Below are 442,209 nucleotides of genomic sequence, written 5' to 3' on the forward strand. Positions count from 1 at the left end.
AGGAATGTTCATTGCAGAGAAAGTAGAAAGCAGTGAGAAGAATGTAAACTGGAATGGCTTTAGTTGCAGCGCAGCGGTTGCAGCACCAGCGATCTTTGCAGTAAACAGTGTAAATACAGCTAAAGATCAAACGGAAGTAAGCTTTAAATTGATAGAAGAGCCATCAAAATTAGTGGCTTATCCAAATCCATTTGCAAGACAAACCACGGTAAGTTTCAGCATCCCTTACCAGGAAGACAATGCAGTATTAGATATTTACGATCTAAAAGGCACCAAAATCCAGAGCTTGTTTAAAGGGAATGCGAATGCACAAACCACTTACGAAGTACAGTTTAACGGACAGAACATCTCAGCCGGAACATATTTCTTTAGATTGATTACTTCAAAAGAAGTGAAAAACTTTAAAGTGATTATGAAAGACTAAGGTCAAAACAAATTCATTAATGCTTAAAGAGTCCCGAGAAATTGGGACTCTTTTTTTATGGGTAAAAATGGAGTGTTATTTTTTGCTGAATGTTGTGAAATGGTAGGAGCGTTAGGGGGTGAAGCGGCATCCTTTTTGTTTTTTTAACAAAAAGATACCTTGCCTGCGGCAGGTAGGTAGCGTAAAACCCGCCCGAACGCCCAAATAAAATAGTTATCCTGTAGCGCCTAAAAAATCAATAGTTTTTCCTTGTAAAGAGGCTTCAATTTCTGGTAAAATTTCACAGTTATCCCAAATACCGGTTTTTAGCGTTTCGGCGTAAGTTTGAGGGAGAGGTTTATTTTTCATTAAAACAGCTGCAGTTTCAAAATCATAATTTAAACTGCGAATTTCATAAGTGAAAGTTCCATTGGTATCATTTAATAAAGCATACCAAACTTTTGGAGTTCCATCATTTGCGGGCATTCCAATTACTCCAGCGTTTAGCCAAAGTTTGCCATTATTTTCGTCAGCAAAGGGTATTCCACAGTGTCCTGCTAAAATTACATCGGCTTTTAAAGCTTCAAAGTTTTTATGTTTTATATTCCAGGGGATCGATTTAAAAATAAACTCGGAGGTATTAAAAAAAGAACCATGCAAAACGGAAACCTTTTTACCTGAGTATTCAAAGAATAAAAACTCGGGTAAAGTGGCCATCCAATCTAAATCTTCTTGATTTAACTCTTGTTGAAGATAAGGATACCATTGTCTGGCGAAAGTATCGCATCTGCTTCCTTCAGAAAAATTACAGCCACAATCATTATCTCCTTCGCAAAGGTTAAGTTCTACATTACCAGCAATAGTATTTATTTTCCAATTTTTAATCAATTCTAAACATGCTTTAGGCTGAGCGCAATAAGCTACAATATCACCAGTACAAATGATATTTTCGGGAGCAATTCCTTCGGCTAAAGCCAAATTTTGAATGGCTTCTAAAGCTTGAAGATTAGAATAAACACCTCCAAAAACTAAAATCTTACCTTTTAAAGGCGAAAGATGCTTTAACTTTTCTGCCATAATTTATTGGTTTGAGGAATAAAAAACAGAATGAAACAAATTAAACTCCCCCATAAATTAACACCTAATAAGTCATTATATTTTCCGTCGGTAAATATCCAAGTTTTTGGTACCCATTCAAAAACGATGAGTAAACCCATCAATAATCCAAAAATTACAGGGGCATAAAAAGAGAATTTGGGCATATTTTTATTCCAGAATAAAAATATAGGCGCCAAACCAATTACCATGGTGCCACTAATTGTGGTGGCAGATAAAATTTCGGGTTTAAAAAAAATGGGAATGGTGCCTAAAATGGTTAAGGCAACCATAGAAAGTCTTCCTTTACTAATTTTTAATTCTTTATGAGGAAAAATATCAATATTATATAGTTTAGAAAAAGATGAAAAAGCCGAATCTAAAGTTGAAGCTGCAGAAGTAACCATAATAAAGTTCATGATGAGTAACATCACTGGTCCAAAAAATTTAGCCACTTCTACGGTTGCTTGCCCGCTCATTCCTTTGCTTTGTGCAAAAATTCCTACGATACCAAATAATGAAATACAAAGCACACCTATTACAGTTGCCCAAATAAAAGATTTTAAAGTCACTTTTGGAGAGGTGATAAAGCCTCTATCGGTTAAAACCGGATCGTGAAAAGGATAACTAAAACATTGTAATAATGCTACCAAAATTAAATTCCCACCTGTGGCCATGCTCCAAGTGCCCGATTGATAAATGGGTTTTAAATCGCCTTTCATTTCTGGGAGAATGAAGCTTAAAATAGAGGTAAGCAATACGCCAAATAAAAGCATTTGAATCACGTCGGTGAGTATAGAAGTGCTCATTCCGCCTTTTAAAGCATAAGCCAGCGTCAATAAAGTAAATACTACAATAGAAACATAATAAGGAGTAGAGCCAGCATCGCCAAAGTAAGTTCCAATCACCATGGTGTTAGACCAAACCTCGTTAAATAACCTAAAAGCAATCAAAATAGAGAAAAGATACAAAGCCCCTTTGCCATATTTAGAGCCAATAAAATGGTGGATACTTTTAAATCCACCATTTATTCTCATTTTATAAATTACTAAGCCAGCCACCAAAAAAGAAAGGTAATAAGCCGCATAAGAAAACACGCCAACCAAACCAAAACTCAAACCTAAATTAGCTACGTTGGTTATAGATTTGGCAAATATCCAGCTAATCACTAAACTACTGGTTAACAGCAGCGCATTGGGTTGTTTGTCGTTTTTAGTGCCGTAGAAAAAATCTTTGGTTGTTTTGGCTAACGGGGCTAGTGCAAATATCAAAACGCTTGATAATATAATAAAGCTCCATTGAAGAATGATTACCGTTGAATTTTCCATTAATTATCCCACCATACTTTAGCGTTGATACTGTTGTTGTTTGTTGCGGTTGCCGCAGTTTTGTAATTATCGACATTTAAAGTGGATTCTTCCTGAGGATAAGGCATACGAACCGGATAAATACCATTATTTCTGCTGGCTAAAACTGGTTTCAAAACTGGGAAACCTGTTCTTCTGTATTCAATCCATCCTTCATAACCATTAATAGTATTTGGAATCCATTTTTGGGTGATAATTTGTTTAATGGCATCTGCGGAAGCGGGATTAAAAACGGCTGTTCCTACAGTTAAATAGCTTGTTGGCATGGTTACATTCCAGTATTCAAAACCTTGGGTAACGCCTAAATCATATAAGGCTTTCGCCGATGCAGTAATCAATCCTTTTTGAGCGGCTTCTGCTAAAAAGAAGTTGGTTTCCCATGCTGTGCTGTAATTGTATTTTAAATTTACGCCATCTTCTCTGAAAATTCTCCCTGTTAAACTGTAATTAGCCAATGTTACCGGACTTGATGCTGCATCTGGTCCGTTTTGCAAACCTGTAAAGTTTACGGAATTGGTTGCAGTTGGGCGATAGAATAAAGAAATTCTGGGGTCATTATAATTCTTAAAAATCTCTTCAGCCGTTTTAGACATGATGTATAAATTATAATCACCAGCTCTAGCCGTAGTAATTCTAAAGTTATTTGGTGGCGAAGCCGAGAATTTAAAAACTGCATTTTGAGAATTTGCGCCAATGTATTTTCCGTTGGTATAAATGCTTTGTAATTGGGCAGCTACATTTACTTTATCAGAAATACGCATCAGGTATTTAATTCTTAAAGAATTTGCAAATCTTATCCAATTTTGAAGATTACCGCTATAAACAATATCGCCATCTAATTTTGCAGCGCCGTTATAACTTTCCATTGCGGTGATGGCATTTTCCAGGTTTTTTAAAATGCCATTTGGCCCATTATAAATATCTTCTTGCTTGTCATATTTAGGAGAAAATATTTCGAATTTTCCCTGCAAAGCTTCGCTATAAGGGACATCGCCATATAAATCTGTTAAGGCTGCTGTCATGTAGGCTTTCATCACCAAAGCGGGACCTTTATAAACTAAAAAGATGTTATTTTCATTTGCCTTTTGCAGGATAATCTCATTATCGCGAAGGTTTCTGAATAAAATTGGCCATGGATTGCCTGCATATAAAGGTTCTGCAAGGGCATGTCGGTCAAAATTATTAAAATCTATCATGGTGAAATATTGTCCCAAAAGATTCCCGGCATCAAAACCTTCAAAAGACATTTGCTCGCCATAATCAAACAATACTTTTCTGAATAAAAGTGAAGGTTGCGCATCAATGGGCGAATTTGGATTGGTATTGATCTCGCTTAGGTCTTTGTTGCAAGATGCAAAACCTAAAGTGGCTATTAATAAGATGATATATTTTTTCATCGTGATAAACTTAAAAATTAACATTTAAACTCAAACCAAAACTTCTGGTGCTTGGATAAGACATATCCTCTACACCATTTAAAAATTTGTTTCCTTGTAGCGCCATTTGTTCTGGATCAAAATGAGGGATTTCTGAAATGGCAAAAATGTTTCTACCAATAAAGGATAGTTTTAACTGTTGTACATTTTTTAGAAAGGTTTTGGCAAGCAAGGCTTTATCAAAAGTATAACCCACATTAAACTGACGCAGTTTTAGATAAGAAGCATCATAAGTATTGTTTTCCTCGTGGTTACGATCATAAAACTGACGGTAATAACTTTCGGCACTTACGGCTTTTGTATTTTGAACATAAACGGGGTTAGCGGTTGTGCCTGTATTTACCACTGCATCAAAAACTAAACCTTCAGTTGGGCGATTTTCTGTTTCTTTTAACTGACCAGCAACTCCGGCCAAAGCCAAAGTTCTGGATACTAAAATGCCACCTTGACGCCAATCAAATAAAAATCCAAAATCAAATTGTTTGTAGCTAAAAGTGTTGTTAAAGCCCAACATAAAATCGGGATTATAATTACCCAATTTTTTTAAAGTGTTATCTGCAATTAAATTTCCACTGCTGTTAACAATGAATTTTCCATCACTATTTTTTAAATATCCTGTTCCCCAAAGGTCTCCAATTCGTCCACCTTCTTCGGCTATATAATAAACAGATTGATTAGGGCTGTCATAAACTCGGGCGTAAGCCAAAGTCAAACGTTTTGCGCCATCAGGCAAGGACTCTACTTTAGCTACATTCTTGCTAAAATTTAAAGTAGTATTCCATCTAAAATTTTTAGATAAAACAGGTATTACATTCACCATCAACTCCACGCCTTTAGATCTTACCGAGCCACCGTTGGTTACTCTTTGCGTATAACCTGTAGATAATGAAACAGGTAAGGAAAGAATTTGATTCTCTGTTAAAGCGTTATAATAAGTGGCATCAATGCCTAATCTATCTCCAAAAAAGCGAATGTCAGCACCCAATTCTATAGATTTTGTTTGTTCGGGCAGTAAATTTGGGTTGGCAATAATGTTTTGATCAGAAAGGGTTGGTGCACTGTTGTAAGGTGTAGCTGGGATAAAGGCACCAGCCGTTTGGTAAGGATCGGTATCATTACCAATTTGCGCATAACTTACTCTCAACTTTGCGAAAGATACTTTAGGAATTTTCACCAATTCTGAAAACACAAAACTTGTAGAAACAGAAGGGTAGAAGAAAGAAGTATTGGCGGTACTTTGCGGTGTTGCCAATGCACTCGACCAATCATTTCTACCTGTAACATCCACAAATAAATAGTTTTTATAGCTGAATTTAGCAATGCCATAAACACTATTGATTCTCTTTTTTGTGGTATTTGTAAATATTTCTAAAGGATTTGCCGCATTAGCCAAAGTAAACAAAGCGGGTTGTGCTAAAGCTGATGTTTGGGTTTGTGAGCTTTTAAAATCCTGATTCATTTGGTTGCCACCAACAGAAAGGTCTAGGCCAAAATCATTAATTTTTTTACTGTAGTTTACCAATACATCGGTATTTATTTCTCTAAAAAACACATCTTGTTCGCCGTAAGCACCAGTTTTGAAACGATTGGTACTGTAATGTCTCAACAATCTGCGGGCATCATTGCTGAAATCCATTCCGGTTCTTAATTGCACAAAAAGATTAGGCAAAAAGTCATATTTTAAAGCAATATTTCCAAATACTCGGTCTCTATTTAGCTCATTTCGATTTTCTTTTAAAATGAAATAAGGATTATCAAAATATGCGTAATTGTAAGAATAGTTATTTAAGCCTTCTAGGCCTGTTTGCCAGTAGTTTTTTAAAGGCTCTAGGTCTAAAGATCTGGGTAACCAAGCCAGTAAACCGTACTGTAAATTCTCAGATCCGTAACCACTTGATGGTCTGTTATCACTTTTTGCATTTTGGTAAATAATGGTTGATTTAAAGCTCAGTTTTTCAACAGGTTTGAAATTCAAATTTGCCGATACATTTTTTCTTAAATAATTACTCCCCGGAATGATAGATTCGCTTCGTAAATCTGTATAAGATAAACGGTAATTTCCTTTATCATATTTACCGCTAAAAGCCAGGTTACTGGTAAAGGTTTTACCAGTTTCGAAGAAGTTTTTCAGATTATCAGGATGAGAAATAAATGGCGTTGGCGTAATTGGTAAATTATTGTATAAGGCTAAATCGCCACCTCTTACTATACGGCCATCAGGTAAAGTTACCGGACTATCATATTGCGCTACTAAAGTTCCTTGATCTAATCTAGGCCCGTAAGAATAGGTTAAAACATCATTAATGCCACCACCTAAGCCATCTTTAAAGGCAAATAAACCGCCATTTCCTTGTCCGTATAGATTTTGAAATTCGGGTAATTTAAACGCACTTTCTATGGTAGTAGAAGTATTAAAGCTTACACCAAAACCTTTACTGTCGCTTCCGTCTTTGGTATTGATAATGATGACGCCGTTTGCTGCTCTACTTCCATAAAGTGCAGCTGCGGCAGCTCCTTTTAAAATAGAAACAGAAGCAATATCATCTGGATTTACATCCATGGCGCCGTTTCCAAAATCTATGGCTTGAAAACTTGATGGCGTTTCTACCGTTCTGGGGATGATAGAATTATTGTTAATTGGGATTCCATCTACCACAAATAATGGATTGTTATTGGCAAAAGAACTTTCTCCTCTTATTACAATTTTAGAAGTAGAACCTACTCCGCTAGCGCCTTGTGTAATGGTTACTCCAGCTACTTTTGCAGTTAAATTATCTAAAAAGTTGACTGATTTTACAGCGGTAATTTCTTTAGCACTCACTTGTTGAACGTTATAACCTAATGATTTAGATTCCCGTTCTAAACCCAAGGCCGTCACCACGGTTTCATTCAGTAATAAACCTGGATTTAAGCTAATTACTAAATCAGCATTAGTAGTAACTGATACTTCTTTTGTGGCATAGCCAATATAACTGACAATTAGTTTAGCATTGGTATTAGAAACCAATAGCGTGAATTTTCCATCTTGATCTGATACTGTTCCGTTGCCAGCAATATTTTTTTCTTTAATGCTTACGCCGATGATTTTCTCACCGGTAACTTGGTCTGTAATAGTTCCCTTTATTCTGATATTTTGCTGAGCGACAGCAGAATTTAGGAGCAAAAAGGAGATAATAATCGTAAAGAATATTTTCATTCGATTTTAATTGATATAAAAGAAATTAATGAGTTGTTTATAAAATAATCTTAGGCTGCTAGGGGAGGAGCCCTATCTTTTATATAGCAAATAGGTTTTTCATCTATTAAAGTACTGATGAAAACCGCAAATTTTTGATGAATATATATATGCTTTAAAAGCTGAGCAAATTTTAAGGAAGTAAATTTATTTATAAAAAGATGAACAGCTAAAGAATCATCTAAATCTTGTAAAACAGGTAAAGTTTGATGGCTTAAGCTGCCGCTTTTAATATTACATAAAAGGCTTTGGTAAAATTGGTTTGTTTGCCAAGGTAAGTTTTCTAAAATTCCTTGGTAAAATTGCTGTTTGTTAAAAGCAATGAGGTAAGCACCACCATCTTCAGACTCACCGATAATAACTTCTTTATCAGCAATTTTTTTGGCGGCAAACAGTAAATTTTGAGCAGATAATTGGGGCGTATCATCGCCAACAATCACAATGTTTTGATAGCCTTTTAGGAAAACCTCTTCAACAGCACTTTTTATTCTACTTTCAAAATCATTTCCCTTTGCTTTCCCATCAGTAACCACATAATTAAGCTGGGTTTGCCTAATTTCTTTTAAAGTTTTTTTAAACAAAGCTTTTTGTATAGCCGTGTTCTTATTCTTTTGATTAGAAAAAGATTTGCTGCTGTTAGCTCCCGTAGTAAAATACAGAATGCAAGTTTGTTTAAAATGTGTGTTTAAAAGCTTCAAGTAATTAATTTATATTTCAGACTTACGAGTTATTTTAACAACAAGATTCGCTAGTTGAAGATGAATTTGCATTAAATGGCATTTTACCTCCGCAACCTTCAAAAATTCCGTAATGGGTGTCCCAAGTTCCATAAAAATCAAAAGCATCACGGTAACGGGTATCAAATAACATTTTATAAGTGTTGCCACAAACAGGCATTACTTTTCCTTTTGGGAAGTTATGATGATCATCTAAATCAAAAGCATTTGCAGATTCTAAGATGTTCCCTTTATATGCTACCGCTTGCCCATAATCTTCGCAATCACTTTCTAAGCCTTCAATTTTGAATAATCTATAAGTCACAGAAAAAACTTTGATATCGCCCATTAAGGCTTCAATTTCTTGATTGCTTACGCTGATGGGTTTGTTTTCAACCACTCTAGGGTCAGTAAAACCAGCGTTTTTGGTGTAGTTTAAAAAGTCGTTCCAGTATAAAGCACCACTTAAACATTCGCCCCAAAGAATTGGATTGTTTTGTAAAATTTTAGGAAAACGTCTATCGGCGTAAACATCAGAAAAATACATTTCTCCACCCTTTTTTAACAACTTAAAGGCATCACTTAATACTTTTTGTTTATCAGTAGCTAGGTTTATTACGCAATTAGAAATAATTAAATCGAAACTTTCTGGTTCAAAACCTAATTCATCTAAATGCTCAATGTTTCCTTTTATAAAAGTGACGTTAGATTTTTGATACCCAAAATTCTCTCTATGATATTCTAAATGTTTATTGGCAACAGCTAGTTGTTCATCCGTCATGTCAACTCCAACAACAGCGCCATTTTCGCCAACTAATTGTGCTGCAATGTAGCAATCTCTACCACTACCAGATCCTAAATCCAAAATGCGTAAACCTTCTAATTGGTTTGGTATGGTTAATCCGCAACCGTAATATTTAGCATGTACTTCATCATGAACATTTCTTAAAGCCTCCATAATATGCTTCGGAGGAGCAGTTAGGGTACAACAAGCATTAGTTTTTAAATCAGATGTTTGTTGTAATTCTTTACCGTAGTAATTCTGAACTTCTTTGTGAATGGTATTTGACATCTTTTTTTGTTTTAATTTTTTTTAACCACGGAGGGCACAGAGATTTAAAATGTGTTATCTGATTTTTCTTTCCACCCAGCTCCGTGTACTTTGCGCTCTCTGTGGTTTGAATTTTTTTACCACAGAGTTCTCAGAGGTCACAGAGATTTAAAATATGATCATCTTTGCGCTTTTCATAGTTTAATTATTCTACTTTCTTAGTGTTCTCTGTGGTTAATTATTAAATATCCAAAACTCCCTTAAGCTATCTCGCCTCCACAACTACTTCCAGCACCAGCCGTACAGCCATAGCAATGGTTATTTATAATAATTTTTCTGTTCATAATTTCTTCCACATCAAAATCATTGATATGTTTAGCCTTCCCAGTAAATTTTAGGTCTAGCATTTGGTTAAAATCACAATCATATAGATAACCATCCCAACTAATACTAATCGTGTTTTTACACATCAATCCTTCTAAAGTAGCCGGATTAAAAGCTTCTACCAGCTTGTGCATATATTCTAAGTACTTCCCAGTTTCCAACAAATAATCTAAAAACCTGCTGATAGGTAAATTGGTAATGGCATATAAACTGTTAAAAACAATGTCGAATTTTCTTTTCAATTGTCTTTTAAATTCACTTTCCAGCGATGCCTGATCTCCAGGTAAAAATGCTCCAGATGGATTGAAAACAAGATCAATAACTAATCCCGAACCTTCTTTACCATAACCAACCGCATTTAACATTTGCAATGCCGATATAGAATCTTCAAAAACGCCATCGCCACGTTGAGCATCAGTTCTTGCGGCCGAGAAGTGAGGTAAAGAAGAAACTACATATACTTTGTTGGCTGCAAAAAACTCAGGTAAATCAGCATATTTTTTGTTCGCTTTAATGATGGTCAGGTTACACCTTACAATCACTTTTACACCTGCTTGGGTGCATTCTTCAACAAACCATCTAAAATGAGCATTCATTTCTGGTGCACCACCTGTAATGTCTACGGTTTTAAAGCCATAGGTTTTGATGAGATACAAACATCTTTCTAAAGTTTCAAACGACATGTTTTCTTCTTTTCTATCCGGACCAGCATCTACATGGCAATGAGAGCAGGTTTGGTTACAAAGCTTGCCAATGTTGATTTGGAAAATTTCCAAATGAGTAGGCTTTATTTCTTTAACATCCAAAGACTTTAGTTTATGACTAAAATTTTCATAAACATCATCTTGTAAATCCTTTTGAGATAAAACTTTTAACTGGTAAAAAGTGCTGTCTAAAGCGTTTCCAGTTGCTTTTAATGATTTTGAAATTTGTTTAACACCCATAATTTACATGGTTTGATCTTTAACATGATTCATCATTTGTACCCCATAAACTAAAGTAGAACCGCTTTTTATTGCTGCGGCTACATGTATGGCTTCCATCATTTGCTCTTCATCAGCGCCTTTTTTTAAGCAATCTGAAGAGTAAGCATCAATACAATAAGGACATTGTACTGCATGAGAAACCGCTAAAGCAATCAAAGATTTTTCCCTAACAGTTAATGCACCTTCTTTAAAAACTTCGCCATAATAATCGAAGAATTTTTTGCCTAATACTTCTTGAAATTCTGTAATATTTCCGAATTTTTTGAGGTCTTCCGGATCGAAATAATTTTTAGCCATGATATTTTTTTAATCAAATCATTGTGATAATGAAACGAGAATTGAATGATTGTTGAAAGAATAAGTTGCTCTGTAAATGAATATCAGAGAGTTTAGCCAAACAGGGGCGGGCCTTTTAGAGATAAAGAACTGATAAAAAGTATATCAGCTTTCATGCAATATAAAACAGTATTAAATGCTGTTTTAAAGCTTTTTAGCGTTTGAAGTAATAATTTAATTAAGGGATTTTGATTGCTGTAATTGCGAATATCTTTTTCTCCATCAATATCATTCAGCAAATCAGTTTCAACTAAACTGTCATTTACATTTGCGAAAATTGCTTTTAAATCTAGATAGGTTTTTGAACTTTGCCAGCTAACTTTAGAAAAAGTAGCACTGTTAAAATACGATTTAGGAATGCCAATTAAGTAAGCTCCGCCATCAGAGGTTGGTCCTAAAACTACCTTTCCTTTTTCTGTTTGATTAATAGCGTTTTCTAGTTGATTTAAAGTTAAGGCAGGGCAATCATTACCAATACAAACTACATGGTCAAAACTTTCTGCATAAACATCAGCGAAAGCGTTAGAAATTCTTTCCCCAAAAGTTTTTCCTTTTTGCTGGTAAGTATCAATTAAAAATACTTGGGCGGTAGTTTTTTTTGCTAAGTTGTAAAAATGCTTAGTCAAAATACCTGAAAGCTTTTGTGTAGCTTTTAGAGCGGTAAACCCACTAAAACTTTTAGCCCGAGCTTCAAACTCTGGTAAGTTGGCAAAAAGTATAATAGCAGATTTAGACATATTTAATATAGTAACGTTGTTTAGTCGTAAACGGTTTCAATATACTTACATTATATGAAAAATAAATGTTGCTAAACTGTAAATAGCATTTCCACAATACATGAGAACATGTTCCTATATTTGTACGGACAAAGGTTGAAATTATTTTTAAAAGAAATTTTGATGAGTGTATTAGATGCAGATTATTGGAATAACAGGTATTTAAACGGTCAAGCCGGATGGGATTTAGGCGAAATATCTACGCCTTTAAAAGCCTACATCAACCAGTTGCAGAAAAAAGATTTTGCCATATTAATTCCGGGTGCGGGGAATGCCCATGAAGCCGTTTATTTGTTAGAAAATGGTTTTAAAAATGTCACTGTTATTGATTTTGCCCAAAAAGCATTAGATAATTTAAGACTAAAATTAACCAGTTTTGATTCACAACATTTCCATTTAATACAGGATGATTTTTTTAATCACCATGGAGAATATGATTTGATGATGGAGCAAACTTTCTTTTGCGCTATTGATCCTTTTAGGCGAACTGATTATGTAAAACATGCCCATCAATTGCTTGCTAAAGACGGAAAAATTGTAGGCTTAATGTTTAATAAAATTTTTCCTTTTGAAGGACCTCCTTTTGGCGGTTCTAAAGAAGAATATGAGCAATTGTTTCAAGCTCATTTTAAAATTGAGCTCATGGAAGAAGCGCATAACTCGGTTTTGCCAAGGCAAGGGTCTGAGTTGTTTGTAAAGCTGATTAAGAAATAGGGTAAGATTTAGACTAAAGGAAGACTTTTCAATTCAACTCTGTAAACTTTGCGCACTATGCTGTTAAATTTAAAAAACGTAATATCATCATAAAATTTGAAACCAACTAAATACTATATCTACCGCCACATCATCGCTTTAAGCTTACTCATTTTATTAGGGTTAAGATTTGGTAAAATTAAAGGAGTTTTAATTGTAATAGTAGTTTATTTGGCACTAAATATGGACGCTGTACAATGGTTTATATTAAAGTATATCAAGAATAAAGAATAAAGACCAAAGATTTTACAAGCAACCTAACCAACTAACGAACCAACTATCTAACCAACTAAATAAAATGGCAAATTTTAAAGAAATCATCAATCAAGATCAACCTGTATTGGTTGATTTTTTTGCAACTTGGTGCGGTCCATGTAAAACCATGTCGCCTATTTTAGAAGATTTGAAAAAAGAATTGGGAGATCAAATAACAATCCTTAAAATTGACGTAGATAAAAACCCTCAAGCAGCATCAGCTTATCAGGTGCAGGGCGTACCCACATTAATTCTTTTTAAAAAAGGAGAAATAAAATGGAGACAATCGGGTGTTTTTCCAAAGCAGCAATTACTTAATATCATTAAAACAAAAACATGAGGTTTAAACCTTCAGATCATGTCAAATTAGCTTTAATACTTTGCGTTACTATAGGTTTAACGCCATATTTTCCGGTACCACATTCTTTCGAAAAATTAAAATGGCTTTTACAAGGCGGCAATGACATGCAAGCTTTAGATTATGCCGATTTAGTTTTTCACAACATTCCGTGGTTGTATTTAATTGTAGCTACTATTTATTGGCTCAACACCAGAAAAAAAGAATCGCTGGTTTAAAACCAAGTTCCAACCCCTGCGCCAACAGATTTTATTTGAAGTTTACCATTAGACAATATAAAATCATTCACTTCCTGGTAATGGTAAATACCCTGTAAAAAGTAACGACTGCCTTTTTTGGTAGTTATAATTAAGCCTGTTGCCGCTTCATAAGTAAAGCCTTTATCATAGCCTCTAAAAATTCTAGGTGCATAGCCAGCACCACCTTTAATAAAAAAGTTGATGCCATCTTCTTCAATAGGCTTGGCTAAAAAATGAATATTTCCGGTAAAAGCAATGGTGTTAAAATTAGCGCCTCCATTGGTATTGGTAGATTTAAAAGAAGCGTTTTCTAAGCCTAAACCAAAGCCTACTTTAGGTAAAGTAAAGCCAAAAACAGATTTAACATGTAAAGCATTAGGTTTATCGCCCAGGAAAGGTTCGTTTATGCCAAAGGTATAACTCAATTCTGTGCGGTTAAAAAACCTAAGTTTTGTAGGTGTTTTTTGGTTTTCCTGAGCGTAAGAAATTAAGCTACAAGCAATTAATAAATAAATGGTGCTAATTAATGATTTCATATTCTATATTTATTCTTAATTTAATTACGGATAAAGGTGCTCATTCAGATGATTAAAGCGAAAAATCAGTGAAATTTAATCCGGTTTTTTACATTATGTTTGCAAACCGAAACAGAAAACGCTTGTTTCCACATCAATGCTGAAGCTCGACGATATTAAAAAACCCATAGAAAAAGAGATAGACGCTTTTGAAGAGAAGTTTAAAACTTCTATGCAAAGCTCTGTCCCCCTGCTAGATCGCATCACCCATTACATTGTTAAAAGAAAAGGGAAGCAAATGCGCCCCATGTTTGTGTTTTTTGCCGCAAATGTTTGTGGCGGAATTACCGAATCTACTTACCGTGGCGCAGCTTTAGTAGAACTTTTGCATACCGCCACTTTAGTGCATGATGATGTGGTAGACAACTCTTTTGAGCGAAGAGGTTTTTTCTCTATCAATGCCTTATGGAAAAACAAGATTGCCGTTTTAGTAGGCGATTATTTATTAGCTAAAGGTTTACAACTATCCGTAGATAACCAAGAGTTTAGGTTGCTTAAAATAGTTTCTGATGCGGTACAGCAAATGAGTGAGGGCGAATTACTGCAAATTGAAAAAGTACGTAGAATGGATATTAGCGAAGCCGTTTATTACGAAGTAATCAGACAAAAAACAGCTTCTTTAATTGCATCTTGTTGTGCTGCCGGAGCCGCTTCTGCCGGCGCAACCGAAGAAACCATACAATTGATGCATGCATTTGGCGAGAAAATTGGTATTGCTTTTCAAATAAAAGACGATCTTTTTGATTTTGGCGTAGATGATGTGGGTAAACCAAAAGGAATTGATATTAAAGAGAAAAAGGTAACGCTTCCGCTTATTTACGCCTTAAACAAAGCCACTAAATCAGATAAAAAGAAGATGATTAATTTAGTGAAGCATCATGAAGACGACCCTGTAAAGATCAATCAAATTATAGATTTTGTAAAAAATAGTGGTGGTTTGGCTTACGCCGAGGATCAAATGCTACAATACCAAAACAAGGCTTTTGAAATTTTAGCCACGTTTCCAGATAGTGAATCAAAATTGAGTTTAGAACAACTGGTAAAATTTACCACCCAAAGAAAAAAGTAAATGAGTAATGAGATCATATTTTTCGGTGCTTTTGCACTGTTCATTATTTTAATGTTAGCCATAGATTTAGGGCTTTTTCATAAAAAAGATCAACCGGTATCTTTAGTACAGGCGGGCATCATGAGTGCGGTTTGGGTAACTTTTGCATTGAGCTTTTATTTTTATTTAAAAGTAGAAGGGCAACAGCTCCATAACATTCAAAATCAAGAACAATTAACCACTATTGTTGCTCAATACCAACATAATGTTACGTTTACTTCTGACAATTTTCTAGAGAATCTTAACATTTACAAAGCCAATCTCAGTTTAGAATTTCTTACTGGTTATGTAATAGAATATGCACTTTCTGTAGATAATATTTTTGTAATGGTATTAATTTTTAGCGCTTTTAGTGTAAAAGAAAAGTACTATCACAGGGTATTATTTTGGGGTATTTTAGGCGCTGTAATTATGCGTTTCCTGTTTATTTTTGTTGGGGCAACCTTAATCAATCAGTTTGGATGGATTCTTTACCTTTTTGGTGCATTCCTTATTTATTCTGGAGTGATGATGTTTGTAAACAAAGAAGATGACGAGAAAATTGATACTCAAAACCATAAAGTAGTAAAACTAGCCTCCAGGTATTTTGCAGTATTTCCAGAATTTGTAGGTAATAAATTTTTCCATAAAGTTGATGGAAAACGTTTTATTACGCCACTATTTTTAGTCTTGTTAATTGTAGAGTTTACCGATGTAATTTTCGCGGTCGATTCTATTCCAGCAATTTTTGCCGTCACCAAAGACCCTTATATCGTCTTTTTTTCTAATATTTTTGCCATTTTGGGTTTACGTTCTATGTTTTTTCTTTTGGTAAATGTGATTCACAAATTCCATTATTTAAAAACCGGCTTAGCCGTTTTATTAGTTTTTATTGGAGTAAAAATGTTGGCTCACCATTGGTTAACCGAGTGGGGTTTTACAACGGTACATTCTCTTTTTGTAATTTTAGGAATATTAACCATTAGTGTGGTTGCTTCTTTGGTTTTTCCTCAAAAGAAAGCGCAGCACTAAAATTTATTGAGCTAAGTCTTTATATTTTTGACGCTTGGTCTCTTCAATAAATGAGGTTAATTCTTTAGCGAAAATATCTAAAGATTTTGTGGACTCTTTAATGTAACCTACCATTTTAATAATTTCATCTGGTGAATTCACCTGACTATCCAGTAATGATGCTATTCCTAAAATATTAGCAATAGGTTGTCTTACTTTATGCGAAATCATAAAAAGCATTTCTTCCATTAGCTTTGCTTGTTGTTGAATTTCCTCTTCTCTTTTTTTCTTTTCGTCTATTGGAAAACGTAATGAGAAAAATTGTGTGATATTTTTATCATCATCAAAAATGGGGATAATCACACTATGAAGCCAAAAAAACGAACCATCTTTTGCTTTGCTTTTTACTTCGCCTTGCCAAATTTCACCGCTTTTTATGGTTAGCCACATGGTTTCAAAAAGAGTAATAGGATGAAATCCAGAATTGATAATTCTGTGATTTTGCCCAATTAATTCCTCTTCAGAATATTGGCTTTTCTCGCAAAATTTTTCATTAACATAAGTGATATTCCCTTCAACATCTGTGATAGAGCAAATAATATTGAGGTTGATGGCATCCTGATAGGCGGCTAAAATTCTTTTTAGATCTTTTTTTAAAGGTTCTTTCATGATGACTATATTTAATATTCTATTTAAAAGATAAGATTTTATTTAAACTGGCTCTTAAATTAGAATAGAGTTAATTAGTCATTTTTTTATATCACTCTGATGGGTCTCAAAGTGTCCCATGTTCTCAAAACGTGTCCCTTTTTTAGATTTTTTTGCACATGTTTTAATAGGTAAGGTAACGTATAGATTACGAGGCTCTAACCCGTATTTAGTAGAATGGGGGAAGTTTATTTTTTTATAGATGCTAAATGGATGAGCAAAAGCCCATTAAAATAAACCCGTATTCTATGGAAAAAGCAGGACTAGCCCAAATAAATTGCACCAAGCCCTGCTTTTCAAAAAAAAATAATCTTAAAATTTAATAAATCTATCCATTTGTTGGTGGGTAAATTGGATGGTGTCTTCTTTAAATAAGTCGCCGTTTTCATCTAATTCTGTATGGATAGCTGGGATATGAATTTTTAAAGGCAACACATGTAAATTAATATAATTGCAAACGCCGGTAAAATGCTCTATTCCTCTAACGTTGCCATACTTTCCGGTGGCTAATCCTACTAAAGCCGCTTTTTTATCAAAGAAAGAATCGGGAAATTTACAAGCATCTATAAATAATTTTAAAATACCGGGAAAACTGCCATTATATTCGGGTATAATAAATAAGAATTTTTGCGCTGCGGTAACTTGGTCTTGTATTTTTTGAAATTCGGGACTTCTTTTGCCGTATAAGTCACTATGAATTAAAGTTTCGGGCAAATCTGTGAGGGCTAAAATATTGCTTTCTAAGCCTTTTTCTGCTAAAGTTTTTTGATAATATTTTGCTAGTTTATACGTATTGCTGTTTGGTCTATTGGTGCCAGATATAATTAATGTCATGTATGCGTTTTGTTTATAAATTGGTTTAACGTGTGGAAAGAGATATTGTTTAAATTTGTATCTTGCCGACTTGTGAAAAAGCGCTAAAACTTGTCTAAAGTACAAAAAATAGCATATTTAAGCTTAAAAATCACACAATATACAAGCTTCAAAAAAGGAAATGATTAGATGAGTAAAATCATAGCAATTGCCAATCAGAAAGGAGGAGTAGGTAAAACTACTACTTCTATAAATTTAGCTGCCAGTTTAGCCGTATTAGAGTTTAAAACTTTAATTGTTGATGCTGATCCGCAAGCAAACTCCACTTCTGGAATTGGTTTTGATCCACGAACTATTAAAACCAGCATTTACGAGTGTATTATTAATGATGTAGATCCCAGAGATGCGATTCAGAAAACAGATACGCCTCACCTAGATTTATTGCCGGCACATATAGATTTAGTGGGTGCAGAAATTGAAATGATTAACCTGCACAACCGCGAATTTAAAATGAAAGCGGTTTTAGAAAAGGTAAGGAATGATTATGATTTTATTATCATTGATTGTTCACCTTCGCTAGGTTTAATCACAATTAACGCTTTAACAGCAGCTGATACGGTGATTATTCCGGTACAATGCGAGTATTTTGCCTTAGAAGGTTTGGGTAAATTGCTTAATACCATTAAAATTGTTCAAAACAGGTTAAACCCCGAGCTGCAAATAGAAGGTATTTTATTAACCATGTATGATGTGCGTTTACGTTTATCTAACCAAGTGGTAGAAGAAGTTCGTTCGCATTTTGAAGATTTGGTTTTTAACACCATTATAGCTAGAAATACGCGTTTAAGCGAGGCTCCAAGTTTTGGAATATCGGTAATTATGCATGATGCCAATTCTAAAGGAGCAATTAATTATTTGAATTTAGCCAGAGAGATTATCAATAATAACGGTTTATCTAAAGAAAATCCTGTAGATAAAACAGAGGTGGTGTAAGAAGATGAGTAAAGAAAGAAAATTTGGATTAGGAAGAGGTTTAGACGCCTTATTAAATGATTCTTCGGAAGTAAACAGAGGAGGAGGGATAGAGCGAAATAATCGTAGTTCTATTACTGATAATCCTTCCGCAGCTTTTGGCTCAACCAGTCATATCAGAATTAATCAGATAGAGGTAAACCCTTTTCAACCAAGGTTTGAGTTTGATGAAGACGCTTTAAGAGAGTTATCATCATCTATCAAATTGCAAGGTTTAATACAGCCTATTACCGTGAGGCAAATGGGGCATAACAGCTACCAGTTAATATCTGGTGAGCGTAGGTTAAGAGCTTCTAAAATGGCCGGAATGGTAGAAATTCCTGCTTATATACGCACTGCTGATGATCAGCAAATGCTAGAAATGGCATTGATAGAGAATATTCAAAGAGAAAATTTAAACGCTATTGAAGTGGCTTTAAGTTTTCAAAGAATGATTGATGAATGTGCTATAAATCAGGAAGAATTGGGGGATCGCGTTTCTAAAAACAGGTCTACAGTTACTAATTATTTACGTTTATTAAAATTGCCACCAACTATTCAGGCTTCCATCAGAGATAATAAAATATCTATGGGTCATGCCCGAGCATTAATTAACGTTGCCGATACTGCCACTCAACTATTTATTTATCAAGAGATTTTAGATAAAGATCTTTCGGTAAGAAAAGTAGAAGATATGGTGAGGTCTATGAAACAAACTGGTTTACAACCTGCTGCCAAAGAAAAGAAAACCGAAGTTATTTCGTTTCAATATCAAAAAATTCAGGATGATCTTTCGTCTAAATTTGCAACTAGAATTAAAATGAAAGTACAAGATGGTGGAAAAGGAAGCATAGAAATTCCTTTTTTATCTGATGACGATTTAACCCGCATCTTAGAATTGCTAGACTGGTAATGCTTAAATACTGTTTTTTATTTTTATTCCTTTTTAGTGTTTTGCGGTTAAACGCTCAGCAGCAAGATTCTGTTGTTAAAAAAGACACCTCTGGAATAAGCATTAAAAAAGTAAGTCAAGAAGTATTCTCTTTATTTAAAGATTCTACCAAGCTACAACCCCCAAGAAAAGCCGTTTTAAGATCGGCCATTATACCAGGTTGGGGACAAGCCCGAAACGGAAAATGGTGGAAAGTACCCTTAGTTTATGGTGGTTTTGTAGGTTTGGGGATTGTGTACAACTTTAATAACCAACTTTTTAAAAAGTTTTTAGAAGAAAGTCAGTTTAGAAAAGCCAACCCCGGTACAGATCCAGCAACAGTGTTTTTATATCCCGAGTATAGAGGAATTTCTGCCGAACAAATTTACAGCGCCAAAGATTTTTACCGTAGAAACCGCGACCTTACTTTGTACAGTTCTATATTGTTTTACGGCGTTCAAATGATAGACGCCTACATTGATGCCCGCTTAGCTACCTTTGATGTAAGCGATGATTTATCGATAAAAATAAAACCTTCAATTTACATACCTTCGTATTCGTCTGTGGGTTACCCAAGTCCGGTGCCCATGTTAACTTTAAATATAAAATTATGAAGATTGCCCTAATAGGTTATGGTAAAATGGGTAAAATGATTGAGTCTATTGCTTTAGATAGAGGGCATGAAATTGTTTTAACCATAGATCAAAACAATGCGCAAGATCTAAATTCAGAAAACATAAGCAAAGCCGATGTGGCTATAGAGTTTAGTACGCCTAACTCTGTTTTACAAAATATTTCGGCTTGTATTCAAGCAAAAACACCTTTAATTGTAGGCACAACAGGTTGGTATGGTCATTTACAAAAAGTAAAAGACGAATGTTTGGCGGGGAATTCTTCCGTTATGTATGGCTCTAACTTTAGCGTTGGGGTAAATATATTTTTCCAAATTAACCAGCTAGTAGCTAAAATGATGGATAAATTTTCAGACCAATACGATGTAGGAATGGAAGAAATTCATCATATTCACAAATTAGATTCGCCAAGTGGCACAGCCATCACCATTGCCGAAGATATAATTGAAGAGTTCCATCAAAAGAAAGAATGGGTTGATGTAAAGGCTAATGAAGAAGCTGTAACAGTTCATCCACCTCAACATCTAATTATAGAATCTTACCGAGAAGGAGAAGTTCCTGGTACACACGCTGTGATTTATGATTCTGATGTAGATAGAATAGAATTAAAACACGTTGCCCACGGCAGACAAGGTTTTGCCTTAGGTGCTGTGTTGGCCGCCGAATGGATAAAGGGTAAAAATGGTTTTTACTCAGTAAAAGATATGTACGATTTTAAAGCCTAAAGCAATAAAAATGAATTGGAAATTCTGGAAGAAAAAACAAGAACAAAAAAAGAAAAAAAGTGCAAGTAGAGAATGGTTAGACGCCATTGTTTTTGCAGTAATTGCCGCAACCATAATCAGAGGCTTATTTATTGAAGCTTATACCATACCCACTGGTTCTATGGAAAGATCTTTGCTAATAGGCGATTTTCTATTTGTAAGTAAAGTGAATTATGGGGCTCGTACACCAATTACTCCGGTTGCTTTCCCTTTTGCGCACCACACTATGCCAATTTTAAACACCAAAGCGTATTGGGATGGCATTAAATTACCTTACTACCGTTTGCCCAGTTTAAGCGAAATTAAAAGAAATGATGTGGTAGTTTTTAACTATCCAATGGATGCGGATGCACCTTTAAGTCGCCCAATAGATAAGCGAGAGAATTATATCAAAAGATGTTTAGGCATTGCCGGTGATACGCTTAAAATTGTAGACGGAATGGTTTACATCAACGGAAAACCAGCTGATTTACCAGAAATGAGCCAGACGCAATATTACGTAAAAACAGATGGCTCTGATTTTAATCCAAAAGCATTAGAAGATATCAACGCTGATGTAGAACGTGTAAATACAGATGAATATGTAATTACCATGCCTAAAGCCGAAATTGAAAAAATCAAACTATTTTCTAACGTAAAAGCGGTATCTCCAATTATTGATGAGCAAGCTTCTTACCACCAAGAAGTTTTTCCAAATGACGCTCGTTTACAATGGAATCAAGATAATTTTGGTTCAATTATTATTCCTAAAACTGGTTGGAATGTGAAATTAGACAGCCTTTCTTTACCTGTTTATCGCAGAGCAATTGAGGTTTACGAAGGCAATAAATTAGAAATTAAAGGAAGCGAAATTTTTATTAACGGTAAAAAAGCAGATTCTTACACTTTCAAAATGAATTACTATTGGATGATGGGCGATAACCGTCATAACTCTGCCGATTCACGCTATTGGGGTTTTGTGCCCGAAGATCACATTGTAGGAAAAGCTTTATTTGTTTGGATGAGCTGGGATGATAATGCTTCCTTTTTCAATAAAATTAGATGGAGCAGATTGTTAATGGGTATTCATTAAAATTCAAAATATAATAAGAGAGGATGTTCAGATACAGATATGGACATCCTTTTTTTTTAAATTATTTTTTGAAAAGCAATGTTTGTGCTACTATCTAAACTTGTTCCCGCTTTCCGCTCATACGCCACAGGCATTATTCACAGGCCGGTAAAGGTTTAAGAACTCAGGCTTTTGCAATAAACCACTACTTATAACCTCTAACTTAAAACTTATAACCCACAACTTATAACCTAAAACTTACAACTTATCACTTTAAACTCTGCAACCCCAACTTCCCCGCCACCTCGTTCAAATCATTAACTACCGCATCAATTAGCGGAATTCCATTAATTTTCCGGTCTTTTTCCGCTTCTAGTTCAGGTTCTCCGGGTATAATTACTTTTTGGTTTTCATCAATTGGTTTGGCATTTTTAAAACGCTCAATCCAGTTGTCCATATTAGATTTAAAATCCTCAATCGGTCTAAAACCATCTACTCTCATAGCCCCTAAAAAATGACCTAAACCTTCGCCAGGTTGGTTAGGCAATGGATCCATAAAAGCCACAAATGGTGGTGCCCATGGTCCGTAACTTGCTCCAGATAACACTGCCGAAAGAATATCAACGGTTGCACTTAATCCAAAACCTTTATGGCTGCCATGTTCTCTATCAGAACCTAAAGGCAAAAGCGATCCTCCATTTTTTAAATCAGCAGGGTGTAAAGCGGCATTTCCATCTTTATCCTGAATCCAGCCTTCAGGTACGTTTTTTCCTTGTCTTTGTGCAATTTCTAATTTGCCATTGGCCGCAGTAGAAGTCGCCATATCTACAATTACAGGTGGGAATTTTCCAGCCGGAAAAGCATAGCAAATAGGATTAGTACCCAACATTCTCTCCGAAGAAAAAGTTGGTGCAACTAACGGACTAGCATTGGTTAAAGCATAGCCAATCATATCTTTTTCTACCGCCATTAAAGCGTGGTAACCTGCAATTCCAAAATGGTTAGAGTTTTTAACTGCCACCCATCCCGAGCCATATTTTTCTGCTTTTTCAATGGCAACTTTCATGGCAAAAGGAGCAACTACTAATCCTAAACCTGCATCTCCATCTACAGTTGCAGTGGTAGCTGTTTCATGTACAATTCTAATATTTGGCGTAGGATTTATTCTTTTCTTTTCCCATAGTCTTACATAACCAGTTAAACGGGCAACGCCATGAGAGTCTATACCACGTAAATCTGCTTTAATCAAAACATCGGCAGCTAGTTGAGCATGTTCATCAGAACAGCCCATTTTTTTAAATACGTTTTCAGTAAAATTTCTAAGAGTATCTTCAGAAAAGGTGATAAATTCCATTAGTATAAAATTGTAAATTGAAAAGCCAGCGGATCAAAGTTTTTAATCAATTCGGCAATAAAATTATCTCCATATTTTACATAAAATAAAGCGAAGTTTTCTTTTCTTTCTTGTAAACCACCGCCTGGAAAAAGCTGTTGCTTAACTTTGTCAATGTCTGAAATCGCTTCAGAAAAGTTTCTTTTTTCGGCTCGCATGAGCTTTTTTTCTAAACTGTCTATTGCCTTTTTTAACCTAATTTCTACCGCTTCTGTACTAGATTTTAAGGTAGGATCTATTTTACTGGCTCTATCTTTTAGTTGAGTAAATATCTCTGAAAGTTGTTCCCATTCATTTTGAAGACTTAATTCATGAGTAGAATTTAGCTTTACGTAAGCTTTCTTTAAGCTTTCTGTTCCCTCAAAAATATCGTTAAAAGTAAGTTTCAATTTTTGAAGTTTATTAGCGACTTTTTCATCCGCCAACATCGCCGAATTTCTAAGAATCAACAAAGGAAAATCTATATTATAAAAGTCGAAATTAGATTTCAATTGTAACCAATAGGCTAATTCGCCACCACCACCAACGTAAGCTAAATTGGGTAAAATAACTTCTTGGTATAAAGGTCGCATTACCACATTCGGACTAAATCTTTCGGGTTGTAGCTTTATCTCTTCTTTTAATTCCTGCTCTGAAAACGAGATTTCGGTATTCAGAATTTGGTACTTTTCTCCTTCAAAAACAATGCGTTCTCTTAAATCATCAGTCAAATAAAAGAAGTTAATTTCTCTTGGATTTACTTGCGCATGAATATCAATAGCGGTTAATTCATTGCTTTTGGAGGTGATATTTTTAAAGCTGTTTTGTTGAATAATATCTTTTTCGATAATACCTGCAAACTGATTTTTTAGTTTAGCATCATCAGCATCAATAATCACTAAACCATATTCGCCAAAAAGCTCATTCACTAAAAATCTGGTGGCGTTGGCTAGCGTATTAAAATCGGCGTAAGCCTTAGAAACTATGGAAGCCAGCTTTTCTGCATTTTGAGAAATACCTAAAACACCCTTATATTCATTTAAAGCTTGAGTAATGGTTTTTGTGTTTAACCTTCCAGTAGCACCTAGGGCATCTAATTTCCAACTTATTTTTTTCCCACCTACATAAGTGTGATTAATTTCTTCAAAATCATGGTCTTCTGTCGCCATCCAATAAACTGGCACAAAATTTTGCTCAGGAAATTCTTTTTTGAGTTGTTTCGCCAGATTAATGGCTGTCACTATTTTGAAAATAAAGTATAACGGACCTGTAAAAATATTAAGCTGATGCCCGGTAGTGATGGTGAAAGTTTGTTCAGCCTGAAGTGCAGAAATATTCGATTTTAAAATTTCTGGCTGATGGGATATGTTTTGATATTGTTGATTTAAAACTTCAAACAATTCAGCTCTGTTTCCTTCAAATTTTCTTTCTGCAATAATTTTTTTAAAGCTTTCAAGATCAGGAAATTGATTCACAAAAGGCTTGATAGATTCCTCTTGATTTAGATAGCGGATAACTGTTGAAGAGAAACATCGGGTTTCGTCGTAATCAATGTATTTTACTTTCATTAGCTCACTAAAATAGAGGAAATTCATCATTTCCTCTATTTCTATCAATTATTTGACAATTGTACCATAAAGGTCAAAATCTTCTGCTCTGTTGATGGCTACATTTACAAAACTGCCCGGTGTGGCGTAATTGTCTTTAGCTTCAATTAATACTTCATTATCTACCTCAGGAGAATCAAATTCTGTACGGCCAATAAAATATTCGCCTTCTTTTTTGTCAATTAAAACCTTGTAGGTTTTACCCACTTTTTGTTGGTTTAAATCAAAAGAAATTCCTTGTTGAATTTCCATAATATCTTCTACACGTTGCTCTTTTACTTCTTGTGGTACATCGTCAACTAAATCATGAGCATGAGTTTTTTCTTCGTGAGAATAGGTAAAGCAACCTAATCTGTCAAATCGGGTTTCTTCTACCCAATTTTTCATTTCTTCAACGTCACGCTCAGTTTCTCCGGGATAACCGCAAATTAAGGTCGTCCGCATGGCTATATTTGGAACTTTATCTCTTATTTTATTGACTAAATCAATGGTTTTTTGTTTGGTAGTTCCTCTACGCATAGATTTCAACATCGTATCTGTAATATGTTGTAAAGGCATATCCAAGTAATTGCAAATGTTAGAACGTTCGTTCATTACATCCAAAATATCCATCGGGAAACCAGTAGGGTAGGCGTATTGTAACCTAATCCATTCAATTCCGTCAACATCAGAAAGATGGCGCATTAAATCTGCTAGTTTTCTTTCGTTATAAAGATCTAAACCGTAATAGGTTAAATCTTGAGCTATCAGAATTAATTCTTTAGTCCCGTTTTTAGCTAAGTTTTTTGCGTTTTTAACCAGTTCTTCTATAGGTGTCGAAAGGTGTTTACCTCTCATTAAAGGAATGGCACAAAATGAACAAGGGCGATTGCAACCTTCTGCAATCTTAAAATAAGCAAAGTGAGATGGCGTAGTTAATAACCTTTCGCCTAATAATTCGTGTTTATAATCTGCACCAATAGAATTTAATAAATTTTGAAGATCATTGGTTCCAAACCATGAATCTACATTTTTAATTTCTGCTTCTAATTCTGGCTTATATCTTTCAGAAAGACAACCCGTAACCACTACTTTCCCTACTTTTCCTTCTGCTTTTAAATCACTAAACTGCAAAATGGTATCAATAGATTCTTGCTTTGCATTATCAATAAAGCCACAAGTATTAATGACAACAATATCGTTTTCACGAATATCATTAGCTTCATGCACCACATTAATTTGATTTCCCTTTAACTGCCCCATCAATATCTCTGAATCGTAGGTGTTTTTAGAGCATCCTAGGGTAATTACATTTACTCTGGGTTGTACTAAACTAGTAGATTTTTTTCTTTCCTTAACTTTCATGTATCTTTTTTACGGGAAGAACTTATAGATTTCTTTTCTGTGTAAGACTCTCTCAAAAGAAAATATATCGTTTTCAATCTTAATCCCAATTCTATAATTACCAACTCTAATTTTGAAGTAAGAGTTGTATCCTTTTAATTTTTCAACCTTTCCAAAGGTTTCGATATTTGTATCATCTGAAAAGTCCTTAAAAACGAGAGTTTCTATTTTTTCTCTAGATTTAGACGTAATAGCAGCTAAATCTTTAAGAAATTTTTCTGGTAGAGGATTTGCATTACTTAGCCTTATCCAACGATTTATAATAAGATATTGCTTCACTAAAACTTAAGGATTCAATTCCCTTATTTTCTTCAATAGCTTTTGCTAATCCTATATCCTCTTTATCCGAAATGGAAAGAATTTCGGCTTTAAATCCCATTTTTTTAGCTATCTCTTTTAATAGATTTATTTCGTCCCTATTTTCAGTATGAATTAGAATATTTTCCATCATTAAATTTAGTAATTATCCTTTAAATAAGGAATCAACAAATTCTTTCTTATTAAATAACTGTAAATCAGTCATTTTTTCTCCTACACCAATATATTTAACAGGGATTTTAAACTGATCTGAAATACCAATAACAACGCCGCCTTTTGCTGTTCCGTCTAATTTAGTTAACGCTAAAGCGTTCACATCTGTTGCCTGGGTAAATTGTTTACATTGTTCAATAGCATTTTGCCCAGTAGAGGCATCTAAAACTAATAATATTTCATGCGGAGCACCGGGAACAACCTTGTTCATCACATTTTTAATTTTGGTAAGCTCATTCATTAAGCCAACTTTATTGTGCAAACGTCCAGCAGTATCTATAATAGCAACATCTTCTTGGTTGGCTACCGCTGATTGTAAAGTATCAAAAGCTACAGAAGCGGGATCAGCATTCATTCCTTGCGAAACCACTCTTACATCTGCTCTTTGTCCCCATAATTGAATTTGCTCAACAGCTGCAGCTCTAAAAGTATCTGCTGCACCAATGACTACTTTTTGCCCGGCTTGTTTAAGTTGGTAAGCTAATTTTCCGATGGTGGTAGTTTTTCCAACACCATTAACACCTACTACCATAATCACGTAAGGTTTATGAGAACCGTAGTCGAAATTTTGAAAATCAGGGCTATTATTTTCTTCTAGTAAAGCTTGAACTTCTTCTCTTAATATATTGTTAAGTTCGGCAGTATTAACGTATTTGTCTTTGGCTACTCGTTTTTCTACCCGGTCAACTATTTTTAACGTGGTACTTACGCCAACATCAGAAGTAACTAATATTTCTTCCAGTTCATCTAATACTTCTTCATCAACAGTAGATTTTCCAATTACAGCTTTACTGATTTTGGAAAAGAAATTGTCTTTAGTTTTCTCAAGTCCTTTGTCTAATGCATCCTGCTCTTCGACAGTTTTTTCTTTCTTTTTAAAGAAATCAAATAATCCCATGGGTGATAAAATTAAACAAAAAAAGCCATCCTAAAATAATCAGGACGGCGTAAATATTTTCAAAATATTATTATCGTGGTATTCTATTTAACTTCTACAATTGCGTCTTTAATGTGATCATTATGAGCAATCATTTCTTTAAATGAATAAGCACCAGTTTTTGGTGATCTTACCATGGTAATTACCTTAGAATATTCTTTACCTTTTCCGGTTTTTAGGGTTGCAACTACTTTCTTTGCCATGTTAAATATTGTTTATGCTAATAAATTAGCCTTAAATTACTTGATTTCTTTGTGAACAGTAACCTTTCTAAGAACTGAGTTAAATTTCTTAACTTCTAATCTCTCAGGTGTGTTTTTACGGTTTTTAGTAGTAATGTATCTAGATGTTCCAGGCATTCCACTTTCTTTGTGTTCGGTACATTCTAAGATTACCTGAACTCTGTTTCCTTTCTTAGCCATTCTTAAACGGTTTTGAATTCTTTAAATTAAATAGATCCTTTTGAAACGAATCTGTTGATAGCTTCGGTTATACCGATTTTATTGATGGTTTTAATCGCTGAGGTAGAAACCTTTAACGTAATCCATCTATTTTCTTCAGGAATAAAAAAACGCTTCATTTGAAGGTTTGGGTAAAACTTACGCTTTGTTTTAGCGTTTGAGTGCGAAACTCTGTTACCAACTAAAGCTCCTTTTCCTGTTAAATCACAAATTCTTGACATGACTGTATATGTTGTTACCTATTAAAACTGAGTTTTATAAAGAGTTTGCAAATATCAGAAAATACTTTTGTAATCACAATACTACTTCAAAAAAATATTAAATTATATTTATGATGTTTATTGGAAGCTTATAATCAAGTTGTTAAGAATTTATTTTTTAGATAATTTAAAAAAATACCAGATGTTTCTTCGTCATCTTAGCAAAAACTTCTAATTTAACAGCCACAACCAGTAAAAACCACTTTAATGAATTTTCAAATTAAATCTATAGAAGATTACCAGTTAGCTTACAAAAAAAGTGTTGATGAACCAGAAGAATTTTGGGCAGAAATAGCCAGCCATTTTCACTGGAGAAAGAAGTGGGATAAAGTTTTGGAATGGAACTTTGAAGAGCCAAAGATCGAATGGTTTAAAGGTGCTAAGTTAAACATTACCGAAAACTGTCTTGATCGACACTTGGCAGATAAAGCAGACCAACCGGCTATTATTTGGGAGTCAAATGATCCTACGGAACACCACAGAGTCTTAACTTATAAACAACTTCATCAAAAGGTTTCACTTTTTGCAAATGTTTTGAAAAACAATGGCGTAAGAAAAGGTGATCGTGTTTGTATCTATATGCCAATGGTACCAGAATTAGCGGTAGCAGTTTTGGCTTGTGCAAGAATGGGTGCTATTCATTCAGTTGTTTTTGGAGGATTTTCTGCTCAATCTATTGCTGACAGAATTAAAGATGCGCAATGTGAAATGGTGATTACTGCCGATGGTGGTTTCAGAGGAGCTAAAGATATTCCTTTAAAAAATGTGATTGATGATGCTTTAGTCCAGTGTCCTTCAGTTAAAACCGTCATTGTGTTAACTCGTACCAGAACACCTATTTCTATGATTAAAGGAAGAGATGTTTGGTGGGAAGATGAAATTAGAAAGGTAGAAACTTTAGGTTTACTAGAGTGCGAGGCCGAAGAAATGGATGCCGAAGATGAGTTATTCATTTTGTATACATCTGGCTCAACTGGCAAACCTAAAGGAGTAGTGCATACCTGTGGTGGTTACATGGTTTACGCCGGCTATACGTTTCAAAATGTTTTTCAATACAACCCAGGCGATGTTTATTTTTGTACAGCAGATATTGGTTGGATTACCGGTCACTCTTACATCATTTATGGCCCTTTAGCTATGGGAGCTACCACTTTAATGTTTGAAGGAGTACCAACCTATCCTGATGCCGGAAGATTTTGGGATATTGTTGATAAATACAAAGTTAATACACTTTATACAGCACCAACAGCTATACGCTCCTTAATGCAATCAGGTTTAGATTTTGTGAAAGATAAGGATTTGAGCTCTTTAAAAGTTTTAGGCTCTGTTGGTGAACCTATTAATGAAGAAGCATGGCATTGGTACGATGAAAATATTGGTAAGAAAAACTGCCCTATAGTTGATACTTGGTGGCAAACAGAAACCGGAGGAATTATGATCACACCTTTAGCCGGAATCACCAAAACCAAGCCTTCATTTGCTACTTTACCTTTACCCGGAATTCAACCTGTTTTGGTGGATGAAAAAGGGGAGGAGATTTTAGGAAACAACGTATCAGGAAATTTATGTATTAAATTTCCATGGCCTGGTATGATAAGAACTACTTACGGAGATCATGAGCGTTGCCGTCAAAACTATTTTGCAACTTACCACAACATGTATTTTACTGGCGATGGTTGTTTAAGAGATGAAGATGGTTATTACAGAATTACTGGTAGGGTAGATGATGTGATTAATGTTTCTGGTCACAGAATAGGAACTGCCGAAGTAGAAAATGCCATTAACATGTTTTCTGATGTGATTGAATCGGCAGTTGTTGGCTATCCTCATGAAATTAAAGGACAAGGGATTTATGCTTTTGTGATCTTAAATCATCCATCTGATGACGAAGAACTTGCCCGTAAAGACATTGCAGTTACCGTAAGCAGGATTATAGGGCCTATTGCAAGACCAGATAAAATTCAGTTTGTAACCGGATTACCTAAAACACGTTCGGGTAAAATTATGAGAAGAATTTTAAGAAAAATTGCCGAAGGTGATTTAGAAAATCTAGGTGATATTTCTACATTATTAGATCCTTCTGTTGTTGAACAAATTAAAAACGAAAAATTATAATGACGATTTCCTTGGCATGATGCTTGGTTTGAGGTGAATAGTTAATCGAATTATTTCATCAAGAATTGAATAGTCATGGATAAGTTAGAAATCAAAGGAAAATGGAATGAAATCAAAGGAAAAGTGAAACAAGCTTACGCAGATCTTACCGATGATGATTTAAAATATGAAGAAGGCCAAGAGGATGAAACTCTAGGTAAGATTCAACAAAAAACTGGTAAAACCAGAGACGAAGTAGTCACTTGGTTGAAAAGTTTGTAGAGAATAAGAGACGATATTTCATCGTCTCTTTTCTTTTTAAGCTCTTTTTGGGTAAAAATGAAAAGGATTTAAATTTTGGTATGCACTTTGTAATACTAGCGTAACATCTTCAACTCATAAGAAGATTCATACGTTTAGGTTTAGGTTTAGTAAAAAAGGGAGGCGATCATCGTCTTCCTTTTTTTATTTTAGTACATCTCATTAAGGTTTAACTCTTAAGCTTTATTAACTTTGCAACGTTCCCTATCAATTTTAATTAATGTAAATTGAAATATTAATGATCAAAAATAAAAAATATAGAATTCTAGTGGTGAATGATGATGGCATTACTGCTCCAGGTATTAAAGCACTAATAGAAGCAATGCAAGAAATTGGTGACGTAACAGTTGTTGCGCCAGATAGTCCTCAATCTGGAATGGGACATGCCATTACCATCGGGAAACCATTACGCTTAGATAAAATTCATCTTTATGAAGGTGTAGAAATGTATAAATGCTCTGGCACACCAGTAGATTGTGTGAAACTAGCAGTAAATAAAATTTTTAAGGGTCAAAAGCCCGATTTATGTGTTTCAGGTGTCAATCATGGTTTAAATAATTCTATCAATGTAATTTACTCAGGCACCATGTCTGCTGCGGTAGAAGGCGCTATAGAAAGTATTCCCTCCGTTGGTTTTTCTTTAGATGATTACAATTGGGATGCAAATTTTGAGCCCTGCAAAAAATACATCAAAGAAATTTGTTTGCAGGTTTTAAAAAATGGATTGCAGCCGGGAGTTTTATTAAACGTAAACTTTCCAAATCAAAATCACCCAATAAAAGGCATTAAAATATGTAGGCAAGCCAATGCAAAATGGGCCGAAGAATTTGATGAAAGACAAGATCCTTACAAACGTAATTATTACTGGTTAACAGGTGTTTTTCAGAATAATGATAAAGGAGAAGACTCTGATGTTTGGGCTTTAAATAACCATTATGTATCTGTGGTGCCAGTTCAGTTTGATATGACAGCACATCACGCAATATCATCTTTAAATGGCTGGAATTTCGATATTTAAAAAAGACAACGTTTGGATTGGCTTAGGTTCTGGATTAATTTTACCGGGCATTGCCTATCTTTTGGTAGAAGTAATTAAAAAGAACCTTAGCTTTTTAGCAAAAGACGATTTACTATACATCGGTTGTGTGGCCATTAATCTTTTATTACTCAAATACGCTTATAAATACGATAGAGAACTAACCGCAAAAGGAATCATTTCGGCAACCTTTGTTTGTGCTTTTATTTTCTTCTTTTATAAATTTAATAAGTAGGGATAATATTTAATTTGGGCGTTTCCTGCCTGCCGCAGGCAAGGTAACACGCTTTCCGCTATATCTTTATCCCCGAAAAGGGGATAAAGGATGCCGCTTCAATCGTTAACGCAGTTTTTAAATAAAGTTTATTTGTTGTTTAAGGGTTCTCACCTCTCAATACTCAAATCTAATAGCTAAGAAAATGAAATATTACCTCATCGCAGGCGAAGCATCTGGAGATTTACATGGCGCTAACCTTATGAAAACATTAAAGGAAGTTGATGCAGTAGCTGATTTTAGGTTTTATGGAGGAGATTTAATGCAGGCTCAAGGTGGAACTTTAGTAAAGCATTATGCTGAGATGGCTTTTATGGGTTTTTTAGAAGTAGCCTTAAACATCAGAACGGTTTTAAAGAACATTAAAGAGTGTAAGGAAGATTTATTGGCTCATAAACCTGATGTTTTAATTCTTATTGATTTTCCTGGCTTCAATTTAAAAATTGCCAAATTTGCCAAAGAGCATAGAATAAAAGTTTGTTATTACATTTCTCCAAAAGTTTGGGCATGGAATCAGAAACGAGTCCTCAAAATTAAAAGAGATGTAGATAAAATGTTTTGCATTTTGCCGTTTGAGGTTGATTTTTATAAAAAATGGGGAATGGAAGTTGATTATGTGGGAAATCCATTATTAGATGCTATTGATGCTTTTACGCCCAATACAAATTTTAAAAATGATAATAATTTAAGCGATAAACCCATCATCGCTTTACTTCCCGGCAGCCGAAAGCAAGAATTGAAATACATTTTACCAGATATGTTATCAGTGGTTTCTTCATTTCCAAACTATCAATTTGTAATTGCAGGTGCGCCATCTTTCAATCTATCTTTTTATCAAGATTTTTTACAAGATTTAAAAATTCCAATAGTATTTAACGCTACTTATGATTTATTGACAGTTGCTGATGCAGCCTTAGTAACTTCAGGGACAGCAACTTTAGAAACTGCTTTATTTAAAATTCCGCAAGTGGTTTTATATAAGGGGAGTAGCATTTCTATCGGCATTGCCAGAATGTTGGTTAAAATAAGGTTCATTTCTTTGGTAAATCTTATTATGGATAGAAAAGTAGTAACCGAACTTATACAGGAAGATTGTAACCTCACTATGATTTCGAAAGAATTAAGCGATATCCTCTCTGAACCAAAAAGAAGCCAAATGCTGGCTAATTATGAAGCTTTAGCAAATATTATGGGTAAGCCTGGTGCATCAGAAAAAACTGCTAAACTCATTTATCAATATTTATCTCCCAAATTAGTTTGAATGGTTAAACCTGGATAGCTTGGGCTTGCCTAAGCTTACTTTTTACTGACTTTCTTCTGTGAATTTGATGACAGAATTGATCAGTTATTGTACTTATGTTTGTTCAAACATATAATTTAAGATGGCAAATCAACTGTTTGAAAAATACAATTTAGGAGACATCACTTTAACCAACAGAGTGGTGATGGCTCCAATGACTCGTTCAAGAGCAATAAACAATGTCCCAAATGATTTAATGGCAACCTACTATGCCCAAAGAGCAAGTGCAGGTTTAATTATTACAGAAGGAACTTCCCCTTCTCCAAATGGCTTGGGTTATGCTCGTATTCCAGGTATTTATTCAGCTGAGCAAATTGAAGGCTGGAAAAAAGTAACCGAAGCCGTTCATTTAAAAGGTGGAAAAATATTCATTCAATTTATGCATACAGGTAGAGTTTCTCATGAAACTAATTTACCTGAAGGAGCAACGGTTGTAGGTTCGTCAAATATTGCAGCAGCAGGAGATATGTGGACTGATGCCCAAGGAATGTTGCCTCATACTTCTCCTCTAGCATTAACAACAGAGGGAGTGAAATTAACCATTCAAGAGTATGTGCAAGCCGCTAAAAACGCAGTTGAAGCTGGTTTTGATGGTGTGGAACTTCACGCTGCAAATGGTTATATGATTGAGCAGTTTATCAATGGAGCAATCAATAACCGTACAGATGAGTATGGTGGTTCGGTTGAAAATCGTTCGAGATTTTTATTGGAAATTGCAGCGCAAACTGTTGCCGCAATCGGTAAAGAGAAGGTTGGCGTACGTATTTCTCCTTTCAGCACATTTAATGATATCCCTGCTTATGATGAGGTAGAGGAAACCTATATTTACATTGCGCAAAAATTAAACGACTTAAATATAGCTTACCTCCATTATTTAGATCATTCGCCAACAGGCTTAGATTTAGTTTCTCAAGATTTAAGAAATACGTTTAGAACAACTTTTAAAAATACACTAATTAGCTGCGGTGCTTTTACTAAAGATTCTGCCGAAGCCGCTTTAGAAAGTGGACAAGTTGATTTAATTGCTTTTGGAAAGCTTTACTTATCTAATCCAGATTTAGTAGAAAGATTAGCAGTTGATGCTGAATTGGCACAACCTAATTTTGATTTGCTTTATATGCCTGGTGCTGAAGGTTATACAGATTATCCGTCATTATCAAAATAATAAATTATTTTTAATTTCTTAAGGACGCAAATTTTTTCAATATTTGCGTCCTTATAAAAAAGGGGATTAGCTCATTTGGCTAGAGCGCTTCGCTAAGCTTGAAAGGGATGATCTGGTGAAAAAGTCAAAATTGAAATAAAAAAGGGGGGATTAGCTCATTTGGCTAGAGCGCTTCGCTGGCAGTGAAGAGGTGATCGGTTCGAATCCGATATTCTCCACCAAACAAAAGCTATCATTTAATGGTGGCTTTTGTTATTTAGTTTAAATGGATTTATCTTTCTGTTATTCAATCCTCAACCTAAATTTTAATATTATTTCTGTTTAGATACCTAGCCTTAGTGTAAGGTATTTAGGATTTTCATCATTGTTTAAATATTGTTGAAGTTAAAAATGAAAGATCTAATTTTCTTTAAAGCAATATTTTTAGATAAAAAAAATTAAACAAAAAAATTACATTGCTTTATTTGCTGTGGCACATACTTTGTCTTAGTCAACAAAATAAAGTATTTATGAGAGTGGTTTTAAATGTATTAGCTATCATATTTATGTTGGGTTGGATTTTAGGTTTTTTTGTATTTACTACAGGTTTTTTAATTCATATATTATTAATACTAGCAATATTCTCGTTAATTATTAACTTTTTAACGGAGCCCATATAAATAGGAACTAAAGGGAATTTTCTTTAAGATTATTCCCTTTTTTGTTTTTCTTACCATTCCAATTCATGATAATTTCTACGTCATAATTTAAAATTTCAGCATTTAATTATTGATTAGTACTTTTCCAATTTATCTTCGCATTTATTTTAAGTGTATGAAAAAAATATTCTTCAGGTTCTTACCTCTTTTAAGTTTGGTATTATATATTTCATCTTGCAGTACTTCAAAGCAAGTTTTAGCATTAAAACCTTTGCCAGATTATTCCTCCACAGAGGTGGTTTATGAAAAGCAATTGTCGTTTATAAGTATGCCGGTAGAAATTGCTGTAAAAGATTTACAAACTCAAACTAATAAATATTTAAACGGATTAATTTATGAGGATAATTCTTTAGACGATGATAACCTCATGATGAAGGTTTATAAAGAATCTCCTATCATTATAAGCGAGCAAAATGGTAAAATCATCATGGATTTACCATTAAAAATATCAGGTAAAGTAAAATATGGATTAACTCAATTTGGTTTAAACCTTTCAGATACTAAAGATTTTTACCTGAACGGAACCGTAAGGCTTAATTCAGTAGTTGGCTTAAAAGATTGGAAAATCATTACTAAGACAATAATTCAAGATGTTAAATGGAAAGAAAGTCCATCGGTTATGGTAGCAGGTAAAACCATACCTATAACTTACCTTATCAATCCTGCTTTAAATTTATTTAAAGGCAATCTTTCTAAATTAGTGGATAATGCAATTTCAGAATCATTAGATATTAAACCTTATGTACTTGATGCCTTACAAACTTTTAGCGAGCCTACAAAAGTAAACGAAGAGTATGAAAGTTGGTTTGCAATGCAACCTGTAGAGGTTTATTCTACCAAGGCAATCATAGCTAATCAAAAAATCACGGCTAATTTAGGGCTAAAAACTTATTTAGAAACTTCAATTGGTAGAAAGCCATCAGTAGTTTTTGATAGAAATGCAATCCTATTAAAAGCAGTAGATAAAATGCCCGATGAATTTAAAGCAAACGTAGCAGCTTTTGCGCCTTATAATTATGCTTCCGCAGTAGTGCAAAAGAATTTTGCTGGTCAAAAGTTCGAATCAGGCAGTCGCTCTGTAACCGTAAATAAAGTAGATCTTTGGGGAAAGGAAGGAAAAATGATTGTCGCCTTAAACCTAAGTGGTTCTGTTAATGGCGATTTTTATTTAACCGGTATTCCGGCTTATAACGCTCAAACAAAAGAGATTTACTTAGATCAGGTCGATTTTGTATTAGATTCAAAAAGTAAGTTGATAAAAATTGGCGATTGGCTAGCACATGGTATTATTCTTAAAAAGATGGGCGATGCTTGTAAATTTTCCATTGCAGATCAATTAGCTCAAGGCGAAAAAACCATGGCTTCTTATTTAAATAATTACCAACCCATGAAAGGGATAAGAGTAACAGGCTCTTTAGGTCAAATTACACCTAATAAAGTTATCTTAACGCCAAATGCAATAGTAGCAATGGTGGTGGCTACCGGTAAAGTAGCATTAAAAATAGACGGTTTAGAATAAGTAGATTTTAAACAATAAAAAAAGCCGCTTGAGTTTATCTTTAACGGCTTTTTTGTGATTTAGGGTGATTGATATAGTTACCTGATTTCGATTCATAATAATGGAAATAATAATCGTTTGGGCGTTTTAACACGCTGTCCGCTAAATCTTTTTGGCCTCAAAAGCCAAAAAGTATACCGCTTCCATCGTTAACGCAAGTGCTGTGGTAAAACAATAAACTTTAAAATAATTCAGAAATCAACTTTTTAAATAATTAAGTAGTTGTGATTTTTGTTAGTCTTATCCTAAGCTTCTAAAAAGAATACACGCTATAAGTATCTTTCTTTAGTCTCTTACTTTTCAGAAGCTCTTCAATTCTTTTTATTCAATTAAGCAAGCTTAAAAAAACTTATCGAGTAAATATAAAATCAATGTTAGCAATCAAATACATCATGTTTTTTGATGACTTCAAGCGCTGTGAAATGGATTATAAAAAAATATTAAAAAATAAATACATAAGTGTTTGATAATTAATAACAGTTTCCTATCTTTGCCCTCCCTTTTAGGGGAAATAATGGTCACCTTGAGCGAAGCCCTACTGCTTCGATGGGTGTTAAATAAATTAAGAAATGTCAGGAATTATTGGAAAAAAAGTAGGAATGACCAGCATTTTCGACGCAGATGGGAAAAATATTCCTTGTACTGTTATAGAAGCTGGCCCTTGTGTAGTAACACAAGTGAGAACCATCGAGAAAGATGGCTATGCTGCGGTGCAGTTAGCTTACGATGAGAAAAAAGAAAAAAACACTACTTCTTCATTAAAAGGTCACTTTGCAAAAGCCGGAACTACTCCAAAGCGTAAGCTTGTTGAGTTTAAGTATTTTACAGAAGAGAAAACTTTAGGTGAAGTTGTTGATGTAAATCTTTTTATAGAAGGAGACTACGTAGATGTAGTGGGTACTTCTAAAGGTAAAGGTTTTCAAGGTGTTGTAAAACGCCACGGATTTAGCGGTGTGGGTATGCAAACTCACGGTCAGCATAACCGTTTAAGAGCTCCAGGTTCATTGGGTGCGTCTTCATTTCCTTCAAGAGTATTTAAAGGAATGAGAATGGCAGGAAGAACTGGTGGTTCAAGAGTGAAAATTCAGAATCTTCAAATCGTAAAAGTATTTGCAGAACAAAACTTGCTAGTAGTTAGTGGTTCTATCCCAGGTGCAAAAGGTTCATACGTATTAATCGAGAAGTAAGATGGAAGTTAAAGTATTAAACGTCTCAGGTAAAGAAACAGGTGCCAAGGTGCAACTTTCTGAGGAAATCTTCGGTATAGAACCTAACGATCATGCTATTTACTTAGATGTAAAACAGTTTTTAGCAAATCAACGTCAGGGAACACACAAATCAAAGCAACGTAATGAGATTGCAGGTTCTACTAGAAAGCTATACAAGCAAAAAGGAACTGGTGGCGCAAGAGCAGGAAGTATTAAATCTCCATTATTTAATGGTGGTGGTAGAGTTTTTGGTCCTCAGCCTCGTGATTATAGTTTCAAGTTAAATAAGAAATTAAAATCTTTAGCTCGTAAATCAGCTTTATCATATAAAGCACAAGACAATAGTGTAGTAATATTAGAAGATTTTAGCTTCGATACTGCAAAAACTAAAAACTTTGTGACTTTGCTTAACGCATTAAATTTTTCTGGAGAAAGAACTTTAGTGGTATTACCAACTGCAAGTGACAATGTTTACTTGTCTAGTAGAAATATCCAAAAAACTAAAGTAATCACTGCTGATCAATTAAATACATATGATGTATTAAATGCTGGAAAATTAGTATTCACAACCGGTTCGGTAAAAACATTGGAGGAGGCATTAGCCAAGTAATATGGAAATTTTAAGAAAACCTGTATTAACAGAAAAAGCTACTTCATTAACTGAAAAATTGAACCGTTATACTTTTCAGTGTGATCATAGAGCAAATAAACTGCAGATAAAATCTGCCATTGAAACCATGTATGGCGTAAATGTAGAGTCAGTTAACACAATGGTAGTGGTTGGTAAAATGAAAACCAGATCTACTAAAGCTGGTTCAGTATCAGGTAGGGTTGCTAAACTTAAAAAAGCAATCATTACTTTAAAAGAAGGTGAAATTATTGACTTTTACAGCAATATTTAATTGAATTATGGGCTTAAGAAAATTTAAACCAGTAACCCCAGGAACTCGTTTTAGAGTAGGTGCTGATTTCTCTGAAATCACTACCAGAACTCCAGAAAAGACTCTTGTTGTGAAAAGCAACAAGTCTGGCGGTAGAAATAATACTGGTAAAATGACTATGCGTTATATCGGTGGGGGTCACAAGCAATTGTACCGATTAATAGATTTTAAACGCGATAAAAAAGATATCCCCGCAACAGTAGCAACTATTGAATACGATCCAAATCGTACTGCCCGTATTGCACTGTTACACTATGCTGATGGTGAAAAAAGATACATTATCGCTCCAGAAGGATTACAAGTTGGAAAAGTTGTAATTTCAGGAGATACTGTAGCACCAGAAGTTGGTAACACCATTAAATTGGCTAATATTCCTTTGGGTTCTATTATTCATAATATAGAAATTAACCCAGGTAGAGGAGCACAAATTGCAAGAAGTGCTGGTTCTTATGCTCAATTAGCAGCAAGAGACGGTAAATATGCAACTGTGAAAATGCCTTCTGGTGAAACTCGTATGATTTTAGTGACCTGTACCGCAACAATTGGTACTGTTTCTAATTCAGAACATGCTAACGAAGTATTGGGTAAAGCTGGTAGAAAACGTTGGTTAGGTCGTCGTCCTAGGGTTAGAGGTGTAGCAATGAACCCAGTAGATCACCCAATGGGTGGTGGTGAGGGAAGATCATCAGGTGGTCACCCACGCTCTAGAAAAGGTTTATTATCTAAAGGATTTAAAACCCGTGACAAAAAGAAATACTCAAATCGTTTCATCATTGAGAGGAGGAAGAAATAATGGCTCGTTCGATTAAAAAAGGACCTTATATTGATCATAATGTAGAGAGAAAAGTTTCTACACTAAATGATGCAGGTAAAAAGACTGTAATTAAAACATGGTCTAGAAGATCAATGATTTCTCCGGATTTCGTAGGTCACACATTCGCAGTACACAATGGGAATAAGTTTATTCCAGTTTATGTAACTGAAAACATGGTTGGTCACAAATTAGGTGAATTTGCTCCAACCAGAACATTTAGAGGACACGCTGAAAAGAAAAAATAATAAGCAATGGAAGCAGTAGCAAAACTTAATAATTGCCCCACTTCACCTCGTAAAATGAGACTGGTTGTTGATTTGATCAGAGGAGAACGTGTAGAAAAGGCACTTTATATACTAAAATATACCAACAAAGAAGCAGCAATAAGAGTTGAGAAACTATTATTATCTGCTATAAAAAATTGGGAATCTAAAAATGAGGGTTTACGCCCAGAAGATGCACACCTATTTGTTAAAACTATAATGGTTGATGGTGGTCGTCAGTTGAAGCGTTTAAGACCTGCACCTCAGGGTCGTGGATATAGAATTCGTAAGCGTTCTAACCATGTAACTTTGGTAGTAGATAGTAAGAATTTAGAACCTCAAACTAATTAAGCAGAAATGGGACAAAAAGCTAATCCAATAGGAAACAGATTAGGAATCATCAGAGGATGGGATTCTAACTGGTACGGTGGTAATCACTATGCAGATAAATTAGTTGAGGACGAAAAAATTCGTAAATACCTTTCAGCTCGTATTGCTAAAGGTGGGGTTTCTAAAGTTGTTATTGAAAGAACTTTAAAACGCATTACGGTAACTATTCACACTGCTCGTCCGGGTATTGTGATCGGTAAAGGAGGTCAAGAAGTTGATAAGATCAAAGAAGAGTTAAAAAAATTAACTAAGAAAGATGTTCAAATCAATATTTTTGAGATCAAACGTCCTGAACTTGATGCACAATTAGTTGCAGATGGAGTTGCAAAACAATTAGAAGCTAGAATCTCTTTCAGAAGAGCAATGAAAACTTCTATTGCAGCTACTATGAGAATGGGTGCAGAAGGAATAAAAATTATGTGTTCTGGTCGTTTAGGCGGAGCAGAGATGGCTCGTAGTGAGCAATATAAGGATGGAAGAACACCTTTACATACTTTTAGAGCTGATATAGATTACGCATTAGGCGAAGCATTAACTACTTATGGTAAAATAGGTATTAAAGTTTGGATCTGTAAAGGTGAAGTTTACGGTAAAAGAGATCTTTCTCCTAACATAGGTGCAAACACTGGTAAAGGTGGTAAACCAGAAGGCGGTTCTAATTTCCCTCCTCGCGGAGATCGTAATGATCGTGGCGGAGATAGAAAAGGTGGAAACCGTGGTCCAGGAGCCAACAGAGGCGGTGGCGCAGGTGCAGCTAAAGGAAAGAGATAATTAAGAAAACTATCGTTTAACGATTTAAGATTAAAGTAATGTTACAGCCAAAAAGAACGAAGTTCAGAAAAATGCAAAAAGGCAGAATGAAAGGGTTAGCCACTCGTGGTGCTGAGCTTTCATTCGGTTCATTCGGAATAAAATCATTGGAAGAATGCTGGATTACCAGTCGCCAGATTGAAGCTGCTCGTATTGCCGTAACCCGTTTTATGAAACGTGAAGGTCAGGTTTGGATTCGTATCTTCCCTGACAAGCCGGTCACTAAAAAACCAGCTGAAGTACGTATGGGTAAAGGTAAGGGAGCTCCAGAATATTGGGTAGCTGTTGTAAGACCAGGAAGAATCCTTTTCGAAGCAGAAGGTGTACCTTTTGAAGTAGCTAAAGAGGCCATGCGTCTTGCAGCACAAAAGTTACCAGTTCAAACAAAATTTGTGGTACGTAGAGATTACGTATTAGAAGCATAAAATAAGTTTTTAGTTTTTAGTTGTTGGCCGTTACCTAACAACTAACAACGGTTAACTATTAACTAACAATAAAATGAAATACTCAGAAGTAATAGACCTGTCTAACGAAGAAATCGTTACCAGAATTCAAGAGGAAAAAGCAACCTTAGTAAAATTAAAGTTTGCTCATGCAGTTTCTGCTATAGAAAATCCTACTAGAATTAGCAAAGCGAGAAAAGATTTAGCTCGCCTAAATACAGAATTAACTCAGCGCAAGGCTAAGGCAGTCTCTGAAAGTAATTCATAATTTTTTATAGTCGAAATGGAAAGAAAATTAAGAAAAACAAGAACTGGGTTGGTAGTAAGTAACAAAATGGAGAAATCTGTAGTTGTTGCGGTAGAGCGTAAAGTGAAGCACCCAATTTATGGTAAGTTCGTAAAGACGACTACCAAATTTATGGCTCATGACGAGAAGAATGATTGCGGTATCGGTGATACCGTCCTGATCATGGAGACACGTCCGCTGAGTAAGAATAAGAACTGGAGATTAGTTGAAATTTTAGAAAGGGCTAAATAAAATGGTACAACAGGAATCAAGATTGAATGTTGCCGATAACTCTGGAGCTAAAGAAGTTTTAGTGATAAGAGTATTAGGTGGTACCGGTAAAAGATATGCCTCTATTGGAGACAAGGTGGTTGTTACTGTAAAAAGTGCAATTCCATCAGGAAACATTAAGAAAGGTACTGTATCTAAAGCCGTAGTAGTTAGAACCAAAAAAGAAATCAGAAGAAAAGATGGTTCTTATATCCGTTTCGACGATAACGCAGCTGTATTGTTAAATGCACAAGATGAACCAAGAGGTACCCGTATATTCGGTCCTGTTGCAAGAGAGTTGCGTGAAAAACAATTCATGAAAATTGTATCATTAGCACCGGAGGTTTTGTAATATGGAAAAGAAGAAAAACGTAAAACTAAATATCCGTAAAGGTGATTTAGTAAAAGTGATGGCTGGTGACTCTAAAGGTCAGCAAGGAAAAGTTTTGCAAGTAATATTGAAAGATAGTAGAATCTTAGTAGAAGGTGCTAATATGGTTTCAAAGCATACAAAACCAAATGCAGCTAATCCAAACGGCGGTATAAACAAGCAAGAAGCCCCAATTCATGTATCTAATATAATGTTGATTGATCCTAAATCGGGAAATGCAACTCGCATTAGTAAAAAGAGAGATGAAAAAGGGAGAGTAATTAGAATAGCTAAAAAATCTGGGGAGGAAATTAAGTAATGGCTTACGCACCAAGATTAAAAGATAAATATAAAGAGGAAATTGTTTCCGCTCTTAAAGAGAAATTTCAATATAAGAGTGTAATGCAAGTTCCTAAGTTGCAGAAAATAGCAATCAACCAAGGTGTTGGTGCTGGTGTAACTGATAAAAAAATTGTTGAGTCTGCAATTACAGAATTAACAACCATAACCGGACAGCAAGCAGTTTCTGCAAAGTCTAAAAAAGATATCTCAAACTTTAAATTACGTAAGGGTATGCCAGTTGGTGTACGTGTAACTTTACGTGACAATCAGATGTATGAGTTTCTAGACCGCTTAATTTCTGTAGCCTTACCACGTATCCGTGATTTTAAAGGTATTAATGATAAAGGTTTTGATGGAAGAGGAAATTACACTTTAGGTGTTTCTGAGCAAATCATTTTTCCTGAAATCAATATCGACAAAATTAACAAGATTCAAGGTATGGATATCACTTTTGTAACTAGTGCAGGTACTGATGTTGAGGCACTTGAGTTATTAAAGCAATTTGGTTTACCATTTAAAAATCATAACATAGTTAACAATGGCTAAAGAAGGAGTAAAAGCTCGCGAAATTAAGCGTCAAAAGTTAGTAGCAAAGTTTGCTGCTAAGAGAGCAACATTAAAAGCTGAGGGAGATTTTGAAGGATTAGATAAATTACCAAAAAATTCTTCTCCTGTTCGTTTACATAACCGTTGTAAATTAACTGGTCGTCCAAGAGGTTACATGCGTCAATTTGGTATTTCACGTGTTACTTTCCGTGAAATGGCATTAGCAGGAAAAATACCAGGGGTTAGAAAAGCCAGTTGGTAATATAAAATGAAACAATAAGAATTTTTTGTACCTTTGCGGTCCGAAAAATTCTTTTTATTTATATCATAGTAAAATAAATGTATACAGATCCAATCGCAGATTATCTTACAAGAGTAAGGAATGCCATCAAGGCCAACCACAGGGTTGTTGAAATTCCTGCATCAAACCTAAAAAAGGAAATTACGAAAGTACTTTTTGATAAAGGTTTTATTACGAATTACAAGTTTGAGGATAATGAAGTTCAAGGCACTATTAAAGTGGCTTTAAAATATCATCCAATTACTAAAATTCCAGCTATTCGCAGCATTGCGAGAGCAAGTAAACCAGGTTTGAGAAAATATGCAGGTACGGGCAATATGCCTAGAGTATTAAATGGTTTAGGTATCGCCATATTGTCAACTTCTAAAGGTGTAATGACTGATAAAGAAGCTAAGCAATTAAATATTGGTGGTGAAGTTTTATGTTACGTATATTAATTGGAGGAAAGAGATGTCAAGAATAGGTAAAGCCCCAATTTCAATTCCTAACGGAGTTACATTATCAGTTTCTTCTGATAATTTAGTTACTGTTAAAGGCCCAAAAGGCGAATTGAGTCAGAAAGTAGATTCTGATATTACTGTTTCAGAAGAAGAAGGAAACATTATTGTTAGCCGTCCTTCAGAGCAAAAACGTCATAAAGCATTACATGGTTTATACAGATCGTTGATCAATAACATGGTTGTTGGTGTAACAGAAGGTTATAAATTAGAACAAGAATTAGTAGGTGTAGGTTACAGAGCAACAAACCAAGGAAATACTTTGGATTTAGTGTTAGGTTATTCTCACCATATTGTGTTTGCGCTTCCTCCAGAAATTAAGGTGGTTACAACAGCAGAGAAAGGAAAGAATCCAACAATCATTTTAGAATCTATAGATAAGCAATTGTTAGGTCAAGTTGCAGCTAAGATTCGTTCATTGAGAGCACCAGAACCTTACAAAGGTAAAGGTATCAAGTTCGTTGGAGAGCAGTTGAGAAGAAAAGCAGGTAAGTCAGCATCTAAAAAATAATTGTCATGGCAGGAAAAATTAAATTATCCCGCAGGGAAAGAATAAAAAAAGGAATTAGAAAAAGAATTACTGGTTCCCCAGAGCGTCCACGTTTATCTGTTTTCAGAAGTAACAAAGGAATATATGCTCAAATTATTGATGACAATGATGGCAAAACTTTGGTTGCTGCTTCGTCTTCAGAAAAAGATTTTAGTGCAAAAGGTACCAAAATAGATCAATCTAAAGAGGTAGGTAAAAAAGTTGCTGAGAAAGCAATTGCAGCTGGAATTAAGGAAGTTGTTTTTGATAGAAATGGTTACTTGTACCATGGTAGAGTGAAATCTCTTGCTGAAGGTGCTCGTGAAGCTGGTTTAATCTTTTAATTGAGGTAGAGAAATGTCAACTATAAATATAAAAAGAGTAAAAGCAAACGAGATTGAATTAAAAGATCGTTTGGTTAGCATCCAACGTGTTGCTAAAGTTACCAAAGGTGGTCGTACCTTCAGTTTTTCTGCTATCGTTGTGGTAGGAGATGAAAACGGAGTAGTAGGTTACGGTTTAGGTAAAGCAAAAGAGGTTACTGAGGCAATTGCTAAAGGAATTGATGATGCAAAAAAGAATTTGGTTAAAGTGCCTATTATCAATAACACTATACCACATGAGCAAATCGGTAAATTTTCAGGAGGTTTTGTTTTCTTGAAACCTGCTGCAAATGGTACTGGAGTTATTGCTGGTGGTGCAATGAGAGCGGTATTAGAATCTGCTGGTATTCACAATGTACTTGCTAAATCTAAAGGTTCTTCTAACCCACACAACGTGGTAAAGGCAACTATTTCTGCTTTATCTCAATTAAGAGATGCTCATGCAGTTGCTCAACAAAGAGGTGTTTCATTAAGTAAAGTTTTTAACGGTTAAGAAGATGGCTAAGATAAAAATAACCCAGATTAAGAGCGTTATCGACAGAAGTTTACGCCAAAAAAGAACTATGCAGGCTTTAGGTTTAACTAAAATCAGCCAAAGCGTAGAAGTAGAAGCTAATCCAGCAATTATTGGAATGGTGAAAAAAGTAAATCATTTGGTAGCCATAGAAAAAGTATAATTACCATGAATTTAAGTAACTTAAAACCTGCAGAAGGTTCAACAAAAAATAGAAAAAGAATTGGTCGTGGTACTGGTTCTGGACGTGGCGGTACATCCACACGTGGTCATAAAGGAGCGGGTTCTCGTTCTGGTTATAAATCAAAAGTTGGTTTTGAAGGTGGTCAAATGCCATTACAACGTCGTGTGCCTAAGGTTGGATTTAAAAATCCAAACAGAATAGAATACGTAGGTGTTAACCTTGACGTTCTACAAAACTTAGCTGAAAAATTTAATTTAAGCGTTATAGATTTCGAAATCATGAAAGAACATGGTTTGGTATCTAAAAATGATTTAATCAAAATCTTAGGACGAGGAGAAATCAAAGCAAAATTAGATATTAAGGCTCATGCTTTTACAGTTACAGCTCAAAAGGCTATTGAGGCTTTAGGTGGTTCTGTTGCTAAATTATAATTAATGAAGAAGCTGTTTACAACTTTATCCAATATTTGGAAAATCGAAGAATTAAGAGGGCGTATTTTATACACTCTCTTAATTCTTTTAGTATATAGAATTGGTTCTTTTATTGTTCTTCCAGGTGTTGATCCCAACTCTTTACAAGAGGGTGAAGCCAAAGAAGGATTATTAGGATTACTGAACATGTTTGCAGGAGGTTCTTTTTCTAGAGCTTCAATTTTTGCGCTAGGTGTTATGCCTTATATTTCTGCTTCTATTGTAGTGCAGTTGTTAGGTATAGCTGTTCCTTACTTTCAAAAAATGCAAAAGGAAGGTGAAAGTGGAAGAAAGAAAATCAATCAAATTACCAGATATTTAACGATTGGTATTACAGCTCTACAAGCTATTGGGTACGTAAAGTCTCAAATTGCACCTGATGCAAGATTGTTTGGCGATCCATTATTCACTATTTCTTCAATGGTTATTTTAACTGCCGGTACCATGTTTGTGATGTGGATGGGTGAAAAAATAACTGATAAAGGGATTGGAAATGGTATTTCTTTATTAATCATGGTAGGTATTATTGCTCAATTACCTTATGGTATTGGTGCTGAATTTGTGAGCAGACAAAATGGACAAGGGGGGTTAATCGCTTTCTTTATCGAGTTTGTAGCATTGTTTGCGGTAGTAATGTTTACGGTATTAATTATTCAGGGAACTAGAAAGATACCTGTTCAATATGCGAAGAAGATAGTTGGTAATAAACAATATGGTGGAGTTAGACAATATATTCCATTAAAATTGAACGCCGCTGGTGTAATGCCAATCATATTTGCTCAGGCAATTATGTTTATCCCATCTACAGTTGGACAGTTTTTTCCTAATGCACAGTCTTCATTATTAGCTTCATTTAGTGATTACACTTCAGTGGCTTACAATGTAACTTTTGCTGTATTAATCATTTTGTTTACTTTCTTTTATACTGCAATTACTATCAATCCAAATCAAATGTCTGATGACATGAAGAAGAATGGTGGATTTGTTCCAGGTATTAAGCCAGGTAAAACAACAGCTGATTTTATTGATGGAATCATCTCAAGGATTACTTTCCCTGGATCTATTTTTCTAGCGATTATTGCAATTTTACCATCGTTGGCTATTGTTGCAGGTGTTAACTCACAGTTTGCGCATTTCTTTGGAGGTACTTCTTTATTGATCTTAGTTGCTGTAGTCTTAGATACTTTACAACAAGTAGAAAGTTATTTGTTAATGCGTCATTATGATGGTTTAATGAAAACTGGAAGAATTAAAGGACGTACTCCAGCAGTTACAGCTGATTCAAGTACAGGTGCAGCATTTTAGTAGCTATGCCTAAGATAATTTATAAGTCTTCTGAAGAGATAGAATTAATAAGAATAAGTTCCTTATTAGTTTCTAAAACTCACGCAGAAGTAGCAAAGGTTCTTAAAGAAGGAGTAACTACAAATTATCTAAATAAAATTGCAGAGGAGTTTATTAGAGATAATAAAGCAATTCCTGCTTTTCTAAATTATAATGGATTTCCATATACACTATGTATTTCCTTAAATGATCAAGTAGTACATGGCTTTCCAAGTAAGTACGAATTAAGAGAAGGTGATATTGTTTCGATAGATTGTGGTGTAGTTAAGGATGGCTATTTTGGAGATTCGGCATATACATTCGCTATTGGTGATGTAAGTGAAGAGGCTAAGAAGTTGTTAGAAGTAACTAAAGAATGCCTTCAGTTAGGAATTGATAAAGCAATAGTGGGTAATAGAATTGGTGATATAGGTTATGCTGTTCAAGAGCATGCTGAAAAACACGGATACGGAGTAGTAAAAGAATTAGTTGGTCATGGAGTTGGTAAAAATCTACATGAAAAGCCAGAAGTTCCTAATTACGGAAAAAGAGGTTCAGGAATAAAATTAGAGGAGGGGATGGTCATAGCTATAGAGCCAATGATTAATGCTGGTAGAGCAGGAGTTAAATTTTGGGAAGATGGTTGGACAGTGTCTACAGTAGACAAAAAGCCATCTGCTCATTTTGAACACACTGTTGCAATTAAGAAAGGTAAGGCAGATATTCTCTCTACTTTTGAATACATTGAAGAAGTTTTAAATAAAGTATAATAATATAATTTTTTTTATTTAATTTTGCGACCCGCTTCAGTGGAGCTAATTAAGTAAAAATCAAACAAATATGGCCAAACAATCCTCTATAGAGCAAGACGGAATTATTAAAGAAGCGTTATCAAATGCAATGTTTCGTGTTGAATTAGAGAATGGTCACGAGATCATAGCACACATATCAGGTAAAATGAGAATGCATTACATTAAAATTTTACCAGGAGACCGTGTGAAACTGGAGATGTCTCCTTATGATCTCACCAAAGGCAGGATAACTTATAGGTATAAATAGAAATGAAAGTTAGAGCATCCATCAAAAAACGCAGTGCTGATTGTAAGGTGATTCGTAGAAAAGGTAAATTGTACGTAATCAACAAAAAAAATCCAAAGTATAAGCAGCGTCAAGGTTAATTAGTTAAACTATCAACAAAGAATAAATGGCAAGGATAGCAGGTATAGATTTACCAAAAAACAAAAGAGGAGAGATCGGCCTTACTTATATTTACGGTATTGGTAAAAGTACTGCTCAGTCTATTTTAGGACAGGCAGGTATCAATGTAGATAAAAAAGTTCAAGAATGGACCGATGAAGAGTTAACAGCGATCCGTAACATCATCAACGAATCTATCAAAGTAGAAGGTCAACTTCGCTCTGAAGTTCAATTAAACATCAAACGTTTGATGGATATAGGATGTTACAGAGGATTACGTCACAGAAAAGGCTTACCATTACGTGGACAGAGAACAAAAAACAATTCTCGTACTCGTAAAGGAAAGAGAAAAACTGTTGCGAACAAGAAAAAGGCTACTAAATAATAACTGATAGTAAAAAATGGCTAAGTCAAAAAAAGTTACTAAAAAGCGTATTGTAGTTGTTGAACCAGTTGGTCAGGCACACATTAACGCTACGTTTAATAACATTATCATCACTCTTACCAATAATCAGGGACAAACCATTTCATGGTCATCTGCTGGTAAGCAAGGATTCAAAGGTTCTAAAAAGAACACTCCATATGCTGCTTCTCAAGCTGCAATTGATTGCGGTAAAGTTGCACATGATTTAGGATTGCGTAAAGTTGAAGTTTTTGTGAAGGGGCCAGGTTCTGGTCGTGAATCAGCAATTCGTACTCTACAAAATTCAGGATTGGAAGTAACAACCATTAAGGATATTACTCCACTTCCACACAATGGATGTCGTCCTCCTAAAAGAAGAAGAGTTTAATAATTATTTTTTAAAGATAAGATTCTACAGCTTAAGGCTGCTTGATACTTTAATTACAAAACAATGGCAAGATATACAGGTCCAAAATCAAAGATAGCCCGTAAATTCAGAGAACCAATTTTTGGTCCTGATAAGGCATTAGATAGAAAAAATTATCCTCCTGGACAGCATGGTGCTTCTAAAAGAAGAGGAAAGCAGTCTGAATATGCAACTCAATTACAAGAGAAGCAAAAAGTAAAATACACTTATGGTGTATTAGAGAAGCAATTCTCTAACTTGTTCAAAAAAGCATCTTCAAAAGAAGGTATTACAGGAACAAATTTATTACAACTTTTAGAAGCAAGATTAGATAATGCAGTTTACCGTTTAGGTATTGCAACCACAAGATCTGGAGCTCGTCAGTTGGTATCTCACAGACACATCCTAGTTAACGGTGAAGTAGTTAACATCCCTTCTTATACTTTAAGAGCTGGTGATGTTGTAGAAGTTAGAGAGAAATCTAAAACTTTAGAATCTATTGCTCACTCAGTTGCTGGCCGAATGATAAATAAGTACAACTGGTTAGAATGGGATGCAAAGTCTCTTTCAGGTAAATTCTTACATTTTCCAGAGCGTGAAAGTATTCCTGAAAATATCAAGGAAAACTTAATCGTCGAATTGTACTCTAAATAATGATGAATTACTAATTGCTGGTTTATTAACCGGCAATTAGTTGTTTTATCCAAAAATTAACGATAAACATAAGGCAAAATAAATGGCAATCTTAGCATTTCAGAAACCCGATAAAGTTATTATGCAGAAATCAACAGATTTCGATGGTACGTTTGAATTTCGTCCCTTGGAACCTGGTTTTGGTGTTACTATAGGTAACTCATTAAGAAGAATTCTGCTTTCTTCATTAGAAGGTTACGCAATTACCTCAGTTCGTTTCTCAGGTGTTTCTCATGAATTCTCTACTATTAAAGGAGTGGCAGAAGACGTGGTAGACATTATTTTGAATCTAAAGCAAGTACGTTTCAAGAAAACTGGCGATTCTGGCGATTCAGAAAAAATATTTGTAATTATTAGCAACCAAGAATCTTTCAAGGCTGGTGATATTACTAAATTCTCTAACAACTTTGAGGTTTTAAATCCTGATTTTGTGATTTGTAACATGGAAGATTCTGTTACATTAGAAATAGAATTAACCATTAACAAAGGTAGAGGTTATGTTGCGGCAGAAGAGAACAAGAATGCAGATGCACCAGTAGGTGTTATTGCTATCGACTCTATTTACACGCCAATCAAAAATGTTAAATATACTATTGAGAACTTTAGGGTTGAGCAAAAAACTGATTACGAGAAATTGGTTTTAGACATCACTACTGACGGTTCTATTCATCCTGAAGAAGCATTAAAAGAAGCTGCTAAAATTTTAATTCAGCATTTTATGTTGTTCTCTGATGAAAATTTAGTATTAGAATCTCAAGCTAAAGAAGAAACTAAAGAAGTTGACGAAGAAGTTTTACACATGCGTAAAATCTTAAAAACCGAGTTAGTAGATCTTGATCTTTCTGTAAGAGCATTAAATTGCTTAAAAGCAGCTGATATCAGAACTTTAGCAGAATTAGTTTCTTATGATGTTGCTGATATGTTAAAATTCAGAAACTTCGGTAAGAAATCTTTAACTGAAATTCAAGAACTGGTAAAATCAAAAGGATTATCTTTTGGAATGAACCTGTCTAAATTTAAATTAGACGAAGAATAATTAAACTTTAAGTCCATTTTAGGGGATTTAGGGGTGAAACTGAAAATGCCGCATAATTCCCGGTTCGCCAATTCAGGCTAGAACTGACGGTATGCGCAAATAAATAAAGTAATGAGACACGGAAAAAAATTCAATCACTTAGGTCGTACAACTAGTCACAGAAAATCAATGTTGGCTAACATGGCTTCTTCTTTAATAGAGCATAAGCGTATTACAACAACCTTAGCAAAAGCAAAAGCATTACGTATGTATGTTGAGCCATTGTTAACTAAAGCAAAAAACGATACTACACACTCTCGTCGTACAGTGTTTGCTTACTTGCAAAATAAAGAAGTATTAACTACTTTGTTTCGTGAAGTTGCAGAGAAAATTGCTGGCAGACCAGGTGGTTACACTCGTATTGTGAAATTAGGAAATCGTTTAGGTGATAACGCCGAAATGGCCATCATTGAATTAGTAGATTTCAACTTAACTTACAATACTGAAGCTAAAGTAGAGAAAAAATCTACTCGTAGAAGAGGTTCTGGTTCTAAAGCTAAAACAGCAGAAACACCAGTAGCGGAAGCTAAAGTAGAAGCACCTGTAACTGAAGAAGCTCCAGCAGCTGAAGAAAATACAGATACTAAAGAAGAAAAATCAGCAGAATAATTCTGATTTAACAATTTAAGAAACCTTCAACATTAATTTGTTGGAGGTTTTTTGTTTTAGAAAGGGTGCTTTATTGCTAATTAATAAAGGTAGCCTTGCTTTCCGCTCATACTGCACAAGCCTTAAGCGCTAAGGCCTGTAACCGCTGCAATCAAGCTTATTTAACTCAGGCCTTTACAATAAATCTAAACTTTAAAGTCGTTTAACTACATATATGTCTTTAGGGGAGATGGGAATTGAAAGTAGAGTTTCGTTTTAATAAAGTAAAAATGATAGTCCGATTCTATTAACCTTATCGGGGTGAAATGTTGGTATTTTGCACCAATCCGAGTGAGGTAAACTGAGGAGGCTGCAATACCCCATAGCCCCATTTTTTAGTGGAGCGAGTAGTAATTCATCCCGATAGCTTAGGACAGGCTGGCATAATCTATGAAAAAGCTTTTCTAATCTCTTGTATTACAAATAAATATTCTCTACTTTTGCAGTCCCGCAAAAAGCGGTAAATTAAAAACAAATAGTAAGAAATGAATCAATACGAAACCACTATCATTCTTACCCCACTGTTATCAGAAGAAGTTGCTAAAGAAGTAATTGCAAAATTCTCTAAGTTACTTACTGATAATGGAGCCGAAATTGTTATGGAAGACAATTGGGGTTTGAAAAAACTGGCGTACCTGATTGAGAAAAAATCAACAGCGTACTTTCACTTAACTGAGTTTAAAGCTTCAGGAGAGGTTATCGGCAAATTAGAAATCGAATTAAAACGTGATGAGCGTGTAATGAGATTTTTAACAATTAGTTTAAATAAGCATGCTGTTGCGTACAATGACAAAAAACGTGGTGGTGCTTTTAACAAAAAGAAAACTGAGGTAGCAAACTAATGGCACAAGATCAAATCCAGTATGTTACTGCTCCCAAGGTGGAGGACAACAGAAAAAAGTATTGCCGTTTTAAGAAAAACGGAATTAAATACATTGACTATAAAGACGCAAATTTTTTATTGAAATTCATTAACGATCAAGGTAAGATTTTACCAAGAAGATTAACTGGTACTTCTTTAAAATACCAACGTAAAGTAGCGCAGGCGGTTAAAAGAGCTCGTCATATAGGCATATTGCCATTTGTAACTGATGGTTTAAAATAAGGGAGGCTACAAACATGCAAGTAATATTAACACAAGATGTAAAAAACCTGGGAGAGAAAGACGATGTTGTTTCTGTAAAACCTGGTTTTGGCCGTAATTATTTAATTCCTCAGGGTCATGCTATTTTAGCAACTGAGTCGGCAAGAAAAGTTTTAGCTGAGAACATTAAACAAGCTCAGTTTAAACAAGAAAAAATAAAGAAGGATGCTGATGCTATTGCAGCAAGATTAGTTGATGTTAAATTAACTATTGGTGCTAAAGCAGGTGAAAGCGGTAAAATATTTGGTGCTGTTAACACTATTCAAGTGTCTGACGCATTAAAGAAATTAGGCTTTGAAGTAGACAGAAGAAGAATTACTTTTGAAACTGATGTGAAGTTTGTTGGTGATTATATTGCTAACTTAAACCTACACAAAGAAGTGAAAGTACAAGTTCCTTTTGCTGTAGTTGCTGAGTAAGCTTTATCAAATTCTTAATAAAATTTAAATGCTTTCTGAATTTCAGAAAGCATTTTTTATTTTAGAGTATTATGTCATTAAAGAAACCGAGAAGAACTAGTTCTAAATTTTCCGTCAAAAAAATAGCTAGACTTTTGTTTAAGGCCATGCTATGGTTTTTTGGTGTCACTATTTTTTGGGTGTTGCTCTATAAATTTATCAATCCACCGATTACATTTTTAATGGTAGAAAGGGGTTTTGAAAGAAAAGCTGATGGAAAGGAGTGGAAGCTAGAGAGAAAATGGAGAGATTTTGATGAGCTATCTTTTAATTTAAAAAAAGCAGCTTTAGCCGGAGAAGACTCCAGATTTATGACTCATTACGGTTTTGATTTAGAAGCGATAGGAAAAGCATACGAGAAAAATAAGCAAGGAAAAAAGATAAGAGGGGGAAGTACCATTAGTCAGCAAACAGCTAAAAATGTGTTTTTATGGCCTCGACGATCTTACGTAAGAAAGGCATTTGAAGCGTACTTTACAATTTTAATAGAATTGCTGTGGAGCAAAGAAAGAATTTTAGAGGTTTATTTAAATGTGATTGAAACAGGCGACGGAATTTATGGAATGGAAAAAGCATGTCAAAAATATTATGGTAAATCGGCTGAAAATTTAACTAAAGGTGAAGCTGCTTTATTAATAGCTGTATTGCCTAATCCAATTAGATGGACACCAGCAAAGCCAACGGCCTACATTTATCACAAACAATCTCTCATACTTAGAAATATGAGGAATTTAAAGGGACTAAAGTTTAACTAGCTTCTTCTAATTTAAAAATTTTAGAGTGCCAGCTCTCTTTAAATGGAATTTCCCAGTTGTTTTGGTAGTCTTTATAATTAAGAACTAAATTGTTGAAAACTATGGTTTCGCTATTTATTTGTTTCTTTTCTATGAGTGCCTCAAATTCTGCTCTTGAAGCAGAGTAAACACTTTCTTTATCTTTCCAGGCAATATGAAATCTGTCAAATAAATTGATGTTGAATTTTTGCTCCATCTCTTTCATCAAATGAACCGATTTGTCTATTGAGCAACCACTAGCACCAGCCTGATTTTCATCTACAATTAAAACAATAAAACGATTATATTTTATTTCATAAGATGCTTTTAGCTGCTGATTATGAGCCGACCAAGTATTTGTGAAATCTAATAACAAAGTATCTAAAACATTTAATTCGCTATTATTAAATTCTTTATTAGATTGGTAAACCCAAACTCTTGAATTTTCGTTCATCATAATTCAAAATTAGGTAATTTTTAAATTTGTGGCAATCTGTAGAATGTCATTCTTGTAGATTTTAATTATTTTTATTCTGAAATTATGAGTACGTCAATAGAAAGTATAGATATTAAAGTGTTAGAAGAAAAGATTTTGTCTTTAGAAGAGCACTGCCGGTTTTTACAAGAAATTGTAGATTGCGTACCCGCTAACATATATATTACCGAATTAGATAAAGGCGTTGTTTGGTGTAATAAGACTAATGAAGAAACTTTAGGTTATACCATTGATGAAATTAAAAAGATGGGCGGTTTAAATTACTTGTACCAAGTGGTTCATCCTGATGATTATAATGTTCCTGATCAAAGTATTGAACATTTTAATCACCATGCTGATAAGCAATATGGAGGTGTTTTTAGATGTAAGCATAAAGATACCGGACTTTATAAATGGTTTATAGGCTGGGGAAAAGTAATAAGTAACACCAATCAAGGAGAACTGCCTATTAGGATATTGAACGTAGATGTTGATTTGAGCCCTCAGATGGATACAGATATTCAATTGAGGGCTATTCTTGCAGAAAACTTAAAGCTTCAGCATCAGCTTATTTTAGATGCTTTAAGTAAAAGAGAAATTGAGGTGCTGACAAAAATATGCAAAGGCTTATCTTCTAAAGAAATTGCAGAAGAACTTTTCTTAAGTAAGCATACTATTGAGACCCACCGTAAAAATGTTCAAAAAAAGTTAAAAATTAAGAATATGGCTGCTTTAGTTTTGTTTTGTAAAGAAACCGGACTGGTTTGATATAAAAGCAGCAGTTTTTTGAGTGAGTTTATAATAGGATAAATATGTTAGAGTTATTTTAAGGCATGAATTTTCTCTTTGGCTATATTTTTATAATTTATCTTTTAATAGGATTTAACATAAATTATGATGCCTCTTCTTTTGATTCTTCCAGAAAGATTTTTTTAGAGACTTACCAGCAATACCAAGCCGAGAAAGAGCTAGGTATAAAAAAGTTTAATTTAGATATAACTAATTCGGGCTTTGTAAGGTATAAGAGAACAGGAATAAATAATAAGGCTGAATATTTTGCTGTAAGGTTAGATAAAATTCAGGATGTTAATTATTTAGGAGATGAACTTGCTGGATGGTTGATTTTTAAGTGTGAAAGCGAATCGGTTATTTATCAAACCTACAACGATAAAAATGGGAATATTGATGAAATGACCAATGAGATTAGGTTTCCGGTAAAAATCATTAAAATTGAAAACATAAATAATTGGGTAAGAAATTTCAAGGAAATGAAAACAGACTTTATAAATACCGATAAATAGGTATTGGTATGCAAAAGTAAAATTCATAACTTAGAAATTCGAAAACGAGATGTTGCGGATGAAGAATAAAAAAGCAAATTATTTAATATTTATGCTCACTGTTTTGGTACTACATACTATTGTGTTGAGTTTCTGGCTTTCTAAGGAAGTAAATAAAACTTCTTTAAATGTTGGAAAAAGAAATAATTCAGTAAAATTATACCGTCAGGTTTTACCAGCAATGCAGCTTAGTACAGACAGCCTTCTACCAAAAGAAAATCCTCTTTTTACTAGTAAAACAACCCTTAAATAATAAAAAAACTGGCACACATTAAATCTTTAAAGATTTTTTTCAATAGAGATTTAATGTATGCCTTTCCATTATTTAATATTTTGTTCGAGAGCCATTTTCACCAATTCAGCTGTATTTTTTACTGATAGCTTTTGTAAAATGTTTTTCCGGTGAGTGTCTATAGTATAGGTGGATAGAAAAAGCTTATCGGCTATTTTTTGGTTGGTTAAGCCCTCCACAATTAAATTCACAACTTCAATTTCTCTTTTAGATAGTTTATGCTTGTTGATGAAATCATCTTTAAATAATTTATCTGAAATCGGCTTTTTAATATTTAAATGGTCGAAATTATAAACGCCATCATATACCTCTTTAATTGTACTAATTAATATTTCGGGTTCAGTATCTTTTAATAAATAAGCATCTATTCCAATATCAATACATTCTCTAAGTAAGCTATCTTCGGCGTACATAGAAAGTATCATTCGTTTGGTTTTTATCTGATCTTCTTTTAATTTTTGGAGTGTAGATTTGCCATCAAAAGAAGGCATATTGAGATCTATTAACACAATATCAGCACTGTTATTTTTAAGATAATCTATCATAGATCTACCATCATTAAAAACTGCTTTCACATTTAAATTCTCATCTTCAGAAAGAATACTGGCTAAACCTTGGGCAAAAAGTTTATGGTCGTCAACAATTACAATATCTATCATATTAAATTATACAACATAAATAAGATGTGTATTTTAACTGATGAAAGTAAACAATATTTATTAGAACCTAAATTATAGCCCATTTACCTTAGCAGATATTTCGGCAATGTCTAGCACTTCTATTTCTTGTTCTTTATTAAAATGCTTAACGCCATCGTTAATCATGGTCATGCAAAAAGGACAGCCTACAGCTACAACATCAGCTTTAGCTTGTAAAATATCATCCATTCTTTCAATGTTTACATCTTTTTTTCCTTTTTCTGGTTCTTTAAACATTTGACCACCACCGGCACCACAACATAAACCGTTAGATTTACAGCGTTTAAGTTCTACTAAATCAGCATCTAAAATTTCTAATGCTTTACGCGGAGCTTCATAAACGCCATTTCCTCTGCCTAAATAACAAGGATCATGAAAAGTGATTTTCTTTCCTTTAAAATCGCCTCCTTCTGCTTTTAATTTTCCAGATTCAATTAACTCTTGAATTAATTGGGTATGATGTATCACCTCATAATTACCGCCCAATTCTGGATATTCATTTTTTAAAGTATTGAAACAATGAGGACAAGCCGTTACAATTTTTTTGATTTCGTAAGCATCTAAAACCTGGATGTTTGACATGGCTTGCATTTGGAAAAGAAACTCGTTTCCAGCTCTTTTTGCAGGATCACCGGTACAACTTTCTTCGGTTCCTAAAACCGCAAATTTGATGCCCACATGGTGAAGTATTTTAGCGAAAGCTCTAGTAATACGTTGTGCTCTTTCATCATAACTTCCGGCACAACCCACCCAAAAAAGAATTTCGGGTTTCTCTCCAGCAGCCATCATTTCTGCCATTGTAGGGATTTTTATTGTGGTGTTCATTGGTTCAATAGTATTTGCGTTCATGTGTGTTCAATTTTTTGTTAGGTGCTGCGTTAACGATTGCAGCGGTATCCTTTTTTGTCCTTCGGCTTTGCGTAGGGTGACAAAAAAGATTTAGCGGAAAGCGTGTTAAAACGCCCTAATTTTAATCTTTGTTAGCCCAATTTAATCTATCAGCCGGAGAATATTTCCAAGGGGCACCATTGTTTTCTACGTTAGAAAACATGGCGTTTAAGCTACCTGTTACATTAGATTCTTCCATTACGGCATATCTTCTTAAATCAACGATAATAGAAAGAGGATCTATGTTTACCGGACAGGCCTCTGTACAAGCATTACAGGTGGTACAAGCCCAAATTTCCTCTCGGGTGATATAATCATCTAATAAAGATTTTCCGTCGTCATATCCTTTGCCATGTTTATCAGTGTTTTTTCCTACTTCTTCTAAACGATCTCGGGTATCCATCATTATTTTTCTGGGCGATAAAAGCTTACCAGTTTGGTTGGCCGGGCAAACTGAAGTACACCTGCCACATTCTGTACAGGTATAAGCATTCATTAATTGCACCCAGTTTAAATCTTGAACATCTTTTGCGCCAAATCTGCCAATTTCTGTAGCTGCAGGAGGGGTGAAAGATGGATCTAGCATTGCTTTTACCTCATTGGTTACGCTGGTCATGTTGTTAAATCTGCCTTTTGCGTTAAGGTTGCTATACCAGGTATTTGGAAAAGCTAATATGATGTGGAAATGCTTAGAGAAAGGTAAATAATTTAAGAAAGCCAATATGCCTAAAATATGAAACCACCAACAAGCTCTTTCAATGAATACTAAGCTTTCTGTGGAGTTGGGTAAAAGACCTAATAAGTATTGTGATACAGGGAAACTACCTGCTGTTAAGTAATGGCTATAGCCTGCCAATTGAAGCTTATAATCTGCTGCGTTCATGGTTAAAAATGCACTCATCAGCAAAACTTCAATCACTAAAATATAAATAGCATCTGATTTTGGCCAAGCTGTCATTTCTACGCCTGAAAATCTTTTTAAACCTAAAACTACTCTTCGGGCTAAAAAAACAATGACACCTACTAATACTAATAACGCTAATATTTCAAAGGAGGCGATTAAGAAACTGTAAAAACTGCCTAAAAAAGAAAATATACGGTGAGTACCAAAAACACCATCAATAATAATTTCTAAGACCTCTAAATTAATGATGACGAAGCCCAAATAAACAAAAATGTGCATGATACCAGCAACTGGCCTTACCACCATTTTTGATTGCCCTAAAGCTACTTTAGCCATGGTTAACCATCTTTCTTTCGGTCTGTCAGAGCGGTTGGTATCTTTACCTAAGTTGATATTTCTTATTATTTTTTTTACCTGAATACTAAAAAGTATTACGGCAGTCAAAAGAGCTATGGAGAAGATGATTTGCGCTATCATTCAATTTTAAATTGGTTTACAAGGCTAAGTTAAGGAATCCAACTAAATTAGCTTACTATGCTTGCATAATATTTTTATTTAGAATGATTTTATTAAAAATGATGATTTTAAGTTTCTGTAAATAAGCTTGATAGCTGTTTTGCATCAAAATACTTCATAATAATGCAAGGTTTTTTCAAAAAACATTTGTGTTTTAATAAAAAGAGGCTACATTTGCAATCCCTAACAATTACCAACAAGGGGAAAAAGAGCGGTGCCTTAGCTCAGTTGGTAGAGCAAAGGACTGAAAATCCTTGTGTCGCTGGTTCGATCCCAGCAGGCACCACCACTCAAAATTAAGCCTTACAGTAATGTGAGGCTTTTTTTTGCATCTAAATGTGGGTTGAAACCAGTATAAAGCGTTTTTAATCCTTTTCCGAGCGATTTCTATGAACAATGCACCAACTATTAATAATCTAGTTAATTACTCAAATTTATTTTATTAAATGCACTTGGTCTTCTGAAACAACAAAAATCTCTGTGTATTTTGTGGATGGTAGGTAAGCCAAGCCAGTTAATTTTCCAAAGGCGGGCATGATCAATGTATTTTTTTCTCGGTAAAAACAAGGTAATGATAGGCTTTGTCGGCCTTTTCCATATAGTTTATAACCTGGATGGATATGCCCGGAAATAGAAAATTGGCACTCATCTACTTTAATTTTCTCATGAGAAAAAACAATTCCACTTTCTGTTAAAGTATGCTCATGCAAACGGATGTTTAAATTATCGTAATGATGTGCTTTTAAAATATCGTGATTGCCACGAACGAGTTCAAATAAAATAGCAGCATATTTTCTTAATAAAGCTCCAAAGAGTAACCATTCCTGATTCCATTCACTATGAAATAAATCGCCTAATAAAAGAACTCTTAAAGGCTTATATTTTAGTAATAAAGCTTCTAGCATTCTTAAATCTTCTATACCGGATTCTAAAGGGATAGGCAAACCATTTTTTCTGAAATGAGAGGCTTTCCCAAGATGTATATCAGAGATGATGAGCGTTTGAGTTTCATGCCAGTAGATTGCTTTTTGAGGCAGCAATTCTAATTGCTGATTATTTACGATAATAAATTTTCTGTTCATGAATCTTTCTCAAACTGAGCTTTCATTTTTAATAAACGGTCTTGAATATTTTCGTTGGTGTAGGAACTTCGGGTACGGTCTACCATAATTGGAAATGCAAATGGCGTGGGCTTAATTGGCCGTTTTAATATAATAGATTGTTGATTAATTCTGTCATACGCCATTCTCATTCGTTCAATTTCTAATTGAAAATCTAATACTTCATCATAAGCCTGTTTCAAAAGTAAATTTTCAGCATCATATTTTTCAAACACACTAAAAAATAATTGAGAATTGGCTTGAAGATGTCGGGTTTTCATTGCTTTATTTGGATATCCTTGAAATACCAATCCGGCTATGGATGCGATTTCGCGAAACCTTCTTTTAGACATCTCCGTAGCATTTACACTCATTTGTATTTCAGCTTCCAGATTTTTAATGTTAAATAAATCCAATGATAAAGCTTCTTCAATATTAATCTCTTGATCAGACAAAAGTTCAAATCCATAATCATTCATTGCAATTGAAAATGTGATGGGTTGAATTTCTGAAATTTTTCTGGCTACAATCGCTGCCATTCCTTCATGTACAAACCTTCCTTCAAATGGGTACATAAAAACATGATAACCTTCCTTGGTTTGTACATATTCTATTAAAAACTCTTTACTTGTAGGCAGGTGAGATCGTTTTGCTTGCAACTCAAATAGTCCTTTTAGTTTATTGAGTTCGGGATCATCATTTACTTTATTAGCTAAATAATTGTCAATCTTATACCTAATCATTGCAGAAAGTTGAGATGATAAAGGCATTCTGCCTCCTTGCCAACTTGGAATTTTTCCGTTTTTAAGAGTGCTTTTCTTTACCACAACCTCCATGTGATGTACTTTTATAATTTCGAGATTCTTACCGCTAAACCAAAATACATCTCCTATATTCAGTTTAGATATAAAACTCTCCTCAATACTTCCTAAACGTTTGCCACTTAAAAATTTTACCTGCAAAGCCGAATCGCCTACTATAGTCCCCATGGAAAGTCTATGTCGCATGGCAACCCCTCTACTCAAAACTTTATAAATACCGTCTTCAATTTCTACTTTATAAAACTCATCATAAGCCTGAAGGGAGTTACCTCCATTTGTAATAAATTGTAAACACCATAAAAATTCATCTTTTGTAACTGTTGCAAAACAATGAGTTCTTATGATCTCCTTATAAATAACATCGGGCTCAAAACCATCAGAAACCGCAAGGGTGACTAAGTATTGCACTAAAACATCAAAACTTCTTATAAAGGGAACTCTGCTTTCAATAACATTTTGTTTGATGGCTTCTCGCATGGCGGCTCCTTCAATAATTTCTAAGGAATTTGTGGGTACAAAGTAAATTTTGCTTAAGGCACCGGGGCTGTGTCCACTTCTTCCGGCTCGTTGCATAAACCTGGCTACACCTTTAGGGCTTCCCACTTGTATAACGGTATCAACAGCACTAAAATCTACTCCTAAATCTAAACTAGATGTACAGATTACCGCTTTTAATTTGCCATCGTGAAGATTATCTTCTACCCAAGTTCTGGTATTTTGATCTAAAGAGCCATGATGTAATGCTATTAAACCTGCCAAATCTGGTTCTGTTTCTAGCAATTGTTGATACCAAATCTCAGCCTGTGAACGCGTATTTGTAAATATTAAAACCGATTGGCTTTTATGGATGATGGGGATTACTTTAGGGAGCAGTTGTGTGCCAATAAAGCCAGACCATGGAAAGTTTTCAATCACATCTGGAAAAATTGTTTCTATCTGAACATTTTTAACAATTTTAGCCCTTATCATTTTTGTAGGGCTCTCATATTTTCCTAGCAATACATCTTTAGCTTCCTCTAAATTGCCAATAGTTGCAGAAATACCCCAGATTTTTAAATCAGGATTTAAGCCTTTTAAACGGGATAATGCCAGTTCCATTTGAACACCTCTTTTGGAGCCAATGAGTTCATGCCATTCATCCACTACAACGGTAGATAGATTTTTAAAAATATCAGGATAACCTTTTTGAGCTAATAATAGGTGTAAACTTTCTGGAGTGGTGATTAATAACTCGGGCATTTGTTTTTTCTGCTTGGCTTTTTGCCCGGCTGTAGTATCACCACTGCGAATAGCGACTGAAAAGGAAATGCCTAAATCTGTACATGACCGTGAGGTGGAATACTCAATTTCTTTTGCCAAAGCCCTAATTGGAGTAATCCATATTGCCTGCAAACCGGGTTTTGTTTTCTTTTGATCAGGATATTTTTGAAGATATTCTAATAAGATTCCAAACCAGGCAGAATAGGTTTTGCCACTTCCGGTGGGTGCATTAATTAATCCAGAATATCCTGCTAGCATGGCTTTCCATGTCTCCATTTGGAAAACATGAGGCTTCCATTTCTGCTTTTTAAACCAGGCTAAAATATTTTTCTCTGTCATGCAGGATTGGATAGTTGCTGAATTAAATTCAATAAATCTTCTTTATGATTGGCATCTTCAATTTTTTTGTCCTTGCGCCAACGTAAAATTCTTGGAAAACGTAAAGCCACACCAGATTTATGGCGTGGAGATGGATTGATTCCTTCAAAAGCAATTTCAAAAACCAATTCAGGAGTTACACTTCTAACCGGCCCAAACTTTTCTTTGGTATGTTTTTTTATCCATGAATCTACTTCTACCAATTCTTTATCGGTTAAACCGGAATAAGCCTTTGTAAACGGGACTAATTCATTATGATGCCAAACAGCAAAAGTATAATCGGTGTATAAATCAGCTCGCCTGCCATGGCCTTTTTGAGCATAAATTAAAACTCCGTCGACAGTTAGCGGGTCAATTTTCCATTTCCACCATTTCCCTCTTCGCCTGCCTGCTTCATACAAACTATCTTTATGTTTTAACATCAAACCTTCGCACATTCTATCTCGGGAAACTAAGCGCAAATCAATTAATTGCTGTTCGGTATGGCATTCAAAAACGGGTGATAATTTTAAAACTGCTGCGGCAGCTAAATTATTGCTTTTTAAAGTTTCTATTAAAGTTTCAAGATGAGCCCGACGTTCGCTTAAAGGCAAAGGGCGAATATCTACACCATTATACTCTAACAAATCGTAACACATCATACATAGGGGCGCATCCGACAGACTTTTTTTAGATAAATTCTTTCTGCCAATTCTTGTTTGCATGATATGAAAAGGCATGGGCTCATCTCCATTAAAAGGAAGAATTTCGCCATCAATTACGGTGCCGTCTGGTAAAGTATTTTTTAGTACTTCAAATTCCGGAAACTTATCGGTCATTAATTCTTCTCCTCTAGACCAAATGAATAGTTCATTTTTTCTAACGATGATTTGCCCACGAATTCCGTCATATTTATACTCTATTTGCCAGTCTTGGATGTTATTTAATGAAGCAAAAGGAACATCTAATTGATAAGCTAAATAAAATGGGTAAGGTTTGGATAAATCTTCCTGAATATCTGGATTAAAGAGTAAATGTTGTAATGTTGTTGTTGCTGGAAGCCAGTTACCCATTAAACGATGAGTTACATTGCTTTCCACTAAATTATAATGCTTGGCAAGCGCTTTAATAATTAATTGTTGAGATACTCCTACTCTAAAACTTCCGGTGATGAGTTTATTAAAAACAAATCTTTCGGCAGTGTTGAGTTGCATCCATATTTCTTGGATGATGTTTTTTTTACTGGCTTCTGGTTCTTTATCAAGGGTTTTCAATAAAGCCATCATGCCGGTTAAAGAGTAATCTGTTTGTGATTCAGATGGTGGTAATAAAAGCGTAATGGTTTCGGCTAAATCGCCAACAACATGGTATGATTCTTCAAATAACCATTCGCTTACGCCAGATAATTCCATAGCCCAAAGTTTGAGTTCTGAAGTTTTAACCGTACGCTTTGGTTTTCTGCCAGTAAGTAAAGCGGTTGTCCATAATGCATCTGCAGCATCAGAAATGGCGAAATAATTAACCAATGCCTCTATTTTTTCATTGGTTTTTGTGGTTTGATCCAATACTGTAAACAGCTCAGCGAACTTCTTCATCCTTAGGAATCTATTTCGTTTTCCGGAGTGGTACTTTCATTTAAAGATTCTCCTTCATATAAAGTATCTACTTCTACCGCATTGATATGTAAATTTTCCCTTAGCCATTTTGCAAATGCAGATTTATAGCCATGGGTTACATAAACGTTTTCTGCCCCGGTTTCTTTTATAGCTTGATTTAAGCCTGCCCAATCTGCATGGTCTGATAATACAAAACCTCTATCAGCACTTTTTCTTCTTCGGGTTCCGCGAAGCTGCATCCAACCACTGCAAATGGCCACAGAATACGGGAGGAAACGTTTCATCCATGGGGAGCCGATGGCTGATGGGGGAGCAACAACAATATTACCTTTAAAAAGTGATTTATTGGTGTCAGAGATAATTCTTTTAGTTGGAGGAAGCTCTAAGCCTGTTTTTTCTAATATTCGATTCAAATTATCAACGGCGCCATGAGTATAAATTGTTCCGATAGCAGGATCTAAATGTTTAATAATCCGTTGTGCTTTACCTAAAGCATAACCAATAATTACACTTGTTTTTTCTTCTTCCTTATTTTTTAACCACCAATCATTCATATCTTGATGGACAGTTTGTGAATCGGGAAAACGATATATGGGTAAGCCAAATGTAGATTCAGTAACAAAATGATGGCAACGGACGGGTTCAAACGGTGTGGATATTCCATCTAATTGTAATTTATAATCTCCGGAAGCGCACCATATTTCGCCTTTATATTCTAGTCTAACTTGTGCAGAACCAGGAATATGTCCGGCTGGATGCAAACTAATTTTAACGCCATTAATTATAATTTCTTCGCCATATTCTACCCCCTGAACATTTATATCTCCTAAGCGGAATTTTAATATGGGAATACTAAGATGGTGGGATAAATAATTTTCATTCCCCCATTTGGCATGGTCAGCATGTGCATGAGTGATGATCGCATTTTTCACTGGCTTCCATGGGTCGATGTAAACATTGGCCTGTGGACAATAAATTCCGTAAGGATCAAACTTTAACAACATTTTTTAGGTAATGAAGATTTTTTTGTGCCTATAAAACTAATGCAAATCAGTAATAAAAGTTTTAGAGCTTACCATATAAATTTGATTTTTAATTTTAAAATCGACGTTATTTAAAGCTCCTCAATAGCTAATCACAATCAACATCTTTACTGACCACAATCATCAAACTGCCTTATCACAATTACTACATTTATTTCATCAATGAAATTCTAATCAATATATTGATTAGATCTCAAAAGCAATAAAGATAGAATGATTTTAAGAAAGCAATTTTAAGCCAAAATACATGAAAAAAATATTACCCTTAAGCGCAGTTATGGTATTGTTTTGTTTTTTTAGGCTGGCATTAGCGCAACAGCAAGAGATTCCATTTACGGGTGCAATTCCAAAGCTTCAGCAATATAAAGCCATTTATGTGCTTAATAGTGACGATAATCAAAAGATAATGGGTGTTTTGGGGAATATTAAGAATGCTATTAACGATCCTCGTTTAAAAGGAAAATTAGCTGTAGAACTCATTGTTTTTGGCGCCGGAGTAAAATTATATGATAAAGCCGGGCCTTTTGAAAGCGTGTTAAAGAGCTTAAAAGCTAGAGGTGTAATTCTTGCCGAATGTGAAAATACACTTGTAAAAAGACATATCGATAAAAAAACTTTATATCCATTTATTTCTTATGTGCCCAGCGCTACCGGTGAAATTATCATCAGGAGTTCAGAGGGTTGGGCAGTGGTGCATTTTTAAAATCAATTTCACCTCTATCATATATTTTACCAAAAAAGAGGCTCATTTTATTAAATGAGCCTCTTACTTTTAATAATTAAATGTTTTCTAAGAGTTTTTTAAAGACTTCATGTCAATTACAAAGCGGTAATGTACATCACCTTTTAAGGTACGCTCATAAGCTTCGTTTATTTGATCAATATTAATCATCTCTACATCAGAAACAATGTTATGTGCCGCACAATAGTCTAGCATTTCTTGAGTTTCTTTAATTCCACCCACTAAAGAGCCTACTAAACTTCTTCTTCCAAAAATTAAAGAAGCAGCATGTACTGCTTGTGGAATTGGCGGAACGCCTAGTAACACCATAACACCATCAGTTTTTAGCAGAGCTAAATATTCATTATAATCATGCTGACCAGAAACCGTATCAATAATTAAATCAAAAGAATTGGCTGCTTTACTCATGCCTTCTTCTTGGGTAGTTAATACAAAATGATGAGCGCCTAATTTCTCTGCATCTTTTGCTTTCTCAGGCGAGCGACTCAACATGGTTACCTCAGCACCCATAGAAGATGCTAATTTAACGGCCATGTGTCCTAATCCGCCTAAACCAACTACAGCAACTTTATCGCCTTTTTTAACATTCCAATGCTTTAATGGAGAGTAAGTAGTAATGCCGGCGCATAACAAAGGGGCAACCGCAGCTAAATCTAATTTATCAGAAACCTTTAAAACAAACTTTTCTGTTACTACAATGTGCGTAGAATAACCTCCATAAGTAATGGTTTTTTTATCCTGTAAAAGGGCATTGTAGGTTTGAGAATTTCCGTTTTCACAATATTGCTCTAAATCTTCTTCACAATTTGAACAATGGCCACATGAATCTACAAAACAACCCACGCCAACGGTGTCACCCACTTTATGGTTGGTTACGCCAGTTCCCACACGACTTACTTTTCCTACAATCTCATGTCCTGGTACTACTGGGTACATGGAACCTCCCCACTCATTACGGGCTGTATGAATATCTGAATGGCAAACGCCGCAAAAAAGAATTTCTATTTCTACATCATTAACACCTGGTTCTCTTCTTTCTAATTGGTATGGAGCCAAAGGTCCATCTGCTTTTTGCGCAGCATAAGCTTTTACTAATGTCATAATTATTATTTAATGTGATTATTTGTTGAACAGGAGAAAGGATAAATAGTTTGTGATCTCTCTGTTTTACTCTACCATTCAATATCAATACCAAAATGTGATTTATAAACTCAATAGCTTTTGCCACATCAGCTCATCTACCGGAATTCCTTTTGTGATATTCTCTTTTCTCACGTTTAAAGTGCGTTCTCCTGGATAATAAATCTCTTGACCTTCTATTTTTTCGGCGGCTTGGGTATAAGTTAAAATTTCTTGGATAATACTTTCGTGTTGAGTGTTTATAACGGCATCAAAGCAAATAAAAACTTGCGAAATGCCACGTTCTTGGCCGGTTTTAGTGATTGCAGCTGTAGAATTTCCATCGCTTAATAAGGTGGCTAACAAATCCAGCATTAGCGCCAAGCCAGATCCTTTCCACATTCCGGCAGGCAAAGGCCTTTGTGTTTCATAAATGGCTTTAGGATTTTTGGTTAGTTTCCCTTCTTCATCATATCCGCCATAAAAAGGTAAATCTTTTCCTTTCAACTGGTGTTCCTGCATTTTTCCGTAAGAAAACTGAGACATGGCCATATCTAAAACTATATGACCTTCTTTACGAGGTACAGAAATAATGAGGGGATTATTCCCAATTGCTGCTTCTTTTGCGCCCCAAGGAGGCATAATTGCAATGGTATTTGTGAAATTTATACCAATGCAACCCGCTTCGGCAGCCTGCCAACCATAAGTTCCGCCACGCATCCAATGGTTGGTGTTTTTTAAAGCTACACAAGCCATTCCTTTTTCTTTAGCCAAATCAATTGCTCTTTGCATACAGAATTGAGCATTCAACATTCCTGGTCCAAATTGCCCGTCCCATTGTTCAATTGCACCCAAACTTTTAATCAGTTTTGGTTCGGCAGTTTTATCAATCCAACCTTTTTTAAGGTAATCTATAAATACAGGGAAACGGTTTAAACCATGCGAATACACGCCGTCTTGGCTGTTATTGGTGAAAATAGTTGCACAAGCTTTTGCTTTAGTTGCAGAAAAACCCAAATTCAATAAAACGCGTTCAAGCTCCTGATATAATTCTTGATAGGTTTTTCTTAGCATGTGGTAAATTTAATCATTTTAATGTGAGGGCTAATAACTCAGGGTCAGCTAAAGCGAGATCCTGCTGAGACAGGATTTAATAATTTAAATGTTGAGGGCGTGTCCTTGCAGGTCAGGCTTTGCACTCATACTGCTACAGGCCTTAGGCTTTTGGCCGGTATCCCTGCCTGCGGCAGGCGTTTCAATCCTTCACGCAAAAACTTATCAAATTTCAAAACTTCGTTAATCAAAAGAATCCTTAAACAAATCTGATTTAAACGATTCATTTAAGGCCTTTTAAACGATTGCAAAATCTTACAAAATAGCTGTAATTTCTATTTCAATTAACATTTCTGGATCTATTAATTTAGATACTTCCACCATGGTAGTTACGGGCTTAATATCTTTAAAAAATAAACCATGTGCTTTTGCAGCTTCTTCCCATTGGCTAATATCAGTTAAAAACATGCGGGTACGCACCACGTTTTCTAAAGAAGCGCCAGCATCTTCCAAAACCTTGGTTAGTTTGTCTAAAATGGCTTTGGTTTGATCATACATGGTGGTTAAGCTATTTCCTTCTTCGTCTTTTGCGGCAGTAGTGCCTGCAATTTCTATGGTATTACCTACTTTTACAGCTCTGCAATAGCCAATAATATCTTCCCACGGAGAGCCTGAGGTGAAGTTTTGTCTGTTATTCATTTTTCTTAATATTTATTGGGCTAAATCTAAAAAATCAAATTTGAAATTGAATCAAAATGCGCAATAGATTTTATGTTAAACAAGGAGCGTAGTTTAATTTTTTTAACCACGGAGGACACGGAGTTCACAGAGATTTAAAATGTGTTATTTATTTTTCATCATCCAGCTCCGTGTTCTTTATGTAGGTGGTTTAATTTTTTTAACCACGGAGGACACGGAGTTCACAGAGATTTAAAATGTGTTATTTATTTTTTACCATCCAGCTCCGTGTTCTATGTGTAGGTGGTTTAATTTTTTTAACCACGGAGGACACGGAGTTCACAGAGATTTAAAATGTGTTATTTATTTTTCATCATCCAGCTCCGTGTTCTTTATGCAGGTGGTTTAATTTTTTTTAACCACGGAGGACACGGAGTTCACAGAGATTTAAAATGTGGTATTTATTTTTTACCATCCAGCTCCGTGTTCTATGTGTAGGTGGTTTAATTTTTTTAACCACGGAGGACACGGAGTTCACAGAGATTTAAAATGTGTTATTTATTTTTCATCATCCAGCTCCGTGTTCTTTGTGTACTCTGTGGTTTATCTTTTTTAACCACGGAGGACACGGAGTTCACAGAGGTTTAAAATGTGTTATTTGTTTTTTACCATCCAGCCCCGTGTTCTTTGTGTACTCTGTGGTTTATCTTTTTTAACCACGGAGGACACGGAGTTCACAGAGGTTTAAAATGTGTTATTTGTTTTTTACCATCCAGCTCCGTGTTCTTTGTGTACTCTGTGGTTTAATTTTTTTTACTACGTCGCAGAAGTTTGGCTCTTTGTTTTGAAAGCAAAAGCCTAAGTTAACTAAACAGGGGCGGCAGCGGTATCTTTTTGCTTGAAGGGAAAGGAGGAGAAGGGAAAGTAAAAAATTTAGCAGAGCACCAGACTGGCGGAAAATAGGAGCAGAGGATTTGCTTTTCAAAAAAATATTAGCCTAAAAAATAGGATAGTATTTATGGGTTTAATTTTCAAAAACCTCGAAAACCGGTTGCTCTTTTAATTTTTTTAATGATTTGAATTTAAGACCTGATTTTATAAGTATTAAAAACGCTACCACTACAAATAATAATTTGCAGAAAAGGATAAAAGCAAATGGATATTGGCTATAAAGAGTGGTTTCGCTGTTTTTAATTATGGTAATAGGCGTTGGTACAGAAGTATTTTGGTTGTTTATTAAATGGGTTTCGCCGTTTGAAGATGCTTTGCCTGTATAACCAAAATTACTTTTAATGGCAATGTCTCGTCTGTTTTCTACAGCCCTGAGGCTGTTGTAGTAGAAAAAAAGTCGGGTGATGTAAGCGTCTTTAAGCCAATTATCATTATTGATACTTACCAAAAATGGAGCACCAGCTTGTACAAGTTGTGCCGCTGTGGGTGCAATAATTGCTTCGTTAAAAATAAAAATTCCGTCTATGTCTTTGTTGGTTTCCGTTAAATTACTTTTATTCTCTGGCTTTACAATAAAACTGTGATTAGGTTGCTGATTTTTTATCTCTGATTGTGTTTCTTCTTCTTCTTCAATAATTTTTAGGTAAACGTTAACATTTATATCTGAAACCGTTTCAATTGGATTAACAATATAAGCGCTGTTGATTATTTTATAGTTGTTTTCTTGATGATTTAAAGCTTGGGTCCAATTTGTTAAGTCGGTAGGCATTAATTCAATAGTATTTCTAGTATTAACGGCTTGTTTTATGTTGGGCGTTAAGATATTTATTTTTACTTCAGTATTTGGGGTGGCTTTTACACTGCGTATGTTATACAAAAGGAAGTTAGCTGTAAAAAATAGTCCAATAACCATAGAGGCTACGCCAAGTTGTTTATGTTGCTTAATGCCGTAAGCCGCAAAGCCATTTATTAGTAAAACGGAAAAGGTAAGGATGTATATTCCTCCTATTTCGGCCAGTTGTATGGTGTAAATGCTGCCAATTAATGGGTTGCCAAAATGGAAACTATACCAAGGTAAGGTGTTAAATAATTGGTCGTAAATAAATTCGAAAAGGGTAAATAATGTAGCTAAAATGAGGATGCTTTTGCATGAAAATATAGATTTTGTAAGTCTGTTCCAAATTAGAAAAACAACTGTAATGGCTATTATAAAATAAGTTACTGATAAAAGCATTCCTAAAAAGCTATATAGCAGATTATCTACTGATGGAATGTTAGATAGGAGCATCCAACTCAATATAAATGAGCCTAAAACTGAGCTAAAGATACCGGCTGTTGCTAAGGTTTGTTTATGGTTGGTGTTTTCTAGAGCAAGTAATAGGGGTACAAATGCAATAAGTGCTAGCCATGGAAGAAAAAAGAAAATTGAAATAACGATTGCTATGGCTGATATAGCTGGGTAAATAAGAAAGCGTTGCTTCATGTATTATACTCATGAGATTTAGAATGCAAATCTAATGAGTTAGCCATTTATGAGGCTAAAAAAACAGGTGCTAACTTGTCCTGTTTTTAAAACGGGACAAGTTTTATGAGCGCATTAAATTGGCTTCATATTCTGTTGGGCTTATGCCTTCACTTTTCTTAAATGCTTTGTAAAAGCTGCTTCTGGATGAAAAGCCAGATTGAAGAGCTAAAGTTTCAATAGTAAAGCTTTGCATTTGTTCTTGCTTGTGCAATAGCTGTTTAAAGCAAATAATGCGGTATTTATTGATAAAATCTTTAAACACTAATTTATAATGAGTGCTTAGCGCTAAAGTGATTTTAGAGGCTGCAATACCCAGTTCTTTTGCTAAAATATTTACGGTAATTGCCTTGTTTTTGAAAGCTTGTGTTTGGGTAATAAAATCTTCTATTTGGGTAATAATAGCAGTAATTTCATTTTCATTTAAAAGGTTGTGTTGTTGTTTCTTTATCCTGATTAAGGTTTCGGGTTTCATATCAAGAAATGAGGCCACACAATCTACCGGTAAACGTTCTACAGCACTTGCTCTTGAGCTTACAAAATATTCATAACGTTCTTTTGCATTGCCTACACGTATAATATGAGATCGTTCTTGAGCATCGCGGTAATAACTTTCATAAACCTGTCGGATAATAAAGTTTAAATCAAAAAAATGTTGGTACCAGTTTAGTAAAACATCGGTATGTACGCCTAATAAATATGCGGGCTCTATAGCTACAATAGCCTCTCTGGAGGGTTGCTGACCGTATAAGCCAGAAAGAGAACTTACAAATTCATTTTCAATAGAAATATAGGTGGTTATTTCTTTGTGATTATGCTCTGAATATGCTTTTAACGCTCCTTCTTTAATAAAATACATATACTTACAAAGCTCTCCTTGATGTAAAATATGTTCTCCTTTTTCTAATTTTATAGCAATAGCATGTTTGTAAAACTCATCTGCAAGTTCTTTACTTACAGGATAATAGTGAGATAATAAGGTGATAATATGAGCTACATCTGAAGGATTAGCCTGAACATACTTTAAAGACATTAATATAAAAAGTTTATAATTTTAAGTGGTAAACAATATTAATTAAAATATACCAAAACTAGAAAATGTTCTAAAAGCGTTATTTTAATTAGAATATTGAACGAAAAAATCTAATGGGTAGATTTTAATGTTTAGAAATTAAGTTGATATCACTATCCATTCGGTATAAGTCGAATCCATCATCCCAAAAATCTTTTATAATTTCTTTAGTTTCTAAACCAAATTTTTCATAAAACTTATAAACCAACTGTGAGGTTCTTACCGAAATAGTTTTTACACTTTTAATTTCTTTTATTTTTTGAATTCTGAATTTAGTTAATTCGGTTCCAAAGCCTTTACCTTGATACTGTGGATGAAGAATGTCCCAAGATATTTTTGCGGTTTCTTTGTCATCGGTTAAATTAAAGCCGCCAGCTCCTACAATCAGTTGGTCAACTTCTAACACATAGTAATGGTGTGCATGGTGGTTTAAATAATAAATAAGGTCTTTTTCTTCGTTTGGCGAAAAGTATTTTGGCGTATTATATCGCAAGAGTTCTATAATTTCTTTTTGGTTGATACGCTGATATTCGCTAATTATCATTTGGTTTAATATAAAATGATGAAGATAAATTTATAATTTTTGGTTTACCGGGTGGGATAATTTTTTTTAAAAAGCTCAAATCTATCCCTTAGTTATCTCTTAGTTATCCCTTAGTTATCCTATAGTGGTGGTTTTACAAGCATTATGGGGTCATTTTACTTTTTGCTTCTATACACCAAAGCAATTCTTTAATAAAGTTTGCGGCTCTTTTATCTGTTGCGGCTTTATCTGTAGGATTCCCTTTTTTATCAAATGCATCTTGCACTTTAGGAACCGGAAACATAGCTGAAACTGTCCATGCTTTTATTTTCCAAAGAGAGAATTGTAAGGAAGTAATTACTTGTGAGCCGCCAAAAACACCATCAGATGCTGTTGAAATAGCAACAGGTTTGCGATGCCATTCATCATACAATAAATCAACTACATTTTTTAAACTGGCCGGATAGCCGCCATTATATTCGGGAGTAACAATGAGTACACCATCAGCAGATTTTATTTTTTCTGCAAATTCTATGGTTGCAGGAGTTGGATTTTTTTGTAAACGCAAACGTTCATCAAAAATTGGAAAGTTGTATTCGGCTAAGTCCAAAATCTCTGCTGTTGCAAGTTGGTTACTTTCTAAATAATTTTTGAAATACAAGGCAACTCGGCTGCTGTTTCTTTCTATTCTTACACTTGAAGATATAATGGCAATGTGTGGCATAATTGTTTACTCTAAAAGGGTTCAATTAAATAAAATGATCAAAAAAATCACTTCTAGTTGGCGTGTTTTTGAAAATTTCTATCAGCCAAATTTAACGTTAATTCTATAACTGAATAAAAAGAGGTAAAATTATACGCAGCCTGTAAGTATGGTGTTTAAAGTAAGGTTATTTTTTTAAATCGTTGTAATTGTAAACTTTTGAGTCGCCACCTAAAATTCTTTGAGGCGAACTTTCAAATGTTTTACTCGCAAGACTTTTGCTCCTATCCATATTTGGGTATTGAATACTGCTTAAATCTAACTGGGTATAAAAAATATTTTGAGAGCCAACTGGCTTGTCTTTATTAGTGTTAAGGTTATTAATTTTATCTTTAAAAGATGTTTGGTATGTTGTAGAAGACCACATAAAAAATGGAATACTTGCTACATATTCAGAAGGAACAGGTTCTATATGTTGAGATAATTTTCGTTCATCATCAAACATATCCTCGCCATGGTCTGATACATAGGTAAGGGTGCTCACCGCTTGGGTTGCTTTAATTAAATCAATCATTTTTGAAATCACCGCATCGGTATATAATATGGTATTATCATAGCTATTAATGATGATTTCTTTTTTAGCATCATCTGTTGGATTAACTTTTTCTGTTTTTAAAGAGGGTTTAAATTTATCATAAGCATTAGGATACCTAGCTGCATAATTATAATGGCTTCCTAAGGTATGCAATATGATGAAAACTTTTTCTTCGTTTTTACTTAAAATATTTTGGAGATATGGAATAAGTTCCATGTCTAGGTTTACGTTTTTACCAAATGTATAATTGGAAGGGAGATAAAACTCTTCATCAGATTCTCTGGCAAACATCCCAATTTTTTCAAAATCATTTTGGTTGCTTAACCAATAGGTTTTAAAGCCAGCTTCTTTGTATGCTGTGATGATACTTTTTTCTGTATATACCCGATCATAATCATCAGCAGAAGCTCTGGTAATTAACATGGGTACGGCTAAAGCAGTAATGTAACCGCCAGAAACAGTGTTAGAAAATTTAATTAATTCGTTTTGTTTTTTTGTAAGCTCAGGCGAGTTTTCTCTTTCATATCCAAAAATTTGCCAGTTTTTAGCCCTCGCACTTTCTCCAATAACCAATACGTAAATTTGTTTTTTAGCAAGAGAAACGTTTTGAGATGCATTAAATTTAAAGTCTTTAACTTGTTCTTCGTGTTGGTTAATTAGGTTTAATTGCTTGCGAAATAAATAGCTATTATAAATTAAAGAACCAGGAAAAGACGCCGTAAGGTTTTTCTTAAATTGATTTTTAAAGGTGATGTCTTGGGCTATTAAAAGAGTGATTAATACAAAAGTTAGAATAGCACCTAATGATATTTTTAATGAATTATTCCATGATATTTTTGAAGGTAATTTTTTTGTAAGGTAAATGTAAGCCCAATAATAACCTATTAACAGCGCAATAAAATAAAGAATATAACCATTGGCAAACTCAAGCGCTTCGGCTGTATTGGTATTATATATCACTACCATAATATCTAGATTTAAAGGTAGCTTGTATAATATCACACAAAATAAAGATATAGGTACAAAAACAATAATAGGTAAGAATAACCAAGTATAAAGTTTGATATAATTACGAAATAATGCAACGGGAGCAAGAATAAAACAGGTTGTGATTAAGAAAGCCAACAGCAGTTGAATATATTTGCCAGTTATAAGCGAGCCTATTACCGGAGCTATACTTAATAAAAAGACAATGGTTAAAACCAATGAAACGTTAAACCATAATTTTGATTTAGTTTTACTTTTTGGTTGATTTAAAGGAAGAGTGATGTGAGCATTCATAGAAAATTTTATCTAAGGGTTACCAACAAATATCTAACTAGATAAAATGTGCTTTCTTTTTAAAAATTGATTATTTTAAGTCTTGGTTTTGTTTACGACAGGTTACGCACAAAGTTTTAGAATTTTGATGTTTATTTAACTTAAAGAGATTTAGGCTTTATGGTTTTTGAAAAATATTAAGCTCATGATTATAAACATTGCAAGGTTGGTATAATATCACTAATTTTTTCTTATGCATTTGGTGCCGTTTTTTTTAATGGTTGGACTCATTTACTGAATTTTATTTTTGGGTATCTTCTAAAGTGTTTTGATCTAATCATCAATCTGTTTTTTACAGAAAGCATAGTAGTAAATTTTTAAATTTATCTTAGGCATTTAAATCAAGGTATTGTGTACAACATTCTTTTCGAACATTTAGAGGAAAAAATTAATTTATCTGCAGGCGACAAGGAAATTATAAAGTCATACTTCATCTCCAAAATACTAAAAAGAAAAAAATTGTTATTACAGGAGGGAAATGTTTGTCATTATATGGCATTTGTAGCTCAAGGGCTCTTAAAATCATATAATACAGATGAAAAAGGAAACGAGTATGTTAACCAATTTACCCCAGAAGGCTGGTGGGCTTCTGATATGAACAGCTTTTTTAGTATGCAACCCGCAAATTACACTATTGATGCTTTAGAAGATTCTGTTTTGTTATTAATTACTTCTCAAGATTTTGAAAATTTGACTTTACGGATACCTAAGATGGATAGATACTTTCGGCTTTTATTTCAAAATAGCCTCATAACAAAGGAACGTAGACTAGTAAATTCTTATATGCTTTCTGCGGAAGAAAAGTATAAGCAACTTATTGAAAGCAGCCTAAATTTAGTTAATAGAGTGCCGCAAAATTTGCTTGCTTCGTATTTAGGACTTTCACCCGCAACGGTGAGTCGTTTAAAAAAGAAAATAAGTTTAGATCACAAATAGTTGACTTAAATCAATTGAATTTAATGTTTTAAGTCATTTCTGAATAAGTATTGTCAAAGTACCTTTGGAAAACTTTAAATATGATCGAAAAAGAAATTTTAAATAATAAAAATGTAGCCTTGGTTGTAGGCTCTACAGGAATGGCTGGAAGCAATCTTGCTAACAAGTTAATAGAAAATGGCTGGGAGGTTTACGGACTTTCCCGTTCTTCAAAAAATAATAATGTAGCAATCAAACCCATCACTGCAGATTTGCTGAATCCATCACAATTGGCAAATGCCCTTAAAGATATTTTGCCGACTCACGTGTTTTTTACTACCTGGATGCGCAATGATACTGAAGATGAAAATATTAGAATAAATAGTGCCTTGGTACGTAATTTATTGAATGTATTGTCTCCTAAGAAGTCTGTAAAACACGTAGCGCTTGTTACTGGCTTAAAGCATTACCTTGGGCCATTTGAGTCTTATGCTAAAGAAGGAGTTTTGCCAGAAACGCCACTTAGAGAAGAACAACCGAGACTGGATCTGAAAAATTTTTATTACGCTCAAGAAGATGAAGTTTATGCGGCAGCCAAACGAGATGGTTTTACATGGAGTGTTCATCGTCCGCACACGCTTATCGGATATGCTGTTGGCAATCTAATGAACCTTGGAACAACATTAGCGGTGTATGCGAGTATCTGTAAAGAAGAAAAACTTCCTTTTATTTGGCCTGGTTCTGAAGCGCAATGGAATGGATTATCTGATGTTACAGACGCCAAAATACTTGCAGAGCAGTTGATTTGGGCCGCTGAAACACCAAGTGCTAAGAATCAAGCTTATAATATTGCAAATGGCGACATTTTTCGCTGGAAATGGTTATGGCAAAAGATTGCAGACTTCTTTGATTTAGAAGTGGATGGATTTGATGGCTCGATTAGACCATTAGAGCAAAGATTAGCTCAAAAAAAAGAAATTTGGCAGAAAATGGCAGTGCAGTACAATTTAATTGAAGCGGATTTAAATCGAATTTCTTCAGCGTGGCATACTGATCTCGACTTGGGGCGTCCGATTGAAGTAATGACCGATATGTCAAACAGTAGGAAATTAGGTTTCGTAGAATACACTAATACTAAAGATTCTTTTTTTGAATTATTTACACAACTTCAAAAAGATAAATTAATCCCATAAACCTCTAACTGATGATTGAGTTTTAAAATGGTGTGATGGGATCATTTAATTTCCAACACACCATTTCAATACCAGAAGTAATGATCACCGCATTTGCTTTTCAAAAAAAATCCTGCTTCAGTTAAGAAACAGGATTTTTTTATCAGTTATCAGTTATCAGTTCTGAGTTATCGGTTATACGTTGTCGGTTATCAGTTAACTCGCAACCGTAAACTGAATGATTACTTAAAACGAGCGGCCATTCCTGGTTTTTTGCAGCAGCTCATTCCTGCTTTTTTTGCAGCAGCCATTTTTTCTGGCGTACATTCTTCTCCGTTTTTGTGCATGGCGGCCATCATTTCTGGTGTACATTCTTTTCCATCTTTGTGCATAGCGGCCATTTTTTCTGGAGAGCATTCCATCCCTTGAACCATTTCTATACCATGGTGTTTTTTGTGCATGGCAGCCATATCTGATGAACCAGAAACGGCAATGTATGGGGCAATGACTAAAGAAACAATAGACATTAATTTTATAAGGATATTCATAGATGGGCCTGAAGTATCTTTAAATGGATCGCCAACGGTATCGCCAGTTACAGAAGCCTTATGTGGTTCAGATTTTTTGTAATACATTTCGCCGTTAATCAATACACCTTTTTCGAAAGATTTTTTAGCGTTATCCCAAGCTCCACCTGCATTAGATTGGAAAATTCCCATTAACACACCAGAAACAGTCACACCGGCTAATAAACCTCCTAATACTTCTGGTCCGAAAACGAAACCAACAATTAAAGGGGTAATTAAAGCAATAGCGCCGGGTAACATCATTTCTCTGATAGAGGCTTCGGTAGAAATGGCTACGCATTTTTCATACTCGGGTTTAGCGGTATAATCCATAATTCCTGGAATTTCTCTAAACTGGCGACGAACTTCGTTTACCATATCCATAGCTGCTTTACCCACCGCTTGAATACATAATGCCGAAAAGATGAAAGGAATCATCCCGCCTACAAACAGGCCGGCTAAAACTGGCGCTTTGTAAATATCAATGGCATCTATACCTGCAATACCCACAAAAGCTGCAAATAAAGCTAAGGAAGTTAATGCTGCTGAGGCGATGGCAAAACCTTTTCCGGTTGCGGCGGTGGTATTACCTACGGCGTCTAAATTATCTGTACGTTCTCTCACCTCGGGAGGTAACTGAGCCATTTCGGCAATTCCACCTGCGTTATCTGCAATAGGTCCGAAAGCATCAATTGCTAATTGCATAGCGGTAGTAGCCATCATGCCGGCTGCGGCAATGGCCACGCCGTATAAACCTGCAAAATAATAAGAAGCCATAATTCCACCGGCTAAAGTTAAAATTGGAATGACAGTAGATTTCATCCCTACAGATAAACCTGCAATAATATTGGTGGCATGGCCTGTAGAAGATTGCTGAACAATAGAATTTACCGGAGCTTTACCCATTGCGGTATAGTATTCTGTCACCACACTCATAATGGTTCCTACCACTAAGCCTACTAAAATAGCGTAGAAAACGTTGATGCTAGAAAACTCATAACCTCTTAAGCTCATGGTATCTGGCAACATCCACATCACAATAAAATAAGATGCAATACCTGTAATGGCAATTGATGACCAGTTGCCTAAGTTTAACGCCGTTTGTACGTTAGATTTTTCGTCTTTAATGGTGACAAACCATGTTCCTACAATAGAAAATAAAATACCTAAACCACAAATGACCATAGGCAATAGGATAGGAGACATTCCGCCAAAATTATCAGCCACTACAATTTCTTGTCCGAGTACCATGGTGGCTAAAATAGTGGCTACATAAGAACCAAAAAGATCGGCTCCCATACCTGCTACGTCACCTACGTTATCTCCCACGTTATCTGCAATAGTTGCGGGGTTACGTACATCATCTTCAGGAATTCCGGCTTCTACTTTACCCACTAAATCGGCGCCAACATCGGCAGCTTTAGTATAAATACCACCACCTACTCGGGCAAAAAGTGCAATAGACTCGGCTCCTAAAGAGAAACCGGTTAATACTTCAATAGCGGTTTTAACCGTGTTTTCGCCTAAATCGGCAAAAATAGAAAGGAAAGCAATAAATAAACCGCCTAAACCTAAAACAGCTAAACCTGCCACCCCTAAACCCATTACGGTTCCGCCAGTGAAAGACACTTTTAAGGCTTGTTTTAAACTTGTTCTTGCGGCTTGTGTGGTTCTTACGTTTGCTTTTGTAGCGGCTCTCATGCCAATGTATCCTGCCAAAGCAGAAAATACAGCGCCAATAATAAATGCGATAGAAATGATCCAGCTGGAGTGGATTTCTTTGCCGTTTACTTCATGTATTGTACCAGAGTAAGCTAATAATGCGGCTGCAAATACTACAAATATGCTCAGGACTTTCCACTCGGCTTTTAAAAATGCCATGGCACCATCGGCAATGTAGCCGGCCAATTCAGTCATTTTTGCATCTCCGGCATCTTGTTTGGCTACCCAAATAGACTTCGAAATCATCACCAGTATACCAATAATACCGAGAACGGGGATTAAATAAATAAGATTAGTTTGTAGAAATTCCATACATGTATAAAAAATTAAAATTGATATTCTGGTTTATAAGAGAATTTCCAAATTTAGCAGGCTAATTCATATTTCCAAACTTTAAATATGCAAAACAGAAATTAGAGGTTATTTGGGTTGAATTTTATACACGAATTTCACGAATTTTCACGAATGCTGGGTGGAGATTTTTAACACGGATTAAAATGGATTTTGAAGCACAGATTACATAGATTAAAAAGGATTTCACAGATTTTTGATTTCTTAGTGATCTCTGCGAAATTCTCTGGTTTCTTTGTGGTTATAATTTTTTGCCACGAATTTCACGAATCTTGGGTGGTGATTTTTAACACGGATTAAAAGGATTTTACAGATTTAGGAGAACAGATTACATAGATTAATTGGGATTTCACAGATTTTGAAGCACAGATTGCATTGATAAAAAGGGATTTCACTGATTATTGATTTCTTTGTTTTCTCTGTGGACTTTGTGCGCTCTGTGGTTAATAATTTTTGCCACGAATTTAGGGACACAGATTAAAAAGGATTTCACAGATTTGGGGCTATAGATTTTTGATTTCTTAGTGATCTCTGCGAAATTCTCTGTTTTCTCTGTGGTTTATAGTTTTTTCAACGAAATATTCTCGGTTTTCTCTGTGGTTATATAATTTTCACTTCAAAATTATCTGTTTACTCTGTGGTTATTTACCCCTAAAAATTGTGAATTTGAATTTTTTAAATAGCTTTAGGTTTAATCTTAAAAATGGATAAAACTTCTACACCAATTGCAATGAAGAGGGAGCTAGGGCTTCTAGATTCTACCATGATTGTTGCCGGCTCAATGATTGGGTCGGGTATTTTCTTAGTCAGCTCTGATATGGCCCGAACTGTGGGTTCGCCTGGCGTAATTTTAATGATATGGCTAGTTACCGGCATTATTACTTTAATTGCCGCTTTAAGTTATGGTGAGTTAGCGGGGATGATGCCAAAAGCAGGTGGTCAATACGTTTATTTGAAGGAAGCTTTTAACCCTGTGGTAGGATTTTTATTTGGATGGACAGTTTTTACCGTGATACAAACCGGCGTAATTGCTGCCGTAGCCATCGCTTTTGCAAAATATACGGCCGAGCTCATTCCTTTTTTTGATGAAAAAAATGTGATTTTCTCTTTAGGATTTTTTGATTTTAATGCCACACAAATGCTGGCCTTAATATTAATTGCTTTTTTAACTTACGTGAATTTACAAGGGGTTAAAAACGCTAAAATTTTACAAACCACCTTCACTATTGCTAAACTACTTTCTTTATTAGGATTAATTGTTTTAGGAATTTACATTGGTTTAAATAGCGAAGCTTTTAAAGCAAATCTGACTAATTTTTGGACGCCTTACAGCGTAAAGGTAAATCCAGATGGCAGTATCACCAAAGAATTATTAAGTGGCGTAGTGCTTTACGGAGCCATTGGTGCCGCTATGGTGGGCTCTTTATTTTCTTCCGATTCGTGGAATAACATTACTTACACTGCCGGCGAAGTAAAAGATCCTCAAAAAAATATTCCTTTGAGCTTGTTTTTAGGGACTTTAATTGTCACCATTCTATACATTTTAGCCAACGTAGCTTATTTAATGCTTTTACCTATTAGTGGCTCGCCAGATGGAGTTACCGTTTTAGAAAGAGGAATTATGTTTGCCTCTCAAGATAGGGTAGGTACTGCTGCGGCATCAATCATTTTTGGAAGTGCAGCCGTTACCATTATGGCATTATTAATTATGGTTTCTACATTTGGCTGTAATAATGGCTTAATATTATCTGGTGCCAGGTTGTATTATGCCATGGCAAAAGATGGTGTTTTCTTTAAGCGAGCTGCCGTTTTAAATAAAAATAACGTACCCGGTTTTGCTCTTATTTTACAAGCCATTTGGGCATCTGCTTTATGCTTATCAGGTTCTTATGGGCAATTGTTAGACTATTGCACCTTTTCTTCTCTGCTTTTTTACATTGTTACCATTGTGGGTTTATTTGTGTTAAGAAAGAAAAGACCAGATTGGGATCGTCCTTATAAAGCCTTTGGTTACCCAGTTCTACCTGCATTATACGTCATTATTGCTTCGGCAATTTGTGTGGTTTTATTAATTGTAAAACCCGAAACCTGCGGATGGGGATTAGCCATTGTATTGTTAGGTTTACCTGTTTATTATATTTGGAAGAGTTTTGGTGGGAAAACAGAAGCTATTGATTAAATCCGCATCTTTTAAATAATCAGTGAATAGAAGTTATTTGGGCGTTTTAACACGCTTTCCGCTGTATCTTTATCCCTGAAAAGGGGATAAAGGATGCCGCTTCAATCGTTAACGCAAACTCAGGTCTTTAAATTTTAACAAAAATCAGATTTTAAATCTCGGTTCAAAAGTTAATTTTGCACCTAAATAATAAAATAAGCATTGATGAAAAAGAATGTAAAGTTGGGTTTGGTACAAATGTCTTGCACCTCAAACAAAGAAGAAAACCTTCAGAAAGCCATTGTAAAAGTAAAAGAGGCAGCTGCAAAAGGCGCACAAATTATTTGTTTACAAGAGCTTTTTACTTCCTTATATTTTTGTGATGTAGAAGATTATGACAATTTTGCCTTAGCAGAATCTATTCCTGGTCCGTCTACAGATGCTTTACAAATAGTAGCTAAAGAATTAGGCGTAGTGATTATTGCTTCTCTTTTTGAGAAACGTACTCAAGGAATTTACCATAATACCACCGCAGTTTTAGATGCCGATGGCGCTTATTTAGGCAAATACCGTAAAATGCATATTCCTGATGATCCGGGTTTTTACGAGAAATTCTATTTCACTCCTGGAGATTTAGGCTACAAGGTCTTTAAAACCAAATTTGCCACCATAGGCGTTTTAATTTGCTGGGATCAATGGTATCCAGAAGCTGCAAGAATTACTTCTTTAATGGGTGCCGAAATTTTATTTTATCCAACAGCCATTGGTTGGGCAACCACACAAGACGAAGCCACCAACATAGAACAACATGATGCTTGGCAAACTATTCAGCGTTCTCATGCTATTGCAAACGGCGTTCACGTTGTAGGAATTAATAGAGTAGGGGAAGAAGCCGGAGTAAAATTCTGGGGAGGTTCTTTTATTTCTAACCCCATGGGAACTTTACTTTACAAAGCATCTGTAGATCAAGAAGAAATCATCGTTCAGGAAGTTGATTTAGCAAAATCGGATAGCTACCGCATTCACTGGCCTTTCTTAAGAGACCGTAGAATTGATTCTTACAGCCAAATTACTAAACGTTTTATCGACGAGGATTAAATTGGTAAGTTAGTTTATTTGATAATTAGTTTTAAATCTATTTTGGTTATATAATATGAGTTCTGAGTCTCTAAATTTAGAAACTACACCAGCTAAAGCTGGCTTCGTTTTCCCTCCCGAATGGGTAAAACATGAAGCTACATGGTTAAGTTGGCCGCATAAGGAAGAAAGTTGGCCCGGCAAAATAGATGCGATTTATCCTCGCTATGCCGAGTTTATCAAATATTTGGCGTTATCTGAAAAGGTGAGAATTAACGTGAGAGATGAGGAAATGAAAGCATTTGCACTAAAGCATATTGCCAAAGCAGGTGCTGATTTATCGCAAATAGAATTTTTCTTTCACCCAACAAATGATGCTTGGTGCAGGGATCATGGTCCGGCATTTTTGATGAACCCAAATGCAGTACAGAAAAAAGTAATTGTTGATTGGGGTTTTAACGCCTGGGGCGGAAAATATCCTCCTTTTGATTTAGATGATGTGATTCCGACAAAAATTGGCGCTCATTTTAATATTCCTGTTTTTCATCCATATATAATTATGGAAGGCGGTTCGGTAGAGTTTAACGGGAAAGGAACTATTTTAACATCAAGAAGTTGTTTGCTAAATGAAAACAGAAATCCACATTTAACACAAGAGCAAATAGAACAATACTTGAAAGATTATTACGGTCAGCAACAAGTGCTTTGGGTAAGTGATGGTATTGTAGGGGATGATACTGATGGTCATATTGACGATACCGTAAGATTTGTGAATGAAAACACGGTTTTAACAGTAGTTGAGGATAATCCAGAAGACGAAAATTACGAGTTGCTACAAACCAATTTGAGAGAACTTAAGGAAATGCGTTTATTAAACGGAGAGCCTCTAAATATCATTGAATTGCCAATGCCTGATGCCGTGATTTTTGAAGATACTCGTTTACCGGCTTCTTACGCTAATTTTTATATCAGTAATGGGCATGTTATCGTTCCTACTTATCGTTGTGAAAAGGATGCTATTGCTTTAGAGATTATTGCAGCTTGTTTTCCAGATAGAGAGACAGTGGGGATAGATTCTACGGATATTATTTGGGGATTGGGGAGTTTTCATTGTTTGAGTCAGCAGGAACCGGCGATATAAGAGTATAGATTTCACAGATTTAGGGGCACAGATTACATTGATTAAAAAATGATTTCACAGATTTTAAGTGATTTCACAGATTTTTTAGCCACGAATTTCACTAATTTTCACGAATGCTGGGTGGATATTTTTTAACACGGATTATACAGATTAAAAGGATTTCATAGATTTCTAAAATAGATTTCTCTTCTAACTTTGTGAATTTCTTTGTGCTCTCTGTGGTTAAATTATCATTTAAACCACTTCTGCCACTACAAAAGTACTGCCACCAATAAAGATTAAATCTTGTGGTTTGGCTTTGTATTTTGCGGCAATTAAAGCGCATTTTATACTTGCAAAGGCTTCGCCTTTAAGGTCAAAAGCTAAAGCTTCTTGCATTAATTCTTCAGCAGGTTTGGCTCTTGGCATATCTGGTGAACAGAAAAAGTACTCGGCATTTTTAGGTAATAAGGACAATACTTTACTAATGTCTTTATCTTTCACCATTCCAATCACCATTAGCAAATTTTGATGTGGGGTGGCTTCAATATTTTTTAAAACTTCTTTAATGCCATCTTCATTATGCCCGGTATCGCAAATAATTAGAGGTTCTTGATTTAGAATTTGCCATCTTCCCATTAAGCCGGTCAGTTTTTTAACTTGGCTTAAAGCCGATTCAATGTCCTCGTCATTAATCTCAAATCCTTTTAAACGAATTTGATCAATAGCAGTTAGAACCGTTTTGACGTTTTTTAATTGGTAAGATCCTGTTAAGTCGAGTTCTAAATTAAAAGTTCTATTTCCCTGTTGAAGAGTCGCTTTTCTGTGAAGATCAATCACTTCGTTTTCGCTGATTTCCCATTCGTTGGAAGCAAAAAAGATAGGCGCATTTTTTTCTTCCGCTTTAGCGATAAAAACTTTTGCTACTTCTTCTTGAAATTCGCCAATAATAACAGGCGTTTTTTCTTTAATAATTCCAGCTTTTTCACCGGCAATTTCTATCAAAGTATTTCCCAAAATGTTCATGTGGTCAAAACTGATGTTTGTAATCACCGATATTTCTGGAGAAATGATGTTTGTAGAATCTAATCTGCCGCCTAAACCCACTTCTATAATGGCAATATCAACTTGTTGCTTGGCAAAATAGTCAAAAGCTAAGGCTACCGTTACTTCAAAAAACGAAGGAGAAATCTCTTCTATTAAATGCTCATTTTCTGCTACAAAATTGATCACTTCTTGTTCAGCAATCATCTCCCCATTAATTTTAATGCGTTCTCTAAAATCTTTGAGATGTGGGGAGGTGTATAAGCCGGTTTTATAACCTGCCTTTTGTAAAATAGCAGCTAGCATGTGTGAGGTAGAACCTTTTCCATTGGTGCCACCAACATGTATTGTCTTAAATTTTTTCTCAGGATTTCCTAAATGATTGCAAAATAGAACGGTATTACCAATATCTGCTTTATAAGCCACAGCACCCACACGGGTAAACATGGGCAGTTTGGCGTAAAGATAGTTTAGGGTTTGTTGGTAGTTCATTATTTGAAAGTTTTAGGTTATAGGTTAAAGGTGATAGGTTTAAACTATCCAAGCAGGGAACTTATTACTTAAAAACTTATAACTTATAACATGAAATCACTTCACTTTAAAGTTGAACACAATGGTTCCGACTTGTGTTTCGGGAGCAGAGGCTAAGGTGTTAAACCTAGAACCTAATGCTGCGGCTTCACACTTCTCCCATAAATCAGCATCGGATAAGGTTGTACCTCTGGCGCCAGCTTTTGCTCTGGTGACTACTCCATATTGGTCTACTCTTATTTCTACTACAATTTTTCCTGATTTTTGTCCTTTATCACTTATGGAAGGCAAGCTTACAAATCTTCTGCTGGCTAAAGAAAGTGCAATTCCACCATTTCCAGAACCTGTACCATCATAACTATTACTCAATGGGTCGCCTTCGGGTTTACCTTGGTTCCCAGCTACAGTTCCAGTTCCATCACCTTTACCCGTACCTGCATTTTTATTGCCTTTGTATAAAGCATTTTGATTAATGGCTGGCGTACTTGGTTTAGTGTCTTTTGTGGTTGTTGGGGCGTTGTTGGTACTTTTTTCTTTGGTATTTATGCTCACCGCATCTTCGTTATCTTGCGTAACTATGTTATTATCGGCGGTTGCGGTATTGGTGTTTTGAGTAGGATTGGTATTAGGTATAATTTTATCAGGAGGGGTGAGGTTGGCATTAGGATCTACCGATGGCTCTTCCACACTCATATAATCATCACCCATTCCTTGGTCGGATGTGCCATAATTAACTATGATGCCGCCAATACCCACTTCTTCTTGAGGTTGCGCCCTGCTTACGATATAAAAAATGCTCAGCAATACAAGTCCAACCAAAATTGCGACAGAAATGGCAATGGCTTTTGGGTAGTTATTATCTGAGTTATTTTTAATTGTACCTATCATTTTTTTGGTTCGGTGGCCAACACTAATTTAATTTTTAACTTGTTGGCAATATCTGTTAAACTCACAATGTTTTGAATTGCAATGGTATTATCAGCATATAAAATGATGGTTAAATCTGGATTTGCTTGCTGATAAGGAATTATCTTTTGCTCCAACGTTTCCATTGTCACTTGCTCTTTCTCTACAAAATATTCTAAATTTTTAGTGATAGAAACGTTAATGGTTTTTTGAGGAGAGGCTTGCCCTGAACTAGAACGAGGTAAAAATAGTTTCACCACATTTGGATTTACCACGGCAGATGCCAGCAAAAAGAACAACAACAAGAAAAACATGATGTCGTTTAATGCCGAAGTATGAACTTCTACATGTGGTCTTTTTCTGTTTCTTAAATTCATCGTCCTGGTTCTTCTAACAAGTCTATAAATTCAATGGCATCTGTCTCCATTTTTAAAATCATTCTATCAACCATAATATTCAGGATATTATAGAAAACATAAGCTATAATACCAATGATTAAGCCAGTTGCTGAGGAAATCATCTTCACATATAAACCACCAGAAATGGTTCCAATTTCTATCACTCCTTTTACAGATACATCATGAAAAATGGTAATTACACCAATAATTGTTCCCACAAAACCTAACATGGGCGCAATACCGGCAATAATTCCTAAAATGCTGATGTTTTTCTCCAGCTTAGAAACCTCTAGTTTCCCAATGTTTTCTATAGCGCCTTCAATATCTTTTATTGGTCGGCCTATTCTTAATAAACCTTTTTGCAACATTCTGCCAATTGGCGTATTACTGCTTCTACAAATTGCAATGGCGGCGTCTAAATTCCCGGTTTTAATGCTTGATCTTACCTGTGTAATTAATTGCGACTCGTCTTTTGATGCTTTTCTGATGGTGATGTATCTTTCGAAGAAAATAACCAATCCTAATAAAGCCAAAGCAGCCAGCGGAATCATTACCCAGCCTCCTTTGGTGAGTAATTCAAATAGACTTAACTCTTCTCCTTGGGTAGCCTGTAAAGCATTAATGGTGTTGGTTACGGTATCAGTTAAAGGTTGTAAAGCACTGGTATCTTGTAAGAGCATATTTTTTATTTTAAAGGTTTTATAGGCTTAATAAAAGCCTCGGGATTTAGTTGTTCTCTAATTCTTTTTAGTTCTTGATTTGCTTCTGCTTCATTGTATAAAGTAGCGCCACTAATTTTAATCATTGGTCCATCAGCATCTTCTACAATATAGGCGTTAATTCCATTTGCTTTTAATTGAGTAACTCTTTTTAAAGCATCAGACTTTTTTAAATATAAACCAATGATAATTTCATAACGAATATCACTTTTCTTTGGTATCTGCTTTTGATTTACAGAAACCGCAGTGGAATCTTTTGCTTCTTCTACTTCAAAACCTTTTGCTTTTAATTTAGCTTCAATATCTGCGTTATTATACACAGAATCAGCTTTTTGAATAGCCTGAGCACTTGGAGTTTGATTTACCGTTACAGGTTTTTCACTAACGGTTTCTTTTTTTAATTGTTGATATAAGTTTTGGTAAAAATTGGGGTTTAAATAATAAACAGCAATTAAACTCCCTATTATCGCCGCAATAACAAAAACTAAAACAATTTTTAAGGTAATGCTTTTGTGTTCATCAAACTCATTGGGCATGGCTGTATTTAAGGCTTGTTGTGCAAGACTATAATTTTCAGCTTCGGCGTCTGATAAGTTGAGGGCTTTTGCATCTATCGGTGTTAAGCCAAAAAAATCTTTACTGTTTTCTGATTTGGTATCTGATTGTAAAGTTAACTTTTCACCATCTAAAGTAAGTTCGCCAATATTGTTGATATGAACTGTTTGGCTTTTTAAAATGGTTTTGAGGTCTTTTACATACTCGTCTAAAATCGCGTAAGCAGATGTTAATGAGGTATTGTTTCGTTGACTGATTAACTGAACCAATTTATCATCATGACGGTATTCTGTAGTAAAATCTATTTTGGTAGAAGGCGGATAAAAAGTTTCTGTTCCTTCATCGTAGTATCCTGCTGATCGCTTTTGATAAAACTTTCCTAAACTAGGCACAACCACGTGGTCTTTGGCGTTTATCAATTCGGCGAAATAAGGTGATATATCCATAAAGGCGTAAAAATACTTTTTTTAATAGCAGTACTGCAAAAAATCTACAAACTAAAATCCATAACTCACACCACCCAAAATATTTATTCCATAATTTGGGTAATAAGGTAATTTCTGATATTCGTTTCCGATGATATTATTCACTCTTAAAAATGCCGAAATTTGTTTGTTGTATTGATATTCTGCGCCAACGCTAATATCGGCGAAAGCCTTAATTGTTTTAATAGTGGTGATGACTTGAGGAGTTGGGCTGGTATCGTAACTTAAAATTTTAGCTTTAGAATCTCCCTGGAAAAGTAAATCACCTTCAATTTTTACTTTATCTACAATTTTAAAAGAAGCCGTTGAGTTTAATACAAAGCCAGGATACAACCAAGCATTTGGCTCGGTGCTGTTATCATATTGTTTTAAAGTCAACCTAGAATCTAGGTTGAAAGCATCAGAAAAGTTCATGTTCACTTCGCCTGTAAAACCTAAAACTTTGGTATTACCGGTAAAATACGCCACATCAAATTTTTGAGGTTGATCTATATTATTTACGAAGTAAGAAAAATCACTAAGTGTTTGATAAGATACCATGGCTTTATAGCCGATGTTGGCTGCAAAAGTCCCCCTAATTCCTCCTGCGGCATCAAACTTTGTAATGGTGTTTTTTAAATTGATGTTTTCATTTAAATAGGGGTTAAGTCCGATTAAGTCTTTAAGTCTTGTTTTAGCTACATCGCCACCAAAATTCCCAAAAATGGTAAGGTAATTTTTGATCAGCATAAAATCTAAACTTGCAGCCGGAAAGAAATGGATTCTTTGGTTGGAGCCAAATTCATTGACGTAATTGATACCGGCTGTTAATCTTAAAATTTCTGTATTGATTTTAATGTAGGGATTTACCTTAAAAAAGTGATTGTTTAAACTGTAAGTTACATCTTTACTGGAGGTAAAATCTACCAAACCATTAGCTCCAATTTGAAACTTACTTAGATTTTTGCTTACACCACCCGATAGAATCACCGTAGATTCTTTAGCAGAAAAAGCGTTGTTAAACAAAGAAGCATTTATTTTGCCGGCAAAATCTAAATTACTTTCATCATCTGCATCAGTACGGTTATAAACCACTCCTTCGCCTTCAAAAACGTTGAATTTTTGTTTTTCCGGAGAAATATCAATCATGTTATTGTCATCACCTATTCCATAAAAGAAAAGGCTACTTCTATTATAACCAAGTTTCCCTTCTAATACCAAGGCATCGCCAATGCTTCGGCCAAAGCCACTAAATTCTTGTTTGCTTATATTTTGCGAATTCAATTTCCCTTTCATTCCAAGGTGATTGAAATTGAAGCCAGCCTGTAAAGCTTCATCTTGGCCGGTAGCCAAGTTTAATTGGCCTAAGGTGGTTCCTAAATTTCCTAAACCAATTTTAGCAAAGTTGTTTTTATTTGCAGCTTGTTTTTCGACAATTAATTTTTGGGCTTCCAGTTCTCTAATGCCGCTATTGAGTTCTAATCTTTTATCCAACAAATCATAGCTCACCTTTGGGTTAAAGGGTTTATTATCGTTTAAATCTGGGCTACGTCTAATTTTAACGGCATCAGCAAGAACGGGTTTATAAGAACGTATCACTTCAATTTCTTCGGTAACAGACGTTCTTGTGGTGTCTTTTGTTGCTGCTTTTACAACTGGTTTGTCTTGTGCTTTAACGTTGCTGCTAAAACCAAAAAAACAGGCTAAGAAAATGGTATGGGCTATTTTATATCTATTGGTCATGTTCTTATTTGCTATTCAGTTGATCTAGTTTTTGTTGTGCTGTTTCCAGGATTTCATCTTTACCTTCATAATTGTCTAACACACTTTTTAAAGTGGCTATGGCCTGTACATTATCTTTTACAGCGGTATAGTTATCCGCTAAAAGAATAAAGCTTTTGGCTACCCAATAATCATAACTAGGCATGTTATTAATTAAATTAAAACAAGTTTTTTGAGAGGTTTTATAATCTTTGGTTTGATATTGAATTTCTGCCAAATTGTATAAGGCTTCGGCCCCTGCAACAGATTTAGTAGCTTTAATTACGCCTTCTAATTCTTTTTTAGCGGTAGTGGTGTCTCCATTTAAAAGGTAGGCTTTGCCGGCATATAAACCCGCTTTATTTCTATCTTCTTCTGATGATTTCTCGTAATTTTTTACCAACTCTACATATTTAAGTGTTTGCTCTGGCACTAAAATTCCGGCGTAGGCTATCATCAAATTATTGATGGCGAAAGTATAATTGGCCTTGTATTCTGAGGCAATTTCCAGTTTTTTAAGGTGAACAATAGCTTCATTGTATTGCTTATTGCCCATATAAATTTTAGAAATACTAATTAAAGCTTTCTCGGTATATTCACTGGTCCAATCGTTTAAAATGTATTCGTAATCTACAATAGCAGGTGCAAATTTCGCTAAGTTCTTATAGCTTTCGGCTCTTATAAATTTGGCTTGCTTATCTTGAATGGCTTTTGGGAATTTATCGAAATAGGCATTTACAGATTCTACCGTTCCTTCCCAATCGTTTCTTAAAAAGCGGGTGTTGGCAGCCTGAAACATGATATTATCCTGCTCAGAAATAGAATAGTTACCAATAGAGGTGGTGTTTGCATAATTAATAAAATCAGATGCATTGCCCATGTCTATATAAATTCTTTCAATCAGTTTTAATGATTGTTGTGCTTCATCTGTTGATTTATAATCGCTGATTACTTTTTTGAAAGTTTCTAATGCAGCCTGGTCATTTTTTTGATCGTAATAAACCAAACCAATAGTCACTAAGGCTCTTGGAATGTAAGAGCTTCTAGGATATTTTTGAATTAAGGTGGTTAAATCTGTTTGAGCTCTTTCGCCTTGTCCCATTAAAAAGTAGGTGTAAGCAATCTCAAATCCGGCATCATCAGCATAATTAGAATTTGGGAACTGACTTAATAAAGATTGTAGGGTAGCTATTTTTGCTTCCGATTGGCTTTGTAAACCTTGTATTACACCTCTCTGAAATAAGGCATAATCTTCGCTACTGCTATTTTGAGAAATAATCCTGTTGTAATAGCCCAGGGCACTTCCATAGTTTTTAGCACCAAAATAAGCATCGGCTAATCTTAATGTGGCATCAGAAACTGTTTTAGGATCTTTCTCACTTCCGTTTAAAAATTTAGCTAAATAAGTTGCTGCCTTAGGGTAGTTTTCTCCTTCTAGTGCTGCATAACCTAAAGCATAGTTGGCATAATTATAAAGATCGGTCTTTTTAGCAGCAGGCATTCCTAAAAACTCTTCAAAAAAGTTAACAGATTCGCCATATTTTTTTACTTCATACATGGCTTCGGCACACCAATAGGTTGCTAAAGCATGAATTTCGGCATCTACCGGGAAATTGTTTGATCTTAAAAACACACCAATAGCATTTTCAAAAGCTCGTTCGTTATAAAACTCTAAGGCTCTAAAATAGGTGACTTTTTGATAGGCTTCTTGTGCGTCTTCTGATTTGTTTGAGATGCTTTCTAATACATCAATAGCATCTCTGTAATTTTTTGTGCTAGATAAAACCTTCGCTAATAAAGTTTTTGCCTCATTTAATTTAGTAGAACGAGGATAGGTTTTTAAATATTCCTGAATGGCATCTAAAGCAATGTTATGGAACTCTAATTCATAAGAAAGCTTAGCGAAGTTATAAAGGGCGTCTTCTTTAATCTGCTTATCAAAATCTAATTTAGAACTTACCTGAAAAGAATTTCTGGCGCTTTGTTTGTTTTTTGTACTTAAATAAGCGTCTCCTAAATGGTATAATCCAAACTGACTGTAGGCACTTTTATCTTTAATTAGTTTACCTAATTGCTCAATAGATTGATTGTATTTTTGAAGTTTATAATAGGTGTAGCCAATTTGATAATCATCCTGATTGTTTTGAGTTTTGCCTAAATCTTTCTTCATAAAACGCTCATAATAAGTTAAAGCGTTTGGATAATCAGCTTTGGCGAAATAAGAAGCGCCAATAATTCTAAAAAGTTCTGTTTCGTTTAATTGCTTGGTATTTTGAACGATTGGAACTGCATAGCTAATCACATCATCGTATCTTTTATCTAAAAAGTAAATGGCAGAAATGTAATAGGGATAACTGGCTTCGTAATTTTTAGAGTTTTTTAATTTTTCAAAGTTTTGAAGTGCAATAGCGTATTCTTTATCGGCGTAAGCAATATAAGCGTAATAGTAAGTGGCTTGTTCTGTATATTCTGATGGGGCGTCTTTAACTAATCCAAAAAGAGGTTTTGCACTTGCAAAATCTTTGGTTTCAAAGTAAGAATAGGCAGTTTTAAATTTGTATTCGGTATCTTCTTTTCCGGTTAAATCAATAGAACTTACTTTGGTAAACCAATTTAAAGCTTCTTCATATTGCGCTTGTTTAAAATAATAGCGACCCACCTGAAAATAAGCTTGCTTGGTTTTTGGACTTTCTGGATGTTGTTTAATGAATTTTTTAAAAAGCTGTTCGGCATCAGAATTACTGAGTTCTAAAGCACATAAAGCCCGGTAGTATTCGCTGTTTACTTTTATTTCAGATAATGCAGCATTATTTTCTGTAAGCGTAGTGTGGGTGGTTTTGATATTTTCTACATCATAAAATATAGCAGAAGCTGCGGCAAATTTCCCTTTTTCTATGAGTTCTAAGCCGGTTTTATATTTGGAATTGATGTCAAAATAGGCAGGGATTTGTGCTGATGAAACTTTAATGAAACAAGATAAAGCAAGGAATACTGTCGTTTTTTTGAGCATAATAGATTTAAAATCGATATTTCTAAATTACAAGATAAGAAAGGGTTCAATTCACATATTTAACTAACACCTGTTGATAAACTGCTTTTGAAACGCATTTTTTGAATAAATAATATTTGAAGATGAGAGAAATGCTTCTTTTTATTTAGAAAGCAGAATAAGAATTATCCTTTTTGACTGGCCAATAAATAAAGCACTGCCATTCTTACGGCTACTCCATTTTCTACCTGGTCTAAAATGATAGATTGTTGGCTATCGGCAACATCACTGGTGATTTCTACTCCTCGGTTAATTGGCCCAGGGTGCATTACAATAATTTTTTTATCCAGAGAATCTAGTATTTGTTTGTTTAAACCATACATCATAGAATATTCTCTTAAAGAAGGGAAATATTTAATATCCTGCCTTTCTAGCTGTATGCGTAACATGTTGGCTACGTCGCACCAGTTTAAGGCTTTCATTAAATTGTGCTCTACTTTTACGCCTAAAGTGTGAATGTATTTTGGGATCAAGGTGGTTGGTCCGCAAACCATTACCTCGGCACCTAATTTTTGCAGGCAAAGAATGTTAGATAAAGCCACTCTAGAGTGTAAAACATCGCCCACTATTACCACTTTTTTACCGGCTACTTCGCCTAGTTTTTCTTTGATAGAAAAAGCATCTAATAAAGCTTGGGTAGGATGCTCATGTGCGCCATCTCCGGCATTTACTATTTGCGCATTAATATGCTTACTTAAAAATACGCCAGCGCCAGGGTAGGGATGTCTCATTACCACCATATCTACTTTCATAGATAAGATGTTGTTAACGGTATCAATTAAGGTTTCGCCTTTACTTACTGATGAACTGGAAGCTGCAAAATTTACGACATCGGCAGAAAGCCTTTTTTGAGCTAATTCAAAAGATAATTTGGTACGGGTAGAGTTTTCAAAAAATATATTGGCAATGGTAATGTCTCTTAATGAGGGTACTTTTTTAATGGGACGATTGATGACATCTTTAAAATTATTTGCAGTTTCTAGAATGAGTTCAATATCTTGTGTGTTAAGGTCTTTGATGCCTAAAAGATGTTTACTGCTTAATCTTTGTGATGCTGCCATAATATTTTTATACCTGCTCTGAAATCAAAATTACTTTATCCTCGTGGTCTGTTTCTTTCCAACTTACCACTACTTTTTGCGAAGAGATAGAATCTACTTTTATGCCAATATAATCTGGCTCAATAGGTAAATGTCTAGAGTATCTTCTATCTACCAATACTAAAAGCTCTACTTTTTCTGGTCGGCCAAAAGCCAACATTGCATCCATGGCAGCTCTAATGGTTCTGCCTGTCCACAATACATCATCTACTAAAATGACTTTTTTGCCCTCAATAATAAAATCTATTTGTGTGCTGTTGGGAACCAAAGGGCTATCGCCTCTTCTAAAATCGTCTCGGTAAAAGGTAATGTCTAAAATGCCATTATCAATTTTTGCATCAGGTAATATTTTACCTAATTCTTGAGCAATTCTTTTAGAGAGATAAATTCCACGTGGTTGAATTCCTAAAATTACGGAGTTAGAAAAGTCGTTATGATTTTCTATTAACTGATGACAAAGACGTTCTATCGTGATTTGAAATTTTTGACCATCAAGAAGGGTTAAATTTTGCATCAGCTCGGTTGGTTTGGGCAAAAATAGGAAAAATTAGATTTTCACAATAGCTTATTTCATAATAAATGAGAATTGTTAAGAAATAGGTTTACACCAGTTTAAAGTTAAAAGGATATTTTAAGTAAGCGAAGAGATCATAAAAGTCTTAGATCAATAAAAATCATAGCATTTTTTGCTGTTATTATTGTTTCTGTAATAGTTTCTATTGTAACCAGATGAGCCTGAAAAACTAGTTTCATAAATTAAGGCACCTTCTGTTGTGCCCGCAGTATTTCCATAACCCAATCTGCTTGATGTGGCATCATGACTAAATCCAAGGCGCACCTTGTCTTCATAATCTCTTTTAGAAAAAATGTCTAATATGAGCGAGAAAACAATGGCATCTTTTTGTTTGGCTTCTCCTCTATACCAAAGGCCAATATTTACCCCTCTTTTCTTAACTTGAAAGCCAGCACTTATAGACTGGATTTGCGCCTGTTGGTAATATAAAACTGATGGAGTAATAGAAGGGCTATCCTCATCATCAAAAGGGTCTAAAATTAATTTATAACTCATATAACCGTTTAACCTTAACGGAAGCGAAGATTTTGTACCAGTAAATGATTCATTTGGTTTGTTTAAATGTTGACCGGCTCCGCCAATCATAAAACTACCAATCACCATATTTATACCAGCGCCAGAATCAAAAAAGAATTTATTATTAAATTCTGGTGGAGTTGCAGATGAAATACCCCCAGCTATTACTCCTTCATTATCTAATTGGTCATAAAAAACGAGTTTATCATAGTCAATTTTTCTACTCGTTAGTCCACCTTGTATTCCAAAAGACAGGGTGCCGCTATTGCCAAATTCCACACTATAGGAGTAAATGCCTGAGAAATTTGTTTTATTTAAAAAAGCAGTTCCTTCACTTGATTTACTTATGATTGCTCCAAAACCACCTCCAAACTGGGGAACATTAATATCTGCAGATAAGGTATAATAGGTTAAAGGTCCGGCAACGTTTGACCATTGATTTCGATAAATCAAATTCATTCTTAAATCGCCATCAAACTGACCATTTAATGCTGGATTTAAATATTGTGGCGAGTTGTAAAATTGAGAATAAATATGATCTTGGCTATAAGCTCTATTTAAAGTGAGAATACCAATTACTAAAAATGATAAGATATTCTTCATCGTATTAAATGTATTGGGCCTGTTCTTATTTTTGTTCCTGTATTGTATTTCATGCCTTTCCACTCGCTTCCGTCTATAAATTTCGCATAAACATTCCAAATGTAAACGCCTTGTGGTGCAGGTTGGCCCATCATGCTTCCATCCCAGCTTTCAGTGGGAATTCCATCTTCATCTAATAAAGTGCTTTCCCAAATCATTACGCCCCACTTATTAAAGATTTTTATAGCATATTCTGCTATACCAGATCCTTTGACCTTAAAAGTTCTTAACTCTTGTTTCTCACTGCCAGGTTCAAAAGCATTTGGGATAAATAAATAGCCAGGTACTCCGTTAATTCTTAAGTTTTTAGAAATGGTATCGGCACAGTTTTCTTTGTTAAATACAATTAATTGTACTTTATAAGATCCTGTGTCTGCATAAGTATAAGAAGGATTTTCTTCTGTTGATTTTTTGCCATTACCAAAATCCCAAATAAATTTTACAGGAGTGCCAGTGCTCTTGTTTTTGAAAGCAAAAGTATAATCAGGGATTTTAATGATGCTATCTGGTAAAACTTCAAAATCTGATTTTGGCGGAGCGGTAATGGTGATATAGTTTACTTTAACAGTAGTGTCGCTACAACCATATAAACCATAAGTAATTAATTTTACACTAAAAGGAGAGTTTTGATAATTAAATGTATGAATTGGGTTTTTACTTGATGAAAAAGAGCCATCTCCAAAATCCCATAAATAGCTGTTAGCATTGACAGAAAGGTTTTCAAATGCGACTTCTATTTGAGTACAGCCTTGAGTTTTATTAGCTATAAAAGCCGCTTTGGTTACAGGTGCAATATTAATATTTACAAAGCTAGTGTCTTTGCAAAATCCGTTTGATGCAATTAATCTTAAAACGTAAGTGCCGGGTATGCCGTAGGTATGAGTAGGAGAGGCACTGTTACTTTCTGGAGTTGCATCACCAAAATTCCAAACATAAGAACTAGCACCAATGCTTTTGTTTAAAGTTTTAAGATCGAGTTTTCCATTGCAGCTAATGCTATCATTTACTGTAAAAATAGCAACAGGTTTAGGATGGGTGCTGATCACTCTTTCTAAGCTATCTATTTTACAGCCATAAATATTAGCAGCAACTAATTTCAAAGTGTAACTTTTGTTAGGTATGGATAATAATAGGGAAGAAGGTTCACGCTCTGTAGATACCAAAACATTATCTAAATACCATTTAAACTGATCTGCAAATGTAGATTGATTTGTTGTTTTAGCTATAAATGGAGAGCAATCAATAGTTTTAGATAAAACAAATTGAGCTTTAGGTAAAGGATTAAATTGGATAGTATGTTTTACCGTATCTGGGCAGCCAATAGTAGTTAGCGCTACTAATTTTACCTCATAAATGTAGGGTAAAATTACATTAGAAGGGGTGTTGAAAGTATAATCTAGGTCTTTTTGATTAGAGATTAAAGTATTATTAATATACCATTTATAACTAACTAATCCAAGCCCTGAGTAAGTGGTTTTGTTGCTGAAACTTAATTTGCCTGATGGGCCACAAATCAGAGTATCTGCAGTAGTAAATTCAGCTATTGGAGATTCGGTAATTGTGATGAATTGTTTGGTAGAATCTATACATCCAGTTTGATTATAAGCTATAGATTTAACAATATATAAACCAGGTTTGGTAAAAGTATGGCTACTAGAATAGCCTTGAGTAATATTATTTAGGCTTCCCTCATCACCAAAATACCATTCTACTCCACCAGATGCATTTGCGGGTGTAGCATTAACTTTTAGGGTGAAAGGTGCGCAATTTAACACATTGGCATTGGTGCTAAAAGTGGCAATGGGTTGGTTAAGAATGGAAACAGTTTGTGTTCCTGATACGCTGCAAATGGTGCCGTCAGGATACGTTTGTATAGCGGTTAGCTTCACAAGAAAATCTCCAGATTGTTTATAAGCATGTTTTGGAGAAATTTCATTACTGGTAAATCCATCTCCAAAATCCCATATAAAAGTGAAATTGGAGGGAGAACTGTTTGTGAAAATCACTTCATTTCCAACGCAATATTGTAATTTATCTGATTTAAATGAAACCGTGGGTTGATCATAAACCACAACGGTTTCTGTAGTTATAGCTGTGGAACATCCATTAGATGCCGTTAATTTAATCACGTAAGTACCTGGTTTTTTAAATGTATGCAACATAAAGCCAGGTACCTCACTACTTGTAGCCGTACTGCCGTCATTAAAATCCCATAGAAAACTGTTGGCTCCCTCAGAGTTATTAAAAAATTTAACTGAAAATGGAGCACAGCCATAACTGCTGCTTCCGTTTATGACCAATTCTGGTTTAATGGTATTTGGATAAACTACAATATCATAAAAAGAAGAATCTATACCGCATTCATTTTGTGCGTACAGTTTTACCGTAAATGTATCTGTTTTGGTAGTTAAGAAAGTGTAATCAAAAGATGAATTGTCTGTTTTTACTATTTTTTCTCCGTTACCAAAATCAAAAGTATAGGTGTTTGGAAACCCTTTAGATTGATTGCTGAAGTTTACAGTTAATGGCGAACAACCAATGGTGATATTGGGAGAAAATACGGCGACTGGTTTTGGTCTTACCGTAACTGAATCTGTAAAAATAGTTTCTCCACAATCTGTTTTAGCTTTTAAAGTGATAATATAGGTCGTATCTCTACTTAAGGGATGAGGTTGAAAAACTATTGCATTGGGTTGTGCTAAATTAGAAGTAGTTCCGTTGCCAAAATTCCACTCATAATTACCTCCATTTAATGGTAAGGAGGTATTTTTGAAATTAACAGTTAATGGTCCGCAGCCTTTTTGTTGGTCTTTTGTAAAGGACGCCACTACATTTTTAACAGTAGTAAAACTTATTTCTTTACTATCATTATTACACCCAAATTTGCTTTGAGCCACCAATTTAATAACAACTGTTTCCCCATCTGTAGTGATGGTATAACCTGGGAAAATAATACCTGTACCAATGCTTACTCCATTTGCAAACCATTCATAAGATGAATTTTTATCTGGATAAGGTGTTGAGGTAATTACATTTTTAAGGTTAAACGGAATACAAGCACTCACACTATTAGCGGTAAAATCTGCGATCGCATTTGGATAAATGATTATTTTAACTTCATTACTAATACTTTTTTGAGTATTAAAGCATTCTGCAGAAGTAACGGTTCTTCTAAAATAAGTATCTGTTAGGAGATTTAAAGGTTGATAATCTGGAGCAGTTGCGCCATTAATAACCACCCAATTAATATTGTCTGAGCTACTTTCCCATATAAAATTGTAAATGTTATTTCCGCCTGTAGGAGTAGAGCCTAATAGTTTTTCAATAGGTTTTCCAATACAAATTTCTTGATTTTGAGAAATGGTATTGTTTGCAATAGCAGGTAATACGGTAATTAAGATGGCATTACTTTTTTCTTCGCAAGGGCCAGAAGTAACCACTCTTCTCAAGTAAACTGTTTGTTGTGCAGTAAAAGTAAGGTCCTTACTAACAGCACCAATTACTGGCTGCCAGTTCGTGTTATCTGTACTTTCTTCCCATTTATAGGTATATGATAAATTTCCACCAGTGGGTGTGTCTCCTGTTACAGTAAATTGTTGGCCAAAGCAATAGGTAGCGGCATCATTAATTTTATTAATTACAGGGGCATAGTTAATTATACTCACCGTACTTTTAGATGGTGGACAAACACTGTTGCTAATTTCCCACTGAAAAACATAGGCGCCAATTTGACTGATGTTAACTTTGGTTTTTGGGTCGGCAGCATCTATAAAACTAATGGAAGGACCACTAACTTGAGTCCATCTACCAACGCCGTTTACACTACTATTTCCATCAAGAGTTATAGAGCCCGTATAATTACAAAAGGATTGATTTGCTCCAGCATTTGAAACTTCAACCGCAGGTATAATGGTGATTTTTGTGATGCTGGAGCTGGCGGTGTCACAAACACCACTTTTTACAATAGCTCTGAAATAGGTGGTCTCATTTAAATTACCCGAGGTATAAGTTTTTGATGCTGAATTAGGAATCGAAGTCCAGTTAATTTGATTTGTAGAAGATTGCCATTCAGTAACCAAACCTGTTTCTCCTATTAAAGATAAAGGTCCCGAATTATTTCCCACACATGTTGTGGTTGCTCCGCTACTTGTGCCTCCTATTGAACTTGGATTCACCGTGATTTTTACCGTTGCTGATGTTGATCCACAAGGAGCTAAACCAGAAATAGTCCATTTTAAATCATAAATCTGCCCATTTTGTAAACCAAATATCTTTGTATTAAATTTTGTATCATCATCAAACGTGATTCCGCTTTGCGATGATATTAATGTCCATTTACCTAAGGCTCCTAATGGGTCATTTCCTGATAAAGTAGTTTCACTTACATTACATAATTGCTGATTTGTTCCGGCATTTGCAGCAACAGCATTAGGGTTAATGGTAATTTTAACAGATGTTGAAGCAATTTCATTACAAGTACCGCTTTTTAAAATTGCTCTAAAGAAAGTGGTATTAATAACGTTATTATAAGAATATGTTGAAGTTGCTGAATTTGTTATTGAAGTAAAATTTACATTATCGCTACTTTTTTCCCATCTAACTACGTTACCTGTGCTGCCACTTAAACTCAGTAGGCCGTTATTGGTTGAAGAACAGTAAGTTTGTGTACCATTTGCAGTGCCCCCAACCGTTAAAGGATCTACAGTGACCGTTTTTACTGCGGAGTAAACAAGGTTGCTACAATCTATACCAGTACTAGCTACTTTTACCCGATAATATTTTGTAGAGGTTAAATTCGAATCTATAATAGTTGCCTTTTTACTATTAATAATGTCTGTCCAAGTAGAATTATTCGGAGATGATTGCCAAGCTATAATTTCCCCAGTAACACCTGTGCTAGTTAAAGTCACGTTACTGCCTATACATACTGAATTACTTCCTGTTATAGTTCCTCCAATAGGTTTTGGGTAAACCGTAATTTTTACATTATCCTCAGATTTTGTGCAATTAGCATCATTAGTTATGGTCCACTTTAATTCATATTCTCCTGCTATTAAACCACTAATAGTTGCATTTTTTGAATTTATGTTGGAAAAAGTTGGATTATTATTTGAGGATGGCTTACTAATAATTGTCCACGTTCCGGTTTCAAAAGACCTTGTATCGTTTGAATTTCCCTTAAGAAGATAACTGTTATTAGCTAACGGACTTGCTGTATAATCACAAACTATACCATCTGCACCAGCGTTTGCGATCGTAATTTCAGGTCTGTTAAAAACGGAAACGGTATCCGAAGTTGCAGGGCAAGGAGCGATGCCATCGATAGTCCATTTGAAAATATAGTTTTGGCTAACTGTTAAACCCGTAACTTGAGTATTGAATTTAGTGTCATCAACAATTGTATAACCAGTTTTTCCAGAAGTTTCTATCCATTTTCCTAAAAAAGTTCCAGGATTATTTCCTGCTAATGTAACCGAAGTTTGATTACATAAAGTTTGACTATCGCCAGCCGTAGCAGTTGGAGAAGATGGATTTACCGAAATTTTAAAGGTGATAGGAGTTCCTGCGCAACCGTTTAAGGTTGGTGTAACCGTAAATGTGGATGTTAGTACTGTATTGCCTGTATTGGCAGCTACAAAATTCGCAATAGATGTACTTGTGCCAGGTGTTTGAGTTAAACCAATGTTTCCCGTTGTTCTTGTCCAAGTATAAGTAACTCCAGAAACATTGCCCACATTAGCAAAACTAATGATGCCCGAATTTACACCTCTGCATAAGGTTTTATCTGAAACAGATTGCATTATGGGAATTGGATTTACCGTTATACTTTTTGTTTGTGTAGTTGTGCCACATTCATTAGTTACTTCCAATTTAACTGCATAGGTGCCTGCGGTAGGGTAGGAGATATTTGCTGGATTTGATACTGTAGATGTTGTAGTATTTGCACCAGTAAAAGTCCATAAATAGGTTGCCAATGTAGAAGAATAGCAATTTTTTGCTACTACGTTAAAACTGGCATTTGCTCCCACACATACCGATGAGGGCACAGTAAATGTACTAATTACTGGTTTTGCTTTTACTCTGACAGTTTGTGGCGGAGAAGTTGCAGAACAAGTACCATCAGAGTTTTTAGTTGTTAAACTGATACTATAATCTCCAGCATTATTAAACTGAAACTCTGGATTTGCTGAGTTGGCGTTAGTATTATTGAGGTAAGTAAAGTTACTCGTTCCTGCACATCCTTGCGAATCGGTATAAGTTACATTCCAAGTGTAATCATTGTTACCGCAAAGTGGTGTATTAGAATTATTGGTTGCTTTTACGGTTAAAGGACCGCAACCTGTTGTTTTGTCTAAATCGAAGGCGGCTGTAGGAGTGGGGTTTACACAGATGGTGTCTTTTTTTATATCTATTCCACAGTTATTATTGCCACTTATAAGTGAGATTTCATACTTAATGGATGTATTAAATTTAATTTTTATAACATTAGATGCATTATCCCAAAGCGAAGGATCGTTACTGTTGAAGTCATCACCTAAATTGCCACTAACAATTGTCCAACCATTAGATGGGCTTATTTTCCATACAGACTTACCTGTTGTACACTGCCCTGTTGTTGAAACATTATTACTTGTTAAACTTGTATTTACCAAAGTTACTTCTGTATTTATGCAGATTGTTTTTTTGGGAGAAATAGTGAAATTTGATTTAGGTTTTTGAGATACATAGATCGGAACAACTGATCCTCCAGAAGATCCACATGGATTTGTTGCAATTACAGATACTGAAAATGAATTATTAAAATTTGTTGAACCGTTATTACTTGCTACACCACATGACGTTTTATTAAATGTATGTTTGAATATGTAATCACCATTTGAATTTAAAAGAAGAGGGTGGGTTAGAGTTATTTCAGGAGTTTGATCATTAACTTTAATTTTATATAATGTACCCTCCGGATTTCCAGAGGTACCAGTAATTGGGAATTCTAAAGTTCCACCTGTACATACAGATGTATTTCCAGGGTTTCCAATCCCTACAGCTGGATTTCCACCAACAAAAACTTTATACTTTACTGAATCAACACATCCATTTTTTCCAGTTACTACGTATGTTAGAGTTTTAATTCCAACAGGGTAGGTATGCGTAATAATACTTGAAAAGGTATTAGAGTTGTAATCTTCGCTTCCATCACCCCATTTTATTTGATAGTTGGTGTTGTCTAATTTTGTTAATGATTGATTACTGAAAGAGAATAAAGAAGGATCAGTTGTGCATTTAACAAAGTAAGCAGATCCTTCGAAATTTTCGATATTTCCACCCAATGTCAAATCTGGTAATTGTTTGGTTGTTATTGTTTTAGTGATTACACTATTACAGCCTTCGTTATTGGTTATTGTAAGTTTGACTATAAAATTCTGATTGCCGTTACCAGTCGTTCCTATGAATATATGGTTAGGATTTTCAGAATTAGAAGTATTGCTCCCAGAATTAGTGTCTCCAAAATCCCAAAGGTAGCTAAGGTCAGTATCAGTAGAACTGTTTGTAAATTTAATAGGGATATTACTGCAAACACCATCTATAAATGTAAAATTAGCTATTAGTTGAGGTTCTTCTGTTACTGTTACTCTATTCGAGCTTGTTGTTTGTGTACCGCTTTTTACTTCTACAAAATACTCACCTATCGTTGTGGCTGTGTAGCTACTAGCTGTTTGTCCTGTGATTACTAAATTATTTTTAAACCATTTATAAGTATCTCCAATTTTTGGTGTTATTATCTCTAGTTTTTTAAAACCATTTTTGCCAATACAGGATTGCCCAATATAGATTATAGAATCTGAAACTGAAAAAACAGTAGCTGTTTTGGAGGCAAAACCTTCATTCACGCTAAATAGCGTAACCATCAAAAAGAATATAAAAAAAAGGCAGTTTTTCTTCATTCAAGCAATTAATAAATTCTATATGATCACTTGCATTTGTAAGTATTCGGTTGTAGGAATACTTATTTCATAGATAGCAATTTGTAACTTATAGTAGATGTCCTAAGGTAGTTTAATTTCTTAGAGTTCTTTAATTTATTAGCTAAAAAATAATAAGTGGGGATAGATTGTAAAATGATGAGCGTTTAATCGTTATTTTTTTATCGGGCAGGAAATTTATTTTTTTTGCAGGGTTAAATCTTAAATACCACTATCCCGCAGCCCGGATTGTAAGGGCAGCCGCCCAAGCGGCTGGTTAGCTTTTATTTCAAAAGCTAACGGCACCCCTGCAAAGCCGGAATTTGCCGCCCAAATTCTTAGAATCTGATGAATCAATAAGAAACTCAAAAGGGTTTTATAAGCGCCAACTTATTATGAATAGCACCTTCATTTTTTGAATGTAACCATTTAGCTCTGTGACCTCCGTGTGCTCTGTGGTTAAAATTTCACCATCACGCATAAAACACCTTATTTTATTATTTTTCAAAGCAATCACTGCATGTTTATTTATCACCACAGAGATCGCAGAGTTCACAGAGAAAAAAATAGAACCACAAAAAAAATCCCCTCAGTTTGCACCAAGGGGATTTAAATATTTAAAAGAATGAAAACTACTTAGTTTCTTTAGTTTCTGCTTTTTTCTTAGCAGCTTTTAAAGCGTCGCCTTCCATTTTATCTTTCAATTGTGATAGAACGTCTAAGTCTCCTAAAGTAGATTTCTCTACAGAATCCTTAACTTTTTTCACTGCTGTATTGGCCGATTTTGCATCTTTCTTTTTAGCAGCTCTTTCTTCAGCAACAGCTTCAGCTTTTTCTTCTTCCCAAATACGAGCGTGAGAAACAACTATACGCTTAGAATCTTTGTTAAATTCAATGATTTTGAATTCTGAAGTTTCTTCTGCTTTTAAAGTAGTACCGTCTTCTTTAGCTAAGTGCTTAGATGGAACAAATCCTTCTACGCCGTAAGGTAAAGCAATAATTGCACCTTTATCTGTTACTTTAGTTACTGTTCCTTCGTGAACTGAATCTAAAGTGAAGATGGTTTCAAAAGTCTCCCAAGGATTCTCTTCTAATTGCTTGTGACCTAAGCTTAATTTACGGTTATCAACGTCTAATTCTAAAACTACAACATCTAATTCTTCACCAACTTTAGTAAATTCATTAGGGTGGTTAATTTTCTTAGACCAAGATAAATCAGAAATATGGATTAAACCGTCAATTCCTTCTTCAATCTCTACAAACACACCAAAGTTAGTCATGTTCTTAACAATAGCTTTGTGCTTGCTGCCAATTGGGTAACGCTCAACTGCCTTCTCCCATGGATCTGGAGTTAATTGCTTAATACCTAATGACATTTTACGCTCTTCTCTGTCTAAAGTTAAAACTACAGCTTCAACTTCGTCACCAACTTTCATAAACTCTTGTGGGTTACGTAAGTTTTGAGACCAAGACATTTCAGAAACGTGAATTAAACCTTCTACTCCAGGGATAATTTCTAAGAAAGCACCGTAATCTGCTACAGTTACAATCTTACCTTTTACTTTAGAACCAATACCAAGTTCGGTATCTAAAGAAGCCCAAGGATGCTCAGAAAGTTGTTTTAAACCTAATGCGATACGTTTTTTCTCGTCATCAAAATCTAAAACTACTACGTTTACTTTCTCATCTAAAGATAAAACCTCTCTTGGATGCTCAATACGTCCCCAAGAAATATCAGTGATGTGTAATAAACCGTCAACACCACCTAAATCAATGAATACACCAAAATCAGTAATGTTTTTAACAGTTCCTTCAAGTACTTGTCCTTTTTCTAATTTAGAAACGATTTCAACTTTTTGGCTTTCCAAATCGTCTTCAATCAATACTTTGTGAGAAACTACTACGTTTTTAAATTCGTGGTTGATTTTAACAACCTTAAATTCCATTGTTTTACCAACGTAAACATCGTAATCTCTAATAGGCTTGATGTCAATTTGAGAACCTGGTAAAAAGGCTTCAACACCAATAATATCTACAATTAAACCACCTTTAGTTCTACTCTTAACAAAACCGTTAATAATAGTATCGTTTTCTAAAGCTGCATTAATCATTTCCCATGAACGTTGAGTTTTTGCTCTCTTACGAGATAAAACTAACTGTCCATTTTCATCTTCTCTTTGTTCTACAAAAACGTCAACTGTGTCGCCTTTTTTCAAATCGGGCATATCACGGAATTCGTTTACTGGTACTAAACCGTCAGATTTAAATCCGATGTTTAAAACCACATCTTTGCTGTTGATAGTAACTACCACACCAGAGATGATTTCTCCTTTGTTAACAGAATTGAAAGTACCAGAGTACATTTCTTCCATTTTTTCGCGTTCTGCTTTGCTGTAATGACCAAACATTTTATCGTCTGCATCCCAGTCAAAATCTTCAGAATTTGCCTGTAGGGCTGAGGATTTAATATCCTCAATAGATAAAGAATCAGCTTCTGACTCAAATACCTCTTTCACTTTAATTTCAGTGTCTTGAAGCTCAGCTTGTTTAGCTTGTAACTCCTTTTCTGCTACTTGTTTTTTTGCCATTAAATAATTTGTCTCCTTTTTTCCCGCTTTGGGGACTGCAAAGGTAAGAATATATATTTTGAATAAAAAGTTTTTAAATTGATTATTGTTGATTGTGAATAGGTTAGTAGTCAGTTATCGGTTATCCAATGTTGGTTAACAGTTATCAGTTATTGGTTGTCGGTAATCAATTTTGTCCGAGCAGGGTCTCTTGTAAAGGACCCTGCGTAAATTTAGGTAAACTTATTTTAGGACTATATCAGTAAACTTACTTTATGAAAAGGTGCTGTAGTGCTACTATTTCCCGCCAGTCCTGCTATTCGCTAAAGTTTTTGCAGGCCTGCCCTTTTACCCAAACGCAAAAAGCTACCGCTGCTATCAGGTTTATTTAACTTAGGGTTTTGCTACTATTAATGGTAATTGATGAAGTTACTTAGATTAAAAAAAAGAGATCTTGCTTAAGCAGATATTGATTTAATCAGTACAAAATTGCTTAAAAATAATAACGCAGAGTCCCTAAACGGAGACTCTGCTTGGACAGAGAAAGGATAACTTTCAATTACTCACAGCAGAGAACCCACAACCGAGAACTGATAACTCCCAACTGAACTCACTTCACCTCAAAAACAGCATTAGTAACTAGCGGAATGCCATTAAAAGTTAAGCCTTCTGCTGTAATGTTAACTTTAGATTTGGTGTCTGTATTGTAAAAAGTGACTTGGGCTTCTCCATTTTCATTAGTGAAAACACTTGGTTTCCAGTAAATAGTGGTGTTTTGGTTGGGATTGCTTGTGTTTCCAGAAATAGGATTGTAAAATAAGCGTGTTTCATAATAACCATCTACCTGTTCATTAAGGGTATGAACGTTTTTACGATCTATAGCGCCAGGTTTTAAAGTTAAATAGATGATAAATACATCTCTTTCTTTACTAATTTCAGACATTTCAGATTCTGCACCTAAAGACAATTTATTGCCGCCCACTAAATGTTTAATCACTACTTTTTCTACCTTATTCATTGGTATACTGTAATAAGTACTGTAATAATTATCCTTTACTTCTTGTGGGTCATCTGCGGTAAAGGGGAGCTCTTTTCCGTTTACAATAATTAAAGGCTGCAAGTTTTTACCAAAAAACGGAAAAACTATTCGGCTTTTGCCAGGGTCTTCTACATCTGTTTTTTCTACCGCTTGTTTAGATTTATACAAAAGGTAATGCCCTAAATTAGTGAAATCTAAATCTTTGGAGGTTACAGTAAAGCTTTCATCAGGATAACCAAAACCGCTAGCCACATCTCCAAATAAACGAGTGCTTTTATCTCCGTTTATTTTTACTTCGGCTAACTGAATGGTATCAGTAATGCTCACTTTTTTCTGATTCCTGATGGCCATTTCTTTAGCCATTTTTTGATCAAATAAAACGGTGTCTAATTGGTTTGTGACTTTATTTAAAAGGGGGATTCCTTTATACAAAGAATCTAATTGTAAAGAGCCATTCTTTTTTCCCTTATCATCTGCAGATGAAAGTTTAATAATTTGGTAGCCATAAATTTCTAATCCGTAAATATTAAAAACACCTGTAGAGTCTGTTCTGCCTGAGAATAATTTATCGCCTTTAGCATTGTTGGCAAACAAGGTGATGTTTGAATTTGGTATAGGTTTTCCAGAAAAAGTTTGGTTTACATTTCCTGATACTGTGATTCCTTTCTCGGCAACATTAGATATTTTAAGTTGCTCATCAACCAGTCGTCTCCATAAAAAATCACGCCAGCCTTGGGTCAATAAAAGTAAATTGAGTTGCTTAAATCTATCTGGGTTATTCTTATCAAAATACTGGGTAGGATTTTCTATTTTTCCTTTCAACTCAGATTCTAGTAATAAATAAGATAGGATATTCATTTGGTTTGCAGGAATTAGCCTAGCGTCTAAAGCGGCTAAAGAAATTACTGCCGGAATGGGATTATTTTTACTATCAACAGATTTAATATTTAAAGTAACTTTTTCTTTCGACTTATAAATTGCTTTATCTGTGGTGATGGTGATTTTTGGAGTTTCTTTTTTGTCTATATAAACCAATCGTTCACAATTTGGGCGGCCTTTGTTATCATATAATGTGATGGCCATAATGCCTTCGGGAAAATCCTTTTTAGGAATTTGTACTAAACTGAGTAAATCTTTAGCCATAAACTGAGTAGAGAAATAGGTTTTTCCTCTGGTTTTTCCAGTTAAAAGCACTTCTTTTTCACCTTCGTTAATTTGATTAATATATACATTAATTAAACTGTCTTTTTCTACTATTCTTATGCTGTAGCCGTTGCTTAAAACTTTTGGAAGCGTGGTACTAAATTTTTGACCATTGCTGTAAACGCCAGATGCAGTATAAATTTGTGTCGCTTCTGGCTGAATTAAAAACATCCCTGATCCATTTTGGCTTGATAATTTAGCAATAGTTTCGCCACTTTTATTGGTAATTATACCTTCCACACCAATATTGTTTCCATTAGCATTTACTGCTTTAAAGGCTACAATACTAGCAGTATTCTCTAGCATGGAGCCGCCTTCTGGAAAAAACTGAATATTTTCTTTGGAGGATAGGTTAGTTTCGCTTAGGGTGGAGGAGCTTGTTTTTATCGGATTCTTCTTTTTGGTGTTGCTATCATCAGCCTTAATTTCAAAACTGCTTAATATTTTAATTTCTTTTTCAAATATAAATTGGTCGCCAAAGTTTCGCATCCAATTGGTCCATGCTCTTAAAGTATAATTCCCAGCACCAATAGAGTCTTGTAATTTAAAATCTCCGGCACCTTTTCCTTGTTCAATCCTGATAATTTTTTTGTCTACAACTTCTGCATTTTTGTTTTGTGCGGTAGAAATTAGCTCTACATATAAGGTATTGCTTGAATTTGTGAAAGAATTGTTTTGTGCATTTACCAAGAAAGCGCTAAACCACAAAGTTTCGCCACCAATGTAAACCTCACGATCTGTGTGGAGATAGGCTTTTTCAAAAAAAAGTTTAACCCCAGCAGTATTATTCGGAGCACTTTGACTTTGAACTTTTAAGTTACAAAGCAGTACTAAAAAGATAAGCGTAAATAGTTTTTTCATTTAATTAGCAAGATAATATGTTGTTTTGGCTTATTCTTTAATAATTTTAGCACTGTATGTTTTTGATTGATCGCTTACAGTTAAAATATATAAACCGGTTTTTAAAGATTTAACATGTCCGTTTAAAAAGCTATTTAAGTAATCAATATCGCCATTTACCTCCATCATCATTTGTCCAAATGAATTGGCTAATGCGAGTTTGAGGTTTGGGTGAGTGCTTTTAATGTCTAAACGTATAAAATCTTTTATTGGGTTGGGGTAAAAATTTAGGGTTTCTACATTTTTCTTTAAAGGGATTAAAGAAGTGCTTACTGGGCCAGCATAAGTGATATTTGGAACTGGCGGTGTTGCCATTCCTGTACCTAAAAAGAAACTTGGATTAGGCGGTTGGTTGTATGCCGAGTTTTGCCATGCAATAGCGGTTCTGTATTGCGTATCATGCATTAATGTATAAATACGTTGCGAAGTAGGGTAGGTTGTTGTAAATAATACTAAGTTTTTACTGTCCGAACTTCTAAAAATCATTTCTTCTCTCCAATCTCCTAAAATATCGGCTGATAATCCGGGATTTGATTTTGTGGAGTTATTTGAAGAAACATTGCCAAAATTATAAATAGTTAATAAACGGTCGGAAGTTTTAGTAACAGTATTCCACTTATTCATGATGGTTCCATCTAATATCTCACGACTTAAATCTCCATCCCACCAAATACCAAAATTATATGCAGGTACTTTTGTGCTAATTGCAACTCCTTTATTAGTGTAAACATTTCCTCCTGTAGATCCCCATAATTCATAACCAGGATATTGCGGGTCTATATCTGCGGCCATGGCTCTACCTATATCTCCGGTAGCTTGCACTCCCCAAATTAATTCTCCGGTTTTAGCTTTTCTTAAGGTTAATCCGGTTCCGCCATAAGAACTTTGATCTTCATGGCACATCCATAATTCTTGGCCTGCAATATCAGTATCCATATCACTTAAATGGAGTGCGTCACCATGTCCTTTTCTATCGGTCCATAATCCACTTCCATTATCATTTATGGCGCTTGAACCGTTAAAAATTTCGTCTTTACCATCGCCATCAACATCACCTGTAGCCATTTGGTGGTTGCCTTGCCCAGCATAATTACTATTACCAGTAGCGTTGCTGTCAAAAATCCACCGTTGTGTTAATTGTCCGTTTCGCCAATCCCAGGCCACTCTTACCAGTCTGGTATAATAACCTCTTCCCATAATTAAGCTAGGTCTTGCTCCATCAACGTAAGCTACGGCAGCAATAAATCTATCTACTCGGTTTCCATAATTATCTCCCCAAGAAGAAACCGTTCCTCTAGCAGGTAAATAATTTGTGGTAGCCATAGCTTTACCAGTTTCGCCATTAAAAATGGTTAAAAACTCGGGGCCACTTAAAATATAGCCATTTGTAGTTCTGTAATCAGCCGTTGCATTACCAACAACTATACCTGTGCCGTCAATAGTTCCATCGGCTGTTTTACAGGCTATTTCGGCCTTGCCATCGCCATCTAAATCATACACCATAAATTGAGTGTAATGGGCACCTGCTCTTATGTTTTTACCTAAATCTATGCGCCATAATTTAGTTCCATTTAACTTATAGGCATCTAAATATACATTTCCGGTATAGCCGGCTAATGAATTGTCTTTGGAGTTAGAAGGGTCCCATTTTACAATAATTTCATATTCACCATCTCCATCAACATCGCCAACACTGCAATCATTGGCGTTGTAAGTATAAACTTCACCTGTTGGTGTGGTTCCACTTGCTGGAGCTTCAATAGGAATGTTTAAAAAAGTTTGTGCCCAAACCGTTACAGGTTTAGATTCTTGTTGCTCAATTCCATTTAATACTGCCCTAACGGTATAGGTGCTGTTTGTTGAGGTGAGATCCTCATAATTTGTGGAAGTAGATATTGGTGTAGTATTTAATTTAACACCGCCTTTATAGAGGTTAAAAGTAATTTCAGAAGGGTCGGTTCCAAATAATCGCCAACTTATAAAAACTTTATTGGTGGTAGCTCTTACCGCAACTAATCCTCTGTCTAATCTTTCAACTTGCTTAGGTGTGCTTACTACAGCATCTTGTGCGTAATTTAAATTTGGAAATAAAAAAAGTACAAGTATTAAAAATGCTTTAACGCTAACAGGTATTTTTTTATTCATAAAAAGAAAATATCAAGTTTATAATTGTGAGAAATGATCTCTGGTTTGGATAGCTATATTATAAATTTGAAGGGAAAGAAGCAACCTGTGCCATCCTGTTAAAGTTTAGCCATGTTTTTAATCTTGTTAGGTTAGGCAAAACAAGATTAAATCGTAATTATTTAAAAAAACAGGAAGGATTCTAATTGTGAGAAACTACAAATGGCTCAATTTTACCAATGGCAAATTTTAACTGCTCTTCTTCTGTTAAATTGGTGTTATCTAAAATAATAGCGTCTTCTGCTCTTGTAAGCGGACTTTCTTCTCTTGTAGTATCTTGATAATCTCTATGAGCCAGGTTTTCAAAAATTTCTTCTAAACTTACCTCTTCGCCTTTGGCTATCAATTCTTTATATCTTCTTTCTGCTCTAATTTTTGGGTCGGCAGTCATAAACAATTTAACTTGAGCGTGAGGGAAAACAACGGTGCCAATATCTCTGCCATCCATTACCATATTTTTAGACTTTCCCATTTTTTGCTGCTGCTTTACCATGGCTTGGCGCACTTCTTTAATAGCCGAAATTCTACTTACGTTTTCAGAAACGGGCATCTGACGAATTTCTTCAGAAACTTCTTCTCCGTTTAATAAAATATGCGATTGGTAATCTCTGGAATGGAAATTTAAATCAATATGTTGCAGCGCATCAATAATTAAGTCGTGATTGTTAAGATCGGTATCATTTCTTAAGAAATAGAGGGTAACCGCTCTATACATGGCGCCACTATCAACATAAATAAAGTGTAATTTTTTTGCTAATGCTTTGGCTAAAGTGCTCTTGCCACAAGAAGAGTAACCATCTATGGCTACTACAATATTTTTGCTCATTGGGTTCAAAGTTACATTAAAGCTTTAAATTGACTCTAAATTTTATTGATTTTTAGCTTTAAAAAGCTGGGTTGTAGTTGCACACTAAAGTAATTGTTGCTTCCGGCAGCATTTAATCTGGCGTTGGCATAGCCAATACTCAGTTTTTTTAATTTTAACATAAAGCCAAAAGAGAAGCCTGCTAAACCACCAGTTCCGCTCAAATTTAATTCTTTGTTTTTTTGCAGATTATATCCAGCCTGGATGTTAAACGATGGGGATAATAATAATTCGGCACCAAAAATAAAATGTCTGGAAAAGCGACTGGCAAAACCTACTTTATCTTTGATGGGTTCTCCGGTGAGTAAATCTAATTCTTCATCCTCATTATTTGGATCTTGATAGCTGAGGTTAAAGTTTTGTAAATTAGTATAGCTGATATGATACCTAAACGGAGCGTATTTTAGTTTTTGGGAAAAGGAAAGAGCAATTTCAAAAGGTAAACTTTCTCTTTTTTGGTCAAAAGGTTTGATTTGATAACCTATGTTTTTAAAAATAATGCCGGTAGCCATATTACTTGCCGAATCTTTATAAGTGATAGCCAAATCTGTAGCTAAAGCAAAAGACCGGTAAATATCATAAGCACCATAGATGATTTTTGCATTGGCACCATAATAAATTTTTTGTTTCCAGTTTTTGGCATAGCCGATATTTAAAAGATAATCTCCTGCCGAAAAAGTGTTTCCTGTAGCGTTTCCACTAGCATCAATCTCCTCAAAATCACCATAGTTGACAAACATTAATCCGGTTGAAATTACTGTTGTATTTTTTAATTTCAAACCATATTGGATAGATCCAAAGTTGATATCAGAAATATAATTACTGTAATTTAAAGCTAAAACGCCTGCGGCATCATCATTAATTAATGAAGGATTTTGAAAAGCTTGTGTAAAATCTGGTTGATTACTGACTGGAAAAGCATTTCCTAAAGCCGCTGTTTTTGATGCATTTGGTAGGTTTAAAAACCTAAAAACTCCTTTTCCACCAGTTTGAGCAAAGGTGGTTTTTGCGACAAACAAAAAAATGGTAAACAAAAAGAAGATCGTATTTTTACGCATTGGATGGCTAATTTAGCGTTTATTATGAAACATTTAAAAACCGAGTGGTTTAGCAAATCTAAAAGCAGTTTGTTTTGTTTTGTATAGAATAGAAAAATAGGATATGAATATTAATAGGGAAGCGTTAGAAAAGGAATTCTCTTTTAGAACTTCTAGAAGCGGCGGAAAGGGAGGCCAAAATGTTAACAAGGTGAGCACTAAAGTAGAATTGCTTTGGAATTTTAATGCTTCTACACTTTTTACTGAAGATGAGAAAAGCAAAATAGCTTTGCGTTTAGCAAATAGAATTTCTAACGATGAAATTTTTCATGTAGTAGCCGAAGAAGAACGTACGCAATTAAGAAATAAAGAAATTGCCATCAAAAAAACCATTAAGCTCATCGGCGAAAGCCTTAAAGAAGAGAAAAAAAGGAAACCATCAAAACCTACTTATTCCTCGGTTAAAAAACGATTAGACGATAAAAGAATTAAATCGCTAAAGAAAATAAATAGGGGCGGTGGATTGGATTCCTTTTAAAACCGATAATAAACATTTAAAGACCCATATTGGTTGGATTGCTGCATTTCTTTAAGTTCTTTAGTTTTAAAAACTGCCGAAAAATCAAAAGTCCATCTTTTGGTGGCATAAGCCAAGCCCACTTCTTGAGAAAAAACCAAAGGTTTGGTTTTAAAAGTCAGCGGACCTTTATCTTCATTAAATAATCCTCCTTTTATAGTGGCATCATATAAAACAACATCTAAAGATGGTTTTAAGAAGAGGTAAAATTCGTTTTTGTTTACACCATTTTCTTGATGAGTACTCACATTACTTTGCGTAGCTACAGAATGATAAAGTGGATTGATGTTGCCAGCTCTAAATAATATACCATATTTTAAACCAGAAAAAGTGTTGCCAATTCTAGCTTCTAAAGGCATAGAAAAATCGGTTTTTTTGTTTTTAGAACGATAAAGTAAAACGTGAGAATTTAGCTTTAAATTAACTCCAATTTCGTTATTCACCTGAAATTGCCATCCGTTTATATCGTAAAAACCAAAGGTTTCGTGAATAATTTCTTGGGTTTGCCTTCCAAAAGCTCGTGGCCCTATGGTTCCAATTTGCACACTTAATTTAGTGCTGTTTTCTTTTTTATCAAAATATTGGATAGAAGCACCAACGTATAAATAAGCTGCAAAAGGGCGGTCAACAAAGGTGATATTGGGTACAGCGCCAGTTTGGGCATTAAATAATTGCTGCCCAAAATCAATACTCCATATCTTTTTTCTGAATTTTAAGGTATCTACAACTAAAGCGCTTCTAAAATTAACAAACAAACCATTGGTATAATATCTATCCTGCCCGGTAGCTAAAAAAGAATCATTTTCACTGTTGAAGCCAATTTCGTTTTTATAAGTTTTTTGTTGAGCGTAACTCTTTAAACCAATAATGCCAAAAGAAATTGCAAAGACAAATTTTAAGTATTGTTTCATAAAAAAAGCCGGAAGTGTTTTCCGGCTTTTAAAATTACTATAAAAATCTATAAATGCTTTAAGCGATTTGTTTAGCTGGCTCTTCTTTGTAAACAATATTTAAAGCGTTTTTAACTTTTTTATCTAATAAAGCAAGCTTTACCACACTCAACATATCAGTTACATAATGAAAATTCATGTCTTTGATATAATCAGCTTTAATCTCTAAAATATCTTTCTCGTTAGATTTTGATAAAATTACATCTTTAATATTTGCTCTTTTAGCCGCAAGAATTTTCTCTTTAATACCGCCAACAGGTAAAACTTTTCCCCTCAAGGTAATTTCTCCTGTCATGGCTAAATGGTTTTTTACTTGTCTTTGGGTAAATACCGATGTTAAAGCCGTTAACATGGTAATTCCAGCTGATGGGCCATCTTTTGGAGTAGCACCCGCCGGAACGTGAATATGTAAATCCCATTGGTCAAAAACTCGATGATCTATTCCTAAATCATCAGCATGTGCTCTGATAAAAGCCATAGCAATTACTGCCGATTCTTTCATCACATCTCCTAAATTACCAGTCAAAGTCATTTTTCCTTTGCCTGGGCTTAAGCTGCTCTCTATAAAAAGGATATCGCCACCAACTTGTGTCCAGGCCAAACCTGTAACCACACCGGCAACTTCGTTATTTTCATAAATATCTTTATCGTAATAAGCTGGGCCTAAGGTTTTTTTAATATCCTCATAAGAGAAAGTAGGATTGTAAGTTTCTTCCATCGCAATTTTAGTAGCGGCACCACGCACCACAGATCCAATTGCTTTTTCTAAACCACGCACACCAGATTCACGAGTATAATCTTCAATAATTTTTTCTACTACGGTAGCTTTTAAATTAATGTCTTTGGTTTTTAAGCCGTGTTGTTCCCTTTGTTTTGGAATCAAATGTTTTTTAGAAATCTCTATTTTTTCTTCAATGGTGTAGCCATTTACTTCAATAATTTCCATCCTGTCTAATAAAGCAGGTTGTATGCTACTTAATGAATTTGCTGTTGCGATAAACATCACATTAGAAAGATCGTAATCTAATTCTAGGAAATGATCTGCGAAAGCATTATTTTGTTCTGGATCTAAAACTTCTAGCAAAGCTGATGATGGATCTCCTCTAAAATCGTTTCCAACTTTATCAATTTCATCTAAAACAAAAACCGGATTAGAAGAACCTGCCTTTTTAATAGATTGAATAATTCTACCTGGCATGGCACCAATATAGGTTTTACGATGACCACGAATTTCGGCTTCATCTCTAATGCCACCTAAAGCCATTCTCACGTATTTTCTTCCCAAAGCTTTGGCTATAGATTTACCTAAAGAGGTTTTTCCAACTCCCGGAGGGCCTACTAAACAAAGAATTGGCGCTTTCATATTGTGTTTTAATTTTAAAACAGCTAAATATTCTATGATACGCTTTTTAACTTTATCTAAACCATAATGGTCTTTATCTAAAATCTTCTCGGCTCTTTTTAAATCAAAATTATCTTTGGTAAAATGAGACCAAGGTAAATCTAACAGGACTTCTAAATAATTAATTTGTAAAGAGTAATCGGCCGCTGCCGGATTCATTCTCATTAATTTATCTAGTTCTTTGTTAAAATGAGTGGCAGTTTCCTTACTCCATTGTTTTTTCTTGCCTTTTAATCTTAAATCTTCAATTTCCATGTCTGGAGAGTTGCCACCTAGCTCTTCCTGAATGGTTTTTAATTGTTGATTTAAAAAATAATCTCGTTGCTGCTTGTCTAAATCTACCTTTACTCTACTTTGAATTTGGTTTTTAAGTTCTAACATTTGTAATTCAGTACTCAAATGTTCTAAAACCATGGTGGCTCGGTCTCTTAAATTAGCCACTTCCAACATCAGTTGCTTATCTGCAACGGCGGCATTCATGTTAGATGAAATAAAGTTGATTAAGAAAGGAATACTTTCTATGTTTTTTATCGCAATAGCAGCTTCGGAAGGAATATTTGGAGAAAACTGAATAATTTGCATGGCTAACTCCTTTACAGAAGCCACCATAGCTTTAAATTCTTTATCAACCTTTGGTCTAATTTCTTCAAATTTTTGAACAGAAGCTTTAAGGTAAGGCTCAGATTGAACTTCATCTACCAATTGAAACCTGTTTTTGCCTTGAATAATTACCGTGGTATTTCCATCGGGCATTTGAAGCATTTTTACAATAACGGCAACTGTACCTACCGTATTTAAGTCGCTAAAAGTTGGGTCTTCAATGCTTACATCTTTTTGGGCAACTACCCCTATAATTTTCTTTCCTTTATAGGCATCTTTTATCAGTTTGATAGATTTATCTCTGCCAACGGTAATAGGAATAACTACTCCCGGAAAAAGAACGGTGTTTCTTAAAGGCAGAATAGATAAAATCTCTGGAGTTTGCTCATTGTTCATCTCCTCCTCGTCTTCTTGAGACATGAGAGGAAAGAATTCTGTATCTTCATTAATTAATGGTAATGCGTGGTTAAAGTCGAAATTATCGAATTTGCTCATATATAATTTTCATGATTGAACGCCAAATTGACAGAAAACATCTGTTAAAACTGCGTATTGTGAATACACAAACAAATTTGCAACAGTTATGCCAATTCTATTTTAAGCATATAAAATCTGTTTTTTAGATTTAATTGGAGGGGTATTTGTTGGGTGTATGAAATAAAGTCAGTTTGTTTTCAGGAAATAATAGTAAAATAGCCACGTTATTGTAATTGAATATTAAATTTGAAATTCGGATTTTTCCATTTTATAAAATGAACAAGCAAATTTTATTAATTTTTTTTAGTGTAATTTCATTTAGTACAGTAATAGCTCAAACCCCGTTTGAGCGTTTGGGGCAAAAAGCAATGATGGGAGGCGAGTTTAGAACTGCCGCAAGTTACTTTGAAAAAGCGTACGCTACTGACAATAGTAACATGAATGCACTATGGTTAATGGGATATTCTAACTATCATGCTGCTGAGTATAGAAAATCTGTAGATGCCTTTAATAAATTAATTACCATGAAGCCTACCGAAACTGTAGCTTACTATTACAGGGGTAAGGCTAAAGTTTTGCTTTCTAATTCTATAAAAGATTATCGTTCTATAGAAAAAGAAAAGTTATTACTAAGTGCAATTAAAGATTTTTCTACTTCTATTGATTTGAATCCTAATGATATGAAAGTGTATCAAAATAGGGGTTTGGCTTATCAGGAGTATGGAATTTTTAAGAGTCAAAAAATTAATGATACCTACAACAAATCAGCAGTAATTAATTCTATGCATGCGTCAATTACAGATTTGCAAAGGGTTTTAGATGAAAATGGCACTAGAAAAGATATTCTAAATCAGATAGAAAAATCTAAACAGATATTGGCAGAAATAAGATAATTCTAATTGAGTTTAGCTTTTATCAAATAATTGTTTTCTCCTAATAAAATTACTTTTTGATATTTTTTGATGCTGTAAGCAGAATCTGGAATGAATTCTAAATCTTCTTTGGTTTGATAAAGCAGATTATCTACTTTAGAATTGATTTTAATTTTTGCTAAGATTCCGTTTTCAAAAAATAGTTCAATTTTTTGAGTTCTTAAATCCTCATCATTAGCCGTATAAGTAGTTTTTGTTGCGGTAGAATCTTTAATATAACTATCTTTCCAAGCTGCTTTATTAATATCAGATTCTATAAATAAAGCCAACTCCTGATTCCAATTTTTTATAGTCAGATTTTGAGTTTCCTCAATATTATTTTTTGATACCGATTTATTAATGGTGGGATTTATTTTGTTTAGCTGCAAGGCAGTTTTAGAGAAATAATCCTTTAAATCAAAATAATAAATTTGTTGGCGAGATTTTTCTGTTTCTTTAGAAAAACACCCGCTCAACAAAAAAACAATAATAATAGCTCTAAGTAAGTTCAACATTAGATTAAAACTGAACCCGTCATTTTTTCAGGAGCTTCTATATTTAATAATTTAAGGATAGTAGGTGCAATGTCTCCTAGTTTTCCATCTCTTATTGTTTTATAATCCTCATCAATTAAAATACAAGGGACAAGATTGGTGCTGTGAGCGGTATTAGGAGAACCGTCTTCATTAATCATATAGTCGGCATTACCATGATCTGCAATAATAATAAAGGAATAGCCATTTTTTTGACCAGCTTCTACAACAGCTTGTGTGCAGGCATCTACAGTTTCAACTGCTTTTACAACGGCACTAAAAACTCCGGTATGTCCCACCATATCTGGATTAGCAAAATTTAAGCAAATAAAATCAGCCCAACCTTTTTCTAACTCTGGAATAATAGCATCTCTAATTCCTTGGGCACTCATTTCTGGTTGTAAATCATAAGTGGCTACCTTTGGAGAGGGGATCATAATCCTTTTTTCATTTTCAAATTCTTTTTCTCTTCCGCCAGAGAAAAAGAAAGTTACGTGAGGATACTTCTCCGTTTCGGCAATTCTAATTTGGTTTTTATGGTGTTTTTCTAAAACTTCGCCTAAGGTTTGTGATAAATCATCTTTTGTGAAAACTACTTTTACGTTGTTAAATGTTTCGTCATAAGTTGTCATGGTTACATAATGAAGATTTAAAGGCTTCATATTGTAATCCGGAAATTCTTTTTGGGTTAAGGCAGTGGTAATTTCTCTTCCTCTATCTGTTCTAAAATTGAAACAAATTACCACATCGCCATCTTTAATTGTGGCAATAGGATTTCCAAAAGCATCAATTTTTACTAAAGGTTTAATAAATTCATCCGTTACTCCTTGTACATAAGATTGAGCTACACTATTTACTAAATCAGTGACTTTTTCCCCTTCGCCATGTACCAAAAGATCATAAGCTAGCTTAACTCTTTCCCATCTGTTGTCTCTATCCATGGCGTAATATCTGCCAATAACAGACGCTACCTTGCCTGTAGAATTTTCTAAAAAAGTATTTAGATTTTTGAGGTAATCTATTCCGGCGTTTGGATCAGTATCTCTACCATCTAAAAATGCATGGATAAAAACATTTTCAAGATTAAAATATTTTGCTGCATCACACAAACCTTTTAAATGAGAGGTATGAGCATGTACACCACCATCAGAAACCAAGCCTATAAAGTGGACGTCTTTATTATTTTCCTTAGCGTATTCAAAAGCCGTTTTTAAAACTTCATTGGTTTTAAATTCTCCATCTTTAACCGCTTTGTGTATTCTTCCTAATTCTTGGTAAACAATTCTGCCTGCACCAAGGTTCATGTGCCCAACTTCTGAATTTCCCATTTGTCCGGCTGGCAAACCCACGGCTTCACCAGAAGCTAACAATCTAGAGTTAGGATAGGTTTTTAAACAATTATCAAAAAACGGCGTATTTGCCGCGTAAACGGCGTTTGAAGAGTCGTTTTTGCCGTAACCCCAGCCATCTAAAATTAAGAGTGCAACTTTTTTATTTCTCACAATGCAAATATAAAAATTTTAAAATCAAGCAGTGTGAAAACATTTTGCTTTAATAAAACATTTTAATCACCTTTGGCACTGTTTATGTGCTTTTAAAGTATAAATCACTCAAATGAAAACCTCATTTACTTTAATATTTCTTTTATTTTTTAAAATTACTTTTGCTTCAGATGTTATCGATGAGGTTTCCTCAGCATTTAAAAGTGGTAACTCAAAAGAAATTTCAAAGTATTTTTCATCCACAGTAGAGCTTGCCATCTTAGATAATGAAGAAATATATTCCTCAAACCAAGCTGAGCTTATTTTAAAAGATTTTTTAGTAAAGCATCCTCCTCTAAGTATAAAGATTGTTCATAAAGTGGTTTCTAATCCCAATTACAAATTTGGAGTGATTATTTTAAATTCGTCGAAGGGTGTTTTTAGAGTAAGTTTCGAATTAAAAAATGCCGGTGGAAGTTTTAATATCACTCAAATAAGAATAGAAGAAAATAAAGAGTAACGAAACTTAGAAAAGTTTATATTTTTGAGATTCTAAAAAATATAAAATTGGATAAGGATATATTACAACAGTTTATTTATAATTCGTTAAAGGAAGATATTGGAGACGGCGACCATACTTCATTATCTACTATCCCTGAAACAGCCTCAGGCAAAGCCAAATTATTAATTAAAGAAGACGGTATTGTTGCCGGCGTTGCCTTGGCTTTAGATATTTTTAAAGCGGTGGATCCTAATTTACAAGTAGATGTTTTGATTGAAGACGGTGCTCCTGTAAAATACGGAGATATTGTTTTGATGGTGAATGGGAATACAAGATCTATTCTTGCTGCCGAAAGGTTGGTTTTAAATACCATGCAAAGAATGAGTGGTATTGCAACCACCACCAATAGTGTTGTTAAACAATTGGCTACTACTCAAACAAAAGTTTTAGACACCAGAAAAACTACTCCCAACCTTAGATTTCTCGAAAAATGGGCTGTTCGCATTGGCGGAGGCGTTAACCATAGATTTGGATTGTATGATATGATTTTAATAAAAGATAATCATGTAGACTACGCTGGTGGAATTTCTCAAGCAATTAAAGCCGCACAAGAGTATTTAAAGACAAATCAATTAAATTTACAGATAGAAATTGAAGTGAGAAATCTTAAAGAACTACAAGAAGTTATTAATTTAGGCGGAGTTGATAGAATATTGCTTGATAATTTTAATTTTGAAGAACTAAAAAAAGCAGTTGCTTTAGTTGATGGGAAGTTTATCACAGAAGCTTCTGGAGGAATTACTCAAGAAAACGCATTGCAATATGCAAAATGCGGAGTAGATTTTATTTCAATGGGTGCATTAACACATTCAGTAAAAAGTTTAGACATGAGCTTAAAAGCTGTGGTATAAAATTAAAATTTTGGTTTTTGAAAAATCTACAATTAATATAATTAACGCTTCATGATATCTCTTTACTCTATTGGAGCATTACTTTTGGCTTATTTATTTGGTTCTATACCGTCTGCTGTGTGGATTGGGCAGGCGTTTTATGGGATAGATGTGAGGGAGTACGGCAGTGGTAACGCTGGTGCTACCAATACTTTTAGGGTGTTAGGGAAAAAAGCAGGCATTCCTGTAATGTTGGTAGATATAGCAAAAGGTTGGACAGCTACCAACTTAGCCTATTTTATAGGGCTATCTGTTACCGGTCCAGAGCATTCTGTTCAATATGTTAATTATCAATTAGCTTTAGGCATAGTAGCGGTAATGGGACACTTGTTCCCAATATTTGCAGGTTTTAGAGGAGGCAAGGGTATTGCAACTTTGTTTGGTATGATTTTGGCAGTTCACTTGCCGGCATCTTTACTTTGCGTTCTTGTATTTACTGTTGTTTTACTTTTAACCAGGTATGTTTCTTTAAGCTCAATATCTGCTGGTTTTACATTTCCACTAAGTGTGATTTTTGTATACCAGGTTTCTGTAAAAGCAATTATTATTTATGGGATGTGCATTTGCATTTTAATTTTAGTAACGCATCAAAAAAACATTGAGCGTTTATTAAGAGGCAAAGAATCCAAAGTAAATTTGTTTAAAAAGAAACAAATCCAATAAAATGAAGATGATTAAAAATTTTAAAGTGTTAACCATTTTAGGGTTAGCAGTGTTTTTTACGGCCTGTTCTACAGTACCTTTAACAGGTAGAAGACAGGCAAGTTTGGTAAGTGAAACTGAAATGCAACAAATGGCATCTCAGAGTTACAGAGAATTTTTATCAGATTCAAAAACTAAAGTAGTAAACAATACTACTCAAAGTAGAAAAGTAAAAGAAATTGGTGCTCGCATACAATCAGCAGTTGTAAAGTACATGAATGCTAATGGATACGGAGATCAAATTGCAGGATACCAATGGGAATATAATTTAATAGAGAGCAGTGATGTAAATGCTTGGTGTATGCCCGGTGGAAAAGTAGCTGTTTATACTGGAATTTTACCTGTAACGCAAACCGATGCAGGTTTAGCAACAGTTATGGGACATGAAATAGCTCATGCTATTGCAAGACACTCTAGCGAAAGATATTCTAATGCTATGTTAGCGCAAGGCTTAGGTGCTTTAGCCGGAGCGGCTGTGACTAAAACAGATGCGGGAGCAAATGTTTTTCAACAAGTATTTGGCATAGGTGCACAAGCAGGTGTGTTATTACCAAACTCTAGAAAGCAAGAATCTGAAGCAGATAGATTAGGCTTAATTTTTATGGCAATGGCAGGATATAATCCAACAAGTGCGGTAGATTTTTGGCAAAGAATGGCATCACAAAAAAACGGACAAAGTCCACCTGAGTTTTTAAGCACTCACCCAAGTGATGCTACCAGAATTGCAGATATAAAAAGATATTTACCCGAAGCGCAAAAATATTATACGGTAAAATAATATAACCAGAAAAGATAAAAAAAGCTGCCTTAAACTAGTTTAAGGCAGCTTTTTTTTTATGTAAAAATTTCTAAAATAGCCTTCACTTTTAGTAAGCACTCTTCGTACTCTTTTTCTGGTTCGGCATAATAGGTAATAGCGCTTCCTACTTGAAAAGAAAGGTATTTTGTACGCTCGTTATAAAGAATAGATCTAATAATTACATTGAAATCAAAATCATCATCTGGCGAAAAATAACCAACAGCACCAGAATACATCCCTCTTTTGCTACGTTCGTATTTTTCCATTAATTGCATGGCTTTAATTTTTGGTGCACCCGTCATGCTGCCCATCGGGAAAGAGTTTTTTAAAACATAGGCATTAGAAATAGCATCATCTAACTCACAAACAACGGTAGAAATCATTTGATGCACTTGTTTAAAACTGTAAACTCCAAAAAGTTCTTCCACTTTAACGGTACCTTTTTTTGCAGATTTTGTAAGATCATTTCTCACCAAATCTACAATCATTACATTCTCTTGCTGTTCTTTTGGGTGGTTAACCAAATCTTTTTTTATTTGCTCATCTTCTAAAAGATTTAAACTTCTTTTGGCCGTTCCTTTTATGGGTTGCGAAATTAGTTTTCTACCTCTTTTAGATAAAAATCTTTCTGGCGTAGCCGATAAAATATATTGATCAAACCATTTAAAATAATTTGAAAATGGGGAAGGAGAAAGGGTGTTTAATTGATTAAAAGTGTGAGTAGGTTGTAGGTTGATCTGCTCTGCATAAAACTCTATACAAAAGTTGGTTTCATAAATGTTTCCTTGAGCAATCTCTTTTTTAATTTCGTTAACAGTATCTAAATAATCAGTTTTTGTAAATCTACAGTTGATATCAACTTTTGGCGCCAAAAACGATTGCTCAATATCTAAATCGTTGATGTTTTTCCAAATTTGTTTTGCATCATCGCTTATAATTTCTAAAACATCTCCTTTTAAGAGGAGTAAATGTTGAGGGGCAAAAAAGAATAGGTCAGGGAAGTTTAAGAAATCCGGGTTTTTAGAACTCAGGTCTTCAATCTCATTTTTAAGGTCGTAACCTAAACCGCCAAATATCCAACCAGCATGTTTTTTTCTAAATTCATTTAATTGATCAAAAGAAGTGGAAGATTCTTTACTTGAAATGAAATCTACTGTGCCAGCGGCAATTAATAAATCAAATTTGGAATAAGGATCTTGATATTGATTAGAATCTAAAAGACAACAAATTTCAAAAGAGTTTGCCCAGTTTAAAGCTTTTTTTTTGAAAATTTGGAGGTCTTTAATTTGTACAAACATGAACAACAAAAGTAACCAATGATTCTAATAAATGTTTAAAAAATGAAATAGCAAGTTTTAAGAATTAACCACGGAGATGTAGAGATTCATAGAGAGCTGGGCGCATATTTCTATCTTTCTTTGCGAGCTTTGCGGTTTAAACTTTGCGGCCTTTGCGTGAAATAAAATAGCAAGTTTTAAGAATTAACCACAGAGGCTCGGAGTTTCACAGAGAGCTGTGACGCATATTTCTATTTTTCTTTGCGAGCTTTGCGATTTAAACTTTGCGGTCTTTGCGTGAAAATAAAATAGCAAGTTTTAAGAATTAACCACAGAGGCTCGGAGATTCACAGAGAGCTGGACGCATATTTTATTTTTTTCTTTGCGAGCTTTGCGATTTAAACTTTGCGGCCTTTGCGTGAAATGGAATAGCAAGTTTTGAGAATTAACCACAGAGGCTCGGAGTTTCACAGAGAGCTGTGATGCATATTTCTATTTTTCTTTGCGAGCTTTGCGATTTAAACTTTGCGGCCTTTGCGTGAAAATAAAATAGCAAGTTTTAAGAATTAACGACAGAGGCTCGGAGATTCACAGAGAGCTGTGACGCATATTTCTATTTTTCTTTGCGAGCTTTGCGGTTTAAACTTTGCGGCCTTTGCGTGAAATGGAATAGCAGGTCTAAGAATAAACCACAGAGGCTCGGAGATTCACAGAGAGCTGGACGCATATTTTATTTTTTTCTTTGCGAGCTTTGCGATTTAAACTTTGCGGCCTTTGCGTGAAATGAAATAGCAAGTTTTAAAAATTAGCCATGAAGGCACATAAATCCTATAAAAAACTTCCAAATTTTTTACTGTTACTTTAATCTTTATTTGGAACAATTAATACCGGACAGCTTGCATGTCTGCTTACGCTCTCGGCAACAGAACCAGATATGAAATGGTCAAAACCAGTTCTGCCATGTGTGCCTAAAACAATCATAGAAGCACCAAATTCATTAGCAGTTTCTACTATTTGATTAGACGCCGAACCATCAATAATGTACTCATTGGTAATCAATTCGCTTCCAAATTCAGCTTTTAATTTATTAAAAAGTTCTTGAGAAGCTTTCTTTTGTAAATCCATGATGTCGGGTAAAATCATGCCCGGATCTCCTAACATAGGATCGCCGGTTACATTCATGGCTATTGGGATTTCGTTTACATGAATCAGAGCCACATCAGCTGATAATTTTTTAGCCAAGGCAAAGCCATAAGCTGCTGCTTGATGTGCATATTTAGAATCGTCAACGGCAATTAAAATTTTTTGAAAAGACTGTAAATTTTCCATGTTATAAATGATTTGTGTTAATTTACACAAAATTCAGACCATCAAAAAAAGATTATGCAAAATTCTTTTGGCATTTGTCAATTATCTGTTATCCCATTAAGGGTAAATCCTTTACATTCTTCAGAAATGATTTCTCAAATCTTATTTGGTGATACTTTTGAGATTACAGGCAAGGAAGGATATTGGCTTAAGGTTAAGCATACCGAAGATGCTTATGAAGGTTGGTTAGACGAAAAGCAGGTGACCCTTATTGAATACAGCATTATTGAAGAATTAAAAAGTGAGCCTCAGTTTTTAACCAATGAAGTAAGCACCATGATTTTGAAAGGGACTTTAAAGGAACCTTTTTACTTGGTAGCCGGCAGTACTTTGCCATTTTATACCGATGGTAAATTTTGGATTGGAAAAGAATTTTATCAGGTTACTTCTAACAATGTTTTTATACCAAATCACGAAGATTTTGAAGAAGACGTACAAGAAACGGCTAAAATGTTTTTAAATGCACCTTATTTATGGGGTGGAAAAACTCATTTTGGGTTAGACTGTTCGGGTTTTTCGCAAATTGTGTTTAAAATGCTGGGTATTCAATTACATAGAGATGCTTCGCAACAAGCCGAACAAGGTAAATTGGTTGATTTTTTAACCGAAGCCAAAGCTGGAGATTTAGCTTTTTTTGATAACGAGGAAGGAAAAATTACCCATGTTGGTATCATGCTTAATAATAGCCAAATTATTCATGCCTCAGGCAAAGTAAAAATTGATAGAATAGACAACCAAGGAATTTATTCTACAGAACTACAGAAGTATTCTCACAATTTGAGGATTGTGAAGAGGTATGTTTAGGTTTTAGTAGAAAAAATCCTAAAACACAATCTAATAAAGATTCCGTTTTAGGATTTTAAAATATTGGGTTTAAATTTATATTAAATTCAACACTTTCTTCATCACTTCCATTCCTTCATCAATATGTTCTTTTTGAATAATTAATGCTGGACGGAAACGGATGGTTTGGTTGCCGCAGCCTAAAAACATCACGCCTTGTTCCATTCCGGTTTTAACAAATTTATCTCTTAAATCTTTGGTCGGGAAATCAAAAGAAGTTAATAAGCCTCTGCCTCTTACGTTAGCCACTCTTTCATCTGTTTCGGCTATTTTTAATAATTGGCTTTGCAGGTATTCGCCAACTTCGGCAGCATGGTCACATAATTGGTCTTCTTCTACAATTTCCATAATTTTAGAAGAACGAACCATATCTACCAAATTGCCTCCCCAAGTAGAGTTAATTCTTGATGGAACATTGAAAACGTTAGTTTCTATTTCATCTAACTTTTTCCCTGCTAAAATACCGCAAACCTGCATTTTTTTACCAAAAGCAATAATATCTGGTCGGGCTTTTTCTCCAAAATGTTGGTGACACCAAAACTTACCTGTTAAACCTAAACCTGTTTGCACTTCATCATAAATTAAAAGGGCATCGTTTTCGTCACATATAGTTCTTAATTGTTCTAAAAACTCCTGACGGAAATGGTTATCTCCACCTTCTGATTGTACCGGCTCTATAATGATGGCGCAAATATCATCTTTGTTTATCTCAAAAGCTTTTTTGATTTGAGCAATTGAAAGTGCTTCTCTTTTTAACAGATCCTCGTAAGAATCATCAGTAAAAGGGAATTTAATTTTTGGATTTGATACCCTTGGCCAGTTAAATTGTGCAAACCACTTCGTTTTATCTGGTAAAGTATTGGTTAAACTTAGGGTATAACCTGTTCTACCATGAAAAGCCTGGTCAAAATGTAAAACTTGCAGTCCTTTTTCTTCGCGGTAGCCCTTAGCAAAATTCTTTTGAACCTTCCAATCCATTGCTGCTTTTAAAGCATTTTCTATGGCTAAACCGCCGCCTGCAATAAAAAAAGCATGAGGCAAATAATCAGGAATACCAACTCTAGAGAAGGTATCTACAAACTGAGCATATTGTGTGGTATAAATATCAGAGTTAGAAGGATTGGCCATTGCGGCTAAAAACAAATTCTTTTTAAACTCTTCATCCTCCATCATTTTTGGATGATTATAACCCAAAGGAACAGAAGCAAAACAGGTGAAAAAATCTAATAATGAGCGGTTGTATTTAGAATCGTAAATTCTAACACCGTTACTTTTTTCCATGTCGAAAATAAGATCGTAACCGTCGGTTAGTAAATGTTTGCCTAAGATATTTTGAACCTGATTGGGAGCTACTGATAATTTGTACATAATAATTTCGGTTTGTTCAAATTTATTAAAAATGCCTTAGAATGGCAAATATGGGCACTTTTTAACCTTTCAAAGTAAATATAGGTTTAAACAGTTTAAACCTATATTTTGAACTGTTTAGCAAGCAAGGTTTACACTAAGCAAATAATATATGGCAATATTTTGACTAATTTCTTCTCAATAAACTAAAATTTATCTAACATTCCTAAAATTCCAAACAGCCCTCCGGTGTGTATCATTAAAACGGAAGTATCTTTTTTAAAGTAATTTTTTGAGGCCAGATCCTTAATCGCAAAAAGTGTTTTTCCGGTATAAACCGGGTCTAATAAAATACCGGTTTTGCTAGTGAAATCTTTAATAAAATCAATTAACGGAGGTTGGGTTTTGGCATAGCCTCCAAAATGATATTCATCATGAATAGGATACATGCTATCGGCTATCAACAAAGGTTTAATGGCCTCTTGTAATAAAGCCCCACCTTTTAAGGCGGGCACTAAATGAAACTGAGTAGTCTGTTTTTTTAAATAGATTCCATTTAAAATTCCAGCGGCTGTGGCTCCTGTGCCAGCCGAGCAAAAAATGTGATCATATTCTTGCTGAAGTTCTGTGATAATTTCTCTGCATCCTTTTTCTGCATCGGTACCAAAGCCTCCCTCATCTAAAAAATAAGCTGAATCATCGTTGTTAAAATGCTGATGGTGTAAGTCTGCTTTATTTAGATAATCTTTTCGGCTTACAAAAATCAACTGCATTCCAAAGAGTTTACAAAAATCTAAAAGTGAGTTTTTAGCTTCTTCTCCACGAATAAAAGCGGTGGTTTTAAAACCAAATTTTGCGCCCGCAGCAGCCGTAGCTAAAACATGATTAGAATAGGCCCCACCAAAAGTAACCAAGTGATTTTTATGAGTTTCTTGAGCGGTAATGAGGTTATATTTGAGTTTCCGCCACTTATTGCCCGAGATAAAGGGGTGAATTAAATCGTCTCTTTTGATGAAAAGCCGGATATGATGATTGGTAATTGGAGCGTAAGTGATTTCTTCCTCCGGGCTGTAAAATTTTAAGTCGATCATCTAAATGCAAGACATTGTTCAATAAAAAATCCTTAAATCAGCTACCTGATTTAAGGATTAATAAGTTAGAAAAATAATTTTATTTGCCAATTCCTAAGCCAATTCCGGCGGTGTAAGCTTGGTATTCGCCAATGCTATAAGCTCCGTATAACCTAAAAATAGCTAAGTGTAAAGAGAAACCTATGCTTGATCTTACGCCGGCAATATCATCTTGTTTGAATTTTACAGGGTCAGTAAAGGTGGTGAATTTATCAGGAGAGTTTGGAAGTGGGCTAATCACAGTTGGCGCACTTGTTCTCACTATATAATTTCCTAATAAACCTAAATCAGTTTTAGCGGTGTTATATCCAATAGAAAAGAAAGGAGTGAATAAGGCTATTTTTTTAGATACAATAGCGTCAAAAGTATAGCCACTAAATTTACCTTCTACTCTTTGTTTAAGATCTTGGCCACTATTGCTATCATCAACTTGATCTGCTTGGGCAACCTGGTAGTTATACTTTATCTGGTTGTAGCCGGCTGCTATAGCAATGTCAATCGGGATAATTTTTTCGGTTTTACCCGGCATCAAAAGCTTGGTAATTTCGTGTTTAATTCCAAAGCCTAATACTTGTACGGTTCCATAATCCTCTGATTTCCCTATTTCTGGAGAATATCTGATAGATACATCAGTATTTTTAATAATTCCAATTGTAGCTTGTACCTGCGGGGAAGGAACAAATTTAATTCCAGAACCTGCAGGCATATTAAATGACCCTACTTCTGTACCGTTGTTATCATATAAAACCAATTCAGGGCCTTCATTATTAGCTCCAAATGCAGTTGGTGTAGAAAAATTAGCAGGGTTTCTTAATCTGGTTTTATTGGAAAGTCCAAGAGTTCTGATATCAAAAGATTGATCTGATGAGGGAACCATGGCGGCTGAAGCCTGAATTCTAAGATCAAATTTTCCTAAGTTTTTGGCTTTCGCCGAGTTGTACCAGCCACTATTCATTCCAAAACCTAAACCTTTAAAAAATGGATTTAAATAAGCTTTGGCGAGTTTTGCTGCATCTTCTGGTCCTGATTTAATAAGTTCAGAAACATCGCCTTGAGCAAATGTTTGATTACTAAAAAAACAAAATATTAATAAGAAGGTGATTTTTGAAAAGTAGTTTAACTTTTTCATTTTTAGAACTGTTTTTGTTAGTTCCTAAAGTATATTTTTTTAATCAGAAAAGGAAAGAAGTTCATTACAAATACAAATTTTTTAGAAAAATTTCTCATAATTATTGGTTCTAATTAAGGGTAATTACGTTGCTGATTCCAATTATGATACCAGTTTTTTAAATAAGAGTGAGAATAAGCGAAAAGGTTTAATTTTGTGTGATGGATAATGAGTTTGACCAGTTAGAACAAGAGGAAAGTGACTTATATGAGCATTTAAAAATTATTGTTGATAAAGGACAGTCTTTATTAAGAATAGACAAGTTTTTGATGCACCGTGTAGAAAATGCTTCACGAAGCAGAATTCAAAATGCAATAGATGCCGAAAATGTATTGGTAAATACCAAACCCATAAAGGCAAGCTATAAAGTAAAGCCTTTTGATGAAATTAGCATTGTATTGCCTCACCCACCCAGAGATACAGCCGTTTATCCAGAAGATATCCCTATTCAAATTATTTACGAAGATGAAGATGTGATTTTGGTGAACAAAGAAGCTGGAATGGTAGTGCACCCAGGTTATGGCAATTGGAATGGTACTTTGGTAAATGCCTTGGTATTTCATTTTAATTCTTTACCACAATTACCAGGAAATGATGGCCGACCAGGATTGGTGCATAGAATAGATAAAGATACTTCTGGCTTGTTGCTGATTAGTAAAAACGAAAGAGCAATGACTTATTTGGCTAAGCAGTTTTACGATCATTCTATTACCAGAAAATACATTGCCTTGGTTTGGGGAGATTTAAGTGAAGACGCAACCATTAGCGGCTATATTGGTAGAAGTGCAAAAGATAGAAAAGTGATGGATGTTTATGATGATCCTGAAAAAGGAAAATGGTCTGTTACACATTACAAAGTTTTAGAGCGTTTTAACTATGTTACTTTGGTAGAATGCGAATTAGAAACCGGCAGAACGCATCAGATTAGGGCACATTTTAAGCATATTGGTCATCCGCTTTTTAGTGATGCACCTTACGGCGGAGACAAAATTAGAAAAGGAACGCTGTTTGCAAAATACAAGCAATTTGTAGAAAACTGTTTCGAAATTATTCCAAGGCAGGCTCTACATGCTAAAACGTTAGGCTTTATTCATCCCACACAAAAAAAACTTGTTCACTTTGAAACCGAACTTCCGGCTGATTTTAAGCAGGTTATAGAAAAATGGAGAAATTACTTACAATAGCTTTGAAAGCTTTAGTTAAATACCACGTTCAAATCATAAATTTGTAGGGCTATGGCTAAAAAGTTTATCAATTATAATGGGGAGATTTTAGATGAAGAGGATAAGATTTTTAACATAGGTAACCGTGGTTTTAAATACGGTGATGGCTTGTTTGAATCTATGCGGATGGCTAAAGGGAAACTTAACTTTGCCGATTTACATGCCGACAGGTTACAAAAAGGGATGAAAATTTTAAAATTAGAAGGCTATTCGCAAATGGATGCCTACTTTTTAAAAGATAAAGCCGAAGAAATTTGCAAGCGTAATAAAATTAGTCAAAACGCCCGTTTAAGGTTAACGGTATTTAGAAATGCAGGTGGGTTTTATGCTCCAGATCAAAATAAACATGCTTACGCTTTAGAAGTGCAACCATCAGATTCTCCTTTTTATGAGATCAATGGGAAAGGCTTAATTATGGATATTTATAAAGAAATTCCTAAACCTATAAATAAGCTTTCTAACCTTAAAACCTGTAATTCTTTAACTTACGTAATGGCTGGGATTTATAAGGCGCAAATGCGTTTAGACGAGGCTTTTATTTTAAACCAGAATGGTTTTTTATGTGAAACCATAAGCGCAAACGTGTTTTTGGTTTATAAAGGACAGTTGTTTACGCCAGCTTTAAGTGAAGGTTGTATTGGTGGCGTAATGCGCCAAGTGGTGATGCAATTGGCGCAAAAGTTTGATTTACCAATGATAGAAGCCCAAATAAATTCGGATATTTTAAACGAAGCCGAAGAGGTTTTTATTACCAATGCCAGTAAAGGTATTCAATGGGTAATGGGTTTTAACCGCAAAAGATATTTTAATGAGGTTTCCCGATTTTTAATTGATAAATTAAATAAGGAAGTTAAATGATTTGAAGATTTGAAAATGAGATAATTTGAAGATTAATTTACAGTAGTTTACAAGGGTATCTTCAAATCGGCACATCTTCAAACTAATATATTTTCAAATTAAAGAAGATTACTAAAACGCTAGAAAAGCATCTTCAAATCTTCACATCTTCAAATTAACTTAACCTCATTCCTCGTAAAAATTCATCAATTTTCATTCTCTTTTTACCTTCTTGCTGAATTTCTTTTACACACACAAATCCGGTTTTAGAAGCAAACTTGAGGTAAGTTTTGCCATCTGTTAAAAAAGCCCCGGCAGAAATACCGGGTTCTTTATCTTCTTTTTCGGCAAGGTAAATTTTAAGTCCTTTTCCTAAAAATTCTGTAAAAGCGGCAGGGTACGGGCTTAATCCTCTGATATGGTCAAAAACCTCTTCGTTACCTTTATTCCAGTTGATTTTACAATCATCTTTAAAAATTTTAGGTGCATGTTTTAACTCCGCTAAACCAAAACTTTCCTGTGCTTTTTCTTGATAATCGCCGCTTTCTATGGCTTTTACTGTAGTAGTTAATAAAGTGGCACCTACTTCCATTAAAGCATCATGCAAATCTCCGGCGGTCATTTCCTCAGTAATTTGTACTTTTTCAGAAAACAAAATATCGCCTGTATCAATCTCGTGTTTCAGAAAAAATGTGGTGACACCACTTTCTTTTTCTCCGTTAATAATGGCCCAATTAATAGGCGCTGCACCGCGGTATTGGGGTAAAAGAGATCCATGTAAATTGATGGTTCCTTTTGGCGGCATATTCCACACTACTTCTGGTAGCATTCTAAACGCCACCACAACTTGTAAATCGGCTTTTAAAGCTGCTAATTCAGCTAAGAATTCTGGGTTTTTTAATTTTTCGGGTTGTAGTACTTTTAATTGATGTTCTACGGCAAATTTTTTAACCGCCGATTCGTTTAATTTTTGTCCTCTGCCAGCAGGTTTATCTGGAGCGGTAATTACGCCTACAATATCAAATCCAGCATTTAGCAACCCAGCTAAAGAAGCCACCGCAAAATCGGGGGTACCCATAAAAACTATTCTCATCTGTTTAATTCTTTTGAGTCTGTTTAAAACAAAAATATTTTCAACCTTAACGTGTTTGGCGTTTCAAGTATTTTAACAAAGATATAATAGGAGCTGAGGATTTAGAAAGTATAAATTTTTTAATTAAGCGCTCAAGGCTCTCCGTCCCTATGGCGGGACATGCCTAGTTACTTTTTTCGAGTTATTTATTGTTTTTTTAAGGCTCTCAAGAGTGCTACGCACTTTTTCCTTGATGAAAAATTAACCAAAAAATCAAGGCTTGATGAATATTTGATCGAAAACCCTCATTTGGCTTTGAAGCACAATTTTGAGCCGTGTGTATGTTTCTGCTTTACTAAAGTATCTACAACACTCTTTAAAATTGTTTAGCAATTGTGCTTTAAGAATGTTTCTGCAAAAGCCAAATGGGTTTTTCTTCCAAATCTTCAAAGGCCGTCTTTGCAACTTGGCTCTGCTTTGTCGCTATGCATATCGGTTTTGCAAAGGCATAAACTTAATTGGAATAGTAAATTTAACTCTAACCTACAGAAGTAGCCAGACAAACCAAAGTACACCGTATTATTCCGCCTTGGCGATTGCGGTTAGCATTGAAGAACAAATTGCAGAAGCTTTGTAGCAATCGGCGTAGCGGTGGCTTTTTTGAATACTTTTTCAGCTAAAGAAAAAAGTATTTGCCCTACCGGCGGCATGAGCCGGATGTGTAAGAATTGGAATACTAAATTTAATTGAAACACTAATTTCCTAAAAGCACAAACCTCTCCGTCCCTATGGCGGGACATGCCTAGTTACTTTTTTCTTGATAAGAAAGTAACCAAAAAATCAAGGCTTGATGAATATTTGTTCAGTAAGCCTCAATAAATCTTAAAACGCAAACCGAAGCCGTGGGAATGGCAGTGAATTAACAAAGTCTATGCAACACTCGTCGGTTTGCTGAGGGTACTGCTTTCATAAAGTTTCTGCAAAAGATTTATCGGTCTTCCTTTCCAAATCTTCATAGGCCATCCTTGCTATGTGGCTCTGCGTTGTAGATCTACTAAATGGCTCTGCACAATGAATTTACAAAGGCACAATCTCAATTGGAATAGTAAATTTAACTCAAGCCAAAGAAGTAACTAGACAAACCGAAGTACACCGTTTTATTCCGCCTTGGCATTAGCGGTTGTGATGAAGAAGTTAAAGCACAAACTTTGTAGCTAATGGCGTAGCGGCGGCGTTTTGGTCCTTTTGCGCTGAAGCAAAAGGACTAGGCCTCTGCGGCTATGAGCGGCGAGATTATGAATTAAAATAACAAATTCAATAAAAAAAACCTATGCTTTTATCGCCCACCTCAATTTTGCAGAACGAGCTCTTGGGTTGGTGTTAGATTCTTGTGCCGAGGCTCGAATTGGGTCGGGAGCAATTTCATTGTAAATGCCCGCTCTAAATAATCCTTGAAAAGATTTTTTAACCCTGCGGTCTTCGCCCGAATGAAAAGAAAGTATCGCTACTCGGCCACCCGGAGCTAAAGCATAAGGCAATTTTTCTAGAAATTTATCTAATACATCAAACTCATTATTTACCTCAATGCGTAAGGCCTGAAAGCAACGTTGACAAGCTTTTTTTACTTCTTCGCTACGCTCTGCCGGCGGAAGAAACTCTAAAGCATTTTTAATCACTTCTTTTAGCTGTGTAGTGGTACTAATGGGATTTCCCTTTTTAATTTCATCTATAATATCTTCGGCAATGTAAGCCGCATTGGGCTCGTCAGAATGTTCTATTAATATGGCTTCTAAGTATTCTCTAGAAATGGTTTTTAATAAAGCTGCAGCAGATTTTCCACTGTTAGGATTCAATCTTAAATCTAAAGGGCCTTCTACTTTAAATGAAAATCCTCTATCCGGGTTGTCTATTTGCATAGAAGAAACGCCTAAATCGGCCAAAACAAAATTCAGCGGACCTGCTTCTTCGGCAATTAAATCAATACCCGAAAAATTCATTTTTTTGATGGTAAGCACTTCTGGTCCGAAACCCAAAGCCGCTAAACGATCTCTGGTTTTAGGTAACTCAAAAGGATCAACATCTGTAGCGTATAAATGCCCACCCGGCACCAAACATTTTAACATTTCTAAACTATGCCCGCCGTAGCCTAAAGTGGCATCCATCCCCACCTGACCAGGAACAATTTGAAGAAATTCCAAAATTTCGTTCACACAAATAGAACGGTGCATTCCGGCTGGCGTACGCCCTTGCTGTTCAATTTTTGCGATGTCTTCAGAAAAACGCTCAGGCTGTAATTCTTTGTATTTTTCTTTAAAAGATTTTGGGTGTGTACCCTTATAACGTACCCTGCGTGAACTTTTTGGCTCCTGATCTTCCATGCTGTAAAACTAACATTTTGACGCTTGCCTCACAAGCAAAGATTTCCCATCTAAAATGTGCTCATTCAAAAGCATTTATCAATACCTCACCTTTAAAGCAATATCACCCAAGGGTTTTATTTCTTCCTGATGGGTAAATACCACTCTACCGTTTTTAGAAAAAACATCCCAGGCAATTTCATTGGTAATATCATCTATTACACCTGTTTGTTTACTATCGTTCACCAAATCAAAAGCCCATTCGCCGTTCATTTTTACAGCCTGATGAAAGTCTTCGTTCACAATCAACAAATCGCCTTTTCCTTCCTTTGCAGCCCTAAAAATATCAGACAAATCTGTAAAAACTAAACCATGTCCAACCGCTTCCCGCATCTCTTTAATTTCATCGGCTATACGTTGTTCATGCACCTCATCAACCACTTTCCAAGCCGCATCCGCTAATGCTTGCAGTGTAGTGTAATTATAATCTACAGCCGTATATCCTAGGTAAATAGCGGGTACGTCAGCTATTTTTTTTAAACGACTGTAATTATGTTCGGTGCAAACCAATACACAAGGCAAACCTGTTTCTCTATGCATTTTAATCATTGCCTTGTCTATCACATTCAGGTATTCCAAAATAATGTTCTCCACTCGGCCTGGGTCGGTAAGCTCTTGTGGGTCTTTATAATGGTGTTCTTTGTTTATTTTTTGATCTTTTAAAGTCTGGTCAAAAGGGAAATCATCGTTACTAATTTCGCCTAAAATTGTATTGTTAAGGGCGTGGTATAGTTGGGCTCCCGCTTGTGAAATCAATAAAATATAATATTCCTCGGTTTGGTTAAAATCTTTTATCAATGGCTTAAGCGCAAATCTATCACCAACTTGTACCGTATTTTCCAGCAATTTAAACATAGATTTACTTACCTCTTTTGTGCGGTTAGACAGAAAAATATGTAAACTGTTTAGGCTATAGTTTAAATAATTCACATCAATTTCCTCCTCAATTTCGGCTATATTTTTTAACAAATCACTTACATCTTCTTCTGCAAATTCGTTTAATACTCGGGTTTTAGCCTCTTTTAAAAGGGCTTCCAAAGTCAACAAATCTGGTGCATTTTCTGGATGAGTTTGATGTGTAATCATTGAAATAGTCACACAAGGGTTGCTTCTCTCAGTCGCAAGGCCTTCTAATTTTTTGTTTCGCATCTTGTTTTATCTAACAGTTGGTAGGATAAATAATTAAAGAATGGGTAGATTCTTTTTTTTAATGAAAAGCATTTTTACAGATGATTGCTTTTACTGAATACAAGATAAAATTTTTTTTTTTTATAGCAGCTGATTTTGGTTGGTATTAGGTTTAATAAATAAATATTTTGGGCGTTCCCTTCCCAAAAAAGGGAAGGGCAGGCTTTCCGCTGTATTTTTTTATTTGTCGTTCTTCGACTCCGCTCAGAATGACAAATAAAAAAGATGCCGCTTCAATCCTTAACGCGACCTAAAAACGGAATAAAAAATCAGATTATTTTAAAGTTAAAGCCTCGCCTTCAAAAGCTATTCCTTGCCATCCATTGGCCATAAACTGCCTGATATTTTGATGGTCTGTAGCATCAGGAGTCGCCAAAACTGCTTGGTAATGTTCTGCAAATAAGTATAGGGTATCTTCGGCACTTAAATTATTCTGTTGGGCAAAAGTAAAAACCTTTGCACTTCCCTGGTTTTGTGAGGCTTCGTTATAAGCATCTCCATTTTTAAAAGCGGTTGGCGTATGCTGGTAATAACTTTCTATAAAAGTAATTACATCATTAAACTTGGTGGTTTGAGCTTTTAAATTGCTAAGCAAAGTAATTAGTTGATCTCTCATTAATTCTTATTTTGAAATTGTTGTTGGTTTAAATAAAAACGCAATGTAGTTAAAATAGGGTTTTGTAGGGACAAGTGAAAAGCGGATTTGTAAATCCTTTTTATTTGTTAGTTCGAGATGCGCAAAAAGCTAACATCACGAACAGCGTGTTTGATTATGAGGAAGGAACATTTAAACTAGAAAGGTTTTTTAGGTATGTTATTCTACCATAAGTTTCTGCTGCTGCACAATAAAGTCGAATGAAAGTTCTGCTAATGTTTTTCCATTTACAATGGCATCCCAAGCACCGTGTCCTTGGTTTATAAGCGGGTATAATTTGTAATTCACGCCTGTTGAGGTGTATATATCTCGCAAATTAATGGCATTGATATATGCTACAGTAGCATCTTCAGTACCATGAGTAATCATCATTGGCGCATCTGAAGAATCAAAACGTTGATATCCATAAATGCTATTTAATGCAGTAACAGCGATACCGCTACCCCAGAAATCTAAAATCGTTTTTATGGTATAAGTCTGATTCAAATTGGTAGTGGATAGCGTAGGGTCTGTATTTAAAGAGATTTCGTTAGTAAAATCTGTTGGGTTGCTAATCCCCATGCTAACAGCAATAAAAGCACCAGCTGATCCTCCTCCAACTGTGATGTAATTTGGGTCTATATTATAATTAGCTGCATTTGCCATCACCCATCTCATCGCCGCTTTGGCGTCTCTATGTGCCGGATACATAGCCATAAATTGAGATTGTTCAACAGGTGAAACACTATTTTGTGCATATTGAATCCATTGCGTAGGTATCGTACCTTTATCTCCCAGTAATCGGTAGTTTATAGAAAAAGCTACCCAACCTCTTGAAGCAAAGTAATTTGCAAGATTTACAATGTTAACATCACTTTTATCACCGCCAGAAAATCCTCCTCCATGAATTAATAATATGGCAGGTTGTTTTTTAGTATTATTTGCAGGTTTATAAACGTCTAATTTTAAATCTATAGTGGAAGAAGAAGTACTGTTTAAGGTTTGATGGCTGAGTCCCTGACCATATTTGATATTTTGTTCAACGACAACAGTATAGGTTGATGCTGATTTAACAGACACAGTATTCGAAACTAGAGTGTCTGTACTTTCCTCTTTTTTACAAGAAGAAAAAACGATGAGTAACAGCAATATTTTAAAAAATTGGTTCATTGGTTTTTTTAAATATTTGGTGTGACTGTTTGAGGGTTAAAAGGTTTAATAAATGATAATGATTGGCGGGCTTGGTGAAGGTGTTTTATGATATCATCAGTGTTTGAAAAATCTTTATACCTGGTATTTCTGGTAAAGAGATATTTTCTTTTTTAATTGCCGGAGAAAGTCCTCTATATTCATAATAAGATTTCAGTGATCCTTAAAAAGGAACACTGAAACATGAATGGGGGATTTGTAAATCCTTATTATTTATGAGTCATTAGTAAGGACTTTTGTCTGTTTTTATACCAGCTGGCAATTCAAATTCTTTGTCGTCAAGTTTCAATGATTTTATTTCAGTTGCAACACTCTCCAAGGTAAATTGTGCGTTATCTATAATTGATTTTAAAGGCAAAGAATTTGACTTTGAAAGATAATCGAACCAGTTACCAAATTTATGGTTCGCAAATAGTTTGGCGTCAACAGCAAGTTTGGAGTTGAAGTAGTATTTCTGAACTCCACTTATGCATGTTAGAATGACTTCGTCACATTTATAACCTAATACTTCTGTTACGTTTTTGTTGAGTTCAACTTTTAAAACTTCATCACCTTGAAGGCTACCGTCATTCCAAAATGCTGTTTCGGAATTTGATATTTTGTTATAAAGTTTATTGTCACCGTTAATGTATAATTGCCATTGAACCAAAGTCCCATTAGCAATTGATTTATAGTTGCCACCTTTAATTAAATACTCTTGTTTCGAGCCCATTATAGATGTCCATTGTTGGTCGGTCATTTGTGGGTTTTTACTTTTGTAGGTGTTTGAGTAAAAGATTTTTCCTTCAAAATTTTGTCCAAAGGTTGTTATAATCGCTAATAGCGAAAATGCAATTGATAATACTGTTTTTTTCATTGTCGTTTGTTTTTTATTCTACGAAATACCAAGGTATATTAAAAAGACCTTCTTTGTAATCTATGGAAACAGTTTGTCCTATTTCTGTTTTGTTATATTATTTTTTTTAGCCGGGTCTCTCACAGAGGACCCTGCGTTTTTATTTGCCGCTCAAGGCACTTTTTCCATTACGGATAAGCGGAGAGAATGGGAAAAGCGGATTTGTAAATCCTTATTATTTATGAGTTCGAGATGCGCAAAAGCTAACATCTCGAACAGCTCGAGTGATCCGGAAAAAGGAACACTGAAACATGAATGGGAATAAGGTGATTAGTTGATCTCTTATTTGAATATTAATTTGTAAAAGGGCGCTTTAGCTTATTTAAAAACGCAATTTATACAAAAACAAAGTATTTTAGCCACTTTAATTATATTCATCCCTAAATTAGACTCGAATATTTATTTCCAATTGATGACCCTAAAAAATGTAATTTTTACTGTTTGCTTTTCAATGATTGCAAGCTTAGGCTTTAGCCAAACCAAATCTATAATGATGTTTGACGGAAAAACGCTCAAAGGTTGGGAAGGCGATTTAACTTATTGGAGGGTGGAGAATGGAAAAATTATAGGAGAAATTACTCCCGAAACCATCATCAAAACAAACACTTTCTTGATATGGAAAGGTAAGGCCCCAAAGGATTTTGATTTTTCGGTTGATTATAAAATATCGGCTAGAGGAAATAGTGGAGTAAACTACCGCAGTACCAGAGTAGATAGCCTGCCATTTGCTTTAAAAGGTTATCAAGCAGATATTGACGGAAAAGACAAATATAACTTGGGCTACCCAAGGCATACCGGGCAAAATTATGAAGAACGTGGTCGCCAGTTTTTAGCTACCCGAGGGCAAAGAACCTTAATTGAAACCGGTAAAGCACCATTATTTATAGATAGCACTGGTACTCGCACCAAATTACTTCAGCATATTCATTTCGATGGATGGAACACCTTACGTATTATTGCTAAAGGAAATGTTTTAAAACACTACATTAATGGAATGTTGATGAGCGAGGTGACAGATGATGATGAGTTAAACAGCAGAGGCAAAGGTTTGATTGGCGTACAGGTTCATGTTGGGCCACCCATGACTATTGAATACAAAAATTTTATACTCAAAAAGTTGTAATTAGAGGTGATATATAAAGAGTTTTTAAATCCTTGTTATTTATAAGTTAGAGATGCGTAAAAAGCTAATGTCAAGAACAGCGGGTTTTATTTGCTTTAGCGTCATATTTCTAAAATCATTAAAGTGAGGTTAACAGATGCGGCTAAAGCCAATTGCGTAAATTAATTGTTTTATCAGTTGCTTAAAAGCAACGGTAATAAATGTATGGTGGTTGAAAATATTGCTAATTGTACAATCAAATATTTATTTCAGTTGGCTTTAGCCAACTGACTAGGTTATGAATTTCATGTGCTTTAGCACCATTTATAGGGGCTATGTTTTTTGTCTCGTCTCTCGCAGAGAACCCTACGTTTTATTTGACGATTAGCCATTCTCCATTGCTGAGAAACGGACGGAATGGAAAAAGCGGATTTTTAAATCCTTCTTCCGAGGAGACTACGGGCAGAATGGTTTTTTATTCTTCAAGTAGTTTTTCGTTTAACTGATTCTCCACAAACTCTTGTTGTCGTTTGTTTTTGTAATCAAACCATTGATCTCTAAAGTCACTTGAATTATCAATGACGAACTTAAATTCTCTGAATGGCTTTTTCTTATCCAATGCTTCAAGGAGTTTGTTCTGAAGGAATTTGTTTTCTGTTAACTGTTCGGCAAAGTCCTCCATAAATTCAAATGCTTCGTTTGAAGTCCATTTTTTTATTTGGCAATAGTCAGTAGCGTTATTTTCTAAAATTTCCATTTCACTTTCCCATCCTTCATTATCAATGTCGGATAAAGCTTCCTCGTCTGGGATAAAAAGAAGGTGACCAGTTTTTTTGTGAAAATAGGCGCAAAGACCGCAGTCAAGCTCTTCAGCAATTTCTTTTATGTTTTTAGATGTAAAAGAGACCATATTTTTTTCTTGTTTATCAAAATTAGAAAAAAAATATTTTTTTGTAAAACGGTGTTGTAATTTGATTCGGGGTATTTTTTTGATGTTAAAACAAAAGCTGTTGAGGTTAACTTGTTTTTTAAAACCCTCGAATTTGAGGAGGTTAAAATTTGAATTGTAAATGGGTTACCAAAAGCTTAGTAGTTCTATTGTGTTTTTTTGTCGGGTCTCTTGCTTGGGATGATGAAATGGGGAGGAATCTCAACAAAGGGTTTCCGAGAAAACAGGGGAATGCTTGTTGAGATTTCTCCTTTTTTTGATGAAGGTGAAGGGATGATTTACACTTCTACTTCTTCTTTTTTCTTGTTTCTATCTAAATAGGTGGTCATTAAATCGGGAATTTTTTCAAAAACGGCGCTCATTCCTTTGTTTGCATGGGAGGTGATGAATTGGATTTCGTCGCCACGGGTGACTAAGAACCCAACTGGGCTGATGCCCATACCAGCTCCGGCACCTGCGCCACCGCCTTCGCCCTCGGCATTTGATTTGTCCATGGCTTTTCCTTTTCCTTCGCCGCCACCACCACCAAAGCCTAAACCTACCGACATCACGGGTACGCAACTGAATTCGCCCAATTTAAATTCGGTGCCAATGATGGTTTCTATTTTTGTTTCTGACTTTAAAAATTCAGTAATTTTTTCCATTGTTTCATTTAAGTAGTTCATGATTTTTGTTTTTAAAGATTAATTGATTGTGTTATTTATTAAAAAGATAGGCCCAAATAATACGAGCCATAGTGTTTTCTATTTGGAGATTGATTTGGTTTTGCCCAACAAAATTGATGTGGAATTGCTTTTTAGAGACTCGGCTTAAGCCATAAAACACCGGAAAAAGAGCGGCATTCCACCTTACGTTTTCAAAATCGAGATTGATGTAGCAGGTATTAATTTTAAAGCTGTTAATGATAGATTTTAGCTTGCTGAAAGAGAAATATTTGCTTTTGCTTGTTTTTCGTTTTTTGACTTCCGTTTTTTCTTTTTTAGTTGTTGGAGCTAATAAATCGATTTTCTTTTTCCATCCGGCAACTTTAATTTTTAAGAATAAGGTACGGTTGGCCATTTGTATTTCTGCGGTAGCTATTTTATGAAATCTTAGTCTTAGCCTGTTTACAGTGCTGTTGGCTTCTAAATAAAAGGGCGCAAAAAGTAAATAGCTGAAAATGATCGTAAATATTGAAAGTAGGAGAAGCAGCCACATCATTTCGTTTCTTTTTGGTGCAGCAAAATTAGGTTGGAAATTGTGGGGAGAAGATGACGGTGGTTAGGTGAGGGAGTGAAGTTTGTTTTGTTTAGATGCTTTTGCACATGGTAATCCCCAAACGCTCAAGGCTTTCCGTCCCTAATGGCGGGACAAGCCTAGTTCTTTTTTCTTGATAAAAAAGTAACCAAAAAATCAAGGCTGATGAATATTTGATCAGTAAGGCTCAATAAATCTTAAAGCGCAAACCGAAGCCGTGGGAATGGCAGTGAATTAACAAAGTTTTATGCACCACTCGTCGGAGTGCTGAGTGTACTGCTTAAATCAAGTTTCTACAAAAGATTTATTGGACTTCCTTTCCAAATCTTCATAGGCCATCCTTGCGACGTCGCTCTGCAAAATGGCCTTGCGACGTTGCTCTGCATAAATACTTTGCAAAGGCACAATCTTAATAGGAATAGTAAATTTCAAAATTAACATCAGAACACCTAGCACTAACCATTCATAACCGACTAAATTCCGCATTGGCGATTGCGGGTAGCATTGAAGAAATATTTGCAGAACCTTTCGTAGCAATCGGCGCCTGCCTGCCGGCAGGTAGCGGTGGCTTTTTGGTCCTTTTCAGCTAAAGGAAAAGGACTAGGCCTCCGCGGCTAATGAGCGGCAAGAATATAAATTATAATAGTAAATTTCAATTAAACTATTAAAGCACAAACGCTCAAGGCTTTACATCCCTCATTATGGTGGCTAACTTTCTAAAGCACTTTTCTCTTTCACTAACAAATAATAATCATGCTCTAATTTAAGATAACCAAATTCGTAACAAAACTTATAAACGTCGCCTTTTTGGTTGGTATAGGTGTGGGTGAAATATTTAAAGTTGAAACTCAGTTGCGTAAATTTTACACCCGAAACTTTTGTCTTTCCATCGGGATTAAGTTTTTCTAATACTTTACGATTTTTAAGTAAAATGGTGTTGATGGTTTTAATTTGGGTAGGATGATCGGTCTTAATCTTATTGTTATAATTACTTCGACATTGATCATCGCAAAACTTTTTATCAGCCCGTCCTTTTATTGCTGATTTACAATCTAAACATGTTTTATTCATAAGGTGCTGTTTTAAAGGGTTTAATGATAGATAAATCTAATGATAATTTGTTGATATCCGTATATATCCGTTTATATACGGATATACACGATTAATATCCGACTAATTTTTTCGACTCTTCACACCTTTGTATCGTCGGTTGGCAATGAAGTCAACTGGTCGTTAATCAAGTGTTTACATTTTAATTTTTAAGATCATGAGTAATTTAAGAAACAGCGTAAAATTGATAGGCTTTTTAGGCAGCGCACCAGAAGTAAAAGAATTATCAAAAACTAAAAAAGTAGCAAGAATGAATATTGCTACTAATGACAGCTACAAAAACGATAAAGGCGAAAAAGTAGAAGAAACGCAATGGCATTCTTTAGTATTATGGGATAAACAGGCAGATATTGCAGCTAAATATTTAACTAAAGGAAGCGAAGTGGCGGTTGAGGGTAAACTAACCAGCAGAAGTTACACAGATAAAGAAGGAGTGAAGCGTTACATTACCGAAATTGTGGTAAGTGAGTTTTTAATGTTAGGAAAAAAGGCTTAGTAATTTAACCCTGATAGGAATAAAAAATGTCTGGAATTCTGGATTTGCCTAGGGCATGATCTTCTAAAAATTCCAGACATTTTTTTATCTACTCTTTAGTTTTTTGGTGGGGGAGGAGGTCCTTTCTTACCATCACGTGGCATCATTTTTTTATCGCCAAGTTTAGGGTGAGATTTTAAGAATTTCTCGTATTGATCTTTAGTTAAAATGGATTTGAGTTGCTCGTTTTTCTGATTTTTCATTTTCTCCATTTCAGCTTGATGTTTTTCATGCATCGCTTCCATTTCGGCCATGTGTTTTTCATGCATTTTATCCATTTCTGGTTTCATGCTTTCTTCCATTTTTTTCCAATCGGCAACTTGTTTATCGGTTAAACCTAAATCAGTTTTAAGCTTATCAAAATTAGGTTGATGCATTTTCATCATTCCTCCCATTTTCATGCTATCTTTTTGATGCATCATCATCTTTTTGTGCTTCATGCTGTCTTGCTGTGCATAACTCCCAAAGCCTAGCCCCAGAAATAAAATCATTCCAATTATTTTTTTCATGCTTTCTGTTTTTTTTAATTTCTTTTTGTTTTTACTACTTTTTGTTAGATGCTTTTAGACAACAAAACTTGTGCTAAAGAGTAAGTATTTTTTATTTAAGATTATTTTTAATGATTTTTAAGATGCGATACATTTTTGATAAATGAAAAATAATTTTTTTTACCACAGCTTTGCCTAACAAAAAATGTTAAATGCTTAATTGATAAATAATTACTTAGAAAAGGAGAAGTTCGAACGATCGTATGTGCCAGGAGAAGCGTGATCGCCTTCTTTAAAAGAGAAATTAACAAAATTAATTCCGGGAATTTGGGTGTAAGAATAGGTGACTTCGGCCATAAATATTTGGCCACCCATACTTCCGCTGCTTTGGGTTAGGAATTCTGCATCCAAAATTTTCACAAAAGCAGTATCGTTTTGTTGTTTGATCCAAACAATTTTTATTTCTGGATATTTTCTTACTAAAGCCTCGGTTACGTTGCTTGAATCTAACTCTTGAGTAGTGACCTCTTCATTTTGAACCAATTTCATTTTTTGAGAAGTAGAATCTGTAACCACCGACCATGGCACATCGGCAATTTGAGTAGGTTTTTCTGTGCTAATTAAGTTGTCAGTGGTGGTTGTTGACGAAGAAGTTTTTGGGTCTTGATTACAAGCCATTAATACTGTTAACACTAAAATTAAACCGCTAAATTTCTTCATCATATTAAGGAGTTGTAACCGCAACAGGTAAAATTTTCCCGTTAAAAAATTGGTGACCTGTTAAAGCAAAATCAGCTACATATTTTCCCATTTCATAGGCTTGTACCGGAGATTCATAACCAGGAAAAGCTTTTTCTAACATTTCTGTTTGTGCAGATCCTAGCGCTAAACAGTTTACACTTATTTTATCTTCAATCAATTCCTGAGCCAAACATTCGGTTAAATTATGTAGTGCTGCTTTACTTGCCGAATAAGCCACTAAACCCGGAAATTTAGAACTCCCCTGAAAACCACCCATAGAACCAATGTTTAAAATGTGCGATTTCTTGTCCAAATGTGGGAGTAAAGCTTGTATCATTCTAAAATGCCCCAAAACATTACTTTGAAACATTTCGGCCATATCAAATTCTGTTAATTCTTTAAATGGTTTATTAATTAAAGCACCCGCATTGTTAATTAATATGTTAAAAGTGCCCCAACGTTGTTGTATAAAGGTTATTAAACCAGCAGGCTCGTCACTTAAAATATCAAAAACTATTGGATACAACTTAGCTTCAGGATTTAAGCTCAATACAATTTTTTGTAAGTTTTGAAGCTTTTCTTTATTTCTGGCTAATGCAATTACTTCATGTCCTTTTAAAGCTAATTCTATTACGGCTTCAAAGCCTATTCCGCTGCTGGCGCCTGTAATTACAATTTTTTGTGAAATAGTTTGATCGTCTAAAGAAGTAGTTTGCATGTTTTATTCTTGTATAATTAATTGCGTAACCGGATTTTTTATCAACCCAATACCATCATGAATGAGTTTTTTTAACTCAGGCTCATTAGATGCTTTTAAGTTGAGGTAATTGTTAATTTCTACCGTTAATTCTTTTTGTAAATGATGTTGTTCTAATATCTCTAAAATTTCTAAAGCACACAACCAATCTTCTCTAAAATTACTTTTTAATTCTTTAAAAATACCCAACAGCTCCTCAAAACCTTTATCATTGATTCTAATATCTCTCACTTTTTGGTAAAGCTGATGCAAGGTTTTTACCTCCTTTGGATATTCTATTTTCTTGGTTTGCATTGCAGATACATGAGAAATTTCTTCAAAAGCATCTTTATCAGCGGCACCACAAAATACCGAAACTACTTTTTCGCCCACGGCCATGTCGTAAGTTCCCCATTCGGGTTTAAATAAAATATTTTCATTTTCATCTTTAACCGTACAATCCTCAAAACTAATGAGGATTATTTTTTGGTCTTTGATTAAGATATTTTTCACTAAACCCGAAACGTTTATGCCGCTCTCAAAAATTAAATTGGTTTTTTCGCCAACAATAATTTGATGATGGTTTAGCTCATCTTCTTCAAAATTTTCTAAGGCTTTCGCCGATGTTTTTAACTTTCCAACCGGAGAACTAAATCCGTCTTTATGGTAGTTTTTATCATGCCCATTGAGTTGTTTGTTTTGGTTGCTTAAAGCTGATGGTCCGCTGGTTCTGATGAAAAGTAATTCGTCTTTTTTACTTAAGCCAACATCGGTAAAAACCCCGGTAATCTGTAAGCCCGATGAATAAACCGCAGTACAAACATTTTTAGATTCTATAGCTTTCAGCACACTTTCAGCACCGCCTTTTCTAAACGACATGGTATCGGCGAAAGCCTCTAAAACATCTATTAAATTTTGAAAAGTAGGCGTTACAAAAAGTTGAGGTTGAGGTTTTGTAATATCATAAGAATAATTTACGGTGTCTAAATTGTACCACAATTTTTTCACATCGGGCTGCATACAGGTGGAGCTTTCGCCGATAGAAGAAAGCAAACCTGCGCCATAAATTTTGGGGTTTTCTAAAGACCCAATTAAGCCATATTCTACGGTCCACCAATGTAGCCTGCTTAATAAAGCCATTTCAGAGGGGTCGCCTAAATTATCCTGACAGAAAGCTACTTTTTGTTCGACTTTTTTAATATCAGCAGGGTGTGCGTTGGCATCTTCTTTTAAAATAGATAAGGTTCTAATGGCTTCATAAAGATCATGATCTTTTGAAGAAAACATGGCTTTAGCACCTATGGAGCCAAAATAACTTAAATAATTGTTATAATCTGTATCTGCAATTATGGGTGCATGGCCTGCCGATTCGTGGATGATATCTGGTGCCGGTGTGTATTCTATGTGTTTAATTTGGCGAATATCTGCTGCAATCACTAAAACATGGTATGATTGATATTCCATAAAAGCCACCGGAGGTATAAAACCGTCGACTGTTACTGCGCCCCAACCAATTTTACCTAAATGATCATTCATGGTTTGCAAATCAGGAATGTATTCAATATTTAATCCTGCTCGGTTTAAGCCTTTAATGTATGGGTAATAAGCTACATCTTTTAAATAGCTATAATTTTGGCGCATTACATAGCGCCAAACCGCATGATCTACAGGCGTATAATGTTCATAATGTTGAGCTACAATATATTGCTTAAGGTGCTTAGGTAAATTTTTTACCTGAGCGTTATTAAAATCATTAAAAGCATCCATAAGGTTATAAGGGTTAATCAATTCAAACTAAAATAAATAAAGAATGAATTGCGAAATTAAGCAAAATATCAGAAGTATATTCTGATATTTTGCTTAATCCCTTTTAAAGATATTAAAAATGCTATGTTTCACCTTCTGAATAGTTTGTAAACCTATTGATAAAGATTCGGCTCGCATGTCATCATATTCTTCATAAAGATGACCACTCTTTTTGGTTTGAGGATAGACTAATATTTTGTTTTGATCAGGATAAAACTTGTCTAATTTTTTTTCTATTCCATCTAAACTATTGGCATAAGATACAGAGCCTTTTCTGGCGCTTACAATGTATAAAAGGTCAGTTTCTTTAATGGTTTCTTTTAATGGGAAAAGATGATCCCAGTCTACCTCATTAATATAGGTTGCAGACATACTTAATCTGCTTTTTTTAATGATATTTTGAATGGTGACTTGAGTTTTCTCGTTACAATAAAAAACCACAGGAATAGTCAATTCTTTAGAGAGGATACTAATTTTTGAGAACCATACTTTAAAGCCATATTCATATTCTGAAAGTGGAGGACATGTTACCACAATTCTGCTGTGTAATACCAAGGCCTTATTTAATTGACAAGCAAAAAAGTCTTTATTTAACGATTCTACAATGCCTTCGGTATGTTTATCGCCTAAAAATTTATCAATAAAAGTGCTTTTATGCGGCCAGCCCGAAAGGATGATATTAGCTGATTTTTCACGAGATGTTCTAATAATTCCACCAATAATATTGTAATCTATGGTGGCCACAATATCTACTTTTGTTTCACTGGCAGAAGCGTATTTTATAGAATCACTTAGTTTTTTTCTGGCGTTAATAAGGTTAAATTCTGCAGTATCATTATCGGGCACAACAGAGAGTAGTGTAATTGGATTTATTGATTTTTTGTTTCTGAAAATGGAGGCCAAATCTAGCATCATTTCCAAATAATCATAATTAGCTAAGGGAATTAAAATGTTTTCTTGCTTTAATTCTTCTTCTTTTTCTTGGTTTCCGTTGTTTTCTTTATCCTCAGACAATACAATTTTTTTGGCGGCACCTTCTGTCGCAAAAGAAGCGATTAGGCAAGTCACTAAAATTAAAATAATGGTTCCGTTTAGAATATATTCATCAATAATTTTTTCTTGGAAACCTACCAATATAATAGCCAATGTAGCAGCGGCATGCGCACTACTTAAACCAAAAATAACTTGCCTTTGGGGGGCTGTATATTTGAAAATTAACTGGGCAACAGCCGATGCTAACCATTTACCTAGCAAAGCCACAACGGTAAGTGCTGCCGCAACAATAAGGGTGTTAGTGCCTTTGAAAATCACACTTACATCAACCAGCATCCCCACGCTTATTAAAAAGAAAGGAATAAAAATGGCATTCCCTACAAACTCTATTCGGTTCATTAAAGCAGAAGAATGTGGAATGAGTTTGTTTAGTGCTAAACCAGCCATAAAAGCACCTATAATAGGTTCTACACCGGCAACTTCGGCTAAGAATGCAGCAAAAAACACCACCGAAAGCACAAAAATGTAATGAGAAGTTTTCTCGCTTTCTAATTTGCTAAAAAACCATTTGGCTACTCGTGGAATAATCACAAACATAATGGCCGAAAAGATAATTAAGGAAGTGATTAACCTGACCCAAAATTCGGTATTGAGATTACCTTGTTCTGAACCCATAATTACTGCCAAAATAATTAATACGGCAGTATCGGTTAAAATAGTTCCGCCAACAACAACGGCTACAGCCTCATTTTTGGCTATTCCAAATTTACTGATGATGGGATAGGCAATTAAGGTGTGCGTGGCAAACATACTAGCAGTTAAAATACTGGTATTCATTTGATAACCTAAAATATAATAACAAAGTGGAAAGCCAATAGAGATAGGGATAATGAAAGTGAGGAAACCAAAAATCAGACTTTTATTCCTGGTTTTTTTAAAGTCGCTCATGTCTAATTCTAAGCCTGCAATAAACATGATATACAACAAACCGATAGTCGAAAACAATTCTACAGCTGAGCTTTTAGCTAAAATATTTAAGCCATGAGGACCTATAATTGTCCCTGAAACTATTAAGCCAATAATACCCGGAATTTTGATTTTACGGAGTAGTATAGGAGAAAGTAAAATGATAAAAAGTATGGTGGAAAATATAAGGACAGGGTTTTTTAATGGTAAATCAAATTCTTTTAAAAGGTGATCGAAAAAACTGGTGTCCATTTTAAATCAAATATGAAAGGCTAAAAAAAATCTTTGCAACTATTTCTAAATTATTACGATTTTGCTCCCAAATATATCATCAATTTTATAATAATTTGTAACCAAAACAGTGTGTTTATGTGAATAAATCGTGAAATAAGGCATATTTTAGTCGGTTATACCGTAAAACATCAATCTTTTACATCGCTATGATTTTAGTTTTTAGCTAAAACTTAAAATTAAGAAGATGTCCCTTTATCAAAATTATCTATCTTTGATTTTAATGGGTTTTCTCTATCCTGAGTTTCTGTTTGCATGGTTACTGATGGCCGTTCCGGTCATCATTCATTTATTTAATTTTAGGAAGTTTAAAAAGGTTTATTTTACCAATGTTCAGTTTTTAAAGGATATTGAGATACAAACTTTATCTACACAAAAATTAAAAGAACGGTTAATTTTAGCAGCCAGAATGTTGGCTATTTTCTTTTTGGTGTTAGCCTTTGCACAACCTTTTATAAAATCTAACGAGCAAGAAACTTCCTTCCAAAAATCAATTATCAGTATTTATTTAGATAATTCTTATTCTATGGAAGCGGTGAATAAAAACGGTAGCTTGTTAGATGAAGGAAAAAGAAAAATTAAGGAATTGGTAGAAGCTTACCAATTGAATGATCGCTTTCAATTGCTAACCAATGATTTTGATGGCAAGCAACAGCGTTTGCTAAATAAAGACGAATTGCTAGAGGAGTTAAACAACATAAAAGTTTCTCCAATTACCAGAAACTACCAAATGGTAGTTAACCGGCAGCAAGAAATTTTAATGAATGAAAAGCAAGTGAAAAGAGTAGCTTATTTGATTTCTGATTTTCAAAAGCAAGTTGATTGGAAAGCACAAATAAATATAGATTCTACCATAAAGTTGAATGCTATTCCGCTTTTAGCGAATGAATTACCCAATATTTCTATAGATTCTGTATATTTTTTATCGCCCATTCATCAGCCAGAAGGCAAAGAGAAATTGGTTTTTACGGTTAGCAATCATTCTAATGAGAAAGTAGAAAATATACCTTACAAGCTCACTATTAATGGTGTTCAAAAATCATTGGGTAGTTTAAGTATAAAACCAAATGCCAGCAGTTTAGATACGTTAGAATTTTCTGGTTTACAAGCAGGTTGGCAAAGTGCCGAAATTAGCCTTAAAGATTTTCCTATTACTTTTGATGATCAACTGAAATTTACATTTGAGGTAAAGCAAAAGCTTCCGGTTTTAGCAGTTTATCAAAACAGCCCGGTAAAAAATATAGCTTATGCATACCAAACAGATGTTTTTTTTGATTTCCAGCAAGTAAACGAATCGCAAATCAATTACTCGGCCTTAGCCAAGCAACAGCTTATTGTTTTAGGGAACTTAAAAATGGTTTCTTCGGGTTTAGCCCAACAGCTTAAACAATATGTGGTGAATGGAGGAAATTTGAGCGTCTTTATCCCTTTAGATGCTGATTTGCAAAGTTACCAGCAGTTTTTACAAGGTTTAGGAACTGATTATCCTGTAGAGCTAAAAAAGCAGCAACTCAAAGCAGATCAGTTAAACAATAATCATTCTTTTTTTAAGGATATTTTTGATCAGCTGCCAAAGAATCCGGATTTACCAGCAGCATCCTCTTTTTTTACAGCAAGTAGTTTGGTGAGAACTACCAAGCAGGTTTTAATTGCCGGGCAGGGGAATGAAAATTTATTGAGTGTTTATCAATTACAAAAAGGTAAAATATTTCTCAACTTTTTGCCTTTAGAAACAGAAGCTTCAAACTTCTCCAGACATGCCTTGTTTTTACCTATTTTATTTAAAATGGCTTTCTTGGGTGCTCATTCGCCAAGCTTATTTCAGGTAATTGGGCAAAATACAGAGGTGGCCGTTAATACTTTAGAATTGGCAGAAACCGAAACTTTAAAGCTCAAAAATAAGGAGGTAGAAATTATTCCAGAATTAAGGAAAAAAGTGACTGGAACCAGCCTTTATTTTGCGGATCAAATTAAAAAACCTGGGTTTTATGAACTCTTTCATCAAAATAATTTATTGGCAGTATTGGCATTTAATGAAAACAGAAAAGAATCGCTCATGCAATTTTATAAGCCAAATGAATTGGAGAACATGCTGGGTATTTCTTCACAAAATATTCTAAAAAGTACCGAAGCACCTATCCAGCAGCAAATAAAAGAAGTGAATTTAGGCTTATCCTTATGGAAACTTTGCCTAATTTTATCGATTATATTTTTGATCGTAGAAATATTGCTGATTAGGTTTTTAAAAGGTAAAAACATTAAACCCTTAAATATTAATTCATAGCACAACAAAAACATGCTGCAAACTATCCTCATCAAATCTTGTACGATTGTAGATCCAAATTCCGCATTTAATCAGAAAGAGTTAGATGTTTTAATTACCGATGGAAAAATAGCTGAAATTGCTCAAAATATAATAGCTGATGCCCTTCAAATAGATGGAAAAGGGAAGTTTTTAGCGCCAGGATTTTTTGATATGAACACCAGTATTGGTGAGCCCGGTTTAGAAACTAAAGAAGATTTTGAAACCGGAAGTAAAGCTGCCGCTGCCGGTGGTTTTACCGGTTTAGCCGTAATGCCCCATAACGCACCCACCACAGATTCTAAATCTCAGGTGGCTTATATTATCAATAGAGCTAAAGGAAATTTAGTAGATATATTTCCTTACGGCACCATTTCTCAAAAAAGAGAAGGAAAAGATCTTTCAGAAATGTTTGATATGAAGCAAACTGGCGCCATCGCTTTTTCTGACGGAGATAAACCCGTACAAGATGCAGGTTTAATGGAACGAGCCTTATTATATGCCAAAGGTTTTGATGCGCTTATTCTTTCTTATCCCGAGGATCAGTCTATCGCCGGAAAGGCAAAAATGAATGAAGGCGTAATGAGTACGCTTTTAGGGATGAAAGGTATCCCTAATTTAGCCGAAGAATTAATGGTGATTAGAGACCTTTATTTAGCAGAATATACAGGGTCTAAAGTTCATTTTTCTACCATCTCTACCGCTCATGCAGTAGAATTAATTGCTGCCGCTAAAGCTAAAGGCACTCAGGTAACTTGTGATGTTGCCGCTCATCATTTGGTTTTAACCGAAGATGTTTTAGCAGATTTTGATAGCCATTACAAAGTAAAACCACCGTTAAGAACTCAAAATGATGTGAATGCATTGGTTAAAGGTTTAAAAGATGGCGTTATAGATGCCGTGGTTTCACAACACACCCCACAAGAAATAGAATTTAAAGAAGTAGAATTTGAAATTGCTTCTTATGGTATTATTGGTTTGCAAACCGTATTGCCTTTACTTTTTAAAGCAGGCTTAAATGTTGATCAAATTGTAAATAAATTAGCTATTGCTCCCCGTCAGATTTTAGGCTTAACTATACCCCAAATTAAGGAAGGAAACCAAGCGAATGTAGTTTTGTTTAATGATGCCGAGTGGTTGTACAGTACAGATAGCAATTATTCTAAATCTGCTAATTCTCCTTTTTTAAATGAGAAGTTAAACGGAAAAGTTTGGCTTACTTGTAATAATAATCAAATTTATCACTCTAACTAAACGAGATCTCTCAAAAACAAGATTATGGATACAAAAGTAAATAATGCCTTAGAAAGTTTGTTTAATACTTTTTCTGCCTTAGAAAATGTTCCCGGGCAGCAAGAGCTTCAGCAGCTTCAAAATATTTTTGCTGGCGATGAAGATTTTATGACCAAGCTTATGCTGATGGATAAAGTTTTTGATGATGCGCCACAGTTAGATGCTTTAAGAGAAACCACCTTTGATTTAATGATGATTAATTTCTTTGCAGAAGATGCGAAAAAATTAGATGAAGACTATTTAGATTCTCCAGAATGGGAGAAAATAGAAGACGAAACCATTGAACGAGGAACAGAACTTTTAAACTTATTACTTTACCTAAAGGAATGTGAGGATGAAGAAATTGAACCTTCTTTAGATGATTATTTGAAAGAGTTTTTATTGGTTGAAGAAGATGAGTTTCAAGATGAACACCGCATTTATGAGGATGTAATTGCCCATCAGGTTTTAATGGAAAGCAACTTGGAAGAAATTGCCAGAGTCTCTCAAAACCTATCAGACGATTCAGAAATTAAAGATATTTTTTATCCTTTAATGGCTTTCTTTTACGATACAGACCCATCAGCAGAGTCACTTAAAAAGTTTAAAAATTTAAGTGTAGACCCTGCTTTTGATGCCGCTATTCTAGAGTTAATTTTAAGTTTCAAAAAATAAATCAGTTAAACCTAAACCTCAAAACAAATGGAGAATTTAAACAAACAAGCAATTAACAACGGCGTAATTTTAGGGCTACTAAGTCTAGCAGTGCAAATCATCATTTATTATGCGTTTCCTTCCATAATAGGTTCTATAACTTTTTCAATAGTATTAACACTATTTTCACTAGCACTTTATATTTTCTTCACCCTTGATTTAAGAAAGAAAATAGGGGGATTATGGACTTTTAAAGACGCTTTAAAAGGTATTTTTGTAATGTCTTTAGTAGGTAATTTAATATCTACAGTTTCTAATTTTATATTTTTTAAGTTCATAGAAACTGGTGCTTATGATAAATTAGCGCCCATTGTTGAAGAACAAGCTATAGCAAATTTAGAAAAATTTGGAGTGACTGATCAAGATGCTATTGATAAAGGTGTGGAACAAGCTTTAGCTCAAATTAAATCTGTTTATCAGCCAGATTTAAAGTCTTTTTTAATCACTTTAGGAACAGTTATACTTGTAGGATTTATTTTATCCTTAATATTTGCTGCAATATTTAAAAAGAATCCTCCAATGTTTGCTCCAATAGAAGAAACAGATTAGCCAAAAATTAAATTTATATTTGACAAATCAATTTGTCATAAAAAAACGCTTAATGGTAAACATGAGGCGTTTTTTTGTAAATAAGCTTTTAAAAAATAATGAATATCTCTGTTGTTGTACCAGCCTATAATGAAGTAGAATCTTTACCAGAATTAACCAACTGGATTAGAGAGGTGATGCAAAAAAATGCTTTTTCTTACCAAATTATTTTAATTGATGATGGGAGTAATGATGGCAGTTGGGAAAAAATTGAAGAGCTAAATCAAACTCATCCGGAAGTTAAAGGGATTAAATTCAGAAGAAATTATGGTAAATCAGCCGCTTTAAATGTGGGTTTTGCAGCTGCAGAAGGAGAAGTGATTATCACTATGGATGCTGATTTGCAAGATTCGCCTGATGAAATACCGGTATTGTATAAAAGAATTAAAGAAGAGAAGTTAGACCTGATTTCTGGCTGGAAAAAGAAAAGGTACGATCCATTAACCAAAACAATTCCCACTAAATTTTTTAATGCAGCAACCAGAAGCATGTCGGGCATTAATAATTTACATGATTTTAATTGCGGTTTAAAAGCTTACCGTAAAGAAGTGGTTAAAAACATTGAGGTTTATGGTGAAATGCACCGTTACATTCCTGTAATTGCCAAATGGGCGGGGTTCAATAAAATTGAAGAACAAGTAGTAGAACACCGAGCCAGAAAATACGGAACTACAAAATTTGGCTTCAGCCGATTTATTAATGGCTTCTTAGATCTGCTGTCTATATTTTTTGTCGGTAAATTTGGGAAACGACCAATGCACTTTTTTGGTTCTATGGGCGTATTAAGCTTTTTATTAGGAACAATAATGGCTTTATGGATTATTGGCGAAAAGCTTTATGATATTGCCAATCATATCAAAATCCAAAGAGAAGTAACAGATCAGCCTTTGTTTTACATCGCATTAGTTGCAGTAATTTTAGGCTCTCAGCTTTTTTTAACAGGTTTTGTAGCCGAATTGGTTTCCCGAAATTCAGCACACAGAAATTATTATCAGATAGAGAAGGAAGTTTAATCGGGTTTCAGTTAGCAGTTATTAGTTGCCTATTATCAGTTGCCAGTAAATAAGCATCATCAAATTATCTAATTTTCAAATCAAATATCTCAAATCAGTCATTATCCTTATCTTCAATAAAAGTATTTGACATGTTAACAAAAGCTCAACTAATCCAGTCTATAAAAGATCTTCCAGATCAATTTTCCTTAGAAGATGTGATGGATAGAATCATGCTCATTCAAAAAATAGAAATTGGCATCGAACAATCTGATGCTCAACAAACTTTAACAACTAAAGAAGCCAAAGAAAAGCTTGGAAAATGGTTAAAGTAAATTGGACAATTCAAGCTGTTAATGATATTGAAAATATTGCAGAGTTTATTGCAAAAGATTCTAAGAATTATGCGATAATTCAGACTAAAAGATTTTTCGATTCGGTAGTTGTTTTAGAAAGTAATCCTAGTTTTGGTAGGGTTGTACCAGAAATTAATAGTCAAATTATAAGAGAAATTATACTTGGAAATTATCGTATTATTTATCGAATATTAAATAAAGAGTTAGTTGATATCATTACCGTACACCATAGTAAAAGGCAACTCAAAACTCAAATTTTTAAAAAGTAATTAGTTGAAAGTAATTAGTTAGCAGTTTATAAGCATCATCAAATCATCTAATTTTCAAATTAGTACATGTTTTTCTCCATTATTATTCCGCTTTATAATCGTCCGCAAGAAATTGAGGAGCTTTTAAATACGCTTACCGAGCAAAGTTATACAGCTTTTGAGGTTTTGGTGATAGAAGATGGTTCTACCCTTGATGCTAAAGATATTGTAGCTTCTTTTCAATCTAAATTAGATATTCACTATTATTTTAAGCCTAATGAAGGACAAGGTTTTGCTCGTAATTACGGTTTTGAAAGAGCGAAAGGAGATTATTTTATCATTTTTGATTCGGACTGCCTAATTCCTGAAGATTATTTAGAAAACGTTAAAAATCATTTGTATAACGAGCCTTTAGATGCTTTTGGTGGTCCAGATGCGGCACATCCATCATTTACACCCATTCAAAGAGCCATAAGTTATGCCATGACTTCTGTTTTTACCACCGGAGGAATTAGAGGAAAAGCTAAAAATGCTGGCGGACAATTTCATCCCCGTAGTTTTAATATGGGTTTGTCTAAAAAAGTTTGGGAAAAAGTAGGGGGATTTATACTCACTCGTTTAGGAGAAGATATTGAGTATTCTATTCGTATTCATCAAGCAGGTTTTAAAATAGGGTTGATTCCTAATGCCTTTGTGTATCATAAAAGGAGAACAAGTTTTAAACAATTTTGGAAACAACTTCATTTTTTTGGTCGGGCCCGAATAAACATCACCACTTTTTTTCCTAAAACCTTAAAGCTGGTTCATTTCTTTCCTGCTGTTTTTACGTTATTTCTGATCATTACCTTATTGGCTAACTTGTTTTTTGAGGTTTTAGCACCAACTTTTAATTTTTTCTTATCCATTTATATATTGTTAATATTTTTCGACTCTTGGTCAAAAAATAAGTCGGCAAAAGTTGCATTTTTAAGCATCTTTGCATCATTCATTCAATTAACCGCTTATGGCTTTGGCTTTATGCAGGATTTTTGGAAAAAACTCATTTTAAAAAATAAATTATAAGATGCTTTTGGCTTTTTAGCTAAATACATTAAGCTCAAAAAATATGGACAAATCCTTTTCTGTGATAGATGTTTTAGAAACTTCATGGGATATTACTCGCAAAAATTTTTTGGTAATCATTGGTTATTCTGTGGTTGCTTTTGTAGTGTTGGCAGTAGTGCAATTATCCTCCACATATATCATGAGCATACCAAATGCTTTTTTAAATATTGTAGGTTTATTCGCCATTTTAATTGCCAATAGTATTGCTACTTTAGGCTTTTATAAATTAGCCTTTAGGTTGATAGATCATGACGAAGAAGATTTCTCTGCCCTAGCAATTATTCCATCTTGGAGAAATATTTCTAGTTTCATGAGTCTTACCTTATTATTAGGCTTAATTGTAACCACTTTAACCTTAATTTATACCAAACTTATAGAAGTAGATTTTTTTAATGAAATTGTAAACATCATTAAATCTAATACCACTTATTTAGAAATATTAGCCGTAGTAGCTTTTCTACTATTGATGTTGCTCACCATGCGCTTTATGTTTTTTCCCTGTTTTATTGTCGATGATGATTCATCAGCTTTTGAATCTTTAAGACAAAGCAGAACCTTAACTCAAGATAACCTATTAAAAATTATTGCTGTTTTAGGAATTGTTATCGGTTTTATAGCATTGGGTTTTTTAGCATTAGGAGTGGGTATCATTGTTACCTATCCTTTCACTAATATCATATTGGTGGTCACTTATCGTAAGCTGGTAAATAATTACACCAACGAACATCAAGAAGAAGGCATTGCTCAGGAATCTAATGGGGATTAAAGCATTTTTAAGTAAGTATTTAGCAAATTTCACCGTCAGTAAGATGGAGAATTGGAAAGTTAATGCACCAGCAGCACAAGAAAAGGTTTTAAAAAAGCTAATTAAAGCCGCTCAAAATACAGCTTTTGGTAAAGATCATCAATTTCAAAAAATCAATTCTTATCAAGAGTATAAAAACCTCGTTCCTGTTCATGATTATGAAGATTTACGTTCTTACGTAGATAGGGTAGTAAGCGGAGAAGAAAATGTGCTTTGGCCGGGTAAGCCACTTTATTTTGCTAAAACATCAGGCACAACATCCGGTGTAAAGTATATTCCAATATCTAAACAATCTATGCCCGAGCATATTAAAGCCGCTAAAAACGCTTTATTATGCTATATCCATGAAACCGGAAAAACCGATTTTTTAGATGGGAAATTAATTTTTTTGCAAGGCAGTCCTAAAATGGATAAAAAGGCTGGAATCTCTTTTGGTAGGTTATCTGGTATTGTGGCCAATCATGTTCCAGCTTATTTGCAAAAAAACAGGTTGCCAAGTTATGAGGTTAATTGTATAGAAGATTGGGAGCAAAAAGTAGATGCCATTGTAGAGGAGACTATCCATCAGGATATGCGTTTAATTTCGGGCATTCCACCTTGGTGTCAAATGTATTTTGATAGGTTAATTGCAAAATCAGGAAAGAAATATATCAAAGACATTTTCCCAAACTTTAAACTCTTTGTGTACGGAGGCGTAAATTACGAACCTTACAGAGCTCGTTTACAAGAAAGTTTGGGCTTTAAAATAGATAGTATTGAAACATATCCTGCTTCTGAGGGTTTTATAGCTTTTCAGGATAGCCAAAAAGATAAATCATTATTGCTTTTAGCCGATGCTGGTATATTTTATGAATTTATCCCAACTGATGAGTTTTTTAATGAAAAGCAAACCAGATTAAGCTTAGGAGAAATTGAATTAAATAAAAATTATGCCATTATTTTAAGTACCAACGCTGGTTTGTGGGCTTATTCTTTAGGAGATACCGTGAAGTTTGTTTCCAAGAATCCATATAAACTTTTGGTGACTGGGAGAATAAAGCACTATATTTCGGCTTTTGGAGAGCATGTAATTGGCGAAGAAGTAGAGCAAGCTTTATTAGCGGTGGCACAACAAGAAGGGGTAGAAATAACTGAGTTTACAGTTGCGCCACAAGTTAACCCTGCTGTTAAAGGAGAATTACCCTATCACGAGTGGTTTATAGAATTTAGGCAAACTCCTTTAGATATGAGCGCTTTTAGCTTAAAAGTTGACGAAGCTTTGCAACAAAAAAATATTTATTACAAAGATTTAATTAGTGGTAAAGTATTACAGCCATTAATTATTAGGCTTTTAAAGCCAAATTCTTTTATCAATTTAATGAGAGCCGAAGGTAAGTTAGGTGGTCAAAATAAGGTTCCAAGGTTAGCAAATGATCGCTCATTGGCTGATAAATTAGAACAATACATTATTTAATAGAAAAGGTAATTTTGCATCAAAATATAAAAAATATAGCAATTTTAGGCTCAACAGGCAGCATTGGCACCCAAGCCTTAGCGGTTGTGAAAGCTAATCCTACACTTTTTAAAATACAAGTTTTAACAGCTCAGTCTAACGTCAGTTTACTCATTGAGCAAGCCTTAGAATTTGAACCAGATGTAGTGGTGATAGGAGATGAGGATAAATTTACAGAACTTAAAGAAGCTTTAAAACATAAAAATATAGAAGTAAAAGCAGGCATCAATGCTTTATGTGAAGTAGTAGTTTTGCCCAGTTTAGCTTTAGTGCTTACCGCTTTGGTAGGTTTTGCAGGATTAAAACCAACCATTGCTGCCATAAAGGCAGGCAAAGACATCGCGTTAGCAAATAAAGAAACTTTAGTGGTTGCCGGCGACTTAGTGACCAGTTTAGCTAAAGAATATAAGGTGAAAATTTTACCGGTAGATTCAGAGCACTCTGCTATTTTTCAATGTTTGGTTGGCGAAAAAAGTGCTATCGAAAAAATATATTTAACAGCATCTGGTGGCCCTTTTAGAGGAAAGAATATTGAATTTTTATCTACCGTAACCAGGCAGCAAGCTTTAAAACATCCTAACTGGGTAATGGGTGCTAAAATCACCATAGATTCGGCTTCATTAATGAATAAAGGGCTAGAAGTGATAGAAGCGAAGTGGCTTTTTGATTTAGAGGTAGATCAGATAGATGTGATTGTTCATCCACAATCTATTATTCATTCCATCGTTCAGTTCACAGATGGATCTATGAAAGCGCAAATGGGTTTACCTGATATGAAATTGCCCATACAATATGCTTTAGCCTATCCAGAAAGAATACAAAGCGATTTTAAAAGATTCAATTTCTTAGATTATCCTTCATTTACTTTTGAAAAAGCAGATACGCAAACCTTTAGAAATTTGGCTTTAGCTTTCGAAGCATTAAATAAAGGTGGTAACATGCCATGTATTGTAAATGCTGCCAATGAAGTGGTGGTGGCAGAGTTTTTGAATGAGCAGATTGGATTTTTGCAAATGAGTGAGGTGATTGAAACCTGTATGGCAAAATTAGATTTTGTGCAGCAACCCGGTTTAGAAGATTATTACGAATCGGATAAACAAACCCGAATTTTCGCAAAAGAATTAGTAACAAGTATTTAAATAAAAAATCAAAAGATAAATTAAAGAATAAATGGAGGTATTAGTGATGATTGCTCAACTATTGTTGGGTTTGTCTATTTTAATTGTTTTACACGAGTTAGGTCATTATTTAACGGCAAGAGCATTTGGAATTAAAGTAGAAAAGTTCTTTTTGTTTTTTGATGCCTGGGGAGTAAAACTTTTTAGCATAAAATATAAAGATTGCGAGTATGGTATTGGTTGGTTGCCGTTAGGTGGCTATGTGAAAATTGCAGGGATGATAGATGAATCTATGGATACCGAGGCAATGGCAGCACCTCCACAACCTTGGGAATTTAGATCAAAACCAGCATGGCAAAGGTTAATAGTGATGTTAGGCGGTGTAACGGTTAACATTATTTTAGGGATTTTTATTTTTTGGATGCTTACTTTTAAATACGGCGAGACTTATATTCCTAATAATTCTTTGCAATACGGTATTTCTCCGGGTGTAGTTGGGCAGCAAATTGGCTTAAGGGCAGGCGATAAAGTAATAGCCATTAATGGAGAAAAATTAGAACGATTTGAAGATTTAAGAAGCTCTGATGTGTTGCTCGGTAACTCGGTTTTAACCATATCAAGAGACGGACAATCTAAAGATATTCCGGTTCCAGCTACTATCTTAAATACCATTTCTGATTTTGGAATAGAAGAATTTGTATCGCCAAGGCTAAAATCGAAAGTGGAATTGGTAAATGAGGGCGGCATAGCAGATAAAGCGGGTTTACAAGCAGGAGATGAGATTTTGGCCGTAAATGGAAAAGAAGCCATTTATAGTGATCAATTAAAAAATATTTTAACAGAACAAAAAAACAAGCAGGTAAGCCTTCAAATATCCCGACAAGGAATACCAATAGATATTCCTGTTAAAGTTTCTGAAATGGGAACTATTGGTTTTGCTTTTAGTACCGACGAAATAAAGCAAGAAACCAAGGAATTTGGCTTTATACAGGCATTGCCAGCTGGTGCTTCTAAAGCTTGGGGTTCATTAACAGATAATGCTAAAGGTTTAGGAAAAGTAGTAAAAGGTGAAGTAAAAGCTAATAAAGCTTTTTCTGGTCCGGTAGAAATTGCCCGTAAATTATACGGTGGCACCTGGGATTGGATTAAATTTTGGAGCATTACAGGCTTGCTTTCTATGGCTTTAGCTTTAATGAATTTGTTGCCTATTCCTGCTTTAGACGGTGGTCATTCTGTGTTTCTTTTAATAGAAATGATTAAAGGAAAACCATTGAGTGATAAGTTTATGGAAAGAGCCCAAATTGTAGGTTTTGTGATATTAGCAACCCTTATGGTCTTTGTTTTAGGTAACGATATTTTTAAAGCATTCACTAAATAAGTATAAAAGGTAAAGGGCGTAAGGTTTAAGGTCTTGCCTTATTCCTTATACCTCAAACCCTCAACCTTAACCCATGAATTACTTCGAGTTTTACGATATTCCTCTTTCCTTTCATCCTGATAAAACTGCGGTGAAGAAAAAGTTTTATGCCTTAAGTAAAGCTTATCATCCAGATTTTTTTGTGAATGAATCTGAAGAAAAGCAGCAAGAAATTCTTCAACTTTCTACACTTAACAATAAAGCTTTCCAAACCTTATCCAATCCAGATCAGCTTTTGGCTTATGTTTTAGCAGCTAAAGGGGAGTTAGAAGAAGGAGAGAAATACGAACTTCCTCAAGATTTTTTGATGGAAATGATGGAAGTAAATGAAGCTTTTATGGAATTAGAGTTTGATGCCGATGAGCAACAACTAGCACAAGTAAAACAAACTGTAGAAGAGTTAGAAGATAGTTTAAATGCTGAAAAGATATTTGGTATAGGAAAAAATATATGTTGCGAATACGAGAATCTATTAATAAGTTTGCAACCCGTTAAAGAGCTAATGTTCTTTAAAAAAATGCCCAGCTGGCGGAACTGGTAGACGCGTCGGTCTCAAACACCGATAGGAAACTGTGCCGGTTCGATTCCGGCGCTGGGTACAAATTTTATACAAAACCGCCTTATAGATATTGTAAGGCGGTTTTCTGTTTTCTAAATGTTTCCTAAATACTTTTGAAATAAAATTTTTAATTAAATGTTTCCTAATGAAAAGAGATAAAATCCAAAAAATCACATATCATGTTAGATCATACAGCTATCAAAAAAAAGATAGATTAGCAGGGCTTTATTTGGGCGTTACGATAGAAAGAAAGACTATTAAAATTCCGCTGGAGATTTATTTTAAAGAGGTTTTGTTTGATGCTACCAAGGAGCAATATAAATATGATTTTAAGACAATACCGTTTATCCGGGCAAACGGTAACACATGCACAATTTAAAAGAGATTTTTTAAACTATGCCTCTAGGGATAATTTTATAGCCTGGGCAGATGCTTTTTTAGAAGATCAAAAAATTTCGGGTTTAATGTCTGAGCAAACCTACAAGAACAAAAAGAATCGATTAAAACACTTTAGCGAATTTGCCAATAAACAAGTTTTATTTGCGGAATTAACGCCGCAATTAATTAGCCAATTTGATTTGTATTTACGTAAAAAATCAGGTTTAAAAAAGCATAATTCTATTCAGTCAATTCACGTAGGAATTAAAACTTTTATTAAAGTTGCAATTGCTGAAGGTGTTAATGTAGATAATCCTTACGATAAGTTTAAAATCAAACCATATCAACCGGGTAATAGAATTTCTTTAGATAAATTAGAATTATCACGACTTAAAATACTCTACAGTAAAAAAGAATTACCCGAACTTGAACAAGAAACTTTACGTAAATTTTTATTTTCCTGTTATACTGGAATCAGAATTTCTGACAGCGCTAGGTTGAGATATGAAAATATTGATGATGGATTTTTAAAAATGGAAACATTTAAAACTAGAAGGTTTGGTAAAAATGTAAATATAGCGCTTCCTGACTTTGCGAAACAATTATTAGGGGATGGTAATTGGGGATTGATATTTAAAACTATTGCAGATCAAACGGTAAATAAGGCTTTAAAAGAAATAGCAATTAAAGCAGAAATAAATAAACGATTAACCTTTCACGTTTCCCGAGATACATTTGCTACTTTCTTTATTGAGCTTGGCGGTGATGTTGCCAGCCTCAAAGAATTATTAGCAATAACCAAAACAGAAACAGCTATGATCTATGTTAAGATGAGCGAAAAGAGAAAAGAAACTTTAATGAAGAATTTTAATAAAATCTAACAAAATCGTAAGCGTTTTTATATGTAAAAAAAAACTGAAAATATTTTGTGGCATTGTGGCTTTGTGGCAATCGATGTTTAAAGTAATTTAAACGCTGTTTTACTTGCCACAATGCCACAAAACAAATGATTTTGCCACAAAATGAGAAAGCTCTTAATTTTGGTTAAGAGCTTTTAATTTTTTAATAGAATTTAATATTTCAATAGTCATTTTCAGATTGAAATTAAATATTTCATAATCTGTATGTTGAGGGCTTAAATTTTCAAATTGATTACTTTGCTTTTTCAAAGTTAACTCTAAAAATTCAATTTGATTATCTAAATCCTTTATGTTTGATTCGGTATTTAATTCACTCATGAATCAAATATATAAACATTTTAATTAACCAAAAAGCTATTAATTAATAAGAATCCATCTTTTTCTTTGCGTCCCTTACTGATGCTGTTGATTGATACCAAGAACTACCGAATCCTTTTGCAGAAACTTTATAACCCCTGCCTTTTTCCGGTACAAATACATATGTTTTACCGGAATAAGATTTAACGACTGTTTTTTTTGCTGTTGCCATGATTTACTATTTATTAGGTTTAATGATTAATTATTTATTTTAAAACATATCCAATTGATTACTTTTTCCTTTACCAAAAGTGTAAACAATTTTAGATCCCTGGGATCTAACCACGCCGCCACGTTTTTTAATTTTGGCTACATGGTTTTTTAATGCTTTTGGGTTTTTATGATTTTTACTGTAGGTTTTTGATGCCATCACTTAAAGTTTTAAAAAGGTTTTATTTAATCCAACTGCATACTCCCAACGGTTGGCATTTACATTATAATAGTAGTAGGCTAAAACGTTTACTTTATTAAAATCTAAGGAAAGGCCCGGGCCGGTAAAAAATCTGTTAGAAGTAATATTATAAACCGCCCGGGCTTGTAAGCTGATCCCAAATTTTGGTTCTTGGTATGGTACCACAAAATTTTTAACGTTTTGGATGCGAGCATTAGAATCTACTAAGGCAAAATTTACATAAGCTTGTTTTCTACCTATTTTAAGCCCTAAAACCTTGTACCGCTCCCAATATTGTGTTTGATTAAGTTCTGTATTGTATTGGTACGCAAAATGCCCTGTAGTATCAATAGAATCTTTTGCAGGGGTGTAACTTACGCTTAACCATTTATTACGATAAGTATAAACTAGGTTTTTAAAACTATCTCTTTGCGCAATAGCTTTTAAATAGTCGGCTTTTGAAACAAAAGAAACTGAAGTGTAGTTTACAATTTGCTTTGGCTTAATATTGTTTGTTTTTGCAATAGAATCAACAATTAAGGATTTTAAAACCTCTTTTACAGGCAAAATATTGCTTAAAGCGTTAATAGTAACGGTTTCAATCCCTTGTTTAGAAATTTTGCGGTTAATAATAGCTGCTTCTATTTGAATTTCCTTTTTATTTTGGAGTTTCTCCGATTTGTAAAAGGCATTTTCTTTTTTAGCCTGGGCCGCTTCGTGGCAAGATTTCACGTTTAACATTATTAAAACCGGAATACTTAACCAGGCGATAAATTTTAAAATTTTCATTGTTTTTTTAAATTTTGCGCCTGTGTACTATCTGTTACCACCGGCGTAGGATTAATAATTGCATCTATTATTTTATTTTTAATAAGTAAGGTATTGACAAAATCTTTATTCTCTTTCTCACAATCTGTATAAAGCTTTTTCCACGTTTCGGCCTCTTTATTACTTTGCTTTGTGCTAAACCAAAATATACCAATAGCCATATTTAAAACTAATATCATTACCCACGTTTTTTAATTTTGGCTACATGGTTTTTTAATGCTTTTGGGTTTTTATGATTTTTACTGTAGGTTTTTGATTGCTTCATAGCTTTAAAAAGAAAAAGTTATTTGTTTAATTTCCCGTTTGTAAGTTCCTCTATCGTAATCTCCACTTTCTTTTATATCAATGAAAGAAACTTTGATATTTTCATTTTGTTGATCTTTTTTTATTAGCGAAAGAATTTCATTAAAGGTGTATGTGATTTTAGTTGATGTTTTAGGCATAACTATTTCAAATTATTCAATTCAACTTGTTCCCGGTGCGATTCGTCAATATCATTTCTAAAACGCTCCTGTTTGATATCGCTAGCATTTTCGCCCAAAGCTTTCCAAATTTCACGGTCTCGGGTTTCATACTTTTCGTATTGTTTTTCTTGCTTTTCGATAACGCTATTAAGTTTGGTTGCTAAATCGGAATTATCTCTTTTAACACCGTAATAAGAAGCTCCAAAAAGAAAAACACAACCAATGATGTAGATTACTTCTTTTGCTTTAAACTCTAAATTTTCCCAATTGATACCAGGCATATTATTAATTTATAGGTTGATCTATTTTATCTTCAGTAGCAAACTCGGCTATTAATACCACCGTTGCCGAAATTGCGCCCATGTAGCTAAATATTTGGGTAACCGTATCAGAAAAGCCATATAGTAAAAAACTTGCTGAAATAGCCCCAAATAACACACCCAAGCGCTGTAATTTTTTCCAAAAAATTGGTTTTTTGGCTTTAATTCGGCGTTTAAGGTTCGGGAGGTTTAAGGTGTCTTTCATTTTAAATTTCAGTAATCAAAATATCATCAAAGTAAATTCCTGAAGTAGCATTTCCAGCCCCGTTTAATCCAATTAAATCAAATTTTATCAAAAGACTATTAGCCCAGGATAAAGACTTTAGTGATTTTTCTGTTAAGAAATATAGTTCACGAAATGTATTATCAACAATATTAATTGCATTATCATTTAAAATTAATGACTGTTTTTTTACAACGCCATTTAACACAAACGCATAATATACTTTGATTTCAAAGTACCCGGATATATTTACCGCTTTGTAAAAAAGTTTAGCTCCGATATTTTTTTGCTTTCCTATAGGTACATTTAAAATGAACTCAGCTAATGAACCTTGCCCACCCACTTTGTTAGCGTATAAGCTTTTAACTCCTGAATTAAAATTATCTGTAGAAATTGAAAGTTTAATGTTTTCGCCTATATACTTATCTACAATTGCAGCGGTGTCTTTTGATATTGAGTAATCGTCTATTATTGTGTTTTCCTCAAAAGAACTATCTGCAAGTAGATTGTTTTGTACACAGCTAATTAATGGATTATCACCAATAACAAAAGAAGAAATATTTTCAATAATTACATTTCCTAATCCTGATGCGTATATTTTATCCGCCGTCAAATAGTTGTTTATAAACGAATCTTTAAAAATAAAATGACTGTTTTCGCCAACTAAACAAAATCTACCGTTATTAATTACTCCAGTATTAGTTAAAGTACAACTAACAATAGATAAAAAACCTCCGTTACCGCTAACAGTAGACATTTCTAAATCATACGTATGGCTTTCGATATGACAATTAGTTACGTGTACACGTGAACCGTTTACATTTATCTGTTTTTCATTATAATCAAAAGAGCATTTATTAAAATAAAAATCTGAAAATTGATTTCTTATATCAATAGCAAGTAATGAATTAAAAAAAACACTATTAGAAAAATTTATCCTTTCGCCCCCATCAAATACATCAACAGGCGAAAAAATACAAGTGTTACATTCAAATATATCTATATTATTAAAATTAAGTAAGTACGATCTATCTCCTAAAAAAACACCTTTATCAAAACCCGAAATTCCTACATTAGATACTTCAATGTGCGAAGCACCTCCATCGCCAGGCCCAACAGAGTTTAATTTAAGACCTATTCCTGCTTTAGCACCAGTTCTTTTTATTAAAAAACCTGATATCTTTTTATTTGATTGACTATATGGGATTGAAGTACCAAATAAATTTATCGCATAATCTTGAATATTACCCGAGAAATCTAGCGTTGCGTTCTCTCCTTTAAATAAAAGGTTAGAGATATTTATATCAATAGAAGAATTAATAATATATGTTCCAAAGGGAAATAATAGAGTTGGATTTATAAAATTATTACAAGTGGTTATTGAAAGTAAAATCGCAGAAGTATCATTACTAACTCCATCCCCTTTAGCACCAAACCATTTAACGTTAATTGGCCCAGTGAAATTTCTTTTAAAATATTCATTACCTAATTTTCTATAAATAACACCATCACATTTACCGTCCGTCATAGCGGTACCATCAGCAAATAAAGTAACTTTTGAAAACGTTACCAATTCATCAGTTTTGGTATCTAATAAATCGTAAATAGTGTCGTCTATTCTTTTCATATCTTCTTTTTGTATTGGTTTATTGCTTTTTAAAGCAAAAAAGCTAATAAGCGTATTTCCTATAAAATCTAATCTGTTCATTACTTTGAGTTTTCACTCAAAATAACGGTTTATATATCAAAAGTATCATCTGTAAATGTTGGATCAGGAACAACGGCTTCGGCTACGTCATTTTTTTTGTAGAAAGCATAATCAAATTTGATGTAAACAATACCGTCAACATCAGCATCAGAAACCGGAATGCCGCCTAAATTTTTATAAACCTGAGTATAAAGCAAAATATTGCCGTTTTCGTCACGGGCTTCAACGGTTCGTTCGCTTATTTTTTTAATTTCGGTAGCCATATTAGTAGTTAAAAAATTGTATTTGTAGCTTGTGTTCTAAAGCGTCAACCGCTTTAATTCTAAAAGCGATCACATCACTAAACGAGTTAATATTTACTTTCTCAAAAGCTCTAATTGGCATTCCTTCGGTAAGTGTTGGGTCTTCGCCTGTTTGCCAATATCTGGCTAATACTGCACCGGCAACGGCGGCGGCGTTTGGCTCTAAAACAATTTGAACGGTTTTAATATCTCCGGCAACGTTTCTAAAATCTTCGGGGCCAAATTCTTTTAAAGTAGAAAGCGGAAGAACCACCGCACCTAGTGTAATGGTTTGTTTTAAAAAGCAAATAGGGTTTGATAGTGCCATTATGCAAATAAATTATGTAAAGCCTTAGTGAATGTATCTTGTTCTGAAAATGCCAAATTGTTATTGTTTAAATTTCTTTCCATAGCTTGCAACTGTCTATCGTACTTTTGCAAATCGTATTGAGCAATTATTTTATTAATTTTAGCGGCATACTCTCTTCTATCTGGCCCAACGTTGTAACCTGCTCTTTGCAAACTATCTAGTTGAGCTATTGGCGTTTTTTTTAACGATACGCCCTCTATTTTAAATTTTCCTTGTTTTAGAATAGCAACCGCAGATTTAAAACCCTCTGCTAATGACGGGTAAACTCTCCAGTAAGGAGCTTTTCCAGTTCCTTTTCTTACACCGTCTCCGCTCCAAGTTGAAAAAGCCATGTGACCAAAAGGATTATTAAAATGAAATGCTTTATAATCGTTACCGTTAGCGCTTTCTTGCAATGTTTTACCAATTAAAACACTAGGTAAAATTCCCGAATTTAAGCAAGCGTTTATAGCATGACTAGCTATTTTAGCTATGTATTGCGCTGGTGTATTTTTGCCGGGAGTTTGTGGCCCGTTATATTGAAATCTTTTTCCCATAGCTTTTAAAAAGAAAATAACCAATTAGGCTAATTCCGATAATTAAAATAATTAGACTACTTTTTTTTTTACTTCGGCGGTTGCCTGGTGAATTTTATCACTTAAAAAAAGTGTAGCCTCACGTAAGCGGCGTTGTACTAATGACTGGTTTACCTGTAGTATATTATTAACCCTCCATTTATTATACAACTTCATTCGCTCGGTGGTTGCTAAACTATCACCGGTGGCATTCCATGTTTTTAAAACATTAGCAACCGCCCCAGTACCGGCGTTGTAAGCAAATGAAACTAAAGCATCAAATTGGTTTTGGCTTAATGGCTTTGAGGCTTTATTTACTGCATTTTCATACTGTATTAAATCTTTTTCAAATAAAACATCGGCTTGCGCCCTGGTAATAGTTGAAGTTTTTAAATGGCTTTCATTAGGGCGTATTTGGTGCCCGTAACCGATAGAATATTGCTGAACACCGTTTATAAAACCATCTTTGTACGGTTTAGTCATAAACCCTTCTTCTACTTTTATTTTTGCTTTTAATGATGCTGAAGCTTTCATTTTTTACAGTTTAGAAAGTAAAAACTTATTTAAAAGCGTAATTAAAATAGATACAATTAAAGCTGTGATAGCAATATCCGTAAGGGTTTCCCGGGTTAAGCCTATTTCTACATTAACTTGCGGTAATTCGCCTTCTTGAATTAATTTTTGAAAAATATTTTGCGACATGTTATTAAGGGTTAAATCCTATATCAATAATTTTTTTCTTAAGCTTAGAAATTGAGCCTGTAACATCCAGAATGTTAGATTTATAAATCAAACTATCTTGAATTTTCAAATTTCTTGCCTTTTGCCATTGGTTAACAACTCTAATTAACTGACTACCAGATAATTTAATTAAGAATCCAGAATTAACTTGAACGGTCTTACTTGCTGATCCAAAAATGCTTTGGTTAGCTGTTTTAAGGTCGGCTATTATAGAATCTATCCATTTTGCAAATTGCTCTACTTGAGCTTGCGTAAGATTGTTAAGATTAACCTTAGCTGCTTTTTTAATATTTTCGGCAACTGTTGAGGACGGCGGAGTTTTAACAACTTCTGGCTCAGTAAGCGCTATGGCTTCTTGTATGCTTTTTGAGTCTTTTTTATTTTTTTGCTCTTTTATAAAATAGTAAACCAGTAATCCAATACCGGCTACCAAAGCAAAAATTCCTATTTTACTTTTCATAAGACTTTATTTTTTACGATTGTTAGGCATCTTTAATATAAATTCTGTTAAAGGCGAAAAAGGCAGCGATTTTGATAAATTAACCGCTTTAGATTGAGCTTCTTTTTTATCCTTTTGCTTTTTAAAGAAATAGTATGCTAGTAAACCAATACCGGCTACCAAAGCAAAAATTCCTATTTTCTTTTTCATAAGTCTTAACTAAGAAGGTTTCTTTACTAAAGAATATTTTTTGAAAGCGTAGTATGCAATGCCGGCAACTGCTAAGGCAATAAGCAAATATTTAGTGTTGTTATTCATGATTTTTAATTAATTAGGTTTAGGTTAATCTTAATGATCTTAATTTATTTAATGCTTTTGTTTTTACCCCGGTGCTGAAATCGTAATACTTTTCATCATTAATCCATTGGGTTAAAGTGCCTTCTCCTTCTGCTCCGTACTTATCGTTAAAAGCGTTGTAAACTGCTATTACCATGTCATCGGTTTGCAGGTTTACAAGTTGATTCCATGCTTTGTCTTTTGTGCCGGTAAGGGTGAATAAATCACTCATTACTTCGTGTAAAGTATCTGCTAATATGTTTGGGTTAAAGCCTTTGGGAATGCCGGCGCTGCCATAAATATATTTTGCATCAGCAATGTTTGTTTTACCGTCTGCTTTACCTTTAAAATAGATGTAAACAAATAGGCAAAGCACAACAAGTGCAATCCAAAAAGTAATTTTGTTTTGTTGGTAGGTTTTCAAAAATGCAGTTTCGGCGCTCATCTTATTTTTGGGTTTTAATAAAATAAACTACGCCTCCAAATAGGGCCAACATAATTAAAATAGCTACAACTGGGTTACTCCCAAAAATGCCGGCGGTTTTAGTTTGAGGTTGAAAGTTTTTATCAACTGATAAAAAATTACCGTTTTGGTCTGTTGCGCCCTCTGTTTGATAATTACCTTCATCATAACCGGCTTCATCTGTCAAATTATTATCGTTACCACCAATAAAACCTTTTGCGGTATCTAGCACTTTATCCAGAATAGAAGGCTCTCCATTTTCAACCCCTATGCGCTTAGTTTCGGCTTTGTAGCCTCTAATCTCTACCCTTTTATTTTTACGATCTACTTTAGCTTGTTTTCTGACTCTACGATCAGATTGACGTTGCTCTCTTTTAGCTACTCTTTTGGCTTTATTTTTACCGCCAAATAAGTTACTCATGTTATATTCGTCCAATTCATCAGGAAATATTTCATTGAAATACATCATCCCAACTTGGCCGGTATAGTTATCTACTTTTTGGAAATAGGTACCCGGTTGGCCAAAGTATTTACCATCTACAATACCGTTTTGGTCTATTGGAAAAAGCGGTTTTGTATTGGTTTTTTTTCTGAAAAAATTAGGGTTTGTTTTTGGTAATCCCGAATCAAAAATTTCATCTTCTAAATCTTCTAAATCGTAGTTAGAAATGTATTCTTCGTCATCATCATAAGGATTGTAAGCCGCAATAGCATTACTTACCGGTGATGATGCGGCAATATTAACAGAATTATTATCGCTTAAATCTGGAACGTTAAAAGCAGGTGTAGACGGGCCTTGTATCACTAAGTCCATAGCGGTAGGGCCTGTTTTAAACATGCTTGCGTTATCTAGTGAGGTTATAATTTGATCGGTTTTCATTTGTTAAAAATTTGGTATTACCATTTTTTTTAAGATCGTAAGCTTTTGCTCTTTCAAGCTGTAAATACATTCGCCAGGCGTGATCTTTGTTTTTCTCATTTAGCACTTGTGTAAGTGCTTTTATAGAGGCGTTTAAAGAATAACCTAAATCGGCGTAATCTTTAAATGCTTTCTCGTCTGCTAGTACTTCATCTGTTGTTTGCAACACTACATGAGCATTCTCATGCAACATCATAAACAAAATATGCTCAAACGGCATTTTTTTAGTGTGCTTTAAGCTGATATACATTACCCCGGTTTTTCTGTTTACCGATGCAGGTGTTTTACCTAAATCTGGCACATGTACCACCTCTGTAATTCCGTTTATCATTTGCTTTTAAAAAGAACAATTAAAAAAGTAAGCACAACAAATCCCGATAGGGTAAGAAATAGCGTTTTATTAATTCCTAAAATTCTATCTGATTCTAAATCTGGTTTACCTGTACCTAAAGCCATGGCTTTTTTAGGGTTTAATACCTTTAAAGTCCTATCTAGTGTATCAATTCCACCGTTTATAATGTCAAAAAGTTTAGGCTTATTAGTTCCTTTTACCTCAACGGTAGTGTAGTTAGATACCGGCAAAGCTTGGTTTCCGTAAACTTGCAAAAGCAGGTTTAAGTTGCGGGCTGTAGGCTCCATGCCAAAACCGTAAGCTTTAAACAACTGAGCAACACTATTCGGGTGTTGCTCAGTTAGTGTTTTTATATTTTCCATGTGGTTTGTTACATGGTTTGGGTTACATTCCTAAAGAAGCTTTTGCTTTTGCAGCTTTTTTACGCAATCCTTTTGCTTGGTTTACGCTTGCGCCGATGAAGAAAATAAATGACACCGTTGCACCTGGTAATATTGGGTACGCAATTCTGGTTTCATCATCCATGTAAAACTCTTCGGTGATGGTCAAAATCTTTTCGTTGTTGTTCATTTCAGAGGCGTAAGTACCTGTAGAAATTACTTTTTCTCCTTTACCCTCAAACGGTGATTCGCTTTTTATGATCATTGACTGATCTAATTGCGGCAAATTGCTTGAGGTTAATTTAAAGCCAGAAATTAACGTTGGTTTCTTTTGGATGTATGCGTTAAACAAAGCAATTGTTCCGGTGCTACCAGAGCTTGCTGTTAAACCTGCATCGCCGTTAACATCATTAAATGCACCGTCTGCAATTAAACCGGGTTTGTTTGCTATTAAGCCAGGGCATAATAAAGCAGTACGGGCGGCAATTGCATTGTTGGTGATGGTAACAATGTAGGGTCTAAGGTTTCTTAATGCTTGTGAAAAACTTGTTGCGCTACCTGAAAAGTGCATCAAATCATCTTGATCTTCTTCAAAGCGTACCATGCCACCATCGTAATTTGATAAATGACGGGCTTCTGCTTCTAATTCTTTTACTGATTTTAACTGTCTGTTGTTCATGACGTTTTTGTGAATGGTTACTAATTTGATTTTTTAGGGATTTTGATTAGAAGTGACCGATTGAATCATGACCGACATAGTTAGAAACTGTACCGTCTGCATTGGTTACTTTTTTGGTTAGCCACTTATTCAAAAAGAATACGATAACCGCTGCGGCTACTATAGTGACTAATTGCTTTTGATCGATGTACTTAAACATGAGTTTTCAATTTTTTTTAGTTGATTAATGGATCAAATGTGTATCAACTACGAAAACAGGGTTCCGCTTTTGGACGTTTAGTGACGTTAACGGTAACAATTAGACGTTAATAGCTTTAAAAGGAAAGAATTTGAGGTACAAAAAAAGCCCCGGCGTTTCACAACGGCAGGGCTGGGGGATGTGTGGGTTTAAATGTTTTATTTGTTTTCGGTTAATTTTAGATGATCTGCATACGCAAGACATATCAAACTTAAACTTACTTGAAAAGACTCTTTTTCATCCACATGATCACGAATATTTAATTTTTTATCAGGAGAGAATATTTTTATTAGTTCCTCATCTGTTTTTATTTCATCACTAATCATTAAAATTGCTTTTCTAGCGTCTTTAATAGTAACCTGAATGTTAATTTGTAAAGTATCTTCCATTTTATTTATTTGTTTTCGGTTAAATTATTACTCGGGTTTACCTAATTGGTTAAAAATTTGTTCTACCTGGTGAGGCGTAAATGTGCGGCCGTTGCTGTTTTGTAAATTGCTAAAAGGTAAAAGCCATTTTTTAAATGTTTTCCTAGATACCCCGTACATTGTATAGAGTTCTTTTAAAGTATAAGCCATAATTTTAACCTCCTTACTCATTAAACAAATGTTTCTACGGTTTCTTTATAGTATGGGCTTGGGTTAGCCATTACGTTTTTCCATGCTTTTAATACGTTTTCGTAGTTTGGAATGCGGTTTTTGTTTGCTCCATCTTCAAAAACCTCATGTGTTTTACCAATAATTACATAACTGGTCATTTCCCAAAACTGCCTTGGAATACGTCTAATACTATGGAAGGTGAATATTAAATCGCAACCCATCATTCTATGATCTGTTAAAAAGGTTTTAACCCCTTTTGATAGGTTGCTATTAATATATTTGGTGCAATCTTCAAAAATTACTAATCCGTTTCTAAACGTTTTCGCAATAAATTCTAATGTTTCTTCATCAGGTGTACCTACTATTTTAACCCTGCCATTTGTAAGGTATTTAAGATCTTTTAATTGAATCTCTTTAATGCAATTATAAGCCGCCGAACCGTTTACATCAATAATTAGCACCTTTGATGCTTTTGGGTATTTTAAAGCGATACGGCAAAGCTCTGTACTTTTACCGGTGGCTTTACTGGCAACCATTATGGTAGTATGATGAATATCTCTACCAGCCATTTTAATAATTACGGGTTTTAAACCTGCTTACATATAAATTATTAGAATTTTTAGGCTTCATCATTACAGAATGCCCGGCGTTTTTCCAATTATTTTTAACCGTTTCCAATTCCGATCCGGTTAAAGAACCTTGAAAACAGTATTCCTTACCAAAAATTATTTCTACTTTTTTAGGCTCCTTTGTTGCTGTCTTTTGATTTTCCATTATTACTGTGATTTAAATATTTGAAAACGTTTAATATGGCTCTAAATCTGTTGCTTATGTTAATACTAATGAGGTGTAAATACTCTTTTAAATCTTGATGCCTATTTCTGTTATCGTTATTTATTTTAAACAACATAAAAGTGTTTACTATAAGCAATATGTTAATGAGCAGGTAAAAGGATATTAGCATTGTTTACGGCGTTTTAATTTAGCTTTCTTAGAAAACCTTAAGCGGTTACTTTTTTTGATTCTGGAGCAGCTATTCATAAACCTAAACGGGTATTTAGGCCTCATAAAAGAAAAAGGCTTTGGGACGCTGTTTTCTTGGTCTGGATTTGTTATTGTGTAGGTGATTTTCTTTTCTAAGCTACCATAAGCATCTAAATTATCATCATCAGGAAAAATGATTTTCAACCTACTTGCAAAATAGTAACCAAATGCTACTACCATACCAAAAGAAATGTAAATTATAGCTAACAAAAGGCCTTGTTTCATTTTAATCTATTGAGTTAAAAAGTGTAAATCTTTTTGCGGTTACATCTCCAAAAGCTAATAATAACCCTGTTAACGGTGTCATTTTCATATTTGTAACCTTTACATATCTAGTTGTTCCATCTACCAAACGGCGGGTTTCATCACTTGTAAATGGTATTTTATCAACTACAGTTAGGTATTTTAAATAGCGGTTTAAAAGCTTCTTTTCGGGGCTGTTTTCGTGGTAAAGGGTTGCACCGGTGGTATCTATACTATCTAAAATTTCTGATTCTTTAGCGGTAAACAGTTTTGATTTTAAAAGCATAGGGATCCCGAATGATTGCAAGCCGTCTAAGCATCCAACTATAGATTCGGCGGTATCTCTAGGGTTTAGATATAATGTTTCCTGACTGTATTCGGTGTCATCAATTGGAGTGCCTTTTTCGGTAACCTCGTTTTCATCAATAACTTTATCTGGAAAATCAAATTCGGGATCTGGATTTTCTGTATCTGGAAAATCAAATACCGGTTGTGTTGAACCTACTTCAACTTCTTGAGATAGAATATTAGCTATATCTATGGTTTCGGGCTGTTGAACCTCTATTTTTTTAATCTTTGCCATCTGGAGCGTATTTTTCTATAATGGGTAACACGTGTTTAAACTGATCTAATGTTTTTTCATCCTTAGTTAAACTCATGATGATGCCTGGGAGCTTAAGCATGTTAATTTTACCCGAAAACAAGCCCGAAAACGTTTTAAAAACACCTACCAGTTGCCCAACTTCATTTTTCAGATCGGCGTTTTGTTGGATTAATGCTTTTAGGTTTTCACGATTAATTAATACGTTTTCGTCTATTATTGGAGTAAAAATTGTTTCTTCAGTACCTTGTAGTTCTGTTTTTTCTTCTTGTCCTTCCATTACTTACTAAATTGAGAGCGTTTTTTAATAGGAACAACTGTTTTCATATCTATAGAAACATTTTTACGGCCATCGTGAAAAGGTGTGTCTAATGTTATATTACCAACGTTTCCGTATGATCTATACATCCCGGTAAATATGCCAACACCGAAAACGGTATCTACTTTATCTCTTATTTGAAATCTATTCATCTTATTACTTTGTTTTAAATGAGCTTAAAAAATCGTTTTCAATATGTTTTAGGAGATCAAGCGCAAGGCGAACAATATCATAATTGCTGTTTTCGGCTAATCCAAGCTGTTTTTTACGGGCGGCAATGGCTTTATTTATTTTCTCAAATTCGGCTTCGGTAGATCGGCCGGTAAACTGTTTATTTTTTGGGTTTTCGGCTTTTAAATGTTGGTTTCGGGGTTTTACGGGTTGAAGTGGAGCAACCGGGGCACCAATTAAGCCGTCCGGTTGCGTTGGGGTTTCCGCTTCTATTAAGGGCTTTTCTTCCGATGGGCCTAAAATTTCGTTATCAGTCATTTAAAATAATACCTTGTTTGAAGTACCAAATATGAACCTTAATTACTTGATATTCAATAGATTTTACCGAAAGATGTTTCCGAAAGATTTTATATTACTGCCACAGAATAAGAAGTTTTGCCACAATTGAAATTTATTTTGTGGCAAATTTTGTGGCATTTATTTTTTTGTGTTAACTGCTTGATTTTTAGTTACACTATGTTAATTATTTTAAGTTATAGTATAAAAGAAAAAGATAAAAGCCACAATGCCACAAAATATTTATAAAAAAAAGTTTTTTATAAAAAAATCCGCTTCTTTTTTCTTTAAAAGCTGGAAAAATTTTTCGGTCTCTCCCTCCTGAAAGGGCGAAAAAGTGCAGGTACTCAACTCAAAAAAGTTGAGTAAAAACGGCGTTTAAAGCTTGTGGGAATGGTTTTTAATTCCTATTTTTAAGTTCTAATTTGGGATATTACACCCCTAATAAATAGGTATATAGCCGCCGCAAATAATCTGATATTTCCTGAAATGAGTAGAATAAGGCGTTCGGCTGAAAAGGCCGAACAATTAACCCCCAACCCCTAAAGGGGAGTTTGTGCATTGTAAATGATTTGCGCCTGGGTGGTTAAATTTGCGTATTGGCTAATAGCGCAAATGATTTACAAAGCCTGGGCGGCTCTGCTTTGCCCTTAAGCCCTAAATGGGAATAAGATTAGCTTTAAAAAAGAAAAGCCCGGGATTAGTGGGCTTTTGGTGTGTATTCATAAAAATTCCCCTCGCACATTTCGGAAATTTCATTTTCGCTGAAGGGCGCAAAATGAAACGTTCCGATAACAGTCAACTTACGCAAGATGCCAACTTGCAAAACGTATGAGGGCATCCAGCGTAAGTTTTTATGTTATGTGCAAATTTCATACAGTGCATCATCGACAACTTGCCATAATTTTTTAGTGGTTTCATCTTCATCATTATTTAGCATATATCCCCAGACAACAGAATGAAAAACATTCAATCTATCTTGAGTAATTTTATTTAATGGAATACCGCCTTTTAAATCAACCATCACATAATATGCCCTGATAATTTTTCGAACTATTCGTTTGTCGAATACCGTTTTACCTAATTCATCAAACATTTTTTGTAAGCAATCGCTGAATTGTGCGGACAATAAATCTGCACAATTCAGCACATTACCAATAGGCGGGGTTTTCGTCTCCGCTTGACGCTTTTGTGGTTTATTTGAGTTCATACCCTCTGTACTAAAAAATCGTTAAAATCTCCGTAACCTTTAAAAATGTACCTGCAATCTTTCGTTTTATCGGGCATTTGTGCAATTGTTTTGTTTCCGCCTTTGTCATTATCACCAAAGAAAAAACATTCGGTGTAGGGGCTAAAATCAACAAAGGGAATCATTGCGGACCCGTTTAAAATTATTGCGGTGTTTGTTGGCTGTTTGCCCCAATAGGTAACGGCGGAAAGAAAATCCATAAAGCCCTCAAAAACTGAAACGCTGCTATGCCCTGGGTTTATAGTGGTGTACCATTTAGGGGCGGTTGCTATTTTTGAATAACTACTTCTTAAATCAAAACCGCCTTTATCATTTTTAAAACCTACGGCGTATTGCTTTTTATTTGGATTGTTGCTAAAATGAAAATGTACTTCGTTTAGGTATTGAAAACAAAGGGCTACGTTTATTTTTCGCTCATAATGCAAATAGTCCTCCAGGTGCAAATTTTTAAGTTCTGAAATTGAATCAATAATTAAATCGTTTTGGGTTTCTTCTTTGGTTTTTACCTGGGCTAAACTTAAACCGGAAAGCTTTTCTATTGCGGTGTGAAAATCAACTCTTTCTAATTCCTGCACTAGCATGATAATATCACCGCCTTTTTGGTATGAGTAATCAAAAAACGTGTTCTTATTCTCGTTTACAATTAATGAAGCTGTTCTATCATCGGTAAAGGGGCTATTAAAGAAAGAATTTTTACTTGTGCTTCGTTTTAAATCTTGTGTTACATTTCGGCTTTTTAAATATTCCGAAATGGATTTTTCTTTTACTTGGGTGATGATTTCGGGGTTTATCATTGGTTTAAATTTTCAAGTTTAGAAATTGCTTTAAATATTTCAAATGCAACCTGAGGAACTATTGCATTTCCTCCGCCTTTAATAGATTCGTTTCTCCACTTAGAAAAGGTAATTCCGTCCAATTGGGAGGAAATCCCATCATTTCCATTACAAACCGGGGATTGAGTTGGGAAGTTTGCCCATTCCTCATTAAATAACCTGGTACTGTATCTCTGTTTATTTGAGATTTTGGAAGTTTTGAATTGTTCCCGTCTTGAGCTGCAGGTGTTAGATAAAACTCGTTTCTTTTCACCATTCTTGTAATAGAGTTTTGATGATCTGATTTGCTGCCCTTCTCCGCTTCTGTAGCTGTTGGAGTTGGTAAAAGTCGGCTCATCGCTAGGTCCTGTAAAGAGGAAGTGTAAGTTTTTCCACTCGGCCTGATCTTCTGTTTTCCACTCACTAATTCTGCACCTCCTTGCATTACTGTCGGAGTAGGCAACAAACCATATTCTATCTCGTCTGTGAGGTGCATTTTTGGCACAAGCTGGAAGTATAAACGCTTGTACTTCGTACCCTTCAGTTTCCAGGTTAGTTTGCACCTCATTGAAAACCAATCCCCCGTTCCAACTAACAAGGCCGCCAACGTTTTCGCCCACAACGTAGGTTGGTTGAATTTCTCGTATTGCTCTAAGCATCTCTGGCCATAAATGGCGCTCATCTTCTTTACCTTTTCGCTTTCCGGCAACGCTGTAAGGCTGGCAAGGGAAACCTCCGGTAAGAATGTCAATTGTTCCTCGGTGAATAGAGAAATCTGTTTTTTTGATGTCATCATAACTTATTGCATTAGGCCAGTAATATTTTAAAATCTTTTGTCCAAACTTGTTCCACTCACAATGAAATACATTTTCCCAACCCATTTCTTGAGCTGCTAAATCAAAACCTCCAATTCCGGAAAATAGAGAACCATGTTTCATATATCCAAAGCCTCCAAACTTTCTGTTTTATTATTATTAACTCTAAACTTTTTAATTTCTTCAATTGTGCAATAGTTGAAATACTGTTCTATGTGCTGCCAGGTGTAAAAATCTTCTATTTTAAAGGTGTATAAACGCCCCCTTTTTGGCTCGAAATTGTGTGCAATACAATCAAACCCCGTTACTGGGCTTTCTTCTTTTGAGGGTTGAGAAACTCGTATATCCTTATCATTTCGCATTTTAAAAGTGTCTTCTAGCCTTTCAGAAACGGCGGCCCTTCTAAACTTGTATCCGGCTGCACCTCCGTTTAAAATATCTAGTATTTCTGAACTAGTATAATAAAGCGTGTGAAACCTATACTCGTAAAACTTGTCTTTAAAAATCATTCTAATTTCTTTCTCAAGCCAATCTTGCGAGCTTTGGCGTACTTTCTTTAAAGCATCGTTAACCAATAAATCCGGCGCAAAATAAAGTCGGTTTTTAAAGGGGTGTAAAACTTTACGGTTTTTTAGGTAGTTTAAAAAAGCGGGAATTTCTTTTATCAGTTCTTGCCTTAATAGTGGGTTTTCTGTACCTGGTTTGTACGGGTTTACTCGGTTAATCCAAAAGCGGTTTTCGTCATCATCTATCTGAATAAAATTGCTCTCATTGTTAGAAGTCATTACAAATTTGGCGACAAATGGAATTTCTCGGCGGCCAGAATATAAACCTCTAATTTTTGCAACTTCATCCGTAATACGTGATTTTATGGTTTCCATTATCAATTTTTTATCGATAAAGGATTCATCAACACCAATAATTAACTTAGAAATATAATCATCATTAAAAGTGTCGTTAAAATCGTTATTACCTACAATGGTGGCGTTTTCCTTATAAATATCTCTAAGCCAAAAAAGGAAAGTAGATTTACCGGTGTTTTTCTCTTTTGAAACTAAACAAATGGCCGGTAGTTTTTGCGTTGGTTCCTGGTAAATAATAGTTAACCAATCTAAAGCCAGTTGATAATTTGTAAAACCACTAGATAAAATTGCTTCTCCAAAAATATGCTTTAAAAAAGCTTCGGTTTTTGGAAATTCACCTACTTCTAGCTTGTGATCTAATGGATAATAAAGGTTATAGCAATTTTCAATTTCTTGTTTGTATAGCTCGGTTTTATTTTCGGGAACATTACAAAATGAAAAATATTTTGGTATGGTATTAAAAAAATTCTTGATGCCTAAACCTATTACATAATCTCTTTGAATTTCTCCACTTTTCCAGCCTTCTAATTTTCGCATTAAAACGCCTTTAGAATTTGGAACGTAAATAATTCTCAAAAAATCGCATCCCACACGCATATAATTATCACTATCAGCATGTTTGGTAAGCATTAAACCCTCGTGTACTTTATCCCATTTGTATTTACCTCTAAGAAATGTAAATTCTTTTTCTTCTATTAAATAGCGGTATTTACTGTAAAAATCTGCCGGTACACCTTTTAAAAAATTGATATGAAGAAATGATTTGATTTTTGATAGATTTTCGATACTTAAATTGATAGTTTCAAAATAAGATTTGGCAGTTGTTAAGCGGTTTAAATCTTCTATTATTTGTTCTTCAGTTCCTTTTTTATAATTGAATAAATCGTCTAATCCTTTAACATCATTATTTAAAAGCCTTTCACGTATTACCGATAAATAAACAGATTTAACCTTTTCTTTGGCTAAAAGCCTAAATTTTGAAATTGCATTGAAATAAGAATATAGGTTTTGGGCTAAATCTTTGTCGGGTTCTTCTTCAAAATCCCATGTTAAAGAAAATAGATCTGCATCTAGGATTAAAGTAATATTTTGGACCTCTAATTCTTCAATAATTTGAACTAAATCCGGGTGTAATTCTTCGCCCTGGGCAAAAGCATATTTGTTTGATATACCTATGCAATGTAAACCGTTAACATCTGCTGAAACGGCTTTAAATTCGCCAATTGTAATATAAAGCGTTTCAATTGGTGTTTTATCGGTGTATGCTTTTAAAACGTTTGGAGGAAAAAATAAGAAATTACCTTTTTGAGATTGAAAATAATTGTAATCTTTTCCGGCTTCCGGGTTCATCCGGGTTTTAGTCATCGCAATATCTTGGTTTAGGGTAGGATATTGAATTTCTATGTTTCCGGTTTTGGTTTCTTTGAAGTATGGATTTTTACCAAAGCTTAATTTTGGAGTAATACCCAAAGAATTTAAACGGGTTTGAAAATAGCTTTCCATTATCTGCGGTTTTTCCGAAGATTCATTTTCTTTTGTAGTCATGTTCTAAGGGGTTAAAAGCTCGTTTTGGTTAATTTTTAGGTACTCAACAACATTAAAGAAAAGGTCTGAACTCATGCTTTTACCGCTTCCGTATGGCAGGTTTATGTATTTTTCTAATGTGCGAAGCGTTACGCCGGTAGCTAAACACATTTTATACTGATTTTCAGAGTATGATCCCGGGGCTTTTTTAAGATGTTCGCCAATGGTATATTTTTTTTTATGGTTGGTAGTTTTGCACATAAATTAAGAGGCTTTTAAAATTTGTTGAATACCTGGTTCAATGTTGATTTGCTTAATGTCTAAATATTGTGGCCGCCACTCAAAAAGCATATAAGAGAAGATTGAGTTTTCTATGTCGATGTTTTTATCAGCATATAAATGTTTGAGCATTTTACGCCCGTCCGTTTGATTTAAACCCATATCTAAGCGAAACAAAGGTTCTGATATGTCGGAAAATTTAAAGTGCTTTATATAAACACAAACGCATTCGCCAAAAATTTCATCGTTAATTTCAATATCGTAAGCGTGGTTTAATTGAAATTTCACTTCGTCTTTTAACCTGATTGTAGACCAATTTTTGCAGATCAATTTTAAATTCCAGTTATGGCAGAATTTTATTTTTTTGTTGCTCATGATTCTATGAATTTTAGATCATCGAATTTTACTGATACATTTATTCTTCTAAAAAATCGTATAGACGTAGTAAAAGTTGTTTTTCTGATTGTTAATATCCCAAGATATTCCTCATTTTTAGTACACAAACAATCAATCTCATGATTGTAACGAGCTAGCGTACAAAAAGAACTGGGAATTTCAAATATATGTCCAGCTAAAAATTTTTCTTTATTTGTCATGATGTTATTCTTTTTAAGCACTCATTTAATTCGTTAACTCTCATTTTTAACTCCATTAAATAATCTGAATGAAATCTACTTCTATGTATTTCTGGTATTTGCTCTAAGGCGTTTTTTGCATTAGTAAACATTTCCAATTGCTGTTTAATAGTTAGTGTTTCCATTCTATAATAGTTTGATAAACATTTTCTTTTTCGGTAATCAGTAATCGCATATCGGTATTAAAAAGCGCCAATTTTACCGGGCATAAGGTTTTTTTAATGATGCTTTCTAAATCGGCTATTTTCTTAATGGTAAGGTAATAGCGGTTTTGTAGGGCGGCATGTTCTTCTTCTGTCATGTGCTTGGTGTAGGTTGGCATCATTTGTAAAAATGGTTCAATAGAATAATCGGGGCTTTTAAGAAAAGAATCAATATGCTTTTCGGCATTAGCTTTTCCTTTGGTGAAAAATGAAATTTTGGTTTCCAGTTCCATAAAATCAAAACCTGTTTGGGCGAAAGGCTTTTTGTTTTGCGCCTCTTTAATTTCTTTGATGCAGATAGAACGGAATAGCAGGTTACTGTCTAAATTCCATTCTGGGACTGTTAGGTTGTGCATAGCTTATTAAATTAAATTGTCTGATTCATTTACTAAGAAATGTTGCATCGCATTTTTTAAAGCTTCTAAAGCTTCTTTATGGCTATGTATAGAATTTACATTTACCTCTATAGTTATTTTTCTAATGTGAGGGCCTGCATTTTTGTACCTGAGTACCGCTTTATTTTTTGTAATAATTGGTTTATGGTTTAAATCTCTTTCTAACCATGTTTGAACTTTTTTAATTTCTTGATTTTCCATTTTTTTTAGGGGTTAAATTGTAAAGTATATTGTATACTAAATTGTTACAGTTTAAGGAGCGACTAATGTATTTTTACTCTCGTCTTCATTTAAAAGAGTTTGGATTGAAGGCGTTTCAATCTTAAAATTTTGTAGCCCGCCGCTTTCTAGTGAAAACATTTTCTCTAGCATGATTACTTTTTCATAAGGGATATCTTGAATATCGTTTAACTGGATATTTCTATAATTTGAAAAAGTGGCCGGACTTACATTTATTTTTTTAGGAATTATTACAGATGCTTTTCTGTGCAATTTGATGGGTAAATTTTCCATCATTTCATTGATGCGGTATTTATAACTTTTCATAAAATTTTTTATAGTTTTACTAATATTTTAAATTGTTATATAATATTTTATATGCAATTATAAATATTTTATATAATACGAACCAAATAAATATATAATAAATTATATAATAAAATCATAAATCATTGATAATCAATTAAATTATTTTATACATGGACTTAAAGAAAATTATTGATGAGATTTTAAAGCAGCAGGATAAACCGCTTAGTTGGTTGGCTTTAGAAATGGAAAAAACCTACGCTGGTTTTAGACTTTCCTTATCTAATGAAACTTTAAAGTATAGTGATATAAAAAAAATGGCAGAAATATTAAATGTACCTGTTAGCTTATTCTTTGATGTAAATAATACTCAAAAAATAAAAGGTAATTATAACAGTCAAATCAGCAATTCAATTGTTAGCGAAAGCGAAGCGAAATATAAGATTGAAAACGAATATTTAAAACAACAGATTACGGATAAAGAAGAAATTATTAAACTTTTAAAAAATAAATAAATATGAAAAGAAATTACATTCTACCAATCCTAATTGCAGGGACATTATTAACTCAAAGTTGTGCAACAATTTTCACCGGAAATAAAACTGGAGTTCGCATTCCAAACGGAACGCCGGAAGGTGCAAAAATATTTGTTAATGGTAAGTATGAAAAAACAGCTCCAGAAACGGTTCAAATTCCAAAAGCAGCTTTAAAAAATGGTTCTATTATTACTATAAAAGCTGATGGGTACCAAAACACCGAAATTAAAATTAATAGAAAAGTACAGATAGGCATGGTAGCATTAGATATTGTTACGGGTGGTATTTGGCTAATTGTAGATTTTATTACCGGAAACATTTATACAGCTACGCCTGATAGGGTTAAGTACGAACTAGAAAAGAAAGAAAGCAATGGATCAGTTACAACTCAATAAAAAATTAGATGCTATTGAAGCACAACAAGGCCCGGGCGTTTTTAAAGATATGTATAGGGATTTGGTTAACAATATAGCCTCCATAGATCGTATTACCGGTGATGAGCTTTTAAAGAAAATAGAAGGTGATTTAGAAGAAATGTTTCCTAATTAATTTTTCATATTCAATTAACTAGCTGATAGTTAATTGAATATATAGTTTGATATTTTACGGCGCTGGGTACAATTAAAAACCGCTTTCATTAAATATGGAAGCGGTTTTTTGTTTTTTAAATGTTTCAAGATTTTGTTGAATGGAACTTTTGGCTAAAATGTTTCTTAATTTTTTTTAAATAGAGCTTTTAAGTTAAGACGCTATCAATACTACCAAACTGGTTCAACTAACATATAAATAATATAAAGGGTGTTTAATCAGACAACGTTGTTAATAACCTCTATAATGACATGTTTTTACCCCAATAAGGGTCTTATTTTGCTCTACAATTAAAATTTAAACTACAATTTTTTAACATTCATCTTATTTACAATAAGCATTAGCCGCTTGTATGCTCAAAATTTAGCCTTAGCAAATTTGTTTAATGATGGTATGGTTCTACAGCAAGGAATTTCGTGTCCATTATGGGGTTATGCAGCTAAAAATCAGATTATAGAAATTAAAATCAATAACAAAACTGTAACAACTAAATCAGATGATGAAGGAAAATGGCTTGTTAAATTACCTGTTTTTAAGGCTGGAGGGCCTTATACATTAACGATTGAAGCTGCTGAGAAGATCACCGTTGAAAACGTAATGTTTGGGGAGGTATGGCTTGCATCTGGACAATCTAATATGAATTTTAGTATTGATAGGCCTATTTTAAACTATAAAGAAGTAGCTGATGAAGCTAATTATCCAATGATTAGGATGCTAACCATAGAGCCATCAGTGAGTAGCTATCCATTAGATAAAGCTAAAACTAAAGGTTGGGTGGTATGTAGTCCGCAAACGGTAGAGAAATTCTCGGCTGTAGCCTACTTTTTTGCCCGTAAACTACATCAAGAAAAACAAGTTGCTGTAGGTATTATTCATTCTTCTTACAGTGGTTCGCCGGCAGAATCTTGGTTGAGTAAAGATATGTTGTCCACCGATTCTATATTTAAAAAGCAAATAGACTTATTACAGAATGAGAGAGAAAACTGGGCCGAATTGCAAGAACAAGAAAAGGAAATCTCTATCCAGTATAATGAACTGGTGAAAACGGCAAGTAATGGTTTAGATTCAGGTTTTCATCAATTAAAATACATTGATAAACATTGGAAAAAGGCTAATTTTCCTATAACTGCTGCTAAATTAAAGCTTCCTGGTTACAGGTTAATTTGGCTTAGAAAAGTGTTTTATCTTAATGATGAACCAAAAAACGATTATGAAATCTGTTTAGGAGAAATAAAAATGCGAGACAGAACTTATGTAAATGGAGTTTTGGTGGGTGAAGTAGATAAAGAGCAAGAGAGAATTTATACCATCCCTAAAACGGTTTTAAAGAAGGGAGAAAATGTGATTGCTATTCGTTGGTTGTCTGAATGGAGTTATGGTAGAGTAGGCGACAGCAATCAAAAGCCTGTGATTAAAAATCTGAATTCGGGTGAAGAAATTTCTTTATTGGGCGAATGGAAATATAACGCATCAGTAGAACCTGAATTAAGACCAGCAAACTCTTATCATAGAAATCCAACCGCAATTTTTAATGCGATGATCGCACCTATTGCAACTTATGGGATTAAGGGGATGTTGTGGTATCAAGGAGAAAGTAATGCAGGAAAAGCAAATCAATACGCTAGATTAATTCAATTGATGATTAAAGACTGGCGAAACAGATGGGGGCAAGGCGATATTCCATTTTTTATAGTGCAATTGCCAAATTACGAAGAAGGAGGAATGGCTTGGGTGAGATTAAGAGAGGCTCAGGCTAATATTGCTAAAAATAATAAAAACACCTTTTTGGTAACCACCATTGATGTTGGCGACCCTAATGATTTGCATCCAAAAAATAAATTACCAATTGGAGAAAGACTTTATAATGCTGCGGCTAAATACACTTACAAAGATAAGGTTATTGCTGATGGGCCGATCTTGAAAAAAACTTACCTAAAAAATGGTGCTTTATGGTTAGAGTTTTCAAATGCAGCTGGACTTTCTGTAGGAGGAAAGGGTTTAGGTGGCGCTTTTATGGTGGCTGGCGAAGATCAAAAGTTTGTGAAAGCAAATGCAGTTATCTTTAAAAACAAAGTGAAGTTGGAAAGTGAAATAGTTAAGCCTATTGCTGTTCGATACAATTGGGAGGCTAATCCTTCTGCGTATCTGTACAATAATGCGGGCCTACCTGCTGCTCCATTTAGAACAGATAATTGGGAATATTAAACCTCAAAATCTTAAATTTATTCGTTTTCTAGTATCTTTTTTATCATTTCACTTTTTGCTTAAACCTCATTAGAAGTTGAGCAAGTTGCTTTTATTAGTTTCAATAAACTACAACTAAGAATAGCTTTTAGACTCTAATTTTAAAATTTGATAGTTCTTATATAATTCAATATGTTTGAACAAAATTGACCAATTTTTAATTCCTAATGCAGTTTAAAAAAGCTATAATTTTTAGTGCTTTTATCATTTATCAAGTCATTGGTATTGCATCCCTATTTGCTCAAAATCAAATTAAATTTAATCATCTAAGTGTAGAAGAAGGGCTTTCTAGCAGTTCTGTTTTATCAATCACACAAGACCAAACAGGCTTTATTTGGTTTGGCTGTAGTTATGGTCTTAACAAGTACGATGGTAAAAATTTTAAGATCTATCATTTCAGTCCTGATAATAATAAAAGTTTATCATCAGACAATAGGATAAAAGTATATAAAGGAGTTAACCAAAAAATTTGGGTACTATCTTTCGCAGGATTAGATACCTATAATCAACAATTAGATAATTTTGATAGAGTTTTAAAGGCAGAAGGCTTAAAATGCTTTTATCAGGAGCAAAATGGGAAAATATGGTTAGGAACTGAAACCGGATTAATTTATTCTAATGGGAATAAGAATTATACTTTTAAATCTTTCCCATTACTTAAAAATAATGTTGGATTAGCTATTAACTGCATATTTCAAGATAAAGACAATAAATTATGGATAGGCTCTAATAAAGGATTGTTTTGCATTGATAGTGGAAAAGCTGTTCGTATAAAGGTAGTAAATGGTGTAAATGTTAGCACTATTATTCAAGATGCTAATCAGAATTTGTGGTTAGGCACTATTGGTAAAGGAATACTTGTTTTTAATCCAAAATCTAGCACAGTTATTAAAAAACTAAATCAAGATGTTAATACTTCTGAAAGCCTTGCTAGCAATGATGTTTTTAAAATTATTAATACCAAATCTGGCGATTTATGGGTAGGCACTCAAACTGGTTTATCTGTTGTAAATCCTCAAACTTTTAAAGTAAAAACCTATAAAAACGTTCCGTCTGATATCAATAGCCTAAACCATAATTCTATTTATGATGTTTTTGAAGATATAAATGGTTCTATTTGGATAGGTACTTACTTTGGCGGAATTAACGTTGTTCATCAAGCTTCCACACCTTTTAAAGTTTTATCTGCTGGTGATAATCCCAAAAGTCTTAACATCAACGTCATCAGCACTATTTATCAAGATGAGTTTAATGATGTTTGGGTAGGTACAGAAAACTCGGGTTTAAATCATCTAGATAAAAAGCTTAATAAAATTAGTGTATTCAGAAATTCTGTAAACAATCCCAATTCACTTTCTTATAATCACGTTAAGGGTATCATTAAAGATGATAAAGGCAGATTTTGGGTAGCCACTTATAAAGGAGGGCTCAACCTTTTTAACCCAAAAAACCAAACATTTACCAGTTTTAAAACCAACCCTAAAGACAATACAACCATTGAGGCCAATAACATTTATTCTATTTTACAAGACAGTAAAAAGCGGTTTTGGATAGGTACAGAAGAAGGTTTAAACTTGTTTTACCCAGAGGCTGGCAAGTTTAAAAGGAGCGATGTTATTGAAAGAGAGTTTAAGATTAAGGGTGGTTTTGTGATGAATTTGTTTGAAGATTCTCGAAAAAATTTATTCGTTTCCAATAACTTAGGATTGTTTGTTTTAGAAGCAAATACCAGCCAATTTAAGCATATCCCATATTTTTCTAAGGCAAATTTAACCAATTACAGAATTAATTATTTTTTTGAAGATTCTAAAAAGCAAATTTGGATAGCCAACTATCAAGGTGGAATCACGAAGTTTGATTATAAGAAGCAAACTTTTAAAACCTACAATACCAATCAAGGATTGCCTAGTAATGATGTATTAGCTGTTTTAGAAGATAATAACGGGATGCTTTGGTTAAGTACAAGCAACGGTTTATCTAAGTTTGATGTAGCTAAAGAAGTATTTAATAATTACGATCAAAAAGATGGTTTACCTGGTAATGAATTTAACAGAGCCTCCTGCTTAAAATTAAGAAACGGAGAATTGCTTTTTGGAAATTACAAAGGTTTGGTGAGCTTTAATCCTAATGATATCAAAGAAAATTTATTTGCTCCTGCGGTATTATTAACAGATTTAAAACTTTTTAATAAAACTGTTAAAATAAACGATGAAGACAATTTGCTTAAACAAAGTATAGCTTTTACCAAAGAGTTAGTTTTTGATTATGATCAAAATAGTTTTACCCTAGAATTTGCGGCACTTAATTACATACAATCTGATAAAAATAGATATGCTTATAAATTAGAAGGCTTTGATAAGGATTGGCAATATGGCACCAATTCTTTTGCTACTTATGCTAATTTGCTACCTGGTAAATATAAATTTTTGGTAAAGGCGGCCAATAATAATGGTGTTTGGACAACTAGCGTTAAAGCCTTAGATATTAAAGTTTTGAGTCCGCCTTGGATATCATGGTGGGCCTATTTAATTTACCTTTCGGTAGGTTTTATAGTTGCTGTTTTAATTGTGAGATACATCAAAATTAAAACCATACTTAAACAAGAAGAGGAGATTCATCAGCTTAAGCTTGATTTCTTTACCAATATTTCTCATGAAATTAGAACGCCGTTAACCTTAATAAAAGCACCTGTAGAAGAGCTTATTTTAAATCAAAATCAAGATAAGCAACAAAAAGAGTCATTAATTCAAGTTAAAAATAACACCGATAGGCTGTTAAGATTAGTGAATGAGTTGATGGATTTTAGAAAGGCCGAAACAGGTAAATTAGATTTAGAAGTACAAAATCAGAATATTATAGATTTCTTAAATGATATATGCCAGTCTTTTAACATTCTAGCCAATAAGAAAAATATAACATTCAAGTTTAATCATCAAGTAGAAGAGTTGAATATTTATTTTGATAGGAATCAATTAGAAAAGGTATTCTTTAATTTATTGTCTAACGCCTTTAAATTTACTCCAGAAGGAGGGGTGATAAACGTTGAAGTAAAAGAAACGGCCTCTCATTGTATTGTAGAAGTTTCAGATAATGGTTGTGGTATTCCAGAAACTGACCATAAAAACCTTTACAGGAGGTTTTTTCAGTCGAGTCTTAAACAAGCAGAAATGCCTGGAAGTGGTATTGGCTTGGCATTTTCTAAAAGCATTATAGAGCTGCATAAAGGAATAATTAGCTTTACCAGTAAGTTGGCAGAAAATGGGGCCAATGGCTACACCGTTTTTAGTGTAAGTTTATTAAAGGGAAATCAGCATTTTGATAAAATTAATTTAAAGCGAGGTAAGGAACAAGGAAACTACAGGTTAGTAGATGATTTTGACTTATTAGATGATCCATCAGTTGATGATGAACAAGAGCAAACCGAAACACAAATTTTGGTGATTGAGGATAATGATGAGATCAGAGAATTTATTAAAAACTCACTTCAAAAAACCTATAAAGTAGAAACCGCAAAAGACGGAACAGAAGGTTTAGAAAAAGCCTTTGAAACTTTGCCAGATTTAATTATTAGCGATGTTAAAATGCCAGGTAAAGATGGTTTGGAGATATGTAAAATACTTAAATCTGATGAAAGAACTAGTCATATCCCAATAATACTGCTTACTGCAAGAACCACAATGGTTCATCAATTGGCAGGCTTAGAAAACGGTGCTGATGTTTATTTAACAAAACCTTTTAGCTTGTACATGCTAAAGCTTAATATTAAAAACTTAATGTCAAGTAGAATGGCGATGCGTGAACGTTTTAGTCAAGAAATGATGCTAAAACCAAGCAATGTAATTGTAAACACCACCGATGAAAAGTTTTTGAAAAGAATCATAAAAATTGTAGAAGATCATATGGATGATTCTGAGTTTGATGTAGAGCAATTGATAACAGAAGTTGGAATGAGTAAGCGAGTACTTTACAAGAAATTATCTTCTTTAACAAATATGACCGCTGCTGATTTTGTTCGCTCTATTAGATTAAATAAAGCAGTCATGCTTTTGGAAAACGGAGGATTCAATGTTTCTGAAGTGGCTTTTGCTGTTGGATTCAACGATCCAAAATATTTCACCAAATCATTCAAAAAACAGTTTGGTAAGTCACCCAGAGAATATCAAAATGGAATGAGTCAATAATTTTATTTCCATCAAAACGAACATAAGGAACCATATTTTACCCTTATCAGGCTCTTTTTTTACTCCCTAGGCAAACTTCAAATTTGCACTTTTGAATACCAATTAATTCAAACCAATTAATGAAGTTTAGCTAAGCATTTAAAATAATCTGTTTTACGCCGCTTTTTTGCTTGGTTTCTAATAAATCAAAATTAAATGAATAAAAAACTTAAGCTGTCTTTAGCATTTTTATTGACTACTTCAATTGCTTATTCGCAAAAAGCTGTAGAATCTAAATTATTTGCAGCCTATAGGGCTGATAAGTCTAAATCGGTATTACCAGATTTTTCTTATGCAGGTTATAAAACCGGTGAGCTAGCGATTCCCAATGTAAAGCACAAGATTTTTAACGTAACTGATTTTGGTGCAGTAGCAAATGATAATGTATCAGACAAAGTTGCAATTGAGGCAGCAATTGCTGCTGCTAAAGCTAACGGTTCTGGAATTATTCTATTTCCTGCCGGAAGGTTTTTGATTAATGAAGATAGCGATGTTAAAAAAAGCATACAGATAAATGCTAGTAACATAGTTTTTAGAGGTACTGGGATAGGAGCGGGAGGAACAGAGATTTACATGAAAAATACTTTAATTCCTGCTAACCCTAATCAAATGTGGACTACCCCTAAGATGTTTGTAGTGGGTAAGGGAGCTGGAAATATTACCATAGGTAAAATCACTGAAAGCTCAAATATTGGTGATTTCAATATTAAACTAAGTTCAACAAAATCTTTAAAGGCTGGTGATTGGTTACTATTAAGCATGAACAGCAATGATCAGGCATTAATAGATGATGATGTTGCAAACCGTTTATTAGATACAGCTTGGGCGTTAACCAAAGAAGGTGTAGAATTAAAAATATATCATCAGGTTAAAAGTGTGAATAGTAACTCAGTTACTTTAGTACAACCCATTACCTACGCCATACACCCTAAACATAGTTGGACAGTTTCTAAAGTAAACAATGCTACACAAGAAGTAGGTTTTGAAAACATTACTTTCTCTGGGAATTGGCAAGAGCCTTTTGTTCATCATCAATCTTGGGTGCATGATAGCGGTTGGAGCATGTTTGTTTTTAACAACACTTTTAATTCTTGGATGAAAAATTGCAGATTTAACGATTTAAGTGCCGCGGCAGTAGTAAATTCAGGGGCAAACATAAGTTTTTTAAGTTGCGAGATTACAGGTAACCCAGGTCACGAGGCTATTTCAAATACTGGTGGTACAAATATTTTAATTGCCAATGTTAAGGATAAAGCATCGCAATGGCATTCTTTTGGAGTAGCCAATGCTTCTATGAACACTGTAATATTAAACGCCGAATACCCTTCAACAACTTGTTTCGAAAGTCATTCTTCTCAACCTAGAAATACTCTACTAGATAATGTTAAAGGTGGGTTTATGAACGGACATGGTGGAGGTGCTAAACAAAACATGCCCAACCATTTAAAGAATTTGGTAATGTGGAATTATGAACAAACCAATGAAGGAAAAAAAGATTTTGAGTTTTGGCCTTCAAACCCTTGGTTTTGGCGCATACCAGATCCTATAATTGCCGGTTTTACAGGAACAACTACTTTTAAAAGCAATCAAATACATCATCAATCAGAGGTAACGTATTCAAAGGTATCGCCTAATTCTTTATATGAGGCACAGTTAACCTTTCGTTTAGGTAAATTACCTAGCTGGTTAAAAGAACTGAAATAACTGATTATCCCTTTCTAATTTTTAAAGCCTCAATTTAATTGGGGCTTTTTTTGTGGAATGGTTTTGCACTAAAAACACCCCATTTTGGGCTTCAAAATTACCCTATACATGTGTTAAACCCTAGTAATTTAGTATCATAAAATAAACCAATTACTGGTATGAAACTTAAAAATTGCCCTTTGGGTATTTAAAATCATATCAAAGTATTTATAAACCAATTTAACGCTAATAATAAATTATTGAGAAAACTAAATCTTTGTTGTTTTTTAAGTGCTTGGCCATTCTGTTTTAAGTTGTGGGCAGTAGAGAAAAAATCAAAATGTGAAGTCATAGTTTTAGAACTAGTATCAAGATTAATTTGATATGCTTCGCTTAAGAGTTAGTAGTTAATGATTTAACAAAAGTGTTTTTATTCTATAATCAATATGATAAAATATTTACTCCTTTGCATCACTTCATTTTTCGTTGTTTTTACACAAGCTCAAACAGTTATAAACTCTACTTTATACGCAGATTATAACATAGATAAAACCACTTCTATTTTACCTGATTTTTCATACGTAGGCTACCACAATGGTAACGATGCTATTCCAACCGTTAATCATACAGTTTTTAATGTGACTAATTACGGTGCTATAGCTGATGATAATTTATCAGACCGAGCAGCCATTGAGGCAGCTATTGCAGCAGCTAGAACAAATGGATCTGGAATTATCTTTTTTCCTCCGGGTAGGTTTAGAATTAATGAAGTGGGAGATTCAGACACTCAATCCATTCTTATTAATGGGAGCAATATTGTTTTTAGAGGAAGTGGATCGGGGCCTGGTGGTACCGAATTGTTTATTTCTAGAACCATGCAACCTACAGATCCTGATGTACTGTATTCTACAGTAAAAATGTTTAATACTACATCAGCAGGTTCTAATGCCTTAGCTGGTACCATTACCACCGCTGCAAACATTGGCGATTTTAATATTACTTTAACTTCTAAAGGGGCTTTGGCAGTTGGCGATAGAATTATATTGACTATGCTGAGTACCGACCCAGCTTTGCTAACATATGAAATCGGAACAAAAGCAACTTCTTCAAGTTGGGACATTACTACTAGAGGGGTAGAGGTAAAAGTTTATCATAGAATTAAAAGCATCAGTGGTAATACCCTAACGCTATATGAGCCAATTACTTATCCTATTAATCCAACCCACAATTGGTCGGTAAGTAGATTTGCCGCTATTTCAGAAATTGGATTTGAAGACATTGCATTTGTAGGTAATTGGAAAACTAGCTTTGTGCATCATAGGTCTTGGCAAGATGATTCTGGCTATAGTATGATGAATCTATCGAGAGTGTTTGATAGCTGGATACGTAGATGTAGGTTTACTGATGTAAATGTAGCTTTAGTAATATCATCAGGTGGAAATATTACCGTACAAGATTGCGAAGTAACCGGCACTGGCGGGCATGAAGCCATCTTAAACAACGGAGCTACCAATGTTTTGATTAGTAATGTAGAAGATAAAGCTGGGCAATGGCATTCGGTTGGTGTAGCAGAAACTTCTATGAATACCGTACTTTATAATGTTACTTATCCCTCAACTACTTCATTTGAGTGCCATGCATCGCAACCAAGAAATACCTTATTAGACAATGTAACTGGCGGTTTATTAACGAATAGAGGAGGGGGAGCTACTGGAAATTTACCCAATCATTTAAGAAATTTTATATTCTGGAATTTTACACAAACAAATACTGCTGCCTCTAATTTTACTTTTTGGCCTAGTTCAGTCAGTGCGAGTAGTATAAGAATTCCAAACCCTATTATTGTTGGTTTTAAATCAAGTTCTGGTACTCCAACCTTTACCTCTAGTACAATTCACCCAAACTCTGAAGCGATTGGTGCAAGTGTTTATCCAGAATCTTTATATCAAGCGCAACTTAACTTAAGACTTTCAGAAAATAACAATCAAATATTCCCTAACGAACCTTGGGCAACCAAAACCGATTGGAGTTATTCGTTTGGAACGCAAACCGGTACTTTTACCAATACTGTGGGGACTACCGGGGTTTCATCTCTTACAAATAGTACCAATACAGGCTTTTTGCCGCTTGCAACAAATGCCAATACAGGTGTTTACATCAGAAGTTCCGGAAACATGATGTTCAGTTTAACTGGTGCTCAAGGTTTAAACATAAACACCTCAACTGCTGGTACTTTATCTCGTTATTCGGCATATGATATTAACTCGGCAACTCCTGTAGCTAAATTTTCTTTCGATATAGATTTTAGCGCTTCTGGTTTGGCCGATGCCGGTAATTATGTTTTTGCAGTAGGTAATAATAAGAATAAGTTATTTACCCATGCTTTTAGTGGTTCTGTTTTTAGAAGTAATGATGAAGTTTTTATGGCTATGCGTTTTCTTCCAAACACTTCGGCAAGTTCTACTGCTATAAATTTAGAATATAGAGTGGGTAGTGACGCAAGTACCACAACTACTCATACCACTCTCAGTTCAACTACTTTTGTAAAAGGTGGAAGTTACCACGTGGATGTTTACTGCAATAACTCGGGAGTTTCTAAAACCTATACAAAAGGAACTATTGTTTACACTTTACCTAATAATACTTTTCACTTATGGGTAAATAGTGTTAAAGTGGGTGGAGATTTCCCAAGATCTATAGAGGTAGATGGTGCAGCGGGTTTAAGTGCAGGTAATTCTATCGCTTTAAGCAATGGCTCACCTTTAAATTCGTTTCAATTTGCTTCTAATAATGGTAATGTCAATTCATCAGGTAATATTACTTTAAAAGCTCCATCGATAACTTACTTAGTAGAAAATACAACTCCAGTGTCTTTGGTTTCTTTTGATGCTTATAGATATGCTAATACTACTCGTTTAAATTGGAGCACAGCATCAGAAAGCAACAATAAACATTTTGAACTTTATCGAGCTGTAAACGACAATAACTTTAGCTTGATAGCCAAAGTTGATGGTGCAGGAAATTCTACAGAAAGAAGGTTTTATTCTTATACCGATCCTGAGAAATATGCAGGAACAGGTTATTATAAACTAAAACAAGTAGATTTTGATGGTACAAGCGAACTTTTTGACATTATCAGATCAGTTAGGTCAGAAATTGCTGAAAAAGATTTAACCTTATATGAGGCCAATAATTACATCTACGGAAGCTATTTAGCTAAGAAAGAAGGTACTGCAAAATTAGCAGTTTACGATATGACCGGTAGAGTACTTTTTAACGCAGATGTTCAATTAATTGAAGGCTTAAATAAGATTGAAGTTCTTTTAATAAGCCTTCAAAAAGGTGTTTACATTGCTGTATTTAGTGATGGTACAACCATAGAAAAACTCAAGTTTGTAAAATAAACTCATTTTAAAAAAGTGTGTAGGCGATAAAATCTACACACTTTTTTACTTCTATTACCTTTGAATTAAACCAAAGATTTTTATTTTATATTAAACCAATTTTAAACTGTTTCAGTTAAGTTTTATTTTACAATATGTGCAGCATCATTAAAGAAAGAAAACCATTAGTTTTAATTTCTCATAAAAAGATATTGTTTTTATTTATTTCAACTTTGTTGTTGAGCATTAATTCTTTTGCTCAAGATTATACCAAAGAGGTTGTTAAACTTTGGGATAAAAATAATATCCCTTTTAATAAGAAAAATATTACGCTAAAAGAGATAGTTGATTCTACAGGGAGAAGAATTAGTCAGATTTCAGAACCTGTTTTATATGTTTATCGAAAAAAGAATACAAATTCTGTTGGTGCGGCAATAATGTACTGCCCTGGTGGAGGTTATACTAATGTTAGTTTGGCAAATGATGGAGAAGGTTTTGCTGCCAATTTTCTTAAAATGGGTTTTGATGTAGTTGCTGTCTTAAAATATAGGCTTCCTGACCCTAGAATTGTAAACGAGCAAGAAAATATACCACTTTGTGATGCTCAAAAGGCTCTTTCTTTATTGCATCAAAACGCAAAAAAGTGGCAAATTAACAGGAATAAAATAGCAATTTCTGGAGGCTCGGCAGGTGGGCATTTAGCGGCTTCTTTAGCAAATTTAAAAGATAAAATAGTGGCTCCTGGAGTTAAGTCAAATGAATTAAAGCAAGCAGTATCGATATTGATGTATCCGGTAGTAACATTTAATTTACCACATAGACATGAAGGGTCTTATAACAAACTATTGGGGGATAAATCAAATGATCAAACTTTAATAGATTATTATTCTATGGAGAATAAAGTATCCAAAAAAACACCTCCAACTTTTGTTGTTCATGCAAAAGACGACCAAACTGTAACATACCTAAACAGTAGAATTTATATAGATAGCCTTAATAAATATCAAATAAAAAATAAATATGTTGAATTAGATAAGGGTGGTCACGGATTTGTATTTGATTTTAAAAAGACCGGTGTAGACTGGACCATTGAATTAGCACAATGGTTGCAAAATGAAACAGATTTATTTAAATAATTGAAGTTTTAGAAAATCAATATATCATAGAAGCTAATTTTTCTTTTATCATCATTTATAGATCTATTTTTAAATAGCATATTTTCTTTATCGTTTATTAAGGAAGTTCGTTAAGCAATAGTAACCTAATAAATCTATCTAAAAGGCTACTCAAATAAGTCTCAAACTACTTTTTTCTTCTACATGCACCAATTTTCACCCATATTGGTAGCTTATATTCCACCTTTCTGGCATTTCTACTCGCTAAATTTGGTATAACCAATTATAAAAGGAATCAAATATTTAGGTCTAAAAACTGATTTGTGAGCAAATGTTATTTACAGCATTTAAACATTCACAAATAGCAATTGCCTCAATAATTATATTCCTAATTCATAAACCAATTATTTAAAATAATATAACCATTAAACCAAATTAGCATGAGAATTAAACTTTTACTCTCTTTATTTTTTCTTTTAAGCTGTAAAATTGCTTCAGCACAGTGGGCTAATCAGGTCTCCACTCCTTGGGTTTACAATTTTACTAGTGGAACATCTGCCACAATTAATACAACATCTGCGGCTATTGACAATTCATCTACTAGCGGTTCACCATTTTTACCTGCACCACCGTCTGGTGTTTCAAGAGTATATGCACCTATTACAACTGGAAGTGTTTATACTTTAGATAAAGCTGCCAATACTTTAGTTATGGTTCCTTCATCTACTTCAGGTATTTCAAAATTTTCTGTCTATGATGTTACAGGATCAAGCCCTATAGTTACAGCATCTATTACGCTCAACATGGGGCGAGTTGGAGCCACAGCTCCAGCAAATAATTTAGCTTACAATTGGATATTAGGTAATAGAGGTGCAAACGGTAAAGCAAGTAATTTATTTAATAATGCATCCTCTGGTTTTAATGCAGCAGGTGCAGATAGTAGTTTGTTTACCTCAATAAGGCTTATTTATAGCAATACCAATGATAATTACACTGCGGGTTATAGATCTAGTGGGGGCTCCAGTAATACGCACACTACTTTAAATGGTGGTACATTAAGTCCTGATGTGGATTATAAATTAGAAGCGTTCATTAATAATTCTACTGTTTCTAAAACTTATACCAAAAACGCTACCATTTATACAGTGCCAGCTGGTACTTTTCATTTATGGATTACAAACTTAACAGATGTTTCTCCTGATCCTCCTCTTCCTGCAGTTAGATATTCCGTTGGGGCTAATTTCGACCTTCCAAAATCAGTAGAGACAGCTCCAGGACCTCCAACTGCAAACGAAACTATGCCAGCGGACGTTTCAATCAATTCATTTCTAGTTCAGGCTGCATCTAATACATCTAATGCTGGTAAAATTACCATTACTGGCGGTATGAGTTTAGCGTATGATTTATCTACCCTTCCTGTTACTTTAACTTCTTTTAAAGGAGACGAACAAAACAACGTAGTCAATTTAAATTGGAGAACAGCCTCAGAATTAAACAATGATTATTTCGAATTATTAAGAGCTGGTGATGACAGAAATTTTGCAAGCATTGGTAAAGTTTATGGTAACGGTACCAAAAATCAAAATAGTGATTATTATTTCAAAGACAAAGCTCCTTTAGCAGGTAATAACTACTACAAATTAAAGCAAGTAGATTTTGATGGTAAAACAACTATTCATGATGATATTGTTTTCGTAAAAACTTTAGCTAATGCAGCAACTTTAGCAGTAAGCAGTACTAAAAATGCTGACGTGAATGTAAATATTTTAGCCAATAATAATTCAAAAGCAACCTTGGGTTTTTACAATACCAATGGGCAAAAAGTATTTGAAACTAATGTGGTATTAAGCAAAGGCTTTAATCAATTCAACTATAATGTAGGCACTTTAAATAGTGGTGTTTATGTAGCCAAAGTATTTGGAGACGGCTTACAATTAGTGACCAAGTTTTTAAAAGATTAAGCGTGTAATAATTAAACCTTATAAATAAACTTATTGTATAAAAACTCTTTTTACACAATAAGTTCTTAAACGAAAACCAAACAATTAAACCAACTAATGATGATTAAAAGAATTTTTTATTTGTTACTGTTGCTATTTGCCTTTCAAGGCTTATATGCCCAACAGCAAACTAGGCAGATAACCGGAAAAGTATTAGAAGAGGGTACAGATTTACCACTCCCAGGCGTTAGTGTTTCTGTAAAAGGCACCACTGCAGGTGTAGTTACAGATGTTAATGGAAAGTACACCTTAAGGGTGCCACAAAAAAGTGATGTTGTTTTACAATTTCGTTATTTGGGTTTTAATACCGAAGAAGTAATTGTAGGCGATAAAAGTACAATAGATATAACGCTTCAAGCAAGCGCCGAAGCATTAAGTGAAGTAGTAGTAATAGGCTACGGCGAAGTGCAAAGAAGAGATGTTACAGGTTCTGTAGCAACTGTAAATATTGAGGATGTACAGAAAGCACCAGTTGGCTCTGCAGTAGAAGCCTTGGCAGGTAGGGTAGCGGGTGTGCAAGTAACATCAGAAAGTGGGCAGCCAGGTTCTAACTTAAATATTGTAATTAGAGGAGCAAACTCTTTAACTCAGGATAACTCTCCGTTATACGTTATTGATGGTTTCCCTACAGAAGATGCTAATGCAGGAACTCTAAATCCTGCAGAAATTGAATCTATAGAAGTATTAAAAGATGCTTCTGCAACGGCAATTTACGGCGCTAGAGGTGCAAACGGAGTAATTTTAATTACCACCAAAAAAGCTAAAATTGGCGCACCTACTATCAATTATTCAGGCTATTACGGTTTGCAGGAAGTAATTAAAACAGTGGATGTGATGAGCCCTTATGAATTTGTAAGGATGGAAGCAGAAAGAAATCCTGTAACTATATTAGCTAGTTATCTTAGAGATGGAAAAACATTAGAAGATTATAGAAATGTAGAAGGTACAAATTGGCAAGATTTGATGTTGCGTACAGCGCCCATGCAAGATCACTCCATCTCTATTTCTAGCGGTACCAAAAACACAAAATATACCCTTAGTGGAAACCTTTTTGACCAAGATGGTATTGTAATTAATTCTAATTTCAATAGAAAGCAAGGTAGATTTAACATCGATCAAACTATCAATAATAAGCTTAAAGTAGGTGGAAACGCTTTATATTCTTCTTCAATAACTACGGGTACAAACCCGGTAAATCCAGGAGGTGCCGGAACCGGTAATTCAGCCATGAGTGGATTGTTTTACAGCGTTTGGGGTTATTTTCCAGTTTCGGCAAGTGGAGTAGATTTAGTGGATGCCTTAATAGATCCAGAAATTAATCCAACTGTTGATTATAGAGTTAATCCAGTATCTTCAGCAAATAACGAGTTAAGAGAGTTTATTGATAATAGATTAACCGTAAATGGTTTTTTTGAATATGCCATTACTAAAGATTTAAAAGCAAGAATATCAGGTGGTATTAATCAAAGTAAATCAGAACGTAACGTATTCAATAATTCTAAAACCAGAGGTGGTAGTCCTTTTGGTTTAAACGGTGTAAACGGTTCAATTACCTTTAATGATAACAAATCCATCTTAAATGAAAACATTCTTACCTACAATAAAAAAATCAATAAAAACAATTCTATAAATGTAGTTGGCGGGGTTACTTTCCAAGAAAATACATTAACTAGTAATGGATTATCGGCTATTCTACTTCCAAATGAAAACTTAGGTTTAACTGGTTTAAGCCAAGGAGTACCACAACCTATTGTTTCTACCTTAGGCGAATCATCTTTAATGTCTTACTTAGCAAGATTTAATTATAGTTACAAAAGTAAATATTTGTTAACTGGCTCTTTTAGGGCAGATGGTTCTTCAAAGTTTAGAGAAGGGAATAATTGGGGTTATTTTCCATCAACTTCATTTGCTTGGCGTATGATCGATGAAGATTTTATGAAAAAACTACCAGTTTTTTCTGATGCCAAATTACGTGTTGGATATGGAGTTACGGGTAACAATAGGGTAAATGATTATGCCAGCTTTAGCGGATTAAATTTTGATTTTTTTGGAGGATATTATTCATTTAATAATGCCCTTACCCAAGGTGCATATCCAAGTTCTATTGCCAACCCTGATTTAAGATGGGAAACAACTGCACAAACCAACCTAGGTTTAGATTTAGGAATTTTAAAGCAAAGAGTATTGGTAACAGTAGATTATTATAAAAAAGTTACTGATGATTTGTTATTAAATGCCTTATTGCCATCATCAACTGGCTATGCATCAGCGTTTAAAAATATTGGTAAAACTTCTAACGAAGGTTTAGAATTTAGCCTTAATACAGTAAACATTGCTACCAAGAACTTTAACTGGACAAGCTCTTTTAATATTTCATTTAACAGAAGTAAAGTATTAGCGTTAACAGAAAACCAAGAGAGTATTACCAGTACCATGAACGTGGATATTGATTACAGAAATCTGCCTTTATATATCACTAAAATCAATCAACCTATAGGTCAGATGTATGGTTTTATTTGGGATGGTATTTATCAATTATCTGATTTTAATGTATCATCAAGTGGCACATTAACCCTAAAAAATGAAGTCCCAAACAATGGTGATGCAAGGACTATCATTAGACCAGGTGATGTAAAATATAAAGACATTAATGGAGATGGACTTGTAAATGATTTAGATAGAACTGTTATAGGAAGAGCTTATCCAATGCACATAGGTGGTTTTACTAATAATTTAAGATACAAAAACTTTGATTTAAACGTGTTTTTACAATGGTCTTCTGGTAATGATATCATGAATGCCAACCGAGTATTTATGGAATCGGGTAGAAGACCAGGAACTAATCAGTTTGCAACTTTTGCCAACAGATGGACTCCAGACAATAACAGCACTACCATGCATAGATTAGGTGGTCAAGGTCCGGCAGTTTACTCTAGTAGGTTTGTAGAAGATGGCTCATTCTTGAGGTTAAAGACTGCATCATTAGGTTATACCTTACCAACCAGTTTTGTTAAAAAGATGAAAATCAAATCTGCTCGTTTATATGTGTCGGCTCAAAACTTAGTCACTTTTACCAATTATTCTGGGTATGACCCAGAGGTAAGTGTTTTATACAGCCCACTAACACCTGGATACGATTTTTCAGCTTATCCTCGTCCTCAAACTTATGTATTTGGTTTTAACATCTCGCTTTAATTCTATTTCGATGATTAATAAAAAAGAAAAATTAGAGAAAAACTTTAGAAGATTTTCTTTAAACAAATTGAATTTAAAAAGAACAATCTACGGTGTATTCTTTATGCTAACTGTAGGTTTAATTTCTGGCTGTGAAGATTTTTTAGTAAAAGACCCCACATTTATAGCTAAAGAGAATTATTTTAAAACCGCAGCAGATGCCAATACCGCATTGGCAGGAGTTTATGATATTTTAGGTAGGGAGCAAACTTTTGCTGGTCAAAACGTATCTCATTATACATTGTCTGATGAAGGTTTTTATGCCAGAACAGCCACAACCGGAGTATTTGTTTACAATTTTGATGCAGCTAATAATGATATTGCTAACCTATGGAGATTGTTATATGAAGGAATAGAGAGGGCTAATATTTTAATAGAAAGAATAGACCAAGTAGATATGGACGCTACAGAGAAAGCGGCCATAAAAGGAGAAGCAAAATTTTTAAGAGCTTTCTACTATTTCTCTTTAGTTTCAGATTTTGGTGATGTGCCTCTAAGAATTATACCTACTCCATCAGTAAACAACGTAGATGTACCTAGAGCACCACAAAGAGAAGTGTACAATTTTATAGTTACTGAGATGGAAGAAGCCGAATCAATGGTTAAAACAGCTACCCAAATTGGTTTTGGTGGTAGAGTTTCTAAATCTGCAGTAAGAGGTCTTTTGGCAAAAGTTAATTTAAAAATGGCTGGCGCTCCTTTAAATGATCCAAGCAGGTATGCTGAAGCTTTAAAGTGGGCCAGAAAAATTGTTTTTCCAGATAGTGGCCCTGTTGAGCATAGCTTAAACCCTAATTTTAAACAGATATTCACTAATCTTGCTTCAGATAGATATGATGTTAGAGAGTGTATTTGGGAGGTAGAGTGTTTTGGTAATAATTTAGGAACATTTGAAGGTGGACGTTTTGGAAATACTGTTGGATTGGCTAATAATGATGATGCTATGGGCTTTAGCTTTGGTTTTATAAATGCTAATGCTAAACTTTACAATAGTTATGGCGCAACAGATACCAGAAGAGATTGGACTATCGCATCTTACAGATATAACTATAATACTATAAATGGAGTACCAAAAATGCGTGACTCTACTTTCTGGACTGGTGCCGAAATTTATAACAGAAATACAGGTAAATACAGAAGATCTTACGAAGTTGTTAACCCTAGAAACAAAAATTACACGCCTATAAACTTTCCAATGTTACGCTATTCTGATGTTTTATTAATGTTAGCTGAAGCTGAGACCGAAGTAAACGGGCTTACAGCTGTAGGAAGAACAGCATTAAAGCAAGTTAGAGACAGAGCAAATGCAAGTGATGTAACTACTTTAGTATCTGGCCCAGAAGAATTAAAGCTATTAATTAAAAATGAGCGCTTTTTAGAACTAGCTTTTGAAGGCAATAGAAAGTTTGATTTAATTAGATGGGGTATTTTTGTATCTACCATGAATCAATTAGGCAGTGATATTCAAGCAAATGCCCCTGCAGCTTTTAAATACGCTTCAAATGCAGGAAGAAACATCACCTCAAGAAATAATTTATTTCCAATTCCATTGAGAGAAACTTCTTTAAACAAGGCTGCAACTCAAAATCCAGGATGGTAAAATTTAAAATTTGTAACTAAAATGAAAAAGATATTAATTGTACCAATTTTATTAATGCTTTTTGTAGCATGTAATAAAAAGGAAGTTCCAGAGCTAGATTTCTCTGTAAGTACCGAAAGAAGTAGTTATCGTGTAGGAGATACTGTTAGATTTTTATTGTCAGGTAACCCAGATCAAGTGGTGTTTTACTCTGGTTTGGCAGGTAGTAAATATATTTATAAGGATAGAACAAAAGCAGAAAGTGATAATATTACTTTAGAATTTAACTCCAACAGAAGATTTGGTGCTGATGCGCAACAACCGCTATCAATCAGGCTTTTAGCTTCTCAAAAGTTTAATGGATCTTACTTAGAAGCAGATATTAACGAATCAGCAGACTGGGTAGACATTACTTCGGCTTTCACTTTTTCAGGTAATCAAGCTAGTCAAGATACATATGTTAATTCTGGAGTGGTTAACTTGTTAAGTTTAACTAGTTTGGGTTTAACCATTGATAAAACTAAACCTATTTATTTTGCATTTAAGTTTGTTGGTAATACTGGGAGTACCCAAAGAACTTGGAGACTAACAAAATTTGATATTAATTTAACTGCTCCAGACGGACAAGTACTACCCGTTACTAATATTGGAGGCGCTGGTTGGACATCAGTAAAATTTGGTGCTTCTCCGGCAAACTGGACATTTACTGCGGGTACTAGCCTTTTAACAATAGCAGGAGGTAACGCAACTGCTTTAAATAACCAAGTTTGGGCGGTTACTAATCCAATTAATCTTGTTAATGTTGTGCCAGATAAGGGTACTCCACTTAAAAACATGACCACAAGAGTGGATCAATACAACTTTATTTATAACCAACCAGGTACTTACAAAGTAACATTTGATGTATTTAATATCAATGTATATGGCGAAAGTAGAACAGTTAAAGATATAGACCTTATTATAAATCCATAATCATAAAACTTTATTCTTTAGCGCTATCCACACAATTTTTTAAGTGTAGATAGCGCTAATTTTAACCGCTATTTTAGATAGTATAACATTTTATTGCCCATATAATAGTATTAAACACTTTAAGTTCATGAAAACTAAATATCTGGTTCTTATTGCCCTTTTCATTTCAAATGTCGGATTTGCTCAAAAAAACACCGATATAAAAATCATTAAAACTCTTTCTCTTGCAGATAAACAGTATAAAAACATGCTTAACGTATCTCAAGATTTAAATTGGTATCCAAGAACGCAAGCTAAAGATGGTTCTTTAAAATATGTAGAGATTAAAGACTGGACAGGAGGCTTTTGGCCAGGAAATCTTTGGTACATGTATGAACTAACTAATGACACTTATTGGAAATATTATGCCACCAAATGGACAGAATCTTTAGAGAAAAACCAATTTAATACCTCTAACCATGATTTAGGTTTTATGATGTATTGTAGCTACGGTAACGCTTATAAAAATACTTCAAACCCTAAGTATAAAGAAGTGCTAATTCAATCTGCAAAATCATTAATGAGTAGGTTTAGCCCAATAATTGGAAGTATAGAATCATGGAATTCTAGAATGTCTTGGGACGGAAAAACCTTTTGGGATTATCCAGTAATTATTGATAATTTGATGAATTTAGAACTGCTGTTTTTTGCATCCAAAGAAACAGGAGACAGCAGTTTTAAAGATGTGGCCATAAAACATGCAGAAACATCTTTAAAACACCATATCAGACCAGATTTTAGCACTTACCACGTAGTTAATTACGATACCCTCTCCGGTAAAATGTTACACCGTCAAACCTGCCAAGGTTATGCAGACAATTCTACATGGGCCAGAGGGCAAGCATGGGCTATTTACGGTTACACCATGATTTATAGAGAAACTAAGGACAAAAAATTCTTAAATGCCGCTATTGGTTTAACAGATTTCTTTTTGCAGAATAAAAATTTACCGAAAGACCATATTCCGTATTGGGATTTTAATGCCAACCAAGAAGGTTACAAACCCGATTTCAAATATGATGAAAACGAGTATAAAGTAATACCCCGAGATGCTTCTGCAGCTGCAATTGTAAGTTCTGCTTTGCTAGAACTATGCAAATATGTTCCTGAAAAGAGAGCTAACTATATAAATGCAGCAAAAAATATGCTTCAATCGTTAAGTTCATCTCAATATTTGGCAAAAGCAGGCACAAATAACAATTTTTTATTGAAGCACAGTACGGGTAGCTTACCTCACAATCAAGAAATTGATGTGCCTTTGGTGTATGCAGACTATTACTATTTAGAAGCGCTTTTACGTTATAAAAACATTAATAAACAATAAACTATGAGTGTTTGAAGTATTTATTTATATAGCTATTATTGTTTTTAAATATGGTTGGTAAAGTTTAATTTGTGATTAATTCAATATCTACGCTATAAATAATTAGTGAAACAAAAATATAGCTTTTGTATGCTTTACGCTAAAGAGGGAATAGAACTTTGAAATTGTTTGTTAAAATTAAAAGACTTAAACAGCCTTTTAAGTAAAACTGTAAAATTAAATGATTTGAATAAGCCAAAAAATGTTTTTTATCTAAATTTGGGGTCTAAAACTTATATCCTGAAGGTTTAAACAAGTGTTTATTTTAATATATAAACGAATCTTTATTTGATAAAAACGTTAGATTTCAAACCAAAAATAAATGGATCTAAGCGTTAAAGAAAGCGTTTTAAATGGTCCATATAAACCCTGTAATGGTACAAAACAAAAACCTCTTTTAAATTCTAATTAAAAGGGTTTTTTTGTTTTATAAACGTTTATAATAATTGATTTTTACTAGTTTTTAAAACTAGAACTGAATTTTATAGTCAGGGTATTAATTTAAGCCGCAACTACAAAAAATTAGTATTTAGCAATATGGTTTTTTACCGTAGAATTTCTAATAATAAGCTCGGTCTCTAAAATTTTTGTGGTGGCTTTCCAGTTCTCAACATCTCTATTAATTTGTTCAACCAGCATTTGAATCGCTGATTTACCTATCTCTTCAATAGGTTGTGACATGGTACTTAAAGACGGTTCTATTAATGCCGAAGCATAATCATCGCTAAAACCAATAATTGCAATATCTTCTGGTATTTTTAATTGATGTTGTTTAATAACCTGGATAGCTTGTATGGCCGTAGGGTCATTTATTGCAAAAATTGCATCGGGTGGATTTTTTAAGCTCAACAAATGTTTAACATAAATATTCACTTTATTAATTGATAAATCGTATGAAATAATTAATTCATCATCTACAGGGATATCATGTTTTTTAAGAGCATCCAAATAGCCATTCAATCTTTTTTTACTGATAGATAAAGAGCTTGGCCCAGTTAAATGAGCTATTCTTTTTTTGCCAGTTAAAATAAGATGTTCAACTGCTTTAAAAGCGCCTTCATAATCATTCACAATTACTTTAGGTACAATCATTTCTTCGCATACGCGATTAAAAAAAACAATCGGAATTCCCTTTCTTTGAAACACCTTTAAATGGTCAAAATTTAAAGTCTCTTTGGTGATAGATACAATTAAACCATCAACTTGGCTGGCCAACATTACTTTTGTGTTAGCTACTTCTGTTTCATAAGATTCGTTAGATTGAGAAACAATAATATGATAGCCATTTAAAGCGGCTTCTTCTTGCGCTGCCACCACAACTTTAGGAAAGTAAGAACTTCTAAACTCGGGCACCATTATTCCTATAGTGTTGCTCTTACTGGTAATTAAGCTAATAGCCAGCATATTACGCTGGTAGTCCATCTTTTCTGCAAGTTCTAATACTAATTTTTTAGTATGTTCATTTACATTTGGATGATTTGTAAGTGCTCTTGAAACCGTTGATTTAGAGATATTTAATTCTCTAGCAATATCAAAAATTGTGGTTTGGTGTTTCTTCATCTACATACAATTTAAAACAAGGTAATAAATTTTTAGCTATTGGGATTACTCCCAATAAATGGGAACGCTCCCATAAAATAATAACCACAACAATTGACTTTTTTTTATCATCGACTTATACTTTTGGATATTCAACAATAATAAATTTTCCAAATACTGTATCATTATACTTTTAGCCAATTCTTTTTATAGATGCTTTTTTGTTGAGAAACTTATAAGAGCCTAATTAAATAGGTAAGGTTAAATAATAATTAAGAATTGAAAATATGAATAAGTTAGTTCTTTGTTTTTTTACCTCTGTTATTTGTTTACTGTGCTTAGTTTTTAGGGTTGATGCCCAGCAATCTCAAAAAAGCAGTTTAATAGAAGCCAGTCAGGCTGGCGCATCACCTTTATTTTTTAAAGTTAACAATCCCAATACTCCAATTATTAGTTTGGGAAAAAGGAGTTATCCGCTTGAATTTTTTTTAAGAGGCGGCTTACCAAATTTTATCTACAAGGCAAATAAAGGAGATTCTTTAAAATTGGGTTTTATTGGAGGTAGTATTACCAAAGCAGATGACCTTTACAGAACGCAAATTGCAAAGCATTTACAGAAAACTTTTCCTAAAGCTAAAATGATAGGTTTAAATACTGGAGTTTCTGGAACAGGATCTGATTTGGGTGCGTTTAGAGTTACAACGCAATTATTAGCTTATCAGCCAGATTTAGTATTTATAGAATTTGCGGTAAACGGAGCCTTTGCGCCTGGTGTAGAAGGTATTATCAGGCAAATACGAAAGCATAATTCTAAAACAGAAATATGCTTACTTTATACCATTAGTGAAGGCCAAGCAGAACAATATGCCAATGGAAAAATATCTAATAACATCAAAAATTTAGAAAAAATAGCAGAACACTACCAAGTACCATCGGTACATTTTGGTGCAAGTATTGGTGTAATGCAACAAGAAGGAAGCTTGATTTGGAAAGGCAGCGGCAACAGTGAAAAAAGCAAAATAGTTTTCTCTAATGATGGTTTACATCCTACTAAAGATGGAGGAAATTTATATGCTGCTGCAATTGGTAGAGCTTTTGAGCTGATTAAGATGCAGAAAACAAATCAAAAGTTAATCAGTTATGAACTTTTAAGTCCTTTATTAAATGAAGATTGGGAAGATGCAAAAATGCTTGATCCAAAAGATTTTGCATCATTTAAAGGAGATTGGATTACTATAAATCCTGATACAACATTAACAATCAATAAGTTTAAACCTTGGTTTCCTTATGTAATGAAGGCTGCAAAACCTGGTTCAGAATTTACTTTTAAATTTAAGGGAGATGTTTTTGGTTTATTTGATATTGGTGGCCCAGAGGTAGGAGAGATAGAGATTTTTGTAGACGAAGAAAAAGGTGCTGATAGTTTAAAATTTATAAATAATAGGTTTAATAAATTTTGCAATGATAGATATCGCGGGCAATATTTTAAATATAAAGTTCCTTACGGCGAGCACATTGTTAGGGTTATAATTTCTCAAAATATTCCAAATAAGCAACAAATATTAGGAGATTCTCAGCTATCAGATATTACTGTAAACCCCGCCAAATACAATCAATCTGTAATTTATTTAGGTAAAATATTGATTAAGGGAGAACCTATGAGTTTGAAAAAGTAAATCCCCTTTCATACATCAAAATTATTTTAACGCTCCACAAAACTAAATTTTACTATCAAACAACTATCGTCTATCACAATTTAGCTTTTGGGAACACTCCCAATAATTGGGAACGCTCCCGAATAATTTATAAGGTTTACAAAAGCTTATTTTTTTTTGCACTATGTACTTTTGATTCTATAACCAATAATTAAACTTAAATCTATTTACCCTAAGTAGACTAAGATTAATGTTTAATATTTTTTATCGAAATATATGTTAAAAGAAGATTTTAGTTTAGATAGAGCATTAAAAAACGAGAAAATAATCACCGATTTTTTAGTTGTAGGTGGTGGCATGTCGGGTATTTGTGCAGCCATTGCAGCAGCTAGGATGGGGTTAAAAGTAATTCTTATTCAAGACCGTCCGGTTTTAGGTGGTAATGCTTCTAGCGAAGTAAGACTTTGGATATTAGGGGCTACATCACACATGGGAAATAATAACCGCTGGGCCAGAGAAGGAGGAATTATTGATGAATTATTAGTTGAGAATTTATACCGCAACAAAGAAGGTAATCCTTTAATATTTGATACCATACTTTTAGAAAAAGTTTATCAAGAAGAAAACATCACTTTACTATTAAACACCGCTGCTTTTGAAGTAAGTAAAAATGATCAAAATAATATTAGTAGTGTAAAAGCATTTTGCAGCCAAAATTCTACTATGTACACCATCTCATCTCCTTTATTTTGCGATGCATCTGGTGATGGTGTTTTAGGTTTTTTAGCTGGAGCCTCTTTTAGAATGGGAGCAGAAACCAAAGATGAGTTTGGAGAAGGCTTTGCTCCGGATGTAAAAGATTATGGTGAACTACTAGGTCACTCTATTTATTTTTATACCAAAGATACCGGTTTACCAGTAAAATATGTTGCTCCAGCATTTGCCAAAAAAGAGGTAGGATCTTTACCAAGAATCAAAAACTACAAATTAAAAGAGTACGGTTGTCGCTTATGGTGGGTAGAGTATGGTGGAAGGTTAGATACTATACATGAGTCAGAAAACATTAAACTAGAACTTTGGAAAGTTATTTATGGCCTTTGGGACCATGTGAAAAATAGTGGTGATTTTCCAGAAGCAGAGAATTTAACTTTAGAATGGGTAGGTACAATCCCAGGAAAAAGAGAAAGTCGCCGTTTTGAAGGCGATTATATGATGGTGCAGCAAGATATTGTAGAACAAAGACAACATGAAGATGCCATTGCATTTGGTGGTTGGGCAATGGATTTACACCCTGCAGATGGTGTTTATAGCGATAAAAGCGGTTGTACACAATGGCATGCTAAAGGAGTTTACCAAATACCATACCGGTGCTTTTATAGTAAAGACATTGATAATTTATTTTTAGCGGGTAGAATTATAAGCGTTTCTCACGTAGCTTTTAGTTCAACCCGTGTGATGGCTACTTGTGCTATGGGCGGACAAGCAGTAGGCGTTGCGGCATCTTTAGCCAAAAAATCGGGCCTCAAGCCCAGAGATTTATCTACAGGAGAAAACCTTAAAAAACTACAATTAGAATTGAATAAAATGGGGCAGAGTATTCCTTTTATTCCTTTAATTGATGAGAAAAATCTATTACAATCTGCTCATATTAAAGCATCTTCAGAACAGCGAATACAACAACTTCCAGATAATGGCAATTGGTTAACTCTTGATTTTTCTGCCGCTCAAATGCTGCCATTTAAGCGAAAAGAAAATTATAACATCAGTTTTAAAGTAAAGGCAGAAGTAGCTACTTCCTTACAATTTGAGTTTAGAACAAGTTCTAAAACACAAAACTATACGCCTGATGTAATTTTAGAAAAACAAGCAATTGCTTTAAAAGCAGGCGAACAGATTATTCATATTTCCCTTAAAAAATCTCTTAACGAAGATCAATATGCTTTTTTAACTTTTCTTAAAAACGATGACGTAAGTATTAAATGTAGTGAAACCAAAATATCAGGTGTAATTGCAGTACTTAACAAAACCAATAAAGCAGTTTCTAACTACGGCAGGCAAGATCCACCAGCGAATATTGGTGTGGATTCATTTGAATTTTGGACACCTTACAGAAGACCTCAAGGACAGAATTTTGCTTTCCAAATTAGCCCGGCCATTACTTGTTTTGAAGTAGAAAACCTAAATAATGGTTATTTAAGGCCATACAATAGTCCTAATGCCTGGGTTGCCAATACAAACGATAAAAATCCAACAGTTCAAATTAACTGGGATAATGAGGTAACCATCAATGAAATTGTTTTAATGTTTGATACAGACCAAGATCATGCTTTAGAATCATCATTATACGGGCATCCCGAAGATGTTTTGCCATTTTGTATCAGAGATTTTGAATTAAAAAGTGATCAATCTACAGTGGTTTACAGCGTGAAAGGTAATTTCCAAACCATCAATAAAATAAAATTAACAGCACCATTAAGAACTAAAGAACTGATTTTAGAAATGAAAAATCCTTCAGAAAATGTTCCTGCTGCTATATTTCAAATCTTAATTTATTAAAGATTCAGCAAATGAAATTATTTGTCAGATATATATTCTTGCTGTTCTTTTACTCAGTTTCATTTGCAGCATCAACAGATACGGTTTCTTTAAACGGAAGTTGGAAATTTAAAACCGACCCATATAAAAATGGACTAAGCGAAAAGTGGTTTAGTGCAGCTAACAATAAAGCAAACTGGGATAATATGCAGGTGCCCGGTAATTGGGATTTAAAAAATGAATATGCAGATTATACTGGCGATGCTTGGTACAGTTACACTTTTGAAGGTAAAGAAAATTGGAAAAATAATCATGTTCGGTTAGTTTTTGAATCAGTTTATAATGATGCTGAGGTATGGCTAAACGGCAATAAATTGGGTGAGAACCATTTCGGTTTTTTACAATTTTATTTTGATATTTCTAAATATCTACTCACAAATAAAACCAACCAAGTAGTTGTAAAAGTTAATAATGTTTTTAAAAAGGGTGCAATTTGGAATTGGGGCGGAATAAGAAGACCGGTTTGGTTAGAAATTTCAAACCCAATAAGAATTAATCAAATAGCCATTACTTCTAATCCTAATCTTAAAAAATTAAATGCTACTGTAAATGTTAAAGTAGATTTAGCCAACTACAGCAAAAGTGATGCGGATTTAAGTTATGAGGTGAAACTGTTTTATCAAAATAAAAACATCTATTCATCTGGCATACAAAAAACTTTAACGCTAAAAGCTGATGAAAGTAGCGTCTTCATAAAAGCCATAAATCTATCATCGGCAAACACTCATTTGTGGCATTTTGATCATCCACAACTCTATCAAGCTCAAATAAGTATTTATCAAGGTAAAGAGTTATTGCATTCTTACGCCGATAAATTTGGGATTAGAAAAATTGAAGTAGATGGCATAAAATTGAGATTAAATGGTGAAGAAATAAGGTTAGTAGGTTTTAATCTGGTTCCTGAGGATAGAGTTACAGGGAATACCCTTCCGTTAGATAGAATTAAAAAGATGGTAGATATGATGAAAGAATCTGGTGCTAATATGGCGAGGATGAGTCACATGTCTTTACCAAAAGAGTTTTTAGATTATTTGGATGAAAAGGGCATCATGACTTTTGAAGAAGTAACGCTTTGGGGTAAAGATGTGCTGGTAGACCCTGCAAATCCGCTTCCTAAACTATGGTTAGAGAAACTAATTAAGCAAGAATTTAATCACCCAAGTATTATTGGTTGGAGTGTGGGTAATGAGATAGGGGCCTTAAAAAACAATCCATTAGCTAATGAATACATTAAAGGAGCTATTGCAAATGCTAAAAAATTAGATCCAAATCGTTTGGCAGTTTATGTTTCTAACTCGGTGCAAAGCCAAGATAACGACCCTATGGCTTACAGCGATTTAATTATGCAGAATACCTACGGTGGTTGGTTAAATGCTGCCGAAAAAGCACATAAACAGTTTCCAAATAAGCCATTATTTATGTCGGAATTTGGTTTAAATCTAATTGGCGAAAATTTAGAAGCTGACGCTGATTTTAATAAAATGTTAAGCGGTTTAAGAACCAAAGATTACATTATTGGCGCTTCACTATGGACATTTAATGATTACAGAAGCAATTATTGGTCGGCAATAAAAGGCTGGGAATCGCCACCATCACATAACCGTACTTGGGGTGTGGTAAATACATTTTTACAAAAAAAGAAAGCTTTTTATACCATACAAAAAGAATTTTTACCGGTAAAAATTGAAAGCATTAGTTCTAATACTAATCAAAATTTGTTTTCGGGTAAAATTGTATTGAAACCTAAAGCAAAGCCAGATTTTCCAGCGTATCAATTAAAAAATTATCAGTTTTTGATTAAAGCCCTAAACGGAGATCAAGAAACTAAACAAGTAGCGGTTAAGCTACCCGTTTTAAATCCGGGAGATGATTCAAAATCTTTTGATTATAGCATTTCATTGCCAAATACCTCAACAGCTGTTAAAATAGCTTTGCTTGATGCTCAAAATTATTCCCGTTTTGATACTATAATTTATGTGACAGTGCCTTTGGTTGGTAAAATTAAAGCAGTGCATACCAGTGCTACAGCCGCTAGAATCATATTCGAAAAAAATCCAACTGTAGCATATTATACTTTAAAATACGGGGAGAAAGATTTAGATAAAGAAACTGCTGCAATAAGCGCCAATAACTTTATCGATTTAAAAGACCTTAAAGCTAAAGGGACTTATCAATATCAATTGGTAGCACATAACAATAAGGGAAGTAAAAGTACCGAAAAGGCAACTTTTACATTAGATGAGAGCGAGTTACCACCTATAATTTGGGGAGTTGAGCCTGTTAAAAACGGGTTTTTTATCTCTTTTTCAGGCGATCTTTTAGATTATAGATATGAAGTAGAATATGGTACAGCCTCAGGTAAATATGATAAGCTGTTAACCATTAACACACATGGGGTTTTGCAAATACCAAATCTTGAGGCTAATAAAGAGTATTTTTTTAGACTAAGAAGGGTTTTGCAGTGGGGTTTTGCAAGTGAATGGTCTCATGAAATGACAACTAAAACTTTGTGATTAGTTTTTTTGGGATAATATTTCATACAGCGTTAAAAGCCAATAGTAATAGTGAAAAAACCAATTAAAATTTTAAACCATTTAATTAAATCAAAATGAAAAAAGTAATTATTCAAGCAGCATTTTTTATGCTACTCGCACTTACCTCTTTTGCTCAAAAATCAGAAACAATTGTTTCTTGGAATTTTTTTACCCAAATAGATGGTGGAACTGATAATTCGGTGCCTTCTATTATGAGTGCCGACATATCATCTAAAGGAATCGTGAAGGGCAAAGGCTTATCAAAAAACAATGAGTTTAAACAGCCAAAATATTGGGGCGCAAAAGGTTTTTCATTTGATAAAAATGGCCCAGAAGATGGCATCAAAAAAGAGAAATTTATTACTTTTTCTTTTATTACAAATGCGGCAAAACCACTTTCATTAGATGAGATTAAACCCCTAAGAATCAAAATATCTTCTATAGGTCCGGTTAATTATACTTTCCAATATTCTTTTGATGGAGTGGAGTTTAAAGATATAACAACGATAAAAGTTGATAACCCAGTAAAATTCTCAGATTTAATTACCCCTGCTGTTAAATTATCAGATGTTAAAGATTTACAAAGAATTGCAACAGGTAAAACTGTTTATATGAGAATTATTCCGTGGGGAGCAAAAGGTAATGAGTATAACGATTGTTACTTAGGCAGTTCTTACGATTATGCCGCTTTAACTGTAACAGGAAACTTCAAATAATCATTTAATTATAAAACAAAATAATCATGAAAAAATTTCTACAATTCAACGCTTTAAGCTTAATGCTCTTTATAGCATTGGCATTTTCTAATTCTAGAGCTCAGGCACAAGTTTATGCCTCTTGGAACATGTTTGGCCAGTCAGGTTTTGGCGTAAGCCCATTAGCTCCAACTGTACTTTCTGCCGATGCTGTTGCAACTGAAGGTTTAACCAGAAGTGCTAATTTAAGTACTGCATCAGCTATAGCCGCTCAATCAAACAGATGGGGAGGCGAAACTAGCGCTGGTACATCAGCAAACGCTATTAGTACTCCTCGTTTCTTTACTTTTGCCATTACACCAGCAGCTACTAAAACACTTTCATTTGGTAGTATATCTGCTATTTCGCTTTACCTTTCGTCAAATAGTGCAATTAGTTATTTGATGCAATATTCTTTAGACGGAACCGCCTATACAGATATTACAACTCACAGTATAACTAGGCCTACTACTTCAGGTAATCAAACTATTCCAGCTACAGATCTTTCTGCTATAACAGCTTTGCAAGGTGTAACAAGCGCAACAACGGTATATTTTAGAATTGTTCCTTTTAATGCAGGTTCTCCAGCAGTTACAGATTTTAACTTTGTTTACTTTGGTCATGGCACCAATACAACAGCTTTTTCAGTAAATGGTCCTGTCACTTTACCAGTTAAGTTATCCTCTTTCACCTCTTCTATCCAAAACCAAGCGGCATTTTTAAAATGGACTACAGAGTCTGAAGTGAATTTCGATTATTTTTCAGTAGAGAAAAGAGATCAAAACTCAGAATTTAGAGAAATAGGTAGAGTGGCTGCAAAAGGTGGTAATGGTAAAACTTTATATAGTTTTTCTGATAAAAATATTTCTTTTGAAACCAGTTATTACAGACTTAAAATGGTTGATAAAGATGGAACTTTTGAATACAGTGATGTGATTGATGAAGCCTTAATCTCTTCAAATCAAGCGCTATCAATTTGGCCAAATCCAGCAGTTAATCAAAATGCTAAAGTGGCTTTTAAAGAATTGTCAATAACATCAAATTTAAAAGTTATTGATTTATCTGGTAGAGTAGTCATCAATCAGCAGTTAAAAAAAGGTACAAGTAATATCGAGTTAGATTTGAGTAAACTTAACAATGGTCAGTTTGTTCTTTTATTAGAAAGTAATGGCGCAAAGCTCGATTATTTAAAGTTTTTAAAAGAAAACTAGTGTAAGATGCTTGTTTGCATCTTATTAATTGGTTCCGGAAATGGCGATTTATCCCAATCTCCATTTCCGTTATAAACTTTTTGCTTTAAAGATTCTAACCAGATCAAATCAATTTATAACCATCAGCATACTTGAAATTAAATTCAACTCTATTATCATGCGGAGAATTAATAATAATGTAAAATACACCATTTTAAGTTTTTTAATGGGGATTTTATCTTTCAATTCCCTCTTGGTAAATGCACAATCAACTAAAAAAGGATTGTGTTTAGGCGTAAGCACTACTGATTTTTCGTTAAAACTGCGCTTAACAAAATCTACATGGCATTATGGCTGGAACTTAAGAAAAAGTAGTTTACAGCCAGTAAGTGTGGAATTTGTACCCATGATATTTGGTAATCCTAGTGCCTCAAGTTATACTTATTTAGATTCGGCATACAGAGCTGGAGACTTTACGCATTTATTAGGTTTTAATGAGCCTGATGCTGCTGAACAAGGTAATGTTACAGTTGAGCAAGCAATTGCAGCATGGCCAAATATGGTAAATTTAGGTATTCCTTTGGGTAGCCCTGCTGCAACCAATGCCGAAGGGGTTTGGATGACTGAGTTTATGAGCAGGGCAAACGCCTTAAATTATAGGGTAGATTTTGTTACTTTACATTGGTATGGTGGTCCAAATGCGGCAAACTTTTTAGCATTATTAAATAGGGTTTATGCGTTGTACAATAAACCAATTTGGATAACCGAATTTGCCATTGCTGATTGGTCTGCTACGCCTTCAAGACCAAATATATATTCAGAACCACAGGTTCTTGATTTTATGAAAACTGTTTTAACGGCTTTAGAAACACCAGAATATAGTTTTGTACATCGTTTTTCTTGGTTTTCCAAAACCAATATATCTCCTGATAATACAAGTCCATTAGGTAAATCACTTTTGTTTGATGGTGATGGGGGGCTTACTTATTTGGGTCAATACTACGCTAATCATAAAATAGCAACACCTAGGGTTGCATTGGTTAACCCATTAATTGCATGGAATGTGTTTGGCCAACCATCAGTTGGTGCACAGAACATTATGCCTACCACCTTAAATTCGGCTTTAGAAACTAGTGGTTTTGTTAGAGGGGCAGGGGTGAATTTAACGTCAAGTACCAATACTAATATATGGGGAGGCTCTGGTTGGTCAACAGAAATTATAGATGTTGGTCCTGCTATTTCTCAAGGTAAATACATTGATTTTAATATATCGGCGAAAGCAAATAAAAGTTTTTCATTAAGCAAATTAGGGGCTTTAAAGATCATTACCAACTCTACAGGGCCTATTTATTTTAAGTTACAATACGCCATAGATAATGGTGCTTATAAAGGAATAACTACTTTATTTGTTGACAGACCAAGTGCTACTACTGTTTTTTTTCTAGATGATGTTGATCTTTCAATATTTCCTGATTTACAAGATGTAGCTGCCGGCAAAACGGTAAAATTTAGGATGATTCCTTTCGGCGCAACATCAGCTTCTACAGGTGTTTTTTACATAGGGAGCAATGTTACTGCTAACAATAATTCAAATTCTTTAGGTTTTGAAGGAACAATTAAAACAATACAAACCGGCGCAACTACTGAGTTGGCTTCATGGAATTTTTTCAATCAAACAGGTGGCGGTACACAAGCCATGGCGCCTACTTTTTTAAATTCATCTTTAAATTCTTCTGGATTAATTAAAGGGAGTGGTGTAACTAATGTTACTGCAACAACTGATAGGTTATGGGGAGCAAGAGCATGGTCTTTAGATTTAACAGGACCAGATGCCGGCATCACTGGTAACAAGTTTTTCACCTTTAGTTTTACACCAAAGGCAGATAACTTTGTGTCTTTCACAGAAATAAATCCATTTAAAATTAGGATATCATCACTAGGGCCTATTAATTATTCTATCCAGTATGCCATAGGAAACGAAGCTTTTAAAGATATAACGGTTTTAAATATTATAAGACCATCCACAACATCAAATTTCACCCTACCAGTTATAGATATTTCAGGCATTTCAGAACTTCAAAATGTATCGCCTAATAAAACAGTAAACTTTAGAATTATACCATGGGGAGCTACTAACAATGAATTTAGCCATTTTTACTTAGGAGATTTAACAAATGTTAATTCTTTTGGTATTAATGGTTCTATTGCAAATGTGCTTCCCGTAAAACTTAAAAGCTTTACGGCTAAAAATGTAAATGATAAAGTAGTTTTAAAATGGCAAACTAGCTCAGAGATAAATTTCAGTCATTTTATTATTGAAAGAAAAGTGGGAAATGGTGATTTTAAAGAGCTTTCTAAAGTTAAATCTGCGGGGTTAACTAGTGGGAGTAATTATAGTTTTACTGATGATTTTGCATCTTTTGAAACGCATTATTATCGTTTAAAAATGATTGATTTTGATGGTACTATTGCTTATAGTTACATTCAATTTGCCAATTTAAATAACTTTAAAAATCAAAGTCTTAGCTTATACCCTAATCCGGCAGTTTCAGAAGTTACGGTTTCATACCCAATTGCAAACCCAAACAGCAGGTTAAAAATAATAGGTATTGATGGTAAAGCACATGCTGATTATCCTTTAGAAGTGGGCAGCATTAACAAGAAAATTGATGTTTCTGATTTAGAAAAAGGCTATTATATAATTATTTACAATAACTCTTCATCCTCAAAAGGGCTTAAATTTATTAAAAACTAATGCGAAAAAATCAAGGTTATATTTTATTGTTGGGTATAATAATATACTTTTTTAGCTCCTATCAAGCAGTAGCTCAACAAAACAAAAACAACCAATTTAAACCAGGTTTACCGTGGTTAGATAATAATGGAATTCCTATAAATGCTCATGGTGGAGGCGTTTTATTTCACAAAGGAACTTATTATTGGTACGGTGAGCATAAATTACCTAATAAATCAGAAAAAGAAATGGCTGATGCCGGTATACACTGTTATTCTTCTAAAGATCTTTTGAATTGGAGTGATGAAGGCTTGGTATTATCAGTAAATTTTGACGACCCCAAAAGTGAGATTGCTTACGGTTGTATTTTAGAAAGACCTAAAGTTATTTTTAATAAAAAAACTAAAAAGTTTAACGCCTTTTTTAAATTTTATCCTAAAGGAACAGGTTATTTAAAAGGTTATATAGGTGTTGCTACCGCAGATAAACCAAATGGTCCTTTTAAATTTCAACATAAATTTTTAGGTGCCGACTCTGATTTTGGTTCAGGAGATTTCTCGATGTTTAAAGATCAAGATCACACCGTTTATCACCTTACAGTAAGAAAACCTGATAAAACTTTTGTAATAGGCAAACTACGTGATGATTACTTATTCACGGTACCAAAAAGTTATCATTTAGCCGATGGAATAGAAAAGCATACAGAAGCGCCAGCTGTTATTTTTCATAACAGTAAATATTATTTGATAGGTTCTGGATCTAGTGGTTGGGAACCCAATGCGGCAAGGTCTTATGTAACAGATGCGGTTACTGGTAAATATACAAACCTAGGAAATCCGGTTAAAGGCATTAATCCACATAATAGTTTAGGGCCTGAGAAAACATTTGGCGGACAAATTTCCTATATCATTAAAGTACAAGGAAAAAAGGACGCTTACATTGCCATGATTGATGTTTGGAAACCCAATGAACCAATTAATGGATTGTATATATGGCTTCCGTTAACCTTTAAAGACGGAAAACCAGAGATCATCTGGAAAGACAATTGGGATTTAACCATATTTAAATAATTATGAAACGATATTACATTCCTCAGTTTTGCTTGGGACTTGTTTTTTTAACAGCAAGTTGTTCAAAAAAGGTATCAGAGAATAAAATAGCTAATGAAAAATCTAAGGCTGAAGTGCCGTCAGGATTTGTACCTCAGGGATATAAATTATCCTTTAATGATGAGTTTGAAGGAAAAAGCTTGGATATTACTAAATGGGATTATAGGTTAGCCGCTAAAATTGGTGGGGGATACTCTTCAAATCAACTAGAAGATAATGTTTCTATTAATAACGGGGTTTTATTGGTAAAAGGAGTTTTTAAAGACCCCAAAGCTGGCGGTATAAATTCTGGCGGCGGTGTGATTTCTAAAGCTCATTTTAGATATGGCTATTATGAATCTCGAGTGAAAACTCAAGATGGTCCATTTTGGCATTCATCTTTTTGGACCTATAATACCAAAGACAAAACAAGAGCTACAGAAATTGATGTTTTTGAAAGAGATTCTGAATACGATAAACCAGACGGCATTATTAAAATAAGACAAAATGTAATTCAGCACTCATCAGGCAAACCCATCACTTTAAAAGGCAGTATTAAATTACCGCTCAATTTTGATCCATCAGCAGATTATCATATTTATGGGATGCTTTGGGAAGAGAATCAAGTAACTTTTTATATTGATGGTAAATTAACCAATACCATTTCATACCCTGCAAGTAAATATCCGCATGATGATACCGCCATTTGGTTATCAATGATTGCTAGAAATACAGCTACCGCCAATACAGCTTGTTATTTTGATTATGTAAGATTTTATTCGAAAACCAATTAATATAACTCCAAGTATGGATGGAAGAAGAAGGCTTGTATTTTTAATTCAGATTTAATTAGAATCTAAGAAGTAAATAATTTTTGTTTAAGACATATATCTAATAGATAACAATAAATAATTATCATGAAAATAAAAGGAATGCGATGGTGGATAGTAGTATTGTTATTTCTTGCCGCAGTACTAAATTATGTAGATAGGCAAACACTTTCTGCTTTAGCACCAACCATACAGAAAGATTTAAATATGGATGATAATGATTATGCAAACGTTATCAATATTTTTCTAGTTGCATATACCATCGCTTACCTTATTTCAGGAAGAATAGCTGATAAAATAGGAACCCGAGCAGGTATGGTAGTTTTTGTTGCTTGGTGGTCTATAGCCAATATGTTTACCGCTGCAGCTAGAGGCGTAACCTCTTTAGGCGTTTATAGATTTATGCTAGGACTTGGTGAGGCAGGTGTTTGGCCAGCGGCAAGTAAAGCAGTTTCCGAGTGGTTTCCTGCTAAAGAAAGAGGTGTTGCCATAGGTTTATACACCATGGGTGCTACTATTGGCGCAACTCTAGCTCCATATATAGTTATACCACTTGCTACGCATGCTTATACTGAAACCATGCCCGTTATCGCAAATCTATTAGGGCAAGGTACTGGTTGGCGACTGGCTTTTATCATTACAGGATTTATAGGGCTATTATGGCTCATCCCATGGATAATAGCCTATCGCAGACCAGAGAAGAGCAAACTCATTACTACTTCAGAATTACAAATGCTTCAGGAAGCTGAAGCTAAAGAAAGCCCAGATGATTTAGAAACTAAGAATGCATGGTCTTGGAAACAAGTTCTTCTTTTTAGAGGAACGTGGTTATTACTAGTAGGTCGTTTAATAACAGATCCAGTATGGTATTTCTATCAATTTTGGTTTCCAAAATATTTATCTGCTGATAGAGGGCTAAATCAAGAAGAGTTAAAAATAACATGGCTAATTTATGCAGCAGCAGGAATAGGAAGTTTACTAGGCGGAGTACTTTCTGGTGTAATCATCAAACGTGGTTCAACACCGGCCAATAGCAGGTTGTGGGTAATGTTAGGTTGTGCTTGCATCATGCCTTTATCACCATTTATAGCAAATGTTACGGGTTTAAGTTTATCCATGGTATTAACTTTTTGTACGGTTTTAGCATCCCTAGCATGGCTTACCAATATTACTTCTTTAGTGGTAGATGTAGTTCCAAAACATTCTTTAGGAACTGTTTTTAGCGTAGTAGCAGCCGGAAGCACAATTGGTGGCATCATCATGAATATGATTGTAGCAGCTATGGTAACCCAAGGTTCTAAAGCCACAGGCGGGTTTTTAGATCAAGGCATGCATGTACTTATAGATCCTGTATTGAATTTAGTTAGAGGCAATGGTTATGCTCAATGGTTTTTAATTATGGCTTTTTTACATCCATTAGCTTGGGTTATCTTAAAATTTGGAGGTGTAAATAAGTTATCAGTATTAAAAAAATAAGAATATCCAATTTAAGAAAATCTATCAATCTATTTTAAGCCGCGGCTACTAGTACATTATTAATATTGTTTTTAGGTAAACGTAAATAATCATTGAAATAAATTTTAATTAATGAAAATTTAAAACGGAAACTAAACAACTAATTCATCTAAGCCTAAGTTCAAAACCTATTTGATCTTAGGCTTTTTTAGTTGTAAGAAGTTTTTTGGGAACACTCCCATAATTGGGAGTGTTCCCAAAATAAGAAATATTTCTCAGCCATGTGTTTTAATGAGTTTTGATTTTAGATTTGATTTATAAATTAAAATAAACCTAGAAGAAACAATTCTTCTATTTATTGATTTTTTTATAAACCTAAACCAATTAATTTCCAAGTATGAAACAATTTTACAAGGCAAGCCTTTTTGTGCTCTTGAGTTTGTTTTTCTGTTATCAAAATTCTAATGCGCAAGATTTAAATATTAGCGGGATAGTTAGAGATCAGATAGATAAAACCCCTTTAATAGGCGTAAGTATTTACATTAAAAATGGCAATAAAGCTACTACTTCTGATATTGACGGTAAGTTTAAATTAGTTGGAATAAAAAAGTCGGATATTATAATGTTATCTTATTTGGGCTTTAAAACTCAAACAATATCATCATCAAATTTCACAAATGGTTTTTTAGATATTTATTTAACAATAGACCAAGAAAGTTTAGATGAAGTTATTGTTGTTGGTTATGGAGATAAGAAAATAAGCGAAATTAGTGGTGCTGTGGCTAGGGTAAGCATGGAAGAAATCTTGCTTGCGCCAGTTGTATCATTTGAAGATGCACTAGCAGGTAGAGTAGCGGGTGTTCAGGTTTCATCTAATGATGGGCAACCAGGTGAAGCACCTAATATTGTGATTAGAGGTCCAAGCTCTGTTACACAATCAAACTCACCTCTTTACGTGGTAGATGGTTTTCCGCTAGAAGAAAGCAATAATAACACCATTAATCCGGCTGATATAGAGTCAATTACAGTTTTAAAAGATGCGTCTTCAACCTCTCAATATGGCTCTAGAGGAGCTAACGGGGTAATTTTAATTACTACTAAAAGTGGTAAAATTGGGGCGCCAACTATATCTTATGATGTAAATGCTGGAGTTCAAGAGAACTTGAAATTTCAAAAAATGCTTAGTCCGTATGAGTTTGTGAAATATCAATTTGAATTAAACCCTTCTATAACTGCCTCTCAATATTTTACTGGCGGCCAAACATTAGAAAGTTTTAGAGATGTAGATGGTTTTGATTTTCAACAACCTTTATTAAGAGATGCCTTATTTTTAAACCATAATTTATCAGTTAGAGGCGGTACAGAAAAAACAAAGTATTCTATATCTGGCTCATTAACCGGGCAAGATGGTTTAATTATAAATTCTGGTTTTAACAGACAGCAAGGGCGTTTAAGATTAGATCAAAACATTAATAACAAATTAAAATTGGCGTTAAATAGTAATTATTCGGCCACCAAAACTTATGGAACATTTGTAGCCCAAGCAAATAATACCAGTCCATCAGAAAATTTAATGTATAGTGTATGGGGATATAGACCAATTACAGGAAACATTAATGATACCCAATTCTTTGAAGAATTATTTGATGAAGCGGTAGATCCTGCTGCCGAGTTAAGAATTAACCCTATTATTAACGTTAAAAACGCTTTAAGAGAAAATAGAAATAGCGTATTTACCAATAATTTATACTTAACTTATGATTTTAACTCCAATCTGTCTTTAAAAGTTTCTGGCGGGGCCACACTAACCAACTCACAGTCAGATGTGTTTAACAACAGTAACACTCGCTCAGGTAGTAGATTTAGTGCAACAGGCGTAGGCGTAAATGGCTCTGTAATTAATAGAACCAATAAAAATCTCTTAAACGAGAATATTTTAACCTACAAAAAGCTTTTTTCTAAAGTACATAAGGTAACTTTAATAGGCGGGGTTAACTACCAAAAAGTAGTTTATAGTTCTTTTGGGGCTTCGGCAATTCTGTTGCCTAACGAAACTTTAGGTAGTAGCGGTTTAGACGAAGGAACGGCGCAAACCATTACTTCTACATCTTCTCAGTACAGTTTAGCTTCCTATTTAGGAAGTGGATCTTATGCTTACAAAAGTAAATACTTTTTTGATGCAGGTTTTAGAACTGATGGATCTTCTAGATTTTCCGAGGGTAAAAAATGGTCGGTATTTCCATCAGCAGCTTTTGCCTGGAATTTAGGATCAGAAAAATTTATGCAAGCGTTAAAAATTGTGAATAGCGCAAAATTGAGATCCAGTTACGGTATTACAGGTAATAACAGAGTCAATGATTTTGCTTATCAATCAACCTTAGTTATCAATAACGGTACAGGATACTCCTTTGGTAACCAACCGCAAATTGGTATTATAACGAGTGCGTTTGGAAACGATAATTTGAAATGGGAAAGTACCGCACAATTTGATATTGGTTTAGATATAGAAATATTAAAGAAAAGAGTAGCCCTAACAGTAGATTATTACGAGAAAAGAACTTCTGACTTATTGTTAAACGCCACTATACCCCCTTCATCTGGCTTTACAAGTGCCTTTATTAATGTAGGTAAAGTAAGTAATTACGGTTTAGAATTTGCTTTAAATACCGTTAACGTTAAGTCTAAAAATTTCACTTGGACATCAAGCTTTAACATTTCGTTTAACAGAAACCGCTTGTTAGAATTATATAGTAACCAAACAAGTCTTCAAAACAATGTAAATTGGGATTCTAATTATGGAGGTGCTGCGCCATACATTTCTGTAGTAGGCCAGCCTATATCAAGTATTTACGGATATATATGGGATGGTAATTATCAATATGATGACTTCGATTTATTGCCAAATGGTACTTATTTATTGAAGGCTAATATTCCAACAAATGGTAACCCTAGAGCCTCTATACAACCAGGCTTTGTAAAGTACAGAGATATTAATGGAGATGGTGTTGTAAATAATGCTGATAGAACCGTAATTGGCAGGCCTTACCCAATACACAATGGTGGTTTTAGTAATAACTTTAGATATTTAGGTTTCGATTTAAACATCTTCTTTCAATGGTCTTACGGTAATGATTTATTTAACGCCAACAGAATTGTTTTTGAAGGTGGTAACAGAAGATACAATTTAAACCAGTTTGATACCTATAAAAACAGATGGAGCCCAACCAATCAAACCAATGAGTTAAATGCAGCAGGAGGATCTGGTCCTTTTGTTTACTCATCTCGTACCGTAGAAGATGGCTCTTATTTAAGATTAAAAACAGCAGCCATAGGTTATACTTTTAATAAAAAGTTGTTTAGTAAGCTAGGCTTAAAGTCGTTAAGAGTTTTTGCATCTGGCCAAAATCTTTTTACTTGGACAAACTACTCTGGTTTAGATCCTGAGGTTTCTACAAGAAACTCTGTTAGAACACCAGGTTTCGATTTTTCTGCTTATCCAAGAGCCAGAACCATTACCGCAGGCTTAAATGTTAGTTTATAAATAATAGCAATGATGAAAAAGATAAAGATTTTTATATTCACAACTTTAGCATTTATTACGCTTTCATGTAATAAATCTTTAGAATTAAATCCAACCGATTTTAGCTCACCCGAAAATTATTATAACACTGAGCAGCAATTAAATTTTGCTTTAAATGGCATATATGGTGTTTTAAGAGGAAGTTCTATGTACGGCGGTAATTTAAATTCTTCATTAGCTCATCCAAGTGATGAAGCATTGTGGAGATACAATACAGCCAGTTCAACCGGTTTTGAATTTCTAACTTATAACTCCAGTGCTCCACTTATTAGCAGCTTATGGGGTAATTTATACAACGGCATTAATTTATCTAACCTATTGTTAGAAAACATGGATAAAGCCACAGCTAGTGATGAGGGTAAAAAAGTAATAAGAGGAGAAGCATTATTTTTAAGAGCCTATTACTATTTTCTATTGGTTGATCATTTTGGAGGCGTTCCATTAAAATTAAAACCATCTCAATCACCAGATAGGGCAGAAGACGTATCCTTGCCAAGAAGTTCTATTGCAGAAGTTTATGCTCAAATAACAAAAGACATGCTAGAGGCGGAAACATTGGTAAAACCTATTTCTGCTTTTACACATAGCGGAAGAGTTACACAAACGGTGGTTCAAGGTATGTTAGCTCGAGTTTATTTAACCATGGCTGGTGCGCCACTAAGAGATGTTTCTAAGTATGTTGATGCTAAATTATGGGCCGGAAAAGTGATAGAATCTGGTTTACACAGTTTAAATCCTAACTATAAACAAATATTTGTTAATCATAATCAAGATTTGTACGATAATAGAGAAAGCATGTGGGAAGTCGAATTTTTTGGCAATACCAACACTACCAATTTAAGTTTAGGCGGAAGATTAGGAATACTGACAGGCATTTTCTCAACTAACGAGGCTTACCCTGGTTTTTGTACCGATAATTATCATACAACGGCTAAACTTTACAATTTATACCAGCAAAACCCTAACGATTTAAGAAGAGATGTAAGTATTGCCGCTTATAGATATGTTGGTACAAGCAGTTTACCTGTTTTGCATACCGCAACTCAAATTTACGAAAGAGCTACTGCAAAATGGAGAAGAGAGTATGAAACTTTACTACCAAGAAGCAGAGCCAATACTTCTACAAACTTCCCACTATTAAGATATGCTGATGTTTTATTAATGTATGCAGAAGCAGAAAACGAACTTAACGGACCAACACAAGACGCCTTAGATAAAATTAATATGGTGAGAAGAAGAGCCATGGGAACAGGTAGTAGAATTAGTGCAATTAATATTGTAACCCAAGGAACTGGCTATAACGCTAACCATACAATTTCATTTTCTGGCGGTGGCGGAGATATGGCTTACGCCGATGCTATCCTTACATCAGGTAGAATTACAGGGATTAGATTAGTGAGTGGCGGAGCATTTTATACCTCGGCGCCAACGGTTACTATTACCGGTGTAACCGCCGGAACCGGAGCAACTGCTACTGCTGTTTTAACGCCTATTAATCCGGCAGCTGCCGATTTAGCTATGCCAACTACTAATCCTAAAATCACATTTTTTAAGGCTATTCAAGATGAAAGAGCAAGAGAATTAGCTTTTGAAACTATCCGTTTACATGATTTAAAAAGATGGGGAATTTATATAGAATCTTTAAGAGAAGTATCAGATGATATTACCAATAACGCCCCAGCAACTTGGAAGTTTTTGGCCCAATCGGGTTTAAATGCAACTCCTAGAAATGTGCTTTTCCCAATTCCATTAGTAGAATTAACTAGTAACCCTAACCTAGTTCAAAATTTAGGATATTAATTTATTAGATATGAAAAAGTTAAATTTAATAGCATTATTGTTTTGTGTTGCGCTATTTGGATGTGAAAAATATCAATTAGATAATCTTCAATTTGATGTTACAGCACCCAAAACCACTTTAAAAGTAGGTGAAGAAGTAACTTTTAATTTTACCGGTAATCCAGATAATATCACTTTTTTTTCTGGTGAAATTGGAAAGCAATATGAATTTAAAGATCGTAAATCTGGTAATGGTAAGGTAGAACTTCAATTTACTTCCTACCTACAAAATAATAAGCCAAACACCTTAAAGTTTTTAGCGTCCACTAATTTTACCGGTATATCAGATTCTGCCAGTATTGTAAATGCCACTTGGGTGGATATTACCAATCGAGTTACTTTATCATCCGGGTTGGATAATACCGCATCTGGTGTGGTAGATTTAACTGATTTTAGAGACCTCAATAAAAAAGTTTATTTCGCATTTAGATATACTGATAATACCAGTACAACAGCACAAGCAACTTGGACTTTAAGAGATTTTGTAGTTAAAAACACCGTAAATAATAGAGTTTTCGAAATTATGAATTTAGCGGATGCTGCCTGGGGAAGATACAGTATGATTAATAAAACTAACATTTGGACAGTTTCTGCAACTGGGCTTAGGTTTACAGGCGGTGGGGCAAACTCTCCAAATAATGATGCTTGGGTGATCGCTCGTCCGGCTGATTTAAGTTTTGTGTCCAAAGATTTAGGAGAAGCTATAAAAGATATTAATCAGCGATTACTGCCACAAAAGTGTATTTTTAATACACCCGGAACTTACAAAGTATCATTTTTGGCTTCAAAAGGTAATTTAGAAACTTTTAAAAGTGTTTTAAAAGAGATTACAATTAGGGTTGAACCTTAATTTAAGTGATGATTATAATTTATATATAATCTTATCACAAATTAATTGTACTCATTATTTTTAAAAAAGCACATCTAATTATTTAAATGTGCTTTTACTTTTTTAACACATCACTAATATAACCAATCAATTAGTTCACAGATTTCTAAAAAAAAGAAATTTCAAATCATGATTTTTATCAAAGTAAGAGTTTTATTAATATTGATAATTTGTAGCCCCGTTATCTTAAAAGCTCAAGTATCGGTCAACAGTATTTTCACCAACCACATGGTGTTACAACAAAATGCAAAAGTTAAAATATGGGGAAAAGCATCTTTAAATGAAAATGTAGAAATTATACCTTCTTTTTTGAAAAAATCGGTAAAAACCGTAACAGATGATAAAGGTAATTGGATAGTTGAAATAAATACCCCAGCTCATGGCGGGCCATACAAAATGTCTGTAAAAGGCAAAAACAATCAAATTGATATAGAAGATATTTACTTAGGCGAAGTATGGCTAGCATCCGGACAGTCTAATATGCAGTTTCCTTTAGATAGCAATTCAAAAGGCTATAATGGGGTTACAAATTTTAAAGAGGAAGTTGAAAATGCTAATTACCCATTCATTAGACAATTTGTTGTTAAAGGAGCTATAGCCCGTACAGAAAGCGATACCCAAAAGGGCGAATGGCTAATTTCAAATCAAGAGAATGCTAAAAAAATATCTGCCTTAGCTTATTTTTTCTCACTTAATCTTCAAAAAGATTTAAAGGTTCCAATAGGAATTATAAATGCTAGTTGGGGCGGCACTTGTATTGAGGCATGGATGAGTGCCAAAGATTTAGATATTTTTGAAAACGAAGTTTTAAAGCTTCAAAAAATTACTGATGTCAAAGTGAAAATGACAGAAAATTATCCTTCTGTTTTATATAATGGGATGATTCACCCGTTAAAAAATTATACGGTAAAGGGGGTAGTATGGTGTCAAGGAGAAAATAACATTAATGATCCAAGAGATTATGCTCAAAAAATGGAGAAATTAGTTTCAGGCTGGAGAACATCTTTAAATCAAAAAAAATTACCATTTCTTTATGTACAAATAGCCCCATTTAATTATCTACAGCGAACAAAACAATATTTTTGGGGAACCGAGAATTCTTTAGGTTTTTTGGTAGAACAGCAAACAAAAGTTCTAGCTATGTCTCATGTTTTTATGGCAAGAACAGGAGATGTTGGTGTGATTAATAACATACATTATCGCAATAAGCAAGAGGTAGGTTATCGCCTTTCATTACTAGCCTTAAAAGAAGTTTATAAAAAAGATAAAGGCATCATCAATGGTCCCAATGTTTCTAAAATAGAATATTTAGCTAATCAAGCATTTATTAGCTATAGCAATATAGGTACAGGTTTAAAAATTAAGGGAAGTTTATTAAATGGGTTTGAATTAAGTGAAGATGGCGTTAAATTTTATCCCGCCACTGCAAATTTAGAGGGTAATAAGGTAACTGTTAAAGCTGATTACTTATTAAAAGTTACAGCTATACGATATTGTTTTAAAAATATACACGAAGCCAATCTTTTTAACTCAGATGGATTGCCTGCCTTACCATTTAGAACAGACAATGTTCCTTATGAAAAGCCCAACAACCAAATGCCGCTTTTGAAACAATAAATTTTCAAGTACAATTAAATTTAAGATAAAATGAGAAGAAGCATTTACATAGTGATGGCACTAATAATATTAACAGCAAATAAAGGATTTGCACAGCCGCCTAGTGATAAAAAATGGAAATTAATTTTTAAAGATGAGTTTAATGGCACTAATAAAAAGCTAGAAAAAAAGTGGATTTTTCAAAACGGCCCTACAAATAAACCTAGTGCATTAAAAGTATATAGTAGATGGCGAGATAATGCTGTAGAAGGCAATGGAATTTTAAAAATGATGAATAAAAAAGAAAGTAGGGCAGGAGCAGAGTGGACATCGGTAAATATGTGGACCAAACAACCTTTTAAATACGGGTATTATGAATGCAGGTTTAAATACGGCAACACAACAGGTTTAAACAATGCTTTTTGGTTAATTACCTCAAAAGCCGATTTACAACCAGGCGATAAAGGATTTGAATTAGATATTAATGAAGGTCATTATCCTGATACCATTAGTATGACAATACACGATTGGTACAAACGTGGGTTAAAAAAACCACATGTTAACTATGTGGTAAAAGGGGCGAATTTAAGTGACGACTTTCATACTTACGCACTTGAATGGACAGAAGATGAGTTTATTTGGTATTTTGATGGGAAGGTAATTAGAAGAGATAAAAATATTGTAGCTCAGGTACCAGCAAGAGTCTACTTAAGCTCGGCCATTATTACTTGGGGAGGCGGTCCAATTACTGATGCAATAGATGGTACCAGTATGGATGTAGATTATGTAAGAATTTATAAAAGAAAGTAAGTTAATTGCTTATTAAAATAGAACGATTCAACCATTTTTGAATCTAAAAGCTTAAAAACAGGGCGACATTTACATTTCTTCTTTTAAAATGCCTTTAGACTTTAAGTCAATGACAATAGGCTTTACTAGCTTTAAAAGATGTTTTATTGTTGGATATAAACCCTGTGATGGGTGCAAAAGGGAAAGCGTTAAAAACTTTCCCTTTTTTTGTTTATTAAATTTTCAAAAAAAGCAACTCGTATCCATCATTTGCCAGTTTAAAAACAATAAATTGAAAATACATTTTCAGAGGTCTAAACTATAGGTATAGGCTCATTTTTATTCACAGAATCTTTAAACGAACATTTTAACCCCACACTAAGGATGTCTGCACCCCCAACAATCGCAAATAGTAAATCATATTTGTAGAGTCTAATTTCTAAAACGGCTTAGACAAAAAACCAATTTTAAATAGCAGTTTAATTAAGACTTTATTGTTTGCAATAAGAATATAGGAGGGGCTTAAACCATAAAAAATACGCTTATCCCAAATAAATTAAATTGTTACAAATAAGAATTGATGCCGCCACAAAATTGGGTATAAAACATTTTTATTTTGAGGATAAAAGCAAAGAAATAAACTTACAAGTTCCTATCAGTTTAACTTTTTTGAAGTCTTTATAATTGATTTCAAATTCAAAACAACAAAACAACAAATCATAAATGAAGAAGCATATTTTAAGCAGTATATCGGTTCTTATTTTACTCACCATTACTCAATTTGCAGCAGCGCAACAAAAAACTAATCAAAAAGTTGAAAAGCAAATTACAAAGCTGTTAAAGCAAATGACTTTAGAAGAAAAAGTTGGAATGATACATGGAAATTCCTCTTTCACATCAGGCGGAGTGGCCAGATTGGGCATTCCAGAATTGGTCATGTCTGATGGTCCGCATGGAGTGAGACCAGAGCATGGCCGAGATTGGGTTTTAGATAAAGGAGTTGATGATGCCGGAACATATTTACCTACCGGGATAAATTTAGCCGCTACTTGGAATGCCAAATTAGGGTACGATTACGGAGCGGTTTTAGGCAGAGAAGCCAGATATAGAGGTAAAGATGTGATTTTAGGTCCGGGTGTAAATATCATTCGTTCGCCTTTAAATGGTAGAAATTTTGAATACCTAAGTGAAGACCCCTTTTTAACTTCTCAAATGGCGGTAGGCTACATTAAAGGAGTGCAGGCTCAGGGTGTTTCGGCCTGTGTAAAGCATTATGCCGCCAATAATGAGGAAGCTGATAGAAATACGGTTGATGTAAAAATGAGTGAAAGAGCTCTAAGAGAAATTTATTTGCCTGCTTTTAAAGCCGCTGTTAAAACCGCTGATGTAGATGTAGTGATGGGCTCGTACAATAAGTTTAGAGGTCAGTTTGCTACACATAATGAGTATTTGGTGAATAAAATTTTAAAAGGAGAATGGGGTTTTAAAGGTGTTTTGCTGAGTGATTGGGGCTCGGTTCACAACACCAAAGATGGCTTACTTTATGGTACAGATTTAGAAATGGGAACCGATTTAAAGCTGATGAATAATAATGTTTCTCAGTCTGATGCATCAGGAAAAACTATTAAGCAAAGCCTATATGATCAGTTTTTCTTTGCTGATCCAGCTTTAGCAATGGTGAAAGAGGGTTCAATCTCAGAATCTATTATTGATGAAAAAGTAAGAAGAATTTTAAGAATCATGTTTAAAACCAACATGATAAAAGCTAATAGAAAACTAGGTTTATATAATTCGCCACAGCACCAAAAAGTAGCTTTACAAGTTGCCGAAGAAGGCATTGTTTTACTAAAAAATCAGCAACAAATGCTGCCATTAAATAAAACTTCTATTAAAAGTATTGCAGTAATTGGCGAAAATGCTACCCAAGAAAATGCAATGGGAGGCGGCAGCTCTCAGGTAAAAGCTAAATATGAAATTACGCCTTTACAGGGGCTTAAAAATTTATTAGGAACAAGTACTGAAATCACTTATGCCAGAGGATATAGAATACAAAGAAACCAAAATGCAGATGCTCAGTTAATTGAAGAAGCGGTTAATGCAGCTAAAAAAGCTGATGTAGCTATTGTTTATTGCGGTTGGACACACGGCTATGATTACAGCAAATGGAATGATAATGCTTTTGATGCCGAAGCAGTTGATAAACCAAATTTAACCATGCCTTTTGAGCAAGACGAATTGATAAAAGCAGTTTTAAAAGCTAATCCTAAAACTATTGTTGTTTTAATTGGAGGTGGGCCAGTAGATATGACAAAATGGGTAGCGCAAACTCCAGCTATTATTCAAGGGTGGTACTCGGGAATGGAAGGTGGAAATGCTTTGGCGAAAATTATATTTGGTGAGGTAAATCCATCTGGTAAATTACCCATTACATTCCCAAAAAAATTGGAAGATTCTCCTGCTCACAAATTAGGTGATTTTCATGGTGTAAATGGCGTAGTGGAGTATAAAGAAGATATTTTTGTTGGTTACAGATACAACGATACTTATAAAATTGAACCACAATTTGCTTTTGGCCATGGCTTGTCTTACACCTCATTTTCTTATGATCAATTAGAATTAAAAAAATCAAAAGGAGGTGTAATTGTAAAGGTTAAATTGACAAATACAGGTGCTAAAGCTGGTGCAGAGGTGGTTCAGTCTTATGTGAAAGACATGCAGTCGGCAGTAAAAAGGCCCGAAAAAGAATTAAAAGCTTTTGAAAAAGTGTTTTTAAACCCTAACGAGTCAAAAATCATCACCTTAACTTTACCAAAAGAAGCTTTTCAATATTTTGATGAAAGTAAAAATAATTGGGTTTTAGAACCCGGTAGTTTTGAAATATTAATAGGCAGTTCTTCGGCAGATATTAGGATTAAAAAGCAGATAGCGTTATAGTATTCGGTTCCGTTTTCTTGCTCTTATTAAAAGAAAACAATTTCTTAAAATCGTTAAGTTTTTTTGCTTAAGCTGTAAAGCTAAAAAGCCGCTTCAAATCATTAAGACTTAAAGCGGCTTTGGAGCGAATTTTCTGGGTTTGAGATCTGAAAATAATGCTAATTCTAAAATTAGCTTTCATAGGCATACTCAGGTTCTTCAATCTCCAATTCATTAACTACTGACAATACGCCTGGCGCAGCCCAAGCCGCATCTTCGGCATCATCATTTTCAGCAAACGATCTTACTTTTCCTCTTAAAATTACTTTGCTTCCATCAACTTCGGCAGTAATTTTTCGGGCATCAATAGTGGCGCTTCTGTGAAAAGCAGCACTAATTTTTTGTTCTAACTGGTGAGGACTAACCTTAGGCTTTACAATAATTGAATTAATTACTGATTTTACGCCTCTTAAATTTTGAATGGCAATTTTTGCGTTACTTTTTTGGTATTCCCATTCTACTTCTCCCTCTAGCTTCACAATGCCATTTTCTACTTTAATTTTAATTTTCTCTTCTTTTACCGCGGTATGCCATTTTAAAGCTTTTAATACGGCTTCAGCAATTTCAGTATCAGATTTGCTGAAAGTAGATGAAATGCCTACTTCTATATCCTCGGCAACAGCTTTTACACCGGCTACTTTTTTAGCGGCTTTTTCTGCTTTTATTTTTTTAAAGTAAGAATCCACTTTTCCTGATAGCGTAACAATACCTTTTTTAACAGTTACACCAATTTCAGAAGTATTTAATTGTGGTTCCCATAGTAATTCATCAATTACATCTTGTTGAATTTGTTCGTCGGTTTTCATAGTTTTTAATCTAAATAGGTATAAAATATCAGCGTTAATTTGTTGGACTTAGCTTATGCATTTTATCAAGATAAAAAAGCACCTCATCATCATTTACCTCCATAAAATTATCATAAAAGGCACCTACACCATAAAATGTAGCAGGTGCAAAAACAGTAATTACTTCATCTACCTCTATTGATAATTTTTTGATGGCATCAGGTGAGGCTACAGGTACTGCAACAACAATTTTTTTAGGGTTACTTTTGCGAATCACATTTACAGAATTTAAAATGGTATTGCCGGTAGCCATTCCATCATCCACAATAATTACAGTTTTACCCATCAAGTTTTCGGGTTCTTTATCACCCATAAATTTTTGTTTCATCTCTTTTAATCTGATACGAATACGTTTTAATTCAGATTGGATATACTCGTCGGTTACATCTTTATGAGGGAGAACAAAATAATTGGTTAAACTTGCTGCACCAATAGCGTATTCCTTATTTAAGGGATGTCCTATTTTTTTGGTCAGTATAATTTCCATAGGGAAGTCTAATTCCTTTGCAACGGTATAAGCCACAGGCACTCCGCCCCTTGGTACAGCTAAAATAACACTGGGGTCATTTTTATATTTTTTAAGTTTTGCGGCTAAAAATAAACCAGCTTCTATTCTATTTTTAAACATAACGTTAAGCTTAATTTTCCTTAATCTTTACTCGTGAATTACAGGGATGTAGCTTTTAAACCAATCCACAGCAAAGTCAGATACCACTTCTAATTTTCCGGGTTCTTCAAATAAATGGGTAGCACCTTCTACTATTTCCAGTTTCTTAATGCAGGTTAATTGTTGGTAAGCCTTTTGGTTTAATTGTAATACCTGATGGTCTAAACTGCCTACTATAAATAGTGTAGGCACTTGTACAAAAGGTAAATCTTGTAAGGCTAAATCTGGGCGGCCACCTCTTGATACTACTGCACAAATTTGAGGTAATTTTGCAGCCGCCTTTAAAGCTGATGCAGCACCTGTACTTGCGCCAAAAAAGCCTATGCAAATATCCTTTGCAGCCGGAATTCTCTCTAACCATAATGTTGCGACAATTAGCCTTTCGGCAAGCAAATCAATGGCAAACCTATTTTGAATATTCTTATCCTCATCTGCGGTAAGCAAATCAAACAATAAAGTTCCAAAACCCTTTTCTTGCAGGTGTTTGGCCACCATTTGGTTGCGTTTACTTAGCCTACTACTGCCGCTACCATGCGAAAAAATGATAATTGCTATTGCGTTTTGGGGAATAAATAATTCGCCTTTTAACCTAAGATCCTCTACTGGGATACTTACTTCTTTATGATAATTTAATTGATCCATCAGCTTAATTTTAAAGGTTTAAATGGATAATAGATTGAATTGTAGACTCTAATAATGCGTTGTTTTTTCATGATAAGTTTTGCTTTAGGATAACAAAACTAACTGGCTAGCTAGGTTGTGGAAATGATGATAATCAGCGTTAAGCTTGATAATCATCACCATCTCAAATTTTTAAATGCCCTTACTTTAATAAATTTCAAAATAGGATGCTGAATTTATTTTTAGGGCATCAGAATCAACGTGACCATCAAACCATAAAGAATAATTAAGCACCTCATTTTTATTTGCTAGCAATGAAAATTACCCTCTTAGATGACGATAAATTGGCTCAAGAAGTTGATGAAATATTAGAGATATCTAGATGGAATAATCTTTTTAAAATGGCCGTTATAGCCGCTATTATTATGGCAATAATGATTCCTGTTCAAGTACTGGTTTTTTTGGTTTACCCTCCGCCAAGTTCTGTAGAGGGGTTTTTTAGGCTTTTTAATGAGAATGCTTTTGTTGGCCTGTTAGAATATGATTTTTTAATGATTTTTGATATGCTGTTGATCACATTTATCTATTTGGCACTTTATTTTTTATTAAAAAACATCAATGAATCTATGATTACCGTGGCTTTGGTATTGGGGCTTTTAGGGATAGCTTCATTTTTTGCTTCAAACACATCTTTAGAAATGTTATCGCTAAGCAAGCAATTTGCGGCAGCAACTACATCAGAACAGCGAATGATTTTAAGAGCCGCAGGCTTGGCTTTAATAGAAACCTATAACGGCACATCATTTACCATTTATTATTCATTAAGTGCCATTTCTTTATTGGTTTTTAGTTTTGCCATGTTAAAGAACAAAATATTTACTAAAGCAAATGCTTATGCAGGCTTAATAACCGGTTTATTTATGGTTATACCGCCTATAGCTATAATAGGTAAAGTGGGTTTGTTTTCTTCCTTAATAGCTCTTTTACCATTAGAAATTTGGCTCATATTGTTTGCTAAAAATCTAAAAAAACTAAATCGTAAAGCTTTTAGGGCTTATTAATTTAACCTTAAAAATTAGATTATGCTACTCACAAAACCATCCATTTTAAATGAAAAAGAGGTAGTAAATACCATTCAAAAACATGCTCATCCTTTAAATAATATAAAAGATTTAAAACCATTATTTGACCGTATTGGTGATGCCCGAATAGTGATGCTCGGCGAAGCAAGTCATGGAACTCATGAATATTATACTTGGCGGGCTCATATTTCTAAAAAATTAATAGAAGAAAAAGGATTTAATTTTATTGCCGTAGAAGGAGATTGGCCAGATTGTTACCGCCTTAATAGATATGTAAAAGGTTATGAAAGTGATGATAAAGACGCTGTGGAAGTATTAAAAGATTTTAACAGGTGGCCAACTTGGATGTGGGCTAATTGGGAAGTAGTGGCTTTAGCCGAGTGGTTAAAGCAGCATAATAAAGGCTTATCGGCACATAAAAAAACAGGAATTTATGGCTTAGATGTTTATAGTTTATGGGAAAGTATGGAAAGCATTATGCAATATCTGGAAAAGACAGATCCTGCGGCTTATCATTTAGCCGAAGATGCTTTTCGTTGTTTTGAGCCTTATAGAAAAGACGAAGGCCGTTCTTATGCCGAAGCATTAAATTTTGTTCCTAAACTTTGTCAAAATGAGGTGGTTAACCTGCTTAAAGAAGTGAGAAGGAGAATGCCTCTTTACGATTCAGATTTTGAGAATGTTTTTAGTGCTGAGCAAAATGCACTGGTTGCCGTAAATGCCGAAAAGTATTATGAGGCCATGCTTGCAGGAGGTGCAAATAGTTGGAATGTAAGAGATCAGCACATGGCAAGTACTTTAGATAGATTATTAACTTTTTATGGAGAAAATTCTAAAGCAATTGTATGGGAACATAATACGCATATTGGCGATGCTAGGGCTACCAATATGCAAACAGATGGGATGTATAACATAGGTCAATTGGCTAGGTTTCAGCATCAAAATAAAGGAGTGGTATTGGTTGGCTTTGGTTCTTATGAAGGAAGTGTAATGGCAGGAAATGGCTGGGGCGCACCTATGAAAACAATGCCAGTTCCGGCAGCAACAAAAGGAAGCTGGGAATATTTTTTGCATCAGGCCGGAGCCAAAAATAAATTACTAATTATGGCTAATTTTAAGAATAATGATGCGATGATGAAAAATTATATTGGTCACCGGGCTATTGGTGTGGTTTATCATCCAGAATTTGAACATCGTGGAAATTACGTTCCCTCTATTTTACCATCCAGATATGATGCATTTATATATTTAGATAAAACTAAAGCTTTGCATCCGTTAAATACTAAGGCAGATACGCAGCAAATGCCAGGGACTTACCCTTTTGGTGTTTGAGTTGTACTCCATCAATTCAAAAAAAACAGAAATTCGCAACCCAAGAATAATCTAATTTTTGGGACTTCTTTATTTATTATTTACCCTAATATACCGTCCGTTTTAATTTAAACTATCGGTTTCCAATCAATTTTTAAATCTTAAATAGGTTGTTAAACATTTGATATATGATCATGCACAATTGTGCATGTTAAAATTTGGTTATAGGATACTTTTGACAATCAATTAATAAATCGACTTTAATTTTAATTCTTTTGATTTTTTAGGTCATCATGACTTCGTCAAATGGTTTGATGATGGTTATTTATGAAAATCATTCGGAATTTAAAACTACTAGCATTTTAAGATCCATTTTTAAACTTATTTCAAATCAATGACACATCCCCAAAAAGTTAAATTCTGTCTTAAACTTATAATCATTTCTGCGTGTTTAGTCACTATTTCTTCTGCTGTAATTGCTCAATCCAATAAAAAAAATAAAGACGGGGCTTCAACTACTGCCAACTATCAAAACTTGTTTCGTGAGGCAGGTTACAGTAAAAAAGACATCAATAAAAAAGTAGAAAAGGCTTATAAAGATTTATTTGAAGGACCTGATAAAATCTATTTTGAAGTAGGCGATTCAATGGCTTACGTATCTGATATTAAAAATAAGGATGCCAGAACAGAAGGACTTTCTTATGGGATGATGGTTGCCGTACAATTAGATAAAAAGGAAATTTTTGACCGAATTTGGAGATGGTCTAAAAAATATTTGCAACATCAAGAAGGTCCGAGAAGAGGATATTTTGCTTGGAGTATCAATACCGCAACCATGAAAAAAAACTCAGAGGGTTCAGCATCAGACGGAGAATTGTATTACATCACTAGCTTACTTTTTGCATCTAATAAGTGGGGAAATAATACAGGAATCAATTACTACGCAGAAGCAAGAAACATTTTAGATGCCATGTGGCAAAAAGATGGAACTGGAAATATTTATAATTTAATCAATACAGACGCAAAGCAAATCACTTTTGTACCCGAGGGAAATAACTATAAATGGACAGATCCATCATACCATTTACCAGCTTTTTATGAGGTTTGGGTGATGTATGCCAAAGACGGTCACGAACAATTTTATAAAGATTGTGCAGATACTTCCCGAGCTTTCTTAAAAAGAACTACGCATCCTATTACAGGTTTAAATCCTGATTATGCCGAGTTTAGTGGAGCACCACATTCAACAAGTTGGATGCCCGCTGCTTTTAGATACGATTCTTGGCGAGTGCCGATGAACATTGCCATGGATTATACTTGGTTTGGAGCTGATAAAAAATGGCAAGAATCTTATGCCTCAAAAATTCAAAATTTCTTTGTTTCTAAAGGGTTAGATAATTATGATGACCAGTTTGAACTAGATGGTTCAAAACCCAATTTTATTTTACAAGCTGGGCCCGTGAAAAAGTTACGTCATTCTATTGGTTTAGTTTCTACCGTTGCCACTACAGAACTAATTCAGAAAGATAAAGACTCCAAATTTTTAAAAGAAATATGGAATGCCAAATTAGAACCTTATGAGGATGGTTATTTTGATCCTTATTATGATGGCTTAATGTATCTTTTTAGTTTAATGCACCTAAGTGGCAAATACCAAATTATTCATCCTTCAACTAAATAATTTCAATTCTACTCCATAAATCATGAAGAATTTTCTGAACCAAATAAAGTATTTAATTGTCGCTTTTATTTTTATCAATCAAGCCAATGCGCAAGTTAAATCTCCTTCTGCGGGCTTTGATGTTGAAAAACCAAATATTCAACGTGGTAAAATAGACACCATCAATTATTCCTCAAAAACCGTTGGGACTATCAGAAAGGCTGCAATTTATACGCCTCCGGGTTATTCAAAAAGCAAAAAATATCCAGTTTTATATTTACTACATGGCATTGGCGGAGACCATAAAGAATGGTTAAACGGTGGTAACCCTCAAGTGATTTTGGATAACCTTTATGCTGAGAATAAGATTGAACCCATGATTGTGGTCATGCCAAATGGTAGAGCCATGAAAGATGACAGAGCAATTGGCAACATCATGGCGAAGGATAGAGTAGAAGCATTTGCGAATTTTGAAGGGGATTTATTGAATGATTTGATTCCTTATATAGAGAAAAATTATCCTGTTTTCAAAGATCAACAAAACCGAGCGATCGCAGGATTATCAATGGGTGGCGGACAGTCTTTAAATTTTGGATTAGGCAACCTTGATAAATTTGCTTGGGTTGGTGGATTTTCATCAGCTCCAAATACTAAAAGTCCTGAAATATTGGTTCCTCAACCTGCAATAGCAAAAGAAAAGTTGAAATTACTATTCATTTCTTGCGGAGCAAGTGACGGACTTGTTAATGTGAGTAAAAGAACGCATGATTATCTTTCAAAAAAAGAAGTGCCTCATATTTACTTTGTTGAACCTGGCTATCATGATTTTACCATCTGGAAAAACAGTTTGTACCTATTTTCTCAGTTGATATTTAAACCTGTTGATCAATCAACTTTTTCTAAATATACAGTAGCTGGTGCGCCAGCTGCCACCAATATTAGAAATTCAAAATACCCACAAATTTTACCTGATAACCGAGTGATTTTTTCTGTAAAAGCTCCAAATGCAAAGCAAGTGCAAGTTGATTTAGTGAAAAAGTACGATATGGTAAAAGGTGAAGATGGCAATTGGATGGCCACTACTGATTCTGTTGGCGAAGGTTTTCATTATTATTCTATTTTGATAGACGGCGTTCCTTTGGTTGATCCTTCAAGTGATACTTTTTACGGAATGGGCAGGATGGCAAGTGGAATTGAAATTCCGTTTGCGGGTGGGGGTTATTATGCACTAAAAAATGTGCCTCATGGCGAAACTCGTATTAAAAAATACTACTCAAAAATTACTAGAAGCTGGCGTGAAGTTTACGTTTACACACCTCCAGGTTATGAGAGTAATTTGAATGAGAAATATCCTGTTTTATATATTTTACATGGCGGAGGTGAAGATCAAACTGGTTGGGCAAAGCAAGGTAAAACGGATATTATTCTCGATAATTTAATTGCCGAGAAAAAAGCTTCGCCTATGTTGGTGGTGATGCCTGATGCTAATATTGGCGGTTCTGCATTTAATGAATCTGGTTTAAAAATGTTTGAGTCTGAATTGAAAGAGGTGATTTTACCCATGATTGAAAAGGATTTTAGAGTAAAAACAGATGCTAACAGTAGAGCTTTAGCCGGACTATCTATGGGTGGAATGCACACACTTTATACAGGTGTTAAAAACACCGATATGTTTAATTATTTAGGTGTATTTAGCTCAGGCTGGGTATCTCAAAGGCAAGATGAAGTCGCTAATGTTCAATATGAGTTTATGAAAAACAATACCCAAAAAATCAATACAAATTTGAAGCAATTTTGGATTTCAATGGGCGGAAAGGAAGACATAGCTTATAATAACTGCCAAATTATGCTTGGTAAATTAAAGACTTTAAATATCAATTATAAATACTCAGAATACGCTGGCGGACACACTTGGCCAGTTTGGAGAAATAACTTATACAATTTTGCACCGCTTCTTTTTAGATGAGATTTCGCCTTACCTAAATAGTTATCGCAGAATCATTGTCAAACAAGATTCTTAAGCATCTTATATAAGTTTTTACCGTCAATACAAAATTTGAAATGAAAATTTTTAAAGTCAAAAGGTTTTTACTGAGTATCCTCAGCTTGTTTGCTTTATCGGTAGCATCGGCCCAAAATCCACTAATTACCAACCAATTTACAGCAGATCCATCTGCCCGAGTTTTCGGCGATAGTATTTACATCTATCCGTCTCATGATATTTTGGCTAACAAAGTTCGTGGTCGTATGGGGTGGTTTTGTATGGAAGATTACCATGTTTTTTCCTCTGCTAACCTAACAGATTGGAAAGATCATGGCGTAATTGTCACTCAAAACAAGGTGCCTTGGGTAAAACCTGATAGTTATAGCATGTGGGCGCCCGATTGTGTAGAACGCAATGGAAAATATTATTTCTATTTCCCCTCTACGCCAAAAGATACTACGCTAGGAAGAGGTTTTAAAATTGGTGTGGCTGTTGCCGATCAACCTACAGGACCTTTTATTCCTCAGCAAAAACCTATCGAAGGGGTAAACGGGATTGATCCGAATGTTTTTATAGATAAAGATGGACAGGCTTACATCTATTGGTCGCAGGGAAATATTTATGCGGCCAAATTAAAAGATAATATGCTCGAACTGGCTTCAAAACCTGTTATCCTACAAGAATTGCCCACAAAGGGTTTAAAAGAAGGACCTTATTTGTTTGAACGGAACGGTATTTATTACCTGACTTATCCTCATGTAGAAAATAAAACTGAAAGACTGGAATATGCCATTGCCGATAATCCTCTAGGTCCATTTAAAATGACTGGGGTAATTATGGACGAAACGCCGGGCTGTTGGACAAATCATCATTCTATTTTGCCCTTTAAAAAGCAATGGTATCTTTTTTATCATGCAAATGATTTATCTCCCGAATTTGATAAAGCCCGCTCCATAAGGGCAGATAGTTTGTCTTTTAATGCCGATGGAACCATCCAAAAAGTAACGCCAACCTTAAGAGGTGTAGGAATAACAATGGCTAATCAAAAAATTCAGATTGACCGTTACAGTGAGATTAGTTCTAAAGGAGCTTCTATTGCATTTGTTGATACACTAAACAAGTTTGATGGTTGGAAATTGATTTTAGATCATGATAAGGCTTGGGCAAAATACAACAATATTGATTTTGGTGATGGCAAATTAAAGCATTTGAAAATGAGGCTTAGATCAATTAATGGAGGAGATATTCAGATTAAAATTAGTGATCAGATTAAGACGGAATACATAAATGCGAAAGTAGTATCAGGACATGATTGGGTTATTGTAGAGGTGCCTTTGTTAGGAATTTCAAAAATTGAAGGGATTAAAAATCTAACGGTTTCAAACTTAAAAAATACTTCAGTTGAAATAGATTGGATGACTTTTACTAATTAAATATGTTCTCGACCTAGTTAAATAAATAAATAAAAACCATTTTAAATAATGAAACTAAAATTCACATTCATAGCCACTATTTTATTTCTTTTTATCCAATTAAAAGGATTTGCACAGGATAAAAAGTTTTACATTTTTCTTTGTTTTGGACAGTCAAATATGGAGGGAAATGCAAAAATTCAACCTCAAGATACCCTTCATGTTGATCCTCGCTTTAAAGTATTAGAAGCTTTAAATTGCCCTGATTTAAACCGAAAAATGGGAAATTGGTACACTGCATTTCCCCCTTTAAGTCGATGTAATACAGGTTTAACTCCGGTAGATTATTTTGGACGAACGTTGGTTGCCAACCTCCCAAAAGATGTAAGAGTAGGAGTTATTAACGTAGCTGTTGGTGGCTGTAAAATAGAATTATTTGATAAGGATCATTATGAATCTTATGTATCCACAGCTCCTGATTGGATGCAGGCATTTATCAAACAATATGATGGTAACCCTTACAAAAGATTGGTTGAGATGGCAAAAATCGCCCAAAAGGATGGTGTAATCAAAGGGATTTTGCTTCATCAAGGAGAATCTAATAAAGGCGATGTTTTATGGCCAAAAAAGGTAAATGTGGTATATCAGAATTTATTGAAAGATCTTCATTTAAAGGGCAAAAAAGTTCCTCTTTTGGCTGGAGAAACTGTAAATAAAGATCAGGGCGGTATTTGCGCCAACATGAATAATATCATTGCTACACTTCCGCAAACTATACCAAATTCTTATATTATATCCTCTGCTGGTTGTCCAGATGGGCCAGATAATTTGCATTTTAATGCAGAGGGATATAGAATGCTTGGAAATAGGTATGCAGAGAAAATGCTTTCATTGTTGGGTCATCCTTTTAAAAACGATCATTAAGTTTTACTGGTTTGAAATCTCAGTTAGCAAACAATTTTTTAGACTTTAATTCTGCAGTAATTAATTTCCTTTATTTGGAATGATAAAAAACAAGAATTGGAAATTGGAGCTACTCAAGGATCATTCAATGGGCAAAAAAAACAGGACGTTTGACGTGACACTTATTGATTCATCTAAACATAATAAAACACAAAACATATCAATTAAAAAAGTTTTGAACTACAAAGGGTCGAGGCATTAAATCAAAAATTAAATAAATATCATTTTTATGAAGAGAATAACAAAGCATTACTTAGCAACACTATTACTGGTATTTGTTGCCACTAATTTGTTTTCACAAAACCCAATTATTTCACATATCTACACTGCAGATCCGTCTCCAATTGTATATAATAATACGGTTTATTTATACACCGGGCATGATACAGCCTCAGTAGATGATACCAATTATAAAATGCCTGATTGGCATGTGTTCTCTTCAAAAGATATGGTTACGTGGAAAGATCATGGAGCGCTTTTGTCGCCTAAAACATTCTCTTGGGCAACGGGTGATGCTTATGCAGCTCAGTGTATAGAAAGCAATGGTAAATTTTATTGGTTTGTTTCCACTTTTCATAAGAGTGATAGTGTAAGTAAAGGTGGTGCTGCTATTGGCGTAGCGGTTTCTGATAGTCCAACTGGTCCTTTTAAAGATGCTATTGGTAAAGCCTTAATTATTAACGAGATGACCATTGATAAAAAACATGCTTGGGATGATATTGATCCAACCGTTTTTATGGATGACGATGGCACACCTTACATGTATTGGGGTAATGGTAGCTGTAAATATGTTAAGTTAAAAAAGAACATGATTGAAACTGATGGACCTATCACAGTTATAAATCCGAAGAATTTTATTGAAGGTCCTTGGGCTTATAAAAGAAATGGATTGTATTATTTAGTTTATGCAAGTGCGGGCACAAAGCCAGAAATGATAGAATATTGCACTTCTACAAGTCCTACTGGTCCGTGGAATTACCAAGGCATCATTCAAGAAAATGTACCTAATAGTTTTACCACACACCCTGGAATAGTTGATTTCAAAGGAAAGAGTTATTTCTTTTATCACAATGGTTCCTTACCACAAGGTGGCAGTTATAGGAGATCTATCTGTGTAGATTATATGTATTATAACCCAGATGGAACTATTCAAAAAATTGTGCAAACTACTCAAGGTGTGGCTCCCGTAACTCAATAAATAAATTATGGTAGCAAATTTGGCTTTTTCATTGATTTAAATACCAGAATACACCGTTAATAGGGTAGATATTACCACCAATATAAGATAAAGTAAAAAGTTTAGCTTTCTCATTATTTTAGTTTCTGTAATACAAAAATGAAGTACAGAAACTTAAACATAGATGACCTTTGTTAACTCCACTGTTGATTCTCATCAACAATAACAAAGAGTTTGTTAAAGCTGGTTAATTGGTTTTTTTGACCTAATTAAGCTGATAATATGTTGCTTAGACACTTATTTTAATGAGATTTTTTTTTGATTTTGTTGGAAGATAAACCTGAAAGCTTTATTTTTAACTCGAACAATTTGTCAAATTATATTCCACATAGTTGATATATAATTGTAATTTTCAATCCTTAAACCAAATTGAACCACTAAATTGAACAAGCCTAAACTCAAGTGTGTATTGATGGTGCTTTTGTTTTTTGTGACAAAAGAAATTGCCGCTCAAGATAGCCAGCAGGAAATCAATTTTAAGCATATCTCCTACAAGGAAGGTTTGGTTCAAAGTCCTATATCTAATTTTTTGCAAGATGATAAGGGTTTTATTTGGTTTGGTAATTTAAAAGGTTTAACCCGCTATGACGGTTACGAGTTTAAGACTTTTATTTTTGATGAGAACAATAGAAAAAGTTTAAGTAGTAACAGAGTAAACGTAATTTTTCAGGATAGCGAAAAAAACCTTTGGATAGGTACTGCAAACGGAGTGAATCTCTACAACAGAGAGCAAGAAACCTTTACCCCCATTGATATTTTAGACATAAAGGGCGGTAGAAATTACATTTCTTCTATTATTGAAGATGCCCAAAAAAATATTTGGGTGGGCACCTATGGCGGCTTAAAAAAAATCAATAAGAAAACTAAAAGAATAGAAGATATTGTTAGTCCCAACCAAACTAATGGTTTAACCACCAAACCTATTTTTTCTTTATTTATAGATAAAGATCAACACATTTGGGTAGGTACAAGATTTGGTTTGCAAATATTTGATCCACAAAAAAATAAATTGGTTTCCATTCCTCTGGTTCTAAGAAGCGATATTGAGGTGGCCAATGCCAAGGTATTAGTGGCAAAGCAAGATAAGCAAGGCGCCATTTGGTTTGGTACAGAAACATCAGGTGTTTTTGCTTATCAAAAAAATGGAAATATACTTACCAAGTATGTTGCTTCAGATAAAGACGCTTATTCATTAGCATCTAACTGGGTAAAAGATATTTTGATATATGATGATCAAACATTTTGGTTTGCTACCAGAAATGGCTTAAGTATTCTTAACACTAAAACCAATAAATTTTCAAACTACAGACACAATCCCTTAAACATTAATAGCCTAAATGACGATGCCATTTGGAGTTTTATGAAAGATAAAGCATCATGCGTTTGGATAGGGACTTTTGCCGGAGGGATTAATTTTTATTATCAGGGGAACTCTAATTTTCAGAACATAGGAGAAAGCATTGGCAATAAAATGGCTTTAAATCATTTATTGGTTGATGCGGTTAGTGAAGATAAAGATGGTTCTTTATGGGTAGGTACTTTTGGTGGTGGATTAAATTATATTAACAGGGCAAAAAAAACTACTGAATATTATTCTCTTGTTTCAGAAAATAGCCACCAATTAAGAAATGATATCAAAACTTTTGCCGATGATGGAAAAGGGAATTTATGGATTGGTTCTTTAGACGGACTAAGTTTATTTAATAAAGCGGCAAAAACATTTAAGCATTTTAATTTTCCAGTTAAAGATGGCAAACTAAGTGAAAACCTCATCAATGCAATTATTGCAGATGAAAACGGCGCTTGGATAGGTACAAACGGCGGCGGCTTAAGATATGTGTTGCCCGATGGTACCAGTAAGTTTTTATATCGGAAAAAACCCGAATTACAGATTAAAAATTACGTAACCGTAGATAAAGAAATAGCCAGCCAATTTGCTGCTTCTTCCTCATTTGTTCCAAATGGTTATTTCTCATTTTTAAATGCCCGAGACCCAAATTTTATAAGTGATAACTTTATTCAATCTTTAGCAAAAGATGTTGATGGAAATTTGTGGGTAGGTACCCAAAATGGTTTAAACTATTTTGATCAAAAAACACAAAAGTTTACCGCCCTATATAAAAAGGTTAAAGACACAAAGTTTCAGATCAATAACAACAATATTACTACGCTTTTTATAGATTCTAAAAGCAGATTATGGGTAGGTACTGAGGGTGGCGGACTAAATTATTTTGATAAAAAGACTAAACGTTTTTTTGCCATCAGTAAAAATTTAGGCTTAGGTGATGATGTTATTCACTCTATTGTAGAAGATAATTCTGAAAATATTTGGATAAGTACAGATTTTGGTCTTTACAAGTTAAAATTTAAAAACTTTAAGACTCCTTTTACCAAGCAAGATTTAGAAATTACAGGTTATTCTGCAAATGATGGTTTAATAAGTAATCAGTTTTCTAATAATGCAGGCATTAGACTAAAAACAAATGAAATTATTTTTGGAGGAATTAATGGCTTATCAATTTTTTATCCAGAGCGAATTATTAAAAATAAGCTAGCCCCAAAAGTAGCATTCACACAAATATTAATTAATAATAAGGAAGTTTTAATAGATAGTGTTCATTCTTCCTATTCAAAATCAGAGGGAGAGGTCAAACAAATAAAGTTAAGTTATGATCAAGCTAACTTAAGTTTTAAATACTCGGCTTTAAATTTTATTAATCCAGAAAATAGTCAGTATGCCTATAAATTAGAAGGATTGCCAAACAGTGATGAATGGCAAAATACAGGTAAGCAAAGATTTGTGAACTTTCCTAATTTAGCGCCAGGAACTTATTATTTTAAAATAAAGGCCGCCAATAATGATGGTGTTTGGAGTGACTATATTAACACCTTAAAAATTATTGTTTTACCTCCTTGGTGGCGCACTTGGTGGGCTTATAGTTTATATATCATACTTCTTATTGTAGCTGCTACGGTGGTCATTAATTTTTTAAGAAACAGAGCAAGGCTTAAAAGAGATTTATATTTAGAGCATTTGCAAAACGAGAAACAAGAAGAGCTTTATCAAATGAAGCTTAATTTCTTCACCAATATATCGCATGAAATTAGAACTCCTTTAACCCTTATTTTAGCTCCTTTAGAAAAAATATTAGCCGTTAACAACCAAAGCGTTATTGCTAAGCAGTTAGATCTGATAAAAAATAATGCAGATAGATTAATGAAATTAGTGACTGAGCTGTTAGATTTTAGAAAGGCAGAAGAAGGGCACATGAAAATTCATTGTGCTTACCAAGATATTGTTCCTTTTTGTAAAGAAATATTTGAATCATTTACCGGGCTAGCTATTGATAAAAATATAACCTACCAATTTGAAGCGCCGCAACATCCAATTTTTATTTATTTTGATAGAAACCAATTAGAAAAAGTGGTTTTAAACCTTTTATCTAATGCGTTTAAATTTACTGATGTTGATGGAAAAATTACGCTAAGTATATCTCCAAAAACAGATAATAAAAATTGGTTAGATATTAAAGTGATAGATAATGGAAAAGGCATTCCAGAAGATATTCAGGATAAATTATTTGAAAGCTTTTTTCAGGTAGACGATGGTGGAAGGCAAAATATAGGCAGTGGAATAGGGTTGGCCCTTTCTAAAAGTATTGTAGAATTGCACAAGGGAGCAATAAAAGTAACCAGTCATGCTTCTCAGCAAAATTTAACCACTTTTACCATATCCCTGCAAACAGGTAAAAATCATTTAAAGGAATCTGAAATTGTTTCTGAAACGGTGTTTACAGAAGATTTTAAAAGCACACCCATACTTAATAAACAACCTACATTATTAGATGAGGATAATCATCACCTTGTTAAAGAAAAAAAATATCAATTGTTACTTGCCGAGGATAATGAAGAGGTAAGAAAATTGATTATCGATATTTTAACCGACGAATACCATGTGGTAGATTTTTCTAATGGTTTAGAGGCGATGGAATACATGAAGAACGAGATTCCAGATTTAATAATTAGTGATATAATGATGCCCGTAATGGATGGGATAGAATTGTGTAATCAGGTAAAAAATAACGAAAGCACCAATCATATTCCTATGATATTGCTTACCGCCAGAGCTTCAACAGCCTACCAGGTTGATGGATTATCAAGCGGAGCAGATGCTTACATATCAAAGCCATTTAGTCCCCAGGTATTAACGCTCAACATTAAAAATCTATTAAGGGCAAAAGAGGTAATGCGAGAAAAGTTTAGTCAGCAAATTACTTTAGAGCCAACTAAAATAACCATTACTTCTCCCGAAGAAAAATTCATTAATAAGCTCATGCAAATTATTGAAGATAAAATGGGTGATCCTGAATTTGACGTAAATGAGCTGGTTAATGAAATTGGGATGAGCCGTACCGTTTTATATAAAAAAGTTCAGGCATTAACCAATTATTCTGTAGCCGATTTAATAAAGCAAATGCGTTTAAAAAAAGCTGCCGAATTATTTAAAACGGCTACATTCCCAGTAGCCGAAGTAGCCTATATGGTAGGTTTTAATGATAGGAAACACTTTAGTAAAGAATTTAAAAAGCAGTTTGAAGTTTCCCCGTCAGAGTATATTCAAAACTCACAGCAAGTTTAAAATCTTAAAACTATTGGTCTTATTTTTTTCTTAAGATTCTCTAAATGTTTTCAAAAAAGGCTTCTTGGTTGTACTAAGCACATTTAGACCCTTATTTGAGTACGCATAGACACCCCTTTTTCTCATCTTGTGTTCATATTTGTATCGTTATCATCCAATAGATAACTAACCAATTAATAATTAACCAAACCGATTAAAATGAAAAAACCTTACGAAAAGAAATTTTTTGTGCGAAATCTTTTCAGTAATTGCTTCAAAAATGCGTTCCTCGCATTTTTATGTTTGATGAGCTCTCAAGCATTTTCACAACAAACAGTAATTACCGGAACAGTAAAAGATCAAGCAGGTGTAACCTTACCTGGTGTAAGTGTGTTGCTCAAAAACACAACAACAGGTACTATCACCAACGAGTCTGGTGCGTTTAGCATCAAAGTACCCAATTCACAAGCTATATTAGTTTTTAGGTATTTAGGTTTTGATCCACTAGAAAGAACAGTTGGTGCAAACAGCACCCTTGCTGTTGTAATGTTAGAGTCAACCAATAGCCTTACCGAAGTAATTGTAGTAGGTTACGGTGAGCAAAAAAAATCTACACTTACCGGCGCAATTGCTACAGTAAATACTAAAGAAATTCTTAAATCTCCAACTTCTAATGTAACCAATAGTTTAGTAGGTAGAGTAACTGGTCTTACAGCTGTTCAAAGTGGCGGTCAACCAGGAAATAATGCTGCAACCATTAGTATTCGTGGAGCTGCAACTTACGGTAATACGGCAGCCATTGTTATTGTAGATGGGATAGAGCGTTCTAGCTTTGGAGACATAGATCCAAATGAAATAGAATCTGTTTCTGTATTAAAAGATGCTTCTTCTACCGCAATTTTCGGTATTAAAGGTGCAAATGGGGTAATTATAGTTACTACACGTTCTGGTAAAGAAGGTAAACCAAAAATCAGCTACAGCGGAAACACCAGTATGCAAACTTATACAGGCATCCCAAAAGCTTTGAGTGCCTATGACAATGCTTTTTTAATAAATGAGGCCAACAGAAATGATGGCAGAGCAGAAACATGGAGAGCAGACGAGTTACAAAAATTTAAAGATGGGTCTGATCCTTATGGCTACCCAGATGTAAACTGGTTTGAAGAAGTTACTCGTAAAAGCTATTTGCAAACACAACATAATGTGAATGTAAGTGGGGGAACTAAACTTATTAAATACTTTACATCTGTAGGTTATTTATTTGAAGATGGTATTTTTAAAGAACTTGATTCTCCTTATGGTATTAGAACTACTCCATCTTATACCAGATATAATTTTCGTTCTAATTTAGATTTAAACCTTACTAAAAATTTACAAGTAAGTGTTCGTTTAGGTGGGCGTTTAGGTAAACGCTATCAGCCGTCTGGTTTAGGCGGAAATGCATTCGCTTATGATAACGTAGAGGGAATGATTTCAAGGATTTTACAAACTCCATCTTTCGCCTTTCCTATTACTTTAGCTGATGGCAGAATTGCTCAAAATCCAGATGTAGGAACTAATATTTGGAATCCTTTAGCCGTATTAACTCGCTGGGGAACCAGAAATGACGATGCCAACACCATTGAAAGTAATTTTAATGTGAATTATAAATTAGATGGCATTACAAAAGGCTTATCATTTAAAGGCATTTTTGGTTACGATTCTTATTTCACCAGCAATATGAGAAGAAACGCCAATTGGGCAGCTTATATTCAAGATAGAACAACAGGAGTAGTAACTTTAGATCCTGGTGCTAGAAATATAAATGAGCCTTTAGGGGGTTTTATATCTACCAGTAGTGGTAATATCAGTTCTAATCTACAACTGGGCTTTAACTATGCCAGAAGTTTTGGAAAACATAATTTTTCTGGAGTTTTATTAGCTACCAGGCAATTAAATCAACAAGAGGGTACAGGGCTTAATGCGGCTCCAAGAGCGGTAGAAGGTATTGTGAGTAGAAGTACTTATAATTTTAACGAGAAGTATTTTGTTGAATTTAACGCCGCTTATAATGGTTCAGAAGCTTTTGCTCCGGGGTATCAATATGGTTTTTTTCCAGCGGTATCTGGAGGTTGGAATATTTCAAGAGAAAATTTTCTGAAAGATGTTACTTGGATAGATAACCTTAAAATAAGAGGTTCTTATGGTCAGGTGGGTAATGATGGTTTAACTAACGCTAATCGTTTCTTATTCTTATCAGATTATAATGTGCAAAATGGGGGCGCTGTTTTTGGTCTTCCAAATTCAAGCGTAAGTTCTCCTATTGTAGTGGTTACAGGTAATAGTGAAGGTAACCAATTAGTAACCTGGGAAACGGGTACCAAAAGAAACATTGGTTTTGAAAGTAGATTCTTTAAAAATTCATTAGAATTTATTGTAGATCTATTTGATGAAACCAGATCGGGAATTTTAACACAGAAAAATTCGGGTCAGGTAATATACGGCCTCACTTACCCTGCATTAAACATAGGTGAAGTATATAACAAAGGCTACGAAGCCGAATTAAATTACAGAAATAGAGTTGGAGCTTTTAATTACAGCTTAAACACCCAAATATCTTTTGCCAGAAACAAAATCATTAGCAGAGATGAACCCATCAGCACTCCAGCTAACAAATTACAAGCCGGTAATAGGGTAGGTCAATTTTACGGCTTAACATCTTTAGGTTTTTACACTTCACAAGCAGATATTGATGCTTATCTTCCTACTACCATTCCAGGCGTAAGAATTCCGGGCGATTTAAAGTATAAAGATATTGATGGCGACGGAGTAATTACTGTAGATGATACCTCTCCAATAGGTTTTTCTAGAACTCCAGAATACACTTACAGCGTTGCACCAACTTTATCTTGGAAAGGAATAAGCTTATCTGTTTTATTCCAAGGGGTAGCTAATGTTAGCTCTGATTATATTTTGGCCGAGAATAATAACGGAGCTCAAATGTATGAATTCCAATTAGAAAGATGGACGCCAGAAACTGCTGCAACTGCAACATGGCCAGCGCTACACTCAAGAACAGTATCAAGTGGAAACTATCGCTTAAACGATTTTACGCTACAAAACGCGGCTTATTTAAAAGTTAGAAATGCAGAGTTAGCTTGGAACTTGCCTCAAAAATGGGTGAAATCATTAAAGTTGAATTCATTAAGAGTAGCACTAAGCGGACAAAATTTATATACATGGACAAAATTTAAATTCTATGTAGATCCAGAAAATGTAAATACTTCATTTACAAACTTCTCCAGACAGTCGGTTTACCCTACCTCTAGGATCTATAATCTTGGTTTAAATGTTACCCTTTAAACATAATTTCATGAAAACGATAAAACAAATTATTTTTTTAACTGCAGTAGTTTTTTTGGCTGCATCTTGTAAAAAAGATTTTTTAGATAAAGCACCCAGTGTAAATTTACCTGAGGAGAAAGTATTCTCAGACCCAATTCTTGCGGTTCAATATGCAGATAACGCTTATAATTTTTTAGTAAATGATTATGCCCGTTTTAATACTCATAGAGGAATTACTGGCCAAGCTGCAGATGAAGCAGTTACAGGTAATAACGAAGGGTCTATCAATACCTTAACACAAGGAACCTACCATGCCCACTCAGATAATTTTGGCACCAATGATATTTCTTATGTATATGCCAGATCTTATGCAGGGATTAGAATTGCAAATGTGATGCTATCTAAAATAGACGGCGTAAACTGGCCAGCCATTAATAGTCCTAGAGATAGAGTAGAAGGCGAAATGCATTTTGTTAGAGCCTTACTTTATTTTGAATTGATTAAAAGATTTGGCGGCGTGGTGCTAATAGACCAACGTTTAGAAGCTAACGGAGAGAATGATTTCCCTAGAAATTCTTATCAAGAATGTGTAGATTTTATTTTGAAAGATTTAGATGCTGCCGATGCTTTATTGCCACTCAATTATAATGCAACTCTTGCCATTAATAACGGAAGAGCAACTGTAGGAGCATCAAAAGCATTAAGATCAAGACTGTTATTATATGCAGCAAGTAAACTAAATAACGAAACTAATGATTTAAATAAATGGAAGCTTGCTGCCGATGCAGCCAAAGCGGTGATGGACTTAAATGAATATTCTTTACAATCAACTTATGAAGATATTCTTAATGTACCCACATCAACAGAATACATTATGACCAAAGTGAGAGGCCCCAGAGCTCCAGACGGAATGATGTTAGATTTTGTAATGTCACCAGGTTCTGGAGGCGCACAAGGTCAGTTAAATCCAACCCAAAACCATGTGGATTTATATGATATGTTAACTACCGGCAGACCAATAACAGATCCTCTTTCTGGTTATGACGCTACCAAGCCTTATGTTGATAGAGATCCAAGATTAAAAGCAAACGTACTTTATAATGATGTACAGTGGCAAGGAGTTGGGGTAAAAATAGAAACTTGGTCTCAAACCTCTTCTACCGGCGTAAAAACTTTTGGAAAAGATTACAGAGAAAATAATCCTAATTATACCGCAACAAGGTATTACTGCCGTAAATTATGGCCAGAACCTTATGTGAGAAGCTTACCAAATAATAGAGCTTTGCTTAATTATATCTATTTCAGATATGCCGAGATTTTATTGAATTATGCTGAAGCTCAAAATGAATTTTCTGGTCCGGATGCGAGCATTTTAAATGCTTTAAACTTAATTAGAACCAGAGCCGGGATGCCGGTTTTTCAAACTACCAATGCAAGCGGAGCAGGTTATATAGCCAATAATAAAGACGATTTTAGAATTAGAATTAGAAATGAAAGAGCAGTAGAATTAGCTTTTGAAGATGCCAGATGGTATGATATTCAGAGATGGAAAGTGGGGCCAGAAATAGTTGCAAAACCTATGTATGGAATGGATGTAGTAAAAAACACCAACGGAAGCTTTACCTACACTAAAGTGTTATTACCAATAGCTATGCAAAAGGTTTTTCTAGATTATATGCATCGTTATCCAATTCCTCGTAATGAAGTATTTAAAAGTAAAGGAAAATTGATTCAAAATACGGGTTGGGAATAAAGCTTATGCTTCGTTCAAATAATTAATCATTAATTCTAGAAACATGAAATCAACACTTAAAATATATATATTCTTAATGCTAGCACTCTCTGCATTAAGTAGTAAAGCGCAAGAGCCAGATAGCAAAGTCACTATATCTGGTACAGTAAAAGATAATCAAGGAAATGCAGTAGAAGGGGTAAGTATTTTTATTCAAGAAAAAGCATCAAACAATTTAACTGCTAAAGACGGTAAGTTTTCAATAAGTGTAACCGGTAATGATGTTATTTACTTTAAAAAGCAAGGTTATAATTTAGTTCAAAAGCCCGCTTTAGAATTAGATGGTGCTGTGGTTGTTTTAACATTAAGTTTAATTGATGCTGGTGATGATGACGATGTTTATATCCCATTCGGAATCAGAAAAAAGCGTTCAGTTTCTGCATCCATAAGCACCATAAAAGGCAGTGAATTGCCTCAGTTACCACTTTCAACATTAACTAACTCATTATCTGGGAGGTTACCAGGTCTTTATATCAAACAAAGCGGTACTCGCCCCGGTACAGATGATGCCTCTTTCTTAATTAGAGGAAGGTCATCTTATAACAGCGGTCAGGCACCTTTGGTATTGGTAGATGGAGTAGAACGAGATTTTGTAAATATGGATTTGAATGAGATAGAAGGAATAAGCGTATTAAAAGATGCGGCTTCTTTATCTTGGTATGGAATGAGTGCTGCAAACGGAGTAGTTTATGTAACTACAAAACGTGGTGATGCGGTAAAAACCAAAGTTACTTTTGATGCTCAGGGTGGTGCACAAACTCCTATTAATATTACAAGCCCATTAAATTCTTTTCAATTTGCTAATCAGTCTAATCAACATGCTTTAAATAGTGGTTTACCACTTGTTTATGATCAAACAGCATTAGATGCTTATCAATCTGGTTCAGATTTGGTGAACTATCCTAGTAATAATTTTGTTGACCGTTTTATTAAAGATGTGGCCCCAGTTCAAAGATATGTGGCTACCGTAAGTGGAGGTAATGCTTTTGCTCGTTATTTTACTTTAGTGAGTTTGTTTAAACAAGATGGTTTATATAGAGGTGCAGAAACGCCAGATTATAACACCAATTCAAATTACAAAAGATATAATTTTAGAACCAATCTTGATCTTCATATCAATAAAAGTTTAGATGTTAAACTAGATGTAGGCGGCAGGGTAGAAAACTTGCAGTATAATACCGCAGGCAACGGAACTTTTTTAAACACTATTTATAACACTCCATCAAATGCTTTCCCACTTTTAAATCAAGACGGAACATTTGGAGGCAGCTCTTTATTTAGAAATAATCCATTAGCCATGTTAACTGCTAACGGAAATAATAATGATCTTTCTCGTACTTTATTAGCTACCGTAGATGTGAAGCATAAGTTAGATTTTATTTTAAAAGGCTTATCTGCTAATGCATTTTATACCTATGATATTACCAGTGCTTATACTTATGGGTTTAACCAAAACTATGAAATTTATTCTTCTACAGGTGGTGGAACTTTTGAGAGATTTGGTAACAGCACACCTTTACAATATAAAAGCAGTGATTTTAATAACAATGTAAGAGGAAACGAGTTTTGGGCAGGTTTAGATTATGACCGTACGTTTGGTTTACACGATGTAAAATTTTCTACTAGATTATTAAGATCTGTTAATGCAGCACCAGGTAGACTAGATTATAAAAGACAAGCCATCACCAACCGTTTATCTTACAGTTTTAACAATCGCTATTTTGCTGATGTTGTTGCGGCTTATGCAGGTTCAGAGAATTTTGCACCAGGCAAACGTTACGGAGTTTTCCCAGCAGTTTCTGCCGGTTGGATTTTATCAGAAGAAAATTTCTTAAACAAAGTGAAAGCGGTTAATTATTTTAAACTACGTGGTTCTTATGGCATAGTAGGAAATGATGATTTATTTGCCAATCGTTTTTCATTTAATAATTATTTTACCAGAAGTAGTGGCGGTTATAATTTTGGAACAAGCTTTGGTGCTGCTAATGGCTCGGCAGAACTTACCTTGGGTAACCCTAATTTAACATGGGAGAAAGCTAAAAAAGCAAGCATAGGCTTTGATGGGCAATTTTTTAATCAATCTTTACAATTAGCTTTTGATCTTTTTCATGAAAACAGAACCAACCTTTTAACTACTGATATTTTACCAAGTATTATTGGCCAGTCTGTATCTCTTATCAACAACGGGGAGGCTCAGTATAAAGGTTTTGAAATGGCTATGGGTTACAACAAAACTTTTAATAAAGTAACTGTTGGCATCAATGGAAATTTCACAAAATCTAAAAGTAAAATCATTTCTATTAGTGAAGAAATTGGTTTGCCAGCATATCAAAGCCAAAAAGGATTTCAAATTGGAAGCGTAATACAAGGAGGAGATTTTATCCGTAGATTTTTAGTTTCTGATGGCCTTTTTCAAACTCAAGCAGAAATTGATGCAGCTCCAGTACAAAGATTTTCTGGTTTGGTACGCCCAGGTGATATCCGTTACAAAGATCAAAACAACGATAATATAATTGATAACCTAGATTTTATAAACACAAATTATTCAGATGTGCCAGATACTTATTATGGTTTTGGTACAAATGTTAAATATTCAAATTTTGATTTATCGGTTCAATTTCAAGGGGTAGCAGGTAGAACCATCCAAATCAATAACTTAATTAATTCTACTAGCGCATCAGCAAATTATGTGAATCAGTTTAGTACAGAAAGTTGGACTCCAGCAACAGCCGCAACAGCTAAATACCCTTTAATTGCTTTAAACAACAGAGGCAACAATACCCAAAATTCTGATTTTTGGTTACGTTCTGGCGATTTTCTGAAATTGAAAAATTTAGAAGTGGGTTATTCATTGTCTTCTAGTGCGGTTAAAAAACTAAAAGTAAATGCAATGAGATTTTATGTAAGCGGATTTAACTTGTTAACATTTAGCAAGGTAAGTGAATTAGGAATAGATCCTGAAATTCCAACAGCAGGATTTAATTCTGATTATCCATACATCACCACTTTTTCAGCCGGTGTAAACCTTAAGTTTTAATTAGACGATTAAGAAATTTTAAGCTAAAAAATCATGAAAATAAGAAACTATAAAATATACACATTACTATTTGCCCTCTTTATAATGGGATGCGAAAAGGATAAATATTTGCAAGATGGTTCTGTAACAGAAGGAGATATTACAAATGCACAAATTTGGGCTACTAATGCTTATGCTCGTGGAATATTAAATAATGCTTACGCAGATATTCCGGAAGAGTATTCTATGGATGGCGGAGGAGCATTAAGAGCTTCTGGCTCAGATGAAGCCGTTAATTCTAACTTAAATTCATCTATTAACACTTTTAATAATGGTACTTGGAGCCCTACCCGTACGGTAGATAATGTTTATGGCAATATGTATGAAGCATTAAGAAAAGTGAACTTATTCTTATTAAATATCCCAACGGCAAATATAGATCCTCAAGATGGATTGTCTGTTATTGCTGATAAAGCCCGCTTACGTGGGGAAGCTTACTTTTTAAGAGCAATGTTTCATTTTGAGTTATACAAACGCTATGGCTCTTTTCCAATAGCAAACAGAGTTTTTGATAGGTTAGAAGATTTAAATTTACCTAAAAACACTTATCAAGAATGTGTAGCGCAAATAGTTCTAGACTGTGATTCGGCTGTTTCTCTTTTGCCAGAATGGACTCAGTCTTGGAGTGTTTCTAACCGAGGTAGAGCCACTCAAACAGCGGCTTTATCTTTAAAATCTAGGTTATTATTATATGATGCTAGTTTGTTAAATACCCCTGTTACTGATTTAGCTAAATGGCAAAAAGCGGCTGATGCAGCCAAAGCTATAATAGATAGAAATAAACACCAGATATTTAACAATTATGTGAATGTGTTTAATTTTAATGCGTCACCTTATAATAACGAAGTGATTTTTGCTACCAGAGCCAATAGTAGAAATGATCTTGAAACTAATAATGCGCCTATTAGTTATGATGGAGCTAACGGCAGAACCAACCCTACTCAAGAGTTAGTTGATGCATTTGGAATGGCAAACGGAAAGCCCATTACTGATGCAACATCGGGCTATAACCCAGCAAATCCTTATGCTAATCGTGATCCTCGTTTAGGTTTAATAATCAATCACAATGGTAGAGTATTTAAAGGTGTAGCTGTACAAACTTATGTAGGCGGAAAAGATGGATTAGATAGAAATGCAAATGCTACTAAAACTGGCTATTACATGCGTAAGTTTTTAAGTGAAGCAGTTACTTGGAATCAGGCAACTAATAATTCTGTTCGTCGTCCTTGGGTGATTTTTAGATATGCAGAAACTTTATTGAATTATGCCGAAGCATTAAATGAAGCACAAGGTCCGGTTGCTGATGTTTATAAATACCTAAATGAAGTAAGAAGAAGAACGGGCGTTAACTTACCATTAATGGTAGCTGGCGCTCCATTATTACTTAAAGATGATATGAGAATCATTATTCAAAACGAGAGAAGAGTAGAATTAAGTTTTGAAGGTCATCGTTTCTTTGATGTTCGCCGTTGGAAAAAAGGAGAAGAGTTTTTTAACAAGCCTGTAACCGGAATGAGAATCACTAATAATGGCGGAACTTTAACTTACACCAGATTTCAGGTAGAAAGTAGAGTGTTTACTAACAAAAATTATTTTTATCCTTTTTCACAAAGTGATATAAACAGACAACCAGCTTTAGTACAAAATACGGATTGGTAATATGATTTTTAAAGCTGTTACAGATTAGATAATTTTATCTTTTGATACACAGCTTAAACAATAAATTAAATTGGTGGTGTGGAAATTATTTTCTGCGCCGCCAATTTTTATTATGATTCAACAGTATAAATAATGCAAATTAGCCTAATTATTAACTGTTTTACCTAATGTTCTAATAGGTTGTTTGCAACCAAAATTTATTTTATGAAGAGAGTAGTTTTTATTTTTCTATGTTTTTTGATGTATGCCGATACTGGGTTTTCACAAGAAGCCTTAATCCAAAATATTAGTTCAAGAAATAATTTAAGCCTCAACGGCAGATGGAATTATATTGTTGATCCCTACGAAAACGGTTTTTATGATTACAGACGAGAAGCCTATGATCAGTCAAAATCTAAAACCGGTGGCTATTATGATGATAAAAGAAATGTAAATAAGTCGGAATTAATTGAGTACGATTTTGACCATTCGCCAACTTTAAAAGTTCCTGCTGATTGGAATTCCCAAGAAGAAAAACTGTCACTTTATGAAGGTACAGTTTGGTATCGTAAACTGTTTACGGCCAAACCTATCAGCGGAAAGCGTTATGTATTATATTTTGCAGCAGCCAATTATGAAGCCCATGTTTACCTCAACGGTAAAAAATTAGGGATGCATAAAGGTGGGTTTACTCCCTTTCAGTTTGAAGTCACTAATTTATTAAAGGCCGGAGAAAACTCAGTAGTAGTTAAAGTAGATAATACCCGTAAAAAAGAAGAAATACCTACCAATAGTACCGATTGGTGGAATTACGGGGGCCTTACTAGAGATGTTTTTTTAGCCGAATTACCAGAAACTTATATTCATGATTATAAAGTTCAATTGGCAAAAGGCAATCAAAATTTAATAGAAGGCTATGTGCAGTTAAACGGAGCTAAAAAAGCTCAGAAAGTAACGGTAAACATTCCGGAGTTGGCTTTAAAGTTTTCTGTTGCTACAGATGAAAATGGTTATGCATTAATTAAAACTCCTGTTAAAAAATTAAGTTATTGGTCACCAGAAAATCCAAAACTTTATGAGGTACAAATTGCCAGCGAAACAGATGCAGTAAATGATAAAATAGGTTTTAGAACCATTGTAACCAGTGGAAAAGATATTTTATTAAACGGAAAATCCATTTTTTTAAGAGGAATTTCCATGCATGATGAAAATCCTTTAATCTCAGGCAGGCCACGATCAGAAGGAGATTTAAGAATGCTTTTAACTTGGGCAAAAGAACTCAATTGTAATTTTGTACGCTTGGCACATTATCCTCATAATGAAGAAATGATGCGTTTGGCTGATGAAATGGGCTTATTAGTTTGGGCAGAAGTGCCTGTTTATTGGACCATTGCCTGGACAAATCCCGATACCTACAAAAATGCACAAAGCCAATTGGGTGATTTAATTACTCGTGATAAAAACAGAGCAAGTGTAATTATATGGTCGGTAGGAAATGAAACACCATTGAGTGATCCTCGTCATAAATTTATGGGAAATTTAGTAGATCATGCTCGTTCATTAGATAATACCCGTTTAGTTGCGGCAGCATTAGAATTACATCGTGATGGAAATAGAGTAATTGTGGATGATGTATTGGGAGAAAAATTAGATCTAGCAAGTTTTAATGAATATGCGGGTTGGTACTGGGGAGGCACACCTAAAGAAATCACAAAATATTTTTTCGATATTAAATATCAAAAACCAGTAGTGGTTACCGAGTTTGGTGGCGATGCTTTGGCAGGTTTTCATGCTGATGCAGATACTCGTTATTCTGAAGAATATCAGGAATCTTTATACCAAAATCAGTTTAAAATACTTGGCGGTATTGATGGCCTAAGAGGGATGACCCCTTGGATTTTAGTTGATTTTAGATCACCCAGAAGACCGCATCCTATTTACCAAGAATTTTGGAATAGAAAAGGTTTGATCTCAGAAACTGGTAAGAAAAAGAAAGCATTTTTTACCCTAAAAGATTATTACGATAGCGTATCTAAAACGTTTAATCAAACAAAAGCTTCAAAATAAAAGCTTAATAAATCTCGGTTCATTTGAACCGAGATTTATTAATTAAAAATGATTCCTCATTTTACAAAGCCTTGTAAAGCCAACTAGAATTCTATAAATCATCATTTTAAAAAATGGATATCTATTTTTTAAAAGTTAAAAATTGTTCAAATCTTCTTTAACAAGTCGGTTTATTCTAAAAACCTATCAAATAAGCCTAAATAATACATTTAGACCCTTAATTGCGCACATATAGACGCCCCGTTTTTAAAGCTTACTCATCATATTTGGTAAATCGTTAACCAATTGCGGTCATTATTAAACTGTTTTTAAAGCCTCCAAAAGTTTTAAAAACAATTAGAAACCAGATTATAAACTTTAAAAAATTAAACATGAAAAAAAAATTACTATTTATTTGTGCAAGCTTAGTGGCTAGTAGCTTTGTGGCATTAGCTCAATTTACCGCTGGAAATGTAGTGGTTTACCGTTATGGTGATGGAGGTACTTATACCAACGGTCAATTAGCGCCAACTTTTTTAGATGAATATACTGCTGCAGGTGTGCTAGTAAAAACACATGGTGTTCCGTCTGTTACTAATGGTTTAAATAAAGGGTTAACTGGATTACTTAAGTTAGGTTCCGGATTATATCAACAAGAAGGAATGTCAACTCTTTCTCAGGATGGAAAGTACATTACCATTTTTGGATACAATGCCGCAGTAGGCGCTACGGTTCCAACTACAGCTGATGGATTAGTAGTAGGCGTTATTTCTGCAGATGGAAAAATAAATACAACAACAACGCTCTCTAATGCTGCAACAGTTGGTTTGGGAGCTCCCCGTTCAGCAGTAGTTGATGGCAATAATATTTGGGCAAACGGATTTCAAAATGGAGTTCAATATGCAACTTTAGGTGCCACTACTTCTATACAAGTTAATACATCTACTCAAAATTCGCCAAGAACCTTAGGCATTTTTAATGATAATTTATATGCACCAACAGGGGCTAGTGATAAATTAGCTTTTCAATCACCTCTACCAACATCAGCAGCAGCATTTCAAACAAAAATTATGAGTTCGGTTTCAACAGGTGTTAATCCAACTACTAATCAAATTGTTGCATTTCCTATAGGAAATAGAATACTTATTTACACCATAGATGATGGCTCTACAACAGGTAATACGATTAGAAGATATAATACCAATTCAGCTGGTGATACGTGGTTAACTTTAGGAACAGCAATTTCTAGTTCTCCTCAAACAGATTTAGCAAAAAGTATTACTGGTGTTTCTACTGTAGTTGGTGCCAATACAGTGATAAAGTTATATGTTACTACATGGGGAGATTCTGGAGCAGGAGTTGTAAGCTCTAAATTATTAACTTTTACAGATACTTATGTTACACCAACCACTAATCCATCTACACCAACTACTAGCGCTTTAACTACTTTAGCTACCGCACCAGCTGGTACAGTTTTTAGAAGCGTAACTATGGCTCCTCAAGGTAGTGCAGCTGTAGGAACAGGCGTTTTGCCAGTTTCATTAACCTCTTTTGGAGGTCAAAAACAAGGTGATGCTATTCAATTAAATTGGACTACTGCTTCAGAAAAAAACAATTCTCATTTTGATATTTTACGTTCTATAGATGGAAAAAAATTCCTGAACATTGGAAAAGTAGCTGGAAAAGGAAATTCTGATGCAAAAGTTGATTATACATTTTTAGATCAAAACCCATTAGGAGGAACCAATTATTATCAGTTAAATCAGGTTGATTTTGATGGTAAATCTTCAAAATCGGATGTGAAAGCGATAGAATCTGGTATTAAAACCACAGAATTAACGGTTTATGCAAACAAGAACACTAATGAAGTTGGCGTTTCTATATTCTCTGCAAATTCAACCACAGCAGATTTCAAAATCTTTGATATTTCTGGTCGTGAGCTTTTAAACAAATCTATTTCTTTAAATAAAGGATATAATTCATTTAATTTACCATTGCAATTAGGCAACGGCGTTTTTGTAACTACCTTAAGAACTCCGGTTGAAACCATCAGCAAGAAATTTATCAATCAATAATAGCCATACCATATCTCTAACTGCATGAAGTAGTTAGAGATTTTTTTTAATTCCGATACATGTTTTTAAAATTTCAATTGTTCAAAAAATCAACTTTCCTTTTAGGATGCACATTATTGGTGAATCCTCTTTTTGCTCAAAAAAAAGCAGCCACAATTTATCATGGTCAGTGGATTGATTTTAATAAAAATGGTATAAAAGATGTATTTGAAGATCCCACACAAACTATAGATAGGAGAGTAGAAAACTTATTGTCGTTAATGACATTAGAAGAAAAAACCAACCAAACAGCTACTTTATACGGTTACGGAAGGGTTTTAAAAGATGAATTACCCACAGCAAAGTGGAAAAATGAAATTTGGAAAGACGGTATCGCTAACATAGATGAGCAATTAAATAGTTTGCCATTTCACCCAAAAGTTACTTCTCAATATTCCTTTCCTTTTAGTAAACATGCTGATGCCATTAATCAGATACAGAAATGGTTTGTAGAAGAAACAAGAATGGGTATTCCGGTAGATTTTACCAATGAAGGAATACATGGTTTAAATCATGATAGAGCAACGCCACTGCCTTCTCCAATTAATATTGGTAGTACCTGGAACAAAGAAATGGTGTACAAAGCAGGTTTAATGGTAGGTAGAGAAGGTAAAGCTTTGGGTTATACCAATATTTATGCGCCTATTTTAGATTTAGCCCGCGACCCAAGATGGGGTAGAGTAGTAGAAACTTACGGCGAAGATCCTTTTTTGGTGGCAGAAATGGGCAAGCAAATGGTTTTAGGAATTCAGGAAAACGGAATAGCTTCTACTTTAAAGCATTTTGCGGCTTACAGTATGCCTAAAGGCGGAAGAGATGGAAATGCCAGAACTGATCCGCACATTGCCCCAAAAGAATTACATGAACTGCATTTGTATCCTTTTAAAAGAGTAATACAAGAAGCCGGCGTAATGGGAATAATGAGTAGTTATAATGATTGGGATGGATTACCTGTAACCGGAAGCAAATATTTTTTGACTGATCTTTTAAGAAAAGAATATGGTTTTAAAGGTTATGTGGTTTCAGATAGTGAAGCGGTAGAGTTTTTGTTAACCAAACATCACGTAGCTCAAGATTATAAAGAAGCCGTAAGGTTGGCTATTGAAGCCGGTTTAAATGTACGTACCAATTTTACGCCTCCTTCAGATTTTATTTTGCCTTTAAGAGAATTAGTTAAAGAAGGTAAAGTATCTATGCAGACTTTAGATAGTAGAGTAGGAGATGTATTAAGAATAAAATTCAGATTAGGTTTGTTTGATCAACCTTATGTTAAAGATCCAAAAGCAGCTGATAAAATAGTTCATACTGCTGATGATGAAGCTTTTGTTACTCAGTTAAACAGAGAATCTTTAGTGTTGTTAAAAAATGAGAACAACACCCTTCCGCTTGATAAAAATAAAATCAAAAATATATTTGTTACCGGTCCGCTTGCTGAGGTAACCAACTACCAGTTGAGCCGTTATGGGCCTTCTAACAATAAAGTAACTTCCGTTTTACAGGGAATAAAAAATTATGCAGGCAATACTTTTAACATCAGCTATGCTAAAGGTTGTGATATTGTAGATGCTACCTGGCCCGAGAGTGAAATTATCCCAACACCTTTAACCGCAAATGAACAAGTTTCTATTGATGAAGCAGTAGCACAAGCAAAAAATGCAGATGTAATTATTGCCGTAGTTGGTGAAGATGAAAAAAGGGTAGGCGAAAGCTTATCAAGAACAGGTTTGGGTTTACCCGGAAGACAATTTCAGTTAATACAAGCTTTAAAAGCAACAGGAAAACCAGTTGTTTTGGTTTTAATTAATGGGCAGCCTTTAACTATTAATTGGGAAAACAGATACGTTTCTTCCATTTTAGAAGCATGGTTTCCTGGTCCGCAGGGAGGAAAAATAATTGCGGAAGCTTTGTTTGGAGATTACAACCCGGGAGGCAAACTATCAGTAACTTTTCCAAAAACAACCGGACAAATAGAATTGAATTTCCCTTACAAAAAAGGTTCGCACAACGGGCAGCCGGGTGATGGTCCAAACGGATTTGGCAATACAGCAGTAGTAGGGGCACTTTTTCCTTTTGGTTACGGTTTGAGCTATACCACATTTGCTTACAAGAATTTAACAGTAACGCCCGAAAAACAATTTGGGCAAGGAAATATTGAAGTTACGGTAGAAGTAACCAATACTGGTAAAATGAAGGGAGATGAAGTGGTGCAACTTTATTTAAAAGATATGCTTACCAGTGTAACTACTTATGAATCTGTTTTAAGAGGTTTTGAAAGAGTAATGATTAACCCTGGTGAAACAAAAACAGTGAAATTCATTCTTCAGCCCAAAGATTTAGAATTATTAGATAAAGACATGAACTGGGTGGTAGAACCAGGTGTTTTTAAAGTAAAAATTGGTTCTTCATCAGAAGATATCAGGTTAGAAAAAGATTTTACCATTATAAAATAAATAAGATTGAACCCATAAAAATGAAATTACTTTTTTTATCATCATGTGTATTTTGGTTTTCGGTACAGGCTTTTGCTCAGAAAATTCCAGATTATAAGAATAAAAATTTATCAATAGATAAACGTGTTGAAGACCTTATTCAAAGAATGACTTTGGAAGAAAAGGTACTTCAACTCAACCAATGGGCTTATGGTAGAAATACCAATGTGAATAACATTGAAGAAAAAAAAAGAGCGGTTAGACCAGAGATTGGTTCCCTTATTTTTCAAAGTGTAAATCCTGTTTTTAGAAATCAGGTTCAAAGAAAAGCAATAGAAGAATCTCGCTTAGGAATTCCCATGTTAATGGGTTTTGATATTATACATGGCTGCCGCACAGTTTATCCAATTCCCTTAGCCCAAGCTTGTTCGTTTAACCCAGATTTAGCCACTCAAGCTTGCGCAGTTGCAGCAAAAGAATCAAAATTATCTGGTTTAGATTGGACTTTTTCTCCCATGGTAGATGTGGCAAGAGACGCCCGTTGGGGCAGGGTTGCCGAAGGTTATGGGGAAGATACTTATCTAAATTCGGTGTTTTCTGCGGCATCTGTTAAAGGATATCAAGGAAAAAGTTTAGCAGATCCTTACTCAATTGCGGCCTGTTTAAAACATTATATTGGTTACAGTTTATCAGAAGGTGGTAGAGATTATCACTCAAGTGATGTATCGCCACAAACACTTTGGGAAACTTTTATGCCTCCGTTTGAAGCTGGCGTAAAAGCTGGTGCAGCTACTTTAATGAGCGGTTTTAATGATATCAGCGGTATTCCGGCATCAGCTAATTACTACACGCTAACTGATGTTTTAAAAAAGCAATGGAAACATACAGGCTTTGTAGTTTCTGATTGGGGTTCAGTCGCAAATTTAATTCCTCAAGGTTTTGCTGCCGATAAAAAGGAAGCCGCATACAAATCTTTTATGGCCGGTGTAGAGATGGATATGGTGGATAACCTTTATACAGAATATTTGGCTGAGTTGGTGAATGAGAAAAAAATTCCGATGAGTAAGATTGACGATGCGGTAAAACGTGTTTTGCAATTGAAGTTTCAGTTAGGATTGTTTGATAAACCTTATGTAGTAGAACTTCCAGAAAGCGAAAGATACTTTAAACCAGAGGATGTAGCTATTGCCGCTAAAATGGCCGAAGAATCTATGGTTTTGTTGAAAAATAATAATGCAACACTTCCATTAAATAGTAATGTAAAGCAAATCGCATTAATTGGTCCAATGGTTAAAGACTCTGTAAATATGTTGGGGTCTTGGGCCGAACATGGAATTCCATCAACTGTAGAAACCATATACGCTGGTTTGCAAAAAGAGTTTAAAAATAAAGCCAATATTAATTATGCTTTAGGATGTGATTTTGATGGTAATGATGAATCTGGTTTTGAAGCCGCATTAGAAGCCGCTAAAAACGTCGATGTAATTATTGCTTGTATTGGCGAAAGAAAAAAATGGAGTGGAGAAAATGCCTCTCGTTCATCTATTGCTTTGCCAGCTATACAAGAACGTTTAATAGAAGCCTTAAAAAAAACAGGCAAACCATTAATCTTGGTTTTATCTAACGGTCGTCCGCTAGAATTAGTTCGTTTAGAGCCACTTGCCGATGCTATTTTAGAAATATGGCAACCAGGCATTGCCGGAGGAACCCCTTTAGCGCAAATCATTTCGGGGAAAATAAATCCTTCAGGTAAATTGGCCATTACTTTTCCATTAACTACCGGTCAAATTCCAGTTTACTATAATAGCAGGCAGCCAGCCCGACCAACTTTAGGGCGTTATCAAGATATCAGCACACAGCCAAAATATTGGTTCGGACATGGATTAAGCTATACCAATTTTGCTTACGGCGATATTAAACTATCCAATACAAAAATTAGAAAAACTGAAAAGTTAACTGCCGAAATTGAGATCACCAACTCGGGTGCAATGACGGGTAAGGAAACCGTTTTATGGTATGTTTCAGATCCATCAGCTTCCATCACCAGACCTTTAAAAGAATTAAAATACTTTGAAAAGAAGGAATTAAAAATTGGAGAAAAAAGGAAATTCGTTTTTGAAATAGACCCGCTCAGAGATTTAAGTTTTCCGGATGGAACCGGAAAAAGACATTTAGAAGCAGGTGATTTTTATTTAATGGTGAATAACCAGAAAGTAAAATTTGAGCTGGTAGATTAATAAGTTCATTTATGAAACAGATACTTCATTATACAATCAATACCTAATTAATATGAAAAGGATACACCAAATTTTCTTGATGTTTTTAGTGATAGGAACCCTGTCTTGCAAAAAATCTAAAGCTCAAGTTGAAACTAAAATAGCGCAACCCACTAAGAGCTATCACCAAGTAAAAGCCAGAACAAATGCTGATAGTCCAAATTGGAGTACTTACACCGCAAAAACCATTGATAGGTTGCCTGGCTTTACTTACACTAAAGACCCAGAAGTAAATAGTTATGGCTCTTGGAAAGTAGAAAAATCTGCTGGAAGTGGTTTTTTTAGGATAGAAAAAAGAGCGAATCGGTGGTGGATTGTTGACCCAGAAGGTTATCCGTTTATACATAAAGGTGTAGCTGTTTACAGGCCGGGAACCTCTGAAAGACAAATAGCGGCTGTAAAAACAAAATATGGGTCAACTAGCAACTGGTTAAAACAAGAAAGTCAGTATTTAAAAGACAACGGATTTAATGGTTTAGGCGCTTGGTCTGATGTTGATTTGGTTAGAACAGCTCAAAATCCATTAGTGTACACCATTATTGTAAGCCCAATGGGCAGCTATAAATCTCAGCATATTAAAAATTATGGAGGCAAATATGAAGTAGCTGGTTGGCAAGGTTACCGCTATGATTTAGCCATGGTTTTTGACCCCGAATTTGATATTTATGTAGAAAAAGAAGTTTCTAAAATTGCAAAATACGCAAATGATAAAAGCCTGTTGGGTTATTTTACTGATAATGAATTACCATGGAAAAACGATGCTTTAGATAGGCATTTAAATTTTTTAGGTAAAACCGAAGCAGGTTATATTGCCGCTAAAAAATGGTTAGATGACCGTAAAGGAAAAGATGCTTCTATAACAGATGTAACTGCCGAAGATCGTTTGGCTTTTACCGGGTTTTATTTTGAAACTTATCTTAAAAAGGTAACTGCAGCTATAAAAAAATACGATCCTAACCACCTTTACTTAGGTTGTCGTTTTAATCAAAGTGCCGAAGAATTAAACAATCCAGAAATGTTTAAAGTTGCAGGTAAGTACATTGATATAATTTCTATAAACCATTATAGAAAGTGGGAGCCAGATCAAACCATAATGGCTAACTGGGCAAACTGGTCGGGCAAACCTTTTTTAATTACAGAATGGTACACCAAAGGCGAGGATTCTGGCTTACCAAATAAAACTGGTGCCGGGTGGAATGTTCCTACTCAGGCAGATCGTGGTTATTTCTACCAAAATTTCACCATAGAGTTGTTAAAAAGTAAAGCTTGTGTAGGCTGGAATTGGTTTACTTATCAGGATAATGACCCACTTAATTTAAACACCGATCCTTCTAATCGTGATTCTAATAAGGGTATTGTAGATTCAGATTTTAAGCCTTATCAACCTTTAATGGATAATATTAAAACGCTTAATACCCATTCTTATGAGCTCATTAAATTTTTAGATAAATAGTATTAAAATAAATATCATGCGAGTTATTTTCATAATATGTTTCTTGTTCTTAAGTAGTCAGTCATCATTCGCTCAAAAAGCTAAAAAAGGCAAAAATCCATCACCAATCATATTATCATTAAATGCTTATTCTTTTAATGATTTGTTAATGGCAAGAGATAAAAGAGACAATCAGCAATTGTACACCTTTTTTAACTTGTTAGATTGGTGCAAAAGCCAAAATATTGAAGCTTTAGATGCAACTGGTTATTTTTTTCCAACCTATCCTAAAGTGCCTTCAGATGAGTATATCTATAAATTAAAAAATAGAGCTAAAGAATTAGGGATAACAATTAGTGGAACAGGAATTCGTAATGATTTTGCATCTCCAGACCCTGCTGTAAGGGCAGCCGGAGTGGCTCTTGCAAAAGAATGGATATTAGTTGCTGAAAAATTAGACGCACCAGTTTTAAGATTATTTGCTGGCGAAATTCCAAAAGGATATGAAAACAGATGGGATGAAGTTGCTGGTTGGATGATTGAATCGTACAAAGAATGTGCTGCTTTTGCTGAAAAACATGGGGTTATCATCGGAATACAAAACCATGGAGATATGTTGCAAACAGCAGAGCAATGTATAAAAGTAATTAAAGGCGTTAACTCTAAAGCAGCAGGAATTATAGTAGATACAGGCAATTTTAAAACAGAAAATCCTTATGCAGATATTGAGGCTATGGTACCTTATGCAGTAAACTGGCAAATTAAGGAAAGTGCTTTTGGTATTGGTAACCCGATAGAAACAGATTATGTTAAGATTATGGAAATCCTAAAAAGACAAAATTATAAAGGCTTTTTGCCCATAGAAACCATTTTAGTGAGAGGCGTTCCTTATGATCCTTTTGAGTTAGTACCCGCTATGTTTGATAAATTAAGAAGTGCTCAAAAAAAGGTTTTTAAAAACTAAGCTGATGTTTAAATTCATAATCACAACTTTAATTTTAGCGATTTCTGTATGTTCATTATCGGCTCAAATAAAAATCAGTCCATACCTAATGGGGCAAAATGCTTGGGGAAGGGGAGATATTTTTAGAGTTCAAAAAGAAGTTGAACAAGTAAAATACCAAACCATTAGAATTGGGGGAAATGGTTATGAAAATAGTGGTTTTATAACAAATCAAGCTATTAAATATATTGATTACGCTCGTTCTGTTGGTGCCGAGCCATTTTTGCAAATGCCTCGCCAATTAAGAAATGATAATAAAGCCTATGAAGCAGTCAAATATTTAAATGGAGAGAAAGGAAAGAATATTAAATTTTGGAGTATTGGTAATGAGCCTGATCATAGAAATCAATTATCTTCTCCGGAAGATGTGTATGATTATTTCACCAAAATAAGTACTCAAATAAAAAAGTACGACCCTAAAGCTAAAGTAATGGGTTTTGATTTAGCTTCTTATACCCTAAAATACATGGATAGATTTTTAGGTGGCGATTTAGATTTAACAGGTAAAATACCAGGGACTGATGTTTATTATTTAGATGGAGTTACTTTTCATAACTACAAATTTTTAGATATTTCTCGCTTTGAAGCGGATGTTAAACTACTAAAAACGAAGCTTGCTAAATTTAACGCAGCCAGACCAAAAGAGAATCAACTCACTTGGTCTATTACAGAGTTTAATACCCATTGGATAGTTGATCCAAAATTAGAAGAACGCTACCAACCTTATACCTTTCATAACGGGCAAATATTTGCCGAAATGTATGATTTAGGAATGAGAGAGGGAGCCTTTACCATTTGCCCATGGAGTATTTTAGAGGGTGGTGCAGATAGAGAAGGAACAGACTTAAGTATGTTTGATTTAGTAAATGGTAAATATGAGAAACGCTCTAATTATTACCATACCCAAATGCTGGCTCAAAACATTAAAAAGCAATATTTAAGTCATCAAGACAATAGCAAAGATTTGGTGATTATCCCCATGGGTGATAAATCAGGAATAGCCATTATGATATTAAACAAGAGTAAAACTCAGCCAATTAATTATACGCTGCAACTCAACCATAAAAAACTAAAAGTTGATGATGTTCTTATTAATGTGAATGCAAAAACGAATAAAAAAGTAACAGATTCCATTTCAGCATCATGTACTCAAATGTTAGTGTTTAATTCTAAAGGAAACTTGATTAAAAAATATACCTATTCCTCTAAAAATGCAGATGCTAAATCTGAACCCGTTCTTGTCCTTTATAAAGGTAATTAACAGGCCTATTTTCTTGAATTATTTAACACGAAAAACGTTTAAAACCTCAAAGTACATTTAGACCCTTAATTAAGGATAAACAGACGCCTCCAAATACTTAAAAGCAAGCATATTTGTATATCGCTATCATCTAAAAGATAGAGAAATTGAATACCAATTATATTTTATTAGAGTTGATTTGCTTTTTTGGTTGAAATAAACCCCGTAAAAAGAAAGTGTTTTCTCCTCTTAAAACTTAAAAAAATTAAAATGAAAAAGAGTATTTTCTACATCGGTATCTTGCTAATTTTTTCTGCAGCTTGTAAAAAAACTATAAACGATAAGCCAGTTGTGGTAAACCCACCCGTTGTGGTTATTCCTCCGGTTGTTACTACTCAAAAGCTTACAGAGCTTGCTAACTTTAAGATTGGTGCTGCTGTTAAAATGGCTAATATCACAGGTGAAGCCGCTTATTCAAATACGCTTAAAGGAGAATTTAATCAATTAACTGCCGAGTTTGAGATGAAGATGAACTTTATCTGGACATCAGAAAATAATTATGATTTTAGTAAAGTAGATTACCTGGTAAACTATGCTCAACAAAATAATATGACCGTACATGGTCATGCCTTGTTATGGTATCAATCTTTTCCAGATTGGTTTAAAAATGCCAATTATGATACGGTAGCTTTTGAAAGTAAGGTTAAAGTTTACATAGAAACAGTGGTGGGCAGGTATAAAGGCAAAATTAGAAGTTGGGATGTTGCCAATGAAATTTTTAATGACGATGGAACCATGAGGATAGAATCTCAAATTCAAGGAAAATTTAAAGATCCAGTTGGTTTTGTAGGCAGGTGTTTTAAGTATGCAGCTGCGGCTGACCCGGATTGTAAATTGTTTTATAATGATTACAGCGTAGTGCTTGCTTCTGGGAAGAGAAATGCAATGAAAAACATGGCCATAAGATTTAAAAATACGGGAGTGCCTATACATGGCTTGGGAGATCAGTTTCATTATAGAATAAGTACTAGCCAAACCACCATAAATAATGGCTTTGCAGATTTAGTGAGTACGGGTTTGTTAATTCATCTTTCAGAAATTGATTGTAAAGTGAACGTGAATAATTCTCCAACCTATGTTTTAAACAGTACAGACCTTCAAAAACAATCTGATTTTTATAAAAACACAGCAAAATTATACAACGCCATTCCTGCAAATCAAAAATTTGGAATGACCATGTGGGGAATTACTGATAAAAACACTTGGCTTAGAGATAGCGGAAACGGCAATAAGGAATATCCTTTATTGTTTGATGAAGTTTATGCTAAAAAGCCAGCTTATGCAGGTTTTTTAGAAGGCTTAAAGTAAAATAACCATTTATTTTTTTGGGAAAAATTCTAATGATTCATCATTATTAGAATCTCTATGCCTTTATTTTCTTCAAATTAATTCAAAACCAACAAAAATTTAGAAACCATAAAATTAATTATCGAATAAAAATCAATTAAACCAAAAACCAAACGAATGAAAAAAGCAATTTTAATTGTTGCAGCCGCAATAACTTTTGCAGGATGTAAAAAATCAGTTCAAAACATCACTAAAGAGGGAGAATCAAATTTAGTTTCAGTAAATGCGCTTACGGGGAATGAGCGTTTACAAACAGCTAACGTTGATGTACAAGTTGGTGTTGCTATAGCCTTAAACCCTTATCAAACAAATACTTTATATTCTAATCTAGTCAAGCAGGAATACAATAGTATAACTGCTGAAAATGACATGAAATTTGGAGAACTTCAACCTGCAGAGAATGATTTTTATTTAGATGATACCACCATAGAACATGCGGCTAAATACAACGGTAATAAACGAATTCACGGTCATGCTTTAATTTGGTATTCTAGCAACCCAGGTTGGTTAGATTATGTAGATGCAAATACATCTGCAGCAAATAAATACAGTAGGTTTAAAGGAATAATGGAAAAACATATTTCTACGGTAGTTAAACATTATAGCAGAGCCAGTTCTATTTATAAAGATGCTGCGGGTAAACCATTAATGAAATCTTGGGATGTAGTAAATGAAGTTTTTAATGATAATGGAACTTATAGAGGTAGCGGACAGGCAACTTCTAATCAAGATAGAGATTTTAGTGTTTGGTATAAAAATTTACCTAATCCAGCTAACGGACAAAAAGGAATTCATCATGTTGAATTAGCATTTAGAGCTGCAAGAAAAGCCGCCAATGAAAACGGAGATACAGATTTGAAATTGTTTTACAACGATTTTGGTCACGAGTATTCTAAAGCTAAAACAGATGCCATATTTGCTATGGTAAACTACCTTAAAAACATTACCGAAGGAGGTAAGCCAATTATTGATGGAGTTGGGTTACAATTCCACATGAATTACGCTACAAAAACTGATGATACACCCGCTAATGCTAGTGGTAATATTGAGTATGCGATAAGAAAAATGAAAGAAACCGGGTTAAAAGTGCATATTTCTGAATTAGATATAAGTAGAGCTAAAAAAGAAATTAACGGGAGCATTAATAATGATTTAACTACCGAGCAGCAACGCAAAGACGGGCAATATTTTCGTTATTATTATGTGCCTCAAATGTATAGAGCTATTGTTCCGGCAAATCAACGTTGGGGAATTACCCTTTGGAATGTTGGCGATTCTGATTCTTGGTTAAGAAACCCATCAACCAATAACGGGTACGCAACATTATACAACCCAACTTTTTATACTAAAAAATACACTTACGAGCGCTTTTACGACGGTCTAAAAAATGCAATTACCGTCGAATAATAAAATTTAAAAGATCAAGCAATTGTTTTAGAGCCTGTTTAAATTTATATCGTGAGAATGTTTACAGCTTATTTTTGAGCGAAACGAGGCAAACTTGTAGAAATATCGAGGATACTATCTCGTAAAATTTAACGAAGATGCAGCCAATAAGAAGCATAAACAAATTATTAGATAAATTTAAATAGGCTATTAGTTGCTTGATTTTTTAATTTAATTGCAAATCATAATTTAATAGCAATAAAAATTTTATGTGCAAATGGTTTAACTGTTTACCCCCATTGCATATAAAATAATATTTACCCCAAATTTGGTGTTGTCTTCTGCTAAAAAGCGTTTGTTTCTAAAATCATAATCCCACTCGCAGCCATAATCTTTGTTGCTGTACAAAACGCCAATTCTATTATTTACCTGAATGGCTTTTAGGTAATCATGCACCAAATCATCTCCCCAGCCATTTAACTCAAAAGAAGTAGTAGGCGGGCCTTTTTCAAACTTAAAAAATGAAGAGTAAATGGGATGGTTGTTGGCAATCTTTTTTAAAGCCTGAGACCCAAAAATATTGCTCATTTGGGTTTCAAAAGATTTAGCAAACAAGCCGTCAATATCATGGTTGCAATCGTCAACAAATACAAAACCTCCATTTTGTACATAAGTTTTAAAATTTGCCGCTTCTTGCTTATCAAATTGTACCAGCTTATGCCCGCTTAAATAGCAAAAGGGATATTTAAAAATATCATTGCTAGAAAGAGAAACCACTTTTTCTTCGGCTTCTAAAGGGATGGTGGTGTATTCTAATAAAGAATTGAGCAAATTTGCAGGCATCCTTTGGTCGGTGTCCCAATCACCCGAATTGTATTTTATTCTTGCGAATGTAAACTTAGAACCAATCATGCTTCTAAAATAAAGTAAAATTCATATTGAATTAATTTTCCTGTTAAATAAATTGTAATTTTTTTGATATTTTGTTGAATGATTCAAAATATTAGAGGGATAGCCCTATATTGAAAATTAATTGATAAGTAGCATATTTTGGTGATTTGGAGTTTGAAATAAAACGCTCATTTGGTTTTGATATTTTGTTTTGTGTTAACGATGGAAACGGCATCCCCGCCTGAATGGGACGGGCAGGCTTTTTTGCTTTTTCGGCAAAAAAGATACCTTGCCTGCGGCAGGCAGGTAGTGGACAGCGTGTTCTCCCGATAGCTATCGGGACGCCCAAAATACCATATTAATACAATCCTATTTTTTGATTAAAGATTCAACAACATTTTAAATAAAATACTCGCTTTGGAAAGTTCAGAAACAGAAGTTAAAAGTTTAATTAATAAACTAGCCTTACTAAAAAACGAAATTCAGAAAGTAATTGTAGGGCAAGATGTAATTATTGAAGAAATGTTGGTGGCGTTAATGGCTGGCGGCCATTGTTTATTAGAGGGAGTGCCGGGTTTGGCAAAAACTTTAATGGTACGCACCATGTCGCAAGCCTTACACCTTTCTTTTAGAAGGATTCAGTTTACCCCAGATTTAATGCCTACAGATATTGTAGGGACTGAAATTTTGGAGGAAGACCATGTAACGGGTAAGCGTTTTTTTAAGTTTAATAAAGGGCCTTTGTTTGCAAATATTGTATTGGCAGATGAGATCAATAGAACGCCACCCAAAACGCAGGCAGCTTTGCTAGAAGCGATGCAAGAATTTGAGGTGACTTATGGCGGGCAAACCTATCCTTTAGACCGACCGTTTTTTATTTTAGCCACCCAAAACCCTATTGAACAAGCAGGAACTTATCCGCTTCCAGAGGCGCAATTAGACCGTTTTTTACTCTACATAAAAATTGGTTATCCTACACAAGAAGAAGAAACCCGAATTTTAAGCAGCACAACAGGCTCTAAAAAGGTAAAAGTAGAACCCATTATTAATGGCGATGAAATTCAGAAAATACAATCGTTGGTAAGAGAGGTAAGCATTAGCGATGATTTAATTGAATATGTAAGTCATATTATAAGAGCTACTAGGCCAGATACTACCACCGTTGCATATATAAAAGAATGGGTAAGATGGGGAGCTGGTCCACGAGCCGGGCAAGCATTAATTTTGACCGCCAAAGCAAGAGCGCTATTTCATGGTAGATACGCAGTAATTATGGAAGATTTACACGCTATGGCTTATCCGGTTTTACGGCACAGGGTGTTAATGAATTTTAAAGCTGACGCCGAGGAAGTAACTTCTGATATGGTGACCACCGAATTGTTAAAAGAAGTGAAGAGAAAGAGCCTTATCCTTTGAAATGGTGTGTTAATTGAAAACGCAGTGCAGCCCTCTCCAAAGGAGAGGGGAAACATAATTAAGTGATTTAACCAATAAACTTTGTCTCCCTCTCTTTTGGAGAGGGCTGAGATGAAAAAAGTAAAAGCAGAAACTTTAATGGGTGAGGCCAAATTATTAAATCCTAAAATATTAATGGCAATTAAAGACCTTTCATTAGCGGCTAAAACCGTGGTGGATGGCTTTATGAGCGGAATTAATAAAAGCACTATTAAAGGTGCCGGGTTAGAGTTTAGTCAGTACAGAAGTTACCAGCCTGGTGATGATTTGCGCTCCTTAGACTGGAAAATGTTTGCTCGCTCAGATCGTTATTACATTAGAGAATCTGAGGTGGAAACCAATATTTCTATTCGTTTTTTGGTTGATGCCAGCGCTTCTATGAATCACAGCGATGGCGATTTTAAGAAGATAGATTATGCCAGATATTTAGTGGCTTCTTTGGCTTATTTAGGCAATTTACAAGGAGATGCTATTGGTTTATATGTTTTTAAAGATGGCGGAATTTTCTCTATGGCTGCCAAACAAGATTATCAGCATTTATCAAGGTTGTTTCATCAATTAGAAACCATAAAACCCGAAGGCACTTTTACCAAGCCCATACATTATAAAGAATTATATAGTGGCGCTCAAAAGAGAGAATTACTCATTTTTGTAACCGATTTATACCAGCAAAACGAAGAGATTTTCCAATTATTAGATACCCTAAATACTTTAAAGCATGAAGTAGTGGTGTTCCAAATTATGGCTAAAAATGAGTTGGATTTAGATTTTAAAGGTTATTCTAGTTTTGAGGATTTAGAAACCGGACAAACCATACAAATAGATCAGGCTGTAGCCAGAAAAAATTATAAAGAGCAGTTAGAAAAGCACTTGGAGCAAATGCGTATTAAATTGTTAGATAAGCATATTTATTACAGAATGTTAACCACAGATCAGCCATTAGACCAGGCTTTAAGAGATTTTTTAAATCAAAGAAATAAGCTTAGAAATTAGTACAGACCAATAAAATGCAGTTTTTATATCCCATAGCTTTTTTTGCCATCATCGGAATAATAGTTCCGATAATGATTCATTTGTGGAATGTAAAACAGGGGAAAACTTTAAAAATTGGTAGCATTATTTTTTTAGGCGAAAGTTCTAGCAAAAGCTCCAGAAGTTTTAAAATTACCGATTGGCTTTTACTCCTTTTACGCTGCTTGTTGATTTTGATTATCGCCTTTTTATTAGCTGAGCCTTTTATTAATGATAAACTAGTTGCAAATGGTGATAAAGGTTGGGTGCTGATAGAAAAAGAGCAAATTAAAAATTTAAGCAAAACCAATTTAAAAGAAATAGATTCTTTAACGCAAAGCGGATTTGAAATTCATGATTTAAACATCAATTTTCCAGCGCTCAATTTAAAAGATACAGCAAGTTGGCAAGAAACAAACACAACCAAACTATCTTCCAGTTCGCTTTTAAAACAATTAAATACCCAACTTCCAGCTGGTTTTAAGGTGTATTGGTATGGCGCTAATTTATTAAATCAATATCCTGATGAAGTGCTAAAATCTTCTTTAGCTATTCAATTCAGAAATATTTTAAAGACTGATTCTACTGTTTTTAAAGTTGCCGAAGCTTATTTTACCAATAAGGATAGCCTAAAAGTTTTGTTGATAAATTCAACTTCGGGCCAAACAAATTACAGCTTCCAAAACGTAAATGATCAAACTAAAAATGTGCTGTTAAAAATAGATTCGGGATTAAGTTTTTTAAAAACTAAAGAGCAGTCAAGCTGGATAAAAGCAGACACTAATACGGTTTACGTTTCGGTTTATGAAGCGCAAAATCAAAAAGATGCCAGTTATTTGAAAGCAGCAATTTTAGCGATTAGAGATTACAGCGGAAGAAAAATTAGTGTTCAAGTAGTTAAAAATCCTAAAGAAATTTCGCCTCAAACTAATATTTTGTTTTGGCTATCTACAGCGGCAATTCCTCAAAACCTAAAAGAGGAAATAATTTTGTTTAGCTATGAAGATGGGAAAGAAGAAGTTTTAAATTCTACCATTCAAACAAAAGTAAATTTAGTAAAAAACGAAAGCACTTTTGCTTTATATAAAAGGATTTTATATAAAGATGAAAATGCTAACGCCATTTGGACAGATGGTTTTGGAAAATCTATTTTATCTTATCAATATGCAAATCAATTGCATCATTACAGGTTTTATAGCAGATTTAACCCCCAATGGACAGATTTAGTGTGGAGCGAAGAATTTGTAAAAGCCCTGATGCCTTTAGTTTTGGTGACACCTTTGGCTCAAAACCAATTTGGCTTTGAGTTAGATTCGGCAGATCAAAGAGCGGCTACTCAACCATTTTTTTATTCGCAAAATAATCTTAAAAAGAAAGCAGAAAGAGCCGTTGCCCAGCAAAATCCCATCAGTAATTGGGTGTGGATTTTGGCGTTTTTAGTATTTGCTTTAGAACGAATTTTGTCTTTTAAACAAAAGAAAGCTTGATATGGAATTTATAGAAAGCAAAAAATGGATAGATAATTTTAAGAGAAAATGGCTCATTTTTTCTTTGCTGAGGTTGTTGATGCTTTCTGGTGCAATAGCTTTGGTGGGCGCTACACTTATCAGCCATTTTTCTTCTATTTCTTTTTTACTAATTTTACCCATTTTGTGGTTGATAGTTTTAGTTTTTCTTTGGATAATCAATCCAAAAGGCATTGAAATTAAAGATATTTCCACTTACCTCGATCAGCAATTCCCGGTTTTAGAAGAAAGTTCAGCCTTGGTTTTACAACCTTCAAATTCCTTAAGTTTTTTACAAAAATTACAGGCTTCAAAAGTTAATGAGCTGTTGCCACAATTAGCGCAACCTAAAGAACCTATCAGTAAATTAAAATCAGGGTTTTTGTTTCTTTTTATAGGATTAAGCATCAGCTTTTTGATGACTAAATTACCCGTCAAAAGTGAATTTATGGATACGGGTTCCTCAGCATCGGCGAAAGCCAAATTATTAACCGACAGTATACCTTCAGAAATAGAGCGTTTAAGTGTTCAAATTTTGGCACCTGCTTATACCAAATTAGGAAGTAGAAATCAAAATCAGTTTACATTAAAAGTACCAATTGGTGCTACCGTTAATTGGAAAATCACTACAAATCAATCGGTTAAAGAAATAAATTTTATTTTTAACGATAGCCAAGTCATCGGCTTAAAGCCTTTAAATAAAGAAAAAACAGAATGGGCAACTCAAAAAATATTAAAGCAAACGGGCTTTTATCAGGTAGAATTAGACGGAAAACGATCTGATTTGTATGAAATAGCTGTTGTTTTAGATTTGCCTGTGGCCATCAAAGTAAATAAGCCGGCGCAACAAAGTGTGATAGATTTTGGGCAACCTCAACAAGTGAATCTTCAGGTTTTATTGACTGATGATTATGGCATTAGCGATGCTTTTATTGCAGCCACTGTAACCAGCGGAAAAGGGGAAGGGGTGAGTTTTAAAGAACAAAAAATTGCTTTTAATAAAGCTGTTTCTGGTAAGCAGCAAGCGCTAAATCAGCTTATTAATTTGAGAGCTTTAGGGATGAAACCCGGAGACGAGCTTTATTTTTATGTAAAAGCGAAGGATAATTTTGGACAAGAAAGCAGATCGGATATTTATATAGTTTCCATTCAAGATACTTCAGAATTGATGAGTTTAACAGGATTAGCTAGCGGTGTAAATTTGGTGCCCGAGTATTTTAGAAGTCAGCGCCAAATTATTATTGATACCGAGAAATTGCTCAAAGAAAAAGCAAGCATAACGGATACAGAATTTAAAAACAGAAGCAACAATTTAGGGATTGATCAAAAATTATTGAGGCTGCGTTATGGTAAGTTTTTAGGCGAAGAATCTGAAACTTATGGCGCTGAGGGAAAAGTAGAAGAGCATAGTGCCGATGATGGACATAACCACAGTAAAGAAGAAAATGTAAAATTTGGTGATGTGCAAGCGCTAATGGATGAGTACGCTCACAAACATGATAACGCAGAAGATGCTGGCTTTTTTGAACCCGAATTGAAATCAAAATTAAAAGCTACGCTAACAGAAATGTGGAGTGCCGAATTGCGCTTACGTACTTACAAGCCGCAAGAAGCTTTACCTTTTGAATATAAAGCGTTAAGATTATTGAAAGATTTGCAGCAAAGTTCTAGAGCTTATGTTGCCAAAACAACGGTGAAAACATCGCCACTTAAAGACGAAAAAAGATTGACCGGAGAGTTGGATAAAATCACCAATCCGGTAAATAATGCAATGCTAATAACCACAGACCAAAAAGCAGCAAACTTAAAAAAAGCCATTGCTGTTTTAGAGCAGTTAAAGCAAAAGCCACAACTTTCTGTAATTGATAAAAGGATGTTGAATACCGCTCAAATAGAATTAATTACGGCTGCTTCTAAAAGTCCATCAGCTTATTTACCCGCTTTAAAGTTGATGAAGAAAACTGTGAATGGAGAGGTGAAAATCAATAATTCAGAAATTGATCTGATAGAAAACGCTTTGCAAAAGTTGCTTGGTAATGTGCAACCTTTACCACAAGCAGGTTCTGGCGTGGCAGCATCTTCTTTAGGGAAATCATACTTTCAAAACCTAAAAAACGGGAAACAATAAATATGAATGTTCACTATATCATCATCCTTTCTGCTTTAATTTTTCTAGCGTTCCTTTTGTTTAAGGAGTGGAAAAGGGAAAATAGCAGTCGTTTATGGATACGAATGATAGGTTCTGCAATTGCAGTGGTTTCGTTGGTTTTATTATTAATTCCTATTAAATATGAGGTAGAAAAAAAGGAATCTATAAATGAGTTAGTGATATTTACCGAGGGTGTAAATTTAGATAGCCTTCCTAAAAATAAAAAAGTTTATACGGTTGATTCCTCTTTGTTGCAGAAGAATTTTAAAACCAAACTCACCTATATTCCAGATTTAGCCTATTATTTAGCAAAACATCCTCAAGTAAAGCAAGTAAATGTTTATGGCAATGGTTTAGCTTCCGCAGATTTAGCGAGCATAAAAAAACTTCAATTCACTTTCCATCCATCTGCTTTTCCATCAGGCATACCATCCATTTATTGGGATAGGCAAATCATTAGCACCCATAAATTGCAAGTGCAAGGGACTTATTTAAATAACCTTTCAAAACCTGTTCAATTAGTTTTAAAAGGATTGGGTTCAAATTTAGATTCTGTGGTGATTAATAAAAAGGAAAGTATTTCTTTTTCTTTAACCCATACTCCAAAACTAGTTGGAAAAGCAGTTTATAAACTTATCGCTTTAAGCGGAAAAGATACTTTGTCACAAGAAGAAATTCCTTTTGAGGTGATAGAAAAGCCACCTGTTAAAGTTCTTGTTTTAGCTGCAAGCCCAGATTTTGAGTATAAATTTCTAAAAAACTGGTTATATCAAAATCAATATCCAGTAGTTTTTAGAAGTCGGATAAGTAAAGATAAGTTTAGTGTAGATTATTTAAATACTAAATCTACAAGCGTAGATAAAGTGAATCAGTCCCTTTTGCAACAATTTGATTTGCTTATTGCAGATGATGCAGAGTTAGCTTTATTATCCGCCAGTGAGAAATTAACCTTAGAAAAACAAATAGAACAGGGTTTGGGCTTATTGATTAGAATAAATGAAAACAAACCTATTTCTGTTTTTAGCAAAAAGTTTGCTTACGGTGCTCCATCTACTATTAGAGATAAAAGTTATCGCTTAAAGCTGATGGAAAATTTATTATCTCCCTTAGAAATTGATCAGCCTTTATATTTCAATTTAAAAAGCGGAAATCAGCCTGTAGTCTTTACCAGCGAGGCTAAAATTATGGTGAATAATATGATGTACGGTTCGGGTAAAATTATGGTTTCTACCATTCCGGCAACCTATCACTGGTTTTTAAATGGGTTAAAAATTGATTACGCCAATTTTTGGACCGAGTTAATCAATAAATCAGCAAAAAAATATAATAATCAACTCCAATATAAAATAGAACCTGCTTTTCCATTAATCAACCAGCAAGCCAATATCCATATAGAAAATCCAGAGGCAGGAAACCCCGTTTCCATTCTGGTAGATAGTTTGGTTTTAGCGCCTTTACAAAACAAGTATATGCCTTTTGTATGGAAAGGTACTTTTTGGCCACAGCAAAAAGGTTGGCATTCGCTAAAAGTTAACCAGCAGTCGGCAACTTCATTTTATGTATTTGGTGAAAATAGTTGGAGCAGTATTAGAGATGCAGATAAAATTAAAGCGAATCTTCAAATAGCTAAAGTCCAACTACAAAAACCAGCTGAATTATTAGAAAAATCAGAAAAAGAAAAACGAGAAGTTTCTAAATGGTGGTTTTTCTTTCTTTTTTTGATGAGTGCAGGTTATTTGTGGGCTGAAGGGAGGATGGATTAGAATAAATCAGAATGCGAGCCAGCTCTTAGTAAAATAATCTCGTTTTGTTCTGTTATTTCAAACCAAATTAGTAGTAAGTCAGGTTTAATGTGCGCTTCCCAATTATCTTTATAATTTCCAGAAAGTTTATGAGGGCGATATTTTTTGTCTAATCCAATAGCTCCATCTTGTTGAAGAAGCTCTAAAAAAATAATTAATAGTTCGGTATTTCTTTTTGATCGCTTTTTAAGGGTTTTAATATTTTCTTAAACTGGTGAGTAGGTATAAGAGCAAACATTATTATAGAGATTTAATAAAACCCTCAACAGTTTCAATAGGTTTATCTAACCCAATACCTTTATGAGCGTCATCTATTGTTTTAGCGGTCAAAGCATTTAGTTTTTTAGATGATTTTCTGGTTTCTGCCTTTTTAATGGTAACACCTAGCTCTTTGAGCAGTTGTTTTACCAAGGCACTTTTTTTTTCTGGAATGTTGATGATGAGTGTTTCCATAAACAAATATAAGAATTTTACTTCCCAAAAATAATTGCCATTCATAAATGTAGTTTGCCTCCTTCCAACCTCCATTGAAACATAAATCTTACAAAACAAAATTTTAATTCATTCAAAATAATAGCTAGATTGAATTTTAAAATAAACAGCTTATAAAGGAGGAATCAGCTTGAAAAGAAAAGACTTTTTATATTTATCAGGAATGGGTTTAGGAGCTACTTTGCTGCCTAACTTATCTGCTTTTGGAAATCCAATAGATCCGTTACAAGCCTTAGATGGGGTTGATGTTAGGATTAAAAAGCAAATGGCTGATGTAGCTTTAAACGCTGCAAGGTCTAAAGGTGCAACTTATGCCGATGTAAGAATTGGCAGATACCTTAATCAGTTTGTCTCCACCAGAGAAAAAAGAGTACAGGGTGTAGCCAATACAGAATCTTATGGTATTGGTATCCGAGTAATTGCCAATGGATGTTGGGGTTTTGCAGCCACCAACAAAATGACCATGGATGACATTGCAAAAGCAGCCGAACAAGCTGTTGCCGTTGCCAAAGCAAATGCTAAAATTCAGGGCGAACCAGTCCAGTTGGCTCCTCAAAAAGGTTTTGGTGAAGTAAGCTGGAAAGCACCAATAGAAATTAACACCTTTGCCGTACCGGTTAAGGAGAAAGTTGATTTGCTGCTTCAAGTAAATGATATTGCGTTGCAAAACGGAGCAAGTTTTGTGAATTCAGTAATTTTCGCGGTAAACGAACAAAAATATTTTGCCTCTACAGATGGGTCTTATATAGATCAAGATATTCATCGTATTTTCCCTTCATTTGGAGTCACAAAAATTGATAAAGCATCCGGTAAATTCCAAACTCGTTCTTCCTTAAGTTCGCCAATGGGAATGGGATATGAATATTTAACGGCTGGTCCGCAAGATAAAGTCCCTGGTATTGTGCCTCGTTATAAAGGCAGGTATGATATGCTGGAAGATGTAAAGTTTGCAGCTTTAAATGCCACTGAAAAAATCACAGCAAAATCTGTGGAGCCAGGTAAATACGATTTAGTTTTAGATCCATCGCATTTATGGTTAACCATTCATGAGTCTGTTGGGCATCCAACCGAGTTAGATAGGGTATTAGGTTACGAGGCAAATTATGCTGGTACAAGTTTCTTAACGTTAGATAAATGGAAATCTAAAAACTTCAAATTTGGTAGCGATAAAGTAAATATTGTAGCTGATAAAACCCAAAAAGGTTCTTTAGGCGCAGTAGGTTATGATGATGAAGGCGTAAAATGTGGTAAATGGGATATTATTAAAGATGGAGTTTTGGTGAACTACCAAGCCATCAGAGATCAGGCCCATATTTTAGGATTAAAAGAATCTCAAGGCTGTTGCTACTCTCAAGGGTGGGATGATGTGCAGTTCCAAAGAATGCCAAACGTTTCGCTACAACCCGGAAAAGAAAAATTAAGTGTAGATGATATGATCAAAAATGTAGAGAAAGGAATTTACATTATTGGTAATGGCAGTTTCTCTATAGATCAGCAACGTTATAATTTTCAGTTTGGCGGACAAATTTTCTATGAAATTAAAGATGGAAAAATTGTAGGCATGTTAAACGATGTATCTTACCAGGCAAACACCCAAGAATTTTGGAATTCTTGTGCCGCTGTTTGCGATGAAAGTGACTACCGCTTAGGTGGATCTTTTAACGATGGAAAAGGCCAGCCTTCACAAAGTAGCGCCGTTTCTCATGGCAGTCCAACCACTCGTTTTAACGGAGTAAACGTGATCAATACAGCAAGAAAAATATAAATGAAGGTTGTAGGTATAAGGTTTTAGGTTAAAGGTTTTTTAAAACTGATGGACTTAATTTTCACTTAAAACTTACAACTTAACACTTAAAACTTATAAAAAAAATGGCAATATTAAGTAAAGAAGAAGCCCAAGCGATATTAAAAAAAGCACTCAGTTTTTCAAAATCTGATTCCTGCGAAGTAAGTTTAAACGGTTCAGAGGGCGGCAACATCCGTTATGCCCGTAATGCAGTTTCTACAGCGGGTCAAATTAGTACTATGGATTTAGCAGTGAGTGCTACTTTTGGCAAAAAAACAGGATCGGCTACCATCAATGAATTTGATGATGCATCTATAGAAAAAGTAGTGAAAAGAGCAGAAGAATTGGCGCAATTGGCTCCAGAAAATCCGGAGTTTATGCCTTTGCTAGGCCCACAAGATTTTCCAGAATCACCAACATATATTCCAAAAACAGCAGCCATTACGCCAGATACAAGGGCAGAAATGGTGGCTAAAAGCTTACAAGTTGTAAAAGAAGCCAAATTAGAAGCAGCAGGCTTTTTAGAGAATGGTACTAATTTTAATGCCATCATGAATTCTAAAGGGCTTTTTGCTTATAACAAAAGCACCGACGTTTCTTTTTCTGTAACTGTTAGGAATCAAGAAGGTACTGGCTCAGGCTATGTAGATCAAGGTTTTAACGATGTAGATAAGATGGATACTTTGGCACTTAGTAAAATTGCAGCCAAAAAAGCTACCGGTTCAGCAGGGGCGAAAGCTATTGAGCCAGGTAAATACACCGTTATTTTAGAGCCTTTAGCTGCCAGCGATATGTTAGGCAATATGTTTAGAGGTTTTGATGCTCGTAGTGCAGATGAAGGCCGAAGTTTTATGAGCAAAAAAGGTGGCGGAACTCGTTTAGGCGAACAACTTTTCTCAGAAAATGTAAACTTATATTCAGATCCTATGAATCCAGATTTGCCTTCTGCAACTTGGAACGGTGATGGATTAAGATTGAAAAGAACCCAATGGGTAGAAAAAGGAGTGGTGAAAAACCTAGCTTATTCTCGTTATTGGGCTGCTCAAAAAGGAGTAGAGCCTGTCCCATTCGGACGTAGTTTTGTAATGGAAGGTGGCAATCAATCTTTAGAAGATTTAATTAAAGGTACCGAAAAAGGAATTTTAGTTACTCGTTTTTGGTACATCCGCTCGGTAGATCCACAAACGCTATTACTAACCGGTTTAACCCGAGATGGTACTTTCTACATCGAAAATGGAGAAATCAAATTCCCAGTAAAGAATTTCAGATTTAATGAAAGTCCGGTAATTATGCTAAATAACGTAGAAGCATTAGGTAAACCAGTAAGAATGGGTAATGTGATGGTTCCTCCAATGAAAATTAGAGACTTTACATTCACATCACTATCTGACGCTGTTTAGGGGTTAGAGATTGGTTTTGTTTTGCATAATCTTCTTTCTTTTCTCAGAATGTTTTCTAAGTTAAGAAAGAAGAATCTGCGAGATTTATATGAAGTCTAAAAAATTGGATATGCGGATATGGGCTATACTAATAAATTATTTAGCATCATGAGATGGTAATAGTGTAAATTAAGGAATTCTTTAGCGTTTTAATTTGAAATATTTAGTGGTATATTCATGCTATAAATCAAAAGGTTATGATTAAGAAAGTTATATTTCCGCACACAAAGGAAGATCTAATTATTCAACTTCCGGATGAGTTTATTGATATGGAAATTGAAATTATCGCCTATCCATTAGGTAAAAAAAACTCTGATAATAAAGTTTCAGGCACTTTTAATGAAAGTACAGTAGATTATAATTCAGATGCAAAATTGTCAAATCAACTTTCTAAGTTATCGCAAGAATCTTTCGCAGAAGTTTGGGATAACGAAGAGAATAAGCATTGGGATGATTTTTTAGCTTCTAATTTAAAAATGTATCATCAGGGTGATATTATAGCTGTGAATTATCCGTTTTCGGATGATTTATCAAAATCAAAACTAAGACCAGCAATCATTATCTCTAATCAACTTTCAAATAATTTGGATAATGATGTGCTTATTTGCCCAATTACTACCAATGTAAGACTAACCACTTTTTCTTTTCTTTTAAAAGCAGAAGATTTAACAGAAGCACTTCCAAAAAATAGTGAAATAAGATGTAATAAAATTGCCACTATTAGGAATTCACTTGTTTTAGGGAAAATATCATCCTTAAAGCCTAGCGCATTAGAACAAGTTTTAATGAAAATTAAAAGCGTTTTTTAATTTATAAAAATGAGAAGAAGAGATTTTTTATACCTCACCAGCCTAGCCACAGGCGCATCTATTTTGCCTTCTATGCCACTTTTTGGCAAAGAAATTTCTTTAGAAGATGCATTAAACCCAGTTGATGTAGCCCTTAAAAAGAAAATGGCCGATGTAGCGTTGAATACCGCTAAATCTTTAGGGGCAACTTATGCCGATGTTCGCATAGGTAGATACCTCAATCAGGTGGTAGCTACTCGTGAAAAACGAGTACAAAATATTGCCAACACAGAATCTTACGGAATGGGCATTCGTGTAATTGCTAACGGAAGCTGGGGATTTGCAGCCACCAATATTTTAGATAATGATAGCATTGCCAAAGCAGCAAGTTTGGCTGTAGCCATTGCCAAAGGGAATTCAAAATTATTAACAGAACCTGTAAAACTAGCTCCGCAAAAAGGTTATGGAGAGGTCAGTTGGAAAACGCCTATTCAAAAAAATGCATTTGAAGTTCCCATAAAAGAAAAGGTCGACTTGCTGTTAAACGTAAACGCAGTAGCCATGCAGGCAGGCGCAAAGTTTGTAAACTCCAGCATATTTATGGTGAATGAGCAAAAATATTTTGCTTCAACAGATGGTTCTTATATAGATCAGGATATCCATCGCATTTGGCCAAACTTTACCGTTACTAAAATTGATGCCGCCAGCGGAAAGTTTGAAACCAGAAATGCCTTAAGCGCACCTATGGGAATGGGTTTTGAATATTTAACACCCTTAGAAAGTGAAAAAATAAAAGGCGGCCCGGTAACGATGTACAAAAAGCGTTACGATATTTTAGAGGATGTAAAGGAAGCCACCCTGCATGTAGAAGAAAAACTAAAAGCAAAGCCAGTAGAACCCGGTAAATACGATTTGATTTTAGATCCTACACATCTTTTTCTCACCATTCACGAGTCGGTGGGACACCCAACAGAGTTAGACAGAGTATTAGGTTACGAAGCCAATTATGCCGGTACCAGTTTCTTAACTTTAGATAAATGGGAAAGTAAAAAATTCAATTTCGGTAGCAAGCAAGTCAATATTTTAGCAGATAAAACCGAACAAGGTTCTTTAGGAGCCGTAGGTTATGATGATGAAGGCGTAAAATGTGGCAACTGGAATATCATTAAAGATGGTGTTTTGGTTAACTATCAAACCATCAGAGATCAGGCTCATATTTTAGGTTTGCCAGCATCGCAAGGCTGTTGCTATGCTGATAGCTGGAGCAGTATACAATTTCAGCGAATGCCAAATGTTTCTTTAGCACCTGGTAACACACCAATGAGCGCTGCAGATATGGTTAAAAATGTAGAAAAAGGCATTTACATGTTTGGCCGAAATTCTTATTCTATAGATCAGCAACGTTATAATTTCCAGTTTAGCAGTCAGCTGGCTTATGAAATTAAAGACGGAAAAATTGTGGGGATGTTAAAAGATGCTTCTTACCAAGCTAATACCCAAGAATTTTGGAATTCATGCACACAATTGGCAGATAAAAATGATTACCGTTTAGGAGGTACTTTTTCTGATGGAAAAGGTCAGCCTGGGCAGGTAAGTGCCGTTTCTCATGGTTGCCCAACTACTCGTTTTAATGGTGTTAACATAATTAATACTGGAAGAAAGATTGGGTAAAATGAGGAGGGCGTTTTAACTCGATTTTCACTGTATCTTCATCCCCGAAAAGCGGATAAAGGACGCCGTTTCAATCGTTAATGCGGGAAATAAGTTAAATATTAACTATTTTTCGAAATAAAAATGTTTTATGGGTTTTGAAATGATAATTTAGTCATAAGTTAGGATGAAGTATCACTAACAATGTAAATGTTTTGCTATAAAAGCTAAATGAAGAAAAATGTAGGAAAGACTGAAATCTATTCATGGAAATCAGGACTTCGTCCAAGATAAATTAAGAAAAACTAGGATTTCCCAAATCAAGTTTATAACCCTTTCCACGGGTCACCACAATGTTGATATTGGGATCTAATTCTAGTTTTTTCCTGAGTTTTGATATGAACATATCTAGGCTGCGGCCAACAATCACACCATCATCTTCCCATATCTCTTTTTGCAACCTGCTCCGCTCGATGGTTTCATTGGGTGACTGTGCGAAAATGAGTAGTAAACGAGATTCAGTTCCAGTGAGTTCAATTGTTTTTCCGTTGATGTTTAGCTTCCGATTCTTCGGATCAAAGCATACTGAACCTAAAGTGAATAGGTCGGTATCCTGACTTTGAAGGAGGGCTTTTGGGGGCTTAGCTACTCTAAAAAATATAAAACCAAAAAAAGCTAATAAAGACAGGCTACCCAAAAGATATCCGCTTTTTACTATGGATAAACCAGTCTGTTTAAATTTAATATTGACCTTATAACATGCGCTTGCTTGTTTTCTTCCTATACATGATACAATATCATCTTTTTTGTTTTTGGAAATTGCGTATCCATAGACAATACTAGAATTACTACAGTTTATCACATTAACCACATAATCATTTGCCAGCGGGTCTTTGGCCAGCAAACGGTTGGTAATATCTACTAAGTAGGAAGGTTCAAAAGTAAGCTCATTCTCAAATGAGATTTGGTATTCATTTTCCGAGATTTTCTTTATCGGAAGCACTCTTGATGTACTGTCTCCCGATTGTAAGAGTAATTCATGTCCGATCCTGCGGAGTAAAATCTCTCTTTTAGCTATGTCAAAATCGTCACTGCCAATCATACTGAAAGCTGTGCACATTACAGCAAGAGATAAAAGCATAATGAATCCTAAAAGGTATTTGCGTTTCCCTGAAAGAAGATTTAGGCTAACATCCATAACGTCAATATTTTATTTACAAAGTTTACATTTTTATTTACAATCTAAATGATTCAATCTGAAAACATCAAAGTATTTTTGTTGCACCAAATTAAAGGATATGAAAAAAGTAATTTATGCACTAATTTTTCTGCTGGTTGTGGTAAGCGGACTGGTATTTGCAAACCGTGAAATTAAAAATGAATCTGCTGAAAAGCCAATCCCAAAGCCACTTTCCATTGCTGAAAGAAAAACCGAAAGGGAAAAATGGGAATCTACCCCTGATGGTATTAGGTACAAAATGTGGGAAGCTTCTCCTGCAGGTAAAAAAGTGTATGCCGCTGAAGCTAAAATAAGGAAGCACATTAAAGATTACGCCAATATGGAAGGGTTTGTAACCTCTCTTTCTCTTCCGCCAGGCTCAAGATTAGGTTTTGGAGTGATGGTTAGTATGAATGGTGACGATTATATTGTAAAATTTGAGCCGGAAAAATCTCAACTTGAGCAATTACATAGCCTGAAAGTTAACGACAAAATAATGATAAAAAGCCATAGCGTATCGCATGCGCCCAAGTATTCATATCCAATAGTATCGGCCGAATATGTAGAACGAGATAGTAAAGTAATTTTTAACCGTGTTCCCCGCAAAGGCGGTTGCTGAGTAAATAAATCAGCTGTTTGGGTTGTTCCACGGGGCAACCCAAACTTGTTAATAAAAAGGAATCTATAATTTTCCAAACTGTTTTCAGTGTTTCAAAGAATCACTTATATCTTTTCATTAAAATCAGGACTCCGTCTGGCAATAGAACTATCACGCCACACATAACTTTTCATTAGCTCTTTTCCCAATAAACCTTGCCATCGCTAAATTTAGGCGTTATTGATCTCAGTAAAGAATATTTATTTAACTCATCATTAAATTCTATCATTATTTTTCTATATTTTTATTATTCAAAACTTTTTAATTCACCTCATTTGAAACGTAGAAATTTTATTTATTTAACCGGATTAGGGGCTGCCACGGCTATGCTTCCTGCTATACCGGTTTGGGGAAATTCGGTTTCTCCTGATAAACTGTTAGAATATGTAGATCCGGCAGCTAAAAAATTAATTGCCGATGTTGCACTCAATGCAGCAAGATCTAAAGGTGCAACCTACACCGATGTTCGCATTGGAAGATATCTCAATCAGTTTGTCGTCACAAGAGAAGATAAAGTAGAAAACATAGTAAACACAGAGTCTTACGGAGTAGGAATTAGAGTAATTGCCAACGGAAGCTGGGGTTTTGCCGCTACAGATAAAACCGATAACGACAGCATTGCAAAAGCCGCTCAATTAGCAGTTGCTATTGCTAAAGAAAACGCTCGCTTGCTTACAGAACCCGTTCAGTTAGCACCCCAAAAAGGATATGGAGAGGTGAGTTGGAAAGCTCCTATAGAAAAAAATGCCTTCGAAATCCCTGTTAAAGAAAAAGTGGACTTGCTGTTATCTGTAAATGATGCAGCTATGAAAGGCGGAGCAGATTATATCAATTCCATCCTGTTTTTAGTAAACGAACAAAAATATTTTGCTTCTACAGATGGTTCTTACATAGATCAGGATATTCATCGTATTTGGCCAACCTTTTTTATTACCAAAATCAATAAAGAAACGGGAAAATTTGAAACCAGGAATGCTTTAAGTTCTCCAATGGGAATGGGTTATGAATATTTAGATGCCCGGCCACAAGATAAAATTGTAACAGCAGCCGGAACTTTGTATAAAGGCCGTTATGATATGCTGGAAGATGCCAAACAAGCAGCAGCACAAGCAGGTGAAAAATTAAAAGCCAAATCTGTAGAACCTGGAAAATACGATTTGGTATTAGATCCTTCTCATTTATGGTTAACCATTCACGAATCTACAGGGCATCCAACAGAATTAGATAGGGTTTTAGGTTATGAAGCCAACTTTGCCGGAACCAGCTTTTTAACCTTAGATAAATGGGAGTCTAAAAAATTCAATTACGGAAATAAACTGGTAAATATAGTTGCAGATAAAACCCAAACAGGTTCATTAGGTGCTGTAGGATATGATGATGAAGGCGTAAAATGTGGTTCATGGGATGTGATAAAAGAAGGAGTTTTAGTGAATTATCAAGCCATTAGAGATCAAGCTCATATTGTTGGTTTAGATAAATCACAAGGCTGTTGTTATGCAGATAACTGGAGCAGTGTGCAATTTCAACGAATGGCAAATATTTCTTTGCAACCAGGTAAAACACCTTTAAGCGTTTCAGAATTGATAAAAAATGTAGAAAAGGGAATTTATATCATTGGCGATGGTTCTTTCTCAATAGATCAACAGCGTTATAACTTCCAATTTGGCGGGCAATTATATTACGAAATTAAAGAAGGTAAAATAGTTGGGATGCTTAAGGATGTGGCTTATCAAGCCAATACCCAAGAGTTCTGGAATTCATGTGCTGCCATTTGCGATCAAAATGATTACCGTTTAGGAGGTTCTTTCTTTGATGGAAAAGGTCAGCCAACGCAATCAAGTGCCGTTTCACATGGTTCAGCAACCACCAGATTTAATGGTATAAACGTAATCAATACAGGAAGAAAAATTTAATTACTAAAAGTAATTAGGTTATAAGTATTAAGTAATAGGTTTTGAACCGATAACTTAAAGTTCACTTAAAACCTAAAACTTAACAACCTAAAACTTTAAAAACATGGCCATATTAACTAAAGAAGAAACCTTTGCGCTTTTAAAGAAAGTGCTCAGTTATTCCAAAGCAGACGAATGTGAAGTAAATATCAGTGGTTCTGACGGGGGAAATATAAGATATGCTAGAAATGCAGTTTCTACTAGTGGGGGCGTAAGCCAAACAAGTTTGGTAGTTTCATCTGCATTTGGTAAAAAGGCAGGAGTAGCTACTATTAATGAATTTGATGATGCATCATTACAAAAAGTAGTAAGAAGATCAGAAGAGTTGGCTCAACTAGCGCCAGAAAATCCTGAATATATGTCATTTTTAGGACCTCAAAATTATGGGCCTGACACCAATACTTTTTCGCCGGTAACGGCAGCAGTTGGTCCAAAAGAAAGGGCTCAGGCTGTAGCCGATAGCTTACAGGTCACGAAAGATAATCAATTAAACGGAGCAGGTTTTTTAGAGAACAGTACAGGTTATACGGCCATGATGAATAGCAAAGGCTTATTTGCTTACAATGTAACCACAAATGTGGCTTTTAACATCACTATGCGTACAGATGATGGAAAAGGATCTGGTTATGCAACAAGAGGGTATAATGATTTTTCTAAGCTCAATGCCAAAAAAGACACCATTATAGCAGCAAAAAAGGCCAGCGGTTCTGCTACTGCAAAAGCCATTGAACCTGGCAAATACACCGTAATTTTAGAGCCTACCGCAGTTGCCGTGATGCTAGAAAATATGTTCTTTGCTTTAGACGCTCGGCAGGCAGATGAAGGCAGAAGTTTTTTAAGCAAGCCCGGTGGTAAAACAAAAGTTGGAGAGCAATTAGTTGATGAAAGGGTAAATATATATTCAGATCCATGGAATGAAGAACTTCCAACCAACAACTGGACAGGCGATGGCCGTCCGCAGGAGAAAGTAAACTGGATAGAAAAAGGAATAATCAAAAACTTGTATAGCTCAAGGTATTGGGCTCAAAAAACTGGTATAAAGGCTATTCCGCTTCCAGATGGAGCCATTATGCAAGGTGGTACTAAAACCCTGGAAGAATTAATTAAGGGAACAGAAAAAGGCATATTGGTAACTCGTTTATGGTATATCCGCCCGGTAGATCCTCAAACTTTACTATTAACTGGCTTAACCCGAGATGGTACTTTTTATATAGAAAATGGAGAAATTAAATTCCCAGTTAAAAATTTCAGATTCAATGAAAGCCCAATCATCATGCTAAATAACTTAGAAGAAATGGGCATTTCAGAAAGAACCGTTAGTGGCGAGTCTAATGTGAATTATATGCTTCCCCCTTTAAAAATAAGAGATTTTACTTTTACGTCTCTTTCAGACGCTGTTTAAATATTTATCACCCTAAATTTCTAATGGTATTTTTTTAGCCAAAAGTGTTTAGGGTGATTTTTTTGTCGTAATAAAAGATGATTTTTTGAAATTTAATTAAGGTTAATAATCTATAGCTAAATAACTTATAAATTAATTACATTGCAGTATAAATAATTTCATTAATAAAATGAAATAAAGTTTTTTAACTTTTAACCTGTCTTATATGTTAATTAATTTTCGATTAGAATATTTATCACGTTATTCCTTTCTTTTTTTACTTATCAGTATAATTTCTGTTAAAACTACTTTTGCACAAATAGAAGACTCAGCTATTATAAAATCCGATTCTTTGTACCGGGCTGGCGAATATCAAAAGGTAATTAATTTACTCCAAAACAGATTGGTAACTGCCCAAAGCAAAAAAGAAAAGGTGATTGAAATAGTAATTTACAATAGTTTTGGGAAAGCCTACTCACAATTAGGTAAACCAGTAGAGGCTTTAAAAAATTATCAAATAGCGCTAAAAAAGGCAGAGACTGATAATGAAAAACAACAAAGTGGAAAGATTTTAAAAAATATTGGAGCTCTTTATGAAGAGCAAAAGAATTTTAGTCAGGCTTTAACCTTTTATGAAAGGGCTCAAAATATTGCTATTGAAATTAAAGACGAATCTCTCTTGGCCGATTGTTATAACAATACAGGAATCATTTATGAGCAACAATTAAAATACGATCTCGCATTAAGCGTATATAAAAAAGCACTTCAAATTTATCAAAAGCTGCAAAAAACAGATCGTATAGCACTTAGTTTAAACAATATTGGTATTGTTTATAAATATTTAGGAGAGCTGCCAAAGGCGATAGAATATTATAATCAATCTTTAATTTATTCTGAAAAATTAGGAGATAAGTTTTTTGTAGCAGCTAACTTAAACAACATTGGTAATGTTTATGCATTATTAAAAAATTACCCAAAAGCAATTGAATTTAATACCAAAAGCCTAAAAATTGCCGAATCTATTCAAGCAACTAATATTGTGGTGGAGGCTTATGGTAGTTTAGCCGAAGATTATGAGGGTTTAGGAGATTATAAGAAAGCCCTTTATTTTAAAAATAAATACACAAAAGTAAATAGCGATTATATTAATGTAGAAAGCGCTAAGCAGCTAGCAGAAATGCAAACACTTTACCAAACAGAAAAGCAAAGAGGTCAAATCACTGCTTTAAAGCAAAACGAGCAGATCAATAGCCTAAAAATGGCCAGACAAGAATTGCTCATTCAAAAAAGAAATTATCAAATACTTTTTACAGTTCTGGTGATGATGATTTTTATCTCATCAGGGTATTTGTATTTTCAAAAACAAAGAGTAAAACAAAAGAGAGAGCAACGTAGGGCCATTTTATTAGCCGAAACCAATGAGCGTTCTCGTATTGCTAAAGATGTACATGATGATATAGGTTCTGGACTATCAAAAATTACATTAATGGCAGGCATGGTGAGCCACAAGATGCAAGCAAATGGGGTAGAAGTAGGAGAAATAAATAATATTACCCAAATTTCTAAAGATCTGGTAGAAAACATGAGAGATCTTATTTGGGTTTTAAACCCTCAGAATGCTACACTTGATAACCTAGTAGCCAGAATACGTGAATATTGTTCAGATTATCTGGAAGGTTTAAGTGTGAAATCTGATTTGGCTATTCAGGATGAAATCCCACAAATTAAAATCTCGCAAGAAGTACAAAGAAATATTTTTCTCACCATAAAAGAAGCACTTCATAATTGTATTAAACATGCAGATTGCCACCAAATATTTATAGAACTTGTTTATAAAAACGACCTGCTTACTTTTCATATCAAAGATTCTGGAAAAGGATTTGAGATGAATGAATTGAAAAAGAGCGGAAATGGGTTGAAGAATATGCAACAGAGAATGCAAACTATTGGAGCAACTTTTAAGGTGAATTCTGTTTTAGGAGAAGGAACATCTGTGAAAACCGAAATTAAACTGGCGCAGTTAGAAAAAGCAGTAGCATAAAATTACCACTTAAGTGTAATTGATGATTTTGTAAGTTCAGCTTATTTTTAGATTATGGAAACAAATGCCAAAATAAACGTAGCAATAATTGAAGATCAGCAAGAACTAAGAGAAATGTTGGGCCAATTGCTAGAAGGGAGCGATGGTTTTGTTTGTGCAGCAAAGTTTGAAAATGCCGAAGAAGCTCTAAAAATATTGCCTTCATTAAAACCCGATGTCGTACTAGTAGATATTCATTTGCCTGGTCAATCGGGCATAGCGGCGGTCAAAATTTTAAAAGAAAAATGCGAGGATGCGAAATTTTTGATGTGTACCTCATTAGAAGATACCGACAATATTTTTAACGCTTTAAAAGCTGGTGCTGATGGGTACATCTCTAAAACTTTATTGCCTGTTAAAATATTAGAAGCCATTACAGATGTTTATAAAGGAGGCGCTCCAATGAGCAGTCAAATAGCCAGAAAGGTAGTCGCATTTTTTCAAACAGAAGCTCCAAAAAAGATAAATGCAGAGTTAGAAAAACTCTCTAACCGAGAGCAAGAAATTTTACAATACCTTTCTAAAGGATATCGCTACAAAGAAATATCGGGCTTTTTATTCATCAGTATAGAAACCGTAAGAAAGCATATTCATAATATCTATGAAAAACTACAAGTAAGTTCCCGTACTGATGCTTTAAATAAAGTTGCGGATTATTAATTTTTATTTTCAATGCAAATTAGTTTTTCCCGCCATTAAGGACCGAGAGGTTTGAGCTTTTGGGGAATTGGCGTTTCAATTAAATTCAGTATTCCAATTCATACACATCCGGCTCATGCCGCCGGTAGGGCAAATACTTTTTTCGCAGTTTTTTAAATGTTTTTTTAAAGCTCTCAAGAGTGCTTCGCAGTTTTCCTTTAGCTGAAAAAGTATTCAAAAAAGCCACCGCTACGCCGATTGCTATGAAAGGTTCTGCTTTTACCTCTTCAATGCCACCCGCAATCGCCAAGGCGGAATAAAACGGTGTACTTTGGCATGTCAGGCTACTTCTGTGGGTTAAGTCAAATTCACTATTCCAATCGATTTTTCGGCTTTGCAAATCTCCCATCAAAAGTTATTTAGCAGAGCGCCATAGTAAGGATGGCCTATGAAGATTTGGAAAGGAAGTCCAATAAATCTTTTGTAGAAACCTTTTTAATGCACTACCCTTAGCAAACCGACGAGTGGTGCATAAACTTTGTTAATCCATAGCCATTCCCACGGCTTCGGTTTGCCTGCCGGCAGGCAGGCGCTTAAAGATTTATTGAGGCTAACTGAACAAATATTCATCAAGCCTTGATTTTTTGGTTACTTTTTTATCAAGAAAAAAGTGACTAGGCTTGTCCCGCCATTAGGGACGGAGAGGCTTGAGCTTTTGGCAAAATACTGTTTTAATGAAATTCAATTTTTCAATTCATAATCACGCCGCTCATAGCCGCGGAGGCATATTACTTTTTTCGCAAGTTTATATTGTTTTAATTGCCCTCAAGCATGCTTACGCAGGATTCTTTAGCAAAAAAGTAACAAAATGCCACCGCTACCTGCCTGCAGGCGCCATTAGCTACAAAGGTTCTGCTTAAACCTCTTCACCACAACCGCAATCGCCAAGGCGGAATAAGACGGTTTACCTTGGTTAATGCTAAATGTTCTGAATTTAATTTTGAAATTTATTATCCCAATTGAAATTGTGCCTTTTCAAAACGTTTATGCAGAGCTATATAGCAAGGATGGCCTATGAAGATTTGGAAAGGAAGACCAATAAATCTTTTGCAGAAACTTACATAAAAGAAGAACCTCAGCACACCGACGAAGTGGTGCATAAACTTTTTTAATTCACTGCCGTTCCCACGGCTTCGGTTTGCGCTTAAAGATTTATTGAGGCTTACTGAACAAATATTCATCAAGCCTTGATTTTTTGGTTACTTTTTTATCAAGAAAAAAGTGACTAGGCTTGTCCCGCCATTAGGGACGGAGAGGCTTGAGCGTTTTGGCAAAATACTGTTTTAATGAAATTCAATTTTTCAATTCATAATCTCGCCGCTCACAGCCGCGGAGGCCTATTACTTTTTTCGCAAGTTTCTATTGTTTTAATTGCCCTCAAGCATGCTTACGCAGGATTCTTTAGCGAAAAAGTAACAAAATGCCACCGCTACCTGCCTGCAGGCGCCATTAGCTACAAAGGTTCTGCTTAAACCTCTTCACCACAACCGCAATCGCCAAGGCGGAATAAGACGGTATACTTTGGTTTGTCTGACTACTTCTTGGGGTTGAGTTGAATTTGATTTTCCAATGGAGATGGTGCCTTTGCTAAGGTTATGCAGAGCGACGTAGCAAATCCTTATAACAGAGCAACAAAGCAAGGACGACCTTTGAAGATAAAGGACCGCCGATAAATACAACTAAAGTGTAATTGATTCCAATTCATCACCTAAGTAAATTTGATCATGCTCAATCAACCTCTTCATCCACAAATCATTAAAACAAACAACATGAAAAATTTAAACGTATTAAAAAAAACACTTTCCAAATCTTAACCTTAGCGGCAATAAGCATGGTAACATTTAGCTCCTGCGGTACTATCGGCGCTGCATTATCTAAGGGAGAACGACCATCATTTATTGTAAACGCCCCAAAAGATGTGGTGGTAAAATTAGACGGAAAAGAAATAGATATATCTTCAGAAATTTTTGCTGCGGGTGGTGTAGGTAATGTAACCAATACTTTTTATTCGTCAGCTGTAAATGTGCCGTTTAAAAAGCCAATTACTTTAGAAATATCTTCAGCATCTACAGGTAAAACAGCCATGGTAGATTTAAAACCAAAAAATGGCAGCGTTTATTTTTGGGGGAATCTAATTTTTGCACCTATTGTTGGTCATGTGATAGATGGCGTTACAGATAATAATAAAGAACTTACGCCCAGATATATTGATGTAGCTAGTGCATTAAACAATGTCCCTTTTGATCAATGGCCAAATCAAGGTAAACTAAAAAGAATACAAAAATCTAAAGCCAAGCAAAACGTAACCAAAACAACCACATTTTACTAAAGATAAACAACTCATTTTTTTAAATGAATACAAGCCGATGCTTAAATTTGAGCATCGGCCTTGTGCTTTAGCAATAGATTAATAAAACATAAAAATAATTGTCAATAAAACATTTAATTGTCTATTTTAGATTTTTAAATTGCTTAATACCAATTAAGGCCAAAAAAATGTTTTATGATTTCATCAAAAATTGCCGCTAAATTAAAAAGAGGAAAAGCATTATTTATGCTTTCAACAACTATAGGCTTTACCCTGTTTTTTGCGCAAAATATGAATGCACAAAATACAGTTAAAGACACCGTATTTAAAGCTAACGGAAACCCCATCATCACCCATAAATACACTGCAGATCCTTCTGCTTTGGTTTACAATAACAAAGTTTACCTCTACACCGGGCATGATGAAGCTGCAAAAGGAAAAAACTCATATGTAATGCATGATTGGCTGTGTTTTTCTACCACAGATATGCAAACCTTTACAGAACATCCATCACCGCTTTCGGTAAAAGATTTTGCATGGGCAAAAGGCGATGCCTGGGCTTCTCAAGTCATTCACTATAACAATAAATTCTACTGGTTTGTATCCATCAGTCATGGCGCAATACATGGCAAATCTATTGGTGTAGCCGTTTCAGACAGCCCAACCGGACCTTTTAAAGACGCTATTGGATCGGCTTTAATTACCAACGACATGACCAAAGGCACCAACATCAGCTGGGACGATATTGACCCAACTGTATTTGTTGATAAAGATGGCCAACCCTATCTTTTTTGGGGAAACACCATTTTAAATTATGTGAAACTCAAAAAGAACATGATAGAAATGGATGGTCCAATGCAAACCGTCAATGTGCCAAAATTTACCGAAGCACCTTGGGTTCATCAAAAAAACGGATGGTATTATTTATCTTATGCTACAGAATTTCCCGAGAAAATAGCCTACGCCATGAGCCGTAACATTAACGGACCGTGGGAGTACAAAGGCATTATCAATGAAATAGCCGGAAACTCCAACACCAACCACCAAGCCATCATAGATTTTAAAGGGAAATCATATTTTGTGTACCATAATGGTGCTTTGGCAGCTGATGCAGGCAGTTTTCACCGTTCCGTTTGTATAGATTATTTATATTATAACAAAGATGGAACTATTAAAAGAGTCATCATGACATCTGAAGGGGTAAAACCAGTGAAATAACCAAATGAGGCTAAAATGCTAATTTATTTTCTCATCCAAAGCCTCCATCAGTCCATGAACACCACTTTCCTGGGCAAGATTATCTGAAATGGCATAGAGATAATTGTTTTAAAGGATAGATTCTAAAATTTAATACTTTCTTTATTTCTGGGTTAACGATAGCAGTGAAAATCCTTTTGTTTTTTTGGAAACAAAAGATTGCAACAAATAGCGTGGCCCCGCCTTGCAAATACTTCCCATTTTAAACGATGAATTTGTTGGCGGGGAAACCCCAAATTTATTTTTTAGAAATTTTGGTCGCTGTTTAATAGCTGTAACCCTCAAAAATTAAAACCACCTTAAAACTTCAGGACTTGCAGGTTTCAAAATCAGAATAGGCGTTTTCGGTAAGGGTTGCGTATTTTTTTTTGCCCTAAAATTATATAGTCCTCAATTTTTTAGGCAATTTGAGACTTAATTAGAAAATTCTCGTTTTCTTATTTTCAGAATCAATTATAAAGCAATAGAATAAAATAGATATGAGCATAGAAAATTTCTCTTTAAAGGGAAAGGTAATTGTGGTTACTGGTGGTACAGGTGTTTTAGGAGCATCTTTTGTAAAAGCAATAGCACAAGCAGGTGGGAGTGTGGTTATTTTAGGTAGAAATGCCGAAGTTGCACAACATAGAGCCGACGAAATTAATACGAGCGGTGGAAATGCTTTTGCCGTTGTTGCAGATGTTTTAAATGAAACAGCCTTACAAAATGCTAAAGAGTTGATTTTAGCAAAATATGGTAAAATTGATGGTTTGGTAAATGCTGCCGGTGGAAATATGCCGGGTGCGGTGGTAGAACCAACAGCTTCGGTTTTTGATTTAAATATGGACAGCTTAAAGCAAGTGGTTGATCTTAATTTGTTTGGTACTGTTATTCCAACTCAGGTATTCGGACAAGAAATTGCGAAAACAGGAAGCGGAAGTATTGTAAATATTTCATCAATGGCTTCGCAAAAAGCAATTACCAAAGTTTTGGGTTACAGCATGGCAAAAAGTGCCATTGATGGTTATACCAAATGGTTTGCAGTAGAATTAGCCAACCGCTACGGCGATAAAATTAGAATGAATGCCATTGCGCCAGGTTTTTTCTTAACAGAGCAAAACAGAAACTTATTAACCAACCCCGATGGTTCTTTTAAAGAAAGAGGAAACTTGGTTATTAAACAAACTCCGTTTAAAAGATTTGGTACCGCAGATGAATTAGAAGGCGCTTTAATTTGGTTACTAAGTGATGCTTCAAAATTTGTAACCGGCTCTATTGTGAATGTAGACGGTGGTTTTGCAACTTTTTCTGGAGTGTAAGTTAAGTTGTTAGTGTTTGAGGATTAAAGATTAAGGAGCAAGGATAAAGGATTAGAAATCTTCAAATCACCAACTCAATTAGCATCAATAATTTACTTTAACACAAGCATCATCAAATTTTCAAATCACCAAATCATCAAATTAATTAGATGAAAAATTATAAAATGACACCAACTATGCGTTGGTACGGACCAAATGATCCGGTTCAATTATCAGATTTATTGCAGGCAGGCTGCGAGGGCGTAGTGAGTGCATTGCACCATATCCCTAACGGAGAAGTGTGGACGGTAGAAGAAATTCAAAAAAGACAGCAAATAATTAAAAGTGCTGGTTTAATATGGAACGTGGTAGAAAGTGTACCCGTTTCTGAAGCTATAAAAACCCAAAGCGGCGATTATTTAAAGCATATAGAAAATTATAAGCTATCTGTTAAAAACTTAGCCGACTGTGGCATTTTTACCATCACCTACAACTTTATGCCTGTTTTAGATTGGACTCGTACCGATTTAGCCTATACCGTAGCAGATGGTTCAAAAGCTTTAAGGTTTGAAAAGGCTGCTTTCATTGCGTTTGACTTATATATTCTGAAAAGAAAAGATGCCGCTAAGGATTACACATTAGCAGAGATTGAAAGGGCTACTTTAAGGTTTGAAGGCATGTCTGCCGCAGATAAAACCTTGCTCGAGAGAAATATTATAGCCGGTTTGCCCGGAAGTGAAGAAAGCTTTACGGTAGAAAAATTTCAGGAAGCTTTAGATCAGTATCAAGATATTGATGCGCCACAGTTAAAGAAAAACCTCATTTACTTTTTACAACAAGTTATTCCAGTTGCCGAAGCCAATAAAGTGAACATGGTAATTCATCCAGATGATCCTCCTTATGCTATTTTAGGTTTGCCCCGAGTGGTGAGTACTGCTCAGGATATGCAGGATTTGGTAGATGCAGTGCCATCTTTAAGTAATGGATTGTGTTTTTGCACCGGATCTTTTGGGGTTAGACCCGATAATAATTTGCCCGAAATTGTGAAACAATTTGGCGATAGAATTAACTTTTTACACTTAAGAAGCACCAAAAGAAACGAGTTTGGCGATTTTTTTGAAGACAACCATTTAGAAGGCGATGTAGATATGTATGCGGTAGTAAAAGAAGTGGTTGCTTTAATGCAGAAAAGACAAGTAAGCATTCCAATGCGACCAGATCACGGACATCAAATGTTAGATGATTTAAATAAAAAAACCAATCCAGGTTACTCAGGTATTGGAAGATTAAGAGGTTTAGCCGAATTAAGAGGTTTAGAATTAGGGATTGCTCGGTCAATAGTTTAGGAATTATTATTTCCCTTATCAGATTTTAAAGGTTATTTCAATTTAATGTTGAAATAACCTTTTTTTATTATAAAATTAAGAGATGACATTTTTTATTGAATTTAGTATTCCTATTACATTTGAGATTTGCAAAGCCACTATACAGAGCCACAATTTAGGGACGACCTCAGAAGATTTGGAAGAAAAATCCATTTGGCTTTTGCAGAAACTTTAATAAACCACTGAAACTAAACAATTTTAAAAAGTGTTGTAGAAACTTTAGTGAAGCAGAACCATTCCCACGGCTCAAAATTGTGCTTCAAAGCCAAATGAGGTTTTTCAAACAAATGTTCTGCCAGTCTTAATTCTTTGGTTACTTTCTCATCAAGGAGAAAGTAACTAGGCTTGTCCCGCCATTAGGGACGGAAAGCCTTGTGCGATTTGGGCTTTAATAGTTTAATTGAAATTAGTATTCTAATTTTATAATCTCGCCGCTCATAGCCGCAGTTTGCCTTGTCCTTTTGCTTCAGCGCAAAAGGACCAAAACGCCGCCGCTACGCCGATTGCTATGAAAGTTTCTGCAAATATTTCTTCAGTGCTACCCGCAATCGCCAAGGCGGAATAAGACGGTTATGAATGGTTGGTGCTATATGTTCTGAATTTAATTTTGAGATTCACTATTCCAATTAAGATTGTGCCTTTGCAAAGTCGTTATGCCAAGCATAAGCATATCAACAATGCAGAGCGCCATAGTAAGGATGGCCTATGAAGATTTGGAAAGGAAGTCCAATAAATCTTTTGTAGAAACCTTTTTAATGCACTACCCTTAGCAAACCGACGAGTGGTGCATAAACTTTGTTAATCCATAGCCATTCCCACGGCTTCGGTTTGCCTGCCTGCCGGCAGGCAGGCGCTTAAAGATTTATTGAGGCTTACTGAACAAATATTCATCAAGCCTTGATTTTTTGGTTACTTTTTTATCAAGAAAAAGTGACTAGGCTTGTCCCGCCATTAGGGACGGAGAGGCTTGAGCGTTTTGGCAAAATACTGTTTTATTGAAATTCAATTTTTCAATTCATAATCTCGCCGCTCATAGCCGCGGAGGCCTATTACTTTTTTCGCAAGTATTTATGTTTTTAATTGCCCTCAAGCATGCTTAAGTAGGATTCTTCAGCAAAAAAGTAACAACTTGAGTGCAATGAAAGCATGAAGGCCTTTGAAAAACAATAAACAATACAAAAAAGTGACAAGCACCAAACTTGAGAACAACGAAAGCCATTACGTTTCTAAAAACCAAAAAACTTTAATTTCTAAAAGCAGATATCAGCTAATAAATGAAACCTAAATAATTTATTCATAAATTAATTGTTAAATTGACAATTTAATTGTCTTTAGAAAGACTTATTGTAAAAAATACACGCTATTTAATATACAATTTTGGAATTTCATTATAAGAAACTAAATTGCATCCCGAACGGAGAGAATTTTATATCAAAATCATTGATAAACCTAAACCAATTTTATAATTAATGAAAACCCTTGCAACCGCGGATTACATCGTATTCCTCATTTATTTTGTCACAGTAGCCACTTATGGCCTATGGATTTACCGTAGAAAGAAAAGCGCAACTAGCGACTCAAAAGATTACTTCCTAGCAGAAGGTTCTCTAACTTGGTGGGCTATTGGAACCTCTTTAATTGCTTCTAACATTTCTTCTGAGCAGTTTATTGCCATGTCTGGAAACGGATTTAAAATGGGATTAGCAATTGCTACCTATGAGTGGATGGCTGCCGCTACTTTAATTATTGTGGCTGTATTTTTCATTCCAGTTTACCTAAAAAACAAAATTTATACCATGCCTCAATTCTTGAGTGAGCGCTATAATGGTAACGTAGCTATGATTATGGCTGTTTTTTGGTTGTTACTTTACGTAATAGTTAATTTAACATCCATACTTTATTTAGGTGCATTAGCAATTAATGGTATTTCGGGTTTAAATATTGATTTATGTATGTATATGCTTGCTTTTTTCGCCATCATTATTGCCTTAGGCGGGATGAAGGTAATTGGCTATACCGACGTAATTCAGGTAGTATTTTTAATTTTCGGAGGATTAGTGACCACTTATTTAGCTTTAAATAAGGTGGCAGAATTAAACGGACAAACAGGAATGGTAGATGGGTTTAACTATATGATGAACCAATCTGAAGACCATTTTCACATGATATTTGATCAAACCAATTCTAATTTCCCAAGTTTACCGGGTTTAACGGTGCTTATAGGTGGTATGTGGATTGTAAATTTAAACTATTGGGGCTGTAACCAATACATCACCCAAAGAGCTTTAGGTGCGGATTTAAAAACTGCCAGAAGCGGAATTTTATTTGCGGCTTTTTTAAAGTTATTAATGCCAGTAATAGTAGTTTTACCAGGTATTGCTGCGTACGTAATTTATACTAAAGGTGGTTTACAAACAGAAATGTTAGGTCCTGATGGTGTTTTAAATCCAGATAAGTCTTATCCTGTATTGTTAAACTTGTTACCTGCCGGATTAAAAGGTTTGGCTTTTGCCGCACTTACAGCTGCTGTAGTAGCATCATTAGCGGGTAAAGTAAATAGTATTTCTACCATTTTTACCTTAGATATTTTCAAAAAGAAAATGAGACCAGATGCTTCTGAAGCATCATTGGTTAGAACTGGAAAAATAACGGTAGTGGTAGCTATGTTGCTGGCAGTAATTATTGCTCCTTTTTTAGGGATTGATAAAAAAGGTGGATTTGAATTTATTCAAGAGTACACAGGTTTTGTTTCTCCTGGTATTTTTGCCATGTTTATTTTAGGTTTCTTCTGGAAAAAGACAAGTTCAAACGCGGCCATGTTTGCAACCATTGGTGGTTTCTTGTTATCTGTTGGATTAAAATTCTTGCCATTTGTAATGAATCTAGAATTTTTAAGCGGATTTGGATTTTCAACTTTAGTGAAACAAGAAGATGGAGCTTTATTGTATGAAATACCTTTCTTAGATAGAATGGGCTTTGTATTCATTATCTGTATCATCGTAATGTACATCATCAGTAAAATCGACCATGCGAGAGGCGTTCCTGTGAAAGGATTAGAAATAGATACTAAAATGTTTAGAGTGAACAGCGGTTTTGCTGCCGGAGCTTTAATTATTGTTGGAATTTTAGTAGCACTTTATACGCTTTTCTGGTAATCAAATCAGAAAAAATAATGAATCCTCAAATCTGTATAAGTTTGGGGATTTTTTTTGGTTTAATAAACCAAATTTAGATGTAGGGATAACCCTCGGGTTATCCTAAATTAATGTTTCAAAACGGATAATCCGAGGATTATCCCTACGAGAATAATTGCCAAATCTGAATAATCTACTAAACAACAACAAATAAGGTAAATGATGTAAGGATAACCCTCGGGTTATCCTAAATTAATGTTTCAAAACGGATAATCCGAGGATTATCCCTACGAGAATGATTGCCAAATCTGAATAATCTGCTAAACAACAACAACAAATAAGGAAAATGGTGTAGGGATAACCCTCGGGTTATCCTAAATTAATGTTTCAAAACGGATAATCCGAGGATTATCCCTACGAGAATAATTGCCAAATCTGAATAATCTGCTAAACAACCTCAAATCAGGAAAATGGTGTAGGGATAACCCTCGGGTTATCCTATTAATATTTCAGAACGGATAATCCGAGTATTATCCCTACAGGAATGATTTCCAAATCTTGATAATTTGCTTAACAACAACAAATTAGGAAAATGGTGTAGGGATAACCCTCGGGTTATCCTAATAGAGACATCATGGGTTATCCTAATATATTTCTCTTCTTCGAGGCTTAAAAACCAACTCGTAAAACATAAACAATCCCAATAATCCATATTCTATCCATACCAAAAACATTTCTTCCTGATAAGGAATCACCCTATAAGTAAAGTAGCTTAAACAAATTAAAACCGACCAAACAATCGCAAATCGCCATTTTAAAAACGGAGTAAAGGCCACCAAAATCAACATATACCAGGGGTGTACAATAGCGCCAAATAGGGTGTAAATAAAAAGGAGCCAGAATATTCCTTCAATGATGTTTTTACTTTTAATATAGGTGATTAAAAACCCTATCAGCGTAAATGCTAATAAGATTTTACTGGTATAAGCAATAGGGTTGTAGTGCAGTATTTTCCATCCTACTTCCTTTAAAAGCTGGTAAACACTTCCATTAAACTCAAATTTGCCGTAGTATAATTGTATGCTTTGTAAAAAGTTAGCAGCTAATTCAAGATTGTGAATAAATGGAAGGAATAAAATTAAGGTAGTAAAACCAATAAATAAGCCTGCATAAAATGTTTTTTTCCAACCAATGTGATGAATAAAAAGTGGTAAAAATATAATGGGTAAAAGCTTTGCGCTAATGGCTAATGTTAAAGCTAAAGAAGCCAAAATCCATTTATTGGTATGCAGTAACCAAACCGAAAGTAAGGTGAAAAATATCATGACCGCTTCAAAATGTAGGTTTCCGGTGAACTCTATAATCACCAGCGGATTTAAGGCGTAAATAAATACCAAACGTTCGTCTTTCTTAAAAAAACGTAATAATTTTTTAAGGATAAATATATTTCCAATATCAAATGCTAAAATGAATATGCGAAGGATAATAACAGAGGCTAATAAATTCCCTTTGCCAGGGATGGCGCTCAATAAAAAAGCTAATTGATTAATAGGAGGGTAAACCGAATAATAAGCTGGTGAATTCATCTTTTGAAAAAGAAGGGGATCAAGCCAATCTAATTTCTCAAGCATCAATTCTTGCGGAGTAAAACTAAAGGGGTTAATGCCATGTAGAATTAAGCTTCCATCCCAAATAAAACGGTAAATATCATCGCTTAAAAGTGGAAAGCTAAATAAAAGAAGCAACCGACTAATAATGGCTAGTCCTAAATTTAATTTTTGATGATTGCTATCATTAAATCTCTTTAAAATACTGAAATAAGCAATAAAAGCCAAGGCTAAGAAAGTCCAGATAGAAGCAATATCTGTTCTGTTAGGTGTTAAATAAGCTAATTGATAAAGAGCCACTAAAAATAAAATAGCCAGAAAAATATACCAGCTGAGATGAATTTTAGAGGATGAATTTTCCATTCGTTTCAAATTGTTTATTTTGCAGATGATGCAGAAAAAAATATTTACCGATCAATTAGGACGAACCATCCAAATTAATTATCCGCCTAAAATAATCATTTCTTTAGTGCCCTCGCAAACAGAATTACTGTTTGATTTAGGTTTAAATGAGGAGGTGGTAGGGGTTACTAAGTTTTGCATTCATCCCAAAGATAAATTCAAAATAACTACCAAGATTGGAGGGACAAAGAAATTAAATATCGAAAAAATCAGAAGCCTAAAACCCGATCTTATTATCGGAAATAAAGAAGAGAATGAGCAACAGCAAATAGAAATGTTGATGCAAGAGTTCCCGGTTTGGATGAGTGATATCTACAATTTAAACGATGCTTTAAATATGATTAAAGCAGTTGGAGATTTAGTAGGTAAGCAAGAAGCATCCATATTAATGGCTAAAGAAATAGCAAGTAATTTTGAAGCAATTCAATTGGGTGTATCTCAAAAACCGATTAAAAAAGTAGCTTATTTTATTTGGAAAGATCCTTATATGCTGGCCGGAACACAGACTTTTATTCACGAAATGTTAAAATACGGTGGTTTAGAAAATGTGACCAATTTAAATCGTTACCCAATTATCAGCGAAAGCGAATTACATAATTTAAATCCTGATGTTGTTTTATTATCGTCAGAACCTTATCCTTTCAAAGATGATCATATTAAAGATTTTCAAAAATTATGGCCAGCCGTAACGGTTAAATTGGTTGACGGAGAAATGTTTAGCTGGTATGGAAGTAGGTTGTTAAAAGCGGCTTATTACTTTAAAACGCTTAAGTTTTGATTTTATATTTTCTGAGCATGATTTTAAATTTAAACTTGGCCACATCATAAGTTAAACCTCCAATAAGAAATAATGCTGCTATTAACAATGAGTATAGCTCAATATAATGGTAAAGAAATCCTCCAAAAACACATCCGGTAAAGAAAAACAGAATAATCATCAACCTTAACCTGATAGATGATTTTAAACGAGCAAGCTGTGCTGGTTCTCTAAAGTAAAACAGCTGCGCCAGCTCAATACCTAAATCTGTAAATAAGCCGGTAAGGTGCGTGGTTCTTACTACCGAATTGGATATTTGCGTTACTAAAGCATTTTGCATCCCCATGGCAAATAGTAAAAAACAAGCAATTAAAACAGCATGAAATTGCACAAAGTGGTTTCCTAAAATAGGGATAGCTACTAAAATAGAAGCCTCTAATAGAATAGGAATTATGTTGGTTAATCTTAGGTTTATTCTCGAAATACTTTCTACCAATAAGCTAGATATAAATGCGCCTGTAAAAAATGATAAGATAAAAAGGAGGTAATGAACGGCGTTCAGGTATTGTTTCTTTCCAATTTCTTCGGCAAAAAAAGCAAAGTGGCCAGTAACATTAGTCGTCAATTCATGAATAGCAAATATTCCCGTTACATTTACTATTCCGGCGACTAAAGAAAGTAAGGCTGCTAGTTTTAAATTATGTAGAAAAGTTCTGCTTTTTCCGGTATGCCTAAACATGAAAGCTTTATTTCTTTAAAAGTACTCAAAATTAGCGCTAAACGGTGTTTTAATAAGTGTGTTTATTTTTATCAATATTATTTTTAAAAACCATTTGAAATCCATTTTACAAATCATATCTTTGCAGTCCAAAATAACGAAAGTTGTTTGATGAAAAAGTCCTAAATGCGGAAGTGGCGTAATTGGTAGCCGCACCAGACTTAGGATCTGGCGCTTCACGGCGTGGGGGTTCGAGTCCCTTCTTCCGCACTAAATCAATCCCTCCCAATAAACTGGGAGGGATTTTTGTATAAAGTTGTTGCATTAAAAAAGATACTTACAATGAACATTACACAGGAAAAGATCAATGATCTAAGCGCAATAGTAACCGTTAAAATCACTCCTGAAGACTATCAGGAAAAAGTAAATAAAACCATTAAAGATCAGGCGAAAAAAATGAAGCTTCCTGGTTTCCGCCCCGGAATGGTTCCTCCTGCACATGTAAAGAAAATGTACGGAAAAAGCATTTTGGTTGAAGAAATCAATGCTTTATTATCAGATTCTGTAAATAATTATATCCAACAAAACGAAATTGAAATTTTAGGTCAGCCTTTACCAAAGGAAGATGAAGGAAGCTTTAACTGGGATTTTAATGATGAGTTTGTTTTTAATTACGAATTAGGTCTTGCTCCAAAAGTAGATTTAGAATTCAGTGCTGAAGATAAATTAACACAATACATTATTAAGGTTGATGAAGAAACTTTAGCTTCGAGAATAAAAAATATAAGAAGAAGCTATGGTAAAATGACAAATCCTGACGTAGTGGCAGATGGTGATGTGGTTTTTGGAGAGTTTATTCAGTTGAATAATGATGGTTCTGTTTTTGAAGGTGGCATTAACGTAACTACTTCTTTAAGATTAGACATAGTGAAAGACGCCACAGCGTTAAAATCATTAATTGGCTTAAAGAAAGATGATGTTGTTGAATCTTTTGATTTAGTAACCGCAGTAGATGACGAAAAACAGTTGATTAAAATTTTAAAATTAGACGAAGAGAACCCAATTATTCCAACGTCTAAATTTAAATTAACTGTAAAAAACATTAACAGATTAGAGGAGTCAGACCTTAATCAAGAGTTCTTTGATAAACTCTTTGGTGCTGGAACAGTAACCACCGAAGAAGAATTTAGAGTTAAAATAACCGAAGAACTAGAGTCGATGATGACTCAAGATGCGGAAAGAAGATTAGCAGCTGATCTTTACAAATACGGTTCTGAGAAGGCTGATATGGCTTTGCCAGATGCATTTTTAAAACGTTGGTTAGAAATCAGCAATAAAGATATTTCTGATGAAGAATTAGAAAAAGGCTACGATGATTTCGCTAAAAACTTAAGATGGACTTTAGTAGAAAACAAAATTGTAAAAGATCAAAAATTAGAGATCAAATACGAAGATGTTTACCAAATGGCTAAAGCTCGTTTAGAAGGGCAGTTTAAAATGTATAGCCCACAAGGTTTAACAGAAGAACAATTAGGACAATACACCGCTCAGTTTTTGCAAGAAAAAGAAAACGCAAACCGTATTTTTGATGAAGTAAAAGCTCAAAAGGTTTTTGATCATTTAAAAACTGTTTTCACTTTAGAGCAAAAAGAAATAGATTATAACAAGTTTTTAGAACTTCAATAGTTGTAAACATTTAGTTTAAAGGATTTATATTTGCAAAGCAGTCTTCCAAAAAAGGCTGCTTTTGCTATTTATAAAAGCCAGTAAGTAAATTTTAGGTTTTCTTTATCAATTTTAAATATTAAAAGCTGTAATTATTTATTAAAATATTACGTATTATTGATTATAAACTTGCTCTATTTGCTTGAAAAATAAATAAATTGGCAAATAAAAACACCTTCAATAATTTGCTGTTTAATACAAAATAAGAGGGGTTTGAAAATAAATTTAACATTAGGTAGCCTATTACCTCAATAAATAAAGAAATGAATATAGATAAAAACGAATTTCGTAAATACGCAGTAAAGCACCACAGAATTGGTGGCGCACATGTAGATAGATACATTAATCACACCGAAGGTATTTTAAGACCAAGCGGGATGACGCCTTATATTATAGAAGAGCGCCAGTTAAATGTGGCGCAAATGGATGTTTTCTCCCGTTTAATGATGGATAGAATCATTTTCTTAGGTGATGCTATTTATGATCAAAATGCAAACATCATACAAGCTCAGTTATTATTTTTACAATCAACAGATGCTAAAAGAGACATTCAAATTTACATCAATTCACCCGGCGGATCTGTTTATGCAGGCTTAGGTATTTATGATACCATGCAATACATATCACCAGATGTAGCTACTATTTGTACCGGTATGGCAGCTTCTATGGGAGCGGTAATTATGTGTGCAGGCACTAAAGGTAAAAGAGCAGCTTTACCACATGCTCGTATCATGATTCACCAACCATCAGGTGGCGCACAAGGCGTAGCTTCTGATATGGAGATCAACTTAAGAGAAATGCTTAAATTGAAAAAAGAATTATATGACATCATTTCTAAGCATTCTGGTCAAACTTATGATTGGGTAGAAAAAGCATCAGATAGAGATTATTGGATGAAAGCAGATGAAGCCAAAACTTTTGGTATGGTTGATGAGGTATTAGGTTCAAATTCAGAAAAATAATGAGTAAAAGTCAAAAAGATATCAAATGTTCTTTTTGTGGTGCAGGCAAGTTAGATAGCTTAATGCTTATTGCTGGCTTAGATGCACATATTTGCGATAAGTGCGTAGGGCAAGCTAATGAAATATTAGCCGAGGAGTTAACACTCAAAAAAGGAAAAAATATCCAATCTGCCGTTACACTTTTAAAGCCACAAGAGATCAAAAGTCACATAGATCAATATGTGATTGGTCAGGATGCTGCAAAAAAAGTATTGGCAGTTGCCGTATATAACCATTACAAAAGGCTCAACCAAAAAATTGGTAAAGATGAAGTAGAGATCGAAAAATCTAACATCATGATGGTGGGCGAAACCGGAACCGGAAAAACTTTGCTGGCTAAAACCATTGCTAAAATTTTAAACGTTCCTTTTTGTATTTGTGATGCTACCGTTTTAACCGAAGCTGGTTATGTAGGGGAAGATGTAGAAAGTATTTTAACGCGTTTATTACAAGCTGCAGATTATGATGTAACCGCAGCAGAACGTGGAATTGTTTACATAGATGAGGTAGATAAAGTAGCCCGTAAAAGTGATAATCCATCTATCACCAGAGATGTATCTGGCGAGGGAGTACAACAAGCTCTTCTAAAAATATTAGAAGGAACGGTTGTTAACGTACCACCACAAGGCGGTAGAAAACATCCAGATCAAAAAATGATTCCTGTAAATACCAACAATATCCTTTTCATTTGCGGAGGAGCTTTTGATGGTATCGAGAAAAAAATTGCCAACCGTTTAAGAACCCAAACCGTAGGTTATAAAGTGAAGGCTGATGATTCAGAAATAGATTTAAAAAACCTGTATAAATACATCACCCCGCTAGATCTAAAATCTTTCGGAATGATTCCCGAGCTGATTGGTCGTGTGCCGGTAATTACGCATTTAGATCCCTTAGACCGTCAAACACTTTTAAATATTCTTAGCGTACCTAAAAATTCATTAATCAAGCAATATCAAAAACTGTTTGAATATGAAGATATCGCTTTAGATTTTGATAAGGAGGTGTATGAATTTATAGTAGATAAGGCCATGGAATTTAAATTAGGAGCTCGTGGGTTAAGGTCCATTTGCGAAGCCATTATGATAGATGCCATGTTTGAAATCCCCTCGCAGAAGCAAGAATCTAAAAACTTGCTGATAGATATAGAATATGCCCGGGACAAATTTGAAAAGTCAGATCTCAAGAAATTAAAAGCAGCATAAAAAAAGCCTCCCGAATAAAAAATGGGAGGCTTTTTTATAAAACATAAAATTTATGAACGAAGAAAAAGACATTAAAAAAGAACTGGTTCCAAAACCACCCAAAGAAGTAAATACGCCTATTAAAAAGGGCTTAAAATCTAAAGAAGACATTGTAGCCAATTGGTTACCACGCTACACTGGTAGGCCTTTAGACGAGTTTGGAGATTATATTTTACTCACCAACTTCTCTAAATATGTGCAACTGTTTTCAGAATGGAATAACAACGCACCAATTTACGGTTTAGATAAACCCATGCAAAGTGTGACTGCTAATGGCATCACCATCATCAATTTTGGAATGGGCAGCCCATTAGCCGCTACCATGATGGATTTGTTAACGGCTATTAAACCAAAAGCAGCCCTGTTTTTAGGGAAATGCGGAGGCTTAAAGAAAAAGAACGAAATAGGTGATTTAATTTTGCCCATTGCAGCCATCAGAGGAGAAGGAACTTCAAATGATTATTTGCCTGCCGAAGTTCCGGCGTTACCTGCTTTCGCCTTACAAAAGGCTATTTCTACCACCATTAGAGACCATTCTAGAGATTACTGGACGGGTACGGTTTACACTACCAACCGCCGAGTTTGGGAGCATGATGGTAAATTTAAAAAGTACCTTAAAAGCTTAAGAGCCATGGCCGTAGATATGGAAACAGCCACTATTTTTACTACAGGTTTTGCCAATAAAATACCAACTGGCGCATTATTATTGGTTTCAGACCAACCTATGATTCCAGAAGGAGTGAAGACAGCCGAAAGTGATTCTTCTAAAACATCTTCAGATCATGTAGAATCGCACCTTAAAATTGGTATAGATTCTTTAAAGCAGCTCATCAATAAAGGACAAACGGTAAAACACTTAAAGTTTTAAATTTTTTTGAAAAGCAAGGTTCTTCGCTTTTTTGTGCCGATAGTCCCGCTATTCATTACAATGCCCACGCTAAAAAAGCTGTGGGCATTTTCATTGCTATCGGGTTTATGATATTCAGGTTCTCCTTTATTTAAAAAATCCGAACGCTGCATCATAGAGTCAAAGGATTTCTAATGAGTTTGTCATGCTGAGCGGAGTCGAAGCATTTATTCAGAGTTGTAATGCTATTGTAGATTCGACAACTTTTTTGCCAACGTGATTAGAAAGTTGTCGAATCTTTATTATGCTGAGCGAAGTTGAAGAATCCAATTTTATGTCCTGCTGAGCGAAGTCGAAGCATCTCCATCCAGATTTGTTATACTAGTGTAGATTCGACAACTTTCTTGCAGACGTGATTAGAAAGTTGTCGAATCTTTATTAATTAACTAAAAGAATGAAAATTAAATAAAACCTCAACGGTAGCGGAGTTGAAGCATTTTCCATTACGTTTGTCATGCTGAGCGGAGTCGAAGCATCTTTATTGTAATCATAGACCAATTCGAAGCACCCCTTTACTTCACCCTTATTTTAATCACCAACTTCTTCACTTTCTCCTCATTCACCTTAATATTTGGGCGATGCGCATCCGAAGGGAAAAATAAATAAAATTCTTTTGGAGTAGCCTTGGCATAAAAGGCTTTATCAATTTCATAATTGGCAACATCTTTAGTAGGGTTGTATGCATTTACAATCTTAGCTTTTGCAGATGGCGCAATACCTATTTTTTCTTCACCTTTAATTACATACTGTAGGTCTATATATTTTTGATGAGACTCCCATTTAGTATCTTTAAGCGGTTTGTCTACTATTTCAGTAATAGAAGCAAAAACTTCTTCACCATCAATAGGGTATTTGCCTGGTGCTAAAGTTACTAAATCTTGAGTTTTCATAAATTCAAAAGCTTTATCCCAAGCTGCTTTATTCGCATTGTATTGTTTTTCAAACTCATCTTTATTGGTTTGGTAAGACGCAACAGGCTTTAAACCTTTAGAAATATCTTGATTATAAAACCACATTTGTGATTTATTTAAAGAGGTACAAGCTGTAAAAAGTAATGCAGCAAAAATGGGAAATAAGATTCTTTTGTTCATAATCAGGTTTAATAGTTTAGGGACTGCAATGTAAAAGATAATTGATCTAAATCCTATTTCTTTTGCGCATACACAATTACCCACATGATGTTTTTCCAAAGCACATCAATATTGGTAAAGCCTACTTCTTTCAATTGCTCCAAATGCCAAACCACCGGTGTATGATAATCATGATCTGTTTGATGTTGCATCCACATATCCCAGTTTTTTGGGGTCGAGCCTAATTTAAGAGCCTCGATTTTCCACCTTGCAATATGAGTTTGATAAATTTCTTCGGTAATGCCACGGGTTTGGTCGGCAAATTCAAATATGCCATTGGGTTTTAGTATGGTTAATATTTGTTGATACAGTTTTTTCTTTTCATCATCTTTAATATGGTGAATAGCAATACTAGAAACTATAAAATCAAAGTGGTTTTCTGGAAAATCTAGAACACTAAAATCTTGTTGATGATAAATGATATTAGTGTTTTCTTTAAACCGCGTTTTACATTCGTTTAAAATATCCGCAGAAATATCTAAAGCATGAATCTCGGCATTTGGAAAATGATGGAGTATGGCAGCAGTTAAATTCCCGGTGCCACAACCTAAATCTAAAATACGTTGAGGTTTAAAATCTTTGGGTAAATAACAAAACAGGTTGTAAAAAATCTCCTCATACCTAGGCACACATTTACTAATTAATGCGGTATAATCAGAACTTAATTGGTTGTAAAAGCTTTCTACAGAGATATTCATACGTTATTAAGTGATTAATGCAATTATTTGATATGACGAACAGCCAAAAGCTAGGTTTCTTGAATCAAATAATCAACTTCAATTTTTAATTTAGGTAAATGATTAATTAAAATAGACCAAATATTTTCATCTGAAATATTGTCATAAGCGTGAATTACATGATTTCTTAATCCAATAATCGCCTTTGCATTGGTGATTTTTTCAGCATAGGATTTATCACGACTGATAATTCTGTTCATTGCTTCACCAATAATTTCAAGATTTCTTTCAACAGCTCTTTTCAGCATGATGTTGTTCCGATATTTGAAAAAATCTTTTTCTTCGTTTTGGAAGAACTCATTTATTTCATCAATAGATATTTGCACATCAAATAACCATTTGAGAATTCTTTCATCCATAAATTAGTTCTTTGGATTGGTCTATTGATTTAATTAAAATGGGATTTCGTAAAGTTTGTTGTTCAACTAAATCAATCTCACGACCAAATAAAGATTCTAATTTTTCTTTTAAATTGATGTAGTTATCAAAATATTGAGATAATTCAATGGGTTTGAATTTCACCAGTAAATCAACATCACTTTTATGATTAAAATTAGAAGTTAAGGCAGACCCAAATAGGTACATTTTTTCTACATGGTAAATCTTACATAGTTTTTTTAAGCTTTCTATATGATTATCCATTATTCCCATAGTTCAAATTTAGCTAAAAAAATCTTTGATAAACACCTTTTAAAGCTTAAGGATTTGTTTTGTTATTGTTTCTGCCAATTAGCCGGACAACTTCATCCATCTTCATGTTAAAAATTTCAGTGATTTTAAAAAAGGAACGCTGAACCTTTTGGAGTTAAAGCGGATGACACATTCTTTGTATTTAAAAGTTCAAGATGCGCTTAAAGCTAACATCAGGAACAGCTTGTTAATCAAATATTTATCTTTATTACCGCTATGACCTCTGAATATCTGTGGTTAAAAAAAATAATAAAGCATTGAAAAACAATAAGAAAAAAAATAACCACAGAGGGCTCAAAGTTCACAGAGCTAAATTTAAGTAGACTATGATAAATAGTACTAAGAAATAATGGGTTGAAGCGTATGAAATTTCTTAGTTTCCATAAATTTGTAGAAACTATTGCTTTTGATACCTCAATTTTAACTGAAAAAAAATATAAAGATGAGCTGGAAAGTGTTAAAAACCGAAGAGGAATATCATCATGCTGCTATAAGAATGATGGAAATATTTTATGCTGCACCAAATACGCCAGAAAGCGAAGAATTAGACTTATTAGTGGTTTTGGTAAAGGATTATGATGATAAACATTTTCATCTGCCAGAGCTTGACGCTTTAGAGGTTATTAAGTATAAAATGCAGGAAATGGGAATGAAATCAAAAGATTTGGAGTCTATTATTGGCAGCAAAGGACATGTTTCGGCAATACTTTTTGGCAAGAGAGAAATTACCTTAAAAATGGCTCAAAAACTTAAAGATTATTTTAGTATTCCTGCCGAAGTATTTTTTAATGGTGCGTAGGTTGATGACATGATCTTTGAAAGCTGATTCAACTTAGCTAATCCCAATATTTTTAACAAAATAAATAGCTAGAACAGCAAGGCTTTAGTCAATTATTTTTTAAGAATTCCTTTATCCACACTTTCGTTTATTAAATTTTCGGCATAGTTCCAAATTGTTGTCGAACCGTTTTTAATTGCTTTTTTCTTATCATAAACTTTTTGATAGGGAACATTAAACTCTAACCAAGTCCCACCATTATTAGAAGTATTTTGTAATAATGGTTCAAACCTGTCCATTGACTTTGCAAATTTTGCCTCCTCCGTAATACCATCTTCAAATTCTTTCCAAATGGCAATAAATTCTTCGGCTTGCGCTGTGGGTAATAGTCCGAAAATTCGTTTAGCAGCTAAAAGTTCCTCGTCTGTATTGGTGTGGTTTTTGGCAACATCATATAAAAAAGTATCTCCTGCATCAATTTCTACAATATCGTGGATTAAAACCATTTTTAATACCTTAAGAATATCTATTGGCTTATCCGAATGTTCTGCTAATACAATAGTCATCATTGCTAAATGCCAACTATGTTCTGCATCATTTTCTTGCCTGTCGCTATTAAATAATTTAGTCTTACGTTGAATGTATTTTAACTTGTCAATCTCTTTTATGAAACTTACTTGTTTTAATAAATGATCTGTTTGCATTATTTTATATGTTTTGAGAGGGATTAATGCTTTTTAACATTCTGCCATTTATAGGGTAAACTCCGCTATAATCATTTTAAAGATTTTAGTAATCCCGAAAAAGGAATAAGAAACCAGATTGGAGTCTAGAACTCACCGTTTTACTTGGTTAAAATATCAAGCATTTTTTTGGGATCTTGTCTATTATCCCAAAATGCTGTAATTATCAACTTTTCATCCAAAAGTTTATAGTAAATACTAAAGTGCCCCATGGCTGATTCTCTTGTGTTAGGATAATTAGTTAGTTTATAGCTACTTGTATTCTTAAGAATAAGATTTATCCTTTTCTTTGTTAGTATGATGAGTTTTTCGGCATATTGAGTTGAATGATTTCTGAGTGTCCAATATTTAAGTATTTCTCTTCTCTGCCTTGCTGCTGTTTCTGTCCAGACTACAGACCTTTTATCCATTCTAAATCACTTTTGTCTAGTTGGTCTTGTGAAATCAACCTTTCTTTTTTAATGTCATTGTCGCTTAATTGTAGCATTAGAATTTGTTCATCCGAAAGTTTCACAATGTCATTATCTATTGAGCTTTTCTCAACCAATTGATATAATGCAGATAAATAATCTTTGTTAGAAATTGTTAGCAGTTTATCTATTATACTGTTTCTTAAATTGTCTGTACCAGTCATTTTAATTTCTTTATATAAAGGTTGTGAATTTAGAGGAACTTTCCAAAATAGAATGTTTCCTAAACATGTTCTGTTTTACAATAGCTTTCTATAATTGTTACTGCTAATAAGCCGGACAACTTACTCCATCTTCATTTTAAAAATTTTCAGTAATCCTGAAAAAGGAATACTAAAACCAAATTGGGACTGCACTTTACAAACTAATTATATACTGGTTTGCTTTGGTCTACTATTTTAAGTTTTATTCTGAATTTCCCGTTCTCCACTATTATACTAGAGCCTGTATTGGTTCTTATGTTGCCTTTAAAGGTTCCTTCCATAATATAATCTTTGAAACTAGTTACTACTAATGTGATCCCTTTATAGCTGCTAGAATGAAATGAAAAGTTGTCATTTTGTGAATTTTGTATAGCGCTTCCAGCTTTTTTTAAGTTTAGAAGCTGTACTTCAACACGTTCGCAAAGTACTTGATTTTGGTGAGGGAGTGTATAGGGGATAGCTCTGTTTAAAATATCTGCTTGATCAAAATAGATAGCAATCCTTATATCTTGAAGTTTGTTAAAACGGACTAAATGAATATTATCTAATTTTATCAAATTATTGATAAATAAGGCATTTAATACCGTAGAATTATCTGGATACCTATCTACAAAAGTTGATGCGCAATATATTTCATGACCATCAAACTCACCAGATATGAAGTATTCAGATTTTTCATCAGGCTTTACCGTTTTTAAAAATTCTTTGTCGGGGTCTGGTTTTGTTTGTGTTAAGGCAACTTCATATTTCTTTTCGCAAGAACTAAAAAGGGCTATTGTAAACAAGATAAGTAATGCGTTTTTCATAAATGATATTTTAAGTTTCTCAAAGAGGTGATTTTAAATATTAATACGGAGATCCTAGATATTGTGATACAATGAAAATTTTATAAAAAGGAACAAAATTTTCCATTCGGCTAGCAACTTTCTCTTTCTTCATTCTAGAAATTTCAGTGAGCCTGAAAAAGGAACAAACTGAAACCAGATTGGGTTGTTGTTATTAAAGTTTTAGCTTTTTAGGATTTTGTCTTGTATCCCAAACCCGTAAGATTTGAATGGTTTTTACTGAATGGATGTAAAATAATTGATAGTTACTTATTACTTTCAATCTAAGGTTTGGGTAATCAGTTTGAATACCAATCTCTGGAAATTCTGCTATAATATTTGCCGCTTCTTTAAAAAGCGCTTCTAATTTCTCACTGTAAGTATCACTTTTATTATGCTCTAACCAAAATTTATAGATTTTAAACCGGTCTTTAATGGCCGCAGCAGTCCATTCTATTTTTTTAGACATTCTTTCATCATTTTATCAGCATCTTCTGATGAATAAACTCTTCCAGCTTTTATATCTTCTAATCCGAATTCAATAGCTTCTTTTTCTTCTTGTGTAAGTTTGTAAATGGAGTCTAATTCCGATTCCATATTTACCAATTTATAAATTTCTTCAAGAACAGATTGATCTTCTATCGAAGTGACTTTATTAATAATTTGGATTTTTAGCTCTGATGATGACATGATCTTTGAAATTTTATTCAATTTAGCTAATTTTTTGAGTTTGTACAAACTCATTATCATTTGCAAAATGAGTTAAAAGCGGATGACACATCCTTTATATTTAGAAGTTCCAGATGCGCTAAAAGCTAACATCTGGAACAGCTTGGGAAGCTGGTGGTATTCATCTAGTTTAACATCAATATAAGCGATATGGCGTTCAATCTTAGCAGGATTGAAATTGTTCTTTTTAGAATTCTGCGCCCTCAATTTGGTGCTGTCACCCGCCAGGAGTTTACCGCCAATCAGATCGAAATTATTAGCTAAGGCTACTGTAGCATGAAACACCTTGCGTATGGCTTTAGGATGATCTTTTCTGAAATTGGCAATAGTATTATGATCGGGAGCCAAACCTTTCATGAGCCACATCAGTTCGATATTACGTCTGCATTCCTTTTCTAGCTGACGGGAAGAACGGATACGGTTAAGGTAACCGTAGATGAAAAGACGCAACAGTTCAGCAGGGTGATAGGCTGGTCTGCCGTTATCAATAAAGTCCATCTCAAAACCATAGTCTTGAAGTTTGATGGAGGAAACAAATAAATCAATCAGACGAACCTCGTTATCTTGAGCTATTGCTTGTTCTAAGCAGAAAAACTCCGTTTGGTTCCTGTCTTTTCCAATGATGAATTTCATACTTGAAAATACAAAATAGCCACCTTTTTACATCATCAGCCACCTTAGAAGTTATCATTAATTGTGGAAAACAGATTGGAGGTTTTTAGACAGTTTGACGTTTGGCAAGTTTGTACTGAAATGGCGTTAAAGCATTACTAATTTCAGCTTGCATAAACTTAATTAATTTGCAGAAAGTTATTTCAAGCAGGTCAGCCATTTTTGTACAAACTTGTTGTTAGCAGCTGGCTTTATTTTATATATTCCAAATATCCTGTTGTATTTAACGATTCTTCAATTTGTTTTTGCGAAAGACTTTTAGTTGGTGATAACAAAATCTCTTTTGAAAGCATTTCTATTGAATTCCAAACGTTTTCCTGTTGAAATATTAAAGCGATTCTTTCAAGTTCGTTTGCAATATAATTTATGTCATGTGTTTTTGAGTTTAGCGATGAAAGTAAGCTATTGATACTCAGAACCCTAGTAAGGTCTGGCCCTGAAATTTCAATTTCTAATTGGCCTTTAAAGTCACTTCCGCTTTTAAATAGATGTTCGGCAACTGAACCCCCTAATAATGTTCCGCCTATTTTGATTGCGGCTAATTGCGTTTGAGATTTTAAATTTGCCGGAAGTGAATTATACATTTCAGAATCTTCATTGAAGGTAACAATCGCAGCTATTAATATATTTATATTATAATTTCCATAATTAAATTTTGTAAAAGCATTTCCAGAACCATCTTGTAACAAAGTTACATTCTCGCATGTGAAACCAGACAGATATGCCATTAAAATATGCCCACTTTCATGATAAGCATTTTGCTCTTCTTGGTTAGATTCCATTTTTAGTTTGTTACCAGGAGCTAAAATTGAAAATATTTTTTTAAGAATATTCATTTTGAATTTAATTATGATTTCATTTTATCGAATTTATTATTTTGGTGTGTAATTCTTTTAATTTGTTATTTGCCTGTGGTATTTCTAAAAATATACCAAGAGATTTACTCTCTTGTTCATTATGTGTTTTTCTAGTCATTTGAGCTCGATCATCCAAAACTATTCGACCCAATTTATCTTTACTACTTTCCTCAACAGTCACAAACGAGTGAGAAATTGTATCTCTTAAATTCCTCAAATTAACTCCATTTATAAATTCCTCCGATAAATCAAGTTGTGGCATTTTTGAGGGCATTCCTGAATCAAGTTGGTCGCTAGTTGCGTATGGAATTAACAAGTATAGTGCAATTATTTCACGTACACCTGGTACTAAAAGAATACTATCATTTCCATCTAAAATATTCTGGGCAATTTCTGAAAGGAAAATAGAATGTTCTCTAAAATTAGTATCTCTGTCTTTAATCATTTGTTTTGTGTAAAAATATTATAGGAGAAGTTCGGTGTTGTTAAGTTTTTCTCGATTTTCTAGGTGCTTGCTGCTAACTAGTATATATGCGCTACCTATAGCGTATATATTTCATATATGTTAAGCAATATAGCATTTGATTTTAAATATTTAGGCTGTCTAACGGACTTTTAATTAAACTAATTTGCTTTGTACTTACATAAGTATATATTTCTGTGGTTTTTGTACTACTATGTCCTAATAGTTGTTGTATGTATCTAATATCTGTACCTGCTTCTAATAAATGGGTTGCAAATGAATGCCTAAGCCAATGTAGGGTAGGTTTTTGCCTTATACCCGCTTTTCTGCAAGCTTCATTTAGCACTTGTCTTAAAGAACTTATGGCGTATTGATCGCCATATTGGCCTTCAAACAAATATATTTTCGGTTTAAAAAGCAAGTAATATTCTTTCAGTAGCAATAAAAGTTTTTCAGAAAGCATCACTTTCCTGTCTTTATTTCCTTTTCCTTTAGTAACAGAAATAAGCATACGTTTACTATCAATATCTAAAACTTTCATATTAATAATTTCCCCTGCTCTTAAGCCGCAACTATAAAGCATACTTAGCATAGTTTTATGTTTAAGGTTGTTGCAATTATTTAATATTTTTTCTACTTCTTCTTTTGCCATTACTTTTGGTAAAACACGTTCTTTTTGGGGTCTAATGATTTGATTTTTATAATCTTGTTTATTTAATATGTTCTTATAGTAGTATAATACTGCATTTATTAAACAGTGAGTTGTGCTTGTACTAAAATAATTGTGGCTAGCCATTTTTAAAACAATATCATTTACATTTTGAGGGCTTAAACTTGTGAGCTCTTTATTTATGCTTTTGCAATAATAAATGAAATTGAAAAATGAAGAATAATAGCCATGTATGGTATTTAAGCTATAGTTATTAGATTTTAAATGGCTTAAATACTCATTGGGTAGTAAAATATCAGTAATGTAACTTTGTTTCCAAAATATAGATTGTAGGTATAAACTTTGAATATTGATATGTTGGTGCAAGGCAACAAAAACTTTCCCTTTAATAGCATTAAGTAGTTTTAAAAGATTAATTTCTTGCATGGGCATTAAAAATGCTGATAGATTTCTATTGTAGGTAATAAAGTCTAATTCTAATAATTCCTTTTTACAAGCTAAAATATGGTCTGTTGTGATAAGGTAATATTTGTTGTTTTCTATGATTGCGTTTTTAACTATTACTCTAAGTTTGAAATCATACTTTGGAATTTCAAACCTAGGTAAGGCATGTTGTGGTTCTAATTGAGCCTGAGTGATAGGTAACCTATGAAAACTATTTTTATTAATAGCCAATCTTCCTTTTGCAGCAATTTGTATAGCATCTAATATCTCTTCTTTTGCATCTGTAAAAAGTATTTTTTTTGAATAATCATATTTGAAGTAATTTAAAGACAAAAGCCATTTAAATAGGGCTGGATTTTTAAAAAAGGTGTATTTGTAAATTTCTTTATTATTGTGAGAAATGGCTTTTACATATAGTTGAATTGGTTTTTGTTCCATTTTTAGAATAAATGAGTTGTTTTTACTCTAAGTTATAATGGATTGTAGAAAATAGTCGTGTATAAACAGATATATCCGTTTATATCCGGATATACATGGATAAAGATTCGCTAATGAAATTAAGGCCTAATTAAAAATAGTGTAAAAGGCAAAATTTTGATTTGAAATTTATGGACGAGTTTATTCTTTTGCGCTACAATATTGGGCAATTGTAAAGCTATTTCTGTATAGGACAAATATAGGGCAATATGCTATGAGTTCGGTATCGGGTATGGGCGTGTTCAGTACGTCTTCGGTCATCCTACGTTGAGGAACGTAGGATGACCGAAGGAAGCCACAAAGAGTACTGTCTCTATGCCGAGCAGATGCAAGTAGGTTGCACTATCCTGAGTTAAATAAACCTGATGGAAATGGATACCGGCCAAGCGCCTAATGCCTGTGTGCGTATGAATGTACAGCGGGGCTGGCGATACTAAAGAGTTGATGGCTTGGCTTTTTCCCAAATAGATTCCTTTGGAACTAAAAATTCCCTATTTTCACAGCGGAAACATTTTTAACATTCGACATGAAATTATTAGAAGGAAAAACCGCTTTAATTACCGGTGCATCTAAAGGAATTGGAAGAAAAATTGCTGAAAAATTTGCCGAACATGGTGCAAATGTGGCTTTTACTTATTTATCATCGGTAGAAAAAGGATTGGCTTTAGAAGAAGAATTAAAATCTTTTGGTACGCAGGTAAAAGGCTACCGTTCTGACGCTTCAAAATATGACGAGGCAGAAAAGCTGATTGGCGATATAGTTAATGATTTTGGGACGATTGATATTGTGGTAAACAACGCCGGAATTACCAAAGATGGTTTGCTGATGCGTATGAGTGAAGAGAATTTTGATGATGTGATTGAAGTGAATTTAAAGTCGGTTTTTAATACCACCAAAGCGGCTTCTAAAATAATGATGAAGAACCGTAAAGGGGTTTTTATTAATATGAGTTCTATTGTTGGGGTGCAGGGAAATGCTGGTCAGGCTAATTATGCAGCTTCTAAAGCGGGTATTATTGGTTTCTCTAAGTCGGTAGCTAAAGAATTAGGTTCTAGAAATATTAGGACTAATGTAGTAGCGCCAGGGTTTATAAAAACAGAAATGACTGATGTTTTAGACCCTGAAGTGGTGAAAGGTTGGGAAAAAGATATTCCGTTAAAAAGAGCAGGCGAAACAGAAGATATAGCCAATGTTTGTGTGTTTTTAGCTTCGGATATGAGCGCTTATATTACCGGACAGGTGATTTCTGTTTGTGGGGGAATGTTGTAATTAGTATCAAGATATTAGTATCAAGTATCAAGATATTAGTATCAAGTATCAAGATTTTAGTATCAAGTATCAAGATATTAGTATCAAGTATCAAGATTTTAGTATGAAGTATCAAGATATTAGTATCAAGTATCAAGACATAAGATTAAAGAGTTGGGATGAAAGTTCTGGCTCTTTTTTTGTTTAAATTGCTTAAAAATATAGCTATGCAAAACAACAGATTTATACTTCCGGCTTTAATTATGGGCATTTGCCTTATTATTGTTTCGCTTTTTTTAGCTAGTGGATTAAGAAACATCAAAAGTGAAAAATCTATTAACATCACAGGTTCGGCAAAGCAGTTGATTGTATCTGATTTAGGCATTTTAAAAGGGAATTTTAATATTTCGGCAGCTACCGCACAAGATGCTTACCGCGAATTGGAAAGACAAAGGCCACTGGTGATTGCATTCTTAAAAAGTAAGGGTTTTAAGGCTGCGGATATTGATTTAAAAACCATTAGCGTTTATCCGCAATATAATTTTGGGCCAAATGGGCAGCAATTGGGTGTGAGAGATTATGTAATTAACCAAATGTTAGAGGTGAGCGCCAAAGACGTGAATTTAATTAAAGAAGTTTCTATTTCTATTGCCTCATTATTTGAGCAAGGTTTAAATTTTAATGTGAACCCGCCAGAATATTATTATACCAAACTAAGTGATGTGAAAATTAGAATTCAGGCTGAAGCAGCTAAAGATGCCATGATAAGGGGCGAAAAAGTAGCCGAAGCCACCAATAGTACATTAGGTAAATTAACCAGTGCCCGTATGGGGGTTTTACAAATTACGCCCGAAAACTCTAACCAAACTTCTGATTATGGTATAAATGATGTGAGCTCTATCCGTAAAGAAATTACCGCCGTAGTAAGTGCGAATTTTGAAATAGAGTAAATATGAATTTTTTATATAAAGCTTTTATTTTGGCTTTAGCCGAGGAGCGAGGGGAGATTTCGCCCAGAGAAGTGGCTGCAAAATTTCCAAAAAACGAATGGCATAAAGCTTTACCTGATATTAAATATGCCGCCTGGCAATTATATACCGATGGAAAAATAGAGCTGATACAGCAAGGAAAAGTGTTTAATTCTGAGGAAGAATTAGGCGACGATTATAGAATGAGACTGAAAAAGAGCTGATATAATTGATCTATTTTTCTCCTGATGGCTTAAATGAAAAACTCCTGTTAAAAACATTTTCAATCCCTGTTCTAAAATGCCATATTTACTAATTAAATATGCCTTTACTATTTGCAATCTTTTTTAACAATTTAAGTGCCTGGTGGCTCATTCCTTGTTTGGCTTTTGGCTTTGCTATGGCTTGGCTTTTATACCAAAATAGTAAGCTAGAGAATAGGAATTTAAAGTTAGTGCTATTTGCATTAAGATTTATCTTAATGAGTACGATCGCATTTTTATTGTTAGCGCCTTTATTAAAATCTACCAAACAGCGTTTAGAAAAACCATTAATTATCATCGCTCAAGATGCTTCGGCTTCTATCTCTGCAGGTTATAAAGGATTTGATGCTGCCGCTTATCAAAAAGATTTGCAGCAATTGGCAGAAGATTTAAAATCAGATTATGAGGTAAAAGTGTTCAACTTTGGGGAAGCCGTAAAACCAGATTTTGATTTTAAACAACAAGCCAAGCAAACAGATTATTCGCAATTATTCACTTACATTAATGAACAATATGCCAATAGAAATATTGGTGCGGTAGTATTGGCTTCTGATGGCATCATTAACAGAGGAACCAACCCTATTGAAGAAGTAAAAAGTAATAAATGGGCAGTTTATAGCATTGCTTTGGGCGATACCATCCCTAAAAAAGATTTAATTCTTTCTCGGGTAAACTATAACAATTTGGTTTATTTAGGGAATGATCATCAGCTGGAAATTCAGGTTTCGGCATTTAAAGCAAAAGGGGTGAACTCAGTTGTAAACATTACAACTAATGATGGGCAAAGTAAAGCCATCTCTTTAAATATTGATGAGGTGGAATGGCGCAAAACTTTTACGGTTAATTTAGAAGCTCGCAAAAAAGGCATTCAAAAAATTACAGTAACCATTAAACCTGTTGGTGGCGAACTTTCTAAACAAAATAACCAGCAAACTATTTTTGTAGATGTTTTAGATGGGAGAGAGAAAGTTTTGATTTTAGCTGATGCCCCTCATCCAGATATCAGCACTTTAAAACAAGCCATAGAAACCAATAAGAATTATGAAGTTAAGGTGGCTTTCGCCGATGCAATCCCTGCAAATATTAAAGATTATGGCTTAATTATTTTTCATTCCTTGCCTTCGGTTAGTCATCCAATTACTCAGGTTTTAGCACAAACGGCGCAACAATCCAGGTGGTTTATAATAGGTGCGGCAACCAATACATCGGCTTTAAGCCAGCAACAAAATGTACTCAATATTTCTGCAGGGCAGGTTACGCAAGAGTATTTGCCCAATTTGAATAAAGATTTTTATGCTTTTTCTTTAAGCGATCAAACCAAAGAGTCGTTAAGTGTTTTGGCGCCTTTAACCGCTCCATTTGGTAATTATTCTTTAAAAACAGCTGGTGTGGTATTGTTTAATCAGCAAGTGGCTAATGTAAAAACCATTGCGCCTTTATTAAGTTTTGGAAACGAAGGTGGCGTAAAAACAGCCTTGTTAACAGGCGAAGGCATTTGGCGTTGGCGATTAGAAGATTTTGAAAAGAACGAAAACCATGAAGCGGTTGATGAATTAATCACTAAATCTGTTCAATATCTTTCCTCAAAAGAGGATAAAAGGAAATTTAGGGTTTATGCCAGTAAAAATAGGTTTGCAGAGAATGAGCATGTGCTATTAAATGCCGAATTATATAATGATGCTTATGAGCTCAATAATGAGCCAGATGTTTCTATTAATATTAAAAGTGAAGGTAAAACCTACAGCTTTTTGTTCTCTAAAGTGGGGAAGGCTTACCAATTAGATGCAGGTTTTTTACCATCAGGAGCTTATAGTTTTGATGCTAAAACTCAATTTGGAAATAAACCTTACACCGCAAACGGACAATTTTTGGTGGAGGAGTTAAATGTAGAGTTGATGCAAACCACGGCAGATCATCAGTTTTTGTACAATTTAGCTGCGCAAAGCGGAGGAAAAATGGTTTATCCTTTAGCAATTAATAAATTGCGAGATGATATTGCTAAAAATGAAAAGGTAAAAACCATTAGTTTTGAAGAAAAGAGTTATGAAAACTTCATTAATTTGAAATGGGTTTTTGCAGTTTTAATGGTTTTGTTAAGTTTAGAATGGTTTTTAAGGAAAAGAAATGGGGCAATTTGATGTAGCTATTGCAGAAGTGATTACCATTTGCGGAACTTTTTCTTTCGCAGTATCTGGTGCATTTGCTGCCATGCAAAAGCGTTTAGATGTTTTTGGTGTGTTGATTATTGCTTTTGCCACTTCTGTTGGTGGTGGAACGCTTAGAGATATTTTATTAGGGGATACGCCCGTTTTTTGGCTGAAAAGTGCTAATTACTCCTTATTAATTTTAGTGACCGCTATTGTTGCTGTTATATTTTGGAAAAGGATAAAATCTTTGAAAATCACATTATTCCTTTTTGATTCGCTAGGACTTGGCTTTTTTACCGTTGTAGGTTTGCAAAAAGGTTTGGCTTATGATTTAAGTCCGGGAATTTGCGTGGCTTTAGGTACCGTAACCGGATGCTTTGGAGGTATTATTAGAGATATTTTGTTAAACAATATTCCTCTTATTTTTAGAAAGGAAATTTATGCTACCGCTTGTATTGTTGGAGGTATAGTTTATTTATTGTTAGATTATATTGGGGTTGACCCTACTTTTGTGAAAGTAATTTCTGTTGCAGTGATATTCTTAATTAGAATTATTGCGGTGAAATATAATTTAACGTTACCCAGAATGTATTAAAAAAAGCTTTCTTTTTCTTTAGCTTGAGTTTCAATAATCACAAAAACATCTTCATTGTCTCGTTTCATCAAATAACGTTCACGAGCAAATTTTTCTAGTTTTTCTGAATTGGTAGTTAATTCTTGAAGGTCTTTTTCTGCTTGAGCAATCTCTTTATTATAAAACTCTTTTTCTTCTTCTAATTTGTTCACCTTGGTTCGGTAATCATACTGAGAAGCTACATCATTCCTGTCAAAAAACAGCATCCAAACTATAAAAGCTATAGAGCAAAGGAAATATTTGTTTTTAAGAAGATCTAAGAGCCTTTTCATTGTTTCAAACTTATGAAATTCTAATTAAAGATACGTGACTGATTTAGAAATTTGATTTAAGTTTTTCCACTTGTTCACAAATTGGCATGGCATTGATTTTTAGAATCTTAAATATTCTCTTTTTGATGGAAAACATTAATGATTATAATATCTGAATGCTGATCCGTGTACTTATAATAGATATAAAAATCAGTCCAAATTAATAAATATATATTAGCTTGAGATGTTCTTAATCCTAACCTTGGATTTTGAGCTAGTTTTTTGAATCTATCAAATAATCCTTTGATGATTTTTTTAGAATATATTTCTGAATGATTTCTGTTATTATTAAAAGCGATGATTCTATCAAAGTCATCAAATGCGGCAGAAGATATAATTAATCTTTGAGCCATTTCTGATACTTTTCTTCAAAATCATTTAGTGTGAAATATTCTGTCTGATCACTTTCTAAAGTGTTTTTAAGCTTTTTTAGGTGTTCATTAGGGATTTCAAAAGGCTGTTCGTTTTTGCTAAAGATTAAATTTAAAGTTTCTAAAAGCTGCTGATCATTTGCAGTTTCTATTTTTTGATGCAATAAATCTTTAAGTTCCTGAATGCTCATATATAAATATAGAGAATTAAATAATTTAAGCCAATAGGTAAATTGAAATCTTATACTTATTCAAAAAAGAAAGTGATGGATATTGACCAAAGGGAGATTCAATACCTCAGATTTGATTTAAACATAAACATGGCTAAAAATAATTTCAGCCATGTTTAATTAATTTCTAATGAGCTGCAGACTCGTGGTTTTCTACTGTTCTGGCTGAATATAATGCGAAAGCTGCAATAACAAATACGCAACCTATTAAAATCCATACCCAAGATTCCTCTGCTCTGTCTTTTGCAGAAACATTACTTAATAGAGCTTGTGAAGCATAAACCTCTTGTGCAAAAGTAGCAGTTTGAGACATTAACAATACCACAAATAGTAATGCCGATTTAAGTATTGTTGGCTTGCTTATTTTTTTCATAATGATATAATAAAGATTAAATATGATAAGTGTTTTAACGATTTTTAAAATCCAATTTGGAGTCTCAAAAAACTAAATATGATCAAAAGTAAAAAACGATTGATAAATTTTAGCTTCTTCTTAAATTAATCGTCTAATTTTTTTAATTCTTGTTGAACAAAAGCCATCAATTCTTTAATGTAGGCTGCGCTAAAGTTAAACTGAATACCAGCCGTTTCGTAAATTTGGATCATGTTTTTAGTATAACCTAATTTTAAAGCATCTAAATATTTTGCTAAACCTTGCGTTGGATTTTCTTTGTAATTTTTCCAAACTGCAATAGCACCTAATTGAGCAATTCCGTATTCTATATAGTAAAAAGGGACTTCAAAAATGTGTAATTGCTTTTGCCAAAGATTTTCTAAAGCTTCCTGATGGTTGGTCCAATCTACAAAGTTGGCGCCAAATCTGGTGAAAATTTCTTTCCAAGCTTCAGTTCTTTCTTCTGCTGTATGGGTTGGGTTGGTGTAAATCCAATGCTGAAAAGCATCTACCACGGCAACCCAGGGTAAAGTTTTTAAAATATCTCTTAATTGATATTTTTTGGCTCTTTTTAATTCTTCTTTATCGGCAAAAAACTCATCCCAATGGTCCATAGAAATTAATTCCATAGACATTGATGCTAACTCCGCTACTTCAGAAGGGCAATGTTTAAAATCGTTGAGCTTGAGATTGGCGGTTAAAAAAGTATGAATAGCATGCCCACCTTCGTGAACCATAGTGGTTAAATCTCTAAAGGAGTTGGCCGAGTTCATAAAAATAAATGGAGCGCCACTTTCTGCCAATGGATAATTGTAACCACCCGGAGCTTTTCCTTTTCTGCTTTCTACATCAAATAATCCATTCTCTTTCATCACCTCTAACCTAGAGCCTAAAAATGGATCTAATTGGTTAAAGCATTTAATAGATTTATTAATTAATTCTTCGCCATTGTTAAATGGTTTTAAAGCTTCTTTTCCAGAAGTATCTACTTCGGTATCCCAAGGCTGTAAACTTTTTAAACCTAAAGCTTCTTGTCTTTCTTTGGCTTGAGCAGCTAAAATAGGAACCACTTCTTTTTGTATGGCATCATGAAAATCAAAACAATCTTTAGGGGTATAATCAAATCGGCCTAAAGCCTCAAACATATAATCTCTAAAATTATCAAAACCAGCATTTAAAGCTACTTGATGTCTTAAATCTTTAAGTTGATTAAACAGTTCGTCTAGTTTTTCTTTATCTTCTAATCTTCGGGCGGTAATGCTTTTCCAGGCTTGCTCTCTGGTTCCTCTGTTTAAATCTTTTAAAAAATTAGCGGCTTGCTCTAAAGTATATTCCTGTCCGTTTAAAGTAACAGACATGGCGCCAGTAATTCCCTGATATTTTTGTTGTTCTACCTGAATGGTGGTTAATAAAGGAATGTTTTCTTCTCTAAACAAGGCTAAAGATTTTTTTACCCCTCGTAAATAAACAAAATATTCATCATGATTCAGCTCATTAACAAACGGAGAATCAATTAACTTTTTGTTTAAATCATTGTTAAGAGGAGCCATTTTAGGTTCAATCTCCGTAGCAAAATATTGAAACGATTTTACCAAATCTTCATTGGCGGTATCACAAGTCATTTTAATATATCGCCAAGCAAAATCTTCTTCTAAAGCAGCTTCCAGCTCGCTTTTATCTTTTAACCATTGTTCTAATGCCGTAACAGAATTAATATTTCTGGCTAATAATTCATCAAAAATTGGTGATAAACTATCCCAATCAATATTTAAATTTTGAGGCAAATAATGGTGTATTTTCTTTTCTAAAATCATATTTGTGTACGGTAATAAATGTCAAACAAAAAACAAACGGCAAAAGCCACAGATGCAATTCCATTGGTGGTCATAAAAGCAAAATTCACTTTACTTAGGTCGTTAGGTTTTACCAATAAATGCTGATAAATTAACATACCAATAAAAATGCTTAATCCAATATAATAAGGCCAACCTAATGGCGTAAAAAATATTGGTGCAATTACAAAAACTGCGGCTAATACATGTAGCAAATTGCTTACCATTAATGCGTTTTTCTTTCCTAAATAAGACGGAATAGAATGTAAATTTTCATTTCTATCAAAATCTTCGTCTTGTAAAGCATAAATAATATCAAAACCACTAACCCAACATAAAACAGCTAAAGAAAATAAAATAGGCAATAAGGCAAATGCTCCGGTAACAACCAAGTAAGCACCTATTGGCGCTAAAGAAAGTCCCAATCCCAAAACTAAATGGCAAAGTGCCGTAAATCTTTTGGTTACACTATAACCTAGCACCACCAATAAAGCAACAGGTGACAGAAAAAAACACAGTTTATTGATAAACCAAGTAGCGGTAATAAACAATAAGCAATTTAATAGGGTAAACAATAATGCATTTTTTGCAGATATTTTCCCAGCCGGAATATCTCTATTTTTTGTCCTTGGATTTTTGGCGTCAATATCTCTGTCTAAATAGCGGTTAAATGCCATTGCGGCATTACGGGCTAATACCATACACAAAACCATTAATAGCAGTTTAAACCACGAAAAAGGGTTTGAAGTGGTGTTTATCGCTAAAAAAAAACCGATAAATGCAAAAGGCATCGCAAAAATGGTATGCGAAAAGGTGACTAGTGAAAGGTATTTTTTCATTGAATTTTATCATTGCATTTCTTAACAAAATCTAATGAAGATTAGTTTGCTAAAGAATGATCAAAAATAATTTAAAAGGATATGAATTGTGAAAATTAAAGTCAAACATTTACCCAATACTTAATTATTAGGTGTAAAAAGCAGTATCGTATTCTGGAATAATAAAATCCTGATTAGTTTGATGAATTAATTGTAGAATATCTTCTTTACCCAATTGTGTTTCTGCGGATGTTAATATCATTTGAGGAATTTCTTCAAAAAACTCCAACAATTCTTTCCTAAACAGCGCCATATTTTGTTGAGATTTTCCGTTTCCTTGTTTATCTGCTTTGGTAAAAGCTAAAATAAACGGAATTCCTCTTTCTCCTAAAGAACAGCAAAATTCAATATCAATTTTTTGAGGTTCTAATCTGCTGTCTATCAACACAAAAACGCATTGCAGACTTTCCCTTTTTTCTAAATAAAAGCGGATGAATTTAGCCCAATCTTCGCGGTTACTTTTTGAGCTTTTTGCGTAACCATAACCCGGTAAATCAACAATATACCAAGCTTTATTAATCAAAAAATGGTTAATTAATTGGGTTTTTCCTGGTTTTTGAGAAGTTTTGGCTAATCCCTTCACATCTACCAACATATTAATTAAGGAAGATTTACCCACGTTAGATCTGCCAATAAAGGCATATTCGGGTAATTCTGGAGGCGGAAGTTTGCTTATTTTGGTGTTACTAACCGTAAAGTCTGCAGATTTTATAATCATGCGGTAAAGTTAAGGTTTTAAAATAACCTAAACTATGTGAGTTACATCTTTAGCTTCCATTCTTTGTTTTTAAATTTTGTAACTTTAATATCCAACATCAAAACCAATGATAAAACATCAAAACCATGAAAAAGCTATTCTCAACAAACGTGATTTTCATAGCTATGCTATCAATTTCACAAGCTCAAGAAGTAAAAGTAGAAGTTAAAGAAGGTTGGACAAAAAAAGGGAATATCTCTATTCTTTTTAATCAATCTACTTTTAGTAACTGGTTAGCCGGAGGCGAAAACAGTATTTCCGGAAATTTGGGCGTTAATTATGATTTTAATTACAATAAAAATAATTGGACTTGGGATAATAAGCTACTGGCGTCTTACGGTATAGTGAAAACAAAAAATAGCGCCTTTGAGAAGAAAACCGATGATAGACTAGAATTTAATTCTTTGGCAGGGAAGAAAATATCGGGTTTTTGGTATTATTCTGCCATTTTAAATTTTAGAACCCAAATAGCAAAAGGATACATTTATGATGTTACAAATGGGGTAGAAACCCGAATAGAAAACACAAATTTTTTATCCCCAGCATTTTTAACAGTTGGTCCGGGTTTGCTATGGAAGAAATCAGATAATTTGAAATTTAATTTAGCTCCCTTAACTTCTAAATTTGTGATTGTTGATAAGGATTTTACCTTGCCTGATAATGCTTATTTTGGGGTGAATGAGGGGGAGAGCTTAAGATATGAACTAGGCTTTTATGCTTCAGGCTATCACAAATTTAATATTATGGAAAATGTTTCGGCAGAAAATATTTTAAATCTTTATGCTAATTACCTCGAAGATCCTCAGAACGTAGATTTAGATTATCAGCTTAATGTTATTCTTAAAATTAATAAATACCTGTCTACAAATGTTGCTTTTCAAACTATTTATGATGATAATGCTTTCAAGGGTTTCCAAGTAAGGCAAGTTTTTGGAGTTGGACTCAATTTGGGTTTTTAAGTTAAATAGACCATTTTTTAATTGATGATGCTTGTATTGTAAGATAGCTTTATAAGTTTCAAACCAATATAAATAGGCTGTTTATTGCATAGGTAATAGAAAATTATGCTCTGTAATCTCTGTGTTTTCTGTGGTTAAAGTTTTACTGTTACAGATTAATCTCCATGTTTGGTGTAAAATTGGTTATTATCTATTTACAGGAGATTTCATAAATACAGCGAATAGTTTAAAAACTTTGTTCCTTTTTTTTGGTTTAAGTTTAATCTATCATTGTATAGTTCAACACCATAAATACATTATTGTATCTTTGCAAAAATGGCACAAAACGTAACACCGTATAAAAATCAGCAGGCTACTAAAAAAGAACAGGTAGCTACCATGTTTAATAATATTTCTAAAACTTATGATTTTTTAAATCATTTTTTGTCTTTAGGGATAGATATTATTTGGAGAAAACAAGCAATTAAAGAGTTAGCAAAAGACCAACCAAAAACTATTTTAGACGTAGCCACCGGTACCGGCGATTTTGCTTTTGAAGCTTTAAAAATGTTAAAGCCAAATAAAATTATAGGCGTTGATATTTCTAGAGGGATGTTAGATATTGCCGATGAAAAAATTATTAAAAGAAATAAAAGTGATGTTTTTGAAGTTCGTTTAGGTGATTCTGAAAAGCTTTTATTTGATGATTCTTCTTTTGATGCGGTTACAGTAGCTTACGGAGTAAGAAATTTTGAAAACTTAGAAAAAGGAATTGCAGATATGTTGAGGGTGTTAAAGCCTGGCGGAAAAGCAGTTATTCTCGAATTTTCTAAGCCAAAAGCTTTTCCTATTAAACAACTTTATCATTTCTATTTTAATTCGGTTACGCCAACTGTAGGCAAAATATTTTCTAAAGATGCCAGTGCTTATACTTATTTACCCGAATCTGTAAATGCATTTCCAGATGGAAAGAGATTTACCGATTTAATGGATAAAGTAGGTTATAAAAATACCAAATGTAAACCATTGGCGTTTGGGATATGTTCCATCTATACAGGTATTAAATGATCAAAAAGAAGGTTTTTTTTTGTTTCTTATGCTTTCTTTTTTCTTTAAAGATATTTGCTCAGGGTAATTATGGCGGAGGTGTAGATGATGAAAATTTGCATTTTGGTTTTAGTTTTCAATACATAGGATCGGAATTTAAAATTCAAAAAACAGCTAATTGGAGAGCTCCTTTTTATGAAGATGGAGTGAAAGTAACCGATTCTTTGGTCAGCATTCGCTCGGCAAGTAATCCCGGGTTTGGGATTGGCTTTGTTTCCGATTTATATATTACACCAAATCTTAATTTCAGATTTACGCCCAATTTAGTTTTTGCAGATAGGGTTATGGATTATGAATTTGCCGATAAAGCATCTTATGATCAAGCAGGTGTGCAATCTCCAGAAGGTTTTACCAGAAGAACAGTTTCTTCTACCATGGCCGAATTTCCGGTTTCTTTAAAGTTGAAATCAGATAGACGAAATAATTTTAGAGCTTACATTCTTGCCGGCGCTAAATATGGAATAGATGTTGCTTCTAAAAAGAAGGCAGATGACAAGGGCGAACTGGCAATAAATAAATTTCTTAAAAATTCAAAAGGTATTCTTTCTTACGAGCTTGGGATAGGTTTTGACCTCTACTTCGAGTATTTTAAATTGTCTCCAGAGATAAAGTTGAGTAACTCTATCAACAGTATTTTGAAACAAGAAGACCATCCTTACGCAAGTCCAATAGATAAACTTTATTTAAGAAATTTTGTCTTCAGTCTGTATTTCGAATAAGGTATTTTTTTATTTAATTTCTTAAATTCACACAAAAAAATATTTATGTCAAAAATTGCCCTCATTACCGGCGCTACATCAGGAATTGGTAAAGCTTGCGCAGAAATTTATGCGCAAAATGGTTATCAATTAATTATTACAGGAAGAAGAGCAGATAGATTAGCCGAATTTAAAGATCAGTTAGAAAGTGATTATCCTGTTAAAGTTAAAACGCTATGTTTTGATGTGAGAGACAGAAATGAGGTGGAAAAAAACTTACAAGCTTTATCAAACGATTTAAAAAAAGTTGATATTTTGATAAATAATGCAGGTTTAAGTCAGGGATTAGATTCTTTACAAAATGGTAATTTAGATGATTGGGATACCATGATTGATACCAATATCAAAGGTCTTTTATATGTTTCTAAAATAGTTTCTAATTGGATGATTGCCGAAAAAAAAGGCCATATCGTAAATATAGGATCTATAGCAGGTAAAGAAGTTTATGCAAACGGAAATGTTTATTGCGCTACAAAACACGCTGTTGATGCATTAAACAAAGCCATGCGAATTGATTTATTGCCACATGGAATTAAAGTGACAGGAATTCATCCGGGAGCTGTAGAAACAGAGTTTTCTATTGTTCGTTTCCATGGTGATGAAAAGAAAGCGGCGAAAATTTATGAAGGTTATGAACCCTTAGTTGCACAAGATATAGCCGAAACCATTTATTTCACAACCAGCAGACCAAGCCATGTTAATATTAATGACTTAGTAATTATGCCAACAGCGCAAGCATCAGCTTTTTATTGGAATAAAGAAGTGTAGTAAGTTTTAGTTAGTTTTTAAATAGTTGGAAGTCTAATAGTATTTTCAAACCATCAAATCTAAAGGAAATCAAATTTTCAAATCAAAAAATCAAATCAAAATGTCATTAGAAAATACCGTTAATCAAGATATAAAAACAGCAATGTTAGCTAAGAATGAAACTTCTTTAAGAAGTTTAAGAGCTATAAAATCAGCTTTATTATTAGCCAAAACAGAAAAAGGAGCTGCTCAGGAATTAACAGAAGAAGCAGAAATTAAGGTTTTGCAAAGATTGGTAAAGCAAAGAAAAGAGTCGGCAGATATTTACACCAGCCAAAACCGAGCAGATCTTTACCAAATTGAAGCCGATGAAATAGAAGTTATTGAAAAATATTTACCAAAACAGCTTAGTCAAGAAGAATTAAACAGTTATATTCAAGGTTTAATTACTAAGTTAAATGTGACATCCGTAAAGGAAATGGGTAAAATAATGGGTGCAGCTAATAAAGAGCTTTCTGGTAAAGCAGATGGTAAAGCCATCTCAGAAACCATTAAGAATTTGCTGAATTAATTTAAGTGAGTAGAAATTAAAATATATTTTATTGAGTAATAAATTTGGTTTTTATACTCAAATTAAAAACAGACTATTAACTTAGCACAAGTTACACACACAATATTTTTGTGAATTTATATGGAGTATATCATTAAGGAAGAGAAAGGTTTTAGTTATATTGAAGAGGGCGAGGGAGAAGTTTTGTTATTACTCCATGGATTAATGGGTGCTTTAAGCAATTGGGAAGGCGTAATTGAGGAGTTTAAAGGGAAATATAAAGTGGTAATTCCTATGCTTCCAATTTATGATTTGCCATTATTAACAACAGGCGTAAAATCATTAGCGAAATACGTACATAAATTTATTAAGTATAAAGAATTTGATCAGGTTATACTTTTAGGTAATTCATTAGGCGGACATGTTGGCCTAATTTATGCGCTTTCTCATCAAGAGATGGTAAAAGCACTAGTTTTAACCGGCAGTTCTGGATTGTATGAAAACGCTTTTGGTGGATCTTTTCCTAAAAGAGAAAGTTATGATTTTATTAAAGAGAAGGTACAAATCACGTTTTTTGATCCAGAAACAGCCACTAAAGAATTAGTAGATGAAGTTTATGAGATTGTAAATAACAGACATAAAGTGATTAGAATTTTAGCCATGGCAAAATCAGCCATAAGGCATAACATGTCTAAAGACTTGTCAAAAATTAAGATACCAGTAGCTTTAATTTGGGGGAAGAATGATAAAATTACACCACCAGAGGTAGCAGAAGAATTTAACCTATTATTGCCAGATTCTGAGTTAACTTGGATAGACCAATGTGGACATGCACCCATGATGGAACGTCCTAAAGAATTTAACGAAACACTTGTTAAATTTTTGGAAAAAATATAAAATTAATGATTTCAATTGAGCTGATTTCTAACGATATACCACCTGTAAAAACTTCTGATACTATTCAGACAGTTGCAGATCGTATGGCCGAATTTAGAGTGAATCATTTGCCTATTGTGAATGATCATCAGTTTTTGGGGCTTATTTCTGATGATGATTTTATAGAGATTAGTAATTACTCTTTGCCAGTAAGTGCTGTGAATTTGGCCTCCATCAATCCTTACATATTTGAAACCCAACATATTTATGATGCCATAAGGGTTTTTCATGAACAAAATCTTACTGTTATCCCAATTCTAGATCATAAAATGGAATATTTGGGCTTAATATGTATTAATGATATGATTAAGTATTTAGCTACGCTAACTTCGGTTACTCAGCCAGGCGGAATTATTGTTTTAGAAATTAATAACAGAGATAATTCTTTAGCACATATTGCTCAGATAGTAGAATCTGAAAATGCACAAATTTTAAGTTCATACACCAATGCAGTGCCCGATTCCATGAAAATGGAAGTGACTTTAAAGCTTAATAAAACAGATATTAGTCAAATTGTAGCTTCTTTTTTAAGATATGAATACGTTATTGTAGCTACCTACAATTATTCAGATAGAAATAATGGAGAATCAGATAGGTTTGATTCTTTTATGAATTATCTGAGTTTTTAGCAAAAAAAATTAAAAATCTTCATGAGCAAAATCTCAAAATCAACTATCTATTTGTATGAATTTGCTCATCTCTGGTGTAAAGCCTAAATAAATTAATCTCATGAAAATTGGTATTTACGGAAGGCAATTTAATAATTCAGTTTTACCCTACGTACAACAGGTATTTGACTGTTTAGTAGAACTAAAAATTGAAGTGCTGATCTATAAAGACTTTTACAATTTTGTAAAAGATAAATTATTTTTACCCACTCAGTTTACTTCTTTTGAGACCCATTTAGACATTAAAGATAAAGTAGATGTGATGATTAGTTTGGGTGGTGATGGCACCATGTTAGACACCGTTTCTATTGTAAAAGATTCTGGAATCCCAATGATTGGAATTAACTTTGGGAGGTTAGGTTTTTTAGCCAGTATCAACAAGGAAGGAATTAAATACGCTATAGATGCTATTGTAAATAATAAATTCACTTTAGATACCAGAAGATTACTCAAAGTAGAATCTAACCAAAAGTTATTTGGTGATTTAAACTTTGCATTAAACGATATCACCATTCATAAAAGAGATACGTCTGCAATGATTTTGATTCACTGCTATTTAAATGGCGAATTTTTAAACTCTTATTGGGCAGACGGATTAATTGTAGCTACACCTACAGGTTCTACCGCTTATTCTTTAAGTTGTGGTGGTCCAATTATCTTTCCAAGATCAGGCAATTTTGTGATCACGCCAATATCTCCGCACAATTTAAATGTACGACCAGTAATTTTGTCAGATGAAAACTCATTGACTTTTGAAATAGAAGGTAGAAGCTCAAAGCACTTATTAAGCTGTGATTCTAGAACAGAGGTTATTGATAACAATATAAGCATCACTATAAAAAGAGCCGATTTTGACATCAATTTGGTAAGGCTAAACAATGAAAGTTATCTATCTACGTTAAGAAACAAATTGCTTTGGGGTATAGATACCAGAAATTATTAAGCCATCTTAATGACATCATCTATTAAAGTATTTGTACTTCTTATGTTTTCAAGTGTTTTTTCAGCTTCTTCTCAAACTTGGGAAATAGGTGTTACAGCAGGTGGGATGGCTTATTTAGGAGATTTAAACCAAAATAATCTTCGCAAATTCAATCATCCTGCCGCAGGCGGGGTAATTAAAAGAAATTTTGATAGTAATTGGTCTTTAAAATTAGCACTCTTAAAAGGGAAAATAAGTGCCGATGAATCTATATCTCCTTATCAACAAGAAAGAGACCGTAACCTGAGTTTCTTTTCTCCTCTTACAGAAGGAAGCTTGCAAGTAGAATTTAATTTCTTTGATTACGGCTTTGATTATAGTCAAAAAAGATTTACACCTTTTTTATCTGCTGGGGTTTCTTTAGCAGTATTTAATCCACAAACAAATTATAACGGCACCAATTACGAATTGAAATACTACAATACAGAAGGACAAGAAAGTTATAATACTACAACTTATGCTATTCCTATTGCCGCAGGTTTAAAATATAATTTTGGGAGATACTTTAACATTATAGGTGAAATTGGATTTAGAGATACCTCCACAGATTATTTGGATGATGTAAGCGGTTATTATGCAAATTCAGCTGCTTTGCAAGGTAATTCCACACAAATAACAGCCCTTAGAATAGCACTTTCAGATAGATCAGTCAATAAAATAGGCGTTCCAGGAACTCAGAGAGGCGATTTTAGAAAAAAGGACAGTTATCTGTTTGCGGGTATAACCTTAACTTATACCTTTGTGAGCCAAAAATGTGCTTTTTAGTTTAATTCCCTTACCATTCATGAATTTTAGAGAAAAATTGAATCTTGATAAACTTCCACAACATGTAGCCATCATTATGGATGGAAATGGCAGGTGGGCAAAAGAAAAAGGGAAATTAAGAGTTTTTGGACATAAAAATGGAGTTTTAGCGGTAAGAGATACCGTAGAAGGGGCTGCCGAAGTTGGAATTAAACATTTAACCTTATATGCTTTTTCTACCGAGAATTGGAAAAGACCTAAATTAGAAGTTACCGCTTTAATGGAACTTTTAGTGAGTACCATCAATAAAGAAACTAAAACTTTAATGGAAAACAACGTTAAGTTAAACGCCATTGGAGATTTAGCATCGTTACCTAAAAGATGCTTTGCAGAATTGCAGGAAGCAATAGAAAAGACAAAAAACAACACACGTTTAACCTTAACTTTAGCTTTGTCTTACAGCTCTAGATGGGAAATTTTAAACGCTACTCAAAAAATTGCTGAAGATGTTTCTGCCGGAAAATTAAACCAAGAAGATATTAATGAGCAGCTTTTTGAAAGTTATCTATCTACAAAAGGCTTGCCCGACCCAGAATTGATGATAAGAACAAGCGGCGAACACAGAATTAGTAACTACTTGCTTTGGCAATTGGCTTACGCCGAGTTGTATTTTACACCTAAGTTGTGGCCAGATTTTAGAAGAGAAGATCTCTTTGAAGCTGTTTATGACTATCAACAAAGAGAACGACGATTTGGCTTAACCAGTGAGCAAATTGGCTAATTTTACATTTAACAAAATTTAACAAACATTAAAGCTAATTTAGCCGCCATAAACAAGTAAATGAAGAATTTTTTAATAATTATATTTTTTCTGAGCCTTTCTTTTAAAGGGTTTTCACAGGGTATCCCTAGTTTAAGACCATCTAGTTCAGAAAAGCCTTCTACAGAATTGGATTATCTTAATCCTAAAGAATACACCATTGGAGGTGTAAATATTAACGGCGTAAAATACCTTGATAAATCTGTTTTAATTACCATATCCAAATTAACAGTTGGAGATAGAATTACCGTACCCGGTGATGTAACGGCTAATGCGGTTAAAAATTTATGGGCACAAGGTTTATTTGACGATGTTTCTTTAGAGATCAACAGAATAAAAGATGATTCTATTTTCTTTGATTTAAACTTAGCCGAAAGACCAAGAGTTTCTAAAATACTGTTAATTGGTTTAGGAAAAAGTGAAACTGCAGATATTCAAGAAAAATTGAATAATCAAAAAGGAAAAATCGTAAATGAGAATTTAACCAACAATATAAACTCTATTATCACTAAATATTTCTCCGAAAAAGGATATTTAAATACAACAATTGATGTGAGTTCTGTAAACGATACATCAGATGTAAATAGCCGAATGGTGAAGGTTAAAGTGGATAAAAAAAGCAAGGTTAAAATTAATGCTATCAATATAGATGGCAATACAGATTTCTCTGATGCCAAGCTTAAAAAGTTTTTGAAAAAGACACATGAAAAAGCTTTTTATAAGGTTTTGGGTTCTGGTAAATTTTTGAAAGACAAATACGAAGAAGATAAAGATAACATGATAGCTAAAATGAGAGAAAAAGGCTATCGTGATGCTGAAATTTTATCAGACTCTGTTTATAAATTTGATGCTAAAACCGTAAACATTGACATCAAAATAAACGAAGGTCCAAAGTACTATTTTGGAAATATCTCTTTTGCCGGAAATGCAAAATATCCAACGTCAGTACTTAAGCAAATTCTTAAAATAGAAAAGGGTGAAGTTTTTAGTGAAGCTAAATTGGAAAAAACATTAAGAAGCAGCCCTTCAAGCGATGATGTTTCTTCAGTTTACTTAAATGATGGTTATTTAACTTTTCAAGCAGATCCAGTTCAAACAAAAATTTATAACGATACAGTAGATTTAGAAATCAGAATTTATGAAGGTCCACAATATACCATCAACAAAATTATTTTAAAAGGGAATGAGTTAACCAATGATAAAGTTGTTTTAAGAGAAATTAGAACAAAACCAGGTCAAAAATTCTCAAAAGATTTATTGGTTCGTTCTCAACGTCAAATTTCTCAGCTAGGGAATTTTGATGAACAAAAAATAGACATCAAACCAATTCCAAATCCAGCAGATGGTACGGTTGATATTCAATATACGGTTGTAGAAAAACCATCAGATCAAATTGAACTTTCAGGTGGTTTTGGTGGAGGTAGAGTAGTGGGAACTTTGGGCTTAACATTCAATAACTTCTCGGCTAAAAATCTATTCAATTTAAAGGCATATAAACCATTACCAAAAGGAGATGGTCAAAAATTAAGTATCAGAGGGCAAACCAATGGTAAATTTTATCAGTCATACAGTTTCTCTTTCTCAGAACCTTGGTTTGGCGGTAAAAAGCCAATTTATTTTGGAATAAGCGCATTTACCTCTTTACAAAGTAATGGCTTAAGTAACAGTAACCCAACCTTACAAAAAATCAGATTAAACGGGTTAACTTTTAGTTTAGGAAAGCAATTACAATTTCCTGATGATTATTTTAGAGTAGATTATGCCGCTAACTTGCAACAGTTTAAGTTGAGAAATTACGCCGGTTACTTATTTGAAAACGGAGATTCCTATGATTTAAGCTTAAGTCAGGTTTTAAGTAGAAACTCGGTTGATGTACCTATTTTCCCTACATCAGGTTCTAATATTAAATTTACAGTGCAAGCAACTTTACCATATTCTTCTTTAAATGGTAAAAACTATAATAATTTATCTACTTCAGACAGGTACAAATTTGCTGAATACCATAAGTGGAAATTTGAATCTCAATTTTTCCAAAGAGTTTATGGTAAATTGGTTTTAAAAGCTCAAGCTCAGTTTGGTTTCTTAGGCTATTACAATAAATCTGTAGGGCAAGCGCCGTTTGGTAGATTTAAAGTAGGTGGAGACGGTTTACAAGGATTTGACTTCTTACAAGGTTCAGAAGTGATTGGTTTAAGAGGATACTCTAACAACTCTGTAGTTCCAGAAGGTTCGGCAACTACAGCAGGTAGTCCAATTTTTAATAAATATGTAATGGAATTAAGACATCCGGTTACCTTAGGAGAATCTGCAACTGTATTTATTTTAGCTTTCGCCGAAGGAGGAAATACTTGGAATAAGTTTAGTGAGTTTAATCCGTTTAATGTGAAAAGATCTGTAGGGGTTGGAGCTAGAATTTTCTTACCTATATTTGGTTTGTTAGGTATTGATTATGGTTACGGTTTTGATGCCATTCCAGGAAATAGTGCGGCAAACAAAGGTCAATTCCACTTTAGTATTGCTCAACAGTTAGGTGGGTTTAATTAATTTTTGACAGAAAAAATTTAACCAATGAAAAGATATATTATTCTTACATTATTTACCGTTATGCTATCTGCAACTGCTTTTGCTCAGAGTTTAGTGTACGTAGATTCAGAATATATCTTAAAACACATACCAGAATATTCATCAGCTCAAAAACAATTAGATGCATTGGCATTACAATGGCAAAAAGAAATTGATGATAAATTTAAAGAGGTAGAGAAAATGCAAAAAGATTATCAGGCAGATGAAGTTTTACTGACTGATGATATGAGAAAAAAGAGACAAGAAGATATCAATCAAAAAGATAGAGAAGTAAAAGAATTTCAGCAACAAAAGTTTGGTTTTGAAGGTGATTTATATCGTCAAAAGATTAGATTAATAAAACCAATACAAGAAAGAGTAGCTAAAGCTATTGAAGAATATGCGGGCAGAGAAAACATTGATATTGTAATAGATAAAAGTACAGTAACCTTGTTATTTGCAAGAGCTAATTTTGATGGTACAAATGCTGTGATCACAAAAATGGGTTATAAACCCGGATCATTTGCTAAATAGAAGAATTTATTTTAAAATAGTAAAATCAAATTAAATACACACAAATAAGAAAGATGAAAAGATTATTCAAAATTGCATTAGTAGCTGGAGGTTTATTATTCGCGGGTAGCGTTGCAAATGCTCAACAAAAAATTGCACATATCAATTCTGCAGAATTAATTAAGGCGATGCCTGAAGTAGTAACTGCTGATAAACAATTAGAAACATTTAAAGGTTCTTTAGATGCAGATGGTAAAATCATGTATGCAGAATATCAAACTAAAGTGCAAGATTTTCAAGCAAAAGAAAAAACTTTAAGCGAAGCTTTAAAAGAAGCTAAAGTGAAAGAAATTCAGGATTTGCAAAAACGTATTGAGGAATTTCAACAAAAAGCTGGTGATGATTTTGAAAAGAAAAGAGGAGAATTATACGATCCAATTCTTAAAAAAGCAGAAGATGCAGTTAAAGCAGTAGCTAAAGAAAAAGGTTATGCTTACGTATTTGATACTACACAACCAGGTTTAGTTTATTTTGACGGTGGTATTAACATTATGCCTGATGTTAAAATTAAATTAGGACTTAAATAAGCGATAAGCCTTAGGCAAAAAGCTAAATGCGAAGTAAGTTTAAGCTTACTTCGCATTTTTTATTTTAATTATAATTAAAAGCCTTTAGCTTTAAGCCATAAGCTATACGAAATGAAGTCAAGTCAACCCATAGGTATTTTTGATTCTGGTATTGGAGGATTAACTGTTGCAAACGCCATAAGGCAAGTTTTGCCGCAAGAAAGTCTAATTTATTTTGGCGATACCGCTCACATGCCTTACGGTGATAAATCTGAGGAGGCGATCAAATATTACAGCTTAAAAATTGGAAAGTTCTTGGCAGAGCAAGGTTGTAAAGCAATTGTAATTGCTTGTAATACCGCGTCTTCTTTAGGCTATCAAGATTTAAAAGATTTTTTAGGTAAAGAACTCCCTATTTTAAACGTGATTGACCCAGTTGTAGAATTTTGCACCCATCAAGCTCGTTACAAAAAAATAGGGGTAATTGCTACCAAAGCTACCATCAAATCTAATGTGTATGCCAAAAAGTTAAAAGAAGCTTTACCAAATATAGAGGTACAATCTTTAGCTACGCCGTTACTTGCGCCTATGATTGAGGAAGGTTTTTTTGAAAACAACATCAGTAAAACCATCATTAATTCTTATTTATCTTCTACTAAGCTTAAAAAAATAGATGCTCTTATTTTAGCTTGTACTCATTATCCATTAATAAAAAGAGAGATTAATGATTATTACAACGGTAAAGTAGAAATTTTAAACACAGCCAGTATAGTTGCCGAAGATGTAAAACTAAAATTGCAGCAGCTAGATTTGTTAAATAACGCCACTTTAAAACCCAAGCATCAATTCTTTGTTTCTGATAAGACCAGTGCTTTTGAAACCAGTACCAGGTTGTTTTTTGGAGACAAAATTAGTTTGGTGCAAAAGAATATTTGGGATAAGTAAATCAGGATCAAAAATTATTTAGAATAATTCTTAATAGGTTAACAATCTTGTTATATTAACATATACACCCTGTGGTTTTGTATTTTTGTGGAATTATTGCTAATAAATAAAGGTTATGAAAAAAAGTTCAATAATAGGGATGATTATCATTGCAATTGCTATTGGAGTAATTGTAAGCACTTATGCAGATAGCAGCACTTACGGTTCTTTTTCTGATGCTCAGGAAACTCAAAAAGAATTACATGTGGTAGGTAAACTCATCAAAAATAAAGAGATGGTTTACAATCCACAGCAAGACGCTAATTACTTTTCTTTTTACATGAAAGACAACAAAGGGAAAGAATGTAAAGTTGTTTTTACAGGCTCTAAACCACAAGATTTTGAACGTTCAGAACAAATTGTTTTGACCGGTCAAATGGAAAACGGAAGCTTTCAGGCAAATAAAATTTTGATGAAATGCCCATCTAAATATACCCAAGATAAAATAGAAGTTACTGAGGTTAAAGCTCAGGTAAAAAGTTAATTTTTTTTAATGGATACACAATTTACAGGCGAACACCTGTTACCCGGTCAACTCGGTCAGTTCTTTATTGTACTTTCTTTTGGAACATCTTTAATTGCTTTATTTAGCTATTATTTCGCCACAATTTCCAAAGATAAATTAGATACTTCATGGCAAAAATTAGGACGATTAGCTTATCGTCTTAATCTATTTGTGGTTATTTGTATAGGAGTTTGTTTGTTCTATATCATCTATAATCACTTGTTTGAGTACCATTACGCTTGGGCTCACTCTTCTAAAACTTTACCAGTTTATTATATTATTTCTTGTTTTTGGGAAGGTCAGGAAGGCAGTTTTTGGCTTTGGACTTTTTGGCAAGCTGTTTTAGGCGTAATTCTAACCTTTAAAGCCAAAACATGGGAAAACAGTGTGATGACGGTTGTTTCTTTCTCGCAAGTGTTTTTAGCAAGTATGATTTTGGGAGTAGAAATATTTGGTATGAAAATAGGCTCTTCTCCTTTCATCTTACTAAGAGAAGCTATGGATGCGCCAATATTTTCTAGGGCTGATTATTTAACACTTATTCAAGATGGTAATGGTTTAAATCCATTATTACAAAATTATTGGATGGTGATACACCCACCAACATTATTTTTGGGTTTTGCCTCTATGGTAGTTCCATTTGCTTACGGAGTGGCAGCTTTGTGGGAGAAGCGTTATTCAGATTGGATAAAACCTGCAATGCCCTGGACCTTGTTTGCAGTAATGATATTAGGTACAGGAATTATTATGGGTTCATTTTGGGCTTATGAAGCTTTAAACTTCGGTGGTTTTTGGGCTTGGGATCCGGTAGAAAACGCATCTATAATTCCTTGGTTAACATTAATAGCAGGCGTACACGTGATGCTGGCTTACAAAAACTCTGGTCATTCTTATTTTACTGCTTTATTTTTGGTTTTAATAAGTTTTATACTGGTACTTTATGCTTCTTTTTTAACCCGAAGCGGAATTTTAGGAGAAACATCTGTTCATGCTTTTACTTCAGCAGGGATGGATATTCAACTATTAACGTATTTAGGCGTATTTTTTATCCTTCCCTTAGTTTTAATCATCATCAACTGGAAAAAATTACCCATCACCAAAAAAGATGAGGATACTTATTCCAGAGAGTTTTGGTTATTTATTGGTGCCATCACACTTTTAGTTTCTTGTATCCAAATTATAGCTACAACCTCTATTCCGGTTTTCAACACTATTTTTGGTACCGAGATAGCTCCTCCAACCAATGTTATTCAGCATTATAATAAGTGGCAAATAGCTTTTGCTTTTGCTATTGCAACTATCTCTGCATTTTCTCAGTTTTTAAAGTACAAAAAAACAGATGTCCGTAAATTCTTTATTAGTCTAATTGTTTCTTTTGTAGTTGCTGTTATACTTACAGGAGTTATTGTTTATGTGACAGAGATTTATCAAAATGTAATGTACATTTTACTAACATGGTCTGCGGTATTCTCTATTCTTTGTAACGCAAAAATTTTAGGCGAAGCACTTAAAGGAAAATGGAAATTATCAGGTTCTGCGGTAGCTCACATTGGTTTTGCTTTTGTTTTAGTTGGAGCATTAATTGCGGCAGCAAACAATAAAATTATATCAGTAAACAATACAGGTATTGGTTTTGGAGATGAATTTGCCAAGAGCAATAATCCCAGAGAGAACATCATTTTATACAAAAATGAGCCTGTAAAAATGAATGAGTACACTGTAACTTATCAGGGCGATTCTACCTCAGGAGTAAATACTTATTACAGGGTAAATTATAAGGTGATTGATGATAAGGGTGTGGTAAAAGAAAACTTTAGCTTATACCCAAATGCTCAACAAAATGCTAAAATGAAGCAGATTGTAGCGTCTCCAGATACAAAGCATTATCTTTTTCATGATGTTTATACCCATGTAAGTAGTGTGCCTTTAAAAGAAGAAGAACATCACGAAGACCATGAAGGGCATTCTGAGGATGAAGAATATCAACTTCCGGTAGTTCATGAAGTTTCGGTAGGAGATACCGTTCGTTTTAGAGATGGATTTGCAATTGTAAAAGCGGTTAATAAAAATGCATCTATTAAAGATATTCCCTTAACTAAAGATGACGTAGCTATAGGAATGAAACTAGAAGTTCAGTCTAAAAACGTTACGGTAGAAACGGAACCTATTTTCTTAATTAAAGGAAACGCAAAAGTAGATTTTGGTAAAAAAGTAGATGAATTAGGTCTTAAATTTAGATTCACCAATATTTTACCTGATAAGGATAAATTGGAATTAACGGTTTATGAAAAACCTAAAGCCGAAAAGAAAGATTGGATAGTAATGAAAGCCATTGTTTTTCCATACATCAATTTGCTTTGGGGCGGTACCATTATCATGATTGTTGGCTTTATACTATCTATTTTTAGAAGAGCTAAGGAAGTTAAGTAAATATGAAAATAGCAATATTGGGTTCGGGTAATGTGGCTTCTCATTTAAGTAAAGCCCTTATCAAAGCCGGTAATCCAGTAATGCAGGTTTGGAGTAGGCATCATGAAAATGCTGTTAATTTAGCTTTAGAAATTGGTGCCAATTCTATTCCAGATATTAAAGACATCAGCGAAAGCATAGAAGTAGTGATTATTGCGGTGAGTGATAATGCTATAGAAAATGTGGCTTCACAAATCCCTGTAAAGGAAAATAGGTTAATTATTCATACTTCAGGGACTACAGCAATAGCTATTCTTCAAAAATTTGGTAACCAATACGGGGTAATTTATCCCTTACAAACCTTTTCAAAATCTGCGGATTTAGATTTTAGCCAGGTTCCACTTTTTATTGAAGGAAATACGGCCTCTTCATTAGATAAAATATCAAATATCGCGAGTCAATTATCTGCAAAAGTTCAACCGGCAGATTCTCAAACCAGGGCTTTATTACATGTTTCGGCAGTATTTGCTTGTAATTTTACCAACCATTTCTATACTATTGCTCAGCAAATTTTGCAGGAGAAGAACTTGAGTTTTGATTTATTAAGACCCCTCATTCAAGAAACTGCTAATAAAGCGATGTTAAACTTACCTTCTACAGTGCAAACTGGGCCTGCCAAGCGAAATGATGAGCTCACCATGAATAAGCATATAGATTTATTGTCTTCCCATCCTCAATGGCAAGTAATTTATCATTTGATCAGTCAAGACATAGTAAAAAAGTATCATCCTCAACAAGCAGAGGACAAATAAATTGCTACTTTTGCCACACATGAATATTTATAAAGTAAAAATAAATTTCGAAGAAAAAGGTCACGAAACCATAGAGCTTCCTATTGCAGAAGGAGAGTCGGTTTTAGACGTTTGCTTAGATAATGGGATAGATTTACAACATAATTGTGGTGGAGTTTGCGGTTGCAGTACTTGCCATGTTTACGTAAATAATGGCGAAGATGCTATTCAGGAAATATCAGATAAAGAAGAAGATTTTATTGATAGAGCTGTAAATCCACGTATTAATTCACGCTTAGGTTGCCAATGCGTCATCATCGATGGCAATATTGAAGTCACCATTCCAGATCAATCTCAATTCTTAGGACACTAAATTTAAAAAACATGAATACAGATAAATTTGCATTACCCATCCACTGGAATGATCATGAAGACATCGCAATGGGACTTTATGAGAAGTTTGGAGATGATTTTGGCGAATCAAAAATTTACCGTATCCGTTTTACCGATTTGATGGAATGGGTGTTAGCACTTCCCAATTTTGTAGGTACAAAAGAAGAATCTAACGAAGGACATTTAGAGCAAATTCAATCTGCTTGGGTGTACGAGTGGAGAGATAATCAATAATTGGAAAAGCAAATTTTTGCTGTTAACCTTCTTCAGTCGGGCTGTACGCACTCGCTTTTTTTATGATTCCAAAAAATCATAAAAAAGAGCTCAAACAAATGCTGCCATCCCGTTTATTTAACTCAGGTCATTAAGCTCTTTATTCAGTTTCCTATTAAACTATTTCCATGTTAGAAAAACTAAAAGACATCACCACCTTTATTTTTGACGTTGATGGGGTATTAACCAATGGAAATATTTTAGTGACCGAAACTGGAGAACAATTACGTCAATACAACATTAAAGATGGTTATGCTATTCAACTAGCTATTAAAAAAGGATACCAGGTTTGTGTCATTACTGGGGCAAAAACTCAGGCTGTAAAATTGCGTTTAGAGGGTTTAGGCGTTCAGCATATCTATTTAAATGCTTCTTATAAAATGGAACCTTTTTTAGATTTTTTATCTAAAACCAGTTTAAAAAGAGAAGAAATAGTTTACGTGGGTGATGATCTTCCAGATCAAGAGATTATGGAGCAAGTTGCTATTTCAGTTTGCCCTGCAGACGGAGTTCAGGAAATAAAAGCTATCAGTTCTTACATTTCGCCGTTTTTAGGTGGAACCGGAGTAGCCAGAGATATTATAGAAAAGGTGTTGAAAGTACAAGGAAAATGGTTTATAGACAAACCAGACGCCGATGACGGAAGTTTAGATAAAGTGAAATTATGAGTCTAATCAAAAAGAAAATATACCTTGCCTCTAAATCACCACGACGCACAGAATTATTGCAGTTGATGGGTTTAGATCATCAAATTTTATTAAAAGAAGTCGACGAGAGTTTTCCATCTGATTTAGCGCTTGACCAAGTGGCTGCTTATATAGCAAAAAAGAAAGCAGATGCTTTTGAGCATCAAGCAGACGGAATAATTATTACCGCAGACACCGTTGTGGTGCTAAATAACGAGATTTTAGGGAAGCCCGATGATAGAGATGGCGCAGTAAAAATGTTGAAAAAACTGAATGGTAATATGCACTTGGTAATTACCGGAGTAAGTTTAAAAACTGCCGAAGAAACCATCAGCTTTAGCGACACCACCGAAGTTTATTTTAAAGAATTAAGCCAAGCAGATATTGAGTTTTATGTTGATCAATATCAACCTTATGACAAGGCTGGCGCTTATGGTATTCAAGAATGGATAGGATTAGTAGCTATTCAAAAAATAGTAGGTTCTTATACCAACGTAATGGGCTTACCCACCGAAAAGCTATTTGAAAAATTAAGACCTTATCTTTCTTAATCTCAAAAATCACTCATTAATAAACCTTCTTTAAGAGAAAAAGTACAGGTGATTACTTGTTTTAAATTAGATTTTTCTAAAACGTATTTGGTTAAAATAGAAGCCATTAAAATCATATCTACTCTTAAAGGAATCAAACCCTTCATTTCTTTTCTTTCTTGATGTGTAGAAGCAATGAGTTCTGCCAATAAATTATTAAAGGCATCAAAATTAAAATCAAAGTGATTGGTTTTATTTGTGTCAAAAACAGCATCATTTTTAACAGCAATTAATTCGGCAAAAGTATCAAAAGAGCCTGCTGTTCCAATTAAACTTAATGCTTTGTGTTGGTGAAGTTGCTCAAAAAGATCAACCAATTGTGCTTCAAAGTGCTCGTAAATTTGATGAATGGTTTTTGGAGAGATAGGGTCTTCTTGGTAAAAGTCGGCAAGTAATCTGGCCGCTCCTAAACGGTAACTTTTTTTCCAAAAAACAGCGTTTTCATTACAAATAATAAATTCGGTACTGCCGCCACCAATATCCATAATAAGAGTAGTTTCAGCACTCAATACTCCCGCTGCTTTGGCGCCTAAATAAATATATTCAGCTTCTTTTTGGCCATCAATAATTTCAATTTTAATATCGGCCTTAGCCAAAACCTCAGCAATAAATGCTTTTCCATTCGTTGCGTCTCTTACGGCAGCAGTGGCCGTAGCTTTTACAAACTGAATATGATGTGCATCTAATTCTTTTCTAAACTGAATGAGAGCGGCTATTCCTCTTTGATAAGCAGCATCAGCAATAAAGCCTTTATTTACGCCACCTTCCCCAAGTTTTACAGCAATGGTGTTTTTATGGATGACAGAAATTTTCTTTTGATCTGAAACCTCTGCAATCAACAAGTGAAAAGTGTTGGTGCCAATGTCTATAACTGCTTTTATTGTGCTCATTTTTTTAATTAAAAAGTCCATGGACAATAGACCATGGACTAATTTAGATTTTACTTATAACTTTTTACTGATAACTTTCTACTCCTTATAAGAAAACCATTTGGCCAATTCTTTATAAGTTACTTTTTTGCCATACATTAAAATTCCAACTCTATAAATTCTGGATGCCACCCAAGTAGTAAATACAAAGCCAACTACCAATAAGGCCATTGATAAAGCAATTTCCCAAGCTGGTACACCAAATGGAATACGAATCATCATGGCAATAGGAGAGGTAAACGGAATCATCGACATCCAAAAAGAAAGTGTGCTATCTGGATTGTTCACAATCACATTCATCCCAATAATAAAAGTAAAAATTAGTGGAAGCGTAATAGGCAACATAAATTGCTGTGTTTCGGTTTCATTATCCACCGCCGATCCAACTGCCGCAAATAAGGCACTGTAAAGCAAATATCCTCCTAAAAAGTAAAAGAAAAACGTTCCAATAATGAGTGGGAAATTAATGGTATCAGCAGCTTTTAAAAATTGCTGAACTTTATTACCTGAATTAATCTCTTTCATATCAGGATGATTGGCATCTTTCTTTATTCCTTGTTCTGTTTTTGCTTTATCATCTGTGTTGATATAACTAGAAGCCAAGGTAGATAAACCTGTACTTAAGATAATCCATAATAAGAATTGTGTTAAGCCAACAGCTCCAATTCCTAATATTTTACCCAGCATGAGTTGAAAAGGTTTAACAGATGATACAATAACCTCAATAATTCTACTGGTTTTTTCTTCAATTACGCCTCGCATTACCTGTGCTCCATAAATGAAAAGCGCTAAGTAAATCATAAAAGCGGCTAAAAAACCTACTACATAAGTTGCGCCCAAACTGGCATCTTTTTCTCCTTCATCTGTTAACTGTTTGGCGTTTATAGATACTTTTGCGTTTGAGCTGTTCAATACCGAGGTGTCTATCCCGGCAGCAATTAATTTTTTGTTTCTAAGTATAGATTCCATCTGGGTTTCAATATCATCTACTATAGAAATACTCGGTTTCTTTTCGGATATGACTTCTACTTTTCCGGTTTGTGCATAATCTGATGGGATATAGAGTAAAAAATCTTCTTTTTCTTTTCTAATTGCCTTTTTTGCCTGTTCATAATCTTCATTGAGGTAGCTAAAGTTAATATTAGAAGTATTGTTAAATTGATTTTTAAAAATTCCAGATTGGTCTATCACTTTAAAATCTTTGACATCGCTATCTTTATTTGCAGTAAGATAAACTACCAATGTCATCATGCCTATAAATAATGAAGGCACTAAAAAAGTAAGGATTAAAAAAGATTTCTTTTTTACCCTGCTTAAATATTCTCTTTGTATAATTAGAAATACTTTGTTCATGAGGAGGCTTAGTTTAGATGTTTAACTTTTTCAATAAAAATCTCGTTAATAGTTGGAATCACTTCTTCTAAATAACTTACCCCAGTTTGCGGAATAAGCTCTTGTAAAACATCATTTGTAGTAAATCCCTCTTTAAGTTTGATTGTTAATTTCTCACTTTCCTCTATTGAAATGGTATTTATTAACTCAAAAGTTGCTGAAGATGATGCTTTGAAATTAGCACTTACACCAATATGATAAGTGTTATTTCTATAAGCGTTTTTTATTGATTTTACGCTGCCATCTAATATTTTATGAGATTTATTAAGCAAAGCAATGTGGTCACAAAGTTGCTCTACAGATTCCATTCTATGGGTAGAAAAAATAATAGTAGAGCCTTTTTGGTTCAGTTCTAAGATTTCATTTTTGATGATTTCTGCATTTACAGGGTCAAAGCCCGAGAAAGGTTCATCTAAAATGATTAATTCGGGCTCATGTAAAACTGTGGCCACAAACTGTACTTTTTGCTGCATTCCTTTGGAAAGATCTTCTACTTTTTTATTCCACCAGCTTTGCATTTCCATTTTCTCAAACCAAAATTTAATTCTTTTGGTGGCTTCAGCTCTGCTTAGTCCTTTTAATCTGGCCAAGTAAAGCATTTGTTCGCCAATCTCCATTTTTTTATACAAGCCACGTTCTTCTGGCAGGTATCCAATTTTATTGATATGAGATTGATTGAGCTTTTCGCCGTTAAAAAAGATCTCTCCTTCGTCGGGTCCGGTAATTTGATTGATAATTCTGATTAAAGATGTTTTGCCTGCTCCATTTGGACCTAATAATCCAAAAATTTTCCCTTGTTCAACTTCCATGCTTACATGGTCTAGGGCTCGGTGTTTAGCGTACTCTTTAACAATGTTTCTGATACTTAACATGTACGAGGTTTTGTTTAGTTTGATCATTAGATGAAATAAGTGGCTATTTATTACATCAGACTATTCAACTTCTTGAAAAAATAATTTAAAATAAAGGGCTATTTGTTTTATTTGGCTAGTATTCAGACAAATATTCATGCGAAGAACAATAAAAAATCACGCAAAGGGCATAAAAAAAATGATCTTATGACTTTGCGTGAAATAAATAGCTAACTTTTAAATTATAAAGCGCTCAAATTATTTTTAGCTCACCGGAACAATTTTAAAAACTCCCTTGCCTTCTACACCTATGTATAAATAACCATCAGGCGCCATCCTTACCTCGCGTACCCTTCCTATGTTTTTGAACAATAATTCTTCCTTAACTACCTTTTTATTTTTAATAACGCATCTGTTCAAATACTCAAAACGTAAAGAACCTACCATTAAATTTCCTTCCCAACCTTTATAAATTTTGCTGTTTACAAATGCCATTCCGCTTGGTGCGATAGAAGGAATCCAATAATGAATAGGAGCTTCTATTCCGGGTTTTGTAGTCAATTCGGTAAAAGTAGTTCCATTATAATTAATGCCATAAGAAACTACCGGCCAGCCATAGTTTGCCCCTTTAACATGAATGTTAATTTCGTCTCCACCACGTGGACCATGTTCATTAGACCATAATTCGCCGGTATAAGGATTTAATGCCATCCCTTGTGGGTTTCTATGTCCGTAAGAATATATGGTTTTTTGTCCTTCGCTTTTATTGGCGAAAGGATTATCAGCAGGGATGGAACCGTCGTCTTTAATACGATGAACTTTGCCTAAGTCGTTTTTAATATTTTGAGGATTTCCTTTTTCATTTCCTCTTTCGCCAACAGAAAAATACAGGTAACCATCTTTACCAAAAACTAACCTAGAACCATAATGATGACGGGTGGTAGAATAAGGCTCAGCAACAAAAATATCTTTAGCATTTTCTAGCTGATTGCCTTTTAAAACCGCTTTTAATATTGCAGTAGTTTGCATTTTGCTATCGCCTTCTTTAGGTTTAGAATAGCTCAAATAGATAATGTTATTTTTAGCAAAATCAGGATGAAGAACCACATCCATTAAACCGCCTTGCCCTGATGCTCTTACTTCGGGTACACCCAAAACCTTTTCACTTTGTTTGTTTTCATTTACCAAATAAAGCTCGCCAGATCTATCAGTCACCAACATTTTTTGATCAGGTAAAAACGCAATTCCCCAAGGCACTTTTGCGCCACTAAAAACATTTACCAGTTTTACGGTGCTTTCTTCAGTCTTAAAAGTGTCTGATAATGGTTTTTCACTAGAAGTATATCTGTCTACATTTTTGATGCCTTTTAAAATGTAATCAGCTAAATCTTTAATTTCTTTGTCACTAAAGCTTTTTTCAAAAGCAGGCATTCCTCCATCAGCATAACCTGTTTTAATAGATTTATACAGGTTTTCTTTAGTGTTGCCGTATTTCCATTTTCTATCTACAAAAGCATCCATTTTACCGCCGTGGCAACCTGCACAATAGGTTTGATAGTTTTTCTCGGCGGTTTCTTCTACTGGGCTAGGCTGTTTTTCTGTTTTCTTTAAATCGATAGCAAAAAATGCTGTGAAAACAGTAATTATAGTAACGAAAGCTAATTTTAACATGGTTATGAATTTGATTGACCGTAAATTTTATTCAAGATAAAAAGAATGATTTGGATTAGAATATAGATTGGCTGATTTAATTGTTACAAAGTCAAGATATAAATTTTTAGCACAAAAAAAGCGAGATTTTAGGTCTCGCTTTTAATTGATTTATTTAATTCTTTACTCAAAATATTCCTTCATCCTGTCAAAGAAACTTTTCTCGTTCTTACCAGGATTTGGTTTAAAGTTTTGGGATTCTCTAAGTTGTTCTAAAAGGTCTCTTTCTTCGTTATTCAACGTTTTTGGTGTCCAAATATTAATCTGAATTAATTGGTCTCCTTTATGATAAGAGTTCACTTCAGGAATACCTTTTCCTTTTAATCTTAAAATTTTTCCGCCTTGTGTCCCTGGTTCTAGCTTAATTCTGGCTTTTCCGTCAATAGTTGGTACTTCTACGCTTGCGCCTAAAGTGGCATCTACAAAACTTACATGAAGATCATAAATTACATTAATACCTTCTCTTTTTAAAGATTCGTGAGGAGTTTCTTCTACTAAAATGATCAAGTCTCCGGGAACGCCACCTCTTGGAGCTGCATTTCCTTTACCGCTCATGCTTAGTTGCATCCCTTCACTTACGCCTGCAGGAATATTAATGCTAATGGTTTCTTCTCCACGAGTTACGCCGTCTCCATGGCAAGTGTTACATTTTGCAGAAATAGTGCTTCCTTCGCCATTACAAGTAGGACAAGTGCTTGTAGTTTGCATTTGGCCCAAAATGGTATTGGTTACTCTTCTTACTGCGCCGCTACCACCACAAGTTTTACAAGTAGAAAATGAATTTTTGTCTTTAGCGCCACTGCCATCACAAGTATCACAAATGATTTGCTTGTTTACTTTTATTTTTTTCTCAACGCCATTGGCAATTTCTTCTAAAGTGAGTTTTACTTTAATACGAAGATTGGTGCCTCTTTGAACCCTTCTTCCTCCACGAGATGATTGACCACCACCGCCAAAAAAGCTATCAAAAGGGCTGCCACCGCCACCGCCAAAAATATCGCCAAACTGACTGAATATGTCATCCATATTCATGCCGCCTCCACCGTAACCGCCGCCATAACCACCTTGCGAGCCAGCATGGCCAAACTGATCATAACGTTGTTTTTTCTCGGGATTACTTAAGATTTCATAAGCTTCGGCAGCTTCTTTAAATTTGTCTTCCGCAGCTTTATCGTCTGGATTTTTATCAGGATGAAATTTAATAGCTAACTTTCTGTAAGCCTTTTTTATTTCATCTGCAGGTGAATTTTTAGAAACACCTAATATATCGTAATAATCTCTTTTACTCATTTTTTTAATTTGAAGATTTGGAGATTTGAGAATTTGAAGATGACAGGAATTGGCTCATTTTCAAATCATCAAATTATCAAATCATTATGCGCCAACTACCACTTTAGCAAAACGGATTACTTTGTCATTTAAATAGTAACCCTTTTCTACTTCATCAACTACTTTTCCTTTTAAATCAGCTTTAGGAGCAGGAATGTTAGTAATCGCTTCATGCAGTTCTACATCAAAAACTTTTCCTTTAGATTCCATTTCTTTTAAACCTTTATGGTTTAAAAGTGATTTTAATTTATGATGAACCAATTCTATACCTTCTTTAACCGGGGCAACTTCAGTAGCGGTTTCCATGGCTTTGGCTGCTCTTTCAAAATCATCAAGAACGGTAAGCATACTTACAATCACATCTTTACCCGCAGTTTGCAATAATTCTATTCTTTCTTTGGTGGTACGACGTTTGTAATTGTCAAATTCGGCGTATAAACGAACATATTTATCGTTTAACAAAGCAACTTCTGCTTTTAATTTATCTACTTCACTCAATTCGTTTTCAGACGAATCCACTTCTCCATCTTTTGTATTCACCGTAGATTCATTTACTTGTGCTATCTCGTCACGAATCTCGTCCTGTTCTTTTGTATGATCTGTCATTTTGTTATTGTCTTCTGTTCCTGATACTTTCTTTTTCTTAAACATTTTGATGATAGTTTAATCAATGAGCAATTACCAAACATACTGCCATTTAATAAAAACAGTCAACCTGTCAGTCTTATTTAAAAAGACTTTCAAATTGACTGCTTTTGTATTTTGGGTTTTTAAACTGTTGCGTCTTCAATTACTTTACCGCTTTCGCATTTAATAATGCGAGAAGGAAAAGTTCTGATAATATGATAATCATGGGTAGCCATTAAAACTGCGGTACCCGATTGACTAATTTGTCTTAACAAAATCATGATTTCTTCAGATGTTTCTGGATCTAAATTTCCGGTTGGTTCATCGGCTAAAATCAATTCTGGGTCGTTTAAAAGTGCTCTGGCAATTACCACACGTTGTTGCTCTCCGCCAGAAATTTCATGAGGCATTTTTCTCATTTTACTTCTTAAACCCACTTTTTCTAACACATCTTTAATTCTTTCGTCAATTAAAGATTTATCTTTCCAGCCAGTTGCTTTTAAAACAAACTCTAAATTTTTCTCTATGCTTCTATCCGTTAGCAACTGAAAATCTTGAAAAACGATACCCAATTTTCTTCTTAAAAATGGTACGTCACTTTCTTTTAAGTCTTTAAGTTCATAACCCACCGCATGGCCATCTCCATTTTTAATATGTAAATCGCCGTAAATAATTTTAAGTAAACTACTTTTTCCAGATCCGGTTTGGCCAATTAAATAAACAAATTCGCCTGTGTTTACATGCAAATTTACATTAGAAAGTACCAAGTGTTTTTGCTGAAAAACATCAACGTTATTTAGTTTTATTACAGAATTTCCAATCATCAGATGTCTAATTTTAAGATTTGGCCAAAAGGTAAATCCTTTACAATATCCATTATATATGTTGCTTTGTCGGCTAAACCAACTTTTTCTAAAGATTTTTCTGGTCGGTCTACCCTAAAATAAGCTAAAAGCGTAAACTGCTCATCCCGTAATTGTACATAATCGGGTATTTTGGCAACTCCTTTAACTTTTATCACATACATATTTCAAAGGTAAAATTTTTTATGAGGTAGTTTTTTAATTTTTTTAATTCAGCTTAAAGCCGATAGAAAACGCATGGTATCTACACCATCAGCATAATCCCAAAGTTTTGGTGTTTGGCTTTCGCCGAAACTTATATGAGGAACTGGTATGTTTTCTTGACTTAACACAACTTGAATTTCTTGTTCTTGCTGCTTTATTTTCTCAACAGCATCTTCAATTTTTTGATATTCTTCATAATGAACCACAGATAGCGGCGAACTTAATCTTTCACTTTTTGTAACTAACAAAAAGCCATTATCAAAATGATGCACTTTATTTACCAGAAGAATAGACTTATTATAATCGTAGTTATTTTGGAATTTATGATGGTTAATCATATCCTCAAAATGCTGAATAGATTCAAAAAAATGATTAAAAATATAGCCTTCGGGAACAAAAAATTTAGAAACATTTCTGCATCCTAAACCATAATAATCAAATATATCTTTACCTAAAGCCGCTAATTCTTCTGAAGTTTCTTTACCGGTTAATAAAGCTACGCTATTTCTGTTTTTTCTGATAATATGTGGCACTTTAGAGAAATAATACTCAAAATAACGAGAAGAATTATTACTTCCGGTGGCTATTACCGCATCAAAATTTTCTAATCGGTTTACAAACTGAATTTGTTTTTCAAACTCAGGCTCAATCTTAATTAATTGATTTAAAACTGCCTTAATTAGGATATCATCCTGAGAAGAACACTTTATTAAAGCAATATGACCGCTAATTAAAACAGATACAATATCATGAAAACCCACCAATGGGATGTTGCCTGCTAAAATTAATCCTACTTTTTGCAGTTCTTTTTTAGGGCTTGGATATTCACTCAACCAGGTAGTTAAATCGGCTAAATTTAACATTTGACCGTTGGCCTTAATTGCCTTATTTACCTCAATATCAGTAAACCAACCATTTTTATTTTTTGCATGTTGTATGGTTGATATAAATTCCTCATCAGGGTTTAATAAAAAATCACCTAACCTTACAAATGCATCTACTTTCTTTTCTTTACTAAAATTCGACATTGGGTAAAACTCAAATACTTTAATTGTGTTATATTTGCGAGGATTTTGAGATACAAAAGTACGTTTTAAGACAGAAGAAAAAATAAGATATGGCAATTAAAATTACAGACGAGTGCATTAACTGCGGAGCATGTGAGCCAGAATGCCCCAATAACGCAATATATGACGCCGGACAACCTTGGAAATTTTCTGAAGGAACCAATCTAAAAGGAATTATAGATTTTGGTGGCGGAGAAACTTTAAATGCAGACGAAGCACAATCAGCAGTATCAGACGAGGTTTATTACATTGTTTCTGATAAATGTACCGAGTGTAAAGGTTTTCATGATGAACCACAGTGTGCAGCGGTTTGCCCTGTAGATTGCTGTGTAGATGATGAAGAAGTAAGAGAAACAGAAGAAGAATTATTAGCTAAGAAAGCTTGGTTACACCAAGAAGGATAGTTTTAATTTTATAGATTTTGTAAGGCATTCATGAAAATGGATGCCTTTTTTGTTGGGGGTGTTTTATGAATAATTTACGCAGGGTCCTCTGTGAGAGACTCTGCTAGGAAAAGGTAAAATTATAACCACAAAGTACGCGGAGAACACAGAGCTGAATGTTTAAGTTAGATCTTTTAAAACCATTCAAAATCTTTATCGCTTCATCCGGATTTAATTGTTGCCAGTATTGTTTTTGCCTGTATCGGCAATAATTAAATATTATAACACGTAATTTGATTTATATTTGCCGATAGGGAGAATTGAATAGAAAACGATGAAATATATTTCCGTAAGTGAATTTGCTAAAAAATGGAGTTTGCCAGAAAGAACGGTGCGGAATTACTGTGCCAAAGGAAAAATAAAAGGTGCTTTTTTAACTGGTAAAACCTGGAATATCCCAGAGGATCATTTGTTACCTAACAAAGGAAAAAAGAAAAAATTTAGTGATAATTTACTGCTCAATCAACTGAAAGAACAAAAAGAGATGAAATTAAAAGGTGGTATTTACCATCGTACACAAATTGATTTGACCTATAATTCTAACCGTATTGAAGGAAGCAAACTTACCCAAGAGCAAACTCGTTTTATTTTTGAAACCAACACGATAGGCATAACCAATGAAAGCGTGAATATTGATGATATTATTGAGACAAATAATCACTTTCGCTGCATTGATTTAATTATTGAAAAGGCAAAATCAAAACTTACAGAATCATTTATTAAAGATTTACATTTTTTATTAAAATCAGGAACATCAGATAGCCGAAAAGATTGGTTTAACGTTGGGGATTATAAAAAACTTCCAAATGAAGTTGGAGGCAATGAAACCTGTTTACCCAAATTAGTTCCTACTAAAATGAAGGAATTACTTTTAAATTATCATAAGGTAGATCAAAAAACTATTGCAGATATTATAGATTTTCATCAAAAATTTGAAGTTATTCATCCTTTTCAAGATGGCAACGGTCGGGTTGGAAGATTGATTATGTTTAAGGAATGTCTTGCCAATAATATTGTTCCATTTATTATTGATGATGATTTCAAAATATTCTATTATCGCGGCTTGCAGCAATGGGATCATGTAAAAGAATATCTAATGGATACTTGCCTTTCTGCACAAGATAATTACAAAGCTATTTTGAAATATTTTGAGATAGATTTTGATTAAATTGTAAATGAAAAGATCTTATATAAGATATGCTAAACTATAAAAAGTAATATCGTAATTTTTGATATGAAATTCAGTTGTTAAGTAATACTTTATAACTGAATTTTCCTATAACTATTTGTATTATAGTACATTAGTGAGGTGTTGACCGATGTTTTGTTTAGAGGTGTCAAAAAGTTCAGCAAGCTGTTGCTGGTTCATCCAAACAGAATCCTCTTTTACATAAAGCGAAACGGCAGATTTACCATCTTGGGTATTGTATATAATAATGTTTTGATCTTCCATAAACTTTCAAATATTAAACCCATGCTCTATTCCTCGTTTAAGTGTTCCGCAGGATCATTTAAATGTCTTATGAAGACCGAAGACCCTGTCTGGGATTTACTTTCTTAAAATGTTTCTTCCACCAGCCGGACACAGTCCTTTGTTTTCATTTTAGATTTATTGATCCTGAAAAAGGAACACGTAAACCAGATTGGTAACGTTTTGCAGATTTGAGAATTTACGGCTTTTCTTGCAAAAACTTGTCTGCCCGCATTAAATTTAGTAAAAAGTGATGAAGGCGCATAAAGTACTTCTCCCGCAATTTTTTAAACCTGTGGCTATGCGCCGTTATTTTATTCAAATTCGATTCTTCCAAAATTCAGCAACACTATTAATTAAATGTTCGGCATCTATTTCTTTTTCTCCAATGGCAATTATATTGCAAAATTTTCCGGGAAATTTAGAAGGAAAGCTAGTTCCCCATTTGCTTTTGATGATAGGAATTAATTCTGAGTCTGTTTTATGTTTTGAATGATTACAAATTAATCTTATAAAACGTAATTTTTGGTCAATATCTGAATCTAATTTACTTTCATCAAAGATAAAACCATCAAGACCTTTCATAATTTTAATTTTCTCTCTTGCAGTTTCTTTCAAACTATTACTTGATTCTTGACTTTTATCAATCCATTCAGGAAATGAATTTAATGTCATTATACAATTTAATAATTCAAAAATATGATTAGTCTCTTTATACTTTTTTATGTCGTACTCTAATTTAGTCCATAGTTGCAGATAGTTATCAAGTTGTGGAAACATTAATTTTTAGGTTTATAATTGTGCATAACTTGTATATATGTCTATCTAAGTCAGTTTAATACACCCATAATCTGTTGGCTTAGTCTGATAAAAGATAGATTTCTTTTAAAGATATAAAATTTTCAATAGTAGCAATGGCCTAAGTAAAATAAGCGGTATAGTAGCGGAAAACCCGCAGTATAAGAGCGAGCGGATTTGGAGTGTATAGCCCGGCTATCGGGAGCTATGGAAAACAGCCATTGCCTTTCAAAAAAAAGACCAAAAAAATCCCCAATTCTTGCGAATTAGGGAACGTTTAAATTTGTTGTTTAAACCTTAATTTAAAATCAAAGTTTGTAATCTATCTGGTCCTACTGATAAATATTTAACAGGTACTTCTAAGTGTTGCTCTAAATATTTAATGTAAGCAGCTAATTTTTCGGGAATTTCATGAGGTTCTCTAATTCCGGTTAAATCTTCATGCCAACCATCAATTTCTTCAAAAAGAGGTTCTGGTTTAATGCTGCTGATGTCATAAGGCATGTAATCAATAATTTCGCCATTATAACTGTAGTGTGTGCAAGCATAAATTTTTTCGAATCCGCTTAAAACGTCAGCTTTTGTCATTACCAATTGGGTAACTCCGTTAAGCATAATGGCATATTTTAGAGCTGGTAAATCTATCCAACCGGTTCTTCTTGGGCGACCAGTAGTAGCACCAAACTCGTGACCAATTTTTCTTAATTCTTCGCCCAATTCATTATCTAACTCAGTAGGGAAGGGACCGCTACCCACACGGGTGCAATAGGCTTTAAAAATGCCAATTACTTCGCCTATTTTGTTTGGGGCAATACCTAAACCTGTGCAAGCACCTGCGGTTGTGGTGTTTGAAGAGGTTACAAAAGGATAAGAACCAAAATCTATATCAAGCATGGTACCTTGTGCGCCTTCTGCTAAAACTGTTTTTCCTTCTTTTAAATATTGGCTTACCAAATGCTCGCTATCTACATGTGGGAATTGCTTTAGTAATTCTAAAGCTTCAAAAAATGCAGCTTCTTTTTCAGAAAAATCTTCAATTTCTCCGTAATTTGATAGTATTGAACGGTGTTTTTCAACTAATTTATCATATTTCTCCTTAAAATCTGGAAGAAAAATATCACCTACTCTTAGTCCATTTCTACCGGTTTTATCCATGTAAGTTGGGCCAATTCCTTTTAAGGTTGAGCCAATTTTACTTTCGCCCATTTTCTTTTCAGAAGAAGCATCTAACAATTGATGAGTAGGTAAAATAAGATGTGCTTTACGAGCAATCATTAGGTTTTTCTTCGCTAATAAATCATGCCCGGCATCTTTTAATTTATCAATTTCTCTTTTTAAGATGATAGGATCAATCACTACGCCATTACCAATTAAGTTCATGGTGTTTTTTTCGAAAATACCAGATGGAATGGTGTTTAAAACAAACTTTTTTCCATCAAATTCTAAAGTATGACCAGCATTTGGTCCGCCTTGAAAACGAGCAATTAAATCATATTTAGGTGCTAAAACGTCAACAATTTTTCCTTTTCCTTCATCGCCCCATTGGAGGCCTAATAAAACATCAACAGCCATTTATTTTGGTTGGTATATATTTATGATTAATAATTAATTTTTATTTTCTTGAGATTCGCAATAACCGTTTTTTAAACGGGTGCAATTTCCATACAGATTTAAAGAATGATGCTGGATTTCAAATTTAAGTAAATCGCCCATCATCGATTGTATTTGTTGAACTCTTGGATCGCAAAACTCCACCACTTTACCGCAGTCTAGGCAAATAATGTGATCATGTTGTTTAAACCCGTATGATTTTTCAAACTGAGCCATATTTTTCCCAAACTGATGCTTGGTGACCAAATCACATGAAAGTAAGAGTTCTAAAGTGTTGTAAACGGTAGCTCTACTTACTCGGTATTTTTTGTTTTTCATGTGGATATAAAGCAATTCCACATCAAAATGATCTGTTCTTGAATATATTTCTTCGAGTATGGCGAAACGTTCAGGAGTTTTTCTGAGGTTTTTATTTTCGAGGTAAGTCTCGAAAATCTTTTTGACCATGTCTATGGTTTCTTGTACGCCCATCTTTATTCTTAAAGGTTCAAAGTTATTAAAATTTACAACATAGCTAAATGGTTTCTAGCTTTTTAAAGTTAGCGGTTCTGTTTCGGAGTCAAATCTGGCTACATCAGTAATTCCTTTTACTTGTTTTAGCTCGTTAATCAGGTTTTCTAAATGTTTGGTATCGTTTACATAAACCATAATTGTTCCGTTAAATATTCCATCTTCTGTATCTACAGTAATGGATCTCATATTCACTTTAAAATCACTAGAAATTACTTTAGTGAGGTTATTAATTAAGCCAACTTCATCAATACCAATAATTTTTAGTCCGGTTAAGAATGCCAATTGCTTTTGGCTGGTCCATTTGGCTTTTACAATTCTATATCCAAAACTCGACATGAGTTTTGTGGCATTTGGGCAATTGGTTCTGTGAATTTTAATTCCGTCAGAAACGGTTACAAAGCCAAAAACATCATCTCCGGGTATAGGATTGCAACAATTAGAAAGTTTGTAATCTATTTTTTGTAAATCTTCGCCAATTAAAAGAATATCGCTGTCTTTGGTTTTAACCTGCTTAATTAATTTTTGAATTTGCTCTTGCTCGGTATCTAATTGTGGTTTTTGATCAATTATTTTTTCTGTAGCAGCAAATTCTTTTAAGTCTTTAAGGTCAATTAATCCTTTGGCAATGTTGTAAAATAAATCTTGCGTAGAAGAAAGTTTAAAGAAATAAGAAAGCTTATAAATGTTATCAGAATTGTAGGTGATTTTTAACGATTTAAGTTTTCGTTCTAATATTTCTTTGCCGTCTTCGGCAACTTTTCTGCGCTCTTCTTTTAAAGATGATTTTATTTTTGCCTTTGCTTTTGCGGTGACCACAAAGTTTAACCAATCTTCTTTTGGCGCTTGTTTACCAGAGGTGATGACTTCTACTTGATCTCCGTTTTGGAGTTTATAAGATAAGGGAACCAATTTATGATTCACTTTAGCACCTATACATTTAGCGCCTACATCTGAGTGAATTTCAAAGGCAAAATCTAAGGCTGTAGCTTCAATAGGTAATTGTATTAAATCTCCTTTTGGGGTAAAAATGAATATTTCATCAGAAAAAAGATTCATTTTAAAATCATCCAAAAAGTCTAACGCATTGGCTTCTGGGTTGCTTAACAATTCTCTAACCTTAGAAACCCATTGATCTAAACCGCTATCAGAAGATGATTCTTTATATTTCCAGTGAGCTGCAAATCCTTTTTCGGCAATTTCGTTCATTCTTTGGGTCCTAATTTGAACCTCAACCCATTGTCCTTTTGGACCCATTACCGTGGTATGTAAAGATTCATAACCATTTGCTTTTGGCGATGAAATCCAATCTCTTAAACGATCTGGATTGGGGCGATACAAATCAGTTACAATAGAATATGCTTTCCAGCAATCTGATTTTTCTTGATCGGGCTTGCTGTCTAAAATAATTCTGATGGCAAAAAGATCATAAACCTCTTCAAAAGGAATTCCCTTTTTCTTCATTTTGGTCCAGATAGAATTAATAGATTTTGGACGACCAACTACGTTAGCCTCCAAATCTTGTTCCTTTAATATTCTATTAATTGGACCTATAAATTCTTTAACAAATGATTCTCTTTCGGTCTTTTTTTCATTCAACCTGGTGGCAATAAATTTATAGGTTTCAGGCTCCATATACTTCATAGAAAGATCTTCTAATTCAGATTTTATGGTGTATAAGCCTAATCTATGGGCTAAAGGAGCATATAAATAAACAGTTTCTGAGCAAATTTTTAATTGCTTATCCCTGGGCATAAAGTCCATGGTGCGCATATTATGTAACCTGTCTGCCAGTTTAATTAAGATCACCCTTACATCATCAGCAAGGGTAAGCAGCATTTTTCTGAAATTCTCTGCCTGCATAGAGCTATTGGCATCAAAAACTCCAGATATTTTGGTTAATCCATCAATAATTTTAGCAACTTTTTTCCCAAATTCTCTTTCAATATCTTCTAAGGTAATTTCTGTATCTTCTACCACATCATGCAAAAGCGCACAAACTATAGAGGTTGTTCCCAGTCCAATTTCTTCGGCAGCAATTTGAGCAACGGCTATAGGATGATAAATATAAGGCTCACCAGATTTTCGGCGCATATCTTTATGGCTTTCCACAGCCATATCAAACGCCATCCTTATCATTCTTTTATCTCCTTTTTTAAGTGTTGATTTACAGGCTCTTAATAAGGCTCTGTACCTTTTTAGAATCTCTGATTTTTCTGCCTCTATGTCTATAATGTAATCTTTCATTTAAAAATTTCCCTTATGCAATCTTTTCACGTTAAAATAACGAATTTTGGGTTACTTATTGCTATTTAAAGTAATTAATATGCAATAAATTCGTATATTAAAATGATGAAAACGAAAGCATTTTTTATTTTCTGTTTTGTATTCCTTTTAGGATATCATGCCAAAGCTCAAGAATCTTATGTGAGAGCGGGTCAAAATGATACTATTAAAGTTTCGGCTATTAACTACAATGGCGAATTAATGCCTTGGATTGTTTTAAATGAAGTAAATGTGGTTTCCACCCGTTTGTTTAAATCTCAAGATGATTTTAACAAATATAGAAGGTTAAGGTATAATGTATTAAAGGTTTTGCCTTACGCTCGTTTTGCAGGGCAAAGATATCGCCAGCTTGAAAAAGACTTAGCGGTAACTACTGATAGAAGAAAACAAAAAGCGTTGGTTAAGGGTTGTGAAAAAGAAATCAAAGATTTGTTTAATAGAGATGTTAAAAACATGTCCATCTCACAAGGAGAAGTCCTTATTAAATTAATTGACAGGGAAACAGGAAATAGTAGTTATGACTTGGTGAAAGATATGAAAGGTGGAGTTTCTGCGTTTTTAATGCAATCTGTGGCTAGGGTATTTGGACATGATTTAAAAAGCCAATACGACCCAGAGGAAGAAAGAGATATAGAATCCATCATTCGTTCTGCGGGTTATTACAGTTACCAATAATATAATGACTGAAAAAAATATTTATCAATTTAAAGTTGATACCATTAAAGGTGAAGAAGTAAGCCTTAAAAATTACGAAGGCAAGGTTTTAATGATCGTAAATACAGCCTCTGAGTGTGGTTTTACACCTCAATTAGAAGATCTAGAACAGCTAAGGAAAGATTTTGAAGGAGAAAAATTTGAGATTTTAGCTTTTCCAAGTAATGATTTTGGGCAACAAGAACCTTTAGAAGGAGATGCAATTAGTAAGTTTTGTGTCATCAATTATCATACTCATTTTACTATTTTTAAGAAAATGAGGGTAAGAGGAACTTACGCATCGCCACTGTATAAATTTCTTTCTGATAAAAAATTGAACGGACATGTAAACGCCTCCCCGCGTTGGAATTTTCATAAATACCTTATCAACAGTAAAGGAGAAGTGATAGATTATTTTTATCCTTTTACCAAACCTAACTCAGCCAAAGTGAAAAAGGCTATTCAAAAGTTGTTAAGTACTACAAAAAAAGATTAATGAAATTAGACTTATTGTTTATTGCAGCTCATCCAGATGATGTTGAATTGGGTGCAGCCGGAACTATTTTGAAGTACAAAAAAGAAGGTAAAAAGGTTGGAATTGTTGACCTTACCAGAGGAGAATTAGGAACCCGTGGCAGTGCAGAGATTAGAGATGAAGAAGCCGCAGAGGCCGCTAAAATTTTAGGAATAGATGCCAGGGAAAATCTAAAATTTAAAGATGGTTTTTTTAAAAACGATGAAGAGCACCAAAAAGAAGTCATCAGAATCATCAGAAAATACCAACCGGAAATAATTATTACTAATGCTTATCATGATCGTCATCCAGACCATGGTAGAGCTTCTGAATTAGTGAATGATGCTTGTTTTTTTTCGGGTTTACCCAAAATTATTACCAAAGATGAAGAAGTAATTCAAGAAGCTTGGCGTCCAAATTTATTGTTACATTTTATACAGGATCAATACATTCAGCCTGATATTGTCATAGATATTACTGAGTTTATGGATCAAAAATTAGCCTCTATTAGAGCGTATAAAACTCAATTTTTTGTAGAAGGGGTAGAGTTAGATGAGCCTCAAACCTATATTTCTAATCCAGCTTTTTTAGAAGTAATTATTGGCAGAGCCAGAGAATTTGGAAAATCTATGAAAGTACCATTTGCCGAAGGATTTTTATCTAAGAAGATTTTAGGGGTTGATGATTTATTTAATTTAAGGTAATATTATCTAGTCAATTTTAAGAATTTTTCAACACAGATTATAAGGATTACTCGGATTTATAACACAAATTTTTAAGATTAAAAAGTAGATTTTCGTCTCTGTATTTAATTATTTTTTTCGAAAATTTAATTTCTCTGTTACCTCTGTGAAATTCTTTGCGCCCTTTGTGGTTTAAGAAACATCTTCAAAATCCCAAATCTTCAACATTTTATCATCACCAACAGAAAGTAAATGTTCACCATTTGCAGTCCAGCAAATATCATTGACTGATAAACGATGCCCTTCTTTAGCTTTATCAATACTTAAATTTTTAAAAAGGGACCAATCTTCAGCTCTCCAAATTTTAATAGATTTATCTCTGCTTGCAGTAGCAAAATAAGGTTGAGTTGGATGATAAACGATTTTGTAAATAGCAAATAAATGTGCCGCAAAGTCTTGTTTACACTCCCAAGAATTTACATCCCACACTTTTAAATGGGCATCTCGGCCTCCGCTAAGTAAGTATTTGCCATTATTAGAAAAAGTGACTGATCCAATTCCTACTTCGTGACCATGAAATTCATTAATAAAAGAATAATCATCTAAATGATAAATTCTTATCATCTCATCATTTGAAACACTCACCAGTAAATTTTTCTGCTGGTGAATTGTAAAAGAACGTACTTTTTGTATTCCAGATTGAAATTGATGAATGTTTTTTTTTTCTATAGGATCAATAATCAGAATTGTCCCTCTGTCGGTACTCGCTATGAGTTCTTTTTTTTGTGAGACAAATTTCAGAGAAAAGACTGCAGAACCTGCATTTAATTTTCCTAATAATTGGGTGCTACTTAAATCAAAAAAACAAATATTACCATCATTACAACCTGCAATTAATAAGTTGTTTTCTGGGATAATTTCTAAACAATAAACGGTATGTTGAATTTGATTGAAAATTCTTTGATGAATTTTAGTATCCGAATTCCATTCTACTATGCCTTTATCATTACCCGCAGTGTACAATAATGGCTCAAAAGGATGAGCAATTACTGCGTAAATTGGGTTACTGTGACCGGCTAATGTAGAAGCTTTCATTATTTGAGGTTTGAGGTCTGAGGTAAAAGGTTTAGGGTTTACACCTTATACCTTTTAGCTAAATGCCTTTCTATTGGTGTCTAGACTCTAAGTTTTTAGCTACGTCTTGAAGAGAAAATCCTTTTTCTTTTAACAGAACTAGCAAGTGAAAAACTAAATCTGAAGATTCATTAATGAAATCATGATCTGTTTCTGCTAAAGCTGCAATTACGGTTTCTACACCTTCTTCGCCCACTTTTTGAGCGATTTTATTTAATCCTTTGGCTCTTAGTTTGTTAACATAAGATTCTTCGGTGGGATTTTCGTACCTGTCTTTGATGATATTTTCTAATTGGAAAATAAAATTTTGATTATAACCAGTGTCAAAACAGCTTCTTGTGCCTTTATGGCAAGTTGGCCCAACCGGATTTACTTTTATTAATAAAGTATCTTGATCACAATCTAAACTAATAGATTTTACAAACAAAAAATGACCACTTTCTTCGCCTTTAGTCCATAAACGGTTTTTTGTGCGAGAAAAGAAAGTTACTTTTCCTTCTTTTTCGGTTTTTTCAAAAGCTTCATTGTTCATGTAGCCCAACATTAAAACCTCTAAAGTTTGTTCGTCCTGAATAATCACCGGCACTAAGCCTTCGCTTTTATTGAAATCTATGTTCATCAAATTCTGATTTCTATGTGGTTGTTTTTTAATAATTGTTTTAATTCTGGAATCAGTATTTCGCCGTAATGAAAAACTGAGGCCGCTAAAGCTGCATCAACATTAGTTTTTTGGAATACATCTACAAAATCTTGTGCAGAGCCAGCACCGCCTGAGGCTATGACAGGAATACTTACCATATCATTTATTTGCTTTAGCAATAGGTTATCAAAACCTGATTTTGTGCCATCTTTATCCATAGAAGTGAGTAGGATTTCTCCAGCTCCTCTAGATTCTGCTTCTTTTATCCAATGTTGTGTTTGTAATTCGGTGGCAATTCTTCCGCCGTTTAAATGTACAAAATCACCTGTTTCTAAATGTTTCGTATCGACCGCTAAAACCACAAATTGAACTCCAAATGCTTTTGCTAAATCATTAATTAATTGAGGGTTTCTTACCGCTGCAGAATTGATAGATATTTTATCTGCTCCGGCATTCAATAAAGCTTCCGCATCTTTTAACTCGCTAATTCCACCACCAATGGTAAACGGAATATTAATTTGACGGGCAACAGATTTCACCATTTCAATGGTCGTCTTTCGCTTTTCATGAGTGGCAGTAATGTCTAAAAATACCAGCTCATCTGCTCCTTGTTGAGAGTATTGCCAAGCTAATTCAACTGGGTCGCCAGCATCTCTTAGGTCAACAAAATTGATGCCTTTTACTGTCCGTCCGTCTTTAACGTCGAGGCAAGGAATGATACGTTTACTGAGATTACCCCTAAATCCTCCAAAGGGGACTTCCATGTTTACTTTTATTGTGTTTAACACTTTTTCAATATTGTGAAAGACTTCTTGATTTGCAAATCTAAGTACCTTAATACCTAAATTTTCTAAATCTAATTGTCTTATTTTGTCATTTTGTAATATTTCTGTTCGGTTATGAATGCTTCCGTCTAACTCTATGATTAATTTATGTTGATGGCAATAAAAATCAGCTATGTAATTAGAAATTGGATGTTATCTTCTAAATCTACAACCTAATTGTTTTCCATTCAAATATCCCCATAATAATTTTTCCGCATCTGTTTCTCTATTTCTTAATTCTTTTGCATTTTGAAAAATTATCTTGTTTGCACCAAAAAACATATTTGTTTTTTCCATATCTCGGAATTATAAAAGATATTTTATTTCCATTTTAAATTTCGATGCGATTACCCCCTTTAGGGGTCGGGGGTACTATAACGACGTTAACATCTGCAAATTCCAGTTTTTTATTTCTTCAATGGAAATATGACCTTCATAAATAGCTTTTCCTACTACGCAAGATTCTATTTTAAACTCATTGAGTTCTTCAATATCTGCCATTGAACTGATTCCTCCCGAGGCAATCAGTTTTATAAATGGAGAATGATTAAGTAATTTTTTGTACAAATCTACTCCGGCTCCACCAAGTTTTCCGTCTTTGTCAATATCGGTGCATAAGAATCTGAAAAACCCTAATTGTAAACATTTGTCTACATAATCCATCAACTTAATTGGAGAGCTTTCCATCCAACCAGAATATTTAATCACTTCATCTAACACATCTATGGCTACCACAACTTGGTCAGAACATTTTGTTTTTCCGCAAAGTTCTTCGCTTAATTCTTGTAAAAAAGTGGGGTTGGTAATGGCTTGTGTACCTACAATTACTCGGTGTATACCCGAGTCTAAAAGTTCTTTTACTTTCTCTATGCTTCTCACTCCACCACCATATTGAACCTTCATATCGGTTTTTTTGATGATGTCAAATAAATATTTTTGGTTGCTAAAATCTCCTTTAGCGCCATTTAAATCAATAATATGAACATATTCTGTACCGTTAGATTGGTATAATTCTATTTGTTCTTCTAAAGAAACTTCATATTTTGTTACCTGATTGTAATCACCTTCACGTAGGCGCACAATTTTTTGATCTAAGACATCAACAGCGGGAATGATATACATTTTGACAGTTTATAAGTGTGCAAAATTTTTAAGGAGCATTTCGCCTGCCTCACCAGATTTTTCTGGATGAAACTGAACTCCATAAAAGTTATTTTTTTGTATGCTAGCAGAAAATTTAATTCCGTAATTACAATAAGCAGATGTAAATTTAGAATTAAATTCTATAAAATAGGAGTGTACAAAATAAAAATAGGAAGCTGGAAGAATGTTCTTAAATAAAGGACAGTCTTTATTTGGGTAAATTTGGTTCCATCCCATGTGAGGGACTTTTTTACAAATTTCTTCTTCAAACCTTAAAGTTTGAACCGGAATAATTTCTAACATTAGAGAATTTCCCTCTTCAGAATAATTGGTGAGGAGTTGCATACCAACGCAAATTCCTAATACCGGTTTAGTTAAACTTTTGATTTTTGAAACCAAACCTGTATCCCTTAATTTTTGCATGGCAGTACCGGCATGTCCCACTCCAGGAATGATGATTCTGTCATACAAATCAAAATCAGTTTCTGTATTGATCATTCCATAACTGAGATTTAGCCTTTCTAAAGCTGCAGTTAGCGAAAAAATATTACCAGCACCGTAGTTTACAATTCCTATCATTTTTTTATTACGTAGGGATAATCCTCGGATTATCCTTGTTGAAAATGGATAACCCAAGGGTTATCCCTACAAAATCCCCTTTGTACTAGGTAATCTCATGTTATTAATGTCTCTTTTTATAGCCATTTTAATGGCCTTTGCAAAAGCTTTAAAAATAGCTTCAATTTTATGATGCTCATTATCGCCTTCCACTTTTATGTTTAGGTTTGATTTTGAAGCATCTGAGAAAGATTTAAAAAAGTGAAAAAACATTTCTGTTGGCATATCACCCACTTTTTCTCTTTTAAATTCGGCATCCCAAACTATCCAGTTTCTACCGCCAAAATCTAAAGCTACTTGTGCTAAACAATCATCCATTGGTAAGCAAAAACCGTATCTTTCTATTCCTTTTTTATCGGCTAAAGCCAAAGCAAAAGCTTCTCCTAAAGCAATGCCTGTATCTTCTATCGTATGATGCTCATCAATATGTAAATCGCCTTTGGTTTGTACGGTTAAGTCTATTCCGCCATGACGAGCAATTTGATCTAACATGTGATCAAAGAAATTTAAACCGGTAGAAATATTTGCATCACCTTTTCCATCTAAATTAATTTTGATGAGAATATCGGTTTCTTTGGTTTTTCTAACATGCTCAACAGTTCTATCTCCAACTTTTAAGAATCTATAAATTTCATCCCAATTAGAAGTTTCTATAGCGATAACTTCATGTAAGTTTTCAATCTGATTTTGAGTTTCGGCTGATCCGAGATTGTTTTGACTGTTTAACCAAATTGCTTTTGCGCCTAAATTTTTAGCTAAAACAACATCATTTAATCTATCTCCAATAACAAAAGAGTTTTCAAGGTCGTATTTTTCTTTATTAAAAAAATGAGTTAATAAAGCAGTTCCTGGCTTACGCGTTGGGGCATTATCCTTGGCAAATGTTTTGTCTATAATAATTTCGCTAAAGCGGATGCCTTCATTTTCTAAAGTTTTTAGGATGAAATGATGCACTGGCCAAAAATTTTCTTCAGGATGTACATTTGTTCCTAAGCCATCTTGATTGGTCACCATCACCAATTCAAAATCTGTTTCTTTAGCAATTTTAGCTAAATTGGTAATGGCTCCCGGGTAAAATACTAGCTTGTTAAATGAATCTATTTGTTCATCTTCTGGCTCTAAAATTAAAGTGCCATCCCTATCTATAAATAAAAGCTTAATCATTTTTAAAGTTTTTGAGGCTGTTTATTAAAGCCTGATTTTCTTCTGGCGTTCCAACAGTTATTCTTAAACAACCTTCGCAAAGTTCAACTTTGTTTCTGTTTCTTACAATAATTCCTTGTTGGGTAAGGTATTGGTAAATGCCATCAGCATTTATTGTTTTAACTAGAATAAAGTTTGCGTCTGATGGATAAATATCAATCACAAAATCAAAATTCTTTAAAGCCAAAACTAAAGTATCACGTTCTTTTAAAATTTCTTTGATCCAGTCATTTACCTGTTTTACATTTTTTAAAGCTTCTAAAGCTAATTTTTGAGAAGCTTCATTTATATTATATGGGGGTTTAACCCGATTAAAAACTTCAATAATTTCTTCACTGGCATAAGCCATCCCCACTCTTAAAGCCGCTAATCCCCAAGCTTTGGATAAAGTTTGTAAAACCACCAAATTGGCATATTCAGTTAATTCCTGAATGAAAGATTTTTGGCGTGAATAATTAATATAAGCCTCATCAATTACCACAATACCTTCAAAATTAGCTAAAATGGTTTCTATATCTTCTCTGTTAATAGAATTTCCTGTTGGGTTATTGGGCGAGCAAATAAAAATAAGCTTGGTGTTTTTATCTATGGCTTCGGCAATTCCTTCTAAATTGAGTTGATAATCTTCAGTAAGATTTACTCTTTTTAATTGTACATCATTAATGTTTGCCGAAACCTCATACATGCCATAAGTTGGCGGTACAATAATCACATTATCTATACCCGGGTTACAAAAACTTCTGAAAAGAATATCAATGGCTTCATCACTTCCGTTTCCAACAAAAATATTTCTAGCCGGAACACCCTTAATTTTACTCAGTTCCATTTTTACATCATACGCCATTGGATCTGGATAACGATTGTAATTTTGAGAAAGGGGAGAGCCAAATGCATTTTCATTGGCATCTAGATATACAGAAGCGTCGCCCTTAAATTCGTCTCTTGCAGAAGAGTAAGGTTTTAAGTTTTTGATATTTGGTCTGATGATTTTGTTGATATCAAACATGATTTTGATTTGATGATTTGAAAAATTAATCAATTTGAAGAATAAAATCTTTAATCCTTGTTCTTTATTCCTTACTCCTTAATCCCAGCAAGTCTCACACTTACAGCATTCTTGTGCGCATGTAAGCCTTCAATTTCAGCTAAGATTTCAATGCTTGGGCCTAAATTTTTTATTCCGCTTTCGCTGATGTGTTGGAAAGTGATTTTCTTGATGAACGAATCTAAAGAAACTCCAGAATAAGAACGAGCATAAGTACTGGTTGGTAAAGTATGGTTGGTTCCGCTGGCGTAATCACCGGCGCTTTCTGGTGTTAAATTACCTGCAAAGACAGAACCAGCGTTGATGATTTTATCAGTGATTTGTTGCCAATTATCAGTTGCTAATATCAAATGCTCGGGAGCATATTCATTACTAAAAGTCATCGCTTGGTTTAAATCATCAACTAAAACAACGTAAGAATTTTCTAAAGCTTTTGCAGCGATATCTTTTCTTGGTAAAACCACTAATTGCTTTTGTAATTCAGTTTGGGTTTCTTCAATAATTCTTAACGAAGAACCTACTAACACCACCTGACTATCTATTCCATGCTCCGCTTGTGCCAATAAATCGGCAGCTACAAAAACAGGATTGGCAGTTTCATCAGCAATTACCAAAACTTCTGACGGACCAGCAGGCATATCAATAGCGGTATTTGTTGTAGATTGAACCAGTGTTTTTGCCATGGTTACATATTGGTTTCCTGGGCCAAAAATTTTATCCACTTTAGGGATACTTTCTGTACCATAAGCCATTGCTGCTACCGCTTGGGCGCCACCTGCTAAATAAATCTTTTCTATTCCTAATAATTCGGCAACAAAAGCCAAATAGCCATTTACATTCCCATCTTTTTGAGGAGGAGAGCAAACTACAATTTCTTTACAACCTGCAATTTTTGCCGGAATACCCAACATTAAAAACGTACTTGGTAAAACCGCTGTTCCACCTGGGATGTATAATCCAACTCGCTCAATCGCTCTCACTTCTCGCCAGCAAGAAACACCAGTTGTGGTTTCTGTTTTCTCTTCTTTATGGATTTGGGTTTCGTGAAATTTTTTGATGTTGGCATATGCCACTTTTATTGCGTCTTTGACTTCAGCGCTTATGGTGTTGGCTTGTTTTGTTATTTCTTCTTTACCAATAAATAAAGAATTTAAACTCACCTGATCAAATTTTTGAGCATAAGATTTTAAGGCTTCATCACCACTAATTCTTACATCAGCAATAATTTGCTCCACTTTTTCTCTAATGGTATTTGCTGCATCAGCATTACGCTGAATTAGTTTTTGAATATCAGCTTTGCTTAAATCTTTGTAATTGTATGTTTTCATTCAGTTTTCAGTTTTTAGTTGCCAGTTATCAGTGTCTTGATACTTGCTACTAATATCTTGCTACTTTTTAAAGAATAATTTTCTCTATTGGCATTACCACAATTCCTTCGGCACCAGCGGCTTTTAATTCGTTGATTTTTCCCCAAAAATCACGTTCGGGAATAACGGTATGTACAGCCACCCAGCCTTCTTGAGCTAAATCTACTACTGATGGACTTTTAACTCCTGGTAATAACTTAATTACGGTATTAAGGTTTGCCTTAGAAACATTTAAAACCACATATTTAGTTTCTTTTGCTCTTAAAACAGATTGTATTCTTTGAATAAGTTCTTGAATTAAAGGATTATTTTCTTCTCCTTTTCTGCCTATTAAAATAGCTTCAGAAGACATTACATCTATAAAAGGTTTTAGTCCATTACTTCTTAATGTGCCGCCGGTAGAAACTATATCAAAAATTGCATCGCTTAAACCTAAGCCCGGAGAAATTTCTACAGAACCAGAGATCATTTTAATATCTGAAGTAATGTTATTTTCTGATAAGAATTTTTCGAGAATTACTGGGTAGGAGGTGGCAATGGCTTTACCATTTAAATCGGCTAATTCCTGAATGCTACTTTGATTAGGGATAGCAATTTTTAGGTTACATTTTCCAAATCCCAAACGTTGTAAATAAGCAACATCTACTTTGGTTTCGGCAATTACATTTTCGCCTACTAAACCAATATCAGCAATACCATCCTGAACGTATTCAGGAATATCGTCATCTCTTAAAAATAAAATTTCTAATGGAAAATTAGAAACTGGAGAGATTAATGAGCTTTTATAGTTATCGAAATTTAAGCCGCAATTTTTTAACAGTTCTACAGATTTATCATTTAATCTGCCAGATTTCTGGATAGCAATTTTTAAAGTTTTCAAGATTTTTAATTATTAATAAAAGACTAACAAATGAGAATGGAAAAGTTTTGAATACAAAACATACTAAAGAGCAACACCGCAATGGTGATGATGTAGATGATGATGTGTGGTTTTCAAAATTATTTTCATGTCTTTTTTAATAATTTCTACGGAGAGAAATTAACGTTGGCAAATATAAGAAGCTAATGGGGAAAATCAAGTTTTTAAGGTATTAATTGAAAAATACCTTGGTAGGTGTTGATTAATGTTGATTCAATAATTAATTCTAATCCCGTTTAAGGATTAGAGTTAATTAGACAGGGTTTATTTTTAACCTTTAACTTTATCAAGATGATGTTCAATTCCTCTTTTAATCTTTTGTAGGGCCTCATGAATAGCTACAGATGTTTGGTCTGATTGTGCACTGGCGAAAATCGGATCAGCACCTTCTAATCTGGCTTCAATATTACATTTTTTATCATCAGAGCCTGATTTCCCTCCATTTTCATCACTCAAATGAACTTCTACTCTTGTTAAATGGGCATCAAAACGAGCTAATTTTTCGTTAAAAAGATTAGTGATGTAGGTATTTAATTCTTCTTTTCCCTCAATGTGATTGTCGGTATTTACTTGAATAATCATAAAATATATTTTTAAATAATTGATGAGGCTAATCTACCGTTTATATGCTGTTAATCATGAATTATTAACATTTAATCTTAAAAGGCATGGCAATTGCAGAGTAGGAAATAAAATAATCATTATATGAAAATTAAACCACTATTAGTATTATTACTTATATCATCTCTTTTTGTAATGTCCTGTTCTAAGAACAAACATGAGGAGTTTGGAAAAGATTTAGCAAAAGCATTTAAAAGTAAGAAATACTTAAATTTTGACACGGCAGCATATTATCAGGTTTTTAAACAAGAAATGGTAAAGCTTAAGCCACAACTTCATGATCCAAAATGGATAAATAAAATTTATGATGCTGATGAAAAAGGATTAACCTTAATGGGTTTATTTTTAGTTAATGGCCAATTAGATACTTTAAGTCAGTATTTATTAAACGCAGAGTTTCATGGTTTAGATCCTAATTACTTTCATGCTAAAGAAATAGTTACGCTTTTAGATCAGATTAAGCAAACTAAATTTAAAAAAGTAGAAGAAAGTTATCCTTTATTGGCGCAATTAGAATTATTAAGTGCTGATGGATTAATAAACTACGCTAATATTTTGAAATATGGAGCAGTTAATCCAAAAACAATTTTTAGCACCTATTATGTTTCTATTAAAAGACCTGCAATTATTGATGCACAGCGTACATTAGAACAATTAAATTTAGGAAAGTTTTTGAGCGATTTACAGCCAGTAAATGGTTTTTATCAAAGGTTAATGAATTTGTTGATTAACGATAAAGCAAATGAAACTAGCAAATTAACAGCCGACGATAGAGAAAAAATTTATCTTTCTTTAGAACGATTGAGATGGCCAGTGCAAGAATATAAAGGGAAATATTTATTGGTTAATATTCCTGAGTTTTCTCTAAGATTAATAAATGATAACACTTCTATGCTGCAAATGAAAGTTTGTGTTGGAGAAGTAGGACATGAGACTCCTATTTTAAGCGGAACGGTTGATCGTATGCAGGTTAACCCAGTTTGGAACATTCCAGAAAGTATTGCTACTAATGAAATTCTAGATAGATTAAGAAGTGATGTTTCTTATTTAGAAGGAAATAATATGGTGGCTTACAAAGGTGGTGCTTTGGTAGATCCAGAATCTGTTGATTGGAATAGCGCCCAGGCTGGAGAGTATTCTTTCAAACAAAATCCCGGAGCTGATAATTCTTTAGGTCAAATTAAATTTATATTTAAAAACCCTTATGCTATTTATTTACATGATACACCTGCACAAGCCATGTTTAAACAAGATATGCGAGCAGTTAGTCATGGTTGTATAAGAGTGCAAGAACCTATGAAGTTAGCCTCTTTTTTAGTGGAGGATGAAAGTGAAACCAATAGAATTGTAAAAGAAACAGAAGCTGCATCTGCAGGAGGAGCAGCAGAATCTAGATGGGTGAAGGTTAAAAATCCTGTTCCAGTCTTTATTTCTTATTATACCGCTTGGACAGATGATGCAGGTAATTTAATATCATCTAAAGATGTTTATGGTTATGATAAAATGTTATTAGCAAAATTTAAAGGCTACATGGCCGCACTTTAAATTAAAAATAGGTGGTTAAGGGTATTTAATTTTAAAGTAAAGGATAATTCCCGCAAAAACTAAGGTTATTCCGTTGGCAATTATCATCGGAATATCTTGTTTAATGATGCCATAAACTAACCACAATAAGACTCCAGAAATAAACATGAGATACATCGAAAGCGAAATGCTTTTGGTGTCTTTTGTTTTAAAAATTTTTAATGCTTGAGGTATAAATGATGCGGTAGTGCCTATTGCTGCCAAAAAACCAATAGTACTGGTTAAATTATCCATTTTTTATTTTTTATCGAAATCTAAACGGATAGAAAAAACATTGCTGTAAAGCCCATCGCTTTGGTTACCTATATCAGTAAGGGCATAATCAATAGAAAAGTTTTTAATTTTAATACCTACACCTAAATTTGGCTGAAAAGCAAATTTTTGTGAACCGTTAAAATCAGTGGTTTTTTGGATATTATTTATGCCTGTTCTTAAGAAAATGATTTTTTTATAATCGGCTTCAAAGCCTACGGTAGGATCAACGCTTACCGGATCTGCCGACACTAAAACATTTCGTTTACCATCTGTAGTAAAGTTAAAATTAGCTTCGCTGGTTAATCCAAAATTTTCAGAAATTTTAGTGGAATAGGCAGCTCCTAAAACTATTCTAGGGAGTGTAGTTTCCGTTGAGTTTTCAGGAATATCATTTCCGGTTGCTGTATAAATGCTTGAGAATTTCTCAGGGTTATAGCTCCACGCATTAAAAGTGGTGGTAATATCCTTTCCAACTGCTGCAAATGTGAAACGATTGATTTTATATTGGGCTCCAACATCAATTCCAAAACCCCAGGATTTACCGTAATCACCCACTTTACGATGAATCACTTTTATGTTAGCGCCGTAACTCAGTCCATTTTCATTGGTATTTTTTCCTTTTGCATTTCTGGCATAGCTAAATAAGAAAGCGTAATCTGCTGCAGAAAATGATTTTACCCTATCATAATTAATATTACCGTCGGCGTCAATTAATTCAGAGGTATCAGGAATATCATCTACGCCAAACCTAATTAACGAAGCGCTAACTACCGCAGTATTATCGGCAACAAAAGTGGCAAAACCTGCGTAATCGTATTTAGCAATTCCGGCAAAATATTCAGAATGCATTAAACTGGCTTGGGTTTGTGATTTCATGTTCATTAAACCAGCAGGATTCCAATAGCCAGAAGTCACATCATTGGTTGATGAAATTACCGATCCTCCCATTGCAAAAGCTCTAGAACCTATTCCGATTTGTAAAAACTCGTTAGAATACTTTCTGGTTTGCGCAAAAAGAGCAATGGGGAAAAATAATAATAAAGTGAAGTAGTACTTTTTAAACATCAATTTAACTGGGCATCAATGGTTTCAAATATAAAAATAAATTCTTCTGAGAGGTCATCTTTGTAATTTAATAAACTTTTTGTTAAGGCTATTTCTTGCTCTTGTGTAAACGGATTCTCCCAAATTCGCATACATATTCTTTTTAAGGCGTAAGTAATTTTTTCTGTGTGAGCATAACTAAATAGGTATTCTTCCTTTTTAAAAATATTAAAAAAATGTAGAAACTGGTTAATATCCGGTATTTGGCAAAGCTTTAAAAATGATATGATTTCAGTAATATCAACTTGGTTTAAGTGCGAATAAAAAGATTTAACATTTATAAGTTCTTTGGTGATTAACAAACTGTCTAACATTAATTCTAAACTCACATGCCCTAAAAAGAAAGGTTTAACAGGCGAGCCAATCAAACTGTCTTTTAAACAAAGCTTAATCTGATGTTGATGATGTTTAAAAAAATCAGAGTTATGAAATAAGTTATCTACCTCTAAATGCTTTTTCCAACCTGTTAATAAAGCGGTATGAATAGGGTTATCTTTAAAAAGCTCTTGATGTTTTTCGGGATGGGGTGTCCAAGTTTTATTCGCATTTTTCAACAAATCAGGCAAAACCGCACCTAATACTTCATAAGCATTGGCGTTGTTCCTGTCGAAGTGAAAATGTGATAAAAAATTCATTTGTTATTTCCCTTTACGGTTGATGATTTTAAATGATACAATTTCTAACGAAATCATATATTTGCCCTTTTCCAAGATAATAACAATTTTTAAATAAATAAACACATGAATTTTGTAGAAGAACTACGTTGGCGAGGATTATTACATGACATTATGCCGGGTACCGAAGAGGAATTGGCTAAAGGAATGGCTAGTGGCTATATAGGTTTTGATCCAACTGCAGATTCACTTCATGTGGGTAGTTTGTTACAAATCATGACATTGGTGCGTTTTCAACAAGCTGGGCATAAGCCTTTTGCTTTAGTTGGAGGCGCAACGGGTATGGTTGGCGATCCATCAGGGAAATCTCAAGAAAGAAATTTATTATCAGAAGAAATTCTGAATCATAATTTAAATGGAATTCAGAAACAATTAGAACGTTTTTTAGATTTTGATTGCGGAGCTAACAGCGCAGAGATTGTTAATAATTACGATTGGTTTAAAAGCTTTACTTTTTTAGACTTTATTAGGGATGTTGGAAAGCACATCACTGTAAATTATATGATGGCTAAAGATTCGGTTAAGAAAAGGCTAGAAAGTGAAGTGGGGATGTCTTTTACCGAGTTTAGTTACCAATTGGTACAAGGCTATGATTTTTATTATTTGTGGAAGCATAAAAATTGTGTGCTGCAAATGGGTGGTTCAGATCAGTGGGGAAATATTGTAACCGGAACTGAATTTATTAGAAGAAAAGATGGCGGACAAGCTTTTGCCTTAACTTCGCCATTAATTAAAAAATCTGACGGCACTAAATTTGGTAAAACTGAAGGTGGAAACGTTTGGTTAGACCCAAAGAAAACTAGTCCGTACCAGTTCTATCAGTTTTGGTTAAATTCATCTGATGATGATGCTGCTAATTATATTAAGATATTTACTTTTTTAAACGAGGATGAAATCAATAAAATAATTGCTGAACATGCAGCAGCACCACATTTAAGAGTTTTACAAAAAGCATTAGCTAAAGATATTACCGAAAGGGTACATGGTTTTGACGCTTTAGAAACAGCTTTAAAAACCACCGATTTCTTATTTGGAAATGGTTCTTTAGAATTTTTAAATTCTTTAGATGATGAAGGTGTTTTGCAGGTTTTTGAAGGAATTACTCAATTTGAGATTTCAAAAGAAGAATTTAGTGCGGGTTATGATGTGTTGACTTTGTTAGCCGATAAAACAGCTGTATTTCCATCAAAAGGAGAGGCTAAAAAGATGATTGTTGGGGGAGGTGTTTCTGTTAATCGTGAAAAAGTGCCTGCTCCAGAGAAAGTTTTTATGACTTCTGATTTAATAAACGAAAAGTTTTTAGTGGTACAAAAAGGGAAGAAGAATTACTTTTTGGTGATAGTAAAATAAAGTTTAAAATATTTTAGTTTACGACAAAAATGTAATATATTTGGATATATGTCTGATAATAGCCAAAAATTAAATGAACCTTTTGCAGAATACGCTACCGCATTAAATGATTCAACTTATCATTTGGTTGCTTTTTTTGGTGGTATTGGTGCTTTAAAATTAAATTCTAACGTACTTTCTGATTTTGATATTTTAGAATTAACCAGGCGTGGCATTCCAAAAAAGGCGATGCTTAGCTTGGTGAATAAAATCTCTTTAACCCTACAGGAGTTTTCTAATATTATGCATATTTCTGAGCGTACATTTCAACGTTTTCAAGATGATAGCTTAATAAAAACAGAATATGCAGAAAAAGCGGTAGAATTAGCTCGTTTGTATGCCCGTGGCGAAGAAGTTTTTGGTTCTTTAGATAAATTTAAACGTTGGATGAAAACACCGTCTCACGTATTTAAAGATCAAACACCTTTTGATTTATTAGATTCTTCTATAGGTTTTGATTTGGTTTTAAAGGAAATTGGTAGGATAGAATACGGCATATTTTCTTAGATGGAGCTTTACAGATTAGGCTCTTGCAAGTTTTCTGCTGATACTTCTGGCGAAGGTTCGAGGTTATATGGAGGAAGATGGAATACCATTGGCGTTCCTGCTGTTTATTTTGCAAGTTCAAGAGCATTGGCTGTTTTAGAAGTGCTGGTTCATTTACCGCCAGCTTTGTTACCGAGTGATTTTTGCATGGCCATTTTAAAATTAGAAACAATCGCTTTTGAAATTACCGAAAACCAATTGCCAACAGGCTGGAATACTTTTCCGTTTTTAAAGCAAGTACAATTAATTGGGAATTCTTTCTTTAAAGAAGGCAAACACCTTTTGTTAAAAGTGCCTTCCGCGGTTGTAAGTGGGGAGTTTAATTATATTATGAATCCTAAACATAAACAAGCAAAAGATATAGTTTTTATAAAGAATGAACCTTTTTCTTTTGATAGTAGGTTATTTTAAGGTTTATTTTTTATAGGGTGTTCTAAATCAAAAAGTGTTTAAATTATTTGTCAGTTCTATTTTCTCTTACGTATTTTTCAATAAAAGCTATTACTGCTGAAACATGATGTAACTCTTCAATATTTGGGAAGGTTTTATGGAATTCTTGTGGACAATAATAATTAAAATATCTTTTTTTATCTGGTTTAAGAAGTTCAAAATTATAAATCCTCCCATCAAAAACTTCTATTCTTTTACCCCCCTGAGTATTCCGGATTTTCATAATCAACATAGTAATTAATAAATCTATGTGAGATGAGTTCTGCTGATGGTATTTGATTAACATAATGCTGATCATGAATGTGCTGCCATAGCTTATTCATATCAGCAGTTTTTAGTGGAATTTCTTTTAACTTAAAATCTTTTTTTATATTAAAATCCCAATCAAAATATTTTGCATTCCATTTATAATCTTTTAAAGTCAAAATAAAGACTTTACTGTAATTGTCAAGACCTCCTCTTTCCCAAATACGCAATTCAAATTCATAGTTCTTTTCTAGTTTAAAAATCGAATCTAAATCATTATCAAGTTTGTGTATTGGATTTTTGATGTTTTTATTTTCATTAAAATCAATTTTATAATGAGCATAGCTATTCTCAAAAGTTTTATTTTGAGCTAATACAATATTAGAATAAGCGAAAAAGGTAATAAGCAGAAGATAAGCATTTTTCATATTATGGTTTGCCTGTTTAAGATGTTTTATGGTTATATAGTTTTTCTGTTTATTGTGAGAAAAGGCACAAATTATTTTATCGTATTATTTTCTACATATTTTTCAACTATAGATATAATTGATGAAACATGTAATAATGGCTCAACATTTGAAAATGTTTTAAATAAAGCTTGCGGCGAATTAAACTCTAGAAACTTTTTTTTATCAGGCATTAATAATTCAAAGTTAATTATTGGTCCATGGAGTGGTTGAATATGTGAAATACTATAGAACTCGGGGTTTTTAGAATTAATCATATAGTTTTTAAGTAAATGAGCAAAAGATTCTTGGATTGGTATCTGAGTTAATTCATGCCTATAACCAACCTGATTCCACAACAATTTTAAATCTCCTTCATTTAATAAAACTTCTTTTAGTTTAAATTCATCCTTAATCTCCCAATTCCAATCAAAATATTTTGCACTCCATTTATGATTTTTAAGAGTCATTATAAAAACTCTTTTTATCTCTGGGATGCCACCACGAGTCCATAATCTAAATTCAAATTCAAAGTTTTTATCAATCTTATAAATTGAATCTAATTTATTATCATCAAATTGATTTGGATTGGTTGAATTTTTACTTTCATTAAAGTCAATTTTATAATGAGCGTAGCTATTCTCAAAAGCTTTATTTTGAGCATTTAGGTTTTGATAACAAATTGAGAATAAAAATATCAGTAAGTAGGTGTTTTTCATAGAAATTAATTTACCTAAATATAGAGAAAATTAGAAACAGAATCTACCCCACCATCAAATTACAACCTCTAACATCGCTTTGATCAAACCTGCCTAAAACTTCAAAGGATCCATCGGGATAAATTTTCCCTAAATCTTGTGTGGCTATAAAAGAACAAGAGTTAATATTTGCTAAATCAATTACGTTAATTCCGCCAGTTTTTTCGCCTTCTAATAATGATAAAGGATCATTGGTATCTCTAATTAAAACCTTCATCCAAGGCACACAATTAAAAATTCCATCGCCCAAAGAATATGCCTGAGATAGTAATTCTGTCATTCCATATTCAGAGTGTATATGTTCTATTCCAAAGCCATTACAAAGAACCTGATGAAGTTCTTCCCTAATCATTTCTTTGCGTTTACCTTTCATTCCGCCAGTTTCCATCACCACCAGATTAGGGAAATTGAGACTGTAATTTTCAATAAAATCTAGCAAAGCGTAGGTTACACCAATGAGTACCGTTTTTTGGTTTGTTTGTTTAAGAAACAATAAGGTCTCATATAATTCTTGGTGATTGTACAAAAAGAAGCCGCTTTTTGGATGGTTTGATTTTTCTATCAAATCTTTCACCATATAAATCAAAGACGAACCTTCTCTTTCTAAATAATTAGGCAATAATGCCAAAAAGCAAGTTTCGTTAACTTGTCCGTAAAATTTTTCGAAACCTTTTAAATAGCTTTTTTCATAAAGATTAACCTCTTTCACAAAATGCTGGCTGGTTTGCGTTCCTGTAGTGCCCGAGCTGGTAAATATGACTTCGGCGAAAGCCTGATGCTCAATAATTTTATGATTTTTAAAAAACTCAATAGGTAAAAAAGGAATTTGGGTATAATGAAGAATCTCCTCAGGCTTTAGGCCTAAATTTAAAACAAACTCTCGGTAAACCTCAATTTCTTGGCTTTGCTTCTTAAAAACAGACAAGCAAGTGGTATTAAATTCTTGCTCATTACTGATATTGAAAATGTTAGCGGCTTCCTTTTCCATTTATTTTTCAAAGATAAAGAATTAGGCTTTTGCATTACAAATAAGATGTTTTTTTGATGCTTTAATTGCTTGGAAATAGGATAAATATGCCCGAGCGGAAAGTCAAGCAACCTAAATCTCTAATGGTATGATGAGAAGATTGCTTTATACTGGTGATTTTAAATAGCTTTTTTGCTTAGTAATTTAAGCATTAACACTAAACTGGTAATTTCATAGCAGGGTTAAAACAGCTTTAGATGAGGTTTTTAAAAGTTTAACTTATAAAAAACCAAGGTATAGGTTATTACAAGGTAAATGATTGATATTGTAACAAAGGAAGATGTGAGAAATCTCAAAAGACGGTTTTTGTATGATTTTAGTAGGATTTTTAACGCTTATTGTAAAAGATGAAGCAAACAAAAATGGACGGCTTCTATTAAATATCAGTTAATTGTTAATAAATCAGTTCAATGTGGTTAATTAATTTTTCCTATATTAAATGATAATAGGGATATTAGCAAAGAATTAAGTTCAAATTATTCATGAAAGAAGATAAAGAAGAAGAAAATATAGATATTACATTAGAACAATTAGAGGGAACAGAAATACAGCATGTAAATAATCCAATAGTTGGACTAAAACCCATTGAAAAGAGATTTTTAGGGGCAGTTAAAGAAGTTAAACAACATAATAACAAGTATATTTTTTCTGATGGATCTGCGTCGGTAGAAATTATGGTGGTTAGCGATGAAATTATCAAGGTTAGATTAGCTCCGCATAGTGTCTTTTTAGATGAATTCTCCTACGCGGTACCGGCATTAGATCAAAAGGTTGCTGTTTTTACTTTTTCTGAAGACGACACCCACTACACTGTCTCCACCAACACGGTTTCTTGTTTGGTAAATAAAGAAAACTTTCATATTTCTTTTGCCGATATCAATAGCAAACTCATTAATGAAGATTATTTGGCCATGCACTGGGAAGAGAATGTTCAGTTTGGTGGTTATTACGTTTATTGCACCAAAAAGAGCTATCCCGAAGAAGCATTTTATGGTTTAGGAGATAAGCCTACAGATCTTAATTTAAGAGGGAAAAGGTTGCAGAATTGGAATACAGATACCTATTCATTCGCCAAGCATCAAGATCCATTATATCGTAGTATTCCGTTTTATATTAGTTTACACGAAGGAGTTGCCCATGGAATTTTTATGGATAACACTTTTAAAACTCATTTTGATTTTGCACATGAAGATGCTGGTAAAACCAGTTTTTGGGCAGATGGAGGCGAGCTGCAATACTATTATATTCATGGTCCGCATATGATGGATGTGGTAAAACGCTACCATACCTTAACCGGAACACATAAATTACCACCGCTTTGGGCTTTAGGTTATCACCAGTGCAGATGGAGTTACTATCCAGAATCTAAGCTTCATGATTTAGCAAAAAACTTCAGATCAAGAAAAATTCCTTGCGATGCTTTGTATTTGGATATAGATTACATGGATGGCTACAGATGCTTTACATGGAATAAAAAATACTTCCCAAACCCTAAAAAGATGATCAAAGAATTATCTGATGACGGTTTTAAAACGGTTGTAATTATTGATCCGGGAATTAAAGTAGATGATAATTATTGGGTTTTTAAAGAAGGTAAAGAAAATAAATATTTTTGCCGCAGAAGCGATGATTACTTTATGGAAGGCCATGTTTGGCCAGGCAGATGTCAGTTTCCTGATTTCACAAACCCAGAGGTAAGACAATGGTGGGGCGGTTTGTTTAAAGAATTGGTTGACATTGGCGTTGCCGGTGTTTGGAATGATATGAATGAGCCTGCTGTTTTTGGTTCTGGCACCTTTCCAGATGATGTTCGTCACCAATATGATGGTCATAGAGGTTCGCACCGTAAAGCCCATAATGTTTATGGAATGCAAATGGTAAGAGCAACTTATGACGGTTTAAAAAAACTCCAAAAAAGCAAAAGACCATTTACCATTACCAGAGCAGGCTATGCAGGCGTACAACGTTATAGCAGCGTTTGGACAGGTGATAACGTAGCAAGTTGGGAACATTTAAAACTTGGAAGCTTACAAATGCAACGTTTGTCAATGTCGGGAGTGCCGTTTGCAGGTACAGATATAGGCGGGTTTAGTGGTGAGCCAACTGGCGAATTATTTACCAGATGGATTCAATTAGGTGTTTTTTCTCCTTTTATGAGAGCGCACTCTGCCGGTGATACCGCCGAACGTGAGCCTTGGAGTTTTGGAACCGCATTAGAAGATATCAACCGTAAATTTATTGAGTTACGATACAAATTGCTGCCTTACATCTATTCGGCATTTTGGGAACATCATCGTTATGGTTTTCCAATTCTACGCCCAATAGTGATGTTAGAACAAGAAAACAAAACCAATAAATACAGAGAAGACGAGTTTACTTTTGGAGATAAAATTTTAGTTTGCCCTGTTTTAGAAGAAGGTGCAACCTCCAGAAAAGTATATTTACCGGTAGGTAATTGGTACGATTATTTTTCACATCAAGCGTTAGCCGGAGGAGAAGAACACCAAGTAGCGGCTCCTTTAGATACCATGCCTATTTTTGTGAAGGCAGGATCTGTGATACCAGAATATCCGGTAATGCAACATACCAATGAGTTTGAAATTGAAGAATTAATGTTTCAAATTTATTTTTCAGATTACGAAGTAAATTCGTTCTATTTTGAAGATCACGGAGATACTTTTGCTTATGAGCAAGATATTTACCTAGAGAAAAAGTTTGTAGTAAACGGAGACCTAAAAAGCATGACCATTAAGCAATCTGTTGAAGGCTTGTTTACACCGAGATACGAGACCTATGATCTTAAAATTATAGGCTTACCTTTCTTACCTACAAAAGTTTTAATTGATGGAAAAGAATATCTGGGAGAACTTAAATTTGATGAACTCAAAAGAGTTAGAGTGAAAGCGTCAAAGCATTTTAGGCAAATTGTCATCACCAAATAAAATTAAAAACCCGGCAATTAACCGGGTTTTTTTATGAAATCAGAAATTTAATTTTTTTGAAATTAATAAAAATCAGGATGTTTTTCTAAATTGAAGTTTATATGTAAATTGGGTTGCTTAACAAGCTCAATCAATTAAACCAATTAAACCAAATTTTTCCTTACAACCTAAGATAAATCATTCCATGGCTAAAAAAATAAAAGAACCTGAACCAGAGTCATCTGTAAAAGAGAAGAAAGTAGCTGTTAAAAAAGTAGCTGTTAAAAAAACAGTAACTAAAAAGAAAGAAACCGAGGTACCGCAGATAGTAGCAAATAAAATATATCCTTCGGTATTACTTTATTCTAGATTTTCTGAGTTTGATATTTCTCTTTTTAAAGCGGGTAAACATTATAAATTACATGAAAAATTTGGTGCTCATGTCATCAATCACGAAGGCGTAATAGGTACTTATTTTGCTGTTTGGGCTCCTAACGCTCATTATGTTTCGGTAATAGGTAATTTTAATTATTGGGATAAAGGCACACATGAACTTTTTGTAAGGTGGGATCATTCTGGTATTTGGGAAGGTTTTATTCCGCATGTAGGTAATGGCGAAGCTTATAAATATTTTATAGAGTCTAATACTGGTGAAAAGCTAGAAAAAGCAGATCCATTTGCTTTAAGATCTGAAGAGCCACCACGTACCGCTTCTATAGTTTGGGACACTTGGTACGAGTGGAAAGATAGTCCTTGGATGGAAAAACGCCATCTTAAAAATGCCTTAAACAAGCCCATGTCTGTTTACGAGGTCCATTTTGGCTCTTGGGCTCGTGGTTTAGAATCTCCAGATCAATTTCTTTCTTACAGAGATATGGCACATAAATTAGTGCCTTATGTTAAAGAAATGGGCTTTACTCATGTAGAGTTTATGCCCCTAATGGAGCACCCTTTTTATCCAAGTTGGGGTTATCAAATTACCGGTTTTTTTGCCGCTACTTGTCGTTTTGGTACCCCACAAGACCTCATGTATTTGATAGAACAATTTCATGAAAACGGTATTGGCGTATTATTAGATTGGGTTCCGTCACATTTCCCAGGAGATGCACATGGCCTTTATAATTTTGATGGCTCTCATTTGTACGAACATGCAGATATGCGTAAAGGCTTTCATCCAGACTGGAAATCTTATATTTTTAACTATGGCAGAAATGAAGTAAAAGCATTTTTAATTTCTAATGCTATATTTTGGTTAGAACGCTTTCACATAGATGGTTTAAGGGTAGATGCTGTAGCGTCTATGCTTTATTTAGATTATTCGAGAGAAGAAGGAGAGTGGGTGCCTAATGATTTTGGAGGTCGAGAAAATTTAGAGGCTATTGCTTTTCTAAAAGAGTTTAATGAAGCCGTTTATGTGAACTTTCCAGATGTGCAAACCATTGCCGAGGAATCTACATCTTTTTCTGGCGTAAGTCATCCTACTTATACAGGAGGTTTAGGTTTTGGTCAAAAATGGATGATGGGTTGGATGAATGATACCCTTCGTTATTTCCAAAAAGACCCTATCTACAGAAAAAATCATCATTCTGAGGTTACTTTTAGCACCATTTACGCATTTACAGAGAATTTTATGTTACCGCTTTCGCATGATGAAGTGGTACATGGAAAAAAATCTCTGATCTATAAAATGCCCGGAGACGAATGGCAACAATTTGCTAATTTAAGATTGTTATATAGTTACATGTGGACTCATCCTGGCACTAAATTGCTATTTATGGGTAGTGAGTTTGCGCAAACCAAGGAGTGGGATCCTCAACATTCATTAGATTGGCATTTGTTAGAATACGCCCCGCATCAAGGGATTAAAAAAACAGTAATGGCGCTTAATAAATTATATAAAGAAGAGCCAGCCATGTACGAGCGTAGTTTTGATGGAAACGGTTTTGAATGGATAGTAAATGACGATGCAGATAATTCTGTATTGGTTTACGCCCGTAAAGGCTTAAACCCAAAAGACGATTTAATTATTGCCCTAAATTTAACGCCAGTACCTCGTTTAAATTACCGTTTTGGCGTTACCCGCTCTGGTAATTGGAAAGAGATATTTAATTCAGACGAGCTACAATATTGGGGTAGTGGAATGAAAAATAATGATCAGGAAAGTGAAGCTAAAGGTAGCCATTGGAAGGCCAACTCTATAGAAGTTAACGTTCCGCCTTTAGGAATGGTAGTTTTTAAAGCAGTATAATAATTTAATTTTTTTGAAAAGCAGGGTTAGTACAAATTAAAAGTGCTAATCCTGCTTTTTGTTTATAGCCCACGGTTTAAACCGTGGGCTATAAAAATTATCATATTTTGGAAACCATTTTAATGGTTTTTTAAAAAGTATACTCGTAAATTAACCATTCATAAAATAATTTATCTTCAAACAAAATGAAAGTAGACATTGTCAACAGTAACCCATCTAAAAAACAGCCACGGGCTGTTATTACTTATGATGTTTATACTAATGGCAATATTATAAAGCAAGAATTACCATTTATTGTAGGCGTTTTGGCAGATCTTAGTGGCGAAGAAAACTTAGAAATTGCTTTTCCAGCGTATAAAAAAAACAGTTTTATTGAGATAAATAGTGCTAATTTTAAAGAAGTAATGGGTTTGATAAACCCAAAAATAAATTTTGAAACTATCAGCAGTTTATCGGCAAATACTTATTTAACAAGTGTAGTGTCTTCTTGGTATGGCTTGTATAATCTGGTATCAAATATAGCCGCTCATGATAATTTAAAATTGCGGGTATTAAATGTGAGTAAGAAAACTTTGCAAAATGATTTTGAAAAGGAATCAGAAACTGATCAAAGTATTTTATTTAAAAAAATATACGAAGCAGCATACGGTACGTATAGCGGTGATGGATATAGTTTACTGATAGGCGATTATGGCTTTGAAGAAAATGCTGTTGATAACCATCTTTTGGAAAAACTCAATCAACTGGGCACAATTTTACATGCACCATTCATAAGTAATAATGAAGAATTCTTATCTGATTTAGTCCCATTTAAAAACCAACCTCACAGAGATAGCAGAATTAGCGATATTTACTACCTAACAGAAAGTATTTGTAGCGCTTTCGCAATATATAGCTGGCCAGTAATCTCCAGCCATAAATTATCTTACCTTTTGGTAGCAAATAGATTTGCTCAATACATCAAAGTAATAATAAAAAATAAAATAGGATCTTTTCTTACCCGCTCAAATATAGAGGACTACTTAAATACTTGGTTGTCTAATTATGTTTTGTTAGATGATCATGCGCCAGAAAATGCTAATGCTTTATTTCCTTTAAGAGAAGCAAGTATAATTGTTAGTGATATTCCCGAAAAACCTGGAGAATACAAAGCCACTCTATTTATAAAATCACATTTCAAATTAGCAGAACTTACTCAAGCTATTAGGTTAGAAATTTTATTGCCAAGTGCTTAATTGTCTGAAAGTTGGATTTTATACCATAGCCTTCGGTTTAAACCGAGGGCTATAAAAATATGCTGTTTTGGAAACCGTTTTAACGGTTTAAATTTTTATACAATTTGCTTTAAAATAACTAGTTTTTATACTTTAAACTCATGGGCTTTTAATTCTTCTAAAGTGGCGTAAAGCAAAGCTTTTTCATGGGTAGCCTCTAAAATAACGGGTGGGGCAAAGCCGGCATCAAAAGCTTCTTTCCATCTAGCGGCGCATAAACACCACCTATCGCCAGCTTTTAAACTAGGAAATCTACCTGCCGGGTAAGCACTAATTAAATCATTTCCCATGGCTAAGGTAAAAGCTAAAAAAGCATCGGTAACTACTGCGGCCACCACATGTTTGCCGCTATCTTGCGGACCAGTACAGCAAAAACCATCTCTAAAAAAGCCAGTTAATGGGTTAGTACCCGCTATTTGTAAAGGTGTACCTAAAACGTTTTTATCAATTGGGTGGGTTGGGTTCATGTTTAATAGTTATGCATCTACAACTGTTTACATTGCAATATGTTCTTTAAGGACCTAGAATTGAGCAGGAATTTCATAATAATAGCCCACGGTTTAAACCGTGGGCTATATAAATATTGGGTTTTAGAAACCGTTTTAACGGTTTAGAAATCTTTTAAATCAGAAATAGAGTTTGAATGATATAATTAATAAGTCTGGAGAATCTTGCCTATTTGTTGCTTTTAATGATTTCTATTTCCTTTGCTAAAACAGGAATATTATTCTGAATAATTCCCCAAATCATTTCTGGCTCAACGGAATCGTATGCATGTGAAATAATATTTCGTAGTCCAATAATGTTTTTTGCTGATGAAATTTTAAGGTCAGCATCAATTTCAATCATCTTTCTGATAGCTTCACCAATGATTTCTAAATCTCTTTCTATTGCTCTTTGTAAAATAATGTCGGATTGGAAAGAATGGAAGTTATTATTGGTTTTAGCTTTTATAGTTTCAATTTCTTGAATGATACTTTGAATATCAAGAATATACTTTAATATTTTAGGCTGCATATAAATCTACCTTTGAGCGGTCTATTTCTTCAATCAAGACAGGGTTTTTGAGTGATTTTCTTGAAACTAAATCAATTTTTTTGCCCATTAATTTTTCTAGCTTTTCTAACAATGAAAAGTAATTGTCTGCATAATCTAGTACTTCAATTTTATCAGAAAACTGAACCAAAAAATCAATGTCGCTATTTTCATGCATCGTATCTTTGGCTGTAGATCCAAACAAAGCAATAGACTTTACCTGATGCACTTTACAAAGTACAATAATATCATTGAGCTTATCTTCAATTAACTTCATCATTTCTACTCAAAGATAAATTTTTTAAAAACAATTTTGGATACTTCTTTTGGCTTTAAATTATAGCCCACGGTTTAAACCGTGGGCTATATAAATATTGGGTTTTAGAAACCGTTTTAACGGTTTAAATCTTCGTATATCAAAAATAAGATTTGAATGATGTAATTAGCCTTTTGCTATTCGATATGTTCTGAAAGGCATATCGAATTTTTAATATAGTGGATTTGTAATATACTACTAGCATGTTGAAAAGCAGATTAAAAATCCTTTTTATTTTTAAGTACGAGATGCGCAAGCTAATATTTCGAACAGCAGGGCATGGAGCTAACATCTCGAACAGCTGAGGCATCAATAAAAGCCCTAAACTTTATGAGCAGCAATTATTTTTTTAGCAATTACATTAGCAGCATATACTGCACCATCCATATATCCAGGAAATTCTGGAGCAGACTCAGTGCTAGAAATTAACAATTGGTCATCAAAAAAGGACTGACTAAAAATTGGGTTTCCATTGTTCTGATGAGGATAATGAAAAACATCAGTTGCTTCAAAAGTGTTTTCTTCTTTGCTCCAAACACATTCTTTATAATCTAAAAATTCGGATGCTTTCTCTCCAAAAACAGATTTTAATTGCTCAATCACTCTATAACGCCTTTCTACATCATCAATTTGTTTAAAGGATGAATCAATAAATCCACAAAGTGCGTATTTGGATCTTTGGTGATTACAATGATCGTATAGTTCTGTGATTGGTCCAGCATTGCTAAATAAAGTTCCAGATCTATTTTTATTTTGCCAAAAAGCTTGTTTATAGGTTACAGCAATTTTAATGGAATCTTCCATCCAAGTATGAGTTTGTTTAGCTATGCTCATCAAATGGTTTGGTAAACTTGGTTCGAACAAGATTTTTTTTGCCCATAATTTAGGTGGAATGGCTAAAACAACTTTATTTCCTTCAAACACTTCATTTGTAATTACCTGTACCTTATAATTCAGTAATTTAATTTCCTTAACAGATTGATTCAGTAATACATCCTCTTTAGCTAATTGCTGATATAAAGTCTTGATTAAATTGAAGGTACCGCCCGAAATCCGGTAACTAGGTGCTTGTTTGGGTATTTGTATAGTTTCTGCTGCTGAGTTAGCAAAGCGCTGAAAGAATACTTCGCCATCCATATACTGTTCAAAATATTCAATTCCTAATTCGACAAGGAGTGCTTTTAAATGTTTATGCTCTTTATTAAACCAAGTTGCGCCCATTTCAACGGGGGTATTGTTGGCTCCATAAACTGTATTAATTCTACCACCAATTCTATTTCTTGCCTCTAAAATTTTAAAAGGAATACCTTCTTTTTGTAGTCTATAAGCCGTTAAAAGACCAGATAAGCCAGCGCCAATGATGATAATCATACTGCAAAAATAATGAAGAAGAAGTCTCGAAAAGTCATAATAAGTACCTTTTAATTTAAAAATAGTTCGTTTCTGGTATTTGTATGGATACAGTTCTCGGTTTTATTTTAGAGATTTCAGTAATTAACGAGTATCGAGGCTTTTCCATTACTCAATCCGTAGAAACGCTATCGCTTAATTCTCCGGACAGGGGGGATTGCAAATCCTTTTTATTTTTGAGTTCGAGATGCGCAAGCTAACATCTCGAACAGCTTGTTCATACACAAAAGCACAAGTCTCCTTACCCTCTTTTCTCACGCCCAGAAGACTTGCGCCAGTTAGGCAAAACCACAATTAAAATTGCTGAAAGCCCTCCAATAATAGGTAAAAGCCAAGTTAAAACTAATAGAAAAACTCTTTTAAATAAAGAGACATCTTTCTTAGCTAAAACTATTATTGTGGCAATTAAAAAGATAACAATTGCACTCAGTACCAAAAGCTTAAATCCCCAAGCAGGAGTTACAAAGTCCATAATTTTAAATTTTAGATACTTATTTATTTACAAAAGTTTCAGTTTCTATTCGATATGTCTGAAAGGCATATCGAATTTTTAATGATTGGATTTACAATCTACTAGTATGTTTTAAAAAGCGGATTGCAAATCCTTTTTATTTTTGAGTTCGAGATGCGCAAGCTAACATCTCGAACAGCAGGTTTTATTGATCCTGAAAAAAATGGAACACTAAAATTAGTTTGGAGTATAACAGGATTAATCTAAAAACTGTAAACTTATTTTAGAGCGATACAACTGGTTCATACACAAAAGCACAAGTCTCCTTACCATCTTTTCTCACGCCCAGAAGACTTGCGCCAGTTGGTTATGCCTAGTTATTTGTATAATTTCTTTTTTATTTCTTCAATCCATTCTAAATTGCTTCTTTCATTTAAAAAAGGTTTTTTTGCTAATTCTACATACTTTTTAGCAAACAGGATTTTATTGAATCCTTCTTTATCATCAAAAAATTTCTTCAAAATGTCTTTTTCCTTAGTTGTTAAATCAAAGAAGTTTGCTGAATATTTCTCATCAACTTCTAAATTTTTTTTCAAGAATAAATCTCTGATTTCTGGATAATTTTCATTTAATTCTTGAAGTGTTTGATAAAAAATTATAGGGTCTAAACAGTCTTCAATTTCTGTTGGCGGATTCATTAATGTATTGTTAACATCCACTAAAATTGATTGTTCTTTTCTTAAAACTAATCTTTCAAAAAGTAAATTCTTATCTTTTGTATATTCCGATACTTCAATTCTTTCTTTATCAGTATCAATTAAGCAAAATACTTTTCCGTTAATTTTGTAATCTGGATCTTTTATTGGTGTTGTTAGATAACTATATATTTTTTTAACTTCTTTAAATCCACCAACTGGTAAAATACTAAGGTTTTTTTCTTTAATTTCTTTTTCAAAGAAATAGTCAAAATATATTTTTTCAGATTGCCCTTCACACACTATCCAGTAGTATGGTTTTTCTTGCATTATAGAAATAATTATTGACTGAACTAAATCATTATAGCTCTTAATGTTATAGTCAATTGGCAAAGGTCCTTTATGAAGTTTTCTTGAATGAAGTATATTTTCTCTATAATTATATAAATTCAAAAATGTACTGGTTATTTCGTTTTTGTTGTTTTTTGTAATTGTAGTAGCACTTCCATTTGTTATTATTGGCAAGAAGCCATACCAATGTGTTGATACTAAGATTTGATGATTATCTTTACTGATTTTCAATAGTTTGTCAAATTGTTCATAGCAGTTTGAAATATGTAATGAAGCTTCTGGCTCGTCAATTGCTAATATAATATTACTTTCACGATCATTGTTTTTTATTAAGAAAGAATAAGCAACATCAATTAGTGCTTTTCTCTTTTCACCAGAGCTTAGTTCCGAAACAGGTATTGATTTTGAATTTTCAACTTTTTTATTTAAAATTTTAATAGAGAAATATGCTTCAATAATTTTAGAAACTAAATCAGGCATTGTTAAATTATCTTTATGAGAGCCTTTATAATGATATATTTCTAAAACTTCTTCTATTTCCTTTACAAATTTGCCTAACTGTTTGTTGATTTGATTTACTGTTTTTAATGTAATTGCATTTTCTATTTCTTTTTGGATGTTTTTATCCATTAATTTCTGCATATCTTGAGTTTCCAACTTAGTATAAGTTTGCACATCAGTTTCAACAGGAATATATATGTATGAATAGTGAGAATTTATATATTCATAAAAGCCTTTGAAATATTTTTGTAATTCTGAATCTTCATATATTTTGTTTGGTTTATCATTTATAAATGTAAGTTGATTGTGAAATGAACCAAAATAAATACCTGGATCATTATATTTTTTACCAACAAATAATAAAAGATACTCTTCGGAATCATAATTGATTAAAAGTTCGTCACGATGTTTATCAAAATCCCCTCTTCCTTTGAAGGTTGATTTCCAAAGAAAATCAGATAATAATTTTGCTTTATTAAATTGTTCTAAATCCTGTTTGTTTTCTTTTCGTAACTTATCTTTATGAATTAAAAAAACGGGAACAATAAATGGAAAATTATCACCGCTAATTCCGTCAGATTTTGCTTCATTATTTATTGGCCAATCTGTAGCGCCTTTTTTATTAAAACAAAAATCAAGAGCTTCTAATATTGAACTTTTGCCACAACCATTTTCTCCAATTATACTTGAAAATCCAACACCTTCTGAAATTGGTAAATAATTAATTCCTTTGTATATTTTAAAGTGTCTTAAAAAAATAGATACTATCATTTATTATATTAAGTTGTTAAATTCTCCGCGTCTTTTATAATTAGGCATAACTAGTTGCTGTACGCTAACTATAGCTTATATTTTTCTATCACATGGAAGCTATGTGTTACTCATATCATATTATCTTATCATAGGGCTATTTTTTTGTCAAATTCCTCTGGTTTCATTTTAAAGATTTTGGTAATCCTTAAAAAGGGACACTCAAACTAATTTGGGATATATTTTTCATTTCTTATAGTCCGCTAAATGCTTATTACCAACTCGCCTTAATTCATCTTCAAATAATTTGATAAAGTCAACAAGCTTTTGGCGAGGAGAACCTTTTGAATAATTCTCTTTATGATATCTGTCTACACTTGCATGACATAATACACATAAACACTTAAAATTATCTTCATCATTGTTTTTTGGATTTCCGTCAACGTGATGTGTTTCCAAGTAATAACCGTTTACTAAGTTTTGATTGAGATTAATGCCACAATCTTCACAAGTGAATTTCTTTTTCATTCTGTAATTTCGACTTGTATCATACCATTCCGGAGTATAGCCCCAAAAGTCAGTTGAAACTTCTTTAGGCAATTCGCTATCATAAAATTCTCCTTCAATTTGGTCATTAAGAATGAACTTTTCTCGATATTCTGTAGTTGTCATTCCTCTTTCAGTTTCATAATGAATTTTATTACAGTTTCCACATAATGTAAGTTCTTTGGTAACCCCATCACGATCTTCCATTGTTATAGTTTCAGTAGAAAAGACATAATGTCCATTAAAATTTTTCCTTTGTTTTTGATCCTGTATTGTTTGACAATTGATAATATGAAACTTCGGTACTATTGTTCCTGTTTGTTCAAATGTCCTTTGACTGTATCCACTTTCTATATAAAGAAATCCTTTGTGTTTATTACCTTTCTTGTCTGTAAATGTTATGCCATCAAGGTTTATTTCAACACTTTGATCAAGTTGAGCCTTCGTAAGTTTTTCCGTGATAGGCTTGAATTTGGAATTAATCCTATCAGGATCAATACCTAAGTGTATTTGCACAAAAACCTTTAATTCGTTGAAATCGTAAACCATTATTTACTCATTTGTTTAAGAGCTTCTCTAACCAATTGGTCACTTGTTGTAACTATTTTAAATTCAACTCTTCTACACTTATCATTGTCAGGTGGTAAATTAGATGTAGCAGTTAAATGTCCGTTTTTATCGAGTGTTCTTCCAAATGATAATCCATTTGCTGTTAGCCAAAACTTCAATCTTTCTTTTTCTGTAATTTTTAGATTTTCATAATAAAGAGTATTGAATAAGAACTTCATAACATTTCTAGTTCTATTTTGTGAAAGTTCAACATTATATATATAATCGCCTTCAATATCTGTATGTCCTTCTATTCGTACTTCTGCAATTTTATCTCTATATTGTGGCTTTAGAATTATAGCTAAATAGCGAGGGAAGAAATTAGTTAAAACGTTTTGAAACTCCAGTTTTAAATCACTTTTGTTGTAGTCAAACAATACTTTTTCGTTTACAAATTTTATTGATAAGTCTGCAGTATCAATCATCGCATCCCATTTGTCCTTCTTGAAATCATCTTTGAATTCTGTTTGCAATTCCTTCAATAATTCAACTTTAGTCTGTTCAAAGTCTTTAAACATCTTATCTTTTTCTGCTTGCTTATTTCTAACATCCATCATGTAGGATATTGAAATAAATAAGAAAATAACCATCAAAACGGTCATCAAATCAGACAGAGGAATCCAATAGTTATCCTTTTGTTTTGGTGATGCCATTTTTTAGTTTTTTAGTTCGTTGAATATTTCGGTTGTTTTTTTCTGATACTCCAAAACCATTGCTTGAAGCACTTTGTCAAGGCTCATAAAACTTTCACTCAATCGTTTCTTAAATTCACTATCTAATTTTTCAACATCTTTAGAAAGTTTATCATTGCTTTTTGCGATGATATTTACTCCATCATTCATTCTTGTTTCAATGTCTTTCCAGAATTTACCGTTGATGTCTTTAATTTGTTCAATTTCCTTCAATTTATCAAGAAGTTGGTTTATTGATTCTTGGAAACCCTTCTCCTTTTTCATATAGTCTGCAAGTTGTGAGCTTGAGTTTTCAATGTTGTTTGTGGCTAATTGAAGCTTGCTCGCTAGTTCAGTGAATTTTTTATCTTCAATCATTACCTTCTTTAATTCTGTAATCATTTGTTGAAGTATCGAGTTGTTATCTGTAAGTGATTTTGTATTTGTAGAAATTTCTAGAATATTTTTTGATGAAGTTTCAAGGTTTGAAGTAGTTTGATTAAATTGTGAAATAAGAATTGCAATTTGTTCTTTATTCTGCTTTTGCCAGTCATTAAGGTTTTTTACACTATTATTTAATTCTTCAAAATTCTCCTTTACCAACCTTTGAATAAGTTCATTCATCTGGGTGTTAAAGTCGGTAATGACTTTCTCCATAGCCTCAACTAGTGCCTTTGTATTGTTTTCTGTAAGGAGCTTGGTAAACTCATCAAATTTAGTTCGAATAATTTCATTGTTTTTATTCATTGTTTCAACTATAAAAGTTGAATTTGTTGATGTTAACTTTGCATATTCTCCTTGTTCAGCTCTTAATTTTTGAATTTGTGTTAATAAGCTTGTTTCACTATCTCCTCCTAAAGCAGTTTGAATTTTAGATAGCTTTTCAGTCTGCTCAGTCATTTGATTTTTAATTTTTGCAAACTGTGTAGCCAAACTTTCGTCACCATCTCCAATTATTGAACTGTTAAGTGTTTTAAAGTTGATTGCATTTTCTGAACTTGCCTTTTTAGTGTGGTCAATAAGTGTATTTAACGCTGTTATTTCATCACTAGAAACAGCTTTGTCTTTTTCATTTGTATGCTGAACTAAAGCGGTCAATTTCGAAAAAATGAGTAATCCGATTATCCCAAATATTGATGCAATAAATGCTGTTTTTAATCCATTAAGTAATTCAGGAATACTGTCATCCATATGTTTTACGTCAAAGTAAAATAATCCATATGCAATACCTAGAAATGTTCCAAGAATTCCTAAAGTCGGGAAAACTTGTGGTATCGAATCAAATATGTATGGGTTTATTTCATTTGGAGTTCTCTTTGCTCGAAGTAAATAGTAAATACTAAAAATTGTCCAAATGACTAAAAGTCCATATGGTAAAAGTTCGATTGCTTGTTTCATTCTTATTCTTTTTAAATTGTTTATTCGTTTGTTGTTGTGTCGTTGTTAAGGTTTCCTGTAACTAGACGCTCTATAAACACTTTATAGCGTATAGCTTTCTATCAGATGGATACCATTCGCTACTCATCTCATATTAACATATCATAGTGCTAATTTTTTTGTGCCTCAAAGTTCTCTGGTTTCATTTTTAACATTTCATTGATTCTGAAAAATAGGCCGTTGAAACTAGTTTGGAACATAATACACTTGATCGGGTATAGCTTAAACTTGCTGTTGGCAGTGGTTTCAGTTACCCTTAAAAAACAACAAATGACCAGTTTATACGCTCTATTTTAAAACATGGTGAGCTAAAACTTTTTGAACGTCATATACATTAACAGATTTATTGAATTGCTTTTTTATACTGGGTTGTGCTTCGCTGGAGATCCAAATTTTTAATTCAGCATCTAGGTCAAACGTACCAGAGGTTTCAATGCTAAATCTGGAAATACTTTTATAAGTAATAGACTTATATTCGGTTTTACTGCCTGTTAAACCTTGCACATCAACTAAAATCAGCCTCTTGGTGGTAAAAATAAAAGTGTCCCTAATGAGCTTAAAGCCTAATTCAATTTCTTCACCTTCTATAAGTAGCTGTCCGTATTTTTTTGTTAATTCTTCTTGACTTACCGCACCTGCATTTCCAAGAATAGCCGAAAATAATCCCATAATTTTAATTTTTGTTTACTATGTTGAATTAAACTTCAATTAAATAGCTGCTATACGCCATTCATCTCATTCTCCTCCAAAGTAAAAATTTAAAACCAGTAGAAAGATTTCATAGTTAAAATACCATTTTACTGGTACTGGTTTTTTGCGCTAAGGATGGTAGGTGTTTAGTATGGCGGCGAAGCAAGCCCATACCGTAACAAAGTGAAGCACCGCACAGCCTGGTGGCTGCTTTTTGGGTGGCTTTGGTGAGAGAGGGAAAAAAGCAGACAAGCGCCCAAATAAAAAGCCCGAGAATAGATATCCTCGGACTTTGGTGTGTAATTAAATAAGTCTTAACTTTTGACTTAAAACCTACAACTTAAAACTTTCAACTACTTAACAGTAGACATGTGTTGTAATAAGTCGATGATTTTGTTAGAATAACCCCATTCGTTATCATACCAAGATACGATTTTTACGAAGTTGTCATTTAATGCGATACCTGCATCAGCATCAAAAATAGAAGTACGAGCGTCTCCAATAAAATCTTGAGAAACAACAGCGTCTTCAGTATATCCTAAAATACCTTTTAATTCGCCTTCAGAAGCATCTTTCATGGCTTTTTTAATTTGCTCATAAGTTGCTGGTTTTTCTAAACGTACGGTTAAATCTACTACCGAAACATCGGCAACTGGTACGCGGAAAGCCATACCTGTTAATTTACCTTTGATAGCTGGGATAACTAAACCTACGGCTTTTGCTGCACCTGTAGAAGAAGGAATGATGTTTTGAGAAGCACCACGTCCGCCTCTCCAATCTTTAGCAGATGGGCCATCAACTGTTTTTTGAGTAGCAGTGGTAGCATGTACAGTTGTCATTAAACCTTCAATAATACCAAAATTGTCCATTAACACTTTAGTGATAGGGGCCAAGCAATTGGTAGTACAAGATGCGTTAGAAACTATGTTTTGAGAAGCTAATAATGTTTTGTGATTTACACCCATTACAAAAGTAGGGGTATCATCTTTAGCTGGCGCACTCATTACTACTTTTTTAGCACCAGCATCTATGTGCTTTTGTGCAGTTTCTTGTGTAAGGAATAAACCAGTTGATTCTATAATATATTCTGCACCAATTTCATTCCATTTTAAGTTTGCAGGGTCTCTTTCTGCCGTTACGCGGATAGTTTTACCGTTTACTACTAAGTTTCCGTTTACTACTTCTACAGTACCATCAAAAATACCGTGAGTAGAATCGTATTTTAACATATAAGCCATGTAATCTGGCTCTACAAGATCATTGATTCCTACTACTTCAATATCTTTTCTTTGCATGGCTGCTCTGAAAGCTAATCTTCCAATACGGCCAAATCCATTGATTCCAATTTTCATTTTGTTTTAATTTTTGTTTGCGTAATAATTCAATAAATTATAAATAGGTTCTTTTATAACAGAACTGATGTTGATTTTCTTTTCTTTAGCTACTTCCCTTAAATAATCTTGAAAGTTGGCGGCTACTGTGCCTACAAAGTAAACTGGATGTTTGCCTCCATATTGTTTTGACAGCGGAATTAAATAGGTATCCATAAATAAGCTAAAACCATCTTTGATAAATTCTTTCACAAAAGGCTCATCTCTGTTTTCGCTAAAAAATTCGGTAAAGGAGCTAAAAAATATGTTTGGATGTGCTTGTTTGTATATTTTATCTAAGATGAGTCTTCGGTCTAAATCGTATTTTTTTTCTAATAAGGTTTGGATAGGAGCGGGCAGGGTTTCATTTAAATAGGCTTTAATTAATTTTTTACCTAACCAGTTTGATGAACCTTCATCGCCTAAGGCAAAACCTAATCCGTAGTTGTTTTCTATTACTTTTTTACCGTCAAAAAAGCCAACATTAGAGCCTCCGCCAACAATGCAAACAATACCAGGAACATCATTACATGAAGCTTTTGCTGCGGCTTCTAAATCATGTGATACAAATACTTTACTAAATCTAAAGAATTGGGAAAGTGCATTTTTAATGATTTCGTTTCTTTCTAAAGAGGATGCACCTGCACCAAAAAAGTATATTTTTTTAATTTGTTCGGCGTAGTTTATGAGTTTGGTATTCTTATTTAGCAATTGTAAAATGAATTTCTCATCATTAAAAAAAGGATTGATACCGTTGGTGCGCACATCAATAGTGTCCATTCCTTTATCAGAAAGTTTCCAATTTGCATATCTAGAACCACTATAAACAACAGCTATCATAATTATGCGAGTATGGTTGCCATTTCTAAAAGATCTTCTTCCAACTTAAATTCATGGTCGGTAAGGGCTTCTTTTAAATCTGTTAGTTTTATTTCATTACTTCTTAAGCCTACCATTTTTCTGGTTTCGCCTCTTAATAATGCTTTCACTGCTGCAAAACCCATTCTACAGCCTAAAATTCTATCAAAACTACTAGGGCTGCCACCTCTTTGCAGGTGACCTAAAATGGTTACTTTGGTATCGTAAAAGTCAAAAGTTTCTTTTACTTTTTTGGCTACATTAAATGCTCCGCCATTTTTATCGCCTTCGGCAACTATTACAATACTAGAAGATTTTTTTTGTGCTGCTCCTTCTTCTAAAGTTTTAATTAAATCTATTATGGCGGTATCTTTTTCGGGCATCATAATGGCTTCTGCGCCACTAGCAATACCAGCTCTAAGCGCTATACAGCCTGCATCTCTGCCCATTACTTCAATAAAAAATAAACGGTCGTGAGATTCGGCGGTATCTCTAATTTTATCTATGGCTTCTATTACGGTATTTGTTGCGGTGTCAAATCCTAAGGTAAAATCAGAACCATAAAGATCATTATCTATGGTGCCGGGCACACAAATTACCGGAATATTATAAATGCCCGAGAATCTTTCGGCTCCGGTAAAGGTGCCGTCTCCGCCAATAGCAACCAATGCATCAATACCGTTAAGTTTTAAATTATCGTAAGCTTTTTGCATTCCCTCTGGCGTTCTGAAATCTAAACAGCGGGCAGTTTTTAAAATGGTTCCTCCTAATTGCATAATGTTACTTACAGAATGTCTAGACATTTCTGTAATATTATTATCAATCATGCCCTGGTAACCTTGTTTTATACCGGCAACTTCGCAGCCGAAATGTAGTGCAGTTCTTACTACGGCTCTTATACAAGCATTCATTCCGGGGGCATCTCCACCTGATGTAAAAACTGCGATTTTTTTGATTTTAGACATAAAGATTTTGGGTCTTCGGTTTGGAGTAGCTAATATAGGGTGTATTTTTTACACTAAGCAATTTTTTCTCGATTATTTTTTTAAACTTTGCAGATATCAAGCTTAATAAAATTATAACGCTATTAATTTGGAAAATTTACCGCTACAATTTGAATCTATATTTTCTGTAGATTGTGTGATCTTTGGTTTTGATGAGGGGGAGTTGAGGATTTTACTGATAGAAAGAAACGAAGAACCTTTTAAAGGATGGTTTGCTTTGCCCGGTAATTTGGTAGACAATACTGAAAGTATTGAATCGGCGGCAGAACGTATTTTGTACGAATTAACTGGTTTAAAGGGTATTTTTATGGAACAGTTTTACACTTTTGGAGCGCTGGGCAGGCATCCTTTAGGTAGAGTAATTACGGTTGCATATTATGCGATGATTAGATTAAACGGACAAAAAGATGTAAAGCCTGTTACAGATTATGCTAGGCAGGCGGTGTGGATGCCTGTTAAAGATATGCCCGAATTGGCCTTTGACCATAGCCGCATTTTTAGAAAAAGCTTTGAGAAAATTAAGAACAAAATAAGCTATCAGCCGATAGCTTTTGAGTTGCTGCCAGAAAAATTTACGCTTACGCAGCTACAAAATTTATATGAGGTTATTTTAGATAAGAAATTAGATAAAAGAAACTTTAGAAAGAAAATGCTGGCTTATGATATTTTGAAAGAGCTGGATGAAAAACAAAAAGGGGTTTCTTACCGAGCGGCCAAGCTGTACAAGTTTGATAAAAGGAAATATGCCAAGCACTTTAATAAAGAATTGTCTTTTTCTAAAGAGTAGCTTTTCTAAAAACCAAAAATTGAACTCAGGTTATTAAAAATAAAAAAATCCCTTAACACAATTGTTTAAGGGATTTTTTTTGAGCTTATTAAGCTAAATAACTTTAGAGTGTTTCATGTGATATTTAACCAAATCATCTATTGGTGAGCGAATAATTTTACCCATTTTCATATCATATTCAAGCGCTACTTCTTCTAATACATTCCTAAAATTGTAGGCAACAGAACCAATACAATTAAATTCAAATTCTTTGTAATTTGGATAATGACTCACTAAATTTTTAAAAAAATCATTAAAAGACGATTTAACTATGCCTCTAGAATATTCAATATCTACAGTAATATCATAAACAAATTTGCTAAAACTTGCACAAAATCTATTAGGTAGTGGTTGGGTATAAACTGTGTTTAAAATATCATCTGGGGTGAGTTTAAAAGTTTCCCAAAAAGTTTGTCTTACATTTTCAGGCATGTAACCTCTAATATAATCACCTAAAAGTTTTTTCCCAATGTAACAACCGCTACCTTCATCGCCTAAAATGTAAGCTAAAGAATCAATGTTGAACTCAATATCTTCGCCATCATAAATGCAGGTGTTGGTGCCGGTTCCTAAAATGGCGGCAAAACCTCTTTTATCATCTAATAAAGCTCTGGCGGCAGCTAGCAAATCATGACCAATTTTTATTTCTGCATTTTTAAAAATAACCTTTAAAGCATCACTAACTATTGCTGCTTTTTCTTCATTATGAACTCCAGCACCATAGTAATAAACCTCTTTAATTTCAGAAGAAGGTAAGTCTGCAGGCATATTTTTTTTCATAGACGCGATAATATAATCAGTGTCTGAGAAATAAGGATTGTAACCTTCTGTATTAAAAAGAGTCTTTTTTCCAGTGCTATCTACTATGCACCAATTCGTTTTTGTTGAACCTCCGTCGGCAATTATAATCATGGTTAATATTTTATTTAGGTCCTCTAAATTAGTAAAATCTTCTTATTGTACAAACTACACTAAGGTTTTTTATTTGCAAATAGAAAAAGCCCCGTTTTGTTACATTCTATTGCTATTTAAACAAGGCTTTTTTAATGTATTGTAACCGCTATTTTTTATTTGGATGAGGTTAAAATACATCAATTGTAATGTTACTAAACTATTAATTATTAATCAAACTTAGGTCTCGTTTAAATAACTTCTTCGCTTTTAAAAAAGCACTGCGACATTCCTTTTTCTAAAATATCTCGTCTTAGTTTTTTTCCGATGAAAACAATTCTGGTTTCCCTTTTTTCATCAGGTTTCCAATCATCGCCATCAGTAAAAATGGGCGCTCCTTTAACCGATTGGATAATCAGTTTTCGGCTTAAGCCTTCTATATTTAAAATTCCTTTGATACGGTAAAAAGACGCTCCTTGTATAAACAGCATTACGGTAAGGTAATGGCGTAGTTTTATTAAATCAAAACTAGGTTCAAAAATATAGCTTTGAGATACAATATCTTGATGCTGGCTTTGCTGCTGAATAGAAAAAACGTTTTTAGTTTTTGTAGATGGATAACCCAATCTAAACTGAACCTGCTCTTTATCATAAGCTTTCAATTCTAAAATTTCATTTACCTCAACTTTACCAAAATCTGTAAAACTATGCGTGGCAAAAGGATTGATTTTCTTTACAATGCTTTTTACGTTTTCTATGGTTTGCTCATCAGCTTCGGCACATTTATTAAAAATAATATGATCAGCAAAGGCAATTTGTTTAGACGCTTCTTCTTCTACCCCTAAAACATCCAACACATTTTTAACATCAACTAAACAAATCACTCCGTCTAGTTTAAATGCGGTTTGTATATTATAATCGGTTAAAAAAGTGGCAGCCACCGCTGATGGATCTGCAATGCCGGTGGTTTCTATAATTAAATGATCATAATCATACTTGCCAGTTACTAATTTATTCAATAGTTCAAATAAATCGCCATTTAAAGAACAACAAATACAGCCATTAGAAAGCTCAAAAATGTTTTCATCAGTTCGCATCACCAATTCGGTATCAATATTAATTTCTCCAAACTCGTTTTCAATAATGGCAAATTTTTTGTTTGTTTTTGCCTGAATAATATGATTAAGTAAGGTGGTTTTTCCGGCTCCTAAAAAACCGGTAAGAATGGTAACGGGTACTGATTTAAATGACATGCCTCAAAGATACAATTGAAAAATAAAAATTGATTTGAAATTTTGTTTAACCCCATAAATTAGTGATTTTGCAATCCAAATATTAATTCCATGATAGATTTTAGAAGTGATACCGTAACAAAACCAACAGAGCACATGCTTGCTGCCATGTTTACCGCAAAAGTAGGCGATGATGTTTTTGGAGAAGATGAAACTGTAAATGCTTTAGAAGAAAAATCTGCTGAGCTATTTGGAATGGAAGCGGCTTTGTTTTGCCCATCTGGCACCATGACTAATCAAATTGCTATTAAATGTTTTACACAACCTTTAGATGAAGTAATTACAGATCAAACTGCTCATGTTTACAGATATGAAGGAGGCGGAATTATGTTTAACTCGGCAGCATCGGTAAGATTACTTAATGGAGACAGAGGAAGAATAACCGCAGAGATGATAGAAGATGAAATTAACCCGGTTGGGAATGTTCATCATCCACATTCAAGTTTGGTAGTATTAGAAAATACTGTAAACAGGGGCGGAGGGAGCTGCTATACCTTAGAAGATATTGAGCCCATTTACCATTTATGCAAGTTAAAAGGAATGAAACTGCATTTAGATGGAGCCAGAATATTTAATGCTTTGGCCGCAACGGGAGATAAACCCAAAGATTATGGTAAATATTTTGACGGAATTTCTGTTTGCCTGTCAAAGGGTTTGGGTGCGCCGGTTGGTTCTGTTTTATTAGGAAGTAAAGAAACCATACAATATGCCCGAAGAGTAAGAAAAGTTTTAGGTGGCGGAATGCGTCAGGCTGGGTTTTTGGCTGCTGCCGGAATTTATGCTTTAGACCATCATGTAGAAAGGCTGTCTAAAGATCATTTAAATGCTTCTTTATTGGCCGATACTTTAATTGACCTTCCTTTTGTGAAAAGTATTATGCCGGTAGATACCAACATTATTATTTTTGAATTAAATGATAAAAAAGATGCATCGCATTTAGTAGAAGAATTAAAAGATAAGGGAATTTTGTGCGGAACTTTTGGTAAACAAATGATCAGGTTTGTAACTCATTTAGACATTACAGAAAGTAAGGTTTCCCAAGCTATAGAGATTTTAAAAAAGCATCACTAATATTAATTTTTTAATTCTAAAGGTATTTTAATGGTAAAAGTACTGCCTTCATTTAAGGCACTTTGTACAGTAACACCCCCTTTAATGCTTTTTAATAATTCTTTAACAATAAATAAACCTAAACCAGATGAACTTTCATTGTTGGTTGGTTTATTACTTAATATACTAAACCTATCAAATAATTTTGTTTGCTCATCTAAGCTAATCCCCGGTCCTTCGTCTTTAATGCTAATAAGATATTCTTCATCCTTTAAAGATAAATTGACATAAATATTTTTTTGAAACGGGGAAAACTTAATGGCATTAGATATTAAGTTGTGAAGTATTCTTTTTAAGAAATTTTGATCGGTTTTAACGTTTGTTATTGCTGCATTAAAAGTATATTCTAGATTAATCTGCTTAAAATCAGCAGTATTTTGAAAGTTTTTAAGAGTTTCAACTAAAAACAAATTCAAATCAAATTCTTCAATGTAATAATTGAGCGATACATTTTCAACACTATTTAAGGTTTCCATTTGGTCTATTAAATGGAATACATCTTGTAAGCTTTTATTAAAAATATTTAAGAGCTCTTCACTCTCTTTATCTTTCACAAAATCCTGAAAAAGAAAAGAAAGCATTTGAATATTGCTTAACGGAGATTTAAGATCATGAACCAAAATTTGCGTTAACTGATTTTTTTCTTGCATAATTTTCTGCAAGTTTTCATTGTTAATTGCAAACTCCTTGTTTTTTTTGGTGATATTTTCTTCGTAAAATAACTTGTCAAAATAGTTATTTACCCATTGCCCTAAGTATTGCACAAAATCACTGTCAGCCTGCGTAAAACCTGGCGTTTTAGCATCGTATGATGAAAAACTTAAGGTGCCGTTTTCTTGTTCATTAAATTTAATAGGAACACCAATGTATGATCTAATTTTAAAAGTATTAAAACAAGGGTGAGACTTATATTCGGTTAAACCAGCATCATCAATAAAAATTACCTCGTTTTGTGTAACGGCTAAATCACAAAAAGTATCTTTAATATTTAGGGTTACGCCTTTTAAATCATCACCAGCTATGGCAGAGTAAAACTCATAAAAAAAATAGTCGTCTTTTTCTATTTTTCCTATCATGCCTAACTGCATGCCCAATAAAGAACAAGAAATTTTTAAAATTTCTGAAAGCGTGTTTTCCTCACTTTTACTAAGAATAGACGTGATTTTAAAAATCTTATCCATTCTTTTTTTGTCTTCTATATGATCTGTAGTCATAAATTTAAAAGGAACGAGTGTAATAGTTACACCCAGTCTGCAAGTTATATAATTTATATATACGTAAGAAAATATTTTCGATATAGTTTTTTTGTCACATTATTTTTTTTTGGATGAATTTTTTTTGCTGGAGCAATTCTCAATTTGTTAATCTCTATATTCTACTACATTTGTAATAATGGAGAAAATTTTAATTGCCAACAGGGGAGAAATTGCACTAAGAATTATGCGTAGTGCAAAAGAAATGGGAATAAAAACCGTTGCCGTTTATTCTGAAGCCGATAGAAATGCCTTACATGTGCGTTATGCAGATGAAGCTGTTTGTATTGGTGCAGCACCGTCTAATCAATCTTATTTAGTGATTGATAAAATAATTGATGCCTGCATTAAAACCGGCGCCACAGGTATTCATCCCGGATATGGATTTTTATCAGAAAATGCCGAGTTTGCCCGAAGAGTTCAGCAAGCTAAATTAACCTTAATTGGTCCATCGCCAGAAGCAATGGAAATTATGGGCAATAAATTATCAGCAAAAGCGGCAGCATTAAAATATCAAATTCCAATGGTGCCCGGTACAGAAGAAGCCATTACCGATGTAGCCGATGCAAAAAACAGAGCCATAGAAGTAGGGTTTCCTATACTCATAAAAGCCGCAGCCGGTGGTGGTGGTAAAGGAATGCGAATTGTAGAACGATCTGAAGATTTTGAAGAGCAAATGCATTTGGCAGTTTCAGAAGCCGTTTCTGCTTTTGGAGATGGCTCAGTCTTTATAGAAAGATATGTCACTTCTCCTCGCCACATAGAAATTCAGGTTTTAGGAGATACCCATGGCAATATTGTTCATCTTTTTGAAAGAGAATGTTCTGTACAACGCAGGCACCAAAAAGTAATAGAAGAAGCGCCTTCCTGTATTTTAACAGAAGAAATTAGAGCTAAAATGGGTAAATGTGCGGTTGATGTAGCTCGTTCTGTAAACTATACCGGAGCGGGTACGGTAGAATTTATTTTAGATGAAAATCTTGATTTTTTCTTTTTGGAAATGAATACCCGTTTGCAAGTAGAACACCCAGTTACAGAATTAATTACCGGAATAGATTTAGTAAAAGAACAAATTAAAATTGCCAGAGGCGAAGCCATCAGCTTTAAGCAAGAAGATTTAAAAATTAATGGCCATGCTATTGAATTAAGGGTTTATGCCGAAGATCCTAAAAATAATTTCTTGCCAGATATAGGTACTTTACAAACCTATAAAACACCAAAAGGAAACGGAGTACGTGTTGATGATGGATTTGAACAAGGCATGGAAATACCCATTTATTACGACCCTATGATTGCAAAGCTCATTACTTTTGGAAAAGATAGGGCCGAAGCTACCCAAAGAATGGTAAGAGCAATAGATGAATATGAAATTACCGGAATAGAAACCACCCTAGCTTTTGGCAAATTTGTAATGCAACATGAGGCTTTTACATCAGGTAAATTTGATACGCATTTTGTAGGTAAATACTTTACTCCACAAGTTTTAAATACCCAAAACGAAGATGAAGCCATTATTGCCGCCATCTTGGCCACTCATATTTTAGAGAATAAGGCAAACAAAAGCAACAGCCCAATCGTTGAAAAAGCAACTTCCAACTGGAAGAAAAACAGAAAATCATACCATTAAATTCTACAACGTTTTGTTTACAGGAATTATAGAAACTTTGGGTACAATAACCCAGTTACAAAAAGAGCAAAGCAATTTGCATATCACCATTCAGTCTGCTATTTCTAAAGAATTAAAAATAGACCAATCTGTTGCGCACAATGGCGTTTGTTTAACTGTGGTGGCTATAGCCGATGATATGCATACCGTAACAGCTATTGATGAAACCCTGCAAAAATCAAATATTGGTGATTTAAAAGTTGGCGATTTAGTGAATTTAGAAAGATGTATGCAAATGAATGGCCGTTTAGACGGTCACATTGTGCAAGGCCACGTAGACCAAACTGCCATTTGTATAAATTTGCAAGAAAATAACGGTAGCTGGGTTTATACTTTTGAATATGACGCCACAAACGGAAATGTAACAGTAGAAAAAGGTTCTGTTTGTGTAAACGGAATTAGTTTAACGGTTGTAAATTCAAAAGACAACTCGTTTTCTGTTGCCATTATTCCATACACTTATGAGCATACCAATTTGCAACAAGTAAAAGTAGGCGATAAAGTAAATTTAGAGTTTGATATTATTGGAAAATATGTAACCAAAATGATGGGCAAAGCATCTTATTAACTTTAATGTGTTGGGTGTTCCCCTGCGGGTCAGGCTTTTTGTTGCAATCTTTATCCCCGAAAAGGGGATAAAGGATTTCCACTTCAATCCTTAACACAAAAACCTCATCCGCCTCGGTTTGTGTCCCCACAAACCGAAATTTGGGACACAGACCACGGAAAATTCGACACAGGAAAGCATTTTGTTTGGTTGTGTTGAATAATTTAAATAAACCCGACAGCAACGGCATCCTTTTTTGCTTTTCGGCAAAAAAGATATAGTGTATGGCGGGACTATGGGAGCTTATAAACCACTGCTTTTGCTTTTCTAAGAACTCATTTCTCACAAAGAAATCTTATCCAAATTAAAAATCCCTATTTTTGCAGCTGATATGGCCACTTTAGATAAATTGAAACTGAGTAAGCAATTGCTTGCTGCGATGACTGGGAACGGATATTTGAGTCCGAAAGAGATACAAGGAAAGCTTTTTCCGAGGATTCATGGAGGGCAAGATTTGGTGGCTATTGGTCCGGATGGTTGCGGAAAAACCACAACTTGCGTACTGGCAGCGTTAAATAAAATACAGTATACCGAAGAAATTGCACCTCGTATTTTGTATTTGGTACCTGATACAGAAACTGGCGAAGCAGTTTTAGACCAGTTTCATTTATTAAACAGAAACCGTGATTTAAGAATTTTTGGGCTTTTTGCTGGTGGTTCTAGCTTAGATACCCAAGTTTTAGAAGTAACAGATGGGGTAGATATTATTGTGGCTACGCCTGATAGAGCCAGAGCGCTTTATTTAAAATTAGGTTTGAACCTCAATAAAATTTTGCTTTTTATTGTGGACGATGCCGATTTAATTATTAAAAACGGCTTACAATTGCCTACAGTAGAATTAGCCAGAGGAATCAAAAAATCGCAGTTTTTGGTGTGTTCATCTGTAATGCATGAGCGTTTAGAGAAATTATATTCCAACTTTATAAAAATCCCAAATATTATTGAGGTGGATGATTTGGGTGATAATCAGTTAAATACGGTTGATCAATTACTTTACCAAGTACCAAATTTTAGTACAAAACTGTATTTGTTAGAAATGCTTTTGGCTGATAAAGAGGTTTTTGATAAAGTGTTGGTGTTTGTAAATTCAAGATTTACTGCCGAAACGGTTTATAAAAATTTAGCTAAAGATTTTAACGATGAAGTGGCGGTTTTTAAAGCAAGTGAAATTGCAGATCAGGTGGTGAATTCGCTTTCTGATTTTAAACTGACTCCAAAACTTAGGATTTTAATTATTGCAAATGAAGATGTTTCTGATATAAATGTCTCTGAATTTCCTTGTATCATGCATTTTGATATCCCTGAAGATGAAATGGCTTATACACAAAGGGTTTTATTTAGAGAAAATACTTTAGCAGACCAATTGGCTTTAACTTTTTGTACAGATCTGGAGTTAACCACGGTAAGAAGATTAGAGCAAATTCAAGGTAAAAAAATGCAGATTATGGATTTACCTGAAGAATTGTTTATTGTAAAGGAAAACGATAAAGGAAAATCTACTGAAAAAGATTCATCTTTTGATGCTGGTGAGGCCATGAAGATTAGAAAACGCAACTAATCTTCTATCTTTTTATTGGCCACTTCTTTTACAATTTTATCGAGTTGAAACACGCTGTATCTTATTTTTTTGCAAATATCTAGTCTTTCTTCTTCGTTATCGGTCATCTCTAATAAATCTGTTAAACCTAAAAGGTTGGCAACAGGCAATCTAATGAGATGAGATTGGGTAAAAGAAATGTCTTTTAACAAGTTGTTTTGTTTAGATATAATATTTTCGGTGTTTTTCTTTTCGGTGATATCTTGTAAAATTCCTTTCACAGAAATTAATTTTCCATCTTTATAAACGGGTTCTCCGGCCACTCTTACCCATTTGTTGATATTTTTGGCAGATATAAATCTTAATTCGAGGTCAAATTTTTTTCCTTCATTTATGGTTTCATTTACCGCATTTGTAATTGTTTCTCTATCATCAGTGTGGTAGTAGGAAATGCTGATAGCTAAATCATGGTCATAAGGTTCTTCTAAATCATGAATTTCATATACTTCTTTGGTCCATTCGGTTTTAAAAGTATTGATATTGATTGTCCAACCGCCTAGTTTGGCTATTTGTGAGGTTTCTTCTAATAATTCTCTTTGATGTTGTAGTAATTCTCTGCTTTTTTTTCTTTCAGTTATATCTTTAGCAATGCACCAAATAAAAAGTTTGCCAGACTGATCATGAAATATCTTACCATTAATAGAAACTGGTATAGTTTCATTATCCTTAGTTTTAAATTCTTTCTCGTAAGAATAAGTGTTATCATTTACAATTAAATCATTGATAAATGCTTTATCGCTTTCCCAATATTCTGGTGGTGTAAATTCTATAATATTATGATGAGTTACATCTGCTTTATTAATGCCAATCATTTTGCAAAATGTTTCATTAGCATCATATAAATCTCCGTTTGGGGTATGTAATAAAATACCTAAAGAAGAGGTTTCAAACAGCGTTTTATATTTGGTTTCGCTCTCTATAAATTTTTTATGAGCACTTTTTAAAAGGTTTAAACTTTCAATTTTGTGAGAAATGTCATAACCATAACAAATCATTTCAGATGGATTATTTTGTTCATCAGTAGCTAAATAAAACTCCCACTGTGTCCAAACAAGTTTTCCTAAGTTTAGTGGTTTTCTAAGTAATACTTTTTGGTAAGTATTGGGCTGCTCAAAACATTTAGCAACGGTTTCAAAACATTTGGGATGATCATCAACATAAATAGTTAGAAGACTGCTAGTACCATAAAGTTGTTTGGGCGTGAAATTAAATATTTTTGCAAAATGAGGAGAAACATAGGTGTAATTGCCGTCTAAATCTGTTACGCAGAAATATAAAATTTCCGAATTTTTTACGTACTGGTGGGTATCCTTCATCTCAATCATCTAACAAAAATATTGTACTAAATATATGAATTAATAACAATAAGCGAATTTAATTTTGAAAAGAATATAGGGATTTTAGGAATAAAATAGATTTATTTTAAGAAGACATGCGTAATAAAAATTAGGCTAATTGTCTATTTTTTTATTTGCAAAATCGGTTACAATCTGATCTAACTGGCTTACGCTAAATTTGATTTTTTTATAAATTTCAAATCTATCTTCTTCAGATGTTATGATATCTAGTAAATTAATTAAACCTAAAACATTTGCAATGGGTAATCTAACAATATGAGATTGCGTAAAATAAAAATCTTTTAACAAAGTGTTTTGTTTATAAATGGTATTTTCTGTTAGTTTTTTTTGAGTAATGTCTTGTATAATACCTTTAAGGGCAATAATTGTGTCTGCATTATGAATAGCTCCGCCTGCAACTCTCACCCATTTATGAATTTTTTTAGCTGAAATTAGTCTTAATTCAAGATCAAATGGATGTCCAAATTTGGCAGATTTTTCTAGCGCCAGTGAAATTTTAATCTGGTCTTCCCTATGGAAAAATTCAATGCCATTAGTAATATTGTGTTTAAAATCATCTTCTAAATCATGAATTTTGTAAACCTCTTTAGTCCATTCAGTTTTTTTAGATTTTAAGTCAATATGCCAACCTCCCAATTTTGCAATATGTGCGGTTTGTTCTAATAACTCTTTTTGTTGTTTCAATAATATTTTTTGTTGTTTTCTCTCTGTAATATCCTTAATAATGCTCCAAATAAATATTTTCCCATTTTGATCTTGAAATATTTTTGGATTTACAGATATAGGAATAATTTTACCTTCGGTAGTAATAAATTCTTTTTCATAGGAAGAATTTGTTGGTTTTTTAATCAATAAATCAAAAAAAGCTTTATCTATTTCTCTAAATGTTTCAGGTGTGAATTCCGAAATATTACGGTCGGTAATATTGGTTTTAGTAATACCTACCATTTTACAAAAAACCTCGTTAGCATCGTAAATTTTGCCGTCTGGTGTATGAAGTATAATGGCCAAAATAGTAGTTTCAAACAAGGTTTGGTATTTAACCTCATTTTCATTATTTTTTTCGTTTGATGTTTTAAGTAATTTAAGATGTTGAATTTTTTCTGATACGCAACTACCAAAACAAATCATTTCTTTAGGTTGATGGTGCTCATCTGTAGCTAAATAAAATTCCCATTGGCTCCAAATTAATTTTCCGTTAGGGAAAGGTTTTCTCAAAGAAACTTTTTGATAAGTATTGGGGTTTTGATAACATTTAGTTACTGCATCTATACATTTTTGATGATCTTCTTTAAATATTGTTAACAGACTATTGGTGCCATAAGTTTTTTCAGGATCTAAATTAAAAACTTCGGCAAAATGAGGAGAAATGTAGGTGTAGTTTCCTTCTAAATCCGTTTTAATTAGATAAAGTATTTTAGAATGTTTTAAATATTGATCAAATTTTTCCATTCAGCTTAAAATAGAATTTTTTATAATTTTAATATTTGCAATAAAAAAAATGCAAATATTAAAATTGAATAATATGAAACTCTGTTTTAACGCAGAAATTCTAACCTACATAAAAAAAGTGATGCAAAATTAATTACATCACTTTTGTTGTTAAAGTAAAATTTATTATTTCACACTAAAACCAACCATTGTATTTCCCCAATAAAGATCAACTTTACCAGATTTAGAAATTTTAAAAGTCATCATTTCTGTTGCTTCTTTAGTTGTTGAAACTTTTGAGGTTACTCTTAAAGCATCGTCTGCTTCTTTGTAATTAGTATCGCCCCATTGGTTCCAGGTTTTGTTAAAAATAATGGTCCATTCTTTCTCTCCAGGGATAGTGAATATACCATATTTACCAGCAGCAAGTGTTTTGCCGTTAATTTTTACATCTTGGCTCACTTCAAATACAGTAGCTTCGTTAGCGCCTGTTCTCCATACTTTGTTAAAAGATGCTAATGTTTCCAATGCTCTTCCTTTTAAACTTGGTTGGCTGTAATCTACAGAAATGGTAGCGCCACTAGAAAGTGTTTCAGTTACTTTTGCCGGTGGGCTAGCTCTTTTGCTTTTATCTACCGGTGGTTTTGTTTGTGCATTTACAGAAAAACCGATGAACAAAATTATTGCACCGGCTAATAGAGAAATTCTTTTTTTCATAATTATTAATTTGATTTAAATGGATAAACGAATTAAAGCATTTATTGTTGGTTCAGTATGTGTTTTTTGTAAAAATATTATCACTTGTAAATTTACCATCGGTAACAATCTATTAATTTAATAAAAGGTAAAACATTTCATCAAAAATTCGATTACTATGTTTTTAACAATAGTTTTAAAAAAATGGACAATCTTTGTTACAAAATATGCAATTGGCAGTCCTACACTAAAATATTTAATAAACAGTGACTAACATAAAACGCTTCCTAACGCTTCTTTTCCTTCTCTTTTTTGTTTTAAATTTTGCTTTTGCTCAAAAAAATCCCGTTTTAAACGGTGTTTTAAAAGATGCCCTTACCGGAGAAACTTTAATAGGTGCATCTGTAAAAGTAAGCGGACCGGTTATAAACGGCACTATTACCAACGCTTATGGTTTTTATTCTTTAAGTCTGCCTTTGGGTACTTATCAAGTTACTTTTAGTTATGTAGGCTATCAAACTATTGTGAAGGAGTTAGAGTTGAAAGCTGATACGCAGATTAATTTAGATCTTTCTTCATCTAATGAATTGGCAGAAGTGGTTGTTAATGCAGTTAAAAAGAATGATAATGTATCAAACCCTCAAATGGGTGTGCAAAAATTAGATGTTAAAGAATTAAGAAACATTCCCGTACTATTTGGCGAAAGAGATATTTTAAAAACATTGCAATTATTACCCGGAATTAAATCAGCAGGAGAAGGGAATAGTGGTTTTTATGTTAGAGGTGGCTCCACCGATCAAAATTTAATTCTTTTAGACGAAGCTCCTGTTTATAATGCCTCTCATTTATTGGGCTTCTTTTCTACATTTAATTCAGATGCCATTAAAGATGTAACTGTTTATAAAGGGGGCATGCCTGCGCAATATGGTGGCAGATTATCTTCAGTTTTAGATATTAAAATGAACGATGGTAATAAAAAGGACTATACTTTTGAAGGTGGGATTGGTTTAATTTCATCGAGACTAAAGATAGAAGGGCCTTTTAAAAAGGATAAAAGTTCTTTTATGATTAGCGGAAGAAGAACTTATGCAGATGCTTTCTTAGCCTTTTCTCCCGATAGTAGCATAAAAAATAATACGCTATACTTTTATGATTTAAATGCAAAAGCCAATTACCAAATTGACGATAAAAACGTGTTATATCTTTCGGGGTATTTTGGAAGAGATAAACTAGGTTTAGGTAATACTTTTGGCTTTGAGTGGGGCAATGCAACCGGTACTTTAAGGTGGAATCACTTGTTTTCTAACCGTTTGTTTTCTAATACTTCGTTAATTTACAGCAACTATAATTACGTGATTGAGAATTTATTGGAAGACAATAATTTTAAAGTAAACTCATCAATCAGAGATTTTAATTTAAAGCAAGATTTTCAATATGCTGTTAACAGCAACCACGAAATTAGGTTTGGGGTTAATGCCATTCATCATACCATTGCCCCCGGAAAATTAACTTCGTCAGGCAATTCTAGCGTAAATGAAACAACGGTACAAAACAGAAAAGGAGTAGAATTAGCCGCTTATTTTTCTGATGAATGGAAATTGAGTGATCAAATTAATATTGTTTACGGCACAAGATTAAGCACTTTCACTTTGTTTGGTCCCGGCGATTTTAAAACTTATGATGCTGATGGAAATATTACCGATTCTAAAACCTATTCTTCTAACGAGGCTGTTAAAAGCTATCTCAATTTAGAACCAAGGGTTTCTGCAAGTTTTCAACTCAACGATGCCAAAGCCATTAAGGCATCTTACACCAGAAATACACAAAACCTACATTTAATGTCTAACTCAACGGCTACTTCGCCAACAGATTTATACATTATGAATAGTAATAATATTAAGCCAGAAATTGCAGATCAGGTGGCAACCGGATACTTTACCAATTTTAAAAATGATACTTATGAGTTTTCTGCCGAAGTTTATTATAAATGGATGCAAAACCAAATTGAGTATAGAAATGGAACAGATTTAAGAGGAAACCAAAATGTAGAAGCTGATCTTTTATATGGCGATGGTAGAGCTTATGGATTAGAACTTTTTTTGAAAAAGAGGTTTGGCGATTTTAACGGTTGGATAGGTTATACTTTAGCCAAAACAGAAAGAAAGTTTAATCAAATTAATGAGGGGAAATGGTTTGATGCCAAGCAAGATCGTACCCACGATATTTCTCTGGTAGGAATATATAAAGCCAGCACCCGTTGGACATTTTCTTCAACCTTTGTTTACAGTACAGGTAATGCAGTTACTTTCCCAAGCGGAAAATATCAATTAGGCAGTTCTACTGTGTTTTACTACACAGAAAAAAACGCTTACAGAGCACCAGATTATCACAGATTAGATTTATCAGCAACTTTAGAAGGGAAAGTTGGGAAAAAATATCAATCGAGTTGGTCTTTTGGTATTTATAATGTTTACAATAGAAAAAATGCTTTTTCAATAGATTTTAGGGAAGATCCAGAGAATGCAAACAAAACACAAGCAGTAAGAACAACCTTGTTTGGCATTATCCCTTCAGTAACCTGGAATTTTAAATTTTAACTCATGAAAAATAATAAACACTATATACTCACTTTTTTTATAGCTTTCACTTCTCTTTTTTTAAGCTCTTGCGAAGAAGTTATTGATATTAAGTTAGATAAAACCGAAGCTGTTGCAGTTATTGAAGCAAACGTAACCAATAAATTAGAACCTCAAATTATCAGACTTTCTTTAACCAAACCTTTTACAGATGATAATTCTTTGCTGCCATTAACAAATGCTTTAGTTACTGTTCAAGAAGAAAACGGACCTACTTATGTTTTTACAGAAGGTGCAAACGGAAATTATATTTCTATCCCATTTAGTGGGAAGCCAGGTAAAAAATATACTGTTCAGGTAAAAGCAAATAACAAAACTTATACGGCTCAATCTATTATGCCACAAGTTGTAATTTTAGATTCTATTACCGTTACCGAACTCACCTTTTTTGGTGATAAAAGAAAATTTACGCAGGTAAATTATCAAGATACACCTAATATTAACAATCAATATAATTATGTTCTTACCGTAAATAACGAGTTAAGAAATGCGTATTATGTTGATAGCGATAGGTTTAATGATGGAAATAAGGTAACAAATACTATTTTTAGTGATGAACCAGATTTAAAAGCTGGAGACAAAGTCACCATAGATTTTCAATGTATAGATCTAAATATTTACCGTTACTTTTTTGCCATCTCACAAATCTCAGGTAATGGTGGTCCGCCAACAGCACCTTCCAATCCCGATTCTAATTTTGATAATGGAGCTTTAGGCTATTTTAGTGCCCATACTTCACAAAAAGTAAGTGTAACTATTCCCTAAGAGTTTTAATTTTTGCGTTTCCTCAACCAAGCCAATTATTCCCATTTAACCTGATAAAAAAGCTCAGAAATAAAGGCATAAAAAAATCGTAAAATTTAGGCTAGCCATAAACTTTACGATTTTAAATCTCTGTGACCTTGGCGCTCTCCGCGGTTAAACATAAGTTTAAAACTCATCTTCAAATCAACTCATTTTCAAATTCTCTGTGATCTTTGTGCCCTCTGTGGTTAAAAATTATTCGGTGTGCATCATCTTCAAATTGAAAACCTTCAAATCAACAAACCTAATTTCTCTTCTCCCCAAAGCTATTCACCATACTGTTATGTAAAGTTTTTGAACTCCAATAGCCACTGGCAATAATTCTTCTGATGGTATATAATGGGTCGTTTTCATCTCTTTTTTCGGCCAGTATAAATGCAGATTTAAAGCCTCTTTTCTTTAATTCGGGAATAGCTTCTTTATTCCACAAACCAAACGGATAAGCAAAGTAATCCATCTTTTTGCCTGTAATTTCTTCTAATTTTTTACTTGGCTTTTCTATTTGTGTAACCCAATCTTCGGCAACATATTTTTTAACGTTTTTATGATCGTAAGTGTGGCTACCAATTACGTTTCCATCATCAGAAAGCGCTTTAATATCTTCTTTACTCATGTAATGAACTTTGCCATTTCTACCAATAGAAACTGTCATAATAAAATAAACCCCTTTAAAGCCGTATTTTTTTAATTCTTTGGCGCCAACTTCAAATTGATCATAATCGGTATCATCAAAAGTAAACATCACTGGTTTTGCTGGTAGCGGATCTCCATAAACTAAATAATTGTATAGTTGATCGGGTAAAATGCTATTATAGCCACTATCGGCAAGCATTTTTACATGATCTTTAAACGTCTTTACCGGAATAATATAATCTTTTGCCGATTGTGAATCCGTTGCTTTCCAATCTCTTATTTGGTGGTAACATAAAATTGGAACTTGCTTACGGGCCAATATAGTTACCGCATCAGCAGGTTTTTTACCTTCATGGTTGACAGGTTGCGCTGCTTTAACTTCGGTTTTTACTGCTACAGAATCACCTGATTGATTTACATTTGCTGTTTTAGAACTTGATGAAGTACATGCTGCTGAAAATACAAGCGCTGAAAAGCTAAGGATATTGAATATTTTTTTCATGAAATGGTGTTGAAATTTGAATGCGAAATTATAAGAATTCTACTTAATATTTTTTTGTTTTTTGCACAAGCTTAACTATAATAAACTTGGGTGAAGCGGCAGCTTTTAAAGCTAATTTACAGCTTTAAAACTACAGCGGAAAACAAGACTATCGGTACTTAAATGTGATGAATTTGCTTTTCAAAAAAAACTTAAAACTTAATACTTACCACTTATCACTTTCAACAATCATCAAATTTTCAACAATTCTAATCCACTTGCTTTAATTTATAACTTTGCAACACCTAACTTTATTACTCATTGGCAAAAAATAACGACAAAGAAACTCCTTTAATGACTCAATATAACGAGATTAAGACCAAATATCCTGGTGCTTTATTGTTATTTAGAGTTGGCGATTTTTACGAAACCTTTGGAGCCGATGCCATAAAAGCCTCTCAAATTTTAGGAATTGTTTTAACCAAAAGAGCTAACGGATCTGCTTCTCATATAGAGTTAGCAGGTTTTCCGCATCATTCCATAGAAACGTACTTGCCAAAACTGGTGCGAGCCGGACAAAGGGTGGCCATTTGTGATCAGTTAGAAGATCCAAAAACTGTTAAAGGAATTGTAAAACGGGGGGTAACCGAATTGGTTACACCAGGCGTAGCTTATAGCGATAACATTGTTCAACAAAAGTCTAACAATTACTTAGCTACTTTGCATTTTGAAAAGCAAAGTATTGGGGTATCATTTTTAGATATTTCTACCGGCGAGTTTTTGGTGGCTCAAGGCAATGCCGAATATATTGATAAGCTTTTGCAAGGTTTTAAACCTAGCGAAGTAGTTTTTTCAAAAGCCAAAAGCAAAGATTTTACCGAAGAATTTGGAACTAACTTTTACACCTATACTTTAGATGATTGGGCTTTTAGTGCAGATTATGCTCAAGAAACCCTGCTTAAGCATTTTGAAGTAAAATCTTTAAAAGGTTTTGGTATTGAAAAGTTAAACTTGGGAATTGTTGCCGCCGGAGTAGCCTTACATTATTTAAATGAAACGGAGCATAGGCAGCTGCAACACATCAGCAATATTTCTAGAATTGAGGAAGACCGCTACATGTGGTTGGATAGGTTTACCGTTAGAAATTTAGAGTTAATTGGCTCGCCAAATGAAAACGGTAAAACTTTAATAGATGTTTTAGACCGAACTTCTTGTGCCATGGGTGCCCGTATGTTGCGTAAGTGGATGGTAATGCCGCTTAAAAATCAAAAACCTATTCAAGAGCGATTAAATGTGGTTCAGTTTTTTTATGATGAATCAGATTTAAAGGCAAAATTGCAGAATTATATTCGGCAGATTGGCGATTTAGAAAGGTTGATTTCTAAAATTGGCCTACAAAAAACCAATCCACGAGAAATTGTTCAATTAATAAGAGCTTTAACGGCCATTGCCGAAGTAAAAAATATTTGTGATGCTGTTAATCAGGATTCGGTGAAACGAATTTCAGAGCAAATTAATTTATGTGCATCTGTACTTCAAAAAATTGAAAGAGAATTACAGCCCGATCCACCTGTGCAACTCAATAAAGGCAAAGTAATGGCCGATGGTTTAGATCAAGATTTAGACCGATTGAGAAAAATTGCTTTTGGTGGCAAGGATTATTTGTTAGAATTGCAAAAAAATGAAGCGGTAAATACAGGGATTAGTTCTTTAAAAATAGCATTTAACAATGTTTTTGGCTATTATTTAGAGGTTTCTAATACACACAAAGATAAGGTGCCAAAAGAATGGATCAGAAAACAAACTTTGGTAAATGCCGAACGTTACATCACACCTGAACTAAAAGAATACGAAGACCAAATTTTAGGTGCCGAGGAGAAAATTCTAGCCATAGAAACTCGTTTGTTTACAGATTTGGTGGCCAGCATTGCCGAGTTTATTAAACCTATTCAGCTTAATTCTTATTTAATTGCACAATTAGATGTGTTGTTATGCTTTGCAGAAACTGCGCAAAAAAATCACTACGTAAAACCTACCGTAAATAATACCAAACTGTTGGATATTAAAGGTGGCCGGCATCCGGTGATTGAGCAAAATTTGCCTTTAGGCGATGAATACATCACCAATAGTGTCTATTTAGATAATGATTCTCAACAAATCATCATTATTACTGGTCCTAACATGGCGGGTAAATCTGCTTTGTTAAGGCAAACAGGTTTAATTGTTTTGATGGCACAAATGGGCAGTTTTGTGCCTGCTAAAGAAGCTTCTATTGGTATTGTAGATAAAATTTTCACTAGAGTTGGCGCTTCTGATAATCTTTCTAGCGGCGAATCTACTTTTATGGTAGAAATGAACGAAACAGCAAGTATCTTAAATAATTTATCAGACAGGAGTTTGATTTTATTAGATGAGATTGGAAGAGGAACATCCACTTATGATGGAATTTCTATTGCTTGGTCTATTGCAGAATATTTACATAACCATCCATCGGCGAAAGCCAAAACACTTTTTGCGACCCATTACCACGAATTAAATGAGTTATCTAATTCTTTTAACAGGATAAAAAACTTTAATGTTTCTGTTAAGGAAGTAGGTAATAAAGTAATTTTTTTAAGAAAATTAGTTCCCGGTGGGAGCGAGCATAGTTTTGGAATTCATGTAGCTAAAATGGCCGGAATGCCTGCCGCTATTTTAAAAAGAGCAAACGAAATTCTAAAAAGATTAGAAAATGAACGCACTGGTGGCGAACATGTGAAAGCCAGTTTAATGAAAATGCAAAAGCAGGCGGTTCAATTGCAAATGTTTTCTTTAGACGATCCGGTTTTGATAAAAATTAGAGATGTTTTAAATAATTTGGATGTAAACACCTTAACGCCTGTAGAAGCGTTAATGAAGTTGGATGAAATTCAAAAAGTGTTAAAAAATTCTTGATAATGAATAAAATTATTGCTCTAGATCAATTAAAAACCACAAAATTTAACCTCAGCTCATACATTAAACTTGTTTTTCTCTTCATTCTTTTTGCCTTAGCTATTACTTCCTGTAAATCAAAAAAAGTATTAGTTCCAAAATCTGGCTTCGAAAAACCTTCTCCAAAAATTGTCAAAAAATATTCAGAATTAATGGATGTTTCAAAAAAAGCGATTAGAAATGGTAAATTATATGGTTTTATTGATGATTGGCAGGGAACTAAATATCAGTATGGCGGCTTAAGTAAAAGAGGGGTGGATTGTTCAGGCTTGGTATATCTAGCTTTTAAAGATGTTTATGAAAAGGAAATTCCTAGAATAACCAGTCAGCAAGTAGAGGCAATTAAAAGAAAATATGAGGGCCAGTTAAAAGAAGGCGATTTGGTTTTCTTTGATTATGAAGGTAAAAAATTTAGCCATGTAGGTATTTATCTTCAAAATGGCTTCTACTTTCATGCAAGTACCAGTAAAGGAGTGATGGTTGCAAAATTAAAAGATCCTTATACTTATAAATATTTTTCTAGAGGCGGTACTGTTAAATAAATCAGGAGATTTTAACTCTTAGCGCTATTGAATATGAATTTAAATAAGCATTATGAAGAAATGTGGTCTAAATCTTTGGAGAAATTCGAAAGAAATGAATTTCAAATTGACCCACAAATTGATTCAAGCGATGATTTAAGGAGAGGAGTTACGCTTTTAATCAGGCCAAGTGAGCTTGTTAAAACAGAAATTTCAAATTTCATTAATGATTTAAAAATTATTGAACCTCATCAATATTACTACCCTTCTAGTGATATTCATATTACGGTGATGTCTATTATTTCTTGCTATTCTGGATTTTATTTAGGCGATATTAACATCAAAGATTATGAGGAACTAATCGCCTTGAGCTTAAAAAATTTAAGGAATGAGCAAATTAAATTTAAAGGATTAACCGCTTCGCCTTCTTGTTTAATGCTGAAAGGATTTGCTGCAAACAATCAAATAAACCTTCTTAGAGATAATTTAAGAGTTAATTTCAACCAAACTAATTTAAATTCTTCCTTAGACAGTCGATATGAAATTCAGTCTATTCATGCTACAATTGTTCGGTTTAAAACTGAAATAAAAAATAAGAAAGCATTTTTGGAATTGCTGGAAAAATACCGAGATTTTGATTTCGGTACTTTTGAGGTAGAACATTATGAATTTGTTTTTAATGATTGGTATCAAAAAAAGGAGTTTACTAAAATTTTAAATATATTCAGACCTTTATAATTCATCAGTTAAAGTAATAAAATAATGAAAATAAAACTCATTTTCTTTAGCTTAATCTTGTTAGTTAACTCAAAAACAATATCTGCTCAAGTAAAGTTATTAAGTTTAAATCAACTCGAAAATAGAATAGAATTAGGCAAAGACACGGTGTTTGTGGTGAATTTTTGGGCTACTTGGTGTGCACCTTGTATAAAAGAATTGCCAAATTTCGAACAATTGGGAAGGCAATATCAAAACCAACCATTAAAAGTAATTTTGGTGAGTTTAGATTTTAAATCAAAATTAGAGAAAGTTGTAAACCCTTTTGTAAAGAGAAATAAACTAAAATCAGAATTATATTTGTTAAACGAAAAGTCAGAACAAGATTATATAGATAAAATCAGTAAAACATGGTCGGGTTCATTACCAGCCACTTTAATAATCAACAACAAAAAGAAAACAAGAAATTTTTATGAACAAGAATTTACTTGGGAAGAAATAGAAAAAGTATATTTAACAAACAAATAATCAGTACAATGAAAAAATTATTAATGGTATTGCTTATTGCACTTTCTGGAATTGCAAAAGCTCAAACGGGTTATAAAATTGGAGACATCGCTACAGATTTTAACCTCAAAAATGTTGATAATAAGATGATTTCAATGGCAAATTATAAGGAAGCAAAAGGTTTTTTTGTGATTTTTCATTGTAATCAATGTCCTTATTCTAAAGCTTACGAGAGTAGAATAATTGCCTTAAACGCTAAATACGCTTCAAAAGGCTTGCCTGTGATGACAATCAATCCTAATGATCCAGCCATAAACCCCGAAGATTCATTCGAGAATATGAAAATCAGGGCAAAACAAGAAAAATATACTTTTCCATATTTGGTAGATGATTCTCAAGACATTGCTAAAGCTTATGGAGCAAAAGCAACGCCCCATGTTTATTTGCTAAAGAAAACCGATAAAGGGTTAGTGGTTTCTTACATTGGCGCTATAGATAACGATACAGAAAATGTAAATGATGCAAAAATTAAATATGCAGAAAACGCAGCAGAGGCACTTTTAGCAGGTAAAGAAATAGAGTTAACGCAAACTAAAGCTATTGGTTGTTCTATAAAATGGAAAAAAACTGCTCAGTAAATGCCATTTATATTTCTGAGGCAAAGCTCATTGAGGAAACTTAATGAGCTTTGTTTGTTTAGCAACAGAATTAAAGCACCAAAAACTTCTTTGCTTAACTAAAATTCCCGACCTTCATGTTTATAATTTTATTTAAAATTTAATGGAAAAAGACAAATCAAACTACTCATTTTGGGGTAAATACAAGCAATATGCCGGTAACGAAATTATGCTGTACGCCATTATGATAATTGGCATTATACTTGGCTTAATCATTTTTAGTTAAATTAAATAATTAACCATCGCATTTTGTCTTAAACCTCATATCTCACTTTATTACACCTTATTAAATGAAACTTAATTTAAAGCGTCCATTAGCTTTTTTTGATTTAGAAGCAACAGGTATCAACGTAGCTTCAGATCGTATAGTAGAAATCTCCATTTTAAAAGCGATGCCTTCTGGCGATGAGGAAATCAAAACCCTCAAAATCAAACCTCTTATCCCAATACCTTTAGAGTCATCTTTAATTCATGGCATTTATGATGAAGATGTAATAGATGCACCAACCTTCAAAGAGGTAGCACAAGAAATTATAGATTTTTTAGCTGATGCCGATTTAGCCGGTTACAACTCCAATAAATTTGATATTCCAATGCTTTTAGAAGAATTTTTAAGAGTAGGAATCAATTTTGAGATTGAACACCGCAAGTTTGTTGATGTGCAAAATATCTTCCACCAAATGGAACAACGAACTTTAAGAGCAGCATACAAATTTTATTGTGGTAAAGATATCATCAATGCTCACTCTGCCGAAGCTGATATTAAAGCCACTTATGAAGTACTCCTTTCTCAAATAGAAAAATATGAAGGTAAAGATTGGGAGAATAAAAAAGGAGTCATTTCACAGCCAGTAAAAAACGATGTAGAATCATTACACATATTTACTAACCTAAATAAACCGGTTGATTTTGCAGGGAGAATGGTTTTTAATGACGAAAACCAACCTATATTTAATTTCGGGAAACACAAAGGAAAAACTCTTTTTCAGGTTTTTGATGAAGAACCAAGCTATTATTCTTGGATGATGAATGGTGATTTCCCTCTTTACACTAAAAATAGGTTAGATAAATTTTGGCAACAACACAAAGAAAAAAGAAATGAAGCTAGGCAAAAACCAAAGCCAGTAGAAATTCAACAAAAACCTAAGCCCGTACAACAGCAAAAAACTGTAGAACCTCAAAAAGTAAAAGAAGAAGAGGTTTCTCCAGCCAATGATGATATGCTGAAAATGTTAGCCAACAAGTTCAAAAAAATATAAATTATGGTAGTTTTAGAAAACGATGAATTAAAAGTTACCCTAAGTTCAAGAGGAGCGGAGCTACTTTCTATAATAGATAAAAAGGATCAAACAGATTACATTTGGAAAGCCGATCCTGCTATTTGGCCTTTTAATGCACCAAATTTGTTTCCTATAGTTGGCGCTTTAAATAACGAAGCTTTATCTGTAAACGGAAATTCATATCCTCTTAGTCGTCATGGTTTTGCTCGTACAAGTATCTTCAGAAGAATAGAATCTGCGCCTCAGCAAGCAGTTTTTGAGCTCAGGTATAATGATGAAACACTCAAAAATTATCCGTACAAATTCGAGTTTCAGGTAATTTATCATTTAACCGGTCGATCGTTAAATATCCTTTATAAAGTCATCAATATGGATGATCAAACCATATATTTCTCTATCGGCGCTCATCCTGGTTTTAATGTGCCGTTAAATGCAGATGGAAACTTCAATGATTATTATATCGAGTTTGAAACCCAAGAAGAATTAATCACTCATCAGCTTACAGAAAAAGGTTTATTCAATAAACAAACAGCAACTATCCCTACAAATGGTAATATATTACCATTAGAGATGTCTCTTTTTGATAATGACGCCTTGGTTTTCAAAAATTTAAAATCAAGATCAGTCACTCTAAAAAGTACAACAACCAGCAAACAGGTAAAATTAGATTTTCCTCACTTCAATTATTTAGGCTTATGGTCTAAAAAAGATGCGCCATTTATTTGTATCGAGCCTTGGTTAGGTTGTGCAGATACAGACGGAGAGTTTAAAGATATTTCTCAAAAAGAAGCCATATTAAACTTAAAACACGGTCATGTTTTTGAAACCGATTTTAGTATTACCGTTTAAAGATTAATAATTTTGTGTGTTAAATGATTAATAGGTTCTGTCAACTGCTTTAGCTCAACTTATACTTAACAAAAACTTATCATACAATATATATACAGTTTATCCTAAAGTATTACTTTTAAATAAGTAATAACTGATATGAAACTGTTCCAATTCTTTATTCAACTAACAAATAAATTAAAAGAGCGTTTATTCCTAAGCAGAATGAAGGCTCTTTTTTCACATTAAGGCTTAGTTTTTTGAAAACTGCTTAAATTGAACGTATTTTGCAAGCTTAAGCTTGTAAATCCTACATGACAAATCCTTCCACCCCACAAAATTTATTAAAAAAAGAAAATTTCGGTCCGCATTTTAAATGGGGAGTTTCTGTTGCGGCTTATCAAATTGAAGGCGCTCATGATGCAGATGGAAAAGGACTATCTATTTGGGATGTTTTTACAAACACAAAAGGAAAAATCAAAGATGCCCAACATGGTAATATCGCCTGCAACTTTTATAATTCTTATCAGGATGATATTACGCTGGTCAAAAAGCTCAACATTCCTAATTTCAGATTTTCTATTTCTTGGTCTCGTATCCTACCACAAGGTACCGGCAAAATAAATCAAGCTGGTTTAGATTATTATAATTCAGTAATTAACCATTGTATAGAATTAGGAATAGAACCTTGGCTTACGCTCTACCATTGGGATTTACCTCACGAGTTAGAGAAAAAAGGAGGGTGGACAAATAGAGAAGTCATCCAATGGTTTCAAGAATTTGTGGAAATATGCGCCATTAACTTTGGCGATCGAGTAAAAAACTGGATGGTCATGAATGAGCCGGTTGTCTTTACCGGAGCCGGATATTTTTTAGGTTTACATGCCCCGGGCAAAAGAGGAATGAAAAATTTTTTGCCTGCAATACATTATACCACACTTTCTATTGCTGCCGGCGCAAGAGTGTTAAGAAAAATTTATCCTGACTCAAATATCGGAACCACCTTTTCTTGTTCTCACATTCAACCTTACAGAAATGTCCCTCGAGATCACCGAGCCGTAGATAGGGTAGATGCATTATTAAATAGATTATATATAGAGCCATTATTAGGTTTAGGTTATCCCGATAAAGAATTGCCAGTTTTAAAGGGAATAAAAAAATTCATGCTTCCGCAAGATGAAAAAGACATGATCTTTGATTTTGATTTCATCGGCATTCAAAATTACACCAGAGAAATCATTAAGAATTCATGGCTTATGCCATATTTAAGCGCATCATTAGTAAAAGCCGAGAAAAGAAATGTGCCCATTACCACAATGAAATGGGAAATATATCCCGAGGCCATTTACCAAATGATCAAAAAATTCAATCAATACCCGCAAATCAAAAAATTAATGATTACCGAGAATGGTGCTGCTTTTCCTGATATCTTAACAGATGGTAAAATTCTCGATCATCAAAGAACTCAATACATACAAGATAATTTAAGTCAAGTCCTCCGAGCAAAAAACGAAGGTTATAATGTAGAAGGCTATTTTGTATGGACACTAACAGATAACTTCGAATGGGCCGAAGGTTATCATCCTCGCTTCGGATTAATTCATATAGATTTTCAAACCCAAAAAAGAACAATCAAAGAATCAGGCAATTGGTACGCCAATTTCCTGAAATAATCACTAATTAATCTTCCTTCTGCAAAGGAGAAGGGCTGGGGATGAGGCTCAACCTGCCCAAATAATGATCATCCTCATCCTGATAAATAATCTGCAAACTCCAACCACACTCTAAAGCAATTTTATTCATCAATTCCTCATCTATATATAACCAAGAAAACCAATCTCCTTTTTCCTTCTCATATTCATATTGATAATCAATCTCTCCATAATAGCTTTCTTTTTCCGGTTCTCCATCTTCATATAAATAAGCTACGTCAGAAGAATCAAATAAAATCTGTCCATCAGGTAAAAGTAAATCCTTAGCATGATTTAAAAACAATTTCAAATCTTCCACATACCCGCAAAAACCAATACCATTCATCATCATTAATAGCGTATCAAATTTGCGATCCTTAAAAGTCATCACATCCTGATGAACAATATCCTTCACGCCACGTAGCTGCATTACCTCACAAGCACCTGCAGATTGCTCAATAGCAGTCACCTTAAAACCATTACGTTGTAGAATCACACTATGCGTACCAGTTCCAGCTCCAATATCTAAAATATCACCCTTACACAAGTTCAAAGCAAAAATCTCTACATCAGGCATATCTTCTTCTGTTCTAAAAAAAGAATCAACCGGTAGTTCCTCAGCCTCTCCATAATTATTATGAAGCCAAACATGTCCCTCAAACTTGTTAAAATAGAAATCCTTCAAGAAGGAACCATAAACATCAATATTCATTCAATAAATATCTAAAAGTATATTCAACTTCAAACCATTTAATAGCAATAATTAGTAATAACTTACCTAAACGCCTGAATCAATACTAAGTAAGGTTAAATTTTAGAAAAGCAAATACAGCACATATATATAAGGTTAGTCTGGCTGTCCACTCATACCCCATAGGCCTTAATCACAAGGGCTGGTATCCGTTTCCATCCAGTTTATAAACACAGGTCAGTGCATTTCAACGCTCAAAAAAACCTATAGCAACAGTAAAAATCAGGAAAAGTAAACTTTTTCAATCAGATTGACAGGGAGTTATGTAAGGAGTAATAAAAAGGAGATAATAATAGTTGCGAGATAAATAAAAAAGTTACACCTTTGCACTCCGCAATCGCAAGGAAGGCGGGGGATTGAAAAGAGAGAGAAGCTTAATAAGGATAGGAAAAAAGATAATTTTCGACTTGAAATAAAAAGCAAAAAAAGATTAGGAAGTAACAAAAATAAGTTACATCTTTGCACCCCGGTCAAACGGGAAGGAAAACCTTAAGGAGCGATTCTAAGAGGAATAAA

The 442,209-nt window shown here is 34.0% G+C and carries 420 protein-coding genes, 4 tRNA genes and 1 pseudogene; 222 read left to right on the forward strand and 203 right to left on the reverse strand.

The features are described 5' to 3' along the window. Window positions 1-424: T9SS type A sorting domain-containing protein (locus FA046_RS11380; RefSeq protein WP_136826647.1), on the forward strand; the 424-nt coding region annotated here is incomplete at its 5' end. 213 nt (window positions 425-637) lie between these two features. On the opposite strand, the gene FA046_RS11385 is transcribed toward FA046_RS11380, so the two are convergent. The 9 genes from FA046_RS11385 to FA046_RS11425 all read right to left on the reverse strand — a co-directional run bounded on the left by FA046_RS11385 (window position 638) and on the right by FA046_RS11425 (window position 11,746). Next, on the reverse strand, window positions 638-1,480 hold the full coding sequence (locus FA046_RS11385) for a metallophosphoesterase family protein (protein ID WP_136826648.1): 843 nt from the start codon (window positions 1,478-1,480) through the stop codon (window positions 638-640). Beyond that, window positions 1,465-2,826 carry a sodium:solute symporter family transporter gene (locus FA046_RS11390; RefSeq protein WP_136826650.1) on the reverse strand — a complete coding sequence of 454 codons (1,362 nt, stop codon included), beginning with the start codon at window positions 2,824-2,826 and terminating at the stop codon, window positions 1,465-1,467. The genes FA046_RS11385 and FA046_RS11390 overlap by 16 nt, the downstream gene beginning before the upstream one ends. Further along, the gene (locus tag FA046_RS11395; RefSeq protein WP_136826653.1) at window positions 2,826-4,262 is read right to left on the reverse strand and encodes a SusD/RagB family nutrient-binding outer membrane lipoprotein; all 1,437 of its coding nucleotides are present in this window, start codon (window positions 4,260-4,262) and stop codon (window positions 2,826-2,828) included. Before FA046_RS11395 ends, FA046_RS11390 begins: the two co-directional genes overlap by 1 nt. Before the next feature lie 10 nt (window positions 4,263-4,272). Further along, a complete protein-coding gene (locus tag FA046_RS11400) occupies window positions 4,273-7,497 on the reverse strand; it encodes a SusC/RagA family TonB-linked outer membrane protein (protein ID WP_136826655.1) in 3,225 nt (1,074 codons plus the stop codon). Window positions 7,498-7,547: 50 nt separating this feature from the next. Then, window positions 7,548-8,234: a DUF2064 domain-containing protein gene (locus FA046_RS11405; RefSeq protein WP_169303356.1), complete on the reverse strand. Its 687-nt coding sequence runs from the start codon at window positions 8,232-8,234 to the stop codon at window positions 7,548-7,550. Window positions 8,235-8,268: 34 nt separating this feature from the next. Continuing rightward, window positions 8,269-9,324, reverse strand: coding sequence for a methyltransferase domain-containing protein (locus FA046_RS11410; RefSeq protein ID WP_205943644.1), 1,056 nt, complete (start codon window positions 9,322-9,324; stop codon window positions 8,269-8,271). Window positions 9,325-9,563: 239 nt separating this feature from the next. Then, complete coding sequence (gene arsS / locus FA046_RS11415) at window positions 9,564-10,631, reverse strand: arsenosugar biosynthesis radical SAM (seleno)protein ArsS (RefSeq protein ID WP_136826659.1); 1,068 nt, start codon at window positions 10,629-10,631, stop codon at window positions 9,564-9,566. A gap of 3 nt (window positions 10,632-10,634) precedes the next feature. Further along, entirely contained in the window at window positions 10,635-10,970 is a 336-nt protein-coding gene (locus FA046_RS11420; protein ID WP_136826660.1) for an arsenosugar biosynthesis-associated peroxidase-like protein, read from the reverse strand. A gap of 92 nt (window positions 10,971-11,062) precedes the next feature. Then, window positions 11,063-11,746: a TIGR04282 family arsenosugar biosynthesis glycosyltransferase gene (locus tag FA046_RS11425; RefSeq protein ID WP_136826661.1), complete on the reverse strand. Its 684-nt coding sequence runs from the start codon at window positions 11,744-11,746 to the stop codon at window positions 11,063-11,065. A gap of 162 nt (window positions 11,747-11,908) precedes the next feature. On the opposite strand from FA046_RS11425, the gene FA046_RS11430 reads away from it, so the two are divergent. The 4 genes from FA046_RS11430 (at window position 11,909) to FA046_RS11440 (ending at window position 13,369) form a co-directional block, all read left to right on the forward strand. Continuing rightward, window positions 11,909-12,499 (forward strand): class I SAM-dependent methyltransferase, encoded by a 591-nt coding sequence (locus FA046_RS11430; protein WP_136826662.1) that lies wholly within the window; start codon window positions 11,909-11,911, stop codon window positions 12,497-12,499. Between the two features lie 96 nt (window positions 12,500-12,595). Then, complete coding sequence (locus FA046_RS17265) at window positions 12,596-12,772, forward strand: hypothetical protein (protein WP_169303357.1); 177 nt, start codon at window positions 12,596-12,598, stop codon at window positions 12,770-12,772. Then, the gene (gene trxA / locus FA046_RS11435; protein WP_262709957.1) at window positions 12,762-13,133 is read left to right on the forward strand and encodes a thioredoxin; all 372 of its coding nucleotides are present in this window, start codon (window positions 12,762-12,764) and stop codon (window positions 13,131-13,133) included. The genes FA046_RS17265 and trxA overlap by 11 nt, the downstream gene beginning before the upstream one ends. Beyond that, window positions 13,130-13,369, forward strand: a complete 240-nt coding sequence (locus FA046_RS11440; protein WP_136826664.1) for a hypothetical protein — start codon at window positions 13,130-13,132, stop codon at window positions 13,367-13,369. The genes trxA and FA046_RS11440 overlap by 4 nt, the downstream gene beginning before the upstream one ends. Here the strand turns inward: FA046_RS11440 and FA046_RS11445 are convergent. Beyond that, window positions 13,366-13,926 (reverse strand): hypothetical protein, encoded by a 561-nt coding sequence (locus tag FA046_RS11445; RefSeq protein WP_136826665.1) that lies wholly within the window; start codon window positions 13,924-13,926, stop codon window positions 13,366-13,368. The genes FA046_RS11440 and FA046_RS11445 overlap by 4 nt on opposite strands. Window positions 13,927-14,062: 136 nt before the next feature. On the opposite strand from FA046_RS11445, the gene FA046_RS11450 reads away from it, so the two are divergent. Next, a complete protein-coding gene (locus tag FA046_RS11450) occupies window positions 14,063-15,034 on the forward strand; it encodes a polyprenyl synthetase family protein (protein WP_136826666.1) in 972 nt (323 codons plus the stop codon). Next, a complete protein-coding gene (locus tag FA046_RS11455; protein ID WP_136826667.1) occupies window positions 15,035-16,084 on the forward strand; it encodes a TerC family protein in 1,050 nt (349 codons plus the stop codon). It abuts the gene before it with no gap. 3 nt (window positions 16,085-16,087) lie between these two features. On the opposite strand, the gene FA046_RS11460 is transcribed toward FA046_RS11455, so the two are convergent. Then, window positions 16,088-16,732, reverse strand: coding sequence for a PAS domain-containing protein (locus FA046_RS11460; protein ID WP_136826668.1), 645 nt, complete (start codon window positions 16,730-16,732; stop codon window positions 16,088-16,090). A 351-nt stretch (window positions 16,733-17,083) separates the two neighbouring features. Beyond that, window positions 17,084-17,605 carry an NADPH-dependent FMN reductase gene (locus FA046_RS11465; protein ID WP_136826669.1) on the reverse strand — a complete coding sequence of 174 codons (522 nt, stop codon included), beginning with the start codon at window positions 17,603-17,605 and terminating at the stop codon, window positions 17,084-17,086. A gap of 168 nt (window positions 17,606-17,773) precedes the next feature. Between FA046_RS11465 and FA046_RS11470 the strand changes: the two genes are divergently transcribed. The 5 genes from FA046_RS11470 to lepB are packed head-to-tail and all read left to right on the forward strand — an operon-like array spanning window position 17,774 to window position 21,994. Continuing rightward, complete coding sequence (locus FA046_RS11470; RefSeq protein ID WP_136826670.1) at window positions 17,774-18,577, forward strand: ParA family protein; 804 nt, start codon at window positions 17,774-17,776, stop codon at window positions 18,575-18,577. A gap of 4 nt (window positions 18,578-18,581) precedes the next feature. After that, complete coding sequence (locus tag FA046_RS11475; RefSeq protein ID WP_136826671.1) at window positions 18,582-19,508, forward strand: ParB/RepB/Spo0J family partition protein; 927 nt, start codon at window positions 18,582-18,584, stop codon at window positions 19,506-19,508. Then, complete coding sequence (locus FA046_RS11480) at window positions 19,508-20,140, forward strand: DUF5683 domain-containing protein (protein WP_136826672.1); 633 nt, start codon at window positions 19,508-19,510, stop codon at window positions 20,138-20,140. The genes FA046_RS11475 and FA046_RS11480 overlap by 1 nt, the downstream gene beginning before the upstream one ends. Continuing rightward, complete coding sequence (gene dapB, locus FA046_RS11485; protein ID WP_136826673.1) at window positions 20,137-20,883, forward strand: 4-hydroxy-tetrahydrodipicolinate reductase; 747 nt, start codon at window positions 20,137-20,139, stop codon at window positions 20,881-20,883. The genes FA046_RS11480 and dapB overlap by 4 nt, the downstream gene beginning before the upstream one ends. Before the next feature lie 10 nt (window positions 20,884-20,893). Beyond that, window positions 20,894-21,994, forward strand: a complete 1,101-nt coding sequence (gene lepB, locus FA046_RS11490) for a signal peptidase I (protein WP_136826674.1) — start codon at window positions 20,894-20,896, stop codon at window positions 21,992-21,994. A gap of 247 nt (window positions 21,995-22,241) precedes the next feature. Here the strand turns inward: lepB and FA046_RS11495 are convergent, their stop codons facing one another. From FA046_RS11495 to rpmB, 9 genes are all read right to left on the reverse strand, one after another. Continuing rightward, window positions 22,242-23,327, reverse strand: coding sequence for an Ldh family oxidoreductase (locus FA046_RS11495; protein ID WP_136826675.1), 1,086 nt, complete (start codon window positions 23,325-23,327; stop codon window positions 22,242-22,244). Then, window positions 23,327-24,943 (reverse strand): bacillithiol biosynthesis cysteine-adding enzyme BshC, encoded by a 1,617-nt coding sequence (gene bshC / locus FA046_RS11500; protein WP_317130548.1) that lies wholly within the window; start codon window positions 24,941-24,943, stop codon window positions 23,327-23,329. The genes FA046_RS11495 and bshC overlap by 1 nt, the downstream gene beginning before the upstream one ends. Before the next feature lie 18 nt (window positions 24,944-24,961). Further along, on the reverse strand, window positions 24,962-26,296 hold the full coding sequence (gene rimO / locus FA046_RS11505) for a 30S ribosomal protein S12 methylthiotransferase RimO (protein WP_136826676.1): 1,335 nt from the start codon (window positions 26,294-26,296) through the stop codon (window positions 24,962-24,964). A 9-nt stretch (window positions 26,297-26,305) separates the two neighbouring features. Then, window positions 26,306-26,614: a type II toxin-antitoxin system RelE family toxin gene (locus FA046_RS17625; RefSeq protein WP_394347367.1), complete on the reverse strand. Its 309-nt coding sequence runs from the start codon at window positions 26,612-26,614 to the stop codon at window positions 26,306-26,308. Then, window positions 26,571-26,786, reverse strand: a complete 216-nt coding sequence (locus FA046_RS11515; RefSeq protein WP_136826677.1) for a hypothetical protein — start codon at window positions 26,784-26,786, stop codon at window positions 26,571-26,573. Before FA046_RS11515 ends, FA046_RS17625 begins: the two co-directional genes overlap by 44 nt. A gap of 12 nt (window positions 26,787-26,798) precedes the next feature. Next, window positions 26,799-27,764, reverse strand: a complete 966-nt coding sequence (ftsY, locus tag FA046_RS11520; RefSeq protein ID WP_136826678.1) for a signal recognition particle-docking protein FtsY — start codon at window positions 27,762-27,764, stop codon at window positions 26,799-26,801. An 83-nt stretch (window positions 27,765-27,847) separates the two neighbouring features. After that, window positions 27,848-28,006 carry a DUF4295 domain-containing protein gene (locus tag FA046_RS11525; protein ID WP_136826679.1) on the reverse strand — a complete coding sequence of 53 codons (159 nt, stop codon included), beginning with the start codon at window positions 28,004-28,006 and terminating at the stop codon, window positions 27,848-27,850. 36 nt (window positions 28,007-28,042) lie between these two features. Beyond that, complete coding sequence (gene rpmG / locus FA046_RS11530) at window positions 28,043-28,225, reverse strand: 50S ribosomal protein L33 (RefSeq protein WP_136826680.1); 183 nt, start codon at window positions 28,223-28,225, stop codon at window positions 28,043-28,045. A 26-nt stretch (window positions 28,226-28,251) separates the two neighbouring features. After that, window positions 28,252-28,485 (reverse strand): 50S ribosomal protein L28, encoded by a 234-nt coding sequence (gene rpmB, locus FA046_RS11535; RefSeq protein ID WP_136826681.1) that lies wholly within the window; start codon window positions 28,483-28,485, stop codon window positions 28,252-28,254. A 246-nt stretch (window positions 28,486-28,731) separates the two neighbouring features. Between rpmB and acs the strand changes: the two genes are divergently transcribed. The 42 genes from acs to mtgA all read left to right on the forward strand — a co-directional run bounded on the left by acs (window position 28,732) and on the right by mtgA (window position 54,633). Then, window positions 28,732-30,639 carry an acetate--CoA ligase gene (acs, locus tag FA046_RS11540; RefSeq protein WP_136826682.1) on the forward strand — a complete coding sequence of 636 codons (1,908 nt, stop codon included), beginning with the start codon at window positions 28,732-28,734 and terminating at the stop codon, window positions 30,637-30,639. A 75-nt stretch (window positions 30,640-30,714) separates the two neighbouring features. Then, window positions 30,715-30,900, forward strand: a complete 186-nt coding sequence (locus tag FA046_RS11545; protein WP_136826683.1) for a CsbD family protein — start codon at window positions 30,715-30,717, stop codon at window positions 30,898-30,900. A gap of 277 nt (window positions 30,901-31,177) precedes the next feature. Beyond that, the gene (surE, locus tag FA046_RS11550) at window positions 31,178-31,957 is read left to right on the forward strand and encodes a 5'/3'-nucleotidase SurE (protein ID WP_136826684.1); all 780 of its coding nucleotides are present in this window, start codon (window positions 31,178-31,180) and stop codon (window positions 31,955-31,957) included. Next, complete coding sequence (locus tag FA046_RS11555) at window positions 31,935-32,210, forward strand: stationary phase survival protein SurE (RefSeq protein WP_225870922.1); 276 nt, start codon at window positions 31,935-31,937, stop codon at window positions 32,208-32,210. The genes surE and FA046_RS11555 overlap by 23 nt, the downstream gene beginning before the upstream one ends. Before the next feature lie 184 nt (window positions 32,211-32,394). After that, on the forward strand, window positions 32,395-33,510 hold the full coding sequence (gene lpxB, locus FA046_RS11560) for a lipid-A-disaccharide synthase (RefSeq protein ID WP_136826685.1): 1,116 nt from the start codon (window positions 32,395-32,397) through the stop codon (window positions 33,508-33,510). Between the two features lie 121 nt (window positions 33,511-33,631). Continuing rightward, a complete protein-coding gene (locus FA046_RS11565; RefSeq protein WP_136826686.1) occupies window positions 33,632-34,714 on the forward strand; it encodes an alkene reductase in 1,083 nt (360 codons plus the stop codon). 144 nt (window positions 34,715-34,858) lie between these two features. After that, a tRNA-Ala gene (locus FA046_RS11570) sits at window positions 34,859-34,935 on the forward strand. Window positions 34,936-35,223: 288 nt separating this feature from the next. Then, entirely contained in the window at window positions 35,224-35,373 is a 150-nt protein-coding gene (locus tag FA046_RS11575) for a lmo0937 family membrane protein (RefSeq protein ID WP_136826687.1), read from the forward strand. A 154-nt stretch (window positions 35,374-35,527) separates the two neighbouring features. Next, window positions 35,528-36,931, forward strand: coding sequence for a DUF4403 family protein (locus FA046_RS11580; RefSeq protein WP_136826688.1), 1,404 nt, complete (start codon window positions 35,528-35,530; stop codon window positions 36,929-36,931). A gap of 608 nt (window positions 36,932-37,539) precedes the next feature. Then, a complete protein-coding gene (gene rplC / locus FA046_RS11585) occupies window positions 37,540-38,157 on the forward strand; it encodes a 50S ribosomal protein L3 (protein WP_136826689.1) in 618 nt (205 codons plus the stop codon). A gap of 1 nt (window position 38,158) precedes the next feature. Continuing rightward, window positions 38,159-38,788 (forward strand): 50S ribosomal protein L4, encoded by a 630-nt coding sequence (gene rplD, locus FA046_RS11590; protein WP_136826690.1) that lies wholly within the window; start codon window positions 38,159-38,161, stop codon window positions 38,786-38,788. Window position 38,789: 1 nt separating this feature from the next. Next, window positions 38,790-39,080 (forward strand): 50S ribosomal protein L23, encoded by a 291-nt coding sequence (gene rplW / locus FA046_RS11595; protein ID WP_136826691.1) that lies wholly within the window; start codon window positions 38,790-38,792, stop codon window positions 39,078-39,080. 7 nt (window positions 39,081-39,087) lie between these two features. Then, the gene (rplB, locus tag FA046_RS11600) at window positions 39,088-39,912 is read left to right on the forward strand and encodes a 50S ribosomal protein L2 (protein WP_136826692.1); all 825 of its coding nucleotides are present in this window, start codon (window positions 39,088-39,090) and stop codon (window positions 39,910-39,912) included. Further along, the gene (rpsS, locus tag FA046_RS11605) at window positions 39,912-40,178 is read left to right on the forward strand and encodes a 30S ribosomal protein S19 (RefSeq protein ID WP_136826693.1); all 267 of its coding nucleotides are present in this window, start codon (window positions 39,912-39,914) and stop codon (window positions 40,176-40,178) included. Before rplB ends, rpsS begins: the two co-directional genes overlap by 1 nt. 6 nt (window positions 40,179-40,184) lie before the next feature. Continuing rightward, entirely contained in the window at window positions 40,185-40,547 is a 363-nt protein-coding gene (gene rplV, locus FA046_RS11610) for a 50S ribosomal protein L22 (RefSeq protein WP_136826694.1), read from the forward strand. 6 nt (window positions 40,548-40,553) lie between these two features. Further along, window positions 40,554-41,357, forward strand: a complete 804-nt coding sequence (gene rpsC / locus FA046_RS11615; protein ID WP_136826695.1) for a 30S ribosomal protein S3 — start codon at window positions 40,554-40,556, stop codon at window positions 41,355-41,357. 38 nt (window positions 41,358-41,395) lie between these two features. Beyond that, window positions 41,396-41,821, forward strand: coding sequence for a 50S ribosomal protein L16 (gene rplP, locus FA046_RS11620; protein ID WP_136826696.1), 426 nt, complete (start codon window positions 41,396-41,398; stop codon window positions 41,819-41,821). A gap of 73 nt (window positions 41,822-41,894) precedes the next feature. Then, window positions 41,895-42,107 carry a 50S ribosomal protein L29 gene (gene rpmC, locus FA046_RS11625; RefSeq protein WP_136826697.1) on the forward strand — a complete coding sequence of 71 codons (213 nt, stop codon included), beginning with the start codon at window positions 41,895-41,897 and terminating at the stop codon, window positions 42,105-42,107. Window positions 42,108-42,122: 15 nt separating this feature from the next. Continuing rightward, window positions 42,123-42,377 carry a 30S ribosomal protein S17 gene (rpsQ, locus tag FA046_RS11630; protein WP_136826698.1) on the forward strand — a complete coding sequence of 85 codons (255 nt, stop codon included), beginning with the start codon at window positions 42,123-42,125 and terminating at the stop codon, window positions 42,375-42,377. 1 nt (window position 42,378) lies between these two features. Then, window positions 42,379-42,747: a 50S ribosomal protein L14 gene (rplN, locus tag FA046_RS11635; protein ID WP_113951800.1), complete on the forward strand. Its 369-nt coding sequence runs from the start codon at window positions 42,379-42,381 to the stop codon at window positions 42,745-42,747. Window position 42,748: 1 nt separating this feature from the next. Next, a complete protein-coding gene (gene rplX / locus FA046_RS11640) occupies window positions 42,749-43,084 on the forward strand; it encodes a 50S ribosomal protein L24 (protein WP_136826699.1) in 336 nt (111 codons plus the stop codon). After that, window positions 43,084-43,653, forward strand: a complete 570-nt coding sequence (rplE, locus tag FA046_RS11645; RefSeq protein ID WP_136826700.1) for a 50S ribosomal protein L5 — start codon at window positions 43,084-43,086, stop codon at window positions 43,651-43,653. Before rplX ends, rplE begins: the two co-directional genes overlap by 1 nt. Further along, entirely contained in the window at window positions 43,646-43,915 is a 270-nt protein-coding gene (rpsN, locus tag FA046_RS11650; protein WP_136826701.1) for a 30S ribosomal protein S14, read from the forward strand. The genes rplE and rpsN overlap by 8 nt, the downstream gene beginning before the upstream one ends. A gap of 77 nt (window positions 43,916-43,992) precedes the next feature. After that, complete coding sequence (rpsH, locus tag FA046_RS11655) at window positions 43,993-44,391, forward strand: 30S ribosomal protein S8 (protein ID WP_136826702.1); 399 nt, start codon at window positions 43,993-43,995, stop codon at window positions 44,389-44,391. Window positions 44,392-44,404: 13 nt separating this feature from the next. Continuing rightward, window positions 44,405-44,962: a 50S ribosomal protein L6 gene (gene rplF / locus FA046_RS11660; RefSeq protein WP_136826703.1), complete on the forward strand. Its 558-nt coding sequence runs from the start codon at window positions 44,405-44,407 to the stop codon at window positions 44,960-44,962. A gap of 5 nt (window positions 44,963-44,967) precedes the next feature. Further along, on the forward strand, window positions 44,968-45,324 hold the full coding sequence (rplR, locus tag FA046_RS11665) for a 50S ribosomal protein L18 (protein ID WP_136826704.1): 357 nt from the start codon (window positions 44,968-44,970) through the stop codon (window positions 45,322-45,324). A gap of 13 nt (window positions 45,325-45,337) precedes the next feature. Continuing rightward, on the forward strand, window positions 45,338-45,856 hold the full coding sequence (gene rpsE, locus FA046_RS11670; protein ID WP_136826705.1) for a 30S ribosomal protein S5: 519 nt from the start codon (window positions 45,338-45,340) through the stop codon (window positions 45,854-45,856). 4 nt (window positions 45,857-45,860) lie between these two features. Then, entirely contained in the window at window positions 45,861-46,040 is a 180-nt protein-coding gene (gene rpmD / locus FA046_RS11675; RefSeq protein ID WP_136826706.1) for a 50S ribosomal protein L30, read from the forward strand. A gap of 5 nt (window positions 46,041-46,045) precedes the next feature. Then, a complete protein-coding gene (gene rplO / locus FA046_RS11680; protein ID WP_136826707.1) occupies window positions 46,046-46,492 on the forward strand; it encodes a 50S ribosomal protein L15 in 447 nt (148 codons plus the stop codon). Window positions 46,493-46,495: 3 nt separating this feature from the next. Beyond that, window positions 46,496-47,836 (forward strand): preprotein translocase subunit SecY, encoded by a 1,341-nt coding sequence (gene secY / locus FA046_RS11685; RefSeq protein WP_136826708.1) that lies wholly within the window; start codon window positions 46,496-46,498, stop codon window positions 47,834-47,836. 5 nt (window positions 47,837-47,841) lie between these two features. Continuing rightward, window positions 47,842-48,624 carry a type I methionyl aminopeptidase gene (gene map / locus FA046_RS11690; RefSeq protein ID WP_136826709.1) on the forward strand — a complete coding sequence of 261 codons (783 nt, stop codon included), beginning with the start codon at window positions 47,842-47,844 and terminating at the stop codon, window positions 48,622-48,624. 70 nt (window positions 48,625-48,694) lie between these two features. Further along, window positions 48,695-48,913, forward strand: coding sequence for a translation initiation factor IF-1 (gene infA / locus FA046_RS11695; protein WP_017257530.1), 219 nt, complete (start codon window positions 48,695-48,697; stop codon window positions 48,911-48,913). A gap of 2 nt (window positions 48,914-48,915) precedes the next feature. After that, on the forward strand, window positions 48,916-49,032 hold the full coding sequence (gene rpmJ / locus FA046_RS11700; RefSeq protein WP_081659260.1) for a 50S ribosomal protein L36: 117 nt from the start codon (window positions 48,916-48,918) through the stop codon (window positions 49,030-49,032). A gap of 26 nt (window positions 49,033-49,058) precedes the next feature. After that, window positions 49,059-49,436 (forward strand): 30S ribosomal protein S13, encoded by a 378-nt coding sequence (rpsM, locus tag FA046_RS11705; protein ID WP_136826710.1) that lies wholly within the window; start codon window positions 49,059-49,061, stop codon window positions 49,434-49,436. A gap of 16 nt (window positions 49,437-49,452) precedes the next feature. Next, the gene (gene rpsK, locus FA046_RS11710) at window positions 49,453-49,842 is read left to right on the forward strand and encodes a 30S ribosomal protein S11 (protein ID WP_136826711.1); all 390 of its coding nucleotides are present in this window, start codon (window positions 49,453-49,455) and stop codon (window positions 49,840-49,842) included. A gap of 63 nt (window positions 49,843-49,905) precedes the next feature. Beyond that, window positions 49,906-50,514: a 30S ribosomal protein S4 gene (gene rpsD / locus FA046_RS11715; RefSeq protein ID WP_136826712.1), complete on the forward strand. Its 609-nt coding sequence runs from the start codon at window positions 49,906-49,908 to the stop codon at window positions 50,512-50,514. An 82-nt stretch (window positions 50,515-50,596) separates the two neighbouring features. Then, the gene (locus FA046_RS11720) at window positions 50,597-51,589 is read left to right on the forward strand and encodes a DNA-directed RNA polymerase subunit alpha (protein WP_136826713.1); all 993 of its coding nucleotides are present in this window, start codon (window positions 50,597-50,599) and stop codon (window positions 51,587-51,589) included. A gap of 111 nt (window positions 51,590-51,700) precedes the next feature. Then, window positions 51,701-52,237: a 50S ribosomal protein L17 gene (gene rplQ / locus FA046_RS11725; RefSeq protein WP_136826714.1), complete on the forward strand. Its 537-nt coding sequence runs from the start codon at window positions 51,701-51,703 to the stop codon at window positions 52,235-52,237. A 524-nt stretch (window positions 52,238-52,761) separates the two neighbouring features. Next, window positions 52,762-53,118, forward strand: coding sequence for a 30S ribosomal protein S6 (gene rpsF / locus FA046_RS11730; protein WP_136826715.1), 357 nt, complete (start codon window positions 52,762-52,764; stop codon window positions 53,116-53,118). Continuing rightward, window positions 53,118-53,381 (forward strand): 30S ribosomal protein S18, encoded by a 264-nt coding sequence (gene rpsR / locus FA046_RS11735; protein ID WP_136826716.1) that lies wholly within the window; start codon window positions 53,118-53,120, stop codon window positions 53,379-53,381. The genes rpsF and rpsR overlap by 1 nt, the downstream gene beginning before the upstream one ends. 14 nt (window positions 53,382-53,395) lie before the next feature. Then, window positions 53,396-53,839, forward strand: a complete 444-nt coding sequence (rplI, locus tag FA046_RS11740) for a 50S ribosomal protein L9 (RefSeq protein WP_136826717.1) — start codon at window positions 53,396-53,398, stop codon at window positions 53,837-53,839. 71 nt (window positions 53,840-53,910) lie between these two features. Further along, entirely contained in the window at window positions 53,911-54,633 is a 723-nt protein-coding gene (mtgA, locus tag FA046_RS11745) for a monofunctional biosynthetic peptidoglycan transglycosylase (protein WP_136826718.1), read from the forward strand. Here mtgA and FA046_RS11750 read toward each other — a convergent pair. Next, the gene (locus FA046_RS11750) at window positions 54,626-55,108 is read right to left on the reverse strand and encodes an ABC transporter ATPase (protein WP_317130549.1); all 483 of its coding nucleotides are present in this window, start codon (window positions 55,106-55,108) and stop codon (window positions 54,626-54,628) included. The genes mtgA and FA046_RS11750 overlap by 8 nt on opposite strands. An 84-nt stretch (window positions 55,109-55,192) precedes the next feature. Here FA046_RS11750 and FA046_RS11755 point away from each other — a divergent pair, with 84 nt between their 5' ends. The 3 genes from FA046_RS11755 to FA046_RS11765 all read left to right on the forward strand — a co-directional run bounded on the left by FA046_RS11755 (window position 55,193) and on the right by FA046_RS11765 (window position 56,719). After that, complete coding sequence (locus FA046_RS11755) at window positions 55,193-55,894, forward strand: LuxR C-terminal-related transcriptional regulator (RefSeq protein WP_136826719.1); 702 nt, start codon at window positions 55,193-55,195, stop codon at window positions 55,892-55,894. Window positions 55,895-55,959: 65 nt separating this feature from the next. Further along, window positions 55,960-56,427, forward strand: coding sequence for a hypothetical protein (locus tag FA046_RS11760; protein WP_136826720.1), 468 nt, complete (start codon window positions 55,960-55,962; stop codon window positions 56,425-56,427). A 58-nt stretch (window positions 56,428-56,485) separates the two neighbouring features. Continuing rightward, complete coding sequence (locus tag FA046_RS11765; protein WP_136826721.1) at window positions 56,486-56,719, forward strand: hypothetical protein; 234 nt, start codon at window positions 56,486-56,488, stop codon at window positions 56,717-56,719. A 68-nt stretch (window positions 56,720-56,787) separates the two neighbouring features. On the opposite strand, the gene FA046_RS11770 is transcribed toward FA046_RS11765, so the two are convergent. The 3 genes from FA046_RS11770 to FA046_RS11780 all read right to left on the reverse strand — a co-directional run bounded on the left by FA046_RS11770 (window position 56,788) and on the right by FA046_RS11780 (window position 59,725). Then, window positions 56,788-57,417 carry a response regulator transcription factor gene (locus tag FA046_RS11770; RefSeq protein ID WP_136826722.1) on the reverse strand — a complete coding sequence of 210 codons (630 nt, stop codon included), beginning with the start codon at window positions 57,415-57,417 and terminating at the stop codon, window positions 56,788-56,790. A gap of 72 nt (window positions 57,418-57,489) precedes the next feature. After that, complete coding sequence (locus FA046_RS11775) at window positions 57,490-58,281, reverse strand: (Fe-S)-binding protein (protein ID WP_136827038.1); 792 nt, start codon at window positions 58,279-58,281, stop codon at window positions 57,490-57,492. A gap of 145 nt (window positions 58,282-58,426) precedes the next feature. Next, window positions 58,427-59,725: a (Fe-S)-binding protein gene (locus tag FA046_RS11780; protein ID WP_136826723.1), complete on the reverse strand. Its 1,299-nt coding sequence runs from the start codon at window positions 59,723-59,725 to the stop codon at window positions 58,427-58,429. 252 nt (window positions 59,726-59,977) lie between these two features. Here FA046_RS11780 and FA046_RS11785 point away from each other — a divergent pair. Beyond that, window positions 59,978-60,053 (forward strand) — tRNA-Phe (locus FA046_RS11785). 145 nt (window positions 60,054-60,198) lie between these two features. On the opposite strand, the gene pdeM is transcribed toward FA046_RS11785, so the two are convergent. From pdeM to FA046_RS11805, 4 genes are read right to left on the reverse strand one after another with little or no spacing between them, the layout of a single operon-like run. Beyond that, window positions 60,199-60,846, reverse strand: coding sequence for a ligase-associated DNA damage response endonuclease PdeM (pdeM, locus tag FA046_RS11790; protein ID WP_136826724.1), 648 nt, complete (start codon window positions 60,844-60,846; stop codon window positions 60,199-60,201). Continuing rightward, the gene (locus FA046_RS11795) at window positions 60,843-63,284 is read right to left on the reverse strand and encodes a ligase-associated DNA damage response DEXH box helicase (RefSeq protein WP_136826725.1); all 2,442 of its coding nucleotides are present in this window, start codon (window positions 63,282-63,284) and stop codon (window positions 60,843-60,845) included. Before FA046_RS11795 ends, pdeM begins: the two co-directional genes overlap by 4 nt. Beyond that, entirely contained in the window at window positions 63,281-64,897 is a 1,617-nt protein-coding gene (locus tag FA046_RS11800; protein ID WP_136826726.1) for an ATP-dependent DNA ligase, read from the reverse strand. Before FA046_RS11800 ends, FA046_RS11795 begins: the two co-directional genes overlap by 4 nt. Window positions 64,898-64,899: 2 nt before the next feature. Continuing rightward, entirely contained in the window at window positions 64,900-65,922 is a 1,023-nt protein-coding gene (locus tag FA046_RS11805; protein ID WP_136826727.1) for a ligase-associated DNA damage response exonuclease, read from the reverse strand. 286 nt (window positions 65,923-66,208) lie between these two features. Here FA046_RS11805 and FA046_RS11810 point away from each other — a divergent pair, with 286 nt between their 5' ends. Further along, complete coding sequence (locus tag FA046_RS11810) at window positions 66,209-66,664, forward strand: DsrE family protein (RefSeq protein WP_136826728.1); 456 nt, start codon at window positions 66,209-66,211, stop codon at window positions 66,662-66,664. A gap of 87 nt (window positions 66,665-66,751) precedes the next feature. Here FA046_RS11810 and FA046_RS11815 read toward each other — a convergent pair whose 3' ends face one another. From FA046_RS11815 to FA046_RS11850, 8 genes are all read right to left on the reverse strand, one after another. Continuing rightward, window positions 66,752-67,804, reverse strand: coding sequence for an NAD(P)-dependent alcohol dehydrogenase (locus FA046_RS11815; protein WP_136826729.1), 1,053 nt, complete (start codon window positions 67,802-67,804; stop codon window positions 66,752-66,754). Window positions 67,805-67,906: 102 nt separating this feature from the next. After that, on the reverse strand, window positions 67,907-68,896 hold the full coding sequence (gene yiaK, locus FA046_RS11820) for a 3-dehydro-L-gulonate 2-dehydrogenase (protein ID WP_136826730.1): 990 nt from the start codon (window positions 68,894-68,896) through the stop codon (window positions 67,907-67,909). Between the two features lie 294 nt (window positions 68,897-69,190). Next, window positions 69,191-69,574 carry a RidA family protein gene (locus FA046_RS11825; protein ID WP_136826731.1) on the reverse strand — a complete coding sequence of 128 codons (384 nt, stop codon included), beginning with the start codon at window positions 69,572-69,574 and terminating at the stop codon, window positions 69,191-69,193. Between the two features lie 1,003 nt (window positions 69,575-70,577). Then, a complete protein-coding gene (locus tag FA046_RS11830) occupies window positions 70,578-71,987 on the reverse strand; it encodes a hypothetical protein (RefSeq protein WP_136826732.1) in 1,410 nt (469 codons plus the stop codon). A 103-nt stretch (window positions 71,988-72,090) separates the two neighbouring features. Continuing rightward, window positions 72,091-73,059, reverse strand: coding sequence for a helix-turn-helix domain-containing protein (locus FA046_RS11835; protein ID WP_136826733.1), 969 nt, complete (start codon window positions 73,057-73,059; stop codon window positions 72,091-72,093). A 124-nt stretch (window positions 73,060-73,183) separates the two neighbouring features. Continuing rightward, a complete protein-coding gene (locus FA046_RS11840; protein ID WP_136826734.1) occupies window positions 73,184-73,642 on the reverse strand; it encodes a GNAT family N-acetyltransferase in 459 nt (152 codons plus the stop codon). Between the two features lie 142 nt (window positions 73,643-73,784). Then, window positions 73,785-74,345 (reverse strand): NADPH-dependent FMN reductase, encoded by a 561-nt coding sequence (locus FA046_RS11845; protein WP_136826735.1) that lies wholly within the window; start codon window positions 74,343-74,345, stop codon window positions 73,785-73,787. A gap of 166 nt (window positions 74,346-74,511) precedes the next feature. Continuing rightward, entirely contained in the window at window positions 74,512-76,200 is a 1,689-nt protein-coding gene (locus FA046_RS11850; protein ID WP_136826736.1) for a phosphoethanolamine transferase, read from the reverse strand. Between the two features lie 390 nt (window positions 76,201-76,590). Here FA046_RS11850 and FA046_RS11855 point away from each other — a divergent pair, with 390 nt between their 5' ends. Next, window positions 76,591-77,175 carry a Crp/Fnr family transcriptional regulator gene (locus tag FA046_RS11855; protein ID WP_136826737.1) on the forward strand — a complete coding sequence of 195 codons (585 nt, stop codon included), beginning with the start codon at window positions 76,591-76,593 and terminating at the stop codon, window positions 77,173-77,175. Window positions 77,176-77,255: 80 nt separating this feature from the next. Then, a complete protein-coding gene (locus FA046_RS11860; protein WP_136826738.1) occupies window positions 77,256-78,347 on the forward strand; it encodes an SDR family oxidoreductase in 1,092 nt (363 codons plus the stop codon). A 221-nt stretch (window positions 78,348-78,568) separates the two neighbouring features. Here FA046_RS11860 and FA046_RS11865 read toward each other — a convergent pair whose 3' ends face one another. Then, on the reverse strand, window positions 78,569-80,926 hold the full coding sequence (locus tag FA046_RS11865; protein WP_136826739.1) for a sodium-translocating pyrophosphatase: 2,358 nt from the start codon (window positions 80,924-80,926) through the stop codon (window positions 78,569-78,571). A 742-nt stretch (window positions 80,927-81,668) separates the two neighbouring features. On the opposite strand from FA046_RS11865, the gene FA046_RS11870 reads away from it, so the two are divergent. The 3 genes from FA046_RS11870 (at window position 81,669) to FA046_RS11880 (ending at window position 85,341) form a co-directional block, all read left to right on the forward strand. Next, the gene (locus FA046_RS11870; RefSeq protein WP_136826740.1) at window positions 81,669-83,144 is read left to right on the forward strand and encodes an APC family permease; all 1,476 of its coding nucleotides are present in this window, start codon (window positions 81,669-81,671) and stop codon (window positions 83,142-83,144) included. A 204-nt stretch (window positions 83,145-83,348) separates the two neighbouring features. Further along, a complete protein-coding gene (locus FA046_RS11875) occupies window positions 83,349-84,221 on the forward strand; it encodes a carbon-nitrogen hydrolase (protein WP_136826741.1) in 873 nt (290 codons plus the stop codon). Between the two features lie 55 nt (window positions 84,222-84,276). Continuing rightward, window positions 84,277-85,341 carry an agmatine deiminase family protein gene (locus tag FA046_RS11880; protein WP_136826742.1) on the forward strand — a complete coding sequence of 355 codons (1,065 nt, stop codon included), beginning with the start codon at window positions 84,277-84,279 and terminating at the stop codon, window positions 85,339-85,341. Window positions 85,342-85,575: 234 nt separating this feature from the next. On the opposite strand, the gene FA046_RS11885 is transcribed toward FA046_RS11880, so the two are convergent. The 16 genes from FA046_RS11885 to porQ form a co-directional block, all read right to left on the reverse strand. Next, window positions 85,576-86,856, reverse strand: coding sequence for a bifunctional folylpolyglutamate synthase/dihydrofolate synthase (locus FA046_RS11885; RefSeq protein ID WP_136826743.1), 1,281 nt, complete (start codon window positions 86,854-86,856; stop codon window positions 85,576-85,578). 96 nt (window positions 86,857-86,952) lie between these two features. Further along, on the reverse strand, window positions 86,953-87,783 hold the full coding sequence (locus FA046_RS11890; RefSeq protein WP_136826744.1) for an energy transducer TonB: 831 nt from the start codon (window positions 87,781-87,783) through the stop codon (window positions 86,953-86,955). Further along, a complete protein-coding gene (locus FA046_RS11895; RefSeq protein WP_136826745.1) occupies window positions 87,780-88,178 on the reverse strand; it encodes an ExbD/TolR family protein in 399 nt (132 codons plus the stop codon). The genes FA046_RS11890 and FA046_RS11895 overlap by 4 nt, the downstream gene beginning before the upstream one ends. Then, window positions 88,175-88,879, reverse strand: coding sequence for a MotA/TolQ/ExbB proton channel family protein (locus tag FA046_RS11900; RefSeq protein WP_136826746.1), 705 nt, complete (start codon window positions 88,877-88,879; stop codon window positions 88,175-88,177). Before FA046_RS11900 ends, FA046_RS11895 begins: the two co-directional genes overlap by 4 nt. Before the next feature lie 5 nt (window positions 88,880-88,884). Continuing rightward, entirely contained in the window at window positions 88,885-89,919 is a 1,035-nt protein-coding gene (locus FA046_RS11905) for an HU domain-containing protein (protein WP_136826747.1), read from the reverse strand. A 51-nt stretch (window positions 89,920-89,970) separates the two neighbouring features. Next, window positions 89,971-91,680, reverse strand: coding sequence for a TonB-dependent receptor (locus FA046_RS11910; RefSeq protein WP_136826748.1), 1,710 nt, complete (start codon window positions 91,678-91,680; stop codon window positions 89,971-89,973). 4 nt (window positions 91,681-91,684) lie between these two features. Further along, the gene (locus FA046_RS11915) at window positions 91,685-94,708 is read right to left on the reverse strand and encodes a tetratricopeptide repeat protein (protein WP_136826749.1); all 3,024 of its coding nucleotides are present in this window, start codon (window positions 94,706-94,708) and stop codon (window positions 91,685-91,687) included. A gap of 164 nt (window positions 94,709-94,872) precedes the next feature. Next, window positions 94,873-95,808 carry an aspartate carbamoyltransferase catalytic subunit gene (locus tag FA046_RS11920; RefSeq protein WP_394347368.1) on the reverse strand — a complete coding sequence of 312 codons (936 nt, stop codon included), beginning with the start codon at window positions 95,806-95,808 and terminating at the stop codon, window positions 94,873-94,875. A 7-nt stretch (window positions 95,809-95,815) separates the two neighbouring features. Next, the gene (pyrR, locus tag FA046_RS11925) at window positions 95,816-96,361 is read right to left on the reverse strand and encodes a bifunctional pyr operon transcriptional regulator/uracil phosphoribosyltransferase PyrR (RefSeq protein WP_136826751.1); all 546 of its coding nucleotides are present in this window, start codon (window positions 96,359-96,361) and stop codon (window positions 95,816-95,818) included. Window positions 96,362-96,511: 150 nt separating this feature from the next. Further along, window positions 96,512-97,540, reverse strand: a complete 1,029-nt coding sequence (locus tag FA046_RS11930; RefSeq protein ID WP_136826752.1) for a PorP/SprF family type IX secretion system membrane protein — start codon at window positions 97,538-97,540, stop codon at window positions 96,512-96,514. Continuing rightward, window positions 97,537-105,519, reverse strand: a complete 7,983-nt coding sequence (locus FA046_RS11935; RefSeq protein ID WP_136826753.1) for a PKD domain-containing protein — start codon at window positions 105,517-105,519, stop codon at window positions 97,537-97,539. The genes FA046_RS11930 and FA046_RS11935 overlap by 4 nt, the downstream gene beginning before the upstream one ends. 650 nt (window positions 105,520-106,169) lie before the next feature. After that, window positions 106,170-108,125: a 30S ribosomal protein S1 gene (gene rpsA, locus FA046_RS11940; RefSeq protein WP_136826754.1), complete on the reverse strand. Its 1,956-nt coding sequence runs from the start codon at window positions 108,123-108,125 to the stop codon at window positions 106,170-106,172. A gap of 589 nt (window positions 108,126-108,714) precedes the next feature. After that, window positions 108,715-111,207: a hypothetical protein gene (locus tag FA046_RS11945; RefSeq protein ID WP_136826755.1), complete on the reverse strand. Its 2,493-nt coding sequence runs from the start codon at window positions 111,205-111,207 to the stop codon at window positions 108,715-108,717. Window positions 111,208-111,237: 30 nt separating this feature from the next. Further along, window positions 111,238-113,391 carry a rhamnogalacturonan lyase family protein gene (locus FA046_RS11950; RefSeq protein ID WP_136826756.1) on the reverse strand — a complete coding sequence of 718 codons (2,154 nt, stop codon included), beginning with the start codon at window positions 113,389-113,391 and terminating at the stop codon, window positions 111,238-111,240. A gap of 181 nt (window positions 113,392-113,572) precedes the next feature. Further along, window positions 113,573-114,256 (reverse strand): (d)CMP kinase, encoded by a 684-nt coding sequence (gene cmk, locus FA046_RS11955; protein ID WP_136826757.1) that lies wholly within the window; start codon window positions 114,254-114,256, stop codon window positions 113,573-113,575. 35 nt (window positions 114,257-114,291) lie between these two features. Beyond that, window positions 114,292-115,353 (reverse strand): type IX secretion system protein PorQ, encoded by a 1,062-nt coding sequence (porQ, locus tag FA046_RS11960; RefSeq protein ID WP_136826758.1) that lies wholly within the window; start codon window positions 115,351-115,353, stop codon window positions 114,292-114,294. A gap of 103 nt (window positions 115,354-115,456) precedes the next feature. Between porQ and arfB the strand changes: the two genes are divergently transcribed. Next, window positions 115,457-115,870: an alternative ribosome rescue aminoacyl-tRNA hydrolase ArfB gene (gene arfB / locus FA046_RS11965; RefSeq protein WP_136826759.1), complete on the forward strand. Its 414-nt coding sequence runs from the start codon at window positions 115,457-115,459 to the stop codon at window positions 115,868-115,870. Here arfB and FA046_RS11970 read toward each other — a convergent pair. Together FA046_RS11970 and lon are read right to left on the reverse strand one after the other, a co-directional pair. Further along, the gene (locus tag FA046_RS11970) at window positions 115,867-116,820 is read right to left on the reverse strand and encodes a lipid A deacylase LpxR family protein (RefSeq protein WP_136826760.1); all 954 of its coding nucleotides are present in this window, start codon (window positions 116,818-116,820) and stop codon (window positions 115,867-115,869) included. The genes arfB and FA046_RS11970 overlap by 4 nt on opposite strands. Before the next feature lie 58 nt (window positions 116,821-116,878). Continuing rightward, on the reverse strand, window positions 116,879-119,356 hold the full coding sequence (gene lon / locus FA046_RS11975) for an endopeptidase La (protein ID WP_136826761.1): 2,478 nt from the start codon (window positions 119,354-119,356) through the stop codon (window positions 116,879-116,881). A gap of 257 nt (window positions 119,357-119,613) precedes the next feature. Between lon and FA046_RS11980 the strand changes: the two genes are divergently transcribed. Continuing rightward, entirely contained in the window at window positions 119,614-120,231 is a 618-nt protein-coding gene (locus FA046_RS11980) for a tetratricopeptide repeat protein (protein ID WP_136826762.1), read from the forward strand. A gap of 2 nt (window positions 120,232-120,233) precedes the next feature. On the opposite strand, the gene FA046_RS11985 is transcribed toward FA046_RS11980, so the two are convergent. Both FA046_RS11985 and gpmI read right to left on the reverse strand, forming a co-directional pair. Further along, entirely contained in the window at window positions 120,234-120,764 is a 531-nt protein-coding gene (locus FA046_RS11985; protein ID WP_136826763.1) for a hypothetical protein, read from the reverse strand. After that, window positions 120,764-122,284, reverse strand: a complete 1,521-nt coding sequence (gene gpmI / locus FA046_RS11990; RefSeq protein ID WP_136826764.1) for a 2,3-bisphosphoglycerate-independent phosphoglycerate mutase — start codon at window positions 122,282-122,284, stop codon at window positions 120,764-120,766. Before gpmI ends, FA046_RS11985 begins: the two co-directional genes overlap by 1 nt. Before the next feature lie 112 nt (window positions 122,285-122,396). Here gpmI and FA046_RS11995 point away from each other — a divergent pair, with 112 nt between their 5' ends. Genes FA046_RS11995 through FA046_RS12010 form a run of 4 tightly spaced genes read left to right on the forward strand, consistent with a single transcriptional unit; the run spans window position 122,397 to window position 125,195 of the window. Then, window positions 122,397-122,783, forward strand: a complete 387-nt coding sequence (locus FA046_RS11995) for a DUF4783 domain-containing protein (RefSeq protein ID WP_136826765.1) — start codon at window positions 122,397-122,399, stop codon at window positions 122,781-122,783. Between the two features lie 47 nt (window positions 122,784-122,830). Beyond that, a complete protein-coding gene (nadC, locus tag FA046_RS12000) occupies window positions 122,831-123,676 on the forward strand; it encodes a carboxylating nicotinate-nucleotide diphosphorylase (protein ID WP_136826766.1) in 846 nt (281 codons plus the stop codon). Window positions 123,677-123,727: 51 nt separating this feature from the next. Continuing rightward, on the forward strand, window positions 123,728-124,378 hold the full coding sequence (plsY, locus tag FA046_RS12005; RefSeq protein ID WP_136826767.1) for a glycerol-3-phosphate 1-O-acyltransferase PlsY: 651 nt from the start codon (window positions 123,728-123,730) through the stop codon (window positions 124,376-124,378). Between the two features lie 7 nt (window positions 124,379-124,385). Further along, window positions 124,386-125,195 carry a M48 family metallopeptidase gene (locus FA046_RS12010; RefSeq protein WP_136827039.1) on the forward strand — a complete coding sequence of 270 codons (810 nt, stop codon included), beginning with the start codon at window positions 124,386-124,388 and terminating at the stop codon, window positions 125,193-125,195. A gap of 56 nt (window positions 125,196-125,251) precedes the next feature. Here FA046_RS12010 and FA046_RS12015 read toward each other — a convergent pair whose 3' ends face one another. Together FA046_RS12015 and FA046_RS12020 are read right to left on the reverse strand one after the other, a co-directional pair. After that, window positions 125,252-126,514, reverse strand: a complete 1,263-nt coding sequence (locus tag FA046_RS12015) for an anthranilate synthase component I family protein (protein WP_136826768.1) — start codon at window positions 126,512-126,514, stop codon at window positions 125,252-125,254. A gap of 840 nt (window positions 126,515-127,354) precedes the next feature. Then, window positions 127,355-127,822, reverse strand: a complete 468-nt coding sequence (locus FA046_RS12020) for a universal stress protein (protein ID WP_136826769.1) — start codon at window positions 127,820-127,822, stop codon at window positions 127,355-127,357. Window positions 127,823-127,876: 54 nt separating this feature from the next. On the opposite strand from FA046_RS12020, the gene FA046_RS12025 reads away from it, so the two are divergent. Continuing rightward, entirely contained in the window at window positions 127,877-128,665 is a 789-nt protein-coding gene (locus FA046_RS12025; RefSeq protein WP_136826770.1) for a C40 family peptidase, read from the forward strand. 75 nt (window positions 128,666-128,740) lie between these two features. On the opposite strand, the gene lat is transcribed toward FA046_RS12025, so the two are convergent. From lat to FA046_RS12040, 3 genes are all read right to left on the reverse strand, one after another. Beyond that, window positions 128,741-130,072 carry an L-lysine 6-transaminase gene (lat, locus tag FA046_RS12030; protein ID WP_136826771.1) on the reverse strand — a complete coding sequence of 444 codons (1,332 nt, stop codon included), beginning with the start codon at window positions 130,070-130,072 and terminating at the stop codon, window positions 128,741-128,743. Window positions 130,073-130,257: 185 nt separating this feature from the next. Continuing rightward, window positions 130,258-131,142: a 1-aminocyclopropane-1-carboxylate deaminase/D-cysteine desulfhydrase gene (locus FA046_RS12035; protein ID WP_136826772.1), complete on the reverse strand. Its 885-nt coding sequence runs from the start codon at window positions 131,140-131,142 to the stop codon at window positions 130,258-130,260. A 79-nt stretch (window positions 131,143-131,221) separates the two neighbouring features. Continuing rightward, entirely contained in the window at window positions 131,222-132,310 is a 1,089-nt protein-coding gene (locus FA046_RS12040) for a DUF6588 family protein (RefSeq protein ID WP_136826773.1), read from the reverse strand. A 200-nt stretch (window positions 132,311-132,510) separates the two neighbouring features. Between FA046_RS12040 and FA046_RS12045 the strand changes: the two genes are divergently transcribed. After that, window positions 132,511-133,533: an RluA family pseudouridine synthase gene (locus FA046_RS12045; RefSeq protein ID WP_136826774.1), complete on the forward strand. Its 1,023-nt coding sequence runs from the start codon at window positions 132,511-132,513 to the stop codon at window positions 133,531-133,533. A 51-nt stretch (window positions 133,534-133,584) separates the two neighbouring features. Next, window positions 133,585-134,430, forward strand: a complete 846-nt coding sequence (locus tag FA046_RS12050; protein WP_136826775.1) for an aminotransferase class IV — start codon at window positions 133,585-133,587, stop codon at window positions 134,428-134,430. A gap of 154 nt (window positions 134,431-134,584) precedes the next feature. Here FA046_RS12050 and fmt read toward each other — a convergent pair whose 3' ends face one another. From fmt to FA046_RS12080, 6 genes are all read right to left on the reverse strand, one after another. Next, window positions 134,585-135,502 carry a methionyl-tRNA formyltransferase gene (gene fmt / locus FA046_RS12055; RefSeq protein ID WP_205943645.1) on the reverse strand — a complete coding sequence of 306 codons (918 nt, stop codon included), beginning with the start codon at window positions 135,500-135,502 and terminating at the stop codon, window positions 134,585-134,587. A 1,307-nt stretch (window positions 135,503-136,809) separates the two neighbouring features. Next, complete coding sequence (rsmH, locus tag FA046_RS12060; RefSeq protein WP_136826776.1) at window positions 136,810-137,859, reverse strand: 16S rRNA (cytosine(1402)-N(4))-methyltransferase RsmH; 1,050 nt, start codon at window positions 137,857-137,859, stop codon at window positions 136,810-136,812. Window positions 137,860-137,937: 78 nt separating this feature from the next. After that, window positions 137,938-139,047 carry a baeRF3 domain-containing protein gene (locus tag FA046_RS12065; RefSeq protein ID WP_136826777.1) on the reverse strand — a complete coding sequence of 370 codons (1,110 nt, stop codon included), beginning with the start codon at window positions 139,045-139,047 and terminating at the stop codon, window positions 137,938-137,940. A gap of 313 nt (window positions 139,048-139,360) precedes the next feature. Then, window positions 139,361-139,702, reverse strand: a complete 342-nt coding sequence (locus FA046_RS12070; protein WP_136826778.1) for a HopJ type III effector protein — start codon at window positions 139,700-139,702, stop codon at window positions 139,361-139,363. Window positions 139,703-139,900: 198 nt separating this feature from the next. Beyond that, a complete protein-coding gene (locus tag FA046_RS12075; protein WP_136826779.1) occupies window positions 139,901-140,890 on the reverse strand; it encodes an alpha/beta hydrolase in 990 nt (329 codons plus the stop codon). Window positions 140,891-141,152: 262 nt separating this feature from the next. After that, window positions 141,153-141,785 (reverse strand): hypothetical protein, encoded by a 633-nt coding sequence (locus FA046_RS12080; RefSeq protein WP_136826780.1) that lies wholly within the window; start codon window positions 141,783-141,785, stop codon window positions 141,153-141,155. 451 nt (window positions 141,786-142,236) lie between these two features. Between FA046_RS12080 and FA046_RS12085 the strand changes: the two genes are divergently transcribed. After that, the gene (locus tag FA046_RS12085; protein ID WP_136826781.1) at window positions 142,237-142,947 is read left to right on the forward strand and encodes a 3-keto-disaccharide hydrolase; all 711 of its coding nucleotides are present in this window, start codon (window positions 142,237-142,239) and stop codon (window positions 142,945-142,947) included. Window positions 142,948-143,401: 454 nt separating this feature from the next. Here the strand turns inward: FA046_RS12085 and FA046_RS12090 are convergent, their stop codons facing one another. The 4 genes from FA046_RS12090 to FA046_RS12105 form a co-directional block, all read right to left on the reverse strand. Continuing rightward, entirely contained in the window at window positions 143,402-143,836 is a 435-nt protein-coding gene (locus FA046_RS12090; protein ID WP_136826782.1) for a UPF0158 family protein, read from the reverse strand. 317 nt (window positions 143,837-144,153) lie between these two features. After that, window positions 144,154-144,540, reverse strand: coding sequence for a GerW family sporulation protein (locus tag FA046_RS12095; protein WP_136826783.1), 387 nt, complete (start codon window positions 144,538-144,540; stop codon window positions 144,154-144,156). 31 nt (window positions 144,541-144,571) lie between these two features. Continuing rightward, on the reverse strand, window positions 144,572-145,075 hold the full coding sequence (locus tag FA046_RS12100; protein WP_136826784.1) for a hypothetical protein: 504 nt from the start codon (window positions 145,073-145,075) through the stop codon (window positions 144,572-144,574). Window positions 145,076-145,819: 744 nt separating this feature from the next. Next, the gene (locus tag FA046_RS12105) at window positions 145,820-146,182 is read right to left on the reverse strand and encodes a hypothetical protein (RefSeq protein ID WP_136826785.1); all 363 of its coding nucleotides are present in this window, start codon (window positions 146,180-146,182) and stop codon (window positions 145,820-145,822) included. A 196-nt stretch (window positions 146,183-146,378) separates the two neighbouring features. Here FA046_RS12105 and FA046_RS12110 point away from each other — a divergent pair, with 196 nt between their 5' ends. Next, entirely contained in the window at window positions 146,379-146,717 is a 339-nt protein-coding gene (locus tag FA046_RS12110; RefSeq protein WP_136826786.1) for a single-stranded DNA-binding protein, read from the forward strand. Between the two features lie 95 nt (window positions 146,718-146,812). Here the strand turns inward: FA046_RS12110 and FA046_RS12115 are convergent, their stop codons facing one another. The 5 genes from FA046_RS12115 to FA046_RS12135 form a co-directional block, all read right to left on the reverse strand. Further along, entirely contained in the window at window positions 146,813-147,265 is a 453-nt protein-coding gene (locus FA046_RS12115; protein ID WP_136826787.1) for a Spy/CpxP family protein refolding chaperone, read from the reverse strand. A 210-nt stretch (window positions 147,266-147,475) separates the two neighbouring features. Further along, window positions 147,476-147,967, reverse strand: coding sequence for a hypothetical protein (locus FA046_RS12120; RefSeq protein ID WP_136826788.1), 492 nt, complete (start codon window positions 147,965-147,967; stop codon window positions 147,476-147,478). 1 nt (window position 147,968) lies between these two features. Then, window positions 147,969-148,703 (reverse strand): SDR family NAD(P)-dependent oxidoreductase, encoded by a 735-nt coding sequence (locus FA046_RS12125; protein ID WP_136826789.1) that lies wholly within the window; start codon window positions 148,701-148,703, stop codon window positions 147,969-147,971. A gap of 3 nt (window positions 148,704-148,706) precedes the next feature. Continuing rightward, on the reverse strand, window positions 148,707-150,488 hold the full coding sequence (locus FA046_RS12130) for an aromatic amino acid hydroxylase (protein ID WP_136826790.1): 1,782 nt from the start codon (window positions 150,486-150,488) through the stop codon (window positions 148,707-148,709). Window positions 150,489-150,581: 93 nt separating this feature from the next. Further along, a complete protein-coding gene (locus tag FA046_RS12135; protein WP_136826791.1) occupies window positions 150,582-152,738 on the reverse strand; it encodes a cation:proton antiporter in 2,157 nt (718 codons plus the stop codon). Window positions 152,739-152,964: 226 nt separating this feature from the next. Between FA046_RS12135 and FA046_RS12140 the strand changes: the two genes are divergently transcribed. The 16 genes from FA046_RS12140 to FA046_RS12215 all read left to right on the forward strand — a co-directional run bounded on the left by FA046_RS12140 (window position 152,965) and on the right by FA046_RS12215 (window position 167,003). After that, complete coding sequence (locus FA046_RS12140; protein WP_136826792.1) at window positions 152,965-155,061, forward strand: BatA domain-containing protein; 2,097 nt, start codon at window positions 152,965-152,967, stop codon at window positions 155,059-155,061. A gap of 12 nt (window positions 155,062-155,073) precedes the next feature. Further along, window positions 155,074-156,333: a dihydroorotase gene (locus FA046_RS12145; protein WP_205943646.1), complete on the forward strand. Its 1,260-nt coding sequence runs from the start codon at window positions 155,074-155,076 to the stop codon at window positions 156,331-156,333. Between the two features lie 24 nt (window positions 156,334-156,357). Further along, window positions 156,358-157,026, forward strand: coding sequence for a hypothetical protein (locus FA046_RS12150; protein ID WP_136826793.1), 669 nt, complete (start codon window positions 156,358-156,360; stop codon window positions 157,024-157,026). A 27-nt stretch (window positions 157,027-157,053) separates the two neighbouring features. After that, entirely contained in the window at window positions 157,054-157,614 is a 561-nt protein-coding gene (locus tag FA046_RS12155; RefSeq protein WP_136826794.1) for a DUF4199 domain-containing protein, read from the forward strand. Between the two features lie 98 nt (window positions 157,615-157,712). Further along, window positions 157,713-158,666: a glycosyltransferase family 2 protein gene (locus FA046_RS12160; protein ID WP_136826795.1), complete on the forward strand. Its 954-nt coding sequence runs from the start codon at window positions 157,713-157,715 to the stop codon at window positions 158,664-158,666. Window positions 158,667-158,797: 131 nt separating this feature from the next. Beyond that, the gene (locus FA046_RS12165) at window positions 158,798-158,980 is read left to right on the forward strand and encodes a hypothetical protein (RefSeq protein ID WP_136826796.1); all 183 of its coding nucleotides are present in this window, start codon (window positions 158,798-158,800) and stop codon (window positions 158,978-158,980) included. Continuing rightward, window positions 158,968-159,270 carry a type II toxin-antitoxin system RelE/ParE family toxin gene (locus FA046_RS12170; protein WP_136826797.1) on the forward strand — a complete coding sequence of 101 codons (303 nt, stop codon included), beginning with the start codon at window positions 158,968-158,970 and terminating at the stop codon, window positions 159,268-159,270. The genes FA046_RS12165 and FA046_RS12170 overlap by 13 nt, the downstream gene beginning before the upstream one ends. 66 nt (window positions 159,271-159,336) lie before the next feature. Then, on the forward strand, window positions 159,337-160,311 hold the full coding sequence (locus FA046_RS12175) for a glycosyltransferase (RefSeq protein ID WP_136826798.1): 975 nt from the start codon (window positions 159,337-159,339) through the stop codon (window positions 160,309-160,311). Window positions 160,312-160,354: 43 nt separating this feature from the next. Then, window positions 160,355-161,119, forward strand: coding sequence for a hypothetical protein (locus FA046_RS12180; RefSeq protein WP_136826799.1), 765 nt, complete (start codon window positions 160,355-160,357; stop codon window positions 161,117-161,119). Then, window positions 161,109-162,611 (forward strand): GH3 auxin-responsive promoter family protein, encoded by a 1,503-nt coding sequence (locus FA046_RS12185; RefSeq protein ID WP_136827042.1) that lies wholly within the window; start codon window positions 161,109-161,111, stop codon window positions 162,609-162,611. Before FA046_RS12180 ends, FA046_RS12185 begins: the two co-directional genes overlap by 11 nt. Window positions 162,612-162,625: 14 nt before the next feature. Further along, on the forward strand, window positions 162,626-163,789 hold the full coding sequence (locus tag FA046_RS12190) for a 1-deoxy-D-xylulose-5-phosphate reductoisomerase (protein ID WP_225870923.1): 1,164 nt from the start codon (window positions 162,626-162,628) through the stop codon (window positions 163,787-163,789). A gap of 31 nt (window positions 163,790-163,820) precedes the next feature. Then, window positions 163,821-165,146 (forward strand): RIP metalloprotease RseP, encoded by a 1,326-nt coding sequence (gene rseP / locus FA046_RS12195; protein WP_136826800.1) that lies wholly within the window; start codon window positions 163,821-163,823, stop codon window positions 165,144-165,146. A gap of 73 nt (window positions 165,147-165,219) precedes the next feature. Then, a complete protein-coding gene (locus FA046_RS12200) occupies window positions 165,220-165,726 on the forward strand; it encodes an iron-sulfur cluster co-chaperone HscB C-terminal domain-containing protein (protein ID WP_225870924.1) in 507 nt (168 codons plus the stop codon). Then, window positions 165,705-165,784 (forward strand) — tRNA-Leu (locus FA046_RS12205). Before FA046_RS12200 ends, FA046_RS12205 begins: the two co-directional genes overlap by 22 nt. 105 nt (window positions 165,785-165,889) lie before the next feature. After that, window positions 165,890-166,123 (forward strand): hypothetical protein, encoded by a 234-nt coding sequence (locus FA046_RS12210; protein ID WP_136826801.1) that lies wholly within the window; start codon window positions 165,890-165,892, stop codon window positions 166,121-166,123. Then, entirely contained in the window at window positions 166,068-167,003 is a 936-nt protein-coding gene (locus tag FA046_RS12215; RefSeq protein WP_169303358.1) for a tyrosine-type recombinase/integrase, read from the forward strand. The genes FA046_RS12210 and FA046_RS12215 overlap by 56 nt, the downstream gene beginning before the upstream one ends. 153 nt (window positions 167,004-167,156) lie before the next feature. Here the strand turns inward: FA046_RS12215 and FA046_RS12220 are convergent, their stop codons facing one another. The 41 genes from FA046_RS12220 to FA046_RS12395 all read right to left on the reverse strand — a co-directional run bounded on the left by FA046_RS12220 (window position 167,157) and on the right by FA046_RS12395 (window position 187,719). Continuing rightward, the gene (locus tag FA046_RS12220; protein WP_136826803.1) at window positions 167,157-167,360 is read right to left on the reverse strand and encodes a hypothetical protein; all 204 of its coding nucleotides are present in this window, start codon (window positions 167,358-167,360) and stop codon (window positions 167,157-167,159) included. A gap of 43 nt (window positions 167,361-167,403) precedes the next feature. Beyond that, entirely contained in the window at window positions 167,404-167,571 is a 168-nt protein-coding gene (locus FA046_RS17270; RefSeq protein WP_169303359.1) for a hypothetical protein, read from the reverse strand. Window positions 167,572-167,610: 39 nt separating this feature from the next. Next, window positions 167,611-167,769, reverse strand: a complete 159-nt coding sequence (locus FA046_RS17275; RefSeq protein ID WP_169303360.1) for a hypothetical protein — start codon at window positions 167,767-167,769, stop codon at window positions 167,611-167,613. A 3-nt stretch (window positions 167,770-167,772) separates the two neighbouring features. Then, window positions 167,773-168,579 carry a hypothetical protein gene (locus tag FA046_RS12225; protein ID WP_136826804.1) on the reverse strand — a complete coding sequence of 269 codons (807 nt, stop codon included), beginning with the start codon at window positions 168,577-168,579 and terminating at the stop codon, window positions 167,773-167,775. Then, window positions 168,576-168,797 (reverse strand): hypothetical protein, encoded by a 222-nt coding sequence (locus FA046_RS12230; protein ID WP_136826805.1) that lies wholly within the window; start codon window positions 168,795-168,797, stop codon window positions 168,576-168,578. Before FA046_RS12230 ends, FA046_RS12225 begins: the two co-directional genes overlap by 4 nt. Before the next feature lie 90 nt (window positions 168,798-168,887). After that, complete coding sequence (locus FA046_RS17280; protein WP_169303361.1) at window positions 168,888-169,061, reverse strand: hypothetical protein; 174 nt, start codon at window positions 169,059-169,061, stop codon at window positions 168,888-168,890. 2 nt (window positions 169,062-169,063) lie between these two features. Further along, the gene (locus FA046_RS12235) at window positions 169,064-169,363 is read right to left on the reverse strand and encodes a hypothetical protein (protein WP_136826806.1); all 300 of its coding nucleotides are present in this window, start codon (window positions 169,361-169,363) and stop codon (window positions 169,064-169,066) included. Between the two features lie 4 nt (window positions 169,364-169,367). After that, on the reverse strand, window positions 169,368-169,607 hold the full coding sequence (locus tag FA046_RS12240; RefSeq protein ID WP_136826807.1) for a hypothetical protein: 240 nt from the start codon (window positions 169,605-169,607) through the stop codon (window positions 169,368-169,370). A 1-nt stretch (window position 169,608) separates the two neighbouring features. Further along, window positions 169,609-171,333, reverse strand: coding sequence for a glycosyl hydrolase family 28-related protein (locus FA046_RS12245; protein WP_205943647.1), 1,725 nt, complete (start codon window positions 171,331-171,333; stop codon window positions 169,609-169,611). Window positions 171,334-171,362: 29 nt separating this feature from the next. After that, window positions 171,363-171,596 carry a hypothetical protein gene (locus tag FA046_RS12250; protein WP_136826808.1) on the reverse strand — a complete coding sequence of 78 codons (234 nt, stop codon included), beginning with the start codon at window positions 171,594-171,596 and terminating at the stop codon, window positions 171,363-171,365. A 1-nt stretch (window position 171,597) separates the two neighbouring features. Beyond that, window positions 171,598-171,942 (reverse strand): hypothetical protein, encoded by a 345-nt coding sequence (locus FA046_RS12255; RefSeq protein ID WP_136826809.1) that lies wholly within the window; start codon window positions 171,940-171,942, stop codon window positions 171,598-171,600. Next, the gene (locus tag FA046_RS12260; protein WP_136826810.1) at window positions 171,942-172,520 is read right to left on the reverse strand and encodes a glucosaminidase domain-containing protein; all 579 of its coding nucleotides are present in this window, start codon (window positions 172,518-172,520) and stop codon (window positions 171,942-171,944) included. The genes FA046_RS12255 and FA046_RS12260 overlap by 1 nt, the downstream gene beginning before the upstream one ends. 51 nt (window positions 172,521-172,571) lie before the next feature. Further along, entirely contained in the window at window positions 172,572-173,072 is a 501-nt protein-coding gene (locus tag FA046_RS12265) for a lysozyme (RefSeq protein ID WP_205943648.1), read from the reverse strand. Between the two features lie 3 nt (window positions 173,073-173,075). Continuing rightward, window positions 173,076-173,240: a hypothetical protein gene (locus FA046_RS17285; RefSeq protein ID WP_169303362.1), complete on the reverse strand. Its 165-nt coding sequence runs from the start codon at window positions 173,238-173,240 to the stop codon at window positions 173,076-173,078. Between the two features lie 4 nt (window positions 173,241-173,244). Beyond that, window positions 173,245-173,739 carry a hypothetical protein gene (locus FA046_RS12270; RefSeq protein WP_136826811.1) on the reverse strand — a complete coding sequence of 165 codons (495 nt, stop codon included), beginning with the start codon at window positions 173,737-173,739 and terminating at the stop codon, window positions 173,245-173,247. Window positions 173,740-173,745: 6 nt separating this feature from the next. After that, entirely contained in the window at window positions 173,746-173,928 is a 183-nt protein-coding gene (locus FA046_RS12275; RefSeq protein ID WP_136826812.1) for a hypothetical protein, read from the reverse strand. Window positions 173,929-173,937: 9 nt separating this feature from the next. Continuing rightward, on the reverse strand, window positions 173,938-174,036 hold the full coding sequence (locus FA046_RS12280; RefSeq protein ID WP_136826813.1) for a DUF2648 domain-containing protein: 99 nt from the start codon (window positions 174,034-174,036) through the stop codon (window positions 173,938-173,940). Between the two features lie 19 nt (window positions 174,037-174,055). Then, window positions 174,056-174,499 (reverse strand): hypothetical protein, encoded by a 444-nt coding sequence (locus FA046_RS12285; RefSeq protein ID WP_136826814.1) that lies wholly within the window; start codon window positions 174,497-174,499, stop codon window positions 174,056-174,058. 1 nt (window position 174,500) lies between these two features. Beyond that, complete coding sequence (locus FA046_RS12290) at window positions 174,501-175,397, reverse strand: hypothetical protein (RefSeq protein WP_136826815.1); 897 nt, start codon at window positions 175,395-175,397, stop codon at window positions 174,501-174,503. Further along, the gene (locus FA046_RS12295; protein ID WP_136826816.1) at window positions 175,363-175,767 is read right to left on the reverse strand and encodes a hypothetical protein; all 405 of its coding nucleotides are present in this window, start codon (window positions 175,765-175,767) and stop codon (window positions 175,363-175,365) included. The genes FA046_RS12290 and FA046_RS12295 overlap by 35 nt, the downstream gene beginning before the upstream one ends. Further along, window positions 175,764-176,150: a hypothetical protein gene (locus tag FA046_RS12300; RefSeq protein ID WP_136826817.1), complete on the reverse strand. Its 387-nt coding sequence runs from the start codon at window positions 176,148-176,150 to the stop codon at window positions 175,764-175,766. Before FA046_RS12300 ends, FA046_RS12295 begins: the two co-directional genes overlap by 4 nt. A gap of 22 nt (window positions 176,151-176,172) precedes the next feature. Further along, window positions 176,173-176,847 (reverse strand): hypothetical protein, encoded by a 675-nt coding sequence (locus FA046_RS12305; protein WP_136826818.1) that lies wholly within the window; start codon window positions 176,845-176,847, stop codon window positions 176,173-176,175. Between the two features lie 396 nt (window positions 176,848-177,243). Further along, complete coding sequence (locus FA046_RS12310; RefSeq protein WP_136826819.1) at window positions 177,244-177,474, reverse strand: hypothetical protein; 231 nt, start codon at window positions 177,472-177,474, stop codon at window positions 177,244-177,246. A 27-nt stretch (window positions 177,475-177,501) separates the two neighbouring features. Beyond that, window positions 177,502-177,684 (reverse strand): DUF4248 domain-containing protein, encoded by a 183-nt coding sequence (locus FA046_RS12315; protein WP_136826820.1) that lies wholly within the window; start codon window positions 177,682-177,684, stop codon window positions 177,502-177,504. Further along, a complete protein-coding gene (locus FA046_RS12320) occupies window positions 177,684-178,253 on the reverse strand; it encodes a hypothetical protein (protein ID WP_136826821.1) in 570 nt (189 codons plus the stop codon). Before FA046_RS12320 ends, FA046_RS12315 begins: the two co-directional genes overlap by 1 nt. A 1-nt stretch (window position 178,254) precedes the next feature. Beyond that, the gene (locus FA046_RS12325) at window positions 178,255-178,458 is read right to left on the reverse strand and encodes a hypothetical protein (RefSeq protein WP_136826822.1); all 204 of its coding nucleotides are present in this window, start codon (window positions 178,456-178,458) and stop codon (window positions 178,255-178,257) included. 183 nt (window positions 178,459-178,641) lie between these two features. Continuing rightward, window positions 178,642-178,953, reverse strand: a complete 312-nt coding sequence (locus FA046_RS12330) for a hypothetical protein (protein WP_136826823.1) — start codon at window positions 178,951-178,953, stop codon at window positions 178,642-178,644. Between the two features lies 1 nt (window position 178,954). Further along, a complete protein-coding gene (locus tag FA046_RS12335) occupies window positions 178,955-179,554 on the reverse strand; it encodes a hypothetical protein (RefSeq protein WP_136826824.1) in 600 nt (199 codons plus the stop codon). Continuing rightward, a complete protein-coding gene (locus tag FA046_RS12340; RefSeq protein ID WP_136826825.1) occupies window positions 179,541-179,852 on the reverse strand; it encodes a hypothetical protein in 312 nt (103 codons plus the stop codon). The genes FA046_RS12335 and FA046_RS12340 overlap by 14 nt, the downstream gene beginning before the upstream one ends. Next, window positions 179,852-180,043, reverse strand: a complete 192-nt coding sequence (locus FA046_RS12345; RefSeq protein ID WP_136826826.1) for a hypothetical protein — start codon at window positions 180,041-180,043, stop codon at window positions 179,852-179,854. The genes FA046_RS12340 and FA046_RS12345 overlap by 1 nt, the downstream gene beginning before the upstream one ends. A gap of 4 nt (window positions 180,044-180,047) precedes the next feature. Next, complete coding sequence (locus FA046_RS12350) at window positions 180,048-180,380, reverse strand: hypothetical protein (RefSeq protein ID WP_136826827.1); 333 nt, start codon at window positions 180,378-180,380, stop codon at window positions 180,048-180,050. Window positions 180,381-181,257: 877 nt separating this feature from the next. Continuing rightward, window positions 181,258-181,608 (reverse strand): hypothetical protein, encoded by a 351-nt coding sequence (locus tag FA046_RS12355; RefSeq protein WP_136826828.1) that lies wholly within the window; start codon window positions 181,606-181,608, stop codon window positions 181,258-181,260. Beyond that, a complete protein-coding gene (locus FA046_RS12360) occupies window positions 181,605-182,441 on the reverse strand; it encodes a CHC2 zinc finger domain-containing protein (protein ID WP_136826829.1) in 837 nt (278 codons plus the stop codon). The genes FA046_RS12355 and FA046_RS12360 overlap by 4 nt, the downstream gene beginning before the upstream one ends. Beyond that, window positions 182,438-183,397, reverse strand: a complete 960-nt coding sequence (locus tag FA046_RS12365) for a DNA cytosine methyltransferase (RefSeq protein WP_136826830.1) — start codon at window positions 183,395-183,397, stop codon at window positions 182,438-182,440. Before FA046_RS12365 ends, FA046_RS12360 begins: the two co-directional genes overlap by 4 nt. Next, window positions 183,394-185,682 (reverse strand): primase-helicase family protein, encoded by a 2,289-nt coding sequence (locus FA046_RS12370; RefSeq protein WP_136826831.1) that lies wholly within the window; start codon window positions 185,680-185,682, stop codon window positions 183,394-183,396. The genes FA046_RS12365 and FA046_RS12370 overlap by 4 nt, the downstream gene beginning before the upstream one ends. A 3-nt stretch (window positions 185,683-185,685) precedes the next feature. Next, window positions 185,686-185,922, reverse strand: coding sequence for a hypothetical protein (locus FA046_RS12375; RefSeq protein WP_136826832.1), 237 nt, complete (start codon window positions 185,920-185,922; stop codon window positions 185,686-185,688). Between the two features lie 3 nt (window positions 185,923-185,925). Next, the gene (locus FA046_RS12380; protein ID WP_136826833.1) at window positions 185,926-186,315 is read right to left on the reverse strand and encodes a hypothetical protein; all 390 of its coding nucleotides are present in this window, start codon (window positions 186,313-186,315) and stop codon (window positions 185,926-185,928) included. 217 nt (window positions 186,316-186,532) lie between these two features. Further along, window positions 186,533-186,700, reverse strand: a complete 168-nt coding sequence (locus FA046_RS17290; RefSeq protein ID WP_169303364.1) for a hypothetical protein — start codon at window positions 186,698-186,700, stop codon at window positions 186,533-186,535. Next, window positions 186,688-187,134, reverse strand: coding sequence for a hypothetical protein (locus FA046_RS12385; protein WP_136826834.1), 447 nt, complete (start codon window positions 187,132-187,134; stop codon window positions 186,688-186,690). Before FA046_RS12385 ends, FA046_RS17290 begins: the two co-directional genes overlap by 13 nt. 6 nt (window positions 187,135-187,140) lie before the next feature. After that, window positions 187,141-187,374, reverse strand: coding sequence for a hypothetical protein (locus FA046_RS12390; RefSeq protein WP_136826835.1), 234 nt, complete (start codon window positions 187,372-187,374; stop codon window positions 187,141-187,143). Window positions 187,375-187,425: 51 nt separating this feature from the next. Further along, complete coding sequence (locus FA046_RS12395) at window positions 187,426-187,719, reverse strand: hypothetical protein (RefSeq protein WP_205943649.1); 294 nt, start codon at window positions 187,717-187,719, stop codon at window positions 187,426-187,428. Window positions 187,720-187,871: 152 nt separating this feature from the next. Between FA046_RS12395 and FA046_RS12400 the strand changes: the two genes are divergently transcribed. The 13 genes from FA046_RS12400 (at window position 187,872) to FA046_RS12455 (ending at window position 210,615) form a co-directional block, all read left to right on the forward strand. Further along, window positions 187,872-188,213 (forward strand): hypothetical protein, encoded by a 342-nt coding sequence (locus FA046_RS12400; RefSeq protein ID WP_136826836.1) that lies wholly within the window; start codon window positions 187,872-187,874, stop codon window positions 188,211-188,213. A 2-nt stretch (window positions 188,214-188,215) separates the two neighbouring features. Beyond that, window positions 188,216-188,629, forward strand: a complete 414-nt coding sequence (locus FA046_RS12405; RefSeq protein WP_136826837.1) for a hypothetical protein — start codon at window positions 188,216-188,218, stop codon at window positions 188,627-188,629. Then, on the forward strand, window positions 188,607-188,783 hold the full coding sequence (locus FA046_RS17295; RefSeq protein WP_169303365.1) for a hypothetical protein: 177 nt from the start codon (window positions 188,607-188,609) through the stop codon (window positions 188,781-188,783). The genes FA046_RS12405 and FA046_RS17295 overlap by 23 nt, the downstream gene beginning before the upstream one ends. Before the next feature lie 387 nt (window positions 188,784-189,170). Next, entirely contained in the window at window positions 189,171-191,027 is a 1,857-nt protein-coding gene (locus tag FA046_RS12410; RefSeq protein ID WP_136826838.1) for a sialate O-acetylesterase, read from the forward strand. 206 nt (window positions 191,028-191,233) lie between these two features. Then, window positions 191,234-195,247 (forward strand): hybrid sensor histidine kinase/response regulator transcription factor, encoded by a 4,014-nt coding sequence (locus tag FA046_RS12415; RefSeq protein ID WP_136826839.1) that lies wholly within the window; start codon window positions 191,234-191,236, stop codon window positions 195,245-195,247. 195 nt (window positions 195,248-195,442) lie between these two features. Continuing rightward, a complete protein-coding gene (locus FA046_RS12420) occupies window positions 195,443-196,990 on the forward strand; it encodes a DUF4955 domain-containing protein (RefSeq protein WP_136826840.1) in 1,548 nt (515 codons plus the stop codon). 425 nt (window positions 196,991-197,415) lie between these two features. Next, window positions 197,416-200,373: a DUF4955 domain-containing protein gene (locus tag FA046_RS12425; RefSeq protein WP_136826841.1), complete on the forward strand. Its 2,958-nt coding sequence runs from the start codon at window positions 197,416-197,418 to the stop codon at window positions 200,371-200,373. A gap of 134 nt (window positions 200,374-200,507) precedes the next feature. Continuing rightward, complete coding sequence (locus tag FA046_RS12430) at window positions 200,508-201,488, forward strand: alpha/beta hydrolase (protein WP_136826842.1); 981 nt, start codon at window positions 200,508-200,510, stop codon at window positions 201,486-201,488. Window positions 201,489-201,907: 419 nt separating this feature from the next. Continuing rightward, complete coding sequence (locus tag FA046_RS12435; protein WP_136826843.1) at window positions 201,908-203,428, forward strand: T9SS type A sorting domain-containing protein; 1,521 nt, start codon at window positions 201,908-201,910, stop codon at window positions 203,426-203,428. A gap of 99 nt (window positions 203,429-203,527) precedes the next feature. After that, on the forward strand, window positions 203,528-206,662 hold the full coding sequence (locus FA046_RS12440; protein WP_136826844.1) for a SusC/RagA family TonB-linked outer membrane protein: 3,135 nt from the start codon (window positions 203,528-203,530) through the stop codon (window positions 206,660-206,662). 10 nt (window positions 206,663-206,672) lie between these two features. Beyond that, the gene (locus FA046_RS12445; RefSeq protein ID WP_225870925.1) at window positions 206,673-208,301 is read left to right on the forward strand and encodes a RagB/SusD family nutrient uptake outer membrane protein; all 1,629 of its coding nucleotides are present in this window, start codon (window positions 206,673-206,675) and stop codon (window positions 208,299-208,301) included. Between the two features lie 21 nt (window positions 208,302-208,322). Then, window positions 208,323-209,252 (forward strand): DUF5017 domain-containing protein, encoded by a 930-nt coding sequence (locus FA046_RS12450; protein ID WP_136826845.1) that lies wholly within the window; start codon window positions 208,323-208,325, stop codon window positions 209,250-209,252. A 127-nt stretch (window positions 209,253-209,379) separates the two neighbouring features. Further along, window positions 209,380-210,615 carry a glycoside hydrolase family protein gene (locus tag FA046_RS12455; RefSeq protein WP_136826846.1) on the forward strand — a complete coding sequence of 412 codons (1,236 nt, stop codon included), beginning with the start codon at window positions 209,380-209,382 and terminating at the stop codon, window positions 210,613-210,615. Window positions 210,616-211,176: 561 nt separating this feature from the next. Here the strand turns inward: FA046_RS12455 and FA046_RS12460 are convergent. Further along, the gene (locus tag FA046_RS12460) at window positions 211,177-212,214 is read right to left on the reverse strand and encodes a LacI family DNA-binding transcriptional regulator (protein ID WP_136826847.1); all 1,038 of its coding nucleotides are present in this window, start codon (window positions 212,212-212,214) and stop codon (window positions 211,177-211,179) included. A gap of 266 nt (window positions 212,215-212,480) precedes the next feature. Here FA046_RS12460 and FA046_RS12465 point away from each other — a divergent pair, with 266 nt between their 5' ends. From FA046_RS12465 to FA046_RS12535, 15 genes are all read left to right on the forward strand, one after another. After that, complete coding sequence (locus FA046_RS12465; RefSeq protein WP_136826848.1) at window positions 212,481-213,869, forward strand: SGNH/GDSL hydrolase family protein; 1,389 nt, start codon at window positions 212,481-212,483, stop codon at window positions 213,867-213,869. 255 nt (window positions 213,870-214,124) lie between these two features. Further along, the gene (locus FA046_RS12470; protein WP_136826849.1) at window positions 214,125-216,404 is read left to right on the forward strand and encodes an FAD-dependent oxidoreductase; all 2,280 of its coding nucleotides are present in this window, start codon (window positions 214,125-214,127) and stop codon (window positions 216,402-216,404) included. A gap of 11 nt (window positions 216,405-216,415) precedes the next feature. Further along, complete coding sequence (locus tag FA046_RS12475; RefSeq protein ID WP_136826850.1) at window positions 216,416-218,956, forward strand: glycoside hydrolase family 2 TIM barrel-domain containing protein; 2,541 nt, start codon at window positions 216,416-216,418, stop codon at window positions 218,954-218,956. Between the two features lie 95 nt (window positions 218,957-219,051). Continuing rightward, on the forward strand, window positions 219,052-219,693 hold the full coding sequence (locus FA046_RS12480) for a hypothetical protein (protein ID WP_136826851.1): 642 nt from the start codon (window positions 219,052-219,054) through the stop codon (window positions 219,691-219,693). Window positions 219,694-219,719: 26 nt separating this feature from the next. Continuing rightward, window positions 219,720-220,922 (forward strand): T9SS type A sorting domain-containing protein, encoded by a 1,203-nt coding sequence (locus FA046_RS12485; protein ID WP_136826852.1) that lies wholly within the window; start codon window positions 219,720-219,722, stop codon window positions 220,920-220,922. Window positions 220,923-221,079: 157 nt separating this feature from the next. After that, on the forward strand, window positions 221,080-223,656 hold the full coding sequence (locus tag FA046_RS12490; RefSeq protein ID WP_169303366.1) for a glycosyl hydrolase: 2,577 nt from the start codon (window positions 221,080-221,082) through the stop codon (window positions 223,654-223,656). Next, entirely contained in the window at window positions 223,656-224,705 is a 1,050-nt protein-coding gene (locus tag FA046_RS12495) for a family 43 glycosylhydrolase (protein ID WP_136826854.1), read from the forward strand. The genes FA046_RS12490 and FA046_RS12495 overlap by 1 nt, the downstream gene beginning before the upstream one ends. Window positions 224,706-224,707: 2 nt before the next feature. Beyond that, window positions 224,708-225,517 (forward strand): glycoside hydrolase family 16 protein, encoded by an 810-nt coding sequence (locus FA046_RS12500; protein ID WP_136826855.1) that lies wholly within the window; start codon window positions 224,708-224,710, stop codon window positions 225,515-225,517. Window positions 225,518-225,640: 123 nt separating this feature from the next. Further along, the gene (locus FA046_RS12505; protein WP_136826856.1) at window positions 225,641-227,029 is read left to right on the forward strand and encodes an MFS transporter; all 1,389 of its coding nucleotides are present in this window, start codon (window positions 225,641-225,643) and stop codon (window positions 227,027-227,029) included. 376 nt (window positions 227,030-227,405) lie between these two features. After that, window positions 227,406-230,549 carry a SusC/RagA family TonB-linked outer membrane protein gene (locus FA046_RS12510; protein WP_136826857.1) on the forward strand — a complete coding sequence of 1,048 codons (3,144 nt, stop codon included), beginning with the start codon at window positions 227,406-227,408 and terminating at the stop codon, window positions 230,547-230,549. Between the two features lie 9 nt (window positions 230,550-230,558). Next, window positions 230,559-232,388, forward strand: a complete 1,830-nt coding sequence (locus tag FA046_RS12515; protein ID WP_136826858.1) for a RagB/SusD family nutrient uptake outer membrane protein — start codon at window positions 230,559-230,561, stop codon at window positions 232,386-232,388. A 10-nt stretch (window positions 232,389-232,398) separates the two neighbouring features. Continuing rightward, window positions 232,399-233,277, forward strand: a complete 879-nt coding sequence (locus FA046_RS12520) for a DUF5017 domain-containing protein (RefSeq protein WP_136826859.1) — start codon at window positions 232,399-232,401, stop codon at window positions 233,275-233,277. Between the two features lie 168 nt (window positions 233,278-233,445). Beyond that, on the forward strand, window positions 233,446-234,933 hold the full coding sequence (locus tag FA046_RS12525; RefSeq protein WP_136826860.1) for a sialate O-acetylesterase: 1,488 nt from the start codon (window positions 233,446-233,448) through the stop codon (window positions 234,931-234,933). Between the two features lie 30 nt (window positions 234,934-234,963). Beyond that, window positions 234,964-235,722 (forward strand): glycoside hydrolase family 16 protein, encoded by a 759-nt coding sequence (locus tag FA046_RS12530; RefSeq protein WP_136826861.1) that lies wholly within the window; start codon window positions 234,964-234,966, stop codon window positions 235,720-235,722. Window positions 235,723-236,424: 702 nt separating this feature from the next. Beyond that, window positions 236,425-238,635 (forward strand): glycoside hydrolase family 3 C-terminal domain-containing protein, encoded by a 2,211-nt coding sequence (locus FA046_RS12535; protein WP_136826862.1) that lies wholly within the window; start codon window positions 236,425-236,427, stop codon window positions 238,633-238,635. 170 nt (window positions 238,636-238,805) lie between these two features. On the opposite strand, the gene FA046_RS12540 is transcribed toward FA046_RS12535, so the two are convergent. From FA046_RS12540 to FA046_RS12550, 3 genes are read right to left on the reverse strand one after another with little or no spacing between them, the layout of a single operon-like run. Continuing rightward, on the reverse strand, window positions 238,806-239,480 hold the full coding sequence (locus tag FA046_RS12540) for a BON domain-containing protein (protein ID WP_136826863.1): 675 nt from the start codon (window positions 239,478-239,480) through the stop codon (window positions 238,806-238,808). Window positions 239,481-239,514: 34 nt separating this feature from the next. Then, window positions 239,515-240,147, reverse strand: coding sequence for a phosphoribosyltransferase (locus FA046_RS12545; protein WP_136826864.1), 633 nt, complete (start codon window positions 240,145-240,147; stop codon window positions 239,515-239,517). A 27-nt stretch (window positions 240,148-240,174) separates the two neighbouring features. Beyond that, window positions 240,175-240,828, reverse strand: coding sequence for a dienelactone hydrolase family protein (locus tag FA046_RS12550; RefSeq protein WP_136826865.1), 654 nt, complete (start codon window positions 240,826-240,828; stop codon window positions 240,175-240,177). Between the two features lie 293 nt (window positions 240,829-241,121). Here FA046_RS12550 and FA046_RS12555 point away from each other — a divergent pair, with 293 nt between their 5' ends. The 21 genes from FA046_RS12555 (at window position 241,122) to FA046_RS12655 (ending at window position 280,258) form a co-directional block, all read left to right on the forward strand. Beyond that, a complete protein-coding gene (locus FA046_RS12555) occupies window positions 241,122-241,868 on the forward strand; it encodes a hypothetical protein (protein ID WP_136826866.1) in 747 nt (248 codons plus the stop codon). 21 nt (window positions 241,869-241,889) lie between these two features. Continuing rightward, complete coding sequence (locus tag FA046_RS12560; RefSeq protein ID WP_136826867.1) at window positions 241,890-243,221, forward strand: erythromycin esterase family protein; 1,332 nt, start codon at window positions 241,890-241,892, stop codon at window positions 243,219-243,221. 373 nt (window positions 243,222-243,594) lie between these two features. Further along, a complete protein-coding gene (locus tag FA046_RS12565; RefSeq protein WP_136826868.1) occupies window positions 243,595-244,881 on the forward strand; it encodes a glycosyl hydrolase family 8 in 1,287 nt (428 codons plus the stop codon). Window positions 244,882-244,903: 22 nt separating this feature from the next. Beyond that, window positions 244,904-246,826 carry an alpha/beta hydrolase-fold protein gene (locus FA046_RS12570; protein WP_136826869.1) on the forward strand — a complete coding sequence of 641 codons (1,923 nt, stop codon included), beginning with the start codon at window positions 244,904-244,906 and terminating at the stop codon, window positions 246,824-246,826. 95 nt (window positions 246,827-246,921) lie between these two features. After that, window positions 246,922-248,277, forward strand: coding sequence for a family 43 glycosylhydrolase (locus FA046_RS12575; RefSeq protein ID WP_136826870.1), 1,356 nt, complete (start codon window positions 246,922-246,924; stop codon window positions 248,275-248,277). Window positions 248,278-248,325: 48 nt separating this feature from the next. Beyond that, window positions 248,326-249,180, forward strand: coding sequence for a sialate O-acetylesterase (locus FA046_RS12580; RefSeq protein WP_136826871.1), 855 nt, complete (start codon window positions 248,326-248,328; stop codon window positions 249,178-249,180). Between the two features lie 268 nt (window positions 249,181-249,448). Continuing rightward, entirely contained in the window at window positions 249,449-250,417 is a 969-nt protein-coding gene (locus FA046_RS12585; RefSeq protein WP_136826872.1) for a glycoside hydrolase family 43 protein, read from the forward strand. A 451-nt stretch (window positions 250,418-250,868) separates the two neighbouring features. Continuing rightward, window positions 250,869-255,095: a hybrid sensor histidine kinase/response regulator transcription factor gene (locus FA046_RS12590; RefSeq protein ID WP_136826873.1), complete on the forward strand. Its 4,227-nt coding sequence runs from the start codon at window positions 250,869-250,871 to the stop codon at window positions 255,093-255,095. Between the two features lie 285 nt (window positions 255,096-255,380). After that, a complete protein-coding gene (locus FA046_RS12595) occupies window positions 255,381-258,416 on the forward strand; it encodes a SusC/RagA family TonB-linked outer membrane protein (RefSeq protein WP_169303367.1) in 3,036 nt (1,011 codons plus the stop codon). A 10-nt stretch (window positions 258,417-258,426) separates the two neighbouring features. Next, window positions 258,427-260,151: a RagB/SusD family nutrient uptake outer membrane protein gene (locus FA046_RS12600; protein ID WP_136826875.1), complete on the forward strand. Its 1,725-nt coding sequence runs from the start codon at window positions 258,427-258,429 to the stop codon at window positions 260,149-260,151. A gap of 76 nt (window positions 260,152-260,227) precedes the next feature. Further along, window positions 260,228-263,227 carry a SusC/RagA family TonB-linked outer membrane protein gene (locus FA046_RS12605; RefSeq protein ID WP_169303368.1) on the forward strand — a complete coding sequence of 1,000 codons (3,000 nt, stop codon included), beginning with the start codon at window positions 260,228-260,230 and terminating at the stop codon, window positions 263,225-263,227. Between the two features lie 33 nt (window positions 263,228-263,260). Next, entirely contained in the window at window positions 263,261-264,925 is a 1,665-nt protein-coding gene (locus FA046_RS12610) for a RagB/SusD family nutrient uptake outer membrane protein (protein WP_136826877.1), read from the forward strand. Window positions 264,926-265,129: 204 nt separating this feature from the next. After that, complete coding sequence (locus tag FA046_RS12615) at window positions 265,130-266,971, forward strand: glycoside hydrolase family 2 protein (protein ID WP_136826878.1); 1,842 nt, start codon at window positions 265,130-265,132, stop codon at window positions 266,969-266,971. A 371-nt stretch (window positions 266,972-267,342) separates the two neighbouring features. Next, window positions 267,343-269,025, forward strand: coding sequence for a T9SS type A sorting domain-containing protein (locus tag FA046_RS12620; RefSeq protein ID WP_136826879.1), 1,683 nt, complete (start codon window positions 267,343-267,345; stop codon window positions 269,023-269,025). Window positions 269,026-269,084: 59 nt separating this feature from the next. Next, window positions 269,085-271,514: a glycoside hydrolase family 3 N-terminal domain-containing protein gene (locus FA046_RS12625; RefSeq protein WP_136826880.1), complete on the forward strand. Its 2,430-nt coding sequence runs from the start codon at window positions 269,085-269,087 to the stop codon at window positions 271,512-271,514. A gap of 20 nt (window positions 271,515-271,534) precedes the next feature. Then, window positions 271,535-273,730, forward strand: a complete 2,196-nt coding sequence (locus FA046_RS12630) for a glycoside hydrolase family 3 N-terminal domain-containing protein (protein WP_136826881.1) — start codon at window positions 271,535-271,537, stop codon at window positions 273,728-273,730. Between the two features lie 52 nt (window positions 273,731-273,782). Beyond that, the gene (locus FA046_RS12635) at window positions 273,783-275,222 is read left to right on the forward strand and encodes a hypothetical protein (RefSeq protein WP_205943650.1); all 1,440 of its coding nucleotides are present in this window, start codon (window positions 273,783-273,785) and stop codon (window positions 275,220-275,222) included. A gap of 16 nt (window positions 275,223-275,238) precedes the next feature. After that, the gene (locus FA046_RS12640) at window positions 275,239-276,165 is read left to right on the forward strand and encodes a sugar phosphate isomerase/epimerase family protein (RefSeq protein WP_136826882.1); all 927 of its coding nucleotides are present in this window, start codon (window positions 275,239-275,241) and stop codon (window positions 276,163-276,165) included. 4 nt (window positions 276,166-276,169) lie between these two features. After that, entirely contained in the window at window positions 276,170-277,465 is a 1,296-nt protein-coding gene (locus tag FA046_RS12645; RefSeq protein WP_136826883.1) for a glycoside hydrolase family protein, read from the forward strand. Window positions 277,466-277,714: 249 nt separating this feature from the next. Beyond that, the gene (locus tag FA046_RS12650) at window positions 277,715-278,812 is read left to right on the forward strand and encodes an endo-1,4-beta-xylanase (RefSeq protein WP_136826884.1); all 1,098 of its coding nucleotides are present in this window, start codon (window positions 277,715-277,717) and stop codon (window positions 278,810-278,812) included. A 156-nt stretch (window positions 278,813-278,968) separates the two neighbouring features. Next, the gene (locus tag FA046_RS12655; RefSeq protein ID WP_136826885.1) at window positions 278,969-280,258 is read left to right on the forward strand and encodes an endo-1,4-beta-xylanase; all 1,290 of its coding nucleotides are present in this window, start codon (window positions 278,969-278,971) and stop codon (window positions 280,256-280,258) included. A 261-nt stretch (window positions 280,259-280,519) separates the two neighbouring features. Here the strand turns inward: FA046_RS12655 and FA046_RS12660 are convergent, their stop codons facing one another. After that, on the reverse strand, window positions 280,520-281,149 hold the full coding sequence (locus FA046_RS12660) for a DUF4159 domain-containing protein (protein WP_136826886.1): 630 nt from the start codon (window positions 281,147-281,149) through the stop codon (window positions 280,520-280,522). Window positions 281,150-281,545: 396 nt separating this feature from the next. On the opposite strand from FA046_RS12660, the gene FA046_RS12665 reads away from it, so the two are divergent. The 5 genes from FA046_RS12665 to FA046_RS12685 all read left to right on the forward strand — a co-directional run bounded on the left by FA046_RS12665 (window position 281,546) and on the right by FA046_RS12685 (window position 289,011). Next, window positions 281,546-282,544: an AAA family ATPase gene (locus FA046_RS12665; RefSeq protein ID WP_136826887.1), complete on the forward strand. Its 999-nt coding sequence runs from the start codon at window positions 281,546-281,548 to the stop codon at window positions 282,542-282,544. Between the two features lie 111 nt (window positions 282,545-282,655). Next, the gene (locus FA046_RS12670; protein ID WP_225870926.1) at window positions 282,656-283,576 is read left to right on the forward strand and encodes a DUF58 domain-containing protein; all 921 of its coding nucleotides are present in this window, start codon (window positions 282,656-282,658) and stop codon (window positions 283,574-283,576) included. A gap of 14 nt (window positions 283,577-283,590) precedes the next feature. Then, complete coding sequence (locus FA046_RS12675; protein WP_136826888.1) at window positions 283,591-285,081, forward strand: BatA domain-containing protein; 1,491 nt, start codon at window positions 283,591-283,593, stop codon at window positions 285,079-285,081. A gap of 1 nt (window position 285,082) precedes the next feature. Further along, on the forward strand, window positions 285,083-287,227 hold the full coding sequence (locus FA046_RS12680) for a DUF4175 family protein (protein ID WP_136826889.1): 2,145 nt from the start codon (window positions 285,083-285,085) through the stop codon (window positions 287,225-287,227). 2 nt (window positions 287,228-287,229) lie between these two features. Next, complete coding sequence (locus FA046_RS12685; protein ID WP_136826890.1) at window positions 287,230-289,011, forward strand: hypothetical protein; 1,782 nt, start codon at window positions 287,230-287,232, stop codon at window positions 289,009-289,011. Here the strand turns inward: FA046_RS12685 and FA046_RS17630 are convergent. After that, entirely contained in the window at window positions 289,008-289,250 is a 243-nt protein-coding gene (locus FA046_RS17630) for a type II toxin-antitoxin system YafQ family toxin (RefSeq protein WP_136827049.1), read from the reverse strand. The two genes, FA046_RS12685 and FA046_RS17630, sit on opposite strands and share 4 nt — an antisense overlap. Window positions 289,251-289,290: 40 nt before the next feature. Continuing rightward, window positions 289,291-289,578 carry a hypothetical protein gene (locus FA046_RS12695; RefSeq protein WP_205943651.1) on the reverse strand — a complete coding sequence of 96 codons (288 nt, stop codon included), beginning with the start codon at window positions 289,576-289,578 and terminating at the stop codon, window positions 289,291-289,293. 94 nt (window positions 289,579-289,672) lie between these two features. Between FA046_RS12695 and FA046_RS12700 the strand changes: the two genes are divergently transcribed. From FA046_RS12700 to FA046_RS12715, 4 genes are all read left to right on the forward strand, one after another. Next, window positions 289,673-291,307, forward strand: coding sequence for a TldD/PmbA family protein (locus tag FA046_RS12700; RefSeq protein WP_136826892.1), 1,635 nt, complete (start codon window positions 289,673-289,675; stop codon window positions 291,305-291,307). Window positions 291,308-291,411: 104 nt separating this feature from the next. Next, entirely contained in the window at window positions 291,412-292,728 is a 1,317-nt protein-coding gene (locus FA046_RS12705; RefSeq protein ID WP_136826893.1) for a TldD/PmbA family protein, read from the forward strand. Window positions 292,729-292,964: 236 nt separating this feature from the next. Then, window positions 292,965-293,576: a type II toxin-antitoxin system PemK/MazF family toxin gene (locus FA046_RS12710; RefSeq protein WP_136826894.1), complete on the forward strand. Its 612-nt coding sequence runs from the start codon at window positions 292,965-292,967 to the stop codon at window positions 293,574-293,576. Window positions 293,577-293,585: 9 nt separating this feature from the next. Next, window positions 293,586-295,226, forward strand: a complete 1,641-nt coding sequence (locus tag FA046_RS12715; protein ID WP_136826895.1) for a TldD/PmbA family protein — start codon at window positions 293,586-293,588, stop codon at window positions 295,224-295,226. A gap of 274 nt (window positions 295,227-295,500) precedes the next feature. Here FA046_RS12715 and FA046_RS12720 read toward each other — a convergent pair whose 3' ends face one another. Continuing rightward, window positions 295,501-296,403, reverse strand: coding sequence for a winged helix-turn-helix domain-containing protein (locus FA046_RS12720; RefSeq protein WP_136826896.1), 903 nt, complete (start codon window positions 296,401-296,403; stop codon window positions 295,501-295,503). A 100-nt stretch (window positions 296,404-296,503) separates the two neighbouring features. Between FA046_RS12720 and FA046_RS12725 the strand changes: the two genes are divergently transcribed. The 5 genes from FA046_RS12725 to FA046_RS12745 all read left to right on the forward strand — a co-directional run bounded on the left by FA046_RS12725 (window position 296,504) and on the right by FA046_RS12745 (window position 303,155). Further along, entirely contained in the window at window positions 296,504-297,043 is a 540-nt protein-coding gene (locus tag FA046_RS12725) for a hypothetical protein (RefSeq protein ID WP_136826897.1), read from the forward strand. Window positions 297,044-297,357: 314 nt separating this feature from the next. Continuing rightward, on the forward strand, window positions 297,358-298,995 hold the full coding sequence (locus FA046_RS12730) for a TldD/PmbA family protein (RefSeq protein WP_136826898.1): 1,638 nt from the start codon (window positions 297,358-297,360) through the stop codon (window positions 298,993-298,995). 103 nt (window positions 298,996-299,098) lie between these two features. Further along, the gene (locus FA046_RS12735) at window positions 299,099-300,436 is read left to right on the forward strand and encodes a TldD/PmbA family protein (protein WP_136826899.1); all 1,338 of its coding nucleotides are present in this window, start codon (window positions 299,099-299,101) and stop codon (window positions 300,434-300,436) included. 205 nt (window positions 300,437-300,641) lie between these two features. After that, window positions 300,642-302,456, forward strand: a complete 1,815-nt coding sequence (locus tag FA046_RS12740) for a tetratricopeptide repeat-containing sensor histidine kinase (protein ID WP_136826900.1) — start codon at window positions 300,642-300,644, stop codon at window positions 302,454-302,456. Between the two features lie 54 nt (window positions 302,457-302,510). Then, a complete protein-coding gene (locus FA046_RS12745; RefSeq protein WP_136826901.1) occupies window positions 302,511-303,155 on the forward strand; it encodes a response regulator in 645 nt (214 codons plus the stop codon). 85 nt (window positions 303,156-303,240) lie between these two features. Here FA046_RS12745 and FA046_RS12750 read toward each other — a convergent pair whose 3' ends face one another. Then, window positions 303,241-303,543, reverse strand: a complete 303-nt coding sequence (locus tag FA046_RS12750; RefSeq protein ID WP_136826902.1) for a hypothetical protein — start codon at window positions 303,541-303,543, stop codon at window positions 303,241-303,243. Between the two features lie 637 nt (window positions 303,544-304,180). Between FA046_RS12750 and FA046_RS17550 the strand changes: the two genes are divergently transcribed. The 7 genes from FA046_RS17550 (at window position 304,181) to FA046_RS12785 (ending at window position 312,576) form a co-directional block, all read left to right on the forward strand. Beyond that, window positions 304,181-304,306 carry a hypothetical protein gene (locus FA046_RS17550; protein ID WP_262709955.1) on the forward strand — a complete coding sequence of 42 codons (126 nt, stop codon included), beginning with the start codon at window positions 304,181-304,183 and terminating at the stop codon, window positions 304,304-304,306. A 174-nt stretch (window positions 304,307-304,480) separates the two neighbouring features. After that, window positions 304,481-304,666, forward strand: a complete 186-nt coding sequence (locus FA046_RS12760; RefSeq protein WP_136826904.1) for a hypothetical protein — start codon at window positions 304,481-304,483, stop codon at window positions 304,664-304,666. A gap of 359 nt (window positions 304,667-305,025) precedes the next feature. Continuing rightward, window positions 305,026-305,523, forward strand: coding sequence for a hypothetical protein (locus tag FA046_RS12765; RefSeq protein WP_136826905.1), 498 nt, complete (start codon window positions 305,026-305,028; stop codon window positions 305,521-305,523). A gap of 174 nt (window positions 305,524-305,697) precedes the next feature. Continuing rightward, complete coding sequence (locus FA046_RS12770; RefSeq protein ID WP_225870927.1) at window positions 305,698-306,720, forward strand: glycoside hydrolase family 43 protein; 1,023 nt, start codon at window positions 305,698-305,700, stop codon at window positions 306,718-306,720. Between the two features lie 518 nt (window positions 306,721-307,238). After that, window positions 307,239-308,057: an SDR family oxidoreductase gene (locus tag FA046_RS12775; RefSeq protein ID WP_136826906.1), complete on the forward strand. Its 819-nt coding sequence runs from the start codon at window positions 307,239-307,241 to the stop codon at window positions 308,055-308,057. A gap of 149 nt (window positions 308,058-308,206) precedes the next feature. Next, window positions 308,207-309,382, forward strand: a complete 1,176-nt coding sequence (gene uxuA / locus FA046_RS12780; protein ID WP_169303369.1) for a mannonate dehydratase — start codon at window positions 308,207-308,209, stop codon at window positions 309,380-309,382. Between the two features lie 1,508 nt (window positions 309,383-310,890). Beyond that, window positions 310,891-312,576 (forward strand): sodium:solute symporter family transporter, encoded by a 1,686-nt coding sequence (locus FA046_RS12785; protein ID WP_136826907.1) that lies wholly within the window; start codon window positions 310,891-310,893, stop codon window positions 312,574-312,576. Window positions 312,577-313,199: 623 nt separating this feature from the next. Here FA046_RS12785 and mptB read toward each other — a convergent pair. Continuing rightward, window positions 313,200-314,525, reverse strand: a complete 1,326-nt coding sequence (mptB, locus tag FA046_RS12790; RefSeq protein WP_136826908.1) for a polyprenol phosphomannose-dependent alpha 1,6 mannosyltransferase MptB — start codon at window positions 314,523-314,525, stop codon at window positions 313,200-313,202. Between the two features lie 25 nt (window positions 314,526-314,550). Between mptB and FA046_RS12795 the strand changes: the two genes are divergently transcribed. After that, on the forward strand, window positions 314,551-315,342 hold the full coding sequence (locus FA046_RS12795) for an ABC transporter substrate-binding protein (RefSeq protein WP_225870928.1): 792 nt from the start codon (window positions 314,551-314,553) through the stop codon (window positions 315,340-315,342). Here the strand turns inward: FA046_RS12795 and FA046_RS12800 are convergent. Continuing rightward, window positions 315,332-316,060 (reverse strand): YoaK family protein, encoded by a 729-nt coding sequence (locus FA046_RS12800; protein ID WP_136826909.1) that lies wholly within the window; start codon window positions 316,058-316,060, stop codon window positions 315,332-315,334. The two genes, FA046_RS12795 and FA046_RS12800, sit on opposite strands and share 11 nt — an antisense overlap. Before the next feature lie 167 nt (window positions 316,061-316,227). On the opposite strand from FA046_RS12800, the gene FA046_RS12805 reads away from it, so the two are divergent. The 5 genes from FA046_RS12805 to FA046_RS12825 all read left to right on the forward strand — a co-directional run bounded on the left by FA046_RS12805 (window position 316,228) and on the right by FA046_RS12825 (window position 320,874). Next, window positions 316,228-316,309: transfer RNA gene (locus FA046_RS12805), tRNA-Leu, on the forward strand. 72 nt (window positions 316,310-316,381) lie between these two features. Beyond that, window positions 316,382-317,725 carry a trigger factor gene (gene tig, locus FA046_RS12810; protein ID WP_136826910.1) on the forward strand — a complete coding sequence of 448 codons (1,344 nt, stop codon included), beginning with the start codon at window positions 316,382-316,384 and terminating at the stop codon, window positions 317,723-317,725. A gap of 302 nt (window positions 317,726-318,027) precedes the next feature. Then, complete coding sequence (locus FA046_RS12815; RefSeq protein ID WP_136826911.1) at window positions 318,028-318,726, forward strand: ATP-dependent Clp protease proteolytic subunit; 699 nt, start codon at window positions 318,028-318,030, stop codon at window positions 318,724-318,726. Then, the gene (gene clpX / locus FA046_RS12820) at window positions 318,726-319,967 is read left to right on the forward strand and encodes an ATP-dependent Clp protease ATP-binding subunit ClpX (RefSeq protein ID WP_136826912.1); all 1,242 of its coding nucleotides are present in this window, start codon (window positions 318,726-318,728) and stop codon (window positions 319,965-319,967) included. The genes FA046_RS12815 and clpX overlap by 1 nt, the downstream gene beginning before the upstream one ends. 52 nt (window positions 319,968-320,019) lie before the next feature. Beyond that, window positions 320,020-320,874: an AMP nucleosidase gene (locus FA046_RS12825; protein ID WP_136826913.1), complete on the forward strand. Its 855-nt coding sequence runs from the start codon at window positions 320,020-320,022 to the stop codon at window positions 320,872-320,874. Between the two features lie 551 nt (window positions 320,875-321,425). Here FA046_RS12825 and FA046_RS12830 read toward each other — a convergent pair. From FA046_RS12830 to FA046_RS12845, 4 genes are read right to left on the reverse strand one after another with little or no spacing between them, the layout of a single operon-like run. Next, window positions 321,426-322,004, reverse strand: coding sequence for a YhcH/YjgK/YiaL family protein (locus FA046_RS12830; RefSeq protein WP_136826914.1), 579 nt, complete (start codon window positions 322,002-322,004; stop codon window positions 321,426-321,428). A gap of 53 nt (window positions 322,005-322,057) precedes the next feature. After that, a complete protein-coding gene (locus FA046_RS12835) occupies window positions 322,058-322,741 on the reverse strand; it encodes a class I SAM-dependent methyltransferase (RefSeq protein ID WP_136826915.1) in 684 nt (227 codons plus the stop codon). A gap of 50 nt (window positions 322,742-322,791) precedes the next feature. After that, on the reverse strand, window positions 322,792-323,139 hold the full coding sequence (locus tag FA046_RS12840) for a HepT-like ribonuclease domain-containing protein (protein ID WP_136826916.1): 348 nt from the start codon (window positions 323,137-323,139) through the stop codon (window positions 322,792-322,794). Continuing rightward, the gene (locus FA046_RS12845) at window positions 323,132-323,422 is read right to left on the reverse strand and encodes a nucleotidyltransferase family protein (RefSeq protein ID WP_225870929.1); all 291 of its coding nucleotides are present in this window, start codon (window positions 323,420-323,422) and stop codon (window positions 323,132-323,134) included. Before FA046_RS12845 ends, FA046_RS12840 begins: the two co-directional genes overlap by 8 nt. A 490-nt stretch (window positions 323,423-323,912) precedes the next feature. Here FA046_RS12845 and FA046_RS12850 point away from each other — a divergent pair, with 490 nt between their 5' ends. Beyond that, a complete protein-coding gene (locus FA046_RS12850; protein WP_136826918.1) occupies window positions 323,913-324,269 on the forward strand; it encodes a helix-turn-helix domain-containing protein in 357 nt (118 codons plus the stop codon). Between the two features lie 92 nt (window positions 324,270-324,361). Here the strand turns inward: FA046_RS12850 and FA046_RS12855 are convergent, their stop codons facing one another. From FA046_RS12855 to FA046_RS12900, 10 genes are all read right to left on the reverse strand, one after another. Then, entirely contained in the window at window positions 324,362-324,952 is a 591-nt protein-coding gene (locus FA046_RS12855) for an HD domain-containing protein (RefSeq protein WP_136826919.1), read from the reverse strand. A gap of 140 nt (window positions 324,953-325,092) precedes the next feature. Continuing rightward, window positions 325,093-325,401 carry a type II toxin-antitoxin system RelE/ParE family toxin gene (locus FA046_RS12860; protein WP_136826920.1) on the reverse strand — a complete coding sequence of 103 codons (309 nt, stop codon included), beginning with the start codon at window positions 325,399-325,401 and terminating at the stop codon, window positions 325,093-325,095. Then, window positions 325,383-325,625, reverse strand: coding sequence for a hypothetical protein (locus tag FA046_RS12865; RefSeq protein WP_136826921.1), 243 nt, complete (start codon window positions 325,623-325,625; stop codon window positions 325,383-325,385). The genes FA046_RS12860 and FA046_RS12865 overlap by 19 nt, the downstream gene beginning before the upstream one ends. Before the next feature lie 200 nt (window positions 325,626-325,825). After that, window positions 325,826-326,470 carry a hypothetical protein gene (locus FA046_RS12870; RefSeq protein ID WP_136826922.1) on the reverse strand — a complete coding sequence of 215 codons (645 nt, stop codon included), beginning with the start codon at window positions 326,468-326,470 and terminating at the stop codon, window positions 325,826-325,828. A gap of 193 nt (window positions 326,471-326,663) precedes the next feature. Further along, the gene (locus tag FA046_RS12875; RefSeq protein WP_136826923.1) at window positions 326,664-326,957 is read right to left on the reverse strand and encodes a type II toxin-antitoxin system RelE/ParE family toxin; all 294 of its coding nucleotides are present in this window, start codon (window positions 326,955-326,957) and stop codon (window positions 326,664-326,666) included. Beyond that, on the reverse strand, window positions 326,942-327,178 hold the full coding sequence (locus tag FA046_RS12880) for a hypothetical protein (RefSeq protein ID WP_136826924.1): 237 nt from the start codon (window positions 327,176-327,178) through the stop codon (window positions 326,942-326,944). Before FA046_RS12880 ends, FA046_RS12875 begins: the two co-directional genes overlap by 16 nt. A gap of 72 nt (window positions 327,179-327,250) precedes the next feature. Further along, window positions 327,251-327,850 (reverse strand): transposase, encoded by a 600-nt coding sequence (locus FA046_RS12885; protein WP_205943652.1) that lies wholly within the window; start codon window positions 327,848-327,850, stop codon window positions 327,251-327,253. 230 nt (window positions 327,851-328,080) lie between these two features. Beyond that, window positions 328,081-328,725 carry a hypothetical protein gene (locus FA046_RS12890; protein WP_136826925.1) on the reverse strand — a complete coding sequence of 215 codons (645 nt, stop codon included), beginning with the start codon at window positions 328,723-328,725 and terminating at the stop codon, window positions 328,081-328,083. A gap of 19 nt (window positions 328,726-328,744) precedes the next feature. Then, window positions 328,745-329,191 carry a hypothetical protein gene (locus FA046_RS12895; protein WP_136826926.1) on the reverse strand — a complete coding sequence of 149 codons (447 nt, stop codon included), beginning with the start codon at window positions 329,189-329,191 and terminating at the stop codon, window positions 328,745-328,747. Window positions 329,192-329,333: 142 nt separating this feature from the next. Beyond that, window positions 329,334-330,761 carry a tyrosine-type recombinase/integrase gene (locus tag FA046_RS12900; protein WP_136826927.1) on the reverse strand — a complete coding sequence of 476 codons (1,428 nt, stop codon included), beginning with the start codon at window positions 330,759-330,761 and terminating at the stop codon, window positions 329,334-329,336. Between the two features lie 565 nt (window positions 330,762-331,326). Here FA046_RS12900 and fabG point away from each other — a divergent pair. The 5 genes from fabG (at window position 331,327) to FA046_RS12925 (ending at window position 336,022) form a co-directional block, all read left to right on the forward strand. After that, a complete protein-coding gene (fabG, locus tag FA046_RS12905; RefSeq protein ID WP_136826928.1) occupies window positions 331,327-332,070 on the forward strand; it encodes a 3-oxoacyl-[acyl-carrier-protein] reductase in 744 nt (247 codons plus the stop codon). Between the two features lie 206 nt (window positions 332,071-332,276). Beyond that, a complete protein-coding gene (locus FA046_RS12910; protein ID WP_136826929.1) occupies window positions 332,277-332,999 on the forward strand; it encodes an SIMPL domain-containing protein in 723 nt (240 codons plus the stop codon). Between the two features lie 2 nt (window positions 333,000-333,001). Further along, complete coding sequence (locus tag FA046_RS12915) at window positions 333,002-333,241, forward strand: DUF3253 domain-containing protein (protein ID WP_136826930.1); 240 nt, start codon at window positions 333,002-333,004, stop codon at window positions 333,239-333,241. A 98-nt stretch (window positions 333,242-333,339) separates the two neighbouring features. Next, window positions 333,340-335,418 carry a hypothetical protein gene (locus FA046_RS12920; RefSeq protein ID WP_136826931.1) on the forward strand — a complete coding sequence of 693 codons (2,079 nt, stop codon included), beginning with the start codon at window positions 333,340-333,342 and terminating at the stop codon, window positions 335,416-335,418. Next, window positions 335,405-336,022 (forward strand): trimeric intracellular cation channel family protein, encoded by a 618-nt coding sequence (locus tag FA046_RS12925; protein ID WP_136826932.1) that lies wholly within the window; start codon window positions 335,405-335,407, stop codon window positions 336,020-336,022. Before FA046_RS12920 ends, FA046_RS12925 begins: the two co-directional genes overlap by 14 nt. Here the strand turns inward: FA046_RS12925 and FA046_RS12930 are convergent. From FA046_RS12930 to yihA, 7 genes are all read right to left on the reverse strand, one after another. Beyond that, complete coding sequence (locus tag FA046_RS12930) at window positions 336,019-336,333, reverse strand: FtsB family cell division protein (protein WP_136826933.1); 315 nt, start codon at window positions 336,331-336,333, stop codon at window positions 336,019-336,021. The two genes, FA046_RS12925 and FA046_RS12930, sit on opposite strands and share 4 nt — an antisense overlap. A 107-nt stretch (window positions 336,334-336,440) precedes the next feature. Next, entirely contained in the window at window positions 336,441-336,725 is a 285-nt protein-coding gene (locus FA046_RS12935) for a type II toxin-antitoxin system RelE/ParE family toxin (RefSeq protein ID WP_136826934.1), read from the reverse strand. Continuing rightward, window positions 336,710-336,934, reverse strand: a complete 225-nt coding sequence (locus FA046_RS12940) for a hypothetical protein (RefSeq protein WP_136826935.1) — start codon at window positions 336,932-336,934, stop codon at window positions 336,710-336,712. Before FA046_RS12940 ends, FA046_RS12935 begins: the two co-directional genes overlap by 16 nt. Window positions 336,935-337,100: 166 nt before the next feature. Beyond that, window positions 337,101-337,346: a hypothetical protein gene (locus FA046_RS12945; RefSeq protein ID WP_136826936.1), complete on the reverse strand. Its 246-nt coding sequence runs from the start codon at window positions 337,344-337,346 to the stop codon at window positions 337,101-337,103. A 125-nt stretch (window positions 337,347-337,471) separates the two neighbouring features. Continuing rightward, a complete protein-coding gene (locus tag FA046_RS12950; protein ID WP_136826937.1) occupies window positions 337,472-339,181 on the reverse strand; it encodes a M3 family oligoendopeptidase in 1,710 nt (569 codons plus the stop codon). Beyond that, on the reverse strand, window positions 339,178-340,038 hold the full coding sequence (locus FA046_RS12955; RefSeq protein ID WP_136826938.1) for a UbiA-like polyprenyltransferase: 861 nt from the start codon (window positions 340,036-340,038) through the stop codon (window positions 339,178-339,180). Before FA046_RS12955 ends, FA046_RS12950 begins: the two co-directional genes overlap by 4 nt. A gap of 127 nt (window positions 340,039-340,165) precedes the next feature. Then, window positions 340,166-340,795: a ribosome biogenesis GTP-binding protein YihA/YsxC gene (gene yihA / locus FA046_RS12960; protein ID WP_136826939.1), complete on the reverse strand. Its 630-nt coding sequence runs from the start codon at window positions 340,793-340,795 to the stop codon at window positions 340,166-340,168. A gap of 125 nt (window positions 340,796-340,920) precedes the next feature. Between yihA and FA046_RS12965 the strand changes: the two genes are divergently transcribed. From FA046_RS12965 to FA046_RS13065, 21 genes are all read left to right on the forward strand, one after another. Next, window positions 340,921-341,793 (forward strand): DUF3078 domain-containing protein, encoded by an 873-nt coding sequence (locus FA046_RS12965; RefSeq protein ID WP_136826940.1) that lies wholly within the window; start codon window positions 340,921-340,923, stop codon window positions 341,791-341,793. Window positions 341,794-342,108: 315 nt separating this feature from the next. Continuing rightward, window positions 342,109-342,840 carry a bifunctional demethylmenaquinone methyltransferase/2-methoxy-6-polyprenyl-1,4-benzoquinol methylase UbiE gene (gene ubiE, locus FA046_RS12970; RefSeq protein WP_136826941.1) on the forward strand — a complete coding sequence of 244 codons (732 nt, stop codon included), beginning with the start codon at window positions 342,109-342,111 and terminating at the stop codon, window positions 342,838-342,840. Further along, the gene (gene porT / locus FA046_RS12975) at window positions 342,837-343,598 is read left to right on the forward strand and encodes a type IX secretion/gliding motility protein PorT/SprT (RefSeq protein ID WP_136826942.1); all 762 of its coding nucleotides are present in this window, start codon (window positions 342,837-342,839) and stop codon (window positions 343,596-343,598) included. Before ubiE ends, porT begins: the two co-directional genes overlap by 4 nt. A gap of 45 nt (window positions 343,599-343,643) precedes the next feature. Continuing rightward, window positions 343,644-344,405: an SDR family NAD(P)-dependent oxidoreductase gene (locus tag FA046_RS12980; protein WP_136826943.1), complete on the forward strand. Its 762-nt coding sequence runs from the start codon at window positions 343,644-343,646 to the stop codon at window positions 344,403-344,405. Between the two features lie 100 nt (window positions 344,406-344,505). After that, window positions 344,506-344,955 carry a GatB/YqeY domain-containing protein gene (locus tag FA046_RS12985; RefSeq protein ID WP_136826944.1) on the forward strand — a complete coding sequence of 150 codons (450 nt, stop codon included), beginning with the start codon at window positions 344,506-344,508 and terminating at the stop codon, window positions 344,953-344,955. 120 nt (window positions 344,956-345,075) lie between these two features. Continuing rightward, window positions 345,076-345,831 (forward strand): alpha/beta fold hydrolase, encoded by a 756-nt coding sequence (locus tag FA046_RS12990; RefSeq protein WP_136826945.1) that lies wholly within the window; start codon window positions 345,076-345,078, stop codon window positions 345,829-345,831. A 5-nt stretch (window positions 345,832-345,836) separates the two neighbouring features. Beyond that, complete coding sequence (locus FA046_RS12995; protein ID WP_136826946.1) at window positions 345,837-346,499, forward strand: CBS domain-containing protein; 663 nt, start codon at window positions 345,837-345,839, stop codon at window positions 346,497-346,499. Between the two features lie 100 nt (window positions 346,500-346,599). Continuing rightward, entirely contained in the window at window positions 346,600-347,481 is an 882-nt protein-coding gene (locus tag FA046_RS13000; protein WP_136826947.1) for an NAD kinase, read from the forward strand. Between the two features lie 9 nt (window positions 347,482-347,490). Continuing rightward, a complete protein-coding gene (gene porG / locus FA046_RS13005; protein WP_136826948.1) occupies window positions 347,491-348,285 on the forward strand; it encodes a type IX secretion system protein PorG in 795 nt (264 codons plus the stop codon). A gap of 19 nt (window positions 348,286-348,304) precedes the next feature. Then, the gene (locus FA046_RS13010; protein WP_136826949.1) at window positions 348,305-349,045 is read left to right on the forward strand and encodes an isoprenyl transferase; all 741 of its coding nucleotides are present in this window, start codon (window positions 348,305-348,307) and stop codon (window positions 349,043-349,045) included. Window positions 349,046-349,105: 60 nt separating this feature from the next. Beyond that, window positions 349,106-351,628 (forward strand): outer membrane protein assembly factor BamA, encoded by a 2,523-nt coding sequence (gene bamA / locus FA046_RS13015; protein ID WP_136826950.1) that lies wholly within the window; start codon window positions 349,106-349,108, stop codon window positions 351,626-351,628. A 24-nt stretch (window positions 351,629-351,652) separates the two neighbouring features. After that, entirely contained in the window at window positions 351,653-352,180 is a 528-nt protein-coding gene (locus FA046_RS13020) for an OmpH family outer membrane protein (protein ID WP_136826951.1), read from the forward strand. A 53-nt stretch (window positions 352,181-352,233) separates the two neighbouring features. Then, a complete protein-coding gene (locus FA046_RS13025; protein ID WP_136826952.1) occupies window positions 352,234-352,746 on the forward strand; it encodes an OmpH family outer membrane protein in 513 nt (170 codons plus the stop codon). A 111-nt stretch (window positions 352,747-352,857) separates the two neighbouring features. Next, complete coding sequence (gene murI, locus FA046_RS13030; protein ID WP_136826953.1) at window positions 352,858-353,670, forward strand: glutamate racemase; 813 nt, start codon at window positions 352,858-352,860, stop codon at window positions 353,668-353,670. A 115-nt stretch (window positions 353,671-353,785) separates the two neighbouring features. Then, window positions 353,786-354,193, forward strand: a complete 408-nt coding sequence (locus tag FA046_RS13035; protein ID WP_136826954.1) for a cytochrome c maturation protein CcmE domain-containing protein — start codon at window positions 353,786-353,788, stop codon at window positions 354,191-354,193. 9 nt (window positions 354,194-354,202) lie between these two features. Continuing rightward, window positions 354,203-356,644: a heme lyase CcmF/NrfE family subunit gene (locus FA046_RS13040; protein ID WP_136826955.1), complete on the forward strand. Its 2,442-nt coding sequence runs from the start codon at window positions 354,203-354,205 to the stop codon at window positions 356,642-356,644. Window positions 356,645-356,646: 2 nt separating this feature from the next. Next, entirely contained in the window at window positions 356,647-357,435 is a 789-nt protein-coding gene (locus FA046_RS13045; RefSeq protein WP_136826956.1) for a Rossmann-like and DUF2520 domain-containing protein, read from the forward strand. 19 nt (window positions 357,436-357,454) lie between these two features. Next, window positions 357,455-357,787 (forward strand): 2Fe-2S iron-sulfur cluster-binding protein, encoded by a 333-nt coding sequence (locus tag FA046_RS13050; protein WP_136826957.1) that lies wholly within the window; start codon window positions 357,455-357,457, stop codon window positions 357,785-357,787. 11 nt (window positions 357,788-357,798) lie between these two features. Continuing rightward, window positions 357,799-358,041, forward strand: coding sequence for a Fe-S cluster assembly protein IscX (iscX, locus tag FA046_RS13055; protein WP_136826958.1), 243 nt, complete (start codon window positions 357,799-357,801; stop codon window positions 358,039-358,041). A 167-nt stretch (window positions 358,042-358,208) separates the two neighbouring features. Beyond that, entirely contained in the window at window positions 358,209-358,748 is a 540-nt protein-coding gene (locus FA046_RS13060; RefSeq protein ID WP_136826959.1) for a KdsC family phosphatase, read from the forward strand. Further along, window positions 358,745-359,317: a Maf family nucleotide pyrophosphatase gene (locus tag FA046_RS13065; protein ID WP_136826960.1), complete on the forward strand. Its 573-nt coding sequence runs from the start codon at window positions 358,745-358,747 to the stop codon at window positions 359,315-359,317. The genes FA046_RS13060 and FA046_RS13065 overlap by 4 nt, the downstream gene beginning before the upstream one ends. 2 nt (window positions 359,318-359,319) lie before the next feature. Here FA046_RS13065 and FA046_RS13070 read toward each other — a convergent pair whose 3' ends face one another. The 9 genes from FA046_RS13070 to FA046_RS13110 form a co-directional block, all read right to left on the reverse strand. Then, on the reverse strand, window positions 359,320-360,246 hold the full coding sequence (locus FA046_RS13070; RefSeq protein WP_169303370.1) for a Ppx/GppA phosphatase family protein: 927 nt from the start codon (window positions 360,244-360,246) through the stop codon (window positions 359,320-359,322). 78 nt (window positions 360,247-360,324) lie between these two features. After that, window positions 360,325-361,638 carry an ABC transporter permease gene (locus tag FA046_RS13075; protein WP_136826962.1) on the reverse strand — a complete coding sequence of 438 codons (1,314 nt, stop codon included), beginning with the start codon at window positions 361,636-361,638 and terminating at the stop codon, window positions 360,325-360,327. Window positions 361,639-361,646: 8 nt separating this feature from the next. Then, window positions 361,647-362,549 carry an ABC transporter ATP-binding protein gene (locus tag FA046_RS13080; RefSeq protein ID WP_136827053.1) on the reverse strand — a complete coding sequence of 301 codons (903 nt, stop codon included), beginning with the start codon at window positions 362,547-362,549 and terminating at the stop codon, window positions 361,647-361,649. Window positions 362,550-362,792: 243 nt separating this feature from the next. Then, on the reverse strand, window positions 362,793-364,199 hold the full coding sequence (locus FA046_RS13085) for a PQQ-dependent sugar dehydrogenase (protein WP_136826963.1): 1,407 nt from the start codon (window positions 364,197-364,199) through the stop codon (window positions 362,793-362,795). A 162-nt stretch (window positions 364,200-364,361) separates the two neighbouring features. Further along, entirely contained in the window at window positions 364,362-365,528 is a 1,167-nt protein-coding gene (dnaJ, locus tag FA046_RS13090; protein ID WP_136826964.1) for a molecular chaperone DnaJ, read from the reverse strand. An 84-nt stretch (window positions 365,529-365,612) separates the two neighbouring features. Next, on the reverse strand, window positions 365,613-366,218 hold the full coding sequence (locus FA046_RS13095) for a nucleotide exchange factor GrpE (protein WP_136826965.1): 606 nt from the start codon (window positions 366,216-366,218) through the stop codon (window positions 365,613-365,615). Between the two features lie 119 nt (window positions 366,219-366,337). Then, the gene (locus FA046_RS13100) at window positions 366,338-367,018 is read right to left on the reverse strand and encodes a cell division ATP-binding protein FtsE (RefSeq protein WP_136826966.1); all 681 of its coding nucleotides are present in this window, start codon (window positions 367,016-367,018) and stop codon (window positions 366,338-366,340) included. After that, window positions 367,018-367,221: a fructose-6-phosphate aldolase gene (locus FA046_RS13105; protein WP_136826967.1), complete on the reverse strand. Its 204-nt coding sequence runs from the start codon at window positions 367,219-367,221 to the stop codon at window positions 367,018-367,020. The genes FA046_RS13100 and FA046_RS13105 overlap by 1 nt, the downstream gene beginning before the upstream one ends. Window positions 367,222-367,269: 48 nt before the next feature. Then, entirely contained in the window at window positions 367,270-368,289 is a 1,020-nt protein-coding gene (locus tag FA046_RS13110; RefSeq protein ID WP_136826968.1) for an acyl-CoA reductase, read from the reverse strand. Between the two features lie 89 nt (window positions 368,290-368,378). Here FA046_RS13110 and FA046_RS13115 point away from each other — a divergent pair, with 89 nt between their 5' ends. Then, complete coding sequence (locus FA046_RS13115) at window positions 368,379-368,732, forward strand: 4Fe-4S dicluster domain-containing protein (protein ID WP_136826969.1); 354 nt, start codon at window positions 368,379-368,381, stop codon at window positions 368,730-368,732. A gap of 313 nt (window positions 368,733-369,045) precedes the next feature. Continuing rightward, on the forward strand, window positions 369,046-369,939 hold the full coding sequence (locus FA046_RS13120) for a Fic family protein (RefSeq protein ID WP_136826970.1): 894 nt from the start codon (window positions 369,046-369,048) through the stop codon (window positions 369,937-369,939). A gap of 123 nt (window positions 369,940-370,062) precedes the next feature. On the opposite strand, the gene FA046_RS17300 is transcribed toward FA046_RS13120, so the two are convergent. From FA046_RS17300 to FA046_RS13140, 5 genes are all read right to left on the reverse strand, one after another. Beyond that, a complete protein-coding gene (locus FA046_RS17300) occupies window positions 370,063-370,224 on the reverse strand; it encodes a hypothetical protein (RefSeq protein ID WP_169303371.1) in 162 nt (53 codons plus the stop codon). A 336-nt stretch (window positions 370,225-370,560) separates the two neighbouring features. Continuing rightward, window positions 370,561-371,022: a hypothetical protein gene (locus tag FA046_RS13125; RefSeq protein ID WP_136826971.1), complete on the reverse strand. Its 462-nt coding sequence runs from the start codon at window positions 371,020-371,022 to the stop codon at window positions 370,561-370,563. A 315-nt stretch (window positions 371,023-371,337) separates the two neighbouring features. Beyond that, window positions 371,338-372,612, reverse strand: coding sequence for an adenylosuccinate synthase (locus FA046_RS13130; protein WP_136826972.1), 1,275 nt, complete (start codon window positions 372,610-372,612; stop codon window positions 371,338-371,340). 33 nt (window positions 372,613-372,645) lie between these two features. Then, a complete protein-coding gene (locus FA046_RS13135) occupies window positions 372,646-373,122 on the reverse strand; it encodes a Fur family transcriptional regulator (protein ID WP_136826973.1) in 477 nt (158 codons plus the stop codon). A 54-nt stretch (window positions 373,123-373,176) separates the two neighbouring features. Continuing rightward, a complete protein-coding gene (locus FA046_RS13140; protein WP_136826974.1) occupies window positions 373,177-375,408 on the reverse strand; it encodes a RelA/SpoT family protein in 2,232 nt (743 codons plus the stop codon). Between the two features lie 102 nt (window positions 375,409-375,510). Between FA046_RS13140 and FA046_RS13145 the strand changes: the two genes are divergently transcribed. From FA046_RS13145 to bshB1, 3 genes are read left to right on the forward strand one after another with little or no spacing between them, the layout of a single operon-like run. Continuing rightward, entirely contained in the window at window positions 375,511-376,122 is a 612-nt protein-coding gene (locus FA046_RS13145) for a DUF4294 domain-containing protein (protein WP_317130550.1), read from the forward strand. Window positions 376,123-376,126: 4 nt separating this feature from the next. Beyond that, on the forward strand, window positions 376,127-376,636 hold the full coding sequence (locus tag FA046_RS13150) for a glutathione peroxidase (protein ID WP_136826976.1): 510 nt from the start codon (window positions 376,127-376,129) through the stop codon (window positions 376,634-376,636). Continuing rightward, complete coding sequence (bshB1, locus tag FA046_RS13155) at window positions 376,636-377,358, forward strand: bacillithiol biosynthesis deacetylase BshB1 (protein ID WP_136826977.1); 723 nt, start codon at window positions 376,636-376,638, stop codon at window positions 377,356-377,358. The genes FA046_RS13150 and bshB1 overlap by 1 nt, the downstream gene beginning before the upstream one ends. A gap of 171 nt (window positions 377,359-377,529) precedes the next feature. Here bshB1 and FA046_RS13160 read toward each other — a convergent pair whose 3' ends face one another. From FA046_RS13160 to FA046_RS13205, 11 genes and pseudogenes are all read right to left on the reverse strand, one after another. Further along, window positions 377,530-378,432, reverse strand: coding sequence for a WD40 repeat domain-containing protein (locus FA046_RS13160; RefSeq protein ID WP_136826978.1), 903 nt, complete (start codon window positions 378,430-378,432; stop codon window positions 377,530-377,532). Between the two features lie 70 nt (window positions 378,433-378,502). Next, entirely contained in the window at window positions 378,503-379,090 is a 588-nt protein-coding gene (gene hisIE, locus FA046_RS13165) for a bifunctional phosphoribosyl-AMP cyclohydrolase/phosphoribosyl-ATP diphosphatase HisIE (protein WP_136826979.1), read from the reverse strand. Next, window positions 379,090-379,875 (reverse strand): imidazole glycerol phosphate synthase subunit HisF, encoded by a 786-nt coding sequence (gene hisF / locus FA046_RS13170; RefSeq protein WP_225870932.1) that lies wholly within the window; start codon window positions 379,873-379,875, stop codon window positions 379,090-379,092. Before hisF ends, hisIE begins: the two co-directional genes overlap by 1 nt. Window positions 379,876-379,884: 9 nt before the next feature. Then, window positions 379,885-380,232: pseudogene (locus tag FA046_RS17505) on the reverse strand (endonuclease domain-containing protein); the annotation flags it as partial. A gap of 75 nt (window positions 380,233-380,307) precedes the next feature. After that, window positions 380,308-381,057 carry a 1-(5-phosphoribosyl)-5-[(5-phosphoribosylamino)methylideneamino]imidazole-4-carboxamide isomerase gene (locus tag FA046_RS13175; protein WP_136826980.1) on the reverse strand — a complete coding sequence of 250 codons (750 nt, stop codon included), beginning with the start codon at window positions 381,055-381,057 and terminating at the stop codon, window positions 380,308-380,310. Between the two features lie 9 nt (window positions 381,058-381,066). After that, window positions 381,067-381,657 carry an imidazole glycerol phosphate synthase subunit HisH gene (gene hisH, locus FA046_RS13180; protein WP_136826981.1) on the reverse strand — a complete coding sequence of 197 codons (591 nt, stop codon included), beginning with the start codon at window positions 381,655-381,657 and terminating at the stop codon, window positions 381,067-381,069. A gap of 66 nt (window positions 381,658-381,723) precedes the next feature. Further along, window positions 381,724-382,860: a bifunctional histidinol-phosphatase/imidazoleglycerol-phosphate dehydratase HisB gene (hisB, locus tag FA046_RS13185; RefSeq protein WP_136826982.1), complete on the reverse strand. Its 1,137-nt coding sequence runs from the start codon at window positions 382,858-382,860 to the stop codon at window positions 381,724-381,726. Continuing rightward, the gene (gene hisC, locus FA046_RS13190; protein ID WP_205943653.1) at window positions 382,853-383,905 is read right to left on the reverse strand and encodes a histidinol-phosphate transaminase; all 1,053 of its coding nucleotides are present in this window, start codon (window positions 383,903-383,905) and stop codon (window positions 382,853-382,855) included. The genes hisB and hisC overlap by 8 nt, the downstream gene beginning before the upstream one ends. A gap of 71 nt (window positions 383,906-383,976) precedes the next feature. Next, on the reverse strand, window positions 383,977-385,272 hold the full coding sequence (hisD, locus tag FA046_RS13195) for a histidinol dehydrogenase (RefSeq protein WP_136826983.1): 1,296 nt from the start codon (window positions 385,270-385,272) through the stop codon (window positions 383,977-383,979). Window positions 385,273-385,339: 67 nt separating this feature from the next. Beyond that, entirely contained in the window at window positions 385,340-386,191 is an 852-nt protein-coding gene (gene hisG / locus FA046_RS13200) for an ATP phosphoribosyltransferase (protein ID WP_136826984.1), read from the reverse strand. 309 nt (window positions 386,192-386,500) lie between these two features. After that, window positions 386,501-386,812 (reverse strand): HPF/RaiA family ribosome-associated protein, encoded by a 312-nt coding sequence (locus FA046_RS13205; protein WP_136826985.1) that lies wholly within the window; start codon window positions 386,810-386,812, stop codon window positions 386,501-386,503. Window positions 386,813-386,935: 123 nt separating this feature from the next. Between FA046_RS13205 and FA046_RS13210 the strand changes: the two genes are divergently transcribed. Next, the gene (locus FA046_RS13210) at window positions 386,936-388,396 is read left to right on the forward strand and encodes a L,D-transpeptidase family protein (protein ID WP_136826986.1); all 1,461 of its coding nucleotides are present in this window, start codon (window positions 386,936-386,938) and stop codon (window positions 388,394-388,396) included. A 15-nt stretch (window positions 388,397-388,411) separates the two neighbouring features. On the opposite strand, the gene FA046_RS13215 is transcribed toward FA046_RS13210, so the two are convergent. Genes FA046_RS13215 through FA046_RS13225 form a run of 3 tightly spaced genes read right to left on the reverse strand, consistent with a single transcriptional unit; the run spans window position 388,412 to window position 390,429 of the window. After that, window positions 388,412-388,669, reverse strand: a complete 258-nt coding sequence (locus FA046_RS13215) for a SemiSWEET transporter (RefSeq protein ID WP_136826987.1) — start codon at window positions 388,667-388,669, stop codon at window positions 388,412-388,414. A gap of 3 nt (window positions 388,670-388,672) precedes the next feature. Continuing rightward, entirely contained in the window at window positions 388,673-389,755 is a 1,083-nt protein-coding gene (locus FA046_RS13220; RefSeq protein ID WP_136826988.1) for a putative type IX sorting system protein PorV2, read from the reverse strand. Then, entirely contained in the window at window positions 389,755-390,429 is a 675-nt protein-coding gene (locus FA046_RS13225) for a hypothetical protein (RefSeq protein WP_136826989.1), read from the reverse strand. Before FA046_RS13225 ends, FA046_RS13220 begins: the two co-directional genes overlap by 1 nt. Before the next feature lie 105 nt (window positions 390,430-390,534). Between FA046_RS13225 and tyrS the strand changes: the two genes are divergently transcribed. Genes tyrS through FA046_RS13240 form a run of 3 tightly spaced genes read left to right on the forward strand, consistent with a single transcriptional unit; the run spans window position 390,535 to window position 392,814 of the window. Next, window positions 390,535-391,818 (forward strand): tyrosine--tRNA ligase, encoded by a 1,284-nt coding sequence (tyrS, locus tag FA046_RS13230; RefSeq protein WP_136826990.1) that lies wholly within the window; start codon window positions 390,535-390,537, stop codon window positions 391,816-391,818. Window positions 391,819-391,866: 48 nt separating this feature from the next. Next, window positions 391,867-392,364, forward strand: coding sequence for a type II RES/Xre toxin-antitoxin system antitoxin (gene parS / locus FA046_RS13235; protein WP_136826991.1), 498 nt, complete (start codon window positions 391,867-391,869; stop codon window positions 392,362-392,364). Next, window positions 392,365-392,814: an RES family NAD+ phosphorylase gene (locus FA046_RS13240; protein WP_136826992.1), complete on the forward strand. Its 450-nt coding sequence runs from the start codon at window positions 392,365-392,367 to the stop codon at window positions 392,812-392,814. Between the two features lie 233 nt (window positions 392,815-393,047). Here FA046_RS13240 and FA046_RS13250 read toward each other — a convergent pair whose 3' ends face one another. From FA046_RS13250 to FA046_RS13260, 3 genes are all read right to left on the reverse strand, one after another. After that, window positions 393,048-393,527, reverse strand: coding sequence for a hypothetical protein (locus FA046_RS13250; protein WP_136826994.1), 480 nt, complete (start codon window positions 393,525-393,527; stop codon window positions 393,048-393,050). A 71-nt stretch (window positions 393,528-393,598) separates the two neighbouring features. Next, window positions 393,599-394,264: a hypothetical protein gene (locus FA046_RS13255; protein ID WP_136826995.1), complete on the reverse strand. Its 666-nt coding sequence runs from the start codon at window positions 394,262-394,264 to the stop codon at window positions 393,599-393,601. Between the two features lie 43 nt (window positions 394,265-394,307). Beyond that, window positions 394,308-395,291, reverse strand: a complete 984-nt coding sequence (locus FA046_RS13260; RefSeq protein WP_136826996.1) for an acyl transferase — start codon at window positions 395,289-395,291, stop codon at window positions 394,308-394,310. Window positions 395,292-395,812: 521 nt separating this feature from the next. Between FA046_RS13260 and FA046_RS13265 the strand changes: the two genes are divergently transcribed. The 3 genes from FA046_RS13265 to FA046_RS13275 all read left to right on the forward strand — a co-directional run bounded on the left by FA046_RS13265 (window position 395,813) and on the right by FA046_RS13275 (window position 401,734). Beyond that, the gene (locus FA046_RS13265) at window positions 395,813-398,272 is read left to right on the forward strand and encodes a glycoside hydrolase family 31 protein (protein WP_136826997.1); all 2,460 of its coding nucleotides are present in this window, start codon (window positions 395,813-395,815) and stop codon (window positions 398,270-398,272) included. Between the two features lie 184 nt (window positions 398,273-398,456). Further along, window positions 398,457-400,499, forward strand: coding sequence for a 1,4-alpha-glucan branching protein GlgB (glgB, locus tag FA046_RS13270; RefSeq protein WP_136826998.1), 2,043 nt, complete (start codon window positions 398,457-398,459; stop codon window positions 400,497-400,499). Between the two features lie 185 nt (window positions 400,500-400,684). Further along, entirely contained in the window at window positions 400,685-401,734 is a 1,050-nt protein-coding gene (locus tag FA046_RS13275) for a type VI secretion system contractile sheath domain-containing protein (protein ID WP_136826999.1), read from the forward strand. A gap of 125 nt (window positions 401,735-401,859) precedes the next feature. On the opposite strand, the gene FA046_RS13280 is transcribed toward FA046_RS13275, so the two are convergent. From FA046_RS13280 to pfkA, 13 genes are all read right to left on the reverse strand, one after another. Further along, window positions 401,860-402,240 carry a DUF2237 family protein gene (locus tag FA046_RS13280; RefSeq protein ID WP_136827000.1) on the reverse strand — a complete coding sequence of 127 codons (381 nt, stop codon included), beginning with the start codon at window positions 402,238-402,240 and terminating at the stop codon, window positions 401,860-401,862. A 208-nt stretch (window positions 402,241-402,448) separates the two neighbouring features. After that, window positions 402,449-402,790: a HepT-like ribonuclease domain-containing protein gene (locus FA046_RS13285; RefSeq protein WP_136827001.1), complete on the reverse strand. Its 342-nt coding sequence runs from the start codon at window positions 402,788-402,790 to the stop codon at window positions 402,449-402,451. Continuing rightward, the gene (locus FA046_RS13290) at window positions 402,780-403,088 is read right to left on the reverse strand and encodes a nucleotidyltransferase family protein (RefSeq protein ID WP_136827002.1); all 309 of its coding nucleotides are present in this window, start codon (window positions 403,086-403,088) and stop codon (window positions 402,780-402,782) included. The genes FA046_RS13285 and FA046_RS13290 overlap by 11 nt, the downstream gene beginning before the upstream one ends. Before the next feature lie 357 nt (window positions 403,089-403,445). Beyond that, window positions 403,446-404,495, reverse strand: coding sequence for a flavin monoamine oxidase family protein (locus FA046_RS13295; RefSeq protein WP_136827003.1), 1,050 nt, complete (start codon window positions 404,493-404,495; stop codon window positions 403,446-403,448). Between the two features lie 280 nt (window positions 404,496-404,775). Further along, a complete protein-coding gene (locus tag FA046_RS13300) occupies window positions 404,776-405,006 on the reverse strand; it encodes a hypothetical protein (RefSeq protein WP_136827004.1) in 231 nt (76 codons plus the stop codon). Between the two features lie 356 nt (window positions 405,007-405,362). Continuing rightward, window positions 405,363-407,303 (reverse strand): AAA family ATPase, encoded by a 1,941-nt coding sequence (locus FA046_RS13305; RefSeq protein WP_136827005.1) that lies wholly within the window; start codon window positions 407,301-407,303, stop codon window positions 405,363-405,365. Between the two features lie 225 nt (window positions 407,304-407,528). Next, on the reverse strand, window positions 407,529-408,377 hold the full coding sequence (locus tag FA046_RS13310; RefSeq protein WP_136827006.1) for an HNH endonuclease signature motif containing protein: 849 nt from the start codon (window positions 408,375-408,377) through the stop codon (window positions 407,529-407,531). After that, entirely contained in the window at window positions 408,377-409,090 is a 714-nt protein-coding gene (locus tag FA046_RS13315; protein WP_136827007.1) for an OmpA family protein, read from the reverse strand. Before FA046_RS13315 ends, FA046_RS13310 begins: the two co-directional genes overlap by 1 nt. 3 nt (window positions 409,091-409,093) lie before the next feature. Continuing rightward, window positions 409,094-410,506, reverse strand: a complete 1,413-nt coding sequence (locus FA046_RS13320; protein WP_136827008.1) for a hypothetical protein — start codon at window positions 410,504-410,506, stop codon at window positions 409,094-409,096. Window positions 410,507-410,833: 327 nt separating this feature from the next. Next, window positions 410,834-411,214, reverse strand: a complete 381-nt coding sequence (locus tag FA046_RS13325) for a PH domain-containing protein (protein ID WP_136827009.1) — start codon at window positions 411,212-411,214, stop codon at window positions 410,834-410,836. A gap of 374 nt (window positions 411,215-411,588) precedes the next feature. Continuing rightward, window positions 411,589-412,587 carry a type I glyceraldehyde-3-phosphate dehydrogenase gene (gene gap, locus FA046_RS13330; protein ID WP_136827010.1) on the reverse strand — a complete coding sequence of 333 codons (999 nt, stop codon included), beginning with the start codon at window positions 412,585-412,587 and terminating at the stop codon, window positions 411,589-411,591. 6 nt (window positions 412,588-412,593) lie between these two features. Then, window positions 412,594-413,445: a hypothetical protein gene (locus FA046_RS13335; RefSeq protein ID WP_136827011.1), complete on the reverse strand. Its 852-nt coding sequence runs from the start codon at window positions 413,443-413,445 to the stop codon at window positions 412,594-412,596. Window positions 413,446-413,447: 2 nt separating this feature from the next. Beyond that, window positions 413,448-414,428, reverse strand: coding sequence for a 6-phosphofructokinase (pfkA, locus tag FA046_RS13340; RefSeq protein WP_136827012.1), 981 nt, complete (start codon window positions 414,426-414,428; stop codon window positions 413,448-413,450). A 127-nt stretch (window positions 414,429-414,555) separates the two neighbouring features. Here pfkA and FA046_RS13345 point away from each other — a divergent pair, with 127 nt between their 5' ends. Further along, a complete protein-coding gene (locus FA046_RS13345) occupies window positions 414,556-415,254 on the forward strand; it encodes an NUDIX hydrolase (protein ID WP_136827013.1) in 699 nt (232 codons plus the stop codon). Window positions 415,255-415,347: 93 nt separating this feature from the next. On the opposite strand, the gene FA046_RS13350 is transcribed toward FA046_RS13345, so the two are convergent. Together FA046_RS13350 and FA046_RS13355 are read right to left on the reverse strand one after the other, a co-directional pair. Beyond that, window positions 415,348-416,205 carry an N-acetylglucosamine kinase gene (locus FA046_RS13350; RefSeq protein WP_136827014.1) on the reverse strand — a complete coding sequence of 286 codons (858 nt, stop codon included), beginning with the start codon at window positions 416,203-416,205 and terminating at the stop codon, window positions 415,348-415,350. A 230-nt stretch (window positions 416,206-416,435) separates the two neighbouring features. After that, the gene (locus FA046_RS13355; protein ID WP_136827015.1) at window positions 416,436-417,437 is read right to left on the reverse strand and encodes a CobW family GTP-binding protein; all 1,002 of its coding nucleotides are present in this window, start codon (window positions 417,435-417,437) and stop codon (window positions 416,436-416,438) included. A gap of 90 nt (window positions 417,438-417,527) precedes the next feature. On the opposite strand from FA046_RS13355, the gene FA046_RS13360 reads away from it, so the two are divergent. Then, window positions 417,528-418,547 (forward strand): threonine aldolase family protein, encoded by a 1,020-nt coding sequence (locus FA046_RS13360; RefSeq protein ID WP_136827016.1) that lies wholly within the window; start codon window positions 417,528-417,530, stop codon window positions 418,545-418,547. Between the two features lie 2 nt (window positions 418,548-418,549). Here the strand turns inward: FA046_RS13360 and FA046_RS13365 are convergent, their stop codons facing one another. Further along, a complete protein-coding gene (locus tag FA046_RS13365) occupies window positions 418,550-419,800 on the reverse strand; it encodes a GAF domain-containing sensor histidine kinase (protein WP_136827017.1) in 1,251 nt (416 codons plus the stop codon). A gap of 178 nt (window positions 419,801-419,978) precedes the next feature. Between FA046_RS13365 and accC the strand changes: the two genes are divergently transcribed. The 3 genes from accC to FA046_RS13380 all read left to right on the forward strand — a co-directional run bounded on the left by accC (window position 419,979) and on the right by FA046_RS13380 (window position 423,670). After that, the gene (gene accC, locus FA046_RS13370; RefSeq protein WP_136827018.1) at window positions 419,979-421,466 is read left to right on the forward strand and encodes an acetyl-CoA carboxylase biotin carboxylase subunit; all 1,488 of its coding nucleotides are present in this window, start codon (window positions 419,979-419,981) and stop codon (window positions 421,464-421,466) included. A gap of 13 nt (window positions 421,467-421,479) precedes the next feature. Continuing rightward, a complete protein-coding gene (locus FA046_RS13375) occupies window positions 421,480-422,073 on the forward strand; it encodes a riboflavin synthase (protein ID WP_136827055.1) in 594 nt (197 codons plus the stop codon). A 370-nt stretch (window positions 422,074-422,443) separates the two neighbouring features. Next, complete coding sequence (locus tag FA046_RS13380) at window positions 422,444-423,670, forward strand: DEAD/DEAH box helicase (protein ID WP_136827019.1); 1,227 nt, start codon at window positions 422,444-422,446, stop codon at window positions 423,668-423,670. Here the strand turns inward: FA046_RS13380 and FA046_RS13385 are convergent. The 3 genes from FA046_RS13385 to FA046_RS13395 form a co-directional block, all read right to left on the reverse strand. Further along, complete coding sequence (locus FA046_RS13385; RefSeq protein ID WP_205943654.1) at window positions 423,667-425,025, reverse strand: PAS domain-containing protein; 1,359 nt, start codon at window positions 425,023-425,025, stop codon at window positions 423,667-423,669. The two genes, FA046_RS13380 and FA046_RS13385, sit on opposite strands and share 4 nt — an antisense overlap. Window positions 425,026-425,160: 135 nt before the next feature. After that, window positions 425,161-426,519 carry a PAS domain-containing protein gene (locus FA046_RS13390; protein ID WP_136827021.1) on the reverse strand — a complete coding sequence of 453 codons (1,359 nt, stop codon included), beginning with the start codon at window positions 426,517-426,519 and terminating at the stop codon, window positions 425,161-425,163. A gap of 165 nt (window positions 426,520-426,684) precedes the next feature. Then, window positions 426,685-427,215, reverse strand: a complete 531-nt coding sequence (locus tag FA046_RS13395) for a DUF2911 domain-containing protein (protein WP_136827022.1) — start codon at window positions 427,213-427,215, stop codon at window positions 426,685-426,687. A gap of 254 nt (window positions 427,216-427,469) precedes the next feature. Here FA046_RS13395 and FA046_RS13400 point away from each other — a divergent pair, with 254 nt between their 5' ends. Continuing rightward, entirely contained in the window at window positions 427,470-429,791 is a 2,322-nt protein-coding gene (locus FA046_RS13400) for a TonB-dependent receptor (protein ID WP_136827056.1), read from the forward strand. 3 nt (window positions 429,792-429,794) lie between these two features. Next, complete coding sequence (locus FA046_RS13405) at window positions 429,795-430,595, forward strand: DUF4249 domain-containing protein (protein ID WP_136827023.1); 801 nt, start codon at window positions 429,795-429,797, stop codon at window positions 430,593-430,595. A 283-nt stretch (window positions 430,596-430,878) separates the two neighbouring features. Here FA046_RS13405 and FA046_RS13410 read toward each other — a convergent pair whose 3' ends face one another. After that, window positions 430,879-431,769: a polysaccharide deacetylase family protein gene (locus FA046_RS13410; protein WP_136827024.1), complete on the reverse strand. Its 891-nt coding sequence runs from the start codon at window positions 431,767-431,769 to the stop codon at window positions 430,879-430,881. Window positions 431,770-432,069: 300 nt separating this feature from the next. Between FA046_RS13410 and mutS the strand changes: the two genes are divergently transcribed. The 9 genes from mutS to FA046_RS13450 all read left to right on the forward strand — a co-directional run bounded on the left by mutS (window position 432,070) and on the right by FA046_RS13450 (window position 440,924). Next, complete coding sequence (gene mutS / locus FA046_RS13415) at window positions 432,070-434,682, forward strand: DNA mismatch repair protein MutS (protein ID WP_136827025.1); 2,613 nt, start codon at window positions 432,070-432,072, stop codon at window positions 434,680-434,682. Window positions 434,683-434,684: 2 nt separating this feature from the next. Beyond that, window positions 434,685-435,263 carry a C40 family peptidase gene (locus FA046_RS13420; protein WP_169303372.1) on the forward strand — a complete coding sequence of 193 codons (579 nt, stop codon included), beginning with the start codon at window positions 434,685-434,687 and terminating at the stop codon, window positions 435,261-435,263. A gap of 33 nt (window positions 435,264-435,296) precedes the next feature. Then, window positions 435,297-435,980, forward strand: a complete 684-nt coding sequence (locus FA046_RS13425) for an AKAP7-like phosphoesterase domain-containing protein (RefSeq protein WP_136827026.1) — start codon at window positions 435,297-435,299, stop codon at window positions 435,978-435,980. 24 nt (window positions 435,981-436,004) lie between these two features. Then, window positions 436,005-436,487 (forward strand): TlpA disulfide reductase family protein, encoded by a 483-nt coding sequence (locus tag FA046_RS13430; protein ID WP_136827027.1) that lies wholly within the window; start codon window positions 436,005-436,007, stop codon window positions 436,485-436,487. An 8-nt stretch (window positions 436,488-436,495) separates the two neighbouring features. Continuing rightward, entirely contained in the window at window positions 436,496-437,104 is a 609-nt protein-coding gene (locus FA046_RS13435; protein ID WP_136827028.1) for a thioredoxin family protein, read from the forward strand. A 142-nt stretch (window positions 437,105-437,246) separates the two neighbouring features. After that, window positions 437,247-437,369, forward strand: a complete 123-nt coding sequence (locus FA046_RS17555; RefSeq protein ID WP_262709956.1) for a hypothetical protein — start codon at window positions 437,247-437,249, stop codon at window positions 437,367-437,369. Window positions 437,370-437,433: 64 nt separating this feature from the next. Beyond that, a complete protein-coding gene (locus tag FA046_RS13440) occupies window positions 437,434-438,402 on the forward strand; it encodes a 3'-5' exonuclease (RefSeq protein WP_136827029.1) in 969 nt (322 codons plus the stop codon). A gap of 3 nt (window positions 438,403-438,405) precedes the next feature. Beyond that, window positions 438,406-439,272 (forward strand): aldose 1-epimerase family protein, encoded by an 867-nt coding sequence (locus FA046_RS13445; RefSeq protein WP_136827030.1) that lies wholly within the window; start codon window positions 438,406-438,408, stop codon window positions 439,270-439,272. Window positions 439,273-439,565: 293 nt separating this feature from the next. Next, on the forward strand, window positions 439,566-440,924 hold the full coding sequence (locus tag FA046_RS13450; RefSeq protein WP_136827031.1) for a GH1 family beta-glucosidase: 1,359 nt from the start codon (window positions 439,566-439,568) through the stop codon (window positions 440,922-440,924). Between the two features lie 7 nt (window positions 440,925-440,931). On the opposite strand, the gene FA046_RS13455 is transcribed toward FA046_RS13450, so the two are convergent. Further along, window positions 440,932-441,654: a class I SAM-dependent methyltransferase gene (locus tag FA046_RS13455; RefSeq protein ID WP_136827032.1), complete on the reverse strand. Its 723-nt coding sequence runs from the start codon at window positions 441,652-441,654 to the stop codon at window positions 440,932-440,934. Between the last annotated feature and the right edge of the window lie 555 nt (window positions 441,655-442,209).

Origin of the sequence: Pedobacter cryophilus, assembly GCF_005116455.1 — a bacterium.
In the GTDB taxonomy this organism is placed as follows: Bacteria; Bacteroidota; Bacteroidia; order Sphingobacteriales; family Sphingobacteriaceae; genus Pseudopedobacter; species Pseudopedobacter cryophilum.

What these genes read in the sequence shown, in the direction of transcription:
- FA046_RS11385 (WP_136826648.1), bottom strand. Translation starts at nt 1,480, where the DNA reads ATGGCAGAAAAGTTAAAGCATCTTTCGCCTTTAAAAGGTAAGATTTTA.
- FA046_RS11390 (WP_136826650.1), bottom strand. Translation starts at nt 2,826, where the DNA reads ATGGAAAATTCAACGGTAATCATTCTTCAATGGAGCTTTATTATATTA.
- FA046_RS11395 (WP_136826653.1), bottom strand. Translation starts at nt 4,262, where the DNA reads ATGAAAAAATATATCATCTTATTAATAGCCACTTTAGGTTTTGCATCT.
- FA046_RS11400 (WP_136826655.1), bottom strand. Translation starts at nt 7,497, where the DNA reads ATGAAAATATTCTTTACGATTATTATCTCCTTTTTGCTCCTAAATTCT.
- FA046_RS11410 (WP_205943644.1), bottom strand. Translation starts at nt 9,324, where the DNA reads ATGTCAAATACCATTCACAAAGAAGTTCAGAATTACTACGGTAAAGAA.
- arsS (WP_136826659.1), bottom strand. Translation starts at nt 10,631, where the DNA reads ATGGGTGTTAAACAAATTTCAAAATCATTAAAAGCAACTGGAAACGCT.
- FA046_RS11420 (WP_136826660.1), bottom strand. Translation starts at nt 10,970, where the DNA reads ATGGCTAAAAATTATTTCGATCCGGAAGACCTCAAAAAATTCGGAAAT.
- FA046_RS11425 (WP_136826661.1), bottom strand. Translation starts at nt 11,746, where the DNA reads ATGTCTAAATCTGCTATTATACTTTTTGCCAACTTACCAGAGTTTGAA.
- FA046_RS11430 (WP_136826662.1), top strand. Translation starts at nt 11,909, where the DNA reads ATGAGTGTATTAGATGCAGATTATTGGAATAACAGGTATTTAAACGGT.
- FA046_RS11440 (WP_136826664.1), top strand. Translation starts at nt 13,130, where the DNA reads ATGAGGTTTAAACCTTCAGATCATGTCAAATTAGCTTTAATACTTTGC.
- FA046_RS11445 (WP_136826665.1), bottom strand. Translation starts at nt 13,926, where the DNA reads ATGAAATCATTAATTAGCACCATTTATTTATTAATTGCTTGTAGCTTA.
- FA046_RS11450 (WP_136826666.1), top strand. Translation starts at nt 14,063, where the DNA reads ATGCTGAAGCTCGACGATATTAAAAAACCCATAGAAAAAGAGATAGAC.
- FA046_RS11455 (WP_136826667.1), top strand. Translation starts at nt 15,035, where the DNA reads ATGAGTAATGAGATCATATTTTTCGGTGCTTTTGCACTGTTCATTATT.
- FA046_RS11460 (WP_136826668.1), bottom strand. Translation starts at nt 16,732, where the DNA reads ATGAAAGAACCTTTAAAAAAAGATCTAAAAAGAATTTTAGCCGCCTAT.
- FA046_RS11465 (WP_136826669.1), bottom strand. Translation starts at nt 17,605, where the DNA reads ATGACATTAATTATATCTGGCACCAATAGACCAAACAGCAATACGTAT.
- FA046_RS11470 (WP_136826670.1), top strand. Translation starts at nt 17,774, where the DNA reads ATGAGTAAAATCATAGCAATTGCCAATCAGAAAGGAGGAGTAGGTAAA.
- FA046_RS11475 (WP_136826671.1), top strand. Translation starts at nt 18,582, where the DNA reads ATGAGTAAAGAAAGAAAATTTGGATTAGGAAGAGGTTTAGACGCCTTA.
- FA046_RS11480 (WP_136826672.1), top strand. Translation starts at nt 19,508, where the DNA reads ATGCTTAAATACTGTTTTTTATTTTTATTCCTTTTTAGTGTTTTGCGG.
- dapB (WP_136826673.1), top strand. Translation starts at nt 20,137, where the DNA reads ATGAAGATTGCCCTAATAGGTTATGGTAAAATGGGTAAAATGATTGAG.
- lepB (WP_136826674.1), top strand. Translation starts at nt 20,894, where the DNA reads ATGAATTGGAAATTCTGGAAGAAAAAACAAGAACAAAAAAAGAAAAAA.
- FA046_RS11495 (WP_136826675.1), bottom strand. Translation starts at nt 23,327, where the DNA reads ATGGAATTTATCACCTTTTCTGAAGATACTCTTAGAAATTTTACTGAA.
- bshC (WP_317130548.1), bottom strand. Translation starts at nt 24,943, where the DNA reads ATGATGAATTTCCTCTATTTTAGTGAGCTAATGAAAGTAAAATACATT.
- rimO (WP_136826676.1), bottom strand. Translation starts at nt 26,296, where the DNA reads ATGAAAGTTAAGGAAAGAAAAAAATCTACTAGTTTAGTACAACCCAGA.
- FA046_RS11515 (WP_136826677.1), bottom strand. Translation starts at nt 26,786, where the DNA reads ATGATGGAAAATATTCTAATTCATACTGAAAATAGGGACGAAATAAAT.
- ftsY (WP_136826678.1), bottom strand. Translation starts at nt 27,764, where the DNA reads ATGGGATTATTTGATTTCTTTAAAAAGAAAGAAAAAACTGTCGAAGAG.
- FA046_RS11525 (WP_136826679.1), bottom strand. Translation starts at nt 28,006, where the DNA reads ATGGCAAAGAAAGTAGTTGCAACCCTAAAAACCGGAAAAGGTAAAGAA.
- rpmG (WP_136826680.1), bottom strand. Translation starts at nt 28,225, where the DNA reads ATGGCTAAGAAAGGAAACAGAGTTCAGGTAATCTTAGAATGTACCGAA.
- rpmB (WP_136826681.1), bottom strand. Translation starts at nt 28,485, where the DNA reads ATGTCAAGAATTTGTGATTTAACAGGAAAAGGAGCTTTAGTTGGTAAC.
- acs (WP_136826682.1), top strand. Translation starts at nt 28,732, where the DNA reads ATGAATTTTCAAATTAAATCTATAGAAGATTACCAGTTAGCTTACAAA.
- FA046_RS11545 (WP_136826683.1), top strand. Translation starts at nt 30,715, where the DNA reads ATGGATAAGTTAGAAATCAAAGGAAAATGGAATGAAATCAAAGGAAAA.
- surE (WP_136826684.1), top strand. Translation starts at nt 31,178, where the DNA reads ATGATCAAAAATAAAAAATATAGAATTCTAGTGGTGAATGATGATGGC.
- FA046_RS11555 (WP_225870922.1), top strand. Translation starts at nt 31,935, where the DNA reads ATGGCTGGAATTTCGATATTTAAAAAAGACAACGTTTGGATTGGCTTA.
- lpxB (WP_136826685.1), top strand. Translation starts at nt 32,395, where the DNA reads ATGAAATATTACCTCATCGCAGGCGAAGCATCTGGAGATTTACATGGC.
- FA046_RS11565 (WP_136826686.1), top strand. Translation starts at nt 33,632, where the DNA reads ATGGCAAATCAACTGTTTGAAAAATACAATTTAGGAGACATCACTTTA.
- FA046_RS11575 (WP_136826687.1), top strand. Translation starts at nt 35,224, where the DNA reads ATGAGAGTGGTTTTAAATGTATTAGCTATCATATTTATGTTGGGTTGG.
- FA046_RS11580 (WP_136826688.1), top strand. Translation starts at nt 35,528, where the DNA reads ATGAAAAAAATATTCTTCAGGTTCTTACCTCTTTTAAGTTTGGTATTA.
- rplC (WP_136826689.1), top strand. Translation starts at nt 37,540, where the DNA reads ATGTCAGGAATTATTGGAAAAAAAGTAGGAATGACCAGCATTTTCGAC.
- rplD (WP_136826690.1), top strand. Translation starts at nt 38,159, where the DNA reads ATGGAAGTTAAAGTATTAAACGTCTCAGGTAAAGAAACAGGTGCCAAG.
- rplW (WP_136826691.1), top strand. Translation starts at nt 38,790, where the DNA reads ATGGAAATTTTAAGAAAACCTGTATTAACAGAAAAAGCTACTTCATTA.
- rplB (WP_136826692.1), top strand. Translation starts at nt 39,088, where the DNA reads ATGGGCTTAAGAAAATTTAAACCAGTAACCCCAGGAACTCGTTTTAGA.
- rpsS (WP_136826693.1), top strand. Translation starts at nt 39,912, where the DNA reads ATGGCTCGTTCGATTAAAAAAGGACCTTATATTGATCATAATGTAGAG.
- rplV (WP_136826694.1), top strand. Translation starts at nt 40,185, where the DNA reads ATGGAAGCAGTAGCAAAACTTAATAATTGCCCCACTTCACCTCGTAAA.
- rpsC (WP_136826695.1), top strand. Translation starts at nt 40,554, where the DNA reads ATGGGACAAAAAGCTAATCCAATAGGAAACAGATTAGGAATCATCAGA.
- rplP (WP_136826696.1), top strand. Translation starts at nt 41,396, where the DNA reads ATGTTACAGCCAAAAAGAACGAAGTTCAGAAAAATGCAAAAAGGCAGA.
- rpmC (WP_136826697.1), top strand. Translation starts at nt 41,895, where the DNA reads ATGAAATACTCAGAAGTAATAGACCTGTCTAACGAAGAAATCGTTACC.
- rpsQ (WP_136826698.1), top strand. Translation starts at nt 42,123, where the DNA reads ATGGAAAGAAAATTAAGAAAAACAAGAACTGGGTTGGTAGTAAGTAAC.
- rplN (WP_113951800.1), top strand. Translation starts at nt 42,379, where the DNA reads ATGGTACAACAGGAATCAAGATTGAATGTTGCCGATAACTCTGGAGCT.
- rplX (WP_136826699.1), top strand. Translation starts at nt 42,749, where the DNA reads ATGGAAAAGAAGAAAAACGTAAAACTAAATATCCGTAAAGGTGATTTA.
- rplE (WP_136826700.1), top strand. Translation starts at nt 43,084, where the DNA reads ATGGCTTACGCACCAAGATTAAAAGATAAATATAAAGAGGAAATTGTT.
- rpsN (WP_136826701.1), top strand. Translation starts at nt 43,646, where the DNA reads ATGGCTAAAGAAGGAGTAAAAGCTCGCGAAATTAAGCGTCAAAAGTTA.
- rpsH (WP_136826702.1), top strand. Translation starts at nt 43,993, where the DNA reads ATGTATACAGATCCAATCGCAGATTATCTTACAAGAGTAAGGAATGCC.
- rplF (WP_136826703.1), top strand. Translation starts at nt 44,405, where the DNA reads ATGTCAAGAATAGGTAAAGCCCCAATTTCAATTCCTAACGGAGTTACA.
- rplR (WP_136826704.1), top strand. Translation starts at nt 44,968, where the DNA reads ATGGCAGGAAAAATTAAATTATCCCGCAGGGAAAGAATAAAAAAAGGA.
- rpsE (WP_136826705.1), top strand. Translation starts at nt 45,338, where the DNA reads ATGTCAACTATAAATATAAAAAGAGTAAAAGCAAACGAGATTGAATTA.
- rpmD (WP_136826706.1), top strand. Translation starts at nt 45,861, where the DNA reads ATGGCTAAGATAAAAATAACCCAGATTAAGAGCGTTATCGACAGAAGT.
- rplO (WP_136826707.1), top strand. Translation starts at nt 46,046, where the DNA reads ATGAATTTAAGTAACTTAAAACCTGCAGAAGGTTCAACAAAAAATAGA.
- secY (WP_136826708.1), top strand. Translation starts at nt 46,496, where the DNA reads ATGAAGAAGCTGTTTACAACTTTATCCAATATTTGGAAAATCGAAGAA.
- map (WP_136826709.1), top strand. Translation starts at nt 47,842, where the DNA reads ATGCCTAAGATAATTTATAAGTCTTCTGAAGAGATAGAATTAATAAGA.
- infA (WP_017257530.1), top strand. Translation starts at nt 48,695, where the DNA reads ATGGCCAAACAATCCTCTATAGAGCAAGACGGAATTATTAAAGAAGCG.
- rpmJ (WP_081659260.1), top strand. Translation starts at nt 48,916, where the DNA reads ATGAAAGTTAGAGCATCCATCAAAAAACGCAGTGCTGATTGTAAGGTG.
- rpsM (WP_136826710.1), top strand. Translation starts at nt 49,059, where the DNA reads ATGGCAAGGATAGCAGGTATAGATTTACCAAAAAACAAAAGAGGAGAG.
- rpsK (WP_136826711.1), top strand. Translation starts at nt 49,453, where the DNA reads ATGGCTAAGTCAAAAAAAGTTACTAAAAAGCGTATTGTAGTTGTTGAA.
- rpsD (WP_136826712.1), top strand. Translation starts at nt 49,906, where the DNA reads ATGGCAAGATATACAGGTCCAAAATCAAAGATAGCCCGTAAATTCAGA.
- FA046_RS11720 (WP_136826713.1), top strand. Translation starts at nt 50,597, where the DNA reads ATGGCAATCTTAGCATTTCAGAAACCCGATAAAGTTATTATGCAGAAA.
- rplQ (WP_136826714.1), top strand. Translation starts at nt 51,701, where the DNA reads ATGAGACACGGAAAAAAATTCAATCACTTAGGTCGTACAACTAGTCAC.
- rpsF (WP_136826715.1), top strand. Translation starts at nt 52,762, where the DNA reads ATGAATCAATACGAAACCACTATCATTCTTACCCCACTGTTATCAGAA.
- rpsR (WP_136826716.1), top strand. Translation starts at nt 53,118, where the DNA reads ATGGCACAAGATCAAATCCAGTATGTTACTGCTCCCAAGGTGGAGGAC.
- rplI (WP_136826717.1), top strand. Translation starts at nt 53,396, where the DNA reads ATGCAAGTAATATTAACACAAGATGTAAAAAACCTGGGAGAGAAAGAC.
- mtgA (WP_136826718.1), top strand. Translation starts at nt 53,911, where the DNA reads ATGTCATTAAAGAAACCGAGAAGAACTAGTTCTAAATTTTCCGTCAAA.
- FA046_RS11750 (WP_317130549.1), bottom strand. Translation starts at nt 55,108, where the DNA reads ATGATGAACGAAAATTCAAGAGTTTGGGTTTACCAATCTAATAAAGAA.
- FA046_RS11755 (WP_136826719.1), top strand. Translation starts at nt 55,193, where the DNA reads ATGAGTACGTCAATAGAAAGTATAGATATTAAAGTGTTAGAAGAAAAG.
- FA046_RS11760 (WP_136826720.1), top strand. Translation starts at nt 55,960, where the DNA reads ATGAATTTTCTCTTTGGCTATATTTTTATAATTTATCTTTTAATAGGA.
- FA046_RS11765 (WP_136826721.1), top strand. Translation starts at nt 56,486, where the DNA reads ATGAAGAATAAAAAAGCAAATTATTTAATATTTATGCTCACTGTTTTG.
- FA046_RS11770 (WP_136826722.1), bottom strand. Translation starts at nt 57,417, where the DNA reads ATGATAGATATTGTAATTGTTGACGACCATAAACTTTTTGCCCAAGGT.
- FA046_RS11775 (WP_136827038.1), bottom strand. Translation starts at nt 58,281, where the DNA reads ATGAACACCACAATAAAAATCCCTACAATGGCAGAAATGATGGCTGCT.
- FA046_RS11780 (WP_136826723.1), bottom strand. Translation starts at nt 59,725, where the DNA reads ATGATAGCGCAAATCATCTTCTCCATAGCTCTTTTGACTGCCGTAATA.
- pdeM (WP_136826724.1), bottom strand. Translation starts at nt 60,846, where the DNA reads ATGAACAGAAAATTTATTATCGTAAATAATCAGCAATTAGAATTGCTG.
- FA046_RS11795 (WP_136826725.1), bottom strand. Translation starts at nt 63,284, where the DNA reads ATGACAGAGAAAAATATTTTAGCCTGGTTTAAAAAGCAGAAATGGAAG.
- FA046_RS11800 (WP_136826726.1), bottom strand. Translation starts at nt 64,897, where the DNA reads ATGAAGAAGTTCGCTGAGCTGTTTACAGTATTGGATCAAACCACAAAA.
- FA046_RS11805 (WP_136826727.1), bottom strand. Translation starts at nt 65,922, where the DNA reads ATGTTGTTAAAGTTTGATCCTTACGGAATTTATTGTCCACAGGCCAAT.
- FA046_RS11810 (WP_136826728.1), top strand. Translation starts at nt 66,209, where the DNA reads ATGAAAAAAATATTACCCTTAAGCGCAGTTATGGTATTGTTTTGTTTT.
- FA046_RS11815 (WP_136826729.1), bottom strand. Translation starts at nt 67,804, where the DNA reads ATGACATTAGTAAAAGCTTATGCTGCGCAAAAAGCAGATGGACCTTTG.
- yiaK (WP_136826730.1), bottom strand. Translation starts at nt 68,896, where the DNA reads ATGCTAAGAAAAACCTATCAAGAATTATATCAGGAGCTTGAACGCGTT.
- FA046_RS11825 (WP_136826731.1), bottom strand. Translation starts at nt 69,574, where the DNA reads ATGAATAACAGACAAAACTTCACCTCAGGCTCTCCGTGGGAAGATATT.
- FA046_RS11830 (WP_136826732.1), bottom strand. Translation starts at nt 71,987, where the DNA reads ATGAAGCAACGCTTTCTTATTTACCCAGCTATATCAGCCATAGCAATC.
- FA046_RS11835 (WP_136826733.1), bottom strand. Translation starts at nt 73,059, where the DNA reads ATGTCTTTAAAGTATGTTCAGGCTAATCCTTCAGATGTAGCTCATATT.
- FA046_RS11840 (WP_136826734.1), bottom strand. Translation starts at nt 73,642, where the DNA reads ATGATAATTAGCGAATATCAGCGTATCAACCAAAAAGAAATTATAGAA.
- FA046_RS11845 (WP_136826735.1), bottom strand. Translation starts at nt 74,345, where the DNA reads ATGCCACACATTGCCATTATATCTTCAAGTGTAAGAATAGAAAGAAAC.
- FA046_RS11850 (WP_136826736.1), bottom strand. Translation starts at nt 76,200, where the DNA reads ATGAATGCTCACATCACTCTTCCTTTAAATCAACCAAAAAGTAAAACT.
- FA046_RS11860 (WP_136826738.1), top strand. Translation starts at nt 77,256, where the DNA reads ATGATCGAAAAAGAAATTTTAAATAATAAAAATGTAGCCTTGGTTGTA.
- FA046_RS11865 (WP_136826739.1), bottom strand. Translation starts at nt 80,926, where the DNA reads ATGGAATTTCTACAAACTAATCTTATTTATTTAATCCCCGTTCTCGGT.
- FA046_RS11870 (WP_136826740.1), top strand. Translation starts at nt 81,669, where the DNA reads ATGGATAAAACTTCTACACCAATTGCAATGAAGAGGGAGCTAGGGCTT.
- FA046_RS11875 (WP_136826741.1), top strand. Translation starts at nt 83,349, where the DNA reads ATGAAAAAGAATGTAAAGTTGGGTTTGGTACAAATGTCTTGCACCTCA.
- FA046_RS11880 (WP_136826742.1), top strand. Translation starts at nt 84,277, where the DNA reads ATGAGTTCTGAGTCTCTAAATTTAGAAACTACACCAGCTAAAGCTGGC.
- FA046_RS11885 (WP_136826743.1), bottom strand. Translation starts at nt 86,856, where the DNA reads ATGAACTACCAACAAACCCTAAACTATCTTTACGCCAAACTGCCCATG.
- FA046_RS11890 (WP_136826744.1), bottom strand. Translation starts at nt 87,783, where the DNA reads ATGATAGGTACAATTAAAAATAACTCAGATAATAACTACCCAAAAGCC.
- FA046_RS11895 (WP_136826745.1), bottom strand. Translation starts at nt 88,178, where the DNA reads ATGAATTTAAGAAACAGAAAAAGACCACATGTAGAAGTTCATACTTCG.
- FA046_RS11900 (WP_136826746.1), bottom strand. Translation starts at nt 88,879, where the DNA reads ATGCTCTTACAAGATACCAGTGCTTTACAACCTTTAACTGATACCGTA.
- FA046_RS11905 (WP_136826747.1), bottom strand. Translation starts at nt 89,919, where the DNA reads ATGGATATATCACCTTATTTCGCCGAATTGATAAACGCCAAAGACCAC.
- FA046_RS11910 (WP_136826748.1), bottom strand. Translation starts at nt 91,680, where the DNA reads ATGACCAATAGATATAAAATAGCCCATACCATTTTCTTAGCCTGTTTT.
- FA046_RS11915 (WP_136826749.1), bottom strand. Translation starts at nt 94,708, where the DNA reads ATGCTCAAAAAAACGACAGTATTCCTTGCTTTATCTTGTTTCATTAAA.
- FA046_RS11920 (WP_394347368.1), bottom strand. Translation starts at nt 95,808, where the DNA reads ATGGCAGCATCACAAAGATTAAGCAGTAAACATCTTTTAGGCATCAAA.
- pyrR (WP_136826751.1), bottom strand. Translation starts at nt 96,361, where the DNA reads ATGCAAAATTTAACCCTTCTTGATGGTCAAAAATTTCAAATCACGATA.
- FA046_RS11930 (WP_136826752.1), bottom strand. Translation starts at nt 97,540, where the DNA reads ATGAAGAATATCTTATCATTTTTAGTAATTGGTATTCTCACTTTAAAT.
- FA046_RS11935 (WP_136826753.1), bottom strand. Translation starts at nt 105,519, where the DNA reads ATGAAGAAAAACTGCCTTTTTTTTATATTCTTTTTGATGGTTACGCTA.
- rpsA (WP_136826754.1), bottom strand. Translation starts at nt 108,125, where the DNA reads ATGGCAAAAAAACAAGTAGCAGAAAAGGAGTTACAAGCTAAACAAGCT.
- FA046_RS11945 (WP_136826755.1), bottom strand. Translation starts at nt 111,207, where the DNA reads ATGAAAAAACTATTTACGCTTATCTTTTTAGTACTGCTTTGTAACTTA.
- FA046_RS11950 (WP_136826756.1), bottom strand. Translation starts at nt 113,391, where the DNA reads ATGAATAAAAAAATACCTGTTAGCGTTAAAGCATTTTTAATACTTGTA.
- cmk (WP_136826757.1), bottom strand. Translation starts at nt 114,256, where the DNA reads ATGAGCAAAAATATTGTAGTAGCCATAGATGGTTACTCTTCTTGTGGC.
- porQ (WP_136826758.1), bottom strand. Translation starts at nt 115,353, where the DNA reads ATGCGTAAAAATACGATCTTCTTTTTGTTTACCATTTTTTTGTTTGTC.
- arfB (WP_136826759.1), top strand. Translation starts at nt 115,457, where the DNA reads ATGAATATTAATAGGGAAGCGTTAGAAAAGGAATTCTCTTTTAGAACT.
- FA046_RS11970 (WP_136826760.1), bottom strand. Translation starts at nt 116,820, where the DNA reads ATGAAACAATACTTAAAATTTGTCTTTGCAATTTCTTTTGGCATTATT.
- lon (WP_136826761.1), bottom strand. Translation starts at nt 119,356, where the DNA reads ATGAGCAAATTCGATAATTTCGACTTTAACCACGCATTACCATTAATT.
- FA046_RS11980 (WP_136826762.1), top strand. Translation starts at nt 119,614, where the DNA reads ATGAACAAGCAAATTTTATTAATTTTTTTTAGTGTAATTTCATTTAGT.
- FA046_RS11985 (WP_136826763.1), bottom strand. Translation starts at nt 120,764, where the DNA reads ATGTTGAACTTACTTAGAGCTATTATTATTGTTTTTTTGTTGAGCGGG.
- FA046_RS11995 (WP_136826765.1), top strand. Translation starts at nt 122,397, where the DNA reads ATGAAAACCTCATTTACTTTAATATTTCTTTTATTTTTTAAAATTACT.
- plsY (WP_136826767.1), top strand. Translation starts at nt 123,728, where the DNA reads ATGATATCTCTTTACTCTATTGGAGCATTACTTTTGGCTTATTTATTT.
- FA046_RS12010 (WP_136827039.1), top strand. Translation starts at nt 124,386, where the DNA reads ATGATTAAAAATTTTAAAGTGTTAACCATTTTAGGGTTAGCAGTGTTT.
- FA046_RS12015 (WP_136826768.1), bottom strand. Translation starts at nt 126,514, where the DNA reads ATGTTTGTACAAATTAAAGACCTCCAAATTTTCAAAAAAAAAGCTTTA.
- FA046_RS12020 (WP_136826769.1), bottom strand. Translation starts at nt 127,822, where the DNA reads ATGGAAAATTTACAGTCTTTTCAAAAAATTTTAATTGCCGTTGACGAT.
- FA046_RS12025 (WP_136826770.1), top strand. Translation starts at nt 127,877, where the DNA reads ATGCAAAATTCTTTTGGCATTTGTCAATTATCTGTTATCCCATTAAGG.
- lat (WP_136826771.1), bottom strand. Translation starts at nt 130,072, where the DNA reads ATGTACAAATTATCAGTAGCTCCCAATCAGGTTCAAAATATCTTAGGC.
- FA046_RS12035 (WP_136826772.1), bottom strand. Translation starts at nt 131,142, where the DNA reads ATGATCGACTTAAAATTTTACAGCCCGGAGGAAGAAATCACTTACGCT.
- FA046_RS12040 (WP_136826773.1), bottom strand. Translation starts at nt 132,310, where the DNA reads ATGAAAAAGTTAAACTACTTTTCAAAAATCACCTTCTTATTAATATTT.
- FA046_RS12045 (WP_136826774.1), top strand. Translation starts at nt 132,511, where the DNA reads ATGGATAATGAGTTTGACCAGTTAGAACAAGAGGAAAGTGACTTATAT.
- FA046_RS12050 (WP_136826775.1), top strand. Translation starts at nt 133,585, where the DNA reads ATGGCTAAAAAGTTTATCAATTATAATGGGGAGATTTTAGATGAAGAG.
- fmt (WP_205943645.1), bottom strand. Translation starts at nt 135,502, where the DNA reads ATGAGAATAGTTTTTATGGGTACCCCCGATTTTGCGGTGGCTTCTTTA.
- rsmH (WP_136826776.1), bottom strand. Translation starts at nt 137,859, where the DNA reads ATGGAAGATCAGGAGCCAAAAAGTTCACGCAGGGTACGTTATAAGGGT.
- FA046_RS12065 (WP_136826777.1), bottom strand. Translation starts at nt 139,047, where the DNA reads ATGCGAAACAAAAAATTAGAAGGCCTTGCGACTGAGAGAAGCAACCCT.
- FA046_RS12070 (WP_136826778.1), bottom strand. Translation starts at nt 139,702, where the DNA reads ATGAGAGATCAACTAATTACTTTGCTTAGCAATTTAAAAGCTCAAACC.
- FA046_RS12075 (WP_136826779.1), bottom strand. Translation starts at nt 140,890, where the DNA reads ATGAACCAATTTTTTAAAATATTGCTGTTACTCATCGTTTTTTCTTCT.
- FA046_RS12080 (WP_136826780.1), bottom strand. Translation starts at nt 141,785, where the DNA reads ATGAAAAAAACAGTATTATCAATTGCATTTTCGCTATTAGCGATTATA.
- FA046_RS12085 (WP_136826781.1), top strand. Translation starts at nt 142,237, where the DNA reads ATGACCCTAAAAAATGTAATTTTTACTGTTTGCTTTTCAATGATTGCA.
- FA046_RS12090 (WP_136826782.1), bottom strand. Translation starts at nt 143,836, where the DNA reads ATGGTCTCTTTTACATCTAAAAACATAAAAGAAATTGCTGAAGAGCTT.
- FA046_RS12095 (WP_136826783.1), bottom strand. Translation starts at nt 144,540, where the DNA reads ATGAACTACTTAAATGAAACAATGGAAAAAATTACTGAATTTTTAAAG.
- FA046_RS12100 (WP_136826784.1), bottom strand. Translation starts at nt 145,075, where the DNA reads ATGATGTGGCTGCTTCTCCTACTTTCAATATTTACGATCATTTTCAGC.
- FA046_RS12105 (WP_136826785.1), bottom strand. Translation starts at nt 146,182, where the DNA reads ATGAATAAAACATGTTTAGATTGTAAATCAGCAATAAAAGGACGGGCT.
- FA046_RS12110 (WP_136826786.1), top strand. Translation starts at nt 146,379, where the DNA reads ATGAGTAATTTAAGAAACAGCGTAAAATTGATAGGCTTTTTAGGCAGC.
- FA046_RS12115 (WP_136826787.1), bottom strand. Translation starts at nt 147,265, where the DNA reads ATGAAAAAAATAATTGGAATGATTTTATTTCTGGGGCTAGGCTTTGGG.
- FA046_RS12120 (WP_136826788.1), bottom strand. Translation starts at nt 147,967, where the DNA reads ATGATGAAGAAATTTAGCGGTTTAATTTTAGTGTTAACAGTATTAATG.
- FA046_RS12125 (WP_136826789.1), bottom strand. Translation starts at nt 148,703, where the DNA reads ATGCAAACTACTTCTTTAGACGATCAAACTATTTCACAAAAAATTGTA.
- FA046_RS12130 (WP_136826790.1), bottom strand. Translation starts at nt 150,488, where the DNA reads ATGGATGCTTTTAATGATTTTAATAACGCTCAGGTAAAAAATTTACCT.
- FA046_RS12135 (WP_136826791.1), bottom strand. Translation starts at nt 152,738, where the DNA reads ATGGACACCAGTTTTTTCGATCACCTTTTAAAAGAATTTGATTTACCA.
- FA046_RS12140 (WP_136826792.1), top strand. Translation starts at nt 152,965, where the DNA reads ATGTCCCTTTATCAAAATTATCTATCTTTGATTTTAATGGGTTTTCTC.
- FA046_RS12145 (WP_205943646.1), top strand. Translation starts at nt 155,074, where the DNA reads ATGCTGCAAACTATCCTCATCAAATCTTGTACGATTGTAGATCCAAAT.
- FA046_RS12150 (WP_136826793.1), top strand. Translation starts at nt 156,358, where the DNA reads ATGGATACAAAAGTAAATAATGCCTTAGAAAGTTTGTTTAATACTTTT.
- FA046_RS12155 (WP_136826794.1), top strand. Translation starts at nt 157,054, where the DNA reads ATGGAGAATTTAAACAAACAAGCAATTAACAACGGCGTAATTTTAGGG.
- FA046_RS12160 (WP_136826795.1), top strand. Translation starts at nt 157,713, where the DNA reads ATGAATATCTCTGTTGTTGTACCAGCCTATAATGAAGTAGAATCTTTA.
- FA046_RS12165 (WP_136826796.1), top strand. Translation starts at nt 158,798, where the DNA reads ATGTTAACAAAAGCTCAACTAATCCAGTCTATAAAAGATCTTCCAGAT.
- FA046_RS12170 (WP_136826797.1), top strand. Translation starts at nt 158,968, where the DNA reads ATGGTTAAAGTAAATTGGACAATTCAAGCTGTTAATGATATTGAAAAT.
- FA046_RS12175 (WP_136826798.1), top strand. Translation starts at nt 159,337, where the DNA reads ATGTTTTTCTCCATTATTATTCCGCTTTATAATCGTCCGCAAGAAATT.
- FA046_RS12180 (WP_136826799.1), top strand. Translation starts at nt 160,355, where the DNA reads ATGGACAAATCCTTTTCTGTGATAGATGTTTTAGAAACTTCATGGGAT.
- FA046_RS12185 (WP_136827042.1), top strand. Translation starts at nt 161,109, where the DNA reads ATGGGGATTAAAGCATTTTTAAGTAAGTATTTAGCAAATTTCACCGTC.
- rseP (WP_136826800.1), top strand. Translation starts at nt 163,821, where the DNA reads ATGGAGGTATTAGTGATGATTGCTCAACTATTGTTGGGTTTGTCTATT.
- FA046_RS12200 (WP_225870924.1), top strand. Translation starts at nt 165,220, where the DNA reads ATGAATTACTTCGAGTTTTACGATATTCCTCTTTCCTTTCATCCTGAT.
- FA046_RS12210 (WP_136826801.1), top strand. Translation starts at nt 165,890, where the DNA reads ATGAAAAGAGATAAAATCCAAAAAATCACATATCATGTTAGATCATAC.
- FA046_RS12215 (WP_169303358.1), top strand. Translation starts at nt 166,068, where the DNA reads ATGATTTTAAGACAATACCGTTTATCCGGGCAAACGGTAACACATGCA.
- FA046_RS12220 (WP_136826803.1), bottom strand. Translation starts at nt 167,360, where the DNA reads ATGAGTGAATTAAATACCGAATCAAACATAAAGGATTTAGATAATCAA.
- FA046_RS17270 (WP_169303359.1), bottom strand. Translation starts at nt 167,571, where the DNA reads ATGGCAACAGCAAAAAAAACAGTCGTTAAATCTTATTCCGGTAAAACA.
- FA046_RS17275 (WP_169303360.1), bottom strand. Translation starts at nt 167,769, where the DNA reads ATGGCATCAAAAACCTACAGTAAAAATCATAAAAACCCAAAAGCATTA.
- FA046_RS12225 (WP_136826804.1), bottom strand. Translation starts at nt 168,579, where the DNA reads ATGAAAATTTTAAAATTTATCGCCTGGTTAAGTATTCCGGTTTTAATA.
- FA046_RS12230 (WP_136826805.1), bottom strand. Translation starts at nt 168,797, where the DNA reads ATGATATTAGTTTTAAATATGGCTATTGGTATATTTTGGTTTAGCACA.
- FA046_RS17280 (WP_169303361.1), bottom strand. Translation starts at nt 169,061, where the DNA reads ATGCCTAAAACATCAACTAAAATCACATACACCTTTAATGAAATTCTT.
- FA046_RS12235 (WP_136826806.1), bottom strand. Translation starts at nt 169,363, where the DNA reads ATGCCTGGTATCAATTGGGAAAATTTAGAGTTTAAAGCAAAAGAAGTA.
- FA046_RS12240 (WP_136826807.1), bottom strand. Translation starts at nt 169,607, where the DNA reads ATGAAAGACACCTTAAACCTCCCGAACCTTAAACGCCGAATTAAAGCC.
- FA046_RS12245 (WP_205943647.1), bottom strand. Translation starts at nt 171,333, where the DNA reads ATGAACAGATTAGATTTTATAGGAAATACGCTTATTAGCTTTTTTGCT.
- FA046_RS12250 (WP_136826808.1), bottom strand. Translation starts at nt 171,596, where the DNA reads ATGGCTACCGAAATTAAAAAAATAAGCGAACGAACCGTTGAAGCCCGT.
- FA046_RS12255 (WP_136826809.1), bottom strand. Translation starts at nt 171,942, where the DNA reads ATGGCACTATCAAACCCTATTTGCTTTTTAAAACAAACCATTACACTA.
- FA046_RS12260 (WP_136826810.1), bottom strand. Translation starts at nt 172,520, where the DNA reads ATGGGAAAAAGATTTCAATATAACGGGCCACAAACTCCCGGCAAAAAT.
- FA046_RS12265 (WP_205943648.1), bottom strand. Translation starts at nt 173,072, where the DNA reads ATGAAAGCTTCAGCATCATTAAAAGCAAAAATAAAAGTAGAAGAAGGG.
- FA046_RS17285 (WP_169303362.1), bottom strand. Translation starts at nt 173,240, where the DNA reads ATGTCGCAAAATATTTTTCAAAAATTAATTCAAGAAGGCGAATTACCG.
- FA046_RS12270 (WP_136826811.1), bottom strand. Translation starts at nt 173,739, where the DNA reads ATGAAAAGTAAAATAGGAATTTTTGCTTTGGTAGCCGGTATTGGATTA.
- FA046_RS12275 (WP_136826812.1), bottom strand. Translation starts at nt 173,928, where the DNA reads ATGAAAAAGAAAATAGGAATTTTTGCTTTGGTAGCCGGTATTGGTTTA.
- FA046_RS12280 (WP_136826813.1), bottom strand. Translation starts at nt 174,036, where the DNA reads ATGAATAACAACACTAAATATTTGCTTATTGCCTTAGCAGTTGCCGGC.
- FA046_RS12285 (WP_136826814.1), bottom strand. Translation starts at nt 174,499, where the DNA reads ATGAGCGCCGAAACTGCATTTTTGAAAACCTACCAACAAAACAAAATT.
- FA046_RS12290 (WP_136826815.1), bottom strand. Translation starts at nt 175,397, where the DNA reads ATGAAAACCGATCAAATTATAACCTCACTAGATAACGCAAGCATGTTT.
- FA046_RS12295 (WP_136826816.1), bottom strand. Translation starts at nt 175,767, where the DNA reads ATGATAAACGGAATTACAGAGGTGGTACATGTGCCAGATTTAGGTAAA.
- FA046_RS12300 (WP_136826817.1), bottom strand. Translation starts at nt 176,150, where the DNA reads ATGGAAAATATAAAAACACTAACTGAGCAACACCCGAATAGTGTTGCT.
- FA046_RS12305 (WP_136826818.1), bottom strand. Translation starts at nt 176,847, where the DNA reads ATGAACAACAGACAGTTAAAATCAGTAAAAGAATTAGAAGCAGAAGCC.
- FA046_RS12310 (WP_136826819.1), bottom strand. Translation starts at nt 177,474, where the DNA reads ATGGAAGATACTTTACAAATTAACATTCAGGTTACTATTAAAGACGCT.
- FA046_RS12315 (WP_136826820.1), bottom strand. Translation starts at nt 177,684, where the DNA reads ATGAGTAAGGAGGTTAAAATTATGGCTTATACTTTAAAAGAACTCTAT.
- FA046_RS12320 (WP_136826821.1), bottom strand. Translation starts at nt 178,253, where the DNA reads ATGGCTGGTAGAGATATTCATCATACTACCATAATGGTTGCCAGTAAA.
- FA046_RS12325 (WP_136826822.1), bottom strand. Translation starts at nt 178,458, where the DNA reads ATGGAAAATCAAAAGACAGCAACAAAGGAGCCTAAAAAAGTAGAAATA.
- FA046_RS12330 (WP_136826823.1), bottom strand. Translation starts at nt 178,953, where the DNA reads ATGAAACAAGGCCTTTTGTTAGCTATAATTTACATTTCTTTTGGTATG.
- FA046_RS12335 (WP_136826824.1), bottom strand. Translation starts at nt 179,554, where the DNA reads ATGGCAAAGATTAAAAAAATAGAGGTTCAACAGCCCGAAACCATAGAT.
- FA046_RS12340 (WP_136826825.1), bottom strand. Translation starts at nt 179,852, where the DNA reads ATGGAAGGACAAGAAGAAAAAACAGAACTACAAGGTACTGAAGAAACA.
- FA046_RS12345 (WP_136826826.1), bottom strand. Translation starts at nt 180,043, where the DNA reads ATGAATAGATTTCAAATAAGAGATAAAGTAGATACCGTTTTCGGTGTT.
- FA046_RS12350 (WP_136826827.1), bottom strand. Translation starts at nt 180,380, where the DNA reads ATGACTGATAACGAAATTTTAGGCCCATCGGAAGAAAAGCCCTTAATA.
- FA046_RS12355 (WP_136826828.1), bottom strand. Translation starts at nt 181,608, where the DNA reads ATGAACTCAAATAAACCACAAAAGCGTCAAGCGGAGACGAAAACCCCG.
- FA046_RS12360 (WP_136826829.1), bottom strand. Translation starts at nt 182,441, where the DNA reads ATGATAAACCCCGAAATCATCACCCAAGTAAAAGAAAAATCCATTTCG.
- FA046_RS12365 (WP_136826830.1), bottom strand. Translation starts at nt 183,397, where the DNA reads ATGAAACATGGTTCTCTATTTTCCGGAATTGGAGGTTTTGATTTAGCA.
- FA046_RS12370 (WP_136826831.1), bottom strand. Translation starts at nt 185,682, where the DNA reads ATGACTACAAAAGAAAATGAATCTTCGGAAAAACCGCAGATAATGGAA.
- FA046_RS12375 (WP_136826832.1), bottom strand. Translation starts at nt 185,922, where the DNA reads ATGTGCAAAACTACCAACCATAAAAAAAAATATACCATTGGCGAACAT.
- FA046_RS12380 (WP_136826833.1), bottom strand. Translation starts at nt 186,315, where the DNA reads ATGAGCAACAAAAAAATAAAATTCTGCCATAACTGGAATTTAAAATTG.
- FA046_RS17290 (WP_169303364.1), bottom strand. Translation starts at nt 186,700, where the DNA reads ATGGAAACACTAACTATTAAACAGCAATTGGAAATGTTTACTAATGCA.
- FA046_RS12385 (WP_136826834.1), bottom strand. Translation starts at nt 187,134, where the DNA reads ATGCACAACCTAACAGTCCCAGAATGGAATTTAGACAGTAACCTGCTA.
- FA046_RS12390 (WP_136826835.1), bottom strand. Translation starts at nt 187,374, where the DNA reads ATGGAAAATCAAGAAATTAAAAAAGTTCAAACATGGTTAGAAAGAGAT.
- FA046_RS12395 (WP_205943649.1), bottom strand. Translation starts at nt 187,719, where the DNA reads ATGAAAAGTTATAAATACCGCATCAATGAAATGATGGAAAATTTACCC.
- FA046_RS12400 (WP_136826836.1), top strand. Translation starts at nt 187,872, where the DNA reads ATGGACTTAAAGAAAATTATTGATGAGATTTTAAAGCAGCAGGATAAA.
- FA046_RS12405 (WP_136826837.1), top strand. Translation starts at nt 188,216, where the DNA reads ATGAAAAGAAATTACATTCTACCAATCCTAATTGCAGGGACATTATTA.
- FA046_RS17295 (WP_169303365.1), top strand. Translation starts at nt 188,607, where the DNA reads ATGGATCAGTTACAACTCAATAAAAAATTAGATGCTATTGAAGCACAA.
- FA046_RS12415 (WP_136826839.1), top strand. Translation starts at nt 191,234, where the DNA reads ATGCAGTTTAAAAAAGCTATAATTTTTAGTGCTTTTATCATTTATCAA.
- FA046_RS12420 (WP_136826840.1), top strand. Translation starts at nt 195,443, where the DNA reads ATGAATAAAAAACTTAAGCTGTCTTTAGCATTTTTATTGACTACTTCA.
- FA046_RS12425 (WP_136826841.1), top strand. Translation starts at nt 197,416, where the DNA reads ATGATAAAATATTTACTCCTTTGCATCACTTCATTTTTCGTTGTTTTT.
- FA046_RS12430 (WP_136826842.1), top strand. Translation starts at nt 200,508, where the DNA reads ATGTGCAGCATCATTAAAGAAAGAAAACCATTAGTTTTAATTTCTCAT.
- FA046_RS12435 (WP_136826843.1), top strand. Translation starts at nt 201,908, where the DNA reads ATGAGAATTAAACTTTTACTCTCTTTATTTTTTCTTTTAAGCTGTAAA.
- FA046_RS12440 (WP_136826844.1), top strand. Translation starts at nt 203,528, where the DNA reads ATGATTAAAAGAATTTTTTATTTGTTACTGTTGCTATTTGCCTTTCAA.
- FA046_RS12445 (WP_225870925.1), top strand. Translation starts at nt 206,673, where the DNA reads ATGATTAATAAAAAAGAAAAATTAGAGAAAAACTTTAGAAGATTTTCT.
- FA046_RS12450 (WP_136826845.1), top strand. Translation starts at nt 208,323, where the DNA reads ATGAAAAAGATATTAATTGTACCAATTTTATTAATGCTTTTTGTAGCA.
- FA046_RS12455 (WP_136826846.1), top strand. Translation starts at nt 209,380, where the DNA reads ATGAAAACTAAATATCTGGTTCTTATTGCCCTTTTCATTTCAAATGTC.
- FA046_RS12460 (WP_136826847.1), bottom strand. Translation starts at nt 212,214, where the DNA reads ATGAAGAAACACCAAACCACAATTTTTGATATTGCTAGAGAATTAAAT.
- FA046_RS12465 (WP_136826848.1), top strand. Translation starts at nt 212,481, where the DNA reads ATGAATAAGTTAGTTCTTTGTTTTTTTACCTCTGTTATTTGTTTACTG.
- FA046_RS12470 (WP_136826849.1), top strand. Translation starts at nt 214,125, where the DNA reads ATGTTAAAAGAAGATTTTAGTTTAGATAGAGCATTAAAAAACGAGAAA.
- FA046_RS12475 (WP_136826850.1), top strand. Translation starts at nt 216,416, where the DNA reads ATGAAATTATTTGTCAGATATATATTCTTGCTGTTCTTTTACTCAGTT.
- FA046_RS12480 (WP_136826851.1), top strand. Translation starts at nt 219,052, where the DNA reads ATGAAAAAAGTAATTATTCAAGCAGCATTTTTTATGCTACTCGCACTT.
- FA046_RS12485 (WP_136826852.1), top strand. Translation starts at nt 219,720, where the DNA reads ATGAAAAAATTTCTACAATTCAACGCTTTAAGCTTAATGCTCTTTATA.
- FA046_RS12490 (WP_169303366.1), top strand. Translation starts at nt 221,080, where the DNA reads ATGCGGAGAATTAATAATAATGTAAAATACACCATTTTAAGTTTTTTA.
- FA046_RS12495 (WP_136826854.1), top strand. Translation starts at nt 223,656, where the DNA reads ATGCGAAAAAATCAAGGTTATATTTTATTGTTGGGTATAATAATATAC.
- FA046_RS12500 (WP_136826855.1), top strand. Translation starts at nt 224,708, where the DNA reads ATGAAACGATATTACATTCCTCAGTTTTGCTTGGGACTTGTTTTTTTA.
- FA046_RS12505 (WP_136826856.1), top strand. Translation starts at nt 225,641, where the DNA reads ATGAAAATAAAAGGAATGCGATGGTGGATAGTAGTATTGTTATTTCTT.
- FA046_RS12510 (WP_136826857.1), top strand. Translation starts at nt 227,406, where the DNA reads ATGAAACAATTTTACAAGGCAAGCCTTTTTGTGCTCTTGAGTTTGTTT.
- FA046_RS12515 (WP_136826858.1), top strand. Translation starts at nt 230,559, where the DNA reads ATGATGAAAAAGATAAAGATTTTTATATTCACAACTTTAGCATTTATT.
- FA046_RS12520 (WP_136826859.1), top strand. Translation starts at nt 232,399, where the DNA reads ATGAAAAAGTTAAATTTAATAGCATTATTGTTTTGTGTTGCGCTATTT.
- FA046_RS12525 (WP_136826860.1), top strand. Translation starts at nt 233,446, where the DNA reads ATGATTTTTATCAAAGTAAGAGTTTTATTAATATTGATAATTTGTAGC.
- FA046_RS12530 (WP_136826861.1), top strand. Translation starts at nt 234,964, where the DNA reads ATGAGAAGAAGCATTTACATAGTGATGGCACTAATAATATTAACAGCA.
- FA046_RS12535 (WP_136826862.1), top strand. Translation starts at nt 236,425, where the DNA reads ATGAAGAAGCATATTTTAAGCAGTATATCGGTTCTTATTTTACTCACC.
- FA046_RS12540 (WP_136826863.1), bottom strand. Translation starts at nt 239,480, where the DNA reads ATGAAAACCGACGAACAAATTCAACAAGATGTAATTGATGAATTACTA.
- FA046_RS12545 (WP_136826864.1), bottom strand. Translation starts at nt 240,147, where the DNA reads ATGTTTAAAAATAGAATAGAAGCTGGTTTATTTTTAGCCGCAAAACTT.
- FA046_RS12550 (WP_136826865.1), bottom strand. Translation starts at nt 240,828, where the DNA reads ATGGATCAATTAAATTATCATAAAGAAGTAAGTATCCCAGTAGAGGAT.
- FA046_RS12555 (WP_136826866.1), top strand. Translation starts at nt 241,122, where the DNA reads ATGAAAATTACCCTCTTAGATGACGATAAATTGGCTCAAGAAGTTGAT.
- FA046_RS12560 (WP_136826867.1), top strand. Translation starts at nt 241,890, where the DNA reads ATGCTACTCACAAAACCATCCATTTTAAATGAAAAAGAGGTAGTAAAT.
- FA046_RS12565 (WP_136826868.1), top strand. Translation starts at nt 243,595, where the DNA reads ATGACACATCCCCAAAAAGTTAAATTCTGTCTTAAACTTATAATCATT.
- FA046_RS12570 (WP_136826869.1), top strand. Translation starts at nt 244,904, where the DNA reads ATGAAGAATTTTCTGAACCAAATAAAGTATTTAATTGTCGCTTTTATT.
- FA046_RS12575 (WP_136826870.1), top strand. Translation starts at nt 246,922, where the DNA reads ATGAAAATTTTTAAAGTCAAAAGGTTTTTACTGAGTATCCTCAGCTTG.
- FA046_RS12580 (WP_136826871.1), top strand. Translation starts at nt 248,326, where the DNA reads ATGAAACTAAAATTCACATTCATAGCCACTATTTTATTTCTTTTTATC.
- FA046_RS12585 (WP_136826872.1), top strand. Translation starts at nt 249,449, where the DNA reads ATGAAGAGAATAACAAAGCATTACTTAGCAACACTATTACTGGTATTT.
- FA046_RS12590 (WP_136826873.1), top strand. Translation starts at nt 250,869, where the DNA reads ATGGTGCTTTTGTTTTTTGTGACAAAAGAAATTGCCGCTCAAGATAGC.
- FA046_RS12595 (WP_169303367.1), top strand. Translation starts at nt 255,381, where the DNA reads ATGAGCTCTCAAGCATTTTCACAACAAACAGTAATTACCGGAACAGTA.
- FA046_RS12600 (WP_136826875.1), top strand. Translation starts at nt 258,427, where the DNA reads ATGAAAACGATAAAACAAATTATTTTTTTAACTGCAGTAGTTTTTTTG.
- FA046_RS12605 (WP_169303368.1), top strand. Translation starts at nt 260,228, where the DNA reads ATGCTAGCACTCTCTGCATTAAGTAGTAAAGCGCAAGAGCCAGATAGC.
- FA046_RS12610 (WP_136826877.1), top strand. Translation starts at nt 263,261, where the DNA reads ATGAAAATAAGAAACTATAAAATATACACATTACTATTTGCCCTCTTT.
- FA046_RS12615 (WP_136826878.1), top strand. Translation starts at nt 265,130, where the DNA reads ATGAAGAGAGTAGTTTTTATTTTTCTATGTTTTTTGATGTATGCCGAT.
- FA046_RS12620 (WP_136826879.1), top strand. Translation starts at nt 267,343, where the DNA reads ATGAAAAAAAAATTACTATTTATTTGTGCAAGCTTAGTGGCTAGTAGC.
- FA046_RS12625 (WP_136826880.1), top strand. Translation starts at nt 269,085, where the DNA reads ATGTTTTTAAAATTTCAATTGTTCAAAAAATCAACTTTCCTTTTAGGA.
- FA046_RS12630 (WP_136826881.1), top strand. Translation starts at nt 271,535, where the DNA reads ATGAAATTACTTTTTTTATCATCATGTGTATTTTGGTTTTCGGTACAG.
- FA046_RS12635 (WP_205943650.1), top strand. Translation starts at nt 273,783, where the DNA reads ATGAAAAGGATACACCAAATTTTCTTGATGTTTTTAGTGATAGGAACC.
- FA046_RS12640 (WP_136826882.1), top strand. Translation starts at nt 275,239, where the DNA reads ATGCGAGTTATTTTCATAATATGTTTCTTGTTCTTAAGTAGTCAGTCA.
- FA046_RS12645 (WP_136826883.1), top strand. Translation starts at nt 276,170, where the DNA reads ATGTTTAAATTCATAATCACAACTTTAATTTTAGCGATTTCTGTATGT.
- FA046_RS12650 (WP_136826884.1), top strand. Translation starts at nt 277,715, where the DNA reads ATGAAAAAGAGTATTTTCTACATCGGTATCTTGCTAATTTTTTCTGCA.
- FA046_RS12655 (WP_136826885.1), top strand. Translation starts at nt 278,969, where the DNA reads ATGAAAAAAGCAATTTTAATTGTTGCAGCCGCAATAACTTTTGCAGGA.
- FA046_RS12660 (WP_136826886.1), bottom strand. Translation starts at nt 281,149, where the DNA reads ATGATTGGTTCTAAGTTTACATTCGCAAGAATAAAATACAATTCGGGT.
- FA046_RS12670 (WP_225870926.1), top strand. Translation starts at nt 282,656, where the DNA reads ATGAAAAAAGTAAAAGCAGAAACTTTAATGGGTGAGGCCAAATTATTA.
- FA046_RS12675 (WP_136826888.1), top strand. Translation starts at nt 283,591, where the DNA reads ATGCAGTTTTTATATCCCATAGCTTTTTTTGCCATCATCGGAATAATA.
- FA046_RS12680 (WP_136826889.1), top strand. Translation starts at nt 285,083, where the DNA reads ATGGAATTTATAGAAAGCAAAAAATGGATAGATAATTTTAAGAGAAAA.
- FA046_RS12685 (WP_136826890.1), top strand. Translation starts at nt 287,230, where the DNA reads ATGAATGTTCACTATATCATCATCCTTTCTGCTTTAATTTTTCTAGCG.
- FA046_RS12695 (WP_205943651.1), bottom strand. Translation starts at nt 289,578, where the DNA reads ATGGAGGTTGGAAGGAGGCAAACTACATTTATGAATGGCAATTATTTT.
- FA046_RS12705 (WP_136826893.1), top strand. Translation starts at nt 291,412, where the DNA reads ATGGCAATATTAAGTAAAGAAGAAGCCCAAGCGATATTAAAAAAAGCA.
- FA046_RS12710 (WP_136826894.1), top strand. Translation starts at nt 292,965, where the DNA reads ATGATTAAGAAAGTTATATTTCCGCACACAAAGGAAGATCTAATTATT.
- FA046_RS12715 (WP_136826895.1), top strand. Translation starts at nt 293,586, where the DNA reads ATGAGAAGAAGAGATTTTTTATACCTCACCAGCCTAGCCACAGGCGCA.
- FA046_RS12720 (WP_136826896.1), bottom strand. Translation starts at nt 296,403, where the DNA reads ATGGATGTTAGCCTAAATCTTCTTTCAGGGAAACGCAAATACCTTTTA.
- FA046_RS12725 (WP_136826897.1), top strand. Translation starts at nt 296,504, where the DNA reads ATGAAAAAAGTAATTTATGCACTAATTTTTCTGCTGGTTGTGGTAAGC.
- FA046_RS12735 (WP_136826899.1), top strand. Translation starts at nt 299,099, where the DNA reads ATGGCCATATTAACTAAAGAAGAAACCTTTGCGCTTTTAAAGAAAGTG.
- FA046_RS12740 (WP_136826900.1), top strand. Translation starts at nt 300,642, where the DNA reads ATGTTAATTAATTTTCGATTAGAATATTTATCACGTTATTCCTTTCTT.
- FA046_RS12745 (WP_136826901.1), top strand. Translation starts at nt 302,511, where the DNA reads ATGGAAACAAATGCCAAAATAAACGTAGCAATAATTGAAGATCAGCAA.
- FA046_RS12750 (WP_136826902.1), bottom strand. Translation starts at nt 303,543, where the DNA reads ATGGGAGATTTGCAAAGCCGAAAAATCGATTGGAATAGTGAATTTGAC.
- FA046_RS17550 (WP_262709955.1), top strand. Translation starts at nt 304,181, where the DNA reads ATGCAGAGCTATATAGCAAGGATGGCCTATGAAGATTTGGAAAGGAAG.
- FA046_RS12760 (WP_136826904.1), top strand. Translation starts at nt 304,481, where the DNA reads ATGAAATTCAATTTTTCAATTCATAATCTCGCCGCTCACAGCCGCGGA.
- FA046_RS12765 (WP_136826905.1), top strand. Translation starts at nt 305,026, where the DNA reads ATGGTAACATTTAGCTCCTGCGGTACTATCGGCGCTGCATTATCTAAG.
- FA046_RS12770 (WP_225870927.1), top strand. Translation starts at nt 305,698, where the DNA reads ATGATTTCATCAAAAATTGCCGCTAAATTAAAAAGAGGAAAAGCATTA.
- FA046_RS12775 (WP_136826906.1), top strand. Translation starts at nt 307,239, where the DNA reads ATGAGCATAGAAAATTTCTCTTTAAAGGGAAAGGTAATTGTGGTTACT.
- uxuA (WP_169303369.1), top strand. Translation starts at nt 308,207, where the DNA reads ATGAAAAATTATAAAATGACACCAACTATGCGTTGGTACGGACCAAAT.
- FA046_RS12785 (WP_136826907.1), top strand. Translation starts at nt 310,891, where the DNA reads ATGAAAACCCTTGCAACCGCGGATTACATCGTATTCCTCATTTATTTT.
- mptB (WP_136826908.1), bottom strand. Translation starts at nt 314,525, where the DNA reads ATGGAAAATTCATCCTCTAAAATTCATCTCAGCTGGTATATTTTTCTG.
- FA046_RS12795 (WP_225870928.1), top strand. Translation starts at nt 314,551, where the DNA reads ATGATGCAGAAAAAAATATTTACCGATCAATTAGGACGAACCATCCAA.
- FA046_RS12800 (WP_136826909.1), bottom strand. Translation starts at nt 316,060, where the DNA reads ATGTTTAGGCATACCGGAAAAAGCAGAACTTTTCTACATAATTTAAAA.
- tig (WP_136826910.1), top strand. Translation starts at nt 316,382, where the DNA reads ATGAACATTACACAGGAAAAGATCAATGATCTAAGCGCAATAGTAACC.
- FA046_RS12815 (WP_136826911.1), top strand. Translation starts at nt 318,028, where the DNA reads ATGAATATAGATAAAAACGAATTTCGTAAATACGCAGTAAAGCACCAC.
- clpX (WP_136826912.1), top strand. Translation starts at nt 318,726, where the DNA reads ATGAGTAAAAGTCAAAAAGATATCAAATGTTCTTTTTGTGGTGCAGGC.
- FA046_RS12825 (WP_136826913.1), top strand. Translation starts at nt 320,020, where the DNA reads ATGAACGAAGAAAAAGACATTAAAAAAGAACTGGTTCCAAAACCACCC.
- FA046_RS12830 (WP_136826914.1), bottom strand. Translation starts at nt 322,004, where the DNA reads ATGAACAAAAGAATCTTATTTCCCATTTTTGCTGCATTACTTTTTACA.
- FA046_RS12835 (WP_136826915.1), bottom strand. Translation starts at nt 322,741, where the DNA reads ATGAATATCTCTGTAGAAAGCTTTTACAACCAATTAAGTTCTGATTAT.
- FA046_RS12840 (WP_136826916.1), bottom strand. Translation starts at nt 323,139, where the DNA reads ATGGATGAAAGAATTCTCAAATGGTTATTTGATGTGCAAATATCTATT.
- FA046_RS12845 (WP_225870929.1), bottom strand. Translation starts at nt 323,422, where the DNA reads ATGGATAATCATATAGAAAGCTTAAAAAAACTATGTAAGATTTACCAT.
- FA046_RS12850 (WP_136826918.1), top strand. Translation starts at nt 323,913, where the DNA reads ATGAGCTGGAAAGTGTTAAAAACCGAAGAGGAATATCATCATGCTGCT.
- FA046_RS12855 (WP_136826919.1), bottom strand. Translation starts at nt 324,952, where the DNA reads ATGCAAACAGATCATTTATTAAAACAAGTAAGTTTCATAAAAGAGATT.
- FA046_RS12860 (WP_136826920.1), bottom strand. Translation starts at nt 325,401, where the DNA reads ATGGATAAAAGGTCTGTAGTCTGGACAGAAACAGCAGCAAGGCAGAGA.
- FA046_RS12865 (WP_136826921.1), bottom strand. Translation starts at nt 325,625, where the DNA reads ATGACTGGTACAGACAATTTAAGAAACAGTATAATAGATAAACTGCTA.
- FA046_RS12870 (WP_136826922.1), bottom strand. Translation starts at nt 326,470, where the DNA reads ATGAAAAACGCATTACTTATCTTGTTTACAATAGCCCTTTTTAGTTCT.
- FA046_RS12875 (WP_136826923.1), bottom strand. Translation starts at nt 326,957, where the DNA reads ATGTCTAAAAAAATAGAATGGACTGCTGCGGCCATTAAAGACCGGTTT.
- FA046_RS12880 (WP_136826924.1), bottom strand. Translation starts at nt 327,178, where the DNA reads ATGTCATCATCAGAGCTAAAAATCCAAATTATTAATAAAGTCACTTCG.
- FA046_RS12885 (WP_205943652.1), bottom strand. Translation starts at nt 327,850, where the DNA reads ATGAAATTCATCATTGGAAAAGACAGGAACCAAACGGAGTTTTTCTGC.
- FA046_RS12890 (WP_136826925.1), bottom strand. Translation starts at nt 328,725, where the DNA reads ATGAATATTCTTAAAAAAATATTTTCAATTTTAGCTCCTGGTAACAAA.
- FA046_RS12895 (WP_136826926.1), bottom strand. Translation starts at nt 329,191, where the DNA reads ATGATTAAAGACAGAGATACTAATTTTAGAGAACATTCTATTTTCCTT.
- FA046_RS12900 (WP_136826927.1), bottom strand. Translation starts at nt 330,761, where the DNA reads ATGGAACAAAAACCAATTCAACTATATGTAAAAGCCATTTCTCACAAT.
- fabG (WP_136826928.1), top strand. Translation starts at nt 331,327, where the DNA reads ATGAAATTATTAGAAGGAAAAACCGCTTTAATTACCGGTGCATCTAAA.
- FA046_RS12910 (WP_136826929.1), top strand. Translation starts at nt 332,277, where the DNA reads ATGCAAAACAACAGATTTATACTTCCGGCTTTAATTATGGGCATTTGC.
- FA046_RS12915 (WP_136826930.1), top strand. Translation starts at nt 333,002, where the DNA reads ATGAATTTTTTATATAAAGCTTTTATTTTGGCTTTAGCCGAGGAGCGA.
- FA046_RS12920 (WP_136826931.1), top strand. Translation starts at nt 333,340, where the DNA reads ATGCCTTTACTATTTGCAATCTTTTTTAACAATTTAAGTGCCTGGTGG.
- FA046_RS12925 (WP_136826932.1), top strand. Translation starts at nt 335,405, where the DNA reads ATGGGGCAATTTGATGTAGCTATTGCAGAAGTGATTACCATTTGCGGA.
- FA046_RS12930 (WP_136826933.1), bottom strand. Translation starts at nt 336,333, where the DNA reads ATGAAAAGGCTCTTAGATCTTCTTAAAAACAAATATTTCCTTTGCTCT.
- FA046_RS12935 (WP_136826934.1), bottom strand. Translation starts at nt 336,725, where the DNA reads ATGGCTCAAAGATTAATTATATCTTCTGCCGCATTTGATGACTTTGAT.
- FA046_RS12940 (WP_136826935.1), bottom strand. Translation starts at nt 336,934, where the DNA reads ATGAGCATTCAGGAACTTAAAGATTTATTGCATCAAAAAATAGAAACT.
- FA046_RS12945 (WP_136826936.1), bottom strand. Translation starts at nt 337,346, where the DNA reads ATGAAAAAAATAAGCAAGCCAACAATACTTAAATCGGCATTACTATTT.
- FA046_RS12950 (WP_136826937.1), bottom strand. Translation starts at nt 339,181, where the DNA reads ATGATTTTAGAAAAGAAAATACACCATTATTTGCCTCAAAATTTAAAT.
- FA046_RS12955 (WP_136826938.1), bottom strand. Translation starts at nt 340,038, where the DNA reads ATGAAAAAATACCTTTCACTAGTCACCTTTTCGCATACCATTTTTGCG.
- yihA (WP_136826939.1), bottom strand. Translation starts at nt 340,795, where the DNA reads ATGATTATAAAATCTGCAGACTTTACGGTTAGTAACACCAAAATAAGC.
- FA046_RS12965 (WP_136826940.1), top strand. Translation starts at nt 340,921, where the DNA reads ATGAAAAAGCTATTCTCAACAAACGTGATTTTCATAGCTATGCTATCA.
- ubiE (WP_136826941.1), top strand. Translation starts at nt 342,109, where the DNA reads ATGGCACAAAACGTAACACCGTATAAAAATCAGCAGGCTACTAAAAAA.
- porT (WP_136826942.1), top strand. Translation starts at nt 342,837, where the DNA reads ATGATCAAAAAGAAGGTTTTTTTTTGTTTCTTATGCTTTCTTTTTTCT.
- FA046_RS12980 (WP_136826943.1), top strand. Translation starts at nt 343,644, where the DNA reads ATGTCAAAAATTGCCCTCATTACCGGCGCTACATCAGGAATTGGTAAA.
- FA046_RS12985 (WP_136826944.1), top strand. Translation starts at nt 344,506, where the DNA reads ATGTCATTAGAAAATACCGTTAATCAAGATATAAAAACAGCAATGTTA.
- FA046_RS12990 (WP_136826945.1), top strand. Translation starts at nt 345,076, where the DNA reads ATGGAGTATATCATTAAGGAAGAGAAAGGTTTTAGTTATATTGAAGAG.
- FA046_RS12995 (WP_136826946.1), top strand. Translation starts at nt 345,837, where the DNA reads ATGATTTCAATTGAGCTGATTTCTAACGATATACCACCTGTAAAAACT.
- FA046_RS13000 (WP_136826947.1), top strand. Translation starts at nt 346,600, where the DNA reads ATGAAAATTGGTATTTACGGAAGGCAATTTAATAATTCAGTTTTACCC.
- porG (WP_136826948.1), top strand. Translation starts at nt 347,491, where the DNA reads ATGACATCATCTATTAAAGTATTTGTACTTCTTATGTTTTCAAGTGTT.
- FA046_RS13010 (WP_136826949.1), top strand. Translation starts at nt 348,305, where the DNA reads ATGAATTTTAGAGAAAAATTGAATCTTGATAAACTTCCACAACATGTA.
- bamA (WP_136826950.1), top strand. Translation starts at nt 349,106, where the DNA reads ATGAAGAATTTTTTAATAATTATATTTTTTCTGAGCCTTTCTTTTAAA.
- FA046_RS13020 (WP_136826951.1), top strand. Translation starts at nt 351,653, where the DNA reads ATGAAAAGATATATTATTCTTACATTATTTACCGTTATGCTATCTGCA.
- FA046_RS13025 (WP_136826952.1), top strand. Translation starts at nt 352,234, where the DNA reads ATGAAAAGATTATTCAAAATTGCATTAGTAGCTGGAGGTTTATTATTC.
- murI (WP_136826953.1), top strand. Translation starts at nt 352,858, where the DNA reads ATGAAGTCAAGTCAACCCATAGGTATTTTTGATTCTGGTATTGGAGGA.
- FA046_RS13035 (WP_136826954.1), top strand. Translation starts at nt 353,786, where the DNA reads ATGAAAAAAAGTTCAATAATAGGGATGATTATCATTGCAATTGCTATT.
- FA046_RS13040 (WP_136826955.1), top strand. Translation starts at nt 354,203, where the DNA reads ATGGATACACAATTTACAGGCGAACACCTGTTACCCGGTCAACTCGGT.
- FA046_RS13045 (WP_136826956.1), top strand. Translation starts at nt 356,647, where the DNA reads ATGAAAATAGCAATATTGGGTTCGGGTAATGTGGCTTCTCATTTAAGT.
- FA046_RS13050 (WP_136826957.1), top strand. Translation starts at nt 357,455, where the DNA reads ATGAATATTTATAAAGTAAAAATAAATTTCGAAGAAAAAGGTCACGAA.
- iscX (WP_136826958.1), top strand. Translation starts at nt 357,799, where the DNA reads ATGAATACAGATAAATTTGCATTACCCATCCACTGGAATGATCATGAA.
- FA046_RS13060 (WP_136826959.1), top strand. Translation starts at nt 358,209, where the DNA reads ATGTTAGAAAAACTAAAAGACATCACCACCTTTATTTTTGACGTTGAT.
- FA046_RS13065 (WP_136826960.1), top strand. Translation starts at nt 358,745, where the DNA reads ATGAGTCTAATCAAAAAGAAAATATACCTTGCCTCTAAATCACCACGA.
- FA046_RS13070 (WP_169303370.1), bottom strand. Translation starts at nt 360,246, where the DNA reads ATGAGCACAATAAAAGCAGTTATAGACATTGGCACCAACACTTTTCAC.
- FA046_RS13075 (WP_136826962.1), bottom strand. Translation starts at nt 361,638, where the DNA reads ATGAACAAAGTATTTCTAATTATACAAAGAGAATATTTAAGCAGGGTA.
- FA046_RS13080 (WP_136827053.1), bottom strand. Translation starts at nt 362,549, where the DNA reads ATGTTAAGTATCAGAAACATTGTTAAAGAGTACGCTAAACACCGAGCC.
- FA046_RS13085 (WP_136826963.1), bottom strand. Translation starts at nt 364,199, where the DNA reads ATGTTAAAATTAGCTTTCGTTACTATAATTACTGTTTTCACAGCATTT.
- dnaJ (WP_136826964.1), bottom strand. Translation starts at nt 365,528, where the DNA reads ATGAGTAAAAGAGATTATTACGATATATTAGGTGTTTCTAAAAATTCA.
- FA046_RS13095 (WP_136826965.1), bottom strand. Translation starts at nt 366,218, where the DNA reads ATGTTTAAGAAAAAGAAAGTATCAGGAACAGAAGACAATAACAAAATG.
- FA046_RS13100 (WP_136826966.1), bottom strand. Translation starts at nt 367,018, where the DNA reads ATGATTGGAAATTCTGTAATAAAACTAAATAACGTTGATGTTTTTCAG.
- FA046_RS13105 (WP_136826967.1), bottom strand. Translation starts at nt 367,221, where the DNA reads ATGTATGTGATAAAAGTTAAAGGAGTTGCCAAAATACCCGATTATGTA.
- FA046_RS13110 (WP_136826968.1), bottom strand. Translation starts at nt 368,289, where the DNA reads ATGTCGAATTTTAGTAAAGAAAAGAAAGTAGATGCATTTGTAAGGTTA.
- FA046_RS13115 (WP_136826969.1), top strand. Translation starts at nt 368,379, where the DNA reads ATGGCAATTAAAATTACAGACGAGTGCATTAACTGCGGAGCATGTGAG.
- FA046_RS13120 (WP_136826970.1), top strand. Translation starts at nt 369,046, where the DNA reads ATGAAATATATTTCCGTAAGTGAATTTGCTAAAAAATGGAGTTTGCCA.
- FA046_RS17300 (WP_169303371.1), bottom strand. Translation starts at nt 370,224, where the DNA reads ATGGAAGATCAAAACATTATTATATACAATACCCAAGATGGTAAATCT.
- FA046_RS13125 (WP_136826971.1), bottom strand. Translation starts at nt 371,022, where the DNA reads ATGTTTCCACAACTTGATAACTATCTGCAACTATGGACTAAATTAGAG.
- FA046_RS13130 (WP_136826972.1), bottom strand. Translation starts at nt 372,612, where the DNA reads ATGGCTGTTGATGTTTTATTAGGCCTCCAATGGGGCGATGAAGGAAAA.
- FA046_RS13135 (WP_136826973.1), bottom strand. Translation starts at nt 373,122, where the DNA reads ATGGGCGTACAAGAAACCATAGACATGGTCAAAAAGATTTTCGAGACT.
- FA046_RS13140 (WP_136826974.1), bottom strand. Translation starts at nt 375,408, where the DNA reads ATGAAAGATTACATTATAGACATAGAGGCAGAAAAATCAGAGATTCTA.
- FA046_RS13145 (WP_317130550.1), top strand. Translation starts at nt 375,511, where the DNA reads ATGATGAAAACGAAAGCATTTTTTATTTTCTGTTTTGTATTCCTTTTA.
- FA046_RS13150 (WP_136826976.1), top strand. Translation starts at nt 376,127, where the DNA reads ATGACTGAAAAAAATATTTATCAATTTAAAGTTGATACCATTAAAGGT.
- bshB1 (WP_136826977.1), top strand. Translation starts at nt 376,636, where the DNA reads ATGAAATTAGACTTATTGTTTATTGCAGCTCATCCAGATGATGTTGAA.
- FA046_RS13160 (WP_136826978.1), bottom strand. Translation starts at nt 378,432, where the DNA reads ATGAAAGCTTCTACATTAGCCGGTCACAGTAACCCAATTTACGCAGTA.
- hisIE (WP_136826979.1), bottom strand. Translation starts at nt 379,090, where the DNA reads ATGAACATAGATTTCAATAAAAGCGAAGGCTTAGTGCCGGTGATTATT.
- hisF (WP_225870932.1), bottom strand. Translation starts at nt 379,875, where the DNA reads ATGGAAGTCCCCTTTGGAGGATTTAGGGGTAATCTCAGTAAACGTATC.
- FA046_RS13175 (WP_136826980.1), bottom strand. Translation starts at nt 381,057, where the DNA reads ATGTATATCATTCCCGCTGTTGATGTCTTAGATCAAAAAATTGTGCGC.
- hisH (WP_136826981.1), bottom strand. Translation starts at nt 381,657, where the DNA reads ATGATAGGAATTGTAAACTACGGTGCTGGTAATATTTTTTCGCTAACT.
- hisB (WP_136826982.1), bottom strand. Translation starts at nt 382,860, where the DNA reads ATGATTAAGCTTTTATTTATAGATAGGGATGGCACTTTAATTTTAGAG.
- hisC (WP_205943653.1), bottom strand. Translation starts at nt 383,905, where the DNA reads ATGTTTGATATCAACAAAATCATCAGACCAAATATCAAAAACTTAAAA.
- hisD (WP_136826983.1), bottom strand. Translation starts at nt 385,272, where the DNA reads ATGAAAACATACAATTACAAAGATTTAAGCAAAGCTGATATTCAAAAA.
- FA046_RS13205 (WP_136826985.1), bottom strand. Translation starts at nt 386,812, where the DNA reads ATGATTATTCAAGTAAATACCGACAATCACATTGAGGGAAAAGAAGAA.
- FA046_RS13210 (WP_136826986.1), top strand. Translation starts at nt 386,936, where the DNA reads ATGAAAATTAAACCACTATTAGTATTATTACTTATATCATCTCTTTTT.
- FA046_RS13215 (WP_136826987.1), bottom strand. Translation starts at nt 388,669, where the DNA reads ATGGATAATTTAACCAGTACTATTGGTTTTTTGGCAGCAATAGGCACT.
- FA046_RS13220 (WP_136826988.1), bottom strand. Translation starts at nt 389,755, where the DNA reads ATGTTTAAAAAGTACTACTTCACTTTATTATTATTTTTCCCCATTGCT.
- FA046_RS13225 (WP_136826989.1), bottom strand. Translation starts at nt 390,429, where the DNA reads ATGAATTTTTTATCACATTTTCACTTCGACAGGAACAACGCCAATGCT.
- tyrS (WP_136826990.1), top strand. Translation starts at nt 390,535, where the DNA reads ATGAATTTTGTAGAAGAACTACGTTGGCGAGGATTATTACATGACATT.
- parS (WP_136826991.1), top strand. Translation starts at nt 391,867, where the DNA reads ATGTCTGATAATAGCCAAAAATTAAATGAACCTTTTGCAGAATACGCT.
- FA046_RS13240 (WP_136826992.1), top strand. Translation starts at nt 392,365, where the DNA reads ATGGAGCTTTACAGATTAGGCTCTTGCAAGTTTTCTGCTGATACTTCT.
- FA046_RS13250 (WP_136826994.1), bottom strand. Translation starts at nt 393,527, where the DNA reads ATGAAAAATGCTTATCTTCTGCTTATTACCTTTTTCGCTTATTCTAAT.
- FA046_RS13255 (WP_136826995.1), bottom strand. Translation starts at nt 394,264, where the DNA reads ATGAAAAACACCTACTTACTGATATTTTTATTCTCAATTTGTTATCAA.
- FA046_RS13260 (WP_136826996.1), bottom strand. Translation starts at nt 395,291, where the DNA reads ATGGAAAAGGAAGCCGCTAACATTTTCAATATCAGTAATGAGCAAGAA.
- FA046_RS13265 (WP_136826997.1), top strand. Translation starts at nt 395,813, where the DNA reads ATGAAAGAAGATAAAGAAGAAGAAAATATAGATATTACATTAGAACAA.
- glgB (WP_136826998.1), top strand. Translation starts at nt 398,457, where the DNA reads ATGGCTAAAAAAATAAAAGAACCTGAACCAGAGTCATCTGTAAAAGAG.
- FA046_RS13275 (WP_136826999.1), top strand. Translation starts at nt 400,685, where the DNA reads ATGAAAGTAGACATTGTCAACAGTAACCCATCTAAAAAACAGCCACGG.
- FA046_RS13280 (WP_136827000.1), bottom strand. Translation starts at nt 402,240, where the DNA reads ATGAACCCAACCCACCCAATTGATAAAAACGTTTTAGGTACACCTTTA.
- FA046_RS13285 (WP_136827001.1), bottom strand. Translation starts at nt 402,790, where the DNA reads ATGCAGCCTAAAATATTAAAGTATATTCTTGATATTCAAAGTATCATT.
- FA046_RS13290 (WP_136827002.1), bottom strand. Translation starts at nt 403,088, where the DNA reads ATGATGAAGTTAATTGAAGATAAGCTCAATGATATTATTGTACTTTGT.
- FA046_RS13295 (WP_136827003.1), bottom strand. Translation starts at nt 404,495, where the DNA reads ATGATTATCATCATTGGCGCTGGCTTATCTGGTCTTTTAACGGCTTAT.
- FA046_RS13300 (WP_136827004.1), bottom strand. Translation starts at nt 405,006, where the DNA reads ATGGACTTTGTAACTCCTGCTTGGGGATTTAAGCTTTTGGTACTGAGT.
- FA046_RS13305 (WP_136827005.1), bottom strand. Translation starts at nt 407,303, where the DNA reads ATGATAGTATCTATTTTTTTAAGACACTTTAAAATATACAAAGGAATT.
- FA046_RS13310 (WP_136827006.1), bottom strand. Translation starts at nt 408,377, where the DNA reads ATGGTTTACGATTTCAACGAATTAAAGGTTTTTGTGCAAATACACTTA.
- FA046_RS13315 (WP_136827007.1), bottom strand. Translation starts at nt 409,090, where the DNA reads ATGGCATCACCAAAACAAAAGGATAACTATTGGATTCCTCTGTCTGAT.
- FA046_RS13320 (WP_136827008.1), bottom strand. Translation starts at nt 410,506, where the DNA reads ATGAAACAAGCAATCGAACTTTTACCATATGGACTTTTAGTCATTTGG.
- FA046_RS13325 (WP_136827009.1), bottom strand. Translation starts at nt 411,214, where the DNA reads ATGGGATTATTTTCGGCTATTCTTGGAAATGCAGGTGCGGTAAGTCAA.
- gap (WP_136827010.1), bottom strand. Translation starts at nt 412,587, where the DNA reads ATGAAAATTGGAATCAATGGATTTGGCCGTATTGGAAGATTAGCTTTC.
- FA046_RS13335 (WP_136827011.1), bottom strand. Translation starts at nt 413,445, where the DNA reads ATGATAGCTGTTGTTTATAGTGGTTCTAGATATGCAAATTGGAAACTT.
- pfkA (WP_136827012.1), bottom strand. Translation starts at nt 414,428, where the DNA reads ATGTCTAAAATCAAAAAAATCGCAGTTTTTACATCAGGTGGAGATGCC.
- FA046_RS13350 (WP_136827014.1), bottom strand. Translation starts at nt 416,205, where the DNA reads ATGATTATAATTGCCGACGGAGGTTCAACAAAAACGAATTGGTGCATA.
- FA046_RS13355 (WP_136827015.1), bottom strand. Translation starts at nt 417,437, where the DNA reads ATGTCATTTAAATCAGTACCCGTTACCATTCTTACCGGTTTTTTAGGA.
- FA046_RS13360 (WP_136827016.1), top strand. Translation starts at nt 417,528, where the DNA reads ATGATAGATTTTAGAAGTGATACCGTAACAAAACCAACAGAGCACATG.
- FA046_RS13365 (WP_136827017.1), bottom strand. Translation starts at nt 419,800, where the DNA reads ATGACTACAGATCATATAGAAGACAAAAAAAGAATGGATAAGATTTTT.
- accC (WP_136827018.1), top strand. Translation starts at nt 419,979, where the DNA reads ATGGAGAAAATTTTAATTGCCAACAGGGGAGAAATTGCACTAAGAATT.
- FA046_RS13380 (WP_136827019.1), top strand. Translation starts at nt 422,444, where the DNA reads ATGGCCACTTTAGATAAATTGAAACTGAGTAAGCAATTGCTTGCTGCG.
- FA046_RS13385 (WP_205943654.1), bottom strand. Translation starts at nt 425,025, where the DNA reads ATGAAGGATACCCACCAGTACGTAAAAAATTCGGAAATTTTATATTTC.
- FA046_RS13390 (WP_136827021.1), bottom strand. Translation starts at nt 426,519, where the DNA reads ATGGAAAAATTTGATCAATATTTAAAACATTCTAAAATACTTTATCTA.
- FA046_RS13395 (WP_136827022.1), bottom strand. Translation starts at nt 427,215, where the DNA reads ATGAAAAAAAGAATTTCTCTATTAGCCGGTGCAATAATTTTGTTCATC.
- FA046_RS13405 (WP_136827023.1), top strand. Translation starts at nt 429,795, where the DNA reads ATGAAAAATAATAAACACTATATACTCACTTTTTTTATAGCTTTCACT.
- FA046_RS13410 (WP_136827024.1), bottom strand. Translation starts at nt 431,769, where the DNA reads ATGAAAAAAATATTCAATATCCTTAGCTTTTCAGCGCTTGTATTTTCA.
- FA046_RS13420 (WP_169303372.1), top strand. Translation starts at nt 434,685, where the DNA reads ATGAATAAAATTATTGCTCTAGATCAATTAAAAACCACAAAATTTAAC.
- FA046_RS13425 (WP_136827026.1), top strand. Translation starts at nt 435,297, where the DNA reads ATGAATTTAAATAAGCATTATGAAGAAATGTGGTCTAAATCTTTGGAG.
- FA046_RS13430 (WP_136827027.1), top strand. Translation starts at nt 436,005, where the DNA reads ATGAAAATAAAACTCATTTTCTTTAGCTTAATCTTGTTAGTTAACTCA.
- FA046_RS13435 (WP_136827028.1), top strand. Translation starts at nt 436,496, where the DNA reads ATGAAAAAATTATTAATGGTATTGCTTATTGCACTTTCTGGAATTGCA.
- FA046_RS17555 (WP_262709956.1), top strand. Translation starts at nt 437,247, where the DNA reads ATGGAAAAAGACAAATCAAACTACTCATTTTGGGGTAAATACAAGCAA.
- FA046_RS13440 (WP_136827029.1), top strand. Translation starts at nt 437,434, where the DNA reads ATGAAACTTAATTTAAAGCGTCCATTAGCTTTTTTTGATTTAGAAGCA.
- FA046_RS13445 (WP_136827030.1), top strand. Translation starts at nt 438,406, where the DNA reads ATGGTAGTTTTAGAAAACGATGAATTAAAAGTTACCCTAAGTTCAAGA.
- FA046_RS13450 (WP_136827031.1), top strand. Translation starts at nt 439,566, where the DNA reads ATGACAAATCCTTCCACCCCACAAAATTTATTAAAAAAAGAAAATTTC.
- FA046_RS13455 (WP_136827032.1), bottom strand. Translation starts at nt 441,654, where the DNA reads ATGAATATTGATGTTTATGGTTCCTTCTTGAAGGATTTCTATTTTAAC.